The organism is Arthrobacter sp. KUASC02 (genome assembly GCF_059739395.1).
Genome location: NZ_AP046053.1, coordinates 2,610,286 through 3,068,097, shown reverse-complemented (window position 1 = coordinate 3,068,097; position 457,812 = coordinate 2,610,286). Strand labels below are relative to the sequence as shown.

425 protein-coding genes, 8 tRNA genes, 3 pseudogenes and 1 riboswitch (2 of these 437 cut by a window edge) are annotated in these 457,812 nt (G+C 65.4%); of the genes and pseudogenes, 257 read left to right on the top strand and 179 right to left on the bottom strand.

Annotation, left to right across the window (positions count from 1 at the left end):
* A protein-coding gene (locus AC6JAC_RS14235) for an MmgE/PrpD family protein (protein WP_497965146.1) crosses the window boundary here: on the bottom strand, positions 1-1,103 show its 5' portion. 418 nt of this gene lie to the left of the window's left edge; only the first 1,103 of its 1,521 coding nucleotides appear in the window; its start codon is at positions 1,101-1,103; the stop codon falls past the left edge of the window.
* Positions 1,104-1,113: 10 nt separating this feature from the next.
* Positions 1,114-1,755, bottom strand: a complete 642-nt coding sequence (locus AC6JAC_RS14230; protein WP_028271693.1) for a GntR family transcriptional regulator — start codon at positions 1,753-1,755, stop codon at positions 1,114-1,116.
* A 175-nt stretch (positions 1,756-1,930) separates the two neighbouring features.
* Here AC6JAC_RS14230 and AC6JAC_RS14225 point away from each other — a divergent pair, with 175 nt between their 5' ends.
* Positions 1,931-3,829, top strand: a complete 1,899-nt coding sequence (locus AC6JAC_RS14225) for an AMP-binding protein (RefSeq protein WP_497965144.1) — start codon at positions 1,931-1,933, stop codon at positions 3,827-3,829.
* Between the two features lie 17 nt (positions 3,830-3,846).
* Here AC6JAC_RS14225 and AC6JAC_RS14220 read toward each other — a convergent pair whose 3' ends face one another.
* Positions 3,847-4,557 (bottom strand): response regulator, encoded by a 711-nt coding sequence (locus AC6JAC_RS14220; RefSeq protein ID WP_028271695.1) that lies wholly within the window; start codon positions 4,555-4,557, stop codon positions 3,847-3,849.
* Positions 4,554-6,185, bottom strand: coding sequence for a sensor histidine kinase (locus AC6JAC_RS14215; RefSeq protein WP_028271696.1), 1,632 nt, complete (start codon positions 6,183-6,185; stop codon positions 4,554-4,556). The genes AC6JAC_RS14220 and AC6JAC_RS14215 overlap by 4 nt, the downstream gene beginning before the upstream one ends.
* Before the next feature lie 140 nt (positions 6,186-6,325).
* On the opposite strand from AC6JAC_RS14215, the gene AC6JAC_RS14210 reads away from it, so the two are divergent.
* The 10 genes from AC6JAC_RS14210 to AC6JAC_RS14165 all read left to right on the top strand — a co-directional run bounded on the left by AC6JAC_RS14210 (position 6,326) and on the right by AC6JAC_RS14165 (position 16,017).
* A complete protein-coding gene (locus AC6JAC_RS14210) occupies positions 6,326-7,663 on the top strand; it encodes a cation:dicarboxylate symporter family transporter (RefSeq protein ID WP_028271697.1) in 1,338 nt (445 codons plus the stop codon).
* 246 nt (positions 7,664-7,909) lie between these two features.
* Positions 7,910-8,809, top strand: a complete 900-nt coding sequence (locus tag AC6JAC_RS14205) for a ParA family protein (protein WP_028271698.1) — start codon at positions 7,910-7,912, stop codon at positions 8,807-8,809.
* 8 nt (positions 8,810-8,817) lie between these two features.
* Positions 8,818-9,669, top strand: a complete 852-nt coding sequence (locus AC6JAC_RS14200) for a segregation and condensation protein A (protein WP_497965141.1) — start codon at positions 8,818-8,820, stop codon at positions 9,667-9,669.
* Positions 9,666-10,349 carry an SMC-Scp complex subunit ScpB gene (gene scpB / locus AC6JAC_RS14195; protein ID WP_454698120.1) on the top strand — a complete coding sequence of 228 codons (684 nt, stop codon included), beginning with the start codon at positions 9,666-9,668 and terminating at the stop codon, positions 10,347-10,349. Before AC6JAC_RS14200 ends, scpB begins: the two co-directional genes overlap by 4 nt.
* Before the next feature lie 109 nt (positions 10,350-10,458).
* Entirely contained in the window at positions 10,459-11,655 is a 1,197-nt protein-coding gene (locus AC6JAC_RS14190) for a pseudouridine synthase (protein ID WP_028271700.1), read from the top strand.
* A 3-nt stretch (positions 11,656-11,658) separates the two neighbouring features.
* Positions 11,659-12,768: a prephenate dehydrogenase gene (locus AC6JAC_RS14185; protein WP_028271701.1), complete on the top strand. Its 1,110-nt coding sequence runs from the start codon at positions 11,659-11,661 to the stop codon at positions 12,766-12,768.
* Entirely contained in the window at positions 12,768-13,481 is a 714-nt protein-coding gene (gene cmk, locus AC6JAC_RS14180; RefSeq protein WP_028271702.1) for a (d)CMP kinase, read from the top strand. The genes AC6JAC_RS14185 and cmk overlap by 1 nt, the downstream gene beginning before the upstream one ends.
* A gap of 64 nt (positions 13,482-13,545) precedes the next feature.
* Positions 13,546-14,229: a lysophospholipid acyltransferase family protein gene (locus AC6JAC_RS14175; RefSeq protein WP_028271703.1), complete on the top strand. Its 684-nt coding sequence runs from the start codon at positions 13,546-13,548 to the stop codon at positions 14,227-14,229.
* 10 nt (positions 14,230-14,239) lie between these two features.
* On the top strand, positions 14,240-15,790 hold the full coding sequence (gene der / locus AC6JAC_RS14170) for a ribosome biogenesis GTPase Der (protein ID WP_028271704.1): 1,551 nt from the start codon (positions 14,240-14,242) through the stop codon (positions 15,788-15,790).
* Between the two features lie 150 nt (positions 15,791-15,940).
* Positions 15,941-16,017: transfer RNA gene (locus AC6JAC_RS14165), tRNA-Pro, on the top strand.
* 99 nt (positions 16,018-16,116) lie between these two features.
* Here the strand turns inward: AC6JAC_RS14165 and AC6JAC_RS14160 are convergent.
* On the bottom strand, positions 16,117-17,001 hold the full coding sequence (locus tag AC6JAC_RS14160; RefSeq protein WP_497965136.1) for an Fpg/Nei family DNA glycosylase: 885 nt from the start codon (positions 16,999-17,001) through the stop codon (positions 16,117-16,119).
* A gap of 147 nt (positions 17,002-17,148) precedes the next feature.
* On the opposite strand from AC6JAC_RS14160, the gene gcvH reads away from it, so the two are divergent.
* The 5 genes from gcvH to AC6JAC_RS14135 all read left to right on the top strand — a co-directional run bounded on the left by gcvH (position 17,149) and on the right by AC6JAC_RS14135 (position 20,228).
* A complete protein-coding gene (gcvH, locus tag AC6JAC_RS14155) occupies positions 17,149-17,535 on the top strand; it encodes a glycine cleavage system protein GcvH (RefSeq protein WP_028271706.1) in 387 nt (128 codons plus the stop codon).
* A gap of 135 nt (positions 17,536-17,670) precedes the next feature.
* Entirely contained in the window at positions 17,671-18,147 is a 477-nt protein-coding gene (locus AC6JAC_RS14150) for an FHA domain-containing protein (RefSeq protein WP_028271707.1), read from the top strand.
* 24 nt (positions 18,148-18,171) lie between these two features.
* Entirely contained in the window at positions 18,172-18,888 is a 717-nt protein-coding gene (gene ftsR / locus AC6JAC_RS14145; protein WP_454699916.1) for a transcriptional regulator FtsR, read from the top strand.
* The gene (locus tag AC6JAC_RS14140; RefSeq protein WP_028271709.1) at positions 18,888-19,391 is read left to right on the top strand and encodes a bifunctional nuclease family protein; all 504 of its coding nucleotides are present in this window, start codon (positions 18,888-18,890) and stop codon (positions 19,389-19,391) included. The genes ftsR and AC6JAC_RS14140 overlap by 1 nt, the downstream gene beginning before the upstream one ends.
* 240 nt (positions 19,392-19,631) lie before the next feature.
* Positions 19,632-20,228 (top strand): MerR family transcriptional regulator, encoded by a 597-nt coding sequence (locus AC6JAC_RS14135; protein WP_497965133.1) that lies wholly within the window; start codon positions 19,632-19,634, stop codon positions 20,226-20,228.
* A 127-nt stretch (positions 20,229-20,355) separates the two neighbouring features.
* Here the strand turns inward: AC6JAC_RS14135 and AC6JAC_RS14130 are convergent, their stop codons facing one another.
* The gene (locus AC6JAC_RS14130; RefSeq protein ID WP_028271711.1) at positions 20,356-21,192 is read right to left on the bottom strand and encodes a ParA family protein; all 837 of its coding nucleotides are present in this window, start codon (positions 21,190-21,192) and stop codon (positions 20,356-20,358) included.
* Between the two features lie 307 nt (positions 21,193-21,499).
* Between AC6JAC_RS14130 and AC6JAC_RS14125 the strand changes: the two genes are divergently transcribed.
* Positions 21,500-24,895 carry a pyruvate carboxylase gene (locus tag AC6JAC_RS14125; RefSeq protein ID WP_497965131.1) on the top strand — a complete coding sequence of 1,132 codons (3,396 nt, stop codon included), beginning with the start codon at positions 21,500-21,502 and terminating at the stop codon, positions 24,893-24,895.
* A gap of 72 nt (positions 24,896-24,967) precedes the next feature.
* Here AC6JAC_RS14125 and AC6JAC_RS14120 read toward each other — a convergent pair whose 3' ends face one another.
* Entirely contained in the window at positions 24,968-26,806 is a 1,839-nt protein-coding gene (locus tag AC6JAC_RS14120) for an AMP-dependent synthetase/ligase (protein ID WP_497965128.1), read from the bottom strand.
* Between the two features lie 215 nt (positions 26,807-27,021).
* On the opposite strand from AC6JAC_RS14120, the gene AC6JAC_RS14115 reads away from it, so the two are divergent.
* Positions 27,022-28,113 (top strand): ROK family glucokinase, encoded by a 1,092-nt coding sequence (locus AC6JAC_RS14115; protein WP_347897419.1) that lies wholly within the window; start codon positions 27,022-27,024, stop codon positions 28,111-28,113.
* A gap of 30 nt (positions 28,114-28,143) precedes the next feature.
* Here AC6JAC_RS14115 and AC6JAC_RS14110 read toward each other — a convergent pair whose 3' ends face one another.
* Genes AC6JAC_RS14110 through AC6JAC_RS14100 form a run of 3 tightly spaced genes read right to left on the bottom strand, consistent with a single transcriptional unit; the run spans position 28,144 to position 30,277 of the window.
* On the bottom strand, positions 28,144-28,698 hold the full coding sequence (locus tag AC6JAC_RS14110) for a hypothetical protein (RefSeq protein ID WP_497965126.1): 555 nt from the start codon (positions 28,696-28,698) through the stop codon (positions 28,144-28,146).
* Complete coding sequence (locus AC6JAC_RS14105) at positions 28,695-29,492, bottom strand: alpha/beta hydrolase (protein WP_028271716.1); 798 nt, start codon at positions 29,490-29,492, stop codon at positions 28,695-28,697. The genes AC6JAC_RS14110 and AC6JAC_RS14105 overlap by 4 nt, the downstream gene beginning before the upstream one ends.
* Positions 29,489-30,277, bottom strand: a complete 789-nt coding sequence (locus AC6JAC_RS14100) for an alpha/beta hydrolase (protein ID WP_028271717.1) — start codon at positions 30,275-30,277, stop codon at positions 29,489-29,491. The genes AC6JAC_RS14105 and AC6JAC_RS14100 overlap by 4 nt, the downstream gene beginning before the upstream one ends.
* A gap of 111 nt (positions 30,278-30,388) precedes the next feature.
* On the opposite strand from AC6JAC_RS14100, the gene AC6JAC_RS14095 reads away from it, so the two are divergent.
* Both AC6JAC_RS14095 and AC6JAC_RS14090 read left to right on the top strand, forming a co-directional pair.
* Complete coding sequence (locus AC6JAC_RS14095) at positions 30,389-31,168, top strand: lysophospholipid acyltransferase family protein (RefSeq protein ID WP_497965123.1); 780 nt, start codon at positions 30,389-30,391, stop codon at positions 31,166-31,168.
* Positions 31,169-31,246: 78 nt separating this feature from the next.
* A complete protein-coding gene (locus AC6JAC_RS14090) occupies positions 31,247-32,641 on the top strand; it encodes a class II 3-deoxy-7-phosphoheptulonate synthase (protein WP_028271718.1) in 1,395 nt (464 codons plus the stop codon).
* Positions 32,642-32,733: 92 nt separating this feature from the next.
* On the opposite strand, the gene AC6JAC_RS14085 is transcribed toward AC6JAC_RS14090, so the two are convergent.
* Together AC6JAC_RS14085 and AC6JAC_RS14080 are read right to left on the bottom strand one after the other, a co-directional pair.
* Complete coding sequence (locus AC6JAC_RS14085) at positions 32,734-34,869, bottom strand: Stk1 family PASTA domain-containing Ser/Thr kinase (protein WP_497965121.1); 2,136 nt, start codon at positions 34,867-34,869, stop codon at positions 32,734-32,736.
* Between the two features lie 103 nt (positions 34,870-34,972).
* The gene (locus tag AC6JAC_RS14080; protein WP_497965119.1) at positions 34,973-36,325 is read right to left on the bottom strand and encodes a lytic transglycosylase; all 1,353 of its coding nucleotides are present in this window, start codon (positions 36,323-36,325) and stop codon (positions 34,973-34,975) included.
* Positions 36,326-36,568: 243 nt separating this feature from the next.
* On the opposite strand from AC6JAC_RS14080, the gene AC6JAC_RS14075 reads away from it, so the two are divergent.
* Complete coding sequence (locus tag AC6JAC_RS14075) at positions 36,569-36,922, top strand: Rv2175c family DNA-binding protein (RefSeq protein WP_028271721.1); 354 nt, start codon at positions 36,569-36,571, stop codon at positions 36,920-36,922.
* Between the two features lie 57 nt (positions 36,923-36,979).
* Here the strand turns inward: AC6JAC_RS14075 and AC6JAC_RS14070 are convergent, their stop codons facing one another.
* Positions 36,980-38,074: a polyprenyl synthetase family protein gene (locus AC6JAC_RS14070; protein ID WP_028271722.1), complete on the bottom strand. Its 1,095-nt coding sequence runs from the start codon at positions 38,072-38,074 to the stop codon at positions 36,980-36,982.
* Complete coding sequence (locus AC6JAC_RS14065; RefSeq protein ID WP_028271723.1) at positions 38,071-38,601, bottom strand: hypothetical protein; 531 nt, start codon at positions 38,599-38,601, stop codon at positions 38,071-38,073. Before AC6JAC_RS14065 ends, AC6JAC_RS14070 begins: the two co-directional genes overlap by 4 nt.
* 140 nt (positions 38,602-38,741) lie before the next feature.
* On the opposite strand from AC6JAC_RS14065, the gene dinB reads away from it, so the two are divergent.
* The 24 genes from dinB to AC6JAC_RS13945 all read left to right on the top strand — a co-directional run bounded on the left by dinB (position 38,742) and on the right by AC6JAC_RS13945 (position 66,361).
* The gene (gene dinB, locus AC6JAC_RS14060; protein WP_156037151.1) at positions 38,742-39,902 is read left to right on the top strand and encodes a DNA polymerase IV; all 1,161 of its coding nucleotides are present in this window, start codon (positions 38,742-38,744) and stop codon (positions 39,900-39,902) included.
* A 241-nt stretch (positions 39,903-40,143) separates the two neighbouring features.
* The gene (locus AC6JAC_RS14055) at positions 40,144-40,518 is read left to right on the top strand and encodes an SCO2097 family morphological protein (protein WP_347897430.1); all 375 of its coding nucleotides are present in this window, start codon (positions 40,144-40,146) and stop codon (positions 40,516-40,518) included.
* Positions 40,519-40,879: 361 nt separating this feature from the next.
* Positions 40,880-41,308 (top strand): division/cell wall cluster transcriptional repressor MraZ, encoded by a 429-nt coding sequence (gene mraZ, locus AC6JAC_RS14050; protein WP_028271726.1) that lies wholly within the window; start codon positions 40,880-40,882, stop codon positions 41,306-41,308.
* A 188-nt stretch (positions 41,309-41,496) separates the two neighbouring features.
* Positions 41,497-42,495 carry a 16S rRNA (cytosine(1402)-N(4))-methyltransferase RsmH gene (gene rsmH, locus AC6JAC_RS14045; RefSeq protein WP_028271727.1) on the top strand — a complete coding sequence of 333 codons (999 nt, stop codon included), beginning with the start codon at positions 41,497-41,499 and terminating at the stop codon, positions 42,493-42,495.
* Entirely contained in the window at positions 42,492-43,169 is a 678-nt protein-coding gene (gene ftsL / locus AC6JAC_RS14040) for a cell division protein FtsL (protein ID WP_028271728.1), read from the top strand. The genes rsmH and ftsL overlap by 4 nt, the downstream gene beginning before the upstream one ends.
* A gap of 39 nt (positions 43,170-43,208) precedes the next feature.
* The gene (locus tag AC6JAC_RS14035) at positions 43,209-45,011 is read left to right on the top strand and encodes a peptidoglycan D,D-transpeptidase FtsI family protein (protein WP_028271729.1); all 1,803 of its coding nucleotides are present in this window, start codon (positions 43,209-43,211) and stop codon (positions 45,009-45,011) included.
* 77 nt (positions 45,012-45,088) lie between these two features.
* Positions 45,089-46,741 (top strand): UDP-N-acetylmuramoyl-L-alanyl-D-glutamate--2,6-diaminopimelate ligase, encoded by a 1,653-nt coding sequence (locus AC6JAC_RS14030; protein WP_497965115.1) that lies wholly within the window; start codon positions 45,089-45,091, stop codon positions 46,739-46,741.
* 6 nt (positions 46,742-46,747) lie between these two features.
* On the top strand, positions 46,748-48,223 hold the full coding sequence (locus AC6JAC_RS14025) for a UDP-N-acetylmuramoyl-tripeptide--D-alanyl-D-alanine ligase (protein ID WP_497965113.1): 1,476 nt from the start codon (positions 46,748-46,750) through the stop codon (positions 48,221-48,223).
* Positions 48,220-49,329: a phospho-N-acetylmuramoyl-pentapeptide-transferase gene (gene mraY / locus AC6JAC_RS14020; RefSeq protein WP_028271732.1), complete on the top strand. Its 1,110-nt coding sequence runs from the start codon at positions 48,220-48,222 to the stop codon at positions 49,327-49,329. Before AC6JAC_RS14025 ends, mraY begins: the two co-directional genes overlap by 4 nt.
* Positions 49,311-50,912: a UDP-N-acetylmuramoyl-L-alanine--D-glutamate ligase gene (gene murD, locus AC6JAC_RS14015; protein ID WP_043438931.1), complete on the top strand. Its 1,602-nt coding sequence runs from the start codon at positions 49,311-49,313 to the stop codon at positions 50,910-50,912. The genes mraY and murD overlap by 19 nt, the downstream gene beginning before the upstream one ends.
* A 2-nt stretch (positions 50,913-50,914) precedes the next feature.
* Positions 50,915-52,297: a putative lipid II flippase FtsW gene (gene ftsW, locus AC6JAC_RS14010; RefSeq protein ID WP_028271734.1), complete on the top strand. Its 1,383-nt coding sequence runs from the start codon at positions 50,915-50,917 to the stop codon at positions 52,295-52,297.
* A gap of 6 nt (positions 52,298-52,303) precedes the next feature.
* The gene (gene murG, locus AC6JAC_RS14005; RefSeq protein ID WP_497965110.1) at positions 52,304-53,404 is read left to right on the top strand and encodes an undecaprenyldiphospho-muramoylpentapeptide beta-N-acetylglucosaminyltransferase; all 1,101 of its coding nucleotides are present in this window, start codon (positions 52,304-52,306) and stop codon (positions 53,402-53,404) included.
* A complete protein-coding gene (murC, locus tag AC6JAC_RS14000; RefSeq protein WP_497965108.1) occupies positions 53,401-54,804 on the top strand; it encodes a UDP-N-acetylmuramate--L-alanine ligase in 1,404 nt (467 codons plus the stop codon). The genes murG and murC overlap by 4 nt, the downstream gene beginning before the upstream one ends.
* Positions 54,797-55,666 carry a cell division protein FtsQ/DivIB gene (locus AC6JAC_RS13995; protein ID WP_347897450.1) on the top strand — a complete coding sequence of 290 codons (870 nt, stop codon included), beginning with the start codon at positions 54,797-54,799 and terminating at the stop codon, positions 55,664-55,666. Before murC ends, AC6JAC_RS13995 begins: the two co-directional genes overlap by 8 nt.
* Positions 55,667-55,940: 274 nt before the next feature.
* On the top strand, positions 55,941-57,164 hold the full coding sequence (gene ftsZ, locus AC6JAC_RS13990; protein ID WP_347897452.1) for a cell division protein FtsZ: 1,224 nt from the start codon (positions 55,941-55,943) through the stop codon (positions 57,162-57,164).
* A 62-nt stretch (positions 57,165-57,226) separates the two neighbouring features.
* Positions 57,227-57,943, top strand: coding sequence for a purine nucleoside phosphorylase YfiH/LACC1 family protein (locus AC6JAC_RS13985; protein WP_497965105.1), 717 nt, complete (start codon positions 57,227-57,229; stop codon positions 57,941-57,943).
* Positions 57,936-58,682: a YggS family pyridoxal phosphate-dependent enzyme gene (locus AC6JAC_RS13980; protein ID WP_497965103.1), complete on the top strand. Its 747-nt coding sequence runs from the start codon at positions 57,936-57,938 to the stop codon at positions 58,680-58,682. Before AC6JAC_RS13985 ends, AC6JAC_RS13980 begins: the two co-directional genes overlap by 8 nt.
* An 88-nt stretch (positions 58,683-58,770) precedes the next feature.
* Positions 58,771-59,307 carry a cell division protein SepF gene (locus tag AC6JAC_RS13975; RefSeq protein WP_028271741.1) on the top strand — a complete coding sequence of 179 codons (537 nt, stop codon included), beginning with the start codon at positions 58,771-58,773 and terminating at the stop codon, positions 59,305-59,307.
* Positions 59,308-59,424: 117 nt separating this feature from the next.
* On the top strand, positions 59,425-59,712 hold the full coding sequence (locus tag AC6JAC_RS13970) for a YggT family protein (RefSeq protein ID WP_028271742.1): 288 nt from the start codon (positions 59,425-59,427) through the stop codon (positions 59,710-59,712).
* Positions 59,713-59,886: 174 nt separating this feature from the next.
* Positions 59,887-60,585, top strand: coding sequence for a DivIVA domain-containing protein (locus AC6JAC_RS13965; RefSeq protein ID WP_028271743.1), 699 nt, complete (start codon positions 59,887-59,889; stop codon positions 60,583-60,585).
* Between the two features lie 133 nt (positions 60,586-60,718).
* Positions 60,719-61,285 carry a signal peptidase II gene (lspA, locus tag AC6JAC_RS13960; protein WP_028271744.1) on the top strand — a complete coding sequence of 189 codons (567 nt, stop codon included), beginning with the start codon at positions 60,719-60,721 and terminating at the stop codon, positions 61,283-61,285.
* The gene (locus AC6JAC_RS13955; protein ID WP_028271745.1) at positions 61,278-62,204 is read left to right on the top strand and encodes an RluA family pseudouridine synthase; all 927 of its coding nucleotides are present in this window, start codon (positions 61,278-61,280) and stop codon (positions 62,202-62,204) included. The genes lspA and AC6JAC_RS13955 overlap by 8 nt, the downstream gene beginning before the upstream one ends.
* 36 nt (positions 62,205-62,240) lie before the next feature.
* A complete protein-coding gene (dnaE, locus tag AC6JAC_RS13950) occupies positions 62,241-65,798 on the top strand; it encodes a DNA polymerase III subunit alpha (RefSeq protein WP_497965099.1) in 3,558 nt (1,185 codons plus the stop codon).
* A 32-nt stretch (positions 65,799-65,830) separates the two neighbouring features.
* A complete protein-coding gene (locus tag AC6JAC_RS13945) occupies positions 65,831-66,361 on the top strand; it encodes an SDR family NAD(P)-dependent oxidoreductase (protein ID WP_497965097.1) in 531 nt (176 codons plus the stop codon).
* A gap of 4 nt (positions 66,362-66,365) precedes the next feature.
* Here the strand turns inward: AC6JAC_RS13945 and AC6JAC_RS13940 are convergent, their stop codons facing one another.
* The gene (locus tag AC6JAC_RS13940; RefSeq protein ID WP_442853349.1) at positions 66,366-66,824 is read right to left on the bottom strand and encodes a flavin reductase family protein; all 459 of its coding nucleotides are present in this window, start codon (positions 66,822-66,824) and stop codon (positions 66,366-66,368) included.
* A 178-nt stretch (positions 66,825-67,002) separates the two neighbouring features.
* Here AC6JAC_RS13940 and AC6JAC_RS13935 point away from each other — a divergent pair, with 178 nt between their 5' ends.
* The 3 genes from AC6JAC_RS13935 (at position 67,003) to nrdR (ending at position 69,553) form a co-directional block, all read left to right on the top strand.
* A complete protein-coding gene (locus AC6JAC_RS13935) occupies positions 67,003-67,575 on the top strand; it encodes a hypothetical protein (RefSeq protein WP_028271748.1) in 573 nt (190 codons plus the stop codon).
* Positions 67,572-68,948 (top strand): histidinol dehydrogenase, encoded by a 1,377-nt coding sequence (gene hisD / locus AC6JAC_RS13930; protein WP_497965095.1) that lies wholly within the window; start codon positions 67,572-67,574, stop codon positions 68,946-68,948. Before AC6JAC_RS13935 ends, hisD begins: the two co-directional genes overlap by 4 nt.
* Before the next feature lie 107 nt (positions 68,949-69,055).
* Positions 69,056-69,553 (top strand): transcriptional regulator NrdR, encoded by a 498-nt coding sequence (nrdR, locus tag AC6JAC_RS13925; RefSeq protein WP_028271750.1) that lies wholly within the window; start codon positions 69,056-69,058, stop codon positions 69,551-69,553.
* A 101-nt stretch (positions 69,554-69,654) separates the two neighbouring features.
* Here the strand turns inward: nrdR and ppgK are convergent, their stop codons facing one another.
* On the bottom strand, positions 69,655-70,458 hold the full coding sequence (gene ppgK / locus AC6JAC_RS13920) for a polyphosphate--glucose phosphotransferase (RefSeq protein WP_028271751.1): 804 nt from the start codon (positions 70,456-70,458) through the stop codon (positions 69,655-69,657).
* A 77-nt stretch (positions 70,459-70,535) separates the two neighbouring features.
* Complete coding sequence (map, locus tag AC6JAC_RS13915) at positions 70,536-71,414, bottom strand: type I methionyl aminopeptidase (RefSeq protein WP_497965092.1); 879 nt, start codon at positions 71,412-71,414, stop codon at positions 70,536-70,538.
* A 125-nt stretch (positions 71,415-71,539) separates the two neighbouring features.
* Between map and AC6JAC_RS13910 the strand changes: the two genes are divergently transcribed.
* Complete coding sequence (locus tag AC6JAC_RS13910) at positions 71,540-71,704, top strand: SPOR domain-containing protein (protein ID WP_156037148.1); 165 nt, start codon at positions 71,540-71,542, stop codon at positions 71,702-71,704.
* Between the two features lie 63 nt (positions 71,705-71,767).
* Positions 71,768-72,343, top strand: a complete 576-nt coding sequence (locus AC6JAC_RS13905; protein ID WP_028271753.1) for a YceI family protein — start codon at positions 71,768-71,770, stop codon at positions 72,341-72,343.
* A gap of 25 nt (positions 72,344-72,368) precedes the next feature.
* Here the strand turns inward: AC6JAC_RS13905 and panB are convergent, their stop codons facing one another.
* The gene (gene panB / locus AC6JAC_RS13900) at positions 72,369-73,274 is read right to left on the bottom strand and encodes a 3-methyl-2-oxobutanoate hydroxymethyltransferase (protein ID WP_497965088.1); all 906 of its coding nucleotides are present in this window, start codon (positions 73,272-73,274) and stop codon (positions 72,369-72,371) included.
* 266 nt (positions 73,275-73,540) lie between these two features.
* Between panB and glnA (AC6JAC_RS13895) the strand changes: the two genes are divergently transcribed.
* From glnA (AC6JAC_RS13895) to AC6JAC_RS13880, 4 genes are all read left to right on the top strand, one after another.
* Positions 73,541-74,881, top strand: coding sequence for a type I glutamate--ammonia ligase (gene glnA / locus AC6JAC_RS13895; protein ID WP_011691452.1), 1,341 nt, complete (start codon positions 73,541-73,543; stop codon positions 74,879-74,881).
* 9 nt (positions 74,882-74,890) lie between these two features.
* Positions 74,891-77,902: a bifunctional [glutamine synthetase] adenylyltransferase/[glutamine synthetase]-adenylyl-L-tyrosine phosphorylase gene (locus tag AC6JAC_RS13890; RefSeq protein ID WP_028271755.1), complete on the top strand. Its 3,012-nt coding sequence runs from the start codon at positions 74,891-74,893 to the stop codon at positions 77,900-77,902.
* A gap of 73 nt (positions 77,903-77,975) precedes the next feature.
* Positions 77,976-78,395, top strand: a complete 420-nt coding sequence (locus AC6JAC_RS13885) for a VOC family protein (protein ID WP_028271756.1) — start codon at positions 77,976-77,978, stop codon at positions 78,393-78,395.
* Between the two features lie 105 nt (positions 78,396-78,500).
* Positions 78,501-79,016 (top strand): GNAT family N-acetyltransferase, encoded by a 516-nt coding sequence (locus tag AC6JAC_RS13880; protein WP_497965085.1) that lies wholly within the window; start codon positions 78,501-78,503, stop codon positions 79,014-79,016.
* A 41-nt stretch (positions 79,017-79,057) separates the two neighbouring features.
* Here AC6JAC_RS13880 and AC6JAC_RS13875 read toward each other — a convergent pair whose 3' ends face one another.
* On the bottom strand, positions 79,058-80,647 hold the full coding sequence (locus AC6JAC_RS13875; protein ID WP_454698142.1) for an S-layer homology domain-containing protein: 1,590 nt from the start codon (positions 80,645-80,647) through the stop codon (positions 79,058-79,060).
* Positions 80,648-80,884: 237 nt separating this feature from the next.
* Positions 80,885-82,309: a type I glutamate--ammonia ligase gene (gene glnA / locus AC6JAC_RS13870; protein WP_011691460.1), complete on the bottom strand. Its 1,425-nt coding sequence runs from the start codon at positions 82,307-82,309 to the stop codon at positions 80,885-80,887.
* A 273-nt stretch (positions 82,310-82,582) separates the two neighbouring features.
* On the opposite strand from glnA (AC6JAC_RS13870), the gene AC6JAC_RS13865 reads away from it, so the two are divergent.
* Positions 82,583-83,020 carry an RDD family protein gene (locus AC6JAC_RS13865; protein WP_347897482.1) on the top strand — a complete coding sequence of 146 codons (438 nt, stop codon included), beginning with the start codon at positions 82,583-82,585 and terminating at the stop codon, positions 83,018-83,020.
* 10 nt (positions 83,021-83,030) lie between these two features.
* On the opposite strand, the gene AC6JAC_RS13860 is transcribed toward AC6JAC_RS13865, so the two are convergent.
* From AC6JAC_RS13860 to lipB, 4 genes are all read right to left on the bottom strand, one after another.
* Entirely contained in the window at positions 83,031-83,393 is a 363-nt protein-coding gene (locus tag AC6JAC_RS13860; RefSeq protein WP_028271760.1) for a DUF3817 domain-containing protein, read from the bottom strand.
* Between the two features lie 138 nt (positions 83,394-83,531).
* Positions 83,532-84,296, bottom strand: a complete 765-nt coding sequence (locus tag AC6JAC_RS13855) for a DUF4191 domain-containing protein (protein ID WP_028271761.1) — start codon at positions 84,294-84,296, stop codon at positions 83,532-83,534.
* A gap of 89 nt (positions 84,297-84,385) precedes the next feature.
* The gene (gene lipA / locus AC6JAC_RS13850; RefSeq protein WP_454697241.1) at positions 84,386-85,393 is read right to left on the bottom strand and encodes a lipoyl synthase; all 1,008 of its coding nucleotides are present in this window, start codon (positions 85,391-85,393) and stop codon (positions 84,386-84,388) included.
* Complete coding sequence (gene lipB, locus AC6JAC_RS13845) at positions 85,390-86,067, bottom strand: lipoyl(octanoyl) transferase LipB (protein ID WP_269319505.1); 678 nt, start codon at positions 86,065-86,067, stop codon at positions 85,390-85,392. Before lipB ends, lipA begins: the two co-directional genes overlap by 4 nt.
* Before the next feature lie 104 nt (positions 86,068-86,171).
* Here lipB and AC6JAC_RS13840 point away from each other — a divergent pair, with 104 nt between their 5' ends.
* Positions 86,172-87,788, top strand: coding sequence for a serine/threonine-protein kinase (locus tag AC6JAC_RS13840; protein WP_497965080.1), 1,617 nt, complete (start codon positions 86,172-86,174; stop codon positions 87,786-87,788).
* Between the two features lie 11 nt (positions 87,789-87,799).
* Here AC6JAC_RS13840 and AC6JAC_RS13835 read toward each other — a convergent pair whose 3' ends face one another.
* Complete coding sequence (locus AC6JAC_RS13835; RefSeq protein WP_497965078.1) at positions 87,800-88,693, bottom strand: TIGR01777 family oxidoreductase; 894 nt, start codon at positions 88,691-88,693, stop codon at positions 87,800-87,802.
* A 74-nt stretch (positions 88,694-88,767) separates the two neighbouring features.
* On the opposite strand from AC6JAC_RS13835, the gene AC6JAC_RS13830 reads away from it, so the two are divergent.
* Positions 88,768-92,232, top strand: coding sequence for a S41 family peptidase (locus AC6JAC_RS13830; protein ID WP_497965076.1), 3,465 nt, complete (start codon positions 88,768-88,770; stop codon positions 92,230-92,232).
* Positions 92,233-92,350: 118 nt separating this feature from the next.
* Here the strand turns inward: AC6JAC_RS13830 and AC6JAC_RS13825 are convergent, their stop codons facing one another.
* A complete protein-coding gene (locus tag AC6JAC_RS13825) occupies positions 92,351-92,782 on the bottom strand; it encodes an OsmC family protein (RefSeq protein WP_028270854.1) in 432 nt (143 codons plus the stop codon).
* A 132-nt stretch (positions 92,783-92,914) separates the two neighbouring features.
* On the opposite strand from AC6JAC_RS13825, the gene AC6JAC_RS13820 reads away from it, so the two are divergent.
* Positions 92,915-93,301, top strand: coding sequence for a VOC family protein (locus AC6JAC_RS13820; RefSeq protein ID WP_028270853.1), 387 nt, complete (start codon positions 92,915-92,917; stop codon positions 93,299-93,301).
* A gap of 118 nt (positions 93,302-93,419) precedes the next feature.
* Here AC6JAC_RS13820 and AC6JAC_RS13815 read toward each other — a convergent pair whose 3' ends face one another.
* The 4 genes from AC6JAC_RS13815 to AC6JAC_RS13800 form a co-directional block, all read right to left on the bottom strand.
* Entirely contained in the window at positions 93,420-93,770 is a 351-nt protein-coding gene (locus AC6JAC_RS13815) for a hypothetical protein (protein ID WP_028270852.1), read from the bottom strand.
* Between the two features lie 146 nt (positions 93,771-93,916).
* A complete protein-coding gene (gene sucB, locus AC6JAC_RS13810; RefSeq protein WP_497965073.1) occupies positions 93,917-95,659 on the bottom strand; it encodes a 2-oxoglutarate dehydrogenase, E2 component, dihydrolipoamide succinyltransferase in 1,743 nt (580 codons plus the stop codon).
* A 114-nt stretch (positions 95,660-95,773) separates the two neighbouring features.
* Positions 95,774-97,156, bottom strand: coding sequence for a dihydrolipoyl dehydrogenase (gene lpdA, locus AC6JAC_RS13805; RefSeq protein WP_028270850.1), 1,383 nt, complete (start codon positions 97,154-97,156; stop codon positions 95,774-95,776).
* A gap of 274 nt (positions 97,157-97,430) precedes the next feature.
* Entirely contained in the window at positions 97,431-98,957 is a 1,527-nt protein-coding gene (locus AC6JAC_RS13800) for a leucyl aminopeptidase (RefSeq protein WP_497965071.1), read from the bottom strand.
* Positions 98,958-99,276: 319 nt separating this feature from the next.
* Here AC6JAC_RS13800 and AC6JAC_RS13795 point away from each other — a divergent pair, with 319 nt between their 5' ends.
* The 4 genes from AC6JAC_RS13795 to AC6JAC_RS13780 all read left to right on the top strand — a co-directional run bounded on the left by AC6JAC_RS13795 (position 99,277) and on the right by AC6JAC_RS13780 (position 104,532).
* Positions 99,277-100,215 carry a proteasome assembly chaperone family protein gene (locus AC6JAC_RS13795; RefSeq protein WP_497965069.1) on the top strand — a complete coding sequence of 313 codons (939 nt, stop codon included), beginning with the start codon at positions 99,277-99,279 and terminating at the stop codon, positions 100,213-100,215.
* A 59-nt stretch (positions 100,216-100,274) separates the two neighbouring features.
* Complete coding sequence (locus tag AC6JAC_RS13790) at positions 100,275-101,606, top strand: MFS transporter (protein WP_028270847.1); 1,332 nt, start codon at positions 100,275-100,277, stop codon at positions 101,604-101,606.
* A gap of 64 nt (positions 101,607-101,670) precedes the next feature.
* Complete coding sequence (locus tag AC6JAC_RS13785; protein ID WP_454698151.1) at positions 101,671-102,924, top strand: DUF4192 family protein; 1,254 nt, start codon at positions 101,671-101,673, stop codon at positions 102,922-102,924.
* A gap of 306 nt (positions 102,925-103,230) precedes the next feature.
* On the top strand, positions 103,231-104,532 hold the full coding sequence (locus AC6JAC_RS13780; RefSeq protein WP_028270845.1) for an RNA polymerase sigma factor: 1,302 nt from the start codon (positions 103,231-103,233) through the stop codon (positions 104,530-104,532).
* A gap of 130 nt (positions 104,533-104,662) precedes the next feature.
* Here AC6JAC_RS13780 and AC6JAC_RS13775 read toward each other — a convergent pair whose 3' ends face one another.
* Positions 104,663-104,884: a DUF7455 domain-containing protein gene (locus tag AC6JAC_RS13775; protein WP_028270844.1), complete on the bottom strand. Its 222-nt coding sequence runs from the start codon at positions 104,882-104,884 to the stop codon at positions 104,663-104,665.
* Between the two features lie 223 nt (positions 104,885-105,107).
* On the opposite strand from AC6JAC_RS13775, the gene AC6JAC_RS13770 reads away from it, so the two are divergent.
* Complete coding sequence (locus tag AC6JAC_RS13770; RefSeq protein ID WP_028270843.1) at positions 105,108-107,216, top strand: DNA gyrase/topoisomerase IV subunit B; 2,109 nt, start codon at positions 105,108-105,110, stop codon at positions 107,214-107,216.
* 36 nt (positions 107,217-107,252) lie between these two features.
* On the opposite strand, the gene AC6JAC_RS13765 is transcribed toward AC6JAC_RS13770, so the two are convergent.
* Both AC6JAC_RS13765 and AC6JAC_RS13760 read right to left on the bottom strand, forming a co-directional pair.
* Positions 107,253-108,296 (bottom strand): M56 family metallopeptidase, encoded by a 1,044-nt coding sequence (locus AC6JAC_RS13765; protein ID WP_497965065.1) that lies wholly within the window; start codon positions 108,294-108,296, stop codon positions 107,253-107,255.
* Between the two features lie 6 nt (positions 108,297-108,302).
* Positions 108,303-108,689, bottom strand: a complete 387-nt coding sequence (locus AC6JAC_RS13760) for a BlaI/MecI/CopY family transcriptional regulator (RefSeq protein WP_028270841.1) — start codon at positions 108,687-108,689, stop codon at positions 108,303-108,305.
* A 273-nt stretch (positions 108,690-108,962) separates the two neighbouring features.
* Between AC6JAC_RS13760 and AC6JAC_RS13755 the strand changes: the two genes are divergently transcribed.
* Genes AC6JAC_RS13755 through AC6JAC_RS13740 form a run of 4 tightly spaced genes read left to right on the top strand, consistent with a single transcriptional unit; the run spans position 108,963 to position 116,337 of the window.
* On the top strand, positions 108,963-110,564 hold the full coding sequence (locus tag AC6JAC_RS13755; RefSeq protein WP_497965062.1) for a cytochrome ubiquinol oxidase subunit I: 1,602 nt from the start codon (positions 108,963-108,965) through the stop codon (positions 110,562-110,564).
* Between the two features lie 19 nt (positions 110,565-110,583).
* The gene (cydB, locus tag AC6JAC_RS13750; protein WP_497965060.1) at positions 110,584-111,633 is read left to right on the top strand and encodes a cytochrome d ubiquinol oxidase subunit II; all 1,050 of its coding nucleotides are present in this window, start codon (positions 110,584-110,586) and stop codon (positions 111,631-111,633) included.
* A gap of 6 nt (positions 111,634-111,639) precedes the next feature.
* Entirely contained in the window at positions 111,640-115,248 is a 3,609-nt protein-coding gene (gene cydD / locus AC6JAC_RS13745) for a thiol reductant ABC exporter subunit CydD (protein ID WP_497965058.1), read from the top strand.
* A 9-nt stretch (positions 115,249-115,257) separates the two neighbouring features.
* The gene (locus tag AC6JAC_RS13740) at positions 115,258-116,337 is read left to right on the top strand and encodes a GNAT family N-acetyltransferase (protein WP_497965056.1); all 1,080 of its coding nucleotides are present in this window, start codon (positions 115,258-115,260) and stop codon (positions 116,335-116,337) included.
* Between the two features lie 30 nt (positions 116,338-116,367).
* Here the strand turns inward: AC6JAC_RS13740 and AC6JAC_RS13735 are convergent, their stop codons facing one another.
* The gene (locus AC6JAC_RS13735; RefSeq protein ID WP_028270836.1) at positions 116,368-116,886 is read right to left on the bottom strand and encodes a DinB family protein; all 519 of its coding nucleotides are present in this window, start codon (positions 116,884-116,886) and stop codon (positions 116,368-116,370) included.
* 9 nt (positions 116,887-116,895) lie between these two features.
* The gene (locus tag AC6JAC_RS13730; RefSeq protein WP_497965054.1) at positions 116,896-119,394 is read right to left on the bottom strand and encodes a DNA gyrase/topoisomerase IV subunit A; all 2,499 of its coding nucleotides are present in this window, start codon (positions 119,392-119,394) and stop codon (positions 116,896-116,898) included.
* A 53-nt stretch (positions 119,395-119,447) separates the two neighbouring features.
* Here AC6JAC_RS13730 and AC6JAC_RS13725 point away from each other — a divergent pair, with 53 nt between their 5' ends.
* The 4 genes from AC6JAC_RS13725 to AC6JAC_RS13710 are packed head-to-tail and all read left to right on the top strand — an operon-like array spanning position 119,448 to position 124,915.
* Positions 119,448-122,165 carry a bifunctional acetate--CoA ligase family protein/GNAT family N-acetyltransferase gene (locus tag AC6JAC_RS13725; protein ID WP_497965052.1) on the top strand — a complete coding sequence of 906 codons (2,718 nt, stop codon included), beginning with the start codon at positions 119,448-119,450 and terminating at the stop codon, positions 122,163-122,165.
* A 54-nt stretch (positions 122,166-122,219) separates the two neighbouring features.
* Complete coding sequence (locus AC6JAC_RS13720) at positions 122,220-122,960, top strand: DUF5998 family protein (RefSeq protein WP_028270833.1); 741 nt, start codon at positions 122,220-122,222, stop codon at positions 122,958-122,960.
* Between the two features lies 1 nt (position 122,961).
* Positions 122,962-124,200, top strand: coding sequence for an alkaline phosphatase family protein (locus AC6JAC_RS13715; protein ID WP_497965049.1), 1,239 nt, complete (start codon positions 122,962-122,964; stop codon positions 124,198-124,200).
* The gene (locus tag AC6JAC_RS13710) at positions 124,193-124,915 is read left to right on the top strand and encodes a thymidine kinase (protein WP_028270831.1); all 723 of its coding nucleotides are present in this window, start codon (positions 124,193-124,195) and stop codon (positions 124,913-124,915) included. Before AC6JAC_RS13715 ends, AC6JAC_RS13710 begins: the two co-directional genes overlap by 8 nt.
* A gap of 18 nt (positions 124,916-124,933) precedes the next feature.
* On the opposite strand, the gene sepH is transcribed toward AC6JAC_RS13710, so the two are convergent.
* Positions 124,934-126,370: a septation protein SepH gene (gene sepH, locus AC6JAC_RS13705; protein ID WP_497965047.1), complete on the bottom strand. Its 1,437-nt coding sequence runs from the start codon at positions 126,368-126,370 to the stop codon at positions 124,934-124,936.
* Positions 126,371-126,724: 354 nt separating this feature from the next.
* Here sepH and AC6JAC_RS13700 point away from each other — a divergent pair, with 354 nt between their 5' ends.
* A complete protein-coding gene (locus AC6JAC_RS13700; protein ID WP_028270829.1) occupies positions 126,725-127,024 on the top strand; it encodes a DUF4193 domain-containing protein in 300 nt (99 codons plus the stop codon).
* Positions 127,025-127,034: 10 nt separating this feature from the next.
* Here AC6JAC_RS13700 and AC6JAC_RS13695 read toward each other — a convergent pair whose 3' ends face one another.
* Positions 127,035-127,523 carry a DUF3093 domain-containing protein gene (locus AC6JAC_RS13695; protein ID WP_028270828.1) on the bottom strand — a complete coding sequence of 163 codons (489 nt, stop codon included), beginning with the start codon at positions 127,521-127,523 and terminating at the stop codon, positions 127,035-127,037.
* 117 nt (positions 127,524-127,640) lie between these two features.
* Here AC6JAC_RS13695 and dut point away from each other — a divergent pair, with 117 nt between their 5' ends.
* From dut to AC6JAC_RS13675, 4 genes are all read left to right on the top strand, one after another.
* Complete coding sequence (dut, locus tag AC6JAC_RS13690; protein ID WP_028270827.1) at positions 127,641-128,189, top strand: dUTP diphosphatase; 549 nt, start codon at positions 127,641-127,643, stop codon at positions 128,187-128,189.
* A gap of 96 nt (positions 128,190-128,285) precedes the next feature.
* Positions 128,286-128,993 carry a DUF3710 domain-containing protein gene (locus tag AC6JAC_RS13685; protein WP_028270826.1) on the top strand — a complete coding sequence of 236 codons (708 nt, stop codon included), beginning with the start codon at positions 128,286-128,288 and terminating at the stop codon, positions 128,991-128,993.
* Positions 128,986-129,378, top strand: coding sequence for a hypothetical protein (locus tag AC6JAC_RS13680; RefSeq protein ID WP_028270825.1), 393 nt, complete (start codon positions 128,986-128,988; stop codon positions 129,376-129,378). Before AC6JAC_RS13685 ends, AC6JAC_RS13680 begins: the two co-directional genes overlap by 8 nt.
* Positions 129,375-130,118, top strand: a complete 744-nt coding sequence (locus AC6JAC_RS13675; protein WP_028270824.1) for a DUF3159 domain-containing protein — start codon at positions 129,375-129,377, stop codon at positions 130,116-130,118. The genes AC6JAC_RS13680 and AC6JAC_RS13675 overlap by 4 nt, the downstream gene beginning before the upstream one ends.
* Here AC6JAC_RS13675 and AC6JAC_RS13670 read toward each other — a convergent pair.
* Both AC6JAC_RS13670 and AC6JAC_RS13665 read right to left on the bottom strand, forming a co-directional pair.
* On the bottom strand, positions 130,115-130,876 hold the full coding sequence (locus AC6JAC_RS13670) for a potassium channel family protein (protein ID WP_028270823.1): 762 nt from the start codon (positions 130,874-130,876) through the stop codon (positions 130,115-130,117). The genes AC6JAC_RS13675 and AC6JAC_RS13670 overlap by 4 nt on opposite strands.
* Positions 130,877-131,548, bottom strand: a complete 672-nt coding sequence (locus AC6JAC_RS13665; protein WP_028270822.1) for a potassium channel family protein — start codon at positions 131,546-131,548, stop codon at positions 130,877-130,879. It lies immediately after the preceding gene.
* A gap of 189 nt (positions 131,549-131,737) precedes the next feature.
* On the opposite strand from AC6JAC_RS13665, the gene AC6JAC_RS13660 reads away from it, so the two are divergent.
* The 13 genes from AC6JAC_RS13660 (at position 131,738) to AC6JAC_RS13600 (ending at position 147,529) form a co-directional block, all read left to right on the top strand.
* Positions 131,738-133,714 (top strand): APC family permease, encoded by a 1,977-nt coding sequence (locus AC6JAC_RS13660; RefSeq protein WP_028270821.1) that lies wholly within the window; start codon positions 131,738-131,740, stop codon positions 133,712-133,714.
* On the top strand, positions 133,711-135,099 hold the full coding sequence (locus tag AC6JAC_RS13655) for a class I SAM-dependent RNA methyltransferase (RefSeq protein WP_028270820.1): 1,389 nt from the start codon (positions 133,711-133,713) through the stop codon (positions 135,097-135,099). Before AC6JAC_RS13660 ends, AC6JAC_RS13655 begins: the two co-directional genes overlap by 4 nt.
* Before the next feature lie 154 nt (positions 135,100-135,253).
* Positions 135,254-138,064 carry an aconitate hydratase AcnA gene (acnA, locus tag AC6JAC_RS13650; protein ID WP_028270819.1) on the top strand — a complete coding sequence of 937 codons (2,811 nt, stop codon included), beginning with the start codon at positions 135,254-135,256 and terminating at the stop codon, positions 138,062-138,064.
* Between the two features lie 149 nt (positions 138,065-138,213).
* Positions 138,214-140,187 (top strand): 1-deoxy-D-xylulose-5-phosphate synthase, encoded by a 1,974-nt coding sequence (gene dxs, locus AC6JAC_RS13645; RefSeq protein ID WP_028270818.1) that lies wholly within the window; start codon positions 138,214-138,216, stop codon positions 140,185-140,187.
* Positions 140,184-140,744: a DUF402 domain-containing protein gene (locus AC6JAC_RS13640; protein WP_028270817.1), complete on the top strand. Its 561-nt coding sequence runs from the start codon at positions 140,184-140,186 to the stop codon at positions 140,742-140,744. Before dxs ends, AC6JAC_RS13640 begins: the two co-directional genes overlap by 4 nt.
* Positions 140,741-141,301, top strand: coding sequence for a hypothetical protein (locus AC6JAC_RS13635; RefSeq protein WP_028270816.1), 561 nt, complete (start codon positions 140,741-140,743; stop codon positions 141,299-141,301). Before AC6JAC_RS13640 ends, AC6JAC_RS13635 begins: the two co-directional genes overlap by 4 nt.
* 34 nt (positions 141,302-141,335) lie before the next feature.
* Positions 141,336-141,554, top strand: a complete 219-nt coding sequence (locus AC6JAC_RS13630; protein ID WP_028270815.1) for a helix-hairpin-helix domain-containing protein — start codon at positions 141,336-141,338, stop codon at positions 141,552-141,554.
* Between the two features lie 87 nt (positions 141,555-141,641).
* Positions 141,642-142,619, top strand: a complete 978-nt coding sequence (locus AC6JAC_RS13625; protein WP_028270814.1) for an aldo/keto reductase — start codon at positions 141,642-141,644, stop codon at positions 142,617-142,619.
* On the top strand, positions 142,619-143,641 hold the full coding sequence (locus AC6JAC_RS13620) for a nucleoside hydrolase (protein ID WP_028270813.1): 1,023 nt from the start codon (positions 142,619-142,621) through the stop codon (positions 143,639-143,641). The genes AC6JAC_RS13625 and AC6JAC_RS13620 overlap by 1 nt, the downstream gene beginning before the upstream one ends.
* Positions 143,642-143,748: 107 nt before the next feature.
* Positions 143,749-144,570 carry a hypothetical protein gene (locus tag AC6JAC_RS13615; protein ID WP_028270812.1) on the top strand — a complete coding sequence of 274 codons (822 nt, stop codon included), beginning with the start codon at positions 143,749-143,751 and terminating at the stop codon, positions 144,568-144,570.
* Positions 144,571-144,574: 4 nt separating this feature from the next.
* Positions 144,575-145,396, top strand: coding sequence for an energy-coupling factor transporter transmembrane component T (locus tag AC6JAC_RS13610; protein ID WP_028270811.1), 822 nt, complete (start codon positions 144,575-144,577; stop codon positions 145,394-145,396).
* On the top strand, positions 145,393-146,976 hold the full coding sequence (locus AC6JAC_RS13605) for an ABC transporter ATP-binding protein (RefSeq protein WP_028270810.1): 1,584 nt from the start codon (positions 145,393-145,395) through the stop codon (positions 146,974-146,976). Before AC6JAC_RS13610 ends, AC6JAC_RS13605 begins: the two co-directional genes overlap by 4 nt.
* 58 nt (positions 146,977-147,034) lie before the next feature.
* Entirely contained in the window at positions 147,035-147,529 is a 495-nt protein-coding gene (locus AC6JAC_RS13600) for a hypothetical protein (RefSeq protein WP_156037108.1), read from the top strand.
* A gap of 115 nt (positions 147,530-147,644) precedes the next feature.
* Here AC6JAC_RS13600 and AC6JAC_RS13595 read toward each other — a convergent pair whose 3' ends face one another.
* The 9 genes from AC6JAC_RS13595 to AC6JAC_RS13555 form a co-directional block, all read right to left on the bottom strand.
* Complete coding sequence (locus tag AC6JAC_RS13595; protein WP_028270808.1) at positions 147,645-149,831, bottom strand: 3-hydroxyacyl-CoA dehydrogenase NAD-binding domain-containing protein; 2,187 nt, start codon at positions 149,829-149,831, stop codon at positions 147,645-147,647.
* Positions 149,828-151,165, bottom strand: coding sequence for a thiolase family protein (locus AC6JAC_RS13590; protein WP_028270807.1), 1,338 nt, complete (start codon positions 151,163-151,165; stop codon positions 149,828-149,830). The genes AC6JAC_RS13595 and AC6JAC_RS13590 overlap by 4 nt, the downstream gene beginning before the upstream one ends.
* Before the next feature lie 176 nt (positions 151,166-151,341).
* Positions 151,342-152,682, bottom strand: coding sequence for an HRDC domain-containing protein (locus tag AC6JAC_RS13585; RefSeq protein WP_028270806.1), 1,341 nt, complete (start codon positions 152,680-152,682; stop codon positions 151,342-151,344).
* A 57-nt stretch (positions 152,683-152,739) separates the two neighbouring features.
* On the bottom strand, positions 152,740-153,390 hold the full coding sequence (locus tag AC6JAC_RS13580; RefSeq protein ID WP_028270805.1) for a DUF3000 domain-containing protein: 651 nt from the start codon (positions 153,388-153,390) through the stop codon (positions 152,740-152,742).
* A 61-nt stretch (positions 153,391-153,451) separates the two neighbouring features.
* The gene (locus AC6JAC_RS13575; protein WP_028270804.1) at positions 153,452-154,540 is read right to left on the bottom strand and encodes a threonine aldolase family protein; all 1,089 of its coding nucleotides are present in this window, start codon (positions 154,538-154,540) and stop codon (positions 153,452-153,454) included.
* Positions 154,541-154,577: 37 nt separating this feature from the next.
* Positions 154,578-155,282 carry an SDR family oxidoreductase gene (locus tag AC6JAC_RS13570; protein WP_028270803.1) on the bottom strand — a complete coding sequence of 235 codons (705 nt, stop codon included), beginning with the start codon at positions 155,280-155,282 and terminating at the stop codon, positions 154,578-154,580.
* Positions 155,279-156,682, bottom strand: a complete 1,404-nt coding sequence (locus AC6JAC_RS13565) for a DUF6421 family protein (RefSeq protein ID WP_043438365.1) — start codon at positions 156,680-156,682, stop codon at positions 155,279-155,281. The genes AC6JAC_RS13570 and AC6JAC_RS13565 overlap by 4 nt, the downstream gene beginning before the upstream one ends.
* A 171-nt stretch (positions 156,683-156,853) precedes the next feature.
* Complete coding sequence (msrB, locus tag AC6JAC_RS13560; RefSeq protein ID WP_028270802.1) at positions 156,854-157,342, bottom strand: peptide-methionine (R)-S-oxide reductase MsrB; 489 nt, start codon at positions 157,340-157,342, stop codon at positions 156,854-156,856.
* Positions 157,343-157,356: 14 nt separating this feature from the next.
* Entirely contained in the window at positions 157,357-157,848 is a 492-nt protein-coding gene (locus AC6JAC_RS13555; RefSeq protein ID WP_028270801.1) for a hypothetical protein, read from the bottom strand.
* A gap of 199 nt (positions 157,849-158,047) precedes the next feature.
* Here AC6JAC_RS13555 and AC6JAC_RS13550 point away from each other — a divergent pair, with 199 nt between their 5' ends.
* Positions 158,048-159,307: an alpha/beta hydrolase family protein gene (locus tag AC6JAC_RS13550; protein ID WP_051628854.1), complete on the top strand. Its 1,260-nt coding sequence runs from the start codon at positions 158,048-158,050 to the stop codon at positions 159,305-159,307.
* Here the strand turns inward: AC6JAC_RS13550 and ybaK are convergent.
* The 3 genes from ybaK to AC6JAC_RS13535 are packed head-to-tail and all read right to left on the bottom strand — an operon-like array spanning position 159,291 to position 161,208.
* Complete coding sequence (gene ybaK / locus AC6JAC_RS13545) at positions 159,291-159,803, bottom strand: Cys-tRNA(Pro) deacylase (RefSeq protein WP_028270800.1); 513 nt, start codon at positions 159,801-159,803, stop codon at positions 159,291-159,293. The two genes, AC6JAC_RS13550 and ybaK, sit on opposite strands and share 17 nt — an antisense overlap.
* Before the next feature lie 21 nt (positions 159,804-159,824).
* Positions 159,825-160,286, bottom strand: coding sequence for a SufE family protein (locus AC6JAC_RS13540; RefSeq protein ID WP_028270799.1), 462 nt, complete (start codon positions 160,284-160,286; stop codon positions 159,825-159,827).
* 10 nt (positions 160,287-160,296) lie between these two features.
* Positions 160,297-161,208, bottom strand: coding sequence for a sulfurtransferase (locus AC6JAC_RS13535; RefSeq protein WP_028270798.1), 912 nt, complete (start codon positions 161,206-161,208; stop codon positions 160,297-160,299).
* Positions 161,209-161,427: 219 nt separating this feature from the next.
* Here AC6JAC_RS13535 and zapE point away from each other — a divergent pair, with 219 nt between their 5' ends.
* The gene (zapE, locus tag AC6JAC_RS13530; protein ID WP_028270797.1) at positions 161,428-162,471 is read left to right on the top strand and encodes a cell division protein ZapE; all 1,044 of its coding nucleotides are present in this window, start codon (positions 161,428-161,430) and stop codon (positions 162,469-162,471) included.
* A 91-nt stretch (positions 162,472-162,562) separates the two neighbouring features.
* Here the strand turns inward: zapE and AC6JAC_RS13525 are convergent, their stop codons facing one another.
* From AC6JAC_RS13525 to AC6JAC_RS13500, 6 genes are all read right to left on the bottom strand, one after another.
* On the bottom strand, positions 162,563-162,829 hold the full coding sequence (locus tag AC6JAC_RS13525; RefSeq protein ID WP_028270796.1) for an antitoxin: 267 nt from the start codon (positions 162,827-162,829) through the stop codon (positions 162,563-162,565).
* Positions 162,830-163,013: 184 nt separating this feature from the next.
* A tRNA-Val gene (locus AC6JAC_RS13520) sits at positions 163,014-163,088 on the bottom strand.
* A 37-nt stretch (positions 163,089-163,125) separates the two neighbouring features.
* Positions 163,126-163,198 (bottom strand) — tRNA-Gly (locus AC6JAC_RS13515).
* A gap of 55 nt (positions 163,199-163,253) precedes the next feature.
* Positions 163,254-163,328, bottom strand: a tRNA-Val gene (locus AC6JAC_RS13510).
* A gap of 41 nt (positions 163,329-163,369) precedes the next feature.
* Positions 163,370-163,440: transfer RNA gene (locus AC6JAC_RS13505), tRNA-Cys, on the bottom strand.
* A gap of 46 nt (positions 163,441-163,486) precedes the next feature.
* Positions 163,487-163,559: transfer RNA gene (locus tag AC6JAC_RS13500), tRNA-Gly, on the bottom strand.
* 239 nt (positions 163,560-163,798) lie between these two features.
* On the opposite strand from AC6JAC_RS13500, the gene AC6JAC_RS13495 reads away from it, so the two are divergent.
* The 14 genes from AC6JAC_RS13495 (at position 163,799) to hisF (ending at position 175,044) form a co-directional block, all read left to right on the top strand.
* Positions 163,799-163,873: transfer RNA gene (locus AC6JAC_RS13495), tRNA-Val, on the top strand.
* A 105-nt stretch (positions 163,874-163,978) separates the two neighbouring features.
* Positions 163,979-164,860: a PD-(D/E)XK nuclease family protein gene (locus AC6JAC_RS13490; protein ID WP_028270795.1), complete on the top strand. Its 882-nt coding sequence runs from the start codon at positions 163,979-163,981 to the stop codon at positions 164,858-164,860.
* Between the two features lie 65 nt (positions 164,861-164,925).
* Positions 164,926-165,513, top strand: coding sequence for a peptide deformylase (def, locus tag AC6JAC_RS13485; RefSeq protein ID WP_028270794.1), 588 nt, complete (start codon positions 164,926-164,928; stop codon positions 165,511-165,513).
* Positions 165,510-166,430, top strand: coding sequence for a methionyl-tRNA formyltransferase (fmt, locus tag AC6JAC_RS13480; RefSeq protein WP_028270793.1), 921 nt, complete (start codon positions 165,510-165,512; stop codon positions 166,428-166,430). Before def ends, fmt begins: the two co-directional genes overlap by 4 nt.
* Positions 166,427-168,016 carry an RsmB/NOP family class I SAM-dependent RNA methyltransferase gene (locus AC6JAC_RS13475; protein ID WP_028270792.1) on the top strand — a complete coding sequence of 530 codons (1,590 nt, stop codon included), beginning with the start codon at positions 166,427-166,429 and terminating at the stop codon, positions 168,014-168,016. The genes fmt and AC6JAC_RS13475 overlap by 4 nt, the downstream gene beginning before the upstream one ends.
* A 29-nt stretch (positions 168,017-168,045) precedes the next feature.
* Complete coding sequence (gene rpe, locus AC6JAC_RS13470; RefSeq protein WP_028270791.1) at positions 168,046-168,738, top strand: ribulose-phosphate 3-epimerase; 693 nt, start codon at positions 168,046-168,048, stop codon at positions 168,736-168,738.
* 60 nt (positions 168,739-168,798) lie between these two features.
* Positions 168,799-168,951, top strand: a riboswitch (FMN riboswitch).
* A 158-nt stretch (positions 168,952-169,109) separates the two neighbouring features.
* Entirely contained in the window at positions 169,110-170,261 is a 1,152-nt protein-coding gene (gene ribD / locus AC6JAC_RS13465) for a bifunctional diaminohydroxyphosphoribosylaminopyrimidine deaminase/5-amino-6-(5-phosphoribosylamino)uracil reductase RibD (protein WP_051628853.1), read from the top strand.
* Positions 170,261-170,929: a riboflavin synthase gene (locus AC6JAC_RS13460; RefSeq protein WP_028270789.1), complete on the top strand. Its 669-nt coding sequence runs from the start codon at positions 170,261-170,263 to the stop codon at positions 170,927-170,929. The genes ribD and AC6JAC_RS13460 overlap by 1 nt, the downstream gene beginning before the upstream one ends.
* A gap of 44 nt (positions 170,930-170,973) precedes the next feature.
* Positions 170,974-171,642 carry a 3,4-dihydroxy-2-butanone-4-phosphate synthase gene (ribB, locus tag AC6JAC_RS13455; RefSeq protein ID WP_156037110.1) on the top strand — a complete coding sequence of 223 codons (669 nt, stop codon included), beginning with the start codon at positions 170,974-170,976 and terminating at the stop codon, positions 171,640-171,642.
* The gene (gene ribA / locus AC6JAC_RS13450) at positions 171,639-172,352 is read left to right on the top strand and encodes a GTP cyclohydrolase II (protein WP_028270787.1); all 714 of its coding nucleotides are present in this window, start codon (positions 171,639-171,641) and stop codon (positions 172,350-172,352) included. Before ribB ends, ribA (AC6JAC_RS13450) begins: the two co-directional genes overlap by 4 nt.
* Before the next feature lie 66 nt (positions 172,353-172,418).
* Positions 172,419-172,904 (top strand): 6,7-dimethyl-8-ribityllumazine synthase, encoded by a 486-nt coding sequence (ribH, locus tag AC6JAC_RS13445; RefSeq protein WP_011691538.1) that lies wholly within the window; start codon positions 172,419-172,421, stop codon positions 172,902-172,904.
* A gap of 103 nt (positions 172,905-173,007) precedes the next feature.
* The gene (locus AC6JAC_RS13440) at positions 173,008-173,271 is read left to right on the top strand and encodes a phosphoribosyl-ATP diphosphatase (RefSeq protein ID WP_028270786.1); all 264 of its coding nucleotides are present in this window, start codon (positions 173,008-173,010) and stop codon (positions 173,269-173,271) included.
* Between the two features lie 59 nt (positions 173,272-173,330).
* Complete coding sequence (gene hisG / locus AC6JAC_RS13435; protein WP_028270785.1) at positions 173,331-174,191, top strand: ATP phosphoribosyltransferase; 861 nt, start codon at positions 173,331-173,333, stop codon at positions 174,189-174,191.
* A 76-nt stretch (positions 174,192-174,267) separates the two neighbouring features.
* Positions 174,268-175,044 (top strand): imidazole glycerol phosphate synthase subunit HisF, encoded by a 777-nt coding sequence (gene hisF, locus AC6JAC_RS13430; protein ID WP_028270784.1) that lies wholly within the window; start codon positions 174,268-174,270, stop codon positions 175,042-175,044.
* Between the two features lie 3 nt (positions 175,045-175,047).
* Here the strand turns inward: hisF and AC6JAC_RS13425 are convergent, their stop codons facing one another.
* Positions 175,048-175,692, bottom strand: coding sequence for a TIGR03085 family metal-binding protein (locus AC6JAC_RS13425; RefSeq protein ID WP_028270783.1), 645 nt, complete (start codon positions 175,690-175,692; stop codon positions 175,048-175,050).
* A 101-nt stretch (positions 175,693-175,793) separates the two neighbouring features.
* Here AC6JAC_RS13425 and hisI point away from each other — a divergent pair, with 101 nt between their 5' ends.
* The 11 genes from hisI to pyk all read left to right on the top strand — a co-directional run bounded on the left by hisI (position 175,794) and on the right by pyk (position 191,106).
* Positions 175,794-176,198 carry a phosphoribosyl-AMP cyclohydrolase gene (gene hisI / locus AC6JAC_RS13420; protein ID WP_028270782.1) on the top strand — a complete coding sequence of 135 codons (405 nt, stop codon included), beginning with the start codon at positions 175,794-175,796 and terminating at the stop codon, positions 176,196-176,198.
* A gap of 88 nt (positions 176,199-176,286) precedes the next feature.
* Positions 176,287-177,918, top strand: a complete 1,632-nt coding sequence (locus AC6JAC_RS13415; protein WP_051628846.1) for an anthranilate synthase component I — start codon at positions 176,287-176,289, stop codon at positions 177,916-177,918.
* Complete coding sequence (locus tag AC6JAC_RS13410) at positions 177,918-178,586, top strand: Trp biosynthesis-associated membrane protein (protein WP_442853342.1); 669 nt, start codon at positions 177,918-177,920, stop codon at positions 178,584-178,586. Before AC6JAC_RS13415 ends, AC6JAC_RS13410 begins: the two co-directional genes overlap by 1 nt.
* Positions 178,587-178,674: 88 nt before the next feature.
* Positions 178,675-178,962 carry an HGxxPAAW family protein gene (locus AC6JAC_RS13405; protein ID WP_028270780.1) on the top strand — a complete coding sequence of 96 codons (288 nt, stop codon included), beginning with the start codon at positions 178,675-178,677 and terminating at the stop codon, positions 178,960-178,962.
* 2 nt (positions 178,963-178,964) lie between these two features.
* Positions 178,965-179,783 (top strand): indole-3-glycerol phosphate synthase TrpC, encoded by an 819-nt coding sequence (gene trpC, locus AC6JAC_RS13400; protein ID WP_028270779.1) that lies wholly within the window; start codon positions 178,965-178,967, stop codon positions 179,781-179,783.
* An 84-nt stretch (positions 179,784-179,867) separates the two neighbouring features.
* On the top strand, positions 179,868-181,199 hold the full coding sequence (trpB, locus tag AC6JAC_RS13395; protein ID WP_028270778.1) for a tryptophan synthase subunit beta: 1,332 nt from the start codon (positions 179,868-179,870) through the stop codon (positions 181,197-181,199).
* Positions 181,196-182,014: a tryptophan synthase subunit alpha gene (gene trpA, locus AC6JAC_RS13390; protein WP_028270777.1), complete on the top strand. Its 819-nt coding sequence runs from the start codon at positions 181,196-181,198 to the stop codon at positions 182,012-182,014. Before trpB ends, trpA begins: the two co-directional genes overlap by 4 nt.
* 3 nt (positions 182,015-182,017) lie before the next feature.
* Entirely contained in the window at positions 182,018-183,199 is a 1,182-nt protein-coding gene (lgt, locus tag AC6JAC_RS13385; RefSeq protein ID WP_028270776.1) for a prolipoprotein diacylglyceryl transferase, read from the top strand.
* 262 nt (positions 183,200-183,461) lie between these two features.
* Positions 183,462-188,078 (top strand): glutamate synthase large subunit, encoded by a 4,617-nt coding sequence (gene gltB / locus AC6JAC_RS13380; RefSeq protein ID WP_028270775.1) that lies wholly within the window; start codon positions 183,462-183,464, stop codon positions 188,076-188,078.
* Positions 188,071-189,528, top strand: coding sequence for a glutamate synthase subunit beta (locus tag AC6JAC_RS13375; protein ID WP_028270774.1), 1,458 nt, complete (start codon positions 188,071-188,073; stop codon positions 189,526-189,528). Before gltB ends, AC6JAC_RS13375 begins: the two co-directional genes overlap by 8 nt.
* Before the next feature lie 87 nt (positions 189,529-189,615).
* Complete coding sequence (gene pyk / locus AC6JAC_RS13370) at positions 189,616-191,106, top strand: pyruvate kinase (protein ID WP_028270773.1); 1,491 nt, start codon at positions 189,616-189,618, stop codon at positions 191,104-191,106.
* 166 nt (positions 191,107-191,272) lie between these two features.
* Here the strand turns inward: pyk and AC6JAC_RS13365 are convergent, their stop codons facing one another.
* Positions 191,273-191,878 (bottom strand): ANTAR domain-containing response regulator, encoded by a 606-nt coding sequence (locus tag AC6JAC_RS13365; protein ID WP_028270772.1) that lies wholly within the window; start codon positions 191,876-191,878, stop codon positions 191,273-191,275.
* 207 nt (positions 191,879-192,085) lie between these two features.
* Here AC6JAC_RS13365 and AC6JAC_RS13360 point away from each other — a divergent pair.
* Positions 192,086-192,167, top strand: a tRNA-Leu gene (locus tag AC6JAC_RS13360).
* Positions 192,168-192,851: 684 nt separating this feature from the next.
* Here the strand turns inward: AC6JAC_RS13360 and AC6JAC_RS13355 are convergent.
* A complete protein-coding gene (locus AC6JAC_RS13355) occupies positions 192,852-193,001 on the bottom strand; it encodes a hypothetical protein (protein WP_497965020.1) in 150 nt (49 codons plus the stop codon).
* 632 nt (positions 193,002-193,633) lie between these two features.
* Between AC6JAC_RS13355 and AC6JAC_RS13350 the strand changes: the two genes are divergently transcribed.
* Positions 193,634-193,783, top strand: coding sequence for a hypothetical protein (locus AC6JAC_RS13350; protein WP_156037106.1), 150 nt, complete (start codon positions 193,634-193,636; stop codon positions 193,781-193,783).
* Positions 193,784-194,402: 619 nt separating this feature from the next.
* On the opposite strand, the gene AC6JAC_RS13345 is transcribed toward AC6JAC_RS13350, so the two are convergent.
* The gene (locus tag AC6JAC_RS13345; RefSeq protein ID WP_331280050.1) at positions 194,403-195,311 is read right to left on the bottom strand and encodes an NmrA family NAD(P)-binding protein; all 909 of its coding nucleotides are present in this window, start codon (positions 195,309-195,311) and stop codon (positions 194,403-194,405) included.
* 410 nt (positions 195,312-195,721) lie between these two features.
* Here AC6JAC_RS13345 and AC6JAC_RS13340 point away from each other — a divergent pair, with 410 nt between their 5' ends.
* On the top strand, positions 195,722-195,988 hold the full coding sequence (locus AC6JAC_RS13340; RefSeq protein ID WP_028270769.1) for a hypothetical protein: 267 nt from the start codon (positions 195,722-195,724) through the stop codon (positions 195,986-195,988).
* A gap of 61 nt (positions 195,989-196,049) precedes the next feature.
* A complete protein-coding gene (locus AC6JAC_RS13335; RefSeq protein WP_028270768.1) occupies positions 196,050-196,292 on the top strand; it encodes a hypothetical protein in 243 nt (80 codons plus the stop codon).
* Between the two features lie 738 nt (positions 196,293-197,030).
* Here the strand turns inward: AC6JAC_RS13335 and AC6JAC_RS13330 are convergent.
* The 7 genes from AC6JAC_RS13330 to AC6JAC_RS13300 are packed head-to-tail and all read right to left on the bottom strand — an operon-like array spanning position 197,031 to position 203,659.
* Positions 197,031-197,729, bottom strand: coding sequence for a substrate-binding domain-containing protein (locus AC6JAC_RS13330; protein WP_028270767.1), 699 nt, complete (start codon positions 197,727-197,729; stop codon positions 197,031-197,033).
* Positions 197,726-198,670 carry an aldo/keto reductase gene (locus AC6JAC_RS13325; protein ID WP_051628844.1) on the bottom strand — a complete coding sequence of 315 codons (945 nt, stop codon included), beginning with the start codon at positions 198,668-198,670 and terminating at the stop codon, positions 197,726-197,728. Before AC6JAC_RS13325 ends, AC6JAC_RS13330 begins: the two co-directional genes overlap by 4 nt.
* 26 nt (positions 198,671-198,696) lie before the next feature.
* A complete protein-coding gene (locus AC6JAC_RS13320; RefSeq protein WP_197024932.1) occupies positions 198,697-199,650 on the bottom strand; it encodes a Gfo/Idh/MocA family oxidoreductase in 954 nt (317 codons plus the stop codon).
* Between the two features lie 31 nt (positions 199,651-199,681).
* The gene (locus tag AC6JAC_RS13315; RefSeq protein ID WP_028270764.1) at positions 199,682-200,983 is read right to left on the bottom strand and encodes a protocatechuate 4,5-dioxygenase subunit alpha/beta; all 1,302 of its coding nucleotides are present in this window, start codon (positions 200,981-200,983) and stop codon (positions 199,682-199,684) included.
* A gap of 1 nt (position 200,984) precedes the next feature.
* Positions 200,985-201,929: an amidohydrolase family protein gene (locus tag AC6JAC_RS13310; protein WP_231511207.1), complete on the bottom strand. Its 945-nt coding sequence runs from the start codon at positions 201,927-201,929 to the stop codon at positions 200,985-200,987.
* Positions 201,926-202,618 (bottom strand): 4-carboxy-4-hydroxy-2-oxoadipate aldolase/oxaloacetate decarboxylase, encoded by a 693-nt coding sequence (ligK, locus tag AC6JAC_RS13305; RefSeq protein ID WP_043438357.1) that lies wholly within the window; start codon positions 202,616-202,618, stop codon positions 201,926-201,928. The genes AC6JAC_RS13310 and ligK overlap by 4 nt, the downstream gene beginning before the upstream one ends.
* A 12-nt stretch (positions 202,619-202,630) precedes the next feature.
* Positions 202,631-203,659, bottom strand: a complete 1,029-nt coding sequence (locus tag AC6JAC_RS13300; protein ID WP_028270761.1) for an amidohydrolase family protein — start codon at positions 203,657-203,659, stop codon at positions 202,631-202,633.
* Between the two features lie 143 nt (positions 203,660-203,802).
* Between AC6JAC_RS13300 and AC6JAC_RS13295 the strand changes: the two genes are divergently transcribed.
* On the top strand, positions 203,803-204,708 hold the full coding sequence (locus AC6JAC_RS13295; protein ID WP_028270760.1) for a LysR family transcriptional regulator: 906 nt from the start codon (positions 203,803-203,805) through the stop codon (positions 204,706-204,708).
* A gap of 195 nt (positions 204,709-204,903) precedes the next feature.
* On the opposite strand, the gene AC6JAC_RS13290 is transcribed toward AC6JAC_RS13295, so the two are convergent.
* Complete coding sequence (locus AC6JAC_RS13290) at positions 204,904-205,554, bottom strand: nucleotidyltransferase domain-containing protein (RefSeq protein WP_028270759.1); 651 nt, start codon at positions 205,552-205,554, stop codon at positions 204,904-204,906.
* Between the two features lie 683 nt (positions 205,555-206,237).
* Positions 206,238-206,855 carry a TetR/AcrR family transcriptional regulator gene (locus tag AC6JAC_RS13285; protein ID WP_028270758.1) on the bottom strand — a complete coding sequence of 206 codons (618 nt, stop codon included), beginning with the start codon at positions 206,853-206,855 and terminating at the stop codon, positions 206,238-206,240.
* A gap of 131 nt (positions 206,856-206,986) precedes the next feature.
* On the opposite strand from AC6JAC_RS13285, the gene AC6JAC_RS13280 reads away from it, so the two are divergent.
* The 4 genes from AC6JAC_RS13280 (at position 206,987) to AC6JAC_RS13265 (ending at position 210,253) form a co-directional block, all read left to right on the top strand.
* Positions 206,987-207,973, top strand: a complete 987-nt coding sequence (locus AC6JAC_RS13280; RefSeq protein WP_454698403.1) for an aldo/keto reductase — start codon at positions 206,987-206,989, stop codon at positions 207,971-207,973.
* A gap of 22 nt (positions 207,974-207,995) precedes the next feature.
* Entirely contained in the window at positions 207,996-209,027 is a 1,032-nt protein-coding gene (locus AC6JAC_RS13275) for an aldo/keto reductase (protein WP_028270756.1), read from the top strand.
* Between the two features lie 51 nt (positions 209,028-209,078).
* Positions 209,079-209,480: a nuclear transport factor 2 family protein gene (locus AC6JAC_RS13270; protein ID WP_028270755.1), complete on the top strand. Its 402-nt coding sequence runs from the start codon at positions 209,079-209,081 to the stop codon at positions 209,478-209,480.
* 356 nt (positions 209,481-209,836) lie between these two features.
* Positions 209,837-210,253, top strand: a complete 417-nt coding sequence (locus tag AC6JAC_RS13265; protein WP_043438354.1) for a YybH family protein — start codon at positions 209,837-209,839, stop codon at positions 210,251-210,253.
* A 76-nt stretch (positions 210,254-210,329) separates the two neighbouring features.
* Here the strand turns inward: AC6JAC_RS13265 and AC6JAC_RS13260 are convergent, their stop codons facing one another.
* On the bottom strand, positions 210,330-211,025 hold the full coding sequence (locus AC6JAC_RS13260; RefSeq protein WP_028270753.1) for a hypothetical protein: 696 nt from the start codon (positions 211,023-211,025) through the stop codon (positions 210,330-210,332).
* Positions 211,026-211,714: 689 nt separating this feature from the next.
* On the opposite strand from AC6JAC_RS13260, the gene AC6JAC_RS13255 reads away from it, so the two are divergent.
* The 4 genes from AC6JAC_RS13255 (at position 211,715) to AC6JAC_RS13240 (ending at position 215,001) form a co-directional block, all read left to right on the top strand.
* Positions 211,715-212,017 carry a hypothetical protein gene (locus AC6JAC_RS13255; RefSeq protein WP_497965012.1) on the top strand — a complete coding sequence of 101 codons (303 nt, stop codon included), beginning with the start codon at positions 211,715-211,717 and terminating at the stop codon, positions 212,015-212,017.
* A 1,519-nt stretch (positions 212,018-213,536) separates the two neighbouring features.
* Positions 213,537-214,292, top strand: coding sequence for a prolipoprotein diacylglyceryl transferase family protein (locus tag AC6JAC_RS13250; protein WP_028270750.1), 756 nt, complete (start codon positions 213,537-213,539; stop codon positions 214,290-214,292).
* Positions 214,289-214,651: a hypothetical protein gene (locus AC6JAC_RS13245; RefSeq protein ID WP_028270749.1), complete on the top strand. Its 363-nt coding sequence runs from the start codon at positions 214,289-214,291 to the stop codon at positions 214,649-214,651. The genes AC6JAC_RS13250 and AC6JAC_RS13245 overlap by 4 nt, the downstream gene beginning before the upstream one ends.
* Before the next feature lie 29 nt (positions 214,652-214,680).
* Complete coding sequence (locus tag AC6JAC_RS13240; protein WP_442853344.1) at positions 214,681-215,001, top strand: hypothetical protein; 321 nt, start codon at positions 214,681-214,683, stop codon at positions 214,999-215,001.
* 525 nt (positions 215,002-215,526) lie between these two features.
* Here the strand turns inward: AC6JAC_RS13240 and AC6JAC_RS13235 are convergent.
* The 7 genes from AC6JAC_RS13235 to AC6JAC_RS13205 form a co-directional block, all read right to left on the bottom strand.
* On the bottom strand, positions 215,527-215,928 hold the full coding sequence (locus tag AC6JAC_RS13235) for a DUF3040 domain-containing protein (protein WP_081818872.1): 402 nt from the start codon (positions 215,926-215,928) through the stop codon (positions 215,527-215,529).
* A gap of 215 nt (positions 215,929-216,143) precedes the next feature.
* Positions 216,144-217,589: a dihydrolipoyl dehydrogenase family protein gene (locus AC6JAC_RS13230; RefSeq protein ID WP_028270747.1), complete on the bottom strand. Its 1,446-nt coding sequence runs from the start codon at positions 217,587-217,589 to the stop codon at positions 216,144-216,146.
* Complete coding sequence (locus AC6JAC_RS13225) at positions 217,586-218,263, bottom strand: VOC family protein (RefSeq protein WP_331280049.1); 678 nt, start codon at positions 218,261-218,263, stop codon at positions 217,586-217,588. Before AC6JAC_RS13225 ends, AC6JAC_RS13230 begins: the two co-directional genes overlap by 4 nt.
* Positions 218,264-218,306: 43 nt before the next feature.
* Positions 218,307-219,035 (bottom strand): hypothetical protein, encoded by a 729-nt coding sequence (locus tag AC6JAC_RS13220; RefSeq protein ID WP_028270745.1) that lies wholly within the window; start codon positions 219,033-219,035, stop codon positions 218,307-218,309.
* A 135-nt stretch (positions 219,036-219,170) separates the two neighbouring features.
* Positions 219,171-219,476: a hypothetical protein gene (locus tag AC6JAC_RS13215; protein WP_028270744.1), complete on the bottom strand. Its 306-nt coding sequence runs from the start codon at positions 219,474-219,476 to the stop codon at positions 219,171-219,173.
* Positions 219,477-219,519: 43 nt separating this feature from the next.
* Entirely contained in the window at positions 219,520-220,362 is an 843-nt protein-coding gene (locus AC6JAC_RS13210) for an alpha/beta fold hydrolase (RefSeq protein WP_028270743.1), read from the bottom strand.
* Between the two features lie 103 nt (positions 220,363-220,465).
* Complete coding sequence (locus AC6JAC_RS13205; RefSeq protein ID WP_028270742.1) at positions 220,466-221,035, bottom strand: TetR/AcrR family transcriptional regulator; 570 nt, start codon at positions 221,033-221,035, stop codon at positions 220,466-220,468.
* 727 nt (positions 221,036-221,762) lie between these two features.
* Here AC6JAC_RS13205 and AC6JAC_RS13200 point away from each other — a divergent pair.
* The 13 genes and pseudogenes from AC6JAC_RS13200 (at position 221,763) to AC6JAC_RS13140 (ending at position 234,087) form a co-directional block, all read left to right on the top strand.
* Complete coding sequence (locus AC6JAC_RS13200) at positions 221,763-222,806, top strand: LacI family DNA-binding transcriptional regulator (RefSeq protein ID WP_028270741.1); 1,044 nt, start codon at positions 221,763-221,765, stop codon at positions 222,804-222,806.
* Positions 222,807-222,967: 161 nt separating this feature from the next.
* Complete coding sequence (locus AC6JAC_RS13195) at positions 222,968-223,777, top strand: ABC transporter permease (protein ID WP_197024931.1); 810 nt, start codon at positions 222,968-222,970, stop codon at positions 223,775-223,777.
* Positions 223,778-223,784: 7 nt separating this feature from the next.
* The gene (locus AC6JAC_RS13190) at positions 223,785-224,744 is read left to right on the top strand and encodes a carbohydrate ABC transporter permease (protein ID WP_081818871.1); all 960 of its coding nucleotides are present in this window, start codon (positions 223,785-223,787) and stop codon (positions 224,742-224,744) included.
* Positions 224,745-224,820: 76 nt separating this feature from the next.
* Positions 224,821-226,428: an ABC transporter substrate-binding protein gene (locus AC6JAC_RS13185; protein ID WP_028270738.1), complete on the top strand. Its 1,608-nt coding sequence runs from the start codon at positions 224,821-224,823 to the stop codon at positions 226,426-226,428.
* Between the two features lie 113 nt (positions 226,429-226,541).
* Positions 226,542-228,050, top strand: a complete 1,509-nt coding sequence (locus tag AC6JAC_RS13180) for a glycoside hydrolase family 32 protein (protein WP_497965005.1) — start codon at positions 226,542-226,544, stop codon at positions 228,048-228,050.
* A gap of 117 nt (positions 228,051-228,167) precedes the next feature.
* Complete coding sequence (locus AC6JAC_RS13175; protein ID WP_028270736.1) at positions 228,168-229,103, top strand: carbohydrate kinase family protein; 936 nt, start codon at positions 228,168-228,170, stop codon at positions 229,101-229,103.
* A gap of 102 nt (positions 229,104-229,205) precedes the next feature.
* Positions 229,206-230,204: an aldo/keto reductase family protein gene (locus AC6JAC_RS13170; protein WP_028270735.1), complete on the top strand. Its 999-nt coding sequence runs from the start codon at positions 229,206-229,208 to the stop codon at positions 230,202-230,204.
* Positions 230,205-230,707: 503 nt separating this feature from the next.
* A pseudogene (locus AC6JAC_RS13165) lies at positions 230,708-230,887 on the top strand (hypothetical protein); the annotation flags it as partial.
* Between the two features lie 74 nt (positions 230,888-230,961).
* A complete protein-coding gene (locus AC6JAC_RS13160; RefSeq protein WP_043438351.1) occupies positions 230,962-231,780 on the top strand; it encodes a helix-turn-helix domain-containing protein in 819 nt (272 codons plus the stop codon).
* A gap of 215 nt (positions 231,781-231,995) precedes the next feature.
* Complete coding sequence (locus tag AC6JAC_RS13155) at positions 231,996-232,922, top strand: SDR family NAD(P)-dependent oxidoreductase (RefSeq protein ID WP_028270734.1); 927 nt, start codon at positions 231,996-231,998, stop codon at positions 232,920-232,922.
* 35 nt (positions 232,923-232,957) lie between these two features.
* On the top strand, positions 232,958-233,230 hold the full coding sequence (locus AC6JAC_RS13150; RefSeq protein ID WP_442853343.1) for an NAD(P)-binding domain-containing protein: 273 nt from the start codon (positions 232,958-232,960) through the stop codon (positions 233,228-233,230).
* A complete protein-coding gene (locus AC6JAC_RS13145; RefSeq protein WP_028270733.1) occupies positions 233,113-233,538 on the top strand; it encodes an NAD-binding protein in 426 nt (141 codons plus the stop codon). The genes AC6JAC_RS13150 and AC6JAC_RS13145 overlap by 118 nt, the downstream gene beginning before the upstream one ends.
* A 348-nt stretch (positions 233,539-233,886) precedes the next feature.
* On the top strand, positions 233,887-234,087 hold the full coding sequence (locus tag AC6JAC_RS13140; protein ID WP_231511206.1) for an IS110 family transposase: 201 nt from the start codon (positions 233,887-233,889) through the stop codon (positions 234,085-234,087).
* Here the strand turns inward: AC6JAC_RS13140 and AC6JAC_RS13135 are convergent.
* The 7 genes from AC6JAC_RS13135 to AC6JAC_RS13105 all read right to left on the bottom strand — a co-directional run bounded on the left by AC6JAC_RS13135 (position 234,065) and on the right by AC6JAC_RS13105 (position 240,741).
* Entirely contained in the window at positions 234,065-234,667 is a 603-nt protein-coding gene (locus AC6JAC_RS13135) for a TetR/AcrR family transcriptional regulator (RefSeq protein ID WP_028270732.1), read from the bottom strand. The two genes, AC6JAC_RS13140 and AC6JAC_RS13135, sit on opposite strands and share 23 nt — an antisense overlap.
* Positions 234,668-234,750: 83 nt before the next feature.
* Positions 234,751-235,557 carry a hypothetical protein gene (locus AC6JAC_RS13130; RefSeq protein WP_051628839.1) on the bottom strand — a complete coding sequence of 269 codons (807 nt, stop codon included), beginning with the start codon at positions 235,555-235,557 and terminating at the stop codon, positions 234,751-234,753.
* Between the two features lie 28 nt (positions 235,558-235,585).
* On the bottom strand, positions 235,586-236,452 hold the full coding sequence (locus AC6JAC_RS13125) for an alpha/beta fold hydrolase (protein WP_028270730.1): 867 nt from the start codon (positions 236,450-236,452) through the stop codon (positions 235,586-235,588).
* A gap of 48 nt (positions 236,453-236,500) precedes the next feature.
* Positions 236,501-237,499, bottom strand: a complete 999-nt coding sequence (locus AC6JAC_RS13120) for an NADP-dependent oxidoreductase (RefSeq protein WP_028270729.1) — start codon at positions 237,497-237,499, stop codon at positions 236,501-236,503.
* A gap of 126 nt (positions 237,500-237,625) precedes the next feature.
* Entirely contained in the window at positions 237,626-238,339 is a 714-nt protein-coding gene (locus AC6JAC_RS13115; RefSeq protein ID WP_028270728.1) for an SDR family oxidoreductase, read from the bottom strand.
* A 63-nt stretch (positions 238,340-238,402) separates the two neighbouring features.
* Positions 238,403-239,479, bottom strand: a complete 1,077-nt coding sequence (locus AC6JAC_RS13110) for an alkene reductase (protein WP_028270727.1) — start codon at positions 239,477-239,479, stop codon at positions 238,403-238,405.
* A gap of 245 nt (positions 239,480-239,724) precedes the next feature.
* A complete protein-coding gene (locus tag AC6JAC_RS13105) occupies positions 239,725-240,741 on the bottom strand; it encodes a LacI family DNA-binding transcriptional regulator (protein ID WP_028270726.1) in 1,017 nt (338 codons plus the stop codon).
* A 228-nt stretch (positions 240,742-240,969) separates the two neighbouring features.
* On the opposite strand from AC6JAC_RS13105, the gene AC6JAC_RS13100 reads away from it, so the two are divergent.
* From AC6JAC_RS13100 to AC6JAC_RS13075, 6 genes are all read left to right on the top strand, one after another.
* Positions 240,970-242,325, top strand: a complete 1,356-nt coding sequence (locus AC6JAC_RS13100; protein WP_028270725.1) for an extracellular solute-binding protein — start codon at positions 240,970-240,972, stop codon at positions 242,323-242,325.
* A 77-nt stretch (positions 242,326-242,402) separates the two neighbouring features.
* Entirely contained in the window at positions 242,403-243,371 is a 969-nt protein-coding gene (locus AC6JAC_RS13095; protein ID WP_028270724.1) for a carbohydrate ABC transporter permease, read from the top strand.
* Positions 243,371-244,255 (top strand): carbohydrate ABC transporter permease, encoded by an 885-nt coding sequence (locus AC6JAC_RS13090; RefSeq protein ID WP_028270723.1) that lies wholly within the window; start codon positions 243,371-243,373, stop codon positions 244,253-244,255. The genes AC6JAC_RS13095 and AC6JAC_RS13090 overlap by 1 nt, the downstream gene beginning before the upstream one ends.
* Positions 244,256-244,309: 54 nt before the next feature.
* Positions 244,310-245,278 carry a glycosyl hydrolase family 32 gene (locus AC6JAC_RS13085; protein ID WP_497964997.1) on the top strand — a complete coding sequence of 323 codons (969 nt, stop codon included), beginning with the start codon at positions 244,310-244,312 and terminating at the stop codon, positions 245,276-245,278.
* An 8-nt stretch (positions 245,279-245,286) separates the two neighbouring features.
* Positions 245,287-247,524: an alpha-galactosidase gene (locus tag AC6JAC_RS13080; protein ID WP_028270721.1), complete on the top strand. Its 2,238-nt coding sequence runs from the start codon at positions 245,287-245,289 to the stop codon at positions 247,522-247,524.
* Between the two features lie 351 nt (positions 247,525-247,875).
* Positions 247,876-248,907 carry an NADPH:quinone reductase gene (locus AC6JAC_RS13075; RefSeq protein WP_028270720.1) on the top strand — a complete coding sequence of 344 codons (1,032 nt, stop codon included), beginning with the start codon at positions 247,876-247,878 and terminating at the stop codon, positions 248,905-248,907.
* A 1,700-nt stretch (positions 248,908-250,607) separates the two neighbouring features.
* On the opposite strand, the gene AC6JAC_RS13070 is transcribed toward AC6JAC_RS13075, so the two are convergent.
* The 5 genes from AC6JAC_RS13070 to AC6JAC_RS13050 form a co-directional block, all read right to left on the bottom strand.
* Positions 250,608-251,474 (bottom strand): substrate-binding periplasmic protein, encoded by an 867-nt coding sequence (locus tag AC6JAC_RS13070; RefSeq protein WP_081818869.1) that lies wholly within the window; start codon positions 251,472-251,474, stop codon positions 250,608-250,610.
* A gap of 78 nt (positions 251,475-251,552) precedes the next feature.
* Complete coding sequence (locus AC6JAC_RS13065; protein WP_028270717.1) at positions 251,553-252,215, bottom strand: amino acid ABC transporter permease; 663 nt, start codon at positions 252,213-252,215, stop codon at positions 251,553-251,555.
* On the bottom strand, positions 252,215-252,862 hold the full coding sequence (locus AC6JAC_RS13060) for an amino acid ABC transporter permease (protein WP_028270716.1): 648 nt from the start codon (positions 252,860-252,862) through the stop codon (positions 252,215-252,217). Before AC6JAC_RS13060 ends, AC6JAC_RS13065 begins: the two co-directional genes overlap by 1 nt.
* Before the next feature lie 7 nt (positions 252,863-252,869).
* Positions 252,870-253,661, bottom strand: a complete 792-nt coding sequence (locus tag AC6JAC_RS13055; protein WP_081818868.1) for an amino acid ABC transporter ATP-binding protein — start codon at positions 253,659-253,661, stop codon at positions 252,870-252,872.
* A gap of 134 nt (positions 253,662-253,795) precedes the next feature.
* Positions 253,796-255,157 (bottom strand): flavin monoamine oxidase family protein, encoded by a 1,362-nt coding sequence (locus tag AC6JAC_RS13050; RefSeq protein ID WP_028270714.1) that lies wholly within the window; start codon positions 255,155-255,157, stop codon positions 253,796-253,798.
* A gap of 157 nt (positions 255,158-255,314) precedes the next feature.
* On the opposite strand from AC6JAC_RS13050, the gene AC6JAC_RS13045 reads away from it, so the two are divergent.
* Entirely contained in the window at positions 255,315-256,679 is a 1,365-nt protein-coding gene (locus tag AC6JAC_RS13045; protein WP_081818867.1) for a GntR family transcriptional regulator, read from the top strand.
* A gap of 262 nt (positions 256,680-256,941) precedes the next feature.
* The gene (locus tag AC6JAC_RS13040; protein WP_197024929.1) at positions 256,942-257,187 is read left to right on the top strand and encodes a response regulator transcription factor; all 246 of its coding nucleotides are present in this window, start codon (positions 256,942-256,944) and stop codon (positions 257,185-257,187) included.
* Positions 257,188-257,356: 169 nt separating this feature from the next.
* Here the strand turns inward: AC6JAC_RS13040 and AC6JAC_RS13035 are convergent, their stop codons facing one another.
* From AC6JAC_RS13035 to AC6JAC_RS13020, 4 genes are all read right to left on the bottom strand, one after another.
* Positions 257,357-258,124, bottom strand: coding sequence for a FadR/GntR family transcriptional regulator (locus AC6JAC_RS13035; RefSeq protein WP_197024928.1), 768 nt, complete (start codon positions 258,122-258,124; stop codon positions 257,357-257,359).
* A 335-nt stretch (positions 258,125-258,459) separates the two neighbouring features.
* Positions 258,460-259,227, bottom strand: a complete 768-nt coding sequence (locus AC6JAC_RS13030) for an SCO1664 family protein (RefSeq protein WP_028270712.1) — start codon at positions 259,225-259,227, stop codon at positions 258,460-258,462.
* Positions 259,227-259,781 (bottom strand): DUF3090 domain-containing protein, encoded by a 555-nt coding sequence (locus AC6JAC_RS13025; RefSeq protein WP_028270711.1) that lies wholly within the window; start codon positions 259,779-259,781, stop codon positions 259,227-259,229. The genes AC6JAC_RS13030 and AC6JAC_RS13025 overlap by 1 nt, the downstream gene beginning before the upstream one ends.
* 24 nt (positions 259,782-259,805) lie before the next feature.
* Positions 259,806-260,498 carry an MSMEG_4193 family putative phosphomutase gene (locus AC6JAC_RS13020; protein WP_028270710.1) on the bottom strand — a complete coding sequence of 231 codons (693 nt, stop codon included), beginning with the start codon at positions 260,496-260,498 and terminating at the stop codon, positions 259,806-259,808.
* A gap of 303 nt (positions 260,499-260,801) precedes the next feature.
* Here AC6JAC_RS13020 and AC6JAC_RS13015 point away from each other — a divergent pair, with 303 nt between their 5' ends.
* The 5 genes from AC6JAC_RS13015 to rox all read left to right on the top strand — a co-directional run bounded on the left by AC6JAC_RS13015 (position 260,802) and on the right by rox (position 265,030).
* Complete coding sequence (locus AC6JAC_RS13015) at positions 260,802-261,086, top strand: ArsR/SmtB family transcription factor (protein ID WP_028270709.1); 285 nt, start codon at positions 260,802-260,804, stop codon at positions 261,084-261,086.
* Complete coding sequence (locus AC6JAC_RS13010; RefSeq protein ID WP_028270708.1) at positions 261,083-261,478, top strand: VOC family protein; 396 nt, start codon at positions 261,083-261,085, stop codon at positions 261,476-261,478. The genes AC6JAC_RS13015 and AC6JAC_RS13010 overlap by 4 nt, the downstream gene beginning before the upstream one ends.
* 156 nt (positions 261,479-261,634) lie before the next feature.
* Complete coding sequence (locus tag AC6JAC_RS13005; protein ID WP_051628836.1) at positions 261,635-262,114, top strand: VOC family protein; 480 nt, start codon at positions 261,635-261,637, stop codon at positions 262,112-262,114.
* Between the two features lie 144 nt (positions 262,115-262,258).
* Complete coding sequence (locus AC6JAC_RS13000; protein WP_497966824.1) at positions 262,259-263,059, top strand: alpha/beta fold hydrolase; 801 nt, start codon at positions 262,259-262,261, stop codon at positions 263,057-263,059.
* Positions 263,060-263,575: 516 nt separating this feature from the next.
* Entirely contained in the window at positions 263,576-265,030 is a 1,455-nt protein-coding gene (gene rox / locus AC6JAC_RS12995) for a rifampin monooxygenase (protein ID WP_497964990.1), read from the top strand.
* A 6-nt stretch (positions 265,031-265,036) separates the two neighbouring features.
* Here the strand turns inward: rox and AC6JAC_RS12990 are convergent, their stop codons facing one another.
* From AC6JAC_RS12990 to AC6JAC_RS12965, 6 genes are all read right to left on the bottom strand, one after another.
* Positions 265,037-265,309: a MoaD/ThiS family protein gene (locus AC6JAC_RS12990; RefSeq protein WP_028270705.1), complete on the bottom strand. Its 273-nt coding sequence runs from the start codon at positions 265,307-265,309 to the stop codon at positions 265,037-265,039.
* A 5-nt stretch (positions 265,310-265,314) separates the two neighbouring features.
* Entirely contained in the window at positions 265,315-266,442 is a 1,128-nt protein-coding gene (moaA, locus tag AC6JAC_RS12985) for a GTP 3',8-cyclase MoaA (protein WP_497964987.1), read from the bottom strand.
* Between the two features lie 323 nt (positions 266,443-266,765).
* Positions 266,766-268,793 carry a BCCT family transporter gene (locus AC6JAC_RS12980; protein WP_497964985.1) on the bottom strand — a complete coding sequence of 676 codons (2,028 nt, stop codon included), beginning with the start codon at positions 268,791-268,793 and terminating at the stop codon, positions 266,766-266,768.
* A 110-nt stretch (positions 268,794-268,903) separates the two neighbouring features.
* The gene (fdhA, locus tag AC6JAC_RS12975) at positions 268,904-270,118 is read right to left on the bottom strand and encodes a formaldehyde dehydrogenase, glutathione-independent (RefSeq protein ID WP_028272993.1); all 1,215 of its coding nucleotides are present in this window, start codon (positions 270,116-270,118) and stop codon (positions 268,904-268,906) included.
* Between the two features lie 107 nt (positions 270,119-270,225).
* Positions 270,226-271,635 (bottom strand): ferredoxin reductase, encoded by a 1,410-nt coding sequence (locus AC6JAC_RS12970; RefSeq protein ID WP_028272994.1) that lies wholly within the window; start codon positions 271,633-271,635, stop codon positions 270,226-270,228.
* Entirely contained in the window at positions 271,632-272,933 is a 1,302-nt protein-coding gene (locus AC6JAC_RS12965) for an aromatic ring-hydroxylating oxygenase subunit alpha (RefSeq protein WP_028272995.1), read from the bottom strand. The genes AC6JAC_RS12970 and AC6JAC_RS12965 overlap by 4 nt, the downstream gene beginning before the upstream one ends.
* A gap of 160 nt (positions 272,934-273,093) precedes the next feature.
* On the opposite strand from AC6JAC_RS12965, the gene AC6JAC_RS12960 reads away from it, so the two are divergent.
* Positions 273,094-274,026, top strand: a complete 933-nt coding sequence (locus AC6JAC_RS12960) for a LysR family transcriptional regulator (protein WP_028272996.1) — start codon at positions 273,094-273,096, stop codon at positions 274,024-274,026.
* Between the two features lie 77 nt (positions 274,027-274,103).
* Here AC6JAC_RS12960 and AC6JAC_RS12955 read toward each other — a convergent pair whose 3' ends face one another.
* The 8 genes from AC6JAC_RS12955 to AC6JAC_RS12920 form a co-directional block, all read right to left on the bottom strand.
* A complete protein-coding gene (locus AC6JAC_RS12955) occupies positions 274,104-276,089 on the bottom strand; it encodes a BCCT family transporter (RefSeq protein ID WP_497964981.1) in 1,986 nt (661 codons plus the stop codon).
* Between the two features lie 504 nt (positions 276,090-276,593).
* Positions 276,594-278,096, bottom strand: a complete 1,503-nt coding sequence (locus AC6JAC_RS12950; RefSeq protein WP_497964979.1) for a catalase — start codon at positions 278,094-278,096, stop codon at positions 276,594-276,596.
* A 7-nt stretch (positions 278,097-278,103) separates the two neighbouring features.
* Entirely contained in the window at positions 278,104-278,589 is a 486-nt protein-coding gene (locus tag AC6JAC_RS12945) for a molybdenum cofactor biosynthesis protein MoaE (RefSeq protein WP_051629131.1), read from the bottom strand.
* Positions 278,576-279,457, bottom strand: coding sequence for a formate dehydrogenase accessory sulfurtransferase FdhD (fdhD, locus tag AC6JAC_RS12940; protein ID WP_028272935.1), 882 nt, complete (start codon positions 279,455-279,457; stop codon positions 278,576-278,578). The genes AC6JAC_RS12945 and fdhD overlap by 14 nt, the downstream gene beginning before the upstream one ends.
* The gene (locus AC6JAC_RS12935) at positions 279,445-280,761 is read right to left on the bottom strand and encodes a molybdopterin molybdotransferase MoeA (protein ID WP_051629132.1); all 1,317 of its coding nucleotides are present in this window, start codon (positions 280,759-280,761) and stop codon (positions 279,445-279,447) included. Before AC6JAC_RS12935 ends, fdhD begins: the two co-directional genes overlap by 13 nt.
* A gap of 104 nt (positions 280,762-280,865) precedes the next feature.
* On the bottom strand, positions 280,866-282,083 hold the full coding sequence (gene fdhA / locus AC6JAC_RS12930; RefSeq protein WP_028272937.1) for a formaldehyde dehydrogenase, glutathione-independent: 1,218 nt from the start codon (positions 282,081-282,083) through the stop codon (positions 280,866-280,868).
* 328 nt (positions 282,084-282,411) lie between these two features.
* Positions 282,412-283,014, bottom strand: coding sequence for a GTP cyclohydrolase I FolE (gene folE, locus AC6JAC_RS12925; RefSeq protein ID WP_081819040.1), 603 nt, complete (start codon positions 283,012-283,014; stop codon positions 282,412-282,414).
* On the bottom strand, positions 283,011-285,338 hold the full coding sequence (locus tag AC6JAC_RS12920; protein ID WP_028272939.1) for an FdhF/YdeP family oxidoreductase: 2,328 nt from the start codon (positions 285,336-285,338) through the stop codon (positions 283,011-283,013). The genes folE and AC6JAC_RS12920 overlap by 4 nt, the downstream gene beginning before the upstream one ends.
* 250 nt (positions 285,339-285,588) lie before the next feature.
* On the opposite strand from AC6JAC_RS12920, the gene AC6JAC_RS12915 reads away from it, so the two are divergent.
* Positions 285,589-286,284: a GntR family transcriptional regulator gene (locus tag AC6JAC_RS12915; protein ID WP_051629133.1), complete on the top strand. Its 696-nt coding sequence runs from the start codon at positions 285,589-285,591 to the stop codon at positions 286,282-286,284.
* 103 nt (positions 286,285-286,387) lie between these two features.
* Here AC6JAC_RS12915 and AC6JAC_RS12910 read toward each other — a convergent pair whose 3' ends face one another.
* From AC6JAC_RS12910 to purU, 4 genes are all read right to left on the bottom strand, one after another.
* Positions 286,388-287,263 (bottom strand): bifunctional 5,10-methylenetetrahydrofolate dehydrogenase/5,10-methenyltetrahydrofolate cyclohydrolase, encoded by an 876-nt coding sequence (locus AC6JAC_RS12910; RefSeq protein WP_028272941.1) that lies wholly within the window; start codon positions 287,261-287,263, stop codon positions 286,388-286,390.
* A complete protein-coding gene (locus AC6JAC_RS12905; RefSeq protein ID WP_028272942.1) occupies positions 287,260-287,886 on the bottom strand; it encodes a cyclodeaminase/cyclohydrolase family protein in 627 nt (208 codons plus the stop codon). Before AC6JAC_RS12905 ends, AC6JAC_RS12910 begins: the two co-directional genes overlap by 4 nt.
* A gap of 127 nt (positions 287,887-288,013) precedes the next feature.
* Positions 288,014-290,506 carry a GcvT family protein gene (locus AC6JAC_RS12900; protein WP_028272943.1) on the bottom strand — a complete coding sequence of 831 codons (2,493 nt, stop codon included), beginning with the start codon at positions 290,504-290,506 and terminating at the stop codon, positions 288,014-288,016.
* A 53-nt stretch (positions 290,507-290,559) separates the two neighbouring features.
* Positions 290,560-291,474, bottom strand: coding sequence for a formyltetrahydrofolate deformylase (purU, locus tag AC6JAC_RS12895; RefSeq protein ID WP_028272944.1), 915 nt, complete (start codon positions 291,472-291,474; stop codon positions 290,560-290,562).
* 134 nt (positions 291,475-291,608) lie between these two features.
* On the opposite strand from purU, the gene AC6JAC_RS12890 reads away from it, so the two are divergent.
* The 7 genes from AC6JAC_RS12890 (at position 291,609) to AC6JAC_RS12860 (ending at position 300,416) form a co-directional block, all read left to right on the top strand.
* On the top strand, positions 291,609-292,286 hold the full coding sequence (locus AC6JAC_RS12890; RefSeq protein ID WP_028272945.1) for a GntR family transcriptional regulator: 678 nt from the start codon (positions 291,609-291,611) through the stop codon (positions 292,284-292,286).
* Positions 292,287-292,453: 167 nt separating this feature from the next.
* On the top strand, positions 292,454-293,752 hold the full coding sequence (gene glyA, locus AC6JAC_RS12885) for a serine hydroxymethyltransferase (RefSeq protein WP_028272946.1): 1,299 nt from the start codon (positions 292,454-292,456) through the stop codon (positions 293,750-293,752).
* The gene (locus AC6JAC_RS12880) at positions 293,749-294,969 is read left to right on the top strand and encodes a sarcosine oxidase subunit beta family protein (protein ID WP_497964972.1); all 1,221 of its coding nucleotides are present in this window, start codon (positions 293,749-293,751) and stop codon (positions 294,967-294,969) included. Before glyA ends, AC6JAC_RS12880 begins: the two co-directional genes overlap by 4 nt.
* A gap of 20 nt (positions 294,970-294,989) precedes the next feature.
* Entirely contained in the window at positions 294,990-295,472 is a 483-nt protein-coding gene (locus tag AC6JAC_RS12875) for a sarcosine oxidase subunit delta (RefSeq protein WP_497964970.1), read from the top strand.
* Positions 295,469-298,414, top strand: coding sequence for a sarcosine oxidase subunit alpha family protein (locus AC6JAC_RS12870; RefSeq protein WP_497964968.1), 2,946 nt, complete (start codon positions 295,469-295,471; stop codon positions 298,412-298,414). Before AC6JAC_RS12875 ends, AC6JAC_RS12870 begins: the two co-directional genes overlap by 4 nt.
* Positions 298,407-299,042 (top strand): sarcosine oxidase subunit gamma, encoded by a 636-nt coding sequence (locus tag AC6JAC_RS12865; RefSeq protein ID WP_497964966.1) that lies wholly within the window; start codon positions 298,407-298,409, stop codon positions 299,040-299,042. Before AC6JAC_RS12870 ends, AC6JAC_RS12865 begins: the two co-directional genes overlap by 8 nt.
* Entirely contained in the window at positions 299,043-300,416 is a 1,374-nt protein-coding gene (locus AC6JAC_RS12860; protein ID WP_497964964.1) for an L-serine ammonia-lyase, read from the top strand.
* 83 nt (positions 300,417-300,499) lie between these two features.
* Here the strand turns inward: AC6JAC_RS12860 and AC6JAC_RS12855 are convergent, their stop codons facing one another.
* Positions 300,500-302,656 carry an amylo-alpha-1,6-glucosidase gene (locus AC6JAC_RS12855; RefSeq protein WP_028272759.1) on the bottom strand — a complete coding sequence of 719 codons (2,157 nt, stop codon included), beginning with the start codon at positions 302,654-302,656 and terminating at the stop codon, positions 300,500-300,502.
* A gap of 502 nt (positions 302,657-303,158) precedes the next feature.
* Between AC6JAC_RS12855 and AC6JAC_RS12850 the strand changes: the two genes are divergently transcribed.
* Entirely contained in the window at positions 303,159-303,479 is a 321-nt protein-coding gene (locus AC6JAC_RS12850) for a hypothetical protein (RefSeq protein WP_197025017.1), read from the top strand.
* A 53-nt stretch (positions 303,480-303,532) separates the two neighbouring features.
* Here the strand turns inward: AC6JAC_RS12850 and AC6JAC_RS12845 are convergent, their stop codons facing one another.
* The 3 genes from AC6JAC_RS12845 to AC6JAC_RS12835 form a co-directional block, all read right to left on the bottom strand.
* The gene (locus AC6JAC_RS12845; RefSeq protein WP_028272758.1) at positions 303,533-304,237 is read right to left on the bottom strand and encodes an SOS response-associated peptidase; all 705 of its coding nucleotides are present in this window, start codon (positions 304,235-304,237) and stop codon (positions 303,533-303,535) included.
* A 194-nt stretch (positions 304,238-304,431) separates the two neighbouring features.
* The gene (locus AC6JAC_RS12840) at positions 304,432-304,773 is read right to left on the bottom strand and encodes a hypothetical protein (protein ID WP_028272757.1); all 342 of its coding nucleotides are present in this window, start codon (positions 304,771-304,773) and stop codon (positions 304,432-304,434) included.
* 127 nt (positions 304,774-304,900) lie between these two features.
* Positions 304,901-305,458: a putative immunity protein gene (locus tag AC6JAC_RS12835; protein ID WP_028272756.1), complete on the bottom strand. Its 558-nt coding sequence runs from the start codon at positions 305,456-305,458 to the stop codon at positions 304,901-304,903.
* A 149-nt stretch (positions 305,459-305,607) separates the two neighbouring features.
* Here AC6JAC_RS12835 and AC6JAC_RS12830 point away from each other — a divergent pair, with 149 nt between their 5' ends.
* Positions 305,608-306,402 (top strand): hypothetical protein, encoded by a 795-nt coding sequence (locus tag AC6JAC_RS12830; protein WP_231511412.1) that lies wholly within the window; start codon positions 305,608-305,610, stop codon positions 306,400-306,402.
* A gap of 33 nt (positions 306,403-306,435) precedes the next feature.
* A complete protein-coding gene (locus tag AC6JAC_RS12825; protein WP_454698469.1) occupies positions 306,436-306,939 on the top strand; it encodes a DUF1801 domain-containing protein in 504 nt (167 codons plus the stop codon).
* 85 nt (positions 306,940-307,024) lie between these two features.
* On the opposite strand, the gene AC6JAC_RS12820 is transcribed toward AC6JAC_RS12825, so the two are convergent.
* From AC6JAC_RS12820 to AC6JAC_RS12800, 5 genes are all read right to left on the bottom strand, one after another.
* The gene (locus tag AC6JAC_RS12820) at positions 307,025-309,328 is read right to left on the bottom strand and encodes an exo-beta-d-1,3/1,6-glucosidase (RefSeq protein ID WP_497964959.1); all 2,304 of its coding nucleotides are present in this window, start codon (positions 309,326-309,328) and stop codon (positions 307,025-307,027) included.
* Between the two features lie 54 nt (positions 309,329-309,382).
* On the bottom strand, positions 309,383-311,740 hold the full coding sequence (locus tag AC6JAC_RS12815; RefSeq protein WP_497964957.1) for an alpha-L-rhamnosidase-related protein: 2,358 nt from the start codon (positions 311,738-311,740) through the stop codon (positions 309,383-309,385).
* Between the two features lie 106 nt (positions 311,741-311,846).
* Entirely contained in the window at positions 311,847-313,112 is a 1,266-nt protein-coding gene (locus AC6JAC_RS12810; RefSeq protein ID WP_347898848.1) for an ABC transporter substrate-binding protein, read from the bottom strand.
* A gap of 83 nt (positions 313,113-313,195) precedes the next feature.
* Positions 313,196-314,014, bottom strand: coding sequence for a carbohydrate ABC transporter permease (locus AC6JAC_RS12805; RefSeq protein ID WP_497964954.1), 819 nt, complete (start codon positions 314,012-314,014; stop codon positions 313,196-313,198).
* Positions 314,011-314,976, bottom strand: a complete 966-nt coding sequence (locus tag AC6JAC_RS12800; protein WP_497964952.1) for a carbohydrate ABC transporter permease — start codon at positions 314,974-314,976, stop codon at positions 314,011-314,013. Before AC6JAC_RS12800 ends, AC6JAC_RS12805 begins: the two co-directional genes overlap by 4 nt.
* A 299-nt stretch (positions 314,977-315,275) precedes the next feature.
* On the opposite strand from AC6JAC_RS12800, the gene AC6JAC_RS12795 reads away from it, so the two are divergent.
* Positions 315,276-316,322: a LacI family DNA-binding transcriptional regulator gene (locus AC6JAC_RS12795; protein WP_497964950.1), complete on the top strand. Its 1,047-nt coding sequence runs from the start codon at positions 315,276-315,278 to the stop codon at positions 316,320-316,322.
* On the opposite strand, the gene AC6JAC_RS12790 is transcribed toward AC6JAC_RS12795, so the two are convergent.
* The 6 genes from AC6JAC_RS12790 to AC6JAC_RS12765 all read right to left on the bottom strand — a co-directional run bounded on the left by AC6JAC_RS12790 (position 316,319) and on the right by AC6JAC_RS12765 (position 322,946).
* Entirely contained in the window at positions 316,319-316,972 is a 654-nt protein-coding gene (locus AC6JAC_RS12790; RefSeq protein ID WP_028272749.1) for an IclR family transcriptional regulator, read from the bottom strand. The two genes, AC6JAC_RS12795 and AC6JAC_RS12790, sit on opposite strands and share 4 nt — an antisense overlap.
* 20 nt (positions 316,973-316,992) lie before the next feature.
* Positions 316,993-318,678, bottom strand: coding sequence for a thiamine pyrophosphate-binding protein (locus tag AC6JAC_RS12785; RefSeq protein WP_497964948.1), 1,686 nt, complete (start codon positions 318,676-318,678; stop codon positions 316,993-316,995).
* A 34-nt stretch (positions 318,679-318,712) separates the two neighbouring features.
* The gene (locus tag AC6JAC_RS12780; RefSeq protein ID WP_497964946.1) at positions 318,713-319,252 is read right to left on the bottom strand and encodes a gamma carbonic anhydrase family protein; all 540 of its coding nucleotides are present in this window, start codon (positions 319,250-319,252) and stop codon (positions 318,713-318,715) included.
* Positions 319,253-319,343: 91 nt separating this feature from the next.
* Positions 319,344-320,777, bottom strand: a complete 1,434-nt coding sequence (locus AC6JAC_RS12775) for a 2-hydroxycarboxylate transporter family protein (protein WP_497964944.1) — start codon at positions 320,775-320,777, stop codon at positions 319,344-319,346.
* 57 nt (positions 320,778-320,834) lie between these two features.
* A complete protein-coding gene (locus AC6JAC_RS12770) occupies positions 320,835-321,710 on the bottom strand; it encodes a hydroxymethylglutaryl-CoA lyase (RefSeq protein WP_497964942.1) in 876 nt (291 codons plus the stop codon).
* On the bottom strand, positions 321,711-322,946 hold the full coding sequence (locus tag AC6JAC_RS12765; protein WP_497964940.1) for a CaiB/BaiF CoA transferase family protein: 1,236 nt from the start codon (positions 322,944-322,946) through the stop codon (positions 321,711-321,713). It abuts the gene before it with no gap.
* 183 nt (positions 322,947-323,129) lie between these two features.
* On the opposite strand from AC6JAC_RS12765, the gene AC6JAC_RS12760 reads away from it, so the two are divergent.
* On the top strand, positions 323,130-323,909 hold the full coding sequence (locus AC6JAC_RS12760; RefSeq protein ID WP_497964938.1) for a type 1 glutamine amidotransferase domain-containing protein: 780 nt from the start codon (positions 323,130-323,132) through the stop codon (positions 323,907-323,909).
* Positions 323,910-323,994: 85 nt separating this feature from the next.
* Here the strand turns inward: AC6JAC_RS12760 and AC6JAC_RS12755 are convergent, their stop codons facing one another.
* The 4 genes from AC6JAC_RS12755 to AC6JAC_RS12740 all read right to left on the bottom strand — a co-directional run bounded on the left by AC6JAC_RS12755 (position 323,995) and on the right by AC6JAC_RS12740 (position 327,471).
* Positions 323,995-324,522 (bottom strand): DUF427 domain-containing protein, encoded by a 528-nt coding sequence (locus tag AC6JAC_RS12755; RefSeq protein WP_347898829.1) that lies wholly within the window; start codon positions 324,520-324,522, stop codon positions 323,995-323,997.
* A gap of 53 nt (positions 324,523-324,575) precedes the next feature.
* Complete coding sequence (locus AC6JAC_RS12750; RefSeq protein WP_497964936.1) at positions 324,576-325,718, bottom strand: amidohydrolase family protein; 1,143 nt, start codon at positions 325,716-325,718, stop codon at positions 324,576-324,578.
* Complete coding sequence (locus AC6JAC_RS12745) at positions 325,718-326,992, bottom strand: type I glutamate--ammonia ligase (protein ID WP_497964934.1); 1,275 nt, start codon at positions 326,990-326,992, stop codon at positions 325,718-325,720. The genes AC6JAC_RS12750 and AC6JAC_RS12745 overlap by 1 nt, the downstream gene beginning before the upstream one ends.
* A gap of 128 nt (positions 326,993-327,120) precedes the next feature.
* Positions 327,121-327,471, bottom strand: coding sequence for a ribosomal maturation YjgA family protein (locus AC6JAC_RS12740; protein ID WP_497964932.1), 351 nt, complete (start codon positions 327,469-327,471; stop codon positions 327,121-327,123).
* A 323-nt stretch (positions 327,472-327,794) separates the two neighbouring features.
* Here AC6JAC_RS12740 and AC6JAC_RS12735 point away from each other — a divergent pair, with 323 nt between their 5' ends.
* The gene (locus AC6JAC_RS12735) at positions 327,795-328,193 is read left to right on the top strand and encodes a hypothetical protein (protein ID WP_347898821.1); all 399 of its coding nucleotides are present in this window, start codon (positions 327,795-327,797) and stop codon (positions 328,191-328,193) included.
* A 12-nt stretch (positions 328,194-328,205) separates the two neighbouring features.
* Here AC6JAC_RS12735 and AC6JAC_RS12730 read toward each other — a convergent pair whose 3' ends face one another.
* The 3 genes from AC6JAC_RS12730 to AC6JAC_RS12720 form a co-directional block, all read right to left on the bottom strand.
* Entirely contained in the window at positions 328,206-328,592 is a 387-nt protein-coding gene (locus AC6JAC_RS12730) for a VOC family protein (protein ID WP_497964930.1), read from the bottom strand.
* Between the two features lie 91 nt (positions 328,593-328,683).
* The gene (locus AC6JAC_RS12725; protein ID WP_497964928.1) at positions 328,684-329,502 is read right to left on the bottom strand and encodes a hypothetical protein; all 819 of its coding nucleotides are present in this window, start codon (positions 329,500-329,502) and stop codon (positions 328,684-328,686) included.
* Between the two features lie 72 nt (positions 329,503-329,574).
* Entirely contained in the window at positions 329,575-330,387 is an 813-nt protein-coding gene (locus tag AC6JAC_RS12720; RefSeq protein ID WP_497964926.1) for an SDR family NAD(P)-dependent oxidoreductase, read from the bottom strand.
* Between the two features lie 228 nt (positions 330,388-330,615).
* Here AC6JAC_RS12720 and AC6JAC_RS12715 point away from each other — a divergent pair, with 228 nt between their 5' ends.
* The 3 genes from AC6JAC_RS12715 to AC6JAC_RS12705 all read left to right on the top strand — a co-directional run bounded on the left by AC6JAC_RS12715 (position 330,616) and on the right by AC6JAC_RS12705 (position 331,738).
* The gene (locus tag AC6JAC_RS12715) at positions 330,616-331,134 is read left to right on the top strand and encodes a flavin reductase family protein (protein ID WP_347898815.1); all 519 of its coding nucleotides are present in this window, start codon (positions 330,616-330,618) and stop codon (positions 331,132-331,134) included.
* Positions 331,131-331,448 (top strand): hypothetical protein, encoded by a 318-nt coding sequence (locus AC6JAC_RS12710; RefSeq protein ID WP_028272948.1) that lies wholly within the window; start codon positions 331,131-331,133, stop codon positions 331,446-331,448. Before AC6JAC_RS12715 ends, AC6JAC_RS12710 begins: the two co-directional genes overlap by 4 nt.
* A gap of 98 nt (positions 331,449-331,546) precedes the next feature.
* Entirely contained in the window at positions 331,547-331,738 is a 192-nt protein-coding gene (locus AC6JAC_RS12705; RefSeq protein WP_028272949.1) for a hypothetical protein, read from the top strand.
* A gap of 242 nt (positions 331,739-331,980) precedes the next feature.
* On the opposite strand, the gene AC6JAC_RS12700 is transcribed toward AC6JAC_RS12705, so the two are convergent.
* Together AC6JAC_RS12700 and AC6JAC_RS12695 are read right to left on the bottom strand one after the other, a co-directional pair.
* Positions 331,981-332,595 (bottom strand): carbonic anhydrase, encoded by a 615-nt coding sequence (locus AC6JAC_RS12700; RefSeq protein WP_028272950.1) that lies wholly within the window; start codon positions 332,593-332,595, stop codon positions 331,981-331,983.
* 399 nt (positions 332,596-332,994) lie between these two features.
* Positions 332,995-333,807 (bottom strand): MBL fold metallo-hydrolase, encoded by an 813-nt coding sequence (locus tag AC6JAC_RS12695; protein ID WP_028272951.1) that lies wholly within the window; start codon positions 333,805-333,807, stop codon positions 332,995-332,997.
* Between the two features lie 212 nt (positions 333,808-334,019).
* Here AC6JAC_RS12695 and AC6JAC_RS12690 point away from each other — a divergent pair, with 212 nt between their 5' ends.
* The 3 genes and pseudogenes from AC6JAC_RS12690 to AC6JAC_RS12680 all read left to right on the top strand — a co-directional run bounded on the left by AC6JAC_RS12690 (position 334,020) and on the right by AC6JAC_RS12680 (position 336,021).
* Entirely contained in the window at positions 334,020-334,985 is a 966-nt protein-coding gene (locus AC6JAC_RS12690; RefSeq protein ID WP_028272952.1) for an amidohydrolase family protein, read from the top strand.
* A 124-nt stretch (positions 334,986-335,109) separates the two neighbouring features.
* Positions 335,110-335,574: pseudogene (locus AC6JAC_RS12685) on the top strand (SRPBCC family protein); the annotation flags it as partial.
* A 45-nt stretch (positions 335,575-335,619) separates the two neighbouring features.
* A complete protein-coding gene (locus AC6JAC_RS12680) occupies positions 335,620-336,021 on the top strand; it encodes a VOC family protein (RefSeq protein ID WP_028272953.1) in 402 nt (133 codons plus the stop codon).
* A gap of 18 nt (positions 336,022-336,039) precedes the next feature.
* Here AC6JAC_RS12680 and AC6JAC_RS12675 read toward each other — a convergent pair whose 3' ends face one another.
* From AC6JAC_RS12675 to AC6JAC_RS12665, 3 genes are all read right to left on the bottom strand, one after another.
* Positions 336,040-336,300, bottom strand: a complete 261-nt coding sequence (locus tag AC6JAC_RS12675) for a hypothetical protein (RefSeq protein WP_051629135.1) — start codon at positions 336,298-336,300, stop codon at positions 336,040-336,042.
* A 210-nt stretch (positions 336,301-336,510) separates the two neighbouring features.
* Complete coding sequence (locus AC6JAC_RS12670) at positions 336,511-337,959, bottom strand: SLC13 family permease (protein WP_028272954.1); 1,449 nt, start codon at positions 337,957-337,959, stop codon at positions 336,511-336,513.
* Between the two features lie 10 nt (positions 337,960-337,969).
* The gene (locus AC6JAC_RS12665) at positions 337,970-339,088 is read right to left on the bottom strand and encodes a PrpF domain-containing protein (protein WP_028272955.1); all 1,119 of its coding nucleotides are present in this window, start codon (positions 339,086-339,088) and stop codon (positions 337,970-337,972) included.
* A 241-nt stretch (positions 339,089-339,329) separates the two neighbouring features.
* On the opposite strand from AC6JAC_RS12665, the gene AC6JAC_RS12660 reads away from it, so the two are divergent.
* A complete protein-coding gene (locus AC6JAC_RS12660) occupies positions 339,330-340,268 on the top strand; it encodes a LysR family transcriptional regulator (RefSeq protein ID WP_028272956.1) in 939 nt (312 codons plus the stop codon).
* A gap of 132 nt (positions 340,269-340,400) precedes the next feature.
* Entirely contained in the window at positions 340,401-341,414 is a 1,014-nt protein-coding gene (locus AC6JAC_RS12655) for an isopenicillin N synthase family dioxygenase (protein WP_028272957.1), read from the top strand.
* Between the two features lie 12 nt (positions 341,415-341,426).
* Here AC6JAC_RS12655 and AC6JAC_RS12650 read toward each other — a convergent pair whose 3' ends face one another.
* From AC6JAC_RS12650 to AC6JAC_RS12640, 3 genes are all read right to left on the bottom strand, one after another.
* Positions 341,427-342,830, bottom strand: coding sequence for an MFS transporter (locus AC6JAC_RS12650; protein ID WP_497964921.1), 1,404 nt, complete (start codon positions 342,828-342,830; stop codon positions 341,427-341,429).
* A gap of 52 nt (positions 342,831-342,882) precedes the next feature.
* Complete coding sequence (locus tag AC6JAC_RS12645) at positions 342,883-343,155, bottom strand: Rossmann-fold NAD(P)-binding domain-containing protein (RefSeq protein ID WP_197025031.1); 273 nt, start codon at positions 343,153-343,155, stop codon at positions 342,883-342,885.
* A gap of 256 nt (positions 343,156-343,411) precedes the next feature.
* Entirely contained in the window at positions 343,412-344,200 is a 789-nt protein-coding gene (locus AC6JAC_RS12640) for a sugar phosphate isomerase/epimerase family protein (RefSeq protein WP_231511443.1), read from the bottom strand.
* 357 nt (positions 344,201-344,557) lie between these two features.
* On the opposite strand from AC6JAC_RS12640, the gene AC6JAC_RS12635 reads away from it, so the two are divergent.
* From AC6JAC_RS12635 to AC6JAC_RS12560, 16 genes are all read left to right on the top strand, one after another.
* A complete protein-coding gene (locus AC6JAC_RS12635; RefSeq protein ID WP_028272960.1) occupies positions 344,558-345,547 on the top strand; it encodes a substrate-binding domain-containing protein in 990 nt (329 codons plus the stop codon).
* Between the two features lie 72 nt (positions 345,548-345,619).
* Entirely contained in the window at positions 345,620-346,669 is a 1,050-nt protein-coding gene (locus AC6JAC_RS12630; RefSeq protein ID WP_497964918.1) for an ABC transporter permease, read from the top strand.
* 16 nt (positions 346,670-346,685) lie between these two features.
* Positions 346,686-347,612, top strand: a complete 927-nt coding sequence (locus tag AC6JAC_RS12625; RefSeq protein ID WP_454698498.1) for an ATP-binding cassette domain-containing protein — start codon at positions 346,686-346,688, stop codon at positions 347,610-347,612.
* A 31-nt stretch (positions 347,613-347,643) separates the two neighbouring features.
* Positions 347,644-349,074, top strand: a complete 1,431-nt coding sequence (locus AC6JAC_RS12620; protein ID WP_028272704.1) for an aldehyde dehydrogenase family protein — start codon at positions 347,644-347,646, stop codon at positions 349,072-349,074.
* Positions 349,075-349,098: 24 nt separating this feature from the next.
* Positions 349,099-351,048: a 3D-(3,5/4)-trihydroxycyclohexane-1,2-dione acylhydrolase (decyclizing) gene (gene iolD / locus AC6JAC_RS12615; RefSeq protein ID WP_028272705.1), complete on the top strand. Its 1,950-nt coding sequence runs from the start codon at positions 349,099-349,101 to the stop codon at positions 351,046-351,048.
* Positions 351,045-351,818: an HpcH/HpaI aldolase family protein gene (locus AC6JAC_RS12610; RefSeq protein WP_028272706.1), complete on the top strand. Its 774-nt coding sequence runs from the start codon at positions 351,045-351,047 to the stop codon at positions 351,816-351,818. Before iolD ends, AC6JAC_RS12610 begins: the two co-directional genes overlap by 4 nt.
* A 26-nt stretch (positions 351,819-351,844) precedes the next feature.
* Positions 351,845-353,056, top strand: coding sequence for a Gfo/Idh/MocA family protein (locus AC6JAC_RS12605; RefSeq protein ID WP_028272707.1), 1,212 nt, complete (start codon positions 351,845-351,847; stop codon positions 353,054-353,056).
* A 41-nt stretch (positions 353,057-353,097) separates the two neighbouring features.
* Entirely contained in the window at positions 353,098-354,084 is a 987-nt protein-coding gene (locus AC6JAC_RS12600; RefSeq protein WP_347899746.1) for a LacI family DNA-binding transcriptional regulator, read from the top strand.
* Positions 354,085-354,164: 80 nt separating this feature from the next.
* Positions 354,165-355,097, top strand: coding sequence for a hydroxyacid dehydrogenase (locus tag AC6JAC_RS12595; RefSeq protein WP_028272708.1), 933 nt, complete (start codon positions 354,165-354,167; stop codon positions 355,095-355,097).
* An 86-nt stretch (positions 355,098-355,183) separates the two neighbouring features.
* Complete coding sequence (iolG, locus tag AC6JAC_RS12590) at positions 355,184-356,197, top strand: inositol 2-dehydrogenase (RefSeq protein ID WP_497964914.1); 1,014 nt, start codon at positions 355,184-355,186, stop codon at positions 356,195-356,197.
* A 3-nt stretch (positions 356,198-356,200) separates the two neighbouring features.
* Positions 356,201-356,986: an SDR family oxidoreductase gene (locus tag AC6JAC_RS12585; protein WP_454698501.1), complete on the top strand. Its 786-nt coding sequence runs from the start codon at positions 356,201-356,203 to the stop codon at positions 356,984-356,986.
* Positions 356,983-357,870, top strand: coding sequence for a sugar phosphate isomerase/epimerase family protein (locus AC6JAC_RS12580; protein WP_497964912.1), 888 nt, complete (start codon positions 356,983-356,985; stop codon positions 357,868-357,870). The genes AC6JAC_RS12585 and AC6JAC_RS12580 overlap by 4 nt, the downstream gene beginning before the upstream one ends.
* Positions 357,867-358,892, top strand: coding sequence for a Gfo/Idh/MocA family protein (locus tag AC6JAC_RS12575; protein ID WP_028272712.1), 1,026 nt, complete (start codon positions 357,867-357,869; stop codon positions 358,890-358,892). The genes AC6JAC_RS12580 and AC6JAC_RS12575 overlap by 4 nt, the downstream gene beginning before the upstream one ends.
* A 2-nt stretch (positions 358,893-358,894) precedes the next feature.
* The gene (locus AC6JAC_RS12570; protein WP_497964910.1) at positions 358,895-360,388 is read left to right on the top strand and encodes a CoA-acylating methylmalonate-semialdehyde dehydrogenase; all 1,494 of its coding nucleotides are present in this window, start codon (positions 358,895-358,897) and stop codon (positions 360,386-360,388) included.
* A gap of 138 nt (positions 360,389-360,526) precedes the next feature.
* Complete coding sequence (locus AC6JAC_RS12565) at positions 360,527-360,829, top strand: hypothetical protein (RefSeq protein ID WP_497964908.1); 303 nt, start codon at positions 360,527-360,529, stop codon at positions 360,827-360,829.
* Positions 360,830-360,936: 107 nt separating this feature from the next.
* On the top strand, positions 360,937-361,695 hold the full coding sequence (locus AC6JAC_RS12560) for a MerR family transcriptional regulator (protein WP_497964906.1): 759 nt from the start codon (positions 360,937-360,939) through the stop codon (positions 361,693-361,695).
* Positions 361,696-361,722: 27 nt separating this feature from the next.
* Here the strand turns inward: AC6JAC_RS12560 and AC6JAC_RS12555 are convergent, their stop codons facing one another.
* A complete protein-coding gene (locus AC6JAC_RS12555; RefSeq protein WP_051629096.1) occupies positions 361,723-362,367 on the bottom strand; it encodes a DNA alkylation repair protein in 645 nt (214 codons plus the stop codon).
* Positions 362,368-362,533: 166 nt separating this feature from the next.
* On the opposite strand from AC6JAC_RS12555, the gene AC6JAC_RS12550 reads away from it, so the two are divergent.
* A complete protein-coding gene (locus tag AC6JAC_RS12550; protein ID WP_497964904.1) occupies positions 362,534-362,881 on the top strand; it encodes a nucleoside triphosphate pyrophosphohydrolase family protein in 348 nt (115 codons plus the stop codon).
* Positions 362,882-362,922: 41 nt separating this feature from the next.
* Here AC6JAC_RS12550 and AC6JAC_RS12545 read toward each other — a convergent pair whose 3' ends face one another.
* Together AC6JAC_RS12545 and AC6JAC_RS12540 are read right to left on the bottom strand one after the other, a co-directional pair.
* On the bottom strand, positions 362,923-363,543 hold the full coding sequence (locus AC6JAC_RS12545) for a DUF998 domain-containing protein (RefSeq protein ID WP_454698504.1): 621 nt from the start codon (positions 363,541-363,543) through the stop codon (positions 362,923-362,925).
* 121 nt (positions 363,544-363,664) lie between these two features.
* Positions 363,665-364,411: an aquaporin gene (locus AC6JAC_RS12540; protein ID WP_497964902.1), complete on the bottom strand. Its 747-nt coding sequence runs from the start codon at positions 364,409-364,411 to the stop codon at positions 363,665-363,667.
* Between the two features lie 46 nt (positions 364,412-364,457).
* Between AC6JAC_RS12540 and AC6JAC_RS12535 the strand changes: the two genes are divergently transcribed.
* The 3 genes from AC6JAC_RS12535 (at position 364,458) to AC6JAC_RS12525 (ending at position 367,222) form a co-directional block, all read left to right on the top strand.
* A complete protein-coding gene (locus AC6JAC_RS12535; protein ID WP_497964900.1) occupies positions 364,458-365,132 on the top strand; it encodes an arsenate reductase/protein-tyrosine-phosphatase family protein in 675 nt (224 codons plus the stop codon).
* Positions 365,133-365,188: 56 nt separating this feature from the next.
* Positions 365,189-365,602, top strand: a complete 414-nt coding sequence (locus AC6JAC_RS12530) for an arsenate reductase ArsC (RefSeq protein WP_028272719.1) — start codon at positions 365,189-365,191, stop codon at positions 365,600-365,602.
* Between the two features lie 126 nt (positions 365,603-365,728).
* Positions 365,729-367,222, top strand: a complete 1,494-nt coding sequence (locus tag AC6JAC_RS12525) for a CYTH and CHAD domain-containing protein (RefSeq protein WP_497964898.1) — start codon at positions 365,729-365,731, stop codon at positions 367,220-367,222.
* On the opposite strand, the gene AC6JAC_RS12520 is transcribed toward AC6JAC_RS12525, so the two are convergent.
* Complete coding sequence (locus AC6JAC_RS12520; RefSeq protein WP_051629093.1) at positions 367,216-367,446, bottom strand: three-helix bundle dimerization domain-containing protein; 231 nt, start codon at positions 367,444-367,446, stop codon at positions 367,216-367,218. The genes AC6JAC_RS12525 and AC6JAC_RS12520 overlap by 7 nt on opposite strands.
* 130 nt (positions 367,447-367,576) lie before the next feature.
* Positions 367,577-367,843: a hypothetical protein gene (locus tag AC6JAC_RS12515; protein WP_497964896.1), complete on the bottom strand. Its 267-nt coding sequence runs from the start codon at positions 367,841-367,843 to the stop codon at positions 367,577-367,579.
* Positions 367,844-368,149: 306 nt separating this feature from the next.
* Between AC6JAC_RS12515 and AC6JAC_RS12510 the strand changes: the two genes are divergently transcribed.
* Entirely contained in the window at positions 368,150-368,779 is a 630-nt protein-coding gene (locus AC6JAC_RS12510) for a GNAT family N-acetyltransferase (RefSeq protein WP_497964894.1), read from the top strand.
* A gap of 68 nt (positions 368,780-368,847) precedes the next feature.
* Here AC6JAC_RS12510 and AC6JAC_RS12505 read toward each other — a convergent pair whose 3' ends face one another.
* Positions 368,848-369,831 (bottom strand): AraC family transcriptional regulator, encoded by a 984-nt coding sequence (locus AC6JAC_RS12505; RefSeq protein ID WP_497964892.1) that lies wholly within the window; start codon positions 369,829-369,831, stop codon positions 368,848-368,850.
* A gap of 597 nt (positions 369,832-370,428) precedes the next feature.
* Here AC6JAC_RS12505 and AC6JAC_RS12500 point away from each other — a divergent pair.
* Positions 370,429-370,890, top strand: coding sequence for an anthrone oxygenase family protein (locus AC6JAC_RS12500; RefSeq protein WP_497964890.1), 462 nt, complete (start codon positions 370,429-370,431; stop codon positions 370,888-370,890).
* 91 nt (positions 370,891-370,981) lie between these two features.
* Entirely contained in the window at positions 370,982-371,377 is a 396-nt protein-coding gene (locus tag AC6JAC_RS12495) for a VOC family protein (protein WP_028272724.1), read from the top strand.
* A 122-nt stretch (positions 371,378-371,499) separates the two neighbouring features.
* Here AC6JAC_RS12495 and AC6JAC_RS12490 read toward each other — a convergent pair whose 3' ends face one another.
* A complete protein-coding gene (locus AC6JAC_RS12490) occupies positions 371,500-371,820 on the bottom strand; it encodes a histone-like nucleoid-structuring protein Lsr2 (protein ID WP_028272725.1) in 321 nt (106 codons plus the stop codon).
* Positions 371,821-371,978: 158 nt separating this feature from the next.
* Positions 371,979-372,401, bottom strand: coding sequence for an alternative ribosome rescue aminoacyl-tRNA hydrolase ArfB (arfB, locus tag AC6JAC_RS12485; protein WP_497964887.1), 423 nt, complete (start codon positions 372,399-372,401; stop codon positions 371,979-371,981).
* Between the two features lie 179 nt (positions 372,402-372,580).
* Here arfB and AC6JAC_RS12480 point away from each other — a divergent pair, with 179 nt between their 5' ends.
* The gene (locus AC6JAC_RS12480) at positions 372,581-372,736 is read left to right on the top strand and encodes a hypothetical protein (protein ID WP_347899823.1); all 156 of its coding nucleotides are present in this window, start codon (positions 372,581-372,583) and stop codon (positions 372,734-372,736) included.
* Between the two features lie 59 nt (positions 372,737-372,795).
* Here AC6JAC_RS12480 and AC6JAC_RS12475 read toward each other — a convergent pair whose 3' ends face one another.
* Together AC6JAC_RS12475 and AC6JAC_RS12470 are read right to left on the bottom strand one after the other, a co-directional pair.
* Positions 372,796-374,775, bottom strand: a complete 1,980-nt coding sequence (locus AC6JAC_RS12475; RefSeq protein WP_347899824.1) for an APC family permease — start codon at positions 374,773-374,775, stop codon at positions 372,796-372,798.
* 157 nt (positions 374,776-374,932) lie between these two features.
* Positions 374,933-375,562 (bottom strand): alpha/beta hydrolase, encoded by a 630-nt coding sequence (locus AC6JAC_RS12470; RefSeq protein WP_497964884.1) that lies wholly within the window; start codon positions 375,560-375,562, stop codon positions 374,933-374,935.
* 132 nt (positions 375,563-375,694) lie between these two features.
* Here AC6JAC_RS12470 and AC6JAC_RS12465 point away from each other — a divergent pair, with 132 nt between their 5' ends.
* Positions 375,695-375,835, top strand: coding sequence for a hypothetical protein (locus AC6JAC_RS12465; protein ID WP_497964882.1), 141 nt, complete (start codon positions 375,695-375,697; stop codon positions 375,833-375,835).
* Positions 375,836-375,849: 14 nt separating this feature from the next.
* Here the strand turns inward: AC6JAC_RS12465 and AC6JAC_RS12460 are convergent, their stop codons facing one another.
* Positions 375,850-376,440 (bottom strand): helix-turn-helix domain-containing protein, encoded by a 591-nt coding sequence (locus AC6JAC_RS12460; RefSeq protein ID WP_028272729.1) that lies wholly within the window; start codon positions 376,438-376,440, stop codon positions 375,850-375,852.
* Positions 376,441-376,537: 97 nt separating this feature from the next.
* On the opposite strand from AC6JAC_RS12460, the gene AC6JAC_RS12455 reads away from it, so the two are divergent.
* Positions 376,538-377,179 carry a class I SAM-dependent methyltransferase gene (locus AC6JAC_RS12455; protein WP_497964880.1) on the top strand — a complete coding sequence of 214 codons (642 nt, stop codon included), beginning with the start codon at positions 376,538-376,540 and terminating at the stop codon, positions 377,177-377,179.
* Positions 377,180-377,240: 61 nt separating this feature from the next.
* Here AC6JAC_RS12455 and AC6JAC_RS12450 read toward each other — a convergent pair whose 3' ends face one another.
* A complete protein-coding gene (locus AC6JAC_RS12450) occupies positions 377,241-377,411 on the bottom strand; it encodes a hypothetical protein (RefSeq protein WP_497964878.1) in 171 nt (56 codons plus the stop codon).
* Positions 377,412-377,424: 13 nt separating this feature from the next.
* Positions 377,425-378,096: an MSMEG_4193 family putative phosphomutase gene (locus tag AC6JAC_RS12445; protein ID WP_497964876.1), complete on the bottom strand. Its 672-nt coding sequence runs from the start codon at positions 378,094-378,096 to the stop codon at positions 377,425-377,427.
* A gap of 94 nt (positions 378,097-378,190) precedes the next feature.
* Between AC6JAC_RS12445 and AC6JAC_RS12440 the strand changes: the two genes are divergently transcribed.
* The 6 genes from AC6JAC_RS12440 (at position 378,191) to AC6JAC_RS12415 (ending at position 384,657) form a co-directional block, all read left to right on the top strand.
* Positions 378,191-379,579 (top strand): sigma 54-interacting transcriptional regulator, encoded by a 1,389-nt coding sequence (locus AC6JAC_RS12440; protein WP_497964874.1) that lies wholly within the window; start codon positions 378,191-378,193, stop codon positions 379,577-379,579.
* A gap of 15 nt (positions 379,580-379,594) precedes the next feature.
* A complete protein-coding gene (locus AC6JAC_RS12435) occupies positions 379,595-381,598 on the top strand; it encodes a vWA domain-containing protein (protein ID WP_497964872.1) in 2,004 nt (667 codons plus the stop codon).
* A gap of 77 nt (positions 381,599-381,675) precedes the next feature.
* Complete coding sequence (locus tag AC6JAC_RS12430) at positions 381,676-382,341, top strand: GntR family transcriptional regulator (RefSeq protein WP_028272734.1); 666 nt, start codon at positions 381,676-381,678, stop codon at positions 382,339-382,341.
* Positions 382,338-383,516 carry an MFS transporter gene (locus AC6JAC_RS12425; protein ID WP_497964870.1) on the top strand — a complete coding sequence of 393 codons (1,179 nt, stop codon included), beginning with the start codon at positions 382,338-382,340 and terminating at the stop codon, positions 383,514-383,516. The genes AC6JAC_RS12430 and AC6JAC_RS12425 overlap by 4 nt, the downstream gene beginning before the upstream one ends.
* Positions 383,517-383,663: 147 nt before the next feature.
* Entirely contained in the window at positions 383,664-384,182 is a 519-nt protein-coding gene (locus AC6JAC_RS12420; RefSeq protein WP_497964868.1) for a flavin reductase family protein, read from the top strand.
* 13 nt (positions 384,183-384,195) lie between these two features.
* Positions 384,196-384,657, top strand: coding sequence for a hypothetical protein (locus AC6JAC_RS12415; RefSeq protein WP_156037044.1), 462 nt, complete (start codon positions 384,196-384,198; stop codon positions 384,655-384,657).
* A 19-nt stretch (positions 384,658-384,676) separates the two neighbouring features.
* Here the strand turns inward: AC6JAC_RS12415 and AC6JAC_RS12410 are convergent, their stop codons facing one another.
* Complete coding sequence (locus tag AC6JAC_RS12410) at positions 384,677-385,408, bottom strand: GntR family transcriptional regulator (RefSeq protein ID WP_028269416.1); 732 nt, start codon at positions 385,406-385,408, stop codon at positions 384,677-384,679.
* Positions 385,409-385,556: 148 nt separating this feature from the next.
* On the opposite strand from AC6JAC_RS12410, the gene AC6JAC_RS12405 reads away from it, so the two are divergent.
* The 6 genes from AC6JAC_RS12405 (at position 385,557) to eda (ending at position 392,374) form a co-directional block, all read left to right on the top strand.
* Entirely contained in the window at positions 385,557-386,939 is a 1,383-nt protein-coding gene (locus AC6JAC_RS12405; protein ID WP_028269415.1) for an MFS transporter, read from the top strand.
* Positions 386,936-387,970 carry an L-idonate 5-dehydrogenase gene (locus AC6JAC_RS12400; RefSeq protein ID WP_497964865.1) on the top strand — a complete coding sequence of 345 codons (1,035 nt, stop codon included), beginning with the start codon at positions 386,936-386,938 and terminating at the stop codon, positions 387,968-387,970. The genes AC6JAC_RS12405 and AC6JAC_RS12400 overlap by 4 nt, the downstream gene beginning before the upstream one ends.
* Before the next feature lie 82 nt (positions 387,971-388,052).
* Entirely contained in the window at positions 388,053-389,264 is a 1,212-nt protein-coding gene (gene manD, locus AC6JAC_RS12395) for a D-mannonate dehydratase ManD (protein WP_028269413.1), read from the top strand.
* Positions 389,265-389,311: 47 nt separating this feature from the next.
* The gene (locus AC6JAC_RS12390) at positions 389,312-390,241 is read left to right on the top strand and encodes a PfkB family carbohydrate kinase (RefSeq protein ID WP_051628695.1); all 930 of its coding nucleotides are present in this window, start codon (positions 389,312-389,314) and stop codon (positions 390,239-390,241) included.
* Positions 390,229-391,698 (top strand): mannitol dehydrogenase family protein, encoded by a 1,470-nt coding sequence (locus tag AC6JAC_RS12385; protein WP_028269411.1) that lies wholly within the window; start codon positions 390,229-390,231, stop codon positions 391,696-391,698. The genes AC6JAC_RS12390 and AC6JAC_RS12385 overlap by 13 nt, the downstream gene beginning before the upstream one ends.
* The gene (gene eda, locus AC6JAC_RS12380; RefSeq protein ID WP_051628675.1) at positions 391,691-392,374 is read left to right on the top strand and encodes a bifunctional 4-hydroxy-2-oxoglutarate aldolase/2-dehydro-3-deoxy-phosphogluconate aldolase; all 684 of its coding nucleotides are present in this window, start codon (positions 391,691-391,693) and stop codon (positions 392,372-392,374) included. Before AC6JAC_RS12385 ends, eda begins: the two co-directional genes overlap by 8 nt.
* A gap of 19 nt (positions 392,375-392,393) precedes the next feature.
* Here eda and AC6JAC_RS12375 read toward each other — a convergent pair whose 3' ends face one another.
* The gene (locus AC6JAC_RS12375) at positions 392,394-392,672 is read right to left on the bottom strand and encodes a YciI family protein (protein ID WP_028269410.1); all 279 of its coding nucleotides are present in this window, start codon (positions 392,670-392,672) and stop codon (positions 392,394-392,396) included.
* 40 nt (positions 392,673-392,712) lie between these two features.
* Positions 392,713-393,504, bottom strand: a complete 792-nt coding sequence (locus tag AC6JAC_RS12370) for an NAD(P)-dependent oxidoreductase (protein ID WP_028269409.1) — start codon at positions 393,502-393,504, stop codon at positions 392,713-392,715.
* Between the two features lie 385 nt (positions 393,505-393,889).
* Here AC6JAC_RS12370 and AC6JAC_RS12365 point away from each other — a divergent pair, with 385 nt between their 5' ends.
* From AC6JAC_RS12365 to AC6JAC_RS12350, 4 genes are all read left to right on the top strand, one after another.
* A complete protein-coding gene (locus AC6JAC_RS12365; RefSeq protein ID WP_028269408.1) occupies positions 393,890-395,446 on the top strand; it encodes a Re/Si-specific NAD(P)(+) transhydrogenase subunit alpha in 1,557 nt (518 codons plus the stop codon).
* On the top strand, positions 395,443-396,921 hold the full coding sequence (gene pntB, locus AC6JAC_RS12360; protein ID WP_231510987.1) for a Re/Si-specific NAD(P)(+) transhydrogenase subunit beta: 1,479 nt from the start codon (positions 395,443-395,445) through the stop codon (positions 396,919-396,921). The genes AC6JAC_RS12365 and pntB overlap by 4 nt, the downstream gene beginning before the upstream one ends.
* Before the next feature lie 56 nt (positions 396,922-396,977).
* Entirely contained in the window at positions 396,978-397,214 is a 237-nt protein-coding gene (locus AC6JAC_RS12355) for a hypothetical protein (RefSeq protein ID WP_347896440.1), read from the top strand.
* A 225-nt stretch (positions 397,215-397,439) separates the two neighbouring features.
* On the top strand, positions 397,440-398,024 hold the full coding sequence (locus AC6JAC_RS12350; protein ID WP_197024885.1) for an adenylate kinase: 585 nt from the start codon (positions 397,440-397,442) through the stop codon (positions 398,022-398,024).
* A gap of 81 nt (positions 398,025-398,105) precedes the next feature.
* Here AC6JAC_RS12350 and AC6JAC_RS12345 read toward each other — a convergent pair whose 3' ends face one another.
* Positions 398,106-399,017 (bottom strand): SDR family oxidoreductase, encoded by a 912-nt coding sequence (locus AC6JAC_RS12345; protein WP_028269404.1) that lies wholly within the window; start codon positions 399,015-399,017, stop codon positions 398,106-398,108.
* 204 nt (positions 399,018-399,221) lie between these two features.
* On the opposite strand from AC6JAC_RS12345, the gene AC6JAC_RS12340 reads away from it, so the two are divergent.
* The 9 genes from AC6JAC_RS12340 to AC6JAC_RS12300 all read left to right on the top strand — a co-directional run bounded on the left by AC6JAC_RS12340 (position 399,222) and on the right by AC6JAC_RS12300 (position 409,288).
* Positions 399,222-400,013, top strand: coding sequence for an IclR family transcriptional regulator (locus AC6JAC_RS12340; protein WP_028269403.1), 792 nt, complete (start codon positions 399,222-399,224; stop codon positions 400,011-400,013).
* Between the two features lie 151 nt (positions 400,014-400,164).
* Positions 400,165-401,442, top strand: coding sequence for a cytochrome P450 (locus AC6JAC_RS12335; protein WP_028269402.1), 1,278 nt, complete (start codon positions 400,165-400,167; stop codon positions 401,440-401,442).
* Between the two features lie 5 nt (positions 401,443-401,447).
* Positions 401,448-402,527, top strand: a complete 1,080-nt coding sequence (locus tag AC6JAC_RS12330) for a PEP/pyruvate-binding domain-containing protein (protein ID WP_028269401.1) — start codon at positions 401,448-401,450, stop codon at positions 402,525-402,527.
* A 67-nt stretch (positions 402,528-402,594) separates the two neighbouring features.
* Positions 402,595-404,487: a PEP-utilizing enzyme gene (locus AC6JAC_RS12325; RefSeq protein WP_028269400.1), complete on the top strand. Its 1,893-nt coding sequence runs from the start codon at positions 402,595-402,597 to the stop codon at positions 404,485-404,487.
* On the top strand, positions 404,480-405,259 hold the full coding sequence (locus AC6JAC_RS12320; RefSeq protein ID WP_347896447.1) for an SDR family NAD(P)-dependent oxidoreductase: 780 nt from the start codon (positions 404,480-404,482) through the stop codon (positions 405,257-405,259). Before AC6JAC_RS12325 ends, AC6JAC_RS12320 begins: the two co-directional genes overlap by 8 nt.
* Positions 405,260-405,304: 45 nt before the next feature.
* A complete protein-coding gene (locus AC6JAC_RS12315; protein ID WP_028269398.1) occupies positions 405,305-405,625 on the top strand; it encodes a 2Fe-2S iron-sulfur cluster-binding protein in 321 nt (106 codons plus the stop codon).
* Between the two features lie 2 nt (positions 405,626-405,627).
* The gene (locus AC6JAC_RS12310) at positions 405,628-406,959 is read left to right on the top strand and encodes an NAD(P)/FAD-dependent oxidoreductase (protein ID WP_156037043.1); all 1,332 of its coding nucleotides are present in this window, start codon (positions 405,628-405,630) and stop codon (positions 406,957-406,959) included.
* A 41-nt stretch (positions 406,960-407,000) separates the two neighbouring features.
* Positions 407,001-407,765 (top strand): HD domain-containing protein, encoded by a 765-nt coding sequence (locus tag AC6JAC_RS12305; protein ID WP_028269396.1) that lies wholly within the window; start codon positions 407,001-407,003, stop codon positions 407,763-407,765.
* A complete protein-coding gene (locus tag AC6JAC_RS12300; protein ID WP_028269395.1) occupies positions 407,762-409,288 on the top strand; it encodes an aldehyde dehydrogenase family protein in 1,527 nt (508 codons plus the stop codon). Before AC6JAC_RS12305 ends, AC6JAC_RS12300 begins: the two co-directional genes overlap by 4 nt.
* Here the strand turns inward: AC6JAC_RS12300 and AC6JAC_RS12295 are convergent.
* The gene (locus tag AC6JAC_RS12295) at positions 409,285-410,265 is read right to left on the bottom strand and encodes a zinc-binding alcohol dehydrogenase family protein (RefSeq protein ID WP_497964858.1); all 981 of its coding nucleotides are present in this window, start codon (positions 410,263-410,265) and stop codon (positions 409,285-409,287) included. The genes AC6JAC_RS12300 and AC6JAC_RS12295 overlap by 4 nt on opposite strands.
* On the bottom strand, positions 410,262-410,762 hold the full coding sequence (locus AC6JAC_RS12290) for a MarR family winged helix-turn-helix transcriptional regulator (RefSeq protein ID WP_197024873.1): 501 nt from the start codon (positions 410,760-410,762) through the stop codon (positions 410,262-410,264). Before AC6JAC_RS12290 ends, AC6JAC_RS12295 begins: the two co-directional genes overlap by 4 nt.
* 139 nt (positions 410,763-410,901) lie before the next feature.
* Between AC6JAC_RS12290 and AC6JAC_RS12285 the strand changes: the two genes are divergently transcribed.
* From AC6JAC_RS12285 to AC6JAC_RS12260, 6 genes are all read left to right on the top strand, one after another.
* On the top strand, positions 410,902-412,077 hold the full coding sequence (locus AC6JAC_RS12285; protein ID WP_231510986.1) for an acyltransferase family protein: 1,176 nt from the start codon (positions 410,902-410,904) through the stop codon (positions 412,075-412,077).
* A gap of 58 nt (positions 412,078-412,135) precedes the next feature.
* Entirely contained in the window at positions 412,136-412,657 is a 522-nt protein-coding gene (locus AC6JAC_RS12280; protein WP_497964856.1) for a hypothetical protein, read from the top strand.
* 2 nt (positions 412,658-412,659) lie between these two features.
* The gene (locus tag AC6JAC_RS12275; RefSeq protein ID WP_497964854.1) at positions 412,660-414,819 is read left to right on the top strand and encodes a bifunctional polysaccharide deacetylase/glycosyltransferase family 2 protein; all 2,160 of its coding nucleotides are present in this window, start codon (positions 412,660-412,662) and stop codon (positions 414,817-414,819) included.
* Between the two features lie 64 nt (positions 414,820-414,883).
* Positions 414,884-415,087 (top strand): hypothetical protein, encoded by a 204-nt coding sequence (locus tag AC6JAC_RS12270; protein WP_028269391.1) that lies wholly within the window; start codon positions 414,884-414,886, stop codon positions 415,085-415,087.
* A 156-nt stretch (positions 415,088-415,243) separates the two neighbouring features.
* Positions 415,244-415,648, top strand: a complete 405-nt coding sequence (locus AC6JAC_RS12265; protein WP_497966820.1) for a GNAT family N-acetyltransferase — start codon at positions 415,244-415,246, stop codon at positions 415,646-415,648.
* 58 nt (positions 415,649-415,706) lie between these two features.
* Positions 415,707-416,645 carry a 5'-3' exonuclease gene (locus AC6JAC_RS12260; RefSeq protein WP_028269389.1) on the top strand — a complete coding sequence of 313 codons (939 nt, stop codon included), beginning with the start codon at positions 415,707-415,709 and terminating at the stop codon, positions 416,643-416,645.
* On the opposite strand, the gene AC6JAC_RS12255 is transcribed toward AC6JAC_RS12260, so the two are convergent.
* Positions 416,639-418,297 (bottom strand): PucR family transcriptional regulator, encoded by a 1,659-nt coding sequence (locus tag AC6JAC_RS12255; protein WP_497964851.1) that lies wholly within the window; start codon positions 418,295-418,297, stop codon positions 416,639-416,641. The two genes, AC6JAC_RS12260 and AC6JAC_RS12255, sit on opposite strands and share 7 nt — an antisense overlap.
* Before the next feature lie 128 nt (positions 418,298-418,425).
* Between AC6JAC_RS12255 and AC6JAC_RS12250 the strand changes: the two genes are divergently transcribed.
* Genes AC6JAC_RS12250 through AC6JAC_RS12230 form a run of 5 tightly spaced genes read left to right on the top strand, consistent with a single transcriptional unit; the run spans position 418,426 to position 422,813 of the window.
* Positions 418,426-419,721, top strand: a complete 1,296-nt coding sequence (locus AC6JAC_RS12250) for an alpha-hydroxy acid oxidase (protein ID WP_497964849.1) — start codon at positions 418,426-418,428, stop codon at positions 419,719-419,721.
* Complete coding sequence (locus tag AC6JAC_RS12245) at positions 419,718-420,653, top strand: ABC transporter substrate-binding protein (protein WP_497964847.1); 936 nt, start codon at positions 419,718-419,720, stop codon at positions 420,651-420,653. Before AC6JAC_RS12250 ends, AC6JAC_RS12245 begins: the two co-directional genes overlap by 4 nt.
* 12 nt (positions 420,654-420,665) lie before the next feature.
* Positions 420,666-421,610 carry an amino acid ABC transporter permease gene (locus AC6JAC_RS12240; protein ID WP_497964845.1) on the top strand — a complete coding sequence of 315 codons (945 nt, stop codon included), beginning with the start codon at positions 420,666-420,668 and terminating at the stop codon, positions 421,608-421,610.
* Entirely contained in the window at positions 421,610-422,374 is a 765-nt protein-coding gene (locus tag AC6JAC_RS12235; protein WP_497966818.1) for an amino acid ABC transporter ATP-binding protein, read from the top strand. Before AC6JAC_RS12240 ends, AC6JAC_RS12235 begins: the two co-directional genes overlap by 1 nt.
* Positions 422,375-422,432: 58 nt before the next feature.
* Entirely contained in the window at positions 422,433-422,813 is a 381-nt protein-coding gene (locus AC6JAC_RS12230) for a RidA family protein (RefSeq protein WP_028269383.1), read from the top strand.
* On the opposite strand, the gene AC6JAC_RS12225 is transcribed toward AC6JAC_RS12230, so the two are convergent.
* Positions 422,810-423,832, bottom strand: a complete 1,023-nt coding sequence (locus AC6JAC_RS12225) for a LacI family DNA-binding transcriptional regulator (RefSeq protein ID WP_028269382.1) — start codon at positions 423,830-423,832, stop codon at positions 422,810-422,812. The genes AC6JAC_RS12230 and AC6JAC_RS12225 overlap by 4 nt on opposite strands.
* A gap of 118 nt (positions 423,833-423,950) precedes the next feature.
* Entirely contained in the window at positions 423,951-425,408 is a 1,458-nt protein-coding gene (locus AC6JAC_RS12220; protein ID WP_028269381.1) for a sugar porter family MFS transporter, read from the bottom strand.
* A gap of 259 nt (positions 425,409-425,667) precedes the next feature.
* Here AC6JAC_RS12220 and AC6JAC_RS12215 point away from each other — a divergent pair, with 259 nt between their 5' ends.
* The 7 genes from AC6JAC_RS12215 to AC6JAC_RS12185 all read left to right on the top strand — a co-directional run bounded on the left by AC6JAC_RS12215 (position 425,668) and on the right by AC6JAC_RS12185 (position 433,469).
* Positions 425,668-427,419 (top strand): CHAT domain-containing protein, encoded by a 1,752-nt coding sequence (locus AC6JAC_RS12215; protein ID WP_156037042.1) that lies wholly within the window; start codon positions 425,668-425,670, stop codon positions 427,417-427,419.
* Between the two features lie 160 nt (positions 427,420-427,579).
* Positions 427,580-428,044 (top strand): GatB/YqeY domain-containing protein, encoded by a 465-nt coding sequence (locus tag AC6JAC_RS12210; RefSeq protein ID WP_028269379.1) that lies wholly within the window; start codon positions 427,580-427,582, stop codon positions 428,042-428,044.
* 112 nt (positions 428,045-428,156) lie between these two features.
* Positions 428,157-429,416: an MFS transporter gene (locus AC6JAC_RS12205; protein WP_156037049.1), complete on the top strand. Its 1,260-nt coding sequence runs from the start codon at positions 428,157-428,159 to the stop codon at positions 429,414-429,416.
* A complete protein-coding gene (locus AC6JAC_RS12200; protein WP_028269377.1) occupies positions 429,413-430,111 on the top strand; it encodes a VOC family protein in 699 nt (232 codons plus the stop codon). The genes AC6JAC_RS12205 and AC6JAC_RS12200 overlap by 4 nt, the downstream gene beginning before the upstream one ends.
* A 94-nt stretch (positions 430,112-430,205) precedes the next feature.
* A complete protein-coding gene (gene ggt / locus AC6JAC_RS12195; protein WP_497964841.1) occupies positions 430,206-432,047 on the top strand; it encodes a gamma-glutamyltransferase in 1,842 nt (613 codons plus the stop codon).
* 274 nt (positions 432,048-432,321) lie between these two features.
* Positions 432,322-432,702, top strand: a complete 381-nt coding sequence (locus tag AC6JAC_RS12190) for a VOC family protein (protein ID WP_028269375.1) — start codon at positions 432,322-432,324, stop codon at positions 432,700-432,702.
* Positions 432,703-432,809: 107 nt separating this feature from the next.
* Positions 432,810-433,469: a DUF1326 domain-containing protein gene (locus tag AC6JAC_RS12185; protein WP_331280037.1), complete on the top strand. Its 660-nt coding sequence runs from the start codon at positions 432,810-432,812 to the stop codon at positions 433,467-433,469.
* 23 nt (positions 433,470-433,492) lie between these two features.
* On the opposite strand, the gene AC6JAC_RS12180 is transcribed toward AC6JAC_RS12185, so the two are convergent.
* The 3 genes from AC6JAC_RS12180 to AC6JAC_RS12170 are packed head-to-tail and all read right to left on the bottom strand — an operon-like array spanning position 433,493 to position 435,491.
* Positions 433,493-434,182 (bottom strand): flavodoxin, encoded by a 690-nt coding sequence (locus tag AC6JAC_RS12180; RefSeq protein ID WP_028269373.1) that lies wholly within the window; start codon positions 434,180-434,182, stop codon positions 433,493-433,495.
* A 12-nt stretch (positions 434,183-434,194) separates the two neighbouring features.
* Positions 434,195-435,052, bottom strand: coding sequence for an aldo/keto reductase (locus AC6JAC_RS12175; protein ID WP_028269372.1), 858 nt, complete (start codon positions 435,050-435,052; stop codon positions 434,195-434,197).
* Between the two features lie 28 nt (positions 435,053-435,080).
* Complete coding sequence (locus AC6JAC_RS12170) at positions 435,081-435,491, bottom strand: (R)-mandelonitrile lyase (RefSeq protein WP_028269371.1); 411 nt, start codon at positions 435,489-435,491, stop codon at positions 435,081-435,083.
* 131 nt (positions 435,492-435,622) lie between these two features.
* Between AC6JAC_RS12170 and AC6JAC_RS12165 the strand changes: the two genes are divergently transcribed.
* From AC6JAC_RS12165 to AC6JAC_RS12155, 3 genes are read left to right on the top strand one after another with little or no spacing between them, the layout of a single operon-like run.
* Complete coding sequence (locus tag AC6JAC_RS12165; protein WP_028269370.1) at positions 435,623-436,507, top strand: helix-turn-helix transcriptional regulator; 885 nt, start codon at positions 435,623-435,625, stop codon at positions 436,505-436,507.
* Positions 436,508-436,565: 58 nt separating this feature from the next.
* Positions 436,566-437,528, top strand: coding sequence for a D-2-hydroxyacid dehydrogenase family protein (locus tag AC6JAC_RS12160; protein WP_081818784.1), 963 nt, complete (start codon positions 436,566-436,568; stop codon positions 437,526-437,528).
* Entirely contained in the window at positions 437,528-439,117 is a 1,590-nt protein-coding gene (locus AC6JAC_RS12155) for an SLC13 family permease (protein WP_043437380.1), read from the top strand. The genes AC6JAC_RS12160 and AC6JAC_RS12155 overlap by 1 nt, the downstream gene beginning before the upstream one ends.
* A gap of 24 nt (positions 439,118-439,141) precedes the next feature.
* On the opposite strand, the gene AC6JAC_RS12150 is transcribed toward AC6JAC_RS12155, so the two are convergent.
* The 5 genes and pseudogenes from AC6JAC_RS12150 to AC6JAC_RS12130 form a co-directional block, all read right to left on the bottom strand.
* Positions 439,142-440,296 carry a glycerate kinase gene (locus tag AC6JAC_RS12150; RefSeq protein ID WP_081818783.1) on the bottom strand — a complete coding sequence of 385 codons (1,155 nt, stop codon included), beginning with the start codon at positions 440,294-440,296 and terminating at the stop codon, positions 439,142-439,144.
* 1 nt (position 440,297) lies between these two features.
* On the bottom strand, positions 440,298-441,770 hold the full coding sequence (gene dctA, locus AC6JAC_RS12145) for a C4-dicarboxylate transporter DctA (protein WP_043437377.1): 1,473 nt from the start codon (positions 441,768-441,770) through the stop codon (positions 440,298-440,300).
* A 145-nt stretch (positions 441,771-441,915) separates the two neighbouring features.
* Positions 441,916-443,013 (bottom strand): tartrate dehydrogenase, encoded by a 1,098-nt coding sequence (locus AC6JAC_RS12140; RefSeq protein WP_028269366.1) that lies wholly within the window; start codon positions 443,011-443,013, stop codon positions 441,916-441,918.
* A 116-nt stretch (positions 443,014-443,129) separates the two neighbouring features.
* Entirely contained in the window at positions 443,130-443,432 is a 303-nt protein-coding gene (locus AC6JAC_RS12135; RefSeq protein ID WP_497966815.1) for a LysR substrate-binding domain-containing protein, read from the bottom strand.
* A 121-nt stretch (positions 443,433-443,553) separates the two neighbouring features.
* Positions 443,554-444,018 (bottom strand): annotated as a pseudogene (locus tag AC6JAC_RS12130) (LysR family transcriptional regulator); the annotation flags it as partial.
* Positions 444,019-444,072: 54 nt separating this feature from the next.
* Here AC6JAC_RS12130 and AC6JAC_RS12125 point away from each other — a divergent pair.
* On the top strand, positions 444,073-445,215 hold the full coding sequence (locus AC6JAC_RS12125) for a type III PLP-dependent enzyme domain-containing protein (protein WP_028269364.1): 1,143 nt from the start codon (positions 444,073-444,075) through the stop codon (positions 445,213-445,215).
* Here the strand turns inward: AC6JAC_RS12125 and AC6JAC_RS12120 are convergent, their stop codons facing one another.
* Genes AC6JAC_RS12120 through AC6JAC_RS12110 form a run of 3 tightly spaced genes read right to left on the bottom strand, consistent with a single transcriptional unit; the run spans position 445,216 to position 449,514 of the window.
* On the bottom strand, positions 445,216-446,778 hold the full coding sequence (locus AC6JAC_RS12120; RefSeq protein WP_028269363.1) for a carboxyl transferase domain-containing protein: 1,563 nt from the start codon (positions 446,776-446,778) through the stop codon (positions 445,216-445,218).
* A 2-nt stretch (positions 446,779-446,780) separates the two neighbouring features.
* Entirely contained in the window at positions 446,781-448,043 is a 1,263-nt protein-coding gene (locus AC6JAC_RS12115; RefSeq protein WP_043437373.1) for a CaiB/BaiF CoA transferase family protein, read from the bottom strand.
* A 58-nt stretch (positions 448,044-448,101) separates the two neighbouring features.
* Positions 448,102-449,514 carry an SLC13 family permease gene (locus AC6JAC_RS12110; protein WP_028269362.1) on the bottom strand — a complete coding sequence of 471 codons (1,413 nt, stop codon included), beginning with the start codon at positions 449,512-449,514 and terminating at the stop codon, positions 448,102-448,104.
* A gap of 127 nt (positions 449,515-449,641) precedes the next feature.
* On the opposite strand from AC6JAC_RS12110, the gene AC6JAC_RS12105 reads away from it, so the two are divergent.
* The 3 genes from AC6JAC_RS12105 (at position 449,642) to AC6JAC_RS12095 (ending at position 453,000) form a co-directional block, all read left to right on the top strand.
* Complete coding sequence (locus AC6JAC_RS12105; RefSeq protein WP_028269361.1) at positions 449,642-450,349, top strand: FadR/GntR family transcriptional regulator; 708 nt, start codon at positions 449,642-449,644, stop codon at positions 450,347-450,349.
* Between the two features lie 132 nt (positions 450,350-450,481).
* Entirely contained in the window at positions 450,482-452,323 is a 1,842-nt protein-coding gene (gene ribA / locus AC6JAC_RS12100; RefSeq protein WP_028269360.1) for a GTP cyclohydrolase II RibA, read from the top strand.
* Between the two features lie 62 nt (positions 452,324-452,385).
* On the top strand, positions 452,386-453,000 hold the full coding sequence (locus tag AC6JAC_RS12095) for a dihydrofolate reductase family protein (protein ID WP_051628690.1): 615 nt from the start codon (positions 452,386-452,388) through the stop codon (positions 452,998-453,000).
* On the opposite strand, the gene AC6JAC_RS12090 is transcribed toward AC6JAC_RS12095, so the two are convergent.
* The 4 genes from AC6JAC_RS12090 to AC6JAC_RS12075 form a co-directional block, all read right to left on the bottom strand.
* A complete protein-coding gene (locus AC6JAC_RS12090) occupies positions 452,963-453,547 on the bottom strand; it encodes a hypothetical protein (RefSeq protein ID WP_028269359.1) in 585 nt (194 codons plus the stop codon). The genes AC6JAC_RS12095 and AC6JAC_RS12090 overlap by 38 nt on opposite strands.
* A gap of 72 nt (positions 453,548-453,619) precedes the next feature.
* A complete protein-coding gene (locus AC6JAC_RS12085) occupies positions 453,620-454,477 on the bottom strand; it encodes an SDR family oxidoreductase (RefSeq protein WP_028269358.1) in 858 nt (285 codons plus the stop codon).
* 172 nt (positions 454,478-454,649) lie between these two features.
* Positions 454,650-455,594 (bottom strand): alpha/beta fold hydrolase, encoded by a 945-nt coding sequence (locus tag AC6JAC_RS12080; protein WP_043437370.1) that lies wholly within the window; start codon positions 455,592-455,594, stop codon positions 454,650-454,652.
* Positions 455,594-456,055, bottom strand: coding sequence for a DUF6278 family protein (locus AC6JAC_RS12075; protein ID WP_028269357.1), 462 nt, complete (start codon positions 456,053-456,055; stop codon positions 455,594-455,596). The genes AC6JAC_RS12080 and AC6JAC_RS12075 overlap by 1 nt, the downstream gene beginning before the upstream one ends.
* Positions 456,056-456,130: 75 nt before the next feature.
* Between AC6JAC_RS12075 and AC6JAC_RS12070 the strand changes: the two genes are divergently transcribed.
* The 3 genes in view from AC6JAC_RS12070 to AC6JAC_RS12060 are tightly spaced (at most 24 nt apart) and all read left to right on the top strand, a layout consistent with a single transcriptional unit that may run on beyond the window.
* On the top strand, positions 456,131-456,742 hold the full coding sequence (locus AC6JAC_RS12070; protein ID WP_051628670.1) for an RNA polymerase sigma factor: 612 nt from the start codon (positions 456,131-456,133) through the stop codon (positions 456,740-456,742).
* Positions 456,739-457,707, top strand: coding sequence for a CU044_5270 family protein (locus AC6JAC_RS12065; protein ID WP_051628669.1), 969 nt, complete (start codon positions 456,739-456,741; stop codon positions 457,705-457,707). Before AC6JAC_RS12070 ends, AC6JAC_RS12065 begins: the two co-directional genes overlap by 4 nt.
* A gap of 24 nt (positions 457,708-457,731) precedes the next feature.
* On the top strand, positions 457,732-457,812 hold the start of the coding sequence (locus AC6JAC_RS12060; protein WP_028269355.1) for a hypothetical protein. The gene runs 294 nt beyond the window's last position; 81 of the gene's 375 nt are visible here — the first part of the coding sequence; its start codon is at positions 457,732-457,734; its stop codon lies off the right edge, out of view.

Sequence of the window (457,812 nt, the reverse complement as noted above, 5' to 3'; positions counted from 1 at the left end):
CAGGCACCGTCCTGCAGGGCGACCGTGAAAATGTACGGGATGGAGTGGTCCAGGGTTTCCCGGCTGGCCGTGGGGCTGTACTTCTGCGGGTCGTTGGCGCCCGAGCCGATCACGTAGTGCGTGTGGTGGCTGGTTTTGATCAGCACCGACTTCACATTGGCCGGATCGGTGGTTTCCGGGTGCTCCTTGTTCAGTTTCCGGGCGAGGTCGATCCAGGCCTGGGCCTGGTACTCGGCGGAGTGTTCCTTGGTGTAGGTGTCCAGGATGGCACGCTTGGCCTCGCCGGGCGTGGGCAGCGGCACCATGTAGGAGGCGTCGGGGCCGTCCAGCATCCAGGCGATCACGCCGTCTTCGCCTTCATAGATCGGCACGGGGGAGGTCTGGCCGCGCATGGAGCGGTCCGCCGCCTCGACGGCCATCTTCCCGGCGAACGCCGGTGCATGCGCCTTCCAGGTGGAAATCTCGCCCTTGCGCGACTGGCGGGTGGCGGTGGTGGTGTGCAGCGCCTGGCCGACGGACTGGAAGATGGTTTCGACGTCGAGCCCCAGGAGGGTGCCGATGCCGGCGGCGGCGGACGGGCCGAGGTGGGCTACGTGGTCGATCTTGTGCTTGTGCAGGCAGATAGCCTTGACCAGGTTCACCTGGATCTCGTAGCCGGTGGCGATGCCGCGGATCAGGTCCTGTCCGCTGGAGCCCACGTGCTGGGCGACGGCAAGGATCGGCGGGATGTTATCTCCCGGGTGGGAGTAGTCCGCAGCCAGGAAGGTGTCGTGGTAGTCGAGCTCGCGGACTGCGACGCCATTGGCCCAGGCGGCCCATTCGGGGGACACCCGCTCGTGGATGCCGAAGACTTTGGATCCCTTGCCGCCGGTGGTGGGTCCGTGGGTCAGGGCCTGGGCGCGGGCGGCAACGATGGGGGCCCGGTTCAAGGAGGCGATGGCCACCGAGGCGTTGTCGATCACGCGGTTGATCACCATGTCGGTGACGTCGTCGGTGACGGCGACGGGATCGGTGGCAACCTTGGCGATCTTGTACGCGAGCTGGTCCTCGCGGGGCAGGTTTTCCTCGCTCTTGTAAACGCGGACGTGGTGTTCCTTGACCATGGTGCTCCTTCTAGTGAGGTGTATGCGTGACTTTGACGTGGGAAAGGCTTCGGTGCAGATGCACGGTGGTGGCCGCCTCGGCAAGCCGGGGGTTGCCGGCGGCGATGGCCTCGGCGATGGCGGCGTGCTCGGCGGCGGCAGCCGTGAGCCGCCGGGCGTCGTCGGCGGCCAGGCGGCGGACCCGGACCAGGTGCACGCGAAGGCTGCGCATGGCCTGGGCAAGGTAGGAGTTGGAAATCGCGGCATCGATGGCCGCGTCGAGGCGGCCCGCGAGCTCGTAGTACGCGTGGAGGCCCGGCCCGCCGCCGTTGATCAGCTCCGGGGCCTGGAGGAGCTCCAGCCTGAGCTGCTCGAAGGTGGCGGGATCGCCGCGTTCGGCGGCCAGTGCGGCCGCCTTGCCTTCGAGGGTTTCGCGCAGTTCGAACAGCTCGTCGATGTCCTCCAGCGAAATATCGGTGACGACGACGCCGCGGCTGCCCGCCGTCGTCGTCAGTCCCTCAGCGGTGAGCCGGCTCAGGGCCTCCCGGAGAGGGGTGCGGGAGATGCCGAGCCGCTCTGACTGCTCCACTTCGGCAAGTACCGTCCCGGGCAGGAGGCGCCATTCGATGATGTCGTCGCGCAGTGCCGCGTAGGCCCTATCGCTGGCGCGCATCCCTGCCTCCTTCGTTGGTTGACGCTCCTCAGTGTATACACAGACGGCAGTTTTGCCCAGCAATTGCCCTAGAAAATCAAAAGTGCTTCGAATTTGTATACATAGACCCTTGTGCGCGCTTCCCCGGCCGGACTAGCATGGCTCGCATCACAATGTCGTGGACGGGATGCATTTCATGGTTACCAAGAGGTATCAGGACAGCTACGCACAGAGCCTGGAGAACCCCGAAGACTTCTGGCTGGATGCCGCCGGGAAGATTACCTGGTCGGTGCCGCCGCGCCGTGCCCTGGATTCCAGCCGGGCACCGCTGTACAGCTGGTTTCCGGACGGCGTTCTTAACACGTCGTACAACGCCCTCGACCGCCATGTGGAGGCCGGGCGGGGCAGCCAGGATGCGCTCATCTACGATTCCGCGATGCTCGGGACCCAGCAGCGCTTCAGCTATGCCGAACTCACGGAGCTTGTGGCACGTTTTGCCGGCGTCCTCCGGGGCCGCGGGGTCGGCAAGGGGGACAGGGTGGTGATCTACATGCCCATGATCCCCGAAGCCGCGATCGCCATGCTGGCAACTGCGCGGCTGGGCGCTGTCCATTCGGTGGTCTTCGGCGGCTTTGCGCCCAAGGAGCTGGCGGCCCGCATCCGGGATGCCGCTCCGGCCGTGGTGGTCACGGCATCCGGCGGCATTGAGCCGTCTCGCCGGATCGAATACCTCCCTGCGGTCGAGGAGGCCCTCCGCCTGGCCGGAACTCCGGAGCTGCCGGTGATCGTCACCGCACGGGACGGCTTCACCTCCTCAGCCTCGGACCATGGCTGGCTGGACTGGGAAACCGAGATGGCCGCCGCGGAACCGGCGGCTCCGGTCGACGTCAAAGCCACCGACCCGCTCTACATCCTCTACACCTCGGGAACCACCGGCACGCCCAAGGGAGTGGTGCGCGACAACGGCGGCCATGCCGTGGCGCTCAGCTGGACCCTGGAAAACATCTATGACATCGGCCCGGGAGACGTCATGTGGACCGCCTCGGACGTCGGATGGGTGGTGGGGCACTCCTACATCGTCTACGGTCCGCTGCTGGCCGGCGCCACCACCGTCCTTTATGAGGGAAAGCCGGTGGGAACTCCCGACGCAGGTGCCTTCTGGCGCGTGATCCGGGACCACCGGGCCAATGTCCTGTTCACCGCGCCCACCGCGCTGCGCGCCATCCGGAAAGCCGACCCCGAGGCCAAGCTGCTCCAGGACTACGACTTCTCCAGCCTGCGGACGCTCTTCGCGGCCGGGGAGCGGCTCGACACCGATACCTTCCACTGGGCCACGAAGTCGCTGAACGTCCCGGTGGTGGACCACTGGTGGCAGACCGAGACAGGCTGGGCCATCTGCGCCAACCCGCGGGGACTGGAAGAACTCCCGATCAAGGCGGGATCGCCGAGCGTCCCGATGCCGGGCTTCAAGCTCACCATCGTGGACGGACTGGGGGAGGACGTCGAACCCGGGACCGAAGGCAACATTGTGCTCGGGCTCCCGCTTCCGCCCGGCACGCTGACCACGCTCTGGGGCGACGACGACCGCTACATCTCCTCCTACCTCCAGGCGTTCGAAGGTTCCTATGCAACCGGAGACTCCGGCTACCGGGACGAGGACGGCTACGTGTTCGTGATGGGCCGCACCGACGACATCATCAACGTTGCCGGCCACCGGCTGTCCACCGGCGCCATGGAGCAGGTCATCGGCCAGCACCCCGCGGTTGCGGAGTGCGCCGTGATCGGCCTGGCGGACCCGCTGAAGGGCCAGCGTCCCAGCGGCTACGTGGTGCTGAAATCGGGTGTGGAGGTGGCGGAGGACGTCCTGGTCAAGGACCTGATCGCGCTGGTCCGCCGCGATATCGGGGCCGTGGCGGACTTCAAGCACGTGGCAGTGGTGGATGCACTGCCCAAGACCCGCTCCGGCAAAATTCTCCGCAAGACCATGCGGCAGATTGCCGACGGCGAGGAGTACGTGGTGCCGTCCACCATTGAGGACGCCGGCGTGATCGACCAGCTGATCGGAACCCTTCGCCCCGCCACGCCCCGGAACTAGCGCCCCGCAACCAGCAGTCAGCTCCGGTTCCAGCGGTACTCGTTCTCCGGCCTGCCCGGTGCGCCGTAGCGGGCTGTCCGGGAGACGGTTCCGGCATCCGCAAGGTACTCAAGGTAGCGCCGGGCCGTCACCCGCGACATCCCGAGCGCATCCATGACCTCCGTGGCCGAGACCGCCTCCGCCTGCTGCTTCATGAACTCCTGCACCGCGTCCAGGGTCGACGTCGACAGGCCCTTGGGAAGGGGCAGCTCGCTCGGCGCCCGCAGGCTCGCAAACGCCTGGTCGACGTCGCTCTGTGACGCTCCCGACCTGGTCCCGCCCGGGCCTGCGGCGAGCTGCTCGCGGAACTGCCGGTAACTGGCCAGCTTGTCCGCGAAAGTGGCGAAGGTGAAGGGTTTGATGAGGTACTGGACCACTCCGATGGACACGGCACTGCGCACGATGTTCAGCTCACGCACGGCAGTAATCGCGATGATGTCCGGCAGCAGCCCGGAGGCCCGCATCCGCCGCGCAATGTCCAGGCCGTGGAGGTCGGGAAGGTTCATGTCCAGCAGGACGAGTTCAATCGGGTTGCCTGCCGCGGCGAATTCAGCCAGGAGGCGCAGCGCGGACTGGCCGTCCGGGGCCGTGCCGGCCAGCGAAAAGCCGTTGAGCCGCCCTACGTAGGCGCCGTGCGCTGCCGCGGCTACCGGTTCGTCCTCAACGACGAGAACTCGGATGTCGCTCATGGTGTCTCCTTGGTGGTGCCCGCTGCGGGGAGGAATATGTGGAAGTGCGCCCCGCGGGGATTCGTGATGGCCATGGTGCCGCCCAGCCGGTGGACGGCCTGCCGGACCAGGGCCAGGCCCAGCCCCCGGCCATACTTGCCGGGGGCCTTGGTGCTGAAACCGTGCCGGAACACATCATCCACGGCATCGGGGTCGATTCCGCGGCCCGAGTCCTCCACCGTGATCTCAACGCCCCGGGCTCCCGACTCCACGGACAGCTCAACCCACCTCGGTGCCGGGGCATCCGCCGCCGCATCGATGGCGTTGTCCAGCAGGTTGCCGAGAATGGTCACCAGGTCCTGCACGGCCACACCGGCCGTCCCCGCCGTGCTGTTCGCCTGCAGGCCCAGTTCAACACCGCGTTCGTGTGCCTCGGCGGCCTTGCCCATAAGGAGTGCGCCCAGCACCGGCTCCTCGATGGCACCCACCATCTCGTCGGTGAGCTGCTGGCTGAGCTCCAGGTCCTTGGTGGCAAAATCCAGGGCCTCGTCGGACCGGCCCAGTTCCATCAGCGACACGATGGTGTGGAGGCGGTTGGCGTGCTCGTGGGTCTGGGCACGCAGGGCATCCGACAGCGTGCGCATGGTTTCCAGTTCGCTGCCCAGGGACTCGATCTCCGTGCGGTCGCGGATGGTTGCCACGGTGCCGAACACCGCCGGGCGCTGCCGGCCGGCCGACGACGCCGGTCCCACCGCCGGACCCTGGTTGATCACCAGGACGCGGGGACCGGCCAGGTGAATTTCGTCCTGCGTCGTCCGGCCGGATTCAAACAGGTCCTTCAGGCTGGGTGCCAGGGGGAGGTCGCTCAGCAGGAAGGCGTCGGCGGGATCGCCCCCGGATGGCCGAGGGGCAAGCCCCAGGAGCTCCGCGGCCTGGTCGTTGTACATCACCACCCGCCCCTTGGGGTCGATCAGGATCACCCCTTCACGGACGGAGTGCAGCACGGACTCGTAGTAGGCGAACAGCTGGGCGAGCTGTTCGGGTCCCCAGCCCCGGGTGACATTGCGCAGGTACCGGCCCAGAAGCCAGGACGCCACGGAGCCGCCCACCAGGAGGGCGAAGGCGATGGCCAGCAGGGCCGGCAGGCGCCCTGAAATGGCAACGTCCACCGTCCGCACTGTCACGCCCGCGGCCACGAGGGCCCTGACGTTCCCCGACTGGTCCTTGACCGGCGCAATCGTCCGCACCGACGGACCCAGCGTGCCGGCCGTGATTTCCGTGAATACCTGCCCGTTCAGGGCGGCATCTATGGACCCGATATACGGCTTGCCGAGTTCCTCGCTGCGCGGGTGCGTCCAGCGGGTCCGGTCCGGAGCCATGATCGTGATGAAATCCGCGTCGGCATCGTCCATAACGTCCAGTGCGTAGGGCTGCAGCACTGCGGACGGGTCGGCCGACCCGGCAGCCTGCAGGACCAGGGGATTGTCGGCAATGGCCGTGGCAACACCGGACATCCGCCGTCCGGCTTCGTCGTAGGCGTGGTCCCGGGCATCGATAAACGTGGCGGTCCCAACTGTTGCGGTCAGGGCGAGCATAAACAACAAATGCGCCACGAACAGCCGGCGCGCAATGCTCCATTTGTGCCTCATGCAACCCTTCCACGACCAATATGAACGCAACGGTGAGCCAGGTCACGCCATGCCCAATGATGGATATCACACCGGACGGACGTGTGGAGCCCAGAGACTGTGCCGCAACGTCTTCCAGATTATCCATAAGGAGACACATCATGGCTTCTCAACGAGGAGAGTCAGCTGCGCCCGTCAAGGCAAAGCGCAAAGGACTCGACAAGTCGCACTACCTCTACATCGCCGTCATCGCCGCCGTGATCCTCGGCGCCGTGATCGGGCTTCTGTTCCCGGAGGTCGGCAAATCACTCAAACCGCTGGGCGACGGCTTCATCAAGCTGATCAAGATGATGATCGCTCCGGTGATCTTCTGCACCATCGTCCTGGGCATCGGCTCCATCGCGAAGGCTGCCACCGTCGGCAAGGTGGGCGGCCTGGCGCTGGGCTACTTCATCGTCATGTCCACCTTCGCGCTGGCCATCGGCCTCGTGGTGGGCAACCTTATCCACCCGGGTGAGGGCCTGAAGCTGACGCCCTACGATCCCAACAAGAAGGCCGCCACCGACAGCACCGTTGACTTCCTGCTGGGAATCATCCCGGGAGATATTCCGGTGCTGCCCACGCTGCTGGCAGCGATCCTCGTGGGCTTTGCCCTGCAGAAGATGGGTCCGCAGGGCGCCCCCATCCTCAAGGCCATCGGCCACGGCCAGGCCCTGGTGTTCCGCATCCTCATCATGGTCATGTGGCTGGCGCCCGTCGGAGCTTTCGGCGCCATCGCCGCCGTCGTCGGTGCCACCGGATTCCAGGCAATCGTCAGCATGTTCACCCTGATGCTTGCCTTCTACATCACCTGTGCACTGTTCATCGTGATCATCCTTGGCGGCCTGCTGCAGGTTGTGGCCGGCGTCAACATCTTCCGGCTCATGAAGTACCTGGCCCGCGAATACCTGCTGATCTTCTCCACGTCCTCGTCCGAAGCAGCCCTGCCGCGCCTTATTGCCAAGATGGAGCACCTGGGTGTTTCCAAGCCGGTTGTCGGCGTCACCGTTCCCACGGGCTACTCCTTCAACCTTGACGGCACGGCCATCTACCTGACCATGGCGTCCCTGTTCGTGGCCAACGCCATGGGCACCCCGCTGGACCTGGGCGCCCAGATCTCCCTGCTGGTCTTTATGATCATCGCTTCCAAGGGTGCCGCCGGCGTCACCGGCGCCGGCCTGGCCACCCTGGCCGCAGGCCTGCAGGCCCACAAGCCCGAACTGCTCGGCGGCGTCGGCATGATCGTCGGCATCGACCGCTTTATGTCAGAGGCCCGCGCCCTGACCAACTTCACCGGCAACGCCGTGGCCACGGTCCTGATCGGCACCTGGGTCAAGGAGATCGACGGCGGCCAGGTGGAGCGTGTCCTGTCCGGCGAAGAGCCCTTCGACGAGCAGACCATGATCGCCGGCCACCACACCGAGCAGGAAGCTCCGGCTCAGGTTCCCGCCCGCGCCTGAAGCGCCTGCCCGGACCAACACCCGTAGCTACAAAGGAACCGCCCGTGCAGGATCATCCTGCACGGGCGGTTTTGTGTGCCGCCGGCCTCAACCTTCGACCTTTACCAGAAGGTAAAGGCTCAGGCAAGGGCGCGTGTCAAGTTCCGTTGAATCACGGATGCGGCGCTGTAACCTTGGTGGGAAGAACCATAGGCGCTGAACTTTCAGCGGCAGGACATCAACGTCATCGAAAGTGTGGATAGATACGTGAGCAGCGAGCAGGGTTCAGCAACTCTGGAAGGCACCGAACTCGATCTGGAAGACGCCGTCATGGGTCCTACCGGGCGCCCCTACCGCGAATTTCCCGAGCCTGCGCCGCTGTCGTCCCACGGCCCCGCGCGTGTGATCGCGATGGTGAACCAGAAGGGCGGCGTCGGCAAAACGACCTCCACTATTAATCTGGCCGCCGCGCTCGCCGAATACGGGCGCCGTGTCCTGCTGGTGGATTTCGATCCCCAGGGCGCACTGTCCGCGGGCCTCGGCACCAATCCGCATGAACTGGACCTGACGGTCTACAACGTCCTGATGGACCGCAAGGTGGACATCCGGGACGCCATCCAGCACACCGGCGTCGAGAACGTTGACCTGCTGCCGGCGAACATCGACCTCTCCGCCGCGGAAGTGCAGCTCGTCAATGAAGTTGCCCGCGAACAGGTGCTGGACCGGGCCCTGAAGAAGGTTGAGGACGACTACGATGTCGTCCTGATTGACTGCCAGCCCTCACTGGGGCTGCTGACCGTCAACGCCCTCACGGCGGCCCACGGTGTCATCATTCCGCTGATCTGCGAGTTCTTTGCACTCCGGGCCGTGGCCCTGCTGGTGGAAACCATCGACAAGGTCCAGGACCGGCTGAACCCCAGGCTCCAGGTGGACGGAGTGCTGGCCACCATGTACGACGCCCGCACCCTGCATAGCCGCGAGGTCATCAGCAGGCTCGTGGAAGCGTTCGGGGACAAAGTCTTCGAGACCGTTATCAAGCGCTCCATCAAGTTTGCCGACGCCACCGTGGCCGCGGAACCCATCACCAGCTACGCCGCCAACCACATCGGCGCCGACGCATACCGCCGCCTGGCCAAAGAGCTGATTTCGCGCGGCGGCGCGCCCTAGCCATAGCCGTGGCACTGGCAGTCACCCCGCAGACGGAGCCATCGAAGAAGGCCGGCTTCGAAGTGCGGCTGGCCAACTTCACCGGTCCCTTTGACCTGCTGCTCGGCCTGATCAGCAAACATCAGCTGGACATCACCGAAGTGGCCCTGGCCACCGTGACTGATGAATTCATCAAGTACATCAGGAACCTCCAGCAGCTGGGCGAGGAGTGGGCGCTGGACGAGGCCAGCGAATTCCTGGTCATCGCCGCCACGCTCCTGGACCTCAAGGCCGCCCGGCTCCTGCCGGCCGGCGAGGTCGAGGACGATGAGGACGTCGCACTGCTCGAAGCGCGGGACCTGCTCTTCGCCCGCCTGCTCCAATACAAAGCCTTCAAGCATGTGGCCGGGCTGATCAACACCACCCTGGAGCTGGAGGCCCGCAGTTTCCCCCGGCAGGTTGCCCTGGAGGCACAGTTCGCGGCATTGCTGCCGGAGCTCGTCTGGCGGCACACTCCCGGACAGTTTGCCGCCCTGGCGGAAGCCGCGCTGGTGCCTAAGGAGGCGGCGCCGAGCGAAGTCGGCCTGGCGCACCTGCACGGCAGCGCCGTCAGCGTGAAGGAACAGGCCGAAATCCTGGGACTGAAGCTCCAGGCCGGAAGGCCGTTGTCCTTCCGGGCCCTCACCGCCGACGCCGAATCAACGCTGGTTGTGGTGGCGCGCTTCCTGGCGCTGCTGGAAATGTTCCGGGACAAGGTGGTCGGCTTCGACCAGATCCTTCCCCTGGGCGACCTGACGGTGCACTGGACGGCGGGAACCAACGACTGGAACAGCGAAAATCTGACCGAGGAATACAGCGAGCAATACGAGGAGGAGACTTGAGCGACACGACGCCGGATCCAGCCGCCCGCGGGGAAGCGGACACGGGAGTGGACGTCGCCGAACTCCCCGGCGGCGCCCGCGCCGCCATCGAGGCAGTGCTGATGGTCATCGACCAGCCGGCCACCGCCGTCGAGCTGGCCGCAGGACTCAACCTGACGGTGGGCGCCGTCGAGCAGTTGCTCGCGGAACTTCAGCGCGAGTATAACGGCTATACTGTTAATGCCCCGGACTCGGACGTTGCCGCTGTGATCAACACTTCTGGCCACAAATCCAGACCCCGGGGTTTTGAATTGCGGAATATCGCCGGAGGCTGGCGCATCTATTCCCGCGCGGATTTCGCTGATGTCGTAGGCGGATTCGTGCTGGAAGGACAGACAGCCAGGCTGACGCAGGCGGCGCTGGAAACGCTCGCCGTCATCGCTTACCGCCAGCCCGTATCAAGGGCCAGGGTGTCTGCAATTCGAGGAGTTAATGTTGACTCTGTCGTGCGGACGCTGATGCAGCGGGGACTGATCGAAGACTCGGGGACCGATCCCGAATCCGGGGCCATCCTCTACCGTACGACGTCGTATTTCCTGGAACGCATGGGAATCGGCTCGGTGGCTGAGTTGCCGCAGCTTTCACCCCATCTTCCGGGGCTTGAAGGCATCGAAGAGTTCTACGACGCCGGAAGAATGTAGGCACATTTACGCCTGCGCACGAGTATCCACCAGGGCGGACTTAATCCGCCCGGCTGGCTAGGGTTGTCGGGAGACAACCATCGCCGGCCACCATAACGAAGGACGGGTCATGACACAGGCGGGACGCCAGGGTTCACCACGTAACAGTTCGGGACGCAACAGCGCCGGACACAATAAAGCCGGACGCCCGGTACAGGGCGGTGCCAGCCGCGCAGGCGGCGCCGCCGGCTACAAAGGAGGCGGCGACCGCCCCTTCAAACGCCCCAAGCCTCGCGAAGAGGCCTTCATCGATCCGGACCTGCAGGGTCCGGCCGGCGCACCGGCAGACCGCCCGGCAGCAGCTGACTGGAAGCAGGGCAAACCTGCCGCCCGGAAGCCCGGTTCACGGAAGCCCGGCGCCGGCAAGGAGCCCGGCACGCCCGGCGCCCTCAAGCCCAAGCCGCGGTCCGCGTCAGCCAAAACCTTCGGTACGCGCGCTTTCGGCGGCGAACGGTTCGGGCAGAACCTCGGCCCCGTCCGCAAGCCTTCGCGCAAGCGCGGACCCCGCGGCGATGTTCCGCAGTCCGAAATGCACGACGCCGACGGCATCCGCCTGCAGAAGGTCATGGCCTCAGCCGGCGTCGCTTCACGGCGCGTCTGCGAGGAAATGATCTCCGAAGGCCGCGTTGAAGTGGACGGCAAGGTGGTCACCGAGCTCGGCGTCCGCGTCGACCCGAAAACGGCAGTGATCCACGTTGACGGGCTCCGCATCCAGCTGGATGAAAACATGGTCTACATGGTGTTTAACAAGCCCAAGGGCGTTGTGTCCACCATGGAGGACCCGGACGGCCGTCCGTGCATCAGCGACTTCGTCCGCAACACGCACGGCGAACGCCTTTTCCACGTGGGACGCCTCGACGTCGCCACCGAAGGACTGCTGCTGCTGACGAACGACGGCGAACTCGCCAACCGTCTGACGCACCCGTCCTACGAGGTACCCAAGACGTACCTGGTCCAGGTCCGCGGCCCCTTCCCCCAGGGAATCGGCGCGCAGCTCAAGGCCGGTGTTGAACTGGAGGACGGGTTCGCCTCGGTGGACTCGTTCAAGCTGGTGGACTCCACGCCGGGCCACGTGCTGATCGAGGTTGTGCTGCACTCGGGCAAGAACCGCATCGTGCGCCGCCTCTTCGACGCTGTGGGCTTCCCGGTACTCCGGCTCGTCCGCGTCAAGGTGGGCCCCATCGGCCTGGGAGACCAGCGCCAGGGGAGCATCCGCAACCTCGGCAAGCAGGAAGTCGGCCACCTGCTGGCATCCGTAGGGCTGTAGCTTATGTCTGCCTTTCACGCCCACGGCCGCGGGCACCTGAACGGCCCGGTAGTGGTTATCGGAACCGGGCTGCTGGGAACCAGCATCGGTCTCGGACTGCGGGGGCGCGGCGTGTCCGTGTTCCTGTCCGACCCTTCGCCCACCAACCAGGCTGTCGCCGTCGATATCGGGGCAGGCCTTCCGTTGTCGCGCCTTGGCGACGAGCAGCCTGAACTCGTTGTGGTGGCCGTGCCCCCGGACGTAACGGCGGACGTGGTGGAAAGCTCACTGGCTGACTACCCCGCGGCAACGGTGGTGGACATCGCCAGCGTCAAGGCCGGCATCCTGGCCGACCTTCGGGGACGCGGCGTGGACCTCGCCCGATACGTGGGAACGCATCCCATGGCAGGCCGGGAAAAGTCAGGCCCCGTCGCGGCCCGCGGTGAGCTTTTTACCTCCATGCCGTGGGTGGTGTGCCCTTCCGGGGAAACGTCGCCCGGTGCCCTGCAGGCCGCCCGCGCCCTGGCGACCGACCTGGGCGCCGTGGTCACGCAGTTCGGCGCCGAAGAACATGACCAGGCCGTGGCGCTCGTGTCCCACCTTCCCCAGGTGATGTCATCGCTGGTGGCCAGCCGGCTGCAGGGCACGCCCATGCACGCGCTGTCCCTGGCCGGAAACGGCCTGCGCGACGTCACCCGGATCGCGGCGAGCGATCCCACGCTGTGGGTGCAGATCCTGGGCGCCAATGCGGGCCCGATGGTGGACATCCTGCACGGCGTGCGTGACGACCTGAACCGGCTGATCGGGACCCTTGAGGACCCGGCAGCCCCCGGCGCACGCCTGGACCTCGCGCAGTTGATCAGCGAGGGCAACGCCGGGCAGTCCCGCATTCCGGGCAAGCACGGCGGACCTCCGCAGGCCTATTCCTGGCTGACCGTCCTGGTGGACGACAAGCCGGGACAGATCGCCCGCCTCCTGACGGAGATCGGCGAAATCGGGGTCAACCTCGAAGACCTGCGGCTGGATCATTCCTCCGGGCAGAATGTGGGCATGGTGGAACTGTCGGTTTTGCCCAACAAACATGATCTGCTCATCGAAGCACTCAACGACCGTGGATGGCGGGTACTGCAGTAATGACACAGGAACTCATCGATACCGTGCCCATGCTTCGCCAGGGCAGGCCGCTGGTCGTCGCCATCGACGGACCGTCGGGGTCCGGAAAATCAAGCGTCAGCAGGGAAGTGGCACGGCGGCTGCGCCTTGCCTACCTGGACACCGGTGCCATGTACCGTGCGCTGACCTGGTACTGCCTGGACCAGGGCATCGACCTGACCGACGCCGCGGCCATCGAGCAGGCCTCCGAGGACCTGCCGCTGGACGTCAGCACCACCCCGAACGAGGAATACGTCCGTGTCGGCGGCACGGACGTCACCGAGGCGATCCGGGAACCGGCCATCTCCTCGGCCGTCAGTGCCATCGCCACCACCCTCGGTGCGCGGAAGGAACTGGTGCGCCGGCAGCGTGAGCTGATTGAGGTCCACCACCGCCGCATCGTGGTGGAAGGACGCGACATTACCACCGTCGTCGCTCCCGGCGCCGAAGTCCGCATGCTGCTGACCGCCAGCGAGGAAGCCAGGCTCCGCCGCCGGGGCGTCCAGCTGGGCGGAACACAGAGCGCAGAGCAGCTGGCCGCCCAGGTCACGCAGCGCGACGCCAAGGACTCGACCGTCGTCAACTTCACCACCGCGGCGGACGGGGTGGTCACCCTGGACTCTTCGGACCTGGACTTCGACGGCACCGTCGACGCGGCCCTGGGAATAGTCAACAAGGTGTTGAACCGTGACTGACGCAGGCGGCCGGACTCCGCTGACCCTTCCGGCGGCCCGTCGCGACCTTCCGGGCGCCTGGACCATGGCCTGGAGCCGGCCGGTCGGCTGGTTCCTGGACCACATCGTCTACCGGACGACTGTCCACGGCCGGCAGAACGTTCCAACCGGAGGTCCCGTGATCTTCGCAGCGAACCACATCAGTTTCCTGGACGGACCGGTGATGTTCGGCGCGTCACCGCGCCCCATGCACATCCTGGTCAAGAAGGAAATGTTCAAGGGCTTCCTGGGACGGGTCCTCACGGCCTCCGGCCAGCTGCCGGTTGACCGCTCCGGCGATCGCGCCGCCCTGCAGCTGAGCAAAAAAGCGCTCGACGCCGGCCGGTGCGTCGGCATCCTCCCCGAAGGAACGCGGGGGAGCGGCGAGGCCTCCAGCATCAACAACGGGGTCGCCTGGCTTGCGCTGAACTCCAGCGCGACGGTGGTCCCCGTCGCGATCCTGGGAACCAGGATCGCCGGCGAACACCTCGACGCCGTTCCGCGGCCCGGCCGGCGGCTGCACGTCAGCTTCGGCGAGGCCGTGGATATCGGGCGCAGGCCCGGCGAGACAGGGCGTGCTTCAATGGACAGGGCGGGAAATGAGATCCGCGCTGCCCTGGCACGGCATGTCCAGCAAACGATACAAATCAGCGGGCAGCCTTTGCCCGGCGCGGATTCCCCGCAAGAACGTCATGAAGAAGTAGCCGGGACGCCGGCAGATCACCACTAAGGAAAGTGCAATGAGCGATACGACTCAAGCCTCCGGCAAATTTGGCGCCGGCGAAGACGAATACACGCCCACCGGCACGGACCAGGTGGCGGAGCATCTTGCTGCCCTGGACGATGACGAGGCAGAGCTTCGGGCCGCCTCCCTCCGGGCCGGCCTGGACGACTACGAACTGGACGAGGATGACGCCGCCCTCCTGAGCGGCCACTACGACGACGAGGACTTCGACGGTCCGGTCAAGCTCGACCCGGTCCTCGCGATCATCGGCCGGCCCAACGTGGGCAAGTCCACCCTGGTGAACCGCATCCTCGGCCGCCGCGAAGCCGTGGTGGAAGACACCCCCGGTGTCACGCGTGACCGTGTGATGTACTCGGCCACCTGGAACGGCCGGAACTTCACGGTGGTGGACACCGGCGGCTGGGAACACGATGCACGCGGCATCCACGCACGCGTCGCGGAACAGGCCGAGATGGCCGTGGAACTCGCGGACGCCGTGCTGTTCGTCGTCGACTCCGCCGTGGGCGCCACCGCCACGGACGAAGCAGTCGTGAAGATGCTCCGGAAGTCCAAGAAACCGGTCATCATGGTGGCCAACAAAGTGGATGACTTCGCCCAGGAAGCCGACTCGGCAACGCTCTGGGGCCTTGGCTTCGGCGAGCCGTACCCGGTCTCGGCGCTGCACGGCCGCGGCGTGGCCGACCTCCTTGACCACGTCATGGACACCCTGCCCGAGTACTCCACGATCGAAGGCCTCGAGCGCTCCGGCGGCCCGCGCCGCATCGCCCTGATCGGGCGTCCGAACGTGGGCAAGTCCTCGCTGCTGAACAAACTGGCCGGTTCCGAGCGCGTTGTCGTGGACAACACCGCCGGCACCACCCGCGACCCGGTCGATGAGTTCATCGAACTCGGCGGCCGCACCTGGCGCTTCGTCGATACCGCGGGCATCCGCCGCCGCCAGCACATGGCACAGGGCGCAGACTTCTACGCCTCACTGCGCACGCAGAGCGCACTCGAAAAGGCGGAGGTCGCCGTCGTGCTCCTTGCGGTGGACGAAGTGCTCAGCGAACAGGATGTCCGCATCCTGCAGCTGGCCATCGAATCCGGCCGCGCCCTGGTTCTCGCGTTCAACAAATGGGACCTGCTGGACGACGAACGCCGCACCTACCTGGAGCGTGAAATCGAGCAGGACCTGGCGCACGTTGCCTGGGCGCCGCGCGTCAACATTTCCGCGCTGACCGGCTGGCACAAGGACCGGCTGGTTCCGGCGCTGGACACAGCACTGGAAAGCTGGGACAAGCGCATCCCCACCGGACGCCTGAACGCGTTCCTCGGAGAACTGGTGGCCGCGCACCCGCACCCGGTTCGCGGCGGCAAGCAGCCCCGCATCCTCTTCGGCACCCAGGCCTCCAGCCGTCCGCCGAAATTTGTGCTGTTCACCACCGGGTTCCTGGACCCCGGATACCGCCGGTTCATCACCAGGCGCCTCCGCGAAACCTTCGGTTTCGAGGGAACGCCCATTGAGGTCAACATGCGTGTTCGTGAAAAGCGCGGCAAGAAGCGTTAATTACGACACACCTCGCCGGTGACACCCGCAAAGTGTCACTTGCACCCTCCGGAATCGTGTAAGCTTTTGGAGGTGGTTCGGCCGGACTGCTGAGGTAAAAATCCCGGGGTAACCCAGGAGGACAACCGAGGCGGAGAACGGCGGAACTAACGGGCTGTAGCGCAGCTTGGTAGCGCACTTGACTGGGGGTCAAGGGGTCGCAGGTTCAAATCCTGTCAGCCCGACCAGCATGAACAACCGCTCCGTATCCGGGAAATATCCCGGATACGGGGCGGTTTTTCTATGTGCAGGCCCGGACCGTTTCGCCGCCGGGTTTTTGCCGGCCGCTATTTCAGGAAGCGTGACGTGCGCCGGTCCGCAAGGATCTTGCCGCCGGTCTGGCAGGTGGCGCAGTACTGCAGCGCCCGGTCGGCAAATGACACTTCCCGGACCGTGTCCCCGCAGACGGGGCACTCCTGGCCCGTCCGGCCGTGGACGCGCATGGTACTCCGCTTGGCGTCCTTCAGTTCGTTCGGCGGCTTGCCCACGGCCTCGGTGACGGCCGCGACCAGAACGCTGTGGATGGAGTCGTAGAGGACACGGACGGCCTCCGGGTCCAGGGACTTTGCGATGGCGAAGGGGGAGATCCGGGCCGCGTGCAGGATTTCGTCGCTGTACGCGTTGCCGATCCCGGCGATCACCCCCTGATTCCGTAACAGTCCCTTAATCTGCTGGGTGCTTGAGGCAAGAATCTCGGCGAAAACGTCCAGGCTGAACGAGGCGTCCAGCGGATCGGGGCCCAGGGTGGCGATGCCGGGAATCGCTTCCGGATCCCTGACCACATACAGGGCAAGGCTCTTTTTGGTGCCTGCCTCGGTCAGGTCGATGCCGAGATGGGTTTCGCCGCCGCCGGGGTCCGGCCTGACGAACTCCAGCCTCGCCGCGATATATCCCTTGCCGCGCGCCAGCACGGCGTTCGACGGCGAGTCCGTGTACCGCAGCCAGCCGGCCTTGGCCAGATGGAACGCAAGGAAGATCCCGTCTGCCTCCAGGATGATGAACTTACCACGGCGCTGCACGCCGGAGATGGTGCGCCCCTCCATCGCCGTATACGGCGGGTCTGCGGTCTTGAGGACTGCAAACGACACCACCTGGATTTTCGTCAGCACGGCTCCGCGAAGCCGGGCGCCCAGGAAAGCGCTCAGCCCGGCCACTTCGGGAAGTTCTGGCATGTCACTACTGTGCCACAAGGGTCCGACACGGTACTCCCTGCGGGGGATGTTGGTATGCATATACTTTCAGCGGCGGCTTGTTCTGCAGACCTCCGTTGACATTGCTGATTGACCAACATTCCTGGTTGACCCGATGAAAGGCCCCTGATGAGCAACATTCCCGAAGACCTGTCCTACACTGCCGAACACGAGTGGGTGACCGCCCCCAACGCCGACGGCGTGGTGCGGGTAGGCATCACCGATTTTGCCCAGGACGCACTGGGCGACGTTGTGTACGCGCAGATGCCTGAAGTCGGCACCAAGGTGACGGCAAACGAGGTCGTGGGCGAGGTTGAGTCCACCAAGAGCGTCAGTGACATCTACGCCCCGGTCAGCGGCGAAGTCGTCGCCAGGAACGAAGCCCTGGACACCGATTCGGCGCTCATTAACAGCGATCCCTATGGTGAAGGCTGGCTGATTGAGGTCAAGCTCGCAGAGGCTGATGCAGTGGAGTCCCTGCTCAGTGCATCGGAGTACGAACAACAGGTAGGCTAAAGATAACCGGCTTGGAGGTCCGGCTGTTGAGGGATTGACAGCCGGACGACACGCCGTAGTACCGGATCTGCCAGGCTTTTCCGGAGGGCACGCGTTGTTTGCAGGGGGACATCTGCAACGGAAAAGGAGGACTCCATGGTTGGTCACGAAAATAGCCACAGCGGTGATGATTACGGCACGGGCGGAGTGAAAGCTTCGGAGACCACCTCGATCCACCTCACGCCAATCCGTGACGAGCCGACCATCGCGCGCAAGCTCGCTCCGGAAGAGCGGGTGGCCGTTGAAGCCCTTCCGTTCGGTTCGGCACTCCTGGTGGCCCACAGCGGCCCCAACACCGGTGCACGGTTCCTGCTGGACTCCGACGTCACCACCGCCGGCAGGCACCCGGACGCGGACATCTTCCTGGACGACGTCACGGTATCCCGCCGCCATGTCGAATTCCGCCGGACAGCGCGGAGCTTCGAAGTGGTTGATACGGGCAGCCTCAACGGAACCTACGTCAATCACGACCGCGTGGACAGCGTCGAACTCAAGTCCGGTAATGAGGTCCAGATTGGCAAGTTCCGTCTCACTTTCTACCTCAGCCCTGCCCGCGCAGCAGGCAACGTCTGATCCCCGGGGTAGCTGCCTGTGGCACTGGCACAACCGGAACGGCGCGGATCCCAGGTCCTGAACATCGGGGAAGTACTCGCGCAGCTGAGCGACGACTTTCCCGGGATGACTGCGTCCAAAATCAGGTTCCTGGAGGAAAAAGGCCTGATCAACCCGCAACGCACTCCCGCCGGCTACCGGCAGTATGCGGACACGGATGTTGAGCGGCTCCGATTCGTGCTGGCACTCCAGCGCGACCAGTACCTTCCGCTGAAGGTCATCAAGGACTACCTCGACGCCATCGACCGCGGCGAACGCCCCGAGAACCTTCCGCCCGGCGTCACGGTCTCCCCGCGAATCGTCTCGGACGAGCTCGCCAGCGAACTCCAGAACAAGGTTCGCAGGCTGAGCGAGGATCAACTTCGGGCCGAGTCCGGAGCCAGCGTGCCGCTGCTGCGCTCCCTCCTCGAATTCGGCCTCATCGGCCACGTCAACGGCAAGTTCGATGAACACGCCCTGCAGGTGGCCCGCGCATGCGTCCAGCTGGAAAGCCACGGCCTCGAACCTCGCCACCTGCGTCCCTTCCAGGCCGCCGCGGAGCGGGAGTTCGGGCTGGTGGAGCGGGCCGTCGCGCCGCTGACCTCCCGCAAGGACGCTGCATCCCACGCCCGTGCCGCCGAAGCGGCCCGGGAAATAAGTGATCTCTGCCTGACGCTGCACCGCGCCCTGGTGCAGGACCGTATATCGCGAATGGATATCTGATGATTGAAGTCGAGATCGTGGGTGTGAGGATCGAACTGCCGTCCAACCAGCCGCTGGTGCTCCTGCGGGAAATCCACGGCGAACGGCACGTGCCCATCTGGATTGGCACCCCGGAAGCCAGCGCCATCGCCCTGGCCCAGCAGGGTGTGGTCCCGCCGCGGCCCATGACGCACGACCTCCTGATCGACGTCGTCGAAACGCTGGGCCACTCCATCGTCAGCGTGAACATCGTCGCCGTCGAAGACAACATCTTCTACGGACAGCTGCAGTTTGAAAACGGCACCACCGTCAGCTCCAGGGCTTCGGACGCCCTTGCCCTGGCGCTGCGGGCCAAGTGCCGTATCTGGTGCGCCGATTCGGTGATGGACGAGGCCGGGGTCCGGATCACCGAGCACGATGAAGGCGAAGACACAGAGCCGGGTCCCACTGTGGATGAGGAACGCGAACTGCGGCGCTTCCGGGAGTTCCTGGACGACGTGGAGCCGGAAGATTTCGACGGCTGAGATCACGTTAAGGTTAAAGTTGAGGATGAAACTTTCGACACGCCCCCGAAATGGGGCCAGCATCTTTGACCTTGGGGCGCGTCGGGCCTAACGTCGAAGTATCAAGTTCCCATTGCATACAACAGCCGCGCAAGTCACACTGGAATGTGCAGCCCCGGCTGAATTACACGGATGAATTTCAGATCTGTGTTCGCTGTTGCTGCGACTTCCCTAGGGGAGCATACGACGAGGAGGATCCACGTGAGTCCGAAAGGCGAAGCGGGCGAGCTAAAGCAGGCGTCAACGGCTGGCGTAGCCCTGCCTGCGAGCGGCGCCCAGGGCCTCCTCTTCACGGAGGACCTTCCCGTCCTCGACGAAGACGCGGGCTACCGCGGACCCACCGCCTGCAAGGCCGCGGGCATCACCTACCGCCAGCTCGACTACTGGGCACGCACGGGCCTCGTTGAGCCTGCCGTGCGGGGCGCCGCCGGTTCCGGCTCGCAGCGGCTCTACGGTTTCCGCGACATCCTGGTGCTGAAAGTGGTCAAGCGGCTGCTGGACACCGGAGTATCACTGCAGCAGATCCGTTCCGCCGTGGAGCACTTGCGGGAACGCGGCGTTGAGGACCTCGCCCAGATCACTCTTATGAGCGACGGCGCGAGCGTCTACGAGTGCACGTCCGCGGATGAGGTCATAGATCTGGTGCAGGGCGGCCAGGGCGTCTTCGGGATCGCGGTCGGCCGGGTGTGGCGCGAAGTGGAAGGCAGCCTCGCGGCTCTTCCCAGCGAACACGTCGTCGAGCAGCCCTTTCCGGATGACGAGCTCAGCAAGCGCCGGGCAGCCCGGAAGACCGGCTGAGCCCGTACCGTATCGATCCGTACCTTAACGATCAAAGCCAAAAAGAATGGCCGCCTTCCCTCGGGACGGCGGCCATTCTCATGCAGCCGTGTGTTCAGGCCGTGCGTGCTTCGACGCCGCTGACCCGCTAGCGGAGGCTGCGTTCCCGGAGGGCTGCGGCCGAATCCGCGCCGTTGGAGGCCAGGAGGTTGTCGAGGAGCGTGTTGAAGAGGCTGGCCGCGTTCTTTGCGGAATCCCCCGGCCAGTGGTGCACGGAATGCGCCGCACCCTGGATCTGCTGCCAGTTTGCCTGCTCCGGAATGTGCGGGGTCAGCAACAGTTCACCGAACATCGACTGCATCTCCGTGAGCCGGAAGGCGTGCTCGGACGAACCTGAGCGGACGCGGTTCGCAATAATGCCGGCGGGGGAGAGGTTCGGGGCGAACTCCTGGCGGAACAGCTGGATGGCGCGCATGGTGCGCTCCGTGCCGGCCACGGAGAACAGGCCCGGTTCGGCGACGAGGGCCACTTTGTCGCTGGCGGACCACGCCATCCGGGTGAGCCCGTTCAGCGACGGCGGGCAGTCAACCAGGATCAGCTGGTACTTGTCCGTGCCGGCGAGGACTGCCGAAAGCCTGCGCAGGTCCCGGCGGCCCAGATCCGGGCGATCGTAGATACCCGTATAAGCGGAGCCCACAGCGACGTCCAGGACGGCGGGCCGGGCACCGTTATAGTTTTCCCGGGCCACCCAGCTGCTGGTGACGACGTTTTCCGACAGGCGGGCGCGGCGGGGACTCTTGAGCATCCTGCCGATGTCCAGCTGGTCATCCGGCTGGACGCCCAGTGCCGTGCTGGCATCCGCGTGCGGATCAAGGTCCACCACAAGGGTGGGGATGCCGGCGGCCAGGGCCGCAGATGCCAATCCGGTGGTGACGGAAGTTTTGCCGACCCCGCCTTTGAGGCTGCTGATGCTGACTACTTGCACTTGAAAAACCAATACCTAACGCCGGTTGCCGTGTTGGGGTAGTGCCGGCTCCGGCTCCCCGGAGCGGAGGGCGCGCGTAAGCGCCCCCGACTCATCATATGTTGCCGAGGTGTCGAATCCCGTTTCATCGGGCGGCTGTGCGGCGCATCCCACGCGCAGGAGGACACCGGTTGCCGGATTGGCCTGCCTAAACCGGCCTGCATGACGGATAATTCTGTGATGGTCGACACAATGATTTGTGTTTCCCCGCGCCCGTCTTACACACTGTGACCACTTACCGATACACCCGCGATGATGCAGGAGAAGTATGTTTTCCAAGATTCTGGTGGCTAACCGCGGCGAAATCGCGATCCGCGCCTTCCGTGCCGGCTACGAGCTGGGTGCCAAGACTGTCGCCGTGTTCCCCAATGAGGACCGTAACTCCATCCACCGCCAGAAGGCTGATGAAGCGTACCTGATCGGCGAAGAGGGCCACCCTGTCCGGGCGTATCTCGATGTGGACGAAGTGGTTCGCGTGGCCAAGGAGGCCGGCGCCGACGCCATTTACCCCGGGTACGGCTTCCTGTCGGAAAACCCGCGTCTGGCCCGGGCCGCCAAAGAGGCCGGCATCACCTTTGTTGGTCCGCCGGCCGAGGTCCTTGAACTGGCCGGAAACAAGGTGGCTGCCCTCGAAGCAGCACGCGCCGCCGGTGTTCCCGTCCTCAAGTCGAGCCAGCCCTCCAAGGACCTGGATGAGCTGATCGCCGCCGCAGACGTCATCGGCTTCCCCATTTTCGCCAAGGCCGTTGCCGGCGGTGGAGGCCGCGGCATGCGCCGTGTGGACACCCGTGAGGCTCTCCCGGAAGCGCTGCAGGCTGCCATGCGCGAGGCTGACGCCGCGTTCGGCGACCCCACCATGTTCCTGGAGCAGGCCGTTCTCCGCCCCCGCCACATCGAGGTCCAGATCCTGGCCGATGCCGAGGGCAACATCATGCACCTCTTCGAGCGCGACTGTTCCATCCAGCGCCGCCACCAGAAGGTCGTGGAAATCGCTCCGGCGCCGAACCTGGATGAGGGCATCCGCCAGGCGCTCTACCGGGATGCCGTGAAGTTCGCCAAGGCGCTCAACTACGTCAACGCAGGCACGGTGGAATTCCTCGTGGACACCGTCGGCGAACGCGCCGGCCAGCACGTGTTCATCGAGATGAACCCGCGCATCCAGGTGGAGCACACGGTCACCGAGGAAGTCACCGACGTGGACCTGGTCCAGGCGCAGCTGCGCATTGCGTCCGGCGAAACGCTCGCTGACCTTGGCCTGTCGCAGGAAACCGTCCAGCTCAAGGGCGCCGCACTGCAGTGCCGCATCACCACCGAGGATCCGGCCAACGGCTTCCGCCCCGACGTCGGAAAGATCACCGGTTACCGTTCCGCCGGCGGCGCCGGTGTACGGCTCGACGGCGGCACCGTCTACTCGGGTGCCGAGATCAGCCCGCACTTCGACTCCATGCTGGTCAAGCTGACCTGCCGCGGCCGCGACTACCCCGCAGCCGTCGCCCGGGCCCGGCGCGCCCTGGCGGAATTCCGCATCCGCGGCGTATCCACCAACATCTCCTTCCTGCAGGCCGTCCTGGACGACGCGGACTTCATCGCCGGCGATGTTGCCACCAACTTCATTGACCAGCGCCCGGAGCTGCTCAAGGCCCGCGTCTCGGCGGACCGCGGCACCAAGCTGCTGACCTGGCTGGCAGAGGTCACCGTCAACAAGCCCAACGGCGAACTGACGGTCCACTCGAACCCTGCGGCCAAGCTCCCCGCAGTGGGGGACACCCCCGCCCCCAAGGGTTCACGCCAGCGCCTGCTCGAGCTGGGTCCCGAGGCCTTCGCCAAGGCACTGCGCGACCAGAACGCCGTCGCCGTCACCGACACCACGTTCCGTGACGCCCACCAGTCGCTGCTGGCCACCCGGGTCCGCACCCGCGACCTGGTGGCAGCCGGCCCTGCCGTATCCGCGCTGCTTCCCGAACTGCTGTCCGTGGAAGCCTGGGGCGGTGCCACGTACGACGTCGCCCTGCGGTTCCTCGGCGAGGACCCCTGGGACAGGCTTGCCGCGCTGCGCAAGGCACTGCCCAACATCTGTTTGCAGATGCTGCTCCGGGGCCGCAACACCGTGGGCTACACCCCGTACCCCGAGGAAGTCACCGAGGCATTCGTCAACGAGGCTGCGGCAACCGGCATCGACATCTTCCGGATCTTCGACGCCCTCAACGACGTCAACCAGATGGCTCCGGCCATCCGCGCCGTCCGCGCCACCGGCACCGCCGTCGCTGAAGTTGCCCTCTGCTACACCGGCGACATGCTCAACCCCGACGAAAAGCTGTACACGCTGGACTACTACCTGGAGCTGGCGCAGAAGATCGTCGACGCCGGCGCCCACATCCTCGCCATCAAGGACATGGCGGGGCTGTTGCGTCCCGCGGCCGCTGCGAAGCTTGTGGCGGCTCTGCGTGAACGCTTCGACCTTCCGGTCCACCTGCACACACACGACACCGCAGGCGGCCAGCTGGCCACGCTCCTGGCGGCAGTGGATGCCGGGGTGGATGCGGTGGACGTCGCTTCGGCGTCACTGGCCGGAACCACCAGCCAGCCCTCGGCATCCGCCCTGGTTGCCGCCCTGGCCCACACGCCCCGCGATACCGGCCTGGGCCTGGCCGAGGTCAGCTCGCTGGAACCCTACTGGGAGGCAGTGCGGCGGGTGTACGCTCCGTTCGAGTCGGGCCTGCCGGGTCCCACCGGCCGGGTCTACCAGCACGAGATTCCGGGCGGCCAGCTCTCCAACCTGCGTCAGCAGGCCATGGCCCTGGGCCTCGGCGAACGCTTCGAAGCCATCGAAGACATGTACACGGCGGCAGACCGCATCCTGGGCCGCCTTGTGAAGGTCACTCCGTCCTCGAAGGTGGTGGGCGACCTGGCCCTGCACCTCGTCGGCCTCAATGCCGATCCCGCGGACTTCAACGAAAACCCGCAGAGCTACGACATCCCCGATTCCGTCATCGGGTTCCTGTCCGGCGAACTGGGTGATCCTCCCGGAGGCTGGCCGGAGCCGTTCCGCACCAAAGCCCTCCAGGGCCGGAGCATCAAGGTGCGCGATGCCGAGCTCAGCGCACAGGACAGCGCCGCCCTGAAGAGTGATTCCAAGACCCGCCAGCAGACCCTCAACCGCCTGCTCTTCGAAGGCCCCACCAAGGACTACCTGAAGAGCGTGGAGACCTACGGCAACCTGTCCGTCCTGGACACCCGCGACTACCTCTTCGGGCTCCAGCGCGGAGCGGAGCACGAGATCGAGCTCGAGAAGGGCGTCCGCCTGATCGCCTCCCTCGAAGCCGTGTCGGAGCCGGACGAGAAGGGCATGCGCACTGTCATGTGCACGCTCAACGGCCAGTCCAGGCCAGTGGTGGTCCGCGACCGTTCCGTGGTCAGCAATGTCAAGGCAGCTGAAAAGGCCGACGCCAGCCAGCCGGGGCACGTCGCCGCACCGTTCGCCGGAGCGGTGACGCTCACGGTCAAGGTGGGCGACGCCGTCAATGCCGGCGACACCGTTGCCACGATCGAGGCCATGAAGATGGAGGCCTCCATCACGACGCCGGTGGCGGGCACCGTTGGACGCCTCGCGGTCGGCGCCGTGGAACAGGTCCAGGGCGGAGACCTGCTGCTCGTCGTCGAGTAACCCTCGCACACACAAAAGGGGCCTCCCGCCGGGAGGCCCCTTTTGTGTTGTCCGGGCTAGTGCTGTGTTGGGCTAGTGCTGGCCGGACGGCTCGGCGCGGGCCGGCCTCGGTGCAGCGTACATTTCCCCGATGACCGACTCGAAGTCCTTCATCACCTGGGCCCGCTTGACCTTCATCGAAGGCGTCAGGTGGCCGGATGCCTCGGTGAAGTCGGACGGCACAATCCGGAATGACTTGATGGCTTCCGCCTGGGATACCGACTGGTTGGCGCGGGTGATGAGGTCCTGCACGGCCGCCTTGACCACGGGATGTTCCGCCGCCTCGGCAAGGGAGGTGGTGGTCGGCAGCCCGTGCCGGTGCAGCCATCCCGGCAGGGCTTCCTCGTCGAGGGTCACCAGGGCTCCGATGAACGGCATATTGTCGCCCACCACGAGCACCTGGGAGACCAGGGCATCGGCCCGGATCTGGTCCTCCAGCAGGGCGGGGACGACGTTCTTTCCGCTGGCCGTCACGATGATTTCCTTCTTGCGGCCCGTGATGGTCAGGAAGCCGTCAGCGTCCATTTGTCCGATGTCGCCGGTGCGGAACCAGCCGTCCACGAACGTGTCGGCCGCGAGGTCCTCGCGCTTGTAGTAGCCGCGCATCACGCAGACGCCCTTGGCGAGGATCTCGCCGTCGTCGGCGATCTTCACCGCATTGCCCGGCAGGGGAGCGCCCACGGTGCCGATCCTGATCAGCGACGGGGTGTTGACCGTGATGGGCGCGGTGGTCTCGGTCAGGCCGTAGCCTTCGAGGATCTGCATGCCGATGCCCTGGAAGAAGTGACCCAGGCGTTCGCCCAGCGGGCTGCCGCCGGAGACGGCGTGGGCAACCTGGCCGCCCATGGCCGCGCGCAGTTTGCTGTAGACGAGCTTGTCGAAGAGTGCGTGGCGGAGCTTGAGGCCGAGGCCGATGGAGCCGGCCTGCCGTGCCCTCGAGTAGGCGATGGCAGTGTCGGACGCCTTGTGGAAGATGGCGCCCTTGCCGCCGTCCTCAGCCTTCGTCAAAGCGGAGTTGTAGACCTTTTCGAACACCCGCGGCACGGCCAGGATGAAAGTGGGCTTGTAGCTTTGCAGGTCCGGCAGGAGGTGCTTGATGTCCGGGGTGTGCGCGACGGTGACGCCGGCGGCTACGGCCAGGACGGAGATGAACCGGGCGAACACATGGGCCAGCGGCAGGAACATGATGGTCCGTGCCTGCTCGTGGACGATGCCGGACAGCGACGTGGCCAGGGCGTTTTCGGACAGCTCCACGAAGTTGCCGTGTGTCAGTTCGCAGCCCTTGGGCCTGCCGGTGGTGCCGGAGGTGTAGATGATCGTTGCGACGTCGGCGAGCGAGGCAAGGCTGCGGCGGGCTTCCAGGTCCTCATCGGTGACGGCGGTTCCTGCGGCACGGAGTTCGTCCAGCCCGGCGCCCTCGAGCTGCCAGACGTGGGCGAGGGAAGAGAGTCCTTCCGAGGTGGCGGCCTGCCGGATGATGTCCTCATGGTGCGCGGATTCGCCGAACGCGGCCACGGCACCCGAGTCGCCTAGGTTCCAGGCAACCTGGCTGGGTGACGACGTTTCGTAGATGGGAACCGAGATGCCGCCGGCGAACCAGATGGCGAAGTCCACCAGGGCCCACTCGTAACGCGTGCGGGACATGATGCCCACGCGGTCGCCCGCCGCCACTCCGCTGGCCATGAGTCCCTTGGCCAGGACGCGGACGTCGGCGACGAAATCGGTGGCAGTGATGTCCTGCCACTGCCCGGCGGCATCGAGCCGCGAATACAGGGACGGGTTCGAGGCCTTGGCGGCCTGCCGCAGCACCAGGTCGGTGATGTTGGTTTCGGGGGGTACATTCACCAAGGGCGGAACACTGAATTCGCGCACGATAGCTCCTTTGTTATCCATAGACCCGCAGGGGGTACTGCTAACACTAGTACGCCCGTTGCGGAGGTGTGTCCTGTTTCACCTACTGGCGAGTAACTTTACGGTTAACGGCCGGAAACCCGCCAATCCGGCCCGCCGCGAGCCGTGTCCGGAGCCGCTTCACGCAGCGCCCGGCCACGCGGGAAAACAGGGCCCGGGCAATAGAATGGGGAACCATGCACACACCAACACCCGGCGACCTGCCCAGACCCTACCGACGGACGGCCTCCTGGCGGCGCCGGAAGCCCGCCGGTCAGGACGCGCTGGCCGCAAGCCAGGGCTTTCGCGAGCATCTCCGGCTGGGGCGCAAGGGGCTGGCAATCGGTGTGGACATCGGCGGTACCAAGGTCGCTGCAGGCGTAGTCGACGCCGACGGCAGGATACTCAGCCAGGCCAGGCGCTCGACGCCCGGGAACGACCCCCGGGCAGTGGAACAAGTGATTGTGGAACTGGTCGAAGAGCTAAGCCAGGGCCACCGCATCTGGTCGGTGGGAATCGGCGCCGCCGGCTGGATGGACCTCGACGGCGGGACAGTGCTGTTCAGCCCCCACCTCGCCTGGCGCAACGAACCGCTGCGGGACAACCTCCAGCGCCTGCTGCGACGCCCGGTCCTGCTGACCAACGACGCCGACGCCGCGGCCTGGGCCGAATGGCGCTTTGGTGCCGGGCAGGGACAAAACAGGCTCGTCTGCATCACCCTCGGCACCGGGATCGGCGGCGCCATGGTGATGGACGGCCGGGTGGAACGCGGACGCTTCGGCGTTGCCGGCGAATTCGGCCACCAGATCATCATGCCCGGAGGCCACCGGTGCGAATGCGGAAACCGCGGCTGCTGGGAGCAGTATGCCTCCGGAAACGCCCTGGGCCGTGAAGCCCGCGAGCTGGCCGCCGCCAATTCACCCGTCGCGCAGGAACTCCTCAAAGCCGTGGACGGACAGGTTGACCGGATCACCGGAGTCATTGTGACGGAACTGGCCAAGGCGGGCGATCCGACGTCCAGGGAGCTCCTGGAAGACGTCGGGGAGTGGCTGGGACTGGGGCTGGCCAACCTGGCTGCCGCGCTGGACCCCGGGAAGTTCGTGATCGGCGGAGGCCTGTGCGATGCCGGCGAGCTGCTGGTGGCACCGGCACGCAAGGCTTTTGCCCGGAACCTGACCGGGCGCGGGTTCCGCCCGGCGGCGGAAATCGCCCTGGCCGCCCTGGGCCCCAACGCCGGGCTGATCGGCGCCGCGGACCTGTCACGGGTCAGCAGCCGGATGCACGGCTAACCGGGCGATCAGCAGGCTAAGCGCGGGGCACTAAACCCGCGCGCCGTCGTCGTGCTCGTCCTTTTCCTGCGGCAGCTGCATGATCAGGTAGATCACGGAGACGACGAATGCGGCGACGATTCCCAAGATGGCCATCAGCGGCGCCGACCGCCAGAACATGGCGGCCAGCACCAGGGCGACGGGACCGCCCACGGCACCCAGCCAGGCGAGCATGGTCAGGGGATCCGTGCCGGCCAGGCTCGGCGGTTCCTCAGGTACGAACGGTTCGTCGTCGTCGGCGTCGTAATCCCTCGGCCCGCCGGTTGCCTCCGTCTCAGCTGTGCCTCCGTGGTCCGCCCCCAGCTGCGGTTCGCGGACGGCGGCCTGGCGTTCAGACGCAGAGGGCTCCGTCGGCGCGGCTCCGGACAGGCCCAGCGGATCGAAGTCGCGGAAGGGCCGTTTGGCTGGCTGGCTGCCCTCGACGGCGTCACCGGTGCCGTCAGCGGCCGGAGTGTCGCTGCCCTCGAGCCGGGCCACTAGGTCGAGCCATACGGCGTCGTCCTGGTTCGCGCTCTGGTCGGAGGAATTGGAGTCGGATCGGGTCATCGGCCATGTCCTTCACGGCTAGCGGGGGACGGGTCCAGGTTTCCCGGAACCACGGCGCGGATAAATTCCGCGGTCCCGCTGAAAATCTCTGCGGCATCGTTGTCCAGGGTGGCCACGTGGTAGCTGTTGCCCAGGGTGCTCAGCTGGAGCGTGGCATGGGTGAGGCCGCGGCGCAGCGCCACGATGCTCGAATCCGACACGACGTGGTCCACCGTGGAACGGAACACCCGGACCGGTGCAGTGATCCGCGGCAGCAGCCGCCGCGTGTCCCTGAACAGTTTGTTCAGTTCGTGCGCCGCCGCCACGGGTGTCCGCGGGTAGGCGCCCTCGTCCGTATTCGGCTTGAGGATGTCGTTCGCGATGGCTGGAGTGCTTTTCAGGACCAGCTTCAGGACACCGGCCAGCGGCGCCCGGGGATCATCAATGACCAGGCCCGGATTGACCACGATGGCACCCGCCACCGGACGCTGGGCTGCCACCCTCAGGGCGAGTGCCCCGCCCATGGACAGGCCGGCCGTGAACACATGGTCGCATTCGGCCTCAAGCTCCAGGTACGCCGCGTCGTAGGCGGAATACCACTGCTGCCAGCGGGTCCTGGCGAGTTCCTGCCAGCTGGTCCCGTGCCCCGGCAGCAGCGGCATCCGCACCGCAAAGCCGGCGTCGGCCAGTGACTGGGCCCAGGCCCGCACACCGTGCGGGCTTCCGGTGAAGCCGTGGGACACGGCAACGCCGATCGACGGGCCGTCTCCGGTAAAGGGGGAACTCAGGGGGCTGTGGTCGGCGGCGATGCTCATGATGTCTCCGAAGGTACGTGGTGCTGCGCGTGCTCATGGAAGAAGGAGGACGAATTCCGGAAGATCACGGGGGCATCGTTGTCCAGGGTGGCCACGTGGCCGCTGTTGGGCAGCGGCACCACGCGAAGCGAGGCCGACCCCAGCCGCCGCCTGATCAGCTCAAGGGACGACGGCGGCACAACGTCGTCGGTGTCCGATTTGAAAACCAGAACCGGCGCCGTGACGCGGGGCAGTCCACGGCGGGCGGCGGCAAACAGCTTCTTCAGCTGGTGGACGGCGGCCAGCGGCGTCTGCGAATAGTCGCCGTCCTCAGTGGTGGCCGCGGTGGGGTTGGCTTCCACAATCGGCAGCGTGGTCTGTTGGAAGTACTTCAGGATGCCGATAATACGGACTCTGCGGTCGTAGAAGCTGAGCCCGGGATTGACCACGGCCACACCGGCAACGCGATGGCGGGACGCCGTGCGCAGGGCGACGGCGCCGCCCATGGACAGCCCCGCGACGTAGCAGGTGTCAGTCCGGCCGGCGAGCTCAAGGTAGGCGGCTTCGAAGGCACCGGCCCAGTCCCGCCAGCCCGAGCGGGCCAGCTCGCGCCAGTCAGTCCCGTGCCCGGGCAGGAGCGGGACTGAAACGGCGAACCCCTGCTCCGCCAGGTGCAGGGCCCACGGCATGACGCTGAGGGGACTTCCCGTGAAGCCGTGGCAAATGGCGACGCCGATCCGGGCATTGCTTCCGTGGCCGGGGTAGCTGAAAGCGGCAGGCACAGTCGGTTTGCTGCTTTCTCTCATGTGCCCATCGTGTCACCATTCACCACAAATCTCACTAGAGTAGGGTTGCATTGAAGTCCTGGCCGGGCCCGACGAAGGGGCGGCCAGACGCCTTCCGGAGAGGTACACCACGTGTTTTATTGGTTCATGAAGACGTTCGTCCTGGGACCGGTGCTAAAGCTCCTGTTCCGGCCCTGGGTCAAAGGGCTGGACAACGTCCCGGCCGAAGGCGCAGCCATCCTGGCGTCCAACCATCTGTCGTTTTCCGACTCCATCTTTATGCCGCTGATGGTTCCGCGTCCCGTGGTCTTCCTGGCGAAGTCGGAATACTTCACCGGCACGGGCCTCAAGGGCCGGCTGACTGCACTCTTCTTCCGGCTGACCAACCAGCTGCCCATGGACCGGTCGGGCGGCGCGGCCTCGGCCGCTTCGCTGAACGCCGGAATGGACGTCCTCTCGCACGGTTCGCTGCTGGGAATTTATCCGGAAGGAACCCGCAGCCCCGATTCTCGCCTGTACCGCGGCAAGGTGGGTGTGGCAAAACTTGCCCTGCAGGCCCGGGTTCCGGTGATTCCCGTCGCCATGATCGGCACGGACAAAGTCCAGCCGATCGGTAAGCGGATGCCGAACATCCGGCGCATCGGCATGATCTTCGGCGAACCGCTGGACTTCAGCCGCTACTACGGCCTGGAGGAAGACCGGCTGATCCAGCGTTCCGTGACCGACGAAATCATGTACGAACTCATGCGCCTCTCGGGGCAGGAGTATGTGGACGAATATGCGGCAGTCGTCAAACTGCGGCTGGCGGGCACACCCGCTGACGGCTCAGGCAGCGCCGGCGGCCCGGACGTATCCGGCGGCTCGGACGGATCCGGAGGGGGCGCCGGCCCCGCGGAACCCGACAAAGCGTGACGCCGGTTCTGTGACGGTGGTTTGGGGCGAATGACGGTTGCGGTGCGTAAACGCCGATCCGGGAACTAGTCTTGTAGTGTGACTGAGCTATCCGCAAAACCTGCCTCCCTGCTGACCAGTACCGCCCAGAGCGGCGCCGCCAACTATCCGGGACTGGACCACTGGCGGGACCTGCCGGTTTCCCAGCAGCCCAGCTGGCAAAACAAAGAGGTCTTTGACACGTCCGTGAAGGAACTTTCCGTCCTTCCGCCGCTCGTCTTCGCCGGCGAGGTGGACATCCTCCGCGAACGGCTGGCCGCTGCCGCGCAGGGCAAGGCGTTCCTGCTCCAGGGCGGGGACTGCGCCGAAACCTTCGAGGCCGCCACGGCGGACAAGATCAGCGCACGGGTCAAAACCATCCTGCAGATGGCCGTCGTCCTCACCTACGGCGCGGCCATGCCCGTCATCAAAATGGGCCGGATGGCCGGACAGTTCGCCAAGCCGCGTTCCTCCAACGATGAAACGCGCGACGGCGTCACCCTCCCGGCGTACCGGGGCGACATTGTCAACGGCTACGATTTCACGCCGGAATCCCGGGCCCACGACGCCGGCCGGATGCTCAAGGCGTACCACACGTCGGCCTCCACGCTGAACCTCATCCGGGCGTTCACGCAGGGCGGCTTCGCTGACCTGCGCCTGGTTCACCACTGGAACAAGGGCTTCACCGAGAACCCGGCCCACGCCCGCTACGAGTCGCTGGCACGCGACATCGACCGGGCCATCAAGTTCATGGCGTCCTGCGGCGCGGACTTCGAAGCCCTGAAAAGGGTCGAATTCTTCGCGAGCCACGAGGCGCTGCTGCTCGACTACGAGCGCGCACTGACCCGCATCGATTCCCGCACCGGACTTCCGTACGACACCTCGGCCCATTTCCTCTGGATCGGCGAACGCACCCGCGAACTGGATCACGCCCACGTCGACTTCCTGTCCCGCGTCCGCAACCCGATCGGCGTCAAGCTGGGCCCCAAGACCTCCGGCGACGACGCCCTGCGGCTCATCGACAAGCTCGATCCGGACCGCGAACCCGGACGGCTGACCTTCATCACCCGGATGGGCGCGGGCAACATCCGCGAGAAGCTCCCCGCCATCGTCGAGAAGGTCACGGCCTCCGGCGCGCAGGTTCTCTGGGTCACCGATCCCATGCACGGGAACACTGTCACCTCGCCCAACGGCTACAAGACCAGGAACTTCGACGACGTCATCGACGAAGTCCGCGGCTTCTTCGAAGTCCACCACTCGCTGGGCACCATTCCCGGCGGCCTGCATGTTGAGATGACCGGGGACGACGTCGCGGAGTGCCTCGGCGGTGCCGACCCGATCGACCAGGAAGCCTTCCTGGACCGCTACGAATCGGTCTGCGACCCGCGCCTGAACCACATGCAGTCCCTGGAGATGGCCTTCCTCGTCGCAGGAGCCCTGTCCAAGCGCCCCTGATCCGACTCGGACGCGCTGATTGACTGCGCTGATTAATCACAAAGCTCCGCCCGGCTGGAACCAGCCGGGCGGAGCTTTTTAGTGGGTCCAGGTCAGACGACGGTGAGGGTGATGAGTGACCCTTCGGGCACCTGGGTGTCCACCGGATCCTGGTCGCGCACCGTTCCGAAGAAGCCGCCCAGGATGTTGTTTACCCGTACCTCGAAGCCGAGCTTCTCCAGCGCCTTGCGGGCATCATTGGCCTGCTTGCCGATGTAGCTGGGCACATCCACGAGTTTGGGTCCCTTGGAGACCGTCAGGGTGACGGTATCGCCCCGGGTCAGGGTGCCGGAGGACGGGTTCTGGGCCACGACGGCGCCCTTGGGGACCTTCTTGTCGTTGACCGTTTCGGGGGAGATTACTGCCTTCAGTCCGGCCGCCTCAAGCGCCTTGACTGCAGCGCCCTGTTCCTGGCCGCGCACATCCGGGACGGCAATGGGCTCCGGCCCCTTCGAGACAGTGAGGCTGATGGGCGTGCCGCGGCGGGCGGGGGTGCCCGCCGCCGGGTCCTGGGCGAGGACGGTTCCCGCCGGACCGGTTTCGCTGTAGGTCTCCGTGACTTTGCCCAAGGCCATCTCTGCCCCGTTGAGCTGGGTCTTGGCCTCGTCCAATGACTTGCCGGTCAGTCCGGGAAGCGGAAAAAGTTGGGGGCCCTTGGACACGAAAAGCGACACCAACTGGAACTTGCGGATTTCCCGCCCTGCCTCAGGTTCGGTGCCGACGACGAGCCCGGCCCGGATATCGTCGTCGAAAACATCCTTTGTGGTGGACTGGAACCCTGCAGTGCCGAGCAGTTGCTGGGCCTCGGCCACCGTCTTGTTGGCTACCCGCGGAATGGTGCCGGGGGAGCCGGGTCCCATGCCGAAGAACCAGCCGGCGCCCGTTGCGAGCAACGCGGCGATGACCAGGATGATGATCCACAGGATGCCTCGACGGCGGGGACTACCTTCGCGAAGGGACCGGACCGGCGTTGACGCAGCCTTCGACTGTGCCTTGGCGGCGTCGCGGTCCTGCTTGCGCTGTGCCCGCTTACTCAATGGAACCGCGTCGTCCGGCCCGTCGTCGCCGGCATCCGCGAAGTCGGATTCCGTTTCCGGCGGGGCCGCCAGGGCGCCAAACCGGCCCGTCCGCCCGGGGGAAGCAGACAGCACCGTGGTGGGATTGCTTTGGCGGGTGATGATTTCCGTCGGATGCTGGCCGGCGGACAGGACCTCCGTGTGGTCGTGGCGCTCAGGGGGCCGGGCCGCGGCGGGTCGACCTGAGGGCGGGTGGGCGGGAGGCCGCAGCCCGGCCGGAGAATGGGCGACGGCGGCGATAGCCGCCGGGGGCTGGAGATCCAGTTCCGCGTCGGTCAGGTTGGTGCGGATGTGCCTGAGTTCGGACAGCAGCGCATTGCCGTCCACCGGACGCTGTTCAGGGTCACGCGCCGTGCACCACTGCACCAGCTCGTCCACCTCGGCAGCCAGCCCCGGCACAACCGCCGAGGGGGCCTGGACGGAGGAGTTTACGTGCTGGTAGGCCACCTGGATGGGGACCTCGCCGTCGAACGGCTGCTTCCCGGTGATCATTTCGTACAGCATGATGCCCACTGAGTAGATGTCGCTGCGGGCGTCGGCCTGCCTGCCGAGCACGAGCTCGGGGGACAGGTAGGCCACGGTGCCGATCAGTGCCCCGGTGCTCGTCGAGGTGGTGACGGCACGGGCCAGCCCGAAGTCGCCCACCTTGATTCGGCCGTCGTCGGCGATCAGGACATTTTCGGGCTTGATATCGCGGTGGATCAGCCCGGCGGAGTGCGCCGCTCCGAGGCCTTCCACTACTGGGTCGATCAGCGCCAGGGCCAGCCGCGGAGACAGCGCACCCTTCTCCTTGATGACGTCCCGGAGGGTGTGGCCTTTGATGTACTCCATGACCAGGTAGGCCGTGTGACCGTCGCTGCCCTGGTCCAGGACGCCCACCACATGGGCGTGGGACAGCTTGGCCGCGGCCTTTGCCTCCCGGCCCAGCCTGTCCAGGAAGTTTCCGTCGTTGACGAGGTGCGGATGGAGGACCTTGAGTGCGACGTCGCGCTCAAGACGCTGGTCCGTGGCCAGGTAGACAGTGGACATTCCGCCGCGCGCCAGCCTGGACTGAACCCGGTAGCGGTTGTCCACCAGGGTTCCAACGAGGGAGTCCGACACTTTTTCCTGCACCTTACGATCCTAAGTGCTACACGGAAACGGGCCCGAATCGACATGCAATCCGGACCCGTATCGTTACCCTCCCGGCACCCGCCTTTGCGGTGCCGTTATGGTTCTAGCCGAAGTTCTTCTGATGCGCCTTGATGGCTGCCACGTAGGCCTTGGTGTCGTCGAACATGCCGTTCTTGCTGACGGAATACTGGCCCTGGTAGTAGCCGGCGATGGCGTGGTCCAGGTCCTTGCTCGTGCGGATCAGCTGGCGAATGATGGCTACGCCTGCGGTTGCATTGTCATAGGGATCGAGCAGGTTCAGTTTGCGGCCCACCAGGTCGGAGGCCCATTCGCCCGACGTGGGGATGACCTGCATCGTGCCGATGGCGTTGGCCGGCGAGACTGCGCGCTGGTCGAAGCCGGACTCCTGGTAGGCGAAGGCAAGGGCCAGCGAGGGGTCCACGCCCATCCGACGTGCCGTATCGGCGACGATCGACTTCATCTGTTCCCGAGTGGGTACGGGAGAAGCGTTGAGCAGGGCCTTGTTCTGGTTGGCGGAAGAGACCACGGCGGCGGGGTAGGTGAAACCAAGGAAGGAGCTCGGCACCAGGGGAGTGACGCTGGCAGCCGGCTGGATCGAAGCGCCGGGGATGACCAGCTTGTTGCCGGGGTAGATAACGCTGGACAGGGTGAGTTTGTTCGCCGAGAGGATGTCTGAGAGCTTGACGCCGTGCTTTGCGGCGATGGCGGACAGCGTGTCCCCGGATTTCACCGTGTAGGAGCCCGAACTGGGGGCGGGGGCCGGAGCAGGAGCCGGGGTGGCCGCGGGGGCCGGGGCAGGTGCCGGGGCGGAGGACTGGCCGCCGCCGATCTTGATCTTCTGGCCCGGGTAAATGATGGAATTCATGTTGAGGCCGTTCCAGCTCAGCACCTCTGACAGCTTCACTCCGTGGCGCGCGGCGATGGCCCCCAGGGTGTCACCGGACTTTACGGTGTAGACACTTCCGCCGGACGTGGCGGGCGCAGGGGCCTCGGGCTTCGCCACCGGAGCGGAAGGCGCCGGGGCTGACCCGGTCAGTTTGATCTTCTGGCCCGGGTAAATGATGGTGTTGGGCTGCAGGTTGTTCAGCTTCAGGATGGCATTGGTGTCGAGGCCGTAGCGGCCCGCAATGCCGCTGATGGTGTCACCGCGGGCAATGGTGTACTCAGCCGGAGCGGACGGCTGGGCGGGCCGGAGGGAGGCCGGGATTGAGGTGGAGACCGACGCGGCCGGAATGACGCCCGCCTTGAGGGCGGCTTCCTGGGCCTGCATCGCGGCTGCCAAGGTGGCAGGAACAACCCGCGGACGGGCTTCCGCGGCCGCCGGCTGGGCGATGGCGAGAGAGGACAGGACGACGGCCGGAAGGGCGGCCGTGGTCGCCGCAATCATAGGCAGGCTCGGCCTGGGGTGCTGCTTTGGCGATCGGGGCGTCGTCATGGGAGTGATCCTCTTCTCAGCGGCGAATGCTGTCGGTCAGGCCGTTGTTACGAATGGTACTAGTGTTACTAAAGTTAGCGTTGATGCAAATGTGATCTATGTGAATCTCTCACGAATTGCTGATTAGCACAAGAAATGTATGGCATCTCTTATATGCCTTTTTTCGGAGTGTCGATTTACGCCTTCCGCCCGCCTCATTGCGCTGACTAGGCGCAACAGTGCACCGCGTGGCAATCTTGATCCGTGAGTACTGTAGAAAGCCTTGTAGGCGAATGGCTGCCCCTGCCCGACGTTGCAGAAATGATGAACGTCTCCATTACTAAGGTCCACGGTTTGCTGGACGAAAAAGCACTGGTGGCATTGAGGGTCGGTGAACGCCGCATCAGGTCGGTGCCGGCGGACTTTATGCAGGACGGCCATCCGGTCGAGAGCCTTAAGGGGACCATTGTGGTCCTGTCGGATGCAGGGTATTCCGACGAGGAACTCGTCACGTGGCTTTTCACCCCGGATGAATCACTGCGTGGCCGTCCGATTGACGCCCTGCGTGAAGGCCGGAAGACGGAAATCCGCCGCAGGGCACAATCCCTCGCCTGGTAATCCCCGCCCGGCAGTACCGCGCGGTTATTCCACGCGCGGTGGCCGCGCCCCCCGAAATCAGGAGGCGCGGCTGACGGTGGCCTCGGCGAGTTTCCGCAGGGCCGTCTTGGGAAGGTCTTCCAGTGGAAGCATGTCCAGTTCGCTGAAGGCGGCGCGGCCGAATTCCTCAATCAGGACTTCGGTGGCCTGGAGCGCACCGCAGTCCACGATGATGCGGCGGATTTCCTCCACATCATCGTCGGACAGGTCCGGGCTTCCGAGCTTTGCGTCGAGGAAGCGGGACTCCTCCGGGGACGCCTGGTCGAGGGCGAAGGCCACCAGGACCGTCCTCTTTCCCTCCCTGAGGTCATCGCCCGCCGGCTTTCCGGTGGTCACGGGATCGCCGAACACTCCCAGCACGTCGTCCCGGAGCTGGAACGCTTCGCCCAGCGGCAGCGCGAACGCTGAGTAGCCGCGGAGGAGTTCATCGGACGCTCCGGCCAGGGCACCTCCGAGGGCGAGCGGGTGCTCCGTGGAATACTTCGCCGACTTGAACCGGATGATTGACTGGGCCCGGCTGACCGCTCCGGCCCGGTCGCGCATGGGACCTGCGACTTCTTCCAGGATGTCCAGGTACTGCCCGGCCATCACCTCGGCCCTCATCAGGTTGAAGATCAGCCGTGCCTGGCTCCCTGATGCTGCCGCCTGGCCGATGTCCGTGAACGTTTCTTCACTGAACGACAGGCAGAGGTCGCCGGTCAGGATGGCTGCGGCATGGCCGAACCGCTCACTGTCCAGGGCCCAGCCCTGGTCTTCATGCAGCTGGCTGAAGCGCCGGTGGACGCTCGGTCCGCCGCGCCGCGTATCGGACCGGTCGATGATGTCATCGTGAATCAATGCCGCCGCCTGGAAGAGCTCCAGTGCCGATCCGGCAGTGATCACCTCATTGGCAGCAGCGTCCCCGCCTGCGCCGCGCCACCCCCAGTAGCACATCAGCGCACGCAGCCGCTTTCCGCCGGTGACCAGGTTGGAGATGGACCCCATCAGCGGATCGATGTCCTGGGAAATGGCGGACATCACGGACTGGCGGGTCGCCAGGAAGTCATTGAGCTTGCCCGCGACAGCGGCTACGTAGGCCGTCTGCTCCAGGCGCAGCTGCTCCGCGACCGTCACTTCGCGGACTCAGCTGCGACGTTGGCGCCGATGGTGAACGTGGAGACCCCGCCGGTTTCCACCACTGCGATGTTCACGGTTTCGTTGTCACCGCGGAGGAAGTCCTTGGACGCGACCGCGCCCACGTTCTCGCCGGGCACTGCTTTGAAGCCTTGGGCTTCAAGCTCTTTGGTGTAGAACGCTACGACGGCGGCAGCCGGGGAGGTGATGTTTCCCACCAATGCCGCTGTTGCCGGAGTGGAGGTCTTGTCGAAGCTGCTGGACACCACCTTTGCCCCCGGCATCACGGGCAGCAGTTTCTCGGGGAAGCCGGCCACCAATGCGCCGACGGCGGCGGTGGTTCCAGGGGAGGCGGTGGGGCTCGCGGGGGCGGTGGCGGATGCCTGTCCGGTGACGGAAGCTGAAGCGCTGGCAGTCCCGGTGGCTGTGGCGCCGGGATTGGCCGGGGTGCACGCCGCCAGGGCCAGCACCGCGCCGGCCACGATCACGGCGCAGCCCGCAGGCTTGAGCTTTCCAATTACCTTCACAGGGACATTCCTCCTGGTGTTGACGCCGGATGCAGCCTCCAGTTTAGTCAGTACCACGGCATAGGATTGAAGACGTGGGGTCGGAACAGGATAAACAGCAGCTCGAAGCGACCCTCCGGGAGCTCCGGCGAAGCAGCATCATGCATGTGGACATGGACGCCTTTTTCGTCTCCGTGGAGCTTCGGACCCGGCCCGAACTTCGCGGCAAACCGGTGATTGTGGGTTACCCGGCGGAGCGTTCGGTGGTGCTGTCCGCGTCCTATGAGGCCCGGAAATTCGGGGTCAAGTCGGCGATGCCCATGGCAATAGCGGCGCGCATGTGCCCCTCGGCCGTCATTATCGAACCCCGGCACAAGCTCTACTACGAGGTTTCCGCCCAGCTCATGGCCATCTTCGGGTCGATTACGGAGCTGGTGGAGCCGCTGAGCGTCGACGAGGCCTTCCTCGACGTCGGCGGAGCAATCCGGCGGCTGGGCAGTCCGCGCGAGATCGGCGGGATCATCCGCCGGCGCGTGCACGAGGAACTCGGCATCACGGCCTCCGTGGGCATTGCGGCCAGCAAATTTGTCGCCAAGATCGCATCCACCCGCTGTAAGCCGGACGGGCTCCTGCTGATCGGGCCGGATGAGACCGTCGCCTACCTGCACAGCCTTCCCGTCAACGCGCTGTGGGGCGTGGGGGCGAAGACGGGCGAGGTGCTGGCCCGCATGGGAATCCGGAGCGTGGCCGATGTCGCCGCGACGCCGCCGTCGGTACTGAAGAAGCTGCTGGGGGCGTCAGGGGAGCACGTCTACAGGCTGTCGTGGGGGATTGATCCCCGTGCCGTAACCCCCGTCCGCCTCGAGAAGAGTATCGGCGCCGAGGAAACGTTCGCCGTTGATACAGCCGACGACGCCCTCCTGCACCGTGAACTGCTGCGCCTGTCCCACCGGACCGCCGAGCGGCTCCGAAGCACGGGGATGGTGGCGAGGACCATTTCCCTCAAGCTCCGCTACACCGATTTCTCCACCATCACGCGCAGCCGGACGGTGCACGCCCCGGTCGACAGTGCACAGCTGATCTACGCCGTGGCCGTTCAGCTCCTGGAATCGCTCGGTCCGCGGGCCATGACGGTCCGGCTCGTCGGCGTCCGGGCCGAACAGCTTGAGGAAGCTGCCCAGACTTCGCTCCAGCTGAGCTTTGACCGCCGCGACGACAACTGGCGGGCCGCGGAACAAGCACTGGACAAGGTGGCGGCCAAGTTCGGCTCGAAATCGGTGCTCCCGGCGCGCCTGATGGACCCGCACACGCCCGGAGAGTGACCGTTCCGCCGCGCCGGAGTGTCTTTCAGAACAGGGCGCAACAAACTATCCTTAGATATACATAGATTTCGAACGTCTGGACTTACCGAACACCCTGCTGAACAGGTCCGCCGTCCGAATGCGTGGAATCCGGCCTTTCGTTATACGGTGGCCGGGAACCTCCCGCGCATGCCGGACGTTAGTGGATTGACAACACAGGACCAGGGCAGGTCCGGACGTTGGCCGACTTAAGGAGGTCGTGATGCCGCTCTCGGAGCACGAACAGAAGCTGCTCGAGCAGCTGGAGAAGCAGCTGCACGAGGACGATCCGAAGTTTGCCAATTCAATGGGATCGGATCCGGGCCGCAACTGGTCCACGCGCCACATCGTGATCGGCGTGCTGGCCACACTGGCCGGTGTCCTCCTCCTGCTGGTGGGCGTATCACTTCAGAGCATTTTTGTTGGTGTCCTCGGATTTATCGTGATGGGAGCCGGAGTCTATTTTGCAACGATGCGCAGCTCCGCCGCCGGCAAAGCGAAATCAACCGGTGGCAAGAAAACCGGCAAGGGGCGCAGTTCGTTCATGAGCGGCCTTGAAGAACGCTGGGATGAACGGCGCCGGGGTGAGCAGCAATAACCCGACCGTGACAGCGTTCAGCTAACGCTCCACTTCGCACCACCTGCCCCTGGCAGACCTGCAGAAAGACCCGCCGCGGCGGGTCTTTTGCTTTTAACGGCCGGCGCTCGCGGACGCGACGCCGTCCGGTCCGTGCCGTCCGCCGTCGTGCTGTTCTTCGCGCCCCTCCAGGCGCCGATATCCCTCCACTTTCCACCACCCGCCCAGAACCCCGGATTTCCGGGGCGGGATTTGTCCAAACCCGGGACGAATCTTCCGTGTCGCGTTGACTGTGGAGCGATGTGGAGTAAAGTGGAGCAGGTAAGAGGGTAGTGGCAGCACAGGGGACGTGCAGCTCCTGACGACAGACAGGCGGGTGGCCATGTTTCTTGGCACTCACTCACCGCGTCTGGACGAAAAGGGGCGGATCATCCTCCCAGCGAAGTTCCGTGAGGAACTTGCCAGCGGACTGGTTCTCACAAGGGGCCAGGAACGCTGCATCTACGTCTTCAGTGAGCGGGAATTCGAGCGGATTCACGAGCAAATGCGGGAGGCGCCCATCTCCTCCAAGCAGACTCGTGACTACATCCGGGTTTTCCTCTCTGGAGCCTCGGACGAGGTACCTGACAAGCAGGGGCGCGTGACTATTCCTCCCGCACTCCGGGCATACGCAGGTCTTGGCAGGGAGCTCGCCGTTATCGGCGCAGGCTCCCGGGCAGAGATCTGGGATGCCCAGGCCTGGAACGAGTACCTGGCAGAAAAGGAAACCTCCTTCTCTGAAACCGACGACGCCATCCCGGGAATCTTCTGAGGCCCGGAAGCGACGACGGCAGCGTTTCTTGAACGAGATCTCCAGCCGCCCATCCGAACGTTTTCCTGGCTCACTTCCCCGGAGCCAGGCGGACGTTGGGATAGGCGCGGATGGGGATCTGGCTTAAGAACCGCACCGAGGACCAGCCAGGCCCAGCAAGGCAAACAGAGGCACGAAAGGACGAAGGTATGAGCGATCCCAACCAGCCAAAACCCACGTCCGAACGCCATGTACCGGTCCTCAAGGACCGGTGCATCAATTTGTTGGCCCCTGGCATCGAGGCGGCCCGCAGCCGGGGCGAGACGCCGGTGGTCATCGACGCAACCCTGGGAATGGGCGGTCACTCCGAAGCCCTGCTCCAGCGGTTTCCGGACCTTCACCTCATCGGAATCGACCGCGACGAAGAAGCCCTGGCCCTGGCCGGCGAGCGTCTGAAGCCCTTCGAAAACCGCTCTGACCTGGTCCACGCCGTCTACGACGAAATCCCGGACGTCCTCCGGGACCTTGGCGTCGGGGAAGTCCACGGCGTCCTGATGGACCTGGGCGTATCCTCCCTGCAGCTGGATGAGCGCGAACGCGGTTTTGCCTATTCTTTTGATGCGCCCCTGGATATGCGCATGGACACGAGCCGGGGCCAGACGGCCGCGGACGTCGTGAACAACTACAGCGAAGAGGACCTGGTCCGGATCATCCGCAAGTGGGGTGAGGAAAAGTTCGCCGGCAGGATCGCTAACCGCATCGTGGCTGCGCGCGCAGTCAAGCCGTTCACCACCACGGGTGAACTGGTCGACACCATCCGCGCGGTGGTTCCGGCAGGGGCGGCGAAGACCGGAGGCCACCCGGCCAAACGGACCTTCCAGGCCCTGCGGATCGAAGTCAACGAGGAACTCGACGTCCTGGAACGTGCGGTGCCTGCCGCTGTGGACGCCCTCGCGATGGGGGGCCGCGTCGTGGTCATGTCCTACCACTCGCTGGAGGACAAAATCGTCAAGAAAGTCTTCCAGACCGGATCCAAGTCCTCCGCGCCGCTGGGCTTCCCGGTGGAACTGGAAGAACACAAGCCCGAACTCAAAACCCTGACTAAGGGCACCGAGGTGCCCACCGCCGATGAAATCGCCGAAAACCCACGCGCAGCGTCCGCCCGGTTGCGCGCAGTTGAACGAATCAGAGCCAGGAGGGCCGCATGAGCACCGCCGCTGCCAAGAACTTCCCAGTCGTGTCCGGCACGGCGGCCCGAGCCCTCACAGGCCTTAAGCCTTCCGGTGGATCCGAGCGGAAGCTGCGGACCCCGCTGTCCGTGGTCCGTTCGACCCCGCGCAAGCGCAGGGCTCCTTTTGTTGTGCTCTGCTTCGCACTGCTGGCGGTCGCCCTCATGGCGGTCCTGGTTTTGAACATCTCGGTTTCCACAGCGCAGTACCAGCTGGTGCAGCTCAGGAGCAACCAGTCCACCCTGACGAAGCAGAACCAGGACCTGACACAGCAGGTCCAGAACTTCGACGCTCCCCAGAACCTGGCCGCCCGGGCCTCGGAACTGGGCATGGTGGCTTCCACCGGCAAGGGGCAGATCGACCTCTCCACACTGGTCGTCAGCGGCACACCCAAACCGGCAGTCAAGGGTGACAAGCCCGGAGCCATCATTGCAGCGCCGGCAGTCGCCGGGCAGCTGACGGTGGTTCCTCCCGCCACTACCAAGGAGCCACTGGCCGTCCGCAAGCCGGCGCAGGAGGCCGCTTCGGCGCCGGCGGCAGCAGCTGCCCAGGCTGCCGCTGCCGCGAAGCCGCCGGCCGCCGCGAAGCCCGCGGCCGATCTCCACGGCGGATCCGTTCCGGCACCAAAGCAGAAGACGCCGGGCAGTAACTGACAGGACTGACCACCAGTAAGCAAGCAGCAAGGACTCACCGTGGCGCAGAGCACCGGCAAGAAAACAACCGCAAAAGTGCCGAACGCCACCAGGAGGCTCCGCCTCGGCTTGGGTATGATGCTGGCGCTGCTGCTGGTGGTCGGTGGCAAACTGTTCATGGTCCAGGGACTGGACATCGGCGGAATGGCTGAGGCCGCGTTGAACAACCGCCTGACGCCGATCGAGCTCCCCGCCGAACGCGGCAGCATCCTGGACGCCAACGGAACTGTCCTCGCCAACAGCGTCATCCGCTACAACGTAGTGGTGGACCAGCGCGTCAACACCAAGACGGAGTCGTTCAAGCGACTGGACACGGTGGGTGACAAGGAAGAGCTCGTCACCGTTTCCAGGGACAAGGGCATCGAGGAACTGGCCGCCGTGCTGGGGCAGGACCCCGCGGACGTCAAGGAGGCCTTGACGGGGGAGAAGCCCTATTACATCGTGGCGAAGGACCTCAAGCCCGATATGGAGGACCGGATCTCCCAGCTGCAGATCCCAGGCATAGTCACCGTAGGCACCAGCAAGCGCGTTTACCCGAACGGCTCTGTCGCCGGCGGGATCGTCGGTTTCCTGCAGGACGGAACAACCGGGCAGGCGGGCTTGGAGCAGACCCAGGACGAGGTCCTCAAGGGAACTCCCGGCAAGCGGCTCTTCGAAATCGGCGCCGACGGCTTGCGCATCCCCGTCGGCGTGGACGAACTGACGCCCGCCGTCGACGGCAAGGACATCCGCCTCACCCTCAATTCCGACCTGCAGTACTTTGCCCAGCAGGCAATCCAGAACCAGTCGGACAAGCTGAGCGCCGAATGGGGCGTCATCATCGTCCAGGACATCAAGACCGGCAACATCATCGCCATGGCAGACACCAACGCCCCGGATCCCAACGACCCCGGCAAGGTGGCCGCCAAGGACCGCGGCGTACGGTCAGTGACGGCCGCATACGAACCGGGTTCCGTGGAAAAGATGATCACGGCCGCCGCCGTGATCGAGGAGGGCAAGTCAAGCCCGCTGGACAAGTTCACCATCCCGCCGTCCTACGTGGTGGACGGCCAGGTCTTCACCGACTCGTTCGATCACGGGACCGAGGAACGGACCCTGGCCGGGATCCTGGGCTGGTCGATGAACACCGGAACGGTCATGGCCGGGCAGCGGCTGACCAAGGAACAGCGCCACGACTGGCTGCAGAAGTTCGGCATCGGCGAAGCCCCCGACATCGGGATTCCCGCCGAAGCCACCGGCATCCTCACCCCTGCTGACCAGTGGGACGGCCGGCAGGAGTACACCGTCCTCTTCGGCCAGGGCGTTTCGCAATCCACCCTGCAGACCGTCCGCGCCTACCAGTCGATTGCCAACAACGGCGTGATGCTCCAGCCGCGCCTGATCGACAGCTACATCAGCCCGGACGGAACCGAGGAAAAGGTCCCGGCGAAGGAGAGCCGTCAGATCGTGTCCAAGGAAACCGCACAGCAGGTCCGGGACATCCTGGAGAGCGCCGTGACCGAGGGGCAGATCAAGGAAGCAGCAATCGACGGCTACCGCGTGGGCGCTAAAACCGGAACGTCCCAGTCGCCGTGCGACGACGGCAAATCCGGGTACTGCGGCTACACGGCCTCCATGGTGGGAATGGCGCCGATGGACGATCCGCGGTTTATTGTTGAAGTTGTCCTGCAGCGCCCCAAGGGCAGCATCTACGGAATCACCAATGGTCCCGTGTTCCGCTCGGTGATGAGCCAGGCGCTGCGGACGTACAACGTTCCGCCGTCAACGGGCGAGCCGGTCAGGCTGCCCCAATACGTCAAGTAGCACGTCCACAACATCGTACGCATCAGGGGATCTTCCCCTACGCCCGGTGTGATCCACTAGCACCAACGGAGATCCACTTGTCAGAGCACCATGCCCCAGACAGTACCGACGAAACGAGCGGTGCGGTTCCCGGTTCCGGGTTCCGGCCGTCCGCCGTTGCCGCGGTGCCGCTGGGAATCATCGGCGAGTCCGTCGGCGTTGTCGTTCCCGGGGCGTCCAGCGCCATTCCGGTCACCGGGATCTCCCTGAACTCCAGGTCCGTGCAGCCGGGCGACCTCTACGTCGCCCTCCCGGGCGCCACCCGGCACGGGGCGGACTTCGTGTCGCAGGCCGTTACGGCAGGCGCTGTTGCGGTTGTCACGGACGACGACGGCGCCAGGCTCCTTGCGCTGTCCGCTGACACTCCCGTGCCGGTACTCGTCGTTGACAAGCCCCGGAGCGCGGTGGGCGGGCTCGCTGCGCTGATCTACCAGAGCCGGCCCGATGGCGGCGCTGTGCCCTCGCTGTTCGGCGTCACCGGCACCAACGGCAAGACCACCACCACCTATTTCATCAACTCCCTGCTGCAGGCCCTGGGCCGCAAGACCGGACTGATCGGCACCATCGAGATCCTGGCCGGCGGTAAGCCCATTCCCAGCCTGCTGACGACGCCGGAGTCCACCGACATCCACGCACTGCTGGCCCTGATGCGGGAACGCGGCCTCGACGCCGCCTCCATGGAGGTTTCCTCGCACGCTGTGTCGTTCCACCGCGTGGACGGTGTGCAGTTCGACGTCGCCGGGTTCACCAACCTGACCCAGGACCACTTGGACCTGCACGGCACCATGGACGAATATTTCCAGACCAAAGCGGAGCTCTTTACACGCCCCCGCGCCAAGCAGGCGGTCATCACCGTGGACGACGACTGGGGCCGCCGCCTTGCCGCCGGTGCCGCCATTCCGGTCACCACCCTGGCGACAGTCCCGGGCATTGATCCCGCAGCATCCGGCGCGGACTGGGCCGTCACGGACACCGCGCCCCGGGGCCTGGGTACGGCGTTCCGGCTCCGGCACCGTGACGGCACGGAACTCCGCGTTCACACGGGGCTTCCGGGCAGCTTCAATGTTTCCAACGCCGCCCTCGCAACCGTCATGGTGCTGGCCAGCGGAGTCGCCGCAGAGACGCTGCAGTCAGCGCTGGACGCGGCCGACCCGTTCACCGTGGCCGTCCCCGGGCGCATGCAGCTCGTCTGCACCGCCCCGGCCGCCGTCGTCGACTTTGCCCACAACCCTGACGCCCTGCAACGGGCACTGGAAGCAGTGCGCTCACCCGAGCCCGGCTCGAAGGTGATTGTGGTCTTCGGAGCCACCGGCCAGCGCGACCAGGGCAAACGGCCGGCGATGGGCGCCATCGCCGCCCGGCTGGCGGATGTGGTGATCATCAGCGATGACGACCCCCACGACGAGGACGCCGCTGCGATCCGCGCGGACGTCCTGGCGGGCGCGCAGGAGGCCAAGGAAACCGCCGGCCTTGGCTGCACCATCCTGGAGTCGTTCCCGCGGGACACGGCGATCAGGCAGGCTGTGGAGATGGCGCAGGCGAAAGACACAATCCTCGTGGCCGGCCGCGGCCATGAAGTATGGCAGGAAGTCAAAGGCGTCAATCTGGCGCTCGACGACAGGGTGGAGCTCCGCGAGGCCTTGACAGCCCGTGGATTCACCGTTCTGAATGACGAGCGGATAGAGTCCTAGACCGAGATGATTGCATTTACTGCGGCGGAAATTGCCGAAATTACAGACGGCCGCCTTGCCGCCGAACCGACCATCACGCCCACGGCAGTGGTCACGGATTCCCGGGAAGCCACGGAGGGGTCCCTCTACGTGGCGAAGCCCGGGGAGACTGCTGACGGCCACGACTTCATCGGAGCAGCCTTCGAACGCGGCGCTGTCCTTGCCCTGGTGGAACGGGACGCTGCCGATCACTCCGGCACTCCCTACCCCTCCATTGTGGTGGAAGACGCGGTCCTCGCCATGGGCGCCCTGGCCGCCGAATCCGTGCGCCGGATCCGGGCCCGCCGCGAGGCCGAAGGCTCGGAATTCACGGTAATCGGCATCACCGGTTCGGCCGGAAAAACCACCACCAAGGACCTCCTCGCCGGAATCCTTTCCGCCGAAGGCAACACCGTCTCCCCCCAGGGTTCCTACAACGGCGAAGTGGGAGTTCCGCTGACCGTATTCAAGGCCGGATTCGACACCCGTTACCTTGTGATCGAGATGGGTGCCACCGGGGTGGGCCACATCCGCTACCTCGCAGACATGGTCCGGCCCGAGATCGGGGTGGTCCTCGGCATCGGTACCGCCCATGCCGGGGAGTTTGGCGGCGTCGACAACATCGCCGTTGCCAAGGGCGAACTTGTAGAAGCCCTCCCGGACAGCGGGACCGCCGTGCTCAACCTCGACGACGGCCGCGTCGCCGCCATGACAAGCAGGACGAAGGCGAACGTCCTGGGATTTTCCGCGCAGGCCGCAGATGACGTACCGGCTGCCGGACTGCGCGCCGTCCACGTGGAGACGAATGCGGCAGGAAATCCCGAGTTCGAACTTAACTTCCCCGGCAACGCCGCGGGGCACCAGGTCCGCAGCCGGCTGATCGGTGCGCACCATGTCACCAACCTCCTGGCAGCAGCCGGTGCAGCCTATGCCGCAGGCATCCCGGCGGAACGGATCACCGCGTCGCTCAGTGCACAGACCGCAGCCAGCCGGTGGCGGATGGAACGCACAGAGCGGCCTGACGGCGTCACCATCATCAACGATGCCTACAACGCCAACCCTGAATCGATGCGCGCCGCGCTGCGGACGCTGGCGGACCTGGGCCGCGGACGCCGCACCTGGGCCGTGCTGGGCGCCATGCTGGAACTGGGCGACGAGTCCATCCGGGAGCACATGGCAGTGGGCACCCAAGTGGTGCGGCTCAACATTTCCCGCCTGGTGGTTGTTGGCCGCGAGGCGCGTTCGCTCTACGTTTCCGCCGTCAACGAAGGCTCATGGGGGGACGAATGCGTCTTCGCGGAGTCCGTGGACGAAGCCTACGATCTGCTTCAACGGGAACTGGAACCCGGCGATCTGGTCCTCTTCAAGTCCTCCAACAGCGTGGGACTGAGGCATCTGGGGGATCGGATAGCATTACCCCCACAAGTCCGAGCAACCGCCAATGAAGGGAGCGAGTCGCTGTGATTGCACTACTCATCGGCGCCGGGCTGGCCCTGCTGTTTGCATTGGTGGGAACTCCGCTGTTCATCCGTCTGCTGGTACGGAAGAGCTACGGCCAGTTCATCCGCGACGACGGACCCACCTCCCATCACACGAAACGCGGCACGCCCACCATGGGCGGCACCGTGGTGGTCTTCGCGGTCCTGCTGAGCTACGCGCTGACCCACCTCATCATGTGGATGCTGAATCCGCGGTCAGCCGGACCGTCGGCCTCCGCGCTCCTGCTGCTGTTCCTGATGGTGGGAATGGGCCTCGTGGGCTTCCTGGACGACTTCATCAAGATTTCCAAGCAACGCAGCCTTGGCCTGAACGCCAAAGCCAAACTGGTGCTGCAGGGCGCCGTCGGCATCATTTTCGCCGTCCTGGCATTGAACTTTCCCAATGCGGACGGAGTCACTCCCGCATCCACCCAGATCTCCCTGGTGCGGGACATCCCGTGGCTGAACCTTGCCTTCGGCGGCACCGTCCTGGGCGCCATCCTGTTTGTCCTGTGGTCCAACCTGATCGTCACTGCGGCCACCAACGGGGTGAACCTCACCGACGGTCTGGACGGACTGGCTGCCGGGGCATCGGTCATGGTGTTCGGCGCGTACACGCTGATGGGAATCTGGCAGAGCAACCAGGCCTGCGGCTCGCCGCGGCAGGCAGGCGGCGGCTGCTATTCCGTCCGCGACCCGCTGGACCTGGCACTGCTTGCAGCAATCCTCAGCGCCGCCCTGGTGGGCTTCCTGTGGTGGAACACGTCTCCGGCGAAGATCTTCATGGGCGACACCGGCTCGCTGGCCATCGGCGGCGCCGTCGCCGGGTTCGCCATCCTGTCCCGGACCGAACTGCTGCTCGCCTTCATCGGCGGACTGTTCGTCTTGATCACGCTTTCGGTGATCATCCAGGTGGGCTACTTCAAGATCACCAAGGGCAAGCGCTTCTTCAAAATGGCGCCGCTGCAGCACCACTTTGAACTCAAGGGCTGGGCGGAAGTCACCGTGGTGGTTCGGTTCTGGATCCTCGGCGGACTCTTCGTCGCCGCAGGCCTTGGCATCTTCTACGCAGAATGGGTGGTCCTGCTGTGAGCAGTCCAATACCTTCGCCGCTGGCAACGTCCCCCCGGCTCGAGAACCTGGTGAGCTGGGACTCCGACTGGACCGGTCTCCGTGTGGTCGTGACGGGCATCGGCGTGTCCGGCTTCGCTGCCGCGGACACCCTGATTGAACTCGGTGCCCGCGTGGTGGTGGTGGACGCGGCCACGAGCCCGAAGGCCCGCGCCCAGGCGGACACGCTGAAGATCGTCGGCGCCGTGGATGTGCTCCTCGGCGAAGACGCCGTGCACACCATGCCGAAGATCGACGGCCAGAAGCCGGACCTGATCGTGACCTCGCCGGGTTGGCGGCCGGACCAGGCCCTCCTCGCGCTGGCTGCCCGGACCCACATCCCGGTCTGGGGCGATGTGGAACTCGCCTGGCGGGTGCGTGAGCGGAAGGGCCGCAAGACCGCGGACTGGCTGACCATCACCGGAACAAACGGGAAGACCACCACCGTGGGCCTGACCGAATCCATGCTGCAGGCCGCCGGGCTCAAGGCCATCGCCGTCGGGAACGTGGGCACGCCCATCCTCGACGCACTGCGCGACCCGGTGGAGTACGACGTCCTGGCAGTCGAGCTGTCGAGTTTCCAGCTGCACTGGAGCCACTCCGTTTCTCCGGTGGCAAGTGTCTGCCTCAACGTCGCCGAAGACCACGTGGACTGGCACGGATCCTACGCCTCGTACCTGGCCGACAAGGCCAAGGTCTATGGGCAGACGCAGAAGGCGTGCATCTACAACGCCGAGCAGATCGAAACCGAACGCATGGTGGAGGATGCCGACGTCGTGGAAGGCTGCCGCGCCGTTGGATTCACCACGCTGACGCCGGCCATCAGCATGCTCGGCGTGGTCGAGGGCCTCCTGGTGGACCGCGCCTTCATCGCCGAGCGCAAGGACAGCGCCGCTGAGCTGGCCGCCATGGCGGACCTCGGTCCGGTGGCCCCGCGCCACATGGTGGCCAACGCCCTGGCAGCGGCCGCGCTGGTCCGGGCGTACGGCGTGGAACCACAGGCCGTCCGGCAGGGACTGAAGGCCTACATTCCGGGAGAGCACCGGATCCAGCTCGTTGCCCGCCACAATGATGTGCTGTGGATCAACGACTCGAAAGCAACCAACCCGCACGCCGCGGCGGCGTCCCTGTCGGCGTTCAGCAACGTCATCTGGATTGCCGGCGGCCTCTCCAAGGGTGTCAGCTACGACGATCTGGTCAAGGAACAGGCATCCCGCTTGAAGGCCGTTGTCCTGATCGGAGCTGACACGGCACCGCTCTCGGACGCCCTCAAGCGACACGCACCGGATGTCCCCGTGATCGGGCGCAGCAAGGGCGACACTGAAAATGTGCAGTCTGCCGAAACGGACGACGCCGGCACGGTGCCCTCGCCGATCTACGGGGAAACTGTGATGGCCCAGGCCGTAGCCGCGGCAGCGCAGCTGGCCTCTCCGGGGGACACTGTGCTGATGGCCCCGGCGGCTGCTTCCATGGATCAGTTCTCTTCCTACGCTCACCGTGGCGATGCCTTCATTGAAGCTGTCCGCGGGCTCGTGGAAGGGCAGGCTCAGACCGGCGAGGAGTAACAATGGTCAGCACGCCCACCCGTGCCCCGGCTGCCAAGCAGCGGGGTGCCACTCGGCTTCCGCCGGCTTCGCGGACAGGCAAGGCCGCCGGGACCCGGCCGCCGTCGCCCCAGGCTACGGCAGGCGGGACTGCCCGGTCAGGGCATGTGCCTCCGCTGGCCAGGCTACGCGGCGGCTACCGAAGCTTCTGGGCGAAGCTGGAAGGAACCGGAAAGTCACGCAACGGTTCCACCTACTACCTCATCCTGGGTTCCACCCTCGCGCTTACGGCCATCGGCATCATGATGGTTCTCTCCGCCTCCAGCGTCGAGGCCATTGCCGCCGGAGAGTCGCCGTACACGGCAGCCCTCAAACAGGGCATGTTCGCCGCCATCGGGGTGTTCCTGATGTTTGTACTCTCGCGGGTTAACGTCGTCTGGCTTAAGCGCCTCGCCTGGCCGGGGATCGCCGGCGCCTATGTGCTCCTGGTTCTTGTGCTGCTCATCGGCACCAGCACCAACGGCAACCAGAACTGGATTGAATTCGGCGGCATCACCTTTCAGCCGTCAGAAGCGTCGAAACTGGCCCTTGCACTGTGGATGGCCACGGTGCTGGCCGTCAAGGCCAAACTGCTCCACCGCTGGCAGCATGTGGTGGTCCCGGTCCTTCCCATTGCCGCCGGCATCATCGGCCTCGTCCTGGCCGGAAATGACCTCGGCACCGGCATGATCATCATGATGATCATGGCCGCAGCCCTGTTCTTCGCCGGCGTCCCGATCTACATGTTCGGCATTGCGGCTCTGATTGCCGTGGCCGGTGCCGGGTTCATGGCTGTCACGAGCTCGAACCGGATGTGTCGGATTACCTCGTGGTGGACCGGAAATTCCTGCGGCGAAGGCATCGACGCCAACTATCAGTCAACCAACGGCCTGTACGGACTGGCCTCCGGGGGCTGGCTCGGGGTCGGCCTGGGGCAGAGCCGGCAGAAGTACAGCTGGATCCCGGAAGCCCATAACGACTTCATCTTCGCGATCATCGGCGAGGAACTCGGGCTGGTGGGCACCGTCGTCGTACTCATCCTCTTTGCCATCCTCGGTGCCGCAATCTACCGCGTCGTGGTGGCGCAGGAGGACCTGTTCCACCGTGTGCTGGCCGGAACCATCATGGTGTGGCTCCTGGGCCAGGCCACGGTCAACATGTCCGTGGTCACCGGGCTCGTCCCTGTCATCGGCGTGCCGCTGCCGTTCATTTCCTATGGCGGTTCGGCGCTGCTGATGTCGCTGTGTGCCGTCGGCGTAGTGTTGTCGTTGGCCCGGGAACAGATGGCGCCCAGCGTCCAGCCCAAACGGCTGCTCAAGTTCCGCACCAAGGGCGCGCGCCCACACACCTCACGAAAGCGTAAATAGCACTTAATGAATGCCGAGTCTTTGTCAGTAGTCCTTGCCGGCGGCGGAACAGCGGGCCACATCAGTCCGCTGCTGGCCATTGCGGCCGCGTTGCGTGACGCGCGTCCGGACGTGCGACTCCTGGCCGTGGGAACGCCCAGCGGGATGGAAACCAGGCTGGTCCCTGCAGCCGGCCTTGAGCTGGCCACCATCGACCGCGTGCCCTTCCCGCGCAGGCCCTCGCTGGACCTGCTGCGGCTCCCCGGACGGCTGGCGGGCGCGGTCAAACAGGCCGGAAAAATCCTCGACGACGCCCATGCCGACGTTTTGGTCGGCGTTGGCGGCTACGTCTGCACACCGCTCTACCTCGCGGCCCGGCGCCGCCGGATTCCCGTCGTCATCCATGAAGCCAACACGCGGGCCGGCCTGGCCAACAAGGTGGGCGCCCGGTTCAGCCATCACGTCGGCGTAGCCTTCGCCGGCACGAAACTCCGCGGGGCGCGCCACGTCGGCATGCCGATGCGCAAGGAAGTATCCGGGCTGGACCGTGCCGGCTCCCGGCAGGCCGCACGTGACCTGCTGGGGCTCGACCAGGACAAGCCCGCGCTCATCGTCACCGGCGGCTCGTCCGGTGCGCAGAGCATCAACCGGACCATCGCAGCGTCCGTGGAAGCACTGGCCAAGGCCGGCATCCAGACACTCCACATCACCGGCAAGGGCAAGGGGGTCCTTGACGGCGACGGCAAGCCCCTCGCCGCGGACGGCTACCGGCAAGTGGAGTACGTCGACGGCATGGAGAACATCTACGCGGCCGCCGACCTGCTGGTGGGGCGCGCAGGAGCAGCCACCGTCTGCGAAACCGCGGCCGTAGGTGTCCCGGCGGTGTTCGTCCCGCTCCCGATCGGCAACGGCGAGCAGGCCCTCAACGCCGCCGGGCCGGTAGCGGCGGGAGGGGCGCTGGTGATCGACGACGAATCATTCACGCCCGCATGGGTCAGCAGTGAAATCATCCCCTTGCTGTCGGATCCCGCCCGCCTGGCGAGGATGGCAGCCAGCGCCGAAGCCCTCGGCATCCGAAACGCAGACCAGCGCATGGCTGGCCTTGTCCTGGAAGCGGTAAGCAAATGACCACGCCCACAGCAGCAACGGGCACCCAGAGCCTTGAATCCCTGGGCCGCGTGCACTTCATCGGCGTGGGCGGCGTGGGCATGTCCGCCGTGGCCCGGATCATGGTGGCCCGCGGCGTCCCCGTGACCGGCTCCGACGCCAAGGACCTGCCCGTCATGGCGGACCTCGCCGCCGCCGGCGCGGGCATCCATGTGGGGTACGCCGCGGGCAACCTGGGTGCGGCGCAGTCCGTGGTGGCGGGCTCCGCCATCCGCGCGGACAATCCGGAACTCCTGGCCGCGCGTGACGCCGGGCTGCCTGTGCTGCACCGGTCCGAGGCACTGGCGGCGACCATGGCAGGCGACCGCGTGGTCACGGTGGCCGGAACACACGGGAAGTCAACCACGACGTCGATGATCACCGTGCTGCTGCAGGGCGCCGGCCTGGACCCCACGTTTGCAATCGGCGCCAACGTCCCGGCACTGGGGGTCAACGCGGCCAGCGGCACGTCGGACATCTTCGTTGCCGAGGCCGACGAATCCGACGGATCGTTCCTCAACTACCGTCCGCACATTGCCGTTGTCACCAACGTGGAACCGGACCACCTCGACTACTACGGCACCGCCGAGGCCGTCTACGAGTCGTTTGACCGCTTCACCGAACTGCTCCCGCCCGACGGCGTCCTGGTGGCCTGCGCCGATGACCCCGGCGCACGCGCACTGGCGGAGCGGACAACGGAACGGGGCAACACCCGGGTGGTCACCTACGGCACTGCCGAAGATTCGCAGCTGAGGCTGCACGACGGCGGACCGGGCGACGTGTGGGTATCCACCCCCGCGGGAAAGTTTGCGCTGGAGCTCCAGGTTCCCGGCCGCCACAACGCCCTCAATGCTGCCGCGGCATTCGCCGTGGCACTCGAGCTGGGCGTCGACCCCGGCCCCGCCTCCGGTGCCCTGGCCCATTTCTCCGGAGCCTCGCGGCGCTTTGAATTCAAAGGCGAGGGACGGGGTGTCCGGGTCTACGATGACTACGCCCACCACCCCACGGAAGTCCGGGCGGCGCTGGCTGCGGCACGATCCGTCGCCGGGAACCACAAGGTTCATGTACTCTTCCAGCCGCACCTGTTCTCCCGCACACGCGAGTTTGCTGCCGAGTTTGCCGAGGCGCTCAACGCTGCAGACACCGCTCTGGTGCTGGACATCTATCCTGCCCGCGAGGATCCCATTCCCGGGGTCAGCAGCCAGCTGATCGGTGACCGCCTCTCCGGGGGCGGCCGGCTCGTAGCTGCCGACGAGGCAGTCCGCGCCGTCGTGGCCAACGCTGCGCCCGGGGACATTGTGCTCACCGCCGGTGCCGGCGACGTCACCGCCTTCGGCCCGCTGATCGTGGCGGCACTAGCGGCAGAGGCGCCGGATGCCTAGCACGCGCCGGCCCACGTACAAGACGGGGGCACCCGCGGGCAAAGGCAAGGCCGAACCGGGAAACGGCCGCGCGGACGTGATTTCCGCGTCCAAGCCCGCGCCCGCGGCGGAAGGCGCATCAACTCCCGACCGCGCCACGGACAATGTGCTGTCCTTCCCGGAGCCCAAGGGCAGGCGGATCCGGCGGAACATCATCCTGGCGGTGTGCATCGTCGCTGCACTGGTGGCCGGCCTGCTGGCGGCCGCCGTCTATTCGCCGGTGTTCGCCGTGCAGACGGTGTCCGTGGACGGAACCAAAATGCTCACGCCGCAGCAGGTCCAGGACGCCCTCGGGCCGCTGCGCGGCAAGCCGCTGCCGCAGGTTCATGACGACGAAGTGAAGCAGTTGCTGCAACCGCTCGTGCAGGTCAGGGACGTGACCACGGAAGCGCGGCCGCCGTCGGTCTTGGTGGTCCACATCCATGAACGCACCCCGGTGGCCCTGGTGAAACAGGGGGAGGTGTTCCAGCTTGTTGATGTTGACGGCGTGCAGCTCGGCACCACCCAGGATCCGGACAGCATCCTGCTACCGGTGATCGACGGCGGGGCAGGGGTGATCGGCAAGGATCTTTTCAAGGCCATCACCGCGGTGCTGGCCGCGCTGCCTGCCGACGTCCTCGCCAGGCTGTCCGATGCGTCGGCGAAATCCGTTGACGCCGTCGAACTCAAACTTGTGGACGGACAGACCATTGTCTGGGGCAACGCGGGGGAGAAGGAACTCAAAGCCAAGGTGCTCGAAGCCCTGCTGAAGGCGCCGGCCAACCCCAAGAATCCCGTCCAGGTCTACGATGTCAGCGTGCCGCGGCATCCCGTGACACGATAGTGGACGGCCTCCCCGCGCAAGCAGCGGGACAGGCATTCACCTGCGCTCTGGGACCGGCGGGCCGGCAGCCGTCATCCACGGCGATTTCCGCTCTATTTAGCGGGTATTCCAACGACACGCGGATCAGGTCATTGAATGTCTCAGGCATAGGAAATAGCGTCACAGCATGAGTTACTTGACATAACTATAACCTTCAAGTCGAAGGTTAAGGTTGGAACTTTCAAGCACGACTCCATCAGTTTTCGCAATAGGACACGAACAAGGGACACGTAACGTGGCAGCTCCGCAGAATTACTTGGCCGTCATCAAGGTCGTCGGCATCGGCGGCGGTGGCGTGAACGCAGTCAACCGCATGATCGAAGTCGGTCTCCGCGGTGTCGAATTCATCGCAATCAACACCGATGCCCAGGCTCTGCTCATGAGCGACGCCGACGTCAAACTTGACGTCGGCCGCGAGCTGACGCGTGGTCTCGGAGCCGGTGCAAACCCGGAGGTCGGCAAGCAGGCGGCCGAGGACCACGCCGACGAGATCGAAGAGGTCATCCGCGGCGCGGACATGGTCTTCGTGACCGCTGGCGAAGGTGGCGGCACGGGTACCGGCGGCGCACCCGTCGTGGCCCGCATTGCCCGTTCGCTCGGCGCGCTCACCATCGGCGTTGTCACCCGCCCGTTCACCTTCGAGGGCCGCCGTCGTGCAGGTTCCGCCGAGGCGGGCATCGACGCCCTCCGCGACGAAGTCGACACCCTGATCGTCATCCCCAACGACCGGCTCCTGTCCATCAGCGACCGCAATGTCTCGGTCCTGGACGCCTTCCGCTCCGCCGACCAGGTCCTGTTGTCCGGTGTCCAGGGCATCACCGACCTGATCACCACCCCGGGCCTGATCAACCTCGACTTCGCAGACGTCAAGTCCGTGATGCAGGGCGCGGGTTCCGCGCTGATGGGCATCGGCTCGGCACGTGGAGAGGACCGTGCCGTCAAGGCCGCGGAACTCGCCATCGCTTCACCCCTGCTGGAGGCTTCGATCGACGGCGCCCACGGTGTCCTGCTGTCCATCCAGGGCGGCTCCGACCTCGGACTCTTCGAAATCAACGAAGCTGCCCGCCTGGTCCAGGAAGTGGCGCACCCCGAAGCCAACATCATCTTCGGTGCCGTCATCGACGACGCCCTCGGTGACGAGGCCCGCGTTACGGTCATCGCGGCCGGCTTCGACGACGTCAAAGCCACCTCGCCGTCCATGGACCAGTCGCAGCCGCAGGCTGCCCCGCAGCGCCCCGCTGCGCCCGCCTCTGCTCCTGCCCCCTCGCAGGCGCCGTCGCAGCACGTTCAGCCCGTACACGCCGGCATCGGAGCTTCGGGTCTCAGCAACTGGGGTCAGCAGCGTCCCTCTGCCGTCCCCGCCGACTCAGGCTTCGACGTCGACCTTCCCTCGGTAGTGGAGCCGGACCTTTCCGGCAGCCGCTCGGACGACCTGGATGTCCCGGACTTCCTGAAGTAGGTACTTCCGGAAGCAGGCATTGGCAGGACGTTTTATCAGCTCGTCAGTTAGCGGTGTTTTGATTGTTTTGGTGGCGAACCGAAGTCCGGCCCGGCGTCTGGGTGGCATTCACTGACGCCGGGGCCGGAAACCTCGCCCTCCACGTGGGGGACGATCCGGCTGAAGTGCGCCGCCGGCGTGAACTCGTTGAGGCCGAAGCAGGCCTGGCGGCGGGCGGCTTCCAGTACATGAACCAGGTGCACGGCAATACCGTCGCCTTTATCGGAGACGGCGACGGCGACGGCGAGGCGGCCTGCCCGGCCGCGCCGACCGCTGATGCGATGGTGTCTTCCGGTCGTCCGCTTGCCGTCATGGTGGCGGACTGCGTCCCGGTCGTCCTTGCCGGGACAACATCGGGGGGACAGCCGGTCCTGGCAGTTGCCCATGCGGGCCGTCCGGGTGTTGCCAGCGGTGTCCTGCCGGCAACGGTGGAGCGAATGCGCGCCGAGGGGGCCGAAGACATCCGGGCCTGGATCGGCCCGTCAATCTGCGGATCCTGCTACGAAGTGCCGGAAGGCATGCGGGACGACGTCGCCGCGGCCGTTCCTGCCACCTGGACCACAACTTCCTGGGGCACCCCCGGCCTGGACCTGCCGGCCGGGGCGCGCAGCCAGCTGGAAGCCTGCGGGGTCGTCGTGGAGTATTCCGGACCCTGCACCCTCGAAAACGACAATCTGTTCTCCTACCGCGGGAACCCGGCCACGGGCCGGTTCGCCGGATTGGTGTGGACCGGTGAGTGAACCCCGGGAGGTAACAGCCGCCGACGACCCCCGCCTGCTCCAGATCCAGGGCCGCCTGGCCGCGGTCCGGGGGAGGATTGCCGCCGCCGCGGAAGCCGCCGGCCGGCAGGACAACCCGCCGAAGCTGATCGTCGTGACCAAATTCCACCCTGCCGACGACGTCCGCAGGCTGGCTGCCCTGGGAGTCACCGACGTCGGTGAGAACAGGGACCAGGAAGCGTCAGAGAAAGCCTCAGCCCTCGGCGAACTCGGACTGCGCTGGCATTTTGTGGGGCAGCTGCAGAGCAACAAGGCCAAGTCCGTGGTCCGGTATGCCCATGCGATCCATTCCGTGGACCGGCCGCAGCTGGCAGCCGCCCTTGCCCGGTCCGTGGCCGCCGAGCAGGAGCGGACCGGCCGGGGTCCGCTCGAGTGCTTCATCCAGGTCAGCCTCGACGAAGACGCCGGAAGCCACCGGGGCGGCGCCAGCCGCTTGGAGGTACCGGGCCTGGCCGACCAGTTGGCGGGGTCGCCGGGGATTGTACTGGCAGGCCTGATGGCAGTGGCTCCGCTGGGTTCGGATCCGGAGGCGGCGTTCGCCAAACTGGCCGAAATTTCGGCGCATCTGCTCAGGGACCACCCCTCGGCTTCGGGGATTTCCGCGGGCATGAGCCAGGATCTGGAATCCGCCGTCAGGGCGGGTGCGACACACCTGAGAATAGGCTCGGATATATTGGGTTCGCGTCCTGCGTTGCGGTAGCGTCAAAGTATTGGAAGAGAATGGCGGGGATTCCAATACTGTCAAGTCAACTCAGCGGCCCGCTTACGGACACGATTAGGAGTCGACCATGGCTGGCGCTCTGCGCAAGACAATGATCTATCTTGGGCTCGCCGATGGCGATGAACACTACGAGTCTGAGCACCACACACCGCACAAAGACGAGGACGATTCAATGGAGCATGACCGCGAGGAACGCCGGGCGCCGGCGCCCGTCCGCGAGGTCGCCCGCGAAACGCCGACTCCACACGCCGCCGAAGAGGAATATCGCGCACCTGTGACACCTATCAAGCGCGCGGCCTCGAGCCGCGAAGAGACCACCGGACTCCGCCAGATCACCACGATCCACCCGCGGTCCTACAACGATGCCAAGCTGATCGGCGAAAGCTTCCGTGACGGCATCCCTGTGATCATGAACGTCACGGACATGGGCGAAGCCGATGCCAAGCGCCTGGTCGACTTCTCCGCCGGCCTGGTGTTCGGCCTCCGCGGCAGCATCGAACGGGTCACGAACAAGGTGTTCCTGCTCTCGCCGTCGTACATCGAGGTCATCGGCGATGACAAAAAGGTCAGCGAGACCCAGGCCAGCTTCTTCAACCAGAGCTAGCTCCGGAGCCGAACGGATGCCAGGCAGGACACCTGTCTGGCATCCGTGCTGAAATAGATAAGAATGGCAACAGGAGACTGCGGGATCCGGAATGAACATGGAGATATGAGTTAACTCATGGGAATTGTTTTCGGACTTATCTATATCGCTTTATTATTCGTTTTTGTGGCATTAATCATCCGGCTGGTCTACGACTGGGTGCAGATGTTTGCCCGTGAGTGGCGGCCCCGGGGTGCGGCACTGGTGGCGGCCCACACTGTCTATTCCGTCACAGATCCGCCGCTGAAGGTGCTGAGGCGCCTCATTCCACCCTTGCGCCTGGGCGGGATTTCGCTGGATCTCGGATTTTTGCTGTTCTTCATAGCCATCAGCGTGGCTATGGCAATCGTGAGGAATCTCGCGTAATTTTCATTACAGCTTGCGGCGCAGTAGCAGGACGGGAAACCGCCATCCACGGCATCGCGTAGAATCTCCGGTTTGACACCTCAGTGTTGAATTAGAGGAACCAGACCATATTTAGGTACCGTAGTTTTGACGGCCGGAAGGCCTACTGACTAACTAGACCAACGAGGTGACCAGATGGCTTTGACGCCAGAAGACGTTGTCAACAAGCGCTTTCAGCCGACCAAGTTCCGCGAAGGCTACGACCAGGACGAAGTTGACGACTTCCTGGACGAAATCGTCGTCGAACTGCGCCGCCTGAACCAAGAGAACGACGAGCTTCGCAAGAAGCTTGCCGAGAGCGGCTCAGGCACGCCCGCCAGCTCCGCAGTAGCGGCGCCGGTGGTGGAGAAGGTCCCCGCCCCGGTCAAGGCCGAAAAGGACGAAGCCAGGGCCAAGGCGGAAGCCGAAGCCAAGGCCGCCGCCGAAGCCAAGAAGAAGGCTCCCGAGCCGGCAGCGGCCCTTGCCCCGGTTGCCGCTCCGGCCCCTTCCGCGGTCAACCCGACCGCGGAGTCCGCCGCAGGCCTCCTGGCCATGGCGCAGCAGATGCACGACAAGCACGTCGCCGACGGTCAGCAGCAGAAGGACAAGATCATCGCCGAAGCGCAGATCGAAGCCAGCAGCCTGGTCAACGACGCGCAGGAGAAGTCCCGCAAGATCCTCGGCGCCCTGGAACAGCAGCGGTCCGTCCTGGAGCGCAAGGTGGAACAGCTGCGCGGCTTCGAGCGCGACTACCGCTCACGCCTGAAGGCATACATCGAAGGTCAGCTCCGCGACCTGGATGCCCGCGGTTCCGTGGCTGCGCCGGAGGTTGGCGACGGCAGCCCCGCCGTTTAGCAAGTATTCTGAAAGCCGGTGGCTGAGGACTCCTCGGCCGCCGGCTTTTGCCATTAACCGCTACCGGCGCTGCCAGCAGCGGGCACCAGCAGTTTCCCTCCAGTCCCGGGACTGGCTCCTGAATGAAAGCTTTATGACTGACGAAACAGCACCTGCCGCAGCGCAGCCAGCAACGACGCAAGCCCGGCCGCGAAAGGCGGTCCTGCTGACGCTCTTCGCCGGCTTCGCTGTTTTCGCCTACGTCTTCGACCAGCTCACCAAGCTGTGGGTCACCTCCACGATGGTGGAGGGGGAGCGCATCCCGGTGCTGCCCCCGCTGCTGCACTGGTACTACATCAGGAACTCCGGGGCAGCGTTTTCCATCGGCGAGAATGTCACCTGGGTTTTCACGATCATCATGGCCGGCGTCTCCGTTGCCATTCTTTTCCAGCTTCGGAAACTTGGTTCCGCCTGGTGGTCCCTGGCGCTGGGCCTGCTACTTGGCGGTGCCCTGGGCAACCTCACGGACCGGCTGTTCCGGGAGCCGTCCTTCGCCATGGGCCACGTGGTGGACTTCATCCAGCTGCCCAATTTTGCGATCTTCAATATCGCCGATTCCGCTGTTGTCTCGGCCGTCGTGATCATCTGCCTGCTGACGCTTCGCGGTATTTCGCTGGACGGTTCACGGGTCCAGAAGCCGGCGGAGGGCACCGATGCCTGAGAAACTCACCGTTCCCGAAGAGCTGGCCGGCACCCGCGTCGATGCGGGCCTCGCCAAGCTGATGGGCATATCCCGGTCCCAGGCGGCCACCCTGATCGCCGAGGGCAACGTCAGCTCCGCAGGCAAAGCAGTGGGCAAGTCCCTGAAGCTGGCCTCCGGCACCGTGCTGGAAGTCGTTGTCCCGGAACGGCGGGACCCCCTGGAAGTCGTGGAGGAAGTTGTGGAAGGCCTGAAGGTACTGCTGGACGATGAGGACTTCGTCGTCATCGACAAGCCGGTGGGTGTGGCCGCCCACCCGTCCCCGGGCTGGGTGGGACCCACGGTGGTGGGGGGACTGGCCGGTCTCGGTTACCGGATTTCGACGTCGGGAGCACCCGAGCGGGCGGGCATCGTGCACCGCCTCGACGTCGGCACGTCAGGTGCCATGGTGGTGGCCAAGTCCGAACGCGCCTATACGGCGCTCAAACGCGCCTTCAAGGAGCGCACAGTGGACAAGGTGTACCACGCAGTGGTCCAGGGACTGCCGGATCCCCTGGCGGGCACGATCGATGCACCCATCGGCCGCCACCCCGGCCATGACTGGCGCTTTGCCGTCATCGAGGACGGCCGGGAATCCGTGACCCACTACGAGGTCCTGGAGGCCTTCGGTAAGGCGTCGCTCGTGGAAGTGCACCTGGAAACCGGCCGCACCCACCAGATCCGCGTCCACTTTTCGGCCCTGCGCCACCCCTGCGCCGGTGACCTGACCTACGGAGCCGATCCGCGGCTTGCCGCAACCCTGGGACTGACCCGGCAGTGGCTCCACGCCCGGCAGCTCGGGTTCGACAGCCCCAGGACCGGAGAGCGCGTGACAGTCACCAGTGAGTACCCGCAGGATCTTGCGTATGCACTGGAAGTTCTGGCCTCCGGGGACGCCTGAGCCGGAACTGTCCCTGCCCGGCACTAGAATGGTCCGGTGACTTCCAGCAATGACTCGTTTGTCCATCTCCACAACCACACCGAGTACTCGATGCTGGACGGCGCCGCCCGGCTCGGTGAGCTCTTCGATGAAACCGAGCGTCTGGGCATGCCCGCGCTGGCCACCACCGACCACGGCTACCTCTTCGGCGCCTTCGATTTCTGGAAGCGGGCCACGGACAAGGGCATCAGGCCGATCATCGGCGTCGAAGCCTATGTGACTCCCGGGACCGCCCGCGGGGACAAGAGCCGCGTCCGCTGGGGCGAGGAAAGCCAGCGCAAGGACGACGTCTCGGGCGGTGGCTCCTACACGCACATGACGCTGCTGAGCTACAACAACGTGGGCATGCGGAACCTGTTCCGGGCCTCGTCGATCGCCTCACTGGATTCGGTCTTCGGCAAATGGCCCCGACTGGACCGCGAGCTGCTGAACACCTACTCCGAAGGGCTCATCGCCACCACCGGCTGCCCGTCGGGTGAGGTCCAGACCCGCCTGCGGCTCGGCCAGTACCGCGAAGCGCTGGAGGCTGCTGCAGAGTTCCGCGACATCTTCGGCGCGGAGAACTACTTCTGTGAGCTCATGGACCACGGCCTGGATATCGAGCGTCGCGTCACGGGCGACCTTCTGCGCCTGGCCAAGGAGCTGAACCTGCCGCTGGTGGCCACCAACGACCTGCACTACACGCACGAGCACGATGCGAAGGCGCATGAGGCCCTGCTGGCCATCCAGTCCGGATCCACCCTGCTGGAGCCGACCTACGACAACGGCGGTTCCCGCTTTGCCTTCTCCGGCAGCGGCTACTACCTGAAGTCACCGCAGGAAATGCGCGAACTGTTCCGCGACCACCCCGATGCGTGCGACAACACGCTGCTGATCGCCGAGCGCTGTGAAGTCTCGTTCAACACTGGGGCCAACTACATGCCCCGGTTCCCTTGCCCGGAGGGGGAGGACGAGACGTCCTGGCTGGTCAAGGAAGTGGATAAGGGACTCCAGTACCGCTATCCGAAGGGCATCCCGGACAAGGTCCGCAAGCAGGCCGACTATGAGCTGGAAGTCATCACCTCCATGGGCTTCCCGGGCTACTTCCTCGTGGTGGCAGACTTCATCAACTGGGCCAAGAACAACGGCATCCGCGTGGGTCCCGGGCGTGGCTCGGGTGCAGGTTCCATGGTGGCCTACGCCATGCGCATCACCGACCTGGATCCGCTGCACCACGGCCTGATCTTCGAGCGCTTCCTGAACCCGGACCGCGTTTCCATGCCTGACTTCGACGTCGACTTCGATGACCGGCGCCGCTCCGAAGTGATCGACTACGTCACGCGCAAGTACGGCGACGAACGCGTGGCCATGATCGTCACCTACGGCACCATCAAGACCAAGCAGGCCCTGAAGGACTCCTCGCGCGTGCTGGGCTACCCCTTCAGCATGGGCGAGACGCTGACCAAGGCGCTGCCGCCGGCCGTGATGGCCAAGGACATTCCGCTGGCCGACATTCAGAACAAGGAAGCAAAGCGCTACGGCGAAGCCGGTGACTTCCGCCAGCTGATCAGCACCGACCCGGAGGCCGCCAAGGTCTTCGAAACGGCGCTGGGCATCGAAGGCCTGAAACGGCAGTGGGGCGTGCACGCCGCCGGCGTCATCATGTCCTCGGACCCCATCATCGACGTGATTCCGATCATGCGCCGCTTCCAGGACGGCCAGGTCATTACGCAGTTCGACTATCCGACGTCCGAAGGCCTCGGCCTGATCAAGATGGACTTCCTCGGCCTGCGGAACCTGACGATCATTTCGGACGCCCTGGAAAACATCAAGATGAACCGCGGCATCGATCTGGACCTCGAAACCCTGGAACTCGACGACACCGCGTCCTACGAGCTGCTGGCCCGGGGAGACACCCTGGGCGTGTTCCAGCTCGACGGCGGCCCCATGCGTTCGCTGCTCAAGCTGATGAAGCCCGACAACTTCGAAGACATCTCCGCGGTGCTGGCCCTGTACCGGCCCGGTCCCATGGGCGCCAACGCCCACACCGACTACGCGCTGCGCAAGAACAAGATCCAGGAAGTCATCCCGATCCACCCCGAGCTGGAAGAGCCGCTCTCCGAAATCCTCGGCGGCACCTACGGGCTGATCGTGTACCAGGAGCAGGTTATGGCCGTGGCGCAGAAGCTCGCCGGCTACACCCTGGGCCAGGCCGACATCCTGCGCCGCGCCATGGGCAAGAAGAAGAAGTCCGAGCTGGACAAGCAGTTCGCCGGCTTCTCCCAGGGCATGCAGGACAACGGCTATTCCATGGCCGCGGTCAAGACCCTCTGGGACATCCTGCTCCCGTTCTCCGACTACGCCTTCAACAAGGCGCACTCGGCCGCCTACGGTGTGATCTCTTATTGGACCGCGTACCTGAAGGCGCACTATGGGCCGGAATACATGGCTGCGCTGCTGACCTCGGTGGGCGACGACAAGGACAAATCGGCGATCTACCTGAACGAATGCCGGCGCATGGGCATTACGGTGCTGCCGCCCGACGTCAACGAGTCAGCCCTGAACTTCACCCCTGTGGGCAACGACATCCGCTTCGGCATGGGAGCGATCCGCAACGTCGGCGTGAACGCCGTCGAAGCCATGGTGGCGGCGCGGGAAAAGGAAGGCGCGTACACGTCCTTCAAGGACTACCTCATGAAGGTCCCGGCGGTGGTGTGCAATAAACGCACCATTGAATCGCTGATCAAGGCGGGGGCGTTCGACTCCCTGAACCACCACAGGCGCGCGCTTGCCATGATCCATGAAGAAGCCATCGACTCAGTCATCACCCTCAAGCGCAACGAAGCGATCGGGCAGTTCGACCTTTTCGCCGGTTTCGACGAGGCCGAATCCGAAGCGTCCCTGAGCATCGAAATCCCGGACCTTCCCGAGTGGGAGAAAAAGGACAAGCTCTCCTTCGAACGCGACATGCTGGGCCTCTATGTCTCGGACCACCCGCTGCAAGGCCTCGAAGGGCTGCTGAGCCAGCACGCCGACCAGTCCATCACCTCGGTCATCGCCGAGGACGGCCCGCACGACGGCGCCATCATCACCATTGCGGGCATGATCACCTCCCTGAGCCGGCGGATCGCGAAAGCCAGCGGCAACGCCTATGCCCGCGCGGAAATCGAGGACCTGGGTGGCTCAATCGAGGTCATGTTCTTCGGCCAGGTGTACGGTCCCATCGCGTCCGTGCTGGCCGAAGACCTGGTCGTGGTGGTCAAGGGCCGGCTGCAGCGCCGCGACGACGGCGCAGTCGCCCTGAACTGCATGGAGCTGTCCGTCCCGGACCTCAGCGAGGGCCTGAACGGGCCGCTGGTGATCACCATGCAGACGCACAAGGCCACAGAGGCTGTGGTGACGGAGCTTGGCGACGTACTGCGGACCCACCGCGGCAATTCGGAAGTCAGGCTGCACCTGCAAGGCGACACAAGGGTGGAAGTGATGGCGCTTCCGGTGCACCTGAGGGTCAACCCGAGTCCATCACTGTTCGGCGACCTCAAGGTGCTCCTCGGGCCCACCTGCCTGGACAGCTAGTTGCCCGGGCAGCCAAAGCGCCTGGACATCCGGTGACCCCGGCCCCGGCACAGGGTTCTCGCCGGGGCCAGCATCGACGTCGTCGTCAACAACGCCGCAGTGGGCAGCAACCAGAGGACACTGGCGGCAGTAGACCCGATTCCCTCGCGCACCTCCTCGACAATAACGTCGCGGGCGCCGTCAGGGTGACCCGGGCGTCGCTGGCCGGGCTGCTCCGCCCGGGCGCAGGCGGCCGCCGGCCCGTCGTGGTCAACGTGTCATCCCGGCTGGGATCGGCAGCGCTGCAGGCGAACGGTGAATTCGCCGGCTTCGGGACGAGCTACGGCTACCGGCTCAGCAAGGCCGCGCTCAACATGCTCACGCTGAGCCTGCATGAGGAGTTCGGCGCGGACTTGGACGTATGGTCCGTGCATCCGGGAGCACTGGCCACCGGGATGGGACGAAGCGGAGCCTCTAAGGAGCCTGCGACGGCGGCCAGCGAGCTGCTGCGGGAGCTTTCCGAACCGGGTGGTACCAGTCCGCGGTTCTTCGAACTCGGATCGTCCGCGCCGCTGCCCTGGTAGGGCGCTAGATTTCGTAGTCGAGCGGGACGGGCTGGCTGTAGGCACCGGAGTGGTACAGCAGGGGAGAGCCGTCCTCGCCCACCTGTCCTTCCACGACTTCCACCACAACCACCGCGTTGTTCTCGAAGGAGAGACGCATCTGGATCTTGCCGATCAGCCATCCAGCGACGTCTTTGAGGACGGGCACATCGTGCGGTCCGAGTTCCCAATGGTCTCCCTCAAACCGGTTCTTGGTCCGTGCGAAGCGGTCCGCCAGTTCCTGGTTCTCCAGGCCAAGCATGTGCACACCGATGTGCGTGGTGTTGGCGATGGCCGGCCACGAACTGGAGCTGCGGGCCATGTTGAAGGTAAAGCGCGGCGGCTGAGCGGACAGCGAGGCCACTGACGTGGCCGTGAATCCGTACGGGACGCCGTTGTAGTTCACTGTGATAATTGCCACGCCGGCCGCATGCCGGCGGAACATCTCCTTGAACGTGCCTTCGAAGGCTGCGTTATCTGAGGTCACTGTGATCTAACTCCCTGCTGAAACTAATCCGGTTTGTCCTGCATGCCAGCGTATGGGTGCCCCGGTGCCGTCCGTGACTTGGTTACCTGCCGCGTCATTTGTTGAACGGCGGTGAACGTTTGTTAATGTTTGTTTCATGAAACAGCCATCAGGCACCGGCCCGGCTCCGCAAAATCCGAGCCATCCCGGGGACGCCGGACTCCCTCCCGCCTATGGTGAACTTTACCGCGGTGACGGGGGTTCGTGGCGCGTGCCGGCAGTCATTGCCGCTGCCGGGATCCCCGTCGGACTTGCGTGGTGGCTGCTGGCGCCCGGCGGCCTGAACCTGCTCTCCGGCGACCCCTCGTTGGCCACCGGAACGAATGCGGAAGGCTGGCTTCCCCGGGACCTTGTGCTGGCTGGCCTGTTCCTGTTGGCAGGCTGCGTCACCGGCTTCCTCCTCGACGGAAAACGAACCGGAGCCCCTGCGCCACGGACCGTACTGCTCGCCGTGATCGGCGGTGCGCTTGGCGCCGTCATCGCCTGGCAGGCAGGGGTGCTGGCGGGGCAGTGGTGGGGCCCGGCTGAAGATACCGCCCCGAACGCCAGCATTGCCTTCTCACTCCGGTCCTTCGCCGTCCTGGCCATCTGGCCGGCAGCGGTGGCCATTTCCGTCTTTGTGGCCAACCTGCTCAGCCTCCTGGGCAAACCACGTAAAATGGGCGGGTGACTATTTCTCCGGACAGCCCCGCCCAGATCACCGCGCCGGCCGTCAGCTACCGCACCATTGACCTGCGCGGCCAGAGGCTCTCCCTGGCCGAACTCCGGGCGGCTGTTCCCCGGGCCCGGCACCAGACCATGGCGGACGCCGAACAGAAGGTCACCGACATCATCACGGCGGTCCGTTCCCGGGGCTTCGCCGCGCTGAGCGAGTACGCACAGGCGTTCGACGGCGTCGAGCAGGCACACCCGCGGGTGCCGGGCGCTGCGTTGCAGGAGGCGCTGGAGAAACTGGACCCCGCAGTGCGGGCAGCCCTGGAAGAATCCATCAGCCGCGCACGGAAGTTCGCTGACCGCCAGCGGCCGGCAAACGTCGACGTCGAACTCGGTGAAGGCGCGGTCGTGAGCCAGAACTGGGTGCCGGTTGGCCGCGTCGGGCTGTACGTTCCCGGCGGACTGGCTGTTTATCCTTCGTCGGTCATCATGAACGTCGTCCCCGCACTGGCGGCAGGGGTGGAATCCATCGCCCTGGCCTCGCCTCCCCAGAAAGACTTCGGCGGACTCCCGCACCCCACCATCCTGGCCGCCGCGGCGCTGCTGGGCATCGACGAGGTGTACGCCATCGGCGGTGCCCAGGCCATCGCGGCCTTTGCATACGGTGTCCCTGCCGAAGACCCGGCGGCAGCCCTGGATCCGGTGGACGTTGTCACCGGGCCGGGCAACATTTTTGTGGCAACGGCCAAACGGCTGGTCAAAGGCGTTGTGGGCATCGATTCCGAGGCGGGCACCACGGAGATCGCCATCCTTGCCGATGGCAGCGCCCGCCCGTCGCTGGTGGCGGCCGACCTCATCAGCCAGGCCGAACACGATCCGAAGGCGGCGTCGGTCCTCATCACGGATTCCGAAGAGCTCGCTGCGGCCGTCCGGGCCGAGCTTGACGTGCAGGCTGCTCTGACAAAACACTCTGAGCGGGTGCGGGAAGCCCTGTCCGGGCCGCAGTCCGGCGTGGTGCTGGTGGACGACCTGGACCAGGGAATCGCGGCCTGCAATGCCTACGCCGCGGAACACCTGGAGATCATGACGGCGGACGCCCCGTCTGTCGCTGCGCGCATCCGCAACGCGGGGGCAATCTTCGTGGGGGATTACAGTCCGGTCAGCCTGGGGGATTACTGCGCAGGGTCAAACCACGTGCTGCCGACGAGCGGCACGGCAGCCTTCTCTTCCGGCCTCAACGTCACCACGTTCCTTCGTGCCATCCAGGTGGTCAACTACAGCAAGCCGGCCCTGGAAAGGGTCAGCGGGCACATCGTCAGCCTCGCAGGGGCAGAGGACCTGCCGGCCCACGGCGAGGCCGTGACGGCGCGGTTCACCGGCGATGCCTAACCACTACATGTAGTAATTACAGGCTTGTGATTCGGCTACATGTAGTCGTAAACTGATGTGGAAGAATATTCCGGCCAAAATGTTTTCCGGCCAGGGAAGGAAGCAACGTGTATTGCCCGTTTTGCCGCAACCCTGATTCCCGCGTGGTGGACAGCCGGATGGCCGATGACGGCTCCGCGATCCGCCGCCGTCGTCAGTGTCCTGAATGCGGCCGCCGCTTCACGACAGTGGAAACCACCAGCCTCACGGTGATCAAGCGCTCCGGCGTCGGCGAACCTTTCAGCCGCAGCAAAGTGATCAACGGGGTGCGGAAAGCATGCCAGGGCAGGCCCGTGACCGAAGACGACCTTGCCATGCTGGCGCAGGAGGTCGAGGAAACGATCCGCGCGTCCGGCGCTGCGGAAATCGACGCCCATGAAGTGGGCCTCGCCATCCTTAGCCCGCTGCAGAAGCTGGACGAAGTCGCCTATCTCCGCTTCGCGAGCGTGTACCAGGCGTTCGAGTCCCTTGAGGATTTTGAGACCGCCATTGCCATCCTTCGCCATGAAGCGGAAGTCGAAGCCAAGGCGGCCAAGGGCAAGAGCTCCGAGAAGAGCCCCCTCTAGACTCCGGTGGTGGCAGCGGAGGGGAAGCCGAAGCCACCACCGGCACCACGTGCTGTACCAGGGACCTGCCGGCGCCGCTGTTGCGGAGCCGGCAGGTCCGCCTATTTGGCCAGTTTGTGCGTCAGCGCAACCTCGATCGCGGCGCCCACGATGCCAGCGTCGTTCTTGAGCTCGGCCGGGACGATCTTTGTGCGCAGCTTCATGTGCGGCAGGTATTCGTCGGCGCGCTTGGAGATTCCACCACCGACGATGAACAGCTCAGGGGAGAAGAGGAACTCAACGTGCGAGAAATAGCGCTGGAGTAGCACGCTGTACTCGGTCCAGCTGAGGCCGTCGCGTTCGCGGGCCACGGCGGAAGCCTTGCTCTCGGCGTCGTAGCCGTCGATTTCCAAGTGCCCTAGTTCGGCGTTCGGGACCAGCTTGCCGTTGAAGATGAAGGCCGAACCAATGCCGGTCCCCAGCGTGATCACGAGGACCGTGCCGGAGACGCCCTCACCGGCGCCGTAGCGGGCTTCGGCGAGCCCGGCGGCGTCGGCGTCGTTAATGACCTCCACGGGGCGCCCCAGGCGTTTGGTCAGCAGGGCGTCAATATCCGTGTTGAGCCAGGACTTGTCGACGTTGGCTGCGGAATGGACCACACCATGCTGGATGATGCCGGGGAACGTCACGCCGATGGGCGAATCGGGAGCCGGCGCATCCGGCCGTGCGTCGAGCTCGGCGACCACCGCGGCCACCGTTTCGGCGACCGACTCGGGCGTCGCCGGCTGCGGGGTGGGAACGCGGAAGCGGTCGCCTACGAGTTTGCCCTTCTTGAGGTCGACAATGCCGCCCTTGATTCCGGTGCCGCCGATATCAATACCGATCAGCGGTGCGTTCTTGGTTGACTTGTCGTCCTTCTTGGCCAATGTGATTCCGTTCGTGGCTGTGGGCGGGAAAGGGTTAACTGGGCAAATGTGCCTGCCGGCGGCGCCGGGCGGGGCAATCAGGGCAGGGTGAGGACTTCTGCGCCTGATTCGGTGACGAGCAGGGTGTGCTCGAACTGGGCGGTGCGCTTGCGGTCGCGCGTCACCACGGTCCAGTCGTCGGCCCACATGTCCCACTCCACCGTACCGAGCGTCAGCATCGGTTCAATAGTAAAGACCATGCCGGCTTCCATGACCGTGTTGTAGGCGGGGGCGGCATCGTAGTGCGGAATGATCAGGCCGGTGTGGAATGCTTCGCCGACACCGTGGCCGGTGAAATCCCGGACAACGCCGTAGCCGAAGCGCTTGGCGTAGGACTGGATGGCGCGGCCGATGACGTTGATTTCACGTCCGGGGGCCACCGCCTTGATGGCACGGTTGAGGGATTCCCTGGTCCGTTCCACCAGGAGCCGGGACTCTTCATCCACGTCGCCTACAAGGAACGTGAAATTGGTGTCGCCGTGGACCCCTCCGATGAAGGCGGTGATGTCGATGTTCAGGATGTCGCCGTCCTGGACCACCGTGCTGTCCGGTATTCCGTGGCAGATCACCTCGTTCAGCGACGAGCACAACGACTTGGGGAAGCCCCGGTAGCCAAGAGTCGACGGATAAGCATGGTGGTCGACCAGGAACTCATGGCCGATCCTGTCCAGCTGGTCGGTCGTTACGCCGGGTTCGATGTGCTTGCCGACCTCGACGATTGCCTGGGCCGCGATCCGGCTGGCGATCCTGATCTTCTCGACGGTCTCGGCAGACTTCACCTCCGAGCCCGTGAACTTCTCCGGACCCGGTTTGCCCACATACTCAGGGCGGGGGATAGACGCCGGGACGGGCAGCTGCGGGCTGATGGTTCCGGGGACCAGTGTGCCGGTGGGTGCAGTCGAGGCAAGAGAAGGCATAGATTGATCATATAAGCAGGCGTAGAAGCCCATGTAACGGAAAGCCGGATCGGAACACGATGTAGCCCTACGTTACGTGGATCACTTTCGGCGGGCGTGGAGCCTGCATAATGCGAGGAGCAACGATGACCGAGTACTGGTACAACGTCAAAACCCACGAGGTGGAGGAAGACGCCATGTCCGATTGGACGCAGCTGATCGGGCCCTACAAAACGCGCGAGGAAGCAGAGCACGCGCTCGAGAAGGTCAAGACGCGCAATGAAGCATGGGAAAAGGGCGACGAGGACTGACCGTCTGCGAGAGTTAGTACACTTCCGAGTACCGGACCGGCCGGTACCGCAACGAGGAGAGTCATGGCCGAAATCAAGCCAGAATACACAGGAGAGTGGCGGTTCGACCCGACGCATACGCGCATCGGCTTCTCCACCCGCCATGCAATGGTCACCAAGGTCCGCGGAGCTTTCAACGATCTCGAAGGCTCGATCACCGTCGACGCGCAGAACGTTGACCGCTCAAAGGTGGCGCTGACTCTTAAGGTAGCGAGTATTGACACCCGCAACGCCGACCGCGACCAGCACCTGCGGACCAACGATTTCTTTGACGCTCCCCGGTTCCCCGAGATCACGTTCCTGAGCAACCGCGTGGATCAGGTTGACGAGGGCCACTTCATTGTCAGCGGAGACGTCACCATCCGGGGCGTCACCAAGGAGATTTCGATCCCGATCGACTTCATCGGCGTCGAGCGGGACCCGATGGGCAACCTTCGGGCCGGCTTCGAAGGTTCCCGTCGCATCGACCGCCAGGATTTCGGGCTCAAATGGAACACGGCCCTGGACTCCGGCGGCGTGCTCGTGTCGGACAAGATCACCCTCGAGTTTGAAGTGTCCGCCATTAAAGTCGGTGACGGCGCCACACCGGCCGCCGAATAGGGGAAATCCCGGCCCCGCAGCTTTGTTAGAACGAATGCTCGGGGCCGGGGAACTGGCCGGTCCGCACGTCCTCGCCATACGCCTTGGCCGCGTTGCTCAGCGACGTGCGCAGGTCAGCATACTGCTTGACGAACTTGGCCATCTTCCCGCCTCGAAGCCCCGCCATGTCCTGCCAGACCAGGACCTGTCCCGTGGTCGTGTTTCCGGCGCCGATGCCGACGGTAGGAACCGAAATGGCAGCATCGACGGCCGCTGCGGTGGCGGCGGGAACCATTTCCATCAGGACGCTGAAGGCGCCGGCTTCGGCGAGGGCGACAGCGTCGTCGATCAGCCGCTGCGCGTCATCGCCGCGGCCCTGGACCCGGTAGCCGCCCAGCGAGTGCTCGCTCTGGGGGGTGAAACCGATGTGCGCCATGACCGGAATACCGGCCTGGACCATGGCCCGGACGGTGTCCGCGTAAAACTTGCCGCCTTCAATCTTGACGGCATGGGCGAGGCCTTCCTTCAGGAAGCGGACGCCGGTGGCTACGGCCTGCTGAGCTGAAACTTCGTAGCTTCCGAACGGAAGGTCCGCGACCACCAGGGCCCGCTTGGCCGACCGGGCCACGGCGCGGCACAGCGGAAGCAGCTCGTCCACAGTGACCGGGAGGCTGGTTTCGTTGCCGAAGACGTTGTTGGATGCGGAGTCGCCGACAAGGAGCACTTCAATGCCCGCTTCGTCAAAGATCTCGGCAGTGTACTGTTCGTAGGCTGTGAGCATCGCAAAGTGCTCACCTTTTTCCTTGGCCTGCTGCAGGTGGTGGATCCGGATCCGGGCCGCGGGCTTCCTGACGGTGTCCGACGGCGTTGCGGCCGGCCCCGCGGGACCGTTGCCGTAGGGAGCAGGTACTTCTGCGGACATGCTGGAATCGGAGCTGTTGCTTGTGGCCATGGCTAGAGCGTAATGCGGTACTGCGCGTCCTAGCTACCGGGCGCCGGGCCGTAGCCGGTGAATCGCGTCACAAACGCAGCGCCCGGGCCCGGTCGCGGCGCCGCCGCCGGGCGCCGCGGGCCGGTGTGCGTGTTAACGCTGTGTTACGCGGACCTCCGGCTCCAACATTCCGCGCGAATGATTAGTAAAGTGAATCGTGAGCTGCCGCCGGCTCTAGCGAATACAGACCCGGGGCATCAATACGTTGATCCGGAGAAGAGGCCATCATGGACCGCCAGCAAGAGTTTGTCCTGCGGACAATCGAAGAGCGCGACGTACGGTTTGTGCGTCTGTGGTTCACGGACGTCGTGGGTTCACTCAAGTCTGTTGCGCTTGCCCCCGCTGAAGTTGAAGGCGCCTTCGAAGAGGGCCTTGGCTTCGACGGCTCCGCGATCGAGGGCCTGGCCCGGGTGTTCGAATCGGACATGCTGGCACAGCCGGACCCCTCGACGTTCCAGATCCTGCCGTGGCGCGGTGAGACCGAACAGACCTCGCGCATGTACTGCGACATCCTGACCCCCGACGGCGAGCCCTCCGCAGCGGACCCGCGCAACGTCCTGAAGCGCACCCTGGCCAAGGCCGCCGACATGGGCTTCACCTGCTACACGCATCCCGAGATCGAGTTCTACCTGCTGAAGTCGCAGGAGCCTGGCCCGGACGGTTCACCCGTCCCCGTTGACGAGGGCGGCTACTTCGACCACGTCCCCGGCGGCGTCGCGCAGGACTTCCGGCGCACCGCGGTCACCATGCTGGAATCCGTGGGCATCTCGGTGGAGTTCAGCCACCACGAGGCCGGTCCCGGCCAGAACGAGATCGACCTTCGCTACGCGGACGCCCTGCAGACTGCGGACAACATCATGACCTTCCGCACCGTCATCAAGGAAGTGGCCCTGCAGCAGGGCACCTACGCCACCTTCATGCCCAAGCCGTTCACGGCGCACCCGGGCTCGGGCATGCACACCCACTTCTCGCTCTTCGAAGGCGACACCAACGCGTTCTACGAAGCCGGCGCGGAATTCCAGCTGTCCAAGACGGCCAAACAGTTCATTGCGGGCATCCTCAAGCACGCGCCCGAGTTCACCGCCGTGACCAACCAGTTCGTGAACTCCTATAAGCGCCTGTGGGGCGGCGGCGAAGCCCCCAGCTACCTGAGCTGGGGCCACAACAACCGTTCCGCCCTGGTGCGAGTTCCGCTGTACAAGCCCGGCAAGGGGCAGTCCGCCCGCATCGAGTACCGCGGCATCGACTCCGCGGCCAACCCTTACCTGGCATACGCCGTCCTGCTCGGCGCCGGCCTCAAGGGCATCGAAGAGGGCTACGAGATTCCGGCTGCCGCCGAGGACGACATCTGGTCGCTGAGCTCGGCCGAACGCCGCGCCATGGGCCACGATCCGCTCCCCGCGAGCCTGCACGATGCCATCAGGGCCATGGAGGATTCCGAGCTTATGCCGCAGATCCTCGGGGAACAGGTCTTCGAGTACTTCCTGCGCAACAAGCGCGCAGAATGGCAGGACTACCGCCTCCAGGTGACGCCCTACGAGCTGCAGCGAAACCTCGGCATTCTGTAGGAGGCTGCGGTGAGCCTCGCCCGTCGCCTGATCTCCGCCGGTTTCAGTGACCTGGAAAAGGGGGAGCGGTTCCTTGCTGCCCGGGAACTGGAAGGGATCGACCAGGAGGCTTTGTTCGCGGGCTTCCACCTGGCCGCCAACCCGGACACCGCCCTGCAGTCGCTGGTGCGCCTGATCGAAAAACATCCCGATCTCCGGAAGCTTGCTGCTGCGGACATCGACACCAGCGAGCCGCTGTACCGGGTCCTGGGTGCCTCGGAGGCGCTGGGTGAATTCCTGATCCGCCATCCGGAGCACCTTGACGCCTTTGACGTGGTGGCAAGCCCGGAGCCTGCGGCGGCGGATGCCGGGGAACTCAGGGCGCGTCTCCTGCGGTCCGTCCAGGCCGACCCGAAGGCGCGCAGGCCGGTGGCGGGGCTCTCCGGCCCGGAGGCCTACGTGGCCCTTCGCACCGCGTACCGCAGAGGCGTGGTTGACCTGGCGGTGAAGGACCTGTGTGCCGCCGACCCGCTGGACTTCATGCCCGCGGCCGGTGCCGAACTGGCGGATCTTGCCGGTGCTGCCATCGAGGCGGCGCTGGCAGTATCCCGGGCCGAGGCAGGCGAGCAGTTCTCGGCATCCGAAGTCGCCGAAGTGGGTCTCGCCGTCATCGGCATGGGCAAGTGCGGTGCCCGCGAGCTCAACTACATTTCCGACGTCGACGTCATTTATGTGATCGACGCCGGCGAGCTGGATGATGCCCGCGCCAACACGATCGGGACGGCCCTTGCCACCGGGATCTCGCGGGCCATCATGTCCATCGGCCGGGAGCCCGGCCTCTGGGAGGTGGACGCCAACCTGCGGCCGGAGGGCAAATCGGGACCGCTGGTGCGGACGCTGGCGTCGCATCAGAGCTATTACGCCCGCTGGGCCGAAAGCTGGGAATTCCAGGCCCTCCTGAAGGCCCGGACCATTGCCGGGGACGCGGAGCTGGGCGCCCGGTACGAGGCCGCCGTCCTTCCGCTGATCTGGGGTTCGGCGAACCGCGAAGGATTTGTGGAATCCGTGCAGGCCATGCGCCGGCGCGTCACGGACAACATTCCCGCGGATGAGGAACAGCGCCAGATCAAGCTGGGCCGCGGCGGCCTGAGGGACGTCGAATTCACGGTTCAGTTGCTGCAACTGGTGCACGGCAAAGCCGATGAATCCCTCCGGCACAGGGACACCACTTCAGCCATCGCCGCGCTCTCGGCCGGTGGCTACATCGGCCGGACGGATGCCGCCGAATTTGACCACGCCTACCGGTACCTCCGGCTCCTGGAACACCGGATCCAGCTCTTCCAGCTGCGCCGCACCCATCTGATGCCGGTGAGGGAAGACGCCCTGCGCGCGCTGGCGAAGGGCGTGCTGGGCCCCTTCGCCCGGGAACGCCCGCACCCTGATGCGCTCCTGGCCGCCTGGCAGAAAACCAAACGCGCTGTCAGGGAACTGCATGAACGCATTTTCTACCGGCCCCTGCTGAACACCGCCGCCAAGCTGAGCAGCGAAGAAGCGCGGCTCACGCCGGAGGCCGCACAAGGCCGCCTTGCCGCCCTCGGTTACCAGGATCCCCGGGGCGCCATGAGGCATATCGAGGCACTCACGGCCGGGGTCAGCCGGCGTGCGGCGCTGCAGCGCCAGCTCCTGCCCATCCTGCTCGGATGGCTCGCCGACGGCGTGGACCCCGACGCCGGGCTGCTGGGTTTCCGCCGCGTCAGCGAGGCGCTGGGAACAACGCACTGGTATCTGGGGATGCTGCGGGATTCGACGGCGGCGGCCGAGCGGCTCTGCCATGTCCTGTCCAACTCGCGCCTGATCGCCGACCTCCTGGAGGTGTCTCCGGAATCGGTGGCCTGGCTGGGGACGGACAAGGAGTTGGCTCCGCTGGGATTCGAGGCCCAGTGGCTCGAAATCACCTCGAAGATGTCGCGGCATGAGGACCCGGAAAGCGCCATGCGGCTCATCCGCCTGATCCGGCGCAGGGAAATCCTGCGGGTCGCCATTGCGGACAGCGCCGGGCTGCTGGACCAGGACCAGGTGGGTGCCGCCCTCGCGGACACGGACCGCGCAGCCGTGCTGGGCGCCCTCCGGGTCGCCGAAGGCATCGTGGGTGCCTCGGGTCCCCTGAAGACACGTGTCCTGGTGGTGGCCATGGGCCGGCAGGGCGGCCGCGAAATCGGTTATGGCTCCGACGCGGATGTCATGTACGTGCACCGCGGGCTGCCGGGCGTTCCCGAGGAAGAAGCGCAGAACCAGGCCGCGCAGATCGTGGGACACATTTCGAACCTTCTGACCCAGCCCCTCAAGCCCGCCATCCTGGCCGAACGCGTACTGATGGTGGACGCCGACCTGCGGCCCGAAGGCAAGAGCGGTGCCATGGTCCGCTCCCTCGATTCCTACGCAGAGTACTACCGCCGGTGGTCGCTCGTGTGGGAAGCCCAGGCGTTGCTGCGGGCCCTGCCCATCGCAGGGGATGACGACCTGGCAGCGGACTTCGTGGAGCTGATCGACACCATCCGCTATCCGGCGGAACTGTCGGACAAGGACGTGCGCGAAATCCGCCGCGTCAAAGCAAGGGTGGAAGCGGAGCGGCTGCCCCGCGGCGCGGATCCCGCGCGGCACCTCAAACTGGGGCGCGGCGGGCTTAGCGACGTTGAATGGCTCGTGCAGCTGCTGCAGCTGCAGCACGCCGGCAAGCACCCGGAACTGCGGACCGCATCCACGGTGCCGGCGCTGGAAGCCGCAGCTTCCCTCGGGTTCCTGGAACGGGACGAGGCGGAACTCCTCCTCAAGGCCTGGCACCTGGCCAGCCGCATCAGGTCCGCCAACGTGATCTGGACCGGCCGTGCCTCCGACCTGCTGCCGTCTTCCCGCAGGGACCTGGAAGCCGTCGCCCGCTGGTGCGGTTACCCGCCAGGCAACGCGGCCACGCTGGAAGAGGACTACCTGAGGCTCAGCAGGCGTGCCCGCGGTGTTTTCGAAAGGGTTTTCTACGGGCAGTAACCGGGCTGGTTTTCGGCGGTGGCACGTCATCGCGGGGGCTGACACAGGGCGGGCCGGATGCTATTTTGAGCCAATGGCCACGCAACTCTTTCTGAATCTCCCCGTCAAGGACCTGAACAGGTCGGTCGAGTTCTTCACCGCGCTCGGCTTTTCCTTCAACCCGGATTTCACCGACGAAAATGCCACCTGCATGATCATCAATGACGGCGCCTACGTCATGCTGCTGGTGGAAGGCTACTTCAAGACGTTCATTTCCAAGGGCATTGCGGATACCGGCAGCACCGCCGAAGCGATCGTGGCATTTTCCGTTGACAGCCGTGAAGCTGTTGACGACACGATCCGGAAGGCGATGACCGCTGGAGGTGCGCCTTCGCAGGAGGCCCAGGACTACGGGTTTATGTACAACCACAGCTTCCAGGACCCGGACGGCCATCTCTGGGAGGTCTTCTGGATGGACCCTGCCGGGCCGCCGGCTGACGCCCAGACGCCATAGCTTCACCCCGCCCTGCCGGCGGCCGCGGCACCGGCCAGAGGCACGACGCCGGCCGTCACCCGAAAGCTGGCGGCCGGCGTCGCGGGTTCTGGGTAGGCTCGATCCATGTCTGAATCCGTTTGGCTTATCGCCCTGAAGAACCTCGACGACGACGCCAGGGCCATCAAGCTGGGCGAGGTCGCGGGACTGGAACTGGGGGAGGACCAGCGCGACTTCGCCGGTGATCCGCTGCGCATGATGCTCGTGGCGCTGGAGGAGGATTCACGCTTTCCCTATGTGGTGGACTCCGGCGGAGAAGCCGTCGGCGTATTCACGTTGCAGCGCGGTGCGGCGACACTGGCGGGCTGGGAGGATGATCAGGCGGTGTGGCTCTTGCGCGGCTTCCTCATCGACAGGAACCGGCAGGGCAGGGGACTCGGCACCCTTGCGGCCGCAGCAGCGGTCAGGGAAGCAGCGAAACTGACGGTAAGGCTGGGTGGCGGAGAGGCCGGCGTCGTACTGTTAGTCAACGAGCGCAACCCGGCCGGCCAGGCCGCCTACCGCAAAGCCGGATTTGAAGACCGCGGACAGTACCTCGGCGGCGACGCCGGACCGCAAAGGACCATGTACCGGTCCTTCTGAGCCTTCGTGCCGGCACTGCGACGAGTTGCGCCGCCGAACGTTCAGGGTGTCGAAGGGATCGCAACACTCGCGGCGTACCGGGTCATGAACGCTGCCATCGCATCACGGTTGACCTCCCTGTGGGCTCCGAAGGATCCATCCGGGTAACCTGTGGTGATCCGCTCGGCGGCGAGCCACGAGATCTCCGCAGCAAACTGGCTGCCGGCGGGGACATCCGAGAATACAGAGGGAGCAAGGCTGATGTTAGGGCTGCCGTCGAAGCGGTACAGGAAAGCGGCCATTGCATCGCGGTTGACGTTGTCTGCAGGGTGGAATCCGCCGTCGGGGAATCCGCGGGTAATGCCGGTCGATGCCAGCCAGCGGATCTCGTCGTAGAACTGGCTTCCGGCGGGAACATCCGGGAAAGTCGGTGCGTCCGCAGGGACCGCCGGATTCCCGGCCAGGCGGTAGAGGAAGGCCGCCATGGCATCCCGCTTGATCCCAGTCAGCGGCCTATAGGTTCCGTCCGGATATCCCTCCGTGATACCGGTGGAGAACAACCAGGCTATCTCGCCGTAGAACTGGTTGTCGGCGCGGATGTCCGTGAAGGAAGGTGCCACGATCATCCCCACATCGATGCCGCTCGCGATCCCGCCGGCCGCTACTGTGATCGGCTTCGGGAAACCGCCCGGTCCCCATTCGCTGTACCACTGGTCTGTGGTGCCGCTGGTGCCGCCCAGGAATTTCACTGTGTAGGTACCCGCGGGGAGGCCGGTCAATTCATACGTTCCCTCCACCCGCACCTGGGTTTGTTTGACAATTGCGTGGTTAGCGGAATACGCCTGTACGCTCACCGGGCTGTAAGGCGTGCCGGACGGGGCGAAAATGCGTCCCACGATGGCTGCCGGTCCCACACCCGGTGTCAGCCCCAACGGCGGGACGTTAGAGGGTTTATCCCGGCACATGTTGGTTTCCGCTTCGTTGAGCTGGGTCATTAGCGCCGTGTACTCTGCCTCGTCGACGCTGAGATTCCACCGGGCCTTGATCCAGACCCACTCGGTTGCGTATTTGCAGTGGACTCCGTCGTGCGGCGGCCACCATCGGGCCGGGTCGGCGGATCCCCGCTCAACGTTTGTGTCCTTGGTGGTGACGTAGAGCGAGATGTTGCCAACCAGGTCGTTCGCGAAGTCCCGGCGCTGCTCCGGCGTCCAGGCCCACGCCCCGGACAGCCAGGCTTCCTCCAGCGGCACAGTGTGGGCCACATCGAGCAACGCCTGATCACCCGTGACCACGCGGTCCCACTGGGAGATCCATTGTGCCGTGGCCACAGTGCAGGGTCCTGCCATCGTTGGACCCCCCGCACTGGCGATCAGGACATGCTCGCGGGTGTTGCAGCCGTCGTCTCCCATTGCCGGATAGTCATATGCGGTTTCCTGGTACGCAGGACCGCCCGGCGGGCGGACGGTCAGCGAACTCAGCAAAGCACGCGCGGTGGTGAGCGCCTGCGGAGGGGAACCGTACACGGGCGACGCCACGCCGATTGGAATGGGGCCCCCCGCCTCGGTGGCCAGCCCGACCATCGTAGCCAAACCGGCGGACCCCGCCGGTCCGCTTGCGCTGAAGGTGAGGAAGAAAGCCGTCACCATTGCCATGCATGCTCCGGCCCGCTTCATGGAGTCCCCCAAACCTCGCGTATCCCTATACCGTCCCCGGAGCATATAGAAGGAGTCCCGGCATTCGTAGAGTGGGCGCTACTGGCATACTGGTTGCCCTCCGCGCGCGGCGGGCTGCTGTTACTCGTCTTTCGACACAAAAAAGTCCGCACGTGCTGCCGTAGCAGCACATGCGGACTTTCTGCGGACTAAGCGATGGTTAGGCCGGGGGTCTGACTAGACGCCGTAGTAGAGCTCGAACTCGTAGGGGTTCGGGCGCAGGGACAGCGGGCGGATCTCGTTCTCGTACTTGTACTCGATCCAGGTGTCGATCAGGTCCTGGGTGAACACGCCGCCGGCCTGGAGGAACTCGTTGTCCTCGGCCAGTGCGTCCAGGGCTTCCTCGAGGGTGCCCGGAGCCTTGGGGATGTCCTTGGCTTCTTCGGCGGGGAGCTCGTAGAGGTCCTTGTCGATGGGAGCCGGGGGTTCGATGCGGTTGCGGATGCCGTCAATGCCGGCCATCAGCTGGGCAGCGAACGCCAGATACGGGTTGGAGGAGGGGTCCGGAGCGCGGAACTCGATGCGCTTGGCCTTCGGGTTGGAGCCCGTGATCGGGATACGGATACCGGCGGAGCGGTTGCCCTGCGAGTAGACCATGTTGACCGGAGCTTCGAAGCCCTTGACCAGGCGGCGGTACGAGTTGACCGTCGGGTTGGTGAAGGCGAGGACGGCGGAGGAGTGCTTCAGCAGGCCGCCGATGTACCAGCGGGCCATGTCGGAGAGGCCTGCGTAGCCCTTCTCGTCGTAGAACAGCGGCTCGCCGCCGTTCCACAGCGACTGGTGGCAGTGCATGCCCGAGCCGTTGTCACCGAAGACCGGCTTCGGCATGAAGGTGACCGACTTGCCCCAGGCGTCGGCGGTGTTCTTGATGACGTACTTGAACTTCTGCAGGTCATCAGCCGCGTGGGTCAGCGTGGTGAACTTGTAGTTGATTTCAGCCTGGCCGGCGGAGCCCACTTCGTGGTGGCTGCGCTCGACCTCAAGGCCGGCTTCGTCCAGGGCAACACACATGGCGTCGCGCAGGTCGGCCTGCTTGTCGGTGGGGGAGACCGGGAAGTAACCGCCCTTGACGGGGGTCTTGTAGCCCAGGTTTCCGCCTTCTTCTTCGCGGCCGGTGTTCCAGTGGGCTTCTTCGGAGTCGATCTTGTAGAAGCTGCCCTGCGGGGAGGACTGGTACTGGACGTTGTCGAACACGAAGAACTCGGCCTCGGGAGCGAAGAACGCGGTGTCGGCGATGCCGGTGGAAGCGAGGTAGGCCTCAGCCTTCTCGGCCACGCCGCGGGGGTCGCGGTGGTAAGGGTCACCGGTGCGGGGGTTCACGATGGAGAAGTTCAGCGCGAGCGTCTTCTCCATGCGGAACGTGTCCAGGAATGCCGTGGTGACATCCGGGATGAGCTGCATGTCGGACTCGGCGATGCCCTGGAAACCGCGGATGGACGAACCGTCGAACAGCTGGCCGTTGATGAAGAAGTCTGCATCAACGCTCTTGGCCGGCACGTTGAAGTGCTGCTGCACGCCAGGAAGGTCGGTGAAGCGGATATCGACGAATTTAATATCTTCGTCCTTGATGAACTTGAGGACTTCGTCCGCAGTCTTGAACATCTATGCTCCTTACGCATAAGTAATAACTGGCTGGAAAGCCATATGGTCCAGCGCAATCCGACGGCGCGAAAACACAAAAGTGTCCCCGCTCCCAGCTCGCTAGCAACTGTTACCACCCTAGGGACACGGGATTTCCCGTCCGTGTCCGCTATGTTTCCGGCAGGTTACAGAACCGCCTGATATGTAAACGCTATACGGTGTCCACACTGTGGTCCATCCGCATCCATACTGTGAACTTAACTGCGGGACCCGTGCAACGGATAGGCTTGATCCGTGGTTGATCGTAAAGATATAGGTTCCTGGCTCAGCGGGCCGGATACGTCCGGCATTTCCAAGTACCCGGGGGAGCGCCTCGGCCTGCCCGAGGCAGGCCCCGGCTCGATCGCCCGGGCCGGACGCCGGATCCTTGCCATCTGCATCGACTGGGGACTCGCGCTGCTGATCAGCAACTACGCGTTCGGCGGGGATCCGTGGGGCACGCTTGCCGTGTTCGCCATAGAGCAGATCCTCCTGATCGGCACCCTCGGCTACAGCATCGGCCACCGGCTCCTTGGCATCCACGTAGTCCGCCTGGGCGGCGCTCCGGCCGGACCGCTCGCGGCGCTGGTCCGCACCATCTTGCTGTGCCTCGTGATTCCGGCGGTCATCTTTGATCCGGATCACCGCGGCCTGCACGACAAGGCGATGAACACCGTCCTCGTCCGTAGGTAGCCGGTCCGGCTTAGACGCCTGCGGTGACGTTATCGCGCTGCTCTGCCGGCCTGCTGCCCGTCGGCGTCAGGTAGCCGCGCTTGCCCGCCCACCGTTCGAAGAGGACGGTGGCGAACGGCAACACCGCTGAGAAACCGGCGAGGAACGCCACCAGGAACGGCCACCGCTGCAGGCGCCACAGGGCAAGCGCCGCCACTCCATAGGCGATGAACAGTGCGCCGTGAATCGGTCCTGCAATCTCCACGCCAAGCTCGGAGGTCCGGGCAATCCATTTGAAGTACATTCCGGTCAGGAGGGCCGCCCAGCTGAAGGCTTCGGCCACGGCGAGGACCCGGAAGAGCCGGATAACGGTGGATTTCGAGGGCAGTTTCACGGTACTCCGGTTTCTCTGGGGGCAGTGCGGTTTTGCTACGGGGGTGCGGGGCTGACAAAGCCGTGAGTACGGCTGACCGGCTCAAAACAAACGCCCCGGCGCCGGCTGATGACCGGTTCCGGGGCGTTGCCAAGGCTGCTAGCGGCCGCGGGCTGCTTTGCGGTCCGGCCGGGCCTTGTAAGGATCGATTCCCTTGGGGATGGGGAGGCGGTTTCCGAGCGAGGAAATCCGCTTCGACACCGCGCTCACTTCGAGCTTTGTGAGTTCCTTGTCCAGCTTGTTCATCTTCTTGGCGACCTGGCTGAGGGGGGTCTGGCCTTCGCCGCGGCCGGTCTCGATCACGTGGACGGTTACGTTGGGCAGGATGCGGGCGAGGCGCTTGCGTTCGGCGTCGACGAGCGGCCGGACCCGGTGGGTGGGGCCTTCGCTGACGAGTACGACGCCGGGACGGCCGATGGCGCGGAAGACGGCGTCCTGGGTCCGCGGGTTGACCGCAACCGGCTGGTCCTCAGTGATCCAGCCGCGCTTCAGGGTACCCAGTGCCGCGCCCGAGGCTCCGGGCTGGTTCTCAATCTGGGCAAACGCGGCCCGCTCAGCGCGGCGCGAAAGGATGAGGGTTGCGGCCAGCAGGCCGAGGGGGATGCCGATAATCAGGCCCGTGATCCAGTTTTCCAGGAGGAAGCCCACCAGGAAGCTGACGGCGACGACGCCCAGGAAAGCAAGCAGCATCATCCAGACCACCATGGGGTCGTGGCGGCGCGTCATCTGGAAGACTTCGTTGATCTGCTTCAGCCTGCTGGGCTTCTTGACCTTGGCTTCCTTCGGCTTGCGAGAGAAGAGGCCACGCTTCGGAGCGTCGGAGGCTGCCGGAGTCGGTTTGCTGGAATCAGGGGAATTCGCCATAGTGCCTTAATTCTACGTGATTTATGCCTGAGGGCCGGACGCCGGATTGCTCCGGTGCCGGCCCTCAGGCGTAAATGTTACGAAAGGTCCTAGTGGTGTGCCGCGATGAGGGAGCTGGCTTCCTGGCGGGTGCTGCCGGAGCTTTCGATGTGCGCGAGTTCGGCCGGGATCTCCCAGCCCTTCTTGCGCATCGCGGTGGCCCAGAGCCGGCCGGCACGGTAGGAGGAGCGGACCAGCGGGCCGGACATGACGCCGAGGAAGCCGATTTCCTCGGCCTCGGTGGCGAGGTCCACGAATTCCTGCGGCTTGACCCAGCGGTCCACCGGCAGGTGGCGTTCGGACGGGCGCAGGTACTGGGTGATGGTGATCAGGTCGCAGCCGGCCTCGTGCAGGTCCCGCAGGGCCTCGGAGATTTCCTCGCGGGTCTCGCCCATGCCCAGGATCAGGTTGGACTTGGTGACCATGCCCAGGTTCCGGCCCTGGGTGATGACATCCAGGGACCGGTCGTAGCGGAACGCGGGGCGGATGCGCTTGAAGATCCGCGGCACGGTCTCGACGTTGTGCGCGAAGACCTCGGGCTTGGAGTCGCAGATCGCCGCGATGTGCTCGGGTTTGCCGGAGAAGTCCGGGATCAGAAGTTCGACGCCGGTGCCCGGGTTCAGTTCGTGGATCTTCCGGACCGTTTCGGCGTAGAGCCAGACGCCCTCGTCGGCGAGGTCGTCGCGGGCCACCCCGGTCACGGTGGCGTACCGGAGCTGCATGGCCTGGACCGAGCGGGCCACCTTGGTGGGTTCGAACATGTCCACCGGGGAGGGCTTGCCGGTATCGATCTGGCAGAAATCACAGCGCCGGGTGCATTCGGAGCCGCCGATCAGGAACGTGGCTTCCTTGTCTTCCCAGCACTCGAAGATGTTCGGGCAGCCGGCCTCCTCACACACCGTGTGCAGGCCTTCCTTCTTCACCAGGTTCTTGAGCTGGACGAACTCCGGGCCCATCTGGACCTTGGCCTTGATCCACTCCGGCTTACGCTCCACCGGGGTGGCCGCATTGCGCTGCTCAATACGCAGCATCTTCCGGCCTTCTGGTGCCAGTGTCACAGTAGAGCTCCTTCGGGGCTTGAAACGAGTGCTTCTTCGTGCTTGCGGAATTCGGCCACGACCTGGTCCGCGATATCACCGGGGGTGATGGTCCTGCCGGCTTCAAGGGACATCGTGGTGACGCCGGCGTCGGTGATACCGCAGGCAATGATCTGGGCATACGGTGCCAGGTCGTTGCTGCAGTTGATGGCGATGCCGTGCATGGTGACCCCGTCGAGGACGCGGATTCCGATTGCGGCTATCTTCCGGTCCGGCCCTTTGCTGTCAGCCTTGATCCAGACGCCGGCGCGTCCCTTGATCCGCTCCGCTTTGATGCCGTAATCGGCCATGACCGCGATCATCACGGCTTCGAGCCGTTCGACGTAGTCGCGGATCCCTGACCGGTTTTTCAGCTTGAGGATCGGATAGGCGATCAGCTGGCCGGGACCGTGCCAGGTCAGCTTGCCGCCGCGGTCCACCGCGACGACGGGGGTTCCGTCGAACGGCCGTTCGTGGTCTTCTGTGAGCTTGCCAGCCGTATATACGGCGGCATGCTCAAGGAGCAGGACTGTGCTGGGTGCCTCAGCTGCGACGACTTTGTCATGGAGTTCGCGCTGGATGTCCCAGCCCTTCATGTAATCAACGAAATCCGGAGCAAGACCCAGCGTGGAAAACTCAAGAGTCATGGCATCCAGCTTAGACCCCGTCCGCCGTCGTGCCTGATTCTGTGCTTAACCTCTCACTGCACTGCCTGTGGATAACTTCTGCGGAATTCTGCCGATTCCGCTATTCCTTGGGTATGGAGAAATGCGATGAGGTCGGCACGGTTCCGGACGTTCCCGGCTATGAGGTGGTGCGTGAACTCGGCCGGGGCGGAAGCGCCAGCGTGTGGCTTGTCCGGGACGAGCAGACCCTCCGGGAGTTTGCGGTGAAGTGCTTTGACGCCGCGGAAAGCCGTTCGTCGTCCGCGGACGACGGCGGTGTCCCCGGCAGGGAGGCGCGGTTCACGGCCGACGCCGTGCGCCGTGAACTCAGGATTCTTTCCGCGCTGGACCACGGCCACCTGGTACGGGCCCATGATGTGGTCGGGCTCCGAGGGGGAGCAGGCGGGGGCCTGGGGCTGGTCATGGATTACGCGGCAGGCGGCTCCCTGGCCCAGCTGGTCACCTGCCGCGGTCCGTTGAGCATCGGGGAAACAGTGACTGTCCTGACGCCCCTGGCCCAGGCACTGGCGTACCTCCACGGTCAGGGTTTCATGCACTCGGATGTTTCGCCGGGCAACGTGCTGTTCACCGCCCACGGCAAGCCCCTGCTGGCGGACCTTGGCGTGACGCGCATGGTGGGTGACGCCGCGGATCCTTCCCCGGCCGGCACGGCCGGTTTCCTGGACCCGGCGCCGGTGGATGCCCTAAGGGCAGGGCTGCAGCCCGAGCGGGACGTCTATTCGGCCGCAGCCGTCGGCTGGTACTGCCTGACCGGCAAGCCACCGGAGCCCGGCCCGGAGCGACCGCCCCTGTCACTTCTGGTTCCCGGCGTTCCCGCCGCCCTCGCTTCCGCGCTGGAGGCGGGTCTGCGGGAGGACCGGCGGGGACGGCCGACGGCCTTGGAATTTGCGGCTGCCGTCTACCGCAGCGCGGACGCTGCCCCCGTGGACCTCGCCGGCGCGGTCCATCCCACGGTCCTTCCCCAGCTGCTGACCCGCCGCAACGTCCCGCCCTCCCGCAACGCGCGGGGCACGGCGAAACTCCGTGCCCTGCGACGCCGCCTCGGGCGCCGCGGTGGTCCCTTCAGCCGCCGGGGACGCGTCGCCGGCCGGCATGCCGGGGGCAAACGCCGCCGGATTGGGGCCCTGTCGGCAGCGGTTGCCTGCTCGGTCATCGTTTCCGCGTGGTTCCTGGCCGGGCCGCAGCAGGTCGCATGGCAGGGAGCCGAGCCGCAGTCCGTGCACACAGCGGCGGCGCCGTCGCCGGACGTCCGGCCCGGGGCGGCAGGAAGCCCCGTTCAGGCGGAGGCCCGTCAGCGGGCTCTTTCGCAGCGGCCCGAGGAGGCGGTGCGCGGGCTGGCGGAACTAAGGTCGGCTGCGTTGAGCTCCGGGGAACTCGGGCTGCTGGACGAGGTCAACCTGGAGAACTCCCCGGCTGCCGCAGCCGACGCCAAAGTCAGCGGGAAGCTCAGGGACACCGGCCATGTCCTGGCCGGCTTCAGCACCACCGTGACCCGCGCCGAGGCGGCACCCGGCGGTTCGGATGCACGGGCAGTGGTGGCCATCACCGCAGTCAACTCCGAATATCGGGAGACCGACGCCGGCGGAAATGTCGTGGCAGTGGAACCTGCCGGTCCGGAGCAGCGGCTTCGCCTGGTCCTGGTCAGTTCCGGCGGGCGTTGGCGGATCCAGGAGATCCTGCCCGAGGCCTAGCTTCGGAATGCTTAGTCCCGGCCGGTTGCCCACGCCGCTGCCTCGGACAACGAGGGATGCTGCCACTCGAACCCGGCCTCGGCCAGCAGGGCGGGCTCCATGCGCTGGCTCCCGAGGAGGAGCTCATCGGCCAGTTTTCCCATGACCACCCGCAGCACCGGCGCCGGCACCCGGAGGAGGGCCGGCCGGTGGAGTGCGGCGGCAAGCCTTGCCACCAGGGCATTGACGTCGGCGGTCTCCGGCGCGCAGAGGTTGACCGGACCTGACAAGGGGGCTGCGAGCAGGAAACTGAAAGCCGAGGATACGTCCGGCAGCGTGATCCACGGCCAGCACTGCCTGCCGTTCCCGAGGGGACCTCCAAGGCCGAGCCGGAGCAACGGCAGCAGCCGTCCCAGCGCGCCTCCCGACCGGCTGAGGACCACCCCCGTCCTGGGCGTCACAACACGGACGCCCGCCGGAGCCGTATGCGCCGCTGCCTCCCACTCCCGGCAGATCCGCGCCATGATGCCGGAACCGTTCGGGGCGTGTTCGCGGAGAACTGCAGCCCCGCTGTCCCCGTAGTAGTTCGAGCCTGACTGGCTGATGAAGACCTTGGGCGGCTGCCCTGTTTTCGCCATCGCCGCCGCCAGCGTGTGCGTGGGATCCAGCCGCGACCGGAACAGCTCGTCGATCCGTCCCCGGGTCCACGGCCGGTCCCCGATCCCGGCCCCTGCCAGGTTGATCACGGCGTCCGCGCCCTCAAGGTGCGCGGGATCAAGCTGCCCGGCTGCCGGATCCCACTGCAGTTCGCCTGGAGTTGCCGGTGCCCGGCGCACCAGGCGGATGACCTCATGGCCGCCCTCGCGCAGGTGGGCGGACATGTCGGTTCCGATAAGGCCTGAGGCGCCGGCCATGATGATTCGCATGATCCATCTCACCATGCCCGGCACGGCGGTGGAACCTCCCGTCCGGCCCACTGGACTTTGACTATGATCTAACGATGACCTCTTCGAGCTACTTTCGTTTCCCGCATCTGCACGGCGATCTGGTCACCTTCGTGGCCGAAGACGACGTCTGGATTGCGCCCCTGGACGGAGGCCGCGCCTGGCGGGTTTCCTCCCTTCAGCTGCCGGCCCGCAACCCGCGCTTCACACCCGATGGCAAGCGCCTCGTGTGGACGGTTGTGCAGGGAACAGCGCCCGAGGTTGTCACTGCGGAGGTCGACGGCGGAGGCTACCGCCAGCTGACCTACTTCGGCCATGCGTCCACCCGGGTCAAGGGCTTCACCGCGGCCGGTGATGTCCTGGTTACGAGCGCCTTCCGGCAGGCGGAAAGCCGTCACACGCACGCCTACAGTGTTCCGCTGGAGGGAGGCTGGTCTGAGGAACTTGCGTTCGGGCCGGTCGAGTCCGTGGCCTTCGGCCCGGAGATCGGCGACGAACGCCCCGTGGTCGTAGCCAGCGTCCTCTCCCGAGAGCCGGCCTGGTGGAAGCGGTACCGCGGCGGCACCGCCGGCAAGCTGTGGATCGACGCCGACGGCAACGGCGAGTTCGAACGCCTTGTTCCCGAACTGGACGGCAACCTTGCGGATCCCATGTGGGTTGACGGGCGGGTGGCTTTCCTCTCGGACCACGAAGGCTACGGGAACCTGTATTCAGTGCTGCCGAACGGCACCGGGCTGCGCCGCCACACGGACCACGAAGACTTCTATGTGCGCCACGCGGCCACGGACGGCAAGCGCGTGGTGTTCGAATCCGCCGGCGAGCTCTGGCTGGTCCCTGACCTGGACTCCGACGCAGTAAAACTCAACATATCGCTCGGGTCAGCCTCGCAGGGGCGGAGGCCTGCACTCCTGAAAACCGCCAGGCACCTTGGCGGCGTGATTCCGGACCACACCGGTTCCTCAAGCGCCGTCGAAGCGCATGGCACCATCCACTGGCTCCGGCACAAGGACGGGCCGTCGCGGGTCGTTGAAGCAGCGCCCGGTGTCCGTGGCCGGCTGCCGCGGCCCCTGAGCGAGGGCCGCATTGCCTATGTGGCCGACCACGACGGCGCGGAAGCCCTGTACATCAAGGAGATTGCTCCGCAGGTGGCCGGTGCGCAGGCAGCGGCTGCCGCCCGGCCCCAGCGGCCCGCCGGGCAGGACACCGGAACGTCCCTTCCGAAGCCCGTCCCGGCCGCCGGGATGAACACCCCCGGCGTGGCATCACCCGCCGTTGACGGCGGCAGTGACGTGGCTGGCGGGGCGCCGGAAGACGCGGTCGTCCCGGCCGGGGGCGCCGGTGCCGGGCCTTTGCAGAAGATCGATTTCCCCAAGTCCACCCGGGCAAGCGCCATGGAGGCCAGCCCCGACGGCCGCTCCCTTGCCGTGGGAACGTCCTTCGGCGATGTCTATCTGGCCGACACCCGGAGCGGCACCATCAAGCTCATCACCAGCATCGGCGAGGGCACCATCGACGGCCTGTGCTGGTCCCCGGACTCCGCGTGGCTCGGCTGGTCCGAACCGGTCACGTCCTTTGGTTCACGCAGCCGGCTCCGCATTGTTAACGTGGACGATCCGGAGTTCCGGATCATTGATGTCACGGACGGACGCTTCCGGGACGCCTCGCCCTCGTTCACGCCCGACGGCAAATTCCTGGCGTTCCTCTCGAACCGGAGTTTCGACCCCGTATACGACGGACACTCCTTTGATTTGTCCTTCCCCAGCCCCATCAAGCCCTACCTTGTGGCGCTTGCTGCCGACACGCCGTCGCCGTTTGGTCCCTCGGTGGACCTCTCGGACGGACCGGACGGCGCCTCCGCGGAAGGCGCCGAAGACGGCGCCGGTTCTGCGGCGCCTGCCGTCCGCGTGGACGCAGAGGGCCTGGCGCATCGCGTCATCGGAGTGCCCGTTCCGCAGGGCAACTACTCGGCGCTCGAGGCGACGCCGGGCGCTTTGCTCTGGCTGGACAACGCCCTTGCCGGCGTCACCGGCGACGGCCGGGCCAGCACCGACGACAAGGACACCGCCCCCAGCCTGGTGCGGTTTGACATGACCAGGCGCAAGACGGCCACCCTTGTGGACGCCCTGGACAGCTACCGGGTGTCCGGCGACGGCCGGAAAGTGGTTTTCCTGCACGACAAGCAGATCCGGGTGGCGCCCGCCGATGCCAAGGGCGACGAGGATTCGGGGCAACTGGTGAAGGTGGACGTCAGCCGCATCCGCGTGCTCCTGAATCCGCTGAGCGTCTGGGGCCAGGCGTTCGACGAGGCCTGGCGGCTCCAGCGTGACTTCTTCTGGACCGAAGACATGGCAGGCCAGGACTGGGAATCGGTACACCGCCGCTACCGTCCCCTGGTGGACCGGCTGGGCTCGCACGATGACCTGGTGGACCTGCTGTGGGAACTCCATGGGGAACTGGGCACGTCGCACGCGTACGTTCGTCCGGCAGCAGTCACCGAAAACGGCAGCAACGGGCAGGGCCGCCTGGGCGCGGATCTGGCCTTCACCGGAACAGGCTGGGAAATCACCCGCATCCTGGCGGGGGAGTCATCTGACCCGCTCGCCACGTCACCGCTGACCAGGCCGGGCGCAGACGCCAAGGCGGGGGATGTCCTGCTCGCAATCGACGGCGTGGAACTGTCCGAAACGCTGACGCCCGCCATGCAGCTCGTGGGCGCCGCCGGAAAGGCCGTGGAACTGACCCTGCGCAACGGCGCGGCCCACGGTGAGGCGGCAGGCAAGCAGCGCCGCATCGCCGTGGTGCCGGTCAAGGACGAGGAGCGTCTGCGGTACCAGGAATGGGTGGCCGGCAATCGGCGGACAGTGCGTGAAGCGTCCGGCGGAACGTACGGTTACCTCCACATCCCGGACATGCTCGCGAACGGCTGGGCGCAGCTCCACCGCGACCTCGACACCGAGACCGCCCTGGACGGGCTGATCGTGGATGTCCGGCGCAACCGGGGCGGGCACACGTCCCAGCTCGTTGCGGAACTCATCGGCCGCAAGGTGACCGGATGGAGCATGCCGCGCGGTGAAAGGCCCCGGACGTACCCCCATCACGCGCCGCGTGGACCGGTGGTCATCCTGACGGACGAATTTGCCGGCTCGGACGGGGACATCATCACCCAGGTGTCCAAGCTGCGCGGGATCGGACCGGTCATCGGCACCCGGACCTGGGGCGGTGTGGTGGGCATCGACAACCGTTTCTCGCTGGCGGACGGAACCGGCGTGACGCAGCCGCGGTACGCCACCTGGTTCAGCGGCGGCGTGGGCTGGGGCGTCGAGAACTACGGTGTGACGCCGGACATTGAGGTGACGTTCCCGCCGCACGCCTATGCTGCCGGCAGGGATCCCCAGCTCGAGTACGGCATCGGCGCCCTCAAGGAAATGATCCAGGAACTTCCCACGGACCGCCCCCCGCTCCGTGAAGGCTACCGGCGGCTCCTTCCGGCGCCCCTGCCTGCCCGCACCGCCAAGGACTGAACCGGCCAGTTGCCGGGGACGACGAAGGCCCCGCCGCTTCCTGGTGACAACCAGGAAGGGGCGGGGCCTTTGCCGTGCGGCGGTGCGGCATCCCCAGGAGCGGCCGCACCCCTGCAGCCTAGGAAGCGGCGAGCGTCGCGTCCATGGTGATGTCGATGCTGGCCAGGGCACCGGAGACAGGGCAGCCCACCTTGGCTTCCCCGGCGATCTTCTGGAACTCTTCTTCCGAAATGCCCGGGATGGTGGCGTTCACCGTCAGGTGGCTACCGGTGATGCCCGTGCCCGGAACGAAAGTGACATCGGCCTTGGTGTTGATCTCTTCAACGGTGAAGCCGGCCTGGCTCAGCGCCAGGCTGAACGCCATGGAGAAGCAGGACGAGTGCGCGGCGGCGATCAGCTCTTCGGGGCTGGTCTTGCCTTCCGACTGTTCTGCGCGGGCCTTCCACGTGACGGCGTAAGTACCCAGCCCGGAGCTGTCCAGCGTGGTGTTGCCGGACCCCTCGAACAGGTCGCCGTTCCATACGGTGTGCGCGGTGCGTATTGCTGCCATATCCACTCCTCAGCTTAGATTCGATCCGGTCCGGGCTTCCGCCCAGACCTTCCGCATCAATCCTATGGATTCAGGAGCCGCGGCGCACGGGCTGTCCGCTGTCAGAGGATTATGACCGTCTACACTGGCGCAATGGAAACTCAACGCCGAAGGGATCCTGCCGTGGTGGCACCGCAGGCCAGGATCGCGGCCATCATGGTCAATGCCGTGAACGCGGAAGAGCTTGCGGCATTTTGGGCTGCGCTGCTGGGAACCACGGTCTCCGCCCGCTTTGACCAGTTCGTCTGGCTCAAGCCGGCCGCCCCCGGAGCCCCGCAGCTTGCCTTCCAGGAGGTCCCTGACGCCACCCAGGGCCGGCGGCGGCTGCACCTTGACGTCCACGGACCGGACCCGGAGAGCCTGCGGGCCCACGCTGAATCGCTGGGAGCCGTGTTTGTCGAAGGGCATGACATCGGCGACTTCCACTGGGACGTGATGCATGACCCCGAAGGAAACGAATTCTGCATCGCCAGCGACTGACTGGCCGACTCAACCTGCCACCGGACTACCGCTGGCCAGCCACAACGACGACGGCGACCCTCCCGGCCAGGGAGGGTCGCCGTCGTCGTTGGCGCAGTGAGTTACTGCCGGAGTTGCGTTACTGCCAGAGGGTGGCGATGGCAACGTTCAGCAGCGCCAGGCCGCCCACGCCGTGGGCCAGTCCCTTGCTGATCGGCTCGTCCTTCTTGTATTTGCGGCGGCCCATGAAGGCGAGGACCCCGACCGCCAGCGCGATGGCGAACTTGATGCCGAGCTTGAAGTAGTTCGCCTCCATGTCCAGTGCCGGGATGAGCCCCATCATCACGATGCCCGTGATGATCTGCAGGGCTGCGCCGTCGAATTGCCGCGGATGCACGGTGGGCTTTTTCATGTTGCCGATCCAGATGCCGACAATCATGGCTGCGCCGACGATGTGCAGGAAGACCATGATGTTGTAAACGATGTCCATGGGCCCAGTCTAGCCAGACGGTTCTACGCTACGTAGTAAGCCCCGCGGAAGCTTTGGAGACGATTCGGTAACCAAAAACGACGGCGGTGCGGGCCTTCCGGTGGTTGCCCACCGGTGCCTGCACCGCCGTCGTTGTTTGTTGCTGGTTACAGCCCCAGGTCCGCCTCGAAGGCGCCGGCCTCAAGGCGGGCCTTGAGGGTCTGCAGGAAGCGTCCTGCGTCGGCGCCGTCCACCAGGCGGTGGTCGTACGTCAGGGAGAGGTACATCATGGAGCGGATGGCGATCGAGTCGTCGCCGTTTTCGTCGGTGACCACCACGGGGCGCTTGACGATCGCACCGGTGCCGAGGATGCCCACCTGCGGCTGGTTGATGATCGGGGTGTCGAACAGTGCGCCAACAGAACCGATGTTGGTGATGCTGAACGTTCCGCCGGACAGCTCGTCCGGGCCGATCTTGCCGTCGCGGGTGCGGCCGGCGACGTCCGCGATCTTGCCGGCCAGGCCGGCAAGGTTCAGGCTGCCGGCGTCGGAGATGACGGGAACCAGGAGGCCCTTGTCCGTGTCAACGGCAATCGCCAGGTGCTCGGCGTTGTGGTAGGTGATCTCCTGCTTGTCTTCGTCGTAGGCCGCGTTCACCTTCGGGTGCTGCTTCAGCGCTTCGGCGACGGCCTTGGCGATGAACGGCAGGAAGGTCAGCTTCACGCCGTTCTGGGCCTGGAAGGAGTTCTTGGCCTTGAGGCGCAGCTTGGCGATCTTGGTCATGTCCACTTCGTGGACCTGCGTCAGCTGCGTGGAGACGTCCAGCGACTCACGCATGCGCCGGGCGATGACCTGGCGGATGCGGGGTGCCTTCTGCACGGTGCCGCGCAGGGAGGACTCTGCACCTGAAGCCGGTGCAGCCGCTGCGGACGGGGCCGGGGCTGCGGCGGCGGGAGCTGCCTTGGCCTCGGCGGCAGCGAGCACATCCTGCTTGCGGATGCGTCCGCCAACACCGGTGCCGGTCAGCGAAGCGATGTCCACGCCCTGCTGGTTGGCGAGCTTGCGCACCAGGGGAGTGACGTAGCCGGACTCGGCTGGCGCTGCAGCTTCCGCGGCAGGAGCAGCAGCCGGGGCCGGGGCTTCCTGCTTGGGCGCTGCCGGTGCTTCTTCCTTGGCAGGCGCTGCGGCCGGGGCCGCGGGTGCTGCTGCGGGAGCCGCGGCGGGTGCTTCCTGCTTGGGAGCAGGAGCTGCCGGTGCGGCAGCCGGAGCGGCTGCGCCGGAGCCGATGACGGCAAGGACGGAGCCTACCTCGGCGGTCTCGTCCTCGTTGACCCGGATCTCCTGCAGGGTGCCGGCAACCGGCGACGGGATTTCGGTGTCCACCTTGTCGGTGGATACCTCCAGGAGCGGCTCGTCAACCTCGACGGAGTCGCCCACGGCCTTGAGCCAGCGGGTGACGGTGCCTTCGGTGACGGATTCGCCGAGCGCCGGAAGGGTTACTTCGTGGCTTTCGCCGGAGGCTGCGGGGGCTGCTTCGGCAGCGGGGGCCTCAGCCGGGGCAGGCGCCTCGGTGGAGGATGCTTCTTCGGCGGGTGCTTCTTCGGCTGCGGGGGCCTGCTCGGCCGGGGCGGCCTCGGCGGGGGCAGCTGCTTCGGATGCGCCGGCGGAACCCGAGCCGTCACCAATGCGGACGAGCGGAGCGCCGACTTCGGCGGTCTCATCTTCGGCGACGAGGATTTCCTCAATCACGCCAGCAATCGGAGAGGGGATTTCGGTGTCTACTTTGTCGGTGGAAACCTCGAGCAGCGGCTCGTCCACCTCTACCCGGTCACCTACCTGCTTGAGCCAGCGGGTGACGGTTCCTTCGGTGACACTCTCACCGAGGGCGGGCAAGTTAACGGATTCAGACATGTCGTCCCCGTTCTCCTTATTGATCTTTAGTGCGGATGATTGCTGCCGTGTTCGAGCTTAGTGCACCCTGCGGATCATGCCGGGTGCACTAAGCCCTGTGGTAAAGCGGAAGTACTAGCCGTGGAGGGCTTTGCCCGCGAGGGCAAGGTGGGCCTCGCCCAGGGCCTCGTTCTGGGTCGGGTGGGCGTGCAGGAGCTGTGCCACGTCCTCCGGGTAGGCTTCCCAGTTCACGATCAGCTGTGCTTCACCGATCTGCTCGCCCATGCGGGAACCGATCATGTGGACGCCCACCACGGGGCCGTCCTTCTGGCGGACCAGCTTGACGATGCCGCCGGTGCCGAGGATGGAGCTCTTGCCGTTGCCGGCGAGGTTGTATTCCTGGGTTTCGACCTGGTCGTCGCCGAACTTTTCCTTGGCAGCCTTTTCGGTGTAGCCCACGGTGGCGATTTCAGGCTCGGAGTAGGTGACCTTCGGGATGTTGACATCCTCGACGATGACCGGCTTCAGGCCTGCGATTTCCTCTGCAACGAAAATGCCCTGCTGGTAGCCGCGGTGGGCCAGCTGGACGCCCGGGACGATGTCGCCCACGGCGTAGACGTTGCCGACGCCGGTGTGCAGGCGTTCGTTGGTGATGACGAAACCGCGGTCGATGGTGATGCCGGCTTCTTCGTAGCCCAGGTTGGCGGTGACCGGTCCGCGGCCGACTGCTACCAGGAGCAGGTCGGCTTCGAAGGTCTTGCCGTCAACGAGGGTGACCTTGACGCCGTCGTTGTTCTGCTCAACGCCCTGGAAGAACACGCCGGTGGAGAACTTGATGCCGCGCTTCTTGAATGCACGTTCGAAGTTCTTGACGATCGCGGCATCCTCGTTCGGAACCAGCGACGGCAGGCCTTCAACGATGGTGACGTCCACGCCGAACGACTTCCAGACCGAAGCGAACTCGACGCCGATCACGCCGCCGCCCAGGATGATCGCGCTCTTGGGGATGTAATCCATGGTGAGGGCTTCGTCGGAAGTGATGACCTTGCCGCCGATTTCCAGGCCCGGCAGGGTGCGGGAGTAGGAACCCGTGGCGAGCACGATGTTCTTGCCCTTGTAGGCAGTGCCGTTCACGACGACGGTGTCGGTGCCCTGCAGTTTGCCTTCACCTTCGATGACGGTGATGCCCTTGGACTTGATCAGGCCCTGCAGGCCCTTGAACTTGCCGGCGATGATGCCGTCTTTGTAAGCGTTGACTGCGCTCATGTCGATGCTGTCCAGCGTGACGTTGACGCCGTACTTTGCGGAATCGCGGGCGTGGTCGGCGAGCTCGGCCGAGTGCAGGAGGGCCTTCGTGGGGATGCAGCCGTTGTGCAGGCAGGTGCCCCCGAGTTTCCCCTTCTCCACGAGGCCTACAGTGAGGCCCAGCTGAACTGCACGGAGTGCCGTGGCGTATCCGCCGCTGCCACCGCCGAGTACCAGGATGTCGAATTCTTGCGCAGTTGCCTGATCGGCCACTTAGACGCTCCCTCGCGTGAACGATGACACGAGAGTACGCATCATCTGGTCTTGGAACTTGCTCTGCCGTGATTATGCCAGCAGGCCGGTTCTCTTGCATTTGTGACTACCGCAGTTCACCTTAGCGAACCACTTATCCATGCTCCACCTTGTCACGGCGTTTGTGGAGCGCTTGTGTCGAGTGTCACGCGGCTTTGTGGCGGACGGATCATGGCCCGCCACAAAGCCGCGAACGACCTCACCGGCCCCGCGGAGGGCGGTGAGGCGAAACCCGTTACGCGGAGGCCGCCAGGACGTCCTCGACGTAGGCCACCAGGGTGCGCACGGTGCAGCCGGTGCCCTGCTTGGGGGTGTAGCCGTACGGGCTGCCGTTGTTAAAGGACGGGCCGGCGATATCGATGTGGGCCCACGGGATCTGCTCGCCGTCCTTGCCCTTGCCGACGAATTCACGCAGGAACACGGCAGCGGTCATCATGCCGCCGTGGCGCTCACCGATGTTGGCCAGGTCCGCCACCTCGGAATCGATGCTGGCGCGGAGCTCTTCCGGCAACGGCATCGGCCACACCAGCTCGCCGGCGCGGTCCGCCGCGGCCTTGAGCGGTCCCGTGACGCTGTCCGAGCCCATGACGCCCGCGGTCCGGTTGCCCAGCGCGATCAGCTGCGCACCGGTGAGGGTGGCGACGTCGATGATGGCGTCCGGGTATTCCTGGCTGGCGGCCACGATGCCGTCGGCCATGACCAGCCGGCCTTCGGCATCCGTATTAAGGACCTCGACGGTCTTCCCGCCGAACATGGTGAGGACGTCCGCCGGGCGCTGCGCCGCGCCGGAGGGCATGTTTTCAGCAATGCACAGCCATGCGGTCACCTTAACGGGAAGGCCCAGGCCCGCGATTGCCAGCACGGTGTTAAGTACGACGGCGGCGCCGGCCATATCGCTCTTCATGTCACCCATGCCGAGGGCGGGCTTGATGGAAATTCCGCCGGTGTCGAAGGTGATGCCCTTGCCCACAAGCGCGATCTTGGCCGCGGCCTTGGACGGGGCATATTCCACCTTGACCAGCCTGGGCTGCCGGGTGGATCCCTTGCCGACACCCATGATCCCGCCGAAACCCTCCTTTTCGAGGCGCTTTTCGTCCCACACAGTGACCTTGACCGGCAGGCCCTTGGAGAGTTCCTTGGCGGCGTCGGCAAAGGACGCGGGGAACAGGTGGCTGGGGGGCTGGTTCACCAGCGAACGGGTCGCGTTGACTGCTTTCCCGATGAGGGCGGAACGGTCCAGCAGGGGCTGCAGGTCCTTGTCGGCGGCGAAGTCCGTGAAGATGACGACGTTCTTCACTGGGTCCTTGCGGCCGTTGGCAGCTGAACGGTATTCCGTGAATGAGTACGAACCCATGGCCGCGCCTTCGGCGACGGCGGCGACGTCGGCGAGGGACGCCGTCGGGAGCGCCAGCGTCACGGTGGTGAGTCCGGCAAGCTGCCGGACAGCGGACCCGGCGGCGCGGCGCAGCGCCTCTTCGGCGAGCTTTCCTCCGGCGCCGGGTTTGCCGACCCCTGCCAGGACCAGGACGGCGGCGCCGGCTTCCGGAAGCCCGGGCAGCCTGTGGACCTGGTCGGCCGCGCCGGTGAGGCCAAGAACCTTCAGGGACTCCGCGATGGCCTCGGCGGACTTGGCCGTCAGCGGGTTGTCCAGCAGTACAGGTCCGTCGGGACCCTGCGCCACTCCAATGACCAGTGCGTCCGTGGGCGACTTCTTAACGTCACGCGCAATGACGCTAAGTTTGATTTCAGTATTCTTGACCACGAGGATCAGTCCTCAATTCTCTGTGATTTTCGGCAGGATGCGCATGTTGGGCGCCCCGCCATGGAACAGGCCGTCGTCGGCTTGAGACGCAACCCGGTGTCTGCCAGGCCGTCCGTAGGGCCAGTTCCGATCGTAGTCTCTCCGTCCCGGTCGCGTTGAATTTGATGAGACCTGCAGCACATTGCCGCTGCGCGCGCCGGACCCGGAATGCATCGGGCGGCCGGTGCGTTGTAGAAAATATCCGGCGGACCTGTGCGGACCACCCCACCCAAAGCGCTGCCGACCCCCGCCTCCGCCGCCACCTCGAAAGGAACACGCCGTGCTTGAACGGATTTCCGGCTCCCTGCTGGACCCCGACGCTCTCTTTGTGAGCAATGCCGAGCTGTTCGACGACCCGGCCCTCCGCGGGCTCAACCTGGTGATGGGCTTCACGGGATTCGCGGACGCGGGCCACGTGGTCAAGCAGATCACTGCTGAATTGCTGGACATCCTCGACTCTGAGGTGGTGGCTGTTTTCGACGCCGACCAGCTCATCGACTACCGCTCGCGCCGCCCGCACGTCACCTTCGTGGAGGATCACCTCCAGGACTACCAGGCCCCCAGCCTCGCCCTGTACCGGCTGGTGGACGGACTGGGCAAACCCTTCCTGTTCCTTGCCGGCTTCGAGCCCGATCTCCAGTGGGAGCGGTTCGCCCGGGCCGTTGTCCGGATCGTGGAACATCTCGACGTGAACCTGGTGACCTGGATCCATTCCATCCCGATGCCCGTTCCACATACCCGGCCGGTGGGAGTCACGGTCCACGGCAACCGACCCGAACTCATCGAGGGCATCTCCGTCTGGAAGCCCACAGTGGAAGTTCCCGCCGCGGTGGGCCACATCCTGGAGTTGCGCCTCACCGAGGCCGGCCGCAATATTGCCGGCTACGTCATCCACGTGCCGCATTACCTTGCGGACGCCGAGTACCCCAACGCGGCCGTGGCCGGGCTTGAGTACCTTGGCGCGGCCACCTCGTTGATGCTTCCCACTGACCGCCTGCGGGAGGCCGGCCGCGAAGTCGGGCGCCAGATCGCCGAGCAGCTGGAAGCCTCCGAAGAAGTGCAGCAGGTGGTGTCGCGCCTGGAGACGCGCTATGACGAGAAGGCTGAGGGCACCGTCCGCCGCTCACTGCTGGCTGATGAAAACGACGAACTGCCGAACGCCGACGCGCTCGGCGCTGCCGTGGAGGCGTATCTCGCCCGGGAAGAGCCCCGTCAATAAACCAGGGAAGGCCCCCGTCAATAAATAGGACTTATCCAGCCAGCGGGCATAATGGAGACGTGACTGCACCGCGCGCCTGGCTCATCTGGACCGTCGGAATTTTCGCGTATCTGGTTGCGGTCAGCCAACGCACATCCTTTGGCGTCGTGGGCCTGGAGGCAACCGAGCGGTTCCATGCCACCGCAGCGGAGATCTCCTTCTTTACCGTGCTGCAACTCCTGGTCTACGCCGGCCTGCAGATCCCGGTCGGCGTCCTCGTCGACCGGCTGGGGTCACGGACCATGATCGCCGGGGGAGCCGTCCTCATGGGACTCGGCCAGCTTCAGCTGGCCTTCGCGGACAACATCCCGGGCGGCGTGCTGGGACGGGTACTGGTGGGCGCCGGGGACGCCATGACGTTCATTTCGGTGATCCGGTTGATCCCGCTGTGGTTCGCCCCGGCCAGGGTGCCGCTCATCACGCAGCTGACAGGAATGTCGGGCCAGCTCGGCCAGCTCTTCAGTGTGGTCCCGTTCGCGATGATCCTCCATTCGGCCGGCTGGACCCCCGCATTCCTGACGCTGGCAGCCATGTCAGCGCTCGCCGTCGTCCTGGTCCTGGCGGTGCTGAAGGACCAGCCGCCCGGGCACCCCCGGCCGGACACAGGCCAGGGCCTCAAGGCCACCGGCATTTCACTCTCCCGCGCCTGGCGCCAGCCCGGCACCCGGCTGGGGCTTTGGAGCCACTTCACCATCCAGTTCAGCGGCACGGTGTTCGCCATGACCTGGGGCTACCCGTTCCTGATCTCCGCCCAGGGCCTTAGCGCCGGGACCGTGTCCGGCCTGATGGCCATCTACGTCGCCGCTGCCATCGCAGCGGGTCCGCTGATCGGCAGGTTCGTCTCCCGGCACCCGCTCCGCCGCTCCACCATGGTGCTCCTCATCGCAGGCACTACGGCTGCGGCCTGGGCCGCCGTGCTGCTCATGCCCGGCCGTTCTCCGCTGTGGATGCTCGCCGGGCTGGTGGTGGTGCTGGCCATCGGAGGGCCGGGATCCATGATCGGCTTCGACTTCGCAAGAACCTTCAATCCTGCCCACCGGATCGGAACCGCCACCGGAATCGTCAACGTCGGCGGCTTCATTGCGGCGCTCGTGGCCATTTACCTCGTAGGCGTCGTGCTGGACGTGCTCCACGCCACCGGGTTCTCGCAGGGCGAGCTCTACGGCCTCGACCCGTTCCGGATCGCACTCAGTGTCCAGTTCGTGCTGATCGGAATCGGTTCCGCGGCGATTATCTATACCCGGCGCAAGGTGCGGCGGCAGATGGCGGCCCAGGGCGTCGTGGTGCCGCCGCTGCTCAAAGCCCTCGCGCAGCAGCGCCGCCGCAACCTGGAACGCCGCCGCGCCGAGTAGGGCTGTTTCCACATAGCGCTGAAAAGCTATTAACGCGGGACGCCGGCCGTTCCAGTCTGGATACATGACACCTCCAGAACGACTGACCATCACCGGCCCCGAGGACATCCTGGGCTTCATTCCACATTCCCTCGGCTACTGGCCGGCCAACAGCCTGGTGGCCATGACCATGCAGGGAAAGCGGCTGGGTGCCACCCTCCGCGTCGACCTCCCCGACCTTGATTCGGATCCGGGACTGCTTCGGTTTGCCCGTACCGTCAGGGACTACCTTGACGCGGACCACGACGCCGACGGCGCCCTCCTGGTGCTCTTCAGCGAGGAAGGATGGATGGACGGGTCGGGCGGATGGCCCGGTGGTGTCCCCGCCGGGGCGCCGATGGAGGGGACACTGGCGAGGCTGCTGGCGGCTCTGGAGGTCGAGCTGGAATCATCCGGGCTCCCGGTCCGCGACGCCTGGTACGTCGGCGGGTCCTTCTGGCGGAACGCGTACTGCTTCGATCCCGCCTGCTGCCCGTTTCCCGGCCGCTCGGTGGATGAGATCCGGGACAGCCGGCTCAACGCCGAGATGGTGTTCCGCGGGAGCAGCGTGGGCGAGGACCCCTCGTCCGCGGGCGCCTTGCCCGCGGCCGCGGACGCTGATGCGTGCGTGCTGGAATCGGAACAAAAGTGGTCCACTGAATTTGCTCCGCTCCGGGGGAGTTGCGCCCAGTTCGCCAAGATACTGGACGTGTGGGGGTGCGTGCTGGCCGACGGAGGGCAGGGGCACCTGCCGGCCGAGCTGTCCGGGTATCTCCGGGCTTCCCTGCGCATACCCCATTGGCGGGACGCCGTGCTGGTGATGAGCGCGGCGGGACGGCCGGCCGCGGAACAGGGCGCGGAGGACTTCGGGATCTTCGCGCCGGACGCAGGCCTGCGGGTGGTGTCACCTCCTCCTGGCGCTTGGTCGGCACCCGGACCGGCGGAAGACATGCCGGACGAGGGGGCATTCCCGATTCCCGGGTACGGGGAGGTGCTTCTGGGGCTGGCACCGCCATCGCCCCGCTGGGACCGGATGAGGGCACTGGAGCGCGTGCTGCAGCAGCTCGGCACGGCCGGCGGGGGAGAAGGCGGCGCTGCATCGCTCACGGGACGGGCCTGGATTGAGTGGTGCCGCGGCAGGGGGTCGTTCTCCCATGCCCTGCTGGACCGGGCCGTCGCGGAGCACCCCGGATACCGGCTCGCGGAACTGCTGTCCGAACTGGTCGGCCGCGGGACGCTGTGCGGATGGGCCGGGCGCCGTGACGCGGCCTGGCAGAAGTTTGAAACGGATGCGGCCTAAGGCGGCACCGCATACTGATGCGCCGGGCGGGGAGAGAGGCCGGTCCGCCGAAACATTCGGCCCCGGCGGCGGCACTGAGGGGCCGATTCGGAAAATCATGAGACAATGGATGCCGAGACCCGGTTGGGTCCGTGAATCAAGTGCATGTAGTGATGCCCGGAAACGGGAACATTACGGCCGCTCCGGCAGTTCTACTTAATGGCTCTGCTGGCCGCGATCGCACCTGATGTGAATCACGGACTTGACAGGGTCATAGTGGTGTTGCCCGTATGGTGATTCCACAGACCGCCGCTAGAAAGGTTTTCTGTGACCCCGTCTTCCGCCAAGAAGGAACCCGCCGACCAGGCCGAATTGTCCCCTGAGGAGAAGAAGGCGGCGACGAGCGCCAAGCGTGCCGCCACGCGCGCAGCCAATAAGGCTGCGGCCGCCGAAGGCGGCGCCCCGGCAAAGCCCGAGCCCAAGAAGCGCGGACCCAAGCCCGGCGCCAAGGCTGCCGCCGAGGCTGCCGGAAAGTCCGACGACGATGCAGAGGACGTCGAGCTGGACGAAGATCTGGACGACGTCAGTCCGGATCCGTCAGAGCTGAGCGAGGAAGAGGCCGCCAGCAAGACCGGTGCCGCCGCCACCGGCACAGGCTTTGTCTACTCCGACGCCGATGACGACGATGCTCCGGTCCAGCAGGTCATGTCGGCCGGCGCCACGGCCGACCCCGTCAAGGACTACCTGAAGCAGATCGGCAAGGTTGCCCTGCTGAACGCCGAGCAGGAAGTGGACCTTGCCCTCCGCATCGAGGCGGGCCTGTTCGCCGAAGAGAAGATCGCGGCGGACGACGGTTCCATGGATCCGAAACTCAAGCGCGAGCTCGAGTTCGTCATCCACGACGGCAAGCGCGCCAAGAACCACCTGCTGGAGGCCAACCTCCGCCTCGTTGTTTCGCTCGCCAAGCGCTACACCGGCCGCGGCATGCTGTTCCTGGACCTCATCCAGGAGGGCAACCTGGGCCTGATCCGTGCGGTCGAAAAGTTCGACTACACCAAGGGCTTCAAGTTCTCCACGTACGCCACCTGGTGGATCCGCCAGGCCATCACGCGTGCCATGGCCGACCAGGCCCGCACCATCCGCATCCCGGTGCACATGGTGGAAGTCATCAACAAGCTGGCCCGTGTCCAGCGGCAGATGCTGCAGGACCTTGGGCGCGAACCTACGCCCGAGGAGCTGGCCCTCGAACTGGACATGACACCGGAGAAGGTTGTCGAAGTCCAGAAGTACGGCCGCGAGCCCATCTCGCTGCACACGCCCCTGGGTGAGGACGGCGACTCGGAGTTCGGTGACCTCATCGAGGACTCGGAAGCCGTGGTTCCCGCCGACGCAGTCAGCTTCACGTTGCTGCAGGAGCAGCTGCACTCCGTGCTGGACACCCTGTCGGAGCGCGAAGCCGGCGTTGTGGCGATGCGGTTCGGCCTCACCGACGGACAGCCGAAGACTTTAGACGAAATCGGCAAGGTCTACGGCGTCACGCGTGAGCGGATCCGCCAGATCGAATCGAAGACGATGTCCAAGCTGCGGCACCCGTCCCGGTCCCAGGTCCTGCGCGACTACCTGGACTAAACAGCAGAAACACATACGTGAGGCCCCGCCGTACGGCGGGGCCTCACGTATGTGTGGATTTGTCTGGGTCCAGGGCAAAACGAACAGGGCCCCTCCGAACGGAGGAGCCCTGTTGCTGTCAGAGAGTTGCCTAGTCCACCGATACCGGCGGCTTCTCGTGAAGCCGGCCCGTCTCGTCGTGCCAGTCGGAGCTCAGCGGCTTAAGCGTCGCTTCGACTGCCCGCGCGTGGTGGCCGCAGAAGAGCAGCTCCCCGCCGGAGGACTCGAGAACAACCCGGACGTACGCCTGTGCTCCGCAACGATCGCACCGGTCCAGTGCGTTGAGCGTGCGGTCCGCAACTGCTGTTGTCATTTCGGCCTCCTTAGTAGATCTGTACATCTATATAACCAGCATTCGTAGCAAAACCATGACAAGGATGGATCACTTTCGCTGTGCGCGTATCACCATTCCGTAACGGGTACTGCAGGATGACGCCGATGTTGGAGTGGCTGGCAGGGGTCCCGGCGCGGGCCGACTAACCTAGGAAGAGCGTCAAAAGCCTTAGCTGTTCCGTCACTGAAGGAGTTCACAACCCGTGGCACCAAGTTCTGATTACACTGCCCGGCACCTGTCTGTACTGGAAGGCCTCGAGGCCGTCCGCAAGCGCCCGGGCATGTACATCGGTTCCACCGACTCCCGCGGCCTGATGCACTGCCTGTGGGAAATCATCGACAACTCCGTCGACGAGGCACTGGCCGGCTTCGGCCATGACATCCAGATCATCCTCCACGCCGACAACTCGGTGGAGATTCATGATGACGGCCGCGGCATCCCCATCGACGTTGAGCCCAAGACCGGACTGACCGGCGTCGAGGTCGTCTTTACCAAACTGCACGCAGGCGGCAAGTTCGGCGGCGGATCCTATACGGCGTCAGGCGGCCTCCACGGCGTCGGTGCCTCGGTGGTCAACGCGCTGTCCTCCCGGCTGGACGTGGAGGTGGACCGCGGCGGCAAGACGTACAAGATGTCCTTCCGCCGGGGCGAACCGGGGCGGTTCAAGGACCCGGGGACCAAACCCGATCCGGCGGCGACGTTCGAACCGTTCGTCAACGACTCGGTCCTTGACGTGGTGGGCAAGGCCAAGCGCGGCGTCACCGGCACCCGGATCCGCTACTGGGCGGACCGCCAGATCTTCACCCCGGACGCCAAGTTCTCCTACGAGGAACTGGCCGCCCGGGCCCGTCAGACGTCCTTCCTGATCCCGGGCCTGAAGCTGACCGTCCGGGACCAGCGCAGGCTTCCGGGCACTCCCGGCGAGCTCGCCGGCCACGAGGAAGTCTTCCACCACGACGGCGGCATCTCCGAGTTTGTCGATTTCCTTGCTGCCGATCCTGCGGTCACGGACACCTGGCGGCTGCACGGCTCGGGCAAGTTCAAGGAAACAGTCCCTGTCCTGGACGAGCGGGGCCACAGCCAGCTGGCCGAAGTGGAACGCGACTGTGAAGTGGACGTGGCGCTCCGGTGGGGGATCGGTTACGACAGCACCGTGCGCAGCTTTGTGAACATCATTTCCACCCCCAAGGGCGGCACGCACCAGTCCGGCTTCGAGCAGGCCCTGGTGAAGACGTTCCGTAAGGCCGTGGAAACAAATGCCCGCAAGCTCAAGGCCGGCAACGACAAGATCGAAAAGGACGACATCTTCGCGGGACTGACCGCGGTGCTGACGGTGCGCCTGGCCGAGCCGCAGTTCGAGGGCCAGACCAAGGAAATCCTCGGCACGTCCGCGGTCCGGGCCATCGTCGCCCGCGTGGTGGAGAAGGAGATCAATGCCAAACTGACCTCCGCCAACCGCAATGACAAGGCGCAGTCCGCGCTGCTCCTGGAAAAAATCGTCAGCGAGATGAAGTCCAGGATTTCCGCGCGTGTCCACAAGGAGACGCAGCGCCGCAAGAACGCGCTGGAGACATCCTCGATGCCCACCAAACTGGCGGACTGCCGCACGGATGACGTGGCCCGCTCGGAACTGTTCATCGTGGAGGGAGACTCCGCGCTGGGTACTGCCAAACTGGCCCGCTCCTCGGACTTCCAGGCGCTCCTGCCCATCCGCGGCAAGATCCTCAACGTTCAGAAGGCCTCGGTGGGGGACATGCTGTCCAACGCCGAGTGCGCCGCGCTCATCCAGGTGGTGGGCGCCGGGTCCGGGCGCAGCTTCGACATCACGGCGGCACGTTACGGCAAGGTGATCCTGATGACGGACGCCGACGTGGACGGCGCCCACATCCGGACACTCCTGCTCACGCTCTTCTTCCGCTACATGCGGCCCATGATCGATGAGGGCCGGGTGTTCGCCGCAGTGCCGCCGCTGCACCGCGTGGAGGTGATCAACGCCGGGCAGAAAGCCAACGAGATGATCTACACCTACTCCGAGGCTGAACTCCACGTGCTGCTGGCGCGGCTGGCCAAGGAGGGCAAGCGCTACAAGGAGCCCATCCAGCGTTACAAGGGCCTCGGTGAAATGGACGCGGAACAGCTGGCGGAAACCACCATGGACCCGCGCCACCGGACCCTGCGCAAAGTGGGGATCGAAAACGCCAAGCAGGCTGAAGAGACCTTCGACCTGCTGATGGGCTCCGACGTCGCGCCGCGCAAGGACTTCATCATCGCCGGTGCTGCGAGCCTGGACCGGGAGCGGATCGACGCCTGAGGCCGGCGGCCGGGGAACACCCGGCCGCCTGGCCTGTTAGCCGAGCAGCCCCGGGACTATCAGCAAAGCGGTGGGCACCGCCAGCAGCAGCAGGCAGCCCGCAAGGACCAAAGCCCTCAACGGGGCCGGCAGCGGCTCCTGGGGGGACAGCAGCCGGCGGACCCGGGACATGGTGGTGCCTGCCGAACTCGCGCTGCCCGGCGAACCCTGGAGACCGGCGTCGACCATTCCGGCCGCGCTGATGCCGGCCGTGCCGATGCCGGCCGCGCCGGCTTCGCCGGACGGCAGGTCGCCGCCGTTAAACGCCACGCGGCCGCCGGGGACGCCGGCGGGACCGCTGGCAACGATGGCGATGGCCTTGATAAGTGTTGCCTTGCTTTCGGTCTTCAGGGCGACGTCGTCAGCAAGCATTTCGATCAGGGTGCTCACGGATTCCTGGGCAAGGCGGGTGGTGGGCAGCCAGGGGAGGGCCTGGCGCCAGGCCGCGAATGCCCACAACAGGAGGTGGTGGCGCTGGCTCAGGTGGGCGTTCTCGTGGATGAGCACGGCGCGGAGTTCTGCCGGCTCCAGCGCAGCCATCAGGCCGTCGCTCAGTACCGTGACGGACCGCGCGCCCCCCGGAAGGCAGTAGGCAACAGGCGAATCGTGGTTGATCACCACGGTTCCCGGACCGTCCGTGGACGGTGACGCCAGGAGGGCAAGGAGTTCGCGGTGGCGCCGGCGCTGCCGCTCGATCCGGTAGTAGGTCAGCAGCAGCGTAAAGACGAGGTGTGCCGTGAGGAGCGCCGCCGCGGACAACGCGAAGAGATGCCAGAAACCCAGCGCGGTGGTGGGGGCATTAAATAGGACCATGCCGGCCAGCCCGCGCAGGCCGGCCAGGAGGTTGTCGCCGATCGGCTCGAGGCCGTAGACCAGCATGGCGCCGATCATGGACAGGCCGCCGGCAAGGGCGATTGCCTGCCAGAGCAGCATGGCCGTGAACGGTGACCGGGCCGGCCATTGCGCGCGTGAAAGAAGGATAGGCACCGGCCATGCCAGGACTATCGCCAGGACCGCCAGCAAATATGAGGTCCAGAACATGCGCTGTTAGTTGTGGCCAAGCAGTTTGCGCAGTGTTTCGGCTTCACTTTCGGTGACGGAGCCAATAAAGCGTGCAAGTACGGCTTCGCGGTCCGGCGCCGAGCCGAGGACCTCGTGCATGAGTTCGGCCGTGTGGTCCGCCCTGCTGGAAACAGCCTGGTAGCGGTGCGGACGGGTGCCGCGTTCGCGCTCCACAAGCCCCTTCTTCTCCAGGCGTGAAAGCACGGTCAGGACGGTGGTTACGGCCAGATCCTTGCCCTCGTGGCCGGCCGTGCCGCCCTGGGCCTGGGTGCTCTGCGCCAGCAGGTCCCGCAGGGTGTTGGCGGTGGCCGCTTCCTGGCCTGCCCAGAGCAAATCCATCACTGCCCGTTCCAGTTCACCAAGACTTGCCATTCCGTACATCCTTCTTAAAGTTCCGATCCGCGAAGCCGGGGCGGCCTTCGCGGAGCGCAGTTGAATACTTAGGTTCTAAATTTACCTCTTTTTGCAGTTTCTTTCTACATGAGGTAGAACAATCGGCGCGTCGCGCCCTTGCCAGTGGGTCCGGCCGGTGGAACTGTTGGTTACAGTGCTCGCCGAAAGTGTTCTACACTCTGTAGAAGTTAGTCTTCTACGCAGCGTAGAAGACTTGGACTGATGAAAGCCTAGCCAAAAGTAGGGACTGCCTTGGACGCTTTGGAAATCGCACGCTGGCAATTCGGAATCACCACCGTGTACCACTTCATGATGGTCCCGCTGACCATCGGGCTGGGCCTCGTGGTGGCAGTCATCCAGACAGTCTGGTACCGCACCGGCAAACCGGAATACCTCCGCATGACCAAGTTCTGGGGGAAGCTGTTCCTCATCAACTTCATCATGGGCGTCGCCACCGGCATCGTGCAGGAGTTCCAGTTCGGGATGGCCTGGAGCGAGTACAGCCGCTTCGTGGGCGACGTTTTCGGGGCGCCGCTGGCGCTTGAAGCACTCCTCGCCTTCTTCGTGGAGTCCACCTTCCTGGGACTCTGGATCTTCGGCTGGAAGCAACTCAAGAGGGGCGTCCACCTGGCCTGCCTCTGGATTGCCGTGATCGGCTCGGTGTTCTCCGCGTACTTCATCATCGTGGCGAACAGCTGGATGCAGCATCCCGTCGGTGTGGAAATGATCAACGGGCGCCCGGTCATGACCGATGCCTGGGCCGTCTTCACCAACAACACCGCCCTCGTTGCAGTCCCGCACACCCTCTTCGGCGCGCTGGCCGTTGCCGGAGGCTTCCTGCTGGGCATCGCCTGGTACCACCTGTGGCGCCGCCGCCATGACGGCATCGACACCGTGGGCCCCGACGGCAAGGTCATCCCCGGCGAAGCCGACATCCCGGGCCGCGACAAGGCCGACTACAAGGTCTGGATCACCTCGCTCCGGATCGGCGCCGTCGTGGCCATGATTTCCTTCGCCGGAACCGCGCTCACCGGCGACCTGCAGGGCAAGCTCATGTTCGAACAGCAGCCCATGAAGATGGCCGCGGCCGAGGCTGCCTGCCACGACGGCACGGGCTTCTCCGTCCTCAGCGTCGGCAACGTCGGGTCACAGAACTGCGACGAGATCGTGGCGGTCATCGAAGTACCCGGAATCCTGTCCTTCCTGGCCAAGGGCGACTTCACCACGGAGGTCAAGGGCGTCAACAGCCTGCTGGACCAGTACAAGGCCGACTACGGAACGCACCTCCCGGACAACCCCATCTACGGTGACCGTGCGGGGCAGGAAATCGAGTACGTTCCCGTCATGGAGGTGACCTACTGGGGCTTCCGGATGATGATCGGCTTCGGCGGCCTCGCCGCCCTAGCCGCCCTCGTGGCACTCTGGGCCACCCGCAAGGGCACCGTGCCGGCCTCCCGCGGACTGATGCGGCTCGCCGTCGTCGGCATCATGGCGCCGTTCGGCGCCAACGCCGCCGGCTGGATCTTCACCGAGATGGGCCGCCAGCCGTTCGTGGTGGCACCCAACCCGGACCCCAGCGGGATCGACCAAGTGTTTATGTTCACCGCCGCTGCGGTCTCACCCGGCGTTTCCGCAGGAGAACTGCTCACCTCCCTGGTGGTGCTGACCGCCGTGTACGCCGCGCTGCTGGTGGTGGAAGTGAAGCTGCTGGTGAAGTACATCCGCGGCGGCGTGGTTTCCGCAATGCCCGAACTCGCCCACGCACCGGCCGGTGAAAACGAGGACGCCACACCCGGCCCCGGTGGCCCCGGCAAGCCCGGCGGCTCCGACGACGTCCTGGCATTCGCCTACTAAGCGCAGAGGAAATTCGACCATGGAACTGCTGCCCACCATCTGGTTCATCGCCATCGCGGTGTTGTGGACGGGATACCTCTTTCTCGAAGGGTTCGACCTCGGCGTCGGCATGCTGATGAAGCTCTTCGCCCGCAACAACACCGAACGCCGTGTCCTGCTCAACACGATCGGCCCGGTCTGGGACGGCAATGAGGTCTGGCTGCTGACCGCCGGCGGAGCGACGTTTGCCGCCTTCCCGCTCTGGTACGCCTCCCTGTTCTCCGCCCTGTACCTTCCGCTGCTGCTGGTCCTCGTGGCACTCATCTTCCGCGCCGTGGCCTTCGAATACCGCGGCAAGGTGGACACGGACCGCTGGCGCGCGGTGTGGGACTGGGCCATCGCGGCCGGATCCCTCGTGGCTGCCTTCGGCGTCGGCGCGGCGCTGGCACTGACCACCACCGGGCTTCCGCTCAACGCCAACGGCGACCGTGAGGGCGGACCGTTCGCCTGGTTCAGCGGCTCCGCCGTCCTGGGCGGGCTCGCCGTTGTGTGCTTCTCCCTGCTGCACGCGCTGGCGTTCCTCGCCCTGAAGACCGACGGCGATGTCCGGCACCGCGCCCGGAACTGGTTCGTCCGGCTCCTGCCGGTCCTCCTGCTCCCCATCGCCGGCTGGGCCATCAGCGTGCAGCTGCTCAGCGGCGAAGCCTGGACCATCGCCGCGGTTGCCGCGGCAGTTGTGGCCGCGGTGTTCGCCTGGCGGTTCGGCCGGAACGGACTCGAAGGGAAGGCGTTCCTGTCGCTCGGGGTGTTCCTGCTCCTGGGCAGCGCGTCGATCTTCGGCGCAGCCTTCCCGGTGGTGCTTCCCTCCACCCTCAACCCGGACTTCAACCTGACCATCTCCAATGCCTCATCCTCCGACTACACCCTGGGGCTCATGACCATCGTGGCGTGCGTGGGACTGCCGCTGGTGCTCGCTTACCAGGCCTGGACCTACTGGGTGTTCCGCCGCCGGGTCAGTGCCGCCCACATCCCGGAAGCCCACAGTTTCCTGCCCGCCATCGCCGCCAGGGCGCTGGCCCCCAAAGACTAGGACCCCATGAGACCGCAGTTCCCGGCCCGACCCGCAAACCGGCTCGCGCTTTATTGGCTGGGCTTCCTTGCCGCCCTCAAGGCATTGTCCCTGGTGCTGATGGCGCAGGCGGTCGCCTCGGTCCTGGCCGGGCTGGTGTCCCAGAACCCGGCGTGGGCGGACCAGCTGGGCTGGGGTCTGGCCGGTGTGGTCCTCCGGTCCCTGACGGTGTGGGCGCAAGGGGTGGCCTCGCGCCGGGCGGCCCTCGGGGTCAAGGAGGAACTGCGTGCAGCACTGCTCGAACGCGCGCTGCGGAACGGCACACGGGCGGCAGGCCCGTCTGACGGCGGTTTGGCGATCCTCGCCACCAGGGGCCTGGACGCACTGGACAGCTATTACACGCAGTTCCTGCCCGCCCTCGTCAACTGCGCCGCCATCCCGCTCCTGTTGGGCGTCCGGATCCTGTTCGCCGATTGGGTCAGTGCAGTGGTGGTCGTCCTGACCGTACCGCTCGTGCCGGTGTTCATGGTGCTGATCGGCCGGTACACCGAGGACCGGGTCCGGGCCGCGCAAACGGCTTTGGCCCGGCTGTCGGGCCACATGCTGGAACTGGCCAAAGGGCTGCCCGTACTGGTGGGCCTGGGCCGGGCCAGCGCCCAGCGGAAGGCACTCGAGGACATTTCGGAGCAGTACCGCTCCCGGACGATGGACACCCTGCGGACAGCCTTCCTTTCCGCGCTCGCCCTCGAGCTCATCGCCACGATTTCGGTGGCCGTAGTGGCCGTCTTCATCGGCGTGCGCCTGGTCCACGGCGACATGGCACTCGAAGCCGGGCTGCTGGCCCTGATCCTGGCCCCCGACTGCTATCTGCCGTTGCGGGAACTGGGCACCGCCCACCACTCAAGCGACGACGGACGTGCCGCCCTGGCCGAGGTCACCGCGGTCATGGATGCGCCGGAGGTCCGGCCGCTGCAGCCCCAGAATGACGGCTCGCAGCCGCACAACGGTTCTCTTCCGCTGAATGGCTCACGGCCGCAGGGCCGCCGGCATCCCCTGAACGGAGCGTCCGACGGCGGTTCGGGACTTCCGGCGCTGACCGTCAGGAATCTGACGGTCACGTACGGCGGGCGGCTGGAACCTGCCGTCGGACCGCTCAGCTTCGACGCGCCCGCAGGGCTGATCACTGCCCTCGATGGGGCCAGCGGGGCAGGCAAGAGCACCATTCTGGGCGTCCTGGCGGGAATCGTCGGAACCGGCGGCGGTGCAGCGGTGAACGGCCGGATCTCCGGGTTCTCGCCGGCGGACGTCGCCTGGGTGCCGCAGCATCCCGTCATGGTGGAGGCCAGCGTGCTGGCCGAGGTGACGCTCTACCTGGCGGGCGGCGCTGCCGGCACGGGCTCCGCCGCTGCCGCCACCGAGAAGGCCAGGGCCTGCCTTGAGGCGGCGGGAGCCGGGCACCTGGCTGCGAAGCACCCCGCCGAGCTCAGCCCGGGGGAGCTCCGCAGGGTTGCCCTGGCGCGCGGCCTGGCCCGGATCGAGGCCGGTGCCACCCTGCTGCTGCTGGATGAGCCCACGGCGCATCTGGACCGCGAATCCGCCAACGTGGTCAACGGCTCCATCCTGAAGCTTCGCGGCCGGGCCACTGTGCTGCTCGTGGCCCACGACCGCCTCACCAGGGAACTGGCGGACCACGTAGTGCCTGTCACGGCCGGCTCCGCACTGCGACGGCCGGCCGCAGACGCCGCCCCGTCACGGCTTTCCACGGTTCTCCAGGCTCCGGACGCGGGACTGGATGCGGCACAGGCGACCACGCAGGCGACCACGCAGGCGACGACGCGGGCGGCCGGGCGGCCTGCCGCAGCGGGTACCCGAGGCCGGGCCGAGGGTCCCGCGGGGGGCCGGACGCACAACACTCCCGCCCGGATCTTCAGGCTCCTGCGGCCCGAGTCCCTCAAGTTCGGCGCGGCCGGCGTCGTGGGGGTGCTGGCGGCCCTGTTCGCCGTCGCCCTCGCAGGATTGTCCGGCTGGCTCATCATCCGTGCCAGCGAGCAGCCGCCCATCCTCTACCTCCTGACCGCCATCGTGGGCGTGCGGTTCTTCGGCATCGGCAGGGCCGTCCTGCGCTACACCGAACGGCTCCTGCTGCATGATGCAGTCTTCGCCTCGCTCACCAGGCTGCGCGGCCGGCTCTGGGATTCCCTGAGCCGGCGTGCCCTGTCCCTGCGGCGGCTGCTGCAGGGCGGAAATGTCCTGGGAACGGTGATTGACGACGTCGACACGGTCAGGGACCTGCTGCCCCGGGTGGTCCTGCCGCCCGTGACCGCCGTGGCCGTAGGCGCATCCGCCGTCGCGGCCACAGCCCTCCTGCTGCCCGCGGCGCTGCCCGCGGTCATCTCAGCTGCCGTGGTTTCCCTGGTCGCCGCGCCGGCCGCGGCACTCCTGGCAGACAGGATGTCCGCACAGGCCGAACAGCGGCTCCGCTCAGGGGTCCTGCGGGACATCGCCGCGGCGCTGGACGCGCGGGCTGAACTGCACGCCAACGGTGTTGCCGCACCAGTCCTGTCCGCCATCGGCGTTGCCGATAAGGAAGCAACAGCCGCCTCGCAGCGGTCGGCGTGGGCCGAAGGGCTGGGCCAGGCGCTCACCGTCCTGGCCTGCGGTACCGCCGCCCTGGCCACTGCCGTGCTGGCCGGCCCCGAGGTGACGGGCGGATCCGTTGCCCCGGCCACGGCCGCCGTCGTGGTCCTGCTGCAACTGGCGCTGGTGGATCCGTACGCCGCCATCACGACGGCGGTACGCCAGTACCCGGCGCTCCGCCTGGTCCTGGACCGGATCAGCGAGGCCGGCGTTCTGGAGGCCTCCGAAGCCGAAGGCGCGGACGTTCCTGCCGGAGTCACACCCGCTGCGGAAGCCGCTGGACGGAACGGCGGGACACCCGGACTGGAACCTGTTGCCCAACGCCCCGGCGCGCTGCCCGGCATCGAGCTTGAGTCGCTCTCCGCCGCCTGGCCCGCGGGCCCGGAAGTCTTCAGCGCTGTTTCCGCGACGGCGGAACCCGGCCGCTGGCTCGCCGTGACCGGAACTTCGGGCTCCGGAAAGTCAACCCTGCTGGCCGTCCTGCTCGGGTTCCTGCCGCCACGCTCCGGCCGCATCGCCGTCACCGGACGCGCCGCCTGGTGTCCGCAGGAAGCGCATCTTTTCGACTCCACCATCCGCGGCAACCTCCTGCTCGGCCGGCCGGAAGGCAAAGACGGCGACGCCGGTCAGGAAATCGCTGAGGCCCTGGCAGCCGTGGGGCTGGAGCCGCTGCTGCGCCGGCTGGAGGACGGCGCCGACACCCGGATCGGACCCGGCGGCGCTTTCCTCAGCGGCGGGGAACGCCAGCGGCTCGCGGTTGCCCGCACCCTCATGACCGGGGCCGACGTGATCCTGCTGGACGAACCCACCGCGCACCTGGACGCCGAGGCCGGCCGGGAAATGCTTGCTGACCTTCGGCGGGGTCTCGCCGGGCGGACCGTGGTCCTGGTGACCCACAATCCCGACGACATCGACCCGGCAGACCGCAGGCTGGACCTCGACGCAGGGGCGCGGGCCGGCGTCGGGCATGTACTGGCGCGGGGCGGGGCCGGCAGTTAGCCTGTTGGCATGCTGATCAACGATGCTCCGATGCCCGGATCCTGGCGGGACGCACTGGCCGGCGAGGGACTGGCCTGGCGTCCGGCCGACGAACCGGACATCGCGGCGTGGGCTGCCCTGATTGCCCGGACGGCCGAGGCGGAACGGCCGGTGTGGTTTGAACGGGCCGCCGACCTTGAACAGGTCCTGCAGTCGGCGAAGAACCATCCGGCCGCCAACACCCTGCTGGTGCTGGACGGCGGGTCCGTTCCCCGGGCCTATGCGCGCATCACGAAAAACCCGGACGGCGACAAGGCCTACGGTTTCGGCTGCGTCGACCCGGCCTGGCAGCGCCGGGGGATCGGCACGGCGCTGCTGGGATGGCTCAGCGAGCGGACCCTCGAGCGCTTCGCGGAAGACCCTGGGGCGGACGACGGCGGCCCGGAAGGCAGCGGCACAAAAGGCAGCGGCACGAAAGGCAGCGGCCCGGTGCCGCGGCTGCGCGTCCACATGGAGCAGCAGCACGAGCACCAGCAGCGGCTGCTCCGCCGGAACGGATTCCGCGTGGTGCGCTATTTCAACGAGATGCACCGGCGCCTGGACGGCGTTCCGCTTCCCGAAGTGCGGCTCGATGACGGGCTGGAGCTGGCCACCATGCGGCCGGAGCTCACTGAGGAGGTCCGGCTGGCCCACAACGCAGCCTTCCGTGACCATTGGGGAAGCGAGCCCCGGGATGAGGAATCCTGGGGCTTCACCGTCAACGATCCGCAGGCCAGGCCGGACCTGAGCGCAGTGGTCCTGGACCGCAGCTCCGGAATCGTGGCAGGCTACCAGCTGGCCAGCCACGACCCGGACAGCGCGGTATCCCGGGGGTACAGCGAGGGGTATACGGAACTGCTGGGCGTCCGCCGCGAGTACCGCGGACGAGGGGTCGCCCGGGCCTTGCTGGCCGATGCGATGCGGCGCTTTGCGGCGGCGGGGATGGACCGCGCCTCCCTCGACGTCGATTCAGAGAACCCCACCGGCGCGCTCGCCCTCTACGAAAAGATGGGGTACACCGCCGTCAACCGGAGCCTGGCGTGGGACAAGGAACTCGCGCCGCCCACCTGAAGCAACTGAAACCCGCCTGGCTTAGCGCGCCTAGGCGTCGACGTCGTGCAGGTGATGGACGACGTCGTGCAGGAAGTACTGCGCGAGGGTCATCACCGTGAACTCCGAACCGTTGCTCCGAAGGCCTTTCCGGCCCCACTCGTCCTCGTGCACGCCGGCGAACGATGCCGCGATCTGCTCGCCCTCGGCGGTCAGTTCCGCACTGACGATGGCGGGGTCGGCATTGGCGTAATCCTGCTCCACGGCGGTCTTGTCCTGGTCCCAGTTCTCGAACCGGGCATCATCGGAAGTCAGCATCAGGTTCAGCCGGCGGTCGAAGAGGCTGAAGACGTCCCGGACATGCGATGCGTACTCCAGCACGGACCAGGTGGCCTCGTCCGGTCGTTCAGCGACATCCGGCCGGCGCAGTGCCGCCCGCCAGCGCGGCAGCATGTTCGTGACGCTGCCGGGAACCGTGGCCGGAGTGACCGTTGAGGCGTCGAATCCGCAGTCCGGGCATACCCTGGTCAGCACCCAGGTCCAGTCTTTTTCATCGGGGATGATAGGCATGCCAGTAGTCTAGGCCCAGGTCATGCTGGGCCCAATGGCGTCCACGGCCTGCGACAGCGGGATGCCGGAACCGTCCCGTCGGCCATGCTCCTGCGGGAGCGACCGCGCCACCCCTGCCAGCGAGGACGCCTTAGCCGGACCGTGTCCGGCCCATGCAATGAGCAGGGTATCTTCGCCCTTCAGGAACCGGTGTGCCCGCACTCCCGCAGTGGCCCTGCCCTTGGCCGGGTACTCCGCGAAGGCCGTCACCTTCCCGGCCCCCGGAGCCGTGCCCGGCAGGGCGCCTTCGGTCCCGGAAACAGTCACGACGACGGCCTCCTCGTCGCCGGGGGCAACGGTTCCGAAGAACAGCACTTCGTCCCCGGCTCCCAGTTTGATGCCCGCCATGCCGCCCGCGGTGCGGCCCTGCGGCCGGACATTGGCCGCGGAGAAGCGCAGCAGCTGCGCCTGCTTGGTGAGGAACACGAGGTCGACGTCGTCCGCCCCGGCAGGCTCAACGCCCACCACGGTGTCCTTGTCCTTGAGGGCAATGACTTCCCAGTCCTCGCGGTTGAGGGGGTAGTCGGGCTGCACGCGTTTGACGATGCCCTGCGCCGTCCCGATCGCCAGGACTGTATCCAGCGGGGCGAAAGCGACGAGCGTCTCGCCCTTCAGCAGCGTGATGAAGTCCTTGGCAGGCACGCCGCCGGCCAGGTTGGGAAGCCCGGACATCGGCGGCAACACGGGCATGTCCATGACCTGCAGGCGCAGCATCCTGCCCTGGGAGGTGACTGCCGCGATCTCGCCGCGCGCGGAGGTCTTCACCACGGACCGGAAGACGTCGTGCCGTGACCGCGGACCGGACTCGGCCAGCGGTTCCTGGTTTGAGGTCCGGGCGATCTGCCCGCTGGCGCTCAGGATGGCCCAGCAGGGATCGTCGGCTATTTCCAGGGCGAGCGGGGCCGCCTTGCCCTTGCCGCCTGGCGCAGCGGCCAGCGCGGCAACGGTGGGGGAGACCGCCTCGGATTCAAGCAGCACCGTCCGGCGGGGAGTGCCGTACTTTTCCGCGATGTCGCCCAGTTCGTCGGAGACCAGTTCACGCAGGCGCTGGTCCGAGCCCAGGATGGCCTCGAGCTCCGCGATCTCACGTTTGAGCTGGTCCTGCTCTTTTTCGAGCTCAATCCGGGAATACTTGGTGAGCTGCCGGAGCCGGAGCTCCAGGATGTAGTTCGCCTGGATTTCGGTGAGGTCGTAGATGGACATGAGGCGTTCACGGGCGGCGGCAACCTCGTCGGAGGACCGGATGATCTGGATGACCTCGTCGATGTCCACGATGGCGATCAGGAGGCCCTCCACCAGGTGGAGCCGGTCCTTCTTCTTTGCCAGCCGGAACGCCGTGCGGCGCCGCACCACGTTGATGCGGTGGTCCACGTAGACGGAGAGCAGCTGCACCAGGCCGAGCGTCTGCGGCTGGCCGTCCACCAGCGTCACGTTGTTGATGCCGAAGGAATCCTCCATCGGCGAGAAACGGTACAGCTGCTGGAGCACTGCGTTGGGGTTGAAGCCGTTCTTCAGCTCGATCACCAGCCGCAGCCCGTGCTTGCGGTCGGTCAGGTCCACGATGTCGCTGATGCCGGTCAGCTTCTTGCCGTTGACGGCGTCCTTGATCTTCTCGATCACCTTCTCCGGGCCCACCATGTAGGGAAGCTCGGTGACCACCAGGCCGGTGCGGCGGGCGGACAGCTGCTCGATCTCCACCTTCGCCCGGGTCTTGAACGAGCCGCGGCCCGTGGCATAGGCGTCGCGGATGCCGTCCAGGCCAACGATCCGGCCGCCCGTGGGCAGGTCCGGGCCGGGCACGAACCGCATGAGGTCCTCCAGGGTGGCCTCGGGGTTCGCGATCAGGTGCCGGGCTGCGGAGATGACCTCCACGAGGTTGTGCGGGGCCATGTTCGTGGCCATGCCCACGGCGATGCCCGTGGCGCCGTTGACCAGCAGGTTGGGGAATGCCGCCGGCAGGACATCCGGCTGGGTCAGCTGGTTGTCGTAGTTGGGGACGAAATCCACCACGTCTTCGTCGAGGTGGTCGGTGAGGGTGAGCGCAGCCGCCGCGAGGCGGGCCTCGGTGTACCGCGGGGCTGCCGGGCCGTCGTCGAGCGAGCCGAAGTTGCCGTGGCCGTCGATCAGCGGCAGCCGCAGCGAAAAGTCCTGCGCCATGCGGACCATGGCGTCGTAAATCGCGGTGTCGCCGTGCGGGTGCAGCTTGCCCATGACCTCGCCCACCACGCGGGCGCTCTTGACGTGGCCGCGGTCAGGGCGCAGGCCCATTTCGCTCATCATGTAGAGGATGCGCCGCTGCACCGGTTTCAGGCCGTCACGGGCATCCGGGAGGGCCCGTGAATAGATGACCGAATAGGCGTACTCGAGGAACGAGCCTTCCATTTCCGACGTGACGTCGATGTCAACGATGTTCTCGGTGTAGTCCTGGACGGCGTCCCCTGCCGGGGCGGAACTTTGGCGGCGGGCCATGGGGCTGGTGGATCCTTAACGGTTTACTGGCGAGTTTTAGCTAGGCTAACCCTATGGTGGATCAGCCCGGGGACGGCGTATATCCGGAATATTGGGAAGCCGATGTCGTTCTGCGGGACGGAGGGACGGCTCATCTGCGCCCGATCCACCCCTCAGATGCCGACGCCGTGCAGGCTTTCCATACCGGCCAGTCGCAGAAGTCCATCTACATGCGGTTCTTCGCCTTCAAGGCGAGGCTCTCCAGCAAGGAGCTGAAGCGCTTCACGGAAGTGGACTACAAGGACCGGGTGGCGCTGGTGATCACCATTGGCGGTGAAATCCTGGGCATCGGCCGCTACGACCGGCTGACCGATCCCGAAGAAGCCGAGGTTGCCTTCAATATAGCCGACGCCCACCAGGGCCGCGGCATCGGATCCATCCTGCTGGAACATCTGGCCGCCGCCGCACGCGAAAACGGCATCCGGAAATTCAGCGCCGAAGTGCTGCCGGAAAACCGCAAAATGCTGATGGTCTTCTCCGACGCCGGTTACGACGTCAAGAGGCATTTCGACGACGGCGTGGTGAGCCTCGAGTTCAACATCGACCCCACGGAAAAATCCCGGGCCGTGATGGAGTCACGTGAGCACCGCGCGGAGGCGCGCAGCATCCAGGAGCTGCTGGCGCCGTCGTCGGTCGCGGTGATCGGGGCCAGCCGCAAGTGGGGCACCATCGGCTACCAGCTGCTCGAACACATCATCGAAGGCGGCTTCACCGGGCCGGTCTATGCCATCAACCCCGAGGCGCTCGAACTTGCCGGGATGCTGTCCTTCGCAAGGCTCTCCGAGGTACCGGACCCGGTCCGGCTGGCCATCATCGCCGTCCCCTATGAGGAAGTCCCCAAAGTGGTGGCGGACTGCGCGGCCGCGGGCGTCAAAGGCGTTGTGGTGGCGACGGCCGGGTACGCCGACGACGGTGAGCGCGGGCTTGCCCGGCAGCGGGAGCTGGTCCGCCAGGCCCGCTCCAACGGGATGCGGGTGATCGGCCCCGCATCCCTGGGCATCGTCAACACCAACCCGGCCGTGTCCCTGAACGCCTCCATGGCGCCAAGCCTGCCGCGCCGGGGCGGCCTGGGACTCTTCAGCCAGTCCGCCGCCATCGGCGTGGCCTTGTACGCCGCCTCCAGCCGGCGCCGCCTGGGCCTTTCCACGTTCCTGTCCGCCGGCAACCGGGCCGACGTCTCTGGCAACGACATGATGCAGTTCTGGGAAGACGACGCCGACACCGCCGCGGTGGGGCTTTACCTCGAATCCATCGGCAATCCGCGCAAGTTTTCCCGGCTCGCACGCCGCCTTGCCCGCACGAAGCCCGTCATCGTGGCGAAATCGGACTCGATGGGCCTGCAGTTGCCTCCGGGGCATGCGGTACGGACCACGCAGGCGCCTGCCGGCGCCCTGGACGCGATGATGCGCCAGTCCGGCGTGATCCGGGTGGAAACGATCGAGCAGCTGATGGACGTGGCCCAGATCGTCGCCGGCCAGCCGCTGCCGGCCGGGGCGGACATCGCCGTGTTCAGCAACTCCCGGGCCCTCGGCAAAGTGGTCGCGGACAGTGCCGCCGCCAACGGGCTCGGCGTTGAACGGATCGTCACCGACGTGGACCTCGACGCGGGCATGTCACTGGCGCTGCCGGCCCTCCGGGAGAGCCTGGCCGGGATCCTTGCCTCGGACTCCATCCACGCTGTCGTAGTGGCGCTGCTGCCGGCACGGGGCCTCACTGTGGAGAAGATTGCCGGCGTCCTCGCGGAATGCTCCGCCGCGGCCGGAAAGCCGGTGGTTGCCGCCTTCACCGGAATCCTGGACCCGTCCGTCTATGTTGAGGGCATGGTGGGCGCGGACCCGGCGGGGGCTGGACCTGTCCACGCCGTGGGCGCCGAATCCGTACCGTGCTACTCCAACCCCGGCGCCGCCGTCGCAGCGCTCGCCGCCGTGGTCAAATACGCCGAGTGGGTGGAACGCGACCAGGGCCTCTTCGCGGAGCCGGAGGGATGCGACCCCGAAAGCGTCCGGGCCGAGCTGGAGGACCTGCTCCATGACGTCCCCGGCGAACAACTGGTGCAGCTCGCCCCGGCCAAGGCGGCAACGCTGCTGGCCCACTATGGCATCGACGTGGTGCCCTCCGTGGGCTTCGAGACACCCGACCAGGCTGTTGCAGCCGCTGAGCGGCTTGGCTGGCCCGTGGTGCTGAAGACCACCGATCCGACCCTGCGCCACCGGCTGGACCTTGGCGGTGTGCGGCTGGACATCCAGGACGCCGAATCGTTGCGGCGCAACATCGTCGAGATGCACCGCGCCCTGGCGCCCTACGGCTCGCCGTCCATGGAAGTACAGATGATGGCTCCGGTGGGCCAGGCGTGCACGTTCCGGGCCATTGAGGATCCGTTGCTGGGCCCGGTGGTTTCCTTCGGACTGGCCGGGGACGCGGTGAATTTGCTGGAGGACTGGGCCCACCGGGTTCCGCCGCTGTCCGGCGCCGATGTCCACGACTTCATCCGTGCGCCGCGCGCGGCCAGGAAACTGTTCGGCTACCAGGGCCTTCCCGCGGTGGATGTGGCCGGGCTGGAGGACCTTGCCGCGCGGTTGACCCGGCTCAAGGACAACCATCCCGAAATAGCGCTGGTCGAGTTCAACCCTGTCCTGGCCGGGCTTCGCGGCGTATCGATCCTGGCCGCTGATGTCCGGATCGCGAACGCCGCCCAGCGGACAGACAGCGCCCGCCGGGCGATGCGCAGCTAGCCCGCCCCGGGCGCACAGTTAGCAAGTGCCCAGTCGATCTGTGAAAATGGAGTAATGAGCCCCCAGCCTCCCACGTCGAAGCCGCACGCACCCCGACCCGGTCACCAGGCCTCGCACGGGCATAGCGCACATGACCACGGCGTCCAGGGCCAGAGCCTGGAAGGGGCGCTCCAGCAGGCAGGCTTCTACCCCCGGCTGGTGGCCGACGTCGTTGATGACGCCCTGGACGGGCGCGACTGCATGGCGCACCTTGTGCATCTTGAAACGCATTTCGACCGCGCGGAGGTGCGCCGCCACATCACTGTGCTGGTGCTAACGGACGACATGCTGGTCATCGCCCACGTTGACGACCAGCAGCTCGACGAGGCCGGCGAACAGATTGTCGCCCAGATTTCCACCGAGTCAGTGCCGGTGGCGCAGATCCGTTCCGTAGTGCTGAGCTACATGTACGCCCAGCCGCAGAACTACAAGCCCTCCGATCCCGTGCGGGAACTCACCCTTTCCATCGCCTGGTCCGGCGGCCAGCGCCTGGACATGGGGCCGGCCAGCTGCGGGGATCCCCAGTGCGAAGCGGACCACGGTTACAGCGGCACCATCGCCCAGGAGGACATTGTGCTGCGCATCAGCGCCGAAGCCGACGGCCTGCAGGCCGTCCAGGACGCCAAGCTGTTCGCCCGCGCGCTGCGCGCCGTCAACACCGGTTCGGCGCCCCTGCCGCACAACGGTCCGGTGGCCGCGCCACGTCCGCGCACCGGCGTTTTTGGAAACCGCCTCAGCCGCGGGCACCAGCGCTGAGATGATTCCCGGAAACAATGCTGAGCCGTCAGCCCTCGCCATCGCCGAGGGTGCCCCCGTTCCTTCACCGATGCCCCCGGCGCCTGCCTTCGGCCAACGTTCCATCGCCGAAGTACTGACCAGCGCGGCAGCCAGCCTGGGGATTGAGGGCTTCGAGAACCGGCTGAACCTGCCCGCCGCCAAGCGGGTGTGCGTTGTCCTCGCCGACGGCCTGGGCCGCGGCCTGCTCAAACAAAAGTCGGCGCACACGCCCTTCCTCCGGTCCGTGATGCAGCAGGGCCAAGGGGCGGTTCCGGTAGCGCTGGACTCCGCTTTCCCCTCAACCACTGCATCCTCCCTCGCCAGCTTCGGAACAGGGCTCCCGGCCGGCCAGCACGGAATGGTGGGCTATGACGTCCTCGATCCCGGGCAGGACAAGGTGGTCAACATGCTGGGCAACTGGGATGCCGGCGTCGACCCGCTCGAGTGGCAGCCGTTTCCCACGGTGTTCGAGCGCGCCGCCGCCCACACCGACGTCACCACCATCAGCCTTCCGCAGTTCGGCGCCTCGCCCATGACCCAGGCCGCCCTCCGCGGCGGCCGGTTCATCGCCGCCGGTACTCCGCATGCCAGGACTGCTGCCGCGGCGGAAGCCATGCTGGACGCCGAAAGCTCCCTGATGTACTTCTACGTCAACGACCTGGACAAAGCCGGGCACCGCTACGGCTGCCAGTCCGCCCAGTGGGAACACCAGTTGGAAGAACTCGACGCAACGGTTCGCCGGCTCAATGCCACGCTTCCGCCGGGGACCACCGTCCTGTTGACGGCGGATCACGGCATGCTCGACGTCCCGGAGTCGCAGCGGTTCGACTACTCCGCGGAACCGGCCCTCATTGCCGGTGTGCGGCACACAGCCGGGGAGCCGCGCATGGTCCACCTGTACTTGGAGCCCGACGCCGGTGAACAGGACCGGGCACGGCTGATCGAGTCGTGGCGGGAGCGGTTTGGTGACAGGATCTGGGCGTTCACCCGCGACGAGGCAGTGTCCGCCGGACTCTTCGGCGACGTCCGGCCGGAGGTCAGTGCGCGCATCGGCGACGTCATGATCGCCGCCCGGGACGCCCTCGCGCTCTACGACACGCGCCGCGTCCGCTCCACCGCCCTGGAGGTCGTCGGGCAGCACGGGTCGCTGACCAAGGCCGAGCGGGAGGTTCCGCTGTTGTACTTCCAGGCCCAAGGCAGAAAGGGAGCGCGTGGCTGAACTCGTCTTCTTCTCAGGAACGATGGACTGCGGAAAATCCACGCTGGCCCTGCAGATGGACCACAACCACCGGGCCCGCGGCCGCGGCGGCGTCCGGTTCAGCCGCAACGACCGTGCCGGCGGTGCAAGGATCTCCAGCCGGCTCGGGCTCGAAACGGACTGCGTGGAAGTCCTGGACTCCACGGACTTCTGGGACGAGGTCATCCAACGCCGCACCCGCGGCCTCCGGGTGGACTACCTGATCTGTGACGAAGCCCAGTTCTACTCACCGCTGCAGGTGGAACAGCTCGCCCGGATTGTGGACGAGATCGACGTCGACGTGTTTGCTTTCGGGATCAGCGCCGACTTCCGCACCCGCCTCTTCCCGGGGTCGCAGCGGCTCATCGAGCTGGCGGACCGTGTCCAGGTCCTGCAGGTGGAGGCACTGTGCTGGTGCGGACGCCGGGCCACCCACAATGCCCGCACGGTCGACGGCGTGATGGTCACCGAAGGTGCGCAGGTGGTGGTGGGCGACGTCGACATGGCCGGCGACCAGGCCTCCACCGGCGCGGCGGACCACGCCCCCGTGGTGGGCTACGAGACGTTGTGCCGACGGCACTTCATGCGGCGGGTCACCGCCCACGGCGCCAACGTCATGGCCCAGCAGGACCAGCTGCTGCCGTTCGAGGTGGACGCCTGCCTGTGGCACGGTGCCGGAGAAACCCGGCCCGGCTGACCCGCTACGCCGGGCGGTTCAGTCGCCGCGTGCGCCGAAAACTATTTCATCCCAGCTCGGTACGCTGGAACGCTTGGGTTTGGACGGCTGCCGTTCGGGCTGCTCCGCGTCCCGGTCGTTTCTGGGGGTGGCCGGTGCGTCGTCCCGGGTCCGGCGCGGGCTCCCTCCACCCAGCAGTTCATCCAGCCCCACGTTCGGAGCGGATTCGCGGTTCCAGCCGGTCTGGCGGGGGCGCGCCGTTTCCCTGACCGGAGCAGTTTCCGCCGCGGCGGCTTCATCGCCGTCCGGGCTGGCGGCAGGTACCGCCGGCGTGCTGCCGGAGTCTTCAGCGGACGCTTCGTCCGGGTCCGTCACCGGACGCAGCGGGGAGGCCACGATGGTGATTTCGCGGGTTTCCGTGCTGACGCCGTCGTGGAGTTTCAGCCGTTCATCGTCGTCCCCGGTGTGCCGGGGAGCCAGGCTGAGGCGGGACAGCATTGACGCGCGGACTTCACGCTTGCGGGTGAACGAGTCTCCCTTGGCGGCCGGGGATTCGGCTTCTTCGCGGCTTTCCGTCCCCGTTGCGTCGTCGTCGGAGTCGGGCTCCGCTACCACTTCGGAGGGCCGGGGGTGGGCCGCCGGAACACCGTTGGTGAGCAGCAGTGCCAAGGCGTCGTCGGCGTCCTCGTCCACACCGAGCCGCTGTCCGCGGCGTGAGCGCAGCATCTCCAGCAGGCCGTCCGAGTCCTTGCCGGGCTGGCCGGATGCCGTCCGGGCAGCGGCCGCCTCGGCGTCGGTCTCAAAGTCAAACGGGCGGTCGGACACTGCCGACAGGCGGCGGGCAGGCACAGGACCGTCGAGCGGTTCCAGCTCGCTGAGCTGCTGTGCCCAGCGGTTGGCGTTCTGCAGGGATTTCCGGGCGGGACTGAAAGTCCACATGGCGGGCGGTTCCTCGCCGATGCTGGTGTGCGCGCCGGTATTGGTTTCGAAGCGAGCCACCACGGTCCAGGTGCCGTCCGGGCGCCGCCAGGAGTCCCACTCGACGGTGGAGGATTCGATGCCGTGGGCGTTGAGGCGGTGTGCCACCATGTCGCCGAGAGTTGCCGGGTTGTCGCCGAAGGCGGAGCGGTAGACGTCATGGCCCGGCGCAGGGGAGGCCACCTCGATTTTTCGCGCCTGCTGTGCCACGTAGTCGCGCTCGGCAAGTACGGGGCCTTCATAGCGCTGAACCTTGGCCAGGGGGATGCCCGAGAGTTCCGAAACCTCCGCGGCCGTGGCGCCGCTTCTGATGCGCGCCTGGATGTCCCGCGGGGACATGGCAACAGGCGCAACTGCAGCGGCCGCTTTCGCCGGAGAGCGGCTGGCCGCGAGCCGAAGGGCTTCGTCGATCGGCAGCCGGAACATCTCGCCGCCGGTGCCGCTCAACAGGAGATGCTCCCCGTCGTCGTGGACGCCTACAAGCCGTAGATCCTGCATACAAATCCTCCACCCTGGCATTACTGACATTCGAAACTCTGCCACTCGGCAGTCGCAATTCGGGGGAGGGGAGAGGGCGCGCCGCAATATTCCAGGGTTTTCCAGTCGTCAAGTGCGTTTTTACTGCTTCCGGCCTACGGCGGGCGGGCCCGGCCGGCACCCGCCTCGCACAGACCACGCTTTCCCATGCCGCGCAGGGAAAAATAGGCGCCTGAGTCGGGCACAAAATGAGTCAAGCCAGCGTTGACATCGGTGAACCGGCCCGGGGGACCAGCCCGGCGGACGATGTCCGTCCCGAAGAGGCCACCGGCGCCCGGCCATCCAACCGAAAAATCGGAGTGTGAACAGAAGATAATGGCGACAGACTACGATGCGCCGCGGAAATCAGAAGAGGACCTGAACGAAGATTCCATCGAGGCATTGAAGACCCGCCGCGTGGACAAGCCAACGGCAGTGGTGGATGAGGACGAAGCCGAGCTGGCTGAAGGCTACGAACTCCCGGGGGCAGACCTGTCCGGCGAAGAACTCCTGGTCCGCGTCCTGCCGGCCCAGGCTGATGAATTCACCTGCTCGTCATGCTTCCTGGTCCGTCACCGCTCGCAGATCGCCCGGGAAAAGGACGGTTTGCTCTTCTGCAAGGAGTGCGAGGGCTGACAGCGGCGCCCTAGGCGCGGGTGAGGGCGGCGGTCAACTGTGCCGGGTGCCGCGTGGAGGTGAGCCAGTAAGGCGTGGGGTCGGATGGATCCGTGATGTCGATCCTCACCACCGGGTCCACCCAGCCCCGGATGCAGAGGTATGCCAGTCCGTTCAGGCGTGTGCCGCGTTCCGCCGTCGCCTCCTTGCCGGTGAACGGTGTCACGGTCCCTATATAACGACGCTCGATGGTGGCCCGCCCCACTTGGAGCGTTTCTGCCGTCACCGTTATCGACGGCGTGGACAGGATCAGCAGCACCGTGATGATGCTGAACAGCACCAGTGCCGCCGTGATGCCGGCCGCCATGCTGATCGGAGCAAACACGAGGATGCCTGCGCCGGACAGTCCGGCTGCGACGAGCCAGATCCAAAGGTTGGGGTGGAGTTTCTCGCTGTACAGAACGGCTGTTCCGCGGGGTGTGCTGTTGGGGGCAGGCACAGCTGCACTAGATTCCGGCATAGGCCCAGCTTTCCACTTTTTCCGGGGTATTTCACCTTGGCCCGGTAGCGGCCGCTGCCCGCGGCGGCCAGGCCGCGGCTAGGCCAAGGTGCGCCGCTCGCGTTAGAGTAAATGACTGTGACTGAAGAAACTGCAGCCGTGAGTACTTTGCCGCCGAACTCCCTGGAAGGCAGCGCCGCGGCCTACGGATCGCCCACGCTGTCGGTCCAGCTGAAAATGCTCGACGCCGGCCTCGAAGCCCCGTCCTACGCGCACCCCGGCGACGCCGGTGCGGACCTTCGCGCCCGCGAGGACGTAGTCCTTGAACCAGGCGAACGCCGGCTGGTGCCCACGGGGGTTTCCATCGCCCTCCCCAACGGTTATGTCGCCCTCATCCACCCCCGGTCCGGGCTGGCCACCAAGCATGGCCTGACAGTGGTCAACGCCCCCGGGACCGTGGACGCGGGATACCGCGGCGAGATCGCCGTGACGCTGCTGAACACGGACCGTGAGAAGGCCATCGAGCTGCGGCGCGGCGATAGAATTGCACAGATGGTCATTCAGCGCGTGGAGTACGCACAGTTTGTGGCCGTTGCGGAATTGAGCGACTCGGTCCGCGGTGACGGCGGCTTCGGTTCCACCGGCGGATTCGGTTCCGCCGCCGGGTTCGGAACACCGCAGGCCTAGCCGCGGGCGCTGCCCGGCTCAGCCGGTGCTGCATGACTTACCGCGCGGCCCACAGTGGCACGGCGGGAATTGATCACTACTAAGGAGACAAACCCGATGGTTTTTGGGCGTGGCAAGAAGGCCAAGAAGGACCAGGCGGCAGAGACCGCGGAAAGCCCGGAAACTGCAGGCTCCGTTGCCGAGGAGCGCACTGGCCGGGCAGCCACGGGGCCCTTTGACGTCTCCGAAGTCGACAGCACTGACGGCTACGTTGACCTGGGAGCCCTCCTGATTGCTCCCCGGGAAGGCCTCCAGCTCCGTCTCGAGATCGAGGAAGCCACCCAGCGGGTTGTGGCTGTGACCATGGACCTCGACGGGTCGAGCCTCCAGCTCCAGGCCTTCGCCGCGCCCCGCACCGAGGGGCTCTGGGACGAGATCCGTGAACAGATCGGCCAGTCCGTGGGAAGCCAGGGCGGCCAGGTCGAGGAGATTCCCGGCGTTTTCGGTACCGAACTGGTGGCCAAACTTCCGGCAGGAACGGCCGACGGCGCGGGCGGCTACCGCGTGGCCCGCTTCATCGGCGTCGACGGCCCCCGCTGGTTCCTCCGCGGCGTGCTGGGCGGCGAAGCTGCCCTGGACCGCGACGCCGCGGCGAACCTGGAATCGCTGTTCCGGCAGATCGTGGTGGTCCGCGGCGAGAGCCCCATGCCGCCGCGTGACCTGCTGCAGCTCCGCCTGCCGAAGGATTCCGCTCCCGCGCCGCTGCAGGGCGCACCCGAGTTCGAGCAACCCGAGCGCGGACCGGAGATCACCCAGATTGGCTGACCCGGCCGGCGAATATCCGCAGCCCGAACTTTCCATCAGTGGATTGCCGGACCGTGGACGGGTGCTGTGCCGTGGCTTCATCGAGTCCGTGACCTACGTACCGGCCGCACAGGTTGCCAGCTTCACCGCGATCATCACGGACCACGACCTGCCGCGCACCAAGGGAGGCGCTGCCCCCGCCGCGGTGGAACCGGCGTCGGCCCGGAGGCCCGGAGGACCCGGCCGGCGCGACCGGCTGCGGGTCGTGTGGCTCGGCCGGCGTCGCGTTCCCGGCGTCGACCCCGGCTGCGAACTCCGGCTGGAAGGCATGCTGACGTTGCGCGACGGGCTGCCCACCATGTTCAACCCCCGCTACGAAATACTGTCCCGCCAGGAGAACCAATGACGCCGTCCGAGACTCCGGATCCCGCTGCCGGACCGGCCGCATCCGAACCGGTCAAACCACGGCCCGCGCCCGAGCCGCCGTCAGTGGCCGACCTCGCGGAAGGCTACGCGGTCAAGGCCGGCCTGCACCGGACCAAGGACGGCAGCATCGATGTGCTGAAGACCGCCGGCGGCGTCCAGGGTATCGCCGAGAGCATCGTCCCCGGACTCACCTTCCTCGTAGCCTTCACCATCACCCGCGACCTCACCCTGTCCCTGATCGGGGCCCTTGCCGCGGCCGCAGCCTTCACCATTGCCCGGCTGGTCCAGCGGCGTCCGCTGACCCAGGCGCTGGCCGGGATAGTCGGCGTCGGAATTTCGGCGTGGCTGGCGAACACCACCGGGAAGGCGGAGAACTTCTACGTTCTGGGGTTCTTCACCAACGCCGCCTACATTGCAGGCATGGTGGTGTCCATAGCACTGCGCTGGCCCATCGCCGGCCTGCTGTTCGGTTTCATCAGGAACGAGGGCCTGGAGTGGCGCAAGGACCCGGCCCGGGTCAGGGCCTACCGCCTGGGCACGTGGGTCATCGTGGGTGTCCTGGTGCTGCGGCTGCTGGTACAGGTGCCGCTCTACCTCCTCGGCGAGCAGGGCCTGAACGGCCTCGCCACCACACGGCTCCTGATGGGCGCCCCGCTGTACATCCTGGGCATCTGGGTTGCGTGGCTCATCACCAAGCCCGACCGTAGCCGCCCGAACTAGCCGTCGAAGCCGTCGTCCTCGGGAGCCTGCTGCTCCCGGGGCTGGGCGGCGGCCGGGTGCCCCTCGTCCTCCTGTGCACCGTCCGTGTCCCGGTCCTGCTGTTCAGGCGACAGCAGCGCCCTGAGCTGGTCTTCGGCAGCAATGGTGGTGACGAAAAACAGTTCGTCCCCGCCGTCGAGCACATCGTCCCGGCTGGGCGTGATGGGGGCCTGGTCCCGGAGGATCGCCACCAGGGTGGAGTCCTCGGGCCAGTCAATGTCTCCCACGGTGGTTCCGATGACGTGCGAGTCGTGGGGCACGGTGAACTCGACCAGGGACGACACCCCGGTCTGCAGCGTGAGCAGCCGGACGAGGTCGCCGATTTCCACCGCTTCCTCAACGAGGGCGGTCATCAGCTGCGGGGTGTTGACTGCGACGTCCACGCCCCACGAATCATTGAACATCCAGTCATTCTTGGGGTTATTGACGCGTCCCACCGTGCGGCCGACGCCGAATTCGGTTTTGGCCAGCAGGGACACCACAAGGTTCACCTTGTCATCACCCGTGGCTGAAACCACCACCTCGGCGTCCTCGAGCTTGGCGTCCTGGAGCGTGCTCAGTTCGCACGCGTCGCCCACCAGCCAGTGCGCCCCGCGGAGCCCGCTGCGGCCGATCACTTCCGGTTTCAGGTCGATCAGCAGGATTTCGTGTTTGTGGGCAAGAAGCTCACGGGCGATCGAGGAACCGACGCTGCCTGCCCCGACGATGACGACTTTCACTTACTGCTCCTTGGGGGGTTCTTTGGCAAGAATGTGGCCTACCTCGGCGCTGCGGTCCACGCGCAGCATGGCGTGGACGGTGTCGCCCTCCTGATAGGACGTGCCGGCGGCCGGCAGCATACCTTCGCCAAACCTGGTCAGGTAGGCAACCCGGATTCCGGCCGCCTTCTCGATCTGGGCGACGGAGTGCCCGATCCACGCCGGGTCGAGGTCGATTTCGGCCAGGACCAGCCGGCCGGAGGGCTCACGGAAGTCGCCGGCGAGGTGCTGTTCGGGCAGGATCCGGCGCAGCACCTGGTCCGCGCTCCAGCGCACTGCCGCGACCGTGGGAATGCCCAGGCGCTGGTAGATCTCGGCGCGGCCGGGGTCGTAGATCCTTGCCACCACGTGCGGGACGTGGAACGTTTCGCGGGCCACCCGGGTGGCCAGGATGTTGGAGTTGTCACCGCTGGACACGGCCGCGAAGGCGTACGCCTCACTGACGCCGGCCTGTTTCAGGGTCTCCCGGTCGAACCCGACTCCGGTGACCTTGCGACCGGAAAAGCCGGTGCGGAGCCTGCGGAAGGCACGGTCGTCCTGGTCGATAATGGCCACCGAATGGCCCGCATCCTCGAGGGTGTGCGCAAGCGTAGCTCCCACACGCCCACATCCCATGATCACGAAGTGCGCCACCCGTGCCTCCTCAGTCTTTTTCCTGTTGCTGCGTAAGACTCTACCGGCCGTCGGCGCCACTCGGCCCGGTGGCCGCAACTTCCCGCCCGGCGGCCTCACCGGCGGCCGCGGGGGCGCCGCGGAGTGGCCCCGGGGCGAACAGCCACATGCCGTCATGACATCGCGTCCGAATCAGACTAGCTTTGTGGAGTGCTGACAATATTGAATGCCGTGAAGCGGGTGCTGGTGGGGAGGCCCTTCCGGAACGACCGGCTGGCCCACACCCTCCTGCCGAAGCGGATCGCGCTTCCGGTCTTCGCCTCGGATGCCCTGTCCTCTGTGGCCTACGCGCCCGACGAAATCCTCCTGACCCTGGCACTGGCGGGCGTCAGCGCGGTTGCCTTTTCACCATGGGTGGGCCTCGCCGTCATGGTGGTGCTGCTCACGGTGGTGGCGTCCTACCGCCAGAATGTCCACGCCTACCCGTCCGGCGGCGGCGACTACGAAATAGCCAACGTCAACCTGGGCAAGTACGCCGGATTGACCGTGGCCTCAGCGCTGCTCGTTGACTATGTGCTCACGGTTGCCGTCTCGATGTCCTCCGCGGCAACCTACCTCACCGCAGCGGTCCCGGCGCTTCACGGCCAGCAGGCACTGATTGCCACCGTGGGCGTGGTCATCCTGGCGCTGGTAAACCTGCGGGGCATCAAGGAAGCAGGCAGCGTCTTTGCCGTTCCCACCTACATCTTCATGGCGTCCATCCTGGGCATGACCGCCGTCGGCGTCTTCCAGGCGGCAACCGGCCAGCTCGGCGAGGCCCCGTCCGCGAACTTCACGATTGTTCCGGCGGCCGGGTTCGACGAGGGGCTGGTGGGGCTTGCCGGCGCCTTCCTGCTGCTCCGCGCGTTCTCCTCGGGTGCCGCGGCCCTGACCGGCGTGGAAGCCATCAGCAACGGCGTTCCGAATTTCCAGAAACCCAAGAGTAAGAACGCCGCCACCACGCTGCTGCTGCTGGGTGTCATCGCTTCCGCAATGCTCGCCGGCATCATCTACCTGGCCAACGCCACCAAGGTGCACATTGTGCTGGACCCGGCCACGGAATTCCTGGTCAACGGGCAGCCGCTGCCGGAAGGCTACATCCAGAGTCCGGCCATCAGCCAAATCGCCCAGACCATCTTCGGGCCGGGTTCGGTGCTGTTCTACATCGTGGTGGCCGCAACCGGCGTCATCCTGGTTTTTGCCTCGAATACAGCCTTCAACGGTTTCCCGGTCCTCGGATCCATCCTCGCGCAGGACGGCTATCTCCCGCGCCAGCTGCGCACGCGCGGTGACCGCCTGGCCTTCAGCAACGGCGTGCTGGCCCTCGCCGCAGGCGCCCTGGTGCTCATCCTGGCCTTCAACGCCGACGTCACCAAGCTCATCCAGCTCTACATCGTCGGCGTTTTCATCTCCTTCACGGCAAGCCAGCTGGGCATGGTCCGGCACTGGGGGCGCGAACTCAAACTGGCACGGGACAAGACCGTGCGCCGCCGGATGCTGAAGTCGCGCACCATCAACATGATCGGGTTCGGCATGACCGCCCTGGTCCTGACCATCGTGCTGATCACCAAATTCGAGCAGGGGGCATGGATCGCGCTGCTTGCGATGTTCGTGCTCTTCCTCATCATGTGGAGCATCCGTGCGCACTACGACAACGTGGCCAAGGAACTGGCCGTGGACGAGGACTCCTCCCCGCGCGCCCTTCCGTCCCGGGTCCACGCCGTGCTCCTGGTGTCCCACGTCCGCAAGCCCGTCCTGCGGGCCCTGGCCTATGCGCGCGCGTCCCGGCCCTCGCGGCTCGACGCCATCACGGTGGATATCAACTCCGAAGAAACGGCCCACACCCTCGCGGACTGGGAGAAGCTCGAAATTCCGGTGCCGCTGACGGTCCTCGCCAGCCCGTACCGGGAAACGGTGACCCCCATCATGGAATACGTCAAGAACATGCGGCGGGATTCGCCCCGCGACCTCATCGTGGTCTACATCCCCGAGTACGTGGTGGGTAAGTGGTGGGAACAGCTGGTCCACAACCAGACCGCCCTCCGCATCAAAACCCGCCTCCACTTCGAGCCGGGTGTCATGGTGGCCAGCGTCCCCTGGCAGCTGAAATCGTCCGAAGAAGCCAAGAAATTGCAGGATATCCAATGAACCCCGAGACCCAGACCCGCACGCATGCCGAACTTGTGGTGGAGGTCGGGCCGATAGCCCACGGCGGCCACTGCGTGGCCCGCCACGAAGGCCGCGTGGTGTTTGTCCGGCACGCAATTCCCGGCGAAAAGGTCAGGATCCGGCTGACGGACGCCGGCGAGGACTCCAAGTTCTGGCGCGCCGACGTTGTGGAGGTGCTCGAAGCGTCACCGGACCGCGTGCCCCATTTCTGGCACGTGGCTGATTCCCTGCGTGCCTGGTCCCACGGCCACCCGCCCGTGGGCGGCGCCGAACTGGGCCACGTCTTGCTGGAACGCCAGCGCAGCCTCAAGGCTGAGGTCCTGGCGGAACAGCTGAAGCGGCTCGCCGGCGTCGAACATCCGGCTGTGTGGGCGGACCCCGCCGGCCGGGAGAACATCGTCGAAGCTGTGGGGGAAGCTGCGGCGGCCGACGGCACCCCCGGCGCGGCAGGCCTCGGCTGGCGCACGCGGGCAAGTTTTGCCGTGACGCCCGCCGGGAAGCTGGGAATGCATGCCCACCGTTCCGATCAGGTCATTGCCATCCGTGAGATGCCCCTCGCCGTGGCCGGAATCAACGAGCTTAAGCTCTGGGACGCCGACCTCCAGGGCGTCGAGCGCGTGGAAGTGGCAGCCCCTGCCAACGGATCGCGCCCGCTGGTGCTGCTGGCCCCGTCCGCAGGCACCCGCGCCAAGCGCCTCAGCGGCATCCTGGCGCAGCTTCCCGACGACGTCTCCGTGGCCAGTTTCGATCCGGCCAAGGGCGAGGTGCTGCAGCTGCGCGGCCGCACCTGGGTCCAGGAGACCGCCGCCGGACACGAATACCGTGTCACGGGGGAGGGCTTCTGGCAGATCCACCGGGACGCGCCGGACACCCTCGTCGGGGCGGTCAAAGGATTCCTGCACGACGGCGGATACCTTGAGCCGGGCGCGGTGGTGGCCGACCTGTACGCCGGTGCGGGCCTTTTCACCGCAGCCCTCGCCGACGCCGTCGGTGTCACCGGTTCGGTGCTGTCCGTTGAAGGTGCCCCCGGCACCAGCCGCGACGCGCGGAAGAACCTCCACGGGGCGCCGCAAGTGGAGATCGTGCAGGGACGCGTGGAACGTGTGCTGCGCCAGAAACCCCGCAACTTCGACGCCGTCGTCCTTGATCCGCCCCGCGCCGGCGCGGGCAAAGCCGTGGTCAGCCAGTTGATGGCCGCGGGGCCGCGGGCGGTCGCCTATGTGTCCTGCGATCCGGCGTCGTTCGCCCGGGACCTGGGGTACTTCCAGCAGGGCGGCTGGTCGCTCGCAGGGCTGCGGGCGTTCGATCTGTATCCGCACACGCACCACATGGAGACAGTGGCGTTGCTGACGCCCCCGGCCTGATGTGACTAGGATGGGCGTAGTAGTCCCACGTCGCGCGCCGAATTCTCGGCTGACCCCATGCTCTTTTGTATGACCTTGTACTAATTAGGATGACCTAACTAGCAAGCGGTCTACCGCGCGACAAAGATGAAACTGTTGCGAGAGGAGTCCTGCGATGAGCATTGTGGACAGCTTCGGTTCAAAAGGCAAACTTAATGTAGCCGGTACCGAATACGAAATTTTCCGGTTGAACTCCGTTGAAGGTGCAGAAAACCTTCCGTTCAGCCTCAAGGTATTGCTTGAAAACCTGTTGAGGACCGAGGACGGCGCGAACATTACGGCCGATCACGTCCGAGCACTGGCCGGTTGGGATCCCAACGCCCAGCCCGACACTGAAATCCAGTTCACGCCGGCGCGCGTGATCATGCAGGACTTCACTGGCGTGCCCTGCGTTGTGGACCTCGCCACCATGCGTGAGGCCGTCAAGGAGCTCGGCGGTGACCCCAAGAGGGTCAACCCGCTGGCTCCCGCCGAGATGGTGATCGACCACTCGGTGCAGATCGACGCATTCGGTAACTCCGGCGCACTGGAGCGCAACATGGAGATCGAATACCAGCGGAACGGGGAGCGCTACCAGTTCCTCCGCTGGGGCCAGACCGCGTTTGACGACTTCAAGGTCGTCCCGCCGGGAACCGGCATTGTGCACCAGGTCAACATCGAGTACCTGGCCCGCACCGTGATGACCCGTGAAGTTGACGGCGTTGTCCGGGCCTACCCGGACACCTGCGTCGGCACCGACTCGCACACCACCATGGTTAACGGCCTGGGCGTGCTGGGCTGGGGCGTTGGCGGCATTGAAGCCGAAGCTGCAATGCTGGGCCAGCCCGTGTCCATGCTGATCCCGCGTGTCGTGGGCTTCAAGCTGACCGGATCCATCCCGGCCGGCGCCACCGCCACCGACGTCGTCCTGACCATCACCGAGCAGCTGCGCAAGCACGGTGTTGTGGGCAAGTTCGTGGAATTCTACGGCGAAGGTGTGGCGGCAGTGCCGCTGGCCAACCGCGCCACCATCGGCAACATGAGCCCGGAGTTCGGCTCCACGGCCGCCATGTTCCCGATCGACGACGTCACCCTCGACTACCTGCGCCTCACCGGCCGGTCCGAAGAGAACGTTGCCCTCGTGGAGTCCTACGCGAAGGAACAGGGCCTCTGGCACGATCCTTCCAAGGAGATCAAGTTCTCCGAGTACCTCGAGCTGGACCTGTCCACGGTTGTTCCCTCCATCTCCGGCCCGAAGCGTCCCCAGGACCGCATCGAGCTCACGGATGCCAAGGAGCAGTTCCGCAAGGACATCCACAACTACGTGAGCATCGAAGACGGCAGCGTCGACGAGTCCCTGGAAGAGTCCTTCCCGGCCTCCGACCCGCCCTCCTTCACCCACGCCGATTCCCACACCACCGAAACTGCGCGCGTTGAGTCTGCCGCCAACGGTGCCCATGGGCGTCCGTCCACCCCGGTGCACGTTGTCACCGCGGACGGCCGCGAGTTCGAGCTGGACCACGGCGCGGTCTCCATCGCCTCGATCACGTCCTGCACCAACACGTCCAACCCGTCCGTGATGCTTGCTGCCGCACTGCTGGCCCGCAACGCCGTGGACAAGGGCCTGGCCGCGAAGCCGTGGGTCAAAACCTCCGTGGCTCCGGGCTCCAAGGTAGTCACCGACTACTACGAGAAGTCCGGCCTCACGCCGTACCTGGAGAAGCTCGGCTTCTACATCGTGGGCTACGGCTGCGCCACCTGCATCGGCAACTCCGGCCCGCTGGACGCCGAAATCTCCGAGGCCATCCAGGCCAACGACCTTTCCGTCACCGCGGTGCTCTCCGGTAACCGCAACTTCGAAGGCCGGATCAACCCGGACGTGAAGATGAACTACCTGGCCTCCCCGCCGCTGGTCATCGCCTACGCCCTGGCCGGAACCATGGACTTCGACTTCGACACCGATGCCCTCGGCCAGGACGAAGCCGGAAACGACGTCTTCCTGAAGGACATCTGGCCGAACCCGGTCGAGGTCCAGCAGGTCATCGACTCCTCGATCGACAAGGAAATGTTCGCCCGCGGCTACGAGGGCGTCTTCGACGGCGACGACCGCTGGAAGGCACTCGACACCCCGGCCGGCGACACCTTCGCCTGGGACGAGAAGTCCACGTATGTCCGGAAGCCCCCGTACTTCGAAGGTATGAAGGCCAAGCCGGAGCCCGTCACGGACATCACCGGTGCCCGCGTGCTGCTCAAGCTCGGCGATTCGGTCACCACCGACCACATCTCCCCGGCCGGTTCCTTCAAGTCGGACACCCCGGCCGGCCAGTACCTGCTGGCCAACGGTGTGGAGCGCAAGGACTTCAACTCCTACGGCTCGCGCCGTGGCAACCACGAAGTCATGATCCGCGGCACGTTCGCGAACATCCGCATCAAGAACCAGCTGCTCGACGGCGTCGAAGGTGGCTTCACCCGCGACTTCACCCAGGCGGACGGTCCCCAGGCGTACGTTTACGACGCCGCCCAGAACTACCAGGCAGCCGGCACCCCGCTGGTGGTCCTGGCAGGCAAGGAATACGGCTCCGGCTCATCCCGTGACTGGGCTGCCAAGGGCACCGCGCTCCTGGGCGTCAAGGCTGTCGTGGCCGAAAGCTACGAGCGCATCCACCGCTCGAACCTGATCGGCATGGGCGTCCTGCCGCTGCAGTTCCCGGCCGGCGAATCAGCCGCGACCCTGGGCCTGAGCGGCACGGAAACCTTCGCAGTCGAGGGCGTCACGGCCCTCAACGAAGGCACCACGCCGAAGACCCTCAAGGTCACCGCTACAGCTGAAGACGGCTCCGCCAAGTCCTTCGACGCGGTCCTCCGCATCGATACCCCGGGCGAGGCGGACTACTACCGCAACGGCGGCATCCTGCAGTACGTGCTGCGCCAGATCTCCGCCAACTAGCGGCAGAGGTCACAACCGGCACCACCCAAAAGCCCCGGACTGTCACCGACAGGCCGGGGCTTTTGCGTGGCGGCCATCGCTCCCTGCGTCCGGCCCGCCGTCGAGGCGTTAGAGTTAAAAGGCATGTCTACCACCCGAAGGAGGCCCCGTTGGGAATTTTGGACACCATCCGGAATCCGCAGGACCTGAGCAAGTTGACCGAAGAACAGCTGACCCAGCTGGCTGCGGAGGTCAGGAGTTTCCTGATCGGCAACGTGTCGCAGACGGGTGGCCACCTCGGACCGAACCTCGGCGTTGTGGAACTGACCATGGCCGTGCACCGTATTTTCGATTCCCCCCGGGACAGCATTGTCTTTGATACCGGGCACCAGTCGTATGTCCACAAGCTCCTCACCGGACGCCAGGACTTCAGCACGCTCCGCCAGGAAGGCGGCATGTCCGGCTACCCGGACCGTGCGGAGTCCGAGCATGACATCGTGGAAAGCTCCCACGCCTCCTCTTCGCTGTCCTGGGCCGACGGCATCTCCCGCGCCCGGCAGCTGACCGGCGACGGTGACCGCTACGTGATTGCCGTGGTGGGCGACGGCGCCCTCACCGGCGGCATGGCCTGGGAAGCGATCAACAACATCGCAGCGGACAAGAAGCGCCGCGTCGTGATCGTGGTCAACGACAACGGCCGTTCCTACGCGGCAACCGTCGGCGGCTTCGCCGACTACCTGGCATCCCTGCGTCCCACCATCGATTCGTTCCGCGCGGCCCCGGCCTACGAGGGCACCCTGGACTGGTGGAAGCGGAAGCTCCAAAACGGCGGACCCGTGGGGCAGTTCACCTACCGGAGCCTGCATGCCATGAAGAAGGGCATCAAGGACTGGTGGGCGCCGCAGGGCATGTTCGAGGACCTGGGCATGAAGTACATCGGCCCGGTGGACGGACACAACCTCCAGGCCATGGAGCACGCCCTCTCGACCGCGAAGAACTACGCCGGTCCGGTCATTGTGCACGCGATGACCGAAAAGGGCCACGGCTACGCGCCGGCACGCGCGCACGAAGCCGACCAGTTCCACGCCGTCGGCATCATCGATCCCGAAACCGGGGAGCCCACCGAGGCGGGCGGCGCCCAGTCCTGGACATCGGTCTTCGCCGACGAAATCGCCGCGATCGCCGATGAACGCCAGGACATCGTGGGTATTACCGGTGCCATGCTCATTCCGGTGGGCCTGCACAAATTCGCCGCACGGCACCCGGAACGCGTCTTCGACGTCGGCATCGCCGAGCAGCACGCGCTGACCTCTGCCGCCGGCATGGCCTTCGGCGGGCTCCACCCCGTCGTCGCCGTCTACGCGACCTTCCTGAACCGCGCCTTCGACCAGCTGCTCATGGACGTTGCCCTGCACCGGGCCGGCGTCACCATCGTCCTGGACCGCGCCGGCGTGACAGGGCCTGACGGCGCCAGCCACCACGGCATGTGGGACATGGCCATGGTCCAGATCGTCCCGGGGCTCCACCTGGCAGCGCCACGCGACGCCACAAGGCTCCGCGAAGAACTCCGCGAAGCCGTGGCCATCAAGGACGCGCCCTCTGTTGTCCGCTATTCCAAGGGCAGCGTAGGCGCCGAAGTGGAAGCGCTGGAGCGCCTGGGCGACGGCGTGGACGTGCTGGCCCGCCGTCCCGCTGGCTCCAGCGAAAACGACGTGCTGATCGTGAGTGTGGGCGCCATGTCCGAGCTCGCACTGGATGTCTCCAACCGGCTGGGCGCCCAAGGCATCAGCTCCACGGTGGTGGACCCCCGCTGGCTGCTGCCGGTCCGGAAGTCCATCATTGCGCTGGCTGCCCGCCACCGCCTGGTCATCTGCATCGAGGACGGCGTCCGCGCCGGCGGTGTGGGTTCACGCATCCGGCAGGAAATGCGCGCCGCGGGCGTTGACACCGCCCTCAACGAGGTGGGCCTGCCGGTGGAGTTCCTGGACCACGGCACGCGTGCGCAGGTGCTGGAACGGGTCGGTTTGACGGCCCGCCAGATCACGCACGACGTCGTTGCCCAGGTCCTGGGGACCAAGGTGCCTTTCGCCCGTCCCCTGCCCGGCCAGGAACACCCGACTACGGGTAGCCTGCCAAAACTGTGATCCCGCACGAGGCCGAACCTCCCGGGGACCTGGCACCGGGAGACCTGGTGGTGGCGCGGAACCGCAAATGGGACGGTGGCGCGCACTGGGTGGTACCGGGCAGCTACCTCGGCGCCGACAGCCATGGCTGGTGGATCTTCCAGCCCAAGGGATCGTTCATTTCGCGGCCCGGAGCGGCTTTCCACGCCCGGTCCGACGCGGTCCTGCTTGTTCCGCGGACCGGCGACTACGTGGCGACGTTCTACGACGACACCTACCCCGGGGACTTCCGGGTGTACGTGGACCTCGCCGTGGGCCACGGCTGGAACGTCCTCCGGCCCGGCACGCTGGAGTTCCACGTGATCGATATGGACCTGGACGTCATCCGGTCCGTGACCCGTGGCGTCTACATCGACGACGAAGACGAATTCGCCGAGCACCAGGTGCGTATGGAGTATCCGCGGGACCTCGTGGACCGCATGCTCCGGGAGACAGAACAGCTTTACCAGGCCGTGAAGGCACAGCAGGCACCGTTCGACGGCACAGACGCCGAGTGGTTCAGGAGAGGACGGGCATGAGCGGAATTATCAGGGTCTACAAACGAGACGACGAAGGGGTCCTGCTGTTCCGGGAAGCCTGGTTCGATGAGGACTACAGCCAATTCGTCATGAACCACGGCGTGGTCGGGCACCAGAGCAAGACGGACGAAACGGACGTCGCCGATGCCGGAGCCGCCGAAGGCCTCATGGACGCCTTCGCGGTGCAGTGCGCCGAGGACGGCTACGCCGAGATTGCCGACGAAGAGCAGTTCTGGGTGGTTGCGCAGTACGCACTGAAAACCAAGGACGGCACCGACCGTGACCGCTACCTGGAGGAAAAGGCCAAGGACGCCCTCATCAGCCACCTTGCCTGGCGCGGACTCGGCACCGTGGAGCGGTCAGAATTCGGCGATGCCAAACTCAACATCTTTTGCCTCTGCCCCGACGTCAACAAGGCCGTCAATGCCATCAAAGTCTGCATCCGCGGCGAGGACCTGGACTTCACCAAGCTCAGCATCGGGGCTGCGCCGTTCGGGGCACCAGAGGCCTTTAAGCTGAAGCACTCGCCGAAACCGGCTTCGGGCTTTACTCTCTAAGAGGGGGCAACCGACTGACTGGGAGGCAACCGCTATGGCGCCAAAATCCGTTCAACCAGGCCACACCCCGATTCCCCGCGGAATCGGCGCGCCTGCCCGCCGGGCCATGGCCCACGCGGGGCTGGAAACCTTGGAACAGGTGGTCCAGTACCCCCAGCGGGAATTGTTGAAGTTGCACGGAATGGGCGTCAAGACCATGGCACAGCTCCAGGACGCCATGGACGAGCACGGACTCGAGTTCCCCGCCACCTGACACGGCTTCCGGCCTCCGGCCACGGTCCGGACGCAGCCCCGAAGGGCTGCGTCCGGACCTGTATTGCGGCCGTTATAGGCTGAATTCATGACTGAATACCGCCGCCTTGGAAAATCCGGATTGACCGTCTCCGTTGTTGGCCTCGGCTGCAACAATCTCGGCCGGGCCAATACCGTGACGGAGTCGCAGGAGGGGACCGACGCCGTCGTGCATGCCGCCCTGGACGCCGGCATTACGCTCTTTGACGTCGCGGACACCTACGGCCGGGAGCCCGGACTCAGCGAGACCATGCTGGGCAAAGCCCTTGCAGGCCGGCGCGGTGACGCTATTGTGGCCACGAAGTTCGGCATGGACATGCGCGGAGCCAACGGCAACGACTTCGGGGCCCGCGGATCACGGCGCTACATCGTCAAGGCCGCCGAAGCCTCGCTGCGGCGGCTCGGCACCGACTGGATCGACCTCTACCAGTTCCACACCCCGGACCCGCTGACGCCCATCGACGAGACACTTGCCGCCCTGGACGACCTCGTCACCAGCGGCAAGGTCCGCTACCTCGGGCACTCCAACCGGGCCGGCTGGCAGGTGGCCGAGGCCGAATTCGTTGCCCGCGCCCGCGGAGGTTCTCGCTTTGTGTCCACCCAGAACCACTACAACCTGCTGGACCGCCGCGCAGAAGCCGAAATCACGCCCGCCGCAGAAGCCTACGGCCTGGGCGTGCTGCCCTACTTCCCGCTGGCCAACGGACTGCTGACCGGCAAGTATGCGCCCGGCAAAGCTCCGGAAGGCTCCCGCCTCAGCCACACCCGCACCAACCTGGTCCACGACGCCGACTGGGACCAGCTGGAGAAGTTCAGCGCGTTCGCCGCAGAGCGCAACCTCACCGAAATTCAGGTGGCGTTCTCCTGGCTGGCGGCCCAGCCGTCCGTCAGCAGCGTGATCGCGGGCGCCACGAAGCCGGAACAGGTCCGCGAGAACGCCGCCGCCGTGGCCTGGGTGCCTGCTGCCGACGAACTTGCCCGGCTCGATGAGATCTTCCCCCGTGCGCCCAAGGTGGCACTCTTCTGATGCATTCAGTCCTGATGGACGTGGACACCGGGATCGACGACGCCCTGGCCCTGGTGTACCTCCTGTCCCGCCCCGAAGTCCGGGTGCATGCCATCACCTGCACCGCAGGAAACGTGGGCGCCCGGCAGGTGGCGCTCAACAACCTGGCCCTCCTGGAGCTATGTGGCAAGCCGGGAATCGAGGTGGCCATCGGCGCTGAAGTGCCGCTGGAAATCCCGCTTGTCACCACTGAGGAAACCCACGGGCCGCAGGGGATCGGCTACGCGGAACTGCCGCCGCCCGCACAACAGATCTCGGCCCGGCACGCCGTCGACGTCTGGGTGGACGAGGTGCGCAAGCACCCCGGCGAGATCACCGGACTCATCACCGGTCCGCTGACCAACTTTGCCCTGGCCCTCCGCCGGGAACCGGACCTGCCGCACCTGCTCAAGGGGCTGGTGATCATGGGCGGCTGCTTCTACTACCAGGGCAACACCACCCCGACGGCAGAATGGAACGTTTCGGTCGATCCGCACGCCGCGAAGGAAGTGTTTGCCGCCTACCGGGGACTCCCGGAGGACAAGCTGCCGGTGGTGTGCGCGCTGGAGACCACCGAACTGATCGAGATGCGGCCCGAACACCTGCAGCGCCTGGCCGAGGCCGCGGGCGCCGGTCCGGAACCCGTCCTTCCGGACCAGCCTGAGGGGCTCCGCAGCACATCCGGAAACCCCTTGGTGGCGTGCCTCTCGGACGCCATCCGTTTCTACATGGAGTTCCATCGGCTCTACGACCAGGGCTTCGTGGCCCACGTGCACGACGCTTTCGCCGCCTGCGTGGCGGTGGGGCGGACGGACGTGGCCACTGCGCTGGCCACGGTGGACGTCGAAACCGTATCCCCGCTGCTGATGGGCACCACCGTGGCGGACTACCGGGGGCTGTGGGGCCTGCCGCCCAACGCCCGGATTGTGATGTCGAACAATCCGAAGCAGTGCTTTGATGAGCTCATCGAATCAGTGGGGGCGCTGGCAGGGCGACTGCCCTAAGATGGTAGCTGCGCCGAGGTGACATAGGCGCACGTTTGCCGATCCCGGTACCGGTGTACCCAAGTCCGTGTACCCGAGGAACGCAGCCCACAGCCAAAGGAACAGCCATGTCACAGCAATCCCGGACCCTGCCCGCCCCTGGACAGGCGGCGGTCCGCAACCGCCGCCTGCTTGAAATCCTTGGTGCGGTGTCCATTGCGGCAACCTTCATTTTCCTCGTCCTGACGCAGCCCGCGGACATCACCAACGGGTTGGCGGGCGGATCCACCCTCGTGGCCCTGGGCGGTTTCCTGCTGGGAGCCATCCTCCTGATCATCGGTGTGCTCCCCACCCTCCCCACCTCCACACTCGTGCTGATTCCGGTGGCACTCGTCCTCAACATCGCCCTCGGGCAGATCATGGGCTCCACCGGACTGCCGTTCTACTTCGACGCGATCGGCACAGTGCTCATTGCCGTCCTGGCCGGTCCGGCCGCCGGAGCCGCAACGGGCGCCCTCAGCAGCGTCGTGTGGTCCTTCATCAACCCCACCGTGCTGCCCTTCGCCGCCGGTGCGGCGCTCATCGGTTTCCTGGCGGGCCTCGCCGCCCGCTACGGGCTGTTCCGCCGCTTCTACCTGGCCCCGGTGGCAGGCTTCGTGACGGGCATCCTGGCCGGCGTCGTCTCCGCACCGATCGCGGCTTTCGTCTTCGGCGGCACCTCCGGTGTCGGGACCGGCGCGATTGTCAGCGCTTTCCGGGCCATGGGCGATACCCTGCTGGCGGCCATCACCAAGCAGGCGCTCATTTCGGACCCCATGGACAAGGCCATTGTCTTCGCCGTCGTCGCGATACTGGCGTACGCGCTGCCGCGCCGGACCACGCTGCAGTTCGCCTTCGTCCGCCGCTTCAACGTGCTCGCAGGCAAGAAGCGGGAAGCGCCGGACGCCTGATTCCGTGCCTGCCCGACTGAACCCTCCCGCCGCGCCCAACCCCCTGACCGCACTCGCCGCTGCCGTCGCGGCCGCAGCAATCACGACGGCGGTGTCCAGCTGGGCCGTTTCCCTCGCCGTTGCCCTCGCCTGCGCGATGCTGGCAGTGCGGTCCGGGGTGGCCGGCCGGCTGGCGCCGGCGGCCGCGGTGATCCTGGCACCGTTCTGGCTGTCGCTTCTGGTCATGCACGGGCTGTTCTTTCCCGAGGGCAGGACGGTCCTGGCGGACTGGGGCGCAGCCAGGGTCACGGCGGAGGGCCTGGGTTTCGCGCTGGACATGGGTGCGCGGACGGCCGCATACGTCATGGTCTTCCTGCTCTTTTCGTTCACCGTCCGTGTGCCGGACCTGGTGGCGGTGATGGCGGCGCGGCGCGTGCCCCCGCAGTTCGGCTACGTCCTGGCATCCACCCTGACGCTGGCACCGGCCATCAGCCGAAAGCTGGCGCGGATCCGGCAGGCCCAGGAATCCCGGGGACTGGTGCTGGGAGGCGGACCGCTGCGGCGGCTGGCGGCCGCCCGGCTGCAGATGGTTCCGCTGGTCCTCTCGCTCATCGAGGATGCCGGTGAGCGGGCACAGGCGCTGGATGCCCGGGGCTTCAACGGCAGCCGGACCCGCACCAGCTACCGGGACGTGCCGGATACTGCTGCCCAACGGGCATTCCGGGCCGTCGCCCTGCTGCTGGCCGCAGCCGCGGTGGCGCTGCGGCTCTCCGGACAGTGGCCCGAGCTCCCGGGGTTCCCGCTCCAGGGGTTCGCAATGCTGTGGCCAGGCGGAGTGCCGGGATGAGGAGTGTGGCCCTGCTCGAGGCCCGGATTGAAGCCTTCAGCTATCACGGCGAGGACGCGTCCGTTCTCCACGACGTCGAGGTTGTTGCGGCACCGGGTACGCTCACTGCCGTGCTGGGCGGTTCCGGCAGCGGCAAGTCCACCCTCGGCCGGCTGCTGGCCGGCTGGCTGTCCGGCGGGAACTCCGGACAGTTCAAAGGCAGCCTGCACCTGCGTACTTCCGACCTGCGTGCTTCCGACCTGTCTGATTCGGGCAGGTACGCGGCACCGGGGGACGGCGGGCCCCTCGTTTTTCACGGCACGCCGGACGACCCACGGATTGACGCGGCCCTCTGGTCCGATCAGGTGGGGTTCGTGCCGCAGGATGCCGCAGCCCTGTTGTCCACCGTGGGGTCCACAGTGGCCGAGGAGCTGGCGTTCGGCCTCGAGAACCGGGGCATGGACAGGACCTTGATGCACGCGGAGGTGTTGCGTGCCGCCGAATCCGCCGGACTGACCGGGCTGCTGGAACGCGATCCGGCCACCCTCTCCGGCGGCGAACTGCGGCGGCTCGCGGTGGCCTGTTCCGCCATGACGCGCCCCGGAGTGCTGGTGCTCGATGAACCGCTGGGCTCGCTGGATGCCGCAGGCTCAGCCTCGGTGCGTGCGCTGGTCCGTCGGCTTCTGGACGCCGGCACCGCCGTCGTTGTCCTGGGCCAGGCCGTGGACGACCTGGCGATGTCAGCCACCCGCTGGCTGGTGCTCGACGGCGGCACGGTCACCGCACGCGGCACCCCCGGCGAGCTGGCGGGCAGCCCCGCGCTGCTGCAGTCCGGCGTTGTGGTTCCCGCGCCGGCGGACGACGGTTCCGGCCTGCGCTGCCGGACCGTTGACCGGCAGTTGGCCGCTGCCGGTCCCGGAACGGAAAATCCCGCTGCTGCCGTCCTGGAACTGGACCGTCTCAGTTTTGGCTACCCGGCAGGCAGGGGAAAGACGGGTCCGGGCGGGCTGGGCGATCTCAGCCTCGCAGTGGCTGCCGGACAGGTCGTCGCCGTGACGGGTCCGAACGGAGCCGGCAAGTCAACGCTGCTGAGGCATCTCAACGGCCTGCTCCGCCCAATGCGGGGGGCCGTCCGGATCGAGGGCAAGGACATCGCCGGCATTCCGACGGGGCGTGTGGCGGACCGGGTGGGCCTGCTCTTCCAGCATCCGCGGGACCAGCTCTTTGAGCGAACGGTACTGCGCGAGGTGCTGTTTGGCCTGGAGCGGAAGGTCGGTGCGGCGGCGGAAGCGGCCGCGCGGGCGGCGCTGGCCGCCGTCGGACTCGGTGACCAGCTGGCGGCCCATCCGCATGAGCTTCCGGCGTCCCGGCAGCGGCTCCTCGCCCTTGCCACGGTCCTGGCCCGGGAACCGGTCCTCATCGCCCTGGACGAGCCCACCGTGGGCCTGGACCGCCACGGCCTCGAACGCCTGGATGAGGCGCTTGGCGCGGCGGCCGAGCGTGGTGCAGCCGTCGTTATGGTCACGCACGAGCTCGCCTATGCCCGGGCCACGGCCCACCGGGTCCTCGAACTGCGGGACGGCACGCTCCGGGAGGTTTGAATGTTGCCGGGCACTCCGGCCCTACGGCCGCCTCTGTCGGCCACCTAGGCTTACCGCTATGAGTTCAACGCCCCCGGTGCCGGTCGTCACGGACAAGCCCGCACCCGTGACGGCTGCCATCAGGATCCTGCTGATCGTGGGCATCCTCGGAACGCTGTTGGCGGGTGCAGGGCTCTTTTTCCTGTTGGGAATGCTGGGTATGGTGAGTCTGCGGACCGCGGCGCCGGGCCTTGCCATGTGGTCGGTCGCGTTCCTGGTGAGTGTGGCCGATATCGTAGCCGCACTGGCACTCCGTCGCGGGAAGCGGGGCGTGCGCCCCGTCATCGTGGGATTTCAACTGGCGGGCCTGGCGATGCTGGGGTTCAGCGTGGTGGCCGGGTGGGCGAGCCAGACCCAACCCGGGGCTCCGGGCGTGGGCCAGATGCTGGTGATGTTGCTCGGTGTCCTGGCGTCATCGGGCCTGCCGTTCGTCTTTGGCCTGGTGGCAGCGGGTCTTCTCTGGGCGCCGTCTGCGAGGGCCTATTTCAACCCCGATACGGCCACAGTGGACTGACGTCTCGTTCACACGCAGCAGCACCGAACGCAGAAACGCCGCCGCCCGCACCGGATAAGGTGCGGGCGGCGGCGCCGTCGGTTGGGCAGTGGGGGTGGACTGCTGCCCCGTGGCCCTAGGCCGGAACTGCCGCGGAGGCTACGCCGGGAGCGAGGAACTTCCTGCCGTTGACCCGTTCGGAGGCCCCGACGCGGTCCAGGTAGGGGGTGATGCCCCCGAGGAACATCGGCCAGCCGGCTCCGAGGATCATGCAGAGGTCGATGTCTTCCGGACCTGCCACCACGCCTTCTTCCAGCATGAGTCCGATTTCCTCCGCCAGCGCATCCTGCGTGCGGCGGAGGACTTCCTCCCCGGTGGAGGGGGAGGTGCCGAAGGACAGCAGCGCCAGCGTGTCGGCGGGGATGAACGGCTTTCCGTCCGGTCCCTTTTCCGGCACCCCGTTCTGCAGGGCCCAGATGGATTTTACGCCGTTGTCGATCAGCTTTTGCAGGTTCTGCGAAACGCTGAAGCGGTCCCCGAACGCGGCATGCAGGGATTCCTGCACGTGCTGCGCCACGGGCAGGCCAACCATCGCACCGAGCGTAAACGGCGTCATGGGCAGCCCCATGGTCCGCAGCGCGTTGTCGGCCACGTCCGCCGGAGTTCCCTCGTCGAACGCCGCGGTCACTTCGCCCATGAGGCGCAGCAGGATGCGGTTGACCACAAACGCGGCGGCGTCCTTGACCAGGACGGCGGTCTTCTTCAGGCCCTTGGCAAGTTCGAACGCGGTGGCCAGCACGGCGTCGTCGGTCTTTGGCGCCCGGACGATCTCCAGCAGCGGCATCACGGCCACCGGGTTGAAGAAGTGGAAGCCCACCAGACGCTCAGGGTGCTTCAGGTCCTCAGCCATGGCAGTGACAGACAGTGAGGACGTGTTCGTGGCCAGGATGCACTCGGGGGAGACAATCGCCTCCACCTCCGCGAACACCTGCTTCTTGACGTTCAGTTCCTCAAACACGGCCTCGATGACGAAGTCGGCGTCGGCGAACGCCGCCTTGGAAACCGAGCCCGTCACAAGTGCCTTGGTGCGGTTGGCGGCGTCAGCACTGAGCCGCTTCTTCGCGAGCATCTTGTCCACTTCGGCGTGGACGTAGCCCACACCCTTGTCCACGCGGTCCTGGTCGATGTCCGTCATGACCACCGGCACCTTCAGCTGCCGGGCGAAGAGCAGCGCCAGCTGGCTGGCCATCAGGCCTGCGCCCACCACGCCCACCTTGGTCACCGGCCGGGCCAGCTTGCGGTCAGGTGCCCCCGCCGGGCGCTTGGAACGCTTTTGGACGAGGTCCAGGAAGGCGTACACCGTGGAGCGGAATTCGTCGGTCTGCATGAGTCCGGCCAGGGTCTCGCATTCGAGTGCTGCCGATTCCGTCTGGCTCATGGTCCGGTTGGCCTCCATGATGTCCAGCACTTCGGCCGGCGCGGGCGAGGCATTGGACGTCTTGGCCTCCACGAAGGCCCGTCCGGCGGCAACGGCCGCCGTCCAGCGGCCGGCAACCTCCGGATCGGAAGGCTCGACGGCGTTGGGCCGCTTCGGGGCGACCTCGCCGGAAATGACGTCGGCCGCCCAGGCGAGGGACTGCTCCACGAAGTCGGCCGGTTCGAACATGGCGTCGGCGATGCCCAGGCTGAAGGCCTGCGGACCGGTGAGCGTCCGGTTGTTGCTGAGCGGATTCTCGATCATCACCTTGACGGCGTTCTCCGGTCCGATCAGCCTCGGAAGGATGTAAACGCCGCCCCAGCCGGGCACCAGGCCGAGGAAGGCTTCGGGAAGCGCCAGGGCACCGGCGCCGGTGGACACCGTCCGGTAAGTGGACTGCAGGGCGATCTCCAGGCCGCCGCCCAGGGCCACGCCGTTGATGAAGGCGAAGCTGGGCACGCCCAGGTTGGCGAGGGTGGCGTAGACGTCGTGGCCGAGCTGCGCCATCCAGAGTCCGTGGTCCCGGTGGTTCAGGGACTTCACGGCGGACAGGTCCGCGCCGGCCACGAGGTAATAGGGCTTGCCGGTCACGCCGACGCCCACAATCTCGCCGCGGGCGGCCCGGTCCTTGAGGCCCTCCAGGACCGTACCCAGTTCCACCAGGGTATTCGGGCCCAGCGTGGTGGGCTTGGAGTGGTCAAAGCCGTTGTCCAGGGTGATCAGCGCGAACGTTCCCGGGCTCGGCTTGCCGGCGGCAGCCGGCAGCTCGATGTCCTGGACATAGGAGTGCGTGACGGCCTCGTCAGGGAAAAGGTCGGCAAGCTTGCGGAAATCGGCGGCGCTCATGCTGCTGCTCCTTCAGTCTGGGTGATGGCGGGATCGGTGCTGGCGGTGTCATCGGCGGGCGACACGGCGCCGCTGTAGTCTGTGTATTCCGAGTGACGAGGGTTTTCCCAGATGACGGTGGCGCCCATGCCCAGGCCGATGCACATGGTGGTCATGCCGAAACGGACCGACGGGTCCTCCTCGAACTGGCGCGCCAGCTGGTTCATCAGCCGCACTCCGGAGGAGGCCAGCGGATGCCCGACGGCGATCGCACCGCCGTAGCGGTTGACGCGGGGATCGTCGTCGGCAATGCCGAAGTGGTCCAGGAAGCTCAACACCTGGACGGCGAATGCCTCGTTGATTTCGAACAGCCCGATGTCCGAGATGTCCAGGCCTGCGTTCTTCAGCGCCTTTTCCGTGGCGGGGACCGGTCCGATGCCCATGACTTCGGGCTCCACGCCGGCAAAGGCGTAGCTGACCAGGCGCATTTTCACCGGCAGCCCAAGCTCCGCCGCGGCCTCCGCGGAGGCGAGCAGGGCCGCCGTCGCGCCGTCGTTCAGACCGGCGGCATTGCCGGCGGTCACCCGGCCGTGGGGGCGGAAAGGCGTGCGCAGCGCGGCAAGGTCCTCGAGGGAGGTTCCCGGCCGGGGCGGTTCGTCAACGGTGTTGACCGTCCAGCCCTGCCCGGGCTTCATGGTGGCCACCGGCACCAGGTCCGGCTGGATCTGGCCCTTTCCGTAGGCCGCCGCCAGTTTGTCCTGGGATGCCACGGCGTAGGCGTCCGTGCGGTCCTTGGTGATGGCCGGGAAACGGTCGTGCAGGTTCTCGGCGGTGTTTCCCATGTTCAGGGCGGCGGGGTCCACGAGGCGCTCGGACATGAACCGCGGATTGGGATCGGCGCCCTCGCCCATCGGGTGGTTGCCCATATGTTCCACTCCTCCGGCGATGACGACGTCGTACGCTCCGAAAGCGATGCCGCTGGCAGTGGTGGTGACGGCGGTCATCGCGCCGGCGCACATGCGGTCCACGGCGAAGCCGGGGACGGTGCGGGGGAGTCCGGCCAGGAGGGCCGCCGTGCGGCCGATGGTGAGCCCCTGGTCGCCGGTCTGGGTGGTGGCGGCTACTGCCACCTCGTCAATTCGGTCGGCCGGGAGGGAAGGGTTGCGGCGCATGAGTTCGCGGATGCACTTGACCACGAGGTCATCGGCGCGGGTTCCGGCGTAGATGCCCTTTTCGCCCGCGCGGCCGAACGGGGTGCGGACACCGTCCACAAAGACGACGTCGCGGACGGTCCTGTTCCTTCCACTGCTGTGGGTTCCGCTGCTTTGTTCTCCGCTGTGGCGGGGCTGGCTCACGTGATACTCCTCATCGAGACATTGGTGCCGGACGCGCGCCAGTGGCAGCGGCAATCCGGGCGGCATTGATTCCAATGTTACTCGTGAGTAACTTAGCTGGCAAGGACCCGCGCGACGGTTGTTGTCCGGCCCCGGCGGGCAGGTCGATGCGGCCCGCCGAGTGAGGTCCGGGAAGCCTAGCTCGCGGTTCCGGGCGCGGCCCGGGGCTCCTTCGGTTCCTTGGGGGGCAGCGGCTGCGGATTGAGGAAGGCGGCAGTGATCAGGGGGGCCGTCAGCTCGATCTGCCACGGCCGGGCACCCAGTTCGCTGAGCTCTTCGGCGATCGCCTCTTCGTTGAGCTCCGCCGGCGGACGCCATGCCACCCGGCGGAGGAAGTCGGGCGTGAGCAGGTTTTCGACAGGGAGGTTCAGTTCGTCGGCTTTGTCCTGGAGCAGCGGCCTGGCGGTCGTCAGGCGTTCGGCCGCAGCCGGGTCCCTGTCCGCCCAGACGCGCGGAGGCGGCGGAGCATTCGTGGGCAGGTGCAACGGCGGCAGTTCCTCCATGCTCCTGGCTGTCGCGATGCACCGCAGCCAGCGCGGAGCCTCGCGCTGCGCGGCACGGCCGTGGAAGCCCTTGGTTCCCAGCAGCTGTGGAACGGTGGTGGGCATGGCCTTGGCGGCTGCCACCAGCGAAGAGTCGGGGATGAGCCGGCCGGGAGCGACGTCGCGCTTGCGGGCCAGGGAGTCGCGCTCCAGCCACATCTCACGGACCGCCGCCAGCTGCCGGCGGTCCCTGATCTGGTGCAGCCCCGAGGTCTTGCGCCAGGGATCCACGCGCGGCGGGGCGAGTCCGGCCGCGAGGATGGCGGCGAACTCCTGTTCGGCGAATTCAAGCTTCCCGTCGGCCTGGAGCAGTTCGATGAGTTCCTCGCGCAGTTCGGTGAGGACCTCAACGTCGAGGGCCGCGTAACGAAGCCAGGGTTCCGGGAGCGGACGGGTGGACCAGTCGGCGGCTGAATGCTCCTTGGCGAGGCCGAAGCCCAGGAGTTGCTCGATGACAGCCGCGAGACCCACCCGCGGCAGGCCGGCAAGCCGCGCGGCCAGTTCGGTATCGAAGAGTTTGTGGGGCCACATGCCAAGCTCCGACAGGCACGGAAGGTCCTGGCTCGCCGCGTGCAGGATCCATTCGACGCCCTCGAGGGCGTCGTTGATGATCCGCAGGTCCCCGAAGGGTTCCGGGTCGATGAGCCACGTTCCCGAGCCTTCGCGCCGGATCTGGACGAGGAAGGCCCGTTGCCCGTAGCGGAAGCCCGAAGCGCGTTCCGCATCCACCCCTGCCGGGCCGGTCCCGGCGGCAATGGCGGCCGCGCAACGCTCCAACCCGGCCGGGGTTTCAATGACTAGCGGCACTCCGTCGCGGGGGGAATCCAGGTCGATGACCTCGGGGACCAGACTGTCGAAGCCTTCCACCGTGATGTGGGGAGTAATGTCAGCAGCCGGGACGCCGGCCGTGGTGTGTTCCGGATTTTGAGGGGTCATGATGCCTTCAGTTTACCGACATCGCGCTGCAGGGCGTCCCGCCGTGGTCCGCCATGGTCAGTTGCGCCGCCTGCGGGGCAGGGCGGATACGCCCTCGGGCAGCGGCGGGAGCCCGGCGAAGGTGCAGACCATGTCCGACCACGCCTCCAGATGGGAGCGGATATCGGGCCCCGCAGGGGTCCAGGACGCCCGCAGCTCGATGTCGATGGAACCGGGCCTGTCGGCGAGGGTGCCGAAGCTTTCAGACAGGATCCGGGTGGCTGTTCCGCCCGCCGCACGGTAGGGCGCGTTGTGGTTCTCCAGTGCCTCCACGAGCCAGGTCCACGCAACCGAGCCCAGCATTTCGTCGTTGCCCATCTCCGCCTCCAGCTGGGCACGGATGTAGGTGACGATCCGGAACTCGCCGTCCCACACCGCCGAGCCGTCGGGATCGTAGAGCAGGATGAACCGTCCGGTGGCGAGTTCCTCGGCGTCCTCACCGACGGTTCCTGCGGCCCGCACCAGTGCGGCGGAAACCGGTCCGTGCACGGCGGCGGGGGCCGGCCCCGGAACAGGGCCTATGACCTCCGCGCCCAGGGCCACTGCGAAGGGGGCCAGCCTGGACGGCGCGGGGATCTCGTCCAGGTGCAGCTCACCGCGGCACCGTGCTTTTCGTAGGGATTCCAACGCGGTAAGGAACTCCGCGGGAACCTGGGCGAGTGCGTTCACATTGGCAGGTTACGCAAAAGGTGGCGTCGAACCCGGCAGGCTCGCCGCCCCGTGCGCCCGCTCAACGGGCCGCCAACTCCCGCTTGATGGCAGCGACAAACGAATCCACGTCCTCTTCACTGGTGTCGAAGGAGCACATCCAGCGGACTTCCCTCGCAGCTTCATTCCAGTCGTAGAAGCGGAAGGATTCACGCAGCCGGTCGGCCACGCCCTCGGGCAGTACGGCGAACACGCCGTTGGATTCCGTCTTCTGCGTGGGTTCCACGCCGTCGATCCCGTCCACGGCAGCGCGCAGCCGGGCAGCCATGGCGTTCGCGTGCCGGGCCGACCGCAGCCAGAGGTCGCCCTCGAGCATCGCGATGAACTGGGCGGACATGAACCTCATTTTGGAGGCCAGCTGCATGTTCATCTTGCGGAGGTAGACCAGGCCGTGCGCGGCGTCGGGGTTGAGTGCCACCACCACCTCACCGAACAGCAGTCCGTTCTTGGTGCCGCCGAAGGAGAGGATGTCCACACCGGCGTCGCGCGTGAACGCCCGGAGCGGCACGTCGAGGTGGGCTGCGGCGTTGGCCAGCCGGGCGCCGTCCATGTGGAGCTTCATGCCCTTGGCATGGACGTGGTCCGCGATGGCGCGGACCTCCTCCGGCGTGTAGCAGGTGCCCAGTTCGGTGGTCTGGGTGATGGAGACGGCCAGCGGCTGGGCGCGGTGCTCGTCGCCCCAGCCCCAGGCTTCCCTGTCGATCAACTCGGGGGTGAGCTTTCCGTCGGTGGTGGGGACCTGCAGCAGCTTGATGCCGCCGATCCGCTCCGGGGCGCCGTTCTCGTCCATGTTGATGTGCGCCGTCGACGCACAGATCACTGCGCCCCAGCGGGGGAGCAGGGACTGAAGTGAGAGGACGTTGGCGCCTGTTCCGTTGAAGACGGGGAAGCATTCGATGCCGGCGCCGAAGTGCTCCTCCATGAGCACCTGCAGCCGAGCGGTGTAGTCGTCTTCGCCGTAGGAGACCTGGTGCCCCTCATTGGCGGCAGCCAGGGCAGCCAGGACTTCGGGGTGCACGCCGGAATAGTTGTCCGAGGCGAACCCCCGCACGGCAGGGTCGTGGAGCCGCGCCGCGGTGGCGGCAGGGGCAGTTTCAACTGTGGTTGTCATCGCTTTGGTCACGCTTTCAGTCTAGGGATGTGGGCCGTTATCGGCTAAGAACCAGCCGCCGGCCGTTCAGTTCCGCCGCCGGGGTGGTAAAAAGTCCGACGGCGGCAGCCGCCAGGTCCGAAACGTCGGTGAAGCCGGGGAAGCTGCGTTCGGGGGACCGGGCACGCATCCCGGCGTCCACGAGGCCTTTTGCCACGAAGATGACGGCGGCGCTGTGCGTCCCCTTGCTGAAGCCTTCGGCAACCGCAAGGGTCCATGCCTCGGCGGCCGCCTTCGCCGCAGCATAACTCGCACCGGACGCCGTCGGGGTTGCAACGGCCGTGGAAGTGACCATGGCGAACCGGCCGGCCTCCGAGGCTGCGAGGTCGTCGTAAAACACCCTGGTGACATTCCGCACGGTGGTGAGGGCGCTGCGTTCCAGGAAGTCCCAGTCCTCGTCGGTCTGGTCGGTGATGCCCTGGGCGCCGCGCCAGCCGCCCACCAGGTGGATGACGCCGTCGATCCTTCCGGCAGTGGCGGAAATGGTGGCGTGCAGCGCCCGGACGTCTGCCAGGTTGGCGAGGTCGCAGACGAGGGGGATGACGCCGTCGCCCGCTTCCGCGGCGGCAGCCTCAATCCGGGGACCGTCCGAACCGACCGTAAAGACCGTATGGCCGGCTTCGCGCAGCGCGCGTGCCGTGGCGATCCCGGACGGCCCGCTGCCGCCCGTGACCACCACGTTCAAGGGGCGTCCGGCACTCATCCGGCGTTCATGGCCAGCGTGTTGATGCCGGTGCCGGTGGCTGAAGAACCGGTGATGCCGGCTGTTGATTCGATGACGGGGCGCATCTTCTTTTCGAGGGCTTCATAGAACATCGACAGCGGGAATTCGTCATCGAGCACCTGGTCCGTCAGGCCGCGGGGCGGCCCGGCCAGCGGCAGCGCGTCCGGACCCTTGGCCCAGACGGAGGACGGGTTCGGCGTGACGGTCCCGGCGATCAGTTCGTACGCGGCCAGCCAGTGGGCCATCTTGGGGCGGTCGATGGAGCGCCAGTAGAGCTCCTCGATCCTGGCGCCGAGTTCCACCACGACGTCGGCAACTTCGTCCCAGTCGATGCTGAGCTTGCTGTCGGTCCAGTGCAGGACGCGGTGCTGGTGCATCCAGGCGAACAGCAGCTGTCCGCCGAGGCCGTCGTAGTTGCGTACGCGGCTGCCGGTGATGGCGAAGCGGAAAATCCGGTCGAAGATGACGGCGTACTGGACCAGCTTGGCGTGCCGGCGTGCTTCCGGGTCCGCCTCCTCGTCCTTTTCGATCTTCACCGATTCGCGGAAGGCCGTCAGGTCGCAGCGGAGTTCCTCCAGTGAGTACAGGAAGTACGGCATGCGCTGTTTGATCATGAAGGGATCGAAGGGGAGGTCGCCGCGCATGTGGGTGCGGTCGTGGATCAGGTCCCACATCACGAACGTTTCCTGGGTGAGCTTTTGGTTCTCCAGGAGCTCGGCGGCTTCGGCGGGGAGCTCCAGGCGGGTGATGTCGGCAGCAGCTCCGAGGACCCGGCGGAAGCGGGCTGCTTCCCGGTCCGCGAAGATGGCACCCCAGGTGAACGTCGGGGTTTCCCGGACCGCCACGGTTTCCGGGAACAGCACGGCCGAGTTGGTGTTGTAGCCGGGGGTGAAGTCCAGGAAGCGGATGGGAACGAAGAGCTTGTTGGAATACTCGCCCTCCTCGAGTCCGGCGATGAACTCCGGCCAGATGACCTCGATCAGGACTGCTTCCACAAGGCGGCTGCTGCTGCCGTTCTGGGTGTACATGGGGAAGACCACCAGGTGCTGCAGCCCGTCGATGCGGTGCTGCTGCGGCTGGAAGGCGAGCAGCGAGTCGAGGAAGTCCGGCACCCCGAAGCCGTTGGAGGCCCAGCGGCCGAAGTCGCTCACCAGGAGCTCGAGGTACCGGGAGTCGTGCGCAAAGGACGGAGCCAGCGCTTCCACGGCCGCGCAGATGGTGCCGACGTGCGCGGCAGCGGCTTCGTGGTCAGCGGCGTCCGGGACCGAGCCGTCCTGGGCCTGCAGGGCCTGGATTGCCGTCGCGGCAGCTTTGAGCCTCACCCACTCGGGGTGGTTTGCGGTGAGCGGAGCGTGTGCGGTGAGAGCGGTCGTGGTCATCGTCGGCGATCGCCTTTCTGGGTTGCTTGGAGCTTCTACGGCGAGCGTAGCAAGCAATCAGAGCTCCTAATGCAAAATTAGCCCGAGCATAAGAAAGACTGGTGCAAGTGGTTGAGCAGACCCGCCCCAGCCATAGCGGGGGCGGGTCCTTGCAGAGACGTCTGGCGGCGCTTACTTTTCGGCGTCGTCCGCTGAAACGAGCGTCAGCGAGACGGAGTTGATGCAGAAGCGTTGGTCCGTGGGTGTGCCGTAGCCCTCGCCCTCGAACACGTGGCCCAGGTGCGAATCGCAGCTTGCGCAGCGGACCTCCACACGGTCCATGCCCATGGTGCGGTCATGGATGTAGCGGACGGTTCCGTCTGCGAGCGGTGCCCAGAAGGACGGCCAGCCGCAGTGCGAATCGAACTTCTCATTGCTGGTAAACAGTTCGGCTCCGCAGGCGCGGCAGTTGTAGACACCTGCCGTGTGGGTATCCGTGTACTTGCCGGTGTAGGGGCGCTCGGTCCCCGCCTGCCGGAGCACCCGGTACTCCTCCGGTGTCAGCTCCTGCCGCCATTGCTCATCTGTCTTTTCAATCCGCGGAGTGCTGTTTTCCGCGGCGGATCCGTCGCCGGGAACCTGGACGGGCGCGACTTTTGGCTTGTTGCTAAAGATGCTCATGGTTTCAACAACGCTCAGGAGTCGCCGATAAATCCCGAACCGGCATACAGGTGCAGCACGGGAAGTCCCAGCTGGTCCTGGGCCTTGTTGGCCCAGTCGGTATGGAAGGTGTCCGCGATGGCATGGGGGCGTGTGATGACGACCGCCTGGCCGGCGCCGACTTCCTTGACCTTGGCCACCAGTCCTTGCACGGCCCCGCCCTCCACCACTTCGCCGGTGACGCCGCCGCCGATTCCGGCCAGCGCGTTAAGCGATACCGCCAGCGTTTCGGCGGCGGCAGCGCGTTCGGTGGCGGGATCCGGGGCATGGGAAGTCAGCTCCCGGAAAGCTTTGGCGACGTCCAGGAGGGACAGGTTTTCGAGGAAGTCCACCAGCAGGTGCCGTTCCGTGTTGGCCGGCACCAGCACCAGGAGGGGCGCGTCACCCCCGTCCACCAGGCGTTCGATGTTCACGCGGTCGTCCGCACCCAGCGGCTCTTCTGTCAAAATGACGATTGGATCGCTCATGACCCCAGCCTAGTCCCGGCCTGACCTTCCCGCACGGATTTCGTCCGGGCCTCCGGCCGCCGGCGGTGTGCCCGAATATGATCGGAGGGCCGGCAGCAGTAAGAATGGATCCATGGCATCAATTCCGGGGCTGCGCCCGGCCACTCCGACGAATCCGCCCCGTGCCTTGGACCGGGTCCAGGGCACCCCCGAGGCGGGCATGTCCGCCAGCGCCAAATGGGCCGTGGGCGGCGTAATCGCCGGAGGTGCCGCCGCGGGACTGCTGGGTGCAGGGTCCTCTGCCCTCGCCCTCTATTTCGCCCGGCGGGTCATCACGCCCGTGCGGGTCCGGGATGAGAACCAGGAAGTGCTGGCTGTCATCCGGGCCGCGGACGGACTCCAGGTCATCCTTGCCGCCACCGAAGACACCACGGTTGAGGGCACCTACGGGCTGATCTTCGACGGCGGCCGCGGGCACGCACGGATTGGCAGGATCCTTTCGTACTCACCCGCGGAACGCACCGTCCTGCGCGAGGTCGAAGCAGTCTATTCCGGCGACCTCACCACCGCCCGCCGCGGCTACTGGAGCGGGGCTTCCTACCCGGACCCGGCGTCCATCGGGCTGCCGGTCGAGGACGTTGAAGTCGACGTCGAGGGCGGTGTTGCGCCGGCGTGGCTGGTGCGCGCGCCGGCGCCGTCGGACATCTGGGCCATCATGGTCCACGGACGCGGTGCAAGCCGGCAGGAATGCCTACGGGCGCTCCGGCCGGCACAGGTTCTCGGCATGACCAGCCTGGTGATTTCCTACCGCAACGACGGCCTGGCGCCTTCGGCCCCGGACGGGCGCTACGGCCTCGGGTCCACCGAATGGCGCGACGTCGAGGCAGCCATCACTTTCGCCGTCGCCAACGGCGCCAGGGAAGTGGTGCTGTTTGGCTGGTCCATGGGCGGCGCGATCTGCCTGCAGACGGCCGACCTCTCACGGCACCACCACCTGATCCGGGCGATGGTGCTCGATGCGCCGGTCATCGACTGGGTGAACGTGCTGGCGCACCATGCGCAGCTGAACCGCATCCCGTCCGCCGTCGGGCGGTACGGGCAGCTGATGATGGGCCACCGCCTGGGCCGGCGGCTGACGGGACTGGCGGCGCCCGTGGACCTGAAATCGATGGACTGGGTCTCCCGCGCCGTGGAACTCAGGACTCCCACACTGATCCTGCACAGCGTTGACGACGAATATGTGCCCTACGGGCCATCGGCCACCATTGCAGAAAAAAACCCGGAGATGGTCACGTTCGAGTCGTTCCAGGACGCCCGCCATACCAAGGAGTGGAACGTCGATCCGGAGCGCTGGGAAGGCCTGGTCACCGCCTGGCTGCGGCGTCAGTTGGCCCCGCGGGCCAACCCGGGCTCCCGCCCCCGGAAGTCCGTGCCGTCCGGAACGGACGCTAATATGACAGACGCTAGCGGTCCGGAGTAGCTTTCGGGCCTGTGCCGATGCGGGCGGTGATGGCGCCGGTGAGCCGGACTAGGTGGTCCGGGTCCAGTTCGATGTCCAGCCCGCGCCGGCCGCCGGAGACCAGAATGCTTTCCTGGCCCAGGGCGCTCTCGTCCAGGACGGTGGGCGAGGGCTGGCGCTGCCCCAGCGGTGATATTCCGCCCAGTACGTACCCGGTCCTGCGCTGCGCCGTGGCAGGATCCGCCATGGCGGCCTTCTTGGCGCCCAGTGCAGCCGCGATTGCCTTCAGGTCCAGGTTGCCGTGCACCGGGACTATCCCCACCGCGAGCCTGCCGTCGACGTCCACCATGAGCGTCTTGAAGACTTTTGCGGGATCCACGCCCAGCACTTCCGCCGCTTCCATCCCGTAGCTGGCAGCCGAGGGATCGTGGCTGTACGGATGCAGCACGAAAGGAACGCCGGCCGCAGCAAGTGCTGCTGTAGCCGGCGTTCCCTGTGAAGCCTGTTTGCGCGCCATATGGTGCCCGGGCCTTCCGGCCTAGGCCTTCAGTGCGGCGGAGGCAGCCACCTTGCGCTTGATGCGTCCCAGCATGGCCGTCATTCCCCGCATCCGCAGGGGAGTGATGGCGCGGGTGAGCCCCAGCAACTCGGGCATGTCATCCGGCACCGAGAGGATCTCCGGCGCCGTGAGGCCGTTGAGTCCTTCATAGAGGACACCGGCGAATCCGCGGGTGGTGGGTGCTTCCGGCGGCGCCTTGAAGTACAGGCGCACACTGTCCGGGGAACCGGCGTCGTGCTTTTCCGTCTCAATGGTCAGGAACAGCGGCGACTGGCACTCAACTACCTGCTCTAGAAGCTCCGGGTGGTCCTTCAACCGGTCCGGAAGCTCGGGGAGACCCTGGGAGAACTCCAGTAGCAGTTGCAGCCGCTCGGGTTCGGTCAGGGCCTGGAAGTCGTCAACTATTTCCGCCAGCGCGGCGGGAAGGGCTTGGGTATTCATCAAGTCCAGTTTACGCCGGTACCGTGCCGCGTTCGGTTCCCTTGGTGATGGGCACGCGGACGGCGTTGCCCCATTCGGTCCAGGAACCGTCGTAGTTGCGCACGGTCTCGAAGCCCAGCAAGTACTTCAGGGCGAACCAGGTGTGGCTGGAACGCTCGCCGATGCGGCAGTATGCCACGACGTCGTCGCCCTCCTTGAGGCCGGCCTCGCCCAGGTACAGGGTCTCGAGCTCGGCCCGGTTGCGGTACGTGCCGTCGCCGGCTGCCGCGCGTGCCCAGGGGATCGAGGCGGCCGTGGGGATGTGGCCGCCGCGCAGGGCGCCTTCCTCAGGGTAGGCCGGCATGTGGGTGCGCTGGCCGCTGTATTCCTCGGGGGAGCGGACGTCGATCAGCGGCTTGCCGAAGTGCGCCAGCACGTCTTCCTTGAAGGCTCGGATGGGGGCATCGTTGCGCTCCACCTCCGGGTATTCGGCGGGGGAGGGGACGGTGACGTCGGTGGTCAGCTTGTGGCCTTCGGCGATCCATTTGTCTCGGCCGCCGTCAAGCAGGCGGACGTCTTCGTGGCCGAAGAGGGTGAAGACCCACAGGGCATAGGCGGCCCACCAGTTGGACTTGTCGCCGTAGATGACCACGGTGGAATCGCGGGAGATGCCCTTGGCGGCGGCCAGGGCGGCAAACGCTTTGCCGTCGACGTAGTCGCGGGTGACCTCATCGTTCAGGTCGGTGTGCCAGTCGATCTTGACGGCGCCCGGGATGTGGCCGGTTTCGTAGAGCAGGACATCCTCATCGGACTCCACCACTACGAGCTTGCCGTCGGCGACGGCACCGTTTTCAATGGCCTCTGCGAGCCATTCGGTGGACACAAGGCGTTCCGGGTTCGCGTACTCGGCGAACTTTTCGTTCTGTTCAACGGGGTAGGACACAGGGATGGCCTTTCACTGAAACGGTCAGGGGACCCATGCCACCGGGAAGCGTCGCTGCGGCCGGGCCAGTTCCAACACTAGCCACGGGCCGGCACTTATGCGCCCCTGCGTTCACAGAGGGAAATATGGCCTTGGTCACGTGTGCGCACCGCGTAATGGGGCCGGTGCCCCATTGCCGGTATCCTTTCTGGGGACACGAGACCAGCAGAACGGACCACCTTGGTACAGATCGAACAGCTCTCCGCGCGGACACCGTCGGTTTCCGTGGATGAACTCCTCAAGGGTTTTTATCCCTCCCCGCGGTTCGGAGAGGTTTCCTTCGCAAGCTACCGGCCCGATCCGTCGCAGCCGAGCCAGTCCGGGGCGGTCACGGCGCTGCAGTCCTTCGCCACCGGCGTTGGCGCCAACGGAAGCTCCGGACTCTTCAAGAAGCTGTTTGGCAAGAAGGACAAGGACAGTTCCCGCGCCGGCATCTACCTGGACGGCGGTTTCGGCGTGGGCAAGACCCACCTGCTGGCCTCGCTGTGGCACGCGGCTCCCGGCCCCAAGGCCTTCGGCACCTTCGTCGAATACACCAACCTGGTGGGCGCGCTGTCCTTCCGCAAGACCGTTGAGGCGCTCAGCAGCTACAAGCTCGTGTGCATCGACGAGTTCGAACTCGACGACCCGGGGGACACCGTCCTGATGTCCCGCCTGATGCGCGAACTGGCCGATGCCGGCGTCAAACTGGCGGCGACGTCGAACACCCTTCCGGGTTCGCTGGGTGACGGACGGTTCGCCGCCGTCGATTTCCAGCGTGAAATCCAGGTGCTGGCAGACCAGTTCGACGTCGTCAGGATCGACGGCGAGGACTTCCGCCACCGCGGCCTCCCGGCAGCGCCGGCTCCGCTGAAGAACGCAGACCTGACGCACCACATGCAGGCGGAGTTCCATGGCAAGACGGTGGCCCGGGATGATTTCAAGACCCTCATCAACCACCTGGCGGGCGTCCACCCCAGCCGGTACCGGCAGCTCCTGGCCGGCATCGAGGGTGTTGTGTGGCGTGATGTGGAAACCATCACTGAGCAGGCAGTCGCCCTTCGGTTCGTGGTGCTCGCGGACCGGCTCTATGACAAGGACGTTCCGATCCTCGCCAGCGGGGTTCCGTTCGACCAGCTCTTTACCGAGGAAATGATGACCGGCGGCTACACCAAGAAGTACTTCCGTGCGGTGTCGCGTCTGACGGCCCTCGCCCGGGAAGGGCAAAACCACGAACCGTCATAGCCTTAAACGTTGCCCTTAAACGCTGCGCTTAAACGCCAAAGGTGCCGGCGCCGCCTCACGGCGGGACCGGCACCTCGCTGACGTTCCTGGGTTAGAGGCCCTGCTGCCGGGGTTCACCGGTTACAGGGGGCTCTCCGGCGACGGGAGGTTCTTCGACCGGAGCCGGGTGCGGCTTCGGGTCGACCTTGTCCACGAGGCCGGCTGCGCCTTTCTGGACGGTATCGATCTTATCGGCGTACTTTCCGCCGGTCTTTGAGTCGATGAAATCACCGGCTTTGCCGATGCCGTCCTTGATGGCCTGTTCATTGCCACCAACCAGTCGCTGAGCCTTGCCCTTTAGATCGTCAAGAATACCCACGGGCACCTCCCTTCTGTCGCGGAGCCAGATCGCTCCTCCGCTTTCGATCCTAGCCCGGGACCCCGGGTGTGCCAAGGGCACGCGCCGCGACCTGTCTAGGGTCCTGATGCCCTATTTGGGTGCCCACGACATTTTTGGCCCCGGAATCCGGGCAAGAAAAAAGCAGCTCCGGAGAGCTGCTTTGTGGTGGGCGATACTGGGATCGAACCAGTGACCTCTTCCGTGTCAGGGAAGCGCGCTACCGCTGCGCCAATCGCCCGCACCGGAAGGATCCGGAGTGGAATTGTAAATAACAGAGCGGACGACGAGATTCGAACTCGCGACATCCACCTTGGCAAGGTGGTGCTCTACCAGCTGAGCTACGTCCGCATTTAGTCCATGCCGGCTGGGCCGGTGGTACTGGATCAAGCAAGTTTCCTTGCTTTGGTGGGCGATACTGGGATCGAACCAGTGACCTCTTCCGTGTCAGGGAAGCGCGCTACCGCTGCGCCAATCGCCCAAATGTTCTCCGGGATGAACCGGATACCAAGGTTTTCACCGAGGTGGGTACGGGATTCGAACCCGTGTATACGGCTTTGCAGGCCGCTGCCTCGCCTCTCGGCCAACCCACCGTGTAAGCCAGGTTCCTGGGAACCTTTGCCATGACAGTGTCCTGCGAGCGGACGACGAGATTCGAACTCGCGACATCCACCTTGGCAAGGTGGTGCTCTACCAGCTGAGCTACGTCCGCATTATTGTCAGCATTTCCGTGCCGCATTCGGCATTTCCTCGCGTTCCAACGAGTAAGAACTCTATAGGAGGTTCGGGGAACTTACAAATCGGCGCCTTGTCCTCGGCGCCCGATGCCCTTTTTTCCTTGGAATCTAGGGGATAAAGCTAATGACAGCCGTGTAATTCGACGGTTCGTTTCGGCGTCGAGGGGCTCGATTTCCAAATGCCGCCAGGGTGGGCTAGCATTCAATGGCATTGGGGCGATTGGCGCAGTGGTAGCGCGCTTCGTTCACACCGAAGAGGTCACTGGTTCGAACCCAGTATCGCCCACCAATGAATGGCCCGTTCCGCTGAATCAGCGGGGCGGGCCATTTCGCTTTCCGGCCACGTCTCCTGCCGCCGGGTAATCCTGTCAGCCCTTCATGAAAGAGTGTTTGCATGACTGATCCACTCCTTGCCCACGCCACGGACTACGGGCGGATGTATGCACGCTCGACCTCCGAGTCGTTTTCCGTGCCGTCCATTACCACCGTCATCGGCCAGCAGCCGCACGGCCTCGACGGCTGGTTCGGGTACATGGGGGCAAACAGCTTGGCCAGCGATCCGCTGCTTCCCGGGATCCTGGGGAGCCCCGCAAAGGTCCGCCAGGCGGTCAGCCGCGCTGCCAAGGCAGCGGAAACCTACCGTGACGATGCTGCCCGGCGAGGCGACCGGGTGCACAACTACTGTGAACAGGTTGCGCTCAGGGCCCTCGGGCGGCCGCATCAGATGAAGGAAACGCGGGAGGCGCTGGCAGCCAACGGCGAGGAAGGCTTTGCGGCGCGGTTCGATGAGTGGTGGGAACTGTTTGGCGTGGAGCCCGTCGCACCCGAAGTCACCGTCTGGAATAAGACGGTGGGCTATGCGGGCACCCTGGACCTTGTAGCCAGGATCAACGGCAGGACCTGCATCATTGATTACAAGACCAAGGGCACATCCCGGGACGGCACGGTCAAGCCGCTGGACGACAAAGTGGTGATGCAGCTGGTGGCCGGAATGAAGGCCGAGGAAAGCCTTGTTGATCCTGTCGCCGGGGAGTGGGAGCCCTGGCAGCACGGCGAATCCCCGATCCTGCTGGCGGTCGCCATCGGGGAGACGGAGGTCCGGCCGATGCGTGCCAACCCGGAGGTGCTCAAGCACCATTGGTGGAAGTTCTGCGCCCTCCGGCGCGTCTGGGAGATGTCGGCTGACACCGTCAGCGCCGGAACAGCCCTGCTCCCGCTGGCGCCGCCGCCGTTGCCTGTGGCAGCGCCCGCACTGCAGGCTGTGCCCGGCAGGTAGCCGGCCAACTAAACTGGACTGGATCCCGTACAGCTCACCCAGCACCACCGAAGGACAGATTGCACATGGCCATTTTGAGTATCCGCATCATCGGCGACCCTGTGCTGCGCACAGTTGCCGATCCCGTGACGGAATTCGGGCCGGAACTCGCAAAGCTCGTCGCCGACATGACCGAAACCATGGAAGACGTGGACGGTGCAGGACTGGCCGCACCCCAGATCGGCGTCAGCAAGAGGGTCTTCACCTACCGGATCGGCGGAGTGGAAGGCCACATCATCAACCCGGTGCTGGAGAACAGCGACGACTTCCAGCCCGATGAAGTGGAAGGCTGCCTCTCCATACCTGGCCTCGGTTTCCCGGTCCGCCGGCACCGCGCCACCCGGGTTACCGGCGTCGACCTGCACGGAAACCCCGTCACGGTGGACGGCGAGGGCATGCTGGCCCGCTGCTTCCAGCACGAAACGGACCACCTGGACGGCATCCTGTTCACGGACAGGCTCGAGGGCGAAGACCGCAAGGCCGCCCTGCGTTCCATCCGCAACGCCAACTACGACGCCATTACCGAGCGGACGACGTCGAAGCGGGCCAAGACTGTCGGCTCCAGTTTTGGCGGCGGCAGCTTCGGCGGCGGCAGTTTCGGCGCCGCCGAGTGAGGGTCCTGTTCGCCGGGACGCCCGCTGTCGCGGTCCCCTCCCTGGACGCTTTGGTGCAGGCCGGCTTTGACGTCGTCGCCGTCCTGACCCGTCCGGACGCTCCGATCGGACGCAAACGCGTGCTCACGCCGTCGCCCGTTGCCGCCCGCGCCGCCGAACTCGGCATCGAGGTGATCCATGCGGCGAAGGTGGACGCGGACGTGACGGCAAGGATTGCCGCCACGGCACCGGATGCCGCGGCCATCGTCGCCTATGGCGGCCTCATTCCGCGCGCCGCGCTGGACGTTCCGCGGCACGGCTGGATCAACCTGCACTTCTCCCTGCTCCCCGCCTGGCGCGGCGCCGCGCCCGTGCAGCGCGCGGTCATTGCCGGCGACGACATCACCGGCGCCGTCACGTTCCTGCTCGAGGAGGGGCTGGACACCGGCCCGGTCTTCGGCACCCTGACCGAAGCTGTCCGTCCTGACGACACCTCCGGGGCACTCCTGGAACGGCTTTCCCATAGCGGCGCCGTGTTGCTCGCCCAGACTCTTTCGGCGATCGAGGCCGGACGGGCGGTTGCTGTTCCGCAGTCGGGGGACGTGTCCCTGGCGCCAAAACTGGGCATCGACGACGGCCGGATCGACTGGCACCAGCCCGCCCTTGCCATCGGGCGCCGGACCCGCGGGGTCACGCCCGAACCAGGGGCGTGGACCACACTGGAGGGGCAGCGGGTCAAACTCGACCCCGTTGTACTCAGGGCCGGGGCGCCGGCGCAGAAGCCGGGACAGGTGCTGCTCGACGGCAAGAGCGTTTTGGTGGGGACAGGTTCCCATCCCGTTGAGTTGACGCGGATCCAGCCTTCGGGCAAAAAGATGATGGCCGCCGCCGACTGGGCGCGCGGACAGGCAGCACTGGAAGGCGTGGTATTCGAATGAGTGAGTCCGGAACGGGCGGCAGCAGCCGCGGCAGGACCCCCCGTCAGGGGCGAACAGGCGGCGGCGGGCAATCCGGCGGATCCGGCAACAGCCGCAGCGGCAGCCAGCGGGATGCCCAGGGCAGGGAACGCAACCGTGGCCCCAAGCGGAACTTCACCGAGAATGCCCCTTCGCAGCGCACCCGGCGTGCCGACCCGGCCCGGCTGGTGGCGTTTGAAGTGCTGCGTGCGGTCGCGGCGGAAGACGCCTATGCCAACCTGGTCCTGCCGGCCCGGATCCGCCACCACGGCCTGGACAAGCGTGACGCCGGGTTTGCCACCGAGCTGAGCTACGGGGCGCTTCGCGGCCAGGGAACCTATGACGCCGTCCTGGCCCGCTGCGTCGACCGGCCGCTGGACCAGCTGGATCCGGCCATCCTGGACGCCCTTCGGATCGGCGCCCACCAGCTGCTGGCCATGCGCGTACCTGCCCACGCTGCCCTGGACCAGACCGTGGGACTGGCGCGCGCGGTCATCGGGGCCGGCCCGTCGGCCCTGATCAATGCCGTCCTGCGCAAAGTCTCAGCCCACACCCTGGACGAGTGGCTGGAGCTTCTCCTCAGCGACGAGCAGGACGAAACCCGGGTGGCGTCCATCCGCTACGCCCACCCCGAGTGGATTGTCCGCGCCCTGCGGCAGTCCCTGGTGGCACACGGACGCCCGGTCACCGAAATCAACGAACTCCTTGAGGCGGACAACGCCGCACCGGTGGTCAACCTCGTCGCCCTGCCCGGGCTGGGAAGCCTTGACGAAGCACTGGAAGGCGGAGCCACTGCCGGCGAGCTGGTGGAAGGCTCGGCCCTGTCCAGTGGCGGCGACCTCGGCCGGCTGGCATCGGTGCGGGAAGGCAGCACCAGGGTCCAGGACGTCGGCTCGCAGCTGGTTGCCCGCGCCATGGCAGCCGTGGACCTGGCGCCGGCTCCGGAGGCACAGTCCGCCGGCGAAGGCGGCGAGAAATGGCTGGACCTCTGCGCCGGACCGGGCGGCAAGGCGGCCCTGCTGGGTGCCCTCGCACGGCAGCAGGGTGCCACCCTGCTGGCCAACGAACCCGCCCCGCACCGTGCCAAGCTGGTACGGCAGGCCCTGGCCGCCGTCCCGCATGAGGTGTGGCATGTCCGCACCGGCGACGGCCGCGACGTAGGTACTGAAATGGCGGGTACCTTCGACCGCGTGCTCGTCGACGTTCCCTGCAGCGGACTCGGCGCCCTCCGGCGCAGGCCCGAATCGCGGTGGCGACGCACGCCCAAGGACCTCGCGGATCTGGGCCCGCTGCAGCGCGAACTGCTGAAGTCGGCACTGGACGCTGTCCGGCCCGGCGGCGTGGTGGCGTACGTGACCTGCTCGCCGCACCCCGCCGAGACCACCGCGGTCGTAACCGATGCGCTGCGCAAGCGCGACGACCTGGAACTGCTCGACGCCGGTGCTGCCCTGGACAAGGTGAGCCTGTCCGGCCACCTGGAGGCCGGCCATGACCTGACCGCCCAGCTGTGGCCGCATGTCCACCGCACGGACGCCATGTTCCTGGCACTCATCCACAAAAAACCCTGATCCCTCAGCCTTCAGTGAAAGGAGCCGACATGGCTCAGTGCTGCATCAACCCCAGCATTCTCTCCGCCGACTTCGTCAACCTTGAGGCAGAGCTGCGCAGAATCAGCAACGCGGATGCCGTCCACGTTGACGTCATGGACAACCACTTTGTGCCGAACCTGACCCTTGGCCTGCCCGTGGTGCAGCGCATCCAGGCCGTGAGTCCGGTGCCGCTGGACGCGCACCTGATGATCGCCGACGCCGACCGCTGGGCGCCCGCTTACGCGGACGCGGGACTCGCGTCAGTAACGTTCCATGTTGAAGCGTCGATCGCCCCCATCAAACTGGCCCGGGAACTGCGCGCGCGCGGGGCCAAGGCCGGAATGGCGCTGCGCCCCGGGACGCCGGTGGAGCCCTACCTGGACATGCTGTCGGAACTGGACCTCCTGCTGATCATGACCGTGGAACCCGGTTTTGGCGGCCAGTCCTTCCTCGACCTGACGCTCCCGAAGATCAGGCGTGCCCGCGCAGCGATCGACGGCTCCGGCACCGGGGTAGCGCTGCAGGTGGATGGAGGCATCACCGAGGAGACCATTGTCCGGGCAGCCGAAGCCGGCGCCAACGTGTTTGTTGCAGGCTCCGCGGTGTACGGCGCGGAGGACCCCGCGACGGCGATTGACCGCCTTCGGGCAGCCGGCTCGCGCCCGGTTTCAGCCGGCTCCGGCTCTGTTTCGCAATCATGACGGAGTCTGACGGGAATACACGGACCAGTCACTCAGTTGTGACAGAATAACAACACACACTACGTGCTCCGGGGTCGGTGTAAGTCCGAACCGGCGGTGACAGTCCGCGACCCGCGAGCCGGCACAGATCCTTTTGGGGAACTGGTCCGGCGGACGGTTGAACCGGTGAAATTCCGGTACCGACAGTTAAAGTCTGGATGAGAGAAGCACGTACAGCTGTTACTGCACTGCCCTTTCGGCGGTGCGGTATTGCGCTGTCGTATACCCCCGGAGCCAACTCGGTTTCGAGGGAAGGAACGACGAACGCTTTGACGCCGCAGACAACAGCGCCGCAGACTACGGACCAGTTCAGTGCTGCCGAGATCGACGCCATGGAGGCTGCCCTCGCCGCAGCGCTCCACGGTCCCCGCGGGGCAAACCCGCTCGTGGGCGCCGTCGTCATCGGATCCGATGGACGGCAACTGGTGACCGGTTACCACCGTGGCGCCGGTACGGCGCACGCGGAGGCCGATGCCATTGCCCAGGCCGGCATGAAGGGCATCGACCTGGCAGGATCCACCATGGTGGTCACCCTGGAGCCCTGCAACCACTGCGGACGGACCGGGCCATGCGCCCAGGCAATTATTGACGCCGGCATCGCTTCAGTGGTGTACGCCGTGGACGACCCCCACGATCCTGCCGCCGGCGGAGCCGCAACGCTGCGCGCCGCGGGCGTCCGCGTCCGTTCCGGCCTCTCCGCCCGCGCCGCCTACGAGCTGAACCGCCGCTGGTTTGAAGCCGTGTTCGGCCAGCGCCCCTTCGTCACCCTCCACATTGCCCAGACCCTGGACAGCCGCATCGCGGCGGCTGACGGCACCAGCCAGTGGATCTCCAGCCCCGAATCCCTCGCCGACAACCACGGACTCCGCAGCCGGGTTGATGCCATCCTGGTAGGCACGCAGACGCTCCTGGTGGACAACCCGCGGCTCACCGCCCGGGATTCGTCCGGCCGGCCGGCCGGCAGCCAGCCGCTGCGCGCCGTCATGGGCCTCCGGGGAATTCCCGACGACGCCGCCATCCACGGGGATGACGGCCGTGTGCTGCACCTGCCCACCCGGGACCCGCACGAAGCCCTGGCCCGGCTGTTCGCCGCCGGGGTCCGCCACGTCATGGTGGAAGGCGGGTCCAGCATCCTGAGCGCCTTCCTCGCCGCCGGACTCGTGGACGAACTGATCGTCTACCTCGCGCCCACCCTCCTCGGGTCCGGCACGGCAGCCCTCGGCGACCTCGGCATCAGCACCCTCGCAGAGGCCCAGGCCTGGGACTGGGACCAGGCATCAGGGGGAGCCGTTCAGACCCTCGGCCGGGACCTGCGGCTCCACCTCTTCCCGGGCGACACCGTAGCTGCGCACACAGTATCCGCGCATACCGAGCATGCGCCTGCCGAACAGGCAGCCGCCCCGGAACTGATTTCATCCCTCACCAGCTCACCCGAATCCTTACCGCACCGCACCGGCGCGGGCACCGCCACAGGAGGCAACTGATGTTTACCGGAATTATTGCCGAACAGGGCAGGGTCCTGTCCGTAGAACGCGACGGCGCCGTCAGTGCCACGGTGCGCCTCCATGCGCCCACCAGCACAGAGGGATTGGCCCTGGGAGGCTCGGTGGCCGTCAACGGAGTATGCCTGACCGCTACGGACATCGACGGCAAGGACTTCAGCGTCGACGTCATGGGTGAGACCCTGGTCCGCAGCACCATCGGCGAGCTGAAGGCGGGCGACACCGTCAACCTGGAGCGCTGCGTTCCTGCCGGCGGGCGCCTCGACGGACACGTTGTCCAGGGCCACGTGGACGGGGTGGGCGAGCTCCTCGAGCGCGAAGCACTGGGCAACTGGGACCGCCTGCGGTTCGGCGTGCCCGTGCGCCTTGCCCGCTACATCGCCGAAAAGGGCTCCATCGCCGTCGACGGCGTCTCCCTCACGGTCACTGCCGTCAGCGATGCGTCGGAACCTGCCCCGTGGTTCGAAGTGGGCCTCATTCCCACCACCCTGGCAGACACGGGCCTGGGGGCGAAGAAGTCCGGCAGCAAGGTGAACCTCGAAGTCGATGTCCTGGCCAAGTACACGGAACGGCTGCTCGCCTTTGCCGGGGGCGCCGCCACCGGCGCTGACGCCGCCGCTGCTGCAGCCGGAGCGGGGGAGTCCAAGTGAGCCAGCTCAAGAACACGCCCCGACCCGGTGCCACTGCGGATGTCCTGTCAGGCAACACGCTCCTTGACCCGATCGAGGACGCCGTCCGCGCCATGGCGGCCGGCCTTCCGGTGCTGGTGGTGGACAATGAGGACCGCGAAAATGAAGGCGACATCATTTTCGCTGCCCAGCACGCCACTCCCGAGCTGATGGGCTGGACCGTCCGCTACAGCTCCGGGGTCATCTGCGTACCGCTCGACGGAGCCCGGGCTGATGCCCTGCTCCTGCCGCCCATGGTCGAGGTCAACGAAGACTCCAAGGGCACGGCCTACACGGTGTCCTGCGATGCCGCCCTTGGCGTCAGCACGGGAATTTCCGCGACGGACCGTGCACTCACCGCCCGCGTACTGGCAGATCCCGCCAGCCGGCCGGAATCGATCACCCGTCCCGGGCATGTTTTCCCGCTGCGGGCCGTTAACGGTGGAGTGCGTGAACGCCCGGGCCACACCGAAGCGGCCGTGGACCTGTGCCGGCTTGCCGGCCTGGAGCCGGTGGGCGTGATCGCCGAGGTGGTGTACGACAACGGAGAAATGATGCGCCTGGACGGACTTCGCGGCTTCGCTGCTGAGCACGGGTGCCCGCTGATCTCGATCGAGGATCTGGTGGCATACCTGGAAACAGCAGAGCCGGGCGGACCGGTGGCAGCGCCGGCAGGGAACGAGGAGATGCGATGACGGCTTCAGAGGCACGAAAAGACGTTAAGGCGGGGCGCCGGCCGCACCCGGTCAGCGGCGGACCCGTGGTCCAGCTGCCCAGCGAATTCGGGGTCTTCGTGGCCCAGGCCTGGACCGACCTGGTGACAGGAATCGAGCACCTCGCCGTCAGTTCGCCCATTCCGCCCGTGGACGGCAAGGCGCCGCTGGTGCGGCTGCACTCGGAATGCCTCACCGGCGACGTTTTCGGTTCGTACCGCTGCGACTGCGGCGAACAGCTGGCGTACGCCCTTGAGAAGATCAGCGAGGAAGGCGGCACGCTGCTGTACCTGCGCGGACAGGAAGGCCGCGGCATCGGCCTTGCCAACAAGATCAAGGCGTACGCCCTGCAGGAAGCCGGCTTCGACACCGTTGAAGCCAACGAGCAGCTGGGCCTGCCTGTGGATGCCCGCTGCTACAACGCCGCCGCGCAGATCCTGGCCGAGCTCGGACTGCACGAAGTGCGCCTGCTGAGCAACAACCCGGACAAGCAGAACCGGCTGGCGGACGCCGGCGTCACCGTCGTCGAAATGGTTCCCACCGAGGTGCCCTCGCGCGAGCAGAACATCCGTTACCTGCAGACCAAAAAGGACCGGATGGACCACCGGCTCGTCCTGGACAGCCAGGACGCTGAACCGGTGGCCGCGTCGCCGTCGGCCGGCCAGGCGCCATACCAGCACGAACAAGACTGACTCAAGCACCAAGACCGATTTCAGCACCAAGACCGACCCCAAAAGAACGAACCAGGAGACTTTTAGATGAGTGGACACGGCGCGCCGGAGATTGACCTCACCACCCTTAACCCGGCGGAGACGTCGCAACTGAAGCTGGCCATCGTGGCCGCGAGCTGGCACACCCAGATCATGGACGGGCTGCTGGACGGCGCGCTCCGGGCCGCAAAGGACGCCGGAATCAGCGAGCCCACCGTCCTGCGGGTGCCGGGCAGCTTCGAGCTCCCCGTGGCAGCAGCCCGGCTCGCCAAGCACTTCGACGCCGTCGTGGCGCTCGGCGTCGTGATCCGCGGCGGAACACCGCACTTCGAGTACGTCTGCGAGGCGGCCACCATGGGACTGACCGACGTCAGCGTCAACACCGGCGTCCCGGTTGGCTTCGGCGTGCTCACCTGCGACACCGAGCAGCAGGGCCTGGACCGCGCGGGCCTGCCGGGCTCGAAGGAAGACAAGGGCCATGAGGCTGTCACCGCCGCGCTGGCCACTGCGGTGACCCTGAAGCAGTACAGCTAGCCGTTCCACTGCCTGCTCCGGACCTGTGCATTACCTCACATCGGCGCCGTCATGGAACGGCCCGACAGGCGGGGTCAGGCCCGGAGCAAGTAGGCTGGAGGGCGTGAAGAATTTCGAGACGCTGTTCGCAGAACTGAGTGAGAAGGCAGCCACCCGTCCGGCAGGCTCCCGCACCGTCGCAGAATTGGAGTCCGGAGTCCACGGCATCGGCAAGAAGGTCGTGGAGGAAGCCGCCGAAGTGTGGATGGCTGCCGAATACGAATCCGATGAGGCCGCCGCCGAGGAGATCTCCCAGCTCCTGTACCACCTGCAGGTTCTGATGCTCGCCAAAGGCCTGACCCTGGAAGACGTCTACAAGCATCTGTAGCCATGCTGAGCGTGGCCGATTGCCTGTAACCAAGACTTCCTAACCCCAGAAAGACCCCCATGCTGCGTGTTGCCGTCCCCAACAAGGGATCCCTGTCCGAAGCGGCTTCGGCCATGCTGTCCGAAGCCGGCTACCGCCAGCGCCGCGATACCCGCGAGCTGGTCATGGTGGACCCGGACAACGACATTGAATTCTTCTTCCTGCGCCCGCGGGACATCGCTGTTTACGTCGGACGCGGAACGCTCGACGTCGGCATCACCGGCCGCGACCTGCTCCTGGACGCCGAGGTGGAGGCTGAGGAACTGCTGCCCCTGGGCTTTGCCGCCTCAACGTTCCGCTTCGCCGGCCCGGTAGGCGACTTCAGCAAGGTCGAAGAGCTCGAAGGCAAACGCCTCGCCACAAGCTATGACGGCCTCCTGCGCGGCTACCTCGCCGAGCGCGGCGTCAACGCCAAGGTGGTCCGCCTGGACGGTGCCGTCGAATCGTCGGTGCGGCTCGGCGTCGCGGACGCGATTGCCGACGTCGTCGAAACCGGGAACACGCTCAAGGCCGCCGGAATGGAAATCTTCGGCGAACCGATCCTGAAGTCCGAGGCCGTGCTGATCCGCCGCACCGGCCAGGAAGGCTCCGCAAACGGCACGGCCAAGGAAATCGAAGTCCTGATCCGTCGCCTGCAGGGCGTGCTCGTAGCCCGGCAGTACGTCCTGATGGACTACGACATCCGCAAGGAACTCGTCGAGCAGGCTGCGGCCCTCACGCCGGGCCTGGAATCACCCACCGTCTCGCCGCTGCGTGATTCGGAGTGGGTTGCCGTCCGCTCGATGGTTCCCAAGAAGGAAACCAACAGGATCATGGACGAGCTCTACGACCTCGGTGCCCGGGCCATCCTGGTCAGCAGCATCCACGCCTGCCGGATCTGAGCCGGCCCGTCACAGTGCGGTCCGTTTCCAACGGACGGGCACCGCATCTCCCAACAGCGAATCACCAGGAGAAATCATGGCTGTAGCAGTGCGCGTAATTCCGTGCCTGGACGTTGACGCCGGCCGCGTGGTCAAAGGCATCAACTTCGAGGGCCTCCGGGACGCCGGCGACCCCGTGGAGCTTGCGCACCGCTACGACAACGGCGGGGCGGACGAACTGACGTTCCTGGATGTGACGGCCTCATCGGGAAACCGCGAGACCACCTTCGATGTGGTCCGCCGCACCGCCGAGGAAGTCTTCATCCCGCTCACCGTCGGCGGCGGCGTCCGCGGCGTGGCCGAGGTGGACAAGCTCCTGCGCTTCGGGGCGGACAAAGCGTCCATCAACACTGCCGCCGTCGCCCGGCCGGACGTCATCGACGAAATCACCCGGCACTTCGGGTCCCAGGTCCTGGTGCTGTCCCTGGATGCCCGGCGCACCCGCCCCGGTTCCGAGCCCACTGCGTCCGGCTTTGAAGTCACCACGCACGGCGGCCGGCAGGGTACCGGGATTGACGCCATCGAGTGGGCACGCGAAGCCGCGGACCGCGGCGTAGGCGAAATCCTGCTCAACTCCATCGATGCTGACGGCACCAAGGACGGCTTCGACATCGAACTCATCCGCCTGGTGCGTGCGGCGGTCAAGGTGCCGATCATCGCGTCCGGCGGTGCCGGCCGGCCCGATCACTTCCCGCCCGCCGTGGCGGCCGGTGCGGACGCCGTCCTGGCGGCGTCGATCTTCCACTTCGGGCCGGTGGACATGATTTCGCAGGTCAAGACGGCGATCCGCGAAGCAGGCTTCGAAGTCCGCTAGTCCCTACAGTCCGACTTCGGCTGACTGCAGGAGCGCGACGGCGTCCGGCTGGCCTTCGAACGTCACCAGCGCATGGCGGGTGCGGCCGTGGGCGTGCATCAGCAGTTCGCCCGGTTCGCCCACGATGGCCACCGATACGGGAGCACGTTTGGCCACATGCCGCGGACCGGAAGGACGCACCAGCACGATGCCCAGGTCCACGCCGCGGTACAGGATGGCTGCCCGCTTGACGAGTTCATCCCACAGGGCATCGGAGTATTCCTCGTCCAGTGCCCGGGGAGCCCACCGGTCCACGGCGCGCCGGACGTCCTCGGTGTGCACGAAGTACTCGATCAGGTTGGAGCTCTCGGCCAGGGCCCTGATCCTCAGCGGCGACAGGGCCGGGGGACCGGCACGGAAGGCGTTGACCAGCCGGGTGTAGTCCTCGGAGGTCTTGAGTTTGGCGGCCAGCTTCGCAGTGGCCTCGTCGGAGGCTCTTGCGAGGCTTTTGATAATGAGGCCGAGCCCCACACCGGCCTTGCGTTCGCGCAGGTAGAGGTGCGCGGCGAGGTCGCGTGTGCGCCAGCCCCTGCAGAGCGTGGGGGAGTCAGGACCGGCCGCCAGCAGGGTTTCGGCCAGGACTTCTCGGGACGGGTCGACGAAATGCATCACTTGTGAAACTAGCACGAGAGGCCGCGAGTTGCGCAGTGGAAGTGCCGCCGATTTTGACCCTGATCGTCACACTGCGGTGAGGCACTAGACTTGGTCTGATGTCTGAGCAGCCCGCCCCCGCCCCCGTGCCCGCCCTTCCCGCTGAAGTGGCGGACGCCCTCAAGCGCGACAGCGCAGGCCTCGTGGCCGCCGTCGTGCAGCAGTTCGACACCAACGAAGTGCTCATGCTGGGCTGGATGGACGACGAGGCGCTGCGCCGGACGATGACCACCGGGAGGGTGACCTTCTACTCCCGCTCCCGCCAGGAGTACTGGCGCAAGGGCGACACCTCCGGCCACGTGCAATGGGTGAAGTCCGTTGCGCTGGACTGCGACGGCGACGCCCTGCTGGTCCGCGTCGACCAGGTTGGCGCAGCCTGCCACACCGGCACGCGGACCTGCTTCGACGGCCGCGGGCTGGCCGTCGTTGCCGGTGACGCCAGCAGCGCAGGGACCGCCGGCTAGCACCGACCAGGCAGGTCTCCGGCGCAGGCGCCGGGCACCCCACCACACGATTCAGGCACCACTTAAGAACAGGCGGAAAACCATAGCCATGCAGGACCTTGGAATCATCAGCCCGGGCCTCGAGGAATTCCGGGAGCTCGCCAGCCACAGCCGTGTCATCCCGGTCCGGCTGAAGGTACTGGCCGACGCCGAGACGCCCATCGGGCTCTACCGCAAGTTGGCCAACGGCCAGCCCGGCACGTTCCTGATGGAGTCCGCGGCCGTGGGCGGCGCCTGGTCGCGCTATTCCTTCATCGGCGCCAAGTCGCGCGCCACCCTGACCACCAAGGACGGGCAGGCGCACTGGCTGGGCGAGCCGCCGGCCGGCGTGCCCGTGGACGGGAACCCGGTGGATGCCATCAGGGATACCGTCGAGGCCCTGCGCACCGACCGCTTCGACGGCCTGCCGCCGTTCACTTCGGGCCTGGTCGGTTTCCTCGGCTGGGAAACCGTGCGGCACTGGGAGAAACTCACCAGCCCGCCCGAAGACGACCTGGAACTGCCGGAACTGGCCCTGAACCTGGTCACCGACATGGCAGTGCACGACAACATGGACGGCACCGTCCTGCTCATCGCCAACGCCATCAACTTCGACAACAGCTCGGAGCGGGTGGACGAGGCATGGCACGACGCCGTGGCCAGGGTCAAGGCCCTCCTTGCCAAGGTCAGCACGCCCGTGGAACAGCCCATTTCCGTGCTGGAACCCGCCGCACTGGACTTTGCCTCCAGCGTCCAGGAACGCTGGAACGAGCCCGACTACCTCGCCGCCCTGGACCGCGGCAAGGAAGCCATCGTGGACGGCGAAGTGTTCCAGGTGGTCATTTCCCGCCGCTTCGAAATGGAGTGCGGCGCCGACCCGCTGGATGTCTACCGGGTGCTTCGGAACACCAACCCCAGCCCGTACATGTACATCTTCAGCCTCGAAGACGCCGCCGGCCGGCAGTACTCGATCGTCGGCTCCTCCCCGGAAGCCCTCGTGACCGTCACGGGCGAGGAAGTCATCACCCACCCGATTGCCGGCTCGCGTCCCCGGGGGAAGACCGTGGAAGCGGACAAGGCCTTCGCCGAGGAACTCCTGGCCGACCAGAAGGAACGCGCCGAACACCTCATGCTGGTGGACCTGTCTCGCAACGACCTCTCCAAGGTCTGCGTTGCGGGCACAGTGGACGTCACCCAGTTCATGGAGGTGGAGCGCTTCAGCCACATCATGCACCTGGTTTCCACCGTGGTGGGCAAGCTCGCCCCCGCGGCCAAGGCGTACGACGTCCTGAAGGCAACCTTCCCCGCAGGGACGCTGTCCGGGGCCCCCAAGCCTCGCGCACTGCGGCTCCTCGACGAATTGGAACCGCACCGCCGCGGCATCTACGGCGGCGTGGTGGGTTACCTCGACTTCGCCGGCGACATGGACATGGCCATCGCCATCCGTTCCGCGCTGCTCCGTGAAGGCCGGGCCTACGTCCAGGCCGGCGGCGGCATCGTCGCCGACTCGGTCAACCCGACCGAAGCCCTTGAGACGGTCAACAAGGCTGCCGCGCCGCTGCGCGCCGTGCACACGGCCGGGTCCCTGCACAACATCACGGCCGAGTCTGTGCCGGACGCGGCGGACGCTACCCGCATGGATGCCGCCAGCCCGGATGCCGCCGGTCCCGCTGTCGCCGGTCCCGCCGCGGCGGGCAGCTGATGGGTGTCATGGAAGACGGCATCACCGACGACGGTGTCACGGCTGGCAAGACCGGCCGGCCGGCAACCAAGCGCCCCGGCGCTCCGGTGTGGGCACGGAAGTCCACGCTGGTGCTGATCATTGCCGCCATGGCACTGGCGGTCTTCGGCACCACCACCCAGACATGGCTGACCGTGCATCTGGACCCGGCCCAGCTGGGCCAGGCCGTCAACAGCCAGGACGGCCTCCAGGTGCAGGGCAGCAAAGCAGCCACAACCGTCACCGCGCTGGCACTCGTGGCGTTGGCTGGCGGTCTTGCCGCCTCGATCGCGGGCCGGATTGCGCGCTGGATCATTACCGCGATCATCCTCCTGGCCTCCGTTGGCATCGTGACCGCCGCCGTTACGGTGATGGCAGACCCCCTCGCGGCCGCTCAGGGTTCGATCGCGGCTGCCACCGGCATTACCGGGAGCAGCGTCCAGGTGAGCGCTTCGGCCTTCCCTGCACTCGCCGTCGTCGCCGGTGTCCTGCTGGGGCTGGGAGCCTTGCTCATCATCCCGGCCGGACGCCACTGGAAGACGCGGACGAAATATGACGCCGCAGGGGCTGGCGCTGCCGGCACGCCGGAAGGTCCAGCGGACGAGATCGACAGCTGGGACAGGCTGTCGCGGGGCGACGATCCGACGTAGGCGGCCCGCTGCCGTCCAAGCCGCCGATGTCCAAGGCACCGCCAAAAAATGGCAGAATGTAAGCAGTATTCATCCTGAGGAGATTTCCATGAGCAAAGCCACTGTTTCCGCATCCAAAGCCGCTGCTGCCGAAAGCGTCTACACCGGCGTCGACCACAGCGCAGACCTCGGCCACGGCAACAGCCCGGCGGCATGGACGTGCGTGATCGTTATGCTGGTGGGCGCGCTCATCGCGGCCATCGCCTTCGTCATTGCCAGCACCCCGATCTTCATTGGCGGCGCCGCTGTAATGGTCATCGGCCTGCTGCTCGGCTGGATCATGCGCAAGGCCGGCTACGGCGTGGACGGCAGCAAGCTGAAGAACTCCGGCCACTAGCAGTGACTGTTCTCGACGACATCAATGCCGGTGCGCGTGAGGACATGGAGGCCCGCCGGCGCCTGGTGTCCCTTGCCGAACTGAAGGACCGTGCCGCGGCGGCAGCTCCCGCGCGCGATGCGTGGGCTGCCCTCGGCGGGGATTCCTCGCCACGGAACCAGCTGAAGGTCATCGCGGAAATCAAGCGGCGCAGCCCCTCCAAGGGCGATCTGGCGAGCATCGCCGATCCAGCTGACCTCGCGGTCCAGTACGCCGACGGCGGAGCTTCCGTCATCAGCGTGCTCACCGAACAGCGCCGGTTCAGCGGGTCGCTTGCCGACCTCGACGCCGTCCGAAAAGCCGTGGATGTTCCGTTGCTGCGCAAGGACTTCACGGTTGACGAATACCAGATCTGGGAAGCCCGTGCGCACGGCGCGGACCTGGTCCTGCTGATCGTTGCATCGCTGAGCGACGCCGAGCTTCGCGATTTCAGCCAGCTCACCCGCGAACTGGGCATGAACGCGCTGGTGGAGACGCACACGGCGGAAGAGATCGAGCGCGCCGTCGCGGCGGACGCCCGGATCATCGGCGTCAACGTCCGCAACCTCAAGACGCTCGACGTCGACCGCTCCGTGTTTGCCTCCCTCGCCGGCGGCATCCCTCCGGAAGCGGTCATTGTTGCCGAATCCGGAGTCCGCGGCGTGGACGACGTCAGGCATTACGCCGCGAGCGGCGCCAATGCCGTGCTGGTGGGCGAAGCGCTCGTGAGCGACGCCACCCCGCGTGAGCGGATTGCCGAATTTACCGCTGCAGGGGCGGAAGCCATCGCAGCACGGGTCTGATGACCGGGGCGCCGGCGGCAGCCTGCTGAAGCCGTGCGCCACCCGAAATTTCTTTATGAACAGTGGAACAGGATGGTGAGACCGATGGTCGACGCGCCAACAACCGGCTCTGATGAGGGCACCGCGGACGCATTTCTGCAAGGAGACCGGTCCCTGCGCCACGCGCCGGGCCCGTACTTCGGCTCCTACGGCGGGCGCTGGATGCCCGAATCCCTCATCGCGGCCCTGGACGAACTGGAAGACACCTTCGAGAAGGCCAAGGCCGACCCGGATTTCGTCGCCCAGATCAAGGACCTGAACAAGAACTACTCCGGCCGCCCGTCCCTGCTCACCGAGGCCAAGCGCTTCGCCGAGCACGCCGGGGGAGTGCGCGTGTTCCTCAAGCGCGAGGACCTCAACCACACCGGTTCGCACAAGATCAACAACGTGCTGGGCCAGGCCCTGCTCGCCAAGCGCATGGGCAAGACCCGCGTGATCGCCGAGACCGGAGCCGGCCAGCACGGCGTGGCCAGTGCGACGGCCGCTGCCCTGCTGGGCCTCGAGTGCGTGGTCTACATGGGCGCCGAGGACTGCCGGCGCCAGGCGTTGAACGTTGCGCGCATGGAGCTGCTGGGCGCCACGGTCATTCCGGTGACCAGTGGATCGCAGACCCTCAAGGACGCCATCAACGAGGCACTCCGTGACTGGGTGGCCAACGTTGACCACACCCACTACCTGCTCGGCACGGCCGCGGGTGCCCACCCGTTCCCGGCGATGGTGCGGTACTTCCACGAGGTCATCGGCGAGGAAGCCCGCGCCCAGATCCTGGAACAGGCCGGACGCCTTCCGGATGCGGTCTGCGCCTGCATCGGCGGCGGCTCCAACGCGATCGGCATTTTCCACGGCTTCCTGGACGATCCTTCCGTCCGGATCTACGGCTTTGAGGCCGGCGGCGACGGCGTGGACACCGGACGCCACGCAGCCACCATCACCCTGGGCAAGCCGGGCGTGCTCCACGGCGCACGCTCCTACCTGATGCAGGACGACGACGGACAGACCATCGAGTCGCACTCCATCTCGGCCGGCCTGGACTACCCGGGCGTCGGTCCGGAGCACGCCTACCTGGCGGACATCGGACGCGTCAGCTACGAGCCCATCACGGACGCCGAAGCCATGGACGCCTTCCGGGTCCTGTGCCGGACCGAGGGCATCATCCCGGCGATCGAATCTGCACATGCCCTGGCCGGCGCCATCAAGGTGGGCCAGCGCCTCGCAGCCGAAGCTGCTGCCGAAGGCCAGGCCGCGGACAGCAAGATCGTTATCGTGAACCTCTCCGGCCGCGGCGACAAGGACGTGGCCACGGCCGCTGAATGGTTCGACCTGCTGGACAAGGATTCCGTAGAGGCCGAGATCGGCAAAGAAGGGGAACAGCTGTGACCGGCGTTCAGGACATCACCAGCACCAGCAAGTCAGCAGCCGCCATTGACAAGGCACGCGCTGAAGGGCGCGCCGCCCTCATCGGCTACCTTCCCGCCGGCTACCCCAGCGTGGAGGAGACCATCGCGGCCGGCATCGCGCTGGCCGAGAACGGTGCCGACCTGATCGAGATCGGGATCCCGTACTCCGACCCCGTCATGGACGGCCAGGTCATCCAGGCCGCCACCACCGAGGCCCTTGCCAAGGGCTTCCACGTCCGCGAGGTCTTTGACGTGGTCCGCGGGATCACCAGCAAGACCGACGCCGCCGTCCTGGTGATGACCTACTGGAACCCGGTGGTCCGGATGGGCGTGGACGAATTCTCCCGCAGGCTCGCCGAAGCAGGGGGAGCAGGCCTGATCACCCCCGACCTGATTCCGGACGAAGCCTCCGAGTGGATGGCCGCCTCGGACAAGTACGGCCTGGACCGTGTGTTCCTCGTGGCGCCGTCGTCCTCGCCGGAGCGCATGAAGCGCACGGTGGATGCCAGCCGCGGCTTCGTGTACGCCGTGTCCATCATGGGCGTCACCGGGGCCCGGTCCTCCGTCAGCGATGCTGCGGAAGGCGTCGTGGCAGCAGCGCACGCTGCAGGGGCCGAGCGGGTGTGTGTAGGCCTTGGCGTCTCCAACGCCGGCCAGGTCCGCGAGATCGCGGCCTACGCTGACGGCGTGATCGTGGGTACGGCGCTCGTCGCCGCCATCCGCGACGGCGGCGTGGATGCAGTTGCCGCCCTGACCAAAGACCTCAGCACCGGCCTGACCAGGGAAGAAGCCTAAACAATGCAGACTGTCCTCCACGCGGCGGCCATGCTCCCCGCCAGTATTCCGAGCCCGGACTGGTCCGGGTTCGATATCCCGCTGCCGTGGGGGTCGCTGCGCATTCACGCGTACGCGCTGTGCATCCTGGCCGGAATCGTGGTTGGCCTGTGGCTGACGTCGGTCCGCTGGGCCAAGCGCGGCACTCCGGAGGGCAGCCTGTGGGACATCGCCATCTGGGCCATCCCGTTCGGCATCATCGGCGGCCGCCTCTACCATGTGTTCTCGTCCCCGGACGCCTACTTCGGGCCGGGCTTCGACGGAACCGGTGACCTGTCCCTGATCCCGCAGATCCAGCGCGGCGGCCTGGGGATCTGGGGAGCTGTCCTGCTCGGCGCGGTGGGCGCGTGGATAGGCTGCCGCCGTGCGGGCGTCAAGCTCACTGCCTTCCTGGACGCCGCCGCCCCCGGGCTGCTGCTGGCCCAGGCCGTGGGGCGCTGGGGAAACTACTTCAACCAGGAACTGTTCGGCGCGCCCACCACGCTTCCCTGGGGCCTCCAGATCGACGCCGACAACGCCAACTTCCCGGCAGGGATGCCGGCGGACACGCTCTTCCACCCGACGTTCCTCTATGAGTCCCTCTGGAACATCGCGGGCGTGGTGATCCTGCTGGCGCTGGACCGGAAGTTCAACTTCCGCCGCGGGCGGCTGTTCTGGCTCTATGCCATGTACTACACGCTGGGCCGGGTCTGGATCGAGGCCATGCGGATCGACGACGCAGAACAGATCAGCCTGTTCGGCATCACCACCCGCCTCAACGTGTGGACCAGCATCGTGGTGTTCCTCGTGGCGCTGATCGTGTTCGTGGTGCTGGGGCTCCGCAAGCGCGATGAGCCGGACACCGCGTACCTGCCCGGGCACGTCCCGGCCGACAAGGACAGCGACGCCGGCGTCCGTGAGGACGGTGAGTTGGCGACTGTTCCGGCGGACGGCAAAACCATCCGGCATGCGGACAAGAGTGTCTCAGATAGTGAGTCCCGTGGTAATCTCCCTGATAACCAAAGCGGTCCGGGGCACACTTCCGCCCCAACTGAAGCGGTGAAGGAACCAGCTGTCGGCACCACGCCCGCAAAGGGCGGGCAGGCAGCTGAAAACTCCGTTCACCAGGACTCCGGATCCGCGCCGGACACTGACCGCACCAAGTAGTCAGGGCCGGCAAACCGGGCAGCAGGGCTACCGCCCGCACCGCCCGTTCCCACAGCGTCGTGGCACCAGGGCCCCTTCCCGTCAGCACAGAGCTGCTGCCGGGTCAAGCCCAGGTCAGGGCCTGCGTAACTGTTAGTTCAGCAGGCCGGGCTGACCTACAATTTCCAGTAAGTAACACTTTGTTGTGCCCATCACACAGGCACCGCGAGTGGGGCCAACGTTGTCCCTTCCATACGCACGATCAGGAGGAAGGACGTCTCCCATGACCCAAACTCTTCACAGCCCCAGTTGGTCCGAGCCGAACCAGCCGGCCGCCGCCATGTCGCCGTTCAAACGGTTCGCGGCGCTGCCGGAGGCCAGTGGTCTCTATAACCCGGAGCAGGAGAAGGACGCCTGCGGCCTGGCCATCATCGCCACGCTCCGCGGTGAGCCGGGCTACGACATCGTCGATGCCGCCCTGACTGCGTTGCGCAACCTCGAGCACCGCGGTGCCGTGGGCGCCGACGAAGGAACGGGCGACGGCGCCGGGCTGCTCATGCAGATCCCGGACGAGTTCTTCCGCGCCGTTACCGAGTTCGAGCTTCCGGCGCCCGGGCAGTACGTGGCAGGTACGGCATTCCTGCCGGCCGAGCAGCGTGAAGCCGACGCCGCCAAGGCAGGCATCGAAGGCCTCGCAGCCGACGAAGGCCTCACCGTCCTGGGCTGGCGTGAAGTCCCGATCGTGGCCGACCTTGTCGGTGCCATGGCCCGGGCCTGCATGCCCTACTTCTCCCAGCCGTTCTTTGCCTCAAGCACCGGGGAAGTGCTGGAGCGCAACGAACTCGACTCCCGTGCCTGGCGCATCCGCAAGCGTGCCCAGAACAAGTTCGGCGTGTACTTCCCGTCGCTGTCCTCACGGACCATCGTCTACAAGGGCATGCTGACCACGGCCCAGCTGGAGCCGTTCTACCCGGACCTTTCGGACAAGCGCTTCAAGACCAAGCTCGCGATCGTCCACTCGCGCTTCTCCACCAACACGTTCCCGTCCTGGCCGCTGGCCCAGCCGTTCCGCACCATCGCCCACAACGGTGAAATCAACACCGTCAAGGGCAACCGGAACTGGATGCGTGCGCGCCAGTCCCAGCTGGCCAACCCGCTGCTGGGCGATTCCCCTGAAGAGCTGTACCCCATCTGCACGCCGGGCGCCTCCGACTCCGCGTCGTTCGATGAAGTGGCCGAGCTGCTCTGGCTCTCCGGACGCCCCATCACGCACTCGATCATGATGATGATCCCCGAGGCCTGGGAAAACCACGCCACGATGGATCCGGCCCGCAAGGCGTTTTACGAGTACCACTCCCTGCTGATGGAACCGTGGGACGGCCCCGCTGCCGTCTCCTTCACCGACGGCAGCCTGGTGGGCGCAACGCTTGACCGCAACGGCCTCCGCCCCGGCCGCTACTGGATCACCGAAGACGGCCTGGTGGTGTTCGCCTCCGAGGTGGGCGTCATCGACGTCGAACCTTCCAAGGTGGTCAAAAAGGGCCGCGTCTCGCCCGGCAAGATGTTCCTGGTGGACACCGAAGCCGGCCGGATCATCGACGATGAAGAGGTCAAGGCCGAAGTCGCCGCCGCCAACCCGTGGGCGGAGTGGGTCAAGGACAACCTGATCGACCTCGACGAGCTGCCGGAACGCGAGCACGTGGTGCACACGGCCGCGTCCGTGAACATCCGCCAGCGGACCTTCGGCTACACCACCGAGGAACTGAAGATCCTGCTGGGTCCGATGGCCCGCACCGGTGCCGAGCCCCTGGGTGCCATGGGTTCCGACACCCCGGTGGCCGTGCTGTCCAAGCGCCCGCGGCTCCTCTTCGACTACTTCGTGCAGTCCTTCGCGCAGGTGACCAACCCGCCGCTGGACGCCATCCGCGAAGAGCTGGTCACGTCGCTGATGTGCGCCATCGGCCCGAACGGCAACCTGCTGGACACCAAGCAGGTCCGGCAGCCGCAGGTTTCGCTTCCCTTCCCGGTGATCAACAACGACCAGCTCGCCAAGATCGCCAACATCGAAAGCCCGGACGGCGACAGGATCGCCATGAAGGTCCGCGGCCTGTACCGCCCCGAAGGCGGCGAAAACGCCCTGCGTGCCCGCCTGACCGAAATCTGCGAGCAGGTTTCCGGCGCCATCAACCGCGGCGTGCAGTATGTGGTGCTCTCGGACCGTGACTCGAACGCCCAGTGGGCGCCCATCCCGTCGCTGCTGCTGGTCAGCGCCGTGCACCACCACCTGCTGCGCAGCGCCAACCGGACCAAGACCGCCCTGGTGGTTGAAGCCGGCGACGTCCGCGAGACGCACCACGTGGCCGTCCTGATCGGCTACGGCGCCTCCGCCGTGAACCCGTACCTGGCCATGGAATCCGTGGAACAGCTCATCAGCACCGGTGATGTTGTTGGCGTGACTCCGCAGGACGGCGTCTACAACCTGATCAAGGGCCTCGGCAAGGGCGTCCTGAAGATCATGTCCAAGATGGGCATCTCCACGGTTGCCTCCTACACCGGGGCGCAGACGTTCGAAGCCCTTGGCCTCGGCCAGGAACTGGTGGACGAATTCTTTGCTGGCACCCACTCCCAGCTCGGCGGCGTCGGACTCGACGTCATCGCGGCTGAAGTGTCCGCCCGGCACCAGATGGCCTACCCGGAAGGCGGCATCGAGCAGCCGCACCGTCCGTTGCTCGGCGGCGGCGAGTACCAGTGGCGCCGCGACGGCGAACCGCACCTGTTCAACCCGGAGACGGTCTTCCGGCTGCAGCACGCCACGCGTGAACGCCGCTACGACATCTTCAAGTCCTACACCCGGGGTGTGGACGACCAGTCCGAGAACCTCATGACCCTCCGCGGCCTTTTGAAGTTCAAGACCGATGCCCGTCCGGCGGTGCCGCTTGAGGAAGTGGAGCCTGTCTCCAGCATCGTCAAGCGCTTCTCCACGGGCGCCATGAGCTACGGGTCCATCTCCAAGGAAGCCCACGAGACCCTGGCGATCGCCATGAACCGGCTGGGCGGCAAGTCCAACACCGGTGAAGGCGGCGAGGATGTGGACCGCCTGCTGGACCCCGAGCGCCGCTCGGCTGTGAAGCAGATCGCCTCGGGCCGCTTCGGCGTCACGAGCCTGTACCTGAGCAACGCCGACGACATCCAGATCAAGATGGCGCAGGGTGCCAAGCCCGGCGAAGGCGGCCAGCTGATGGCGCAGAAGGTGTACCCCTGGGTTGCCCGGACGCGCCACTCGACCCCCGGCGTCGGACTCATTTCCCCGCCCCCGCACCACGACATCTACTCGATCGAAGACCTTGCCCAGCTGATCTATGACGCGAAGCGCGCCAATCCTTCGGCCCGGGTGCACGTCAAGCTCGTTTCCGAGGTGGGCATCGGCACAGTTGCCGCCGGTGTCACCAAGGCCAAGGCCGACGTCGTACTGGTTTCCGGTCACGACGGCGGTACCGGCGCCTCGCCGCTGAACTCGCTCAAGCACGCCGGTGTTCCGTGGGAGCTGGGTCTCGCAGAGACCCAGCAGACCCTGATGCTCAACGGCCTGCGCGACCGCGTGGTGGTACAGGTAGACGGCCAGCTCAAGACCGGCCGCGACGTCGTGATCGCCGCGCTGCTCGGCGGCGAGGAATTCGGCTTCGCCACGGCACCGCTGGTGGTGGAAGGCTGCATCATGATGCGCGTCTGCCACCTGGACACCTGCCCGGTGGGCGTTGCGACGCAGAACCCCGAACTGCGGGCCCGCTTCAGCGGCAAGCCGGAGTTCGTGGTCAACTTCTTCGAGTTCCTGGCCGAGGAAGTCCGCGAAATCCTCGCGGAGCTCGGTTTCCGCAGCATCGAAGAGGCCATCGGCCACGCCGAAATGCTGGATACCCGTGAGGCGATCAACCATTGGAAGGCCGAAGGGCTGGACCTGGACCCGATCCTGCACGGACTCGAGTTCGACGACGACGCCCCGCTGCGCAACCTCACCGGCCAGAACCACGAGCTGGACAAGCACTTCGACCAGCGGCTCATCACCATGGCCGCCGAGGCGCTGACCGACCGCAGCCCGGTGAAGATCGCCGTGGACGTCATCAACACGGACCGCTCCGTGGGCACCATGCTGGGCCACGTCGTCACCAAGACGTTCAGCACGGATGTCCTGGCGACGGACACGATCGACATCACGCTGACCGGCACCGCCGGCCAGTCGCTGGGCGCCTTCCTGCCCGCCGGCATCACCCTGCGCATGTTCGGAGATTCGAACGACTACGTGGGCAAGGGCCTCTCCGGCGGCCGCATCATCGTCCGTCCGGACCGCACCAACGTGTTCCAGGCCGAGAGCAACGTCATTGCCGGCAACGTGATCGGCTACGGTGCCACCAGCGGCGAGATGTTCCTGCGCGGCCAGGTGGGCGAACGCTTCCTGGTCCGCAACTCCGGCGCCACCGCGGTGGTCGAAGGCATCGGCGACCACGGCTGCGAGTACATGACCGGCGGCCAGACGCTCATCCTCGGACGCACCGGCCGCAACTTCGGTGCGGGCATGTCCGGCGGAACGGCCTACGTGCTGGACCTGCGGACCACCCGCGTGAACAAGCAGGCGCTGGAATCCGGCGAACTGCAGCTGCGCGAACTGGACGCCGAGGACCGCGACATCGTCCACGGCCTGCTGGTCAAGCACGTCGAGGAAACCGAATCCCTGCACGCGCAGCGGCTGCTGGAGAACTTCGATGACACCGCAGCCCGCATTACTAAAGTCCTGCCGCGCGACTACGCGGCCGTATTGCAGACACGTCTCGACGCGATCGAAGAGGGCCTGGACCCCGATGGCGAAGAAGTATGGTCTCGAATCCTGGAGGTGACCGGTGGCTGACCCACGCGGATTTCTTAAAGTACGTCAGCGTGAAACCCAGCCGCGCCGTCCCGTTCCCGTCCGGATCATGGACTGGAAAGAAGTGTACGAGGCCCAGGAAAAGGGTGTCCTGAAGAGCCAGGCCGGCCGCTGCATGGACTGCGGCGTGCCGTTCTGCCACCAGGGCTGCCCGCTGGGCAACCTGATTCCCGAGTGGAACGACCTCGTGTGGCGGGACAAGGGCGAGGAAGCGATTGAGCGGCTGCACGCCACCAATAACTTCCCCGAATTCACCGGCCGGCTGTGCCCGGCTCCCTGCGAGGCGTCCTGCGTGCTGGGGATCAACCAGCCCGCCGTGACCATCAAGCAGGTCGAGGTCTCCATCATCGATGAAGCCTTCGACAACGGCTGGGTCAACCCGCTGCCGCCGACCCGCCTGACGGGCAAGACGGTCGCCGTCGTCGGTTCCGGCCCCGCCGGACTCGCCGTGGCGCAGCAGCTGACCCGCGTGGGCCACACTGTTGCCGTCTACGAGCGCGACGACAAGATCGGCGGCCTGCTGCGGTACGGCATCCCCGACTTCAAGATGGAGAAGGAACAGGTTGACCGCCGCCTCGAGCAGATGAAGGCCGAAGGCACCCGCTTCCGGACCGGAGTCGCCGTCGGTACCGACGTGACCTGGGAGCAGCTCCGCCGCCGGTACGATGCCGTGGTGGTTGCCACGGGCGCCACCGTGCCGCGCAACCTGCCCATCCCGGGCCGCGAGCTTGAAGGCGTGCACTACGCCATGGATTACCTTGTCCCGGCCAACCGCGTGGTGGCAGGGGAGCAGGTTGAAAACCAGATCCACGCCAAGGGCAAGCACGTGGTGATCCTGGGCGGCGGCGACACCGGTGCTGACTGCCTCGGTACCGCCCACCGCCACGGTGCCGCCTCCGTGACAACGCTGGCGATCGGCAAGCAGCCGTCCGTGGAGCGCATGCCGAACCAGCCCTGGCCCACGTTCCCCACCCTCTTTGAGGTTGCGAGTGCGCACGAAGAGGGCGGCGAGCGTACGTACCTGGCTTCCACGGTGGAGTTCGTCGGCGAAAACGGCAAGCTCACCGGCGTGAAGGTTGCCGAGACCGAGTTCGTGGACGGCAAGCGCCTCCCGAAGGCCGGCACCGAGCGGATCATTCCTGCGGACCTGGTGTTCCTGTCCCTGGGCTTCACCGGTGCGGAGCCTGCCGGCATCACCGAGCAGGTCCACGCCGAATTCGACGGGCGCGGCAACGTGGCCCGTGACGGTTACTACATGACCAACACCGAGGGTGTGTTCGTTGCCGGCGACGCCGGCCGCGGCCAGTCGCTTATTGTGTGGGCCATCGCCGAGGGCCGCGCCTGCGCGGCAGCGGTGGACAAGTTCCTGATGGGAACCACGATCCTGCCTGCCCCGGTTGCCCCGACCGACCGGGCGATCGCCGTTCTCTAGTCACAACTCTGCAGTCACAATCGGGGGACCACGGAAGTTCACCTGCGGTATAACTCCAATCCAGAAACACACCAATAGGGTAGGTATATGAGACGCGCAAAAATCGTGGCAACGTTCGGACCGGCTATTTCCAGCTTCGAGAACACCCTCGCAGTTGTTGAAGCCGGCGTGGATGTTGCCCGCATGAACATGAGCCACGGCGACTACTCGGTGCATGACGTGACGTACGAGAACGTCCGCAGGGCATCGAAGCAGCTCGGCAAGCCCGTAGCCGTCATGGCTGACCTCCAGGGCCCCAAGATCCGTCTTGGCCGCTTTGTTGACGGTCCGCACGAACTGGCTGTTGGCGACATCTTCACCATCACCACCGAAGACGTTCCCGGCACCAAGGACATCTGCTCCACCACGCTCAAGAGCCTGACCGACGACGTCAACGTCGGCGACGCCCTGCTGATCGACGACGGCAAGGTGGCCCTTCGGGCCATCGAGGTCGACGACGTCAAGGTGGTCGCCCAGGTGACCGTCGGCGGCTTCGTTTCCAACAACAAGGGCATCAACCTGCCCGGTGTTGCCGTCAACGTTCCCGCGCTGAGCGAAAAGGACGAGGACGATCTGCGCTGGGCCATGCGCCGCGGTGTGGACATGGTTGCCCTGTCCTTCGTCCGCGACGCCTCGGACATCAAGCGCGTCCACGAAATCATGGACGAAGAGGGACGCCGCGTTCCGGTCATCGCCAAGATCGAGAAGCCGCAGGCTGTCGACCAGCTGCACGAGATCATCGACGCGTTCGACGCCATCATGGTGGCCCGTGGCGACCTCGGCGTGGAGCTCCCGCTCGAAGAGGTGCCGATCGTCCAGAAGCGCGCCATCGAACTGGCCCGCCGCTGGGCGAAGCCCGTCATCGTGGCCACCCAGGTGCTCGAGTCCATGATCGACAACCCGCGCCCCACCCGTGCAGAGGCTTCGGACTGCGCCAACGCAGTGCTCGACGGCGCCGATGCAGTGATGCTCTCCGGCGAGACGAGCGTGGGCAAGTACCCGATCGAAACCGTCAAGGTCATGGCCCGGATCATCGAATCCACCGAGGTCCACGGCCTCGAGCGCGTCCCCCCGCTGGGCACCAAGCCCAAGACCCGCGGCGGCGCCATCACCCGTGCCGCCGTCGAAATCGCCGACCAGCTGGACGCAAAGTACATCTGTGCTTTCACCCAGTCCGGCGACTCCGCACGCCGCCTGTCCCGCCTGCGTCCGGTCAAGCCGGTCTTCGCGTTCACTCCGGTGGAGCACGTGTGGAACCAGCTTGCACTGACCTGGGGCATCCAGCCGGTCCTGGTTCCCATGGTGGACCACACCGACGAAATGACGGCCCAGGTGGACCGCAGCCTGCTGGAACTGAACCTTGTGGAGGACGGTGACCTGGTGGTTATCGCTGCCGGTTCACCTCCCGGAAAAGCCGGTTCGACCAACTCGCTGAAGGTGCACAAGGTGGGCGACCTCGCCGACTCCACCTTCGCTGGCGAAGCTACCAGCAACAAGGAAAAGCTCGGACCCTGGCCGGAAAAGAAGAAGAAGGCCTAGTACGTCACCTGCGTGCGGCGAAAGCCGCACGCAGAACAAAAGGGAGGATCTCCGCCGGTTGGCGGGGATCCTCCCTTTTTTGTCTTGATTTGTCTTAGACCCGCGGCCTACCGGTGGCAGGAGCCCGGCAGGCCGCCGTCGGGCGTTACCTACCGGGCTGCGGAGGTTAGTTGACCTGGTTGATGATGGTTTCGGCGACCTCGCGCATGCTGAGGCGGCGGTCCATGGAAGTCTTCTGGATCCAGCGGAAGGCCTCGGGTTCGGTGAGGCCCATTTTGGTGGTCAGGAGGCTCTTGGCGCGTTCTACGAGCTTGCGGGTGGCGAACTGCTCCTGGAGGTCGGAGACCTCGTTTTCGAGCGCCTTGATCTCCTCATGGCGGGACAGTGCAATCTCCAGTGCGGGGATCAGGTCCGCGGGCGTGAAGGGCTTGACCACGTAGGCCATGGCGCCGGCGTCGCGGGCACGCTCCACCAGTTCCTTCTGGCTGAAGGCCGTGAGGAGCACTACGGGGGCGATGCGGGCCTTCACGATTTTCTCGGCGGCCGAGATGCCGTCCATGACCGGCATCTTGACGTCCATCAGGACGAGGTCAGGCTTGAGTTCCTCGGCAAGCTGGACGGCCTTCTCGCCGTTGTCCGCTTCGCCGATGACGTCATAGCCCTCGCCACGGAGGATTTCGATGATGTCCAGGCGGATAAGGGTCTCGTCCTCGGCGACAATAACGCGGCGCGCCGGCTGGCTGTTGGGGTTTGACTCCGTCTGTTCTGACACGGGAACTCCTTGAAAGGTACGGCGGGAACTAGTCCATCTTAGTTGTGCCCGCTGTTGTACTTGGAACTGCTTGGGTTCGTTGCGGCTTCACTGGCGCGATTCTGGAATTCAGCCTATCTGCATGTAGAGTAATTTCGCGCACTGGAAGCGATCGCGTTGCTCACAACACAGCCGTGAGCCTAAGATTGTTACTCCCGTGTAATCCGCGCCCGAGTGGCGGAATTGGCAGACGCGCCGCACTCAAAATGCGGTATCGAAAGGTGTGTGGGTTCGAGTCCCACCTCGGGCACGCATAATCCCTCGTCAGAGGGATTTTTGCGTTAATGTGTGGACATTGACCCGGCATGGGTCCCTCTGAAGCTGGCCGCGGTCGGTGCCTGGCGCCGCGGTTGCCTGTTCGTTTGTGTGGGTGGCGGGGTCAGGGCTTCTGGCTAGTGGGCCCTCCGCTTGCTGGAATCTGGGGGGGTGTGCCGTCCTATCTTGCTGTTCCGGTGGCCAGTTGTTGGCCCTCACTCATTCATGGTCAGGAGTTGTGGTGACGACATGACGATGCTGAATTTTAATCGAGGATCTTCATCGGACGGCCGCTTGCTGCGAGCCACGCAAAGGGCGCTCATTGCGTGTTTGTCCGGTCAAAGGAGGCGTGCACATTGTGCACACCTTTGTGCACGGGCGGCCTGTCATCCTGACTGTGGTACTTTCGTCCTGGCTCTGCCTTCACGTGTTCATGCAGTTCTCTGTTCCGGTCGACATGCCTTTACGGCCCGGATCATAGGTACCTGTGGGACGTTCCTGTCATCGGGCACCTTTCATGGCATATCTGTTGCCGGCGCACGATCCTTCGACAGAGTTAAGGTGTGTGGGATCCGGACTCTCCTTCCGGCGGCGGTCCCGATTTCTTGATCCGTCCTGGCCGGTCCGTGGTGGACGCGCGCCTGTCGTTTTGCTCCTATGCATGGGGTCAGCGCCGTTCCTAGCCGGAAGGGCGTCCGGCGCAGACCTTTGCCGAATACGACCGGCTGCGGCGCCCCTCAGGTCCGGGCCGGCCACCGACGGTCATTCCGCTGAACGGGGCGACGAGCACGTCGGTGGCGCTGGCGGCGCTGACGGCGCGGTCGGCCATTGCCGGCACCTGGATGTGTCTGTCAGATGTGTGCGTCGTTCTGATAAACGGAGTCACCGCTGGGTTGAGGGTCCGGAGTGCAACTTGGGGCATTGGGAGCGATTCAAGGTTTCGTGAGGAAATAAGCGACGGGGGAGCGCCGAGCGAAACTTTGGATCGTGAGCGGCGCGTAGCACCCTGGTTGCGCGGAGGATCCGCCCAGCGATGATGTGGATCAGAACGACAACTGTGACATCAAGCTGAACGTCTCCGACGAACCCTTGACCTGGCATCTTTGGGAGACGCCCATATCCTGCCTGTGTCGTAAGTGCCGTCAGGGACGACTAAGTTGTCAGGTTGCGGTCTAAGACTGTGTCTAGTCCTCGTCAGCAAAGAAGAATTTGACCCTATTCGGACGACCCCTGGTCACCCGCCTGACGTCAGGTTGGGGTGTACTCCAACTAGGTTTGATCTTCCGGCGTGCAACGCCTCCGAGTGAGGCTGATCGTTGGGTGAGGAGGGCAGCCAACCCTGATTCTTCAGTCTTCTGGAGACTGAATGACGGTCGGTGGCGTGGCATCGCTCCCAATTACTACTTCTAATAGCCCAGGTGTTGCAACGGCCCTGGACGCCAAGCCGTCACAATGGCTCTGTTGTCGACCGTTACCGACACCCGCTGCGCGATCGTCCGCATTTGTGATGTCGCGGTCCTGTGCGTGGATACCCGGAGCGTGGACGTCATCGTCTTACGCGACGACATTGTGGGCGCCGTCGACCCGAAGATTTTCTTCACCGTGCCTTAGTAGAGCATCTATTCAGCCAGCAGGCGTTAGTGAGACAGCAGGGTCCAAAGACTGGATCTTTAAGCGTCCCGTTGCTCTTCGGGACTTGAGTGGTCCGTGACGCGGTTGATCCTTTCGGAGGGCCGTCAATAAACTGCCTGTTCCTCAGGGCGCACGTAAGGGCCGCTATAGAAATTACGACGAGGATATGGTCCAGGATCAGGGACGAGTCATGCTGCAGATCCTGACGGGCAGGTTAAATATTCGGCACGAATGGCATGTCGAACACGCCGAAGACGGCAGTGTCTACAAGCGCTGTCGACGCTGCAGCAAGGACGATGATGAACGCACCAGAGGAGGGGGCAACTTCAGCCATTGGGCAGGCGGGTGAAACGAGGGCAGCATCTGGTTCTGATCGGCGCCCAGTCTGCCTGCTCGGTGTACCAGGGGCAGGCTCCCGGCCGCCCGCGGTACCTTCGCCAGACTCGATGGCCTTGTAGCAGTGGACCAGGACTCCTCCGAGCTTGACTTCACGCTTCAGCGGCTTGCTAAGCCCAATGAGCTCCAGATAGTGGACGCCGTCAAGCATGCCTCGTTAGAACTGTGCCGATCGTTGACTCCCTGCCCTAAGGGCATTGGATCAGTGATCGTCCGTTGTCTCCGTCAGGTGAGCTTCGAGGACATCGCGGACCCTGGTCCACTCGTGCGGGCCGTAGCGGTCATTGTTGACGTGATGGAGCTCGGCCTCGCCGTTGAACATGCTGACGAAGTACTGCATACCCTGCCATGCGGGGAAAGCCTGGTCTTTGTCCTTCGACAGGTGTCGGCCGATCCTGCTCATGGCAGCTAAAATGCCGGTGGTACCGGCCCATTGCAGGGAGAAAGGTGTCCTCGTGAGGTCGGTCATCGTCCGGGCGATACTACGCGCCGTGACGCGGTCGCCGGCTATCTCGACGACGCGGGGTGCGTCCTCATCGAGGGCGACAAGCGCGACGACGCGAGCGACGTCGTCCTTGGTCGTGAAGTCGAGAATCTGGTCCGGTGAGGACCAGAACAGCACCCGGTGACGCTTGAACGAGATCATGGGCGCCTGCCCGGTGAGCATGTCGGCGAACGCCCCGTTCAGTACGGAAGTCACGCGAATTGGGGCGGCGTCCAGTTCGGCCGCGAGCTCGCGACGGAGCTCGAAGTTGCGGTTGCTGCCCGGGGTGATCCGGCGGTAATCCGCAGAGTAGTCGGACGGGATGAACCGTGCCACCCCTGCTTCGACGGCGGCCGCAAGGAGGGCGCGCTGCGCGTCGACGATGACTGGACGCGCACCGCTGATGGTCGAAATGACGGTTTCGACGCCGGACAGTGCTGAGGCGAGGCCGGCCCGATCCGTGTAGGCGACCTCGTGGACTTCCACGCGATCCTCCCTACCGTAAATGCCTTGGGCCGTCCCGCTTCCGGGGCGTGTCAGGACCCGGACGAGGGTGTCGCGGCGGAGGAGTTCGCCAACGACGCGGCGGCCGAGGTCTCCAGTGGCTCCGGCGACGAGGACGGTGATAGTAGTGATGATGTGCTCTTCTCGCTAGGGTTTGTCGGTGCGGCGCCGGCGGGAGAATTGGTGGGAGCGCCACCGGTTGCCCGAATGCAGGCGCGGTCTCGCACAGCGATGCCCGCAGCCGCCCCGAGTGGGCCAGGCCGACGCCATTCGAGCCTAGCCCTCATGCAGAAACAGTACTTGGCACCGGGAAGATGGCCGACCTTTAACTTCAAAAAGGCTCAACGGCTAGATGCCGAAATGGGAGCGGTGGCTTTCGCTGAGCGGTGGTTGACGGAATCTACGCTGAGCGCGTTGACTCATAGAAAACCTCCGCTTAGCGGGATATGTTGCCTCATTTGAAGACCTCCGCGTAGCGGTCTGGTTGTCGGTGGTGGCGTTCTTGGGCTATGCCCGTTTTCATGGAGCTAACGATGGCCCAGCGGCAGGCCGTGACGAAGAAGAAGGCGCTGGCATATCAGGGCGTGTCCCGGAAGGCGAAGTCCCGGATCCTTCATGAGCTGGTCGGGTTGACCGGGTGGCACCGCGATTATGCCCGGGCGGCCCTGCGGGATGCCCTGGTCCTGAAGATCGCCAGGCACCGGCCTGGCAGGACGCCGGTATACGGGCCTGAGCTGCTGCCGGCGCTGAGCAGGTGCTGGGGGTGCTCCGGGCCCCGGCAGGGAAGCTTCTGGCCTTGATGCTGCCCGTGCTGGGCCGCTGTTGCGCGCCGAGCGGGAGCTGGCAGGGGAACGGGCGAGGATGGTCCAGCGGGGACGGTCCCATACCAAGCCGGGCACGCTGCTGAAATCGCAGATCCCGATCCGCACCTGGGCAGAATGGGACGACGCGGTCGCGGGCTTCGTGGAGATCGACCTGGTCGGTCATGAGGGCGGCAACAACGCCGGCGAGTTCTGCTTCACCCTGACAGTGACCGACATTGCAACTTTGAATCGTGAGCGGGGCGGAGCGCCCTGGTTGCGTGGAGGACCCGCCCAGCGATGATCGGGATCAGAATGACAAACAGCGAAGTTGCTTCTGGTCGTTCATGGAAGTGGGGGAATGGAGCGGCATGACGCCTCCGTTCAGTTGGCGAAACCCAGAAGGCAAGGATGCAAATTTCCATCCCCAGCCTGAGCTGCAACTTTGAGGCCGACGTTGCGTTGTTCCGCGAGGCCGTCGAAATGACCCTGACCCAGGGGCGTGATTAGTGCGGGCTTCGTCTTCCGGAGCCACTGGGCACGGGTATCAGAAGCATCGCGGGGGAGTGACGTGCTCGTTGGTGGCCTTCTTCGCTGCTCACTGCCGCCGGAACTGATCCGAGCCGTAGACGTGCGGCGGTCTCCCGTGTCCTGGTGAGCGCAAACAGCGCCGCCGCAGAGAAGTACATGAGATGGAACGCCGGCGCGAACAAGTTGCCGGTGTCCTTCACCAGATCTGGCTGATAGGGGGAGTGGTTCAACCGAACGGGAAATGGCCACCTTGTGCGTCACTCTGACGCCGTCACAGCGCGCAGCCGTCGGAAGAGCTCAGACATCACCGCGCCCGTGAGCGCACGCGCTGGGCAGGAAGACCAGGAACAATGCAAGGTCCGGGGACCAGACGTCGCACACGTGCATCAAGGCGGACACCGGAATCAGCAAGGACGCGCGTAGCCCGTTCGTTCTCCACGATCGTCTGCGCGCCTCGCATCGGTGGAAACGTCTGCAGAACCCGCATCAGCCAATCCGTAACGGCAGGGCCTCAGGGCGCGCCAAAGCTGTGCGAGGACTTGATGGACGCCGCGAGGTCGGATCGGAAGAAGGCCAACACTTCCGCAGCGCCTGCCGCGTCGCTGGAGGATGTCGCGACAGCACCCGCGAAGACCGTGCTGATCGCGCAGTCGGCGGGGAGGACGCCGAGGATGCGCACGCCGGGCTGCCCCACCAACTCGCTGAGCTGCTGCAGGCCGAGATCGACCTCGCCCTCGGCGAGCAGGCGCGCCACGGGCACGCCTGGACGGGCCTGCACCAGCCGGTCGCGGACCTCATCGGTCATGCCCCAGTGGTCGATCATTCGCAACAGTTCGGTGCCGCTCGGACCGGTGGAGTATCCGATGCGGGATGCCGTGCGCAGGGCGCTGCGAAGCTCATCGGCATTCGCAAAGGCCGTGCCTTCGGAACATGTGGCTGCATCGGCGCTACGTGTGGGCACGCCTACGGCGACCTCCGACAGTACGATCGGGGCGATGGTTGCCGGATCGACGTGCCCCTCGGCAGCGAGGCGTTGGAGAGCGTCCTCGGCGAGGAACACAAGGTCGAACGGCTCGCCGGCGGTCACCCGCCGGGCGGCGTTCACTCCGCCTTCGGATTCGAGCTGCAGAAGCGGCAGCCCCGCCCCGGCTGCAGCTTCAGCGAGGTCGGCGAGAACTTGGCGGGTGGCCATCGACGAGATCGCCCTCATGCGGCATCCTCGAAAGTCTCGGCGTCTACTTCGGCAGCAGAGGCTGGCGCATATCGCGCGCCAGAGATGGTATCCGTGCCAATCAGCTCGCCGGCCCGCGTCAGCAGCGCGCCGTCGACAGTGATGTCGGCCGCCGCCATGTTCTCACGCAGGTGCGCGACGCTCGTTGTTCCCGGGATCGGCAGAACGTGATCTCCGCGGGAGCGCAGCCAGGCCAGCGCGAGCTGTGCTGGGGTGCAACCGGCCTCCGCAGCCAGCTGACGCCAGGAGGCCAGCAGCGCCGCATTCGCACCCCAGTGGTCGAGCTGGAAGCGCGGCATGCCGCGGCGGATGTCGTTCTGGGACAGCTCACCTGGGTCCTTGATTGCATCGGCGAGGAAACCCCTTGCGACCGGCGAAAACGCAACAAGAGTCACGCCGTCCTCGCGGGTGGCGTCCAGCATGCCAAGCTCGGCATTGCGACTCCACAACGAGTACTCGTTCTGCACGGCCGCGATAGGGGTGACTGCCTGCGCCTCGCGCAGTCGCGCGACCGACACCTCGGACAGGCCGATTGCGCCGATCTTGCCCGCGGCGACCATCTCGGCCAACGCCCCGACGCTATCGCCGATCGGCACTTTCTTGTCCCACCGGTGAAGGTAGTACAGATCGATGTAATCGACGCCAAGGCGGGTCAGCGAAGCATCGACCTGTGCGCGCAGCGTATCGGGACGTCCATCGATGACTTTCACGCCATCGACGGACGCCATCCCGCACTTACTCGCCAGGAAGACCTCATCGCGGCGCCCCGCGATCGCAGCACCTACAAGCTCTTCGTTGCGGCCGCCGCCATACAGTGTTGCCGTGTCGAGCATCCCGATGCCTTCATCGAGAGCGGCGCGCAGCATCGCCAGCCCCTCGTCACGGGAAGGGGGGACGCCGTACGCGTGGCTCAGCGACATACAGCCCAGACCGGTGGGTGGTAGCCTCACGCCAGCTGCTTCTCAAGCGAGCCGAGAACTCGGTAGCAGTCGATCACCTGGCGAAGCGACGAATTCGGCTCGCGTCCCTCGCGGATAGCAGAGATGAATTCACGATCCTGCAGCTCAATACCGTTCATGCTTACGGCGACATGCGACACGTCTATCGGCTCCTCACGGCCGTTGTAGAGATCGTCGTAACGCGCGATGTAAGTCTCGGTGTCGCCGATGTAGCGGAAGAACGTGCCGAACGGGCCGTTGTTGTTGAACGACAGCGACAGCGTACAGATCGCGCCCGACTCGCTCTTGAGCTGGATCGACATGTCCATCGCGATGCCGAGTTCGGGGTGGATCGGGCCCTGGACCGCGTTCGCCTGCACGATCTTGCCTGCCTGGTAGGCGAACAAGTCGACGGTGTGCGCGGCATGATGCCACAGCAGGTGGTCCGTCCAGGACCGGGCCTCGCCCTTCGCGTTCGTGTTGCTGCGGCGGAAGAAGTACGTCTGCACGTCCATTTGCTGCACGTTGAACTCGCCCGACGCGATCCGGTTATGTACCAACTGGTGCGAGGGGTTGAAGCGGCGGGTGTGGCCGACCATTGCGACGCGATTGGATGATTCAGCCGCCTCAAGCGCTGCCTCGGCATCCGCGAGCGAGTCGGCCAGCGGAATCTCGACCTGCACGTGCTTGCCGGCGGCGAGTACCGCCTGGGTCTGAGACGCGTGGAGCCCCGTGGGCGTCGCAAGGATCACTGCGTCGACGTCGTCGCGCTCGAGCACGGCGTCCAGGCCGACAACGGCGTTCTCGACGCCGTATTTCTCGGCAACTGCCCGGGTCGGTTCGGGCCGCGTGCCGCTGACGACGGTCACCTCGGCATCGGGGATGTTCATCAGGCCGTCGAGATGTTTCATGCCGAAGGCGCCTGCGGCGCCGACGACGGCCACACGGATCTTGTCAGTCATGGGGGCTCCTTAGTTGCGGATGCGGATGCGGTCAGTCGGTCGGGTTCGTGAGAACAAGGTGGCCGACGGCGGTGTTCGACGCCGGCACGTGGTAAAAGCGGTGGTTCACCTCGGGGCTCTCGCCTTGGAACTGATCATCCATCGCACCGCGCGCGATGAGCCAGTCGACCAGCTCGATGCCCTCGGAGCCGGCCTCGTCGACGTACTCCATGTGCTGCCATTCTGTCAGGCCTACGGGGTCGGCGATGAGGTGGTCAAGGAATGCGTTGTCCCACTCCTCGTTAATGAGGCCGGCGCGCGGGCCCTGCAGCTGGTGGCTCATGCCGCCGGTTCCCCAAATTTGCACATTGAGCGGCTCGCCGTCCCACTTGTCCAGCGCACGGCGGAGCGCACGCCCGAGTTCGTAGCAGCGACGTCCGGACGGCACCGGGTACTGCACCACGTTTACGGCGAGGGGGATGACCCTGACGGGCCATTCCTCGACATCGCCATACACGAGCGACAGCGGCACCGTAAGCCCGTGGTCCACGACCATCTCGTTGACGAGCGTGAGGTCGAAGTCATCCTGGATCACGGACTGGGCGATGTGTGCGGCCAACTCGGGATAGCCTTTGACGTCGGGCACAGGGCGGGGGCCATAGCCCTCGTCCGCGACCGGGTACTCCGCGCCGGTGCCCAGCACGAAGGTGGGGATGATCGACGAGTCGAACGCGGTGGCGTGGTCGTTGTAGACAAGGATCACGACGTCGGGGGTGTTCTCCTTGGCCCACTTGCGGGTCCACTCGTAGCCGCTGAACACCTTCTTCCAGTAGGGCTCCTCGGTCTTGCCGTGATCCATCGCCGCGCCGATCGCAGGCACGTGCGAGGTGAACAACGCAGACGTGTACTTCGCCGGCGCATCGGGGCGCATGACCTCGGACTTCTCGGCCGGCGCGGGAGGGGTCCATCCGTCGAGATCCTTCAGCCGCACACCCTCGGGGCGACGGCCACCGCCGATCATCATGTCGCGGTAGGCGGCCTCGCTCATGCCGGTCATCGAGCCAGCCATCTGCTGGAAGCTCAGGCCGTGCGTGGCGCCGATCTTGCTGAGGAAGTAGATGTTGCCGCCCTCGGCCATCATGGCGTTCAGGTCCATGTCGAGCACCGCCTGCCGCTGGGCGGGGCTCAGCGGCCACTCGTCGAGATAGGCCTCGCGGTCGGCGAGGTAGCGCTCGCGGTTCTCGGGCTTCATCAGCGACATCGAGAACTGGTTGAGGTGGTAACCCTTGCGGGCCATCTCAGCATCGAAAATGATGGTGCCGGGTACGTCTTTGTACGGTTTGTCGAGCGTCATGTCATACTCCTTCGGGCCAGTAGAGGCGGGCGGGATTGTCTACGAGCAGCTTGTGCTGCAGTTCGGGGGTCGGTGCGATGTGCGGGATGAAGTCGACCAGGAGCCCGTCGTCGGGCATGTGATCCTTCAGGTTCGGGTGCGGCCAATCGGTGCCCCAGAGCACGCGATCGGGGAACTCCTCGACGACGCGACGCGCGAACGGCACGACATCGGTGTACGCATTTTGCTCGCCGTCGAGCGCGCGCGGGCCGCTGCTCGAGAGTCGCTCGGGGCAGGAAACCTTGGTCCAGACGTTCGGGTTTTCCCGCATGAAGCGCAGGAACAGCTCGAACTCGGGACCGTTCGGGTCTTTGGTCACGTCGGGGCGACCCATGTGGTCGACGACGAGGTCGGTGGGGATCGCCGAGAAGAAGTTGTACAGCTCGGGCAGATCCTCGGCCTCGAAGTAGATGACCACGTGCCAGCCGAGCGGGGCGATCTTCGCGACAATCGCGTCGAGCGACTCGGTCGGCACCCGGTCGACCAGACGCTTTACGAAGTTGAAGCGCACGCCCCGGACGCCGGCGGCGTGCAACTCGGCGAGCTCCTCATCGGTCACGTCGCGGCGAACCGTGGCGACACCGCGGGCGCGACCCTCGCTGCGCTGCAGCGCGTCGACGAGGGCGCGGTTGTCGGCACCGTGGCAGGTGGCCTGCACGATCACGTTGCGCTCGAAGCCGAGGTGGTCGCGCAGCGCAAACAGCTGCTCAGCCGAGGCGTCGCACGGAGTGTACTTGCGCTCCGGCGCGTACGGGAACTGCTCACCCGGTCCGAAGACGTGGCAGTGCGCGTCCACCGCGCCTGCGGGCACGCGGAACGTCGGAGTCGAGGGCCCGTCGTACCAGTCGAGCCATCCGGGCGACTTTTCGAAGCCGCCGCTTGTGTCCCCGTGCGCCATAATGCTCATGCCTCCACGTACTCGAGGCCGGCCTTGGCCAGCGGCTCGCGCATGTTGTAGATATCGAGGCCCAGCACGCCGTCGCGGAACTGCTGACGCTTGGCCTCCTCGTTATCCTCGCGCTTCTGGCTGGCGTCTGCCACCGCTCCGACAAGCTCGCGCGGGACAACCACGACGCCGTCGACATCGGCCACGACCACGTCGCCAGGGTTCACCACGGCGTTCGCGACCACTACGGGGATATTCACCGATCCGAGGGTCGCCTTGACGGTGCCCTTCGAGTTGATCGCGCGAGAGAATACCGGGAAGTCCAGCCTCTCGAGGTCGGCGACGTCGCGCACGCCGCCGTCGATGACGAGGCCCTTGCAGCCGCGCGCGATGAGCGAAGTCGCGAGCAGCTCACCGAAGAAGCCGTCTTCACTCTCGGTGGTGCAGCCGGCGACGATCACGTCGCCTTCCTGCACCTGCTCGGCGGCGACGTGGAACATCCAGTTGTCACCAGGCTGCAGCAGCACCGTCACGGCCGGGCCGCATAGCTTAGCGCCGGTGTAGGCCGGCCTGATATAGGGGCGCAGGAGCCCGACTCGCCCCATCGCCTCGTGGATAGTGGCGACGCCGAACTGCGAAAGCCGTTTGACGTCCGCGGGATCCGGACGTTCGATGTTGGTGCGGACGATGCCGAGGTTGTTCAGTCGCATTTGATGGTCCTTTCAGAGTCCGCGCGCATTAAGGGCGCGGTCAAGCCGTGGGTAGACACGGCGGGCGTTGGCTTCGAACACCTGCGCGCGCTGCGCGTCGTTCAGGTTCGTGGTGGCGTCGACGTACCGCTTGGTGTCGTCGAAGTAGTGTCCGCTGCGCGGGTCGACGTCGCGGACGGCGCCGATCATCTCGCTCGCGAAGAGGATGTTGTCGGTCGGGACGACCTTGGTGAGAAGGTCGATGCCCGGCTGGTGGTACACGCAGGTGTCGAAGAACACGTTGTTCAGCAGGTGCTCCTCGATTTCGGGCTTGCCCAGCGCCATTGCGAGCCCACGGAAGCGCCCCCAGTGGTAGGGAACGGCGCCGCCGCCGTGAGGGATCACGAGCTTCAAATCGGGGAAGTCGCGGAACAGGTCGCCCTGGAGCAGTTGCATGAACGCGGTGGTGTCGGCGTTGAGGTAGTGCGCTCCGGTCGTGTGGAAGGCAGGGTTGCACGACGTGCTGACGTGCACCATCGCCGGGATCTCGTATTCGACGAGTTTCTCGTATATCGGGTACCACGAGCGATCGGTCAGCGGCGGGGACGTCCAGTTGCCGCCGGACGGGTCGGGGTTCAGGTTCACGGTGACAGCGCCGAGTTCCTCGACGGCGCGAGTAAGCTCGGCAACGCTCGTCGCGGGATCAGCACCGGGGGACTGAGGGAGCATCGCCCCCACCAGGAAGCGTTCGGGGTAGAGCTCGCTGACGCGGGCGCACAAGTCGTTGCAGATCCGGGCCCAGGTCTCGCTCACAGCGAGGTCTCCGATGTGGTGCGCCATGAACGAGGCACGAGGGCTGAAGACTGTGACGTCGCTGCCGCGCTCGTTCATGAGCTTGAGCTGGTTGGCCTCGATGGTCTCACGGACATCGTCATCGCTGATGCGCAGGGTCGCAGGGTCAGGAGCGTCCGCGCGTCCTTCAGTGAATGCGATCTGCAGATCACGCCAGGCTCCGAGCCGTGTTGGAGCTGTGGTGTAGTGGCCGTGGATGTCGATAATCACGCGTGTCGTCCTTGTCACTAAGTGTTAGCGGTGCGAGTAGCTGCACTTCGTTGGATCAGTGCTGCCCCAAATCGACTCTAGGGGTGTTCGCCACTGTGGTCCAATAGATATGCAAAGACAAAGCCATTGATATCATCTATGGCATGACGTTCACCGACCTCAACCAGCTCCGGACATTCGTCACGCTCTACGAGCTGCGCAGCGTCACGGGCGCCGCCAGGCGCCTACACGTGACACAGCCCACGGTCAGCTATTCCCTGAAGCGGCTCAGGGAGCGGTTCGGCGACGAGCTGTTCCGTCGCGAAGGGAACGACATGGTGCCGACCGCGAAGGCGACGCAGTTGTTTGGGCCCCTGCACAACGCCCTGGCACAGATAGACGCGACCGTCATGGGATCGGACGTGTTCGAACCGACCGGATTCAGCGGCGAACTCGTCCTCGGACTCACCTCGATCGGTGAACAGACGTTCCTCCCACCGATCATGACCGCCCTCGGGCGGGTCGGCGCCGATCCGCGGATACAGGTAGAACGGCTCGATTCGGACGAGGTTGAGAGCGCGCTAATCCGCGGCACCATCGATCTGGCACTTACCGTGTCGCGGATCGCCACACCGCGGCTGTGGAGGACGCACGTTCGTTCGGTCGAATACGTGGCGCTGTCGTCAGGGTCGCATCCACTGCCAGGGACCGGGCCTGACATGTTCGAGGGGAGGCGCTTTGTGCGGGTTTCCGCCCGTGGCGGGCATGTCTATCCCGTTCAGGCGCTGACCGAACACGACTTGATGTCCCAGGTCGTGCTGACCATGGAGGAATACGGCACCGTGCCTGCCGTGCTCGAGGCGACAGATCTGGTCGTCCTGCTGCCTCGACATGTAGCGGGGGTGTTCTGCGGCTGGTTCCCCCGCCTTCGCATCGCCGAGCTGCCCTGGCCCGCGCAGAGCACACCGGTGGAGTTGTATACGCGGCGCGAGGCCAGCCTCTCGCAGGCGCAGCGATGGTTCCGCTCGCTGGTGCTTGATGCGGTTGCGGCGGATGAATACAGGTCGTAGTCGCTACACTCTGCGGGCGTCTCAAGCTTGGACGGCCCCCTCATGCCGCATCGGTTCGGCCGTAGAGGTCGGTGGGGACGGTGCGACCCGGCGTCGCCACTCGCTCTTGAGAATCGGTTGGATCTTAGGCCAACTCATCGACGCTGCGCGGGCAGAGCAAGTCAGGGCTCCCAATGCCGAGAGCTCAAGCGGAGACTAGCGTTTCGTCCTGTTCCAGCTGGCCTTACCCGGAGCGAACGGGCTACGCACGTGGATCGACCACGACGAGTGCGGGTGGATCGTCAGAATCGCGTGCTCCCACCAGGCGCGGGCTTCGTCTGAGAGCTCCGGTAGCACCGCATCCTTGTCGGCGTCGTCTTCCGGGCGGGGACGCAGCGCCTTCCAGACCAGCTGCACCTCGGGCGCCCCGGTCGGGATCCCGTCGACGTCGATCACGGCACGATCCCACGGCAGCTGCAGGCGTGGGTCTCGACGGTAGACCCAGACGCGATCCGTGCCGTCCTCGACGTCGATCTGCAGTACCCATGCGCCCGTCGCGTCGTCGTGGATACGGACCGGCTGCAGATCGGCATCCATATCGGCCTTTGCCCAGGGGATCACGTCGTCGCCGGACGGAACCCAAGCGCTAAACGGCGCCGGAATGTCATGCACCAGCCGGGGCAGGTCGGCAGCCGTCGTGCTGACATCGGTATTGTGGTGCTCGCGAATGCTCGTGCCGAGCCAGTGGTCGAGTGCCACCCCTCCGGACAGCCACCAACGCGCCGAAGAGGGTCCAAGCAGCTTCGCCACGACTCGTGGGGGCAGGGGTTCCCAGCGCGTCGCGAGGGTGGGTGCGGATGATGCCATGAACCAAGGCTACCCGTGCGCGGCGGTGGTTTGTCGAAATGGCAATGGGATCGCCCCCCGGTGGTACGTCTTCCACTGGCCCAATAACACCCCGGCCGAACGGGCCAAGCTCACCGAAGTGGAGATCAAGGGTCCGAGTTCGGATCCTGTGATGTACTGGTTCGCTGCGAGTCGAGTATTCGGACGTTGGAGCCTAGCGGGGAGCCCAAACCCGAAATGGCACCACTGACCGCAACCACGAACCCATGCACATGTAGTAGACGCAGGAAAATCGACGCAGATCCATGCGCGGTCCCGCCGCTGGCCGACAGAAACCTCCTCGGCAGGTAACGAATGCCCTTCAGGCCCTCCCCCTGCCATCTTCAGACGCCGATAACCGGCCATATTTTCGACGGCCAGTTGAGGGATACGCCGGTAGTGTCAGGGTTGAATCCGAGACTACTCCAGCCATTGTCAGAACAGCAGAATCGGGCCCAATTCTGACGCCTAGTACACCCCAACCTGACGTCAGTTAGGTGTGTATTCCAACTTTGTTTGATCTTCCGGCGGGCAACGCCTCCGAGGGAGGCTGATCGTTGGGTGAGGAGGGCAGCCAGCCCTGATTCTTCAGTCTTCTCGAGACTGAATGACGGTCGGTGGCGTGGCTCGCTCGCACCTCTCGGCGCCCATCTTAGTGCTGGGCATCAATTGCCTCCCCAGGCAGCGATGGCGCGCTCGACATAAGTCGAGACGCTGGAGCGTATGTCGGTTCCGGGGTTGAGGAGCCACTGTAGACCGATGCCGTCCATCATGGCGGTGAGTAGCCGTACCTCGACCTCGATCTGCGCAGGGGAGAGGGGGGCGATATCCCCGGCCTCGACGGCTTCGCGCAAATGCGCGGCGAGGGTAGCCAGATTCGTGGCGTAGCGCTGGGTGATGAATGCGTGACCGGGGTGGGCCGGGTTGGACGCCTCGGCTGCGATGGTCGTGAATAGCTCGAGCAGCCCGCGGTAGTTCTGGTGGGCGGCCATGACATCTGGCAGCCGCCGGAAGTAGTCCAGTCCGCTGACGTCGGTGAGACCGTTCTCTACGGTCCGCCGGTCCCATTCCTCCAGCACGGCTGTAAGCAGGCCTTCCTTGCTGCCGAAGTGCTGGATCAGCGTTGCGTGGTTGACCCCTGCCTGCTCGGCGATGGTGCGGATGGAGCCGCCGGCGAAACCGTATTCGCCGAAGACGTCCATGGCGATGCCGACGAGCTGCTCGCGCCGGCGGATCCCTGTCCGGTAGGGGCCCCGTGTTCTGGTCTGCGCGCTTTCTTGCATGTCACTACTTTCTCATGACCATTGCCGAAATATAACCATTCGGTTAGTGTTTAAGTTCGAACACGCCCGTAGCCGCACGGGACGTCCCGACTGACCGCTGCACGTGTCAGCCCAGTCGCGAAGACTCGCAGATGGGAATCCTTGAGATGAAGTACTCCGTTCTCGGCCCGACCGGCGTGCGTGTGTCCCGCATCTGCGTGGGCACTGCGACCTTCGGCGTGGCACCGAGCGCACACGAAGCTGATGGAGTCGTGGGAGCAGCCCTGGATCTGGGCATCAACTTCTTCGACACCGCTGACGTGTACGGTTCGACCCCGACGTTCGACCGGCCCGGGGCCCCGCCCGCCTCAGAGCGCGAGTCCGCCGAGGAGATCCTCGGCCGTTCCCTAGCCGGCCGGCGGGATGAGGTGGTGCTGGCCACGAAGTCGGGGGAGCGGAGGTTCGATCCGGATGCCGGTCTTTCGCGCCGGTACATCATTCAGCAGGTCGAGCAGAGCCTGCGTCGGCTGCGTACTGACCGTATCGACCTCTATTACGCGCATTTCCCGGATCCGAACACGCCGCTGGAGCAGACACTTGCCGTCTACGACGATCTGATCCGTCAGGGGAAGCTGCGTTACGTCTCGCTGTCCAACTATCCGGCGTGGCAGGTGACCGAGTCGCTGTGGATCGCCGATGACCGTCGGCTGGTGTCCGCTCCCGTGGCCGCGCAGGTGATGTACAGCCTCCTGGACCGAAGCGCCGAGAAAGAGTTGACCGCCGCGTGCGTGCGGTTCGGTCTGTCGATCATTCCGTATGCGCCGCTGCACGGTGGCCTGTTGGCCGACCTGTCGGTCCTGGACCGTGAGATCGCCGGGGGCAAGCGCTACGGCGGCCCCGGCTTTACTGCGTCCGAGATCGCGGTCGCCCGCAAGCTCGACCGGCTGGCCCGCGAGTGGGGACTGGGGATGCAGCAGGTCTCGCTGGCCTGGCTGCTGTCCCGTCCGGCTGTGGCATCGGTGATCGTGGGAGCCGAGACCGTCGAGGAACTCCGCGCCAACGCCGCCGCAGCAGATGTCGAGCTCACCCAGGAACAGCTGGATGCGGTCTCGGCGCTGACTGCCGGGACCAGGCCCTGACCGGAAGATACGAGGAACTCTGATGAAGTACTCACTCCTTGGCCAGACCGGTGTCAGGGTCTCGCGGATTGCGCTGGGCACCGCCACCTTCGGGGTCGCCCCGAGCGCGGACGACGCCGACCGGGTCGTCGGTGCTGCGCTGGATCTTGGCATCAACTTCGTCGATACGGCCGACGTGTACGGCAACATGCCCGTATTCGACCGGCCTGGAGCCAAACCTGCCGCGGAGCGCGAACCTGCCGAGCAGATCCTCGGGCGTGCCCTGCGCGGACGCCGTGACAAGGTGGTGATCGCCACCAAGTCCAACGGCATCGTCGGGCTCGGGGTCAATGACCGGGGGCTGTCACGCCGGCACATCATCACCCAGGTCGAGGAGAGTCTGCGTCGCATGCAGACCGACTACATCGATCTCTACTACGCCCACGACATCGACCCGGACACCCAGCCGGAGCAGACGCTGGCGGTCTACGACGACCTGGTCCGGCAAGGCAAGATCCGGTACGTCGGGCTATGCAACCATCCGGCTTGGCAGGTCACCCGCGCGCTGTGGATCGCTGATGACCGCCGTCTGCAGGCTCCCGTCGCCACACAGGTGAAGTACAACCTCATCGACCGGGCCGCCGAGCGGGAGCTCGCACCGGCGTGCGAGCAGTTCGGCCTGTCGATCATTCCCTACGCCCCGCTGCATGGCGGACTTCTCGCCGACCTGGCGGTCCTGGACCGTGAAGTCTCCGGCGACGAACGATTCGGCGCACCGGGGTTCACCGCGGCGGAGATCTCCTTGGCCCGCGAGGTGGATCGACTCAGCCGCGAATGGAGCTTGCGCCCGTACCAGGTAGCCCTGGCCTGGCTGCTGTCCCGCCCCGCCGTCGCCTCGGTGATCGTGGGGCCGGAGACTGTCGATGAGCTTCGCGCGAACGCCACCGCCGCGGACCTCGTGCTCGCGCCGGCCCAGTTGGATGCCCTGACGGCTTTGGCTATCGAACCACCGGCCTTCCACCATCGCGCCGGGGACGGGCCGCTCAAGCCGACCACCGCAGATTCGATCGTCTAATCCGACATTTCTTCGAACCTTTCATGACCACCAAACAGTAAGGAACCAACCATGTCCCGCGCCGATCAGAGCACCGCCGACTTCCTCACCGAATACTTCGCAGTCATGGAGAAGAAGGATTACGCACGTCTCGCCGGCTACTACGCCGACGACATCACCCTCACCTTCGCCAACGCACCGACCGTCAAGGGCAAGGATGTCGTGCTGGCGCAGATGGCTGCGATCGGCGGCAAGGTTGAATCTCTTGCCCACCCGTTGATCAACGTCTGGCAGGAAGAAAACGGCGTGGTCGTATTTGAGATCGACAGCGCCTGGCGGTTCCTGGACGGCGTCGAAGTAACAATCAGGGCATGCTCGATCTTCACCATGAATAACGGGAAGTTCACCGATCAGCGCATCTACGTCGACAACAGCCCCATCAACTCCTACCTGGGGGGCACCGGGAGTCACTGACATGAAACACGGTCAGGAAGCAGTCCTCGAGTACGTCCGTGCGCAGGTTTCGGGTGTGGTCTTGGAATCTGGCCCCTGATCCGTTCCTGGGCGTTGTTGTCACGGAGAAGGTCACACTGCTTGGCATCATTATTGATGGTCCACAATGGCGCCAGCCCCGGGGACGTTTCCCGCCTTCTGTGACAGGTTATCTGCTGCATTCATCTGCCGTAAGTCTTACCGAGGTGTAGGTTGAGCAATTTATGAATTCTGTAACTTGGTCGGGCTGCTTTGTCGCTTCCGTATCGTGACGGGCGCGAGCCCGGGGCGTATGATTCGGTTCTCGGAACGCCGCAAGCAGTCAGAAGGTGGAAACAATGGAGCTTGACGAGGTCGTCGGCCGGTTTCATCAAACGATGAATGCGTTCGCTAAAGGAGACCCGGAACCCGCGAAGGCCATTTTCTCCCACGGCGAGGATGGGTCGCTTGCGAATCCCTGGGGTCCTCCGGTCGTGGGCTGGGATCGGGTGTCCAAGGCCCTCGATTCAGCCGCTGCCCGGTTCGAGGATGGACGTGTCACTGCTGTGGATTCCCTCACGAGGCACGTCACTTCCGATCTCGCCGTCTTCCTCGATATAGAACATTGGCAAGCCAAGCTTGGAGGAGGCGACGAAGTATCGCAGTTTGATTTGCGTGTAACGAGCGTCTACCGCCCCGAGGGTGACACGTGGGCACTGGTGCATCGCCATGCCGACCCTGTCATCACAGCGCGCCCCCCGGACGCTGTCCTATAGCGCACCGGACTCATGCCGTCCGTTCCACTCGTGGGCTCAAAAGGGGATCAGACCTGCTGGCTCCGTATTCTGGAGGTCAAGCCATCGGCGCATGATGCCGTGACTCCATGGACTGAACGACTTTTATCTGGGCAGCTGACTTGTTCGTCGAAGTGTTGTTTCGATTCCTTGAATCCGCCTCTCGCGGGGGTAGGGGGGGAGTCGTCCGGTTGAGCAGCCAACAACCAGAGGCATCAGAGTCCGCGTTCGCCGCGCCCGCGATGAATCCGACGACTCCGGCGCCGGGCCCGAACACGGTCCGCCTCATGGCGAGACCCAGCATAACGGCAGCCCCAGCGAGCAGGAGGCTGACAGCGTGCGTGCCACCTGCATAGAGGGAGACCACTAGAGCGGCGAGAGCCGGATCCTCCAAAGCGATGCCGAAGACGGGAAAGACCAATCTCCCGTGCACTATAAGCAGGACGAAGTTGACCGGAATGACAGCCGCGAATACGCCGCAGCCGAAGTCCACCCACGGCCTGTCGGGTCCTCTGAGGCCGCGATACAACGCAATCACAGCCGGGACCAGCAGGACAGTGGCCGCGAAAAACGTCTCATCGACCCAGACCAGCGTCAACTCGTGCGAGGAGCGCCAGACTTGAATTTCCTGGCCTGTGGAGGGAGGGTCGCCGGCGATCGATTCAAGGACTGACTTGGCTAGGAACATTGCTCCGGCGAGCAAGAGGGAGAAGCCGCCGAACCGGTGGTCTGTCAGGGCCCGTTTGTCATGCATGCTAAACCTGACTATCGGGTATCCATGACGCGGACGCCGCGCGGTCAGGCTGCAGGCGGGTGTCATGCTCCGGTGCACACTGAACGCGGCCCAATGTTCCCTGCCTCTCAGAGAGTCTTCCCGTCGGCGCGAAATTTACTGGCCCATCTTTCAGCGTAGCGAGGGCCGCTGGACGCCTGAAGGGACATAAGTCCTGACCTGGGTGGCGACCGGCAAATGTCTCTGTTCCTCAAGCGTTGCACTTCGGCTAGAAGAATTTGTCGAGCACGGTCCTGATGCCAGGAGCAGCTCCATTTTCGGCCCCCAGACGGGCTATTGCGCTAAAGAACCCAGCCATGGTTGCGCGCCGAAAAGCGCGGGCCTTGTCGCCCTCGACTTCGGCCGGGATGGAGGCCCTGACCTTGACAAAGCCGGCGTCGCCCTGCAAACGCCATCTGTGTAACGCAGGCAGTCAGCCCCTGCCCAACGGGTCCTGCTCAAGAAACACGGAACTCCGCTTTAGGCTGTCCTTGGCCGTGCGAAAATATCCACCGTGACGCCTGGCTGGCAGGCAAGTCGCAGGACTGTAAGGAAGCATGATGACTCAAGCAAAGGGGCGTCGGGCCAGGGCGGGATCTATGCCGGTTGACCCGAGCAGATTCGTCCTCATCGACCGGCCAAGTAACTCATCGCTCCGGCGAGCGGTAATCGTGGGATGGCTCCTCTCGATAGGAGCGGGAGCCACCATTGCATCCTGTGCCGTGCTCCCGTTCAACCCGGAGGTGCAGAGCCTCTACCTGATTGCTGCCATCATCGGCGCTGCCGTGGGCAGCGTTATTTATGTACGGACGAACCTGCGCGACGGGAGGCGCCGGCGCGAAGACTTTGTCCGGTCAGGCGGCGACCCGACCGATATGAGCGACATGATGTTCGGCATGATGCGCGGGAAACGGTCCGAGGAAGGCAAATGGGTAGTCCCCGAGCAAGGTTCCGGCGACTATCAGGGCATCTAACTTCCACGCAGGGGAGGCCTTTTGGGACGGGGACTTACCGGGACCGAGAATCGAAGTCGAGGTAACCATGGATATGAAACCGGAAGTCGGCCAACCCGATGCGGGACCCTGGCAAGCCCAGTCATTGAAAGGCTTGGTGCGGCGGTTACTGCCGGCAGCAGGACAACGTCCGGACCGCCCCTGGATTGTAGCGGTAGATGGAAGGAGCGGGTCAGGCAAGACGACCCTGGTCGATCGTCTACTGGCTCAAGTGCCCGACTCAGCTGCTGTGCACACGGACGAGGTAGCGTGGCATCTCTCCTTTTTTGACTGGGCCGATGAACTCCGTGCCGGTGTCCTCGAACCCCTTCTCAAAGGCGAGGCAATTTATTACCGTCCGCCGGGCTGGGTGGCCCGGGAACGTCCAGGTGCCATAGCTCTACCCGCCGGGCGTCCCGTGGTGTGGGTTGAAGGGAGCGGGTCATCACGCCAAGCGCTCTCCGACCTCATTGACCGTTCCATCTGGGTGCAGTGCGACAACCTTGAAGCCCGGCGTCGCCTCCTGGCACGTGATGGCCAGGAAGAAGGAGACCTGCACAGGGAGTGGGAAGAACAGGAAATTCCCTTCCTTCTCGAAGACCGGCCCTGGGAGCGCGCTACAGTGATCGTGGCCGGAAGGCCGACCCTGCAGCACGATCCGAAAACCCAAGTAGTAACCGCTCAGCCGACACCAGCATGCACGGAGATCACCTAACCCACTGCCAACTCCGCCCTCCACTCAAGTGGCCAGGGGCCGCGCATTAGGCAGGGCAGTGGCGTGACCTCGGAGGTGCAGTGCGTAGAGGGGAACGATGAGCGCACCCTCGTGCTCGAACTGTCTGGCGGGAACACGCAGGTGGTCGTCGCCGAACCGGCGGCGTGAAAGGACGGTGCGCGCCGGATCGCAGGACAAGTGCTGACGGAGCAGGAACGGGTGGATCTGTTAGGAGCTCGGCCGTACTCCCCGGCATGCCGCGATTAGCCGCAGGGTCATTGGCCTTTCGGGGCACCCCGAAGACTCCGAGACCGCCCTCGTCGACGAAGGCCTAGACGTGGCAGAGCCGGACCGATGGGCCATCGCCAGATGGCTTAAGAAGATGTCCCCCCAGCCCGGCCTTGGGGGCGGCCGGGTTTGGCGGGACGGTTCACCCCTTATCAGAGCGCACTCTCGCTTTGTGCGGGACCCGGGCCGGCGCTCAGCAGCTGGGGGAACGGTTAGCAGGCAACGAATACGGCAGCTTCCGGACACTAAGGGCATGCCGAACAGATCGTCTATGCCGGCGGCGCGGTATTGACCTGCAGCTTGGTCAGGCCGGGCTGTGAGCATGACGAGAGGGCAGCGCTGGATTCCTGATACGGCGGCCCACTTCCCGCCCATCAAAATCGGGCGACTCGTAATCAAGTGATCACGTCGGGACGGGGGTCGCCCACTGGCACCAGCTGGTGGGCCAGCGTTCACCGTGTACCGGAGGCCAGCAATGGGCACTGCTACACTCTGCTCATGATCGGGCTTCCCTTCGCGGGAGACGGGGTGGTGCACGCCGCCGTGTTAGGGCTGGGAATCCGTGCAGCCCTGCTGTTCCATGCATATGAGAAGCTCCGGCGCGGCTTGTCCGACCCGCGGCTGTGGCCCATTGCCGGTTTCGCTGTCGCCTTTGGGGCCATCCGCTCCAGGGTCCTCAAGTGGGATGTTTCCCGGCAGGTCTCCTCGGCGGACTGGTGGGGCAACGGCGACCGCAGCATCCTCACGGGCCTGGTGGGTGCGTGCGGTGTCCATTTGGGTAAACGGCTGACAGGCTACCGTGAATCCATAGGGGATTTGCTTCCTCCGGCGGTCGCCTTGGCGATGGTCCTCGGACGGGTCGGCTGTCTCCTCACGGAACTGCCTGGCACTCCGACCGGGGGAGCATGGGGGATAGCGCGCACTCCCGGGCAGGCTGCGACGGTGGGCGGACCGCCCGGGGTAGGATTCCAGCCGTCCATTGCCTATGAAATTGTGTTCCACATGGCCGCGTTCGAGCTGATGTGGCGATTTCGTGACCGCCTGCCCCGTCCTGGCGACCTCTTCATCTGCTACGTGACTTCCTACGCCTTCTTCCGGTTCGGTGTCGAATTCGTCTGCGGCAACGAGGTGCTCTGGCTGGGGATGAGCCGTCCGCAGTGGTTCCTTCTGGGGATTTTCCTCGTGCTGTTCTGGCGGATGCCGCGGGTCTTCGGGAAATCACTCCGCCCCAAGTTGGAAGGAAGAGTGGCATGAGCGATGACAACCCCGAAGAGGCTTGGAGCCCACTGCCACCGCCCCGAGAAGAGGAACCGCCCCCGGAACCGAGACGTGGCTCCATACTGCTCGGAATCTTGTTGGGGACTACTGCCCTTTATGCCCTATATTTCGGGACAACCAGGGGCATCGCTCCGGATGAGGGCTATAAGACCTTCCTCGCCGGGCCTGCAGCGTTAATACCAATCGGCGCCTATCTGGCGATAGCCGGTGCCCTGGCAATCCGGCCACGCACCTCCCGATGGGGTGCGGGGCTGTTGATTGGTCTGGGAGTCTTCATTCTGCTCGGCGGCGGCATCTGTGTCATGGCCCTCTCGCAGATGAGTAGGAGGATATGAATCCGTCACCGTACTTTTCCCGGTAGGCGCTGCCCGGCACCGGCCAGCCGCTGCGCGGTGACCGCATCCACAGGTCTGTCACTGCGTTTTGCCCCCGCTGCCACGAGACCAACCCGCCGCTCGCCCAGGCGCGGCGCCTGTCCGGGGTACTGCTCATCCGGGATGATCGCGTGTGGCTCGAACGCGGCTGCCCCGACCACGGCCTGGTGCGCACCCTCTACGACGAATCGCCGGAAATCCTGCGCTACCTGGAGCAATGGCAGGCGCCCACCAAACAGCCTGCATCCTGCTGCAGGACATCATCGAGCACTGCAATCTGCGCTGCCCCAGTTCCGGGGCCCACATGTTGAAGGCAACCATATCGCTCGGTTGCCCGTTGCCGGCTTGGCCGCACCCACGACGGCTGCCGGATTACAGTGCCGGAGAAGGCCCCGTCACCGTGCGGTTAACCGGACAGGTTCTATGGGAGTTCGACGGTCGCGCAAACGAGCCTAAATCCGGCCATGAAGTGCCCCGGCACTCTGCCCGGATCAGGGACCGGCTGGAAGACACTTCTTTGGTTGTTTCACTCTGGAAGGAGATAGTGCTTTTCCGGTGGTCCGCAGACACATCGTGCCTTTCGTATCCGAGGTGATCGTTCATTTCCGCTTTCAGTGCGGTCTCCGGAACGTTCTTCGTGAGCCGGTTCAACAGCCCGTCAGTGCCGGCGAAGTCGGTGCTCTGCTCCCTGGGCCAGGACCTTGCGCTAGCTCTTGCTGATACACGTCAGTCGCCATGGGATCCAAGGTGTCGCCCATGATCAGTTCTCCCCTCCAAGCAACGCCCGGCGTGTCAGGCCACCTTGGATCCACCGCTATTCAGGCAGTCCTAGCCAGCTAGACCCACCAGAACATCAGGGCCCACCACGCGGCGTTGTTAGTGGCGTCCTTCGGTTCTTCCTTCGGTGTTGTTGCCGTGCTGTCTCGTGTTGTCTCCGTCTTCTTCGAGGCCGGCGCTTGTTTTGGGAACAGCTTCCTGGTCGCCAGGTAGAGTCCGGTGACCATGACTGCAAAGCCGGTCAGGCCGATGGTGAGGTTGGCCACGGGGTTCGGGAGTGCGAGTCCGAAGAGTAGAAGGGTGATGCCGGCAACCGTCGTGAGTACTCCGCCGACGATGAGGCGGATGGAAGAGGTGGGGCCCGGGGCGGTTTCTATTGTGTGGGCAAATTGGGGGTCGTCTTCCTTGAATTGTTTCTCCAGTTGCTCCAGCATTTGTTGTTCTCGTTCAGTGAGTGCCATCAGGCGGTCCTGCCCTGGGCGCGTGTCGGGGCTGTGGATGACTTTCCAAGGGCGTGGGACCGTGGGGCGGCGAGCCGGCGACTACGGGTTCTGTTTGATTGGCGGTTAGTCATGGGGGTCTTCTCTCTCGCGTTCTTCGTGTTCTGTGCGGCCAGGTCGGGATAGCTGATGTAGCGGGGGATTTTCCCGGTACCGGGAGCGGGGGTTGGAGGGGTTTACGCTGATGGCTGTTGGGCTGGTCGGCCGTAGGTCTCCAGGAGGCGGAGCCATATCTCGCTCACTGTTGGGTAGGCGGGGACAGCGTGCCAGAGCCGGTTCAGAGGGACCTCGGAAACGATGGCGATGGTTGCTGCGTGCAGCAGTTCGCTGACATCGGGGCCTACGAAGGTCATGCCGAGGATGACCTTTCGTGCTTCATCGACGACCATTCGGGCGGTGCCCTTGTAGCCCTCGGCGTGTAACCCGGCACCGGCGACGTGGCCGATTTCGTAGTCGACAACCCGTATGTCGTAACCGGCTCTAGCCGCCGCCTGGGCAGTAAGACCTACGGAGGCGATCTCGGGGTCTGTGAATGTGACCTGTGGTACCGCGGCATGGTCAGCTGTTGCCACGTGGCGTCCCCAGGGGGCGTCCATCACGTCCGCCCCGGTTGCCCTCGCGGCGGTGACGTCCCCGGCCGCGCGTGCCTGGTATTTTCCTTGGTGGGTGAGCAGCGCGCGGTTTGTCACATCGCCGGCGGCGTACAGCCAGTCAAGGCCGGGAACCTGCAGGGTGTCATCGGTTTCTATCCAGTCGCCTGGTTTGAGACCAACGGTGTCGAGGCCGATATCCCGGGTGTTTGGTGTGCGTCCGGTTGCGATGAGCACTTCCTGGGCTGTGATGGTCTGGCCGTCACTGGTTTCGATGGTGACGCCGGTGCTGCCGCGGTGGACGCTGCTGGTTTTGGTATCGAGGAGCAGAGTCACTCCCTGCTCACGGAGGGCCGCGGCAACCAGTTCTCCAGCGAACGGTTCCATGCCGGAAAGGAGACCGCTGCGGGCAATCAGGGTCACTGTGGTCCCGAACCCCGCGAAAGCTGTCGCGATTTCCGTCGCGACTACGCCGCCGCCGATGATGGCGAGGCTTGCCGGGACCGTTTTGATGCTGGTGGCTTCCCTGCTGGTCCAGGGCCGGGCGGCGTCCAGTCCCTCGATGTCCGGTAGGAATGCGGCTGAACCCGTGGCCACGGCGACGGCGTGCCGGGCGGTGAGTTCCGTCGTCGAGCCGTCCGCGGCGGTGACGGTGACCTTTTTGGTGCCGGTGATCCGGCCATGCCCGCGGATCAGCCCAATCCCGGCGCTGTTGAGCCATTGGACCTGTCCGGCGTCGGACCAGTTGCTGGTGTAGTAGTCCCGCCGTGCCAGCACAGCTTCGACGTTCAGCTGTCCGGTAATGGCTTCGGCCGCGCCGGGAAGCTGCCGGGCTGCGCGCAGTGCCTGAGCGGAACGCAGCAGTGCCTTTGAGGGCATGCAGGCCCAGTAGGAGCACTCTCCGCCGACGAGTTCGTTCTCTACGATGAGGGCGGTGAGGCCGCCCTGGACGGCGCGGTCGGCGATGTTTTCACCGACTGCACCTCCGCCGAGGATGATCAGGTCGTACTCTGCGGTACTGGCCGCGCTCATCGTCCGGGCGCCCGGGTGAGGACTTCCTGAAGGAACCAGCCGTTGCCGTCCGGGTCGCTGAAGGAGGCGAAGGAGCCGTAGTCGGCCCGGTCGGGGGAGGGGCCGCTGACGCGGTTTCGTCCGCCGGGCCTGTGGAAGAGCCCGTCGGCGTCGTGCCAGACTTCGCTGATGTCGATCCCGCGGGTGTGCAGGTCTGCCTGCGCGGCGATGATGTCTTTCACGATCAGGTGAAGGTTCTGGACCGAGCCTGGTGTTGAGTCGGTGACGCCTGTGCCGAAGATGATCGACATCTCCGAGCCCGGAGGGGTGAGTTGGATGATTCGCAGTTCGTCGCTGATGTTGAAGTCGGCGTCGAGGCGGAAACCGGCCTTCTCGTAGAAGTCTTTGGCCCGGTCGACGTCTGTGACGGGGAGGACGAGGACTTCGAGCTTGAGCTCCAGGGCGGTGGTTCCTGCGGCCTGCGCTTGGGCTGTTGTGGCTTGCGTGCTGCCGTTTCCGCCGGGCCCGTTGAGGCTGTAGCCGGCGTCGGCCAGTGTCCGGGTCATGTGGTCCGCGTACCAGCTGGGCCATTCGGCGTCGTGGACGCCGCCGAGGATGTCGGCTTCGTAGACGCCGTGGTCGGTGGCGGCGTGGTCGAGGGCGTTCTTCAGGATTTCCGTGGCGGGGATGGACATTTGGTGCTCCTTGGTGGGTTGTTGTCTTGCGGGTGGGTGGGTGTCAGTTGGCGGGTCGGAGGTCGTGGAGGTCCAGGAGGATGGCGGCGAAGCTGTGGATGGCGTTGTTGTCCTTGTCGCGGAGCAGGACCCGGCGGCGGGTGGGAGCTGTCAGCCCCTGGAAGTCTTTGTGCTCGGAGGTGTAATGGGCGACTTCCGCCCAGCCATTGACTTCGACGTCGTAGTCCATCCGCCGCTGCAGTCCGGTTTCGGAGTCGAAGTAGTAGGTCTGGACTGTGCTGTGGCTGTGGATGGAGTCCGGGAAGGTCACCTCGAGCCGCCGCCACGTCTCGCCGTCTTCGTCCCAGGGATCGATTTCACGGGTCTGGACTCCGGGGAGCGTGAAGAGCAACGGTTCTGCGAGATAGGTCCAGGTGGCGTAGGAAATGAAGTAGCCCATCTGGGTCGGTGACCACTGGGTGTCGCCCTGGTAGTCGGCCATGCTGCGGCGGGGCTCCGAAAGGCTGTCCACAACTGTGCCCGCACCATCGGTGATGGTGACCAGGTCCCGGACGGCGTCAAAGTGCAGGGTCCGTCCTGGCCCGAAGGGCGTGATGCTGATCCGCTGCCGGGCGAGGTCCGCTGTCACGGTTACATCACCGAGCAGGTCCGGCTGGCCTTTGAAGGGCCAGAAGACGCCGTGGACGCGGACCTTCGCCGAGACACTTGGGGCTCCTTCCCAGGGCTGTGCGCTGCCGTGCTTGGCCAAGACAAATTCAAGGAGGTCGTTCATGGTCTTCTCTTTCGTGGTTTTTCTGCGTGACGTAGTGCTGGAGGGGGATGGGCAGCTGGGATCAAGTCGAGGTCGACGTGTGCTGCCAGCCGCCCGGACACCGGTATCAGAGTGGGATCCGGGGAAAGGGCGGTGTTAGTGGGCGTCGAGTTTGGAGAACAGGCCGGTGAAGGTTCCGCCGGCGGCCGAGAGTTTTTCGAAGAATGCGCCGGCTTGAGGTGTGGCGACGGCCCGGGAGGCTGATTCGTAGTTGGGGAAGTAGAGGTCCAAAGTCCGGTGCGCCGGTGTTGGTGTGCAATCCTCCTTGGGCCAGACTTTGGCCGACTCGACCCGGATTAGTTCCGGCAGGTCCTTGGCCAGGGTCAGGAGTGCGGGGACGTGGTGCTCGAAGCTTTCCGGCGTCTTGGGGTTGTTGATGATGAGGGTGATTTTTGTCTGCATTCTTTTGTCCTGGTGGTTGGGAGTGGGTTGGAAAAAGGAGGGGTTAGTTCTTTGCGAGGAATGCCAGGACTTCAGCGGCGAATTCGTGCGGGTACTGGAAGAGGAATCCGTGGTTGGCGTTCGGGTAGATGCTGAGTTCGGCGTGGGGGATGTGGCCGGCCAGAAGATAGGAGTTGGGGGTGGGCACCATGAGGTCGTTGTCGCCGTTTGCCACAAGGGTGGGGGCTTTGATGGAGGCCAGACGGGTCAGTTTGGCTGGATCCTGGATGCCCCATTCGATGATCGCGGCGGCTTGTGCGTCCCGGGCTGCCAGGGAAACGTCGGCGTCCCGGCCCTCGGTACGGGTAAAGATGCGGCTGATGAATTCTTCGCCCCTGACTCTGCTTTCGGTCGATGAGTTGAAGAAGAGGAAGTGGATGTCGCCGGCGTCCTGCACATCCTTCAGGGCGTGTGCCCTTGGTTCATCTGTCCAGCCGTGCATGTCGCGTCCGCCTTCGGGGCCGGTGCCGGCGAGGATGATGCGGCGGACCAGGTGTGGGCGCTGCAGGGCGACCTCCTGGGCCACGAAGCCGCCGATGGAGAAGCCAAACAGGTCGACCTCGTCCAGGCCGAGGGCGTCGATGAAGCTCAGCGCATCGCGGCCGAACTCCTTGAACGTGGCAGGTGTCGCGCCATTGGAGAGTGCCACTCCGCTGGCATCGAACAGGATGACTTCCCGCTCGGCGGCGATGCTGTCAACAAGAGCAGGATCCCAGCTGTCGAGATTGCCGCGGAAATGCTGGAAAAACACGATGGGTGTGGTTCCGGTTTTGCCGAAGCGGCGGTAAGCGTACGTTGTAGCGTTGCTTCCCCTGATGGCGAGGTTGGGGGTTGTGTACTGGGACATGGAAGAGCCTTTCGAATTTGCAGTAGACCGGTCGTCTAGTGATGGAGCAGAAAGTGTGGTGAAAGGGGAGGAAAAGAGCTTGGCGTCAGGGTGGGGCCTGCGCCTAGGCCAGGATGTCGGAATAGACGGTTTCCAGGAACCCGTCGAGCGGCGTCCGTGAACGGGTCAGTTTGGAGCGTGCGACGGCGCCTTCGAAGCTGGCGATGATGAAGCCGGCGAGCCGCTGCGGATCGCTGCGATTGGCGATCTCCCCTTCAGTTTGTGCTGCAGCGATGGCCGCCGCAAGCTTGTCTGTCCAGAGTTCCAGGGACTGTTCGACTACCGCTGTGACGGCCGCGCTCTGGGATGGCATTTCGTTGGAGAAGTTGCCCAATAGGCAGCCTCGCTGGAAGTTCTCGGCTTCCGCCATTTTGGTGATGTAGGACAGATGTGCCCGGATCCTTCCCAGGGGAGATGCCTGCGCCGTCTCGAGCAGCTCATACTTGATGGTTGCCTCGTAGAGCCGCACAGTTTCAACAGCGAGGGCTTCTTTGCTTTCGAAAAAGTGATAGAAGGAGCCCTTGGGAACTCCGGCCGCTCTGGTGATGTCCAGGACGCCGGTTGCCGAATAGCCGTTTGCGTGGAAGAGATCCAGTGCGGTGCTGGCAATTCGTTCCTTGGTGTCCGTGCTCATCTCTTGTCCTTTGCTCGGGGTGATTACTCGAGAATAGACCGGTCGTCTAGTAAATGCAATACCCCTCCTGAAGATTTGCAAGGATTGGGCCTGGTGAAACAGATGAGGACCGGATGGGCCGGGGGCGGGTCGGATCTACTTCCCGGCATGTTTCCTTTGGGGGCATTGGCCCCGGCGGATTCCTAGGTGTTCTGCCCGGCGTCCTGCGGGTGGACCTTTTGCCCCCGCCCGGTGGGCAAATGAGCCAGATTCCAGTCAGCCGCGAGAATTGGGTGATGCCTGCTCCCGGCTCGCGAGGTCGTGGATGAGTGGCGGAAGGAGTTGCCCTTGTTCCGCTTTGCAGGTTTCGTCCGCGAAGACTGCTGCAGCCGCGGTGGCTTCGTCGATTCATCGAACCTGTTCCGGAAGCTTAGGGGAGTGCGGCACAGGGCCGCCGGGCTAATCCGCGTCGCGTGCTGCGCGGCCCGGGCCCCGCCCGCGGCCCGCCTTTGTCCCCGCGGGCCGTGGGCGGGCACGCAGGGCTGATCTTTGGACCACCTGATGCAGCGCCCGTGCGTGTCTAAAGCCGGGGTCTCCGGCCTGTGCAGAGCAGCGGAATAAGCCTGACTGTCTGCCGGCCCCCTGCCCGCTGTCGCTGCAGGTGTTGACGGCTGATGTGATGGGCGATACAGTTCATCGGGAGTTATACGAATAACTCACAAATTATCTAAGGCCCAGGGAGGTACCCATGGCTGGATCGCGGCCGAAGTCTGGACCGACGATGCATGATGTCGCGGCTGCTGCCGGGGTTTCGCAGGCGACAGTGTCGTTGGTGTTGAATTCGGCTTCCGGGTCGCGCTTCTCCGAGGACACCCGCCGGCGGGTTCGCGAGGCTGTGGATCGGCTGGGGTACCGCACCAACGCACACGCCAAGGTTCTCCGCGACGGGGTGGCCGGCATGATCGGCTTCATTGGCGACACCGTAGCCACCACTCCCTTCGCTGGGGCCATTATCGAAGGGGCGCAGCAGCGGGCCTGGGAAGACGGGCTCCTCCTGCTGGCAGTGAACACTGGCGGCGACAAGGAGCTCGAGGCCGCATCCCTGGATGCCATGCTTTCCTACAAGGTAGCCGGGGTGGTTTACGCCGCCATGTATCACCGGGTGCTGGATGTCCCGGAGGCTCTGGCGGGTGTGAAGTCGGTGGTGCTGAACTCCCAGGACCGGGCGGGGCGATTCCCGAGCGTCGCCCCCGACGAAGTAAAGGGCGGTTACGCAGCAACTCGCCGGCTGCTGGCGGCCGGGCATTCCAAAATCGGGCTGATCAACATCGAGACCTTGGAAAGCGGGCTGCCTGCTGCTGTCGGCCGTTATGAGGGCTACGCCAAGGCCCTTCGGGAGTCGGGCCTGGACGTGGACCCGGATCTGGTGCGCTTCGGTGGGGGCGGCGAGGAAGACGGGTACCGGTACGCGATGGAGCTGCTGACCGGTACCAAGCAGCCAACCGCAATTTTCTGCGCCAACGACCGTGGCGCCTGGGGCGCCTATCAAGCGGTTTCGGATTTAGGTCTGTCCATCCCTCGGGACGTCTCTATTGTGGGTTTCGATAATCAGGCAACGCTGGCACCATTCCTGAGGCCGGGCCTGACCACGTTTGAGCTGCCATTCGTCGCCATGGGCCGGCGCGCGGTGGAACTTATTCTCCAGGACGCGGAACCCGATGGCCGGGTCGAGCTAATGGACTGCCCTCTGATTGAACGTAACTCAGTGACCCATCCTAAGGAGATGCCATGAGCCGCACCATCCCGGCCCGACGCGGGCGTCCGTCCGCGGCATTGTCGCCGCAACGAAAAATTTCTGTTTCGCTTCGTCTGAAGAGGATTTTTCGGGCGTGGCAGTTATACGTATTACTAGCCCCGTCCCTCATCTATATCGCGGTTTTCAAATACTGGCCGATGTACGGCGTGCAGATCGCCTTCAAGAACTACAGCCCCGCTGCCGGGTTCACGGACAGCCCTTGGGTGGGTCTGACGCACTTCGTCCGGTTCGTGAATTCGTACCAGTTCGGCCAGGTTCTCGGAAACACGCTGTGGATTGCGGTACTTGGCCTGCTGGTGGCTTTTCCGATCCCGATCATCCTGGCGTTGCTGGTAAACCAGCTCCAGAGTGAGAGGTTCAAGAAGTTCACCCAGACGGTGCTCTATTCCCCGGCATTCATCTCCACCGTGGTGGTGGTGGGCATCATGTTCGTGGTCCTGTCCCCGAGGTCGGGGCTGCTGAACAACGCCATCCAGTTGGCCGGCGGCGAGCCGATCTTCTTTATGGGTTCCGCGGAGTGGTTCCGTCCCATCTACGTCATCTCCGACGTCTGGCAGAACGCCGGATTCTCCATGATCGTGTATCTGGCTGCCCTGGCGGCCATCGATCCTGCGCTGCACGACGCGGCAAAGGTCGACGGCGCCTCGAAGCTGCAACGCGTCCGGCATATCGACTTACCGGGCATCATGCCGGTGGTAACGATCCTGTTCATCCTTGCCATCGGAAACCTGCTCAACGTCGGATTCGAGAAGGCACTGCTGATGCAGACCCCGCTGAACCTCTCGAGCTCGGAGATCATCCAGACCTACGTCTATCACGCGGGTCTGCAGCAGGCCCAGTTCAGCTATTCGGCCGCCATCGGCCTGTTCAACTCCATCCTCAACCTGGCGCTGCTGCTCTTCTTCAACACGGTGGCGCGCCGGGCCAACCAAGCGACCCTGTGGTGATGCCAAAATGTCCCTGACAACCAACCCCCGTACTACCGGCAGCCCCGCACGGGCCGTCATCCAACACCGCCCCCGGCAGACGCTGAGGGACAAGTATGGAGACCGTGTCTTCAACGTCACCGCCACGGCAGTGCTGCTGCTGTCGATCCTGGCCGTGGTCTACCCTCTTTACTTCATCGTCATCGCCTCGGTCAGCGATCCTAACGCTATCTACGAGGGCAAGGTCTGGCTGTTTCCCTCGGGCGTGACGCTTGAGGGATACCAGCGGATATTCGCGGACAGCCGGATCTGGAACGGCCTGGGCAACACCCTCATCTACACCGTCCTGGGGACCGTCATCAGCGTGACCACGATCCTGTGCGGCGCCTATGCACTGTCCCGCAAGGACATGCCGGGTCGGAAAATCCTGATGCTTCTGTTCGTCATCACCATGTTTTTCGACGGCGGCCTCATCACCAAGTACCTGGTCGTTCGGGACCTGGGCATGCTGAATACCGTCTGGGCCGTGGTCCTTCCCGGTGCGGTCGGGGTCTGGAACCTGATCATCGCCCGCTCCTTCTTTGAACACACCATCCCGAATGAACTCCGTGAAGCGGCCCAGATGGACGGCGCCACGGACTTCAAGTTTTTCTTCAAGATGGTCCTGCCGCTGTCCAAGCCCCTGATCATGCTCATGGTCATGGTTCATGTCGTGGCCCAGTGGAACTCGTTTTTCGACGCCCTGATTTTCCTTAATGATGACTCCAAATACCCGCTGCAGCTTGTGCTGCGCAACATCTTGATCCAATCCGATGTTTCATCCACCGGCACCACCGGGGGAGACATCCAGTCCTATGCGGCAGCGCAAAGGATCGCGGAGCTCACCAAGTACGCCATGATCGTCGTCTCGAGCCTGCCGCTGATGATTGCCCTGCCATTCATGCAGAAGCACTTCACCAAGGGCGCCATGATCGGCGCCGTCAAATAGGGACCCTCCCCTCGCACCACCGGTCCCCGGGCACCTGCCGAGGGCCGGCAAAACACACCTCAGAAAAGGAATGACCATGGCAATCAGCCGAAAATACGCCGTCGTTGGCGCCCTGCTGGCCGGAACGATGACATTCACCGCCTGTTCCGGCGGCCAGTCCGGCTCTCCGGAGGTCAAAGACGCCTCCGCTGACTTCGGATTCCAGGCAACAGGCTTCCCGATCGTCAGCAAACCGCTGACCCTGAAATTCTCGGGAACCAAGACGGCCCTTGCACCGGACTACAACACCATGACCGTGGTGAAGAACTGGGAAAAGGACACCAACATCCATGTCGACTGGCAGAATCTGCCCGAGACCGTGTTCAAGGAAAAGAAGAACCTTATCCTGGCCAGCGGGGACCTTCCGGATGCGTTCTTCAACACGGGCCTGACGGACGCAGAAATCGCCACGTACTCCGCGAGCGGCACCTTGATTCCGCTGGAGAACCTGATTGAGAAAAACGCGCCCAATCTCTCCAAGCTCCTGGCGGCCCGTCCAGACATCAAGGCAGCCATCACCTCCTCGGACGGGCACATCTACTCCCTGCCCTCCATTGAGGAGCTCGGCCTCGTCCAGTTTCCCAACGAAATCGCCATTAACACCGCATGGCTGAAAAAGCTCAACATTCCCATGCCCAAGAACATCGCTGAATTCCACGACGCCCTGCTGGCGTTCAAAACCCAGGACGCATCCGGGACCGGCAAGACTATCCCGCTGAGCTTCATGCCCGGTTCCTGGTGCGGCGACATCGTGGACCTGATCGCCGCCCTCGGCGGAGTCCCGGACAACATGGACCACCGCATCGTCCAGGATGACAAGGTCATCTTCACCCCCACGCAGGACGGCTACAAAAAAGCCATCCAAACACTGCACCAGTGGTACCAGGAAGGCCTGATCGACCCCGAGTCCTTCTCCCAGGACGACAAGGCCTACCTGGCCAAGGGCAAGGCCGCCACGGAAAACCTTGGCTCCTTCGTCTGGTGGGAAGTCCCCGAAATGGTCGGCGCGGACCGCGCCAACAATTACTCCCTGGTCCCGGTCCTCGAAGGCGTGGACGGCAAACGGATCGCCAGCCAGTCCAACAACCAGGAGATCGCCCGCGGAGCCTTCGCCATTACCGGGAACAACAAATACCCGGCTGCGACCATGCGCTGGGCCGACAACCTCTATGACCCCATCCAGTCCGCCCAGGCCAACTGGGGACCGATCGGTGAAACCCTGCAGAAGGACGCCAGCGGGCTGCTGACCCAGATGCCGGCGCCGGCCGGAACCAGCGAAGGCGAGCGCCGACAGAAAGTCGCCCCCGGCGGACCGAAGGCCAACACCGCGGAGAACTTCACAACCGTCGTCGCTCCCGAGCCGCGCGCCGCGGAACGCCAGAAGACGGTCAACGAAAACTACAAGCCCTTCGCCGGCAACGACGGCTACCCCTCGGTGGCACTGTCCACCGAGGAACTCCAGCAGATCACCAGCATCGAGACCGACACCACCTCCCTGGTCAAGCAGAACATCGCCAAGTGGATCGTATCCGGAGGCATCGAGCAGGAATGGGACGGTTACGTCACCCAGCTCAAGAACATCGGAGTCGAGAAAATGATCGAGGTCTACCAGCAGGCCTACGACCGCTACAAGAAGAACTCCTAGCCACCGACACGGCGGGGCAGGCCGGTTCATCACGCGCCGGCCTGCCCTGCCGTCCGGAACCCCGCACCGGGAAATTCCCAAACGCACCAGCACAGAATCGAGATCCGACCCTCATGACTGCCGTGACCGCCACAACGGCCGATACCTTCCGGCCCGCCCTGCACTATGCAGCCCGGAATACCTGGCTCAACGACCCCAACGGCCTGATCCACCATGAGGGCGTCTACCACCTCTATTATCAGAACAACCCGCGGGACAACGTCTGGGGAAACATGTCCTGGGGTCACGCCACCTCAACGGACCTGTTGACCTGGACTGAGCACCCGGTAGCCATCGCCTGCGACGAATTTGAAGACATCTTTTCCGGCAGCATCGTCTTCGACCGGCACAACACCAGCGGCTTTGGCACCGGATCAACGGCTCCGCTGGTCGCCGTCTACACCAGCGCCTACAAGACCCCTTCCGCGCTCCACGGCGTCCAGGCCCAGTCCCTGGCCTACAGCCTGGACGGTGGCTACACCTGGACCAAGCACCCCGGCAATCCCGTACTGAACCGTGGGTCAGCCGACTTCCGCGACCCCAAGGTCATCCGCTACGAATCCGACGCCGGAAGCTACTGGGTCATGGCGGCCGTGGAAGCCCAGGATTTCGAAGTCGTCTTCTACAAATCCCACGACCTCAAGTACTGGGAACTGCTGAGCAGCTTCGGCCCGGCCAACGCCACCGGCGGGGTCTGGGAATGCCCGGACCTCTTCCCGCTGCCTGTCGACGGTGACCCGGAAAACCTCAAGTGGGTCCTGACAGTAAACCTCAATCCCGGCGGCCCCAACGACGGCTCGGCCGGACAGTACTTCGTCGGGGACTTCGACGGGACCACGTTCACCTCAGACACCACAGTCACCGACGGCCTGCAGGACCCGGACCGCCTCGCCGAGTACCAGTGGCTCGACTGGGGCAGGGACTACTACGCCGCCGTTTCATTCAGCGACGTTCCCGACGGCCGAAGGCTCATGATCGGCTGGATGAACAACTGGCAGTACGCCAACGAGATCCCCACCTCACCATGGCGCAGTCCGATGTCCCTGGTCCGTGAAGTGTCTCTGCACAGCGTCGAGGGGAGCTGGCGGCTGGCCCAGCTGGCCGCCGGGGAGCTGGCTCCACGCGCCGGGCAGAGTCCGTCATTCAGCCTCGCGGCAGTCGAAATATCCGAGGGGCAGCGGGTCCTGGACGGCGCGGCCGGCAGCGTCCAACGCATCGAGTTCACCGCTACACCGGGAACGGCCGAGGAATTCGGGCTGATTGTCCGCGGCGAGGGAGCACAGGGAACCCGCATCGGCATTCGTCCCGCGGAAGCGCTCATCGTTGTCGACCGCAGGGAGTCCGGACACACGGACTTCCACGAATCTTTCGCGTCCCTCGACGCTGCCCCGATCCGGGCGACAGACGGTGGCTATGAAATCACCGTCTACGTGGACCGCTGCTCCGTCGAGGTTTTCGCCCAGGGAGGCCGGATCACCCTGACCGAGTTGATCTTCCCGGCCGCCACCAGCACCCAGGTCTCGCTCTACGCCAGCGGGGGCACAGCAACTCTCACTAGCCTGAATGTAACCCAATACGCATAACGGTCCCCAGCCTGCCGTGGAAGCGGCAACCGCCGCCGCGGCCTGCGCGGCCGGCAGCATGAACGCGCCACCTCCTTGCCCGAACCCGGCAGCACACCGCCTGAAGAAAGACCTGACATGCACTATCTCGAGTCCGGCGGCCCGTCCCGGCCGCTCCTGGACGTCGTCGTTGTCGGCGAAGCCCTCATCGACGTCGTCACCTCGCCCGAGGGGACCAGCGAGTACCCTGGCGGGTCACCCGCCAACGTTGCCTATGGGCTTGGCCGGCTCGGCATCAACACCGGTCTGCTGACCGCCATCGGCGACGACGAACGCGGCGCCGCCATCGAACGGCACCTGCACAGTGCCGGTGTGACGCTCCTGCCCGGCTCATACTCCTTGGGAAGAACCGCCTCGGCGACCGCGACGATCGCCCCGGACGGGTCCGCCAGCTACGACTTCGACATTACCTGGGCCCTGGAACCGGTCGCCCCCGCCTATGTCCCGAAGGTTCTTCACACCGGTTCGATCGCCACCTTCCTGGCACCGGGCGCGGACGCGGTCAAATCCCTCCTGCAGCAGAGCCGGCATGAGTGCACAATCACCTATGACCCCAACATCAGACCCGCCCTGCTCGGCAGCCACGCCGAGGCCATATCGATCTTCGAAGACCTGGTTCAGCTGACCGACGTCGTCAAACTCAGCGATGAGGACGCCCGTTGGCTCTACCCGAGGAAGGACCTGGATGGCACCGCAGAGCACCTCCTCGGGCTCGGCGCCCAGCTGGCAGTCATCACCCAAGGTTCACAGGGTTCACTCCTGGCCACCGCCGCGACACAGCTGAATATCCCATCAGTGACATCCGGGGTCGCTGACACGATCGGCGCCGGCGACTCATACATGGCAGCCCTGATCCTAGGACTTATCACCCGCGGCACCGACGGTCTAGCCCCCGCCGTCCTGGAGCAGCTGGGACGCACAGCCTCCGTGGCCGCCGCCATCACCGTGCGCCGCCCGGGCGCCAATCCGCCGACCTTGGAGGAACTCAGGAACCATTTGCAGCCGGCTTCCTAGCCTGGGTCACAAGTCCATCCTTCAGACAATTCAAAAATCCGCGGGCGCTGCCTCCGGCCCGGAAGCCGCCGCCAGCGTCTGTCTCCGAAAGGCACTACGAGCATGGAATACCGCAAACTTGGCTCCTCCGGCATGTACATAAGCGAACTGGCTTATGGGAACTGGGTCACCCACGGCGAGCAGATAGAACAAGACGCGGCCACTGCCTGCGTCCGTCAGGCGCTTGACCTTGGCATTACCACCTTCGACACCGCCGACGCCTACGCAGGCAACCGCGCGGAGATGACGCTCGGTGAAGCGTTGGCCGATGTGCGGCGCGAAAGCGTCGAGATCTTCACCAAGGTGTATTTCCCCACCGGCGACGGCCGGAATGACCGCGGGCTGTCCCGCAAGCACATCATGGAATCCATCAACGGCTCCCTGAAGCGGCTGCAAACCGACTACGTGGACCTCTACCAGGCCCACCGCTACGACTACGAGACACCGCTGGAAGAGACAATGCAGGCCTTCGCCGACATCGTCCGGGCCGGAAAGGCTCTTTACATCGGCGTCTCCGAATGGACGGTGGACGAAATCCGCGCCAGCGCCGCCCTCGCCCGGGACCTTGGCATTCACCTCATCTCCAACCAGCCCCAGTACTCCCTTCTCTGGCGGGTCATCGAAAAAGAAGTCGTGCCCGCCTGCGAGGAACTGGGTCTGGGACAGATCTGCTGGTCACCCATGGCCCAAGGCGTGCTGACCGGAAAATACGTTCCCGGCCAGGCAGCCCCCGCAGCATCGCGCTTCACAGGAGAGGACGGCAAACTTAAGTCAGACAATCGCTACCTGACCGAGGACATTCTCACCCGCGTCCAGCAGCTCAAACCGCTCGCCGCGGACGCCGGCCTGTCAATGCCGGCACTGGCCGTCGCCTGGGTACTGCAGAACCCAAACGTATCGGCGGCCATCGTCGGCGCCTCCCGCCCTGACCAGCTCATAGACACCGCCACCGCAGCGGGAGTGAAACTTGACCCGGCCCTCCTGGCGCAGGTCGATGACATCATGGATCCCGTCGTTGAACGGGATCCCGCCAAAGTGGAATCCTTCACAACTCGTCCGTGAAACGAAACAAGTCCCCATCGTCGAGGATGTGGCAGACGGTCGTGATGGACACATTCTGCTGCATCTGCACGTTTGCGACGCGTCTTAGCTTCATTTTCATAACGACTTCGCGTGTATGGGCAGGCGCCCTTGATGATGGCGATCCCCGGGGGTTTCGCCAGGTCTGGGTGCACAGAGACTGCCGTTTGGAGCCCAGCATGGCGATGACTGGGACCGGACAGGGATATGCCAGAGCCTGCAGCGGACGGCAGCGTGCCCGATTCCCTGGAGATGGCGCATAAGGGGGTTGAGGCCCGCACGGTCCAAGCCACGCCGTCGTTGACGGACTGGGCGACATGACCAGTTCCGGCTGTCACGAACTTCTCTACTTTTCCGTCGCCTTCCTGTGGACACCCGGGGGGGTGGTCCGGATTTGGTCGCGTCCAGCATGCCGTCCAGCGAGCTCTGGCTTCCTTCGGTCGTCGAAGACGAATTCGGGGTGATCTGACTGGGCTGGTCGCCCTAACGAGCACTACCGCCGTCGACGTGAGGCCGGCGACTGGCACGCGGCCGCCCAACGGAATCGCCTTAACCGCTTCCTGGGCCAGCTCTACCACTGCCTCCAGCCCCGGATGCACTTCGACGAGGCCGGAGCCTTCGTGCATAAGATAGCCGGCTCCACTGGATCGGTGCCGGCCAGCTAGAAGGGAATGGACAGTTCCCTGATGTGAATTCGGCGGCTCCGCGTTTGATGAGCGCCCGGGCGTAGATTAGGTCCGTGGCTAAAAACAGCGCTTTCGGAGAGTACCTGCAGGCGCGCCGAAAGCTTGTCCGGCCGGAAGACGTCGAACTGCGCAGCTACGGGCGGCGCCGGGTTCCTGGTCTTCGGCGTGAAGAGGTTGCCGGCATCGCGGGCATCAGCGTGGATTACTATGTGCGCCTGGAGCAGGGGAAAGACCACCACCCATCCCCGCAAATACTCGACGCTCTCGCACGCGCCCTGCGCCTGGACCCGCCCTCAACCATCCATCTGCACCGGCTCGCGCGACCGGTCCTGCAGGTCGCGGCCAGTCCCGCGCCGGCCGGGGTGGCGGAAGGCTTGTCGTATTTGCTGGTCACGTTGGCCCATGTTCCTGCCTTTGTTCAGGACCGCTTCATGAACGTCCTCGCTGCCAATCCGCTGGCCGTTGCCCTGTCCCCGAGAAACGAACCGGGCACGAACGTGCTGCGGGCAGCATTCTTGGATCCCGCCGAACGGGAGCTCTACAAGGACTGGGAACACGTCATGGAAGACGCGACCGCGGGACTCCGCGCAGCTGTGGGGGAGCGCATCAACGACCCGCAACTCGAGGCGCTGGTCGTCGAGCTATCAGAGCGCAGCGCCTACTTCCTCCAGCTTTGGGGGCGCCACGATGTCCGCCCCAAGGTGGCGGGCAAGCGTCTGCTGCATCACCCGGTGGTGGGCGAACTCGAGCTCTTCCACGAAAAACTGGCTGTCACCGGAACGGACGGTCACCTCTTGGTCATTCACCACGCCGAGCCCGGCAGTGCCTCCGAACGGGCGCTGGAGCGCCTGGCCCGGACACTCCCGGCCTGACCTGAACCCTCCACTAACGGCGGCTCTGAATCACCCCCCGATGGTAGCCCCGGCATTCATATGAATCACAGGGTTCTGGCTGCCTGATTCCGGCGGCAGCACACTGAATCTCGGAGCTTCCCAAGACCCCCTCCGTCCTTCAGTTTTGCAGCCGAAGGACTCCGGGCGGCTCCTATGAAAAACGCTTCCCGACCTGCCGAAAGAAGACCAACCTCATGGCAAGAATCACCACCGGTTTCGGATTCAGCTCCACCACCTCCGATGTCACCGAGGGCATCGACTTCACCGGAAAGCGCGTCATCGTCACTGGCGGCGCTTCCGGCATCGGAATCGAAACAGCCCGCGCGTTCGCCAACATCGGTGCCGAGGTCACCTTGGCGGTGCGCAACGTCGAGGCCGCAACGCCAATAGCGCAGGAATTGCGCGAGTCAACAGGTAACAACAGCATCTTCCTGGGCAGGATGGACCTCGCCGACCTGTCCACCATCACCGAATTCGCCGACGAGTGGACCGGCCCGCTGCACGTGCTGGTCAACAACGCCGGCATCATGGCACTGCCCGAACTCGAGCGAACCCCGGAGGGCTGGGAAATGCAGTTCGCCACGAACCATCTGGGCCACTTTGCCCTCGCCCAGGCCCTGCACGGAGCCCTCGCCGAGGCAGGGAACGCCCGTATCGTGTCCCTAAGCTCCAGCGGACACCTGTTCTCCCCGGTCATGTTCGATGACCCGCACTTCAACTTCGTCGCCTATGACGCCTTTGTCGCCTACGGGCAGTCCAAGACCGCGTCAACCCTGTTCGCAGTAGGCGTGACCGCCCGCTGGGCCAAGGACGGCATCACCTCCAACGCCGTCATGCCCGGGGCCATCGCCACCAAACTCCAGCGCCATACCGGAGGGCTGCGGACCCCCGTCGAACGCCAGAAGACCCCCCAGCAGGGTGCGGCGACCACCTTGTATGTGGCGACTTCCCCGGAGCTGGAGGGTATCGGCGGACGCTACTTTGAGGACGTCAACGAGGCCCGCATCGTGGACCGCCGCGGCCCCGACTACACCGGAGTGGCACCCTATGCGCTCGATCCGGCCAACGCCGAGCGGCTCTGGGACCTCTCGACCGAACTCCTTGCCCGGGAGACGGTGTGAAAACCATCAAATCCTCCACGCTGAAAGACAATGACATGACCGGCAGCACCGCCACACCCGAGGCAACACCAACCACATTAGCGATCACCCCGGGCGCTGCCTCGGAGCTGAGTGTCGGCTGGGTCGGCCTCGGAGACCAAGGTGCCCCCATGGCACGGGCCATCGCCGAGGCAGGCTTCGAACTGAACGTATGGGCCAGGCGCTGGCGACGGTCCAGCCCGTCTTGGAGGCGTTCTCCAAGAAGGTCTCCCACATGGGCGCCGCCGGGTCGGGGCAGACCGGAAAACTCATCAACAACGCCCTGCTGATGATGAACCAGAAGAACGTCCAGGACATCCTCGCCTTGGCAAGCAAACTGGACCTTGACCTCGGAGCCCTGACGGACCTGCTGCTCTCCGGAACCGGCCGCAGCTTCGCCCTCGAGGCACTTACCGGTGCCGTTACCACCACCAACGCCGACCACCTCAACGTCCTGCAGATCATCGACATGGACCTCTTCGCCGAGGCCATGACAAGCCTCGGCCAGGACATCGCCGCCATCGACGACTACGCACGGGCCGGCGCCAGCGGCCTGCCCTTCGCCGCCCACTTGATCGCCAGGGTGCCTCACCCCTAGCCGAAGAGCGCAACGAACGAGGAAAACGTGGGTGCCTCAACGACCACCAAAAATCCAAGCCAGCTCATTCGACTTGACGTCTAAAGACCGTGAGATGTCTTTTCTGAGGGAAGAACTGAGACCGGCCCCACGGGTCCGGCCTCAGCCCTTAGAACGGTCATCGCCTCGCTCGGGCTGTTAAAGCTCCTCGGACGATTTCCGTCGTGACGACTCCGGAGGATTGGCCGGCCGCCGCCCCGCGATGACCCGACCGCTGATTGGGAGACGCGACGTGATCGCCGGATAAGGACACTACGGCGCGGTTATCTGCCGGGCTCCAACCCATCCGACAGACTGGGGGCTGTTTTGGTGCACCTATGGCCCGGTATTGACGCCGGCAACGCCCATCATCACTGCGTCGTGATCGACGCCTACGGAAACCGTGTGCCCTCACAAAGAATCCCCAACGATGAGGCAGCCCTGCTCGAGCTCATCGCGAACGTCCTGAAACTGGGTGACGGAGAGGAGGCCCAGTTTGCCGGCCGCGTCAGCGGGGTATCAGCAGGCTGATTTGTGTCCTGATGTCCTGTACCAGTGCTTCAATTTCCAATCCAGCGTTCACACTTGCGGCCATGCTGACAAACATGATCGCCGAGATGATGCGCGCCGTCGTCGCGGCGTCACCCACGCCGCCCAGTTCGTCCCGGTCCAGTATGGCGGCAATGGCCTCCTCGGTTTGCCCAACGATGGATAGTGCTGCGCTGTGGTGTGGCTCCGTAGGGTCGCCGAAGACCATTTCCCGCAGGTAGAAGCGTCCGTTGTCGATCTGGGTTCGGTTGCACTCCACGATCGGCCGCACGACGGCCATCACCGCACCCAGGGCATCCCGGATGGTTTCAGCATCCGCCCGGCCCCGCTGGAGAGCTTCGGCGTAGTTGGCGTTCTGAACGAGGAGGAGGAGTTCTCCCTTGGTTTTGGCGTAGAGAAAAAGGGTTCCGGTGCCGATGTCGGCTTTGTCGGCGATCTGCTGGGTGGTGACGTCCTCGACCCCGTATTCGGCGAACAGCTCCGTGGCTGCGGCCGTGATGCGGTCCAGCTTCTCCTGCTTGTTCCGCTCGCGCCGTCCGGGCGGCTGGGATGTGACAGGCATGTGGGTTCCTCTGGACGTAAACTGACTGGACTCAATAATGAGTATATCGAAGCTGCGGAGACCGGGCCCTCCGGTCGGCGCCCCTACTCTTTGTAGTGGGGGAGGATCCGGCCACTCTTGACGTACGTCAGTGCTGCTTCAACGTCATAGGCATGGATGGCAGAGACCACTGGCTTCAGTTGATGCGAGAGGTTGCGGACGGTAGGGCTGCTAAGGAATGCGGCGCGGGCTGCCGGTTCGGCGAATCCCAGGATGATTGATGCGTGGAAGCGTTGGTCCGCCGGGTTGTCGTGGGCGACGCGGGGTGTGTCCCACATCTTTTTAATCCATGGCATGAATGACTGGGTGCGCAGTTCCTTTAGCATCCCAGTATCAGCCAGGGCAGGAACAAGTTCCTTTTTCACGGCCCGCCGGAATTCACCTGGGCGGACACCGGGGCGGCGGCGGAGGTAGATGACCGTGCGAGCCCCGACAGTCTCTGCCGGGGACGCGACGTCATACCAGCGTGAAGTGTTCGGCGGGCCGGCGTAGAGAAGGGTGCGGCGGAATACGTTGACTTCGTCCTTGTAGGCCAGGGCGGTTTGCTTGCGCCCCTTGAGCGGCGAAAGCGCGGATTGGAAAGTGACTTCCGCGATGCCGTCGATCTTCCGCTCTGCAGGGATGGCGGTCTCCACGCCTGTGGTTGCGGGCCATAGGCCGGGGTTGTGTTCGGCGAGGTGGATCTGCCGGTACTCCTCCAGCCCTGGTGTGGCGGCGATGATGCCCGAGTGCGGGCCCTTCCAGTAGTCCATGCCGGTTTGGCGCGCCTGCTCGGTGCGCACCCAGAGCAGGACGGAGGACGTGAAGTGCTTTGTCACCTGCGGTTGGGCTGTTGCCGGTGGGGTGCCCATGGGTGCCTTCCTATCGCGAGCGTTGTGGTCAGGGGGCGAGGAATTCGACGACGGCGGGTGCGAACGTGGCGTGGTACTGGAAGATACCACCGTGGCCGGAGTCGGGGTAGATGATCAATTCGGATCCCTTGATGCGGTGATGCAGGTCCTCAGAGAGCACGGAAGGCACCATGCGGTCGTTGTCGCCATTGGCGATCAGTGCGGGCTGAGTGAGGATGGACAGGTCCGACGGGGCCGAACGGCCGAACTTCTGGATTGCCTTCAGCTGCGTCTGAAATGCCCGGGTGCTGATTGGCTTGTCACGGTTCTCGGTTCGTTCCTGCAGGCGTTTGATGAAGGCTTTCGCGGCGGGTTTGCCGGTGGCGTTCCGGTTGAAGAACAGGAATTCCTTGGGGTCGGACCGGGTCAGGGTTGCCCGGAGGATGTCCCGGTAGGTGGTGCCGACGACCTTGTCGATGTCCTTACCTCCGCGCGGACCGGTTCCGGTCAGCACGAGCTTGCGGACAAGATCGGGATGTTTGATGACCAGGTCCTGGGCGACCATGCCGCCCAGGGAGAAGGAGAAGACATCAATCGTGTCGAACCCGAGGGCCTGGATGAAGGTGTAGGCGTCGTCGGCCATTGCTTCGATACTGTCGGGAACTTGTCCAGTGGAAGCGCCGACGCCGGGCTGGTCGAAGGTGATGACGTGGCGGTTCCTGGCAATGGGGTCGATGATACGGGGGTCCCAGTTATCGAGGGTGGCTGCCAGGTGCACGAAGAACACGACGGGGATCCCGCCCTTCGGCCCAAGCTCGCGATAGGCGTAGCTGACGCCTCCGGCGGTAATGGTGCTGGCAGGTGCCTTCGCGTACGAGGTGACGACTGGCTCGTTTGGGGCGTCGATGTTGTCCATGACGGTTGTTCTCCTGTGTTCTCTGCGTGAAGAGCGGGTATCGGCGGGTCAGCCGGTGACGGTGAGCACTGCTTTGCCCCGGAAGCCCCCTGCGGCCAGGGATTGCAGTGCCTCTGGAGCCTGGCCGAAGGTGAAGACCTTCCCTACGACGGGGCGTAGCACGCCGGCGTCAACCAGGGCGCTGATTTGACGTAGTTGGTCGCCGCTGGCCCTCATGAAGAGAAACTCGTAGCTGACGCCGAGCTTCCTGGCTTGCTTCCTGATCTTGCTGCTGAGCCCTGTGATCACAAGGCGTAGCAGGGGGTTGAGGCCTGCTGTGCGGGCGAAGGCCGGATCGGGCGGGCCGGCGATTCCAATCGCCTTCCCACCGGGCTTGAGGATGCGCAGTGATTTCTGCAGGTTTTGCCCTCCGAGGCTGTCGAGCACCAGATCGTATCCGCCCAGGAGTTGCTCGAAGTCCTGGGTGCGGTAGTCGATGACGACGTCGGCGCCGAGGTCCCGTACGAACCCGGCGTTGGAGCTGCTGGCGGTGGTTGCGACGGTCGCGCCGAGATGCTTGGCGAGCTGGATGGCGATGGAACCGACTCCGCCTGCGCCGGCATGAATGAGAACTTTCTGCCCTGGACGCACGTTGCCCTGCTCGACGAGGGCCTGCCATGCGGTAAGGGCTACCAGTGGCAGCGATCCGGCCTCCTCCATGGTGGCCGATTCGGGCTTGAGCGCAAGGTCTTCCTCCGCAATGGCAACGCGTTCAGCGAACGTGCCGATGCGGTCCTGGTTCGGACGGGCATAGACCTCATCCCCGGGCTTGAACCCCTTCACCTTTTCCCCGACGCTCAGCACGGTGCCGGCTACGTCGTTGCCGAGGACCAACTGGAGCTTGTAGGGAAGGATCTGCTTGAACTCGCCCAGGCGGATCTTCTCGTCCAGCTGGTTCAGGCCGGCAGCGTGCACCTGCACCAGCGCGTCCCGCTCGCCGACGGTCGGTTCAGCAACCTCGGCTTCGCGCAGCGGTTCCTTGTACTTGGTGATAACGAATGCCCGCATGCCGCGATGCTCCTTCTAATTAAAGTGACTCTAGTCAATTATGACTATACTCAGTTAATTGGTAAGCGTCAATGAAAAGTGCCGTGATGATGGGTTGACCCCATCACCACGGCACGGCAGCTGTTGCTAAGACTTGCTGGGCGCAAGTTGGGGGTAGAGCGCCTCGATGGGGGCGCTGAGTCCGGCCTTGAGCTGCACGGACGTCTCGTCGGCGAGAACTTCGTACTCGCCGGCTTCGAGGGCATCAAATACCGTGGTGACCAGATCGGCCGGGTCCATCTTGGGGTCGGTGGCATGCGCCGCCATCGCCGTGTCGACGTAGCCGACATGGACTCCCACCACGTGTACTCCTTCGGCGGCGAGCTCCAGGCGCAGCGAGTTCGTGGCCGACCAGAGGGCCGCTTTGGTGGCACTGTAAATGCCGCCGACGGCGTACCAGCTCATTGCGGAGTGGATGTCGATGATTGCGGATGTGTCCTTGGCTGACAGGATCGGCGCGAACGCGCGGGCGAGGAAGAGCGGGCCGAGGAAGTTTGTCTCGACGCTGGTCCGGATTTCCGCGTCGGTGTGGGAAAGGATGCCGGGGGTTGCAACGGATGCTCCAGCGTTGTTGATCAACACTGTGACGTCGCCCGCAGCCTCGACGGCGGCCCGTATTGAGGCCGGGTCTGTGATATCGAGGGTCAGTGGGACGATGCGTTCGTCCTCCCAGGTGCGGGGGGTGCGGGCGGTGGCGTAAACCTTGCTGGCGCCGCGTGCGAGGGCTGTGTGGACGAAGTGGGTTCCGATGCCGCCGTTTGCGCCGGTGACGAGGACGACTGCTCCATTGAGTGAGTGCATTTCACGAACTTTCTTGTGCTGATTTCCATCCACGCCGGTCGGCCCGGGTGGTGTGGTGCGGGATTAGGCGTGGGCAAGGGCCGGGTAGTCGGTGTATCCGGTTGCCCCGCCGCCGTAGAGGGTGTTGGGATCCAGCTCGTTGAGCGGGGCGTTTGCGCGCAGGCGCTCAACGATGTCGGGATTGGCCAGTGCGAAACGGCCCAGTGGGGCCACGTCCGCAAGGCCGGCCGCGACGTCGTCGGCTATCTGCTCGCGGTTGCGTCCGTAGCGGACGACGAGCACCGCCGTCGGCCAAATGTTCCTGAGGGATCGGAGCAGTTCGTCGTCGCCTACATGGTGAAGGTGCAGGTATGCCAGGTTCAGGGTCGCGAGCTCGGCTACCAGGTGCCGGTACTGGGCGTGCACCCTCTCGGTGTCGCCCTCGTTGATGCCACCCAGTGGCATGGCGGGGGAGAGGCGGATACCCACCCTGTCTGCGCCGATTTCATCGGCCAGGGCCTGGGCGAGTTCGATCACGAACCTCGACCGGTTTTCTATTGATCCGCCGTACGCGTCGGTGCGGTGGTTTGCGTTGGGGGAGAGGAACTGGTGCAGGAGATAACCGTTCGCTCCATGGATTTCAACTCCGTCGGCGCCGGCTGCGATGGCCGATGCCGCCGCGTGGCGGAAGTCAGCCACGGTGTTCTGGATATCCTCCGTGCTGAGCTCTCGTGGTGTCGGCGTTTTCTGGGGTCCGGTCGGCGTGAGAATATCCTGGTCTGCGGAGATCGCCGAGGGCGCCACGGGCTGACGGTGATGAGGAGTGTTGTCCGGGTGGGACATGCGGCCCGCGTGCATGAGTTGGATGAACACCGCCCCGCCGCGGGCGTGAACTGCTTCGGTGACGCTTCGCCAGCCCTCGACATGCTCGGGTGTGTAGATCCCCGGTGTGTTGGCATAGCCCTGTCCGTCTGCCGACGGCTGGGTGCCCTCGGTGATGATCAATCCCAAGGAGGCGCGCTGCCCGTAGTACTCGGCCGCTAAGTCGCCCGGCGCGCCATCAGGGCTGGAGCGGTTTCTCGTCATGGGTGCCAGCGCCAGCCGATGGGATAGGTCAAGGCGGCCAAGAGTAAGTGGTTGCCACAGGGCGGAAAGGGTCACGGGATAGTCCTTTGCGTTCGATGTATCAGAGCATCACCGCCGTCCAGCCGTAGTTCGGCCGCCGTGGACGCTAAGACCTGCTAATGCGTCCGCACGTTGGTGACTACACTCATAACTGAGTGTGCTCAGGATATATTCCCATGAGAATCAGAAGGGCAAGAAGCGATCGGTTAGAGGCTTGGTTCTGTCCTTTTTGTATGTCGTGGGTCCAAAGAATCTGCGGGAAAGCTACCTGGGCTCCAGGGTCAGCAGCCGCAAGACTTGCGAACGATGAGATCGGTGGTGAGGAGCTCGATCCCGCCTCCCGGATCTTCCGGTGACAGGGCGGCTGCAAGAACCCTCTCTGCGATCCGATCGATGGGCTGCCGCACTGTGGTCAGCTGGGGCCAGCTGAATTCCGATTCAGATGTTCCATCGAACGAAACAATGGCAATATCCTCCGGTATGGACAGGTTGGCTTCGTGAATGGCGCGAAGAGCGCCCACCGCCAGTAGGTCGGAGCTGGCGAAGATCGCTGTCGGCGGCTTTGGCAACGCCAGCAGCCGGCGGGTCGCTTCGTACCCGCCCTGACGCGTGAAGTCGGTGAGCTCGGCCGGCCCCTCAGGCAGGCCCGCCTCGTTGAGGGCCTTCTTCCAGCCATTGTGTCGCGGGTCTGCGCGTGAAGGGTCAATGTCCCTACCCACCAATATGCCGATATCCCGATGCCCGTGTCCGATCAGGTGCTGGACGCCCAGGGCGGCGCCCTGTTCAAAGTCTGTACTGATGATCGGTATGCCGTGCACGATGCTGGACTGGTCGATGAGCACACGGCGAATGCCTTGGACCTGCATGGCGGCGACTTCACTGGGTGGCAGAACTGTCGCGAGGATGATCGCGTCAACCTGCCGGGATACGAGATTGACTGTGTTTTGCCGCTCGGTCTCCGCGTCGGTGCGGGAGTTCGCGGTCAGGAGGGCATAACCGCGGGTGGCCGCCGCCTGCGCGATAGTGTCCGTCAGCTCGGCGAAGTACGGGTTGGTGCTGTCCGGGACGATGATCCCCAGAAGCCGGGCGGAGCCCATGGTCAGGGCGCGGGCAGTTGCGTTCGGCTGGTACTGAAGCACCTTGATGGCCTCCCGCACGCGCTCTGCTGTTGCCTTCGCCACCGGTTTGGGGCCGCCGTTGATCACATAACTGACGACGGCGGTACTGACGCCCGCGTAGCGGGCGACGTCAGTTCGCGTGACTTTCCCGGAACCCGCCTGTGTCTGCACACTTGCCATCGAGAACACCTTTCACCTCATTGTTGAACTCAGTCTACCCGGGTGGACTTCCTTAAATGCACATACTTGCTCTAATTTTCGGCACCTAGGTCACCTCTTGCACGATTGAGTCTACCCGCGTAGACTCGCATTGTGCCGCTGAGAAGTGACCCTCCTCACGCCCCCGCCTGACGATATCCAGGCATCGAAACGCTTCCATAAGTTCCACATTTCCAAGAGGAATCAATGATGATGACCATTCCAAAGTCCCGTCGCACGGCGGGGATCATTGCGGCCGCAGCTGCCGTTTCCGTAGCAGCCCTGTCACTGACCGGCTGCGGCGGACCGGACACCGGCAACGCCGGCCCATCCGTCGAAGCGGGATCCGGCGAAGGCACCATAAACGTCTGGGCCGTTGATGGTCAGGCAGCCGAGAATGACGCGTTGAAGAAGATCATCTCCAACTTCGAAACGTCCCAGAACAAGATCAAAGTGAACCTCAAACTCTTCCCCTCGGACCAGTACACCAAAGCAGTCAACTCGGCAGCCCCCGGCGACCTGCCGGATGTACTCGACTTCGACGGCCCTACACTGGCCAGCTTCGTCTATAACGGCAAGATGGCACCCCTGAAGGGCTCCGTCTCCGGGGAAACGCTGTCCAACCAGACGGACTCCATCAAGGCGCAGAACACTGTGGACGGCGCCGTGTATGGCGTGGGCATGATGAACGCGGGTCTGGCCCTGTGGGGCAACAAGAAACTCCTGGATTCTGCAGGTGTCACGTATCCGACCACTCCGGAAGAAGCCTGGACGGCTGAGGAGTTCACCGGGGTCCTGGATAAGCTCGCGGCCGTCGTCCCCGGGGGAAAACCGCTGGACCTGTCCGAACAGTATGGCTTCGCTGGAGAGTGGGGAACGTGCTGTTCTGCCGGGCCGGTCATCTGGTCCGGTGGTGGCACGATGCTCAAGGACAACAAGGCCGTCGGAGCTTTGGACTCCGACGCCAACGTCAAATCGCTGACGACGCTCGCGTCCTGGAAGAAGTACACCGATCCGAACGCTGACGGCCTGGCATTCCCGAACGGGCGGGTTGCGCTGAGCTGGGTGGGGCATTGGACCTACCCGACCTACAAAGCCCTTGGCAGCGATTTGGTGTCCATTCCCTTGCCCAACTTCGGGAAAGGAACCAAAACCGCCTCCGGTACCTTCGCATGGGGCATGGGCGCCACCAGCAAGAACGGCACCGCCTCCGGGAAGTTCCTTGACTTCCTGATGTCCGACGAAAGCGTACGCATCTACACCGACGCAAACGGGGCCCCGCCGGCGACCAAAACGGCACTGTCAGCTTCAAGCCTTTACGGCCCCGGCAAGCAGTTGCAGCTGCTTGGCGACCAGCTGAGCAAGGCGTGCGGACCCGAAGAACAGATCACCGAGACGTGTGTCAGCGTCACACGGCCCGTGACCGCCGGTTACCCCATCGTGACGGATCAGGTCGGCAAAGCAGAGGCCGCCATCTACTCAGGCAAGGACGCCAAGGAAGCCCTGAGTGCCGCAGCCCGCGCCATCGACCAGAACTTCGCCGACAACGACGGATACAGGAAATAGACCTCCGCAGCAGTCCGTGCCGCCCCAGCGAGGGGCGGCACGGACCGCCGGACTCGCTCCCAGCGAAAGCCTTCATCATGACCACTCAAACGCAAAAGATCCCGTCCCCCGCAGCGGCCCCGGCCAAGCGACAGTCATCGGCCATTCTGACCGGGCACCGGTTCGCGGGCCCGCTGTTCGCCAGCCCGGCACTGATCGGCCTTGCCATCTTCCTGGTGGCACCGTTCGTGCTCGCAGTCGTACTGTCCTTTTACCGGGTGCAGCTCAACAGCCCACGGCCCGCACGGTTCATAGGATTCGAACAGTACACACGCCTGTTCACCGATCCTGACCTGTCCGCAGCCTTCGGCCAGGCACTGCTGAACAACTTCACCTTCGCCCTCATTGTTGTTCCCGTACAAACGGTTCTGGCCTTGGGCCTGGCTGTACTGGTCAACCGCAAGCTGCGCGGGATGGTGGTCTTCAGGACGTTCATCTTCATGCCCTTGGTCTTCCCGCTGGCCCTTACCGCGGTGATCTGGCGGCTTATCTACTCCCGCGGAGATGAAGGCCTCCTGAACGCCATCCTGGGGCTCTTCAGCGGGGGCGCTTTGTCCAGCCACGACTGGCTCGGCAGTCCCTCCACGGCACTTGGTTCCATCATTGTCATGTCGATCTGGCAAAGCGTGAGTTTCCAAATGATCATTGTCCTGGCCGCCCTGCAGAGCGTTCCCACCGAACTTTACGAAGCCGCATCGCTGGACCGGGCCAACAAATGGCAGCAGTTCATCAACGTCACTGTTCCCGGCATCCGGAACACCCTGATCTTCGTTGCGCTCATAACGACCATCTTTTCGTTCAGGCTGTTCGACCAGGTGTACCTGCTGAGCCGCTCCGGCAGCGTTGACCGTGGTTCCACCGAGACCGTCATGACGCAAATCATCAACACAGGGTTCGACAACAACAACGTGGGCCAGGCCGCTGCCATGACTGTCATTTTCATGCTGATCATTACCGTGATCGCAATCATCCAACGCGCCGCCGTGCGCCAGCGAGGAGGGGTCTGATGACGATGGCCAAAACCATGGAGCCAACCCGGCGATCCAGCAGCATGAAACGCACCCGTCGCTGGCAAACAGCACTCCATTACCTGATCCTGACCGTTGTCGCGCTGTTCTTTTTCCTGCCCGTCTACTACCTGATTGTTGGCAGCTTCCGGCCATCCTCGGAGGTTCTGAGCGGACTGAGCGGCTTCGTCCCAACCAACCTGTCCTTCGACAACTACGCCGGCGTTTTCGACCACCTCAATTCAGATGCCACCGGCTACTTCGGCCAGTTCGCCCTGGTATCGATCATCGTCACCACAGCCGTGGTTGCCGGCAGCCTGATCGTGAATTCCATGGCGGCCTATTCGTTCGCGAGGATGAAATGGCGCGGCAAGAAGGTGCTGTTCCTGCTGGTGATCATCCTGACGATCATCCCGTTCGAAGCCGTCGCTCTTCCCTTGTACTACATGTTTTCGGGGCAGCGGGACACTGTCGTCATCCAGGCGATCCCGTTCATAGCCAACGCGTTCTCGATCTTCCTCTTCTACACGTTCTTCCTGGACGTCCCAGGCGAAATCGAAGAGGCCGCGAGGCTCGATGGGGCCGGGCCGTTCAGGACGTTCTTCCAAGTCATCGTCCCCATCACCAAGCCGGCATTCGCCACAGTGGCCATCCTGACCTTCCTGGCTCAGTGGGGATCCTACCTGTGGCCAGTCCTGATGGTCTCAGACCCGACCGCCCGGCCACTGCCGTTGGCCATCAGCATCTTCCAGAACCAGCAGCCTCCCGAATGGGGCCAAGTGCTTGCCTTCGGCACGATGTTCATCGTCCCGGTCCTGGCGGTCTTCCTGATCTTCCAGCGCTGGTTCGTCGCCAGTATCAGCAGCTCCGCCATCAAGGGCTGACGCTCTGCGTCGACCCAACCGGCCCACCTCAACGAAAAGAATAGGTGCACTACTTTGGCCTTCAGCCTCAAAGACTCATGGGTATGGGACTTCTGGATCGCCGACGACGGCGACACGTTCCACATGTACTACCTCCACGCCCCCAAGAGCCTGGGAGACCCGGCCCTGCGGCACCGCAATGCCCGGATCGGGCACGCCACCTCACAGGACCTGATCACGTGGGAACCCCACGGCGTGGTCCTGCAGCCGGATGATCCGGAGGCGTTCGACGCAACCTCTACCTGGACGGGCAGCGTGGTCCAGGGCCCGGACGGGATGTGGCGGATGTTCTACACCGGCGCGCGCTTTTATGACACCCACAACATCGAGGCCATCGGTGTTGCAACGTCCCCGGACCTTTACACCTGGACCAAGCAACCCGCCGTCGTGCTTGAACCTGACCGCCGCTGGTACGAACGATACGGTGACAGCAGCTGGCCGGAAGAAGCATGGCGGGACCCCTGGGTGTTCGCCGACCCGAACGGCGAGGGCTGGCACATGCTCATCACCGCCCGCGCGAATGAGGGTGGGGACGATGACCGCGGCGTCATCGGCCACGCAGTATCACCCGACCTCTCATCCTGGGAAGTCAGGCCACCCCTCAGCCAGCCAGGCTCCGGATTCGGACACCTCGAGGTCCCCCAAACCGTAGTGCTGGACGGCAGGACCCTTTTAGTGTTCTCGTGCGGCGTGGATACGCTTTCCGCCAAGAAAGCCGCAGGGTTCGACGGCGGCGGCATCTGGAGCCTCGAAACCCACCATCTCAGTGGTCCCTTCGACGTCGCATCCGCCGCCGTAGTCACCACGGCACCGCTCTATAGCGGAAAACTCGTCCAGGACAGGTCCGGCCAATGGCTCATGATGGCCTGCCATGACGCCAACAGCGATGGCACGTTCGACGGCCTGGTGTCCGACCCCGTGCCGGTCCATTGGGATCCCGCACGCGGAAGCCTGACCACCGCTGCAACACCCAGGAACTCATGAGGACTTCAATGCCGACCCGCAACCCAGGTGCGATCCTGCACCTGGCAGCAGGTGGAGTGTCGGTGGTACTCGACGCCACGAACAGGCAATTACCGGCAATTGTGCACTGGGGAGGGCAACTGCCCGTGCTGACTGCCGAAGAAGCCAGAACAATGGTAGGAGCCAGCACTCCCGTCACGGGTTCCAGCACCATCGACGTCCCACCCCGGCCCGGCCTCCTGCCCGGACAGGACTCAGGCTGGATGGGGCGCCCAGGACTACGTGGATCCTTCGACGGCATTGGGTGGTCACCGAAATTCCAGGTCCACACTGTGGCCCTAAACGGCGCACCAGTGACCGGGTTCGCATCCGCCGGAGCAGGTCGGGTGCTGGTCGGCGCAATCGACGACGCACAACGGCTGCGCCTTGACCTGACATTGGACCTGCTTCCCGGCGGGCTGATGCGCAGCCGGGCGAAACTGACCAACCTGCACGAAAAAACGTACGCGGTCGACGATGTCTCCCTGGCCTTCCCGATTCCTGCTGAGGCAACGGAATTATTGGATTTCGCGGGAAGCCACAACTGTGAACGGGTTCCGCAGCGCGGAACCCTGCGCACAGGGACGCACCTCCGTGAGAATCGAAAGGGCCGGACCGGCTCTGACAGTGCCTTCATACTGCACGCCGGAACTCCTGGATTCGGATTCGGCAACGGCGAAGTCTGGGCCGTCCACACGGCATGGAGCGGAAACCACCACCATTTCGCCGAACGCTTTTTCGGCGATCAGCTGCTCGGCGGCGGAGAACTGCTCCTTCCCGGCGAAGTCCGGCTGGGCCTCGGTGATACCTATCAGAGCCCCTGGGTTTACGCCTCCTACGGGACGGGTCTTGACGCCATCGCCAAACGTTTCCATGCCCATGTGCGGAGCCGCATTTCTCCGGTCTCCGCAGATCGCCCCGTGACCCTGAACGTGTGGGAAGCCGTCTACTTCGACCACGAAGAAGAAAAACTCATCGACCTGGCGGAACGTGCTGCTGCCGCCGGCGTTGAGCGCTACGTGCTCGACGACGGCTGGTTCGGTTCGCGACGCGACGACACCTCAGGGTTGGGGGACTGGGTTGTCTCTCCGGATGTGTGGCCGGCCGGACTGCACCCGCTGGTGGACCGCGTCCACGAACTGGGGATGCAGTTCGGGCTATGGTTCGAACCCGAGATGGTCAACCCGGACAGCGATGTGGCCCGCGACCATCCGGAATGGATCATGGCGGCCCGCTCCGACTGGCCCGTTGAATCGCGCAGCCAGCAGGTCCTCAACCTCGGAATCCCCGAGGCGTACGAGCACGTCAAGACGCAGATCCTCGCGCTCCTGTCCGAATACAAGCTGGACTACATCAAATGGGACCACAACCGGGACCTCATCGAGGCCGGAAACCAGCTGGAGGGCGGACGTCCAGGTGTGCACCGGCAGACCCTGGAGTTCTATGCGCTGCTTGAGGAAATCCGTTCGGAGCATCCAGGGCTGGAAATTGAGTCATGCTCTTCCGGCGGAGCCCGCGTGGACCTCGGCGTTCTGGAGCACACTGACAGAGTCTGGGTGTCGGACAACATCGACCCCCACGACCGGCAGGCAATGCTCCGCTGGACCACGCAGCTGCTGCCGCCCGAATACTTGGGATCACACATTGCATCAGGCCGTTCCCACACCACTGGTCGCCAGCACGACCTCGCGTTCCGCGCAGGCACCGCCGTCTTCGGCCACCTCGGTGTCGAATGGGACCTCACCACCGCCACCGACAAGGAAATCGACAGCCTGCGCCGGTGGATCTCCTTCTACAAACAAGAACGCGGCTTGCTGCTCAGCGGGGACGTGATCCGCATGGACGGTCCCGATTCCAAAGTGGTGGTGCACGGCGTCGTCAGTCCTGATCGCTCCGAAGCGATCTTCGCGCAAGCGGCCCTGGACAGCCTTTACCCGGACCCTGCCGGGCGCCTCCGCTTCCGGGGACTTGACGCTGAGGCGAGGTACCACGTGGCACCAGTCTTTACCGGGCCCACACCATCCGGACTGGCCCCGCCGGAATGGTGGGGCCAGCCGAAGGCCGCCGGCGTGCACATTGAACGGACGTCCCTGCGGGCAGCCGTCCAGAATGGCGTCAGTTTCCCGGGCGCCGTGTTCGCAGGCAGTTCGCTGGAAAAGGTTGGTGTCGCGTCGCCCAGAATTCACCCCGATCAGGTGGTTCTGTACCGGCTTTCCAAAGTCGCCTAAGCCAGTCACTCACGGAAGTGCGACGGCGGCACTCACCTGAGTGCCGCCGTCGAAGCGCGCCACGCGTGCCGAACAGCGGCGCGTGGTCGAGGACGCCGGTGATGGAGCTAAGCGGCGAGATTGGCGTGTCGACAATGGTCACTTTGGGCCTCGGACTGGGTCGTACATGGGTCGGATCGGGCGCGGATTCCGCATGGATCCGGGAGTTCCCAGTGTTTGCAGGGGGAATGCAGTTCGAGTCCCACCTCGGGCACGCATAACCCCTCGTCAGAGGGGTTTTGCTTCAAAATTGTCAGCATCTGGCCCGGCACGCTGCGGGAATTTCGGTCTGGGCCGGCGTTAGGTTTGAGTATGAAATCAATCGTGTACCGTGCCACTGGCGATCCGTCTGTTCTCGAGCTCGTCGACCGCGAGATCCGCGACCCGGGGCGTGGGGAGGTGCGCGTAAGGGTCGTGGTGTCCGCCGTGAACCCCACCGACTGGAAGTCGCGTCGCGGCGCCAAACCGGGTGAGCCTTTGCCCTTCGCGGAGGTCGTGCCGAACCAAGACGGCGCCGGCGTAGTGGACGCCGTCGGACCCGGCGTCGAACGTTTCCACGTCGGTGACCGGGTTTGGCTGGCCCTGGCCGCCTACCAGCGTGCCGACGGCGGGACAGCCCAGGAATTCGCCGTCCTGCCGGCCGAGAGGGTCTTTCCGCTGCCGGAGAACGCCGGGTTCGACGTCGGCGCGAGCCTGGGCGTTCCCGCGATCACCGCCCATCGGGCCCTGACCATCGCCGAGGACGGCCCGCGGCGGCTGCACCCGGGAGCCTTGGACGGCAAAGTGGTTCTGGTCGCGGGAGGGGCCGGCGCCGTGGGCCATGCGGCGATCCAGCTCGCCAAGTGGGCCGGCGCCGTTGTGATCACGACCGTGAGCGGACCGGCGAAGGCTGTGCTGGTCACGGCTGCCGGCGCCGATCACGTCATCAATTACCGGGAAGCCGACGCGGCCGCGGAAATCCGCCGGATCGCTCCCGACGGAGTTGACCAGATCGTGGAGGTGGCACCTGCGCAGAACGCGGATCTCGACCTGGCAGTGATCCGCAATCGCGGCTCCGTCGCCGTCTACGCCAACAACGGCGGCGACTCGATGAGCCTGGACGTCCGCAGGCATTTCAGCCTCAACGTCCGCTACCAGTTCGTGCTGCTCTACACCGTAGGCATGGCGGCGGTGCAAGCCGCCGCCGAGGATATCAATGCGGCCGTCGCCGACGGCGCCCTTCCGGTGGGCGAGGCCGCAGGCCTGCCGCTGCATCGCTTTGACCTGGCTGACACGGCTGCGGCCCACGCGGCGGTGGAAGAGAGCATCGTCGGCAAGGTGCTGATCGACGTGTCAGCGGGCTAGCCGATCGCTCATCTTTCGCCTCGGCGGGATCATCAGGCCGAGCAGCCAAGGGCGCTCGATCTGGCAGAACCCTGTGCTGAACCGACTGCCCTTTGGTGTCTCGACGTCTATGACGAGCGCGTTGTCCGAGACGCGCCCTGTCTCCAAGCGGGCCTCGCCGGCACCGTCATTGTCGGCGTGTATGTTGGCCTCACTATTGCAGGGATTGAGAGGGCGGCGCACATTGAACATTACTGACCTGGCTGCGTCGGATGTCGGACGGAAAATACGCATCGTGGGTTTCGGGGGTGGATTTGAAATCCACGGTATCTTGGAACGGGTCACTTATGAATGGACCGTGCCTCACCCTGAGCAGTGGGGGTCCTCGCCGGAGATAGCGTCAGTCGGTTTAACTGTTAGCGGGTGGGAAGCGACCCTACCCCCGACAACGACCTGTGAACTCCTGACGGCTAAGGTGACCGACGGTCGGACTACGGAATAGCAACGTAAAGAGAGGGGCCCGATCCAGCAATGATTCGGGGCCCTCGGCCGCTTGGAAAATGGATGGAGGCCCCGCGGCGGCGGGACCTTCATCGTCATCAGCGCTGACGCTGGATTCGGAGAGTAGCACGGTCAGTTGAACTAAAAACTGCTAAAAACATGGTGCAGACGACTCCTGACATGTCGTGCGGACGACTGCAGACAGGGCAGACGGCGGGCCAATTCTGCTGATCGCTGCAGATGGGCGCACCATCGAAAAGCCCCCGATCCGGACGCAATGCGTCAGTTGGGTGCGTCCGCAAGCACACCAGGTGCGGCTGATCCGGTTGCTTGCTGCGCGAGCCGCGGGCTGAATCAGGGGTAGCGTCCCCAGGGCCTAATTTTCAGCATTGTCAAATGCGCTGCCGGCTCTTAGCATGACACCCTGGGGAACCCGTCGAGAGTATCTCTATATGAATCAGGGGTTTCGAATGAAGAAGCCAAGAGGGCGAACTGTTGTTCCGGCCGGATACGTGCCGTACTCGTCCGGGGTTGGCGTGAGCTAAGCCAGCGGTACAGCAATGCATTCTCAAAAACCTCCCAGCCCAGTGACGTGATCGCGCCGGGGAATGGTCTATTCGTTTGGCGCCTTGCTGACTAAAGGGAAACAGCCTGGGAGCCACATCGCCAAAGCTGACATGTCTTCGGAAGTTCCCGCCAGGGCATTGCCAAGAGATCAGAGATCCACAGTGAAAAACCCAGCAAAACGGATTGGCCTACTGTTTAGCCTGGTTGTCACCCTCTTGCTGACCGTGGGTGCGGCCCCAGCTGCTGCCAAACCAGAGTCGTGTTTTATATTTCAGTACATTGCCCAGCAGCATGTCCACGGCGGGTGCTGGGCAGGAACCGGAGAATTCAAGATCTGGGCTCAGTGCCATGAACGCTGGGGTCACGTTCATCGCGAGAGCGCTTGGGTCGCAGCCGGATTCCCGAACGCTGCTGATGTGAGGTGCGCGGGAAGTCTTTACCGCTACGGCATGGTCAAACGGAACTAATTAGCTTCGGACCGTTCTTTTCGCGCCACCTGAAAACTCCTAACCAGGCGGGCTTGCGATTAAGAACGCGGTGGCGGCCGGATTGCGGCGAAGATGCGATCGCATCAGACCGCCCATTGTGGGCACACGTCAGGCGACGTCGGGAGGAGACCACCCGACGTCGCCTGAGGTGCGGCATGTTGTGTGTCAGAGTTCGCTCGGTGCTCCGGGGTCGCCGACGGCGGGGTCGATTCCGTATTTTTCGAGGACCTTCTTAATAGTGCCGTTTTCGCGGAGCTTCTTGATGTCCTCGTCCAGCGCCTTGCCGAGCGAGTCGTTGTCCAAAGCCGACGGAAGCATGACTTGGCCGACCGCAGCAAATTGAGGGACATTGGCATTCGGCTTCACATCCACCACGGTTGCACCCTCGATGGGGGCATCTTTGAATCGGTAAGTGGCGGAAGCAGAGGACGCCACCAGGGCGTCGATACGGCCTGCTTTGAGGTCGCCGTAGATGGATTCGTCGTCCTGGTAGATTTTGAACTTGTCCCCGAGCCACTTTTGCATGCTGGCGTTCCAGAGGTTGCCGGCCACCGAGCCGATCGTCTTGCCCTCAAGATCGTCGCTTGTGAGGCCCTTCGTGGAGACGATTGCCTGCGGGTCGCTCCATAGGGGTGTGCTCATGTAGACAATCTTGGTCCTCTCCTTAGTGCGGAGCCAGTTTCCCGATCCGATGTCGACGCGCTTTGACTGTACGGAGGGGATCACCGCTCCCGCACCGCCCGAGGTGCTCACGGTGACTTTCAGGCACTCGAGTTTGGCGATCTCGTTGATCAGGTCCCCTTCCATGCCGGTGACGCTGTCGCCGCTCAGGATGGTGGCAGGAGCATAGTCGTAGCTGGCGACTGTGAGTTCGCCCTGGGTAAGGGTCTTGAGATCCTTGTGCGCCGGGGTGCAGCCGCCCGAGCCGCTTACGGCTTCGCTGCCACCGCAAGCGCTCAGGGATAGGACGAGCAGGCCGGCGGCGGTACCTGCGGAAAGCGCGCGCACGAGTGTACGACGAGATCGTGACATGGTTTCTCTTTCTTTGATGGGGTGCTGGGGCTTTGATGGGGTGCTGGGGCAAACCCCGGGATGATGTAACGGAACGGGTCAGTTGCGTTGCAGGTGGCGGCCGAGTCGCTGTTCCAAGAGCCTCACAAGGCCGAGGAACACGAGCGTCAAGGATCCGTAAATCACTGCGGTCAAGGTGTAGACGCTGAGGTATTCGAACGTGATGGAGCCAATTTCGAATGCCTTGGACATCAATTCGGGCACCGCGATGACAAAGGCGAGTGCACTGCCCTGAAATACCAGGACTGCGAGACCGGCCAACGGCGGGGTGGAAATCCGCAGTGCCTGCGGCAGGATGATGAACCGGAATCCCGTCCAGCCGCGGAGCCCTGAGGTGAGGGCCGCTTCTTTTTGTCCCAAGGGCACTGCGGCAAGTCCGGCGCGGAAGTATTCCGAGGCGTATGCGCCGGTATTCCAGGTCAACGCGATAATCGCGGTGGTCAGGGATGTCAGGGTGATGCCGGCATCCGGAAGGCTGAAGTACAAGAGGTACAACAGCACAAGGGCCGGCAAGCCCCGTCCAATCTCAACGAAGAAGAAGGAGATCCACTGCAGGGGTGCGAGTTTCGCCGCTGCCATCACGGCGAACAGGAGGCCGAGGGGGAATCCGAAGAGCAGCGAGAGTCCGGTCAGCTGGAGGCTGACAAACAGACCCGGTGTGAGGTTGGGCAACCAGCCGAGCCATTGCGTGAGGATGTCCATTACGCCACTCCGATCTTCCTGCGCAGCGTGAGGTCGACACGTCGGGCCACGAGGGCGACGACGAGGCTGATCACGATGTAGAGCGCCCCGGCAACGACGAAGGAAAGCAGGCCTTCGTGCGTCTGCTTCGCGCTTTGCTGGGCGTAGTAGGTGATCTCACGCACTCCGATGGTTGACGCCAGGGCGGAGTCTTTGAGGAGCCCGATGCCGTACGTGGCGATCGCGGGCAGCGCGACACGGAAGGCCTGCGGTGTGATGATGTGTGCCACTGTGGTGACCGGGCTCAGCCCGAGGGCGTGGGCAGCTTCCCGTTGGCCGTCGGGGATGCTGAGCAGTCCTGAGCGGTAGATCTCGGCCATGAATGCCGAGGCGATGATGGAGAAACCTATTATCGCGGCCTGGATGGTTGACAGCCGCAGCGAGTACTGGGGCAGGCCGAAGTAGATCAGGAACAGCCAGGTGATCGGCGGGATGACGCGGACGAAGTTGATGTAGAGGGTGGCAATGGTGCGGATGATCGCGATGGGTGAGCGGGCGGCGCCGACGAGCACCAGGCCGATGACGCCTCCGATCAGGAGTGAGGCGCCGGTTACGTAGAGCGTGAGTCCGACGCCTTGGGCAATCGAGGTCAGGAGTTGGGTAATCATCGCCGTCTCACCTGTCCAGCACGGCCTTGAGGAACTGCCGGGTGCGTTCGTTTTGCGGGTCCGACATCACCTGCTCGCTGGGTCCGATTTCGAGGACGCCGCCGTTGCCCATCACCATGATGCGGTTCGAGACGTCGCGGGCGAAGTGCATTTCGTGGGTAACCACTAGCATGGTCATGCCCTCGTCTGCGAGGTCCCGCATGACGGCGAGTACCTCCAGGCCGATCTCGGGATCCAGGGCGGAGGTTGGTTCGTCGAAGAGCATGACCTTGGGTGAGAGTGCCAGAGCCCGGGCGATGGCGATGCGTTGCTGTTGCCCTCCCGAGAGCCGGGCCGGGTACGCCATGGCCTTTTCAGGAAGTCCAACCCGCTTGAGCAACTTGTTGGCAACCTCCTCCGCCTGTTCTTTGCTTGAGCCCAGCACCTTTCGCTGGGGCAGGGTGATGTTCTCCATCACGGTCAGGTGAGGGAAGAGATTGAAGCTTTGGAACACCATTCCGGTGACTCGCCGGAGGTGGTCCAGGCTCGCCTTGTCCGGCAATTTTCCGCCGGCAACAACGTGGGCTCCGCCAATCGCGATCGTGCCTTCGCTGGGGGTTTCCAAGTAGTTCAGGCATCGTAAGAACGTGCTCTTGCCGGCGCCTGATGGGCCGATGATCGAGACTACTTCGCCTTCGGCCATAGAGAGATTTACATCCGACAAGACCTGGACGACTCCATATCGCTTGCCAAGCCCGGACACCTCGACCGTGCCGGAGAGCGCGGTTGGGGGAGCTTTTGTGCCAAAACTTAAGCCCATTTTTGGTTCCTTCGATTAACTGACGCATACAACCCGCACTCATGGACGGAGCGTTGATGTGAACTGGGCCGCAGGTGCTTGTGGCCCTAGTCACACCTAAAGCATACATCCTTGTATGATTAAGGCAATAGCTTTTACGATGATTGCGCGGTCGTACCTGTTGTTACGCCGGTGAGGATGTCGTGGCTGACGCGTCTGGCCTCCGAATACGCCCCATGCGTACCGGCCGTCTCGGAGGAGTAGTCGCCTGCAAAATGCAGCGTGCTGGCAACCGGAGCCTGGAGCAGCGGAAGAGCGGCGGCCCGGGTCGGTGTCAGCAACGAGAAGCAGTGCTGCCACGACTGGATGCTGGCCCCGAGGATGTGCCCCCGTAGTTGCGGTGCCACAGTCAGGAATTCCTCGATCCACTGTTCCAGGACGCCTGAGGTGGGGTCGTTGGCTTCCGGGATGTATCCGGCCGAATTGCCGTAGCAGACAAATTGGGCCTTTCCGTCCTTGCGTCCCGGCCTCGGATTGATTACCACGTCGAACATTCGCCCGGCGGTTGCGATGAACGACCAATCGTCAATGCCGGCCAGTTCCGGTGCGCTGATGTCCACAACAACGCCAAGCTCGGTGGAGCCGGGTGTCTGCACGGACTCCAGGGCCTGGCTCTTCCATTCCGGCAGCCGGACCATTCCGGCAATCCGTGGGGCAGGAACCGCCATAATCACGTGCCTCGCGGTCACATCCTGGGTTTCGATGGCGGGCCCCGAGCCTTCATCAGGCCCGGCCGCAGAGATTCTTGCGCTCCACAGTCCATCAACATCCTGGTGAATGAAGTCCACGCGGTGATGCATTCGCACCTCGGTGCTTTGCAGGGCGTTGGCTAGTGCGGCGGGAATGGCCTGCATGCCCTTCAGGCAGACCATCCGGTTCTTCTTCTCCCGCACCAGATAACTGGCAAAGTACCTTAAAGCGTAGGTCGCGCTTAGTTCTGAAGGATGAGCTACCGAGCCGCCCCGGATTGCTGCGGTGAGAATTTCCTGGACGTTTTGGGGTAGATCGCTGATTCGCGACTGGGCGGATTCTTCGCCAAAGCCCGGCGTGGCCGGACGAAGTTGTCCATCCACAGTGTTCGCGTAGTACTCCGAACTCGCCCGCTCGATGAACGCCCGGAGGCCGTTTCGCGACTCCTCGTCGAGCGGGAGTCGCTCAACCAGGTCATCGTGGTCGGTCGCTACGATGGTTGTGCCGTTGGTGTGGATCCCAAATGTCGTCGGTTCGAAGGGTTCCAGGGCTACGCCCAGTTCCACTGCCAACTCATGCGAAGCCGTGCCGGTGTACACGAACATGGCACCCATGTTGACCGGTTCCCCGTTGATGTCCACGGTCTTTGCACGCCCGCCAAGCCGGCCTGTTTCCTCCAGGATGATCACTTTCTGGCCTGCACGCTCAAGGTTGTAAGCGGCGGCCAGCCCGGCGGGGCCTCCACCAATGATGGCGACATCGTACATTTGCTCTCCTTTGGGAGTTGGTTGGGGTGCGGTCCGGGTGATCGATAGGACCCTTCGGTCTCCATGATTGGTCGCACCTTCGATGATGGGAATACCAACGCGGGGAAGTGGTGCAGTATTGAGTCTTTGAGTCAGGCCATGGGCCTAGACTTGCCGCATGGGAAGTGCAAGCGATCGCGCCGAACTCAAACGTGCCGTTTTGACGGCGCCACTCTGGATGCAATCAACCAAAAGTTCCAGTCGCCATGTTGCTGAAGCTGTCGGCCTGAGCCAATCGTTCGTGGCGCGGACCTGGCAGGAGTTCATGACGCCCGACCAAACAACCAAGTCGATTAGTGCCATGCTGGCGGAGCGGCAGATGGTGTTGGTTGGATTCGCCGTGGGACCGTCGGGCTCCTGCCTCGTCCTGAGTCCCTCCCGCGCGTCGCGTGCACGGTACCCGGCCGGTCTGTCAGCCAGCAGCAAGAGACGACTGCGGGCGGTGCTGGCTGCGGATCTGCTTCTGGGTGTCCCCCCGGATCGTGAAACCACGGGCCACAGCCAGGACCTTTGGATGTCGCTGGAATCCGCAGGGCATAGCCTTACCGAAGCCATTATTCTGGTGAGCGGCAGTTTTGCAGTACCCGCCGGCGCGAGGCCGGCAGCGCACCTGGCCGATGCGTGGCAATGGCAGAGGCTGCTAGCTGCCCTTGACCTCCTGCCGGAAGTGCCATCCGGGACGCTGTTGGCGGACCTGGAGGCGCGCATCCGCCGGTGGTTCCAAGGTGGGCGGACACCCTTCGCATGGACGGTTGATCGCAAAGAGTCCACCTCTATGGGTTCAAGTTCGGCCGAAGTCCTGCGGGCCGGGAATTTATTGGCCGAGGGTATTCTTTCGGTAATTCGCCAGGGGCTTGTCGACGGAACCTTCTCCGGCGAGAGCGAAATTTCGATGGGGGAATTGGGCCGTTTCCTGGGCGCACCCGTGCGGGACATTCGAGCTGCTGTTCGCGCGCTCACCGAGGATGGGTTGGTTACCGCCGCCAGGTCAGATTCCGTGGTGGTGCGAGTTCCTTCCCTTGATGACGTCGCGGAGACCTACATGGCCCGGCGTGCTTTGGGAGCGATCGTAGTTCGGGCGGCCAGTCGTTGGAGTCCCGAAGGGCGCTCCCGAGTCAGGAATCACCTGGATGAGCTGGGCGATTGTGCTCGGCGCAACGATATAACCCGGGCCCATTACCTGGATATGGATTTCCAAATCGCACTGTTTGAGGCATCAGGCCTGAACCGAATACCGGCAATGTTGGAGACGCTTACTAAGCAGGCATTCATGAACTTTGCAGTCCTCGGGGCACGATACGCATTTTCACCACAAACAATCCTTGAACAAAACACGGAAATCTTTGAATCGATCGATGCGGCGGATCTTCGAGGAGCCACCTTGAGTTGGCAGAACAAAATGGATGACAGCCTCAACTACATGGCCCAGCACATCGCCGCCATGAATGCTGTGAATCAGGGCAAAGGACTGAACCGAAGCTAACCCCTCGGGGAATTTCGCCCGTCATGGCGCTGGGCAAACGCGCCGAGGTCGTGGTCGATCACTCCATAACGGGCCTCTCGTGCCGCGAGTTCTGCCTCCGTTTCCACCACATGTTCCCGTTGCAGTTGAACGGCAGGCTGGAGCGCGGGCTCCGTGGGCCTTGCGGCGAATCCGAACGATGTTCTCCGCCGCCACTGCACTGCCCGTGTAGAGGACCAGCGTCTCAGGGCCGAGTCCCCCTTCGTGCACATGTCCCAAGGCCATGTCCGTTGTTCCTCGGCCACCGCACCGCAGCCGGCCCGGCGCTCACAAAGCGGGAACACGAGAATGCGGGTCTTGTCGCCGAGGTTGCAGCAACACGGACATCGCCGCCGAGCTTGTGGTCTCGCCACGCACGGCCGACGGCCATGTCGAGGGCATCCTTGCGAAGCTGGGTTTCACGTCGCGCACGCAGATAGCGGTCTGGCTCGCCGGCCAGACCGGGCCGGGACTAGTGGCTGCTCTCTGACCTGGCTCCTTGTAGCGGATTTCGGCTGTGACGCCCGGCAGCCCAAGGGGGCGGGAGCGCCGAAGTCGATGTAGGTGCCCACTGCCAGACCTCCCGTCCGCGAAGACCCCGTTGAGGCTGGAAGAGATGGCGTCAGCTCCGGTGAAGGGCCGCGTCCAGGGTGTACATGTCACGCACCTTCTTCCGGCCGCATGGTCAACCTAAGATGCTGCTCAATCAAGAATTCCATCTCGCTTCGGCTATGGCGCTCCGCAGCGCGGGCTGCAACATCCCCGTCCCGGCCCTTGATCGCCTCGACGATCGCCATATGCTGTTTGACCAGTTCGTCCGCGCTGCCCGAGTGATCCGGCATGCCCCACCATAGCGTCATAAGTTCGGCCTCAAGTTGGAGCGCCGCCGAGGTCAATCTGCTGGATTGCGCGGCGATACTGATGGCGACGTGAAACCGACTGTCCATGCGACGCCGGGCCCGTTCCTCCACGGTATTACTGTGGTGACCTACCAAGGCTTCCAAATGTTCAACATTCTGAGGATCTGCCCGTCTTGCGGCTAGTCGGGCAGACATTGCCGCGATGGCCGCACCGAGGTCCCCGAGGTCCCGGAGCGATTCCGTGCTTGTTTTTCTGAGCTTGTGCTGCAACTGACTGTCGGAAAGTTCTACTTGGCGGCGGATAACGCTCCCGCCGCTGCGGCCGCGGCTGGTTTCGATGAGGCCCTTGGCCCGGAGGGCGGCCAGGGACTGGCGAAGGGTGATCGGCGAGATGCCCAGTTCTCCGGCAAGGACGGATTCCGTTGGCAGCCGATCACCCTCGGTCAGAATGCCCATCAAGATTGCAGTCTCGATCTGGTAGGACACTTGTTCTGCGCGGCCCAGCCCTTCCGGTTCGCTGCCGCGCAACAGCAAGAGCAGGTCCAAAGCGCGAGTGGAGATAGCCATACTTTGCATCTAGGGGAACCGTCCTGCCACTCATCAACGGGAGCGGGCCGCAAGCACGCTTTCCTATTACATTGAATTTTTACATATTCAAAGTTGTTTCGTAAGCACCCAGCCCAGCTACTCGGACCAAACGTTTTCCTCACATAGGAAATGGGGTTTCGTGTGTCGACGACGCACGCTTGCGGTCCTCGGGTGGGCACAAACTGGTTTAGATGAGGCCTTCTGCGGGGGCTTTTGACGGCCGCGGCCGGACTCAAGAATGATGAGGGCCGTCGCTACCTCAAGTGACAGGCCATCAACGTGATACAGCCTGCGGAGCCGTGGCCTTAAGTCCCTTAGAACAGCGGCCAGGGTACCGCCGGCATCTCACCGCTCGGAGCCGGAAACCGCCCTGCCCGGCGCAACCGGGCGCAGCGCGCGGCGAGCGATGCAATTTCTTCGGCGCTGAGCAAGTCCGCCAGTTTTTGGCCCAGCCCACCGTGGAGTCCTTCACTGACACGATCGATGCCCTCGCGTTCCTCAGGGGTGAGGGCGTCTCCTATCCATCCCCACAGCACCGTGCGCAGCTTGTGGTCACGGTGAAAGGTGAGCCCATGGTCCACGCCGTGCCGGTGTCCGTCCGCCATGGCAAGAATGTGATCGCCCTTGCGGTCGGCGTTGTTGACCACCATGTCGAACACCGCCATGCGCCTGAGCGCCGGCGAGTCTTCGTGAACGAGGGCGACCATCCGTCCGGTCTCATCACGTCCCTCGAGGACTTGCTTCCAGCCCGTCTCCGGCACCTGGTCCGCCGCGACCAGGTTCACCGCGCTTTGGGCGGGGTCTTGCTCCTGCCAGAGCTGCACCATTCCTTCGCCCAGGGGACCATCGCGCAGCCAGGTGCGCGGCACGACGTCCCAGCCGAAGGCCTGCGAGACCAGGTAGGCGGCCACCTCCCGGTGAGCCAGGGCGCCGTGGGGAAAATCCCACAGCGGACTTTCGCCAGCTATCGGCTTATAGACGACCATCACGTCGCCGATGTTCCCCAAAAAGGTGGCGTTTGACGCCGTCGTGATGCGGCCGGTGAGCGTCAGCTCGGCGGTCACGAGGTCCGGCGCCGGCATCAGACCTCGGGAAAGGTGCAGGTGTGTCCGTCGGCGTCTATGGGGTAACCGCAGAGCGGGCACGCCGGACGCCCTGCGCCCACAATCTCCCGGGTCCGCTTGGCGAATGCGCGGGCCGTGCCGACCGGCATTCGCACCAGCAGCATTTCGGGCTCGTCAGCGCCGTCATCATTTAGCGATTCGTCGTTGTCATCGGCATCGACATCGGTGATGGGGTAGGCCTCTATTACGACCTGGGCAGTGGTTGGGTCCCAACCTAGGCTTATGGCGCCGGTACGGAACTGCTCCTGAACGGCCTCGAGCTGGTCATTGTCGACAAGTTCAATGGGAGTGCTTGTGGGAACGCTGAAGGGGTTGCCCTCGACCGTGATGAGCTGGTCGAGAATTTCGTCGATCTTCTCTGCGAGCAGGGCCGACTGCTGCTTCTCCAGGGCAATACTCACGATTTGCTTACCGGCGCGCACCTGCAGGTAGAACGTGCGCGCCCCCGGAAGGCCAATGGTGCCGACGACGACCCGATCAGGCCAGGCAAACTCGTGAACACGTGTAGGCATGTCAGTATTCTAGGCACATAAGGTTCATGGCGCCTTCTGTCCTGCACCGCCGCCCACCGGCGCATCGCCAGAGTGGATGCCTGTCGACAGCCACGACAGATCACCCGCGTCGGTGTTGGTCGCGTAGACGCTCGGCCGACTAGCGCCGTAGCTCACGATCGATACGGAAGCTGGGCCCACGTGAATTCGCTGGAACAGGTCAAGGTGCATGCCGAGCGCGTCGGCGAGGATTGACTTGATGATGTCGCCGTGACTCACCGCGACCCACACAGCCCCCGGCCCGTACTCGGCTTCGAACGCTGCATCGTGGCGTCGAATCGCTGCCACAGCCCGAGCCTGCATCGCGGCCATGGATTCACCGCCGGGAAAGACGACGGCGGACGGTTGCGACTGCACAACCGGCCACAAATCCTCGGTCGCGAGATCACTGAGCGTGCGGCCTTGCCACTGGCCGTAATCGCACTCGGTGAGATCGAGATCGACCGGCGCGTACGGCGTGCCTGCCTGGCGGTCGAGGATGAGTTGGGCGGTCTGCTGACAACGCTCAAGAGGGCTCGACACCACCCCGACCACGGGCACGGCCGCGAGCCGGTCCCCGGTCAGAGCCGCCTGTTCGAGCCCGATCTGGTCCAGGCTGACGCCGACGGCCCGCCCGGCCAGCAGTCCAGAGGCATTGGCTGTGGTGCGGCCGTGCCGCACGAGAATAACTGTCGCCATGCACCCAGCCTAACCACAGGCTCGATGGGTGTGTGAACCGTACCGGGGCGCCCGTCGAACAGGGAAATGTTCACGTGAGGGCCCCTCGGCGGGCGACATGAGCGGTTCCGGCTGGGGAGGTGTTCTCTGCTTTTCAGTCGCTTCCCTGTGGCCTTCACGATGTGGTCAGGGTCAGCTCCCGTCCTGCATGCCTTCCTGGGTTTCCGTTCCTTGCAGTGGCTCTGGGCGGCCCTCTGTGTGGCATGGCCCTTTGTCATTTTCAGGGCGTTGATAGGCAAGTCAAGACTTGCCTATAGTGGTTCCATGGTCGATGTCTTCCGAGCTCTCGACGATGAGACAAGACGTCTCGTCCTCGATGAACTTCTAGCGCACGACGGCCAAACCCTGTTCGAGATTTGTTCCGCGCTCACGATGGGGCACGGCATCAGCCTCACGCGACAGGCGATCTCGCAACACCTAGGCGTGCTCGAGTCGGCCGGCCTCGTGGTGACGGAGAGGCGAGGACGTTCCAAGTTCCACTACTTCAACCCAGGGCCACTCGCCGAGATCAGGGAGCGATGGCCCACCAGAAAGAGGACCGAAAAATGAAAATTGCCCTAACGAGCCTATTCGTCGACGATCAGCGAGCAGCCCTTGCCTTCTACACCGAGGTGCTCGGCTTCACGAAGCGCCATGACATCCCCCTCGGTGACAACTTCTGGCTCACCGTCGTGTCGCCCGACTCGCCTGACGGTCCGGAGCTGCTTCTGGAGCCCTCGAGCCACCCTGCCGTGAAGCCTTATCGGGATGCCCTTGTCGAAGACGGCATCCCACTCGCTCAATTCGCCGTCGACGACATCGAGGCCGAGCACGCCAGGCTGACCAGCAAGGGCGTGGTGTTCACACAGCCACCGACTGACATCGGCACCGCTGTTGTGGCCGTCTTTGATGACACCTGCGGCAACCTCATCCAGCTCATCGAAATGAAGCCGGCCACCTGATCTGATCGCGGAGCTGTCGCCAGCACGCGAATCTCCTTGGACCGCCCGGCACATCATGAGCAAGCGGACCACCGGCCCAAGCGGCTCCGGAGCTGACGGGGGCATCAGGAGAAGGTCAATGGCATAGTTGTTCCATCCGAAACGGAAGGCGGCCCGGTGTCCTATCCATTCCAGCTGACCTTTGACTGCCATGACATCGAGACAATGGCGCGGTTTTGGACGGTGGCCCTCAGCTATGACCTCCAGGAACCGCCGGAAGGATTTTCGAGCTGGGCGGAATTTGCCACGAACCAAGGCATCCCGGAGGAGCTGTGGCGTGTTGCTCTCGTCGACCCTGCCGGCAAAGGCCCCCGCCTGTTCTTTCAGCCGGTTCCCGAAGGAAAAAGGCGAAGAACCGGGTACATCTGGACATCAGCGTCAGCCAGGGCGGCGGGTCACAGTGGGAGGGACGCCGACTTGCCCTCGCCCACGCCGATCGCTGTGTGGAGGCACGCTGACGGACTCGACGCGGCAATGAGGAAGAACGTTAGAGGCAAGGAACGCTGGTTCAGGCTCGCCTTGGTCGAGCGGTTGCTTGCGGGCGAGTCCGCCCCGTTTCTGGCAGTGCAGGCCGCTTTGGCCCGCGGGGTCGAATAGCGCCGTCGGCTTTCCGGGCGGGCCAGCTGTCGAAAGTGCTGGCCGCGGCACCGCGTGCAGTGTCAGGATGGGAGACACGACAGACGCGCAGGCCAGAGGAGGCTCGTGGATGACTGAGGAAACGACAGCCGCACCCGAAACGGGATACGCGTCGGTGAACGGGCTCCGGATGTACTACGAGCTGCACGGCGACGGCGGCACGCCCCTGTTGCTCCTGCACGGCGGGCTCTTCGACATCGAGCTGCAGTTCGGCGCGCTGATCCCGAGCCTGTCAGCCGGGCGCCGCGTGATCGCGACGGATTTCCAAGGGCACGGACGCACCAACGAACCGACCGGCCGCTGGGCACTGCCGATCTGGCATCCGATGTCATCGGGCTTCTTGAGCACCTCGGGGTCGGGAACGTCGACGTGTTCGGTTTCAGCGTCGGCGGTGCGGTCGCGCTTGATCTTGCCATCCGCCACCCGGGACTCGTTCGCAAGCTCATCGTGTCGTCGGTGTCGTTCCGGCCAGAGGGTGACCGTGGCGGCAACGCCGAAGCGGTTGCGGAGCTGACGGTGGACATGATCGCGGGAACCCCGATGGAGAAACGCTACCTCGCCGTGTCGCCGCATCCCGACCGCCAGCACCTGCAGGGTCTGCTCGACAAACTCGCACGCTACGGCGCGGGGGAGAGTGGATGGAGCGACGACGAAATCCGCGGAATCGCGGCCCCGACACTCTTTACGGTCGGCGACTGCGACATGGTTAAGCTCGAGCACGCGGTGAAGTTCCTCCAACTGCGCGGGGGAGACGTGAACGGGGACTTCGAGGGCGTGCCTGCATCGCAGCATGCGGTGTTCCCTGGCACAACCCATTTCTTCGGGCTCGCCCGGACTGAACTCGTGCGCGACGTCGTGATCACTTTCCTCGATGCACCCGCGCCAACCGGCTGGGCCGATCGGTGAGGGCTGCGCCACGAACGTTGGCAGAGTCTCCGCACCCCGCCCGGACTGCCTCTTAGGAGGGGCGGCCCACCTTCGACACCCGCCAAGAGCTCCTTCCGAGGCCCGCGACCTGGGACATATGGTCGCAGCGCTGGAAGGGCCAGTGCCCGAGCCGGATCAGCCGGCCACGGATTGGCGGCCAACCAGGGGGCAGGCGAAGTCAGATCTACGTCGGGCTCCGGGGAACCTCCGGGAATCAGCGCCGGCGGACCCACAACATTTGTCAGCGGTCCCGCGTGCTGTGCTCGGCGGGTGTGCTGTCCCGTGCGTTCCCGAGGCGTCCTAGGGTCTTCGCAAGTCAGCACATACAAATGGCAAGGGGAATATATCTCCTTTCCATTTTCAGAATACAGCGCGCCGGGGGGCTTGCCGCAAGGCCCCTCACATCGACGAAAATGGTTGGCCGCGGCAAGAAAATCTTGCGGAAATGCGGACTGCATTGGGCCGTTCAGCGCGGGAAAATGATTTGGGGTTTATATGTTCGACGTGATCATTAGCGGCGGCGGGCCGACAGGGATGATGCTGGCCAGCGAGCTGCGACTCCACGACGTGGACGTGCTCGTGCTGGAGAAGGATGCGGAGCCAGGAACCGCCGTCCGTTCGCTCGGCCTGCATCCGCGCAGCATCGAGATCATGGACCAGCGCGGGCTACTGGAAAGGTTCCTCGCACACGGGCAGCAGTATCCCGGTGTTGGCGGCTTTGCCGCGATCGACAAACCCCGAACGGCGAACCTGGACACAGCACACGCTTATGTCCTCGGCATCCCCCAGCCGGTCACCGACCGCCTGCTGGCCGAGCGCGCCGGCGAGCTCGGCGCCCAGATCCGCCGCGGCTGCGAGGTGACGGGTGTTGAACAGGACAGGGACGGGGTGAACGTCGGGCTCGGCGACGGCACACAGTTGCGCTCACGCTGGCTGGTCGGGTGCGACGGCGGACGCAGCCTGGTGCGCAGAATACTCGGCATCGGCTTCCCCGGCGAGCCCGCCAAGACCGAGTGGCTCCTCGGCGAGGTGGAGGTGACCACGCCGCCGGACGAGCTCGCGGAGGTGGCGGGCGAGGTACGAAAGACCCACAAGGGGTTCGGCATCGGCCCCACCGCAAACGGCCTGTACCGAGCCGTCGTGCCGGCGGCGACGGTGGCCGAGGACCGTTCGGTCCCGCCCACACTGGAAGAGTTCCGGACGCAGCTGCGGGCGTATGCGGGAACCGACTTCGGCGCCCACTCACCACGCTCGCTGTCCAGGTTCAGCGACGCCACCCGGCTTGCCGAACGATATCGAGTGGGCCGGGTCCTACTCGCTGGCGACGCAGCGCACATCCACCCGCCCTTGGGAGGGCAGGGTCTGAACCTCGGCATCCAGGACGCCTTCAACCTCGGATGGAAACTCGCTGCCGAGGTCAACGGGTGGGCACCGGAAGGGCTGCTGGACAGCTACTACACCGAGCGTCACCCCGTCGCCGAAGACGTGCTGACCATCACCCGCGCCCAAAGCGAGCTGCTCTCCACCGAACCCGGCCCGCAGGCTGTGCGCCGGCTGCTGACCGAGCTGATGGACTTCGAGGACGTCCGCCAATTCCTGGCCGAGAAGATCACCGCGATCGGGATCCGCTACAACTTCGGTGAAGGGCCCGAGATGCTCGGCAAACGGCTGCGCGACATCCCGCTCTCACGGGGCCGTCTCTACGAGCTGACCCGCGAAGGCCGCGGGCTCCTACTGGACCAGACCGGAAAACTCTCCGTGACGGGATGGACGGACCGGATCGACCACGTCGCGGACGTCAGCGGAGAACTGGACGCACCCGCGGTCCTGCTCCGACCGGACGGCCACGTCGCCTGGATCGGCGAAGACCAGAACGACCTGCTCCACCACCTGCCGACATGGTTCGGAGCCCCCTCGGAGGACGCAGGGAGGATGTCGCCGGGAGGATGAGGTGCACTAACCGCCAGCGAAGGGCGGCAGCACGTCCACCACATCTCCCGCACTAAGCGCCGCACCGCGGTCCCGCAGTGCGACCTCGTTCCGTAAGAACGTGCTCCGGGTGATGACCTCAGCCAGCGAAAGAGCGGGGCCAGCCGCTCCCGCCATTCCGCGGTCGACGGTCAGCATGACTGCGATGAGTCCGTCCAGGGTGGTGCCGTCGGGAACATCGAGGTGTTCCTCTTCGACGCCTGCCGCTGCGCAGGCGGCGGCAAAATATCGAACGAGCATTCGTCTTATCCTCCGATGGCGCTCATGCTGCGGTCAGGCTGCACAAAGTCTTCAGTTCCAAGACCAGCGTGGTCCATGCCGTGCGCTCGCGGCTTCTTCCACATGGCATCCTGCCAAAGGTGCATGAGTTCGTCGTCCTCCGCACCAGCCCGCAGGAGCGCCAGGATGTCGAACTCCTCCCGTGAAAACAGACAGCTCATGATCTTTCCCTCAGCCGTGACGCGGGTACGCCGGCAGTCCGAACAAAAGGGTTCGCTGACTGAGGCAATGATCCCTACGGTTCCCAGAACAGTTCCGGACGCTTCGCCGGTAGCCGCGTGCCGTCGTCGTACTTCAAACCGTTCGGCCGGCGCGCCGTCCCGCTGGCGGCGATCCCGTTCCAGGACAAACTCTGCGGACAGCAGGGCGCGTATCTCAGGGGCCGTGATCATCCCGTGCTCAGTCCAGCCGCGTTGCGCGTCCAGCGGCATTTGTTCGATGAAGCGCAGCTCAATGTCTCGCTGCAAGGCCCACTCCAACAACTCCGGGGCTTCCTGGTCGTTGACACCGCGCATCAGCACTGCGTTGATCTTGACCGGTCCAAGGCCCGCAGCGCGGGCTGCCTCGACGCCGGCGAGCACTTTACCGAGGAACGGGCGCCGGGTCAGTTGGCTGAAAACCTCCTCATGCAGGGAGTCTAGGGAAACATTGACCCGGGTAAGCCCGGCCTCCTTGAGCGCCTCCGCCTTCTTATCGAGCCCGACGCCGTTGGTGGTCATGGAGATGGGGAGCTCGGGATGACGCGCCCGAAGTGTGGCGATGACCTCGACGAGGTCCGGTCTGACCAGAGGCTCTCCTCCAGTGATTCGGAGTTCCCTCACACCCAGTCGCTCGACGCCGATGCCCACGATTCTCTCGATCTCACCTGCTGTCATGACGGCTTCCTTCGGCAGCCATTGCATGCCATCCGCCGGCATGCAGTAGGTGCACCGGAGGTTGCATTTGTCTGTCACGGACAGCCGCATGTCGGTTGCTTGGCGGCCAAAACGGTCCAGCAACTTCGAAGGCAGTCCGGCCGGCCGTGATGTAGGCGCGGGCCCCTGGCTATTGTTCCTGGCCAGGCGCAGTACTGGGATGCCCAGTTGAATGGTCATGGGTATATGGCTGATGCGGTGTGGCCGGTGCAGCCGCCGTCAGCGGGAACCGAGGTCGCTGTCAATATACGAGCCGGGGCGGTTGTCGTTGTCGTGGCGGCAGTTGCAGCCCCCATCCAGCTGCAGCCGAACGGTCACTGGACTTGAGGACTGCAACTGGATATCCACAAACTCCTTCCCGTGGCTGCTGATCCGGAGAGTCTGTTCTTGGTCGTGGAGCTGGGACATGTAGATAACCTTTGCTGTGCGTTGGAGGTGGGTGTGCCCGGGTGGCACGGGCCAGGAAGCCGCGTGCCACCCGGCGGTTGGGACTGGTGGTGGTTTTAGTTGTTGTTGGGGTTTGTGTGGCGGGTCTGGACGGTGGGGATGCTGCCGGTGTGGGTGCCGCCTTGGTGGGAGTCGGGGTCCGGGCAGGTGTCGGCGCAGTCGTGTTTTGTGACGAGGTCGAATTGGATGCCGCCGTGTTGTTCTACGCCGGTGCGTATGGCGCGTTCGACGACGGATGTGGCCAGGCGTCGTCGGAGGGAGAGGGGGTCGCGTCGGAGGTCTTTGGTGAGGGCGAAGCAGAGCAGGAGCATGACGATGATGAAGGGTAGTGCTGCGACGATGGTGATGCGTTGGAGGCCGGCCAGGGCTTCGGAGGGTTCGTCGCCGCCGGCGAGCAGCATGACTGCTGCCACGGCGCCGGTGAGGGTGCCCCAGAAGATCACTACTCCGCGGCGGGGGTGTTCGGCGCCGTTGGAGCTAAGTGATCCCATCACGATGGATGCGGCGTCGGCGCCGGTGATGAAAAAGATTGCTACCAGGATCATGGCCAGCACGATGACGGCGGCGGTGAGCCAGCCGGGCATGCCAAGGTTTTTGACCAGGTCGAAGAGTGCGCCGTCGAAGTTCACGGACGGGACGCCGTTGACTGTTGTTACCAGTCCGGGGGTGCCTGTTTTATCGGCTTCCTGTTGGACGTGGAAAGCGGCTCCGCCGAAGATGCCGAACCAGATGACGCTGACGACGCTGGGGACCAGCAGGACGCCGGTGACGAACTGGCGGATGGTGCGGCCGCGGCTGATGCGGGCGATGAAGAGTCCGACGAAGGGCGTCCAGGAGATCCACCAGGCCCAGTAGAAGATGGTCCAGCTGGTCATCCAGCTTCGTAGGGCCTCATCGCCGACTGCTTCGGTTCGGGAGGACATTTCGGCCAGGTCGCGGGCGTAGTCGCCGACGGCGGAGGGGATCAGGTTGAGGATGAACAGGGTGGGGCCGGCTACGAAGACGATGAGTGCCAGGACGACGGCCAGGACCATGTTGATGTTGGAGAGCCACTGGATGCCGCGGCTGATGCCGGAGACGGCCGAGGCGACGAAGCATAGGGTCAGGACGGCGACGATTGCTACGAGCACGGGGGTGCCGATTTCGCCGAACCAGCCGTTGGAGGTCATGCCGCTGCCGATCTGCAGGGCGCCCAGGCCCAGGGATGCGGCGGTGCCGAACAGGGTGGCGAAAATGGCCAGGATGTTGATGAACTTCCCGATGGGCCCTTCGACCCTCCTGACGCCGAAGAGTGAGGTGAAGGCGACAGAGATCAGTTGCCTGCGGCCCAGGCGGTAGGTGCCGTAGGCCATGGCGATGCCTACGACTGCGTACATGGCCCAGGGGTGCAGTGTCCAGTGGAAGATGGAGGTTGCCATGGCGGTCTGGATGGCTTCGGGGGTCCGTCCGTTCACGGTTCCGGGCGGGGGAGAGATGTAGTGGTAGAGCGGTTCGGCTACACCGTAGAACATCAGGCCGATGCCCATGCCGGCGGCGAACATCATCGCGACCCAGGAAACGGTACGGAATTCGGGTTTTTCGCCGTCTTTGCCCAGCGGGATGTTGCCGAACTTGCCCAGGGCGAGCCAGAGGACAAAGACGACGAAGAGCGAGGCCAGGAGCATGAACAGCCAGCCGGTGTATTCCATGACCCAGTTCAGGGCAACGGTCGAGGACGAGGCGAGGCTGTCGCGGCCGACAAATCCCCAGACCACAAAGGCGACGGCGATGGCGCCGGTGATCCCGAAGGTGACCTTGTCGAGAACGAGCTTATGGTTCCGGCGTGCCGAAACGGCTTGCTCGGTCCTGGCAGAACGAAGCTCGCCCAGGATCTGTTCGTATTCCTCAGAATCCGGCAGGCCCCCCACGGCTCCGTCCACCGGATCGAGGACTGCAGGGCTGGTGCCTTCACCCGCAGGGACATCCAGGACTGTTGTGGTGTTTCGCGTACCTTCGGGCTGTTCGTTGGGGGGAGTTGCTGCGAAAGAGCTATCGGCAGGCGACTCTTCGGGGGTGGAGAATTTTAAGTCACGGCTTGTAGCCATGAGCGAATCCTTTGCTCGGGGTTGATGGGCATGCGGTTAAACATGGCCTTGAGTGGGAGGAAGCCCCCAAGCCTCCAGTCGATCGGCACGGATCAGCACAATTCCTCGGATTAGTTACTGAGGTAGCCGTTCGGGTCCAGGACGTACTTCGTGGCGGCTCCGGCATCGAATTCCGCGTAGCCCCGAGGGGCATCCTGGAGTGAAATGGCCGTGGCATTGACTGCCTTGGCGATCTGGATCCTGTCATGCAGGATCGCCATCATCAGCTGCCGGTTGTATTTCATCACCGGGCATTGGCCGGTCGCGAAGGAAAGGGACTTCGCCCAGCCGGTGCCCAGGGACAGGGATAGGCTGCCTTTCTGGGCTGCTGCGTCCGCGGCACCCGGGTCCCCGGTGACATATAGGCCGGGAATGCCCAGGGACCCGCCGGCAGCCGTGAGGTCCATCAGCGAATTGAGCACGGCGGCGGGCGCCTCCTGGGCCCCGGCACCGTGTCCTCGGGCCTCGAAACCGACCGCGTCGATACCGGCATCGACCTCCCGGACGCCGAGAAGCTGCTCGATCTGGTCTGCCGGATCGCCCATGGTCACATTGACGGTTTCGCAGCCAAAGGATCGGGCCTGGGCCAGGCGGTCCTCATTGAGATCCCCCACGATGACCACGGCGGCCCCCAGCAGCTGCGCGCTGGCCGCCGCGGCAAGCCCTACGGGACCGGCCCCGGCAACATAGACGGTGGACCCGACGCCGACACCTGCCGTGACGGCCCCGTGGAAACCGGTCGGGAGGATGTCCGAGAGCATGGTCAGGTCCATGATCTTTTCCAAAGCTTGGTCCCGATCAGGGAACCGCAACAGGTTCCAGTCCGCGTACGGGACCAGGACATACTCCGCCTGCCCGCCGACCCATCCGCCCATGTCAACATAGCCGTAGGCGGACCCGGGGCGGTCCGGGTTCACGTTCAGGCAGATTCCGGTCTTGCCTTCCTTGCAGTTCCGGCAGCGCCCACAGGAGATATTGAAGGGGACCGAGACGATGTCCCCGACCTTGATGAACTCGACGTCGGGCCCGGTCTCGATGACTTCCCCGGTGATCTCGTGCCCCAGGACGAGACCGGCCGGGGCGGTCGTGCGGCCACGAACCATGTGCTGGTCCGAACCGCAGATGTTGGTGCTCACGGTGCGCAGGATGACCCCGTGCGGGACCTTCCGGCCGACATTGACGGGATTGACGCCGGGTCCGGCCTGCAGTTCAAAGGTGGGAAACGGGGTATCGATGATTTCCACGATCCCCGGTGCCTTGTATGCAACGGCTTTGTTACCTGACATTGAATGGCTCCTATGGGTTGGCGATCGAACCCCACAGTGATACTGGTCGCATCAGACTGTCTGTGAGGTAGTTGTCATGCTGTCCGGCCTAGAGCAGCCGGAAGCGGCTAGGCATCGATCACCAAATCGGTCTGCGCGGTGGAGCAGCAGGGCAGGAACTTGCCTGCAGCGATTTCCCGTGCCCGGATGCCGCCCTGGTGGTTCATCTCGACCTCCCCGGAAAGCTTGACCACCTTGCAGGAGCCGCACATGCCCTCCTTGCAGTTCGCGCCGATCCTGACGCCCGCACGCTGGGCCACCCCGAGGATGTGTTCGGTGGGGTCGATGCGCACGTTGATACCGGTGCGCATGAAGGACAGGGTGAGGCTTCCCGTTCCGACCGTGTCGAAGCTCGAGGCATCGGGGGACCCGGCCCCCACGTCCGCAGTGCCCTCGGGGTTTTCGAAACCTGATGCGTCCGAGTCGACTGTTTCCAGCGGGAGCCCCGTGGCCTGCAGGGTTCCCTCGGAGTCGTAGCCGGGCTCGTAGAGCCCAAACGCGCTGGGCTGGCTTTCATAGTAGTCCTCGGCGGATTCGGCGATTTCCTCGGCGATTTCCTCCGCGATGTCCGTCGCAAGCGCGATCTCTGCCTGGTATTCAAGGAGCGTCTGGCGATCTCCCGTGAAGAACTCCATGTATATCGAAGTGTCATCGACGCCGACCTTCTCCAGGAGCTTGGTGGCGGTGTTAAGGTAGCCCTCGGGGCCGCAGGCATAGACCTGGCGGCCGTTGGCATCAGGGGCCACGTAGTCGAGCATGGCGGCCGTTAGCCTCCCGCTGAGTCCGTCCCACCCCTCGGGTTTGCTCCGGTCGCCCAGGGAGTAGTGGACCTTGACGCGCGAGTCCACGGAGGCGATGTAGGCCAACTCCTGATGGAAGGCGAAATCACCGGCCGCCGCTCCGTGGTAGAGAACCACGACGTCGGCGTGCCCGGGCAGGGAGTGGATGGTCCGCACCATGGACATGATGGGAGTAATGCCCGCGCCGGCGGCCAGCAGGAGGTAACGCGCCCGCCGGTCGGCATCGGGCAGGTGGAACGCCCCGACCGGTCCGAGCATGTCGAGGACGGTGCCGGGTTTGACGTTCTCATGCACCCACGGTGAGACCAGCCCGGCGTGATCGCGTTTGACGCTGATGCTGAAGGTCCACGGCTCCGTGGGCGAACTGGACAGCGAATAGCTGCGGTCCACCGGATCCTGGTCCTCGCCGTTCACGGGAAAGGCGACGTTTACGTACTGCCCCGCCCGGAACGCCAGGGGGGCACCGTCACAGCGGCGGAACACGAAGGTCATGATGCCGCCGGCCTCGGGAACGGTCTCCACACATTCGGCCATGAACTCCTGCGGGTGCCAGGGGCCCAGTGCGCGGGCGGCGCGGGCGGGTGCCTCGGTGCTGCCCATGACCCTGTTCCACGGCATCTCAAGCCCGCGAATGCGCTGTGGTTCCTGGATCACCGTCTCAGTGAGGAGTTCGGTCATGCCAAGTGCTCCTGTACACGCTGCACGTACCAGTTGATGAATGCTTCTACCTGGTACTCGCTCTTCATGTACGGGCCGGGTTCGTAGGCGGGGCTGCCGGCACCCTTCTGGCACAACTCAACGAACGCCTTGTCCTGCAGGTTTGTCTGCTTCCAGGTGTAGGTGAGTTTGTCCAGATCGTAATCGACGCCCTCTTCGGCGTCGTCAGCCACCAGCCAGGTGGTGCGTACCAGTGACTGGTGTTCGTTGATGGGGAAGACGCCGAACGTGATGACGTGGTCCCCGAGGAAATGGAACCAGCTGTTGGGCTGCAGGTGCATCGAGCAGCGGCCGAGGCGGAAGTCCGGCAGGTCGCCGAGCAGCTTCTTGGAGAGCCGGCGCCCGTCGGCCGAGAACGATTCACCCTCACCGTCGAGTGATTCCCGCGAGATGCGTATTCCCGCGATGCGGGTGTCAAGCTCCTCGACTACCTCGTAGGGCAGGCCGTAGCGGCGGCAGCGCTCTTCAAGGGAGGACTGGGCTTCCTTGTTGCGGTCCCACACCTCCTCGAGGTGGGGCGGAACCAGTCCCTCGGTCAGGCCCCACGTCGGGAAGAGGGAGCAGGCGAGCTCAGGGTGGCCGTCGCAGTGGTAGCACTCACGGTTGTTCTCCATGACGAGCTTCCAGTTGCCCTCTTCGATGATGTTCTGCTGGTAGGCGATCTTCGTCTTCGACAGATCGTGGGGGGCGAGGTAGGGCTCGAAGATCTTGGAGGTCTCGTCGAAGTCGGCCGGCGGTACGTCCGCAATGCAGACGAAGATGAGTCCGGCGACCACGCGGCTGTGTGCGCGCTTGAGGGCGAAACAGTTCTTGTCGAACTTCGCTTCTCCCGGTGCGGAGGCGTGGATCAGGTCGCCGCTGGGCGAGTACGTCCAGGAGTGATAGCCGCACACCAGGTTTCCCGTTGAGCCGGCGGCTTCGGTCAGGACGCGGGCGCCGCGGTGGCGGCACACGTTGTGCAGGACGTTGACGTCGCCGTCGTCGTTGCGCAGGACGATCAGGGAGTAGGGCCCGTAGTCGACGGTGACGTAGTCGCCCGGCTCCGGCAGTTCGGCGACGCTGGCGGCAAAGATCCAGTGCTGGCCAAAAATGGCCTCCATGTCGATCTTGAAAATGGTCTGGTCCGTGTAGAACGGGGCGTCGAGGGAATATCCCTTGCGCCGGAACTCGAACAGCCCGGCGATTTCCGCCAGCTGCTCGGCGGGCAATGATGACACGAGTTTTCCGCGTGAATTGAGGGGCAAGACTGGAGCAGACATGTGTTTCCTCCCGGGAGGTTTGGATAAGTGTGCGAATCGTGGCGACCACGGCTGCGTGGGTGCGAGCGGCGTTGTCGAAAACCTTGTAGTCATGAGATTAGAGATCATTGATCCGCAACAAAAGCGCAAAATTTGGAAGATATCTGTGCACAATAGGTGCATGATCGATGCGAGACTCATCACACTTCGGGTGTTCGCCCGGTGCGGCACCATCGGCGCAACCGCGGAGCTCACGGGCTACTCGCCCTCCGCCGTCTCCGCGCAATTGCGGGAGCTCCAGCGCGTGCTTGGAATGCAGCTGCTGACGAAGGACGGCCGTGGGGTGCGGCTGACCGCCGCGGGCCGCTATCTCGTGTCGGGCTCGGACACCCTCATTGCGGAGTGGGAGAGCCTGCGCGCCGCGGCCATGGAGGCTGGCGACCAAATGCCGGCCCGTTTTGGCCTCGGCGGATTCTCCACGGCTGCCGCCCAGCTGCTCGCGCCGCTGGCCGCCACCCTGCGCTCAACACGCCCCCAGCTGGAGGTGCAGGTACTCGAGGCAAACCCGGCCCGCTGCTTCGACTTGCTGGTTGCCGAGCGAATCGACCTCGCGGTCATCGTCGCCATGCAGTCAGACACCCATGCTGAGGACGATCCGCGCTTCGAGCAGACCGTCCTGCTCGACGATCCCCTGGATGTGATCATCCCCTCCAACCATCCCCTGGCATCGCGGGAAACGGTGACGCTCGAAGAATTAGCGTCGGAACCCTGGATCACCGAGGCCGTCGGGTCGACCTACCATTCCCTATTCACCGCGGCGTTCACGGCAGTCGGGGTCACACCGCGGATTGCCCATGAGGCCGTTGAATGGGAAACCCAGATCGCTTTCGTTGGTGCGGGGCTGGGCGTGGGGCTGCTGCCGCGACTGGCACCCCTGCGTAGTGCCGAAAACGTGGTTCGGCTGCGCATCACTGGCAAAGGGAAGCCCGCGCGCCGCATTGTCGCTGCGGTGCGGAGGGGCAGCATCGCATCGCCCCTGATCCAGGAGTCGCTCGACATCCTGCAGGTCAGAGCCAAACGGATCCTCGCCGCCCGGCCCGAAGACGATCTCTGAACGGCCCAACGCCCCGCCCTCCGTATGTGGAGGGCGGGGCGTTGGTGTTTGGCCCGCTGCTTAGCGTGGTGGTGGTTTTAGTTGTTGTTGGGGTTTGTGTGGCGGGTCTGGACGGTGGGGATGCTGCCGGTGTGGGTGCCGCCTTGGTGGGAGTCGGGGTCCGGGCAGGTGTCGGCGCAGTCGTGTTTTGTGACGAGGTCGAATTGGATGCCGCCGTGTTGTTCTACGCCGGTGCGTATGGCGCGTTCGACGACGGATGTGGCCAGGCGTCGTCGGAGGGAGAGGGGGTCGCGTCGGAGGTCTTTGGTGAGGGCGAAGCAGAGCAGGAGCATGACGATGATGAAGGGTAGTGCTGCGACGATGGTGATGCGTTGGAGGCCGGCCAGGGCTTCGGAGGGTTCGTCGCCGCCGGCGAGCAGCATGACTGCTGCCACGGCGCCGGTGAGGGTGCCCCAGAAGATCACTACTCCGCGGCGGGGGTGTTCGGCGCCGTTGGAGCTAAGTGATCCCATCACGATGGATGCGGCGTCGGCGCCGGTGATGAAGAAGATTGCTACCAGGATCATGGCCAGCACGATGACGGCGGCGGTGAGCCAGCCGGGCATGCCAAGGTTTTTGACCAGGTCGAAGAGTGCGCCGTCGAAGTTCACGGACGGGACGCCGTTGACTGTTGTTACCAGTCCGGGGGTGCCTGTTTTATCGGCTTCCTGTTGGACGTGGAAAGCGGCTCCGCCGAAGATGCCGAACCAGATGACGCTGACGACGCTGGGGACCAGCAGGACGCCGGTGACGAACTGGCGGATGGTGCGGCCGCGGCTGATGCGGGCGATGAAGAGTCCGACGAAGGGCGTCCAGGAGATCCACCAGGCCCAGTAGAAGATGGTCCAGCTGGTCATCCAGCTTCGTAGGGCCTCATCGCCGACTGCTTCGGTTCGGGAGGACATTTCGGCCAGGTCGCGGGCGTAGTCGCCGACGGCGGAGGGGATCAGGTTGAGGATGAACAGGGTGGGGCCGGCTACGAAGACGATGAGTGCCAGGACGACGGCCAGGACCATGTTGATGTTGGAGAGCCACTGGATGCCGCGGCTGATGCCGGAGACGGCCGAGGCGACGAAGCATAGGGTCAGGACGGCGACGATTGCTACGAGCACGGGGGTGCCGATTTCGCCGAACCAGCCGTTGGAGGTCATGCCGCTGCCGATCTGCAGGGCGCCCAGGCCCAGGGATGCGGCGGTGCCGAACAGGGTGGCGAAAATGGCCAGGATGTTGATGAACTTCCCGATGGGCCCTTCGACCCTCCTGACGCCGAAGAGTGAGGTGAAGGCGACAGAGATCAGTTGCCTGCGGCCCAGGCGGTAGGTGCCGTAGGCCATGGCGATGCCTACGACTGCGTACATGGCCCAGGGGTGCAGTGTCCAGTGGAAGATGGAGGTTGCCATGGCGGTCTGGATGGCTTCGGGGGTCCGTCCGTTCACGGTTCCGGGCGGGGGAGAGATGTAGTGGTAGAGCGGTTCGGCTACACCGTAGAACATCAGGCCGATGCCCATGCCGGCGGCGAACATCATCGCGACCCAGGAAACGGTACGGAATTCGGGTTTTTCGCCGTCTTTGCCCAGCGGGATGTTGCCGAACTTGCCCAGGGCGAGCCAGAGGACAAAGACGACGAAGAGCGAGGCCAGGAGCATGAACAGCCAGCCGGTGTATTCCATGACCCAGTTCAGGGCAACGGTCGAGGACGAGGCGAGGCTGTCGCGGCCGACAAATCCCCAGACCACAAAGGCGACGGCGATGGCGCCGGTGATCCCGAAGGTGACCTTGTCGAGAACGAGCTTATGGTTCCGGCGTGCCGAAACGGCTTGCTCGGTCCTGGCAGAACGAAGCTCGCCCAGGATCTGTTCGTATTCCTCAGAATCCGGCAGGCCCCCCACGGCTCCGTCCACCGGATCGAGGACTGCAGGGCTGGTGCCTTCACCCGCAGGGGCGTTGGGGGGAGTTGCTGCCAAAGCGTTGTCGGCGGGCAACTCCTCGGGAATTAAGGGTTTTAAGTCATTGCTTGTAGCCATGAGCGAATCCTTTGCTCGGTGGATCATGGGCTTGCGGACGTAAACAGGGGATTGAGGGGTGAGCCGGGGGAAGATTGGGGGCTTCCTCCGATTCAAGGATCATGATGATGCCGTCGATGATCAGCACTTCGTGGGCGCCTGCCGGAAGTTGGCCCGGGGGTGCATCCGGTGCTCCGGTGCGGAGGTTGACCTGCGTGTAGCTGGCACCCGACCCGGCAGTGCTCCACATGGCCGTCAACCAGTGAGGCATCCAGGCGCTACATGGGTCAGGGGGCTGTTCCGTATGACTCAACGAGAATCGCACTAAGCAACAGATTGCGCTTGGTAATAACGGATGTCAAGGGTTTTGGCTGATTTTCCGGGAATCTTGACGGGAAGCGGTGGCCCGACGCGCTGTTCCATATCGCGAAGGTTGTTGCGCATGAAGCGTCTGCTCCACCCCCGGGCCTGGGCGCCAGAAAGCAGGGCACCCCAAAGGTGGGGTGCCCTTCCGGTAGCTGCGGACTAGCCGATCTTGTTGGCTGCCTCGGCGTCGGATTCTGTCTGGCCGGCGCCGAGGTTGGCGCGGAGTTTGGCGCCGAGGTCGGCGTCGACGTTGGTCCAGTACTGGATGGCGCGTTCCTTGATTTCGGGGGTTTTGACGCCGCCGACTGCGCCGGTGATGGTGTCCAGCAGGCGGGCCTTGGCGCCGTCGTCGAACACTTCGCGGTACAGCGTGCCGGCCTGGCCGAAGTCGCCGTCTTCTGCGTGCAGGGAGTGCGCGGAGAGCGTCAGCTCGCCGTCGTTCTCCCAGCCGCCGCCGGCGACCGCGGGCTCAACGGCGGCGGGGCCGCCGACCGAGTTCGGGGCGTAGACCGGGACGGAGGGGGCGTTGAAGTGGTAACGTCCGGCGCCGTCCTGGCTGTAGTTGTTGACCTGGTTCTTGGGCTGGTTCACCGGGATCTGGGCGTGGTTGGTGCCCACGCGGTAGCGGTGCGCGTCGGCGTAGGAGAAGATGCGGGCCTGCAGCATCTTGTCCGGCGACGCGGCGATGCCCGGCACGAAGTTCGAGGGCGCGAAGGTGGCCTGCTCGATCTGCGCGAAGTAGTTCTCCGGGTTCCGGTTCAGTTCCATGGTGCCGACCTTGATCAGCGGGTAGTCCGCGTGCGGCCACACCTTGGTGAGGTCGAACGGGTTGAAGCGGTAGGTCTTGGCGTCCTCGTAGGGCATGACCTGGACGTGCAGGTCCCAGGAGGGGAAGTTGCCGGCGGCAATGTTTTCCTGCAGGTCGCGGATGTAGAAGTCCGCGTCCGACCCGGCCAGCTCTTCGGCGCGGTCGCCGGTGATGGTCTTCACGCCCTGGTTGGACTTGAAGTGGTACTTGACCCAGAAGCGCTCACCCTCGGCGTTGATCCACTGGTAGGTGTGCGAGCCGTAGCCCTGCATTTCGCGCCAGGAAGCCGGCAGGCCGCGGTCGCCCATGAGCCAGGTGACCTGGTGCGCGGACTCCGGGGACAGGGTCCAGAAGTCCCACTGCATGTCCGCGTCGCGCAGGTGGGTGCCCGGGAGGCGCTTCTGGGAGTGGATGAAGTCCGGGAACTTGATGCCGTCGCGGATGAAGAACACCGGGGTGTTGTTGCCCACGAGGTCGTAGTTGCCCTCGGAGGTGTAGAACTTCACGGCGAAGCCGCGGGGGTCCCGCCAGGTGTCGGGGGAGCCGTTCTCGCCGGCGACCGAGGAGAAGCGGATCAGCATCTCGGTCTCGACGCCGGGCTGCAGGAACGCGGCCTTGGTGTACTTGGAGACGTCCTCGGACGCGGTGAACTTACCGAACGCGCCGCCGCCCTTGGCGTGCACGACACGCTCCGGGACACGCTCGCGGTTGAACTGGGCGAGCTTCTCGATCAGGTAGTGGTCGGTCAGGATGATGGCGCCGTCAGCGCCGACAGCCTTCGAGTGTGCATCGGACGTGACGGGAGCACCGGACTGTGTGGTGGACACGGCGGGCGCAGAGATGTTCAAGGTCATCTTTCTCCTATGTTTCTATTTCTTGCGAGGGACGTTCTGAAGGAAGTTGTTGGACTGCTCCGACCCATTCCACGGTGCCGTCTGCGAAGAATTGCTCCTTCCAGATCGGCACGCGGGCCTTGATGCGGTCCACAAGCTGTGAGCACACCTCAAATGCCTGGCCACGGTGGGCTGCTGACACTGCACAGACCAGTGCAGGATCACCCACCTCCAGCATCCCGACGCGGTGGGCGGCCCAGATGCGGACCGGCTTGTCGGCCTTCCCGGCATGCTCGGCGACCAATTCCGCCACGACTTCGGCCATGATGTGGTGTGCCGTGGGGTGGGCCGAGTAGCTTAATCTGCTGACGGCCATGCCGCCGTCGTGGTTCCGGACAACTCCGCTGAAGCTGACAACGGCCCCGGCTTCGTCGCCCTGGACGGCGGCTGTGGCCCGGTCCACGGAGATGGGGTCTTCGCTGAGCTCGGCGAGGACAACATCAAACCCTGGCATGGGTTACCTCGCGGGCCACATTCTGCCGACGGCTCAGCCTTTCGTGGCCGGCGTAGACGTTCAGGCTGTGTCCCCGGCTGAATCCAACCAGCGTCACTCCGGTCTCGACGGCGAGGTCGGCGGCCAGGCTTGAAGGCGCGCTCACCGCAGACAGGACAGGAATGCCGGCCATGGCGGCCTTCTGGACTAGTTCGAAGGACGCGCGCCCGGACACCTGGAGGACGGTGCCACCCAGAGGCAGCAGATTTTGGCGCAGCGCCCATCCCACCACTTTGTCCACAGCGTTATGGCGCCCCACATCCTCCCGGAGACAAAGCAACTCCGGGCCGGCCCCATCCACCTTGAACAGGCCGGCCGCATGGACGCCGCCCGTCTTGTCGAACACCGCCTGGGCCTCGCGCAGCCGCTCCGGCAGTTCGGCGAGGACATCCACGGGAATCTGCAGCGGGTCCTTGGCAGGATCGAAGGGAAGGGTCTTGCGGACGGACTCGATCGATTCTGTCCCGCAGATGCCGCAGGAGCTTGAGGTGTACACATGCCGCATGGTGTCAGGCATGGGTACATCAGGCCTCAACTGGGCGTCGACCACGTTATATGTCCGTTCTCCCCTGGCATCGCCGGTGCAGAAGCGCAGTGATACCAGTTCGGAGTTGGAGCTGATGATGCCTTCCGAGACCAGGAACCCGGCCACCAGGTCAAAATCGTCCCCCGGGGTCCTCATAGTGACAGCGAAGGAGCGGCCTCCGATTCGGATTTCCAAGGGCTCCTCAGCGGCGAGTACGTCTTCCTTGAACCGCACCGTGTATTCGGTGCCGGAGCCGTCCAGGTTGAAGCGGTGGATCTTGCGGCGCTGTGTCATGCGGGCCATGCGGTGCTCCGTGCTCGGTTGCCGGTGGAAGGGATGGTTTCTTTCGCCTGCGTCCAGGGGAGCGGGAGCACAGGAACCTGCTCGCCGGACTGGACTCCGGCAGGGGGAACGGCCATGACGCCGTCGGCCCAGGCCAGTCCACGCATCATGCCGGGCCCCGTATGCGAGGCGGGGAAGGCAAGTCCCTCGACGAACGTGCAGGGAATCAGGCGGGTACGGCCGGGGCACGGATCAACGTCAGCCGCGGAGGTGACCTGTCCAACGGCACTCAGGGGCCTGCCTCCGAGTGCCTCCATCAGCGGTGCACCCATAGTGATGAGCGCCATCATTGCTGCCAGGGGGTTACCGGGCAGCCCGACGACGAAGCGGCCGTCCGGGAGCACGGCCAGGACTGCCGGGTGGCCCGGCCGCATGGCGATGCCATCCAGCAACAGCTGTCCGCCGAGGGCAGCGATCGCGGCGCGAAAATGATCTGTCCCGGAACAGCCGGTTCCGCCGGTGGTTATGGTCAGGTCCGGCAATCGCCCGGGGAACGCGTCAGTACCGCCAAGTGCCGCGAGCCACTCGGGGTAGGAATCCCCGATCCGCAGGGAGCCGGCAGGTGTGCCCCCCAAAAGGGAAATGACCGTCCCCAACTGCGGACCAAAAGTGTCCCTGACACGTCCTGGTTCCGGAACGCCTGACGTGACCACTTCGGAACCGGTCAATACGATGCCGACCGCCGGCTTGGGCTGCACCAGCAGGTTGTCGTGGCCAGCCACGGCGGCGAGGGCAATGTGACCCGGGTTCAGTGTTGTGCCGGCCGGGATCAGCACCTCACCGGCAGCAGCTTCCTCGCCCGCGGGACGAATGTGTTGGCCCGGGCCCGGCTCGCCTTCCTTTGCGTTGTCATTGAGCCGCAGGAGAAGGCTGCCGTCGGCATTCTGGTGGATCTGGCCACTTTCCTTGCGGAGTATCGACTTGGCGCCGACAGGTACGAGTCCGCCGGTGGCTATGACGCTGGCACTTCCGGGGCGCAAAAAAGGTCCGGGGCCGGCAAGGATCCACGGACCGCCGCCGTTGATGGCCCATCCGTCCATGGCAGACGAGTCGTAATGGGGGAGTTCTTGCAGGGCGGCGACAGTGCGGGTGAGCGTGTGGCCTGCTGCCAAGGCGAGCGGAACCTCCACGGGCGCGAGCGGGACAGCGCAATCGAAAGCCAACTGCCGGGCTTCCGGCCAGGTGGGAGACGGATGTCCGGGGGGCCGCCACGCAGGGCGCAACTCCGGACTGCTGCCGCTGGTGGCGGTATCTTGGGCCAGCAAGGCTGCCCCTTTCCTGAAGGTAGCGGTTCAATGAAACGTACGGGCCGGGGACCGCGAAGGTGCACCATGTGGTGCTTCCCCCGCAGTCCCCGTCAGCTGGGGTGCTACGCCTTGACGTATCCATTCGGGTTCAGCACGAACTTTGTTGCCGAGCCGGCGTCGAATTCGGCGTAGCCGCGGGGCGCATCCTCGAGCGGTATCGCTGTGGCGTTCACTGCCTTGGCGATCTGCACCTTGTCATGCAGGATGGCCATCATCAGCTGGCGGTTGTACGACATGACGGGGCACTGGCCGGTGGTGAACGACAGGGACTTTGCCCATCCGGTGCCCAGTGACAGCGACAGGGAGCCGTGCTTGGCGGCCTCGTCAATTCCACCGGGGTCGCCCGTGACGTACAGGCCGGGGATGCCCAGGGCCCCACCCGCGGCGGTAATGTCCATGAGGGAATTCAGCACGGTGGCCGGGGCCTCGTGGGATGTGTCCTTTCCGTGCCCACGGGCTTCGAAGCCCACGGCGTCGACACCGCAATCCACTTCGGGAACACCAAGGATCTGTTCGATCTGGTCCTTCGGATCCCCGTTGGAGACGTTCACCGTCTCGCACCCGAAGGTTCGGGCCTGCGCCAGTCGCTCTTCGTTCATGTCGCCGACGATAACGACGGCGGCACCAAGCAACTGCGCACCGACGGCGGCGGCGAGGCCAACCGGGCCGGCGCCGGCAATGTACACCGTGGACCCGACGCCGACGCCGGCAGTGACGGCGCCGTGGAACCCGGTGGGGAAGATATCCGAGAGCATGGTCAGGTCCATGATTTTTTCCAGGGCCTGGTCGCGGTCGGGGAACCTGAGCAGGTTCCAGTCGGCGTAGGGGACCAGCACGTATTCTGCCTGGCCACCCACCCAGCCGCCCATGTCCACATAACCGTAGGCGCTGCCCGGACGATCCGGGTTGACGTTCAGGCAGATGCCGGTTTTGCGCTCTTTGCAGTTCCGGCAACGGCCACAGGAGATGTTGAAGGGTACGGAGACGATGTCTCCCACCTTGATGAATTCCACATCCGGCCCGACTTCCACCACCTCGCCGGTGATTTCATGGCCAAGGACGAGGTCCTTTGGTGCAGTGGTGCGTCCGCGCACCATGTGCTGGTCCGAGCCGCAGATGTTGGTTGTCACCGTGCGCAGGATGGCACCGTGGGGTACTTTCCGGCCCACGTTGGCCGGATTGACGCCAGGCCCGTCTTTGAGTTCAAACGTCGGGTAGTCGGTAGTGATGATTTCGACGACACCGGGTTCCTTGTAGGCTACGGCTCTGTTTCCTGACATGGACACTCCTTTGGCTACGGGGGATGGTGTGGGTTGGTGCCGGGCTTGCCATATCGGATTGCCTTGCACTGGTCCGGCAAGTTGCCGGCGCTGCCCCGTTGCCCGAGAGTGGTGCTTCGATGAGGATACCTCCCCAGGTTTCTGGCCACCGAAGCACCGTTCACGGGAACGGGACAGCTAATCCTTCGCGAGGACGAAGGCTGCCAGTAGCAGGCCGGGCGTATTGACTGACGTTCGTCCGGCATGCACGGACTGATATTTTTCTTTGATCAGCAAAGATATATCAGTGCCATCGTATGGCAGCCACAGGGGCATGTCCAGAGATTTCTTATCGGCCGTGGATCAGGCTCAGGGCCTCGGCCCGGGCGGCCGGCAGGCGCAGTTCACCGCGGACTGCCGACGTGATGGTCTTTGCCCCGGGCTTGCGGACGCCCCGCATTGACATACACAGGTGCTCGCACTCGATCACCACGATGGCGCCCAGCGGCCGCAGCGCTGTGACCAGCGCGTCGACAACCTGGGTGGTCAGCCGCTCCTGGACCTGGGGCCTTCGCGCAAAGACGTCCACCAGCCTGGCAAGCTTGCTGAGGCCGGTCACGAGTCCCTCGGCGGAGGGGATGTAGCCCACATGCGCCACGCCATGGAACGGCACCAGGTGATGCTCGCAGGTGGAGTAGAACGGGATGTCCTTGACGATGACCATTTCACCGTGTCCGAGGTCAAAGGTCCTGTCCAGGACGGCCAGGGGATCCTCATGGAGCCCGCCGAACATCTCGGCGGCGGCCCGGGCTACACGGGCCGGGGTGTCCGCCAGTCCCGGCCTTTCGGGGTCCTCCCCGATGGCAAGGAGGTATTCGCGGACAGCCCGTTCCACCCTTGGCCCGTCCACGCCCTTCGTGACGGCCGCTTCGGTCGTCAGGATAGAGCTCACGCTTCGGCCCCCTCAAGCCGCACGATAACGGACTTGGACGTCGGCGTACCGCTGGTGTCGGCTACGGAGTCAAGGGGCACGAGGACGTTGGTTTCCGGGTAGTAGGCCGCCGCGCAACCCTTTGGCGTCGAGTATGAAACGATGCGGAAGTTTTCGGCCCGTCGTTCGGTCCCCTGGAATTCGGAGATGAGATGGACCATGTCCCCGGCCGTGAACCCTAGCTCAGTAATGTCGTCCGCGTTGATCAGGACAACGCGGCGACCGCCGTGGATGCCGCGGTAGCGGTCATCCTTGCCGTAGATGGTGGTGTTGTACTGGTCATGGGATCGCAGGGTCTGGAGGACGAGCCGTCCTGCGGGGACCTTGATGAATTCAAGGTCGTTGCCAGTGAAGTGGGCCTTGCCCGAAGCAGTATCGAACTTCCTTGCGTCCCGGGGCGGGTGGGGAAGGACGAACCCGCCAGGGTTCCGGATCCGCTCCTCGAAGTTCTCGAAGCCACTGAGGACCGCTTCGATGTGTTTCCGGATGATGGAGTAGTCGTCCTTCATGGCGAGCCAGTCGGCTTTGGGGGTATTGGGCAGCGGGAGGTTGTCGCTGCCGGTGAAGATCTTGCTGGCAATGTTGCAGACAATGGCCACTTCGGAGTGCAGGTGCTCACTTGCGGGCTTAAGCCGTCCGCGGGAGGCATGGACCGCACTCATGGAGTCCTCCACGGTCACCCTCTGGTCGCCGGTGCGCTGGGTGTCCTTCTCGGTGCGTCCCAGCGTCGGAAGTATCAGCGCACGTCGACCCGTCGATACGTGGGAGTGGTTCAGCTTCGTAGAGATCTGCACGGTCAAGCGCGTGTTGGCCAGCGCCTGTTCCGTGACCTCGGAGTCCGGGGCCGCCCGTACGAAGTTTCCGCCCATGCCGATGAAGACGCGGACCTTGCCGTCCCGCATGGCACGGATAGCGGCGACGGTGTCGAAGCCATGCGCCCTGGGGGAGAGGAAGTGGAACTCGTGGTCAAGCCTGTCGTGGAAGCTCTCCGGCATCTTCTCGAAAATCCCCATGGTCCGGTCGCCCTGGACATTGGAGTGGCCGCGCACGGGGCAGACACCGGCCCCGGGCTTGCCGATGTTGCCTTGCAGAAGCAGGACATTGACCACGTCGCGGAGGGTGGGAACCGAGTGCTTGTGCTGGGTCAATCCCATGGCCCAGCAGACGATTGTGGCGCTCGAGGCCAGGAGGCGCTCGCCTGTGGACTTAATTTGTTCCAGTGTCAGCCCGGTGGCTTCGACGATGTCGTCCCATTCCGCTTTTTCCAGGTAGCGCAGGTATTCGTCGATGCCAACGGTGTGGTCCTTGATGAACTCGTGGTCCAGCACGGTGGGGAGGCCGGGGGTCTTGCGCCCTTGGGCTTCGGCTTCGAGAAGGTATTTGCCAAGCCCCTGGAAGAGGGCCTGATCGCCGCCGGCGCGGATTTGGAGGAAGTCGTCAGTCAGTTGTGTGCCCACCACCATGCCGGAAATGTTCTGCGGGTTCTCGAACCGCAGGAGCCCGGCTTCGGGAAGCGGATTCACGGAGATGATGACGGCGCCGTTCTTCTTCGCCTTCTCGAGCGCACTGAGCATGCGCGGGTGGTTGGTCCCGGGATTTTGACCCGCCACAAAGATAAGCGACGCCGTCTCCAGGTCCGTGAGGCTGACGGAGCCTTTGCCGATGCCGATCGTTTCCACCAGGGCCGAGCCGGACGATTCGTGGCACATGTTGGAGCAGTCGGGCAGGTTGTTCGTTCCGATGCCGCGAACGAGGAGCTGGTAGGCGAAAGCGGCCTCGTTCGATGTCCGCCCGGACGTGTAGAACACTGACTGGTCGGGGTGCTCCATGTCCTTGATCTCCCGGGCGATCAGCTCATAGGCGTCGTCCCATTCGATGGGCTTGTAGTGGGTTGCGCCTTCGTCGAGGACCATCGGATGAGTCAGCCGGCCCTGCTGGCCCAGCCAGTAGTCGTCGCGCGTCTTCAGGTCCGCAATGGAGTGTTGCGCGAAGAATTCGGGCGTGACACGGCGAAGCGTGGCTTCTTCGGCCACTGCCTTGGCGCCGTTCTCGCAGAATTCCGCAGCGTTGCGCTTTTCGTGTTCAGGCCAGGCGCAGCCCATGCAGTCAAAGCCGTCAACCTGGTTGACAGCCATGAGTGTCTGGATGCTGCGCAGCGGGCCCATCTGCTCAAGGGAAATTTTCAACGCATTCGCCACAGCCGGAAGGCCGACAGCAGTCGTTTTGGGCTTGGTGAGGGTCAGCTTTGACTCGTCGATATTCTGCTGGGGGGCTTTCGAAGCCATGTGATCTTCCCTTCAGATCTTGGCAGGAATCAGTGGAATGGAGGTGCTGCCTGGGGCCGGCGTCATGGCTGGCTGGAGTGTCCGCAGATCTTCTGGAAGACCAGGCACGCGGCCGAGGTCGTTGAGGTGAGGAGTACCTGCCGGAGGGTGACATTTTTTAGATCGGATATTGATATATCAGTTCTAGGAATACTATGTACAGGAGGCCTTCGCGTCAAGGCTCAGCCGTGCATTGGGAGGAGACTTGGATATGGCAAGCGGTGGAGAACTACCGTCGGATGTTGGGGGTTCCTTCCTGCCACCGAGGCAGGAGGAGGAGTCTTTCGCCGACTTCGCCTACAGGGTGCTCTGTGATGAACTGATCGTTTTGGACATCAAGCCTGGCGAACCTTTGAATGACGAAGTGATTTCCAGGCGGCTCGGGGTGGGGAGGACACCCATCCGGGAGGCCATGAAGCGCCTTGAAAGCGACCACCTCGTGGTGGCGTATCCCCGCCGGGGAACATTCGCCGCAGGAGTGGACATCACGGATCTGGCTGAAATTTCCGAAATCCGGCAGCTTTTGGAGCCTGCGGCCGCAGCGCGGGCTGCCCGGATGGCATCGCCGCAGCTCCGGCAAGAGATCAAGGAATTTGCCAAGGAAGTGGGGGAGCTCCTGCCGGTAATGCACTCCCAGCGGGACCTGATGCGTCTGGACATGCGCGTGCACCGGATGATCTACCGGGCCACAGGGAGCCGGCACCTTGAGGATGTCCTGATCCGATATGACAACCTGGCGACGCGGATCTGGAGCCTTGTGCTGGAGAAACTTCCTCCGGTATCCGAGCATATTGCCCAGCACATTGAGCTGCTCGAGTGCATCGCGGCAGGTGATTCCGAAGCTGCTGCGCGGCTGACGACCAAGCATGTGACGGACTTTGAGAACCTCATCAGGGGCGTCCTATAGCCCATTGGCAGGACCCAGCCTTCGTGCCCGCGCAGATCGCATGGACCTGAGCGGGCACGAGGACAAACTGGGCCTAAGCGGCGCAGGGGCTGCCTGCTGTGGATCACACGGCTGTTTCCCGGACCAGGGCACGCGACTGTTCCCGCGCGGCCTCAGTGGTGTGCAGCAGAAGGAGGGATGTGGTGACTGAGCCGACGCCGCCCGGCACGGGTGTCAGCGCCCCGGCGATGCCCCGGACACTGGCCTCGTCCACATCCCCCACGAGGGACCCGTCGGGAAGGACGTTGGTGCCGACGTCGATCACTACGGCCCCGGACGAGATATGGCCGCCGTTCAGCAGGCCGGTGCGCCCGGCGGCGACCACCACGACGTCGGCCGTCTTGGTGTATTTCTCCAGCGCCCCCGACCTGGAGTGGCAGACGGTGACGGTGGCGTCGCGTTCCAGCAGCAGCAGGGAGAGCGGTTTTCCGACGACGGCGGAACGTCCAATCACGACGACGTTCCGGCCGGCCACCGGGATGTCGAAGTGGTCAAGGATCTCGGTGACGGCCCGTGCCGTGGCAGGGGCGAACGAGGGCTGGCCGACGGCGAGGCGGCCAAGGCTCAGAGGATTCGCGCCGTCGATGTCCTTCTCAGGGGCGATGTGCTCAACCAGCGCATCTGCATCGACGCCGGGAGGCAACGGCGTCTGGAGAATGATGCCGTTGACGGACGGCTCGGCGCTGAGGTCTTTCAGGACTGAAGCCAATGCCTGTCCTGTCGCGTCGTGGCCCAGGTCCACGATCCGGCAAGTGATCCCCGCGCTTTCCGCGGCCCGTTCGATGGACCGCACATACCAGTGCGTGGAGCCGTCGTTCGTGGCCACAACCACGGCAAGGGCGGGGCGCAGACCGTCAGCTTCGAGGTCCCTGGCTTCGTCGTGGGCCTTGAGCTGAATGAGCTTTGCCAGGTTTCGTCCTGAGAGGAGTGTGGTGCTCAACCGAGAATCCTTTCGCGCACGCGCTTCACGAGCGAGTCTGCTGCCAGGACGACCTTGTCCTCAATGCCATCGGTCTGGTCAGCCAGCCGGGAACGTGCTTCGGTGTCCTTGATGGCCACCACATTGATGTCGATGTTTACCCGTGCAGTGGTGGCGGCTGCCCGGGCAGCGTCGACGGCGGCGGCGACGTCGCTGATCACGTTGGCATTGGCCACCTCGAACAGCTCCGTGGCAAGATCCACGACGGCACCGGCAACGAGGATCAGTTGAGCCGGTGTCTTCGCGGCCTGAACGAGCGCGTCCTGGATGGACGCTGTCCGGGCAGCTTTGAGGTCGTCACTACCTGCGGGGAGCTTGTACGCGTCAATCACGCCTTGGAACGCGTGCTGGTCGGCGTCCGCGAGGCGCAAGGCCTGGGCCACCAGTCCGTCGGCGCTGCTGATGATCCTGGTGACGAGTTCGGTGTGCTGTTCGTATTTCGGGCCGGTGGTGTACCTGGCCACCATGGCGACAAGTGCCGCCCCCTGGGCGGCGTGGAGTGCCGCGGCTGCGCCGCCGCCCGGGGTGGGTTCGCGGGAGGCAAGCCTGGCGAGGTAGTCGTTTATTGTTTCTGAACTGATCATGTGTCTTCCTGGGCTGAAGCTCTGCTCGACTGGCCTGGCATGGGACGGACGAAGGAAAAGCAGCGGCCCGGACTCTGGTTGCGAGGAAACGAGTCCGGGCCGCGTGCCTTTGAACGGCCGGCGGCTGTTAGCCGCGGAGCCGGGTCATCGTGGGGTCGTACAGTGGATCGGCCGTGACCGTGGCTTGGATGCGCCGTCCGAAGTACTCGATCTCGACCGAGTCACCAATGGACACAGCGGCCGGGAGGTACGCGTAGGCGATCGGTTTGGCGACCGTGTAACCGTATGCGGCACTGGTGACGTAGCCAACTGCTTGGTCCTTGTAGAAGACCGGTTCCTTGCCCAGCACTATGCTCCGGCCGTCGTCGACCGTCAGGCAGCGCAGGCGGCGGGCGGAGTTCTCCTCGGTCCGGCCTTCCAGTGCTGCCTTGCCGACGAAGTTCTCCTTGGTCATCTTCACAGCGAAACCGAGTCCCGCTTCCAACGGGTCGTGCTCGGTGGTCATGTCGGTGCCCCACGAGCGGTAGCCCTTTTCCAAGCGAAGCGAGCTGAACGCGGCGCGGCCGGCAGCGATTACGCCGAACGGCTGCCCTGCTTTCCACAGTGCGTCCCACAGGCGCTGTCCGTTGTCCGCGCTGGTGTACAGTTCCCAGCCCAGCTCGCCGACGTAGGACAGCCGCATGGCAGTGACGGTGACGCCGCCGATGACAACCTTCTTCGCCCGGAAGTAACGCAGGCCGTCGTTGGAGAAGTCGTCGCTGCTGACCGTGCTGATGAGGTCCCGGGCGAGGGGTCCCCACAAGCCGATGCAGCAAGTCCCGCCGGTGGTGTCTCGCACCTGGACCCAGTCGCTGGCGGTTCCGCTTTCCGTCTGGTGGCGTGCGGCCCGCTCAAAGTAGGCCGTGTCGATGTTTCCATTGGCTCCAAGCTGGAAGGTGTCTTCGCTCAGGCGGGCCACGGTGATATCGCTTCGGATCCCGCCGGCGTGGTCCAGCAGGAGGGTGTACGTGACGGCGCCCGGCTTCTTGGCCATGTCGGCGGTAGTCAGCTCCTGCAGCAGCTTCAGGGCTCCGGGGCCGGAGACCTCCAGGCGCTTGAGCGGAGTCATGTCGTACATGGCCACCGCAGTGCGGGTCTTCCAGGCTTCGGCGGCGGCGATGGGCGAGCTGAACATCCCGGACCAGGCGTCACGTGCCGGCGGCTGCCATTCGTCAGGCATCTCCTTGAGCAGTTCGGCGTTGGCTTCGAACCAGTAGGGACGCTCCCATCCGCCGCCCTCCAGGAAGTACCCGCCCAGCTGCTTGTGGCGTGCGTGGAACGGGCTGACGCGGAGGTTGCGGGGGGAAAGCTTGGGCTGGAGCGGGTGCATGACATCGTAGATTTCCACGAAGTTCTGCTGGGACGTTTCGCTGACGTATTCGGGGGTCAGCTGGACCTCTTCGAAGCGGTGGATGTCGCAGTCACCAAGATCAATGCTGGACTTGCCGGTGGTCAGCAATTCAGCAACAGCGCGGGCGATGCCGGCCGAGTGGGTGACCCACACGGCTTCGGCGACGAAGAAGCCGTCCAGCTCCTTGGACTCACCCACCAGGGATCCGCCGTCGGGGGTGAAGGAGAAGATGCCGTTGAAACCGTCCTCGATTTCGCTTTCGCGCAGGGCCGGCAGGATCTGCTTGGTGGCCTCCCATGCCGGGAGGAAGTCCTCCAGGGTGAAGTCGAGGCGGGAGGGCATGTTGTGGTCGCTGATGGTCTCGGGTGCGAACGTGCCGAGCTCGTCAAGGTCCACGGGCATGGGGCGGTGGGCGTAGGAACCGATGCCGTAACGCTCGCCGTGCTCGCGGTAGTAGAGGTCCTGGTCCTGGTGCCGCAGGATCGGCAGGGAGGCGTCGTTGGGCAGTTCGTTCTTGCCCTTCTGTGCGGGGACCGGAGTGGTCTTTACGTACTGGTGGGCGAGCGGGAGGAGCGGGACTGACATCCCGATCATTTCGCCGATCTTGGCACCCCAGAAGCCGGCGCAGGAGACCACGATGTCGGCAGGGATGGTGCCTTCGGAGGTCTGGACACCGGTGACCCGGCGGCCGGACTGCTCGATGCCCGTCACCGTGGTGTTGCCCAGGTACTTGACGCCCGCGGCTTCAGTGCGCTTGATCAGCAGCTGGACGGCACGGGCAGCACGGGCCAGGCCGTCGCTGGGAACGTGGAGACCGCCAAGGATGTCTTCCTCGTTCAGGAGCGGGTAAAGCTCCTTGCACTCGGCGCGGGTAAGGATCTTGCCGTCGATACCCCACGCGGCGGCATAGCCGAGCTTCCGTTTCAGATCGGCGAGGCGTGTCTCGGTGGTCGCGATCTCGAGGCCGCCCACCTGGTTGAAGCAGCTGACGCCGTCCTCGGTCAGGGACAAAAGCTTCTCAACCGTGTACTTGGCGAAGAGCGCCATCGACTTTGAGGCGTTGGTCTGGAAGACGAGGCCCGGGGCGTGGGACGTGGAGCCGCCGGGCATGTTCAGGGGTCCCTGGTCCAGTACGGTGATGTTGTTCCAACCCCGCGCGACCAGTTCGTCGGCCAGGTTCGTCCCGACGATTCCCGCTCCAATAATGACAATGCTTGGTGTCGAAGCCATGTGGTTTCTCCTGCTGATTTTCGTGTGTTGTCTTGTTGATGGGGTGGTCGTGCTTAACGGAACACAACAGTGCTGGTTTGGTCCAGCAACACACGGTGTTCGCAGTGCCATCGCACGGCGCGGGACAGTGCCAGCGCTTCCGCGTCCTGCCCGACTGTTGACAGTGCGGTGGGACCGTAACTGTGGTCCACCCGGATGACTTCCTGCTCGATGATTGGACCTTCATCAAGTTCAGCAGTCACGTAGTGGGCTGTGGCACCTACAAGCTTGACGCCGCGGTCGTACGCCTGGTGGTACGGGCGGGCTCCCTTGAATCCAGGAAGGAAGGAGTGGTGGATGTTGATGGCCCGGCCCTCAAGGGACCGGCAGAGGTCATCGGAGAGCACCTGCATGTACCGGGCCAGCACAACGAGGTCGATGTTGTGCTCGTCGACGAGGTCCAGCAGGCGCTGTTCGGCGTCTGCCTTCGTCTCGGGGGTCACCGGGAGGTAGATGAAAGGCAGTCCGGCGGCGTCGGCCATGGCCCGGTGGGTTTCATGATTGGAAACCACGAGGACGATGTCGCCGCCAAGGCTGCCGCCGCGCCACCGGAAGATCAGGTCGTTCAGGCAGTGGCCGAACTTGGACACCATGACCAGAATGCGCTGCTTGGTCTGGTCATGGAAGCTGAACTTCATGTCGAAGCGGTCCGCAATGGCGCTGAACTCCTCCTCCAGCCGCTCCGGCGTGTACTCGGGGGAACCCGAGAATGCGGTGCGCAGGTGCAGCGTCTCGCGGAGGCCGTCGTCGAACTGCTGGTGCTCGTCGATGTTGAAGCCACGCTCGAAGAGAAAGGTGGTGACCGCCTGGACAATGCCGGCACGTTCGACGCACGTCAGTGTGAGTACGAACTTTTGGGCCTTGTCCTGCGCGCGGGGCTCGGTGAGAGTCAGCGTGCTGGGTGATGAGTCTGTTGCCACTATGGTCATGTCTCCTCCTTTAGGAATTTACGTTAGATATATTCTTGGATCAAGTACTGATATATTAGGTTTGGGAATCAGCGTATACTGGTCAGTGGGCGAGGTCAATAGCCTGTTTGGCTTGAATGGAAAGGGGCAAGATTATGGCAGCTGAAGCGTTGGCGATTGTGGAAGATGCGGTCAAGAAGTCATTGGCGGACGTGGCGTACGAGCGCATCCGCGACCGGCTGCTGATGCTTGACATCAAACCCGGCGATCTCCTGTATGACGACCACCTCGCCAAGGAACTCGGTATGGGGCGGACTCCAGTGCGGGAGGCTTTGAAGCGGCTTGAGCTTGACCGCCTGGTGGTTTCGTACCCGCGGAGGGGTACTTTTGCCACCCGGGTGGACGTGACCGACCTTGCCTTCATTTCAGAAATCCGGACGCAGCTTGAACCTCTCGCAGCTGCACGTGCTGCCCGGGTGGCCACGGAGCGGCAACGCGAGCAGCTGCGGGCTGTGATGCGGGCTGTTGAATCCTTCGATACCCGTGCGGCCTCGGTAGTTGAAACCCTGCGCTTGGACGCGCGCGTACATCAAGGCATCTACGCGGCTGCGGCCAATCCCCACCTGGAGGACATCCTGATCCGGTACGACAACCTCGCCACCCGCATCTGGTGCATGGTGCTGGATCGCCTTCCCGATCTTTCCCGGCACGTGCATGAGCACCTGGACCTGCTCGGCGCTGTGATTGCCGGCGATGAGGCGCGGGCCGCTGACCTGGCGAGAGTCCACGTCAGCGGCTTTGAGGACGCCGTCCGCAAGGCGCTCTTCAGCTGATCTGAGCCCCGCGTTTGCCCGTGTTACCAAAAGCGCGGCCCTTAGGGCCGCGCTTTTGGCGTCTCCGGGAAGGGCTGAAAATCTGTTGACACCCATCGGCCTCGATAGCATACTTGAGTCACGAAACTAATATATCAACAGGATATTAGATAGAAGAGGAGATAAAGATGGTCGACGTTCTGACCCGTACGCTCGCAGAGACCGATCCTGCGATCCACGCAGCCGTTCAGCAGGAGCTCCTGCGACAGCAGGACACGCTGGAGATGATCGCCTCCGAAAACTTTGCGCCGAGTGCCGTCATGGAGGCACAGGGTTCGGTCCTGACCAACAAGTACGCCGAGGGCTACCCGGGCAAGCGCTACTACGGCGGCTGCGAGCACGTTGATGTGGTTGAGCAGCTGGCCATCGACCGTCTTAAGTCATTGTTCGGCTCCGAATTCGCCAATGTGCAGCCGCACTCAGGCGCCCAGGCCAACGCAGCGGCGATGTTCGCCCTGATCCAGCCCGGCGACACCATCCTGGGGTTGAACCTCGCGCACGGCGGCCACCTCACCCACGGCATGAAGATCAACTTCTCCGGCAAGCTCTATAAGGTGGTCCCGTACGGAGTCGGCGAGGACACCATGCTGATTGACATGGCTGAAGTCGAGCGCCTGGCGGTTGAGAACAAGCCGAAGCTCATCGTTGCCGGCTGGTCTGCCTACTCCCGCCAGCTCGATTTCGCCGAGTTCCGCCGGATCGCGGACCTCGTGGGCGCCTACCTGATGGTGGACATGGCGCACTTCGCCGGCCTGGTGGCCGCAGGGCTGCACCCCAACCCCGTTCCCCACGCCCACATCGTCACGAGCACCACCCACAAGACCCTCGGCGGTCCGCGCGGTGGTGTGATCCTGACCAACGACGCCGACATTGCCAAGAAGGTCAACTCCGCGGTGTTCCCCGGCCAGCAGGGCGGCCCGCTGGAGCACGTCATCGCAGCCAAGGCCGTGGCCTTCAAGCTCGCTGCCGAGCCGGCATTCCGCGACCGCCAGGAACGCACCCTGGAAGGCGCCCGCATCATTGCGGAACGCATGCTGTCTGCCGACGTTGCAGAGTCCGGCGTGACTGTCGTCAGCGGTGGCACCGACGTGCACCTGGTCCTGGTGGATCTGCGGAACTCGGAACTGGACGGCCAGCAGGGCGAAGACCGCCTGCACCGGATCGGTATCACCGTGAACCGCAACGCCGTGCCGTTCGATCCGCGCCCGCCGATGATCTCTTCGGGCCTTCGTATCGGCACGCCGGCCCTGGCCACGCGTGGTTTCGGGAAGGCAGAATTCACCGAGGTCGCTGACATTATCGCCGCAGCACTCAAGCGCGAATTCAGCGACGAGACCGCGGCGGAACTCCGGCAGCGGGTCGAAATCCTGGCCGGAAAGTTCCCGCTCTACCCCAACCTTTCTTCTGACGCGAACGAGGTGGCATGATGGCCGATCTGCTTCCGGAGCACCCGGATTTCCTTTGGCGTAACCCGGAGCCTAAGTCCTCTTATGACGCGGTGATTGTGGGCGGTGGCGGGCATGGCCTGGCTACGGCGTATTTCCTGGCGAAGAACCATGGCATGACCAACATCGCGGTCCTGGAAAAGGGTTGGCTGGCCGGCGGTAACATGGCCCGGAACACCACGATCATCCGTTCCAATTACCTTTGGGACGAGAGCGCGGCCATCTACGAGCACGCCCTGAAGCTCTGGGAAATCCTGCCCGAGGAACTCGAGTACGACTTCCTGTTCAGCCAGCGCGGGGTGATGAACCTCGCCCACACCCTGGGCGATGTCCGCGAGAGCATGCGCCGGGTGGGTGCGAACCAGCTTAACGGTGTGGACGCGGAGTGGCTGGACCCGAAGCAGGTCAAGGAACTCTGCCCGATCCTGAACATCAGCGATAACATCCGTTACCCCGTCATGGGCGCCACCTACCAGCCGCGCGCCGGCATCGCCAAGCACGACCACGTGGCCTGGGCCTTCGCCCGCAAATGCGACGAACTCGGCGTGGACATCATCCAGAACTGTGAAGTCACCGGCTTCATCAAGGACGGCAACCGCGTGGTGGGTGTCAAGACCAACAAGGGCACGATCAACACCGAAAAGGTGGGCCTCGCAGCCGCCGGGCACAGCTCGGTCCTGGCCGAAATGGCCGGTTTCCGGCTCCCGATCCAGTCCCACCCGCTGCAGGCACTGGTTTCCGAACTGCACGAGCCGGTCCACCCGACGGTGGTGATGTCCAACCACGTGCACGTGTACGTTTCGCAGGCCCATAAGGGTGAACTGGTGATGGGCGCGGGCGTGGATTCCTATAACGGTTACGGCCAGCGCGGGTCCTTCCACGTGATTGAGCACCAGATGGCCGCCGCGGTTGAGCTGTTCCCCATTTTTGCCCGGGCGCATGTGCTGCGGACCTGGGGCGGGATTGTGGACACGACCCTGGATGCTTCCCCGATCGTGGGCAACACCCCGGTGGAGAACATGTTTGTGAACTGCGGCTGGGGCACGGGCGGTTTCAAGGCGACCCCGGCTGCCGGGCTGACGTTCGCGCATAACATCGCCACGGGTGCCCCGCACAAGCTGAATAAGCCGTTTGCGCTGGAACGTTTTGAAACCGGTGCCCTGATCGATGAACACGGCGCAGCCGCCGTCGCCCACTAGCACCCAGAAAGAAGACGCACATGCTGCTCATCTCCTGCCCCAACTGCGGCTCGCGCGACGAGACCGAATTCCACTACGGCGGCCAGGCCCACGTGGCCTACCCGGAAAACCCGAACGACCTGACTGACCGCGAGTGGGCCGAGTACCTGTTCTACCGCGATAACACCAAGGGCACGTTCGCCGAGCGCTGGCTGCACAGCACCGGCTGCCGCCAGTGGTTCAACATGCTCCGCGACACCGTCACCTACGACATCCAGGCCGTCTACCCGATGGGCGCGCCCCGGCCGGACAACGCCGGGAAGCCGACCGCCGAGACGGGCACGGCCAGCCTGGCCGCGGACAGCACCACCACCGGCACCGCGGCGCCGAGCATCTCGGGCACCAGCATCGCCCCCACCAGCACCGGAACCGGCACCCACGCCAGCACCGGAACCGGCACCCACACCAGCACCGGAACCGGCACCAGCACCGGCACTATCGCCCCGGAAGGAGCAACCAAGTGACTTCCCAGAACGCCCGCCTCGCCGCCGGCGGACGCATTGACCGCACCATTTCCTGGCGTTTCACCGTGGACGGCGAGGAGTTCACCGGCCATCCCGGGGACACGCTGGCCTCGGCCCTGATTGCCAACGGCCGGATCTTGGCCGGTAACTCGTTGTACGAGGACCGCGCCCGGGGCATCATGTCCGCCGGCGTGGAGGAATCCAATGCGATGGTGAAGATCTCCCCGCGTTTCCCGGGCGATGTTGCCGAGTCCATGCTGCCTGCGACCACCGTGACCCTGGTGGACGGGTTGAAGGCTGAACTCCTTAACGGCCTGGGCAAGCTGGACCCGGACGAGGACCGTGCGGAGTACGACAAGAAGTACGTCCACACCGATGTCCTGGTGATCGGCGGCGGCCCCGCCGGCCTGGCCGCAGCCCGCGAGGCCGTCCGCACCGGCGCCCGCGTGATCCTGATGGACGACCAGCCCGAACTGGGCGGCTCACTCCTGTCCGGCTCCACCGCCCCCGGGCTGGCTGAGACCATCGAAGGCAAGCCGGCCCTGGAATGGGTCGCGGATGTTGAGGCCGAGCTCGTCTCCGGCGCCGAATGCACCGTGCTGAACCGCACCAGCGCTTTCGGCGCGTATGACGCGAACTACGTCATCGCGGTGCAGAACCGCACCGACCACCTGTCCAGCCCGGCCGCACCCGGCGTCTCCCGCCAGCGGATCTGGCACGTGCGTGCCCAGCAGGTGGTGCTGGCTCCGGGCGCGCATGAACGCCCGCTGGTGTTCGAGAACAACGACCGGCCCGGCATCATCCTGGCCTCCGCTGCCCGCAGCTACCTTAACCGCTACGCCGTCGCCGCGGGGCAGCGCGTGGTCATCAGCACCACCAATGACAGCGCCTACGCCCTGGCCGCTGACCTCCGCGCCGCCGGCGTCAAGGTCGCCGCCGTCGTCGACGCCCGCCCCGCCCTGACCCCGGTGGCGGCTGCCGCCGTCGAGGCCGGCACCCGGGTGCTGATCGGCAGCGCCGTCGCTGACACCTCCTCCTCTGCGGCGGACGGCCGCGTGGAGAGCGTCACCGTCCGGAGCATCAACGACGACGGCGAACTCACCTCCGGCGTTGAAGAGATCGCCTGCGACCTGCTGGCCGTTTCGGGCGGCTGGAGCCCGCTGGTGCACCTGCACTCCCAGCGCCAGGGCAAGCTGCGCTGGGACGACGAGCTCGCCGCGTTCGTGCCGGGCACCGTGGTCCCGAACCAGCAGACCATCGGTTCGGGCCGGGGCAGCTTCGAACTCGCGGACGTCCTGGCCGAGGGCATCTCGGCCGGCGCGTCGGCCGCCATCGCCGCGGGCTTCGAATCCGCCACGCAGCCGTCCCCGCTGGGGGAGCCGAAGGCGTCCGCGCCGACCCGGCAGCTGTGGCTGGTCCCGGGCCAGGCCGGCACCCCGGATGACTGGCACCACCACTTCGTGGACTTCCAGCGCGACCAGTCCGTGGCCGATGTCCTCCGCTCCACCGGGGCCGGCATGCGCTCGGTGGAACACATCAAGCGCTACACCTCGATCAGCACCGCGAACGATCAGGGCAAAACTTCCGGGGTGAACGCGATCGGTGTGATCGCCGCCGCGCTCCGCACCGCGGGCGAAGCCTCCCGCGGCATCGGCGACATCGGCACCACCACCTACCGGGCACCGTTCACCCCGGTCGCGTTCGCGGCCCTGGCCGGTCGCCAGCGCGGCGAGCTGTTCGACCCCGCCCGGGTGACGTCCATCAACCCGTGGCACGTTGCCAAGGGCGCCCTGTTCGAGGACGTGGGACAGTGGAAGCGGCCCTGGTACTACCCGCAGGCCGGCGAGGACATGGACGCCGCCGTGCTGCGCGAATGCGCCGCCGTCCGGGAGTCCGTGGGCTTTATGGACGCCACCACCCTGGGCAAGATCGAAATCCGGGGCAAGGACGCCGGTGAGTTCCTCAACCGGGTCTACACCAACGCGTTCAAGAAGCTCGCCCCGGGCTCGGCCCGCTACGGTGTGATGTGCGGTCCGGACGGCATGATTTTCGATGACGGTGTGACCCTGCGCCTGGACGAGGACCGGTTCTTCATGACCACCACCACCGGTGGTGCCGCGAAGGTCCTGGACTGGCTGGAGGAATGGCTGCAGACCGAATGGCCCGAACTGGATGTGCACTGCACCTCGGTGACCGAACAGTGGTCCACCATTGCCGTCGTCGGGCCCAAGTCCCGGGCGGTCCTGGCCAAGGTGGCCCCGGAACTCGCCGCCGACGGCGGGCTGGAAGCGGACGCGTTCCCGTTCATGACGTTCCGCGAAACCACCCTCGCCTCCGGCGTGCAGGCCCGGGTCTGCCGGATCTCCTTCTCCGGTGAACTGGCCTACGAAATCAACGTGCCCTCCTGGTACGGGCTGAACACCTGGGAAGCGGTGGCCGCGGCCGGGGCCGAATTCAACATCACCCCGTACGGCACCGAAACCATGCACGTGCTCCGCGCCGAGAAGGGCTACCCGATCGTCGGGCAGGACACCGACGGGACCGTCACCCCGCAGGACGCGGGCATGGAATGGATCGTTTCCAAGGCCAAGGACTTCATCGGCAAACGCTCCTACACCCGCACCGACGCCAGCCGGGAAGACCGCAAGCACCTGGTCAGCGTCCTTCCGGTGGACGGCACGCTCCGCCTGCCGGAAGGCACCCAGCTCGTGGAAAAGGGGATCAGCACCAGCCCCGCCTACGGCCCCGTCCCCATGCAGGGCTTTGTCACCTCCAGCTACCACAGCGCCGCCCTGGGCCGGTCTTTCGGACTGGCCCTGATCAAGAACGGCCGTAACCGCATCGGCGAGTCCCTGGTGGCTGTCGCCGGTGGCCAGCTGGTCGATGTTGTTGTCGCCGAAACCGTACTTTTTGACCCCGAAGGGACCCGCAAAGATGGCTAACACCCCAGCACTGACAGGCATCAATGGACTCCGGGACATCCGCCGCAGCCCCGCCTCGCACCTGGCCCCGGCACTGGAGACCGGCTCCGTCCCCGGCAAGGTTATCCTCGCCGAAGGCCCCTTCCAGACCATGGCCGGGGTCCGGGTGGACCCCCGCTCCGAGGAAGGGGCACGGATCGCTTCCGTGACCGGCGGACTGCCGGCACGCTGCGGCGAGGTCGGCGGCACCGGGCAGGTCAGCGTCCTCTGGCTCGGACCGGCGGAGTTCCTCGTGGTCGCCCCCGAGCAGGCCCACGACTCCCTCGGCGGTGACCTGATCCGGGCACTCACCGAAGCGCTGGGCGGCGCCCCGGGCCAGGTCGTGGACCTCTCCGCGAACCGCACCACGTTCGAACTCTCCGGCCCGCGGGCCCGGGCCGTCCTGGAAAAGGGCTGCGCCCTGGACCTGCACCCGCGCAGCTTCACCCCGGGAACCGCGCTGAACACCGAGGTGGGCAACATCCCGGTGGTCCTGCAGAAGACCGGGGAGGAAAGCTTCAGGCTCTTCCCGCGGGCCTCGTTCGCGGACTTCCTGGGCCGCTGGCTCCTCGATGCAATGCGCGAGTACGCCTCGCCCGAGGTCCCCTAAATGGCCCTCAGCGTCCTGGACCTGTTCTCCGTTGGCATCGGGCCGTCCTCCTCACACACGGTCGGCCCGATGCGGGCGGCGAAACTGTTCGCCGACGGACTCAAAGGCGACGGCCACCTGAGCTCCACCACCCGCGTCCAGGCAGAGTTGTTCGGATCGCTGGGTGCCACCGGGCGGGGCCACGGCTCGGACAAAGCCGTGGTCCTGGGCTTCAAGGGCCTGGACCCGGAAACCGTGGACACCACCACCGCGGACGACCAGGTCGCCGCCGCAGCCCTCGACGCCGAACTCATGATCGCCGGAACCCACCGGGTGGACTTCAACTGGGACGAGGACGTGGTCCTGCACCGGCGCAAGTCCCTCCCCGCCCACCCCAACGGCATGACGTTCCGCGCCCTGGACCACACCGGGGCCGTCCTCAGCGAACGGAGCTTCTACTCCATCGGCGGCGGCTTCGTCGTTGACGGGGACGCCGACGCCGGGGACCGTGTCGTTGCCGACGCCACCGTCCTGCCCTACCCCTTCAGCACCGCCGACGAACTCCTGGCAATCTGCCAGCGCGAGGGCATGTCCATCTCCGACGTGATGCTCGCCAACGAACTGACATGGCGGACTGAAACGGAACTCCGCGAGGAGCTGCTGAAGCTCTGGGCGGTCATGCGCGAATGCGTGGACAACGGCTGCGCCGCGGAAGGAATCCTTCCCGGCGGCCTGAACGTCAAACGGCGGGCGCCGTCGCTATTCAAAACCCTGACAGCGGACACCGGCGTGACCGACCCGCTCCGGGCGATGGAATGGGTGAACCTCTACGCGCTGGCCGTGAACGAGGAAAACGCCGCCGGCGGGCGCATCGTCACCGCCCCCACCAACGGCGCCGCCGGAATCGTCCCCGCCGTGCTGCACTACTACACCAAGTTCGTACCCGGCGCCAACGACGACGGGGTAGTCCGCTTCCTCCTCGCCGCGGCCGCCGTCGGAATCCTCTTCAAAATCAACGCCTCCATCTCCGGCGCCGAAGTAGGCTGCCAAGGCGAAGTAGGCTCCGCCTGCTCCATGGCCGCCGCCGGACTCTGCGAAGTCCTCGGCGGAACCCCCGAACAAGTCGAAAACGCCGCCGAAGTCGGCATCGAACACAACCTCGGCCTGACCTGCGACCCCGTCGGCGGACTGGTACAAATCCCCTGCATCGAACGGAACGCCATCGCCAGCGTCAAAGCCATCAACGCCGCACGACTCTCCCTGCACGGCGACGGAAGCCACAAAGTATCCCTCGACAAAGCCATCAAAACCATGCGTGAGACAGGAGCGGACATGAAAACCAAATACAAAGAAACCTCCCGCGGAGGCCTCGCCGTCAACGTCATCGAGTGCTGACCTGGTGAGGTAGCCATAGCCCCGGGTGTCAAGATCCACCCGGGGTTTCTGCCGCAAACATGCCTGGCTTAACAGGCGTCCTGCTAGCCTTCGTTTCCCAGTTTGGCTTGTTCCACGAGTTCAGTCAGCCACGGCCGATATCCACGGTGGAAGACTATTCCCTCTGGCAGGCCCTGCACGGAAGGTTCTGAAGCCGTGACGTCGATGGTGATCCGGCCTGCCGCCATGGGCGCGTTGGTGATGTGCAGGTCGCCGTAGGAGTCCGGGAGCGCCGGGTCCATCCAGAATCCGCCCCGGGAGATATGGGCGTCGTACCGCATCAGGCTCGTCACAAGCATGATCGGTGTCGTGGCCGCCCAGGCCTGTGGAGAGCATGCAGTGGGATATGGCACGGGCTCGGCGACCTGCTCGCGGCTGAAGCCGCAGAACAGCTCCGGGAGTCGGCCTTCGGTGTAGTCGGCTGCTTCGAAGAGGGCGGTTGAGATCCTCTGCGCCTCTTGTACAAAACCGTAGCGCATCAGGCCGGCGGCGATGACCGCGTTGTCATGCGGCCAGACCGAGCCGTTGTGGTAGCTGGCGGGGTTGTAGGCGCCCATGTCACTGGCGAGGGTTCGCACGCCCCAGCCGCTGAACATTTCGGGGGACATGAGACGTTCAGCCACCTTCGGGGCTTTGTCTTCATCGACGATGCCGTGCCACAGGCATTGGCCCATGTTGGATGCGCACGCATCGACCTGCCGTTTCTTGCCGTCCAGAGCGATGGCGTAGTAGCCGCGGTCAGGCATCCAGAACTGTTCGTTGAACCTCTTCTTTAACTGTGCGGCGTCCTCCGTAAGCCGGGCCGCCAAAGCCGAGTCACCGGCGTCGTACGCCATCCATGCCCGGGACAAGAACGCAGAGTAGGTCAGGGCCTGGACTTCGCAGAGCGCGATGGGCGGCTCCGCCACACGCCCGTCGGCGAAGTTGATTCCGTCCCAGGAGTCTTTCCAGCCTTGGTTGATGAGGCCCTGCTCGTTGAGCCGCTCATACTCGACAAACCCGTCACCGTCCTTGTCACCGTATGTCCGGATCCAATCCAGTGCGCGGTCGGCGTGGGGCAGCAGCGCGGAAATGGTGTCCTTGGCAAAACCCCAACGGCTCACGGACGCGAGGGTCATCACGAATTGCGGGGTCGCGTCGACGCTGCCGTAGTAGACGGACTTGCCGCCCAGGGAGAGCCCGCTGGACACGCCGAGCCTGACCTCGTGCAGGATCTTGCCCGGCTCCTCCTCGCTCATCGGATCCACCACACTGCCTTGCCGGTCAGCCAGTGTCTGCAAGGTCCCGAGTGCCAGTGACGGGTCCACCGGTAGTGCCATTTCCGAGGCCCAGAGGGAGTCCCGGCCAAATAGCGTCATGAACCACGGTGCGCCGGCGGCCACCACGATCCGCTCCGGGTGGGCGGGGTCCTCGATGCGGAGGGCGCCCAGGTCGTCGTAGCTGCGACGAAGGGTCCGCTCGATGGAGCGGTTACCCATGTGCAGTTTGGGAATCTTCGCGACCCATTCCTGGCGGCGACGGTCGCTGGGAGAAACCTCACCTGGAACCGGACGAACGAACGGTGCCACGCGGCCGGTGCCGTCGACGGCGGGCACTACGTTCACCCGGGTGCTCCAGTGTCCGCGCGCCGGAACGACCACCCGGTAGGTCAGGGCCTCCGGGGTGACGTCTGCGCCACTCGCATTAACGACCACGCCCTTGCGGACGTCCTGCCAGGCTGCCTCAATGGTGAGTGAGTCGCCCTCCGTTTGGCGGACTTCCTCCCACCGCCGCTGGACACGTGCCTCCTTGACTTCAAAGAGGTCCGCGAAGTCCGATTCAACGTTGAAGGTGACCACACAGTCGGTTTCGTCCAAAGAGTAGTTCCGGATGGTGATCTCCTCCGTGATCCCTGCACCCACTTCCCGCAGGCGCTCCACGATCAGGGGGCTGTCCGCGTATCCGTCGGACCGGGGAACGCGGCCGATAAACAAGGCCCGATAGGGTTCCATCGTCGAAGCTGTCAGCGCCTCCAGCGGCTGCCCATTGATTGCCAGGTTCCAGCGCGACAGGATGCGGGTGTCCTCGTAGAAGACACCGTGCGGATGTTCCGGGTGGATGTCGCCATTGGCCAACGAAATACAGAAGGATGAACCCTCCACCAAAGTAACCGTCCCGGACCCTACGGGCCCAGCAGCCGTGTCAGCATTCCATCCAGCCATCCCCGCCTCCTCAAACGGCTCAAGACCGGGGCGACGGCACGGGCTCTAGGTGGAACCGTCGATCGCCGCAGTACTCCGTTGGATTGACGCTACGCCTCTACGGGGTTTGATAACAGGCACTGTGGCCTTCCAATCTTCGGCTGGCCCTGCCGGGGTGCTGACGAGAGGCTGCCCCACCGTGATCCGGGCACTGGCGTAGCTACCGCCGAGAGTTGTTTCCAAGGAAAACGACCTCTCATAAAAAGTGTAAGCCGACGTCCCGGATTGGGCTGGAGTATCAGCTACCTGCTCTTTCTGCCCGGTCACACCCCTTTTTGAAGGAAAAGCCGGCGAGGCTCGCACCGCCCTTGCGTCATTAAGGTCGCTCCCGGGCCGGTTGGCGTGGCCTCCGGGCCGGTAATTCCCGCGGGCGCGTTTGGGGGCTGTCAACCGCATGACTGGAGGCGTACTCTAAACGGAATTCACCTCATGACAAGACGTATTGGAAGGGGTACAGGCAGGAATGAGCCTCAAGGACGAGTGGGACCGTCTCGATTCCGAGACCCGGACCTGGCTTCTGGAAAATCCGGGATGTCTGGTGGTGCCCCGTACTGTGTCTGCAAAAATCAGCAAGGAAGCCCGCAAGGACTTCGAGTGTGATCCGCACGGGCAGATTGTGCTTTCGCGGGCCGATCACGATTTCATCCGGGAGAAAGCGGAGGCTGCCGGAACCATCCGTGTTCCAGCGACCGACTATCAGTTTTTCGACACAGCAGCTGTTCCCGTTGTCAGGAGAGCGCCGTCCGGAAGGCATGCCGCGGCGTCACCGGACGATGGTGAGTAGGAACAGTTAAGAGGGCGTTCTAAACCGCCGGCGTTCGTCATAGACGAGGTCGTTCAGGAGGCCGGTTCAATGAGTTCCGGCCCGTCGTTCCGGACGCTGTTCACCCGGTCGCTAACGACGCGCGGAGTAAGAACCGGCTCCGGGATGCCATTCAGGAGCTGCTGCACGGCATCTTTGTCGGTCGTTCCAGGGTTTAGCCAGTCCGCGTACATGGCTGGAGGGACGATAACGGGGGCGCGGTCGTGGACGTGCCCGAGCGTGTCATGGGCCGTCGTGGTGAGGACCGTGCAGCTGAGGAGCCAGCGCCCGGGATCGTCCTCGGGCAGAGACGGGTCCGGCCAGAACTCGTAGAGGCCGGCGAAGGCGAGGACGTCGTCCGTCTCGGAGTAAAGGTAGTTCGGGATCTTCTTCCCGTCCTCGGTCTTCTGCCATTCGTAGTAGCCCTCCGCGGGAATCAGGGCTCGGCGCTTCACGGCTGCTTTGCGGAACGAGGGCTTCACCAGGATGGATTCGCTCCGGGCATTGATCAGCCGAGAGCCGATCTTGAGGTCTTTGGCCCAGGACGGGACCAGGCCCCAGCGGGCGATCAGCAGCCGCCGGTCAATAGCGCCCTCGTCCAGCCTTTCGGCGATGATCGGAACGTCCTGTGTAGGGGCCACGTTCCAGCTCGGCGCGGGCGGGGTGCCCTCGATTTCCTTGGCATCAAACTTCGAGAGAAGATCCCCGGTCGCCTTTGACATCACGTATCTGCCGCACATGCGCCCATTCTGCTACACGGGAGGGTGGCCGGAAATCCCTCAGGCGGCGAACGGAACCAAAGTCTATGACGCCTCCGGTTGAGCGGCGTGAGTGAGCGCTACCTGTTTCCCCGCCGCGGGTTTCCATCGCGTACTCGCGTACTCGCGCTTCGTGCTTCCATCCGGTCGGCCCTGCCATATGGGCTTTCGGCTCTCTATGAATCTGCGTTCCGGCCCGCTTTGAGCCACAAAGTATCGCCGTCGACCCGGTCCAGCTCATCCGAGGCGAAGTAGCCGTGCCCGGCCAGGAAACCGGACCTGTTGACCTTTACATAGCCGATCCGCAGGAGCCTTTCTGCAGCGTGCCGAGGCAGGCTGGAGGAAACAGCAAAGCTTTCGATCACGGTGTTGGCGAGGCCTCCTGTTTCCGGGTCAGTCTGGCCGTCTGAGGTCACTGCCTCCGGGTCACCCATTTTCAGGTCCTCGACTTTGCCAATCTTCTTCCCGTCAGATGCCACGACGTGCATTCCTTCATGCACCTGCTCCATGATCTCCATGACATTTCTCCCTCGTGCACGAAATCCCGGAAAGTACAACAAGTTTAAGTCTGCCGGGTAGCCGGCGGCCATAGCCTGCGGCAGCACCGAACGTGCCTCCGGACAGGACCGCGGGTGGGCAGCAGTTTCAGTTGGGGGAGGCAGGCCGGTCAGGGCGAGCCAGGTCGGCCTGGATCGCGCGGATGATCGTGGCGAGGATGCCGGACGAGAGCAGTCCTGGACCCAGCGGACCGGCGGAATTTTCACCTAGCGGCGGCAAGCGTCGAAGCGCAGACCGGGCTTCGTCAGTCATGTGCTCGAGTTGCCACCGGACTTCGTCGTCGACCGTCCCGGGTCGATGGGGTGCTGCCAGCCCGGCCGCTTTCGCGGCATAGGCGGCGGCGCCCAAGGCGTGCGCTCCCATGTGGGCGACGGCTGCGGCTTGCGTGGCAGACCGGGCGGCAGCCACCGCAGCAGGGCTGTCTACCTCTCCTGCGGCACGGCCGGCAACAAACCGCCGGCGGATCTCGTCGGCGGCACTGAGCTCACCGCGGGCGAAGGCCCGGGCTCGGGCGATCGCATCACGGGGGCGGCCATCTGCCGGCGCCTCTGCCTCAAATAAGGCCACGACCCGCTCAGCGCAGTCGGCTGCCCAACTTGCGACGACGCGGCGCTCGGCCTCACTTAGCGTCTGCGGAGAAGCCATATCAGTACCCTACACACGGCTTCCGGCCCCGACCCTGGAACGGGCCGTTTTCCTCAGCGATAGCCAACGGCTCTCCGCTGCCCCGCGCCGTACTCAACCGCAGGGACGGACGACGGCGGACCCGCCTCCCGCATTGCTACAGTGAGCCCATGAGCATGGCTGAAGGGGAACAAAACCCGCCGGACGCCCGGGCAGGGGCCCTGCCCAACGGCGCCGTCGGCGTCGGTCCGGCTGCTGTTGCGCCCGTAACTGGGAGGGTCCGGAATCCTGATTCCTTGCCACCTGTTCCGCCCTCTGTCCCGGTGGCTCAGCGTCTGCCTGCCTGGCTGATCCGGAATCCGCTTTATGCAGGCTGGGTTTGGACCGGTTTCTGGGCGTTGCTGATCGTCGTTGACGAGTTCGTGGACCTCGCCGGCTGGACCTGGTACGTGCTGGTGGGGATGGCGGCCCTGCCCACACTGGCCTGCACTGTGGCCGTGCTCCATGCGACCCCGCGTCGCTACCTCAAGCCCCAGAAGGAATCGGTGCTCGCGCACTTCTTTGTCCGGTTCCTCGCGCTGACGGCCGCGTTTCTGGTGTGGGGCCTCTCTGTCGTGGCCAGCGCCTCGATTTCCACAACGGTGCAGGCACTGGCCGGGAACTCGGAACGTGCCGTGACGTCATTGGGGTTCAATCTGCTCCTTGCGGCGGTCCCGCTGGTTGTGTCGGTGTTGTGGATGGCGCTTATCGTGCGCTGCGCGTGGTTCCTGCGCCGTCTCCGCGGGTGGCGGCAGATCCCGGAAGAGTCGCGGCTGCCCAAGAGGTTCCTGCGGCATTCGCCCCAACTCCGGCGCGTTGTGGTGGGTCTGGCCCACCCGGGCCTGCTTTTGGTGGCTGGGCTTGGCACGTCGGTTCTGGCGCTCTTCCTCAGTGCCGTGGAACTCACGCTCAACCTGATTGCCTGAGGACCGGCGGCGTCCCGGGAGGCGTGAGGAATAATGCTCTCCATGACCAGTAGGGAGATCGGTAAGAGGGAAGCCCAAGAGCCGGCCACGCACGCCGGGGCAGATGCCGATGCTGCCGCGACGCTGCCGGAAGCCATGACCGGCAGGGCCAGCCCCGCGAAAGCGGCGGTCGGAGACAAGCCGGTCTTCGCCTATATCGCCAGCCTGCCGCAGCCGCAGCGCGGCATCGCCGAAGCGGTCGATGCGCTGGCGGCGAAGACGCTGCCCGGCCTCCGGCGCTCCGTGAAGTGGGGCATGGCTTACTACGGTGTCGGCGACGGATGGTGTTTCAGCTGCGGCGGCTTTGCCGGCCATGTGAAGCTCATGTTCATCAATGGTGGGGCGCTCGAGCCTGTACCGCCGGTGACACCGGTCGGGATGGGCAAGTCGACGCGGGGCGTGGAGCTCGAATCCATCGAGGACATCGACGAACGACAGATTGCGGCGTGGATGAAGCAGGTCGCGTCCGTGCCGGGTGTCGGGGGTAAAAGGCGTTGAACCCGAGTTAACCTGCCTTCTGACCCCTTTGGCCGCCCCAATCGGGGCCTCGGACTTGACGTCTCCTGACCGGGTCTTGCGGGGGCTATGCGGTGATCCGGAATTCTGCCTTCAGCATCCCGGCGTCGCGGGAGTTCTTGCCGACCAGGAGCTCAAAGACACCCGGTTCGACGACTCGGTGGCCGTTTTGGTCCACGAGGGAGCATGCGGAGGCCGGGAGGGACAGTTCGACGTCGACGGATTGTCCGGGCCCGACGCGCACCCGCGTGAACGACTTCAGCTCGCGTTCTGCCCAGGTCACACTGGTGACGACGTCGGTGACGTAGGCCTGGACGGTCTCGATGGCAGGCCGGTTTCCGGTGTTTCTGAGGGTTACGACGGCTTGCACTGTGTCGTTAGGAGTAACTGATTCGTTGAGGATTCGGAGCCCGGAGTATTCGATGGTGGTGTAGCTGAGGCCTTCGCCGAATGCGAACAGCGGGTCTTGGGACAGGTCTGCGTAGCGGTCGCCGTGCTGGCCCCGGATTTGGTTGTAGTAGATCGGGAGTTGACCGGCGTGGCGTGCGAAGGAGATGGGCAGCCGGCCGGTCGGTTCGATCAGCCCCAGGATCAGTTCCGCGACGGCCCGGCCACCCATCATGCCGGGGTTGAACGCCTCGATGATGGCTGCGGCGTCGAGGACGGACCGCGGCAGGACCGAGGGCTTTGATTGAACGAGAACGACGACGACGGGAACGCCGGTTTTGATGAGGCGGTCCACAAGCTCGATTTGGCCGCCTTGGAGTTCCAGGGTTGCCGTCGATTTGGTCTCGCCGGCCAGCGCCACGGTGTCGCCGATGACGGCGACGACGTAGTCGGCGTTCCGGGCAGCCTGGACCGCTTCCTGGAGCATGGCCTCATCGGTCCCGGCTGCCAGGAACATCGGAGGCCGCGGCTGTCCGTCGGCGTAGGTGGGTCCTGCCGGGTCCGGCACGAGCCGCCCGATGTCGGCCCCTCGGGCATGGGTGACGGTCCAATCCTCCGGCACGGCTGCGCGGAACCCGTCGAGCACGGTTGAGGTCAGGTGCCTTGGGTGACCGTCAGGCAGCCAGTTGATTTGCCCGGAGGCGCCGGCCCAATCGCCCAGCTGTGCGTGGGGGTCATCGGCGTTGGGACCGATGATGGCAATCGTTCGTGGCTCGCCGGAAATTCCGGCCCTGACCGTGCCCGACGGGACCAGACCGCCGTCGAGCGGCAGCGTGCCGTCGTTGGTGAGAAGGACGAGCGAGCGTCGGGCCATTTCCAGGTTGACTGCGGCGTGCTCTGCGGAGCCGATGACCTTGGCCTGCCGGGCCGCGTCCGGGATGCGGGGATTCTCGAACAGCCCGAGTTCGAATTTCAGTGTCAGCAGCCGGCGCACGGCGTCGTCGATCAGCCGCTCGTCCAGATCACCGCGCCTGACGGCCTCCTGCGCTCCTTCGAAGAACTGCGGCGTCGTCATAACGAGGTCGTTCCCGGCTTCCACTGCGACGGTTGCTGCCTGGACGTCGTCCTCGCAAACCTTCTGTTCCCACACCATGCGCCCTACATTGTCCCAGTCGGTGACCAGCGTGCCGGTGAATCCCCACTCGCCCTTGAGGACGTCGTTGAGCAGCCACTTGTTGGCTGTCACGGGGATTCCGTCGATGGCCTGGTATCCGAGCATGAAGGTGCGGCACCCGGCTTCCACTGCTTCCTGGAATGGCGGCAGGAACCACGACCGCAGTTTCCGCCGGCTGATGTCCGCCTCGCTGGCGTCCCGGCCACCCTGGGTTTCTGAGTATCCCGCGAAGTGTTTCGCGGTGGCGAGGATGGCGGTGGTGTCTGTGAGTCCGTTTCCCTGGTAGCCGCGGATCATGGCTTTTCCGAGGGCGCCGATCAGGTGCGGATCCTCGCCGAAGGTCTCGTTGACCCGGCCCCAGCGTAGGTCACGGCTGATGCAGAGGACGGGGGAGAAGGTCCAGTGCAGCCCGGTGGAAGCGACTTCGACGGCCGTGGCGCGGGCTCCCTTTTCCACGAGGGCAGGGTCCCAGGTACTCGCCATGCCAAGTTGCGTTGGGAAGATAGTGGCTCCGGGCCAGAATGAGTGGCCGTGGATGCAGTCGTCTGCCATCAGCAGGGGGATCTGCAAACGCGTGGTGAGCAAGAGTTTGCGTGATTCCATAATGCGTTCGGGGGAGGCGTGCAGGAGTGATCCGGCCAGTTTGCCGAGCACCAGGTCCTCGATGTTCCCGCGGGCGTCGAGCTGCAGCATCTGGCCCACCTTCTCCTCCAGCGTCATCCTGCCCAGCAGGTCATCAACCCGTTCCGGGATGGGCAACGCGGGGTTGGTGTAAGGAGCGGTGCGGAGGTCGCTCTGCGGTGTGTTCACGGGGATTCTCATTTCTTGGTTGCTGCGCGGCAGTGCGTCAGAGGATGTAGGTCGTCAGAGGATGAAGGTCAAGGTGCGTCGGCCGGTGTCGACGTGCTCGGTGGTTCCGGAAGCGGTAGCGGGAAGGTTCAGCACGGCGGCTACGGGGGCGGAGACTGTCACCTCCCGGCCGGAAGGCGTGCGTTTCCACGCCACCGTGACCAAGCCCTGGGGGGTGGGGACGGTTCCTTCGGCCCACTCCAGGTCGCTCGGTGCCGGGTCGATGGCAACGCTTGTGAAGCCTGGCGCTGCCGGTGACACGCCGAGGATGTAACGCGGGAAGTGCTGCAGCGGCACGCTGCCCCAGGCGTGGCAATCACTGCGCAGGCTTACCGTGTCTTCTGCCCAGGTCGTAAGGTTTTGAGCCAGCATGTCCTCCCAGGGTTTCCAGTCCACGCTGTAGTGGGCGCCGGCAAGCCGGAGGGCATCAAAAAGGTCCAGTGCGGTGGCGTAGGAGCACGGAGCAAGGCGACTGTCCGCCACGGCCCTGCGGAGCAGGTCCGCGGCCGCAGCGCCCTGCACAACTCCGGAGAGGACGGCCCACATCTGGGCGTGGACGCTCTGCGGTGACCCGCTGTCCGTGTCTAGGTAATAGCCTGTTTGCTCGTCCCAGGCAGGCCCGTCCGCAATCCGGCGGGTCACGGCGTCCGCGCGGGAGGTGTACTCCTCGGCGAGTCCTGTCCGCCCGCAGAAGTCCGCGATGGATGCCGCTGACTTCAGGGCGGAGATGTACATGAATGTGGCTATGGTGTTAGCCCGGCGGGGTCCCAGATCGGGGACGCCGCGGCTGGCCCGCCAGGCTTCTGTCCAGTCAACGAAGTTCCACAGAATACCGTCGCCCTCGGCGGAGATGATGAATCCGTCGGGGGACAGCCGGTCGTCAAAGTAGCCCAGGACGGCGTCTATCCTGCCGATGAACCGCTCGGTGAAGGAACGGTCGCCAACGAAATCGACGTGCTCTGCGACCATCCTGATCCAGTAGAGAGAGAAGCCGGGGATGAACTGGGGCTCGACACAGGGGGAACGGCTTTCGGTCAGCCCGGTCGGGCTTCCGGAGGCCGCGAAGTCCCCGATGGCCCGCCTGATGAGCCGGTCATCAGCCGACAGGTGCAGCGAAAACAGTGCCTGAGAACGGGTGTCCATGGCGTATTGCAGCTGTTCATAGAACGGGCAGTCCTCGAAGGTTTCATGCATGCAGTTCAGCAGGGTCCGAACGCTCACGTCCCACAGCTGACGCTGCACATCCGAGGACGATGAGAACGAGCCCGTGACGTCGAGCGGATAATGCGTCCGGGTGAGTTTCAGGGATTGCAGCCGGAGGGGCGCGTCCGTCGTGGTGATTCTGAGCCGCAGGTACCGGAAGGTCCTGAACCAGAAGGGCGAGAATACTTCTGGGGCGTTCGGGGTGCCGGTCCCCGCGAAGACGTAGTGGTCCGGGTCCCCGTAGAGGTCACCGGTGACGTGATCGGTGCGGTCTGCTTTCCGGCGGAGCCAGGGTATGTCAACGGGGAGCTGTTCGTAGCACTCGGCCGCCGTGAGCTGCAGCCGGGCGCCGTGGCCCGCTTCGACGGCAATGGCCAGGAACGCGGTCATCAGGAACCCGGCGTCCACATCAACGCTAACGTCTGAGTTGGGCGGGATCTCCACCGTGTTGCCGCTGAGGAGCCGTGTCCAGTCAAGTCCCGGGTCCGAAGTCCTGGTGACGCCGATGACCGGCACGGGGGCCAGTGTCAGCTGCGGTATGGGCCGTGCTGCAAGGGGCGGCCTGGGTGTTGCGATGAACGGCTCCTGGCTGTCCAGCGCGGGGATCCGCCAGGCGGCGTCATTGAAACTTCCGCTGAGCCAGCCGTGCTCGCTGACGGCCCCATCCACTGTTTCCTGGATGCCGAGGAAAAGAGTGTTGCGGCCCTGATGGAACCGACGCCCCTTCACCGGCCGGCATTTCCAGGCCGTCGGAACCGAAAGGTCCGTTTCCCCGACGATTCCCCTGACCAGCAAACCGGGCCTGCCCGTACGCTGGACCGACGCGTTTCCGAGGGACGTCGGTGAATACGTCAAGACGTCGATCCCGATGATGTTCTCACCGGCGACAAGGAAGGAAGCGACGTCGACGGCATCGGCGAACCACGTCCGGCCGGAAGGCTTGGCGGGGCCGGCGGCGACAAGTGCGCCGTTGATGTGCAGCCGGTAGCGTGAGTCGGCGCTGATATGGAGCCATGCCGGGCCGGCTACGGGGGAATCGACGGCGACGCGGGAACGGAACCGCATGGACGATGCGACACCGTCGCCGGGTACCCCATCGGGGCCCGCAGGCAGTTCGAACCACGGACCGCCCAGATCCTGCTTCGTAACGACGTGCTCTGTTTGAACCACTGGGAAGCTTTTCATTTCTCATCGACGTTTCTTGGGGTTGCCGGTTGGTCGGCAAAGGGTGAGTAGCGAGGGGCGGCCATGGTTGATGGCCGCCCCTCTGCCGGTCCTATTTCAGTGCGCCGGTAAAGGCTTCCTGCATTGAGGTCAGGACGTCCTTCGGGGCCTTGGATCCGCCGAGCATCTCCTGGACACCCGTCAGGTGAAGGTTCTGTACCTGGGGTGACGGCCAGTCAACGTCAGGGAACGGAACAGTCTTTCCTTCTTCGACGAAGGGAACCTCGAGCCTGTTGACGTCGTTGGCCTCGATCACGCCTCCGGGAGCCACGCCGAACTTGTCGGCGTTCATGGCGCTGCCTTCTTTGCCGGCCAGGAATTCGAGGAACTTTTTCGCGCCGTTGGCGTTTTTGGCTTTGGCGTTGACGCCCCAGCCCACTCCGAGTCCGAAAGCCAAACGGGTGTCGGCTGCTGTGTCGGTTGCCGGAAGGGGCGCCAGCTGGATCTTCAAATCGGGATTCGCTTTTGTCATGGAGTTGCCCATTGTCGAAATCTGGATGGCGCCGAGGGCGCGGCCGTCGGCCACCATGGCGGTCTGGCTGTCCACTGAGGTGCCCAGGGCGTCCTTGTTGAAGCAGCCCTTGTCGTACATTTCCTTGTACTTGGTCATGGCGTCTGCCCAGCTGCTGTCCTGGAAGGTGGCTTCCTTGTTGAGTTGCTTCTGGTTGAAGTCCGGATCCTTGGCGTAGACGTCCGTGGCCGCCAGGGCGTAGGTGACCAGCTGGGTGACCCATTGGGTCTGTGCGCCCAGGGCATAAGCCACCTTGCCGGCCTTTTGCGCGTCGGCGCACAAGCCCAGGACTTCGGCGTAGGTTGTGGGGATCTTCAGTCCGGCGTCCTGCAAAGCCTTGGCGTTGTAGACGCCGCCCAGGGTGTTGGCCGTGGCCACGTCGGTGAACATGTACCTCTTGCCCTCGTAGCTGGTCGGGGCAGTGGTGGACCCAGGCTGGCCGGAAGCCCAGCTTTCGCCGGACAGATCCGCGAGGTAGCCGTTCTTGGCAAGGGTGCGTACGGCAGTGGCGTTTCCGCTGCCAGGGAAGACGTTCAGGACGTCGGTGGCGGTTCCTGCCGAGAGGCGGGTGCCCATCTGCTGGTTGTAGCTGTCCGTGGGGATGACCGTGTATTCGATCGTCAGGTCCGGGTTGAGTTCGTGAAACTTGTCGGCGATTGCCTTCCACTTCTCATCGGAGCCGGACAGCCGGGCCACGGTGACTGTGCCGCTTGAGCTGGCTGCAGGCGGGTTTGAGGAACATCCGGTGAGCGAGATGCCGACGGCGGCTATCACCCCGATGGCGGTGAGGACATTCTTGTGACGCATGATTCTCCCTTGAAAGGCATGGGTTGGGGGGTGTGGACGGCGGGTGGTGCTGGTTGGGCGGGGATGTTGCGTGCGTGCTGCGCTCAACCCTTCAGACCTCCTGCGAAGCCCTTGATGATGCTTCGCTGCAGGAGGAAGTAGAAGATCAGGAGGGGGACGACCCCGATGATGAGGGCGGCGAAGATCGTTCCCCACTGGTTCACGTACTGCCCGGTAAAGGAGTAGATCGCGATCGGGATGGTGTTCGTTCCGCTACCCGAGAGGTAAAGGAGAGGGGTAAAGAAGTCGTTCCAGACATGGATTGTGTTCAGGATGACGACGGTGCCTGTGATGGGGCGCATCAACGGGAACACGACCTGCCAGAAGACCCGGAACGGGCGTCCGCCGTCCAGGGTGGCTGCTTCCTCGAAATCAAGGGGAAGTGACCGCAGGAACTGAACGTAGAGGAAGATGGAAAAGGGCATCTGTGCACCGACGTAGATGATGATCAGACCCCAGATCGACCCGATCAGTTGCAGGTCCCGGAAGGTCGTGTACAGCGGGATGAGCGCCAGCAGGCCGGGGATGAGCAGCCCGCCCAGGAAGAACGCAAATGTCAGCTTGGACCAGGTCCGGGTTATGCGGGCCAGCGGGTAGGCTGCGGAGGCGCTGATCACGACGATCAGGAAAACTGACACGACGGTGATGACGATGTTGTTGACCATTGCGGGCCCCAGTCCTCCGCTGACCCATGCGGTGACGAAGTTGTCGAACGACGGGTTCTGGACGGGCGCCAGGGACGTTGTTACGCCTCCCGGCTTAAGGGCGGTGTTCAGCAGTACGTATACCGGGGCCGCGAACAGCAGGGCGACAAGGATCATGACGACCTCGAGGACGCCCGTCTTCAGGGTGTAGCGCTTCATTTGTCTTCTCCTCGGCGGAGCAGGGTGAACTGGATGATGGAAGCGATCGCGACGAACGCGGTCAGGACCAGCGTCAGGGCGGTGCTGTATCCGAACAGCTGGAACTGGAAGGCGTCCTTGTAGGCGATAGTGCTCAGGCTTTCGGTGGCGCTTCCCGGCCCGCCCTGGGTCATGATCAGCACCTGGTCGAACAGCTTCAGGCCGCCGATGAGTGACAGCATGAGGTTGATGGTCATGGACGGAGCCAGCAGGGGCCGGGTGATGTTCCAAAAGGTCTTGAAAGACCCGGCCCCGTCGAGGCTGGCGGCTTCGTAGATGTCCTCCGGGATGCTTTGGAGGCCCGCCAGGAAGATCACCATGGAGTATCCGGCAAACTGCCATACCACTACGGAGATAATTGCCGGCAACGCCAGTTGGGCGTTTCCGAGCCAGTCCTGGGCCATGAAGTCCAAGCCGATCGCTCGAAGGGCGATGTTCAGCGCCCCTTGGGGGGCAAGGATGTACTGCCAGAGGTTTGCCACAACGAGTGGCGTAACCACCGCCGGTGCAAAGAACAGGACCCGGAGCCAGTTGCGGGAGCGGATGGCGGAGTTGACGCCAAGCGCCAAAAGCAGGCCGATGAAGTTTTGAACCACCGTGATGCCGAGCGCGTATAGGGCGGTGTTCATGATTGATGCGCCGGCAGCGGAGTCCCGGAAGACGCGGAAGAAGTTGTCCAGTCCGACGAAGTCGAAACGCGGAGACAGCCCGTCCCAGTCCGTCAGTGAGTAGAACGCCCCGCGCCAGCTGGGGATCACGACAACCAGGGTGAACAGCGCCAGCGCCGGCAGCAGGAACCACCACGGCGCCCTTGTGCCGACGCCTGCCCGGCGTCTGCTCGGCCGGGCAGGCCGGGGCGGCTGGGGTGTCGTGGAACGGCCAGGGTCCCCCGTGCGGGGGTCTGCGAGTTCACGTTGGGTCATCGCATTTTCCATTCTCTTCGTCGAGGACGTCTCCGCCTCTGGCGGAGGTGAAACCCACCGCTCTGAAACGTTTCAGAGAAAGTTGCGCGGCCTGAGCTTCGGCTCTTCGCGATGGGGGTGTCCGGTGTGATGTTCCAGTAATACGTTCTACGAAGATGTAAGCACATTCTCGCTGAATCCGTGTAGTACGTTATACACTTTTTATAGCGTAGATCACAACATGGCGATCTGCCAAGGGGTCGTCGCTACTTATGCGATAAGAAGGGGTGATCACCATCAACGCAGCTCAAGGAGGCGCGATGAGCAGGAGTTCCGTGACCAAGCGGCCCACGATCGTGGACGTTGCAGCCCACGCGGGTGTTTCCACCGCCGCCGCGTCCAAAGTGCTTCGCGGCGCCTACGGTGTTAGCCCGGAAATGAAGGCCAAGGTGCAGGCTTCCATGAAGGCACTCGGATACCGGCCGCTGGCCTCCGCCCGTGGCATGCGCGGCCGAACGTACACCGTGGCCGTCGTCGTCGCGGACCTGCACAACGAATTCTCATCGCTGCTCGTCGAAGGCATCAGGCGGGAGTGCGAACGGCAGAAGTACCGGCTGCTGGTGGCTCCTGCGGGCTCGGGCAAGGACGCCCAGGACCGCATGGTCGAAGACCTGATCGACCGGGCAATGGACGGAATCGTCCTGATTTCCCCCCTCGGCACCGACGCCGAGCTGGAGGAACTGGCCAAGAAAATCCCTGTTGTCGTACTCGGCCGCCACGGGGCCAGCCCTGAGTTCGATTCCGTCGCCGCCGACGACTTTGCCGGTGCGAACCTCGTAGTTGACCATCTTGTGTCCCTCGGGCATCGGCAGATTACCTACGTCAACCACACGACGACCGGAACGAACGACGCCAGGCTCCCTGAGGAGGTCCGCGTCCGCGGGTATGTCGATGCGATGATCCGTCACGGCCTGGGGGACGCCATTGACATCATCCAATCGCAGTGGAGCCAGGAAGGGGGCGAGGAATCGGGCCGGTTGATCCTGTCCCGGAAAGAGAGGCCTACGGCTGTGTTTGCCGGCTGCGACGTTGCTGCGTTCGGTGTCCTGACGGCACTGTGGAACGCGGGCATCCGGGTGCCGGACGAAATATCCGTGGCGGGCTTTGACAACATCTTCACCACGTCGCTGGCGCCGATCTCGATGACTACGGTCGATCAATCAGGCCTCAACATGGGTTCAACCGCCGGACGCCTCCTGCTGGAGCGTGTGGGCGGCAGGGCCGAGGCCGTGAACAGCAGCGTGCTGCCGGTCCTGGTGCCGCGCGGGACCAGTGCGGCGCCCCTGGTTGAGGTGGGTAAGGGCTAGGTCCGTCGCCGGGCTGCTTCGGCAATGCGCTCCGCCGCCTGCACCACCAGGTTGCCGTGGTCCTTGCCCGGGGACTCAGAGACCCTGGCCAGCGGCATGGCGAGGCAGACTGCGGCGATGATTCCGTCGTCGGTGCGCACGGGGGCGCTGACGGAGCCCAGGCCGGGCGTGCGGGAACCTATCGATTCAATCCAGCCCCTGGCGGCCAGTTCTGCCAGGGCATCCTCCTCCGCGGCGAGGAGCCGGCCGCTGGACCCTTGGGGGAGGGGCAGCCTGGAGCCGGGAGGCAGGGTGGCGCGGAGTTCGTGCCGGCTGTCGACGCTAAGCAGGCACACGCGGTCGTCCCCCCGGCGCACCCACAGCTGTGCTGTTTCGCCGGTCTGGTCGCGGAGGTCGTTGAGGGCGGGTATTCCCGCATTTTCGAGAGCTGACCTGACGAACCGGTCCCCGAGCCGGAACGCGCCGCCTTCGGTTCGGCGGAGGAAGCCGTAGTCGGCGAGTTGCAACGCAAGGCGGTGCGCCGTCGACAGCGACAGGCCGGTGCGCCGGGACAGCTCGCTGGCCGACGCCGAGGACCGGCCCACGGCATCGAGGATGGCGGCGGCACGTTCGAGCGTGCGGTTGGGTCCGTTGGTGTCGCTAGAGGGCATGTGGCCAGCTTATGGCGTCGCTAGCCTTTGGCTGCCACGGACTCAGCCATGAACTCGGCCACCACTTTTTGGGAGATCGCCACGTCCAGGACGTAAACGCCTTCCTGGCGGGACCCAAGCCACTCCTGCAGCTGGCCAAGGTCGGCCAGGGTGCGGGCCTTGGCGCCCTGGGCGCCCAGTGCACGCCCGACGGCGGCGAAGTCCACTTCGTCGATCAGCATCGCCTGGTCGTGGAGTCCCTTGGCGGCGTACTGGTGAAGCTCCGCTCCGTAGGCTGAGTCGTTGAGCACCACCACCACACCTTTTCGGGTGGCCCGGAGGAAAGTCTCGAAGTCGGCGAGCCCCATCAGCCCGCCGCCGTCGCCGCTGACCAGGACGGTGGTGCGCTCCGGTCGGGCCACCGAGACGCCGGCCGCGGACCCGAAGCCCAGGCCGATCGATTGGAAGGCGGTGCCCACCAGCACCATGGCGTGCGGGTCCGGCACGGTCAGGTACATGGGCGCCCAGCCGATGAAGTGGCCGCCGTCCATGACCACAGAGCGTTCGGCCGGGAGGATGCGGTCCAGTGCGGCCACGACGGCACGCGGGTTCAGCCGTCCATCCGGTCCGAACTCGCCCGGGTCCTCGCTGGGTACGGAGGACCGGAACTCGGCCCTGGATACCTCCGGCACGTGGTCACGCCAGGTGGAAGACGAGGCGGTGCGGACGCGCTCCAGCAGGCCCTCGATGAACGGGAGAATGTCCGCCCGGATGTACTCCGCCGCCGGCTGTCCCGGGTCCGGTTCGTTGTCCACCCGGACAATTTTGGTGCCGTCCGGGAACAGTGTTCCGTAGCGTGTTTGGAAGGTGTTCAGGCTGGCTCCCACCACCAGGACGACGTCGGCCTGGCGCGCGACGGCCAGGCGGTGGCTGCGGGTGAACCCGCCGGCAATGCCGAGGTCCCACGGGCTGTTGAACGCGTTGGCCGCCATGACTGATGTCATGTAGAGCGCGCCGAGCCGGTCTCCCACGCCGCGCAGGGGTTCAGCCGCCTGTGCCAGCAGGACGCCCCGCCCTGCCAGGATCAGCGGCCGTTCCGCTGGTGCGAGCAGGCCGGCGACTCGGTCCAGGTTTCCCGGTTCTGCGGGCCACGCAGGCTTTGCCGGCAGGGGCTCGAGCGGTTCCGGAACCGAAGGCGGGGCGGTGGCGAGGTTATAGGGAATGGCCACGATCACGGGCTGGACGCTCTGCAGTGCGAGGTCGAACGCGCGGTGGGTGATGGCGGCGGCGTTGCCCGGGCCGGCCACCAAGGTCACTACACCGACTGCCTCTGCTGCCTTGGCCTGATCGACGTCGAAGGGTCTCTGGCCGGTGGACGGCGCGTCTCCCACCACGAGGACCAGCGGGATGCGGGCCATCCGCGCCTCGGCGAGGGTGGTGTACGCGTTGGTGAAGCCGGCGCCGTAGGTGGTGGTGGCGGCGGCAATGCTTCCGGTCGCCCGGTGGTACGCGTCCGCCATGGCCACGGTGGCAGCCTCGTGCCGGGCCGATGTGAAGGGAAAACCCCGGCGTGTGAGCCGGCTGATGAGGTGGGCGTTGCCGTTGCCCATCAGGCCGAACAGATGTCCGGCCCGCTCCGCTAGGACGTCCGCGACGACCGCGGATACGTGGCCTTCGTCCGGGAGGGCGGGTGCGTCGGTTGCAGGTTCTGTGCTGGTGATGATCATGGTTTCCTTCATGTTCCTGGGTTCGGGCAAGGCGCTAGCTGCCGGACGGGACCAGCCGGGCGGCGCCGCGGTGCTTCCTGGTGAGCTCGAGGTAGGTGGCGGCGTTTTGGCTGCAGTGCTTGATTTCTTCGGGGGTGAGCGGGCGGCGCACCTTTCCGGGGACGCCTGCCACGAGCGATCCCGGCGGGACCTCCATACCTTCGAGCACCAGGGCGTTGGCTGCGATCAGGGAGCCGGCGCCGATGACGACGCCGTTCAGGATCGTCGCATTCATTCCGATCAGCGTCCGGTCCCCGACGGTGCAGCCGTGCAGCACGGCCCCGTGCCCCACGCTGACCCTGCTGCCAACGCGTGCCGGGTAGCCCGGGTCGGCGTGAATGACGGCGCCGTCCTGGATGTTGCTGCCGGCGCCGATGCTGATGTCCTCCATGTCCGCCCGCACCACGGCGCCGTAGAAGATTCCGGTGCCGGCACCTATGGTTGCCGAGCCGACGACGACGGCGGTGGGGGCTATCCACGCATCTTCCGAGAGTGCGGGGTTGCGGCCGTCGACGGCCAGGATGTGCGAGGTCATGGGTTTTCCTTTGCTGGGGTGGAGGGGCGGTGCCCCGCGGAAGGTGCGGGGCACCGCCGTCGTAATTCCGTGGTGCCGGGTGAACCGGCAGTTAGCCGAGGAACGGGACGATCAGGGAGGTTACGAAGAGGACCAGCGCACCGCCGAGGCGGTTGGTTAGGGCCGCGAATGGCATGAGGTGCATGCGGTTCGCCGCGCTGAGGACCGCCACGTCACCGCTGCCGCCGGTGTCCGCCATCACCAGGCCGGGTGTGATGGAGGCTTCGACGAAGTTGAACTTGACCAGCCATCCAAGGATGCCGGAGGTCAGGGTGGCGATGACGACCGTGCAGATGGTCAGGAGGATGAACAGCGGGTTGCTGAGCGAGGCGAGCACGTCGGTGATGTCGATGTAGGTGAGGCTGACGCCCACCAGGAGTGCGGGAACCAGGACGGCGCCGATCAGGTCGCCCCAGTCCGCGGTGGAGTCCTCGACGTCCTGGGGGAGCAACCCGAAGATCTTGACGGCGGCGGCGGCGATGATGGCCCAGGCGTAGGGGTGCAGCCCGGGAAGGAATCCCGCGGCGAGGTTGCCGAAGACAAAGAGGCTGCCGGCGATGAGCAGGCCCTTGCCCAGGGCGATGAAGGAGGAGGTGTCCCGCTTCGGAGGCAGGGTGAGCTCGTCCGAGCGGCCTTTGATCCGCAGGAGCTGGCCGTGCCCGTTGAAGCCGACGAAGAGCTGCTTTTTGCGCTTGCCCAGTCCGTTATAGACGCCGGCGATGAGGATGCAGACGACATTGGCCATGACCACGGCGGACATGAGGTCACCCATAAAGGTGGCGGAGTCACCGCCGGTGGCGGAGGCGTACATCTCGGACATCGGCAGGGCGCCGACGCCCAGCCCGCCGGCCATGATGGGTGCGGCGACAAAGAGGATCCCCTCGATGAACCCAAAGCCGGTCAGGGCAGCGATGAGCCCCACAAGGACGAAGGTGGCGATGAGGCAACCCACGATGGGCACCGCGAAGCGAGGTCCTGCCTTGAGCAGGAGCGCCCGTGGCATGCCCAGGATGGAACCGGCGATGATGCCGACGACGAAGAAGTCCAGGAAGCCGTGGCCGTCGATGAAGTTCTGCACCACGGTGACCAGGTTCCCGGGCATCAGGCCGAGGAAGGCCAGGGTGGCGGGAGCGAAGGTGCACAGGACGGTCGGCAGCCCGAAGTCGCGGACCACGGGGAACAGGTTCCCGGTCCAGATGAACAGGCCGCCGAGCAGGATGGTGGTGGCAAAGCCGGCCACCATCGTGTCGGGGAGGTTGCCGGTCAGGGCGGCGGTCAGGACAAGGCCTGCGAGGACGAGGTACAGCGGGGCGGGAAGGCTGGCGATGCGGAAGCCTTGCCGGCCGGGATAGTGGGTCCCGGGACGTGGGCCAGCGGTCCGGGTCACCGGGTGTTCGATGCCCCCGGCGGGGCCGGGGGAGGGTTCGTTCATGGCCGTGTCCGTTGGTTCGGTGGGAAATTCCGTGGTGCGCGGGCTTGTAGACATCTTCGTCTCCAAAACGGTGAGTAGGAATTGTTAGCGGGAATGTTGTGCGGTTGGGGGTTAGCGGGCAGGGTCCAGCAGCCCGGCGGCGGGGGAGCGCAGGAGGATCCCGCGGGCGAGCCTGACCGCTTCAGCGAGGCGGTCCTCGCTGATGCCGGTTTCGTGGCCTTCGGCGTGCAGGTGCCTGACCAGTTCCTCGGTGGCGATGTTGCCGTGAGCGCCGGGCGCGAACGGGCAGCCGCCGTAGCCGCCGAGTGCGGCGTCGAAACGGACGACGCCGGTCCCCGCCGCAGCGCTGGCGGTGGCCAGTGCCTGGCCGTGGGCGTTGTGGAGGTGCAGGTAGTAGGTCAGCTCAGGTTCGGCGTCGCGGACTGCGTGCAGGCTGGCCATCACCCGCGCGGTGGGAGTGGTGCCCAAGGTGTCGGCCAGCCCGACGTCGGCGATTCCCATGTCCTTGAAGGCGCGGACCACACGCAGCAGGTAGCCGGGGTCGATGCTGCCCTCGAACGGGCACGTGAAAGCAGTGGAGATCCCGGCGAAAAAACGGACCTCCGGGTACCGGGAAACTGCCTCGCTGATGCCGGCGAGGGCGTCTTCGATGGCCTGCCCTGCGTTGGCGTTGCTGTGCGCCTGGCTGGCGGAGGTGACCACCTGGATATCGGTTGCGCCTGCGGCCACGGCCCGGTCAATGCCCTTTCCGTTGAGCGCCAGGCTGGTGAAGGTCACGCCGTGAACTGCGGGCAGGATGGAAATGATGTCGGCGGCGTCGGCCATCTGCGGCACGCGTTTCGGGTTGACGAAGGACGCCGCTTCGATGCGTTGGAGCCCTGCTGCGATCAGGGCCTCGGCGATTTCGAGTTTGTGCGCTGTTGACACAATGACCGGTTCGTCCTGGAGGCCGTCGCGCAGGAAGACGTCGGTGATTTCCACCTTCATTTAGCGCACCCCCTGCAGTCCGAGCCCGGCAATTTCGCCGGCGGTCATGCCGGCAAGTTCCTGCAGGACCTCTTCCGTGTGCTGGCCCAGATCAGGCCCGACCCATTTGACGCGGCCTTCGTGTCCCGGGATCTTGGGGACAACTCCGGGGAAGCGGATCAGCTCGGGTTCGTTGTCGATGACCACTTCGTGGGTCTGGATCATGTCTCGGGCAAGGTAATGCTTGTCCACGGCGATGCTGGGTGCGTCGTAGACGGGACCCGCGGGGACCCCGGCGTCGTCCAGTTTGTCCAGCACTTCGGTCAGTGGCATGCTGCCCGTCCAGGCGGAGATGGCACCGTTCAGTTCTTCCTCCCGGGCGCCCCGGGCCTCCGTAGCGAGCAGCGATCCGTCCTCGGCCAGGTCCTCGCGGCCGATCGCCCGCATGAGGCGGACGAACACGGAATTGGAGTTGCCGCCGATGACCACCTCCAGGTTGTCCTGGCACAGGTAGGAGCCGGTTGGTACGACGCCGGGCAGGGCGCCGCCGGTGCGCTGCCGGACCATTCCGTACGCGTCGTAGTCCGGGACCAGCGACTCGAGGAGGCTGAACACGCCTTCGTAGAGGGCGACGTCCACCACGTTGGAGCTACCGGCCCGAAGTCCGCGGGCCTTCTGGAACATCAGCATGAGGGCACCGATGACCCCGTACAAACCGGCCACGGTGTCGCCGACGCTGGCCGCCGCACGCCCAGCGGGACGGTCCGGTTCACCGGTGATGTACCGCAGGCCGGCGAAGGATTCCGCGGAGCTGCCAAAACCGGCGCGGTTTTTGTACGGTCCGGTCTGGCCGTAACCGGAGATCCGCACCATCACCAGGTCCGGGTTGAGCTCCTGGAGCACCTCCGGGCCGAGCCCCCACTTCTCGAGGGTGCCCGGACGGAAGTTTTCGATGACAACGTCGCACTGTGCCGCGATCTTCTTGACCGCTTCGCGTCCCGCCTCGGAACGGAGGTCCAGGGCCACCGACTTCTTGTTGCGGCCGATCGTGCGGAACAGCATGGAGGTGGTGCCACGGGTCTTGCGCCAATCCCGCAGCTCGTCACCGCCCTGGGGCTTTTCAATCTTGATGACTTCCGCACCGAAGTCCCCAAAAAGCCGGGCGGCGAACGGCGCCGCGATAAAGCTGCCGAGCTCCAGCACACGGATGCCCTGGAGCGGGAGGGAGTTGCCCTCCAAAGAAAGTTCCTGCGTCATGTGATTCCTGCCTGCGTCTTTGAGTGCAAGACTTCCCACTCAGTGGGAGATGCTTGTCATTGGGCGGATAGACGATAGCAGGGCAATGTGACCGGTGCAACACCTTGGCCGAACGTGATGTAGCGGTTGGGAGGACCCGAATTGGGCTGGGCGTAGGGTGGAAGTGAGACAAAGGAGCACTTCATGAAGAAAATCCTCATGGTACTGACCAGCGTTTCCGAGATCGGCGATACCGGAGAGAAGACCGGCTACAACGTGGCCGAAGCTGCACATCCCTGGAAGGTCTTCAAGGATTCCGGGCATTTCGTCGACTTTGCGTCCATCCAGGGCGGCCAGCCCCCGCGCGACGAGGTGGACTCGGAAGATCCCATCCAGGTTGCGTTCACGCAGGACGAAACCACGCGTGCCGGCCTCTACAACACAGCCCGGGTGGACGTCGTTGATCCCGGCCAGTACGACGCCGTCTACCTCGTGGGCGGGCACGGCACCATGTGGGACTTCCCGGACAGCAAGGGCTTGCAGAACCTCGTAGCCAATGTCTACAACGCCGGCGGTTTGGTGGGCGCGGTCTGCCACGGACCGGCGGGTCTGCTGAACGTGGAACTGGCTAACGGGCTGCGACTCGTCGAGGGCAGGAAGGTGGCCGCCTTCACCAACGAGGAGGAGGTTGCCGTGGGGAAGGACAAGGTCATCCCGTTCTCTTTGGCTGACCGGCTTGAGGAACAGGGCGCCACACACGTCTCCGCTGATGTCTTTCAGGAGAAGGTCGTAGTGGACGACCGGCTGGTGACCGGCCAGAATCCGGCGTCAGCCGCCGGCGTGGCCAAGGAAATGGAAAAGCTCTTCGCAGAGCTCATCCACCAGGAAAAAGCCGAGGAACAGCACGACGCGGAGGCCTTGCGCGCCGAGAAGGACGCCGACAAGAACGCCAGGAAGGCTGCTGCGGCAGGCACCGAGCACTAACGCCCGCAGCCCACGGACCAGTAGCCCACGGACCAGTAGCCCGCTGAAGAGCCAGGTACGTTTTGCCGGCGCGGGAGCTGTGTGCTCACCACCCGGCGGTACCCGGGGCACCCTTGAACGGCCCAACGATCTGCCGGGTGATCCAGCCGCCGTAGAAGTTGCCTTCCTGGGCGGTCACTTGCTCGCCGTTGACCTCGCAGGAATCCATGGAACCGGGGTAGAGGGCCACCCGGGTGCTGAGCGCCTCGAAGCCACGGGTGGGTTCCGGGTAGGTCCATCCGGCACGGGGAGCAGTGACTCCGCCGGCAACAACGTCGAAGTAGTGCGCTTCTCCCTTGAACTCGCAGAAGCTGGTGCCTCCGGCCGGGACGAGTGCGCCGGCCGGGAAGGCGTCCATTGGCAGGTAGTAGACAGGCGGATGACTGGTCTCCAGGACGCGCACTGCGTCGGTGGTGTCGGCAATCACCTGCCCGCCAAGCCGCACGATCACCCGTTCGGAGCGCGGCTCGACCCTCGGCGGCCGCGGGTAGTCCCACACCGATTCCTGGCCGGCCAGGGGTTTGACGGGCTGGGGACGCCGAAAGAAGCCGGATAAACCCTGAGGAGGAACCATGTTCCTATGGTGCCATGTTCCGGTCCCGGTGTATCCGGGGCCGGTACTGGCCGTTATGGCAGCCCGTAGACCCTTCGGGCGTTGTCCCGCGCGACCAGCTCCACCACGCGGCGGGCATCGGCCTCCGACCACTCGTCGTCGTCAATCCACCGGCCGAAGACGGCGGTGATCGCGTTGCGCCACAGCCGGGCGCCGAGGTAGTGGAGTTCAGCCGGGCCGATGGCGTCGGACGAGTAGAGGATCTTAGTGAACGGGGCGAGTTCGAAGGAGCGCGCGATGAGGCTCCGGCTCCGGACCCCAAGGTGGTTCACCGCCAGGCCGACGTCGAGGTAGACGTTGTCGAAGGCCTGGGCCAAATAACCCGCTTCACGCTCAAACGGGTAGCAGTGCAGGAGCAGGACCGGGACCTTGCTGGCCTCCACCGACCGGAGGAAGTCGAGCAGAAGCAGGGGGTTGGCCCGGTCAAGGTCCAGCTCCCGGTCCCCGAACCCGACATGGAGTTGGAGTGGAAGCCCGAGGGAGATCGCGCAGTGCAGGCCAAAACCGATGAGGGTGGGGTCATCAAGGCGCACCGCCCCACCGGACTCGATCCGCTGCCGCCACAGCTTTGCGGACTCGGCGACGTCGCGGTCTGCCGGCGGCCGGCTGAGGTCATGATTGAAGCCGGCCCGGTAGGCAAGAACCGACTTTGCCCCCACGACAATAGGGGCATGGCTGGCCAGCAGTCCGGTGAACGCGTCCACGTAGCCGCCCGGATCCTGGTCCGATTGGATCAGGGTTTCGGCGAGGGTCTCCAGTCGTACGATCTCGTGGACGGTGGCCCCGGCAATTTCCGCCATCCCTCGTGGATCGAGCATCCCAGCGGTCTTGAATCCCGTATCGATTAGCCAGTGGCTCACTCCCGCAGCCCGGGTCATCCGTCGGCTGATTTCCAGTTCGCCGAGTTCGCTGCGGCGCCGCCAGTAGAGCTCGGCCGTGACATGCCGGGGCAAGTCAATGATCTCGGCGCACCAGCGGCGCAAGGCGAACCCCAGCTGGGATTCATAGGCCGCCGAAGGTTCGGCGAGGAGTTCGCTGTTGCCCTCGTTGAGCGAGTTCTGAAAGCGTTCCTCGTCGCTATCGGCCCCGTACGCGCCGTGCACGTGATGGTCGATGAGCCGCACGTCTTCGACAAACCCGGCGAATGACTCCGTCATCAGATGGACCAGGCCAGGCGGAAGAGGGCGCCGAGTTCCTTGGGGTCCTTGGTCCCGTGCGCCTCCTGCTCATGGCGCCGCACCGCCACCGTGGTGTCCACCACCTCGTTGCCCAGCAGCCTTCGGGCGTACGCGGAGTTGTCCAGAGACGTGATGATGGCCGCGGGCGAGTCCGGGACGGTGCCGATCCCTGCGGCGTCCCTTTCCGCCGCGGTAAGACGGGTTGGGTCGCCGGGAATTTCATTGGGCAGGCTGCTGCCGCTGGTGATGCCCTCGAGCGCGAGGGACAGGATGGCGGCAGTGGCCAGGTAGACGTTGGCGGACGGGTCGATGACCTTGACTTCGACACTGGCACCGTGCGGGTTGCTCACACCGCCCTCGACGAAACGGACGGATGCTTCACGGTTTTCCAGGCCCCAGCACAAGAACGCGCCGGACCATGCCCCGGGTGCGAGCCTCATGCCGGACAGGATGGAACCGGTGAGCAGTCCCTGCACCTCCGGAAGCCCTTGGATGATTCCGCCGATCGCGGCTCCGCCCTCTTCGGTGATGCCGTGCGGACCGGAACCGCCGCTGAAGAGGGGTGTTCCGCCACGGGAGAAGGAGAAGTGCTGGTGGGCGCCATTGCCGACCGAGCCCGGGAAAGGTGCGGGAGAGAAGGAGGCCTGCAGCTTGTGTGCACGGGCGACCCTGCCGACAATGATCTTTGCCAGCACTGCGGTGTCCGCTGCTGCGAGTGGATCCTTCGGGGCAAGTGAAAGCTCAAACTGGTTGCGGCCGTATTCCGCGTGAAGCTGCTCAACCTGGGCACCCGAATCGTTCATGGCAGCCACCAACTCAGCCAGGAACTGCTCCCGGTCCAGCAATCCGGTGAGTCCGTACGGAGCCCAGGGGGCGTCGTCGAGCGCTGTGCCGTCGGCGGCGACAAGCACGAATTCCAGCTCGTGGCCCACGAGAGCGTGATAGCCGGCGTTCCTGACCCGCTCCTGGACGCGGGCGAGCGCGCCCCGCGGACAGGCCGGATCCCGGCTCCCGTCCTGGAGGAACATGTCAGCGGGTGCCCACGCCAGGCCGCCTCCGAGGCTGCGCAACGCGTCGGGATCGATCCTCAAGCGCAGATCGCCAACGGCACTGATGCTGTCCGTGAAGGCGATTTCGCCGTCGATGCAGAACACGTGCCAGACCGGAGCGGCACCCATGCCGGCCCTGTGGAAGGCGTCGACCCGGGCCGCCGGGACGCTCTTGGCAAGCGTGATTCCGGCCGCGTTCACCATGGATCCTAAGACCAGCCGAACGCCAGCCTCATGTAGCCGGTCCGCTTCCGGATCCGGGCCGGTCGCGTCGAGAGCAGGGAAACCCGAACCATCGCTCATAGGGACATTCTGCACCTTCTGTCCAGCGCCTAGTGGTGGCGACGGCAGCCAACCACCGTGGCCGACATCCGGTCCACGATGTAGGCGACTGCAGCACCACCGGTGTAGGCCAGCAAATCCGCGGTGCCGAACGTGGTTCCAAGGACCAGCCGAAGGAGTGGCCAGGATTGCCCGAGCTCGGCAGGAAGTCCAGTGAGCTGGAGGAGCTCGATCATGGCACAGACAGTAAGGGCAGCGGCAGCAATCAGTGCCTTGGACTTCGACGGAATCACGATTGCCACGAGAACATAGACCATTACCGCGTACAGGCCATCACCCGCAGGACCTGTCCATGCCGCATCGCTGAAGGTGCGAATGCTCAGCCCAAGCACAACGCTCATCAGCCCGGCAATGCACAGCCAAGCCCGTCTTGTTATTGAGCGCCCCGGTTCGACGGAATCGCTCATGGCCCCAGCACCGCCGCTGTTCCCAGCCAGATCATTGCCCAAGCCCCCATTGTCGAATCTGCACTTTCCATCCCTGATGCGGATCCACGGGAATCAACGCGTTCAGCCTAGCTCAGGGCCTTGCCTAGGTTCACGGGCCGGCAGAAAGGGAGCCGTCCTGCCGGGATGTCAACGGCCGCCCGGGCCCGGGAGGTCCTGTGGCCCTAGTCCAACGGGACGCCAAAGGACAAGACTGAGTCATGGAACAGGTTCAGCACATGAGCGCTGAAGAACCGGCGTTGTCTGTCACCACCGTTTTTGCCAGTCTTTCTGAGCTGAGGGACGCCCCCGGCTACAGCCCGAAGGCGATCGCCGAACGGCTCATTGGATCGTTGGGCGCGGACGCCGCGGCACCGCTGCTGGGGGTCAGCGAAGAGCTCCTGGGCCGCTGGGCATCTGCCCAGGATGCGCCGGACGTGCATGGCAGGCTTCAGTTGGCGGACCTCGACGCCCTGGTAGGTCATCTCCACGGTGCTTTCACGCCTGCCCAGGCCATGGTCTGGATGTGCAGCCACAACGCGCAACTGGGATCCAAGCCAATCGATGTGTACCGCATCCAGGGGTCAGGCCCGGTGATCGGGGCCATTCGTGCCCAGGCGAAGGAAGCCTTCGGCTGACCGCATGTGCTGTCAAGCACCATCCGATCCGTACGGACGCGTGATCGCCTCCAGGAAATGCCCGTCAGGGTCCGCGAAGTAGACGCCGCGTCCACCGTCGTTGTGGTTGATCTGCTGTGGGCGGGACCGTCCCGGGTCCGCCCAGTAGGGGACGTTCTCGGCCTGGATCCTGGCGAAAATTCCGTCGAAGTCCTCCTCGCTGACCAGGAAGGCGTAGTGCTGCGGGGAGATCGGCCGGTCAGTCGTGGCGAAATCGAGGGTCACTCCGTGATCCAACGCAACGGTCACAAAGGACCACATGGCCTGGGGTGCCGGCAGTCCAAGCACGCTGGCCAGGAAGCTTGCCGAGCGCTGTTTGTCCGTTGCATAGACGATGGTGTGGTTGAAAGCGACTGTCATGGAGACCTCCTCGGGTGATTTTGTCTGTAACCATCTCGTCCGGGGCACTTCTCAGGTTTCAGGAGCGCCGGCTTCTTCCTTGAAAGTCTGGTCAGGCCTTGGCGACCGGCAGCACCAGCAGGTAGCCGGTCGGGATATCGGTGCTCCAGCGCCGCGGTTCGCGGACGACGAACTGCGTGGCCAACTGCTCGGGGGTGAGCAGGCTGTTGGGCGCCGGGGACGGTCCCCACTGCACGCCGCCGTACGGGTAGAGCGGATCTTGGACGCGGATTCCGGTGACCGAGAACTCCGGGAACTGGTCGGGATCGCCGAGGGATTCGAAGCCGCTCATCACCGATACGTGGCGGCCGCGCCACAGGACCAGCCCGACCGGCCGGTCCGTCTCGGCGATGGCACGCGCCGCGGTCCGCAGCGCTTCGCCGTAGTCAGCGACGCTGACGACGGCGTACGGCCCCATTCCGAGCTCGTTCAGCACCTGCGCCCAGCCCAAGGGGTTGGCACCGTTGAACGAGTTGAACGACCGTGCCCGGGCCATCTCCCAGAGCTCACCTTGCTGGGCACTGTCGGTCCACGTGCCGGCCCCTGCGTCGTCGATGAGGTTGTGCATGATCTGGATGCTCGCCGCCACACACCACTCAAACGTGTACTGCGGGACGAAGTCCCCTTCCCGGTAGAGGTTGAGGGCGAACGCTTGGGGCACCGGGGGCGGCGTGGGAATCGATGTCGGGGCCGGGGACGGGGTCAGCCGGGGAACGGGGACGTCGGCGGGGGCGGCTGGCGGGGCTGAAGAGGTCTGGATTGGTTGACCGGTGGTGGTCTCATCGAGTCTGGTCGCGGGCGTACAGGCCGAGAGGAGGGTCGCCAGGATGACTACCCAGATCAGAAGACGACGGAGCGGGGCACCGATCATGATCGGTCCAGTTTATCGCGATGAGGCGGAATTGGGTCCTGCAGGGATGGCACGCATGGCCCAGGCACCGGATCAGATGTCCGCCAGAGTCAGGACTGGCGGCGAACTTCCATCGATGTCCAGTACGCCGAGTTCCTTCGCAACCGCCGCGGCGACGAGCACCTGGCCGGTGCGCGACATCAGGTTCGGGTCGCGGAACAGCGCGTTGATCACCCGGCCGATGAACTCGGGGCTTTCGCTGGTGGAGAGATCGAACGCGCCACTTTCCGCCGCTGCCAGAACCGCCTCGGTTCGCACCAGGCCGGGGTAGAGCGCAATGACCGGTATATCGAACGGCTTCAGCTCGACCGCCATATCGGACGTCATCTTGTCCGTCGCCGCCTTGGCGATGCCGTAGATCGTGTTGCCGAGGTGGCGCTGCGCCGCCCAGAAGCTGATGTTGACGATTAGGCCTTGGTGCTGCGTTGTCATCATGCGCGCCGCGTGCGCCGAACAAACAAACGCCGCTCGGACGCCGGCGTCCATCATGCCGGACCAGCGGTGCATCGGCTGTTCCCAAAACGGGGCGGTCCACGTAAACGCGCCGCCTTCGACCATCTTCTCGTAGCCGCCCCAGGCGCAGTTGACCACGAGGTCGAGGGAGCTGCACTCGGACCGGATCACGTCAAAGACACTGACCGTCTCCTCGTCGCTGAGATGGTTGCAGCGCACTCGCCGCACCTCCCTCGGCAGATCCGCCCGGTCGATCGAGCGCCCCGTGCCATACACACGAAAGCCCGCTGACAAGAGGCCCAGCGCGACCCCTCGGCCTACCCCTCGGCTCGCGCCAGTCACAAGCGCCACGTATTCCGTCTGCGCTTCGGTGCGATCACCATCGTTGGTCATGCGACGCGGCCCCTGCCCACCCTCAAACCTTCGATTTCCACGATACGCGGGGCCTGAGTCCCCGGGCCAGCAATATGGACTGGACGAAGAATCACGTCCCCCGTTGGTTACTTTGTGCTTCGGGCGGTGAAGCCAGGTTGCGTTGCGCGTCGGTGCGTTTCGTTCCCGGTTGAACGGGGTGCGGGGCGGGTGGTTGGTTTGGGTGACCGGCCTTGAAAGGGATAGAACATGACCGAACATTTTGATCTCACCCCGCAGCGCCTGCGTCACGTGCTGGGCCATTTCGCCTCCGGGCTGACGGTGGTCACGGCTGCGACGGAGAACGGCCCGGCCGGGTTCACCTGCCAGTCTTTCTCCTCCCTTTCCCTGGATCCGGCGCTGGTGACGTTCAGTCCGGCCCGCAGTTCCAGCACCTGGCCGCTGCTGCGGGCCGCCGGCCGGTTCACGGTGAACATCCTTCCGGCCGGGCACCGGCATCTTGCCGCGCAGTTTGCCCGTTCGGGCACCGATAAGTTCGCCGGTGTGGGGTTTTCGGTGTCGCCGCTGGGTAATCCGGTGCTGGATCAGGCCCTTGCGTGGGTGGATTGCGAGCTGTACCGGGAGTACGACGGCGGCGACCACACCATTGTGGTGGGGTCGGTCCGTGCCCTGGGTGCACGGGACGGTGCCGGGCCGCTGCTCTTCTTCAAGGGCGGCTATTTCGACGGCGTGCCGTCCCGGGCCGGGCAGCTGGAAAGCGCCGCATGACACGGGCCAAGTCAGGGACCCGCCGGCTGCGGCGCCGCCCTGAGCAGCCGGCCGCCGGCACCACGACCAGTGCTGGCATTCATGGCCTCCGGGACAGCGTCCCGGACCACCCCGCGCAGGACTGGTCCGGCATAGAGGTGGGGGCAACCGTCCACGTCATTCCGCCCGCAGGGTTGCCATACCTCGGCCGGGTGGATGCCAAGACGCCCGACTCCGGAATTGCCTGGGTGGTGAGCCTGGAAGGCTCCGGCCGCCAGATGCATGGCAAGCGCGACGGCGTCCGCCTGCACTCTGTCCCGAGGCCGCCGTGGTGACACTCGGGTGCCCACCTTCTTCGTTGCTGCCTAAGCCGGCTGCTCGGGTTCGCCCAGCGAGAGCATCAGCCGGTTCGCCCAGTTAAGAACGCACTGCCATGGATCACGTCGGCGAGCTCCAGCGGATCCAGCCCCTCATCCTGCAGGGCCTCGACGTGGGCCGGAGTGAGCCGCGGGGAGTCTGCGCCAGTGCTGCCGCTGCCGCCGCCACCGCATTCCAGCGAGCCCCGAGGTCCGCCGAGGTGCCGTCGTCGAGAAGTCGCTGGACGTCGTCGTGCCGGTCCGTGTGAGGACGTCTTGCATCACCCTAGAAGCGCAAGGGGCCGGGGCTGAAGTTGTCTGACATGTACTGTCACTGCGGTTCGCACGGCGCAAAGCGGGGTCATTTTCCGCAACGAAAACGCGGTTCCGGGACGGGGAAGAGAGGACGTTGGCGAGTGCCAACGGGCACCAAAATGGGGGCATACCGGCCACAGAAAGCCCGCCCGCCACGTTCTATCCGGCGACGGGAGGCACAGGCCTCGCCAGGTTCCTAGAGGACGCCGGCTGTGGAGACGAGCTGCGCCCGACCCTCCTCGAGCCGGTACGCGACGCCGACCACCGCGGCGGAGTAATTGTCCACCGCGTCGAAGATCATCCGTGAACTGTCCATCAGCCGGCGCACGGTCTGCTTGACGTGCTCGACCACCATGTCGTTGACGTCCGTTTTGTCCTCACGGATCGACCTCAGCACCGACGGTGTGATCCGTTCCACCAGGTCGCGGATGTGGCCCGGGGGCGACTCTCCGGTTTCCACGGCTTCCTTCGCGGCCGTGACGGCGCCGCAATTGTCATGACCAAGGACGACGATCAGCGGGACGTTGAGAACCGAGACCGCGTACTCCAGCGAGCCGAGAACGGCGTCATCGATCACGTGCCCGGCTGTGCGCACCACGAAAACGTCGCCGAGGCCGACGTCGAAGATGATCTCCGCGGCGAGTCGGGAGTCCGCACAGCCAAAGATGACTGCGAACGGATTTTGGGTGTTCACCAGCTCGCTGCGGCGGGAGGCGTTCTGGTTCGGGTGTAGCGAAGCTTCCGTGACGAAACGCTCGTTGCCGTCAAGCAGCCGCTGCCATGCCTCGTAGGTGCTGATTCTGCTGCTCACCCTACTTACTGTAAAGGGGCGTGCCTGTAGGGGGCGCGCCGACCCACAGAGCGCCGACCCACAGAGGGAGGTCCGCTTCCGGGTGGTGTGCGGGACGGGTTGGGGGAAGGCTGAACGCGGGGGTTTGGCTTAGCCCATCCCGGCCGGCCCCGCCCAGGCGCCGCCGGCGCCGGTCCCGCCACCGCCGCGGTCGTCATCCCTGCCGCAGCGCGTGCAGCGCTTGTATCGGCCCCCGTCCTCGGTGTGCTCTTCGTGCCAATCGTGACGGAGATTCAATTTGCACAGCAGGGCCCTGAGCATGGTCTGCTCCGATCTGAGGCTCGCCCACTATCCCCATTGCCAAGGCAAGTCTAGGAGCGCCACCGCGGCCGCCGCCAGTGCATGCCAGTACTGGCCGGCTCAGGTCAGATGATCGAAGTCTCCTCGCGCCCACGCGTTGTGCCTTTGCGCAGAATCATGCAGAACGGCCCTGGCTCCGGACGCGATTGCATTGTTGAAGTTGCCGTAAATCCGGTCAAAATCGAGGTCTTCCAGCTGCGCGGCGATGCGCAGGGCCACCGCGCCGGAAAGCGGCAAATGATTCGGGTAGCTGCGCATGAACGCGATAGAGCGGCGGTCCGGATTCGGAAACACGCTGTCACCGGTTAGCAGGACTCCTCTGCCGCCGGCTCCTGCAGCCCACTGCGCCACCGCGCTGCCGGGGAAGTGCCCACCGGTCTGGTGGAGGGTCAACCCTTCGGCGACACTGTGAATGCCCGCCCAGTATTCGATCATCGGATCATGGCGGCCCAGCCATCGCCGGTCTGCCTCCGCCACAAGGACCGGGACGCCACCGAGCCGGTGCGACCACTCGACCTGCACGCCGAACATGTGCGGATGGCTCGCGGCGATGGCCAGGACCGGGCCTCGCTCGAGCACAGCCTTCGCAGCACTGTCGTCGACGTATCCGACCGGATCCCACAGCAGCGAACCCTCCGGTGTCACCACAAGCTGGGCAGTCTGGCCGATCCCGACTTTTGGCTCCGCCCGGATCCCGAAAAGTCCTGGCTCGTTCTCCTTCAGCGATAGCTGCTGGCCTTCCTGCGCCATCGCGTCCAGCGTGAGCCATTTTTGTCCGTCCTCGGGCACGTACTGCCGTTCATCGGCGCAGATCGGGCAGAGCGCCGGGGCAGGTTCGTCGCGTTCGACGGCGCAGGTTGCGCAGATCAGCATGGCTGGTCCCTTCCAAACGTCCTGTGTCCTGCTCGCCGCCTTCTTCTCCGTCGGCCGCAGGCTCGAGTGCCCAGACTATGGCACGCGAAAGTCTCCAAGGAAGAGAATTCCCCACACAAAAGACGGACCTGGCCACAGCGAGTAGATTGATGGCATCCGCTGATTTGAAGGCCTTGGGTCGGCGCACCGGGTACGTTGGGCAGGGGATCTGGATGAGTCGGCCGTTCCGAATTGATACTCACCAGCACATCGTTCCGCCTGAGTATGCGCGGTGGCTCAACGAGAAGGGCATCCGCCCGGGCGGCCTGCGCCTGCCCTCGTGGTCGGAGCGCTCCGCGTTGAAGTTCATGGACAGCCACGATGTGCAGGCGGCCATCCTGTCCCTGTCCACCCCCGGCGTCTACCTCGGGGACGCCCTGGAGGCGCGGCGGCGTGCGCGGGAGGTCAATGAGTACAGCGCGGACGTCGTAGCGGGCCGGCCGGAGCGATTCGGGTTCTTCGCGACACTGACGCTTCCGGACGTGGACGGCGCCCTGGCGGAGGCGGAATATGCCTTGGACAGCCTGCATGCGGACGGCGTCGTGTTGCTGGCCAACAACGACGGCCGCTACCTGGGCGATCCGGACTTCACGCCTCTGCTGGAGTTCCTGCACCACCGGCACGCCGTAGTGTTCGTTCACCCCGGCGAGCTCCCCGCTCCTGCGGTGCCTGGCATACCCACCTTCGCCGCGGATTTCTTACTCGACACCACCCGCACTGCTATCAGCTTGATCCTGTCCGGTGCGATGGAGAAGTACTCGGGAATCAAGTTCCTCCTGGCCCACGCGGGCGGCTTCGTGCCTTACATCGCCTTCAGGATCCTGCTCACGATGCTTAACCAAAAGGAGTTGGCCTTCAGCGCGTTGGCAGCGTTGATAGACGAGAAGCAATCAATCCTGCGGCGGTTCTACTACGACGTCGCCCTGTCTGCGAGCCCGTCGGCGCTGCCCAGCCTGCTCGAGGTAGCTGACCCTGGCCGCATCACGTACGGCACTGACTTTCCCTTCGCCCCGTCGATGGCGGTCGGGTTACAGAATGCGCAGTACGAGAGCTACCCGCTTGACCCCGTCCGGCGCGCAGCGATAGACCGCAACAACGCCGAGGCCCTGTTTCCCCGGCTGAAGGGTACCGGCGGCTAAATCGACTCCAGCAACGGGCGAGAGGCTTGTATTACTTAGCTGCGCAATTACACTGAAGCGCACATGGATGCACCCTTTAGCCGGGGAATTGCCGAGGCGAGCCCACCGAACCGGAGGATAGACGATGGCCGACCACCCGACAGAGGCTCGAAGCTTCACCCTTACCCGAATTTTGGCGGCATCGCGGCACGCCGTCTTCACGGCTTGGACCGACCCTGAGCACCTCGCCTGGTTCTACAACCCCGACATGCCCATGCCCGCCTCTCCCGTTGAAGTGGACCTGCGCGTTGGGGGTACCTGGAAACAGCAGATGGTCGTCAATCAAGACCGTAGCTACCCTACCGGGGGGACGTACCTGGAGATCGTTCCGGACGAACGACTCGTCTTCCGGTGGGGAGCAGCCGGCGGCTGGCCGGAACTCGACGGCGGGAACGAACTAACCGCCCCCATCGTCACAGTCCAACTCGCCGACGTCGGCACAGAAACGGAGCTCGCCCTCACGGTCCGGTTCCCCGGGCACCTCGGCATCGAGGAGGTGCAACAACTTATCCACGGCGGCACTCGAGAGGGTTGGGACATGACCCTGGACCGCGTCAAGGAGAGTACCGCCATCACCACCCGGAGAGCTGGACGCATGGCCGGGCCTCAGGTCTATGTCTTTTTCCCGGGAACGGCACGGGAAGCACTGAATTTTTACGCGGATGTTTTCGGTGGCGAGCTTTCCCTGTACACCTACGAGGACTTCGGCAGGAGCGACGGCGCACCAAACGCCATAGCTCACGGAGTACTCAGCGGCCTGGTAGCCCTGGCGGGATCGGATGCAGCCGAAGGCCAAACAACGGTCCGACTCGAAGGCATCATGCTTTCGTTACTGGGAACCGCCGAGCCGGCAGTCCTCCATGAGTGGTTCGACAAGCTCTCCGTTGACGGGTCCGTGATCGATCCCCTCTCACCAAAGCCATGGGGCGCATCGGACGGCCAGGTCGTTGATCGTCACGGACTCCACTGGCTTGTCGGATACGAGCCTGCGGCGTGAGCCGCGCACAGTGATGCCCTAGTCGCCTCTGTTTGTTGGCCGCCGGTAAACGCGCACGCCATCGCTGTGCAGAAACAGCGCGCGGCCCTTTCCGCCGTTTTGCTCAAGCCAGAGGACGCTGCCGTCCAGTGCGAGCATGTCGATGCGGCCCGACGCTATGGCCTGTCCGTGACCGTGGATCTCCACTTCGTCGGCCCGGGACAGCTTGGACCAGTTGGCCACTGGTTCAGGTGCCGGGGATCCGGTACGCGGTTTGGCGGGACGATGGCGGAAAGCCATGGGATTTCTCCTTGGTCGAGGTGGGCCGGGATGTCTTGTCTGGAGATCGATGTGGAAGGAGGCAGGGTGGCCCGTGGCCACCCTGCCTCCTTTGCGTGCTGCGCAGTTCTCGCGCCCGAATTTCGGGTTACCTGTTGCGATGGTGTGCGGGAACCGCAGCACGCGTGCCGGATGCTGAGTCCGGCGGTCTGTGGGACGGGCCGGGTCCTGTCACATGATGCCGGTGGGTACCAGCAGGACCCAGGCCAGGGCCGGTGCCACCAGCACTACGCCGCCGGCATAAGCCATCAATTGCTTGTAGACGCGCTGCCGGTCGTCTTCCCGGGCGTTGGCGACCACCAGCGCACCGTCGGTGGAGAACGGCGAGACATCCACCACCGTGGCAGCGATGGCAAGTGCTGCGACTGTACCGGAGGCGCTCAGCGAGCTGGTGGCCAGCAGCGGACCGGCCAGCGGAATGAACGCGGTCAGCAATGCCGTGGAGGACGCGAAGGCGGAGCCGACGCCGATGACGTAGCAGAGGACCAGTGCGACCAGCAGCGGTGCGCCCAGTGCCAGGGCCTGCTCGGCGAGGGTGTCGATGACGCCTACGTGCTGGAGCAGCGAAACGTAGGTGATCATGCCCGCCACCAAAAGGACTGTGGACCAGGAAACGCCACCAATGAAGGTCCGGTGTTCCTTGATGTTGACCAGTGCCAGCAGGAGTCCTGCGGAGAGGGCGACGAACCCGATCGGCATGTGGAAGCCGAGGGTGCACACCAGCATGACCGCAATCAAGGACAGGGTGAGGATCTGCTGTCCGTGGGGCCGGCTGGTTCGGGCGGTGTCGACGTCGGCCTGCTGGCCGCCTGCGCCGTCGCGGAGGCGGCCGATCAGGGCGAACAGGACGATGGTGAGGACGGAGAGTATGAGGTTCAGGGCGAAGCTGGCGGTGAAGAGCGCACCTTGTGAGATGGGAAAACCGTTCTTAAGGGCGATGTCATGCACCAGCACACCGGCCACGGACAGCGGGGAAAAGCCGCCGGCGTGGGCTCCGTTGATGATGAAGGCGCCCATCAGGACGGGATGGATGCGGGACTCGTAGGCAAACCCGATGGCTGCCGGTGCCAGCAGGGCGACGGCGGCCGGCGAGAAGGTGCCCAGTGACGTCAGCGCGGCAGCGATCAGGAAGAACACCCAGGGGAGCAGCATCGTTTTGCCCCTGACCATGCGCACGCAGGACTGGACGATGATGTCGATGGTGCCGTTGCGCTGGGCCATGCTGAAGAAGTAGGTGACCCCGATGATCGTCAGGACGATGCTGGCGGGGAAGTCCTTGAGGATTTCCTTGTCGGTCATTCCAAGCATGAAGTAGCCGACGCCGAAGGAAGCGACCAGCCCCATCACCCCGATGTTCAGCGGCCATTTCGTGGCGACGACGAACATAACGACGAGGATGACGAGCGGGATGATCTGGATTGCGGTCATGGTGTGCTCCGGTTCCGAGGTGGGAGCCGGATTGAAGATGTCACCCCCCAGCATGAGGGCAATCAACGCCAGGATCGCGAAACCGGCGGCCACCGCCACCAGTAGGATACGGCGGCGACGGGTTGGACGCCCGGGACCCTCGTCCCGGGTCTCGGCCGCAGCGGCGGCGGTGCGGTGCTCAGTTTTGGTCATGATGGTCTCCTCAGCGAGTGGCTCCCGCGAGGGAAGCAGCGACGGCGCTGCCGGGAACCTCGGGGAGATGGATGATGGTGGTGGCGATGGTGCGGGCCGTGCGGTCGACGCCGACAAGGAGCGTCCCGTTGTGCTCCTGGCTCCACGTCTCGATGACTCCGGCAGGCGTGCGGAGCCGGAGTGTGCTTCCCGGAGCGTCGCCCGTGATGCTGTGCAGCACGGTGCCGCGGGTGCGGGCCGCCAAAGTCAGTGCGATGCTGCCGGTGATGGCCAGCGCCGGGTGGGGCTTGCCCATGGAGAGCATCATGACGTTGACGTCGCAGGTCTGGTCTGTTGCCTCAGGGGCGGCGGCGATGGCGAGTTTGGGGATCGCCCGCGCCGCTTCAGCAGTGGTGGCGGCCAACCCCATCCGCACCGCCGCCTGCCGCCGGAGCTGCTCCAGGGTGTCCAGCTGCAGCTCCAGGCCGGCGCCCCAGCTGTCGTACCGGGCCGGGTCCAGGCCCAGCTCCTCGGCGCGGACAATCACCACGGGCGCTCCGGCGTCGACCATGGAAACCGTCCAGCGGGTTCCCCCTGCGGTGATGGTGTCGGTGGCCGCACCGGTGGGCAGCAACGCACCGGTGGTCTTGCCGCCAGGGTCCTGGAAACCGAGCCCCACGGGGTGGCCGGGAAACGGCACGCCGGGCATCCGCGCGTCAGGAACGCTGGCCAGAGCGCCGCCGGGGGTGGCCACGCGCTGGACGATGATCTGGTTCGTGTTGGTGTTGCGGGTGACGATCCGGGTGACGTCTCCGCTGGGGAGCACCCACCCCTTCTCGATGGCGTACAGGCCCACAACGGCTGAACCGTTGCCGCAGTTGCTGCCCCAGTCCACGGCTGCCTCTTCGATGCCCACCTGGGCGAAGGTGTACTCGACGTCGACGTCGTCGCCGACGGGCCGGTGCAGGATCACGGCTTTGCTGGTGGTCGAGGTTGCCCCGCCTACGCCATCGATCTGGCGGGGGTCGGGACTGCCGAACAGCCGCGGCAGCAACACGTCCAGGCTGGTGCCGCCCTCCTGAAGGTGCTCCGCTTCGAACACCCAGCACTTGCTGGTGCCTCCGCGCATCCATTGCGCTTCGATCTTCATGGTGGTTCCCACTTCTCCTCGTGCCTCAGATTTGGATGAGGACCTGAAAAGAGATTGAGCCAGATCACAATTTTAGACAATGTTGGATTTTCGAAGGGGGATGTAGAGTTACTTAATTCATTGCCAGCACAATGGCCTGTTCCCGAAGTTCCGTGCTCCGCGTCCCGGAAACTGCACGGGTATCCCGGGTTGAAGCGGCCTCCCGGCAGGGAATGAACCAAATTTGCAGAAGGGTGAAGCGTTGCTAAACGACGAGAAGCAGGATTTGTTCGACATACGGCGGCTGGCGCTGCTGCTTGAGGTGGTGGAGCAGGGGTCCATCACGGCCGCGGCCGAGCTAATGATGTACACGCCCTCTGCCGTCTCGCAGCAGTTGCGCAAGCTTGAGCAAGAGGTGGGGCAGCCTCTGCTCAACCGCCGCTCCCGCGGTGTGGTGCCCACCGAGGCCGGCCAGGTGCTGGCCGGCCACGCCCGCAAGATCGTCTGGCAAATGCAGGCAGCCCGGTCAGACCTGGACCAGATCGCCGGCCTGAAACGCGGGTCCCTGACCGTGGGCACCTTCCCGACCTTGGCCGGATCCTTCCTGCCTATCGTCATCCGGACGTTCAAGAAGCGCTACCCGGCCATCGGGCTTTCCCTGCGCAGCGCCCGTTTTGATGAACTCGTGGCGGATCTCCAGTCCGGAGTCACGGGGCTGTGCCTGCTCTGGGACTACCCCTGGAACCCGTTCCAGGACGATTCCATCCGCGTCACGGAGGTCTTCCGGGAAAGCACAGTGATTCTGGTGGCCCGCAGCCACAGGCTTGCCGACCGGGAGCAAGTGAGCATGGAGGACCTGCGCAACGAGTCCTGGATCGTGCGTGCGGAAGCCCACCCCGTGGTGGAGGTTCTGCAGCGTTCCGCCCACGATGCCGGGTTCGAACCCGAGATCGGGTTCCTGGCAAACGACTACCAGGAGGCCCAGGCCATGGTCAGCGTGGGAATGGGCGTGGCCATGGTGCCCAAGACCGCCGTGGCGCTCCAGCATCCTGACGTCAAGGTGCTGAGCCTTGGTTCCGCCGCCCCGCTGCGGCGGGTACTGCTGGCGCAGCGCGAGGACAAGGTCTACGCTCCGGCCGAGGTGGCCTTCCACTCCACCCTGCTGGAAATCGCCCGCGAACGGGCCGGCGACTACCTCTAGCCATTCGGTCAGGACTCAAGGGGTTGGCAGCCGAAGATTCGGCACCTGCCTGCCCAACGCCGCGGCCCGGCCGTACCATGGAAGCAGATATTTGCGCGGGGTTGCCAAGTTCGCTGAAAAGGACCCGAGACGTTGCCATTCGAAACACTGCCGGTAGTCGACATCTCCCGATTGAACGCTGGCCCGGAGGAGGCGTCGCAGTTCCGTGACGAACTGCGCAACGCGATGCATGAGGTCGGTTTCCTGTACCTTGCCGGCCATGGCATTCCGCAGGAGCTCACGGACGCCATGCTGGATGTGTCCCGCCGCTTCTTCGAGCTGCCCGAGGGGCAGAAGCTTGAGATTGAGAACGTCCATAGCCCGCAGTTCCGTGGTTACACGCGCGTCGGCGGAGAACTCACCGACGGCGCAGTAGATTGGCGCGAGCAGATCGACATCGGAGTTGAGCGCTCCGCGGTGGCCCCGGGCCCGGGCGTCGCGGACTACTGGCGACTCGAAGGGCCCAACCTGTGGCCGGAGGCGCTGCCGGAAATGCGGGGGATTGTCGCCGAGTGGATGGAACGGCTGAGCGCAGTCTCGTTGACTCTCCTGCGGGCCCTGGCGGTATCCCTCGGGGCGCCCGAAGACGCTTTTGACGACGCCTTCGCTGCCCGGGCCTTCCCCGTCCTCAAGGTTGTTCGGTACCCGGGGTCATCCCACGACGAACCCAAGCAGGGAGTGGGCTCCCACCGCGACGGCGGGGTGCTGACGCTCCTTCTGGTGGAGCCGGGCAAGGGCGGCCTTCAGGTCGAATACCAAGGGACATGGATCGACGCACCCCAGGTGCCCGGAACCTTTGTGGTTAACATCGGCGAGATGCTGGAGCTGGCCACGAACGGCTACCTTAAGGCGACCCTGCATCGGGTGATCTCGCCGCCTCGCGGCACCGACAGGATCTCCCTCCCCTTCTTCTACAATCCGGCGCTGGATGCGAGGATGCCGCAACTGGCGGTGAGCCCAGAGTTCCAGGCCAAAGCCCGCGGCCTGTCGGTTGACCCGACGAACAGTCCGATTCTGGAAACCTACGGGGACAACGCCCTTCGCTACCGCCTTCGGGCGCACCCGAACGTCGGTGGGGTGCACCACGCGGACCTGCTGACAGGCTGACGGCGCCCGTCCCTAGCCCGCCGCCCGTGCCGGCGTTTCGGTCGCCGCATAAGTCGCCGAGACCCGGCGGTAGACGGGAGTCAGGAACGCCAGCAGCGCGGCCGCGATCATGACAATCCCGGCGACCAGGAACACTAGCGCGATGCCGCGGGACGTGCCCTCGCCCAGCAACGGGGCCAGCTGCGCGGCGCCTTCAGAGGACCGCGCGTACGGGATGATCCAGACCTGGGCGATGGGCGCGATCAGGAACGCGGTGATTGGCGCTGCCGCGGACTCGAATGCCATGGCGAATCCGAACACCCGGCCTTGCCGGTGCAGGGGGACCACTTGCTGGATGACCGTCTGCTCGGCGGCCTCCACGAAAGGCACCAGGACCAGGTAGAGCCAGATGCCCGCGATGTACAGCCATGCCCACTCCCGCAGCGTAAACACCGCACCGAGTACACCCATCAGGATCACGGCGATGAGCATGGAACGCAACGGGTTGGACCCCAGGCCAAACTTTCCGATCAGTGCGCCACCGACGATGAATCCGGTGGCGCCCAGCGCGAAGTACGTCCCCCAAAGCTCAACGGGGAACATCTCGAGGCCGTAGGGATCCATCAACGCCATGTACACGCCGCCAATGAAGTTGTTGAACGTCGAAAACAGGATGAGCGCGAATAGCCCGGAGATGGCCAGCACGGCGGCGAGGGCGCCGCGCAGGTCGAATCCGCCGTGCGCGTCCGTGGCCGCTGCGCGCACCTCCTCGGGCATGCGCAGCGTGATCAGATGTGCGAATGCCAGGGCTGTGAGCGCCAGGGCGACGACGATCGTCCAGCCCATGCCCAGCAGCCCCACTGACAGCCCGGAGAGTACGGACGTGACGATGAACATCAGCCCCTGCACCATGCCCACCAGCCCGTTGGCGTTCGCTCGCCGATCCGGCTCGATGAGGATGGTGACCGTGGTGGACAGGGCGATGTTGCGCATGTTCTCCACCACCGCGCCAACCAGGATGACCAGCGCGAAGAGCCAAAACCACGGCTGCGTCAGGTCCAGCATCCAGGTGGCCGGTGTCAGCAGGAACATTACCCCGGACAGTACGAACATCATCAGCGTGAAGCCGGCGGCGAAACGCATCACCTCCAGCTTGCGGTAGCGGTCCACGAAGGTGCCGAAGCTGATGCTGGAAAGGGCGATCAGCAGCATGTACGCGCCGCCGATCACGCCGGTGGCGATCACGTTGCGCGTTTCCAGATACACCCAGAACGTCAGGGCGAACCAGAGGTAGCTGGTAGTGATGTTGGCCAAGGCGGTGTTCGCCAGGATGCCGGCGAAGGTCCGGGACCGCTGTTCCGGGCTGCGCAAGGACGTGTCGACGGCGCCGTCGGGAGCCGCAGCGGCCCTGGACGGGGCCGGTTCCTGCTCGGTCATGCGTCCCATTTTACTGACATCCGACTGCGGGGGACATGGCCGCCGCTGCGCTTTAGAAAAGTGTGATGCCGGTGAGTTCGGCGAGTTTAGCAGTGAGTCTGTCCTGGAACGTCGCGTCGGTAGCTTCCGGCGCCGGCAGGCGCTGCCGGCGGTGATACCAGTAACGGCCGGAGACCAGGGCGTCGGGGTCGTTGCTGACAGCCAGCCAGGCCTGGGTCTCGTGGCCCTTGGCCAGATCGTCAGGGGCGCCGGCGCCGCCCATCCTGGTGGGTACCCAGCCGGGGTCGACGGCGTTGCTGAGCACCGTGGGCCAGTGGCGGGCCACCGACGCGGACAGTCACTGCCCGGGCGTCGGCTGGACGCAAGCCCACGTGACGTATGGACTCGAGGACCAGCGGGCGGTCGGCGGGGTATCCGCTGTCAATGAGCATGAAGCCGGTTTCGTCTCGGACCACGATCCAGTTCGAAGCCGGTCCTTCAACGAAAAAGACGCCGGGTGCCTGCTCGGAAACGTTGCCTGCGGGGTGCCATTCATTGGCTCGGACGTGCACGGCTACATCCTAGCCGCCGCGCAGCAAGTGCTACAGCGATGGGGCGGGGTCCGCCGGGAAGCAGGCCAGTGCCGTGGCGTGGGCCTGCCGCAGGGCCTCCTTGACGGGCAGCTTACGATGTTCCTTCGACAGGATTTCCACACCCCAGGGACCATCGAAGCCAATCGCCTTCATTGTCCTGATAAACCCGGTAACGTCCTGGTCGCCCTGTCCGCACAGGCGGCGGTTATAGCGTGTGTCCTCAAAGAGGGAGCCCCTGATTTCGGCGTCCGCGTCGTTGAGTTCCACGCCGAAGATCTGTTGGGCCTCAAGGCTCCGGGACAGCTCGCCAAAGGTGGTTCCGGCACGGAAGACGTGCCAGTAGTCGACGACGAGACCGCATTCGGGCATGTCCACCTTTCGCATGAGCTCAGCAGCCGCCGGCACGCTTCCGACCATCGAAAACGGCATCGGTTCAAGAGCAATGCGGGTACCGCGCATCGCGGCCTCAGCTGTCAGGCGCCGGAGTGGTTCCACCAGGAAGTCGATGTCATTCAGCGGCGTGCCGATGGAAGTTCCTACTTTGATGAATCGGGCACCGAGCGTTTCGGCCGCATCAAGAAGGAGATCGAATTGAGGCCGCCAGTGGTGGACGAGGCTCTCGTCCCACCAGCCGCTCAGGAGTTCCACCTCAACATGGCGGAAGCCGGCGTCGTCAATGAGCTTCCTGAGGGCCGGGAAACCCAGCGTTGATCGTGCGGCGGCCAGGTCGTCGTGGGCCAGCCCAAAACCGGTCCACCCTGTGGAGGAGAGCGCCTCCAAACGATGAGTGATAGGCACGGGGCTTGTCTCCGGGACTTGCAGCGGCGCAACGTCGCCGGCGCTCGTCCAGCACGATGCGACAAGTTCCGGGGGATAGGTGCTGGTCATTGTTCTCCTTTGAAACAAATGAGGGCCGCCGCCCGATCTGTTGTGTGCGTTCCAGTATCAAACCACAAAGCGTTGGAACGGTCTACAGAATTATTGGAACGGTCTATTGACTTCATGAATCCCAGCATTCTAGAGTTGGAGCGTTCCATTCAGAGAGATGGATCACATCCGTTCACAACATTAGCGACCTCCGTATTCGCTCCATGCCCGGCATGCGACCGAAACGTTCACGACGGTCGAAATTGCGCGAATCAAAGGAGATTTCACGTGGCAAAATTCACTTGGCACCGGGGCGTTATGGCTCTCGCCGTCGTTCCGCTGCTGGCGTTGGCGGCGTGCTCAAGCGGCGGCAAGACCGAATCGGGAAGCGCCGGGGCCGCCGGCGCCGTAGCTGACACACCGCGCCTCAAGATCGCGATGATCACCCACGCTGCAGCCGGGGACACGTTCTGGGACATTGTCCGCAAGGGCGCAGAAACCGCTGCAAAGAAAGACAACGTGGACCTGCTCTACAGCGGAGACGGGGATGCCGGCCGCCAGGCACAGCTTGTGCAGCAGGCGATCGACCAGAAAGTGGACGGCATCGCAGTGACGCTGGCGAAGCCGGATGCACTAAAGGATGTCGTCCAGAAGGCACTCGCTGCCGGGATTCCTGTGGTGAGCTTCAACGCGGGCGAGGACCAGTACAAAGCACTGGGAGTCATGGCCCACTTCGGGCAGAGCGACAAGCTCGCCGGTGTCGCGGTGGGCAAGCGCCTGGCTGCAGAGAGCGTCAAGAACCCTATCTGTGTGATCCAGGAACAGGGCCACGTAGGGCTTGAGAACCGTTGCGCCGGCATCAAGGAAAACGTACCCGGGACGGAAATTGTGTACGTCAACGGTGCTGACATGACATCCGTTTCCTCAACTGTTACGGCCAAGCTGCAGTCGACTCCGAATGCGGACGCGATCGTCGGTCTTGGCGCTCCGTTCACGTTGACCATTGTCAAAGCCGTCAAGGAGACGGGCAGCAAGGTCAAGGTCGCGTCCTTTGACCTGAACGCAGATCTGGCCAAGGCGGTGGTGGATGGAAGCGTGGACTTTACCGTGGACCAGCAGCCCTACCTGCAGGGCTACGGCACCGTTGACGCCATCTGGGCGCAAAAAGTCGGTGGTTTCACCGTCGGCGGGGGCCAGCAGGTCTATACCGGCCCCGCCATTGTTGACAAGACCAACGCAGCGGACGTCTCCAAGTTCGCGCAGGCCGGCATCCGCTAGCTCACAGGCACACCTGGCTGCGGGAAGACCGGTCCCGGTTCTCCCGCAGCCAGACCAACAAGGAGTTTTTCCATGACACAGACGTTAGCCAAGCCGGCACCGCTGGCCGCAGATGAGCGCATAGGGCGCCGCAGCCCTCTTCAAAATCTGCTGGGCCGCCCGGAAGTCGGCGCCCTGGTGGGTGCCGTTGTCCTGTTCGTTTTCTTCTCCCTCGTATCTACCACGTTTATCCAGCCGAACGCTTTTGCCACTGTCCTGTATGGCAGCTCCACGATCGGGATCATGGCGGTGGGCGTGTCACTGCTGATGATCGGCGGCGAGTTTGACCTCTCCACCGGCGTGGCCGTCATTTCGTCCGCCCTGACGGCGTCGATGTTCAGCTGGTTCTTCAGCGTGAATGTCTGGGTGGGTGTGTTCCTGGCCCTGGCGGTGTCACTCACCATCGGTTTCATCAACGGCTGGATCCTGGTGAAGACCAAGCTGCCCAGCTTTATCGTCACGCTGGCCACGTTCCTGATGCTGACCGGCCTGAACCTGGCCCTGACCCGCATGATCTCCAACGGTGTATCGTCCCCGTCGATCGCGCAGATGGATGGCTTTGCCTCGGCCCGGGCGGTCTTCGCTTCGTCGGTGAACATTGCCGGTGTTGAAGTGAAGATCACCGTGTTCTTCTGGATCGTCCTGGTGGCCGTGGCGTCCTGGGTGCTGCTGCGCACCAAGGTGGGCAACTGGATCTTCGCCGCCGGCGGCGACGCCAACGCCGCCCGCGCCGTGGGTGTTCCGGTCAAAGCCACGAAGATCGGTTTGTTCATGGCGGTCGGTTTCTGCGGCTGGGTCCTGGGCATGCACAACCTCTTCGCGTTCGACGCCGTGCAGTCCGGTGAGGGTGTGGGCAACGAGTTCCTCTACATCATCGCCGCGGTGATCGGCGGCTGCCTGCTGACCGGCGGCTACGGCTCGGCGGTGGGCGGCGCGATCGGCGCGTTCATCTTCGGCATGGCCAACAAAGGCATCGTGTACGCGCAGTGGAACCCGGACTGGTTCAAGTTCTTCCTGGGCCTGATGCTGCTGCTGGCCACCATCGTCAATCTCATCGTCAAGCGCCGCGCGGAACTGAAGTAAAGGGGCCTCCGAGAACATGAATGCCAAAGAGATCGACCAGCAGACCCTGCTGCAGAACGAAACGGACCCGCTGACCCACACCCCGGTGCACCTGCTCGCCCTGGAAAAGGTCGGGAAGAACTACGGCAACATCGTCGCGCTCAGCGATGTGACCATGGCCGTGGACAACGGCCGCGTCACCTGCGTCCTGGGCGACAACGGCGCCGGCAAGTCCACCCTGATCAAGATCATCGCCGGCCTGCACCAGCACGACCACGGCGTCCTGAAGGTCATGGGGGAGGACCGGAAATTCACCTCCCCGCGTGACGCGCTCGATGTCGGCATCGCCACCGTGTACCAGGACCTCGCCGTCGTCCCGTTGATGCCGATCTGGCGGAACTTCTTCCTCGGCTCCGAACTGACCTCCGGGTTCGGGCCGTTCAAGAGCCTGGATGTGCAGCAGATGAAGGACATCACCAAGCATGAACTGGCCGAGATGGGCATCGACCTCCGGGACGTGGAGCAGCCCATCGGCCAGCTCTCCGGCGGTGAACGCCAGTGCGTCGCGATCGCCCGCGCCGTGTACTTCGGCGCGAAGGTCCTGATCCTGGACGAACCCACCGCGGCCCTGGGCGTGAAGCAGTCCGGCGTGGTGCTGCGCTACATCCTGCAGGCCCGCGACCGCGGCCTGGGCGTCATCTTCATCACCCACAACCCGCACCACGCCTTTCCCGTCGGTGACCGGTTCCTGCTCCTCAAACGCGGCAAGTCCATCGGCTACTACGACAAGAAGGACATCACCCTCGACGAGCTCACCGCGCAGATGGCCGGCGGCGCGGAACTGGCCGAACTCGCCCACGAACTCGAACAACTCGGCGGCCACAGCGACGTCGTGAAGGAAGTCCAGGCCGAAGTAGCCGACGTTGCTGACGCGGCGTACGAAAGCACCTCCAGGCGCCACTGAGCGCAAACGTTCACAACCAGATGGAGCAACCATGCACATGCTAATTGCCGGAACATGGCGCGGTGCTGCCGACGGCAGGACCGAGGAAGTCCGCTCACCTTTTGACGGCCGGGTCATCGATACGGTCCCCGTGGCTACAATCAACGACGCTCAGGCCGCCCTGGACCAAGCAGAGATCGGTGCGCATTTGCAGCGGTCCACTCCCGCACACGAGAGGGTGGACATCCTTCTCCGGGCAGCTGCCCTGGCCGACGAACGCGCCGAGGACATCGCCCAGACCATCAGCGCGGAAACCGGGAAGCCCATCACGGAGGCACGCGGTGAAGCCGGCAGGTCCGGGAACATCATCCGGCTTGCTGCCTACGAAGGGAGCCAGCTGTACGGCTCCACCCTTCCCCTGGATGCCAACGCCGGCACCGGGCTGGAGAAGATCGGCTTTACGCTCCGGCAGCCTGTGGGCATCGTCGTCGCCATCACGCCGTTCAACTACCCTGCCCTGCTGGTGCTGCACAAGATCGCCCCGGCGCTGGCTGCCGGCAATGCCGTGGTGCTCAAGCCGGCCCGCGCAACGCCTCTCACGGCCTTGAAGCTTGCCCAGTGTTTCGTCGACGCCGGTCTCCCGCCCGAAGCGCTGTCCGTCCTCACCGGTCCCGGCAGCACCCTCGGCGACGTCCTGGTCACGGATCCACGGGTACGGAAAGTCTCCTTCACCGGTTCCACCGCCACAGGAACCCGCATCAGCTCGATCGCCGGCGTGAAGAAGCTGTCCTTGGAACTGGGAGCCTCATGCCCCGTCATCATCCTCCCGGACGCGGACATTGAACTTGCCGCCACTGCCGTGGCGGCGGGCGGTTTCATCAACGCCGGCCAGGTCTGCATCTCCGTGCAGCGCGTCATCGTCGACCGCCGCGTCGAAGCTGACTTCCTGGATGCTCTGGTCCCGAAGGTCGAGGCGATCACCGTCGGCAATCCTAAGGAAGACGACACTCGGCTCGGATCGCTGATCTCCGAGGAGGAAGCCTCGCGCGTGCACGCATCGATTGCGGAGGCCCGCCATTCAGGTGCCCGGGTCCTCACCGGCGGTGACCGTGACGGCGCGGTGGTGACTCCCGCCGTCGTTGCCGGAGTCGACCCGGGGTCGAACCTGAGCCGGAACGAACTCTTCGGCCCGGCGGTCGCCGTTACCTCCGCACAGGACATCGAATCCGCCATCGCCTTGGCCAATGACAACGACTACGGTCTCGGCGCCGGGATCTTCACCAGCGATATCGCCGGAACTGTCCGGGCCATGCGGCAGATCGATGCTGGAAACATTCACATCAACTGGACGCCCCTGTGGCGTGCCGACCTCATGCCCTACGGAGGACTCAAGGGCAGCGGCATCGGCAAGGAAGGCGTCCGCTCCGCCGTGCAGGAAATGACCGAAGAGAAAACGGTCATTCTCCACGGACGCCCCTGGTAACCCCACCGACTTCTGGATAAGGCAATGACCACTAACTCGCAGACCATCCGACTGACCACCGCCCAGGCGGTCGTCAAATACCTGTCCGTCCAACACTCCATTACCGATGGTGTCCGCCGCCGCCTCGTGCCCGCAGCCTTGGGAATCTTCGGGCACGGCAACGTGGCCGGCCTGGGCCAGGCCTTTGACGAATTCGCCGATGACATGCCGTTCATCCAGGGCCGCCACGAACAGTACATGGCACACATTTCGACGGCGTACGCGAAGGCGAGCCGGCGGCAAGCCGTTCTGGCCGTGACAGCTTCGATCGGGCCCGGTGCCCTGAACCTGGTCACCGCGGCCGGGCTGGCAACCGTCAACAGGCTTCCACTCCTGCTGCTGCCGGGTGATACTTACGCCACCCGCCACCAGGGTCCGGTCCTGCAGCAGCTCGAGCACCCCACCGAAGCGGACGCCACCGTCAACGACGCCTTCCGCCCGGTCTCCCGTTTCTTTGACCGCATCACCCGTCCGGAGCAGCTCCTGACCGCGCTGCCCCAAGCGATGCGCGTCCTGACCAGCCCCACCGACACGGGCGCCGTCGTCCTTTCCCTGCCCCAGGACGTGCAGTCCCACGCCTACGATTTCCCCGCTGAATTCTTTGCGCCCCGGGACTGGAAGATCCGGCGTCCGCTGCCTGACCCGGCGGAAATCGCGGAAGTGGCCGAACTCATCCGGGTGGCTGAGCGTCCGGTGATCATCGCCGGCGGCGGCATCCATTACTCGGACGCACACGCTGCACTGGAGGCGCTGGCAGGACACATCGGAATTCCGGTCGTGGAGACTTTCGGAGGCAAGGGCGCCGTGACTAAGGACGAATGGTGGCAGGTGGGCGGCGTGGGCCTGGAGGGCAACTTCGCCTCCAACACCCTCGTCAAGCAGGCCGACCTGGTCCTGAGCGTCGGGACCCGGCTCACGGACTTCGCCACCGGTTCGCAGTCGATCTTCGAGAACGCGGACGTCCGCTTCGCATCCTTGAACATTGTGGACGCCGATACCCGCAAGCAAGGCGCCACCGGCATCCTCGCCGACGCCAGGCTCGGCCTGGAATCGCTGACCCAGGCACTGGAGGGCCACAGCACCACGGAAGCCTGGCAGGAAACGGTTCACACCGAAAAGGCTAAGTGGGCACCCATCCGGTCCACATGGCTCGACGCCGACACCCCCTTCCGTCCGGAGGACCACCCGGACGCGCCGGTTACCGGCGCGGTCCTGACCCAGCCGCAGTTGATCGGAATCATGCAGGAGCATGCACGCTCCGGCGACACAGTCATCGCCGCCGCGGGAGGGCCTCCGGGTGACCTGCAGAAGGTATGGGACGCCACGGGCAACCGCAACTGCCACCTGGAATTCGGGTTCTCCTGCATGGGCTACGAAATCGCCGCCGGCATGGGCGTCCGGCTTGCCGAGGGCAACAACGAGAACCGCGTGGTGACCTTCATCGGCGACGGCACCTTCCTGATGGCGCCCACCGAAATCCTCACCGCAGCCCAGGAAGGCCTGAACGTCACGGTCATCGTCTCCGAAAACCATGGATACCAGGTCATCCACCGGCTGCAGATGAACCGCACCGGAAAGGAATTCGGCAACGAATTCCGCTACCGCACCACCGGTGGCAGCGTAGCCGCAGAGGACGCCCCGAAGGCCCGGCTCGACGGGGACTACCTCAAAGTCGACCTCCGCCAGATCGCCGAGGGCCTGGGCGCCCTGGCCATCCGCGCCACAACCGCAGCGGAGGTGCGCGAGGCGCTGAGCTCCACCCGCGACACCCAGGGACCGGTGGTCATTGTGGTGCCAACAGTTCCCCACGTCGACCTGCCCGGCGGCGATGTCTGGTGGGACGTAGCCCCGGCAGAGGTATCCGACCAGGAATGGGTCAACACCCTCCGTGCCGACTACGAGCAGGCACGCGGCCGCCAGCGGTGGTTCGGATGAGCAACGGACCACTGAACGCAGGGCACCTGCGCCGGCGCCTCGCCGAAGGCGAAGTTACCGTCGGAACCTTCGTGGGAATGTCATCGGCCACCGCCGCAGAAGTATGCGCAGCTGCCGGTGCGGACTGGGTGCTGATCGACCTTGAACACGGCTCCGGCGGCGAAGACGCGGTCAGGGACGGCGTTGTTGCGGCCGGAAGCTACGGCGTCCCCACCATCGTGCGGGTTGAATCCGGCGACCGCATCCGGATCGGGCGTGTCCTTGACCAGGGCGCGGCCGGGATTATGGTTCCACGGCTGGCCACCGTCGGCCAGGCCGCGGAATCGGTGCGGCACATGCTGTATCCGCCCCGCGGGGACCGCGGCGTGGCCACCTACAACCGGGCCTGCCGCTGGGGCATGGACCGCCGGACGCTCACCACACCGGACCAGGAAACCCTCGGCATCATCCAGATCGAAACGCTAGAGGCGCTGGACTCCGTCGAAGACATCGCCGTCCAGGAGGGAGTCGACGTCGTCTTCGTCGGACCCCTGGACCTCTCCTACGCACTCGGTGTCCCGCTGCAGCTGGACAGCAACGTCTTCCAGGAAGCCCTGCAGCGCGTCGTCTCCGCGGCTCAACTGCACAACAAGGCGGCGGGGATCCTGGCGGTGGACGGTGTGGGAGCCGCCAAGTACGTCCGCCAGGGCTTCCGGTTCGTCGCCATCGGCTCCGACTCAACCATCATGGCGGCGGCGTTCCGTGACGCCTTCGACACCGCCCGCAACTGACCAACACCTCAACGAAAGGCAACAACGTGACCCTAGAATCTCGCACCATCGGCGTCGGCCTCATCAGCGTCGGATGGATGGGCAAGCTCCACTCGCGCGCCTACCAGGCCGTACCGTACGTCTACCCCGAGCTCGGCCTCAAGACAAAGCTCGTCATCGCCGCCGACACTGAGCCCAGCCGGGTCGAATTCGCCCGCGATGTCCTCGGGTACGCCGAGGGCACCGCCAACTACCACGATGTTCTCAACCACCCCGACGTGGACGTCGTCTCCATCTGCGCGCCCAACTTCCTCCATGCCGAGATCGGCATCGCAGCCGCCCAGGCAGGAAAGCACTTCTGGATCGAAAAGCCGGTCGGACGCGGCTACCAGGAAACAGCCGCCGTACAGGAAGCTGCCGTGGAAGCAGGCGTACTGACCACGATCGGCTACAACTACCGGCACGCCCCCGCGGTGGAACACGCACGGGAACTCATCGCCGCCGGACGCCTCGGGCGGGTGACCAACGTCCGGACGGTGTTCTTCTCCGGATACGCCTCCGAGCCCAACGGTGCCCTGTCCTGGCGCTTCGACCGGAAACTCGCCGGCACCGGCGTGTTGGCCGACCTGTTCAGCCACGCCACCGACCTGTGCCAATATGTAGTCGGACCCATCGCTGAGGTCACTGCGCTCACCAGCACGGTCTACACGCAGCGGCCAAAGCTCGCCATGGGTTCCGCAACGCACTTCGCAGTAATCGAAAACGGTGAAATGGGAGAGGTCGAAAATGAGGACTACGCAGCAGCGCTGGTCCGCTTCGGCCCGTCCGCCCGCGGTGCAGGAGCCGTCGGCACCATCGAGTCGTCCCGCGTCGCCGTCGGCCCCGAATGCGGCTACCAGATCGAAGTCTACGGAACCGAAGGTTCCCTCAAATGGGACTTTGAGCGCATGAACGAGCTCAAGGTGTGCCTGGGGCGCAGCAACCAGGAACAGGGCTACACCACAGTCAACGCCAGCCCGCGCTACGGCGACTACGCCCACTTCCAGCCCGGCCCCGGCAACAGCATGGGCTTTGACGACCTCAAGGTCATCGAAGCGAAAAAGTTCCTTGTGGCCGTCGCGGGTGGGGCCCAGGAAAACTCCAATATCCACGACGCCGCGTCCGCGGCCGCAATCGTCAGCGCGGCCGAAGCATCCTCCATCTCCGGTCAATGGCAGAAGATCGAGGAAATCCACGGCACCACGGCAGCGCGGGTGTAGCGATGGCGACTGCATCCGCTCGGCGGCCAACGATCAAGGACGTGGCCGAACGCGCCGGCGTATCCAAATCCTTGGTCTCACTCGTCCTGCGCGACTCACCACGCGTCAGTGACGAACGCCGCCAACGGGTGCTCAAGGTTGTCGAAGAGATGGGCTTTGAGCTGAACCTCGCAGCCCGGTCGCTGGCAACACGGGACAGCGGAACCATCGGCGTGCTGGTCAGCGACATGCACAACCCCTGGGCTTTCGACGTAGCCGACGCAGCCCGGACCGTGCTGGAAGAAGCCGGACACACCGTCCTCTTCAGTGCGGTCACGGCGGCCGGCAGGGGAGTGGACCAGTCCATCCTCCAGGCGTTTCGGGACCTGCGTGTCGCTGGCCTGCTCGTGGTCGGAACGGTGCCGGACAAGGCACCGTTCAACCGGGCGGTTTCCGGGGGAGCGGTGGTCTTTGCCGGCGGCGGCCCGGACTACATCGACACCGCAGATGTGGTCCGCAGCGACGACGCCCTCGGCATGACTCTGGTGGTCGAGCACCTGATCGCCCAGGGACACGAGAACATCGTGCACCTTGGCGGGCTGGGCGGCTCCGTGGGCCGGGCACGCGTGGACGGTTACTCCGCCGCCATGGAAGAACACGGGCTTGCCCGCCACATCCACGTCGTCGACGCCGACTTCTTCCAGGAGTCCGGATACGTCGCCGCCCAAAGGGCCCTCAGCTCGTCCCGTTCCAGGCACCAGCGCCCCACAGCGCTGGCCTGCATCAACGACCTCGCCGCTTTCGGTGCCATGACGGCTGCCGATGAACGGGGCGTCGAAGTTGCCATCACCGGATACGACAACATCGCGTTGGGTGCCATGCCCCGCCTCGGGTTGACCACCGTCGACCCGGACAGCTCCGGCATCGGCGTCGCCGGCGCGAAAACGCTCCTTCAGCGCATACAGGACCATGACTTTGGCGGCGGCTTCGTCCACCAGCCGATCGTCCCCCACTTGGTCATACGCAAGTCCAGCCTCCTCGGCATCTAAACCACTTCACACCCATTTCGTCACCCCGCGGGCCTCCCATGCCCTGGCGGGCGTGCACCTTCACATCTTCAAGGATGACGATGGCTTCCATAACCACACCCCAAATAGTTGTAGCTCTCGGCAACGTAGAAGCCGGACTGGTCGAACCGTTACTGGCTCCGCACCAACAAATGATCCACAACCCCACGGAGGAGGACCTGGCGCGTGCAGATGCCGCCATCGTCCGTGCCGCCTACCACGTGGACCGCGCGCTCCTGGACCGCATGCCCGCCCTGAAGGTCATCGCCCGGACCGGGGTCGGCACCGACCTCGTCGATGTCGCGGAGGCAACCCGCCGCGGCATCCCCGTAGTCATCACGCCCGGAAGCAACACAGCGTCCGTCGCGGAAGGTGTCTTCTCCCACCTCCTGGCCCTTGTAAAGAAGCTGTCGGCGCTAACGTCGCTTGTCCGAAGCGGCCGCTGGGAGGAAAGGTCCACCGTGGCCGTCGGCGATTTGGAGGGCTTCACCCTGGGCATCATCGGATACGGCCGCATCGGGCGGCGCGTCGCCCGAATCGCCGAGGCCTTTGACCTCAACGTCCTCGCCTTTGATCCGTTCGCCGACGTCCCGGCCGGAATCCGCTGCGAATCGGTGGAGGAATTGCTGGGCCGGAGCGATTTCGTCACCCTGCACGTGCCGTTGACCCCGGAAAACCAGAACATCATCAATGCCGAACGACTCGCTTTGATGCCCGCAGGGGCCATCCTTATCAACTGCAGCAGGGGCGGGCTCGTCGACCTGGACGCAGCTCATGACGCACTTCTCTCAGGGCAGCTGGCCGGCATCGGCTTGGACGTCTACGATCCTGAACCCCCGGCCCACCACCCCGTCTTTGATCACGAGAACGTGGTCCTGACGCCCCATCTCATGGGTTTTACCCGGCAGGGCATGGTTCACACAGTCCGCGACGCTGCCCGGGGCGCCGTGGACGTCCTGGCGGGCAGGCCCCCGGCAGCGGTGGCCCGGCCATGACGGCGCCGCCTCCCTCACCATCAATCAGCCGCAACCAGCCGCAGGCGAATCATCCGCCCGCGGAAAATACGAAAGGACCAGCACGCATGTCCGCTAACCGACCACTCAAGGTTGCACTCTTCGGATCCGGCCGAATCGGCCACGTCCACGCCAGGAACATTGCAGACCACCCTGACCTGGAACTGGCCTGGATCGCCGATCCGTTCATCAAGGGCGCCCAGGACCTGGCCGCCGCCACCGGGGCGCAGGCGGTCGAAACAGCTGATGAGGTTTTCGCGAACCCTGACCTGGATGCCATCATCATCGGGTCACCGACGAGCACCCATGTTGACCTGATCTCCCGGGCCGCGGCCGCCGGCGTGGCGGCCCTCTGCGAAAAGCCCATCGATCTCGACATCAACCGTGTCCGTGAGTGCCGGGACCAGATCCGCGGCACGAGCAGCCCGCTGATGCTCGGCTTCAATCGCCGCTTCGACCCGAATTTCGCGTCTCTCCGCTCACGGGTTGAGGCCGGCGAAATCGGCCGCCTGGAACAGCTGACCATCATCAGCCGGGACCCGGCCCCCGCGCCCAAGGCGTACATCGAGACCTCCGGCGGAATCTTCCGTGACCAGAGCATCCACGACCTGGACATGGCCCGTTTCTTCGTTCCGGACATCATCGAAGTCTCCGCCACCGGTTCCAACCTGTTCTGCGACTACATCGAAGAGACCGGTGACTTCGACTCGGTGGTCATCAACCTGCGGGGACGCGGCGGTGAGCAGATCACGATCATCAATTCCCGCCACAGCGCCTACGGCCATGACCAGCGGCTGGAAGCTTTCGGCAGCGAGGGACTCCTGACGGCCGGCAACATGGCCCCCACCACCGTGCGCAAGTACAGCGCCGCGGGCACCGAAGAGTCCGACGCCTACCTGCCGTTCTTCCTGGAACGCTACGGCCAGGCCTACCGCAATGAGCTTGACAGTTTTGTCCGGGCAATCCGCGGAGGAACCATCTGCAGCCCCGGTTTCGACGACGGCGTGATGGCCCTGGTACTGGCCAACGCCGCAGAGGAGTCCGCCAGGTCCGGCCGCGTGGTCACCATCGGGAAGGAGTAGCGAATGAACAGCCCCCTCCTCGCGGACAAGGTGGTCCTTGTCAGCGGCGGCACCCAGGGCCTCGGGGCCGGCATTGCCCGCCGGGCGGCAGCCGAAGGCGCGGCCGGAGTGGCCGTGACCGGCCGGAACGCCGGTTCCGGTGAACAACTGGCCGCCGAGCTTGAGCAGTCGGGCGTCGCAGCCCGCTTCATCAAGACCGACCTGGCCGACGTCGAGCAGGCACGCCACTCGGTGCTGGAAACCATCAGCACCTTCGGACGCCTCGACTGCGTCGTCAACGCGGCCGGCCTCACCACCCGCGGAACCATGCTCGATACAACCCCGGAACTCTTTGATGCGCACATCGCAATCAACCTGAAGTCGCCGTTCTTCATCATGGCGGAAACGATCAAGCACCTCCGGGAGCGCGGAGCTTCCGGCAGCATCCTGAACATCATCTCCATCGCCGAACTCGGCGGCCAGCCCTACCTGGCGCCCTACGTGGCGGCGAAAGCCGGCCTGGCAGGCGCCACCCGGAACGCCGCCCACGCGCACCGCTGGGACAAGATCAGGATCAACGGCCTGGACATCGGCTGGACAGCCACCGACGGCGAGGAGGAGACCCAGCGGAAATTCCACGGCGCAGGGGACGACTGGCTGGAAAAGGCCAACGCCTCGGTGCCGATGGGCAAGCTCGGACAAGTGGACGAGATCGCCGAATTTGCAGTTTTTCTCCTCTCCAGCAGGAGCGGAGTGGTCACGGGCTCGGTCATTGACTGGGATCAGAACGTACTTGGAGGATCAGATTGAGCATCATCACCAGCCGCCTCGCCGCCGCCCCCATCTCCTGGGGTGTGTGCGAAGTCCCCGGGTGGGGGCACCAACTGGAGGCAGACCGGGTCCTGTCCGAAATGACCGCCCTTGGCATCACCGCGACGGAATTCGGCCCGGCAGGTTTCCTGCCGGAGGAAGCAGCCGCTCGCGCCGAGGTCCTTCGGCGGCACAACCTGCAGGCCATCGGAGGATTCTTCCCGATCATCCTGCACGACGCCGCCAAGGACCCGCTGAAGGCGGTGTCGGCCGAACTGGATGCCTACCAGGCAGCAGGAGCCAGCATCATGGTTTTGGCCGCGGAGACCGGCGTCGCCGGCTATGACCAGCGCCACGAGCTCGACGCCGCTGGCTGGCACCTGTTCGGACGGAACCTTGACACCATCGTCAAGGCCGCCGCCGATCAGGGCATCCAGGCAGTAGTGCACCCCCACGTGGGCACCATGATCGAAACGACGTCGGACGTCAACCGCGTCCTGAACGACACGGGGGCGAACCTGTGCCTTGACACCGGACACCTCCTCATTGGCGGGACGGACCCCGGGCAGCTCGTCCGGGACTATGCCTCACGCATCGGACACACCCACCTCAAAGACGTACGCAAGGCCGTCGCCGAGCGGGTGCAGAAGGGTGAAATCTCCTACACGGACGGCGTCAAGACCGGGATGTACGTCCCGCTTGGGCAGGGAGACGCCCGGATCTCCGACATCGTCCTGCACCTCCTCGAGGCTGGGTATGGGGGGTGGTTCACGATGGAACAGGACACCATCCTGGAGGCGGCACCCGAGGGCGAAGGGCCCGTCCGGGATGTCCGGCAGTCCGTGGCGTTCCTCCGGACGTTGGAAGCCGGGCTCACCACATGAGCGCGGTGCGATGGGGCGTTCTCACCACTGCCCGGATAGCCCAGGACCGGTTCCTACCGGCAATGCAGAAGGCCCGAAACGCGACCGTCGCAGCGATCAGCAGCCCGAACGGCCGCGCCGGCGAGGTCGCTGCCCGGTTTGGCATCCCGGCCGTGTACGCATCACACGAAGACCTGCTGTCTGATCCGGCAATCGAGGCCGTCTACCTTCCCTTTCCGAACGGTTTGCACGCTGAATGGATCATTGCAGCAGCCGAGGCGGGCAAGGACATCCTGTGTGAGAAGCCACTGGTTTGCAGCCTTGAAGATTACGCCCGCGTCGTCGAGGCCTGCAGCCACAACGAGGTGAACCTGATGGAAGCGTTCATGTACCGTTTCCATCCGCAGCACCAGAAAGTCCGGGAGTTTATCGATGCGGGCCGAATCGGTGACGTTGTCTCGATGCACGCGCGTTTCCACTTTGTGATGAACCGCGCCCCGGGAGAGGTGCGCCTTCAGGCGGGTCTTGAAGGCGGTGCCGTCAATGATGTGGGCTGCTATGCCATCGACATCATGAACATGGTCATGGGGCGGGCGCCGGTGAGCGTTTACGCCAAAGGAACCAGCCCGGCGGATCCTGTTGAGACCACCGTCGCCGCGATCCTGGACTACGACGGCGTCATTGGAACCTTGGACTGCGGCTTCGAAGGACCCCGCACCAACACGTTCCAGGTCATCGGCACCAAGGGGCAGATCACGCTCGACCAGGCGTTCGACCCGATGCCCGGAGACCCTGCACGGGTGACGGTTTCGCTTCGGGACGGCAGCAGCGAGGTCTTCGATATCAACGAAGACCAGTTCAAAGTCGAAATCGAACGGTTCAGCACGTGGGCGCGCAGCTCCGGGCACGAGGTCATTCACCGGGAACTGACCGAACAAAATCTGGCCGTCCGGCTCGCCATCCATGAATCCCTTGCCGCAGGACTCCCACGGAACGTCGAACCGGTACATGCCGTGGAACACCACTTACTTCAGGAGCAATAGCAATGACCGTCATCAACCACTTCATCAGCGGATCCGAAGCCGCCGGAACCGGTACGGACACCAAACCCGTCTACAACCCCGCCACCGGCGCCGTCACCGCAGAACTGCGGCTGGCCAGCCGGGCGGATCTTGACGGCACCGTCGCGGCGGCAAAAGCCGCCGCCGTCAGCTGGGGCGACATTTCCCTGGCCAAGCGCACCGCGGTGCTGTTCAAGTTCCGCGAACTCGTCGCCGCCCACGTGGAGGAGCTTGCCCAGCTCATCACGGCCGAGCACGGCAAGGTCCTTTCCGATGCCAAGGGCGAGATCGGCCGCGGCCTGGAGGTCATCGAATTCGCGTGCGGTATCCCGCAGCTGCTTAAGGGAGAGTACTCGGACCAGGTCTCCACCGGCATTGATGTGTTCTCCTTCCGTGAGCCCATTGGCGTCGTCGCCGGCATCACCCCGTTCAACTTCCCGGTCATGGTGCCGCTGTGGATGGCTCCGATGGCCATCGCCACCGGCAACGCCTTCATCCTCAAGCCCTCCCACCGGGTCCCTTCTGCGGCCATGCTGTTGGCCGAGCTCTTCAAGCAGGCGGGACTGCCCGACGGCGTATTCCAGGTCCTGCACGGTGACCGCGAAGTGGTCTCAGGCCTCCTGACGCACCCGGACGTAGATGGCATCTCCTTTGTGGGTTCCACCCCGGTTGCCAAGCACATCAATGAGGTAGCAACCGCGCACGGTAAGCGGGTCCAGGCTTTGGGCGGCGCGAAGAACCACGCGATCGTCCTTCCCGACGCCGATCTCGACAACGCCGCGGACCACCTGGCTGCCGCGGCGTTCGGTTCCGCCGGTCAACGCTGCATGGCCATTTCCGTTGCCGTTGCCGTCGGCGATGCCGCCGATTTGCTGGTGAAGAAGGTCGAAGAACGCGCCGTGGCTGTGAGGGTCAGGAACGGCACGGAACCGGACGCCGATATGGGACCGGTCATCAGCTCAGAGTCCAAAAACTTCATCATCAAGACCATCACCGAAGCGGAGGCCGCCGGTGCCGCCATGGTGGTGGACGGCCGCGACCTGGTGGTCCGCGGCCACGAGGAAGGCTTCTGGGTCGGGCCCACCGTGATCGACCACGTCAAGACCGAAATGACCGCCTACACCGAGGAAATCTTCGGCCCCGTCCTCGTCGTGGTCCGGGTGGAGGACCTCGAGGAGGGCATCAGGCTCATCAATGCCAACCCCTACGGCAACGGCACGGCCATCTTCACCTCCTCCGGCGCAGCGGCCCGGAAGTTCCAGCGTTCGGTTGATGTCGGCATGATCGGCATCAACGTGCCGCTGCCTGTGCCGGTGGCCTACTACTCCTTCGGGGGCTGGAAGGCCTCGCTCTTCGGTGACAAACACATCTACGGCCCGGAAGGCGTGTCCTTTTACACGCGGGGCAAGGTCGTCACCTCCCGCTGGCCCGAAGCGAGCCACGCCTCCGGGGCGTCGTACAACTTCCCCTCCAACTGAACGGATCCCGGCTGCGCTGACATGGCCAGCGCAGCCGGTCCCGTGACGGAAGGGACCCCGGGCATTCCGCCCCTATCTTGTCGCACCTGCCGCACCGACGATTGACGGAGAAGGACATGCGCGAAGGGAGGCACCGCGATGCAGTGGGATCTGGGACTCCAGGGCCTGGGGTTACTTGTGGCACTGTCCCTTGGGTTTGGCCTCATCACCGCGCTGGCCGTCGGCAGGGGAGCGGCACGCCGGCTGTGGTCCATGGCGATCGTAGCCGTCGCTTGCTTCGGCGTCGAGCTGATCACCAGCGAGATGTGGTTTGGCTGGGCCACCCAGGAGGAACTCCAGCCGAACATCGACGGGCTTTCTTTCGACGAGGTGCTCCTGTCCGGAGCAGTTACGACCGTGCTTGTGGTCCTGGCCGCGAGGCTCCTCCCGCGCAGGGCTTGAGCCGCTCCCGGCACGTTCTTTCCCGCGTCTCCCCGCGCTCTTGACCTTGCCGCTGCGTCAACCTTTAGAGTCGGATTATAGGACGGACCCACGGAGGGGAGGCGCGCATGGACTGGTCGATCCAGGAGATCGCCAGGATCGCCGGCACCACAAGCAGGGCGCTGCGGCACTATGACGAGATCGGCCTGCTCAAGCCGAGCCGGATTGCCCATAACGGGTACCGGCACTACGACCAGGAAGCTCTCCTTCACCTTCAGCGGATCCTGTTGCTGCGGGAGTTGGGCCTTGGGCTGCCGGTGATCGCCGACGTGCTTAGCAACGAGTCGGACGCCGCTACGGCCCTGCGTGGGCACCTGAGATGGCTTCGGCACGAACAGGAACGGCTGAGCCGGCAGATTCTGTCCGTCCAGAACACTATCGAGGCAGTAAACGAAGGTAGGGAACTCATGGCAGAGAACATGTTCGACGGCTTTGACCACACTCAGTACAGGGAGGAGGTGGAGGACCGTTGGGGCAAGGATGCCTACGCCAGCAGCAATGCCTGGTGGCAAGGAATGGACGGTGCGGAAAAGGCGGAGTGGAAGCAGCGCTCGCAACAACTCGGAAGCGACTGGATCGCAGCGGCCGGCAAGGGCGTCGCCCCGGACAGCGACGAGGCGCAGGGGCTTGCACGGCGGCAGGTGGAATGGCTCCGGGGTATCCCCGGGACCCCGGCGTCAGCGCCGGGCGGTGACCTGAAAGGCTACGTGCTTGGCCTCGGCGAAATGTACGTTGCCGATCCTCGGTTCAGCGCGAATTATGGCGGCGAGTCCGGGGCCGGGTTCGTGCGGGAGGCCCTTCGCGTGTATGCGGAAGCGAACCTGTAAGCGCACACCAGTTCTCCGAACGCGCTCCTAGTTATCGTGTTGCCGACGTACCATCGCTGTAATCCAGGCGGGCGCGAACGGAGACGTGCAGTTCGGCGGAGTCGGGTAGTCCTTGAGCACTTCCAGTCGTTCACCGATGCCGATGGCACGAGCGCGAAGTTCAGCATGCTCAATCCCGATTTGGGCCAGGCAGTGGTTCATCGCCCACTGCAGGCGATCCGGGGCTTCTTTCATCTCCGCTTCAATGACATCGAGCAGCCCTGCGAGGTCGAGGCCCTCGGGCTTCTTCGCCACGCGTTCGGTGGTCAGCGCCCAGCCGGCGCTCGCGACCACTGGATCCGGATCAGGGGACCAGGCGAGGCGCAGATCCTCGGCGTGAGCGCTCTTCTTCACGACGTAGTTCACAAGCCAGTCGTGAACCTTGGGAGTGCGGGCCGCCCGCAGCATGACGTCCAGCTCGTCACGGTCAAACGCCTTCGGGCGGCAGATCAGGATCGCCAGCAGCCTCGCCGCGGTGTTCTCCGTCCGCCAGAGCTCGCGTGCGAGTTCCTGCTGCGTCTTCAGCCGCTTCGCGAGCCCGCGCAGTTTGCTGAGATTCACGCCGTGATCGTCACCGTGTTTCTCGTTCACCTCGCGGGCCCTCGGGTCCTCGAGCGCGTCCAGCTCCGCCATTACTTCGGCCACCGTCGTCTCTGCCAAGTCAGCCTCCTGTCCGTCGCGTGTGGATTTAGCCTACTTGGAAGCAGCGTCAATTGAGGCTGGTGAATAGTCTCGGAACGGAGTGAGTAATTCGAGCTCCGGTTGCGTTCCACAGGTTACTGACAGGAAGAAGGACGTAATGCCCACCCCCAAACATGCCGAACTCGCTGACGCCCGTGACCGTGCCCTTGAAGTGCGGGCGCTCTATGAAATTCTTGAGCGGCGCCTGAACGGAAAGGTCTGGTCGGACCACGAGCTCATGCTGGGGTTCTCGAACGACGTCGGGTACATCGGCAGGCTCCTTCTCGCTCACGAAGGCACCTGGGGCATTGACGGTGACCCCGCCGCGGAGCTTGAACATAAGCTTTCGGAATCGCTCTGGTGGATCTTCGTTCTTGCTGATCGTCTCGGCATCGACATGACCGGTGCCTTCAACACGACGATGGACACGATCCAGGCCGGCCTTGAAGGCGCCGTGGAGGGCTGAATGCCGGTTGGCCTGGGCGCACAGCTGCCTGTGCAGTACGCCTAGGGCGGCGACCGGCGGGCGGGCGCCGTGGTCCGGTAGTGGCTGCGCAGTCGGTATGCCACCGTGAAGATCCACGCCATCAGCGCAATGAGCAGGACGCGCTGCACCAGGCCTTTCCACTCGAACAGTCCGCTCTCGACCTGCTGGCTGATCTTGAGCACCACAATCCCGACCGTAAGGACGACGCCTGTAGCCAGCGTCCATCCCGACAGTGGGCGCCAGAACGGATCATGGCGAAAGCGCCGGTAGAAAACGAAGCAACTGATCGGCGCGAACGTGAAGACAATGGCGCCGAAGACTCCGTGCACGACCCCTTGGATGCTGGATTGGCCGAACATCGCCGAGGGGTCGGTGGTGAACGGTCCCGACGCTATCAGGCTGACGCCGATGCCCTGTATCAGCGCGGGGCCGGTTCGGGACGCGGCGCCCGTGCTGAAGTGCGCAGAGAGGCCGACGCCGAACGCCAGGATCAAGGCGCCGGTCAGTACGAAATTGAGGATCTGAACCCAGCCATAGGGGCCAAGCGACAGCTCGCTGACGAACATCCGAGTCGGGGAGTATCCAGGGTACAACCACCCGTAGACGGTGAAGACGGACACGAATAGGAATGCACCGATCATTCCGGCTGCGGCGAACCGTCTGATGCGCCGTTCTGCGTCCGCCGTCGGACCGGGAGCCGTCCTGAAGATCACAAGGGAAGCCTAGTACGCCAGGAACCTGGCCGTACTTGGGAGCGGCCCTTTACGAGCCGGCTCGCGCGGATGCGTGCGGCAGGACGACGTCGTCCGCGGTGTTGGCCGCGGAGGGGTAGAAGACAACGAGGAGGCCAAGGCCGATTGCCGCGCCGATAAGCTGCGCCACGATGAAGCCGGGAACGGATGCCGGTGCGATACCGGCGAACGTGTCACTGAAGATGCGCCCGACTGTCACGGCCGGGTTGGCAAACGACGTCGACGACGTGAACCAGTACGCGGCGCCGATGTAGGCGCCCACCGCCGGTGCGGCAAGTGCGCCCCTTTTAGTCGCCGCCAGGGCGAAGATCAGCAGGATCAGCCCGGCGGTCGCCACGACTTCACCCAGCAAGTGCCCCGGGGTAGCCCGCTCCTTGGCGGACAAAGACGTGCCCACCTCAAACATTGCGTTCGCGAGCACACTGCCGCTGACCGCACCCACAGTCTGCGCCACGACATAGGTGCCGAGCTCCGGCAGGGTCAAACCGGTGCCGCCGCGCCGGCCCAGGACCCAGTCGGCGAGGGAGACGGCAGGATTGAAATGCGCACCGCTTACGGGCCCAAACACCAGGATCAGCACGGTCAGGCCCAGCACAGTGGCGGTGCTGTTCTGGAGCAGCTGCAGGCCAACGTCGCCGGGGGAGAGTTGCTGTGCGGCGATCCCGGAGCCGACGACGATCGTCACAAGCAGGCCGGTGCCGAGTAGTTCGGCCACGGCGCGGCGCCAGAGCTGCGGCTGGTTGGAAGTCTTGGTCATATCCAACAGCTTGACCGAAAGATTTAACTCAGTCAAAATTGGATCAATGTGTATTGAGGGAAAAAGCCCGTTTCAGGCGAGGGTAACCAAGTATGCGGCCCTGGCCGATCCCGCGCGCCTGCGCATCGTCGATCTGCTGACCCTGGGGGACTTTGCTCCGATGGAACTACAGGCCGAACTTGGGATTCCCTCGAATCTGCTGTCCCATCATCTGCGCACACTGGAAGTGGCCGGGCTGACCACCCGCCACCGGTCCGAAGCTGACCGGCGACGCAGCTACGTTCGGCTTGCGGCCGGCGCCCTGGAGGGCCTGGTGCCAGCGGCTGAACATGGAGCACGCCGGGTTCTTTTCGTCTGCACACGCAACAGCGCCCGGTCACAGCTGGCCGCCGCGCTCTGGCAGCATGTCAGCGAAATCCCCTCGGCATCGGCAGGAACACACCCTGCGGACCGCATAGCCGAAGGCGCCATCGAGGTCGCCCGTCGTCATGGCTTGGATCTCGCAGACCACACCCCGCGCAGCCTGGACCTGGTGGCGGGGGAGGGAGATTTCGTCGTCACGGTCTGCGACAACGCCCATGAGGAACTGACCGGCCTTCACGGTGTCCACTGGTCAGTGAGGGATCCGCTTCGCCTGGGCACCGACGAGGCGTTCGAAAATGCCTTCGCGGACTTAGCCCGCCGCGTCAACGATCTGGCACCTCGCGTGCGTGCCGCCTGATTACTACGAAAAATCATCAATCCATGGCTGAACGAAACTACTTCAGGAGAAACCCCGTGAGCACCGAAACCGCCAAGAAGCCCTCCGTCCTCTTTGTCTGCGTCCACAACGCCGGGCGCTCCCAGATGGCCGCCGCATTCCTCACCACCCTGGCCAAGGGTGATATCGAGGTCCGCTCCGCCGGGTCCCAGCCCGCTGACAAGGTTAACCCTGCCGCCGTCGAAGCAATGGCGGAACTCGGCATCGACATGTCTGCCGAAATCCCCAAGATCCTCACTACCGAGGCCGTGAAGGAATCCGATGTGGTGATCACCATGGGCTGCGGCGACGAATGCCCGTACTTCCCCGGCAAGCGCTATGAAGACTGGGTCCTCGAAGATCCTGCGGGCCAGGGCGTGGACGCCGTCCGCCCTATCCGCGACGAGATTAAGACCCGCATCGAGGGCCTGATCGCCTCGCTCCTCACATAACCGCCTGCTCCTCCTGTAAAGCAGGGATCGCTTCCCCGGATTCGGCTCACAAGGGGGCCTTTAGGCACAACGCCAGGGCACAATCCCGGCCTACGATGAAGCATGCCCGCGACAGGGAAATTGGAAGTGGAACGAAAGTTCGACGTCGGAGCCTCCGTTGCGCTGCCGGCATTGACGACGATCGCCGGAGTGGACCGCGTAGGAACGCCATCGGATCAGAATCTCGACGCAGTGTATTTCGACACCGCGACGCTAGCGCTTGCGGCCCGCGGGATTACCTTGCGCCGTCGTACGGGCGGGAATGATGCCGGATGGCATCTGAAGCTGCCGGTGGCCGCGGGCGAACGGCGCGAAATCAACGAGCCGCTGAACAAGGACCCGGACTGCGTACCGGCACGGTTGAAGGACCTGGTGCTGGCCCATACCCGAAACCAGGAACTGGTTGCGGTGGCACACCTGACAACCCGACGTACGGCTATTCCCCTGATTGCAGCCGACGGAACCGTCCTGGCCGAATTCAGCGATGACCGGGTGGAATCCCGGATGCTCCTGGAACCGGTTGACAAGGCCGCCTGGCGGGAATGGGAGATCGAACTGATCGACGGGCACCGGAAACTACTGGACGCCGCAGATGTGGTGCTCGCCCGCGCCGGCCACCTGCCTGCGGAGCTGCCCTCGAAGCTGGCACGGGCGCTTGGTGCCCGATATCCGGCTGGCACCGGCCCGGCGCCCGAGCCTCCGCGCACTGGCGACGCGTCAGCGGTGTTGCTTTGGTACATGAATGCACAGGTCGAGGCCCTGAAGACGCACGACCCCGGGGTGCGGGAGGGGGCGCCGGACGCCGTACACCAGCTCCGTGTGGCAGCACGCCGGATGCGGTCCGTGCTCGCAAGCTTCCGCAAGCTGACGGATAAGGGGACCACGCAGTTTCTGCGTGGAGAACTCAAATGGCTGGCCGGGGCGGTGGGCGCGGCACGGGATCTGGAGGTCATGCGGACCCATTTGAACGACCTGATCAGCGCCGAACGGCCGGATCTGATCAGTGGCCCGGTGAAGCAACACATCGACGACCAGCTTGGGGCCGCCCATGAGGCTGCCCTCGCCGAAGGCCTCGCCGCCATGACGGGCGACCGGTACTTTCGGCTTCTTGATGCCCTGGATGACTTCCTCGCCTATCCGCCGCTGGGCGGACCTGCCGACAAGAAGGCCCCGGGGACGATAGCCCGGCTGGTCAATGCAGATAGGAAGCGTCTACGGCGTGCTGTGAAAGGCCTCAAAGAAATACCGGATGACGCGTCACCCGACGCTGCGCTGCATGAGGTCCGGAAGAGCGCGAAACGCCTCCGCTACGCAGCCGAAGCAGCCCTGCCAATTTTCAGAAAACGGTCTTCCAGGCTCGCCCGTACCGCTGAAGAAATCCAGACAATTCTGGGTGACCATCAGGACAGTGTCGTCATCCGGGAGAAGTTGCAGTCACTGGCCGCCGAGTCCGGGGAGGGCGGCAACGCAAACGCATTCACATATGGCCGTCTCCACGCGCTGGAACAACTACGCGGCGCCGAAGCCCGCAAACGGTTCTTCCGGGTATGGCGTAAATCCCCGCCCAAGCCGCTTCACTGAAACGGACCCGGTTGAGACGGCTCGGGGGCGAATTCTCGATGAAGCCGCGCCCTGGCCTCATGCTCGATGAGGGTAGGGATGAAGCTCCTGATTCGCCCGCCCGCCAGCGACTCGTACTCTTCGTCGACGATACGCGCGATGTGCGTCCGCTCCGCTTCCGGAAAGCGCGCTGACAGACGGTCCACGACCGAACGGACTATGGCTTCTTTTTCCGCTTCGCTCACTCCGCCAGTGTCGCCCCGGGGCGGAACGGGCGTCAACCAATCCCGCAGAGATGACGGGGCACGCCGGCGAGTTCCGGTTGCCCGGTGGATCATTTGCGGCGCGGTGCCGGGGCGGCGCTCAAAAAGGCAGTCAGGCGTCTGCCCCGGCGGCGCCTTCCAGCGTGGAGGGGGCAAAGATGGCTGCGGCGACGTCGTCGCGGAGGTAGTACTGGCGTCGTTCCAGCGGTTCGAGGCTGCCGCGGACTATGTAGTAGCCGCGACCTTCACCGGGTCCGCCGGCGGCACGGTCAATGGCATCCAGCATGTCCGGCTCCAGCAACTGGCCCGGGCCACGCTCCTGGAGTTCCGCCAGGTCGTCAGGCCGGAGGGAGCTGATGAGCCCCTGAATATCTGTCATTGTCCGCATCCCAGCCGGCACCGCTGGACCATAGTGTGGTTCCCCCGCGGGCGTGTCCGGGGGTGCCTTGACCGGTTGCGTCCATCCCGATTGTAGGACCCCGCGATCGGCCCTGCCAGACCTTGTTTTCGTGGAACAGACGAGCTATGCGTTCCGCCCGGCCGGCAATGTGGGCCTCTGTTATGCGGGGGTGAGCGGCCGCAAAGCGGGTCCCCGGACTTGCTCACCGAAAGATCGCCCTGCGTTCATTCGGCGTTCGTCCTCGTCCCGGATGCTGTCCGGACGATCCCTCATGGAAAGGTCACAATGACGCTTCGCCTGCCCCGCGCCCTGCCGACTTTACGCACCGTCACAGGCCGCTTTGTGCTGTCACCGTTCGGCGCCGGCGACATCCAGGCGCTGGCCCATATCCTCGCTAATGACGATATCTGGGCCACGGGGTTCGGCGATGGGCACCGCCGTCCACTAACGCACGACGAGACGGTCCGCTTCATCAGCCGGCGCCATGAAGGGCTCCGGATCTTTGCGGTGCACTACACTGGCCTGCCCGGCGGTCCGCTCCTCATCGGCACCACCGGCGTTACGGAAACCCATGCCCCGACGGAGCGCGTAAAGATCGGCAGGACCATCATCAGCCCGGCGTTCTGGGGCATGAAAGCCAACCTTGAGGTCAAGCTGGCGCTGCTCGACTGGTTGTTTTCCCACGGCGCAGGGCGCGTCGAATGCGATGTGGATCCTCGAAACCACAGGTCCATTTCGTCCCTCCGACGGTTCGGGTTCACTGTCGAAGGCACCCGCAGGCGTTCCTCGCAGCGGATTGACGGATCCTGGCGGGACATCGTCGTGCTGTCGTTGCTTACGGAGGAGTGGTCCGCGACCAGGGCCAGGGCGGTCCGTGCCCTGGCAGAATTGCACGTTGCGCCGCTGACGCTCTGATCATCCGGGGCGTCTGCGGACTGAACTGCCGCCAGATGCACAGCGCCCGTAGAAACACCGCGAAAAGCCTAGGTCTTAGCTTCGTTTGTCGGCGTGCCGCTCGCCTGCATTTTGGGCGCGTGGGGTGATCGCCGGTAGCCCGTCGGACTGGTGCCGTAGACCCTGGAGAAGGCGGCGCTGAAGGTGAAGGCGTTGCTATAGCCCACCTCTTCTGCGATGACGGCGGTGGTGGCAGTGCTGGAGGCCAGCCTGTCGGCGGCAAGGGCCAGACGCCATTGAGTGAGGTACGCCATCGGCGGCTGCCCGACTGCGGTGTGGAAGCGGGCGGCCATGGTGGCGCGGGAAACGTGTGCCCGCCGGGCGAGCTCGGCAACGGTCCAAGGTGCCGACGGTAGCTCGTGGAGGAGAGCCAGCGCGCGGGCAACAACTGGGTCGCGGGTGCCCGCTGCCCAGCCTGGGGCCATGCCGTCGGCGCGATCTGCAGCGACGCGCACCAGGTGCAGCAGTAAGAGGTCAAGGACCCGGTCCAAGGCGGCCGCCTGCCCTAACCCGAAGTGGGTGAGTTCGCGTTCGAGTACCTTGCGGAGTGCCGGATCGGTGTCGTGTTCATCGAAGACAGCAAAGACGGGCAGGCCTGAGGCGACCAGTTGCCCGGCCGCTGCCGACGACTGGTACGTGCCGATCAACAGGACGGTTTGCCCGCTGGGGCTGTTACCCCAGGTTCGTAGCCCGTGCGACATCGTGAGCTCCAGATGCTCTCCTGCGGGCGTCCGGCAGGATTGTCCGGCGTCAATCACCACCGTCGGCGCCCGGCCGGGCTTGTCGGTGACGCTGTAAGGGGCCGGGCCGCGGACAGTGGCCGCCTGCCCGGGGCGAAGGGGGCAGGGTTCGCCTCCTTCGACGGCGATCCATGCCTGTCCGCTGATCGCGACGATCACGGTCAACGCGGCCCTGTCTTGAACGTCGATGCAAAAGGGCGGATCCATAACAACGCGGAGGGCGAACGCGGCCTGCGCCCGCGGCCCGGTGAGGAACTGTGACATGGGATCCATACCTGACACAATAGACGATTGCTTATGCTTTATGGATCATGGAGCATTCATCGTCCAGGCAGGGCCGGGCAGGCTGACTGGTATGACTCAACAAAGCCTCGCTCCCATTCTTGTCACCGGCGGAACCGGCCGTACCGGCGGCCGGCAGGCCCGCCGTCTCCTTGACCGCCGTATACCGGGGATAGACGGTTCCCGCCGCGAGGGGGCTCCCTTTTATTGGCACGATTCCGGCACCTGGCCTCGGGCACTCGACGGCGCTAGTGCCGCCTACCTCTGCTACAGCCCGGATCTTGCTCTTCCGGGGGCGTCCTTGGTGATCGCCCGTTTCGTTGAAAGCGCCGCCGAAGCGGGCGTCCAGCGGTTGGTGCTGCTGTCCGGACGCGGCGAAGACGGGGCAAGGGCGGCAGAGCGTTCCGTGCAGGGTCCCCGTCTGCTCACCCTCAACGATGTTGCCGCCGAATTGTCGGCAGCGACAGGGAGGCGGATCGAATTCTTGCCTTGCAGTGGAGGCGAATTTGGGACAGATCTGGCCAATGACGGTGTTCCCGGGACCGCCGGCACCGGCATGTGGGCCGCGCCCGCGAAAGCGGTTCTCCGGTGAACGGCTGGCTGTCCTTGGTCGCCGGGACCGGCTCCGTAGTTGCGGGCGGGTTCTACCTCGCCTTCTCCACCGTGGTGATGCCCGCCCTTCGAAGGCGCCCGGCGAAGGAATCCATCGCGACGATGGTCTTCATCAACCACATGGCTGTGCGGCCACCGTTCATGATCGTGTTCTTCGGCACTGCGGCGGCCTGCGCGGCGGTCGCCGTTGTCGCCGCCGCGGACCCGCTGACGAGGTCACCCATCCAAGTCGCCGGTGCAGCGGCCTATCTGGCAGGGTGGGCGTCCACCATGGTGGTGAACGTGCCATTGAACAACCAGCTGGCCAATGCCGTAGGCGATCAGCCAGGCCAGCAGTGGACCACCTACGAGCAATCCTGGACTCCGGCCAACCACCTTCGCGCCGCCCTCTCCTTCGCTGGCGCGGCCGGGCTGCTTGCCTCCGTGCCACATCCCTGAACGATCGGCGCCATGGCCAAGAACGCTCGCCCAGCGACCGACGGTCGCCCGTGGCGGGCGCTGGGTTCCGGGCGGCGGTAGTCTAGGGCGCATGGAGATGCGCCTTGAAGTTGTTCAGGTCCCGGTAGCCGATGTCGACAGGTCGAAAACGTTCTATACGGAGAAGCTTGGTTTTGTCCTCGACCACGACGTTGAGTACATCCCCGGAATGAGGGTGGTCCAGCTGACCCCGCCGGGTTCGGCCGTTTCCATCGTGATAGGTACGGGGATGACCAGCATGACGCCCGGCAGCCTCGAAGGGTTGCAGCTCGTCGTGCCGGAGCTGGGTACTGTGCGCACGGAACTTCTTCGCCGCGGCGCCGATGTCAGTGAAATTCAAGACATGGGCGGCGTGCAGTTTGCCTACTTCGGGGACCCGGACGGAAACCGCTGGGTCATTCAGGGCGCCACGCCCCAGGACGTCAGGGATGCCCACCTGGATGGGTAACTAAACAGAATCAGGACCGGACGCCGATTAGTGGCCTCCGGTCCTGATTGTCCCTATTCATTGTGTTAGGTCTCAGGCCAGCCATAGTGACGTCCGTGTGAACGGCACCGGCCGGGGTCCCTTTAGTGCGCTGCTGCGTAGCGCTCCATCACATCAGCCTGAATACGGCCCCGGGCATTCACGGGGATGCTGTTTTCAATAGCCCACGCGCGGACAGCCTTGGCGTCTTTGAGGCCGGTGCCGGGTCGTCGCGCCGGCCTGGCGCGTCCTGTGGTCTTTCTCGCGACGGCGGTGTACTTATTCAATGCCTCACGCAGTTCGGCGGCGTGGACGTTATTGAGATCAATCTCATATTCGGCAGCATCGATGGAAAAAATGATTGTTTCATTCGCTTCGGAACCGTCGAGATCGTCTTCAAGCGTGGTTATTACTCGTTTTGCCATGCCGGTTAGGTTATCACTCGTCATTGATAATAAATCCGGTATCAATATTGCTTAATTCACGAAATGCCGTGATTGCCTGAAGTAATTCAACGCTGAATAGGCTGCTGTGAATATGCTCCTGCTCCCCGCTGAGGGGGACACCTTCGGGGCAGGGGGCGCTACTCGAGGGTCGGCCGCCGTCGTTGCTGTTTTGTCGCCGAACGCTGTTCTTTTGCGGCAAGGCGCCGACGATTGGAACCGCGTGTGGGTTTGGTCGCCCGGCGGGGAGCAGCTTCGGGGGCAAGGGCGCTTGCCAGGATGTCGGAAAGTTTGGCCAGGGCGATCTCCCGGTTGCGCAACTGGGACCGCTGCTCGGAGGCGGTTACCGTGACTACCCCGGCGATGAGCCGCCGTGCGAGCCGCGTGACCAGTATCATGCGTTGGTCGTCCGAAAGCGCCGCAGAGTTCTTGACGTTCCACGAGAGTTCGACGCGGCTGTCCGAGGTGTTGACGTGTTGGCCGCCCGGGCCGGACGAGCGGGAGAACCGCCAGCGGAGTTCAGGCGCGGGAATTGTGAGCGCGGGCGACACCTCCAGATCCATGCAACAAGCGTTGCACAAGCCGGGCGTGATCGAAGCCTCGACGTCGGGCTGCCTGGTCCGATGCGACTCGCAGGCGATGCCGAACTCGCTTTTGTTGCCCGCCAGGGGCAGGAGACAGACTGGTCTTTCTGGTTATAGGCTTGGGTCAAAGTTCGCTGCAGCCGGGGAGGGAGATTCTCATGACGGTCAACCGTGTGGATGACCAGCCGGTTCTGCGGGAGCCGAAGGAGGGCGACCGCACGTGGGTCAGCCACCGCCCCACAGCGGACGGCCCGGTCAGCGGTCATTGGCTGGTCTACAGTGCGGAGACCGGCATCTGGCACTCCGAAGCCTGAACGTGGCGGGACGCTGCCGGTCCGGCCGATCCTGACCTCCATGGTTGCGGGTAAGCCCGTTACCCCACGTGGATGCGCGGCCGGCGGGCGGGATCCGGTTCGTGCTTCCGGATGATCTCCCGCACAACCGGTGGAGTGTCGCCGCGGCCCAGGAGCAGGTAGCGCATCAGGTGGGCGAGCGGGTTGCCTTCGGACCACTCAAAGTACGCGTGCGGGATGACGCCGGCAGTGTCCCGGAGGGCCAGGAGGATCGCAGCGATGGCGTTGGGGGCTGCAGGACTTTCGACCCGCAGGATGCGGTGTCCGTCCACTTCGACGCCGTGCACGTCCAGGGTCCCGCCGAAGTTGGAGGGGTCGATGATGTCGATTTCAAGGAAGATGACGTCTGCAGTCCCGGGGACAGCGTTCTGGCCCCGTTGTTCGTATTCCTTTTCGGAGTATTCCCGGTTGTCACCGGTCTGGCGGCGGTTGGCGATCAGGTTCAGGGCGCCGTCGTAGTCCAGGGAATCGGCGATGAAGCGGCGGGTGTTCTCGTCAAATCTGATCAGGTCGGCACGCAGCTCCGTGGTCCGCGCGACACGGGAAACCAGCGAGATGGCGATGATGCCCAGGATAAAAAAGGCCGAGATGGTCAGGCCATCGGGCTTCTCGATGACGTTAGCGGCCAGCGCGTAGAGCAGTATCAGGGACAGCAGGGCAAAGCCTGCCCCGGCCCGTCGGTTGCCCCGGCTGAAGGCGGAGATGGTGACGGCGATGGATCCTGAGACCATCATGGCCAGGATGCCTGTGGCGTAGGCGCCGGCCTGGGCGTTGACGTCTGCGTTGAAGCCGATGGTTATGAGGATGCTGACCGCCGTGTAGACGATGACCACGGGTCGGACCGCGCGTCCCCATTCGGGGGCCATGCCGTAGGCGGGGAGGTAGCGCGGGACGATGTTGATCAGGCCGGCCATGGCCGAGGCGCCGGCAAACCACAGAATCAGGATGCTGCTGATGTCATAGACCGTGCCGAAGCCGTTTCCCAGTTGCTGGTGGGCCAGGTAGGCCAGGGCTCGTCCGCTGGCCTCGCCCCCGGGCTCGAATTCCTTGGCCGGGATCAGGACCGTGGTGACGAAACTGCTGCCCAGGAGGTAGACGCTCATGATGGCAGCGGCCGCTGTGAGCAGTTTGCGGGTGTTCCGCACCCTGGCGGTGAGTCGTTCCTCGGCGGTCCTGCCCTCGGCGGCCACCAACGGCATCATGCTGACGCCTGTTTCGAACCCGGACAGGCCGAGGACCAGCAGCGGGAAGGCAATGACGGCAGGGCCCACAATGTCCCCGAAGCCGCCGCGTGCCGACAGGTCCCCGGTCCACGCGGACAGGGCTTCGGGATCGCTGATGACGGTGGCCACGCCGGTGATGATGACCACGGCATTGAGGAACAGGAATAATGCCACCAGCGGAATGGCCACCACAACGGCCTCGCTGAAACCCAGCAGGAACACACCGCCCAGTATCAGCAGGAGGACCACGGTAATGAGGACGGCCTGTCCATCGAGGAAATCCGGGAGATAGGGGTTTTCGAGCATGTGCACAGTGGCATCGGCCGAGGAAAGCGTGATGGTGATGATCCAGGAAGTTGCCACGAATCCCAGGAGGACCAGGACGAAAATCTTCCCCCGCCAGAACGGCAGGAGGCTTTCCAGCATGGCAACCGACCCTTGTCCGTGCGGGCTTTCGCGGGCCACCCTGCGGTACATCGGCAGCATCCCCAGAAGCGTGAGGGCAACGATCAGCAGGGTGGCCAGCGGCGACAGCGCGCCGGCGGCAAGCGCGGCGATGGCCGGCAGGTACGACAGCGTGGAGAAGTAGTCAACGCCGGTCAGGCACATGACCTTCCACCATGCCTGGGGAGTGGTGTGGTCTTCGGGGCTCTCCGGACCGATCACCGGCTGGACCTGGTGCTTGAGCAGCCACCGCCCCAGAGCGTTTCCCGTATCGGTCGGTTGTCCCGGCCGGCGGACTTCCGCGGGAATGATCTGGCGGTCTGTACCGCTCATTTGCGTCTCCTAGGCTCGGCCGGCGCAGCACATTGACCTGCACCCATACTTCGGCGATTCAACCTATTCCGGGACGGGAGGGAAAGGGCGGTTTTGTCCGATTCCTTTACGCTTTCTTAACGCCGACGGCGCCAACGCACTCAGGCAGGCCGGCAGCCTATGGCTCCTGCACTTCTTCGATCCAGCGTGCCAGCGCCTTGACGTCGTCAAGGCCTATGTTGTGGCCGCCCGGGGATCGTACGCCCACTGTCTTTGCGCCTGACTCGTCGGCTAGGTAGCCCCAGGTGTGCTCCAGCAGTTCGGCCGGTATGACTGAGTCGGCGTCGCCGTGGGCAACGAACATGGGCACGTCCTGCAGCCGGCCCGGCGTGGTGGGCACTCCGGCGTCGAAAGGCAGGGTTCCGCGAAGGATTGCCGCGCCCGCGAAGCGTTTCGGATCGTCGAGGACCAGGCCTCCGGCGAAGGCTGCGCCGCCGCTGAAGCCCACGAGGATCACTGGCCGCGGAGCAGGCGCGATAGTTTCCAGCCACTCCTTGAACCATGCCATGGTCTCGGCCAGGGATTCGGCTACGGGGCGGCCGATGCCGCGGTTGGCGAACCAGGCAAACCCTGGGCCTTCCGCCAGCGGTGCCCGCACCGCTGCGTAACTCGGACCGATAGGAAGGTGGGCGGCCAAAGTGATGATGTCCGTTTCGCGCGACCCGCGCCCGTGCAGCAGGATCACAAGGGCCTTGCCGGCATCGTCCGGCGAATGCCATGCAGTGGTCGGGTCAGGCAGCTTGCTCAAGCTACTGCCCCGGTGAGGTCGATGAGCGGTAAGGCGGGTTTGCTGAAGTCGAGGGGACGGGTGTCCATGGTGGCTCCTGTTTCGCTACTGATGCGATCCACAAAAGGATTGCTTTACGCTTCAACTAAGCCCATGCCGTGTTCTATTCCCGTGTTCTATTCACGCGGCTTTCAGCCGTCGGGTGCACTAAGGAAGGCCCGGGTCCAGATCGTGGGCGCGGTGCGGGACCGCCAGCGGAACATGGACCGGGGCAACGACTTCTTCAACCCCTAGGTCGGCGGGTTGTGTCACCTTCCCAGATGGGGTGCTGCGCGGACGTGCGTGCGTTGGCCTTGCTTTCCGATGAGGCTGAGGAATTCGACGGGACCGGCGCCTGTGGCGCCGAACCAGTGCGGGGTGCGGGTGTCGAACTCCGCGGCCTCACCGGGTTTGAGGATGAGGTCGTGTTCGCCGAGAACAAGGCGCAAGGTGCCGTCGAGCACGTAAACCCAGTCGTATCCGTCGTGGGTCCGTAGCTGCGGGTCCTGTTCGTCCTTGCCTGCCGGGAGGATGAATTTGTAGGCCTGGATGCCGCCTGGCCGGCGAGTCAATGGCAGGATCGTCGACCCGTCTGCGCTGGCGACGGGCCGCAAATTAACGCGGGGGTCCCCGGTCGGTGGCGCGTCGACAAGCTCGTCCAGTGTCACCCCGTGGACGCGGGCCAGCGGCAGCAACTGCTCGAGAGTGGGTCGCCTCAGGCCTGCTTCGAGCCGGGAGAGCGTGCTGGCGGAGATCCCTGTCTGTTCCGCCAGGTCCGCGAGCGTTACGTCCCGGCGGAGCCGGAGGCGCTTGAGCCGGGGTCCGACAGCGTTGAGGGTGTGGTCTACGTCGCGGGTCATGCCCCGATTTTGCCATTTGGCAATGTTGCTTGCACCTTCGCCGCCTTGTTGGGCACGATCGACGGTAAAGCTTGTATCAAATCGAAAGGGATTCGGCGTGGACCAGACGGCACATGCGTTCGGCAAGGGCTATTGGGAGAGACACTGGGAACAGGTCCACGATGCTGCGCCTGGAGGCTTGGGCGCGGGCAGCCCGAACCCGTATCTCGCACAAGAAACGGACGGCCTGACGCCGGGTACGGCGCTGGACGCCGGATGCGGGACGGGGGCGGAAGCCATCTGGCTGGCATCTCGCGGATGGAAGGTCACTGGAGCCGATATTTCCGCCGCTGCCCTCACCCACGCAGCCGCGAGCGCAGCCAAGCAGACCGTGGCCACTGGGGTGACCTGGGTCGAGGCGGACCTGACCATCTGGGAACCGGGAGGCCTTTTTGACCTTGTGACCACCAATTACGCCCACCCCGCGATGCCGCAGCTGGCGTTCTACCGGCGTATCGCGGACTGGGTCGCGCCGGGAGGCACGCTGTTGATCGTCGGGCACCTGCACGACCCCTCCTCACCGGGACACGGAAACCACCCTCCCGCCGAGGCCACCGTCACGCTCGCGGACATCACCAGGGGCCTGGACCCTGCCATGTGGAGCCTGGACAGTGACCGGGTACAGACGCGCACAGTCGACGGACCCGGGGGCCACGGCGCGTCCCTTCGCGACGTCGTTGTCCGGGCCACCCGGCAGTAAACCCGCCTGAGACCGCGTCCAGGTAATCCGCGGCCTCGGGCAGTGGCAATAGCGGGGCCGCCTACACAAGCGGCCACGGGTAGCGTTCCCCGGCTTCGGGCTTGTAGACCGCATACGCCGAGTCGTCCCCGGAGGAAACCCGGACGAAGAACGCCGCGTTGCTGCCCCGGGGGATGCGTCCCGGCAACTCGACGCGGCCGTCGGTGAGCAGTGTCAGTTCCCGTCCGGACACCGTCTGCTTCCGTTCACCGCGCCCTCAGCCCGTTCAAGGGTTCCAGCGTCGAATTCACCATGAGGACGGAAGGGGGCCGGCCCTCGCCGTAGGAAATGACCGTGACCGAGCCCGGGCTGATGACGATCCGCTGGAAGTGGTCCAGCTGTGTACCGAAGGCGTGGGCCACGGCCGCTTTGATCGGGTCGGCATGCGAGAAGCACACGACGACGCCCCCGGCGTGGGCGGAACGCAGCACCTCAAGTGCTCCGACCATCCGCTCCTGCATCTCCGCGAAGCTCTCCCCGTCGGGGAAACGGAACGTTGACGGGCTCTGCTGTACGGTCTGCCATTCCGGCAGGAACGCCAGTTCGGCGAGCGCGGCGCCGGTCCACTCGCCGAAGTCGCACTCGATCAGGCCGGCGTCCTGGTTCACGTCACGCCCGGTGGAGGCTGCCGTGGGCTCTGCAGTTTCGCGCGTGCGCTCCAGGGGGGAGGAGTAGATGGCGTCGACGGCAAGACCCGCGAGCCGTTCCGCGACCCTTACTGCCTGGGCGCGGCCGCGCTCGGAAAGATGCAGCCCCGGTGCCCGTCCCGGCAGTACCGTGCCCGTGGTCGGCGTCTCTCCGTGGCGCACCAGAAGCACGAGGGTGCCCGCCGGTCCCGGGGATGGAGCGGGCGGTGCCGAAGCCGTTGCTGCAGTCATCAAAATCCAGCGTAGGCCGTGGCACGGACCCGCGGGTGAAAAACCGGGGGAAATTCCCTCGATTCCCCGCACGGTGGAGGTCTACGGTAGAGAGGTGACTGATCGTCCCGACATCTTCACCGTTGGCGAACTGCATGCCGCCGGCCACGTCCATAAGGACTTGCGCCACGAGATCCGCGGCAACCTTCTCGCCGCGCTCGCCGCCGGCCGTGATCCGTGGCCGGGGATGTACGGTTTCAGCCGGACCGTCCTTCCCCAGCTTGAGCGCGCTTTGATCGCCGGGCACGACGTCGTCCTGCTGGGTGAGCGGGGACAGGGCAAGACGCGTCTCCTGCGAACCCTGGTCGGGCTGCTTGACGAGTGGTCGCCGGTGATCGAGGGCTCGGAACTGAACGAACACCCCTTCGAACCGATCACGGAACACTCCCGCGCCCGTGTGCTCACCGAAGGGGACCGGCTGCGTGTTGCCTGGCGCCACCGCTCGGAACGGTACGTCGAGAAGCTGGCCACACCGGATACTTCCGTTGCCGACCTCATCGGCGACGTCGACCCCATGCGCGTGGCTGAAGGCCGGCGGCTGGGGGATCCCGAAACCATCCACTACGGCCTGGTTCCGCGCTCCAACCGCGGCATCATCGCCATCAACGAACTGCCCGACCTCGCCGAACGGATCCAGGTCGCAATGCTGAACGTGATGGAGGAACGCGACATCCAGATCCGCGGCTATGTGCTGCGGCTGCCCCTCGACGTGCTCGTCGTCGCGTCAGCCAACCCTGAGGACTACACCAACCGAGGCCGGATCATCACGCCCCTGAAGGACCGCTTCGGCGCCGAGATCCGCACGCACTACCCGATAGAGCTCGACGACGAGGTGTCCGTCATCCGGCAGGAGGGGCGGCTGGTGGCCGATGTCCCGCCCGTCATCCTCGAAATCCTCGCCCGCTACACCCGTGCGCTGCGGCTATCCCCGGCCATCAACCAGACCTCCGGAGTTTCGGCACGGTTCGCCATCGCGGGCGCCGAAACCGTCGCCGCAGCAGCGCTGCGCCGGGCCAGCGTTCGCGGCGAGGACGAGGCAGTCGCGCGGATCATCGACCTCGAGCCCGCCGTCGAAGTCCTCACGGGCAAGATTGAGTTCGAGTCCGGCGAAGAAGGGCGCGAACAAGCCGTCCTCGACCACCTCCTGCGCACTGCCACGGCGGAAGCCGTGCGGGCGCACTTCCACGGCATCGATCTCGGTCCGCTCGTGGCCGCGCTCGACGGTCACCGGACCGTGACCACGGGGGAGCATGTCACGGCGCGGGAGTTCCTTGAAAACCTGCCGTCCCTTGACTCGTCCGGGCTCTACGACGAGATCAGCGGGCGCCTCGACGCCAGGAACGACGGGCAGCGCGCCGCCGCAATCGAACTTGCCCTGGAAGGGCTCTACCTCGCCCGGCGGATCTCGAAGGAGTCCGACGACGAGGAGACGATCTACGGCTAGGGGATAGGCGGCATCATGAACGCTCACAGCCGGTCAAGGTATGGCCGGTACAGGGGAGGACCCGACCCGCTCGCACCGCCGGTAGACCTGGCGGAGGCGCTCGACGCGATAGCCGAGGACGTCATGGCCGGTTACTCGCCCCGGCACGCCCTGCAGGAGTACCTCCGGCGCGGCGGCCGCCACCGGGAAGGTCTGGACGACCTCGCCGGCCGCGTGCAACAGCGCCGGAAAGAACTCCTGAGCCGCCACCGCCTGGACGGCACCCTCAGCGAGGTCCAAAAGCTGCTCGCTTCCGCAGTGCTGGAAGAGCGCAAGCAGCTGGCCCGTGACGCCATGATGGATAGCACCGACCGCGCACTCAGGGAGATGCAGCTGCAGAACCTGCCCTCGTCCACGGCGGCAGCGGTCAACGAACTCGCCTCCTATGACTGGCAGTCGAGCACCGCACGGGAAGCCTTCGAGCGCATCAAGGACCTGCTGGGCCGTGAGGTCCTCGACCAGCGGTTCGCCGGCATGAAGCAGGCGCTCGAGAACGCCACAGATGCGGACCGCGCAGCTGTTAACGAGATGCTGCGGGACCTCAACGAACTGCTGGACAAGCACCGGCACGGCGAGGACACCGACGCGGACTTCCAGGAGTTCATGGCCCGGCACGGCCATTTCTTTCCGGAGAATCCGCAATCCGTCGAGGAGCTGATCGACGCACTGGCCCGGCGCGCCGCCGCGGCCCAGCGCCTCCTGCAATCCATGTCCCCGGAGCAGCGCGATGAGCTGATGCGCCTGTCCGCCCAGGCGTTCGGCTCACCCGAACTCATGGCCCAGCTCGATCAGCTCGACTCCAGCCTGCGCGCCCTGCGCCCGGGAGAAGACTGGAATGGCTCCGAACGCTTCGAGGGTCAGGAAGGGCTCGGGCTGGGCGATGGCACGGGCGTGCTTCAGGACATCGCCGAACTCGACGAGCTGGCCGAACAGCTTTCCCAGTCCTACAACGGATCTCGCCTTGATGACCTGGACCTGGACGCCCTGGCCCGCCAACTCGGTCAAAAGGCCGCAGTGTCGGCACGTACCCTCGCCGAAATCGAGCGGGCCATGCAGGACGGCGGCTACCTGCGGCGCGGCGCCGACGGCGACCTCCGGCTGTCCCCGCAGGCCATGAGACGGCTCGGCAAGTCACTGTTGCGGGACACCGCCAAGCAGCTGTCCGGCCGGCAGGGGCGCCGGGACACACGTGTCGCCGGGGCAGCCGGCGAGCAGACGGGATCCAGCCGGCCGTGGGAGTTCGGCGATGCCGGGCCGTGGGACGTGACACGCACCATGACAAACGCAATCCGCCGGACCGTGGCCGAGGGCGGCGACCCGGGCCGCGGATTACGGCTGGGCCCGGGCGACATCGAGGTGACCGACACGGAGGCGCGCACGCAGGCCGCCGTCGTCCTCCTCGCCGACGTATCGTTTTCGATGGCCGCCGAGGGGCGGTGGGTGCCGATGAAGCGCACCGCACTCGCCCTGCACCATCTCGTCTCCACCCGGTTCCGCGGGGACCGGCTGCAGCTCATCACGTTCGGCCGCTACGCGCGGACCATGGACATTGGCGAACTCACGGCCCTGGCGTCACGGCGGGAGCAGGGAACAAACCTGCATCACGGCTTGCTGCTGGCCAACCGCTTCTTCCGTCAGCATCCGTCCATGCAGCACGTCCTCCTCGTGGTGACCGACGGGGAGCCGACAGCGCACCTGTTGCCGGACGGGGACTCGTGGTTCGACTACCCGCCGGCCCCGGAGACCATCCGGGTCACGATTGCCGAACTCGACCGCCTTGGCCGCGCAGGGACCCAGGCCACGTTCTTCCGGCTGGGCGATGACCCGGGCCTCGAGCGGTTCGTCCAGCGCATGGCGCGCCGAATCGACGGCCGGGTGGTGGCGCCGGAAACCGGTGACCTCGGGGCTGCCGTTGTGGGGGAGTACCTCCGCGCTCATTTCCGCGGCCGTCCCTTCGACGACGCCGACTGGGCCTCATAGCCCAGAGTCCCGTTCCGCCGTCATCAAAGCCTTGCACTTGTATAGTTGTATACAAGTACAAAAGGTGGAGGTTGTCAGTGGTCGAATCACAGTCCCGGAATACCGGAGCGCATCTGGTCTACGGAGAGCTGAAACGCCGGATCCTTAACCTGGAATTGAAGCCGGGTGAGCGGATCTACGAACCCGCAATGGCGACGGAGCTGCAGGTGAGCCGGACGCCGCTGCGGGAGGCGATCCGGCGGCTGATCTCGGAAAGCCTGCTGGAACAGCAACCCACAGGAGGCGTGCTCGTCCCGATCCTGGACGAACGAGCCATCGCCGAACTGTACGGCGTGCGCGCGGCACTGGAGTCCCTGATGGCCCGTGAGGCATGCGCCAAAGCGACGCCGGCCGACATCGCGAACCTGGAAGGGATCGTGGAACGCAATGCCGCCATGGTGAAGTTCGCCGACGAAGCCATGAGGTATGGAATGGCGCTGCACACCGCCATCGCGGACATCGCCGGAAATTCCTGGGCGCAGAGGTTTCATGACCAGGTGTCCAGCCAGATGGAACGCTACCGCCACTTCACCAACAGCACGCAGGAACGCCGCGACCAGGCTCTCGCCGAACACCGCATCCTGGTGGAGGCCCTCGCTTCGGGCAAACCGGAAGCAGCCGCCAGGATCGCTTTCGACCACGTCGCCGGCGCCCGGGACGCCGCGGTGCGCGCCGTCTCCGGCGCCGCCCCCGTCATCCCGTGATCGGTGAACTGGGCCGCCGTTCGGCGCTGGCACTTCTCCTTCATTCGACGCTGATCCAAGCCGTGACGTTCCTGGTCCGGCCGGCAACCACTTACCGGGCGCTGGAACTGGATGTGCCGGGATATGCCCTCGGCCTCCTCGCGGCCAGCTACGCTGTTTTTCCCTTGCTGCTGGCTGTCCCCACCGGCGCCCTCGTGGACCGGTTAGGCGAGCGGCGGCTGATGGTGACCGGATCCGCCGTCGTGCTTGGCTGTTCCGTCTTCCTGCTGTTCTGGGGGACAACAGTCCCGGCGTTGGTTATCGGCACGGCGCTGCTTGGCGCAGGCCAACTGGCGTGTGTGGTGGGGCAGCAGGCCGTCGTGGCGAACAATGCCGTGGCGTCAGGGCTTGATTCCGCCTTCGGATACCTGACCTTCGCGGCGTCTCTGGGGCAGGCGCTTGGCCCGCTGGCTATCTCCGTGGTGGGCGGTGCCTCTGTCCGCCCGGACACCCAGGCAATCTTCTTCCTCTCGGCCGGCATGAGCCTGGTTCTCTTCCTCACCACCTTCGTGATCTCGACGAAGGCCGCCGGCAGGAAGTCCGCCGTCACGGCAACGGGCAGCTCGCAGGGCAGTGTTGCCTCGCTGCTCAGGACGCCGGGGCTGGTCCGGGCGCTGGCAACGAGTGCCACGGTGCTGGCGGTGGTGGACCTGACGGTTGTCTACCTGCCGGCGCTCGGAACGGAGCGCGGCTTCAGTGCAGCCACGGTGGGCCTCATGCTCGCGGTGCGGGCCGTGTTCTCGATGGTTTCGAGGCTGGGGCTCGGACGCCTGTCCCGGAGGTTCGGCCGGGGGCGGCTCATGGTGTCAAGCCTGGCGCTCTCCACCGTCGCGCTGGGTGTCGCGGCGATTCCGATGCAGGAGTGGCTGCTCTTCGGGGTGATGGCCGGGCTGGGTCTGGGGCTGGGCATCGGCCAGCCGCTGACGATGTCCTGGCTTTCGGCCCAGGCCCCGGACGGCCAGCGCGGAAAGGCCCTGGCCCTGCGCCTTGCCGGGAACAGGGTGGGCCAGGTGGTCCTGCCCAGCGCCATCGGGGTTGTGGCGGCCGGGCTCGGGGCAGCCGGCGTCTTCCTGGCGTCCGCGGTTGTTGTGGGCGGAACGCTCCTGCTGGTCCGCGGCGTCCGCCTGGACGACTGACAGGAGCCCCGCCCAATCCCCGTTGGTTACTTTGTGCTTCGGGCGGTGAAGCCAGGTTGCGTTGCGCGTCGGTGCGTTTCGTTCCCGGTTGAACGGGGTGCGGGGCGGGTGGTTGGTTTGGGTGACCGGCCTTGAAAGGGATAGAACATGACCGAACATTTTGATCTCACCCCGCAGCGCCTGCGTCACGTGCTGGGCCATTTCGCCTCCGGGCTGACGGTGGTCACGGCTGCGACGGAGAACGGCCCGGCCGGGTTCACCTGCCAGTCTTTCTCCTCCCTTTCCCTGGATCCGGCGCTGGTGACGTTCAGTCCGGCCCGCAGTTCCAGCACCTGGCCGCTGCTGCGGGCCGCCGGCCGGTTCACGGTGAACATCCTTCCGGCCGGGCACCGGCATCTTGCCGCGCAGTTTGCCCGTTCGGGCACCGATAAGTTCGCCGGTGTGGGGTTTTCGGTGTCTCCGCTGGGTAATCCGGTGCTGGATCAGGCCCTTGCGTGGGTGGATTGCGAGCTGTACCGGGAGTACGACGGCGGCGACCACACCATTGTGGTGGGGTCGGTCCGTGCCCTGGGTGCACGGGACGGTGCCGAGCCGCTGCTCTTCTTCAAGGGCGGCTATTTCGACGGCGTGCCGTCCCGGGCAGGGCAGCTGGAAAGCGCCGCATGACACGGGTATGGGCATGATCGGGGCACTTACCCGGAGGATCCAAATGATCTGCGGCGAGGAGCTCTCCTTGCTGCGCCGGCAGATGTACGCACTTGCGTGGCAGGACATCCACGACGGCGCCGTTGAGGGCGCCGCTACCGCCATGGCACGCAAGCCGTCCTGCGCGAACCAGGGCGTCAGCGTTGACGTCGTGTGCTTCGCCCGGCGCCCCGACGCGGAGGACGCCACTGTTTTCGTGATTTCCGTGGCGATGCAGGTTCATCCGGACCGCCCTCCCGGTGAGGTGTACTGGGAAGAAGCCGATGCCTGGGCGCTGGCAGTCGCCGGCAATGAGTGGTTCAGGGTTGAACCCCGCGGTGGCCTGGAAAAAGCAGGCAGCCGGATTTTCCATTACGCACTGGCCGAGGAAGCGCCGGCTTACGGCCAGGCGGTGCCGCTCCACGAAGTGACGCTGGGGGGTTCATCGACTCCCTGATGAGTACCCGGCCCCGCCCTCACGCCAGCCGCGCCACACTTCGGCGTGTGGGCCGCAGTGCGGCGCCGTCGGAAAAGAGTTGCGGGGTTGCCTGCTGAATCCGCTGGACATCCTCAAAAACGCCCCGCAGGTGCAGCCGCAGGGAGCTGTCGGCGTCAGCCAGGTTCTTGGCTTCAAGGGCATCGACAACCGCGGTGTGTTGTTGGATCAGGGTTGCTATGGGCCTGGTGTCCAGAAGGCTCAGGCGGCGTGCGCGGTCGAGGTGCGCTTTGGCGGAGTTGACGGCGGCCCAGGCGGATTCGTGCCCCGCAAGCCTCAGAAGTTCGCGGTGGAAATCCTCGTCCAGCCGGAAGAACTCATCCACATCGCTGGCGGCATCCGCGTCCGTTTGGCTCTTGAGTATCACGCGTAGTCCCGCAATCCCCACTTCGTCGACCGTCAGGTCGCGCAGGGACGCGCATTCAATGGCCTCGCGGACAAACTGAGCCTCGGATACCCGCCCCAGGTCCACGAGCGAGACAAAGGAACCGATCTGCGGGTAGACCTGCACCAGTCCCTCCTCCCTGAGCAGAATCAGGCTTTCCCGGACCGGCGTGCGGCTGACCCCCAGTTCCTGTGCGAGCTCGTTCTCCGAGAGCGGTTCACCCGGAGGCAGCTGGAGGGAAATGATGCGACGCCGCAGCGTCTCCAGGGTCTGGTCACGCACAGAGAGCCGCGGGGACTGTCCCTTGCCGGGTTTATCGGATGCCATGCCCCCAGTCTATTCTCTTGACACACTAGAATGGTAGTGCTTGTATGGTAGTTAGTTAGCGAGGTGCCGCCGGTCACAACAACCCACCGCCGGCCTTCTTCCTTTCACTCACCCCCTTCGTTTTTCATCGCCTGCAAAGGAGCACCAGATGACTGAGAGCATCGCGCCGCCCACCGCCCGGCCGGAGACCAAACCCACCAAGGAACTGGCAAAGGTCGCAGTGTCCGGATGGCTGGGAACCGCCATGGAATTCATGGACTTCCAGCTTTACTCCCTGGCAGCAGCCATCGTCTTCAACAAGATCTTCTTCCCCGACGTCAGCCCGGTCATTGGCCTGATCGCCGCAATGGCCACCTACGGCGTCGGCTACGTTGCCCGTCTCGCCGGCGCCGTCTACTTCGGCCGCATGGGCGACAGGATCGGCCGCAAGAAGGTCCTCTTCATCACCATCGCGCTGATGGGCGCGTCCACAACCCTGATCGGCGTTCTCCCCACCTACGCGATGATCGGGATCTGGGCCCCCATCCTGCTGGTTGCACTGCGGCTGGCACAGGGCTTCGGCGCCGGTGCCGAGATCGCCGGTGCCACGGTCATGCTGGCCGAGTTCGCCCCGGCCCGCCGCCGCGGCCTCATCTCCTCCCTCGTGTGCCTCGGCACGAACTCCGGGACGCTCGCCGCCTCGGCACTCTGGGCGCTTCTGGTGAGCGCACTGCCGGAGGACCAGCTGTTGAGCTGGGGCTGGCGCATTCCGTTCCTGTTCAGCTTCGTCCTGATGATCTTTGCCGTGTGGGTCCGTCGCTCCCTCAAGGAAAGCCCGGTGTTTGAACAGCGGGCCGATGTTGTGGACGGCGTGGCACTCTCCAAGCGGGAAATCGTCGCGGCGGACGAACTCGCCACGACCAGCACCATCGAAGCAGCCCTGCACCAGCGCAAGGGAAAGGCCTTCCTGATCGCCCTGGGCCTGCGGTTCGGGCAGGCCGGAAACTCGGGGCTGGTCCAGACCTTCCTGGTGGGCTACCTCGCTACTGTCCTGCTGGTGGACAAGAGCGTGGGCACCACCGCCATCGTGTACGGGTCGCTGCTTGGCTTCCTCACCATTCCCGTCATGGGCATGCTCGGTGACCGCTTCGGCCGCCGGCCCCTCTACCTGGTGCTCAGCACGCTGACCGCCCTGTTCGCCATCCCCATGATGCTGATGGTCACCAGCGGAAACACCACACTCATTACCGTCGCCATGGTCGTCGGCCTCAACCTCGGCGTTCTCAGCCTCTTCGCCATGGAAAGCGTCACGATGGCCGAGTTCTTTGGAGCCCGCACCCGCTTCACACAGCTCGCCCTGGCCAAGGAAATCGGCGGGATCCTCGCCACCGCCATCGGCCCGCTGCTGGCTGCGACCCTCACCGCCATCACCGGGCACTGGTGGCCGCTTGCTGCGATGCTCATCGGCTACTCCCTGATCACCCTGGTCTCAGCCTTCGTAGGGCCCGAAGTCCGCGGCCGCGACATGGTCCGCCTGGAAGACGCCGTATGAAAGCCGTCGTAGTCCACGGAGCGAATGACCTCCGCATCGACGACCGGCCCGAGCCCGTCGCCGGACCCGGTGAAGTAATCATCGACGTCGAGTGGGGCGGGATCTGCGGCTCGGACCTCTCCTACTGGCGCCACGGGGCCTCCGGGACGGCGGCGCTGAAGTCGCCGCTCGTCCTCGGCCACGAGGTCGCCGGCCGGATTGCCCGGCTGGGCGCCGGGGTCCGGAACCTCGACGTCGGCCAGCCCGTCACGGTACATCCGGCGGAACTGGTGGGGGACGGCATCATGCCGGACCGCCTGGCCGGCCGCACCAACCTGTACCCGCAGATCAGGTACTTCGGATCCGCAGCCTTTGACCCGCACACCGACGGCGGGTTCAGCGAACGCAAGCTCGCCAAGGCAACTCAGATCCGGCCGCTGCCCGACGGCGTGGACACCCTGCACGGTGCGCTTGCCGAGCCGCTGGCCGTCGCCATGCACGCGGTCAAGAGGGCAGGATCGCTGACCGGCAAGGACGTCCTGGTCAACGGGGCCGGGCCCATCGGCTCGCTTGTGGTTGCCGCGGCCCGGTTCGCCGGCGCCAGAAGCGTCATTGCCGCCGACATCAACGACTCCGCGCTGCAGATTGCGAAAGCCATGGGCGCGGACCACGTCGTGAACGTCTCCGGCGCGGGCAGCCTCCCGGAGGACATGGAACTGGTGTTCGAGGCCTCCGGCATCCCTGCGGTGCTGGGCGGCGTCCTGCGCGCCACGGCCCGCGGCGGAACGCTCGTCCAGGTGGGCAACCTTCCCGGCGCGCCGGCCCCTGCAGCACTCGGGGACCTGGTGACGCGGGAGATCACGTGGATCGGCTCGTACCGGTTCGTTGACGAAATCAGCGACGCCCTCCAGGCCACGGCAACGGGGCTGGACGTCTCCCCGGTCATCACGCACACGTTCGGGATCGACCAGGCAGCCGAGGCCATGCGCGTCTTCGGCGATCCGGCGTCCGGAAGCAGCAAAGTCATGCTGCGGCTCTCCCCAACTGAGTAGCGGCAGGTGTCGTTTTGTCGGTTCAAAACGACACCTGCTGCGACCCACTTGCACTCATCCCACACATCTGAAGGACCAATCAGTGAAGATCACCGACGCACGGGTAGTGGTTTCGTCTCCCGGACGGAATTACGTCACGCTCGTTATTGAAACCGAGGACGGCATCACCGGCATCGGCGACGCCACCCTCAACGGCCGCGAGCTGGCCGTGGCGTCCTACCTCTCGGAGCACCTCTGCCCGTTGCTGATCGGCCGCGACGCGCGCCGGATCGAGGATGCCTGGCAGTACTTCTACAAAGGCGCTTACTGGCGCCGCGGACCGGTGACCATGACGGCGATCGCCGCCATCGACGTCGCACTCTGGGACATCAAGGGCAAGGCCGCCGGGATGCCGGTGTACGAATTGCTGGGCGGTGCCGCCCGCGAGGGCGTGATGGTCTATGGGCACGCCAGCGGCTCAACCCTTGAGGACCTCAGCGCCGACTTCCAGCACCACCTGGACCTCGGCTACAAGGCGATCCGTGCCCAGGCCGCGGTGCCCGGTCTCGAGAAGACCTACGGAATCGCTCCGGTGGACGGCAAGCTCTACGAGCCGGCCAGCGGCAACGTCCCGCAGGAGGACATGTGGGAAACCACCTCCTACCTGGACTTCGCACCTAAGATGATGGCCCACGTCCGCGAAGAATTCGGCTACGGGGTGCACGTCCTGCACGACGTGCACCACCGCTTGTCGCCGATTGAGGCCGGCCGCCTGGGCGCGTCCCTGGAGGAGTATCGGCCGTTCTGGATCGAGGACCCGACGCCGGCCGAGGACCAGTCGGCGTTCCGCCTGATCCGCCAGCACACCACCACGCCCATCGCCGTCGGCGAAGTGTTCAACTCGATCTGGGACTGCCAGCAGCTGATCACCGAGCGGCTCATCGACTACATCCGGACCTCCGTTTCGCACGCGGGCGGCATCACGCACCTGCGCCGGATCTTCTCCCTCGCGGACCTCTACGGGGTGCGCTCCGGATCGCACGGTGCCGGGGACCTCTCCCCGGCCTCGTTCGCTGCCGCCCTGCACGTGGACATGAGCATCCCGAACTTCGGCGTCCAGGAATACATGGGCCACCGGGAGCCGGCCAACGAGGTGTTCACCACCTCGTACACCTTCAACGACGGCTACATGCACCCCGGGGACGTCCCCGGCATCGGCGTAGAGTTCAACGAGGAAGCTGCCGCCCGCTTCCCCTTCGACCCCAAGTATCTTCCTATCAACCGGCGGCTCGACGGATCGGTGCATGACTGGTGAACGGCGCAACACGCGAAAGCGAAAACCAGCCCTTCGACGTCGTGGTGATGGGGGAGATCCTCGTTGAGGTGGCCACCGACGTGGCGTTCGGCCACGGCGTGCCGGCCCGGCTCGGCATTTCCGGCGACGCCTTAAACGTCGCCGCTGCAGCCGCCGCGGCGGGAGCGCGCACCGGGCTGCTGGCAGTGCTGACCGACGACGACCTCGGGCAGGCGATCGCCGCCCGCATCGCCGAACTCGGCATCTCCACCCGCCTGCTGATGTTCAGGACCGGACAGCAGGGCGTCTACCTGGTGCACTCCGATCCCGAAGGCCAGCGCGAGTTCTCCTATGCCCGCAACGGAAGTGTGGGCTCCAGCCTGGGACCCGACGACGTCGACCCGGCCGTGTTCGCGGCCGCCGGCGCCGTGGTGGCAGGCGGGATCGCATGTGCCATTTCCGAATCGTCCCGGTCGGCGGTCTTCAAAGCCGCCGATCTTGCCAGTCGCTTTGTGTTCGATCCCAACTTCCGCCCCCGGCTGACGTCCGCTGAAGACGCGACAGCGACACTTCTGCGGCTCGCGCCGCAGAGCCATCTGGTGACCCCGTCCTTTCCCGGCGAGACCACGGCCCTTCTAGGCTCCTCCACGCCGGCGCAGGCGGCTGCAAAACTCCTCGGCCTTGGCGCCACCAACGTGGCAGTGACCTGCGGCGCAGAGGGAATCCAGCTGGAAGGCGAAGGCCTGGACAGCACATGGATCGACTCGATCCCTGCCCCGGCGGTGGTGGACCAGACCGGCGCCGGCGACGCGTTCGTCGGCACCCTGACCGCCCGGATGGTGCTCGGCGATAGCCTGCCCGAAGCAGCCCGGTTGGGTGCTGCGGCGGCGTCGCTGGTGGTGGGCGGCAAAGGCGGAACCGGCTTCATTCCCACCCTTGACCAGACCCGTGCCCACGCGGCCGGCGCCGCAAAAGGAGAACTGACATCGCACGCCTAAGCAACGCCGCGCTGGCAGCCGCAGGCACCCGGAAAGTACTGCTCCCGCGCGAAGGCCTTCGTCCCGGCATCGTCCATCTGGGACTCGGGGCTTTTGCCCGCGCCCACACCGCGGTCTTCACCGAAGATGCCATGCTCGCCACCGGATCATCGGACTGGGGGATCGTTGGCGTGACCCAACGATCGGACACCGTCGCGAGGCAGTTGGCGCCGCAGGACGGCCTGTTTACGGTCGCTGAACGGGGAGGCGGCGCGGCCCCGCTCCGGGTGGTGTCCAGCATCGTGGAAGCCATCTCGGGCAAGGACCACCCCGAAACGGTGGTGGATCGGATTGCCGCACCCACCACCCACGTGGTGACCCTGACCGTGACCGAGAAGGGCTACCGGATAGATCCGCACAGCGGGTCCCTTAACACCGCCGACCCCCAAGTACAGGCCGACCTTGCCGGCCAGCCGCCGCAGACGGCCATCGGGCAGATCGCCCGCGGCATCCAGAAGCGCGCCCGCACCGGCGCAGGCCCGCTCACGGTTATGTCGTGCGACAACCTGCCGGGCAACGGCCAGTTGACAGGATCCCTCGTCCGCGCATTCGCCGCCGCCCTTCCGGACGCCGAATCCGGGCCGCTGCTCGCCTGGCTGGACGCCAACGTGTCCTTTCCGTCCACCATGGTGGACCGGATGGTGCCGGCCACCACCCACGGCGACCTTGACGCCGTCGAACATGAACTGGGCCTGCGGGACGAAGCCGCCGTGGTGGCCGAGCCTTTTATGCAGTGGGTCATCGAGGACAACTTTGCGGGCGTCCGGCCCGCCTGGGAGAAAGCCGGCGCACTCTTCAGCACCGACGTTGCGGCCTGGGAAGCAGCCAAACTGCGCCTGCTCAACGCCAGCCACTCCATGCTGGCCTACCTTGGACTCGCCACCGGGAAGGCGACCATCAGCGACGCCGTGGGGGAGGACGCGTTCCGAACAGCCTGCAGCCGCATGATGGCGGAGGACGCGCTGCCCACCATTGGGCTTCCGCCAGGGCTGGACGGTGAATTGTACTGCGCACAAGTCCTGGAGCGGTTCGCCAACCCGGCGCTAGGACACACCACGGCTAAGGTGGGCAGCGACGGTTCCCAGAAGATCGGGCTGCGGCTCCTGACTACGGTCCGTGCCACCCTCGACGCCGGACGCGAACCACGCTGGGCAGCACTGGCAGTCGCCGCCTGGATGCACCATGTGGCCTCCACCCCGGAGGCGGAGCTCAACGATCCGCTGGCGGCCGGGCTCCACGCTGCATTGCCGGTGATGCGCTCGGCGGAAACTGTGGTGCCCGCGTTGCTGGGCTTCAGCAGCATCTTCGACGGCGAACTCGCGGCCCATCCCGGATTCACCAACCTCCTCCTTCACTGGTACCGCATCATCGACACCCAGGGCCTGGGCGGCCTGAGAAATGAGATCAACCATGGCTGACGCCACCAGCGTCCTGCACGTTTCACCGGTCATTCCGGTGGTCACTATCGAGGACCCGCAACACGCTGTTCCGGTGGCCCGGGCACTGGCCGACGGCGGCGTCCGCATTATCGAACTCACCCTCCGAACCGAGAGCGCCCTGACGTCGCTGAAGCTCATTGCCGAGGAAGTGCCTGAGATCCTCGTGGGGGCTGGGACAGTGCTGACTCCGGGCCAGGCCGATGCCGCTGTCTCCGCCGGTGCGCAGTTCCTGGTGAGCCCGGGCGTTACCCCGTCCCTGCTGGACCATCTGCTGGCGCTGGGTGTGCCCGTCCTGCCGGGAGTTGCCACCGTAGGCGAGGTCATGGGCGTCCTGGAACGCGGCCTGACGGCCATGAAGTTCTTCCCCGCAGGACCGGCCGGCGGCCCCGACTATCTCGCGGCCATCGGGGCACCCATACCGCAGGTGCAGTTCTGCCCGACAGGTGGCGTCAGCCTTGGCTCCGCACCTAAATACCTTTCGTTGAAGAATGTCGCCTGCGTGGGTGGCAGCTGGCTTACGCCACGCGGGGCAATCGAGAAAGGGGACTGGCAGCAGATCACCACTCTCGCGCGGCAAGCTGCCGGACTGCGGGACGCTGGCGGCGCGCGGGACGCTGCCGGACTGCGGGACGCTGGCGGACCGGGCCAGAACTAGGCGGCAGCGGACCCAGCACCTACTCGAAACGCACGGCGTTCCAGTCGAGGATGCGTGGCTCCGCGAGACCCTCCGTGACGAACGGATCTTCGGCGATGAACCGCTCGGCATCCTCGCGGGAGCTGAAGATGCCCATGGACCCGGCGGCGGGATCCGTCGTTTGGAACGGGCCCAGCGCGATGAGTCCGCCGCCGGCTGCGCGGAAGGCCTCGTAAAAGGCCTTGTGGCGGGGGAACGTTTCCATCAAGCGCGAGCGGTCGGTCCCTGCACGCACGCTGTACATCACGACGAATTCCATGTGGGTGATCCTACTCCGGGCCACGGCCCGGACTTCGTGCCTACCGGACCGGGGTGTCGGCGCCCAGGGCAGTGCGTGCCTGGAGGATGGCCTGTTCCACATCCTCGTTCAGGTGCCCGGTGGGCAGCGAGCCGAGTTCGCCGCGGAGCAGTCCGACGTCCTTCAGGAGGAGGTCGTACTGGACGTCGATGAGGTTGTCGCTCATCCAGCTCTGGCCGGTGGAGACGCCGATGACTTCGAAGAGGTTCTTCGCCGGCACGCCGTGTTCGGCCGCGAGGTTAAGCATGCGTGCTGTGGCGGCCAGGTTGTAGGTGGCCAGGGTGTTGTTGAGGAGTTTGACCAGGGCGGGCTGGCCGTAGGATTCCATCCGGAAGACGCGGCCGGAGATCTCGGCCAGCAGCGCGTCTTCGGCGTCGGTGGGGGCGGGCCCGGCCAGGAAGATGGTCATCGAGCCCTGACGTGCCCCCTGGGGTCCCCCCGAGACCGGGGCCTCGAACGCGCGCCAGTTCTCCGGGGCGGACGAGAAGATTCCGCGGGCATCGGCGGGGGCCAGCGTGGTGTGGACAAAGACCGTCAACGGCTGCGCCGTCTGTACCTTGAGCGCCTCAAATACTGACGAGACCTGGTCCGCGAGCCGCACCGCGATGTGCACACTGTCCACTGAGGACCAGTGAACAGCTGCCATGTCGCTGCCGGCAGGCGACTTGTTCTCCGCCGACCATTCGCGGATGCGTTCCTGGTTGAAGTCGTAGCCATAAACCTCCTGTCCCAGTTCGGCCAGGTGGGCGCCGATGTTTCCGCCGATGGGTCCGAGTCCTATTACCAAATGCATGAACGTTCCTTAGGGGTGATGAGGGAAATGCGGGGATGGGCTAGTCGGTGGATTCAGGGGCCATGCCGCGCTCCGCCATGACCTCTTTGAGCTGGGTCAGGGCGTTGAGCACGCGCGGGAAGCCAATGTAGGGCCGCGATCTGCATCGGCGTCGGCCAAGGCCTCGCCGTCGTCATGGAAAACGTTTCGTAGCGGCATTAAGGCATACTGGGCATGAGTCTTAGGGACCGTCAGCTTTCGGTTGACGGGTCCCTGTCTGACAGGCGGATCGAGCTTTGCTTGACGAAGTTCCGTCTGGTAGGTCCCTGAAGAAATGAACCAATGTCGGTTCGCCCGGCCGCGGTACAGCGGTCCGGGCTTTTTGTATGGATGAGGGAGAGTGAACGTGACACGTATTGGCATTGTGGCCGAGTTGGGTCGCGAGACGAGGGTGGCGGCAACGCCTGCCACCGTCGGGCAGTTGTTGGGGTTGGGCTACGAGGTTGTGGTCGAGAAGGGTGCGGGGGAGTCCGCGTCATTCCGTGACGACGCCTACGAGGCGGCGGGTGCGCTGATTGTCGGCGCCGATGACGCGTGGGGCAGTGACGTGGTGTTGCGGATCAATCCGCCCACCGAGGAGGAGATCGGCCGGCTGGCCGACGGCGCCACGCTGATCGGTACGCTGAGCCCGGCGCTGCGTCCGGAACTGGTGGAGGCACTGGCCGCGCGGCCGATCACGGCGCTGGCGCTGGATGCCGTGCCGCGCATCTCGCGGGCGCAGTCGATGGACGTGCTGAGTTCGATGGCGAACATTGCCGGGTACCGCGCCGTGATTGAGGCAGCCCACGAATTCGGCCGGTTCTTCACCGGCCAGGTGACTGCGGCGGGCAAGGTTCCGCCGGCCAAGGTCCTGGTGGCCGGTGCCGGTGTCGCCGGGCTGGCCGCGATCGGTGCTGCGTCCAGCCTCGGTGCGATCGTCCGTGCGACCGACCCGCGGCCCGAGGTGGCCGACCAGGTGAAGTCCATCGGCGGAACCTACCTCAAGGTCGAGGTGGAAGAAGAGATGAAGTCCGCCGACGGCTATGCCAAGGCCACGTCCGAGGCGTATAACCGGCGCGCAGCCGAGATCTATTCCGAGCAGGCACGGGACGTGGACATCATCATCACCACGGCCCTGATCCCGGGGCGTCCGGCGCCGAAGCTGCTCACGGCCGAGGACGTGGCCGGCATGAAGTCCGGCAGCGTGATCGTTGACATGGCTGCCGGGCAGGGCGGGAACGTGGAAGGCTCGGTGGCCGGGGAGCGCGTGGTCACGGAGAACGGTGTGGTGATCCTTGGTTACACCGACCTCCCGGCCCGGTTGCCGGCGCAGGCGTCCCAGCTGTACGGGACGAACATGCTGAACCTGCTCAAGCTCCTGACGAAGGAGAAGGACGGCCAGCTGCGGATCGATTTCGACGACGTCGTGCAGCGTTCAGTGACCGTGGTGCGCGACGGGGAGAAGACCTGGCCGCCGCCGCCGGTCCAGGTCTCCGCCGCACCGACGGCGCAGACGCAGACTACAGCCGCGGAAGGCACTGCGCCGAAGAAGAAGGAAGGCCTCAGCGCCGCCGGCAAGGCCGGACTCTTTGCCGCGGGCATCGCCGCGTTGTTTGTGGTCAACACGGTGGCGCCGGCTCCGCTGCCGCAGCATTTCACGGTGCTGATGCTCTCGATCGTGGTGGGCTTCTACGTCATCGGGAAGGTGCACCATGCCCTTCACACCCCGCTGATGTCGGTCACCAACGCCATCTCCGGGATCATCGTGGTCGGTGCCCTGCTGCAGGTCACCTCCGAGAACCCCGTCATGCAGGTTCTCGCCGCCGTCGCGGTCCTGCTGGCCAGTATCAACATTTTCGGCGGGTTCGCTGTCACCCGGCGGATGCTCGCGATGTTCTCCCGCGGTGACAAGGCACGTTCATGAGCGCCGTACCCGAAACCGCAGCAGGAATCCTAACGAGGAGCTTTACCGTGTCCGACACCGTCTCCGGTCCGTTGACCGCCGACTCCATCGCGGGGGCGGCCTACATCGTCGCGGCCCTGCTGTTCATCCTCAGCCTTGCCGGGCTGAGCAAACATGAAAAGGCCCGGGCAGGGGTCATCTACGGCATTGCCGGGATGGTCATCGCCCTGGCGGCCACCGTCTGGCTGACCGTGCAGGGCGCCTGGGGCACGGGCCACGGCCTGACCGGGCTCATCCTGCTCCTGGCCGCGGTACTGGTCGGCGGCGCCATCGGACTCTGGCGCGCCCGTGTGGTGGAGATGACGGGCATGCCCGAACTCATCGCCCTGCTGCACAGCTTCGTTGGCCTCGCCGCGGTACTCGTCGGCTGGAACGGGCACCTCGAAGCCCCCGGGCTGTCCCCGGACCTGATGGCCGTCCACCATGCCGAGGTCTTCATCGGTGTCTTCATCGGCGCGGTGACCTTCACCGGCTCCATCGTGGCGTTCCTGAAACTCTCGGCCCGGATGAAATCCTCACCGCTGATGCTGCCGGGGAAGAACGCCATCAACCTCGGCGCCCTCGTCGCGTTCGTCGCCCTCACGGTCTGGTACGTCAACGACTCCCAGCTGTGGCTCCTGATCGTTGTCACCATCCTCGCCCTGGGGCTGGGCTGGCACCTGGTCGCCTCCATCGGCGGCGGGGACATGCCTGTGGTGGTGTCCATGCTCAACAGCTACTCCGGCTGGGCCGCGGCAGCCGCGGGCTTCCTGCTCAACAACGACCTGCTCATCATCACCGGCGCCCTGGTGGGCTCCTCCGGTGCCTACCTGTCCTACATCATGTGCAAGGCCATGAACCGGTCCTTCATCTCCGTGATCGCCGGCGGCTTCGGCATCGCCGCTCCCACCACGAATGGAGACACAGACCACGGCGAGCACCGCGAAATCACGGCCCAGGCCACCGCGGAAATGCTGGCCAACGCCTCGTCCGTCGTCATCACCCCCGGCTACGGCATGGCCGTCGCCCAGGCCCAGTACCCCGTCGCCGAACTCGCCCACCAGCTCCGCGAACGCGGCGTGAACGTCAGGTTCGGCATCCACCCGGTGGCCGGCCGCCTGCCCGGACACATGAACGTGCTCCTCGCCGAGGCAAAGGTCCCGTACGACATCGTCCTTGAAATGGACGAGATCAACGAGGACCTAGACGGGACCTCGGTGGTCCTGGTGATCGGGGCGAACGACACCGTCAACCCCGCCGCGGCCGAGGACCCGTCCAGCCCCATCGCGGGCATGCCCGTACTGCGGGTATGGGAAGCCGACAACGTCGTGGTGTTCAAGAGGTCGATGGCCGCAGGCTACGCCGGCGTCCAGAACCCCCTCTTCTACCGCGACAACTCGCAAATGCTCTTCGGCGACGCCAAAGCCCGCGTCGAAGACATCCTCCGCGCGTTCTAGCAGGGAACCGTTCCGGGATGGTCGTGCAATTGCCGCCGAAGTGGCAGACTGCGGCCATGACTATGGAGCAATGGTGGCCGCGGCTGAAGCCGTCGGCCAGGGAATGGCTTATTGCGAACAACGGTGACGCGGTTCCGGCGGAGATGGTCACGGAGATCACCAATGCCGGAGGCGACGTTGCCGGCGATGCATGGTGGGTTGGTCAGAACGGTCCGTCGGGGTTCTATTTCTCGGACGAGGCCGTCGACTGGATCGAGGCGGTCGCGAACGGCGAAACGCCCGAACCCCGCTGACAACGGGTCCGGGGTTCACCGTACGCGCGGCGCCTGGGCGCCGCCGCTCACTGCATCATCACTACCGGTAACAGCACAAAAGGGCAGAGTACGACGGCGGGGAGCCCCCGCCGTCGTACTCTGCAGTGAGGCGCCGATGCAGCCCGGCCGCAAGCGTCGGGTCAGGAGCATCGGGCCAGGACGAAGACGTCCATATAGCCAGCAAAGGAATACCGAATGACGAGAATGCTGATTATTGGTCCGCCCGGTTCCGGCAAGGGAACGCAGGCGGAACGGATTTCCGAACGCCTCGGCGTGGTGGCGATCTCAACCGGCGACATCTTCCGCGCCAACGTCAAGGGCGGCACGCCGCTCGGCGTTGAGGCCCGGAAATACATGGATAACGGAGACTTCGTGCCGGACAGCGTCACGAATGAAATGGTCCGGGACAGGCTCAGCCAGGACGATGCCACTGAAGGCTTCCTGCTGGACGGTTATCCCCGCACGGTGGCACAGGTGGAGTACCTCGACGGGATCCTCGCCGCTTCCAGCCAGGCCCTCAGCGTGGTTCTCCAGCTGACAGCGGACGACGAGGAACTGGTTACCCGCCTGCTGGGCCGGGCCAGGGAAACCGGCCGGAGCGACGACAACGAAGGCGTCATCCGCCACCGGCTGGACCTGTACCACCAGCAGACGGAGGCCGTGGTGGCCAAGTATGCGGAGCGCGGGATCCTCACCCGGGTGGACGGGATCGGCGGAATCGAGGAAGTCACGGACCGGGTCCTGGGCAGCATAGACGACGTGCTCAGCGTGCCCGTCCGCGGACTGTAGAACAGCAATGAAGGGATGACGACGGCGGTTCCTCCGCCGTCGTCATCCCGCCTTTTTGACCCTGCTAAGCCGGTTAGCCGCTCAGCCGCTCACTGCGTGCCCGAGGCCCTTGATAAGGCGGGTTATGGCGTCTTCGGCGGTAGGCACCGGGCCAAAGACTTCGCGTTGCCGGCCGGTGTCTGCAACGTAGCGGCCGGACTCGAACCAGGCGGCCATGGCTCCCATGTCCTTGATCATGGGGTTGACCGGCCCGAGCGCCGAACCAGCGGCCCGGATGAGCCTGCCGGGGATGGTTCGGACCCGGATGCGCCTGCCGAGGAGCCGGCCCGAAATGTCCGCAACGTCCTGCATGCTGACAGGCCGGTCCCAGCCGATATCGATGCGCTGCCCCTCCACTGCGGGCAGATCCGTGGCGGCGGCCAGGTAACCGGCCAGGTCGGATGAGAGTACGAAAGTCAACGGGACCCGGGCGGACCCGAGCCAGGTGAGGCGCCCTTTGCTGAACGGGTCCCCGCCAAACCGGGTGACCTGGTCCAGGAAGGCACCCGGCCGCAGCGCGACGAACGGGACGCCGAGTTGCTCGAGCCGGTCCTCGGCCAGCTTCTTATGCCAGAAGTGCGGAACTTCCGGTGTCTGGTCACAGGTGAGGATGCTTGTCAGCACGAACCGGCGCACGCGGGTCCGGCTGGCGGCTTCGGCGAGGTTGCTGTTCCCTATGGTGTCGATCTGCGGGGAGTCGCCTTTGCTGTGCCGTGTATAGCCGGCCGCCGAGGTGACCACGCTATCGGCACCGTCCATCGCGCGGACCAGGGAGTCAAGGTCCATCATGTCGCCCCGGGCGATGGTGGCACCGGCAGCTTCGAGGCGTGTGGCGTCGGAGCCCGGACGTACCAGGGCACGGACCTGCTTTCCCGCTGACAGCAGCTGCCACACCACCTGGCTTCCGAGCATGCCGGTGCCGCCAACCACAAGCACAGGTCCAACGCTTGTCATGGTCGCCTCCGGTGACGTGGGGTGAAGCGGGGTGAAGCGGAACGGGCGGACACCCTGGGTAAGGCAAATCTACTCAGGCCGGGGGAAGCCGCAAGTGGCGCTGCGAAAGGACGCCCCAGGGCTGCAGGCTAGACTCTGATCGGGCTGCCGGGAGGCGGCCCGCAGATTGCACAGCAGCGGGCACGTACCGGAGAAGGAGCCACGATGGCGGGAGGCAGCAGCGAACCCGGCAGAACCGTGACCTCGAAGGTCCTGTCCATCCTGGAAGCCTTCGAAAAATCCCGGGGTGCCCTCAGCCTGACCGACATCGGCCAAAAATCCGGCCTGCCCCTGAGCACCGCCCATCGGCTGGTCAACGAGCTCACGGACTGGGGACTCCTCTCCCGTGAGCCCAACGGCCGCTACCAGCTCGGCATCCGCCTCTGGGAGCTCGCCCAGAACACCGGGCGGCAGCTCCGGGACGCCGCCCGGCCCTACGTTCAGGACCTCTTCTCGCTCACCGGTGAAACCGCGCACCTGGCGGTCCGGGCCGGGCATGAGGTGCTGTACATCGACCGCGTCTACGGCTCCAAGCGGGTACCCCGCGCCGGCCGGGTCGGCGGCAGGCTGCCCATGCACGCGACCGCCGTCGGCAAGGTCATCCTCGCCTTCGAGGAGGACTGGGTCCGGGACGCCTACCTGAACCGGCAGCTGGAGCGGCATACCGCGCACACCCACGTGGATCCCAGGAAGCTGGCCGAGGAGCTGGCCCAAATCCATGAACAGGGCTACGCCACCACCCTGGAGGAAGTCCGGCTGGGCTCCTGCTCCATCGCCGTCCCGGTTTTCCATACCGGCAGGATCGGGGCATCGATCGGCCTTGTGCTGCCCACCACCCAGGCCGCCACGATGACCCGGCACCTGCCCGTCCTGCGGGGCATCGCCGCCCAGATTGAGCGGGCCACAGCCCGGATCCCGCTGGAGACGCTGCTGGGCAGCCATGACGGCACGGACTGAGCCGTCCCCGGCCTGCGAGGGCTGAAACAAACTGGTTTCCACTGAGTGGAAGCCGATGCTGTCGGCTGCTGGTGATCGGGGCCACACTGGTGAACAAGAACCCCCGGCAGGCACTGACGCCGCCGGCGGGACCGAAAACCAAGGAGCCCAGATGTCATCGTCGACTGAAACGGCCGGCCGCTGTCCCTATGGCCACGGCGCCGAAGCCCCCGCCGGGCACCACGGCTACGAGCCGTTCCAGATGCAGGATCCCTTCCCCGCCTATGCCGAACTCCGGGCCGAGCAGCCCGTCATGTTCGACGAGCGCGTGGGCCTCTATGTCGTCTCCCGCTATGACGACATCAAGGCCGTCTTCGAGGACTGGGAGACCTTCTCCAGCGAGAACGCCCAGGCCCCCGTCCGCGAACGGGGCGCCGCCGCGAAGAAGATCATGGACGACGGCGGCTTCACCGCCTACTCCGGCCTGTCCGCCCGCCGCCCGCCGGAACACACCCGCATCCGCGCCGTGGTCCAGAAGGCCTTCACGCCCCGCCGCTACAAGGCGCTGGAACCCTTCATCCGCCAGAACGTCGTCGAACTGCTCGAAAGGATGCTGGCCCGGCCGGAACGCCGGGGCGACATGGTCAAGGACCTCGCCTACGACGTCCCCACCATCACCATCCTCACCCTCATAGGCGCGGACGTGTCCCAGGTGGACACGTTCAAGCGCTGGAGCGATTCCCGCGCCGCGATGACCTGGGGCGACCTCTCTGACGAGGAACAGATCCCGCACGCCCACAACCTCGTGGAGTACTGGCAGGAATGCCAGCGCCTCGTTGCAGAAGCCAAGGAGAAGGGCGGCGACAACCTCACCGCGGACCTCGTCAAAGCGCAGCAGGACGGCGCCGACATCTCGGACCACGAGATCGCCTCCGTCCTCTACAGCCTGCTCTTTGCCGGCCACGAGACAACCACCACGCTGATCTCCAACGCCCTCCGCGAACTCCTGGCCCGCCCCGAGCAGTGGCAGCAGCTGGTGGCGGAGCCCAAGAAGATCCCCGCCGCCATCGACGAGGTCCTGCGCTACGCCGGGTCGATCGTCGGCTGGCGGCGCAAGGCCCTCAAGGACGCTGAAGTGGGCGGTGTTGCGATCGAAGAAGGCGCGCAGCTCCTGCTCCTGATGGGCTCCGCCAACCGCGACGAGAACAAGTTCACCGACGGCGAGAATTTCGACATCACCCGTCCCAACGCCCGCGAGCACCTCTCGTTCGGATTCGGAATCCACTACTGCCTGGGCAATATGCTCGCCAAGCTCCAGGCAAAAATCGCCCTTGAAGAGGTGGCCCGGCTCGCCCCGGAGCTGCGGCTGGAGGAACCGGAAGCCATCGCCTTCCGCGAGAACCTCTCCTTCCGTGTCCCCGAGACCGTCCCCGTCAGCTGGAAGGCCTGAAAACGATGCACAGCAACGAATACGTCCAGTTCTTCGACGGCGGCGTCGAACCGAAGCTTGAAAACCTCGGCGGCAAGGGTGCCTCCCTGGTCACGATGACTGCGGCCGGCATGCCCGTCCCGCCGGGCTTCGTGGTCACCACGGCGCAATTCGACGCCTTTATGGAGGAAGCCGGGATCACCCGGCATATCCATCAGCTGCTTGCCGGCCTGGACCCCGAAGACATGGGCCAGGTGGACAAGGTCTCCGCCGCCATCCGCGAGGACATCTGCTCCCGCCCGGTGCCGCAGGTCCTGCGTGAGCTCACCATCACCGCCTACGAGGCCCTGATGTCCCGCTTCGACGCGCCGGTCCCGGTGGCCGTCCGCTCCAGCGCCACTGCCGAGGACCTTCCGGATGCCTCCTTCGCCGGCCAGCAGGACACCTACCTCTGGCTCGACGGCGTCAAGGCCGTCACCGAGCACATCCGGCAATGCTGGGCCTCGCTGTTCACCTCCCGTGCCATCATTTACCGGCTCAAAAACAACATCCCCAACGAGGGCCTCTCGATGGCCGTGGTGGTGCAGAAGATGGTCAATGCCCGCGTCTCCGGCGTTGCGATCACCATGGACCCCACCAACGGCGACCGCTCCAAGATCACCATCGACTCCTCCTACGGGGTGGGTGAAATGGTGGTCTCCGGCCAGGTCACCCCGGACAACATCATGCTGGACAAGGTCACCCTGGCCGTCATCTCCGAACACCTCGGGGACAAGCACGCCGAACTGGTCCCGGACGCCGCGGCCGGCCGCCTGGTGGAGCGGGAAGTCGACGCCGAACGCCGTGGACGCCGCAGCCTCACCGACGCCGAACTCAGCGCCGTCGCGCAGATGGCCAAACGCGCTGAGAAGCACTACAAGTGCCCGCAGGACATCGAATGGGCCCTTGATACGGACCTGCCCGACGGCGAAAACCTGCTCCTGCTCCAGTCCCGGCCGGAAACCGTGCACTCCTCCAAGCCGGCCACGCACACCGCCCCGCAGCCGGTCGTCTCCGGCGGCTACTTCAGCGGATTCAGTGCAGGCACGCTCAAGCCGTCCGTCTAAGCGCCAGAACACCCACCAGGCTCCACCCCACCCAGGCTCACCGTCGAGCCCTCTTGAAAGGACCGCCATGTCCCTGAAGTCCTTCCCCAAGCCGTCCGAGCTCCCGGTCCCCGCCGGCGCAGAGGGCTGGGAAAAGATCTACCCCTACTATCTGGTCTTCCAGGACAAGCTCAAGGAGCAGGAGGACGCCAAGTTCTGGTTCTGCGACAGCCAGCACTGGCCCACCGTGTACAAGCCCTTCGAAACCATCGGCGGCGAATTCGCGGTGAAGTGCCTGGGCCAGTACAACGCCCGGCACCTGATGATCCCCAACGCCAACGGCATAGAATTCCGCGTCCACCTGGGCTACCTCTACATGTCGCCGATCCCGGTCCCCGAGGACCAGATCGCCGCCCGCGTGCCCCTGTTCGAACAGCGCGTGGGCCACTACTTCCAGAACTGGGACCAGCTGCTTAAGCAGTGGCACGTGAAGGTCAAGGGCACCATCGACGAAATGGAAACCATCTCCTTCCCCAAGCTCCCGGACATGGTCCCGATGGAGGACATCCTTTCCGGCAAGGGAAAGGACGGGTCCGAAAAGCTGCTCGAAAGCTATGACCGCCTCATCCAGCTCGCGTACCAGAACTGGCAGTACCACTTCGAGTTCCTGAACCTGGGCTACATCGCTTACCTGGATTTCTTCAACTTCTGCAAGCAGGTCTTCCCCAACATCCCGGACCAGTCCATCGCCACCATGGTGCAGGGCGTGGACATGGAACTCTTCCGGCCGGACGACGAGCTCAAGCAGCTCGCCAAGCTCGCCGTCGAACTGCAGCTGCAGGGACACTTCGGCAACACGGACGACGTCGATGCCACCTTGGGTGCCATCGCCGCCGCACCGGGCGGGGAGCGCTGGATGGCGCAGTATGAAGGTGCCAAGGACCCGTGGTTCAACTTCACCGTGGGCAACGGGTTCTACGGCCACGACAAGTACTGGAACGAGCACCAGGAAATCCCGCTCGGCTACATCGCGGACTACATCCGCCGCGTGGACGAAGGCCAGGAAATCATGCGCCCGGTGGAAGCCCTGATTGCCGAGCGCGACCGCATCATCGAGGAATACCGTGAGCTCCTCGAAGGTGAAAACCAGGCCCTGTTCGATGCCAAGCGCGGCCTCGCTGCCACCGCCTACCCGTACGTGGAGAACCACAACTTCTACATCGAGCACTGGACCATGGGCGTTTTCTGGCGCAAGATCCGCGAGCTCTCCCGCATGATGCACGCGGAGGGCTTCTGGACCCGGCCCGACGACCTGCTGTACCTGGGCCGCAACGAGGTCCGGGACGCACTCTTTGACCTGGTCACCGGCTGGGGCGTTGGGGCCAAGCCCATCGGCCCGGACTTCTGGCCGGAGGAAATCGAACGCCGCCGCGGCATCGTGGACGCGCTCAAGACCGCGCGGCCGGCCCCCGCGCTGAACACGCCGCCGGAGTCCATCACCGAGCCCTTCACCCGGATGCTCTGGGGCATCACCACCGAGCAGGTCCAGCAGTGGCTGGGCGCCGGCGAAGCGGTGGAAGGCGGCGGCCTCCGCGGCATGGCGGCCTCGCCCGGAGTCGTGGAGGGCCTGGCCCGCGTGGTCACCGACGCCGACCAGCTTTCCGAGGTGCAGCAGGGCGAAATCCTTGTCGCCACCGTGACGGCCCCATCGTGGGGCCCGATCTTCGGCAAGATCAAGGCCACCGTCACGGACATCGGCGGCATGATGAGCCACGCTGCCATCGTCTGCCGCGAGTACGGCCTTCCGGCCGTCACCGGCACCGGGTCGGCGTCCACCACCATCAAGACCGGCCAGCGGCTCCGCGTTGACGGCACCAAGGGCACCGTCCAGATCCTCGACGCGCTGGTTCCCGAGGCCGGAGAACCCGAACTCCTGGCCGCCGGTCCCGGGGCGCACTCCCACAGCCACAGCCATGTCTGACGTGTCCATGCCCGACGTCCCCATGCCCGAAGCAGGGAAGACCGTCCTCATCACCGGTGCCGCGGGCGGGCTGGGCCGGGCGTTCGCGCTCGGTTTCGCCGGCCGCGGCTACCGGGTGGCGGTGGCCGACATCAACCTCGAAGGCGCCGAGCAGACGGCGAAACTGGTCCGCGAAGCCGGCGGCGAAGCAGCCGCCTTCCCGGCCGATGTCACCAGCGTGGAGTCCACCGAGGACCTCGCGAAAAGCTGCGCCGACTTCGGCAACGGAAGCATCGACGTCGTTCTTAACAACGCGGCGGTGTACGCGGGGGTGACCCGGAGCCCGTTCGAGGACATCGACCCGGCCGAATGGGACCTGGTGATGAACGTGAACCTCAAAGGCCCCTGGCTGGTGACCCGCGCCGCGAGCCCCTACCTGCCCGAGGGCGGGCGCGTCATCAACCTCTCCAGCGCCACGATCTTCAGCGGCTCGGAACAGTGGCTGCACTATGTCGCATCCAAAGGCGGCGTGGTGGCCCTGACCCGGGTCATGGCCAAGGAACTGGGCCGGCGGGGGATCACGGTCAACGCGATCGCCCCCGGCTTCACGCTCACCGAGGCCAGCTACGGGCTGATGGAGAACGCCGAGAACTACGGTGTGGACCGCGGAGCGATCAAGCGGGCCAGCCAGCCGGAGGACATCGTGGGCGCGGCGCTCTTCCTGGCCGGGCCGGACAGTTCCTATTACACCGGGCAGACCATGGTGGTCGACGGCGGCCGCCAGTTCATCTGACCCTCACCTTTAGCCAACATTCCGCTTTCAACCCAAGGAGAACCAATGCCAACGGTTCATTTCACCGACGCCGAGGGCGAAGTCCGCGACGTCCAGGGCAATCCCGGCGACTCCGTCATGGAAACCGCCGTGCGCAACGGCGTCCCCGGCATCGTGGCCGAATGCGGCGGATCGCTGTCCTGCGCCACCTGCCACGTCTTTGTCCGCGAGGACTGCCTGTCCAAGCTTCCCCCGATGGAGGACATGGAGGACGAGATGCTCTACGGCACCGCCGTGGACCGCGAGGACAACTCGCGGCTGTCCTGCCAGCTCCGGCTGACGGACGAGCTCGACCTGTTTGTCACCACCCCGGAAACCCAGGTGTAGCGATGGGCACGCACACTGCCGAGCAGCCGGCACCCGTCGCGGCCGGCACCGGAACCACCGCAGTTCCCACGCGCACGGGCCTGCTGATCATCGGCGCAAGCCAGTCCGGTGTCCAGCTCGCAGTCTCCCTCCGCGCGCTCGGTTTTGACGAGCACATCACCCTGCTCGGCGACGAGGACCACCGCCCCTACCAGCGCCCCGCCCTCTCGAAGGAGTTCCTGCAGGGGACGGTGGAGAGCGAATCCCTGATCTTCCGTTCGAACGAGTACTGGGCCGAACACAACGTTGACCTGGTCAAGGGCGAATACATCGTCAGGATCGACAGGGACGCCGACGGGTCAGGGGTCGCGCACGCTTCCTCGGGCAGGCAGTTCCCCTTCAAAAGGCTGGCCCTCACCGTGGGTGCCCGCGCCCGGAAGCTGGAGATTGACGGCGGCGACCTCGACGGCGTGCTGTACCTTCGCAACGCGGACGACGCCCTGGCGCTCAAGGCCCGGGTGGGGGACGCGAAAGACGTCGTGGTGATCGGCGGCGGGTTCATCGGGCTCGAAGCCGCATCCAGCCTGCAGAAAATGGGGAAGAACGTCACCGTGCTGGAATTCGGTCCGCGGCTGGTGGGCCGCGCTGTCGGCGAGGAAACCGCCGAGTACTTCCTGCAGGCCCACCGCGCCCGCGGCCTCGACATCCGGCTGAACACGAGTGCCGCGCGCTTCAGGGCGGCCTCCGCCGAAGGTGACAAACAGACGTCAGTCGCCGGCGTCGAACTCCAGGACGGCACGGTGCTGCCCGCCCAGATCGTCCTGGTGGGCATCGGGGTCATCCCCAACACCCAGCTGGCCGAACAACTGGAGCTGACTGTGGACAACGGGATTGTCGTGGACCGGTTTGCGCTGGCTTCGGACGGCACCACGGTGGCGATCGGCGACTGCGCCAACATGCCCAACCCGGTGCCCGGCTCGGAACCCGGCGAACGGATCCGGCTCGAAAGCGTCAACAATGCGATCGAGCACGCCAAAGTTGCTGCGTACTCGCTCACCGGGCGGCGCGAGGAATACGCCGGCATTCCGTGGTTCTGGTCCAACCAGGCCGACCTCAAACTCCAGATCGCCGGGCTTTGCAACGGGTACGACCGCACGGTTCTGCGGCGCGACGAGGAACGCGGAAAATTCAGCGTCCTCTACTACCGGCAGGGCCAGGTCATCGCTGCGGACTGCGTCAACGCCCCGCTGGACTTCATGGCCGTCAAGAACGCCCTCGCCAAAGGCCGGAACATCCCCGCCGACGCCGCCGCGGACCCGGCAACACTCCTCAAGACGATCACCACGGACAGCTAACTCCACCCAGACCGTAAGCCGGCCCCTCCCGAAGGAGCATTATGACCACCCCCAAGACCCCGGTTGCCGAGGCCGGTACTGAAGCCGTCACCGACGTCGGCACCAATCCCGCGGCCAAAAACCAAACGGCAGAGGACTTCGCAGCCGCGTACCCGGTCCGCCCAGTTCCGGCACCGGGACCGGTGGACACCGCCCCGATCGCCACCACCCCGGCGGCGCTGGATGAACTCGACTCGCTCTGGCGGGCCGTGGTGCACGAGACCCGCACCCGCGGCAACGACATCCACCTGCCGATCTCCCTCGCTTTCGCCGAGCGGCTCTGCCGTGCCTACCCCGAGGCCGACGCCGAGCTGGTCCGGGTGGCCACGCTGCTGCACGACACCGGCTGGGCCCACGTGGACGAGTCCCGCATCATCTCCGAAGGCTTCGCGGGGGACTGGCGCAAGGCCACCATCCGCTACGAACACGAGAAGCAGGGCTGCGACGTGGCCCGCCGCGTGCTCCCGGGCCTGGGTTACGGACCGGACTTCATCGAGCGCGTCTGCGCGATCATCGACGGCCACGACACCCGCCCGGTGGCCCATTCCCTGGAAGATGCGCTGATGCGCGACGCCGACCGGCTATGGCGCTTCGACCAGGCCGGAATTGCCCTGGCCTCCACCTGGTTCAAGATGGACCCGGCCACCTACACAGACCGGCTGGCCGCGGAAATCGTGCCGGAACTCATCACGCAGGCCGCCCACGACATGGCCGCCGCCGACCTGAACCGGTCCACCGCCCTGCTCAAGACGGCGGTCATCCGATGACCGCTGCAACGCAGGACGTCCCCGCCCTGGCCGCCCGTGCCGCGCTGAACCTGCCGTACACGCATGTGGACGATATCTTCATCGACGGCGCCTGGACCCCGGCACGCGGCACCGGCCGCAACCCGGTCATCGATCCGGCCACGGGCGAAGTCTGGGGATCCGTCCCGGACGGAACCCCCGAAGACCTGGACGCCGCCGTCGGATCCGCCCGCCGGGCTTTCGACGACGGCGAATGGCCGCGGCTGACGCCCTCCGAGCGGGCGGCGTACCTGCTGCGCATCGCCGAGGAAGTGGAGAAGCGCGCCGAAGAACTCTCGCTGACGAACACCCGCGAGAACGGATCGCCGGTCTCCGAATCCGCCGGGGCCGCCGCCAACGCCGCAGGCATCTTCCGCTACTTCGCCTCCCTCGCCGGTTACCTGGAACGCGAGGACGTCCGGGCCTTCCCCAAAGGCGGCGGCGAATCCGTGGTCCGGCGCGAACCGATCGGCGTGTGCGCACTGATCGCGCCCTGGAACTTCCCGATCAACCTCGTGGTGATCAAGCTGGCGCCGGCGTTGCTGGCCGGGTGCACGGTGGTCATCAAACCGGCGTCGCCCACACCCCTGTCCCTCCGCGTGATCATTGACGCCGTTGCCGCCGCCGGAGTTCCGGCCGGCGTCGTCAACCTGGTCACCGGCTCCGGCCGGCTGGGCGACGCGCTGGTGAAGCACCCGGCCGTGGACAAGGTGGCGTTCACGGGTTCCACTCCGGTGGGCCGGAAAATCGCCGCGGCCTGCGGCGAGCTGCTCCGCCCCGTGACCCTCGAACTCGGCGGCAAATCCAGCGCGATCGTGCTGCCGGACGCGGACCTGGACGCGATGTCCGAGGTTCTGATCCGCTCCTCCATGCGCAACACCGGGCAGACCTGCTACATCTCCACCCGGATCCTGGCGCCGGCCAGCCGCTACGAGGAAGTCGTGGACATGGTCACCCGGACCATCGCGGCGGGCAAGCAGGGCGACCCGCTGGACCCGGACACCGTCTTCGGACCCTGCGCCACGGAGTCCCAGTACAAGACCGTGCTGGAGTATGTGGAATCGGGGCTTGCGGAAGGTGCCCGCGCCACTACCGGCGGGCGTGCCGCAGCGCTGGGCGGCGGGCTCGAGGGCGGGTACTTCGTGGAACCCACCGTGTTCGCCGACGTCACTGCGGACATGCGCATCTCCCGCGAGGAAATCTTCGGCCCGGTCCTCTGCATTTTGAAGTACGACGACGCCGGCGGCAGCGTTGAGGAGGCCGTCGCACTGGCGAACAACACGGAGTTCGGCCTGGGCGGCCTGGTCTTCGGCAGCGACCCTGAGGCGTCCCTGGCCGTGGCGGACCGGATGGACACCGGCTCGGTGGGCATCAACTTCTTCGCCTCCAACCATGCGGCACCCTTCGGCGGCCGGCACGACTCCGGACTGGGCACGGAATACGGGATCGAGGGACTCAACGCGTACCTGAGCTACAAGTCGATCCACCGGCGCGCCAAGCCCTAGGTGGTGACGACGAGTTTTCCGCTGACCCGGTTTTCCTCCATGTCCGTGTGCGCCTGGACGATGTCATCCAGCGTGTACACCTTGCCAATGGGCGCCACCGCCGTGCCGTCGCTGACCGCATCCAGGAATTCCTGGAGCACTGCGGGCGGCAGGTCCGCGGCCCCGCCCGTGTAGGCGGTCAGCCGGACGCCCCGCGGGATGTAGTCGATGGGATAGAAATCGGGAACGATCCACTGGTTGGAAAGCATCCCCGTGAAGCAGACGACGCCGTGCATCCGGGTTGCCTGCAGCGTGTCAGGAAGCGTCGGGGTGCCCACGAGCTCCAGGGCGGCATCCACGCCGTCGGGGAAGAACCGGCGCACCGCGGCGGCCAGGCCGCCGTCGTCGATGAGCACATGGTCGACGCCGATCGCAGCGAGTGCCTGGCGCTTGGACTCGTCGCGGGTGGACGCCAAGACGGTGAGTCCGCGGCGCTTGGCGAGTATTGCTGCCGCCATGCCGACCGATGAGGTCCCGCCGCGGATGAGCAGGCTTTGGCCGGGCTTGGTGTCGAGCCCGACGGTGAGGGAGCCGTGGGCGGTCTGCAGCATCTCCGGGATGGCGCCGATCGTTGACCAGGGCAGTCCTGACTCGAAGGCAATGACCTGGCCGGCGGGCACACAGGTGTACCCGGCGTAGCCGCCGTCGAACACGCGGCCCATCCCGCCCATGAGGGTCACCACCTTCTGCCCCGTGCGGAATTCCCCGCCCGGGGCGTCCGCCACTTCTCCGACGGCTTCGATCCCCGGCACACGCGGAAAGGTGACCCCTTCGGCCAGGCCCAGGCGGGTATGCAGTTCCGAGCGGTTCAACCCGAAGGCACGGACCCGGATGAGGACCTGGCCGGGCATCGGCACGGGGATGGGTCGTTCCCGGATGTCCAGGGCCTCGGCGGGCCCCGGACCGTCCAAAACAACCGCCCGCATGGTGCCGCTCATTCTCCGGCCGCCTTCGGGGCGGGTGCCGGCCGCTGTGCGGTGCGCACACGTGTCAGGAGGTCCAGCAGCGTGCCGGCGTCCCTGGTGGTCAGGGCCGGAGTGAACCAGTTGGCAAGTTCGGCCTCCACCACTTTGCGGCCCCGCTCAAGAACTTCGGCCCCGGCCGGGGTGAGTACAAGGAGCGACGAACGGCGGTCGCCGGGGTTCATGCTGCGCGAGCAGTATCCCGCAGCTTCCACCCGGTCGATGAGCTTGCTGGCGCCGCCCACAGTGATTGCCAGCGCCGATCCTATGTCGAAGACCCGGCAGGTTCCCAAGGAGGCGATGACCGCCATGGCCTCGTACCGGCCGAGGGGCAGGCCGCACTCCGAGCGCAGGCGGACGTCAACGGCGTCCCACAGCTCGGTTTCAAGCCGCGTTAATGCGCTGAACAGGGGATAGAGGCCGGCGGGGTGGTCCCTGGTTTCCATGGCTACACCGTAGCAAGTAGTTTCCATGGAAGCTACTTCCTTGGATTGCATATGGCTGCAATCAGGTTTCGTCCAGCCGGACCGGGGATAATGGGATGACGTGCGGCGCCCGGAATCAGGTCCGGCGGCCGGAAAAATCCAACAAAACCGAAACCGCGGAGGTCATTTGGCGTTGCTAGCTGAAGAAACGGTAGGGACGGCCGCGGAGCCGGCTGCCGGGCATGCCAGTAGGCATTCCGGTGGTCAGGCCGGCGGTCAAAGCACGCTGCGCCAGAGGCTGGACGGGCTGGATGTCCTTCGCGGAGCCGCCGTCGGGGCCGTTCTCCTTGGACACTCCTGGCCCGGGCTTTTCCAGGGCGCCGGCATTGTCGGTGTCATCGTCTTCTTCGTGCTGAGCGGCTACCTGATCACGGGCGTGCTGCTGCGGGATATCGAACGGCACCGGAAAGTCCGCTACGGCCGTTTCTATGCGCACCGGGCCTTCCGGCTGTTGCCCGCACTCATTTCCTTCCTTGGCGTCTACGCCATCGTGGAACTGACGGCCGACGTCCTGGGGGACCGTTCCAAGGGAATCATCGGCTACACCCTCCTTGCCGGTTTCGGCTATCTCAAAGACCTGCCGCTTCCGTTCGATGTCAGCATGGCCATCGGACCGCTCTGGACGCTAGCGGTGGAGGAACAGTTCTATCTGGTCTGGCCGGCGCTGCTGGTGCTCGCCCTGCGGAAGAACCGTCAATGGCGGCTGATCCGCTGGTCTGCCGCCGTCGTCATCTCGCTGATGACAGCCAGTGTGCTGGGGATGCTGATCCTGGCCCCGCACCTGCACTCCCTGGTCTACGCACTTCCCACGACGTGGGGCCTCGGGCTGATCGTCGGTTCGGCGCTGCGCCTCTACCGGGTCCGGGTGTTCCGCTGGTTCTCCGGCCCCCGGCTGAGGCAAGCGGGCCTCTTCGGGTCGATCGTCGTTCTTGCAGCATTGGTGTTCTTCCCCAAGGCCAACGAATCTCCGGCCTTCTTCTTCGTGGGAGGCCCGCTGGCCATGGTTGCCGCGGCTGTCCTCGTGGTGCTGGCCGCTTCCCGTTGGCAGGTGATGCCTTCCTGGACGCGACCCCTGCAGCTTCTGGGCACCATTTCCTACGCCGCGTACCTCTGGAACTATGTGGTCATTCTCTGGCTCAACGGCGGATCCACAGCCGACCTGCCGCCGTTCGTGTCCGTGGCGGCCATCCTGCTGACCCTGCTGGTGGCGGTCATCAGCTGGCATACGGTCGAAAAGCTGGGACGCATCGGGCGGGATCGCTTCGACGCGTTTTATGAGGCCAGGGCCGGCTCCCGGCCTTGATGGGCCTTGGGTCACACTTTTGGGATGCGGATCGCGGATCCTCTAAGGTTGATGCCCGATGCTAGCTTTTGATGAAACGTCCGATCAGCCAGGGTCCGCGCAGCCGCGCGGGCCGGTCTTTGTCGATCAGTCAGGGCGGCGCCTGCGGCTGGTGAAGCTTCTGGGCCTCGGGTCCCTCGGGCTCGTGGCGGCGTACGTCGTCCTCCTTTTGGTGGCGTTCATCGGCGGGTCCAATGTCGCCGCGCCCTACCTGCCGCTGCCTCCCGCCGCAGCTCCCGCGGCCCATGACCTTCCGTCTTCGCCTCCGGCACCGGCGTCCAGCGAGGCCGCGCCCCCGGCCCCGCAGGCTGTGCCGGCCGGGCCCGCGGCACAGACCGCATTCCAGGCGCCCGCAACCGGGCCAACGGCCGTTCCGGTGACGCCAGCGGCTGGTGGAACGGACACTGGTACTGCAGTCCGCAAGGCGCCTCCGTCGGAGGCCGTGACAGAACCCGCACCCGGAACGGAGCCGGCGGCGCCAGGCAAGAGCGGGACGGCGCCGGGCCAGGCCACGCGTCCGTCGGCGCCGCCGCAGCCGTAAGGGTGAGCCGCCCCGTCAAGTCCGGTCCCGTCAGTGTCAGGGCTCACTGGTTCGTCCTTATCGCTGTCCTCTTTGCCCTGGGCGTTGCCCTCGCGGTGCAGGGATACATGCACCACCTCGCCGGGATCGGCGATGACTCCGTGCCGTCGAGCACCTCGGCGGGTAGCGTGCCGGATGCCGTCTCCGGTGGCGGCCCGGTGGTCGACTCCCGCGGCGGGGCGGTCCGCACCGTGACTCCGCCGGACCATACGCTCGCGCTGACGTTCGACGACGGACCGGACCCCGCCTGGACACCGCAGATCCTCGACGTCCTGCGGAAACACCACGTTCGTGCGACGTTCTTTGTGGTTGGTTCGGCGGCGATCGACAACCCCGACCTCATGCGCCGCATCATTGCCGACGGTCACGAAATTGGTGTTCACACGCTCACCCACACAGACCTGGGCACGGCTCCGTCGTGGCGGCGCGACCTCGAAGTCCAGGGCGCCCAGGAAGCCATCGCCGGAATCACCGGCCACGCGACCTCGTTGTTGCGTCCGCCGTACAGCTCCGGGAACGATGCGATCAACGACAGCACCTGGTCGGCCATGCGCACGTCGGCGGACGAGGGCTACATCACGGTGCTGAGCACCGTCGACAGCGAGGATTGGCGGCGGCCGGGGGCCACGGCTATCGAGCAAAATCTCGCCCTGTCCGGCCCGCAGGGGCAGGTGCTCCTGATGCACGACGGCGGTGGTGACAGGGAACAGACCGTTGCCGCGCTCGATTCCGCGTTGTCGCGTTTCGCCGGGCAGGGCTATCGCGTCACAAGCGTTGGTGACGCGATCGGTATTGACAGCATGCGGGAGGCGTCCGCCCCGGAACAGATGACCGGAACGGCGTTCGTGCGGGGCATCCAGTTGAGCGACTTTGTCGTCACCGCCATATCGTGGGGGCTCGTTGCGGCAGGCCTCGTGACGCTGGTCCGGGCATTCCTTGTGGTCGGGTTCGCGGCCCGCCACAGCAGGGCTGCACGGCGCCTGCAGACACTCAGCCGGGGCCGGCGGCGGATGGACGTGCCGGTCAGGCCGGAGATCACGGAACCCGTGAGTGTGATTGTCCCCGCTTACAACGAGGCCGTCGGGATTGAAGCCGCGGTCCGGTCCATCGTCGCTTCCACCCATCCCGTTGAGATCATCGTGGTGGACGACGGCTCAACCGACGGGACCGCAGGCATCGTGGAAGCCCTTGGCCTGCCGGGCGTCACCGTCATCCGGAAGGAGAACGGGGGCAAGCCGTCCGCCCTCAACGCCGGGCTTGACGCTGCCAGCCACGACCTTGTGGTGATGGTTGACGGAGACACCGTCTTCGAGCCGGACACGGTTCGTGCCCTCATCCAGCCTTTCGCTGACCCGCGCGTGGGGGCCATTTCGGGTAACACCAAGGTGGCCAACCGCGGCGGCATCCTCGGCGCGTGGCAGCACATCGAGTACGTCGTCGGCTTCAATCTGGACCGCCGGCTGTTCGACGTCGCCGAGTGCATGCCAACCGTACCCGGGGCCATTGGTGCCTTCCGCAGGGACGCCCTCCTGCGGGTCGGCGGAGTCAGCGACGACACGCTCGCCGAAGACACGGATCTCACCATGTCACTGTGCCGTGACGGCTGGCGCGTCGTCTACCAGGACGACGCGCGGGCCTGGACCGAGGCCCCTGCCACCCTCGGCGCCCTGTGGCGCCAGCGGTACCGCTGGTGCTACGGCACATTACAGGCAATGTGGAAGCACCGCGGCGCGGTGGTGCAGCGGGGAGCGGCCGGCAAACTCGGCCGGCGCGGGCTCGGCTACCTGCTCGTTCTCCAGGTGCTGCTTCCCCTGTTCGCCCCTGTGGTCGATGTCTTTGCTGTCTACGGACTGATCTTCCTCGATCCGCTCCGGATCGCGGCACTCTGGCTCGTCTTCCTGGTGGTTCAGATGCTCATGGCCACGTATGCGTTCCGGCTGGACAAGGAACGGCTCGGGCCGCTGTGGACGCTACCACTCCAGCAGTTCGTCTACCGGCAGTTGATGTATCTGGTGGTAATCCAGTCCGTGGTCACCGCGCTGGCGGGCGTGCACCTGGGCTGGCACCGGATGGAGCGGTACGGCAGCCTGCGCGTCCCTCCCGCCGCTGAGGGTCAGGCGTAGCCGGAACCGTCCGTGGAGGCTGGCACAGGGAGTAGGGTGTGCCTTAGTCGACGAAGGAGTCAGCGTGAGCTACAAATACCGAACCGTCCGCGTTCGCGGCACCGAACTGGTGGGAACCATTGCCCGGAAGCATGGCGGTGCGCCCGAAATTTTCGAAACATCCAAGGACGCGAGCACGTCAGTGGTTCCGGTGTTCTTCGAGGCAACGGGCGAGATCAGGTTTTTCGACAGGACCGTGCTGGAAGACGTCGCCGCGCCCGCCCACTAGACCCCGTGGCCGCCGGCACATAAGCCGGGGTGGACGCATGCCAGGGTGGACGCAGGCCGATGCGCCGAGCATGATGAAGCCGTGACTCCTGACGATCCTGCCCGCAGTGAGCCGCCCCGCCGGGCGACTCCCGCCGACGCCGCAACCGTTGCCCGGATGCTCCATGATTTCAACACCGAGTTCGAAACACCCAGCCCGGGCATCGGCAAATTGACGTCGCGGGTGGCGGAGTTGCTGGCGGGGGAGGACATCGTGGTGCTGCTCGTCGGCGAACCGGCAGGCGGACTTGCGGTGCTGAGCTTCCGCTCCAACGTCTGGTACCCGGGGCCGGTCGCGATCCTCGACGAACTGTACGTGCGGCCCGGCCTGCGGGGCCGTCGACTGGGCAGCGCACTGCTCGCTGCCTCCTGCGAACTGGTGCGCGGCCGCGGCGGCGCATTGCTCGAAATCAACGTCGACGGCGAGGACACGGACGCGCGCCGGTTCTACGAGTCCCGCGGGTTCACCAACACCGAACCCGACGGCACGGAGCCGATGCTTTATTACTACCGGGAGCTCTGAACGGCTGCCTGCGCGCCAATCGGATTCTCAACGAAGCGTTTCCATGTGAGGATCAGGTATGCCCCACCGCCTGATGCTGCTGGACACTGCCTCCCTGTACTTCCGCGCCTTCTACGGTGTGCCGGACACGATCCGCCGCGCCGACGGCACGCCGGTGAACGCTGTTCGCGGCTTGCTGGACATGATCGCCCGGCTCACCGCCGACTTCGAAGCGACGCATCTCATTGCGTGCTGGGACGATGACTGGCGGCCGCAGTGGCGTGTCGACCTCATTCCCAGCTATAAGTCGCACCGGGTGGCCGAGGCCGTGGCCGGTGGCCCCGACATCGAAGTGGTGCCGGACGCGCTGGAGGCGCAGATCCCGATGATCCGGAAGGTGCTGGAGCTGGCCGGCATCGCCGTCGTGGGCGCTGCTGAACACGAGGCCGACGACGTCGTCGGCACCTACGCCAGCAATGCCGGCTTGCCGGTGGACGTGGTCACGGGCGACCGCGACCTCTTCCAGGTCGTCGACGACGACCGCAACGTGCGCGTGATCTACACCGCGCGCGGCATGAAGAACCTAGAAGTCGTCACCGACGCGGTCATCGTGGGCAAGTACCGCGTGCTGCCCGAGCAGTACGCGGACTACGCAATCCTTCGGGGTGACAGCTCCGACGGGCTGCCGGGCGTGGCCGGCATCGGTGAGAAGACGGCCGCGTCACTGCTCGGGGAGTACGGCACCCTCGACCTGCTGCTCGAGGCGGCGACGGGTGCGGAAAGCGGGCTGTCCGCGTCCGTGCGGGCGAAGCTCGCAGCGGCGACGGACTACCTGAAGGTGGCTCCCGCCGTCGTGAACGTAGTGCGCGACCTCGGGCTGCCGACGCTGGACGAGGCGGGCGCCCGGTTGCACCCCGTCGTCGGCGATCCGCGGGCCGACCTTGAGCGCCTGGCCACCGAATGGAACCTCGGAGGTTCGGTCAAGCGGCTCCTCGACGCGCTCGACCAGCGTCACTGAGGGGCCAGGTCCATAGTGGTCAGGCGCAGCCAGAGCCACAGCCGCTTTTGCGGATCGTCGAGATCGAGGTTGAAGTCTTTTACCAGCCGTGCAACCCGGTAGCGCACGGTGTTGTTGTGCACGTGGAGATGTTCCGCCATCGCCGACATGCTTCCATTGGAAGCCAGATATGCCCTCAGGGTGTCCAGATATTCGGTTTGCTGTAAGGCATCGTGGGCCTGGATCCTGCTGATGTCGTCCACGTCGGAGAGTCCTGTTTCGGCGATGAACGCACCGATTTTCAAGAGACTCAGCGGGACCCGGTAGTCCTCGAACAACCCGGCGGCGGGGGATTGGGCTCCGCTGGAGCGCGGGGTTTCCGCCTGCAGGCGGACCATGTACTGCAGGGTTTGCAGCGCCTCGGTCCGGGATCCCGGGAGGTCCTCCACCCGGGGCGCGATGCCCCCCACGGCCGCGACCAGCGGGTGGGAGCTGATCGTGTGGGCGTAGGCACCGATTTCCTGGACCAGACGCCGGTGCGCCGGCCCGGGGGCGTTTCCTTCACAGGGCAGCAGGGCGTAGACCACCGAGTCGATCAGGGCGCTGTGGCTGGTGTTGAAGTGGATCTTGCAGACCGTGGTGACGAGGTGCAGCAGCCGCTGGATCTCACGCACGGATTCAAGGCTTCCCGTTTCGGGCCGGACGATGGAGAACGCTGCGACAGCGAGCCCGCGGGCCGCATCGAGCCCCAGTTGGGCGGCAGCAAAGGAGGCGTGCGCGGGGTCGTCCACCAGCGTGCGGATGAGGTCCCCGTTCCGGCGTTCGCCGAAGTCCGACGCCGAGCGGGCATGGAGCATATGGAGGCCTGCCAGTGGTGCCATCCTGTCGAGCGCGTTCAGGGCCGCCTCCCGTTTGTCATTGCCGGGATCGATGATCCAAATGGAACCGAGCAGTTCACCGCCCGCCCTCACAGCCAGTGCGAGCCGCGGCATTTCATCGCCGATTCCGGGGATCAGAACCGCTCCCGCGGACGCATAGACGGTCTTGAAGTCCGAGTCGAAGGCCGGCGGTTTGACCTCCTGCAAGGAGAGGGTAGTGACGCGGCGCAGTTCGTCGACGGGCTGTCCCGGCAATGTCGAATACCCCAGCACCCGTCCGAGCGGATCCACGATGCTCGCCGCGCCGTTGGTGATCGACGCGGCGGCGTTGGCGAACGCGTAAAGGTCGCCGAGCCGGACTCCGGAGACTGAATCGGCGGCTGCCCCCATGACTGATGCCCTGGCCAGCGCCACCAGTCGCGTCCAGTCCACGTTGTCGGGTGCCACCAGCACGGCCAGGCTGTGCCGGTCCGCGGCGGAACGCAGCTGTTCCAGGGGCGTCCCGTGGGCTTTGACGATCACGGCTGCGGCGTTGCTGTTAGAGGCCCGGTGCAGCAGCTGGTCGAAAGCTGCCGAGCCTCCGGTCAGGCCGACGGCCAGGATGATGCGGTCATCGACATTCATCCATTCATCGAGGGGATCGTACATGAGGACGTCCGAGACCGGATGGCCGAGGTTCTCCGGTGTGGGGTTGGCATGCACCAGATCGGCCTGCATCAGCTGGATGCAGTCCGACAGGCGTACGACGGCGCCCTGAAGATCGCCCTCCGTCAGGCCCGATTCCTCAATTTTCATATCTGGAAGTTATCACAAGAGGCCACACGAACTTCTAGGAGATTTCACATATGGACGGTGCGAGATCTGCGTCACCATTGGGAAAGGAAGTGACAAGGAAGTCCTTCATTGAACCCAGAGGATCAGCAATGAAATTCAAAGACATCAGGGCGCTGGCAACGGTCCAGGGGCCGGCCCGGACTCCCTCGGAGCGCCTGTCCCGGCGCTGCTACAGCGTAGAGGACATGCGGAGACTGGCCGCGAAGCGCCTGCCCGGGAGCATTTATGACTACATCGAGGGCGGCGGGGAGGACGAGGTGTCCCTGCGGCGCAACCGCTCATCCTTCGACGACTGGTCCTTCCTGCCCAAGTGGGGATCGGTGGAGAACCTGGACCTCAGCTCAAGCCTCCTCGGCGGACCGGTCTCGATGCCGCTGACGCTCGCCCCCACCGGCGGCACCCGGCTGTTCCACCCGGACGGGGAGAGCGCCGTCGCCCGCGCCGCAGAGGAAGCCCGCGTCCCCTACGGCCTGGCACACCTGAGCACGACGCCGATGGAACAGGTGAGTGCCGCCGCTCCCGGGCTGCGCCGCTGGTTCAACATCGAACCCATGGCGGACAAGGCCGAGCTGCAGGCTGTCCTGGACCGGGCCGCGGCGGCAGGCTACGAAGCCCTCCTGGTCAATGTCGATTGCCGGGCAATCGGCCACCGCGAACGTGACTACCGCAACGGGTTCACCGCGCCGCCGTCGATCAAGCTGAAAACGGTTGTGGAAGGAGCGCTGCACCCCCGGTGGGCCCTGGGGTTCCTGGCCCATGACGCGATTGCGTTCCCCAACCTTGACGCCGAAATCCCCCAAGGCCCCCTGTCCAGTACGCCTGACATGTGGCGGACGCTGCTTGCCGGTTCTTACGAACCCACCGACTGGGATGACATCCGGGATCTGCGGGCGCGCTGGAACGGCCCCATCATCCTCAAGGGAGTGGTGAACCCCAACGATGCCGTCACTGCGGCCGAGATCGGTATAGACGCCATCCAGGTCAGCAACCACGGCGGCAGGCAATTGGATCACATGGCCGCGCCCCTGGATATGCTCCCGGACATCGTGGACAGGGCGGAAGGACGGCTTGAAATCATTGTCGACGGCGGCATCCGCCGCGGCTCGGACGTCATCAAGGCCATCGCCCTCGGCGCCGACGCCTGTTCCATCGGCCGCCCCTACCTGTACGGCCTGGCAGCCGCCGGCCAGGCCGGTGTTGCCCACGTCCTGAAGATGTTCCGGGCCGAAATGACGCGAACCATGATGCTCCTCGGAGTGTCCACGATCCAGGAGCTTCGGCTGGAAGGCCGGGACCTGATCCGGCACCGCAACGCACCCTTTGCCCGCACCTCACCGGCCCCGGAAGCCAGCCACGGGCTGGAAGAGATGAGTATTCCCTCATGAAAACTCCCATATCCCCGCGAATCCAACGCACCCGGCCCGGCCTGCCCGCCGCCGTCGTCATTTCCGCCCTACTGCTGGCCCTCACGGCCTGCGGTGCGCAGGCGCCCGCGTCGTCGACGTCCGACGGCGGGCAGGCTACCGGCGTCCCGGCCCTGGCGGTCAACGAGGCGGCCGCAAAACTGCTTCCGGAATCCATCAAGGCAACTAGGGTCCTGCGCGTCGCGATCCCCACCAACGAACCGCCAACGCAGTTTTACCGCGAAGGCACCCAGGAGATGACGGGCACCAACCCCGACGTCGCCCGGCTCATCGGGGAGACCCTGGGCGTGAAGGTGGAGATCCAGGTGGCCAATTTCGACTCGATCATCCCCGGCCTGGCCGCCGGCCGGTACGACATGACCGTCTCGTCCATGACCCCCACGGCGAAGCGCATGGAGGTCCTGGATTTCGTGGACTACATGCAGATGGGCAATTCCATTGCCGTGCCCAGCGGCAACCCGCTGGGGGTCAGCAGTGAAGGGTCCCTGTGCGGTAAGAAGGTGGGCCTCCTGACGGGTTCCTACCAGCTCGCCGTCAATGTCCCCGCCATCGATGAAGACTGCACCGCCGCCGGCAACGGCACGATCCAGCGGAGCGAGTTCCAGGACACGCGGCAGGCCATCTCGGCGCTCACGAGTGGACGCCTCGACGCCGTCCTCGCGGATTCACCCATTCTCGACTTCGCTGCCTCGCAGAACCCGCAGCTCGGGATCGCCTCGAAATACGACTTCACCCCGGTCGGGGTCGGGATGCCCAAGGACTCGGGCATGGTCAAAGCAGTCTCCGCAGCGCTCGATTCCGTGATCAAGAGCGACTCCTATCTCAAGGTGCTCGGGAAGTACGGTCTTGAGTCCGCCGCCATCACCGACGCCCGCGTCAATTTCGCCCAATAGGACGTGAACACCATGCAGCAACACTCAATCCCTGACACCAGGCCGCAAAGCCCCGCGGCGTCCGCGGACTCGATCCCGGTGGTGCCCCTCCGGCACCCCGTCCGGTTGGCGATCGCCGTCGTCCTCATTCTTGTAGCCCTCAGCGCGGCGTGGGATGTGGCCGTGAACCAGCGGTACCACTGGGACGTCGTCGTCTCCTATCTCTTCGCCCCGCAGATCCTGGCCGGTGCCGGGCTGACCATCCTGCTCACCGTGGTGTCCATGACGGCCGGCATCGCCCTCGGCACGGTCCTGGCGGTGATGCGGCTATCGAAGAACCCGATCCTGAGCACCATCAGCAGGGGCTACATCTGGTTCTTCCGCGGCACGCCACTGCTCGTCCAGCTGATCTTTTGGTACAACATTGCCGCCCTGTACCCGGTGATCGCCTTCGGCCTTCCCTTTGGCGGCCCGTCCGTGGTCGTCGGATCGGCGAACGTCCTCATCTCCCCGCTGACAGCCGCGCTGCTCGGGCTCGCGCTGAACGAAGCAGCCTACATGGCCGAAATCATCCGCGGCGGGATCGGATCCGTGGACAAGGGCCAGTACGACGCTGCCCGGGCCCTGGGGATGAACGGCGGCCAGCTGATGCGCCGGGTCATCCTGCCCCAGGCGATGCGAGTGGTCCTGCCGCCCACCGGAAACCAGGTCATCTCCATGCTCAAGGGCACCTCCCTGGTCAGCGTCCTGGCGATCTCGGACCTGCTGTATTCGGCCCAGATCATCTACGCCACCAACTACCAGACCATTCCGCTGCTCATCGTCGCCAGCCTGTGGTACCTGCTGATGACCACCATCCTGAGCTTCTTCCAGACCAAACTCGAGCGACGGTATGGCCGAGGCTTCGACGCAGCCCCGCGCCGGCCGCGCCGCGCCAAGGGACCTGCAAACGTCCCGACACAGACAAGGACCGCATGATGAATACCGCGATGGTGGAAGCCAGGGGAGTCCGCAAGAGCTTCGGCTCAACGGAAATCCTGAAAGGCATTGACCTGAGGATCGAACGCGGGTCCGTGACCTGCCTGATCGGACCGTCCGGCTCGGGGAAGACCACCTTCCTCCGGTGCATCAACCACCTGGAAAAGGTCGACGCCGGACGACTGTACGTGGACGAGCACCTCGTCGGGTACACCGAGCGCAACGGACGTCTCTACGAAATGAAGGAAAGCCAGACCGCGCGTTCACGGCTGAACGCGGGCATGGTCTTCCAACGGTTCAACCTCTTCCCGCACATGACCGTGCTGGAGAACATCGTGGAAGCACCCGTCCATGTGCTCGGCCGGCCCCGGAACGAGGTCACCGCCGAGGCGCAGGCGCTGCTGGACCGGGTCGGGCTCGGCAACCGTGGGCACTCCTACCCGCAGGAACTCTCCGGCGGCCAGCAACAGCGGATCGCCATCGCACGGGCGCTGGCCATGAAACCCAAGCTCATGCTCTTCGACGAGCCAACGTCAGCCCTCGATCCGGAACTCGTCGGCGAGGTGCTCGACGTCATGAAGTCCTTGGCCGAGGCCGGGATGACCATGGTGGTGGTCACCCACGAACTCGGCTTCGCCCGCCAGGTCAGCGACCAGGTGGTCTTTATGGACCAGGGCGTCGTCGTCGAAAGCGGGCCCCCGGAGCAGGTCCTTGGCTCACCCCAGCACGAACGCACCCGGGCCTTTCTTTCCAAGGTCCTCTGAGAACATCACCAACACCGGCCGGCGCCACGACGCCGGCCATACCGAAGGAACGATTTCCATGTTTCGACAGCAAGTAACCACAGACCTCGCGCCCAGCCCGGCCGGTCCCTACTCCCAGGCCATCGCCGCCAACGGGTTCCTCTTCACTGCCGGCCAGACACCACACGACCCAGTCACCGGTGAGACCGTCGGCATCACCATAGAGGAGCAGACCCTCCAAGCGATGAAGAACCTTGCCGGCGTCCTGGCAGGGCACGGACTGGACTTTTCCCACGTCGTCAAAACAACAGTGCATCTGCACCACCCCGGCCGGGATTTTCCCGGGTTCAACGCCACCTACGAAGGGTTTGTCGAAACCCCCTACCCGGCACGTACCACTGTCGGTTCGTTCCTGGGTGACTTCCTGGTCGAAATCGACGCCGTTGCGGCGATTCCCTAGCCCGTCGGGGCCGCGGCGGTGCTGTTCCGCACCACCAGGCGCGGGGTCAGAACTTCGGTGCGCTGGGGCAGGCCCGGGTCTGCCATGCGCTCGAGGAGCAGGCGGGCGGCGCGGATGCCGACGTCGCGGCTTACGGGGTCCACGCTGGTCAGCGATAGATGCCGGATTCCGGCCAGGTAGGTGTTGTCGTAGCCGACGAGTGAAAGCCGGGAGGGGACGCTGATGCCGTGGTCATCGGCGGCTGAGAGCGCTCCGACGGCGAGGACGTCGTTGGTGGCCATGACCGCGGTGGGGGTCCGGCCGCTGTCAATGAGGCCGTTCATTGCTTCGAAGCCGGAGTGTTCGCTCAGGTCTGTCTGCACTACGCGGATGTGATCCTGCAGGCCGTGGCGGGCCATCGTGTCCCGGTAGGAGCCCGCACGCAGTGCGGCTGACCCGGTCGGGGCCGTGAGGTAGGCGATATCACGGTGGCCGAGGCTGATCAGGTGTTCGACGGCGGCGCAGGCTCCGGCAACGTCGTCGTTGGTGACGAGGTCCGCAGAGGGAAGTTCGAACGTGCGGGTGCCGACCACGACGGTCGGTGTGTGCGCAGTGGCCCGCAGCAGATCGTCGTCGGGCTGGACGTCGCCGGCAATGATGAGCCCGTCCACGCGGAGATCCATGAACGCTGACACCGGGCTCTCATCGGGCCGGGCCAGATAGGTGGGATCACTGAGGACCATCCGCAGGTTCTCTTCCCCGAGTACGCTCTGCAGGCCGTCGAGCAGTTCCACGAACCAGGGATTAGCCAGGTCGTCCAGCAGCACCCCGACAATCCGGGTGCGGCCGCTGGCAAGCCAGCGTGCCGCGTTGCTGGGCCGGTAATCGAGCTCGGCGATGGCCTCGGCAACTGCCTGCTTCTTTTCAGCGCTGACCTTGGGGGAGCCGCGCAGCACGAGCGACACCAGGGCACGGGAGACGCCGGCCACCCGCGCTACGTCGTAAATAGTGGGGCGTTTCGCCGCTTCCTGGTGCTTCAATTCACTCCCCGCCGATCCGCCGCATTCTGCACGTAAGCGTATCGCGGCCGGGGCGGCTGCCTGCCGCCCCGGCCGCGATCGTCACAGTGGCCTGGCTATGGAGACGGACAAACTGTTACTAGGCGCCGGCCTTTGCGCCGGAGGCCACCGCGGGCGTGATGACGGGAAGGCTGCCGGTGCGGAAATGCACCTCCAGTTCTTCCAGCGACTGGCCCTTGGTCTCGGGTACGCATTTGGATACGAAGACCAGGGAGGCGACGTTCACCAGGACGAAGACCGCGAAGGTTCCCGTGGAGCCCAGTGCCACAACGAGGATCGGGAACAGGAAGGAGATGCCGGCATTGACAGTCCAGAGGGCAAAGACGGCTATCCCCATGGCAAAGCCGCGGATGGCCATCGGGAAGATCTCGGAAAGGAGGAGCCAGACGCAGGTGCCGATGAAGCACTGCACGAAAGCGACGAACAGCATCATGGCGGCCAGGATGGTGTAGCTGACAAAATCCGACTGCGGCAGCATGAAGACGACGGCGAGGATCGCCTGGGAGGCGACAACGCCGGAGAACCCGATGACCAGCATGCGGCGCCGGCCGATGAAGCCGAGCAGGTAGATGCCAAGCACGGTCATCAGCACCGAGGTCACCCCCACGGCGACGGTGGCTACCAGGGATGCGCTGACTCCCAGTCCGCTGCGTTCCAGGATGGTGGGTGCGTAGTAGTTGACCGTGTTGATGCCGGTTGCCTGCTGGACGACGGCCAGCCCGATGCCGATCCACAGCAGCTTGCGCATCCACGGATTGTTTTTCAGGTCACGCCATGCGTGGGACCGTTCGGTCTTTGCAGTGGTGGCGGATTCAACGATTTCCTTGTATTCGAAGTCGGCTTCCTCGGGGCTGCGGCTGAGGTCAAGGATGCGACGGCTGTCCGCAAACCGTTCCCGGATCGCGAACCAGCGGGGCGATTCAGGCAGGATGAGCATACCGATCAGCAGGGCGATTGCGGGGATGGAGGCCACTCCCAGCATGAGGCGCCAGACCTCGGGATCGTGGATCAGGGTGTCAAGAAGGGCGTTGATGGCGAAGGCGAGCATCTGGCCGGTCACGATCATCAGTTCGTTGATCGTTACCATGCGGCCGCGCAGGTGTGCCGGCGCCATTTCTGCCAGGTAGAGGGGGCAGGTGACGGCTGCGGCTCCAACGCCGAGGCCCAGGATCACGCGGGCCACCACCATGAATCCGACGTTCGGTGCAATCGCGCAACCCAGGGCGCCGACCAGGAAAAGCAGGGCGCAAATGAGGAGCGTGCCGCGGCGGCCGAGCGTGTCGGCCAGCCGGCCGCCGCTCAGCGCGCCGACCGCAGCACCCGGGAACAGCAGGGCGCTGACCACGGTGGCTTCTTCGACCGGGCTCATGCTCAGTGAATCCTGCATGTAGAGCAATGCGCCCGAGATAACCCCGGTGTCGTAGCCAAACAGTAGGCCGCCCAGGGTGGAGATGACAGTAAGGCGGGTCAGATACCCGCGATGTTTGGATCCGGGCTTGTTTCCCGGTGCGATGGGGTGTGCTGCGTGCAACGACATTGTTGACTTCCTCAGATCGTTTGGCCCGTCCAACTGGACCGTCGGTGGGGGTCCCGGCGAGTGCGCCAGGTCACGTGCTGCCACCAACGTTAGAGCGCTCTAACGAAAGAGTCAAGACTTTGTACTGACATGAGGTCAAAGGGTTGGCATTCTGGATGGTCTTGTGGTGCATCGTTTCGTGGGCCAGTCTTATGGGACATCAGGATTTCCATAAGGCCCTGATGGGTGAAAGTTCGCATGTGCGCATGAGAAGGTCGCTGTGGACGGAGACATTGAACTGGAAATCACCTCCGGTTCCCGGAGAGGCAACTATTCTGTCCGAGTTGTCCACGCGCCTTCGGGAGGTGAAACTTCCTCCAGGATTCGGCTGGATGTCGATGCTATCCTTGCTCGAATTTCTGATTTGGAAGCGACTGTCCTCGCGTCGGCGGTCTCTGCCCGACGCACAATACCTATTTCGGAACAACCCCTGCATGACGTGGGCGAGAAGATGTTTAATGCCCTATTTACGGGCGCCGTAAAGGGAACATATCGGGCAAGCCTGGGCGCAGCACAGAATAGTGGTCACCCGCTGCGGGTGGTACTCAGGCTGGGGGCCCCGGAGTTGGTGGCACTGCCGTGGGAGATGCTCTATGACCGAGAAACCGAATCTTACCTCTGTCATGAGTTGCCCTTGCTCCGACGCGTCCCCGCGGCCGATTACAGCTATCGTCCACTGGCCGTTGAACCGCCACTGCGAATCCTCGGCGTTGTCCCGGCGGTCCGTGACTTGCCAGCACTCGACACTGAGGCCGAGAAGGAAAACCTCACAACGGCACTTGCTGAGCCGATTTCTGCCGGGTTAATCGAGCTTCGCTGGGTGCCTAACGCTACCTGGGATGGGATCCAGTCCGCGTTGCTGGACGGGCCATGGCATGTTGTGCATTTTATTGGCCACGGGGACTACGACGTGGTCAGGCAGGAAGGCCTTCTTGCGCTGGAATCTGCCACAGGGCGATCATCCATGGTCGAATCGTCACGTCTTCTGCAGCTACTGAGGGAAGCGGAGCCCACACCGCGCTTGGTGGTACTCAATTCCTGTTCCTCAGGGGAATCGGGAAAGGATGATCTCTTCTCTGGAACTGCCGCGGCTCTGGTCCGCGGAGGAATCAGTGCTGTGGCAGCCATGCAGTTCACTGTTACAGATAGCGCCGCAATCGCCTTCTCGCGAGGCTTCTATGGCGCCCTCGCTCACGGCCGAGACATCGATAGGGCTGCCAATAGCGGACGCAGATCGATAATGGGGCTAGGAACTTTTGAATGGGTAACCCCAGTACTGTATGTACGCGGTGATGCTACACGGCTATTCAATCTCACCGGGGTGACCTCCGGCGCGGGTCTCATCCCTCCAGCTCCGACGAGTTCTCCAATCGACCACGGTACAGAAGAGCCGCGGAAATTGGCCTTGTACGAGCGAGCGCTTTCGTCGCTTCGCGAGAAGCAATATCCAACCGCCATCAGTCTGCTGGGTGACTTGCTGACGCTCGATACGGAATTCCGCGACGCAGCTGCCCTTCTGGCCGGCGCCCGACAAAGCCAGGAGTTCGTCGACATCTACTACGCTGCCCGCCAAGCCCAAAACGTCGGGGATTGGGCAGTTGCAGCGCGGGGATACGAACGCATACAGGACGACCCGGACTTCCAGGATGCTGGTCCCCGCCGTGAATCATGTGAGCGACGACAACGGCTTGCGGATCTGCGCAAGCTGATGTGGCAGCACGCCGAGATGGGTGACTGGCGCTCAGTCCTTGCCCTTCACCGGGATTTGGTGGCTTTGGATTCATCAGCCACGGATCCAAGCGGACTTGTTAGTCGTGCCCACAAGGAGATCATTTATGCGATGGCACGTAAGGCTGAAAGATCGGGGCGCCTGACGGAGGCCGTCGGAGGATACAAAGAAGTTGTTCGATTGGATCCGGGATTTCGTGACGCCATGTTCAGGCTTAGACGGTATAGGCCCTTTGGTGAATAATCACGTTGCCTGGATGCATGTCAGCGAGCCGCAACTCGAGGAAGCTGCGGCCCGTCTGGGCCGTGCCCTGCGCAAGCAGGTGAAGTAGGGCGCGGCAGAAGGCAGCGGAGGCGGCGGCGAGCGGGGACAATGGAGGCAAAGCCAACGAAACGAGAACACCATGAGCACGCTCAAAGAACGCCTCCACGGCGATGTTGTGATCCACATGAAAGACCGGAACAAGGTGGCGTTGACCACGGTGCGCAACGTCCTGGGCGAGATCGAGACACGCGAGAAATCGGGAAAGACCCCGATCGAACTGGACGATGCCCAGATCACCGGGCTGCTCCAGAAGGAAGCCGCCAAACGCCGTGACACCGCGAAGATCTACACGGAAGCCGGCGAGACTGAGCGGGCCGCGGCGGAAATCGCCGAAGCCGAGATCATCGAGGCGTACCTGCCCAAGGCTCTGACCCGTGAAGAGGTCGAAGCGATTGTTGACGAGGCAATCGCGGCGCTGAAGGCCGACGGCCAGGAACCGTCCATCCGGCAGATGGGCGCCGTGATGAAGCCGGTCACCGCCAAGGTCGCGGGACGGTTTGACGGCAAGACCGTCAGCGAGATCGTCCGGAGCCGCCTCGCCTGATGCCGTAGCGGAGCGTGCCGCGGATCCGGCAGCATCTGCACTGGTGCACGCAGGCTAACCGGACGAGAATGGGCTCGTGCTCCTACCTCGCCCTAGCGGGGACGTCAACGCGATGAGCGCCGGCGCCCGAAAGATTCAGCGCATCTATCTGACGTTGACGCTGGGCAATACCGTTGCGGCGTCGTTCATCTGGGGCATCAACACGCTCTTCCTGCTGGATGCCGGGCTCAGCAACCTCGAAGCCTTTGCCGCCAACGCCTTCTTCACGGTGGGCATGGTGCTGTTCGAGGTGCCCACCGGAGTGGTGGCGGACGGTTGGGGGCGCCGTGTCTCATTCCTCCTCGGCACGGTCACCCTCGCCGTCTCCACCTACTTCTACTACCTGCTCTGGCAACTGTCGGCCCCTTTCTGGTGGTGGGCGCTGGTGTCGGTCCTGCTCGGCCTGGGCTTCACCTTCTTTTCGGGGGCAGTGGAGGCCTGGCTCGTCGACGCCTTGCGTTTCGAGGGCTATGAAGGCGGGATGGAGGCGGTGCTGGGCCGCGGGGTGATGGTTTCCGGGGTTGCGATGCTCGTCGGCTCGGTGGCCGGGGGCGTGATCGCCCAGGTCACCAACCTGGGCGTCCCCTTCCTGATCCGTGTGGGCGTGCTATTGGCCATGTTCCTGGTGGCGTTCCGCCTTATGCACGACGTCGGGTTCACACCCGAGCGCTCGGCCGGCCCTTTGCGGGCGGTCCGTACCGTGCTCGCCGCCTCCATCGAGAACGGTTTGAAGAACCCGCCCGTGCGTTACGTGATGCTGGCCGGGCCGTTCAATGCCGGCGTCGGGATCTATGTGTTCTACGCACTGCAGCCCTACCTCCTCGAGCTTTTCGGGGACCCGCGCGCCTACTCCGTGGCGGGGCTCGCCGCGGCTGTTGTGGCCGGGGCCGAAGTTCTCGGCGGCTGGCTGGCGCCCCGGATCCGACGCCTTGTCCGCAAGCGCACCACCGTGCTGATGATCAGCGTCGGATTCGCTGCAGTGATTTTGGTGGTCCTCGGGTTCACCCGCGTGTTCTGGGCGGCCCTGGCGCTGCTGACCCTCTGGGCGGTGGTGGACGCCGCGGGCGTTCCCGTGCGGCAGGCCTACCTGAACGACATGATCGCCTCGAAGCAGCGGGCTACGGTGCTTAGTTTCGATTCGCTCATTGGTTCAAGCGGCGGCGTGGTGGTCCAGCCGCTGCTTGGCCGGGCGGCCGACGCCTATGGATATGCGGCCTCGCTGGCAATCGGCGGCGCAATCCAGCTGATTGCCGTACCGTTCCTGGTAGCGAGCCGCCGGCAGGGATCCCCGGCCGATGCGGCCAACGCCCCCGACGGCAAGGCCGAGTTGTGAACCCCCGTATCGATCACGTGGTCATCGCCGCCGATTCGCTGGAGCAAGGCGCGGCATGGTGCGCAGCAACGTTCGGTGTCCGGCCCGCCGGGGGCGGCAAGCATCCCTTGATGGGCACCCACAACCAAGTCATGGACATCAGCAGCGAGAACTTCCCCGGCTGCTACCTCGAGGTCATCGCGATCGATCCCGATGCGCCGCCGCCGGGGAGGGTCCGCTGGTTCGGGCTTGACCGCCCGGAACTGCGCGAGGCCATCCGCGACTCGCCCCGGCTGGTGCACGCAGTGGCTCGCACGCACAAGATCGAGACGCTCTGTCAGGACCTTGCCAAGCTTGCCCTCCACCCGGGCGAGCTGCTCACAGCTCAGCGGGAAACCCCCTACGGATTGTTGAAGTGGCGCATCACGGTCCGCGACGACGGCCGTCTGGAATGCGCGGGCGCACTGCCCAGCCTGATCGAATGGCACGGCGAACATCCGTGTGCCCACCTGCCGCCCACGCCCCTCTCGTTGCGGCACTTGGTGCTGCGCGGCATCCCGCTGCAGGCTGCCGACATGCTCCGGCTTCCGTCCGTTGACAATGACCCGACCGATGGAACCATCCCGCCCGACGCCGTGCAGCAGTCGCCGCTCACCGCGACGCTGGCATCCCCCCGTGGCCCTGTTGTCCTCGACGGGTGGCACATCAGGGGCTAAACGCCCGGCCAATCAATTGAGTGTTGAGTGTCACTCCGGGCCGGAGTAACGTGGCGATCACCCCACTCCGCACCACCCTGACTCGGGAGTCATCATGCCTAAGGTGAGACGTCGAATTGCCGCCCTCACGGCGGTCCTGGCCATGAGCGTGACGGGCGGCGCCGTCATGAACCCTGCGTTCGCTGATCCGCGGGAGGTCAAGAAGGAGCCCACCGCCACCGGCTACGGCGGCGCGGTCAGCACCGTTGACCCGGACGCCTCCGCGGCGGCGATCGAGGTGCTCCGCAAGGGCGGCAATGCCGCGGACGCCGCCGTCGCCGCGGCCGCGACACTGGGGGTGACCGAGCCCTACAGTGCAGGGATCGGCGGGGGCGGCTACTTCGTCTTCTACGATGCGAAAACGGGTGAAGTCGGCACCATCGACGGCCGGGAAACCGCGCCGGCTAAGATGCCCAACGACGCCTTCATCGACCCCGCGACAGGCAAGCCCTACCCCTTCACCCCCGAGCTCGTCACCAGCGGCGTCTCCGTCGGCGTCCCCGGCACCCCCGCCACGTGGGAGCGCGCGCTTGAACGCTGGGGCACCCTGGACCTTGGCGACGCCCTCGAGCCGGCCATCGATGTGGCCACCCGCGGCTTCGTGGTGGACGAGACCTTCCGCCAGCAGACCCTCGACAACGAGAAGCGCTTTGCGGCGTTTACGTCCACGAGCAGCCTCTACCTCCCCGGCGGCAGCGCGCCCGCCGTCGGCAGTGTCTTCCGGAACCCCGACCTTGCCGCGACGTATGAGCTCCTCGCGGACGAGGGGACCGATGGCTTCTACGAAGGCCCCGTGGCGGACGAGATCGTCGCCGCAGTGAAGGCGCCGCCGAAGACCGCCGGCACCACGCTGCCCGTCCCGGTCGGCCACATGACGACGAAGGACCTGGCAGCCTACGAGGCCCTGGACCAGGACCCCACGCACGTGGAGTACCGGGGCCTGGACGTATTCGGCATGGCGCCGTCGAGCAGCGGCGGCACCACCGTGGGCGAGGCGCTGAACATCCTGGAGCCTTTCAACCTTTCGGAGATGGGCAACGCCAACGGCAAGAACCCGGCCGCCCTGCACCACTACCTTGAGGCCAGCGCCCTGGCCTTTGCTGACCGGGCGAAATACGTGGGCGACCCCGCCTTTGTGAACGTCCCCACCGACGAGCTCACGGACCCGGTGTTCGGGAAAGAGCGCTCGTGCCGGATCAACCCGGCCAAGGCTGCTTCGAAGCCCGTCGACCCGGGGGACATCTCCTCGTACGACGGCGCGTGCCCGGCCGCCGCTGCAGCGCCCGCCGCTGAGACGGATACTGAAAACATCTCCACGACCAACCTGACGGTCGCGGACCAGTGGGGCAACGTAGTGGAGTACACCCTCACGATCGAGCAGACCGGGGGATCCGGCATCGTGGTGCCGGGACGCGGATTCCTGCTCAACAACGAGCTGACGGACTTCAGCACCGTCTACAAGGAGGACGACCCGAACCGCATCCAGCCGGGCAAGCGCCCGCGTTCCTCGATGTCGCCCACCATCATCCTGAAGGACGGTGATCCGTTCCTGGCACTCGGTTCGCCCGGCGGATCAACCATCATCACCACCGTCCTCCAGACAATCCTGAACCGCGTGGACCTGGGCATGGACATCTCGGAGGCCATCGCGGCGCCCCGCGCTGCCCAGCGGAACACGGCAAAGGTCACGGCCGAGCCCGGCTTTATCGAGGCCTACGGTGAGCAGCTGAAACCGTTCGGACACGAATTCACGCCATCGGGCGACGCCTTCACATCGGCGGCGGAAATCGGTGCTGCCACTGCCATCGAGTTCAAGCCGAACGGCCGCATGGTGGCCGCTGCTGAACCGGTGAGGCGCGGCGGCGGCTCCGCGATGGTGGTCAGACCTTCGCGGTGAGTTCAGCCGTACCGGAGGCCGACGACGGGAGTGAGACCCGCCGTCGGCCTCCTATTTCCTGGCTATATCCGGGAGCCCGAACAGCGGCCATAATGGCGGTATGAACGCTGGGAAGACCCAGGGACGGCTGTTGATTTAGCCGCGACGCAGGCCTCCCCGGCACCGTCCCGGACCATCCAATACAGCCGGGAGCCGGCGGGAGCCGGCACAGCCGCCCCGCAGGCACCTCCTTCGGGGCGGGCATCTCGATCGCTTCAAACTAGGAGAATTCGACATGCTCAAGGACAGTGAAGTCGCCGCGGTCCTCCCTGCCAAGGACATCGCCCGGGCACGTGACTTCTATCGGGACGTCGTGGGACTGGACGATCCGGAGGTCATGGACGCCGAAAATTTGATGTTCCGCTGCGGCAAGGGAACAGCTTTCCTGCTGTACCAGTCCGACAACGCGGGCACCGCAAAGAACACCCAGCTGGGCTGGATGACGGACAACCTCGAAGCCGAGGTCGAAGAGCTGCGGGGCCGCGGAGCTACCTTCGAGGAATACGACTTCCCGGGCCTGAAGACTGAGAACGGCATCGCCACCTTGCCCACAGGCAAGGGGGCCTGGTTCCTGGATACGGAGGGCAACATTCTCAACATCTTCCAGCGCACATAGTTCGAAGCTGTGGCCCCCGGCAGCACAAACCGGGGGCCACCTGCATGTTCGCCGGGCGGCTTCACTGATCGCCGCAACAGGCTCGATTCAAGCCGTTGACCGTGGTGATGGGCCGGAGGAGACTTTGTTTTGGGGGGTACCACTTCGAAGGGAGCCGCAAAATGTCGTGGCGTTTAGAGGGTACGTATTTCGAGAATTGCAACTGCGATATGGTCTGCCCGTGCGCGACCTCCGGGTTGACCGTACCGGCGGATAACGATCGTTGCCAGGTGGCACTGGCCTTCCACGTGGACACCGGCGACGTTAACGGCGTCGACGTCGGCGGCCTCACCGTCTGCGTCGTCGCCGACACACCCGCCCTGATGGGTGGCGGAGGCTGGAAGGTCGGACTCCTGATGGACGCAGCCGCCTCAGCCGGGCAGGCCGAGGCGCTGGGCGCGGTCTTCGGCGGACAGCTTGGCGGGCCGATGGAGAATCTGGCCGCCCTGATCGGTGAGATGGCCGGCATGGAGTCCCTGGAGATGGCCTACGCCAACGATGGGCGCCGGCATCGGGTCAGGATCGGCAGTGCCGTGGACATGGCGGTCGAGGACTTCGTGTCTCCCATGGACCGCACGGAGCTCGGGGTGAAAGTCAGCGGGATCGGATTTCCTGCCGACACCTTGGCAGCCGGCACCGCCAGCACCGGCCGCGTCGATGTGTTCGGGATGACCTGGGACAACGCCGGGAAGAACTCCTTCTCGGCCCCCTTTGCCTGGTCGGCATAGGTGCCGGGCCCGAAGCCGGTTGTTCAGGCAAGGAGGCCCGTCGCCTGCAGCCAGGCCTTGATGTCTGTTGCTGCGCCGCGCACTTCCTCGCCTTTCACCGCGAGGCCTTCGGCAATCGTTGCACCCGGGTAGGACTCCCTGTAGTCACGGGGCGCCGTGCCGAGTCCGCTCATGGCATGGGTGGTGACGGGAAAAACAGTCTTGCCGGTGAAGTCGTAGCTTTCGGTGAACGTGGCCATGATCATCGGTGCCCTGACGTTCCAGATCCCGCTGGCCAGGATGACCGAGCCGTACTGGTCGATGGCTGGCAGGGGGTTGGCGATCGCGGGACGGGCGTCCCCATTTTGTTCGCGGACGTTCCGCGCCACGGTGGCGTCGTACCCGTCCGGGTAGGGGTCTGCCGCCTCGATGCGGTACATGTCGCAGGGAACCAGCGCGCTGATCATGCCAGCGAGCACTTCGGTGTTGCCGACGTCGAGGTTTGTACGGCCTCCGTAGTAGTAGTTCTCGCCTGCCCGGGAGAAGTAGGCCAACAGTATGCGCCGGCTGCTCTGCGGGGGACCGGCTGGCGCCTGTGATGGCGTGGAGGCCACTGTGGTGTCTCTTCCTGGAGTGCAGCCTGCTGTTCCGACGGTCAGCAGGGCTCCGGTCAGGCCGGCGGCCGCCCCGCGAAGGGCGGACCGCCGGCTGATGTTCAACAGAGGGGTGCTCATGGGTGTCCTGCGTTAGCTGTACCGGCGCCCGCCCAGCCAACTGACCATGGCCGGGTCGCGGTGGTCGAAGAAGAGGCTGGCACCGGTGTCCAGGGCGGTGATCTGGTTCATCTGCTCATCGGTCAGGGTGAAACCGAAGACGTCGAGGTTCTGGGCCATGCGCTCCGGCCGGACGGATTTGGGGATCACGACGACGTCGCGTTGGATCATCCAGCGCAGCACCACCTGCGCGACCGACTTGCCGTGGGCAGCCGCGATAGCGCTGAGGACAGGATCGGAAAAGAGGTTGTTCTTGCCTTCGGCGAACGGCCCCCAGGACTCGATCTGGACCCCGCGCCCGCGCATCAGTTCCTGATCGGCGGCCCGCTGGTGGAAGGGGTGGGTCTCGATCTGGTTCACTGCCGGAACGATCTCGTTGTGGTCGATCAGGTCCACCAGCCGGTCAGGGTGGAAATTCGAGACACCAATGGCACGGGCCCGGCCTTCCTTGTTCAGGTCCTGCATGGCGCGCCATTCGCTGTAGTAGTCCCCAAAGGGCTGGTGGATCAGGTAGAGGTCCACGTAATCCAGGCCCAGCCGTTGAAGCGAGTTATGGAAGGAGCGCCGACTGTCGTCATAGACGCTGCCCGCGGGTGCGTGCTGGATCCAGAGTTTCGTCGTGACGAACAGGTCCTCGCGGGCGATGCCGCTGGCTTTGATGGCCGCGCCGACGGCTGCTTCGTTACCGTAGGACGCGGCGGTGTCCAGATGCCGGTATCCGGCGGCCAGGGCCGCTTCGACCGCGGTCTGGGTTTCCTCTTCGGCGATTTGGAAGACACCAAAGCCCAGGATCGGCATTTCGACGCCGTTGTTGAGGGTGACACTTTTCACTGAGATTCCTTAGCGTTGTTCGGTGGAGTTAGCGGGTGTGTTTGGACTGGGCGGCCTGGTATTCGAGCTCCGTGACGGGTTCCAGCCACGTCGCGGTTTGACCGGATTCGTGCTCCACCAGGGCCAGGTGGCACATCAGGCTGTCCTGCGTCGCGCCGTGCCAGTGTTCCTCCCCGGCCGGGGTGTGCACGGTGTCTCCGGCACGCAGGAGGATGACCTCACCGTCTCGGTTCGCCACCAGTCCCATGCCGTCTGTGCAGTGCAGGGTCTGGCCGACGGGGTGCGAGTGCCAGTGTGTGCGGGCTCCGGGAGAAAACCGCACCATGGCCGATCTCAGGCGGGAGGGCTGTTCGCCGGCATGCAGCGCGTTGAGGTACACGTCGCTGGTGAATTTATCGGCGGGCCCCTTGGACGTGGGACCGGGAACTGCGAGATGCACGGTGTGCTCCTTGGATAGGCGTGAAGCTGCTGATTCAAGAAAACCAGTCCCGTTGCCCGCGTGGGAGTCTCTGCTGTGCGGTGTACTGGCAGTTCCTGTTAGGGCGGCCCTTCCCGCCGTAGCGTAGAGGCATGGACACTACGAAAGACGTCCGCGAGTTCCTCAGGAGCCGGCGGTCGCACATCACCCCTGCCCAGGCAGGGCTGCCCGCCTACGGAGGAACCCGGAGGGTGGCCGGACTCAAGCGCGAGGAAGTGGCCATGCTCGCCGGAGTGAGTACCGAGTACTACGCCCGCCTCGAACGCGGAAACCTGCGCGGAGTGTCCGAGTCCGTTCTCGACTCCCTCTCCCGCGCCCTGCAGCTCGACGAGGCGGAGCGCGCCCACCTGTTCGACCTCGCCAAAGCCGCCGCTCCGGCCCCGTCATCCGGTGTCCGGCGGGCACGGACTGAACTGCGCCCCAGCATCGAACGGCTCCTGGCCGGGATGACCGGAACGCCTGCCTATGTCCGAAATTCCCGCATGGACGTCGTGGCCGCCAACAACCTCTGTTACGCCCTCTACACGGACATCCTCAGCCCCGCCACCCTGCCGCTGAACCTGGCGCGGTTCATGTTCCTGGACCCGCGTTCCCGCGATTTCTTCGTTGACTGGGAAACCCTCGCCGACGACTTCGCCGCGGCCATGCGCGCCGAATCCGGCCGGAGTCCGCGTGACCGGGCCCTTAACCACCTCATCGGCGACCTCGCCGCCGGCAGCACCGAGTTCTCCACGCGATGGGCCCGGCACAACGTCCGCTTCCACCGCACGGCCCGCAAAACCATGCACAACCCTCTGGTCGGCGACATCGAACTCACCGGCGACGCCCTCGAGCTCCCCGGCGAAGGACTGACACTGATCGCCTACACCGCCGAGGCCGGCAGCCACGCCCAGGACCAACTGGATTTTCTCGCCAGCTGGAGCACCACCAACAGCAGCACCAGTGAACCCTCGGCAGCTAAACCGCCAGCGGGATGATCAGAAACGGTAGCCTGACAGCATTGACCGCACGCTGCCTATGCCGAAGGATTCCTCCATGCGCCTCGCCATCCTGGACGATTACCAGTCTGTCGCCCGGGATTACGCGTCCTGGGAGCAGCTTGCCGCCGACGGCGTCAGCGTCACCTTCTTCGACCGGCCCCTGAAGGACGATGCCGACGTCGTCGCCAGCCTGCGCGGCTTCGACATCATCATCGCCATGCGGGAACGGACCGCGTTCGGCCGCGAGCGGCTGGCGCAACTACCCGGACTCAAACTGCTGGTGACCACCGGGATGGCCAATCAGTCCATCGACATTCCCGCGGCGGAGGAGCTGGGCATAGCCGTCTGCGGGACCGGCGGTTCTCCAACCGCAGCCCCGGAACTGACGTGGGCCCTGTTGCTCGCGCTTGCCCGGAGCATACCGTTTGAGGACCGGCGCCTCCGGGACGGGCACTGGCAGTCCACCGTGGGATTTGAGCTCGCAGGAAAGACCCTGGGTGTCCTGGGCCTGGGCAAGATCGGGCGCCGCGTCGCCGCCTACGGACAGGCGTTCGGCATGGACGTCATCGCCTGGAGCCCCAACCTCACGGCCGAGGCGGCCGGCGAGGTGGGCGTCAGGAGGGTCAGCAAGGACACACTCTTCCGGGAGTCGGATGTGGTGTCGGTGCATGTGCGGCTTTCGGAACGCTCGCGGGGCGTTGTCGGCGAACAGGAACTCCGTCTCCTGGGAGCCCGGGGCGTGCTGCTCAACACCTCGCGCGGGCCCCTGGTCGACGAAGACGCCCTCATCCGGGGGCTGCACGAAGGCTGGCTCGGCGGGGCAGCGCTTGATGTCTACGACCTCGAGCCTCTGCCCGCGGGCCACCGGCTCCTGTCCGCACCACGGACTGTCCTGACACCACATCTGGGCTACGTCACGGAGCAAAGCTACCGGGAGTTCTACGGCGGCGCGTTCGAAGACGTCACGGCCTGGCTCCGGGGAAGTCCTGTCCGGCTGCTGACTGCCCTGCACCGCTGATGACGGAACGAACCGACGTCCGCGCCGCCCTGCTCGGCGGAAAGACGTTCCGAAGCCTGAGCGAGCAGAAACTTTCTCCCAAGGAAGAGAAATTTGAGCGGGCACGGCAAACCCTGGGATTCTTCCTCGCGCCGGCTGCCTCGGTCACCTTCGCGCTCCTCCCGATGACGATGGACCGGACACAGCAGCTCCTGGCCGCGGTTCTGCTGGGCGTGATTGTCCTCTGGATCTGTGAGCCCGTCCCCATCCCCGTCGGAGGCCTGCTGGGAGTGGCCGCCGTGGTGATACTCGGCGTCGCTCCGGCCGCTGACGTCCTGGCTCCGTTCGGGTCGACGACGATCTTCACCTTCATCGGCGCGTTCATCCTCGCCCAGGCGATGCTCAAACACGGCATCGCCCAACGGCTTGCGTTCGCCGTGCTCTCCCTCCCCGGCGTGGCCACGTCCACCTACCGCGTGATCATCGCCTTCGGCGTCATCACCTGCCTGCTGTCCGCGTTCGTGTCCAACACGGCAACCGTGGCCATGCTCATGCCCACGGCACTGGGCATCCTCGCGGTCATCGGCCAGCTAATGCAGGACCGCGGCATAGTCAGGGCCGACTTTGACCCGCTGCGCCTGCGGGTCGGTGCGGCATTGATGCTGATGCTGGCCTACGGCGCCAGCGTCGGGGGCCTGCTCACGCCGGTCGGTTCACCGCCCAACCTCATCGGGCGGGGACTCATCGAGGAGGCCACCGGGGAACGCATCTCCTTCGCCCAGTGGACAGCTGCCGCGGCCCCGCTCTGCCTGGCCATGTTCGCGGTCCTGGCCCTGGTCATGTTCCTGCTCAACAAACCGGAGGTCCGCCGGATCGAGGGCGTCGAGGAGTACATCCGCGAACAGCGGACCGCCCACGGCAGGATGTCCAGGGCTGAAGTGAACACCCTGATCGCCTTCGGCCTCACCGTCACGCTCTGGCTGCTGCCGGCCGCGGCCGGGCTTGTCACAGGGACGGACTCTGATGTCTACGTTCTGCTGGACGACCGGCTGGACGAGGGCATCGTGGCCGTTCTGGGGGCTTCCCTGCTCTTCATCCTGCCCACGAACTGGAAGGAACGCCGGGCCACGCTCAACTGGTCGGACGCCGCCCGGATCGACTGGGGCACCATCATCCTTTTCGGCACCGGCATCATCTTCGGCTCGCTCCTCGCCGCCACCGGGCTGGCGGAGACCATCGGCACCGCAGCCTCCCGGAACCTGAACGTCACTAACGTGGTCGCGGTTACCGCTTTCTCCGCCATTCTGGCCGTCCTCGTCTCGGAGACGACCAGCAACACAGCATCCGCGGCGGTGGTGGTGCCCATCGTCATTCCGCTGTGCACCGCCATGGGGCTGGATCCGTTCGTGCCCGCCCTGGCCGCCACCTTCGCCGCCTCCTTCGGGTTTATGCTGCCTGTCTCAACACCGCAAAACGCGATCGTGTACGGTTCCGGCGCGGTGCCGATCATCAGGATGATCCGCACCGGGCTGGTCTTCGACATCGCCGGTGCGCTCCTGATCATCGGCATCGTCCCGGTGATGGTGGCCATCACCGGGATCGGCCGGTAGCCCGGTGCACGGGCCGGCGTGGGGTCACCGGAGGGTCGCGCCGATGTCCTGTCCGATCCGGCGGAGCAGCGCCGCCGACAACTCGGGGTCCTTCGACGAGTCCTGGTCGGTGTACTCGGCGAGCGTGTAGACACGGGCCAGGGCCATTTCCTGCCACCGCTCCCGGGGGAGGAGGGAGCGTCCGGCGACCGCGATGATGGGCCGGGTTCCTGAGCGGCGGGCGACGGCGGCGGGCAGCTTCCCGGCCAGGGTCTGTTCGTCGATGCTGCCCTCGCCCGTGATGACGACGTCGCAGTGCTCCTTGCGGGAGTTGAAGTCCAGCAGGTCCAGGAAGTAGTCCGCACCGGATACCTGCGTTGCTCCCAGCAGGAGGCAGGCGTAGCCGATTCCTCCGGCACTTCCGGCCCCGTCATGCTCTGCCCTGGACGCAGCGTCCTCGAAGCCGGCTGAGGTCATCCTGCTGACGAAGTGCTCCAGGCCCTTGTCGAGCAAAGCGACGTCGTCAGGTCCGGCACCCTTCTGGGGGCCGAACACTGCCGGTGCGCCCTGGGCGCCGAGCAATGGATTGTGGACATCGCTGGCGACGATGAGCTCGGTGTCCGCCAGTTCGGGGAGGGCAGTCCGGCGGATGGAGTGGATCCGGGCCAGCGCGCGGCCGCTGCCGTAAAGCTGGCGGCCTTCCGCGTCACGGAAGCTGTATCCGAGGGCGGTGAGCATTCCCATGCCGCCATCGGTGCTGGCGCTGCCGCCCAGGGCCAGCACGATCCTGTCCGGGTTCAGGCTGAGGGCGAACAGGACTGCTTCGCCGAAGCCCCTGCTGGAGGCATCCAGCGGCTCCAGCTTTCCGTCGGGCAGGAGCCCCAGTCCGCAGGTGTTGGCAACCTCGACGACGGCGGTGACGCCGTCGAACGCTATGCTCGCCGGCACATGCTGGCCGGTCGGCCCCGCCACCGTATAGTGGCGCCGGGTGAAGCCGGAGGCGACGGCGGCGTCGACGCTGCCGTCACCTCCGTCGGCCAGCGGGAGCAGTTCGCAATGGACCGTCCCGACCCCCGCCCCGGCCGAGGCACGTAGTCCGGAGGCCAGGGCCTCGGCCACCTCGCCGGCAGTAAGGCTGCCTTTGAACTTGTCGGGAGCGATGAGCGTTCGCACGGTCTTCGGGGCGGTTGCGTTGGTCATGTCAGATGGATTCCGAGTAGGCGGGGCGGCGGTCGGCAGCATTCACGTCGGTGGTGTGCTTCGGTGCATGGTGGCCATATTCGGTGAGGTCGTCGTCGAGGTCGGTGACTTCGTCGAGGTGGACGGGGTCTTCGGCAGGCATGGGCTCGACGGATTCGCCGGCGAAGACCCGCCGGGCGCGGTCCGCGTCAAGGGTGCGGTCCCACCAGGCGATGAAGAGTGTGGCGACGGCGTTGCCGGTGAAGTTCACCAAGGCCCGGCATTCGGACATGAACTTGTCGATGCCGAAGATGAGCATGATGCCGGCTGCCGGGATGGTGCCGATCGTGGTGAGCGTGGCGGTCAGCGCGATGAAGCCGCCGCCGGCCACGCCCGCTGCGCCCTTGGAGGTGAGCAGCATGACCGCGAGGAGCCCGAGCTGCTGGCCGACGGTCAGGTCCGTGTTGGTGGCCTGCGCGATGTAGAGGGCGGCAAGGGAAAGGTAGATCGCGGCGCCGTCGAGGTTGAAGCTGTAGCCGGTGGGGACGACGAGTCCGACCGTTTCCTTCTTGACGCCGGCATGCTCCAGCTTGCGCATCAGGCCGGGGAGGGCCGGTTCCGCGGTGGAGGTGCCCAGGATGAGCATGTATTCCTCTTTGAGGTGGCGGATCATCGTGAAGATGTTCAGCTTCAGGAAGGCCATCACCGATCCCAGGATGACCACCACGAAGAGGATGGACGTGACGTAGAAGAGCGCGATCAGGCCGCCCATGCTGGTCAGGGACGAGACTCCGTACTTGCTCACGGCGTAGGCCATCGCGCCGAAAGCTCCGATCGGGGCGGCCTTCATGATGAAGCCCAGGATCTTGAACATGACCCCGGTCAGGCGCTGCACGCCGTCCAGGACGGGGGCCCCGACCTTGCCCATGGCGTTCAGGGCGATGCCGAAGACGACGGCGATGAAGATGATCTGGAGGATGTCGCCCTCAACGAAGGGCCCGATGATGCTGTTGGGAATGATGTGCGTAAGGAACTGCCACCATTCCTGGTGGGCGCCGGCGTCGATGAGTTTGGCCGCGGAATCCGAGGTCTTGATGCTGCTGGCGTCCGCGTTGACGCCGTCGCCGAGGCGGAAGATGTTGATGGCGACCAGGCCGAAGATCATGGCGAAGATGGTGCCGACCTGGAAGTAGGTGAGGGCCTTCAGCCCTGTCATGCCGACTTTCTTGAGGTCGGCGACGCTGGCGATGCCGCCGACGATCGTCAGGAACACGATCGGGCCGATGAGCATTTTCATCGAGTTCACGAAGGTGGTGCCGATGGGTTCCATGGCGATGCCGACCGTGGGGGCGAGCCAGCCGACGAGGATGCCGATGAGGATGGCTGTCAGAACCCAGAAGTACAGCTGCCGGTACCAGCGGGTTTTTTGTGGCTTGTCCTGCGCTGACGGCTTTTTGGCTGGGGCCGCAGCGCCGGCGGTGGTGATGTGTTCCATGATTCCTACCTCGTTGTGGAATGTAGCTGGAGGGTGCTTGTTGTGTGAGAGCACGACGGAATGGACGGCGGCGGTGTGGTGAACCGCCGTCCATTCCGGGCCGTGCCTGACCGCCGGGACGGAGCCGGCTGGTCGCGAGTCCTGGCTAGACGGCAGCCAGGGTGTGGGTGAGGGCTTCGATGATTGCCTCGGTGACGTCGTCGGTGTTGGCGTCGCCGCCGACGTCGCGGGTGAGAAGTCCGGCGGCCGTGGTCTGCTCAATGGCGGCTTCGACCAGACGGGCTTCCTCGTGCAGGCCGAAGTGGTCCAGCATCAGGGCGGCGCTGGCGATTGCGCCGATCGGGTTGCTGATGCCTTTGCCGGCGATGTCCGGTGCGGAACCGTGGACCGGTTCGAACATGGAGGGGAAGCGGCGCTCCGGGTTCAGGTTTGCGCTGGCCGCCAGTCCCAGGCTGCCCGCGAGTGCCGAGCCCAGGTCCGAGAGGATGTCGGCGTTCAGGTTCGATGCGACCACAACGGAGAGGTCTTCCGGCTTGAGGATGAACTTGGCGCTCATAGCGTCGACCAGGACGCTTTCGGTGGCCACATCCGGGTAGTCCAGGGCTACGCGCTGGAAGGTTTCGTCCCAGAGGACCATGCCGTACTGCTGTGCATTGGACTTGGTGACGGACGAGACCTTCTTGACCGTGCGGGTCCGGGCGAGGTCGAAGGCGAAGCGCATGATGCGCTCGCAGCCCTTTTCGGTGAACAGGGCCGTCTGCAGGGCCACCTCGTTGCCCGGGCCGCGGCCGCTGAGGTTGCGTCCGCCGAGGCCGGCGTACTCGCCTTCGCTGTTTTCGCGGACAACGACCCAGTCGAGTTCGGTGTTGTCGGCCTTGCGGAGCGGGGACTGGATGCCCGGAAGGAACTTCACCGGGCGGATGTTGGCCCACTGGTCAAAGTTCTGGGTGATGTTCAGGCGGAGGCCCCAGAGGCTGATGTGGTCCGGAACGTTCTCCCATCCCACTGCGCCGAAGTAGATGGCGTCGAAGTCCTTGAGGGCTTCCAGGCCTTTGGGGTCCATCATCTGGCCGGTCTTTTCGTAGTAGCCGCAGCCCCAGGGGAACTCGGTCCATTCGAAGGCGAACCTGCCGTTGGAGTTGGCTGCCAGGGCGTCCAGGACGCGGCGGCCGGCGGAGACAACTTCCTTGCCGACTCCGTCTGCGGGGATTGAAGCGATGCTGAATTTCTGGGTGGCGCTCATGTGCCTACCTCCTCGTTGAGTCTGTTAGCAGCGTCACACTGCCTTCCTCTTCAAGTAGAAGGCTTGGGTGTATTCGGCGTCCAAGACCAAGATTCGATACGGCAAATAGGCTGAGCCTATTGATCGGCGTGCAGTTCCGCGACCTCCAGGAAGGCGCGGGCGGCCGGTGTCAGGTCTTCCTTCCGGCTCAGGATGGCAACATCGAGGTGGGACACGGGTTCGATGAGAAGTGTCCGCAGCCCGGCCTTGTGGGCCGTCGGAGCCCAGGACGAAGGCATCACCGCATGGCCCACACCGGCAAGTACCAGCGGCAGGATCGAGGTCCGGTGCGCCACCTCGACGACGATCTCCACGTTGACGCCGTGCGCCAGCGCGTCGTCCACGAGCCAGCGCATCAGCGATCCGCGCTGGCTGGCTATCAGGCGGTGCCCGCCGAGGTCCTCCCGCTGGATCGCCCGTTCCCGGGTTGAACGTATCGGCCTGCGGGTTCACGATCAGGATCAGGGGCTGGCGTTCGAGCTCCAGGACCTGCACCCCCGGGACCCGGATGGGCGTTGAGGAACCGGCCAGTCCAATTTCGGTGCTGCCGGTTCGGACCGATTCAATGACTTCCTCGGGTGTGAAGGCGGCGCTGACGTTGAGCCGGACCGAGGGGTGCAGCCGGGTAAAGCCGGCGATCATCGAGGTCAGCGGTTCGATGCCGGGGGAGGGCATGGTGATGATGTCCAGCCGGCCGCTGCGCACGCCCCGCAACGCTTGCACCGCGGACTGCGCAGCGTCGAGGTCCCGCATCACCAGGCGTGCCGGCCCTACGAGTTCCTTGCCGGCCTCGCTGAGCACCGCCCGGCGGCCGATCCGGTGGAAGAGCGGCACGCCGAGGTCCTTTTCCAGGCCGGCGATGGTCTGGGACAGTGAGGGCTGGGCGATCAGGAGGTGCTCTGCCGCGCGGTTGAAACCGTCATGGTCAACAACGGCCAGGAAGTACTTCAGCTTTCGTGTGTCCACTCCGGCCCTTTCGCGAAATTTGGTCCTGACAGCCTACGCCCGTGACAATCGACCATGCCGTATCCGCAGCTCAGGCTCAATGCCGTTGCCCTCGAAAACAATATCCGTGTCATGGCGTCCTGGTGCCGGGAGCGGCAGGTGGACCTTGCCCCGCACGTGAAGACCACCATGTCCGCGCCGATCATCAGCCGCCAGGTGGCGGCCGGGGCAGCCGCCGTCACGGTTGCCACCGTGGACCAGGTCGCTGCAGTGCTGGGCTGGGGGCACCATCATGTCCTCATCGCCAACGAGGTGGTCGACCGGGACGGCCTCAGCCGCATACGGGCGTGGCTGGAGGAGGACCCCGGGCGGGAAATCCGCTGCTTCGTGGACTCCGAGGCGGGCATCAATGCCGCGGCGCAGGTGTTCACCGCTGCAGGGAACGTCCCCCTTGAGGTGATGCTCGACGTCGGGACGCCCGGCGGACGCACGGGGGTCCGCAGCCTCGGGGAGGCTGTCCGCCTCGCCGGGCTGGTCCGCGCCGCGCCGGGACTCAGGCTCGTTGGAGTTGCCGGCTACGAGGGGGTGGTGCCCAACAGTCGTGCGGAGGACACTGTCTCGGCCGTTGACCGGCACTGCCGGCTGGTGCGGCAGGTGTTTCTGGACGTGGCCCCGTACTTCGAAACGGCAGCCCCCGTCTACTCCATGGGCGGATCGGCTTTTCCGGACCGTGTGGTTGAGTTCCTGCCGGAACCCGGCCAGGTGCCGGGAACGCGGAGGCTCCTCCGGTCCGGCTGCTACGTCACCCACGATCACGGCACCTACGCCGGTGTCAGCCCGGTGCCGGGCCTGTTGCCGGCCTTGACCGTCCGCGCCGCGGTGCTGTCCACCCCCGAAGACGGGATCGCCGTCGTCGGCGCCGGCAAGCGGGACCTGCCTTACGACGCAGGGCTGCCGGTGGTCCTGGCGGTCCACACCGCTGACGGTGCCCCGAAGGGCGGGGCAACGGCTGTGGTGCGCAACCTCTATGACCACCACGCAGTCCTCACCGGCGTGACCGGCCTGGACGTCACCGACCTGGTGGACTTCGGCATCTCCCATCCCTGCTCCGCCTTCGACCGCTGGCCCGAATACGTTGTCACCGACGGAGACGGACGGGAGATCGAGGTGTGGCACACGGATTTCCACCGGTCCTCCCTGATGGCGCCGAGGCGGTAATCAGCCGGCGATGACGCTTCCCAGGTTCCGGTACTTGGCCAGCCGCAGCGGCAGCAGTTCGCCGGGACCGGCGGCCGACAAGGTGGCGAGCTCGTACTCGATGGCCTGTCCCATGCGCTGGCAGAATCCTCTTGGCTCAAGCGAGGCGTCCCCGTGTTCGGCACGGTTGTGTTCCGCACGGTTGTGTTCGGCGTCGCCCCGTTCGTCCACGATGTGTTCCACCAGGCCGTTCCTGTAGAGGGCCGCAACGTTGACGCCCTGCGCCGCGGACATGGCCGGGGCGAAGCCGGTGTTCCGGTGGACGATGGCGCTGGCGCCTTCGGGCGGCAGCGGCGACAGCCACGCGTGCTGGGCGGCGATGGTCCGGTCTGCGGGCAGAAGTGCCAACGCCCCTCCTCCGGCCCCTTGGCCGAGCAGGACTGAAACGGTGGGGGAGTTGAGCCCGATCATGTCGTGCAGTGACCGGGCAATCTCTCCGGCCAGCCCGCCTTCCTCGGCCTCCTTCGACAGCGCTGCGCCGCCCGTGTCTATGACCGTCAGCAGCGGCAGCCCCAGCTCCTCAGCCAGGCGCATGCCGCGGCGCGCTTCCCGGAGCGACGCCGGTCCCATCGCCGTCTGCCGCGACGGCCGGGGCCGGGTGTGGCCGATGACCACGCAGGATTCCTGGCCGAAGCGCGCCAGGGCAAGCTGCAGGCCGGGGTCCTTTTCCCCCTGCCCGGTGCCGTTGAGGGGCAGCACATCGCGGGCGCCGTAGGCGAGCAGCTGGCGGAGGTCCGGTCGGCGGGCGTTCCGCGAGATTTCGATCGATTCCCAGGCGCCGGCGTCGGACGGCTTGACGGCCAGCGTGCGCGGCGGCGCGGGCCGCGGGTGCGCGCCCGGGACCAGGATGCTCAAGGCGCGGTCCACGACGTCGGACAGTTGCCAGGGCGGGACCACCGCATCGATCAGGCCCTTGTCGAACAGGTTCTCAGCCACCTGGACGTTCTCGGGAAACGGTGTGCCGTGGAGGGCCTCATAGACCCGCGGTCCGAGGAAGCCGAGCAGGGCGCCGGGCTCGGCCACGGTGATGTGGCCGAGCGATCCCCAGGACGCCATGACCCCTCCTGTGGTGGGATGCCGCAGGTAGACGAGGTAGGGCAGCCCGGCCTGGCGGTGGGCGCGGACGGCAGCGCTGATTTTCACCATGGAGAGGAAGGCGATGGTGCCTTCCTGCATGCGGGTGCCGCCGGACGCCGGGCCGGCCAGGAGCGGCAGTCCCTCGCGTGTTGCCCGTTCGACGGCGGTGACGATGCGTTCCGCGGCTGCGAGCCCGATGGATCCGGCCAGGAAGCGGAACTCGCTGACGATGACAGCTACCCGCCGGCCCCGGATGCGGCCTTCGCCGGTGAGGACGGATTCGTCCACGCCGGTTTTGGCGCGGGCGGCAGCCAGTTCCTGCCGGTACTCGGGGCCGGGAGCGGGGTCAAGCACCGGCGTGTCCCAGCTCCGGTAGGACCCCGGATCGAGCACAGCGGTGATGAGTCCGGCGGCGTCCAGGTGTTTGGCCGGTTGTTCTGTCAGCATGGTCATCGGCTTTCCTTCTCCATCCGGGCGGGTGCGCTGACGGGTTCCGTTCCGGCTGTCCAGGTGGCGGCCAGTCCCAGCCACTGCCGGATCTGATCGCCGTCCTGGTCCAGAAGGGGCGGGGCCGTGTGGGTGGTGAGGGTCGTTTCGTTGGTGTCGGCGGCGGTGAAGAACCGCAGCGGCGGACCGGGCAGGCTCACGGTGCCCAGGAGCTTGTGCTCGACGTCGATCACCAGGCCCTGCGAATGGACCTGGTCCCAGGCGTAGACCTCGTCCAAGGTGCGGACTTTGCCTGCCGGAATGCCGGCGTCGTTGAGCTTGGTGAGCAGCTCCTCGGCTCCATAATCGGAGAACGCGTTCTCCACTTCCTCGATGACCTTCTCGCGGTTGCGCACCCGCTCCGCGTTGCTGGCGAACTCGGGCCGGGAGGCGTCGATACCGAAGGTCGAAGCGAAAGTGTTCCAGAGCTTCTCGCTGCCGACACTGATCTGGACCCGTCCCTGCCGGCAGTGGAACAGGCCGTAGGGGGCGATGGAGGGGTGGTGGTTGCCCTGGGCCTTCGGAACTTCGCCGGCCACTGTTGCCCTGGTGCCCTGGAAAGCGTGCACCCCGATGAGGGCGGCCAGCAGTGAGGTACGCACAATCTGCCCTTGCCCGGTCCGTTCGCGCTGCAGCAGCGCCGCGAGGGTGCCGAACGCGCCGTACATGCCGGACAGGAGGTCGGCGATCGGAACGCCCACCCGCTGGGGGTCGTCCGGTCCGGAGCCGGTGAGGGACATCAGTCCGGCCTCGCCCTGCAGGATCTGGTCGTAGCCGCTGCGCCGCGATTCCGGCCCGTCGTGACCGAAGCCGGTGATGGACAGGATCACCAGTGCCGGGTTCAGCGCGTGCATTTCCGCGGCGGAGAAGCCCAGCCGGTCCAGCACGCCGGGGCGGAAGTTCTCGATGACGACGTCGGCGCGTTCCAGCAGTTCGCGCAGCACTGTCCGCCCGTCGTCGTTCTTCAGGTCCAACGCGATGGATTCCTTGTTGCGGTTGCAGGAGAGGAAGTACGTGGCCTGCGGGTCGTCTTCTGGGCCGACGAACGGGGGACCCCAGCCGCGGGTGTCGTCTCCGGTGCCGGGGTTTTCCACCTTGATGACCCGGGCGCCGAGGTCGGCCAGCATCATGCCCGCGTGCGGGCCGGCCAGGGCGCGGCTCAGGTCCACCACGAGGATGCCCGAGAGGGGCCCGTCGGTCCGGAGCGTGGATTCAGTGCTCTGCATGGGATTCCTTCTGTTGCTCATCGATTTCTGGGTTGACGCCTGCTGGATGTCCGGCGGACTACAGCCACCCCGGAACCACCATCACCAGCCAGGCGATGGCGGGTCCGGCCACGACGACGATGCCGCTGTAGGCCAGGATCTGCTTGTAGAACTTGTCCTTGTCCACGTCTTCGGGCGCGTTGGCCAGCACCAGAGCGCCGTTGGTGGAAAACGGGGAGACGTCAACGATCGTGGAGGCCACGGCGAGGGCGGCGATGACCCCGACGGCGCCGATCTCCCCGGAGGCCAGGAACGGCACCGCGAGGGGAATGAGCGCCGCCAGGATGGCGGTGGAGGAGGCGAAGGCCGAGACCACGGCGCCGATGTAGCAGATCAGCAGGGCCGCGAGCAGCGGCATGCCCAGCTGCGCCACGCCGTCGGACACGAACTTGATGGTGCCGGCTTCCTCGAGGACGCCCACGAAAGTGAGCATGCCGCAGAGGAGCAGGACAGTGGACCAGCTGATCTTGTTGACGGCGCCCTTCTGGGCGGCGGGGGAGACCAGGGCCAGGACCATGGCGATGGTGATGGAGACGAAGCCGACGTCAACCTTGAATCCCAGCGAAATCACGGCCAGGGCGATCAGGCCAAGAATGGTGACCAGCTGGGGAACGGAGGCGCGGGGGGTGCCCGCCGGCTCTTCGCCGGCCCCGGCTGAACCGTTGGTGGTGCTTTCCGCGGAGTTGCCTGATGTGCCCTTGGAGGAGACGCGGGCGGAGGAAATGTCGGTGCCCGAGCCCTGCAGGGTGACGCCGGCGGTCCGGGCCCCCACGCTCATGGCCATGCGCTTTTCGGCGGCCTGCTCCACGAATCGGCCTCCTGCGGAGGAGCCGGCCTTGTTTCCGCCGAGAACGATGAACAGCACCAGTGCAATGGCGAGGTTGAAGACGAAGCTCGCCAGGAAGATTGCCATGGGGCTGGCTTCCAGTTCCGTCTTGGCGATGATGCCGTTGACAGTGACGCCGTAGACGGCGATGGGCGAGAAGCCGCCGGCCTGCGCCCCGTGGATCACCATCATGCCCATCATCAGCGGGTTGATTTTGTGCCTGGCCGCGAAGCTGAGCGCTATCGGGGCGATGATGGCGACGGCGGCCGGCGAGAGTGCGCCGACAGCAGTGATGACGGCGGTGATGGCGAACATGATCCACGGGATCAGGGCCACTTTGCTGCCCACCAGCCGCACGGCGCCCCGGACCATGAGGTCAATGGTGCCGTTGTTCTGCGCGATGGCGAACAGGTAGGTGACGCCGACGATGGTCAGGAAAAGGCCGCCGGGAAAGTTGGCGAGGATGTCGTTCGTGGACATCCCCAGGACAACCGAGCCCAGCAGGAATGCCCCCACAAAGGCCAGGGCACCCATGTTGAGCGGGAGCACAGTGGCCAGCAGGAACATCACCGCCAGGATGATGATGGACAGGACAGGAGCGGACATCGTTGTTCCTCCGGATCGATCGTTGGGGATTTAATTGGCTTAGTGGCCTAGCCTCCTAGACACTAGGTGTCTCTGTCAATAGTTCTCCGGTACCCTTGGGTTTGAGGACCACGCCGAAAGGATGCAAATGGCAAAGCAGGCGGCAGCGCAGCAGATCTCCCGCGTTTCGCGGCCCAGGCTCTATGAGCAGCTCGTGGAGCAACTCATGGAGTTCATCGAGGCCGCCCAGCTGGGCCCGGGCGATACTCTTCCGGCGGAGCGCGAACTGGCCGAGCGGCTGGGGGTGTCACGCGCAACGCTGGCGCAGGCCCTGGTGGCCCTTGAGGTGCTGGGAGTCATTGACGTCCAGCACGGCACGGGGGCGGTGCTGGTCTACCGCCCCAATGTCCCGTCGGTGATCAAGGGGCTGCGCGAACATCGGAACCGGTTGCCGGAGATTGTGGAGGCGCGAAGCACGCTTGAGGTCAAGCTGGCCGAGCTGGCAGCGGCAAGGCGCAGCGATGATGACATGAAAGCCATCGACAAGGCGCTCGACGTTATGGCCGGGGAGGTGGCCTCGGGCGGCCGGGGGGCGCACGGGGACGAGTTGTTCCACCAAGCCGTGACCGCTGCCGCCCACTCCGCGGTGCTGGCGCAGCTGATGACTTTCATTGCCGGAATGGTGCTCGAAACGCGGCTTGAGTCACTCGGCCAGCCGGGACGTCCGGAGCAGTCCCTTGCGTCGCACCGCAAGATTGCCGACGCCATCAGGGCCCGGGACTCCGCGGGCGCTGCTGCCGCCATGCTGGAGCATATCGACCTCGTGTCCGATGTGGCGCTGCTGAAGAACTCCTAAGTCGGCCCCGTGGCGGGCGTCTAAAGCCGGCTTCGATAAGGATGCAACATACTTGCAGGTTCAAGTAACCGCCTGTACGGTTAACTTCAACCTTCAAGTAATTTGCCCCCTTACCGAATGCTGAGGCACCAGATGACCGTTGTGTCCGAGACCCGCATGCCGGCGGCCACGGCACCATCCGCGGCCGCCCTGCGCAGCAGGGTCACAGTCCCTTTGCGCTTTCCCGATGGCTACACGGCCACGGCCGAGGTGCTGACATTCCACGGGCTGGCCGACGGAAAGGAGCACCTGCTCCTGGCCCTGGGCGCGTGGGAGCAGGCGCTGTTGGACCCGGCACGGCTGGACCCGGCAGGGCCGCTGGTCCGCCTGCACAGCGAATGCCTGACCGGAGACGTGTTCGGCAGCCAGCGCTGTGACTGCGGTCCGCAATTGCGGGAGGCGGTGGAAAAGATCAGCGCCACCGGAGGATTCCTCCTGTACCTCCGCCAGGAAGGGCGCGGCATCGGCCTGTACTCCAAGCTCGACGCCTACGCCCTGCAGGACACCGGCCTGGACACGTACGAAGCCAACGTGGCGCTGGGACACGGCGAGGACGAGCGCGACTACACCGCTGCCGCCCAGATGCTGGGTGCCCTCGGCGCCACGAGCGTCCGCCTGCTCACCAACAACCCGGACAAGGCCGCACAGCTCACCGCCCTCGGAATCAGCGTTACGGAGCAGGTTCCCACCGGGGTCCACCTGTCGCCGGCCAATCACGCATATCTGGCCGCCAAACGGGACCGCACCGCACACACCCTCTTCCTCCCGCAGCCGGCAGTCCCAAGCCACGACGAGATGCTGGCCCGTGTTGATGCCCTGATTCCACGCCTGCGGGAGCGCGCTGAGGAAACCGAGCGAATCCGACGGATTCCGGAATCCACGATGGAGGATTTGAGGGAGGCCGGCGTCTTCCGTGTCCTCTCGCCCAAAGCTGTCGGGGGCTACGGCATGGGGGTTGAAACATACGTCGAAGTGGTGCGCCGGCTCGCGCGGGGATGCCCTTCCACGGCGTGGACGGTAGGACACCTGATTGAGCACGTCTGGATGCTCGCCCGCTGGCCCCGCAAGGTTCAGGACGAGGTCTTCGCCAACGGGGCGGCGCCCCTGGCTGCCGCCACCGGCGCCCCGGTGGGGGCAGCTACCAGGGTTCCCGGCGGGTACGCCATCTCAGGCCGTTGGACCTTCGCCTCGGGAGTCATGCACTCGGAGTGGGCCCTCCTTGCCGTGCAGCACGGGGACGTCCGGCTGCAATGCCTCGTTCCGGTGTCCGACGTCGAACTTCTGGACGTGTGGCACACGGCGGGGTTGCGGGGCACCGGCAGCAACGACGTCCGGGCAGACGAGCTTTTCGTACCGGACCACCGGGCGCTTGACTGGGCCCTCCTGGGCGCAGCGGACAATCCGGGCAGCCGGATCCACCCGGACCCGATCATCCATACCCCTATGGCCACACTTCTGAACCTGGTGGCGCCCGCCGCCGCCCTGGGAGCTGCGGAACACGCCGTCGAGATGTTCCGTGAGCGGGTCCTGGTGCGCAAGGTCAAGAACACGCTGGAAGATCGTCAGGCCGATTCCCCCCTCGCGCAGGCGCGGTTCTCGCACGCCTACGGGCTCGTTGCCACGGCCCGGCTGCAATGGGAGGAAGCCATCCGGGTGGTCACTGCTTCCTATCAGCGACGGCCCATGACCATGACGGACCACGAGCGGGCCGCCTACCGCCTGTCGCTGGGCCTCAGCGGCGAGGCGTCGGCCGAAGCAGTCCGCGTCATCATGGCGGGATCGGGCGGAAGCGCGCACCGACTTTCGAATCCGCTGCAGCGGATCCAGCGGGACGTCGACGTACTGCTCAACCATCCGACGTTGACCCTGGACCCGATTCTTGAGCAGGCTGGCCGCGGGCTGCTGGGCCTCGGGTTTACTGTTCCCGCGTTCTAGCGATTGAAGCTCGGCCCGGCCCGGCGTAAAGTCCATCGGACCACGGAAGCGAGGTGTCGATCATGGGGCAGCTGATTGTCCAGGAATTCGTTACCGCAGACGGGTTCGCTGCCGACGCGAATAACGAATTTACGGCCTACGAGATGCTCGAAGGTGGCACGGCCGAATTCGACCGGAGCCAGGTGGCGTGGCTCGATACCGTCGACGCGATGGTGCTCGGGGCCGCGACCTACCGGATGTTCGCTGAATTCTGGCCCACTCCGGCGTCCGATGGTGAGGTTATCGCGCCAGTACTCAACGCGTTGCGCCGCTTTGTGTTTTCCCGGACGCTGAAAAGTGCGCCGTGGGGCAACCTCCCCGAAGCCACCGTCGAATCCGGTGATGCCGTTGAGGCAATCCGGCGCATCAAAAGCGAAACCGTGGGCAGCGTCGTGCTCTGGGGCAGCCTGACGCTAGGTGAAGCTTTTTTCAAGGCCGGGGAAGTTGACGGGGTGCGGCTCGTGGTCATGCCCGTCGCGATCGGCGCCGGGCGGGGTGTGTTCCCTGCCGGCCAGGATCCCGCCCTCCTGCGCCTGCTGAGCGCAAAGACGTACGACGCCGAGCTGGTTGAGCTTGAATATTCCCTGCGAACCGCCGGAGCTACTGCCCCAGGACGGGGAGCAGCTGGCGGTTCCTGATCCGTGACTCGCCGAACTGGAGCACCAGCGGCTCGACTTCCCACGATTTGCCGCTCCGCGCCCTTGGGGTGCCGACGGCAACGTGCGGTGTCCAGTGCGGTGACCTGAAGCCGAGGGCGCGGGAGCTGAGGATGAAGTCATCGACGTTGTCCACCAGCAGCCCGTCCAGCAGGTCATGGAGGGCCTGGACAAGTGAAACCTGGTAGTCGTGGACCCGCTCCGGGACGTCGATTTCGAGACATGACACACTGCCGCCGCCCAGCACGATCAGCCGTTCGGTGCTGCTCGAAAAGGCTTCCAGGACCGGCAGTCCGTGCAGCCAGGCAACCGTGCTGCGGGCGGCGGCCGAAGCGCTCGTGTAACCCCTGGTCCACTCCGAGACGTCCTGGCAGAAGTCGTCGAGCACGCCGAGGTGCAGCAGGGTCATATGGAGTCCCCGCGGCCGGCGCAGGGCGCGGACGTATCGGCCGAGTTCTTCGTAGTCGGAGGGGCCGGAACCTACACTGACCACCGGAGCTTCCACCGTGATGCGTGCAACCGGGTACATTCCAGGCCCCTCCTGACCGCGCTAACAGCTGGCTGTGAATGCCATTATCCGCCTGCGTGCTCGACTTCGGGCTCAGCCCGCAAGCGGGCGCAGAGCCTCAACAAGGGGAGTGGTGGGCCGCCCGGCCAGCCGCGCGAGGTCGCCGGTGGTCTGGGCCAGTGCACCGTCCCGGATGTTGCCGTCCAGTGCTGCGAGGAATCCTGCCGTTGCAGGGTCAAGCCCGGCAGCCTCCAGGGCGCTGACGTGCTCTGCTGAGCTCACGGGCCGGTAGCTGACGTTGCGCTCCAGCACCGTGGAGAACGCCGATGCCAGTTCCCCGAAGGTCCAGGCGTAGTCGCCGGACAGTTCGTACACCTTGCCTTCATGGCCGGTTGTGGCCAGGACGGCGGCGATGGCTGCGGCGTAGTCCGCCCGGGTGGCGCTGGCCACGCGTCCCTCACCCGCGCTGGCCAGCAGCGTGCCGGTCTCGCGGGCGGTGAGCAGGGCTGTGGCGTAGTTCTCCGTGTACCAGCCGTTGCGCAGGAAGGTGAAGGGAAGGCCGCTGGCGCGGATGGTCTCTTCGGCCCTCGCGTGGTCAGGGGCCAGGACGAGCTCGGTGGTGTCAGCGGCCAGGACGCTGGTGTACAGAATGTGGGCAACCCTGGCCCGGACAGCTGCGCCGATGACGGTTTCGTGCTGGGTCGACCGGTTCTGGATGTCGCTGCCGGAGATGAGGAGGAGGGTGTCGCCTTCGTTGAGGGCGGCGTCAACGGTGGCCTGATCGTCGTAATCCACCGTCGCGGTTGTGACGCCGTGAGCCGCCAGTTCAGCCAGCTGCTCAGCGGACCGCCCTGCGGCCACGATCTGCTCGGCCGGTACGCCGCGGCCCAGCAATTCCTTGACGACGAGGCGCCCCAGCTGGCCGGTGGCTCCTGCAATGACAATGGACATGAGATTCTCCTTGATTACCTTGTTGACCGGAGCCTTGTTCGTGCGGCTTCCGCTATGGGCAACTGCCCCCGAACGGGAACAATTCCGACGCCGGATGATGCACTTTGAAGTGCAATAGGCACCTTCAGGTAAGTAATGGAAAGGGCAGCGCCGGTATCAGGTGCCCTGCGCTTCAACCCCTGGCGGCAATCTCTTCCACTGCCTTCGACAGTGCGGCCATGGATTCGGGGCCACCGTGTCCCTCGTCTTCGATGATCACAAGCTGGCTTGATTGCCATCGCTGTTGCAGCTGCCATGCGGTGACCGCGGGACCACTAATGTCGCGGCGACCATGGATGAGGTACCCGGGAATACCGTTGAGCTGGTGTACACGAGGAACGATTTCCTGACCGTTAGCCAGGAATCCGTCATGGGCCCAGTAGTGCGTCACCAGGAGCGCGAACGTCATCCGCTCCCGCTCGTCTTCGAATAGCACACCAGGGCGCCAGTTGGGGTCCAGGGAAATGTGCGTGGACTCCCAGCGGTCCCAGGACAAAGCGGCACTGCGAGCGTCGTCGCGGTCCTTCCCGGCCAGCCGGCGTGCGTAGGCCTCGACTAGGCGTTCACCCGGCTTTGCCTTGGCTGCATCCGAGAAGTCCTTCCAGGCTTCGGGGAATATCCGTCCAACATCTTCGGTGATCCATTGGATCTCGTCGCGGCTTGTCGTTGTCACCGCGGCCAGGGCGACACCGAGGACCCGATCCGGGTGCTGGAGGGCATAGGCCAGCGCGAGCGTGCTGCCCCAGGAAACGCCTGTGACGATCCACTTCTCAATCTCCAAGTGCTCGCGCACCGCCTCAATGTCGCCGATCAAGGCCTGAGTAGTGTTCTCGGACAGGTGATCCAGATCGTCCTGGACAATCGGAGTGCTCTTGCCGCATCCGCGTTGGTCCAGGCCGATGATCCGGAAGCGAGTCGGGTCATGCCGTTTACGGTAACCCCCTTGTCCAAGGGAACCACCGGGTCCGCCATGCAGGTAAAGGACCGGGGTGCCTTCAGGTTCTCCGGTCGCTTCCCAGTAGATTCTGGCATGGGGCACGTCCACCCAGCCGCTCCGTGTCCTGGTTCGCATGGTCATCACTCCTCTGCTGCCACGATGTCCAACACATGCGCATAGTTCTGCTGGAGAGTCGGTATCCCCGTGGTTAGGCGTCTGTTGGCGACGGACACCACTGAAACGGCGGTGTTCCGGGTGACGCGGACGCACGGGTCGCCTTCCACCACCACTTCCCAGTGCGCGCCCGGAACGGTGTGGGTGAGAAGGTCACCGTAGAACATGCCGATGGCGCGGACCAGCTTGGCCAGAGTGGCCCGGTCAGTGCGGCCATCCATGAGGCGGTCGACCGCGGCGAGGCCCTCTTTGGAGCGTGGAAGCTCCTTCCCGAGAGAACGGAAGTGGGCCAGGAGTTCGTCGTACCCACCAACGTTCGTGGGAGGAATGGCAGGCGCGGCCGGTGCGGGTTTGTATTCCGCGTAGCGGCGGGGAAGGCCAGCCGGCAGTCGCTGCAGAGGTTCGTCGGAGTCGCCGCGGTCCGTCATCTCGAAAGGCTACGCTCGTGCTAACCGGATCGGGAACCTTTTCGGGTCCTGCGGACACTACAAGGCATGAGGCTAATGGGGGAAACCGATGAAGAGCTGTGGCGTGAGTGCACCACCGGCAACGCCGACGCATTCGGGGCCCTGTTCGACAGGCACGCCGACGCGGTCTTCCGGTACTGCCTCTCCCGGTGTGGTTCCTGGCACGACGCCGAGGAACTCGTCTCGATCACCTTTCTGGAGGCGTGGCGGCAGCGGGACAGGCTCAGGCCGGAGAGGGACACAGTCCTTCCGTGGCTGCTCGGGGTAGCAACGAACGCGAACCGCAACCGCGCCAGGGGGTCCCGGCGACACGCTGATTTCCTAGCCAGGCTGCCGCACTCGGATCCCCGGCACGGCGGACACGAAGCAGACCATGCGGAGGCGGTTGCTTCGAGGCTCGATGCTGAACGTGCCGTCCGCGAACTGCTCGAGACGACCGCGGGACTGAACGACGGCGAACGGGACGTCGTTGTCCTGTGCCTGATGAACGGCATCGGCCAGGACGAGGCCGCCAGGACCCTCGGCGTACGGACCGGGACAGTGAAATCGAGACTGCACCGGGCACGGGCCAAGCTGGCCGCCATGAACCGGGACCCGGAGCCCGTCGAACAACTCGACACGACTACCGTTGAAGCGAGGCTGTCATGAATCTGTCTGAAGTGACCTACCCGAAAGACACGAAATACCGCGTCCAGAACCTCCTCGTGCAGGAAGCGCGGCGGAAGCCGAACCTTTTCCGCCGTCCCCGTCGAACCCGTTTGTGGCTCACAACAGCGGCCGCCGCTGCGGTTGTGGCACTGGTTGCGGGAGACGTCGTCGGGCTCGCCGGCTGGCGTGGCGGAGCGACCGCGCAGGCCGCAGAAGTCCTCAACAATGCGGCGGAGACGGCGATTATGACAGCTGATCCCGTCGTGAACCCGGGCCAGTACCTGAGGGTCAAAAGCACCAACGTCTGGGGCAGCGCGTCCACCGAGGCTGATGGTTCCACCTACGAGTGGCTGGACACGGAAAAACTTGATTTGTACATTCCGGCCGATCCCGCTGATGAGTGGGTGTGGGTGCGATCAGGGCGGGTACCCACGACATTCTTCGACGCCAGGACCAAGGAATACGTCGAAAAGAACGACTTCAACCCTTTGCCCGAGCTGCTGCGCGCACCCAACGGATCCTTCTATGGAAGCCCCGGCGGGTGGGTTCATACTGACATGTCCGCGCTTCCCCGCGACCCGTACCGGCTGCTGAACAGCATCTACAAACAGACACTGGGGAAAGGCCAGTCCGTCGACGGCGAAGCGCTGGTGTTCATCGCCGACCTCCTCAGGACAGGTGTTGTGCCGGCCGACCTGCGTGCCGCCCTCTACAAGGCCGCGGCCATGATCCCGGGCGTGACCATCACGGAAAACCAGGCAAATCTGGACGGCCGCACCGGTATCGCCATCGGACGAACTGAGGAGGGCCCGTCCAAGACGCGTCAAGAGATCATCATCGACGCCGCAACCGGGCTCCTGATCGGTGAACGGGCCATCCTTACTGAGCCTCAAGGATCCATGCCGGCAGGAACCGCCATCGGCTGGACCGCCATCGAAACATCTGTCACCAACACGGCACCCTGAACCGTGTGGCCGTAGTCTCTGGCTGTGAAACAAATCCTCATAGACCAGGTAATTGACACCGACTACGGACAGCTTGACCTGGTCTGGACTGAGGACGGTGGTTTC

Coding starts and splice junctions, on each gene's coding strand:
- AC6JAC_RS13730 (WP_497965054.1), bottom strand. CDS start 119,394: ATGGCCCGCCGCCAAAGTTCCGCCCCGGCAGGGGACGCCGTCCAGGAC.
- AC6JAC_RS12125 (WP_028269364.1), top strand. CDS start 444,073: ATGCCGTATCCGCAGCTCAGGCTCAATGCCGTTGCCCTCGAAAACAAT.
- AC6JAC_RS12420 (WP_497964868.1), top strand. CDS start 383,664: ATGACCGAACATTTTGATCTCACCCCGCAGCGCCTGCGTCACGTGCTG.
- AC6JAC_RS12965 (WP_028272995.1), bottom strand. CDS start 272,933: ATGTCTGCTCCAGTCTTGCCCCTCAATTCACGCGGAAAACTCGTGTCA.
- AC6JAC_RS12800 (WP_497964952.1), bottom strand. CDS start 314,976: ATGACCCAACGTGAACTCGCAGACCCCCGCACGGGGGACCCTGGCCGT.
- AC6JAC_RS12695 (WP_028272951.1), bottom strand. CDS start 333,807: ATGCTGATCTGCGCAACCTGCGCCGTCGAACGCGACGAACCTGCCCCG.
- AC6JAC_RS13905 (WP_028271753.1), top strand. CDS start 71,768: ATGGCCGAAATCAAGCCAGAATACACAGGAGAGTGGCGGTTCGACCCG.
- AC6JAC_RS12435 (WP_497964872.1), top strand. CDS start 379,595: ATGAACGCTCACAGCCGGTCAAGGTATGGCCGGTACAGGGGAGGACCC.
- AC6JAC_RS13225 (WP_331280049.1), bottom strand. CDS start 218,263: ATGTCCATCCCCGCCACGGAAATCCTGAAGAACGCCCTCGACCACGCC.
- AC6JAC_RS13190 (WP_081818871.1), top strand. CDS start 223,785: ATGTCCCTGACAACCAACCCCCGTACTACCGGCAGCCCCGCACGGGCC.
- AC6JAC_RS14225 (WP_497965144.1), top strand. CDS start 1,931: ATGGTTACCAAGAGGTATCAGGACAGCTACGCACAGAGCCTGGAGAAC.
- AC6JAC_RS12990 (WP_028270705.1), bottom strand. CDS start 265,309: ATGCTCGTTCGATATTTTGCCGCCGCCTGCGCAGCGGCAGGCGTCGAA.
- AC6JAC_RS12315 (WP_028269398.1), top strand. CDS start 405,305: ATGCCAACGGTTCATTTCACCGACGCCGAGGGCGAAGTCCGCGACGTC.
- AC6JAC_RS12190 (WP_028269375.1), top strand. CDS start 432,322: ATGCTCAAGGACAGTGAAGTCGCCGCGGTCCTCCCTGCCAAGGACATC.
- AC6JAC_RS12650 (WP_497964921.1), bottom strand. CDS start 342,830: ATGACCGAGCAGGAACCGGCCCCGTCCAGGGCCGCTGCGGCTCCCGAC.
- AC6JAC_RS13260 (WP_028270753.1), bottom strand. CDS start 211,025: ATGCATGACAAACGGGCCCTGACAGACCACCGGTTCGGCGGCTTCTCC.
- AC6JAC_RS13415 (WP_051628846.1), top strand. CDS start 176,287: ATGCAGGACCTTGGAATCATCAGCCCGGGCCTCGAGGAATTCCGGGAG.
- AC6JAC_RS12585 (WP_454698501.1), top strand. CDS start 356,201: ATGAACAGCCCCCTCCTCGCGGACAAGGTGGTCCTTGTCAGCGGCGGC.
- AC6JAC_RS13220 (WP_028270745.1), bottom strand. CDS start 219,035: ATGAACGACCTCCTTGAATTTGTCTTGGCCAAGCACGGCAGCGCACAG.
- AC6JAC_RS13070 (WP_081818869.1), bottom strand. CDS start 251,474: ATGTCACGATCTCGTCGTACACTCGTGCGCGCGCTTTCCGCAGGTACC.
- AC6JAC_RS12680 (WP_028272953.1), top strand. CDS start 335,620: ATGGCCGGGCCTCAGGTCTATGTCTTTTTCCCGGGAACGGCACGGGAA.
- dctA (WP_043437377.1), bottom strand. CDS start 441,770: ATGGAACACATCACCACCGCCGGCGCTGCGGCCCCAGCCAAAAAGCCG.
- AC6JAC_RS12740 (WP_497964932.1), bottom strand. CDS start 327,471: ATGAGCGTTGTGCTTGGGCTGAGCATTCGCACCTTCAGCGATGCGGCA.
- AC6JAC_RS13675 (WP_028270824.1), top strand. CDS start 129,375: ATGACGCCGTCCGAGACTCCGGATCCCGCTGCCGGACCGGCCGCATCC.
- AC6JAC_RS12980 (WP_497964985.1), bottom strand. CDS start 268,793: ATGGCTACAAGCCGTGACTTAAAATTCTCCACCCCCGAAGAGTCGCCT.
- AC6JAC_RS13955 (WP_028271745.1), top strand. CDS start 61,278: ATGCCTGAGAAACTCACCGTTCCCGAAGAGCTGGCCGGCACCCGCGTC.
- AC6JAC_RS12160 (WP_081818784.1), top strand. CDS start 436,566: ATGCGCCTCGCCATCCTGGACGATTACCAGTCTGTCGCCCGGGATTAC.
- AC6JAC_RS12390 (WP_051628695.1), top strand. CDS start 389,312: ATGGGGGAGATCCTCGTTGAGGTGGCCACCGACGTGGCGTTCGGCCAC.
- lspA (WP_028271744.1), top strand. CDS start 60,719: ATGACTGACGAAACAGCACCTGCCGCAGCGCAGCCAGCAACGACGCAA.
- AC6JAC_RS13275 (WP_028270756.1), top strand. CDS start 207,996: ATGAAGTACTCACTCCTTGGCCAGACCGGTGTCAGGGTCTCGCGGATT.
- AC6JAC_RS12595 (WP_028272708.1), top strand. CDS start 354,165: ATGGCTTCCATAACCACACCCCAAATAGTTGTAGCTCTCGGCAACGTA.
- ftsL (WP_028271728.1), top strand. CDS start 42,492: ATGAGCACCGCCGCTGCCAAGAACTTCCCAGTCGTGTCCGGCACGGCG.
- AC6JAC_RS13060 (WP_028270716.1), bottom strand. CDS start 252,862: ATGATTACCCAACTCCTGACCTCGATTGCCCAAGGCGTCGGACTCACG.
- AC6JAC_RS14110 (WP_497965126.1), bottom strand. CDS start 28,698: ATGACCCGATCCGACTCCAATTCCTCCGACCAGAGCGCGAACCAGGAC.
- AC6JAC_RS12085 (WP_028269358.1), bottom strand. CDS start 454,477: ATGTCCATTGTCATTGCAGGAGCCACCGGCCAGCTGGGGCGCCTCGTC.
- AC6JAC_RS12755 (WP_347898829.1), bottom strand. CDS start 324,522: ATGGTTCCTCCTCAGGGTTTATCCGGCTTCTTTCGGCGTCCCCAGCCC.
- AC6JAC_RS12715 (WP_347898815.1), top strand. CDS start 330,616: ATGACCGAACATTTTGATCTCACCCCGCAGCGCCTGCGTCACGTGCTG.
- AC6JAC_RS14230 (WP_028271693.1), bottom strand. CDS start 1,755: ATGCGCGCCAGCGATAGGGCCTACGCGGCACTGCGCGACGACATCATC.
- AC6JAC_RS12620 (WP_028272704.1), top strand. CDS start 347,644: ATGCACATGCTAATTGCCGGAACATGGCGCGGTGCTGCCGACGGCAGG.
- AC6JAC_RS12770 (WP_497964942.1), bottom strand. CDS start 321,710: ATGAAGGTGGAAATCACCGACGTCTTCCTGCGCGACGGCCTCCAGGAC.
- AC6JAC_RS13815 (WP_028270852.1), bottom strand. CDS start 93,770: ATGGACATCGTTTACAACATCATGGTCTTCCTGCACATCGTCGGCGCA.
- AC6JAC_RS12750 (WP_497964936.1), bottom strand. CDS start 325,718: ATGACGGAGTCATTCGCCGGGTTTGTCGAAGACGTGCGGCTCATCGAC.
- AC6JAC_RS12115 (WP_043437373.1), bottom strand. CDS start 448,043: ATGCAGAGCACTGAATCCACGCTCCGGACCGACGGGCCCCTCTCGGGC.
- AC6JAC_RS13410 (WP_442853342.1), top strand. CDS start 177,918: ATGGGTGTCATGGAAGACGGCATCACCGACGACGGTGTCACGGCTGGC.
- AC6JAC_RS13200 (WP_028270741.1), top strand. CDS start 221,763: ATGGCTGGATCGCGGCCGAAGTCTGGACCGACGATGCATGATGTCGCG.
- AC6JAC_RS13270 (WP_028270755.1), top strand. CDS start 209,079: ATGTCCCGCGCCGATCAGAGCACCGCCGACTTCCTCACCGAATACTTC.
- AC6JAC_RS13245 (WP_028270749.1), top strand. CDS start 214,289: ATGAGCGATGACAACCCCGAAGAGGCTTGGAGCCCACTGCCACCGCCC.
- AC6JAC_RS13030 (WP_028270712.1), bottom strand. CDS start 259,227: ATGCCGGCGCCGGACCTCGTGACCGCCGAGCTGACGCTCACCGGCCGC.
- AC6JAC_RS13265 (WP_043438354.1), top strand. CDS start 209,837: ATGGAGCTTGACGAGGTCGTCGGCCGGTTTCATCAAACGATGAATGCG.
- AC6JAC_RS13015 (WP_028270709.1), top strand. CDS start 260,802: ATGGTCGATGTCTTCCGAGCTCTCGACGATGAGACAAGACGTCTCGTC.
- AC6JAC_RS13205 (WP_028270742.1), bottom strand. CDS start 221,035: ATGAGCACGGACACCAAGGAACGAATTGCCAGCACCGCACTGGATCTC.
- AC6JAC_RS12210 (WP_028269379.1), top strand. CDS start 427,580: ATGAGCACGCTCAAAGAACGCCTCCACGGCGATGTTGTGATCCACATG.
- AC6JAC_RS12080 (WP_043437370.1), bottom strand. CDS start 455,594: ATGACCATGCGAACCAGGACACGGAGCGGCTGGGTGGACGTGCCCCAT.
- AC6JAC_RS12090 (WP_028269359.1), bottom strand. CDS start 453,547: ATGTACCCGGTTGCACGCATCACGGTGGAAGCTCCGGTGGTCAGTGTA.
- AC6JAC_RS13065 (WP_028270717.1), bottom strand. CDS start 252,215: ATGGACATCCTCACGCAATGGCTCGGCTGGTTGCCCAACCTCACACCG.
- hisF (WP_028270784.1), top strand. CDS start 174,268: ATGGCTGTAGCAGTGCGCGTAATTCCGTGCCTGGACGTTGACGCCGGC.
- AC6JAC_RS12670 (WP_028272954.1), bottom strand. CDS start 337,959: ATGACCAAAACTGAGCACCGCACCGCCGCCGCTGCGGCCGAGACCCGG.
- rsmH (WP_028271727.1), top strand. CDS start 41,497: ATGAGCGATCCCAACCAGCCAAAACCCACGTCCGAACGCCATGTACCG.
- AC6JAC_RS13785 (WP_454698151.1), top strand. CDS start 101,671: ATGACACCTCCAGAACGACTGACCATCACCGGCCCCGAGGACATCCTG.
- AC6JAC_RS12575 (WP_028272712.1), top strand. CDS start 357,867: ATGAGCGCGGTGCGATGGGGCGTTCTCACCACTGCCCGGATAGCCCAG.
- AC6JAC_RS13995 (WP_347897450.1), top strand. CDS start 54,797: ATGCCTAGCACGCGCCGGCCCACGTACAAGACGGGGGCACCCGCGGGC.
- AC6JAC_RS13685 (WP_028270826.1), top strand. CDS start 128,286: ATGGTTTTTGGGCGTGGCAAGAAGGCCAAGAAGGACCAGGCGGCAGAG.
- rox (WP_497964990.1), top strand. CDS start 263,576: ATGTTCGACGTGATCATTAGCGGCGGCGGGCCGACAGGGATGATGCTG.
- AC6JAC_RS14150 (WP_028271707.1), top strand. CDS start 17,671: ATGGTTGGTCACGAAAATAGCCACAGCGGTGATGATTACGGCACGGGC.
- AC6JAC_RS13475 (WP_028270792.1), top strand. CDS start 166,427: ATGAGTGAGTCCGGAACGGGCGGCAGCAGCCGCGGCAGGACCCCCCGT.
- fdhD (WP_028272935.1), bottom strand. CDS start 279,457: ATGGCCCGCATGACACAGCGCCGCAAGATCCACCGCTTCAACCTGGAC.
- AC6JAC_RS13335 (WP_028270768.1), top strand. CDS start 196,050: ATGGTCCAGCGGGGACGGTCCCATACCAAGCCGGGCACGCTGCTGAAA.
- AC6JAC_RS12205 (WP_156037049.1), top strand. CDS start 428,157: ATGAGCGCCGGCGCCCGAAAGATTCAGCGCATCTATCTGACGTTGACG.
- AC6JAC_RS12495 (WP_028272724.1), top strand. CDS start 370,982: ATGGAGATGCGCCTTGAAGTTGTTCAGGTCCCGGTAGCCGATGTCGAC.
- AC6JAC_RS12780 (WP_497964946.1), bottom strand. CDS start 319,252: ATGACCTCGCACATCCTGGCCGTCGACGGCCGCAACCCCGCACTCTCG.
- AC6JAC_RS12095 (WP_051628690.1), top strand. CDS start 452,386: ATGGGGCAGCTGATTGTCCAGGAATTCGTTACCGCAGACGGGTTCGCT.
- purU (WP_028272944.1), bottom strand. CDS start 291,474: ATGACCATAGTGGCAACAGACTCATCACCCAGCACGCTGACTCTCACC.
- ribD (WP_051628853.1), top strand. CDS start 169,110: ATGGAGGCTGCCCTCGCCGCAGCGCTCCACGGTCCCCGCGGGGCAAAC.
- AC6JAC_RS12265 (WP_497966820.1), top strand. CDS start 415,244: ATGCTCCATGATTTCAACACCGAGTTCGAAACACCCAGCCCGGGCATC.
- AC6JAC_RS13625 (WP_028270814.1), top strand. CDS start 141,642: ATGACTGAATACCGCCGCCTTGGAAAATCCGGATTGACCGTCTCCGTT.
- AC6JAC_RS13095 (WP_028270724.1), top strand. CDS start 242,403: ATGACCACTCAAACGCAAAAGATCCCGTCCCCCGCAGCGGCCCCGGCC.
- ybaK (WP_028270800.1), bottom strand. CDS start 159,803: ATGGCGCGCAAACAGGCTTCACAGGGAACGCCGGCTACAGCAGCACTT.
- AC6JAC_RS12180 (WP_028269373.1), bottom strand. CDS start 434,182: ATGAGCACCCCTCTGTTGAACATCAGCCGGCGGTCCGCCCTTCGCGGG.
- glnA (WP_011691452.1), top strand. CDS start 73,541: ATGGACCGCCAGCAAGAGTTTGTCCTGCGGACAATCGAAGAGCGCGAC.
- AC6JAC_RS12465 (WP_497964882.1), top strand. CDS start 375,695: ATGCCGTGTTCTATTCCCGTGTTCTATTCACGCGGCTTTCAGCCGTCG.
- AC6JAC_RS13405 (WP_028270780.1), top strand. CDS start 178,675: ATGAGCAAAGCCACTGTTTCCGCATCCAAAGCCGCTGCTGCCGAAAGC.
- AC6JAC_RS13460 (WP_028270789.1), top strand. CDS start 170,261: ATGTTTACCGGAATTATTGCCGAACAGGGCAGGGTCCTGTCCGTAGAA.
- der (WP_028271704.1), top strand. CDS start 14,240: ATGAGCGATACGACTCAAGCCTCCGGCAAATTTGGCGCCGGCGAAGAC.
- sucB (WP_497965073.1), bottom strand. CDS start 95,659: ATGTCTGAATCCGTTAACTTGCCCGCCCTCGGTGAGAGTGTCACCGAA.
- AC6JAC_RS13020 (WP_028270710.1), bottom strand. CDS start 260,498: ATGGCGACAGTTATTCTCGTGCGGCACGGCCGCACCACAGCCAATGCC.
- AC6JAC_RS12065 (WP_051628669.1), top strand. CDS start 456,739: ATGAATCTGTCTGAAGTGACCTACCCGAAAGACACGAAATACCGCGTC.
- AC6JAC_RS12185 (WP_331280037.1), top strand. CDS start 432,810: ATGGGCCGGAGGAGACTTTGTTTTGGGGGGTACCACTTCGAAGGGAGC.
- mraZ (WP_028271726.1), top strand. CDS start 40,880: ATGTTTCTTGGCACTCACTCACCGCGTCTGGACGAAAAGGGGCGGATC.
- AC6JAC_RS13840 (WP_497965080.1), top strand. CDS start 86,172: ATGGAGAAATGCGATGAGGTCGGCACGGTTCCGGACGTTCCCGGCTAT.
- AC6JAC_RS13195 (WP_197024931.1), top strand. CDS start 222,968: ATGTACGGCGTGCAGATCGCCTTCAAGAACTACAGCCCCGCTGCCGGG.
- AC6JAC_RS12245 (WP_497964847.1), top strand. CDS start 419,718: ATGAAAACTCCCATATCCCCGCGAATCCAACGCACCCGGCCCGGCCTG.
- AC6JAC_RS12875 (WP_497964970.1), top strand. CDS start 294,990: ATGCTGCTCATCTCCTGCCCCAACTGCGGCTCGCGCGACGAGACCGAA.
- AC6JAC_RS12375 (WP_028269410.1), bottom strand. CDS start 392,672: ATGGAATTCGTCGTGATGTACAGCGTGCGTGCAGGGACCGACCGCTCG.
- AC6JAC_RS13740 (WP_497965056.1), top strand. CDS start 115,258: ATGCTGATCAACGATGCTCCGATGCCCGGATCCTGGCGGGACGCACTG.
- ribA (WP_028269360.1), top strand. CDS start 450,482: ATGACCGTTGTGTCCGAGACCCGCATGCCGGCGGCCACGGCACCATCC.
- AC6JAC_RS13940 (WP_442853349.1), bottom strand. CDS start 66,824: ATGTTCCGCCGGCATGCGGCCGGCGTGGCAATTATCACAGTGAACTAC.
- AC6JAC_RS12255 (WP_497964851.1), bottom strand. CDS start 418,297: ATGAAAATTGAGGAATCGGGCCTGACGGAGGGCGATCTTCAGGGCGCC.
- AC6JAC_RS13105 (WP_028270726.1), bottom strand. CDS start 240,741: ATGGCAAGTGTGCAGACACAGGCGGGTTCCGGGAAAGTCACGCGAACT.
- ggt (WP_497964841.1), top strand. CDS start 430,206: ATGCCTAAGGTGAGACGTCGAATTGCCGCCCTCACGGCGGTCCTGGCC.
- AC6JAC_RS12235 (WP_497966818.1), top strand. CDS start 421,610: ATGAATACCGCGATGGTGGAAGCCAGGGGAGTCCGCAAGAGCTTCGGC.
- AC6JAC_RS13935 (WP_028271748.1), top strand. CDS start 67,003: ATGAAACAGCCATCAGGCACCGGCCCGGCTCCGCAAAATCCGAGCCAT.
- iolG (WP_497964914.1), top strand. CDS start 355,184: ATGTCCGCTAACCGACCACTCAAGGTTGCACTCTTCGGATCCGGCCGA.
- AC6JAC_RS13825 (WP_028270854.1), bottom strand. CDS start 92,782: ATGGCAGCAATACGCACCGCGCACACCGTATGGAACGGCGACCTGTTC.
- AC6JAC_RS12610 (WP_028272706.1), top strand. CDS start 351,045: ATGAGCAACGGACCACTGAACGCAGGGCACCTGCGCCGGCGCCTCGCC.
- AC6JAC_RS14055 (WP_347897430.1), top strand. CDS start 40,144: ATGCCGCTCTCGGAGCACGAACAGAAGCTGCTCGAGCAGCTGGAGAAG.
- hisG (WP_028270785.1), top strand. CDS start 173,331: ATGCTGCGTGTTGCCGTCCCCAACAAGGGATCCCTGTCCGAAGCGGCT.
- arfB (WP_497964887.1), bottom strand. CDS start 372,401: ATGGATCTGGAGGTGTCGCCCGCGCTCACAATTCCCGCGCCTGAACTC.
- AC6JAC_RS14025 (WP_497965113.1), top strand. CDS start 46,748: ATGATTGCATTTACTGCGGCGGAAATTGCCGAAATTACAGACGGCCGC.
- AC6JAC_RS13355 (WP_497965020.1), bottom strand. CDS start 193,001: ATGGCCGACCGCGCCGTCAGCGCCGCCAGCGCCACCGACGTGCTCGTC.
- AC6JAC_RS13090 (WP_028270723.1), top strand. CDS start 243,371: ATGACGATGGCCAAAACCATGGAGCCAACCCGGCGATCCAGCAGCATG.
- AC6JAC_RS12505 (WP_497964892.1), bottom strand. CDS start 369,831: ATGGATCCCATGTCACAGTTCCTCACCGGGCCGCGGGCGCAGGCCGCG.
- AC6JAC_RS12880 (WP_497964972.1), top strand. CDS start 293,749: ATGATGGCCGATCTGCTTCCGGAGCACCCGGATTTCCTTTGGCGTAAC.
- AC6JAC_RS12675 (WP_051629135.1), bottom strand. CDS start 336,300: ATGGCTTTCCGCCATCGTCCCGCCAAACCGCGTACCGGATCCCCGGCA.
- cmk (WP_028271702.1), top strand. CDS start 12,768: ATGACACAGGAACTCATCGATACCGTGCCCATGCTTCGCCAGGGCAGG.
- iolD (WP_028272705.1), top strand. CDS start 349,099: ATGACCACTAACTCGCAGACCATCCGACTGACCACCGCCCAGGCGGTC.
- AC6JAC_RS13775 (WP_028270844.1), bottom strand. CDS start 104,884: ATGACAACAGCAGTTGCGGACCGCACGCTCAACGCACTGGACCGGTGC.
- AC6JAC_RS13130 (WP_051628839.1), bottom strand. CDS start 235,557: ATGGGCACCCCACCGGCAACAGCCCAACCGCAGGTGACAAAGCACTTC.
- AC6JAC_RS12790 (WP_028272749.1), bottom strand. CDS start 316,972: ATGCCCTCTAGCGACACCAACGGACCCAACCGCACGCTCGAACGTGCC.
- AC6JAC_RS13550 (WP_051628854.1), top strand. CDS start 158,048: ATGTCCGCCAGCGCCAAATGGGCCGTGGGCGGCGTAATCGCCGGAGGT.
- AC6JAC_RS12845 (WP_028272758.1), bottom strand. CDS start 304,237: ATGTGCGGCAGATACGTGATGTCAAAGGCGACCGGGGATCTTCTCTCG.
- ribA (WP_028270787.1), top strand. CDS start 171,639: ATGACGGCTTCAGAGGCACGAAAAGACGTTAAGGCGGGGCGCCGGCCG.
- AC6JAC_RS13970 (WP_028271742.1), top strand. CDS start 59,425: ATGGGAATTGTTTTCGGACTTATCTATATCGCTTTATTATTCGTTTTT.
- AC6JAC_RS14175 (WP_028271703.1), top strand. CDS start 13,546: ATGGCCTGGAGCCGGCCGGTCGGCTGGTTCCTGGACCACATCGTCTAC.
- AC6JAC_RS12625 (WP_454698498.1), top strand. CDS start 346,686: ATGAATGCCAAAGAGATCGACCAGCAGACCCTGCTGCAGAACGAAACG.
- AC6JAC_RS12690 (WP_028272952.1), top strand. CDS start 334,020: ATGAGTCGGCCGTTCCGAATTGATACTCACCAGCACATCGTTCCGCCT.
- moaA (WP_497964987.1), bottom strand. CDS start 266,442: ATGACCATTCAACTGGGCATCCCAGTACTGCGCCTGGCCAGGAACAAT.
- AC6JAC_RS13235 (WP_081818872.1), bottom strand. CDS start 215,928: ATGGCACTCACTGAACGAGAACAACAAATGCTGGAGCAACTGGAGAAA.
- AC6JAC_RS12260 (WP_028269389.1), top strand. CDS start 415,707: ATGCCCCACCGCCTGATGCTGCTGGACACTGCCTCCCTGTACTTCCGC.
- AC6JAC_RS12345 (WP_028269404.1), bottom strand. CDS start 399,017: ATGACAAGCGTTGGACCTGTGCTTGTGGTTGGCGGCACCGGCATGCTC.
- AC6JAC_RS13285 (WP_028270758.1), bottom strand. CDS start 206,855: ATGCAAGAAAGCGCGCAGACCAGAACACGGGGCCCCTACCGGACAGGG.
- AC6JAC_RS13080 (WP_028270721.1), top strand. CDS start 245,287: ATGCCGACCCGCAACCCAGGTGCGATCCTGCACCTGGCAGCAGGTGGA.
- AC6JAC_RS12795 (WP_497964950.1), top strand. CDS start 315,276: ATGAGCAGGAGTTCCGTGACCAAGCGGCCCACGATCGTGGACGTTGCA.
- AC6JAC_RS14115 (WP_347897419.1), top strand. CDS start 27,022: ATGCACACACCAACACCCGGCGACCTGCCCAGACCCTACCGACGGACG.
- AC6JAC_RS12850 (WP_197025017.1), top strand. CDS start 303,159: ATGAGCCTCAAGGACGAGTGGGACCGTCTCGATTCCGAGACCCGGACC.
- AC6JAC_RS12765 (WP_497964940.1), bottom strand. CDS start 322,946: ATGACGCAGGAACTTTCTTTGGAGGGCAACTCCCTCCCGCTCCAGGGC.
- AC6JAC_RS14100 (WP_028271717.1), bottom strand. CDS start 30,277: ATGAGAGAAAGCAGCAAACCGACTGTGCCTGCCGCTTTCAGCTACCCC.
- eda (WP_051628675.1), top strand. CDS start 391,691: ATGGCTGACGCCACCAGCGTCCTGCACGTTTCACCGGTCATTCCGGTG.
- AC6JAC_RS14125 (WP_497965131.1), top strand. CDS start 21,500: ATGTTTTCCAAGATTCTGGTGGCTAACCGCGGCGAAATCGCGATCCGC.
- AC6JAC_RS12325 (WP_028269400.1), top strand. CDS start 402,595: ATGTCCCTGAAGTCCTTCCCCAAGCCGTCCGAGCTCCCGGTCCCCGCC.
- AC6JAC_RS12950 (WP_497964979.1), bottom strand. CDS start 278,096: ATGACCTTGAACATCTCTGCGCCCGCCGTGTCCACCACACAGTCCGGT.
- glnA (WP_011691460.1), bottom strand. CDS start 82,309: ATGTTCAAGACTGCGGACGAAGTCCTCAAGTTCATCAAGGACGAAGAT.
- AC6JAC_RS12250 (WP_497964849.1), top strand. CDS start 418,426: ATGAAATTCAAAGACATCAGGGCGCTGGCAACGGTCCAGGGGCCGGCC.
- AC6JAC_RS12860 (WP_497964964.1), top strand. CDS start 299,043: ATGGCCCTCAGCGTCCTGGACCTGTTCTCCGTTGGCATCGGGCCGTCC.
- AC6JAC_RS12350 (WP_197024885.1), top strand. CDS start 397,440: ATGCTGATTATTGGTCCGCCCGGTTCCGGCAAGGGAACGCAGGCGGAA.
- AC6JAC_RS13340 (WP_028270769.1), top strand. CDS start 195,722: ATGGCCCAGCGGCAGGCCGTGACGAAGAAGAAGGCGCTGGCATATCAG.
- AC6JAC_RS13125 (WP_028270730.1), bottom strand. CDS start 236,452: ATGGACAACATCGACGCCCCAAACGAGCCAGTCGTCACCTCGTACGCG.
- AC6JAC_RS13820 (WP_028270853.1), top strand. CDS start 92,915: ATGGAAACTCAACGCCGAAGGGATCCTGCCGTGGTGGCACCGCAGGCC.
- AC6JAC_RS13425 (WP_028270783.1), bottom strand. CDS start 175,692: ATGCATTTCGTCGACCCGTCCCGAGAAGTCCTGGCCGAAACCCTGCTG.
- AC6JAC_RS14220 (WP_028271695.1), bottom strand. CDS start 4,557: ATGAGCGACATCCGAGTTCTCGTCGTTGAGGACGAACCGGTAGCCGCG.
- AC6JAC_RS13835 (WP_497965078.1), bottom strand. CDS start 88,693: ATGCGAATCATCATGGCCGGCGCCTCAGGCCTTATCGGAACCGACATG.
- AC6JAC_RS14160 (WP_497965136.1), bottom strand. CDS start 17,001: ATGCCAGAACTTCCCGAAGTGGCCGGGCTGAGCGCTTTCCTGGGCGCC.
- AC6JAC_RS13035 (WP_197024928.1), bottom strand. CDS start 258,124: ATGGCTATCTCCACTCGCGCTTTGGACCTGCTCTTGCTGTTGCGCGGC.
- AC6JAC_RS12330 (WP_028269401.1), top strand. CDS start 401,448: ATGCACAGCAACGAATACGTCCAGTTCTTCGACGGCGGCGTCGAACCG.
- AC6JAC_RS14210 (WP_028271697.1), top strand. CDS start 6,326: ATGGCTTCTCAACGAGGAGAGTCAGCTGCGCCCGTCAAGGCAAAGCGC.
- AC6JAC_RS13120 (WP_028270729.1), bottom strand. CDS start 237,499: ATGCGGGCATTCGTTATCACCAAGTACAAGGAACCGCTGCGCGAAGCC.
- AC6JAC_RS12900 (WP_028272943.1), bottom strand. CDS start 290,506: ATGGCTTCGACACCAAGCATTGTCATTATTGGAGCGGGAATCGTCGGG.
- AC6JAC_RS12150 (WP_081818783.1), bottom strand. CDS start 440,296: ATGACCAACGCAACCGCCCCGAAGACCGTGCGAACGCTCATCGCTCCC.
- AC6JAC_RS12560 (WP_497964906.1), top strand. CDS start 360,937: ATGGACTGGTCGATCCAGGAGATCGCCAGGATCGCCGGCACCACAAGC.
- AC6JAC_RS12320 (WP_347896447.1), top strand. CDS start 404,480: ATGTCTGACGTGTCCATGCCCGACGTCCCCATGCCCGAAGCAGGGAAG.
- AC6JAC_RS13490 (WP_028270795.1), top strand. CDS start 163,979: ATGACTGATCCACTCCTTGCCCACGCCACGGACTACGGGCGGATGTAT.
- AC6JAC_RS12295 (WP_497964858.1), bottom strand. CDS start 410,265: ATGAGCGGCACCATGCGGGCGGTTGTTTTGGACGGTCCGGGGCCCGCC.
- AC6JAC_RS13050 (WP_028270714.1), bottom strand. CDS start 255,157: ATGTACGATGTCGCCATCATTGGTGGAGGCCCCGCCGGGCTGGCCGCC.
- AC6JAC_RS12120 (WP_028269363.1), bottom strand. CDS start 446,778: ATGCTGACAGAACAACCGGCCAAACACCTGGACGCCGCCGGACTCATC.
- AC6JAC_RS13540 (WP_028270799.1), bottom strand. CDS start 160,286: ATGAATACCCAAGCCCTTCCCGCCGCGCTGGCGGAAATAGTTGACGAC.
- AC6JAC_RS13055 (WP_081818868.1), bottom strand. CDS start 253,661: ATGGGCTTAAGTTTTGGCACAAAAGCTCCCCCAACCGCGCTCTCCGGC.
- AC6JAC_RS12535 (WP_497964900.1), top strand. CDS start 364,458: ATGTGTATTGAGGGAAAAAGCCCGTTTCAGGCGAGGGTAACCAAGTAT.
- AC6JAC_RS13310 (WP_231511207.1), bottom strand. CDS start 201,929: ATGAGCATTATGGCGCACGGGGACACAAGCGGCGGCTTCGAAAAGTCG.
- AC6JAC_RS12855 (WP_028272759.1), bottom strand. CDS start 302,656: ATGGCTGGATGGAATGCTGACACGGCTGCTGGGCCCGTAGGGTCCGGG.
- rpe (WP_028270791.1), top strand. CDS start 168,046: ATGGCTCAGTGCTGCATCAACCCCAGCATTCTCTCCGCCGACTTCGTC.
- AC6JAC_RS13830 (WP_497965076.1), top strand. CDS start 88,768: ATGACCTCTTCGAGCTACTTTCGTTTCCCGCATCTGCACGGCGATCTG.
- AC6JAC_RS14080 (WP_497965119.1), bottom strand. CDS start 36,325: ATGACGACGCCCCGATCGCCAAAGCAGCACCCCAGGCCGAGCCTGCCT.
- AC6JAC_RS13295 (WP_028270760.1), top strand. CDS start 203,803: ATGACGTTCACCGACCTCAACCAGCTCCGGACATTCGTCACGCTCTAC.
- glyA (WP_028272946.1), top strand. CDS start 292,454: ATGGTCGACGTTCTGACCCGTACGCTCGCAGAGACCGATCCTGCGATC.
- AC6JAC_RS13180 (WP_497965005.1), top strand. CDS start 226,542: ATGACTGCCGTGACCGCCACAACGGCCGATACCTTCCGGCCCGCCCTG.
- AC6JAC_RS12075 (WP_028269357.1), bottom strand. CDS start 456,055: ATGACGGACCGCGGCGACTCCGACGAACCTCTGCAGCGACTGCCGGCT.
- AC6JAC_RS13575 (WP_028270804.1), bottom strand. CDS start 154,540: ATGACAACCACAGTTGAAACTGCCCCTGCCGCCACCGCGGCGCGGCTC.
- AC6JAC_RS12920 (WP_028272939.1), bottom strand. CDS start 285,338: ATGGCTTCGAAAGCCCCCCAGCAGAATATCGACGAGTCAAAGCTGACC.
- AC6JAC_RS13910 (WP_156037148.1), top strand. CDS start 71,540: ATGACCGAGTACTGGTACAACGTCAAAACCCACGAGGTGGAGGAAGAC.
- AC6JAC_RS12730 (WP_497964930.1), bottom strand. CDS start 328,592: ATGACAGTCGCTTTCAACCACACCATCGTCTATGCAACGGACAAACAG.
- AC6JAC_RS13855 (WP_028271761.1), bottom strand. CDS start 84,296: ATGGCGAATTCCCCTGATTCCAGCAAACCGACTCCGGCAGCCTCCGAC.
- pyk (WP_028270773.1), top strand. CDS start 189,616: ATGAGACGCGCAAAAATCGTGGCAACGTTCGGACCGGCTATTTCCAGC.
- AC6JAC_RS12630 (WP_497964918.1), top strand. CDS start 345,620: ATGACACAGACGTTAGCCAAGCCGGCACCGCTGGCCGCAGATGAGCGC.
- AC6JAC_RS13215 (WP_028270744.1), bottom strand. CDS start 219,476: ATGCAGACAAAAATCACCCTCATCATCAACAACCCCAAGACGCCGGAA.
- AC6JAC_RS14215 (WP_028271696.1), bottom strand. CDS start 6,185: ATGAGGCACAAATGGAGCATTGCGCGCCGGCTGTTCGTGGCGCATTTG.
- AC6JAC_RS12445 (WP_497964876.1), bottom strand. CDS start 378,096: ATGACTGCAGCAACGGCTTCGGCACCGCCCGCTCCATCCCCGGGACCG.
- AC6JAC_RS12705 (WP_028272949.1), top strand. CDS start 331,547: ATGGATCACGTCGGCGAGCTCCAGCGGATCCAGCCCCTCATCCTGCAG.
- AC6JAC_RS13875 (WP_454698142.1), bottom strand. CDS start 80,647: ATGGCAATGGTGACGGCTTTCTTCCTCACCTTCAGCGCAAGCGGACCG.
- fdhA (WP_028272937.1), bottom strand. CDS start 282,083: ATGTCAGGAAACAGAGCCGTAGCCTACAAGGAACCCGGTGTCGTCGAA.
- AC6JAC_RS12340 (WP_028269403.1), top strand. CDS start 399,222: ATGGCGGGAGGCAGCAGCGAACCCGGCAGAACCGTGACCTCGAAGGTC.
- AC6JAC_RS13635 (WP_028270816.1), top strand. CDS start 140,741: ATGAGCGGAATTATCAGGGTCTACAAACGAGACGACGAAGGGGTCCTG.
- AC6JAC_RS12840 (WP_028272757.1), bottom strand. CDS start 304,773: ATGGAGATCATGGAGCAGGTGCATGAAGGAATGCACGTCGTGGCATCT.
- AC6JAC_RS12835 (WP_028272756.1), bottom strand. CDS start 305,458: ATGGCTTCTCCGCAGACGCTAAGTGAGGCCGAGCGCCGCGTCGTCGCA.
- AC6JAC_RS13555 (WP_028270801.1), bottom strand. CDS start 157,848: ATGAGCGATCCAATCGTCATTTTGACAGAAGAGCCGCTGGGTGCGGAC.
- AC6JAC_RS13250 (WP_028270750.1), top strand. CDS start 213,537: ATGATCGGGCTTCCCTTCGCGGGAGACGGGGTGGTGCACGCCGCCGTG.
- AC6JAC_RS13325 (WP_051628844.1), bottom strand. CDS start 198,670: ATGTCGCTGAGCCACGCGTACGGCGTCCCCCCTTCCCGTGACGAGGGG.
- AC6JAC_RS12955 (WP_497964981.1), bottom strand. CDS start 276,089: ATGGCTACAAGCAATGACTTAAAACCCTTAATTCCCGAGGAGTTGCCC.
- AC6JAC_RS12540 (WP_497964902.1), bottom strand. CDS start 364,411: ATGACCAAGACTTCCAACCAGCCGCAGCTCTGGCGCCGCGCCGTGGCC.
- ribH (WP_011691538.1), top strand. CDS start 172,419: ATGAGTGGACACGGCGCGCCGGAGATTGACCTCACCACCCTTAACCCG.
- map (WP_497965092.1), bottom strand. CDS start 71,414: ATGCCTTCTCTTGCCTCGACTGCACCCACCGGCACACTGGTCCCCGGA.
- cydB (WP_497965060.1), top strand. CDS start 110,584: ATGGAACTGCTGCCCACCATCTGGTTCATCGCCATCGCGGTGTTGTGG.
- AC6JAC_RS12240 (WP_497964845.1), top strand. CDS start 420,666: ATGCAGCAACACTCAATCCCTGACACCAGGCCGCAAAGCCCCGCGGCG.
- AC6JAC_RS13010 (WP_028270708.1), top strand. CDS start 261,083: ATGAAAATTGCCCTAACGAGCCTATTCGTCGACGATCAGCGAGCAGCC.
- AC6JAC_RS13595 (WP_028270808.1), bottom strand. CDS start 149,831: ATGAGCGCCGCCGATTTCCGCAAGCTTGCCGACCTTTTCCCTGACGAG.
- murG (WP_497965110.1), top strand. CDS start 52,304: ATGAATGCCGAGTCTTTGTCAGTAGTCCTTGCCGGCGGCGGAACAGCG.
- AC6JAC_RS13040 (WP_197024929.1), top strand. CDS start 256,942: ATGTCCGTTGTTCCTCGGCCACCGCACCGCAGCCGGCCCGGCGCTCAC.
- msrB (WP_028270802.1), bottom strand. CDS start 157,342: ATGAGCATCTTTAGCAACAAGCCAAAAGTCGCGCCCGTCCAGGTTCCC.
- AC6JAC_RS12760 (WP_497964938.1), top strand. CDS start 323,130: ATGAAGAAAATCCTCATGGTACTGACCAGCGTTTCCGAGATCGGCGAT.
- AC6JAC_RS13175 (WP_028270736.1), top strand. CDS start 228,168: ATGCACTATCTCGAGTCCGGCGGCCCGTCCCGGCCGCTCCTGGACGTC.
- AC6JAC_RS12970 (WP_028272994.1), bottom strand. CDS start 271,635: ATGACCGAACTCCTCACTGAGACGGTGATCCAGGAACCACAGCGCATT.
- AC6JAC_RS12415 (WP_156037044.1), top strand. CDS start 384,196: ATGATCGGGGCACTTACCCGGAGGATCCAAATGATCTGCGGCGAGGAG.
- AC6JAC_RS13765 (WP_497965065.1), bottom strand. CDS start 108,296: ATGTTCTGGACCTCATATTTGCTGGCGGTCCTGGCGATAGTCCTGGCA.
- trpB (WP_028270778.1), top strand. CDS start 179,868: ATGGTCGACGCGCCAACAACCGGCTCTGATGAGGGCACCGCGGACGCA.
- AC6JAC_RS12460 (WP_028272729.1), bottom strand. CDS start 376,440: ATGACCCGCGACGTAGACCACACCCTCAACGCTGTCGGACCCCGGCTC.
- AC6JAC_RS13880 (WP_497965085.1), top strand. CDS start 78,501: ATGTCTGAATCCGTTTGGCTTATCGCCCTGAAGAACCTCGACGACGAC.
- AC6JAC_RS12155 (WP_043437380.1), top strand. CDS start 437,528: ATGACGGAACGAACCGACGTCCGCGCCGCCCTGCTCGGCGGAAAGACG.
- AC6JAC_RS13570 (WP_028270803.1), bottom strand. CDS start 155,282: ATGAGTGCCGGACGCCCCTTGAACGTGGTGGTCACGGGCGGCAGCGGG.
- AC6JAC_RS13615 (WP_028270812.1), top strand. CDS start 143,749: ATGTCACAGCAATCCCGGACCCTGCCCGCCCCTGGACAGGCGGCGGTC.
- AC6JAC_RS12735 (WP_347898821.1), top strand. CDS start 327,795: ATGAGCGCTGAAGAACCGGCGTTGTCTGTCACCACCGTTTTTGCCAGT.
- AC6JAC_RS12140 (WP_028269366.1), bottom strand. CDS start 443,013: ATGAGCGCCACCCAGAAATTCAGCATCGCTTCAATCCCCGCAGACGGA.
- AC6JAC_RS13720 (WP_028270833.1), top strand. CDS start 122,220: ATGAGCCCCCAGCCTCCCACGTCGAAGCCGCACGCACCCCGACCCGGT.
- AC6JAC_RS13315 (WP_028270764.1), bottom strand. CDS start 200,983: ATGACGCTCGACAAACCGTACAAAGACGTACCCGGCACCATCATTTTC.
- AC6JAC_RS13170 (WP_028270735.1), top strand. CDS start 229,206: ATGGAATACCGCAAACTTGGCTCCTCCGGCATGTACATAAGCGAACTG.
- AC6JAC_RS12725 (WP_497964928.1), bottom strand. CDS start 329,502: ATGATCGGTGCCCCGCTCCGTCGTCTTCTGATCTGGGTAGTCATCCTG.
- AC6JAC_RS13630 (WP_028270815.1), top strand. CDS start 141,336: ATGGCGCCAAAATCCGTTCAACCAGGCCACACCCCGATTCCCCGCGGA.
- AC6JAC_RS12565 (WP_497964908.1), top strand. CDS start 360,527: ATGCAGTGGGATCTGGGACTCCAGGGCCTGGGGTTACTTGTGGCACTG.
- AC6JAC_RS12720 (WP_497964926.1), bottom strand. CDS start 330,387: ATGACCAACGATGGTGATCGCACCGAAGCGCAGACGGAATACGTGGCG.
- AC6JAC_RS12545 (WP_454698504.1), bottom strand. CDS start 363,543: ATGATCGGTGCATTCCTATTCGTGTCCGTCTTCACCGTCTACGGGTGG.
- AC6JAC_RS13075 (WP_028270720.1), top strand. CDS start 247,876: ATGAAATCAATCGTGTACCGTGCCACTGGCGATCCGTCTGTTCTCGAG.
- AC6JAC_RS14190 (WP_028271700.1), top strand. CDS start 10,459: ATGACACAGGCGGGACGCCAGGGTTCACCACGTAACAGTTCGGGACGC.
- sepH (WP_497965047.1), bottom strand. CDS start 126,370: ATGCAGGATCTACGGCTTGTAGGCGTCCACGACGACGGGGAGCATCTC.
- cydD (WP_497965058.1), top strand. CDS start 111,640: ATGAGACCGCAGTTCCCGGCCCGACCCGCAAACCGGCTCGCGCTTTAT.
- AC6JAC_RS12775 (WP_497964944.1), bottom strand. CDS start 320,777: ATGTCTACAAGCCCGCGCACCACGGAATTTCCCACCGAACCAACGGAC.
- fdhA (WP_028272993.1), bottom strand. CDS start 270,118: ATGTCAGGTAACAAAGCCGTTGCATACAAGGCACCGGGGATCGTGGAA.
- def (WP_028270794.1), top strand. CDS start 164,926: ATGGCCATTTTGAGTATCCGCATCATCGGCGACCCTGTGCTGCGCACA.
- AC6JAC_RS12865 (WP_497964966.1), top strand. CDS start 298,407: ATGGCTAACACCCCAGCACTGACAGGCATCAATGGACTCCGGGACATC.
- AC6JAC_RS12550 (WP_497964904.1), top strand. CDS start 362,534: ATGCCCACCCCCAAACATGCCGAACTCGCTGACGCCCGTGACCGTGCC.
- AC6JAC_RS13885 (WP_028271756.1), top strand. CDS start 77,976: ATGGCCACGCAACTCTTTCTGAATCTCCCCGTCAAGGACCTGAACAGG.
- gcvH (WP_028271706.1), top strand. CDS start 17,149: ATGAGCAACATTCCCGAAGACCTGTCCTACACTGCCGAACACGAGTGG.
- AC6JAC_RS13115 (WP_028270728.1), bottom strand. CDS start 238,339: ATGCACTCACTCAATGGAGCAGTCGTCCTCGTCACCGGCGCAAACGGC.
- AC6JAC_RS12825 (WP_454698469.1), top strand. CDS start 306,436: ATGCTCTCCATGACCAGTAGGGAGATCGGTAAGAGGGAAGCCCAAGAG.
- AC6JAC_RS12280 (WP_497964856.1), top strand. CDS start 412,136: ATGCTAGCTTTTGATGAAACGTCCGATCAGCCAGGGTCCGCGCAGCCG.
- AC6JAC_RS13655 (WP_028270820.1), top strand. CDS start 133,711: ATGAACCCCGAGACCCAGACCCGCACGCATGCCGAACTTGTGGTGGAG.
- AC6JAC_RS13600 (WP_156037108.1), top strand. CDS start 147,035: ATGAGTTCAACGCCCCCGGTGCCGGTCGTCACGGACAAGCCCGCACCC.
- AC6JAC_RS13290 (WP_028270759.1), bottom strand. CDS start 205,554: ATGGCATCATCCGCACCCACCCTCGCGACGCGCTGGGAACCCCTGCCC.
- AC6JAC_RS12905 (WP_028272942.1), bottom strand. CDS start 287,886: ATGATCAGTTCAGAAACAATAAACGACTACCTCGCCAGGCTTGCCTCC.
- AC6JAC_RS12915 (WP_051629133.1), top strand. CDS start 285,589: ATGGCAAGCGGTGGAGAACTACCGTCGGATGTTGGGGGTTCCTTCCTG.
- hisI (WP_028270782.1), top strand. CDS start 175,794: ATGTCTGAGCAGCCCGCCCCCGCCCCCGTGCCCGCCCTTCCCGCTGAA.
- AC6JAC_RS12230 (WP_028269383.1), top strand. CDS start 422,433: ATGTTTCGACAGCAAGTAACCACAGACCTCGCGCCCAGCCCGGCCGGT.
- AC6JAC_RS12335 (WP_028269402.1), top strand. CDS start 400,165: ATGTCATCGTCGACTGAAACGGCCGGCCGCTGTCCCTATGGCCACGGC.
- AC6JAC_RS13320 (WP_197024932.1), bottom strand. CDS start 199,650: ATGACTGACAAGATCCGTGTGGCCGTCGTCGGCGCCGCAGGCGCCTTC.
- AC6JAC_RS12570 (WP_497964910.1), top strand. CDS start 358,895: ATGACCGTCATCAACCACTTCATCAGCGGATCCGAAGCCGCCGGAACC.
- AC6JAC_RS12745 (WP_497964934.1), bottom strand. CDS start 326,992: ATGGTGAACGCGGCCGGAATCACGCTTGCCAAGAGCGTCCCGGCGGCC.
- AC6JAC_RS12490 (WP_028272725.1), bottom strand. CDS start 371,820: ATGGCAAAACGAGTAATAACCACGCTTGAAGACGATCTCGACGGTTCC.
- AC6JAC_RS12410 (WP_028269416.1), bottom strand. CDS start 385,408: ATGGCATCCGATAAACCCGGCAAGGGACAGTCCCCGCGGCTCTCTGTG.
- AC6JAC_RS12945 (WP_051629131.1), bottom strand. CDS start 278,589: ATGCCAGGGTTTGATGTTGTCCTCGCCGAGCTCAGCGAAGACCCCATC.
- AC6JAC_RS12220 (WP_028269381.1), bottom strand. CDS start 425,408: ATGTCGTTGCACGCAGCACACCCCATCGCACCGGGAAACAAGCCCGGA.
- AC6JAC_RS13280 (WP_454698403.1), top strand. CDS start 206,987: ATGGGAATCCTTGAGATGAAGTACTCCGTTCTCGGCCCGACCGGCGTG.
- AC6JAC_RS12305 (WP_028269396.1), top strand. CDS start 407,001: ATGACCACCCCCAAGACCCCGGTTGCCGAGGCCGGTACTGAAGCCGTC.
- AC6JAC_RS13715 (WP_497965049.1), top strand. CDS start 122,962: ATGATTCCCGGAAACAATGCTGAGCCGTCAGCCCTCGCCATCGCCGAG.
- AC6JAC_RS12665 (WP_028272955.1), bottom strand. CDS start 339,088: ATGAAGATCGAAGCGCAATGGATGCGCGGAGGCACCAGCAAGTGCTGG.
- AC6JAC_RS13620 (WP_028270813.1), top strand. CDS start 142,619: ATGCATTCAGTCCTGATGGACGTGGACACCGGGATCGACGACGCCCTG.
- AC6JAC_RS14105 (WP_028271716.1), bottom strand. CDS start 29,492: ATGAGCATCGCCGCCGACCACAGCCCCCTGAGTTCCCCCTTTACCGGA.
- AC6JAC_RS12480 (WP_347899823.1), top strand. CDS start 372,581: ATGACGGTCAACCGTGTGGATGACCAGCCGGTTCTGCGGGAGCCGAAG.
- AC6JAC_RS12890 (WP_028272945.1), top strand. CDS start 291,609: ATGGCAGCTGAAGCGTTGGCGATTGTGGAAGATGCGGTCAAGAAGTCA.
- AC6JAC_RS12165 (WP_028269370.1), top strand. CDS start 435,623: ATGGACACTACGAAAGACGTCCGCGAGTTCCTCAGGAGCCGGCGGTCG.
- AC6JAC_RS13330 (WP_028270767.1), bottom strand. CDS start 197,729: ATGAGGGCGATCTCGTCGATGGCCACCCGCCAAGTTCTCGCCGACCTC.
- AC6JAC_RS12515 (WP_497964896.1), bottom strand. CDS start 367,843: ATGACAGATATTCAGGGGCTCATCAGCTCCCTCCGGCCTGACGACCTG.
- AC6JAC_RS12830 (WP_231511412.1), top strand. CDS start 305,608: ATGAGCATGGCTGAAGGGGAACAAAACCCGCCGGACGCCCGGGCAGGG.
- AC6JAC_RS14185 (WP_028271701.1), top strand. CDS start 11,659: ATGTCTGCCTTTCACGCCCACGGCCGCGGGCACCTGAACGGCCCGGTA.
- AC6JAC_RS12370 (WP_028269409.1), bottom strand. CDS start 393,504: ATGCATTTGGTAATAGGACTCGGACCCATCGGCGGAAACATCGGCGCC.
- AC6JAC_RS12300 (WP_028269395.1), top strand. CDS start 407,762: ATGACCGCTGCAACGCAGGACGTCCCCGCCCTGGCCGCCCGTGCCGCG.
- murC (WP_497965108.1), top strand. CDS start 53,401: ATGACCACGCCCACAGCAGCAACGGGCACCCAGAGCCTTGAATCCCTG.
- AC6JAC_RS13735 (WP_028270836.1), bottom strand. CDS start 116,886: ATGCCTATCATCCCCGATGAAAAAGACTGGACCTGGGTGCTGACCAGG.
- pntB (WP_231510987.1), top strand. CDS start 395,443: ATGAGCGCCGTACCCGAAACCGCAGCAGGAATCCTAACGAGGAGCTTT.
- AC6JAC_RS12290 (WP_197024873.1), bottom strand. CDS start 410,762: ATGGAAACTACTTGCTACGGTGTAGCCATGGAAACCAGGGACCACCCC.
- AC6JAC_RS13565 (WP_043438365.1), bottom strand. CDS start 156,682: ATGACCACGACCGCTCTCACCGCACACGCTCCGCTCACCGCAAACCAC.
- ftsW (WP_028271734.1), top strand. CDS start 50,915: ATGGTCAGCACGCCCACCCGTGCCCCGGCTGCCAAGCAGCGGGGTGCC.
- ligK (WP_043438357.1), bottom strand. CDS start 202,618: ATGCGACTGAACAACCTCGGCATCGTCCGCACCAACATCGAACGTCCG.
- AC6JAC_RS12555 (WP_051629096.1), bottom strand. CDS start 362,367: ATGGCGGAGCTGGACGCGCTCGAGGACCCGAGGGCCCGCGAGGTGAAC.
- AC6JAC_RS12475 (WP_347899824.1), bottom strand. CDS start 374,775: ATGAGCGGTACAGACCGCCAGATCATTCCCGCGGAAGTCCGCCGGCCG.
- lgt (WP_028270776.1), top strand. CDS start 182,018: ATGCAGACTGTCCTCCACGCGGCGGCCATGCTCCCCGCCAGTATTCCG.
- AC6JAC_RS14140 (WP_028271709.1), top strand. CDS start 18,888: ATGATTGAAGTCGAGATCGTGGGTGTGAGGATCGAACTGCCGTCCAAC.
- AC6JAC_RS12710 (WP_028272948.1), top strand. CDS start 331,131: ATGACACGGGCCAAGTCAGGGACCCGCCGGCTGCGGCGCCGCCCTGAG.
- AC6JAC_RS12400 (WP_497964865.1), top strand. CDS start 386,936: ATGAAAGCCGTCGTAGTCCACGGAGCGAATGACCTCCGCATCGACGAC.
- AC6JAC_RS13135 (WP_028270732.1), bottom strand. CDS start 234,667: ATGCCTGTCACATCCCAGCCGCCCGGACGGCGCGAGCGGAACAAGCAG.
- AC6JAC_RS12310 (WP_156037043.1), top strand. CDS start 405,628: ATGGGCACGCACACTGCCGAGCAGCCGGCACCCGTCGCGGCCGGCACC.
- panB (WP_497965088.1), bottom strand. CDS start 73,274: ATGGCCACAAGCAACAGCTCCGATTCCAGCATGTCCGCAGAAGTACCT.
- AC6JAC_RS13025 (WP_028270711.1), bottom strand. CDS start 259,781: ATGCCTACACGTGTTCACGAGTTTGCCTGGCCTGATCGGGTCGTCGTC.
- acnA (WP_028270819.1), top strand. CDS start 135,254: ATGAGCATTGTGGACAGCTTCGGTTCAAAAGGCAAACTTAATGTAGCC.
- AC6JAC_RS12105 (WP_028269361.1), top strand. CDS start 449,642: ATGGCAAAGCAGGCGGCAGCGCAGCAGATCTCCCGCGTTTCGCGGCCC.
- AC6JAC_RS12110 (WP_028269362.1), bottom strand. CDS start 449,514: ATGTCCGCTCCTGTCCTGTCCATCATCATCCTGGCGGTGATGTTCCTG.
- AC6JAC_RS13150 (WP_442853343.1), top strand. CDS start 232,958: ATGACCGGCAGCACCGCCACACCCGAGGCAACACCAACCACATTAGCG.
- murD (WP_043438931.1), top strand. CDS start 49,311: ATGGGTGGTCCTGCTGTGAGCAGTCCAATACCTTCGCCGCTGGCAACG.
- gltB (WP_028270775.1), top strand. CDS start 183,462: ATGACCCAAACTCTTCACAGCCCCAGTTGGTCCGAGCCGAACCAGCCG.
- AC6JAC_RS13210 (WP_028270743.1), bottom strand. CDS start 220,362: ATGTCCCAGTACACAACCCCCAACCTCGCCATCAGGGGAAGCAACGCT.
- AC6JAC_RS13145 (WP_028270733.1), top strand. CDS start 233,113: ATGGGCCAGGCGCTGGCGACGGTCCAGCCCGTCTTGGAGGCGTTCTCC.
- AC6JAC_RS13045 (WP_081818867.1), top strand. CDS start 255,315: ATGGGAAGTGCAAGCGATCGCGCCGAACTCAAACGTGCCGTTTTGACG.
- AC6JAC_RS12070 (WP_051628670.1), top strand. CDS start 456,131: ATGGGGGAAACCGATGAAGAGCTGTGGCGTGAGTGCACCACCGGCAAC.
- AC6JAC_RS13725 (WP_497965052.1), top strand. CDS start 119,448: ATGGTGGATCAGCCCGGGGACGGCGTATATCCGGAATATTGGGAAGCC.
- AC6JAC_RS13975 (WP_028271741.1), top strand. CDS start 58,771: ATGGCTGGCGCTCTGCGCAAGACAATGATCTATCTTGGGCTCGCCGAT.
- AC6JAC_RS12785 (WP_497964948.1), bottom strand. CDS start 318,678: ATGATCATCACCAGCACAGAACCTGCAACCGACGCACCCGCCCTCCCG.
- dinB (WP_156037151.1), top strand. CDS start 38,742: ATGCATGTGGACATGGACGCCTTTTTCGTCTCCGTGGAGCTTCGGACC.
- AC6JAC_RS12810 (WP_347898848.1), bottom strand. CDS start 313,112: ATGCGTCACAAGAATGTCCTCACCGCCATCGGGGTGATAGCCGCCGTC.
- AC6JAC_RS12405 (WP_028269415.1), top strand. CDS start 385,557: ATGACTGAGAGCATCGCGCCGCCCACCGCCCGGCCGGAGACCAAACCC.
- AC6JAC_RS13585 (WP_028270806.1), bottom strand. CDS start 152,682: ATGACCCCTCAAAATCCGGAACACACCACGGCCGGCGTCCCGGCTGCT.
- AC6JAC_RS13965 (WP_028271743.1), top strand. CDS start 59,887: ATGGCTTTGACGCCAGAAGACGTTGTCAACAAGCGCTTTCAGCCGACC.
- AC6JAC_RS13185 (WP_028270738.1), top strand. CDS start 224,821: ATGGCAATCAGCCGAAAATACGCCGTCGTTGGCGCCCTGCTGGCCGGA.
- AC6JAC_RS13155 (WP_028270734.1), top strand. CDS start 231,996: ATGGCAAGAATCACCACCGGTTTCGGATTCAGCTCCACCACCTCCGAT.
- AC6JAC_RS12355 (WP_347896440.1), top strand. CDS start 396,978: ATGACTATGGAGCAATGGTGGCCGCGGCTGAAGCCGTCGGCCAGGGAA.
- AC6JAC_RS12805 (WP_497964954.1), bottom strand. CDS start 314,014: ATGAAGCGCTACACCCTGAAGACGGGCGTCCTCGAGGTCGTCATGATC.
- AC6JAC_RS13230 (WP_028270747.1), bottom strand. CDS start 217,589: ATGAGCGCGGCCAGTACCGCAGAGTACGACCTGATCATCCTCGGCGGA.
- AC6JAC_RS13760 (WP_028270841.1), bottom strand. CDS start 108,689: ATGGCAAGTCTTGGTGAACTGGAACGGGCAGTGATGGATTTGCTCTGG.
- AC6JAC_RS13100 (WP_028270725.1), top strand. CDS start 240,970: ATGATGACCATTCCAAAGTCCCGTCGCACGGCGGGGATCATTGCGGCC.
- AC6JAC_RS13605 (WP_028270810.1), top strand. CDS start 145,393: ATGAGGAGTGTGGCCCTGCTCGAGGCCCGGATTGAAGCCTTCAGCTAT.
- AC6JAC_RS12510 (WP_497964894.1), top strand. CDS start 368,150: ATGACGCTTCGCCTGCCCCGCGCCCTGCCGACTTTACGCACCGTCACA.
- AC6JAC_RS13695 (WP_028270828.1), bottom strand. CDS start 127,523: ATGCCGGAATCTAGTGCAGCTGTGCCTGCCCCCAACAGCACACCCCGC.
- AC6JAC_RS13700 (WP_028270829.1), top strand. CDS start 126,725: ATGGCGACAGACTACGATGCGCCGCGGAAATCAGAAGAGGACCTGAAC.
- AC6JAC_RS12960 (WP_028272996.1), top strand. CDS start 273,094: ATGATCGATGCGAGACTCATCACACTTCGGGTGTTCGCCCGGTGCGGC.